This is a genomic window from Pseudomonas sp. BYT-1 (genome assembly GCF_023611805.1).
Classification (GTDB): domain Bacteria; phylum Pseudomonadota; class Gammaproteobacteria; order Pseudomonadales; family Pseudomonadaceae; genus Aquipseudomonas; species Aquipseudomonas guariconensis.
Genome location: NZ_CP072559.1, coordinates 3,483,930 through 3,937,675, shown reverse-complemented (window position 1 = coordinate 3,937,675; position 453,746 = coordinate 3,483,930). Strand labels below are relative to the sequence as shown.

Genomic DNA, 453,746 nt, shown 5'->3' with positions numbered 1-453,746 from the left:
AGGACGCAGGTCCCATGGCCCATCCGGTTCGCCCGGACAGCTTCATCGAGATTTCCAACTTCTACACCCTGACCGTGTATGAAAAGGGTGCCGAAGTGGTGCGCATGGTCCGTACCCTGCTGGGCAGCGAAGGCTTCCGCAAGGGCAGCGACCTGTACTTCGAACGTCATGACGGCCAGGCCGTGACCTGCGATGACTTCATCAAGGCTATGGAAGACGCCAACGGCGTGGACCTGACCCAGTTCAAGCGTTGGTATAGCCAGGCCGGCACGCCGCGCCTGGAGGTCAGCGAAGCCTATGACGCTGCCGCGCAGACCTACAGCCTGACTTTCCGCCAGAGCTGCCCGCAGACCCCGGACAAAGCCCAGAAGCAACCGTTCGTGATCCCTGTGGAACTGGGCCTTTTGGACGCCCAGGGCAACGACCTGCCACTGCGCCTGGCCGGCGAAGCTGTACCGCAGGGCACCAGCCGCGTGTTGTCGGTGACCGAAGCCGAGCAGACCTTCACCTTCGAAGGCATCGCCGCCAAGCCACTGCCGTCGTTGCTGCGTGGTTTCAGCGCGCCGGTCAAGCTGAGCTTCCCCTACGATCGCGACCAGTTGATGTTCCTCATGCAGCACGACAGCGATGGCTTCAACCGCTGGGAAGCGGGTCAGCAGCTGTCGGTGCAGGTGTTGCAGGAGCTGATCGGCCAATATCAGCGCGGCGAGGCCCTCAAGCTCGATCAGCGGCTGATCACTGCCCTGGGCACGGTACTGGGCAATGCGTCGCTCGATGCAGCGATGGTCGCCGAGATGCTGTCGCTGCCCGGTGAGGCGTACCTGACCGAGATCAGCCAGGTGGCCGACGTCGATGCCATCCATGCAGCCCGTGAATTCGCTCGCAAGCAGATCGCCGAGCAGCTGTTCGACGCCCTGTGGGCGCGCTACCAGGCCAACCGCGAAGTCTCCAGCAAGACCCCTTATGTCGCCGAAGCCGAGCACTTCGCGCGCCGCAGCCTGCAGAACATCGCCCTGTCGTACCTGATGCTCACCGGCAAGCCGCAGGTGTTGCAGGCGACATTGGAGCAGTTCGAGCACTGCGACAACATGACCGAGCGTCTCACCGCCCTGGCGGTGCTGGTCAACTCGCCGTTCGAGGCCGAGCGCGCCAAGGCCCTGGACGCCTTCGCCGAGCACTTCAAGGACAACCCGCTGGTCATGGACCAGTGGTTCAGCGTGCAGGCCGCCAGCCCCCTGCCGGGTGGCCTGGCGCGGGTCAAGGCGCTGATGCAGCACCCGGCCTTCACCCTGAAGAACCCCAACAAGGTGCGTGCGCTGATCGGTGCCTTCGCCGGGCAGAACCTGGTGAACTTCCACGCCGCCGACGGTTCGGGCTACCGCTTCCTGGCGGACCTGGTGATCGAGCTCAACGCCCTCAACCCGCAGATCGCTTCGCGCCAGTTGGCGCCGCTGACCCGCTGGCGCAAGTACGACGATGCGCGCCAGGCTCTGATGCGTGGCGAGCTGGAGCGCATCCTGGCTTGTGGTGCGCTGTCCAGCGATGTGTATGAAGTGGTGAGCAAGAGTCTGGCCTGAACCGGACTGACAGGGGCTGCTGGGCAGCCCCATTGCAGGCTTCGTCAGCCCCTATCAACCTAGGTGGGAGCTGGCGAAGCCTTCGATGGGGCGCAGCAGCCCCTTTCTTTTGCTTAACAAAACATAACGTCCCGCTCGTTGTTTTCCCGCCGATATCCCCGATAGGATGGCCCCAAAGCCATTGCAGTGCTCTGGAACAGGGTTTTCGCAGCACCTGCCAATAGGCTCACCCACTACAAGAACACAAAAGGGGAGCGGTCATGAGAGACCGGATTAGGGCGCGTGCCCGGCGTGGTGCCTGGCCACTGGCGGCCAGCATGTGGCTGGCGCTGGCCATCTCGACAGCAGCAGGTGGTGCCCAGGCCGCCGCTGCCGAGGAGTACTCGGTGGAGTCGGCCAGGGCCAGCCAGAGCCTGCTGATCGATGCCGCCAATCTCGGTAAACGGCTAGTGGTGGTCGGCGACCGTGGCCATATCCTGTTCTCCGACGACCAGGGCAAGACCTGGACCCAGGCCCGGGTGCCCACCCGGCAGTTGCTCACGGCAGTGTTCTTCCTCGACGACAAGCGCGGCTGGGCGGTCGGCCATGACGCCCAGGTGCTGACCACCAACGATGGCGGCGCCACCTGGAGCAAACAGTTCGAAGACCTCGCGCGCGAAGCACCATTGCTCGACGTGACCTTCCTCGATGCCCAGCATGGATTTGCCGTGGGTGCCTATGGCGCCCTGATCGAGACCACCGATGGCGGCCAGCACTGGCAGGACATCGCCGAGCGGCTGGACAACCCCGATCAGTTGCACCTCAACGCTATTGCCAGCATCAAGGATGCGGGCCTGTTTATCGTCGGCGAACAGGGCAGCATGTTCCGTTCCAGCGACAACGGCCAGAGCTGGTCGCGCGTCGAAGGCCCCTACGAGGGGTCGCTGTTCGGCGTGATCGCCACTGCTCACCCCCGCACGCTGCTGGCCTACGGCCTGCGCGGCAACCTGTTCCGTTCTACTGATTTCGGCGATACCTGGCAGCCGATCGCGCTCAAGGCTGCCCGTGGCTCGCTGGAGTTCGGCCTGGCGAGCGCCACCTTGCTCAAGGATGGCAGCCTGGTTCTGGTGGGCAATGGCGGCACGGTACTGCGCAGCCGCGATGACGGCCAGAGCTTCACGGTCTACAACCGCGCCGACCGTCTCGCCCTGTCGGGCGCCGCGGAGCTTGCCAATGGCGGTCTGCTGTTGGTGGGCCAAGGGGGCGTGCACCTGGCCACCGCTGAAGGCGCAGAGGAGGGGCAGCAATGACCAGCCGGGAGAGTTTCGATATGCACCAGCACCATCATCAAGACAAGGCGACCTTGCTCGAACGGCTGATCTTCAACAATCGGCCGGCCGTCATCGCCCTGTGCCTGCTGGTGAGCATCTTCCTGTTCTGGCAGGCCACGCAGATCCGCCCGTCTACCAGTTTCGAGAAGATGATCCCGCTGCAGCACCCGTTCATCGAACAGATGCTCGAGCACCGCAATGACTTGGCCAATCTCGGCAACACCGTGCGCATCTCGGTGGAAGCGGTCAATGGCGATATCTTCGACAAGGACTACATGGAGACCTTGCGCCAGATCCATGACGAGGTCTTCTATATTCCGGGCGTCGACCGGGCTGGGCTCAAGTCGCTGTGGAGTCCGAGCGTGCGCTGGACCGAGGTGACCGAAGACGGCTTCGCCGGCGGCGAGGTGATCCCCAACACTTACAATGGCTCGGCCGAAAGCCTCGACGAGCTGCGCGACAACGTGCTCAAGTCCGGCCAGGTCGGGCGTCTGGTGGCCAACAACTTCAAGTCCAGCATCGTCGACGTGCCGTTGATGGAGAGTTACCCGGACCCTCAAGACCAGAGCAAGCAGGTCAAGCTCGACTACCAGCAGTTTTCCCATCAGCTGGAAGAGAAGATTCGCGACAAGTTCCAGGCCCAGAATCCCAACGTGAAGATCCACATCGTCGGTTTCGCCAAGAAAGTCGGTGATCTGATCGACGGTCTGGTGATGGTGGTGATGTTCTTCGGCGTGGCCCTGGCCATCACCTGGGCACTGTTGTACTGGTTCACCTGGTGCATCCGCAGCACCATCGCCGTGCTCATCACCACCTTGGTGGCCGTGGTCTGGCAGTTGGGGCTGATGCATGCGGTCGGCTTCGGGCTGGATCCGTACTCGATGCTGGTGCCGTTCTTGATCTTCGCCATCGGCATCTCCCACGGGGTGCAGAAAATCAACGGCATCGCCTTGCAGTCGAGCGGAGCCGACAACGCCCTGACCGCTGCCCGGCGCACGTTCCGGCAGCTGTTCCTGCCGGGCATGATCGCCATCCTGGCCGATGCCGTGGGCTTCATCACGTTGCTGGTGATCGACATCGGCGTGATCCGTGAGCTTGCCATCGGTGCGTCGATCGGCGTGGCGGTGATCGTCTTCACCAACCTGATTCTGTTACCGGTAGCGATTTCCTACGTAGGCATCAGCCAAAAGGCCATTGCCCGCAGCAAGAAGGACGCCACCCGCGAACACCCGTTCTGGCGCCTGCTGGCCAACTTCGCCAGCCCCAAGGTGGCGCCTGTGTCTATCGCCCTGGCCCTGGCGGCCTTTGCCGGCGGCCTGTGGTACAGCCAGAACCTCAAGATCGGCGACCTTGACCAGGGCGCGCCGGAGCTGCGTCCTGACTCGCGCTACAACCAGGACAACAACTTCATCATCAGCAATTACTCCACCAGCTCCGACGTGTTGGTGATCATGGTCAAGACCCCGGCCGAGAGCTGCTCGATCCATTCGACCATGGCTCCGATCGACGAGCTGATGTGGACCATGGAGAACACCCCCGGCGTGCAGTCGGCGATCTCCTTGGTGACCGTGTCCAAGCAAGTGATCAAAGGCATGAACGAGGGCAGCCTGAAATGGGAGACCCTGTCGCGCAACCCGGACGTGCTCAATAACTCCATCGCCCGCGCCGATGGCCTGTACAACGCCGATTGCTCCTTGGCGCCTGTGCTGGTGTTCCTCAACGATCACAAGGCCGAGACGCTGGAGCGGGTGACCGCGGCAGCCCAGGCCTTTGCCGACAGCCATAACAAAGAGGGCCTGCAGTTCCTCCTGGCGGCCGGTAACGCGGGCATCGAGGCGGCCACCAACGAAGTGATCAAGTCGGCCGAGCTGACCATCCTGGTGCTGGTGTACCTGTGCGTGGCAGTGATGTGCCTGATCACCTTCCGCTCGTTCGCTGCAACGCTGTGTATTGTCCTGCCACTGGTGCTCACCTCGGTGCTGGGCAACGCCCTGATGGCCTTCATGGGCATCGGCGTCAAGGTTGCCACCTTGCCGGTGGTGGCCCTGGGCGTGGGGATCGGCGTGGACTACGGCATCTACATCTACAGCCGTCTGGAGAGCTTCCTGCGGGCAGGGCTGCCGCTGCAGGAGGCCTACTACGAAACCTTGCGCTCCACCGGCAAGGCGGTGCTGTTCACCGGCCTGTGCCTGGCCATCGGGGTGTGCACCTGGATCTTCTCGGCGATCAAGTTCCAGGCGGACATGGGCCTGATGCTGACCTTCATGTTGCTGTGGAACATGTTCGGCGCGCTGTGGCTGCTGCCGGCGCTGGCGCGCTTCCTGATTCGTCCGCAGAAGCTGGCGGGCAAGGCGGGTGGGTCGATCTTCGCACATTGATCCGGAGGGGGGCCGCTTTGCGGCCCTCCGCAGGCGTGACTCGCGGCCACAGCTCTCGCGTCGCCGAGGCTATAATGCCGGTCCATTTCTCTGCGGACCTTTCCATGACCACCCTTGCCACTGCCCTCGAATCCTGTGACATGCTGCTGATCGATGGGCTGCATGCCTTCGATTTCACCTTCGACGCCGATGGCCTGTCGGTCGAATGCATGGACGGCCGTCAACTGCGCCGTTGGCGCTTCACGCCAGAGCAAGTCGCCGCCGCAGTCGCCGAGGGCGATCAATGGCTGCTCGACGATGCCGACGGTGAGCATCGGCTAGTCTGTATGGATGCCTTGCGCGCCTCGGAAGATGACGACGATGAAGATCTGGAAGAGCCTGCTGACCGCTAGTCTCATGGGCCTGACGTTCAACGCACACGCAGGCGTGCTGTTAGTCGGTAGCTATACCGATGGCGCCAGTCAGGGGCTCTATCGCTATAGCTTCGATACCCGCAGCGGCCAGATCGACCCCACGCCGCTGCAGGTGGTCAAGAGCGTGAGCCCCTCGTGGCTGGTGCTCTCGGCTGACCAGCGCTTGCTGTTCGTGGTCAACGAAACGCCCCAAGGCCACGTGAGCAGTTTTTCGCTGGGCACCCAGGGCCAGATCAAGCCGCTCAACCAGGTGGCCAGCCGTGGCGACGAGCCGACCCATGCCAGCCTCAGTCATGACCAGCGCTACCTGTTCATTGCCAACTACGCTGTCGCACCTGTGCCGGGGGGGAGCCTGGTGGTGATCCCGGTGACACGGGACGGCACGCTCAAGGAGGCGGTCCAGCAGCTGCGCCATGCCCCGAGCAAGGTCAATCCCGAACGTCAGTCCGGTGCCCATGTGCACTCGGTGGTGCTTTCGCCCGACGGTCGCCACCTGTACGCCAGTGACCTGGGCGCCGACAAGGTATTCATCTACCGCTACGACGGTGCCAGCCCCCAGCATCCCTTGAGCCCGGCGATCCCCGCTTCGGTGGCCTTGCCTGCCGGCAGCGGCCCGCGTCATCTGTTGTTCGACGCCAAGGGCCGGTACGCCTACCTGACCTTGGAAATGAGCGGCGAGGTGGTGACGTTCGAGGCCCAGGACGGCAACCTGATCGAACGCCAGCGCCTGCCCCTGACCGAGCAGCAGGATGCTGCGGCCAAGGCGTCCGGAGGGCTGCACTTGTCGGCCGACGGCCGATTCCTCTATGTCAGCAACCGCGGCACTGCCAACGAGATCGTGGTGTATGCGGTGGGCAAGGATGACGGCCAGTTGAGCCTGTTGCAGCGCCGCTCGGTGGAGGGAGACCACCCCCGGGAGTTCGCCCTCGATCCGAGTGGCAACTTCTTGCTGGTGGCCAACCAGAAGAGCAACCAGATCGTGGTCATGCGCCGCGACCCACGCAGCGGCAAGCTCGGCGAGACCATCCAGACCCTGTCCCAGGACGCGCCGTCGGACCTCAAGTTTCTCGAGTGACTATCAATCGGCTTGATAATCGCTACTGGCGCAATGAATTTCTGCGGGCCTCCCTGGCGGCGTAAGTTTGACCCAAGGCCAACAACGGCCATCGTCAAACCATCGAAGTCGAGGACAGCCCGCATGAACTTCAATCTCTTCCCGGTCATTGCCGCTTCCGCCATTTCCGCCTCTGTCGTCCTGCCTGCCCATGCTCAGGTCGAAGTGCGCGGTAAATCGTCTGTCACCCAGAGCTATACCGAAAAGTACCTGCAGCAAAGCGCGCATTTCCATGCAGCCCTGGGCGGAAAACACGCACATTGATTCGTAGAAGGGGTGGTAGTAGCACAACGCCATATGTTTAAATTTGACGCTGTATTTTTGACTCCGGAGGTGGAGCATGATGTGGCGTATCGCGGCGGTGGTGCTGTTGCTGTTCTCTTCGCCGATCCTGGCTATCTGAAAGATACAAACGCCGGTCTCGGGTCGCTGCGCCGGCCTCTTCGCGGGTGAACCCGCTCCCACAGGTCCTTCGGTGCTCTCAAGCACACCGCTGTGCCTGTGGGGACGGGCTTATCGAGGCGTCGAGCCGCCGCGAATGGGCACCCTGCAGACACAGGGCCTCAGCGGGCCATGATGGCCTTGAACAGGTCTGATTCCAGCCAGCCCTGCAACCAAGTGCGCACACGTGGGTACGGTGCCCTGGCAAACCAGGCCGGTTCCACCCCCGCAAACTGACGCATCAAGGGGAGCAGGGCGGCATCGGCCAGGCTCGGGTGCTCTGCCAGCAGGTACGGACGGCCTTCGAGCAATCCTTCCAGCTCCGCCAGCCAGGGTTCGGCCTGCTGGCGGTAGTGCTCGCGCGAATGTTCAGGGTAACGTTCGGCGTACTTGTACAGATTCACCTGGGCCTTGAAGGTGTGGTCGTTGCGCGCAATCAGCTCCAACGCCTGGGCCGCCGCCGCGGGGGCGGCCTGCAGGCGCCAATCCTGTGGATCGTTCTGCTCCAGGGCCCAGCGCATGATGTCCAGGCTTTCTTCAAGCACGTGGTCACCGGTGTCGAGCACCGGCACCGTGCCCTTGGGCGACAATGCCAGGAGTTCGGCGGGCTTGTTCTTCATCGCCACTTCGCAAATCTCCACCGGGCAGCCGGCATAACGCAGGGCCAGGCATGCGCGCATGGCCCAGGGGCAGCGGCGGAACGAATAGAGCCTCACCCACACACCTCCACATCGCTCAGGCCATTGCCCTGGCGGCGGACCTGGATTTGCACCGGGATGCGCTCGTGCATCTCCTGCACATGGGAGATCACCGCCACCTTGCGCCCCTGTGCCTGCAGGCCGTCGAGGGCATCCATCGCCAGTTGCAGAGACTCCGGGTCCAGGCTACCGAAGCCCTCATCGATGAACAGCGATTCGATGCGCAGGGTACTGGAGGCCATGGACGCCAAGCCCAGGGCGAGGGCCAGGGACACCAGGAAGGTTTCGCCGCCGGAAAGCGAATGCACCGAGCGCAGCTCGTCGCCCATCTCGGTGTCCAGTACCAGCAGGCCCAGGGCACTGCCGCCGCGCTTGAGGCGATAGCGCTTGGCCAGTTGGCGCAATTGGCTGTTGGCGTGATGCAGCAACAAGTCCAGGTTGTAGCCTTGGGCAATCTTGCGGAAGACGTCGCCCGAGGCCGAGCCGATCAGGGCGTTAAGACGTGCCCAGCGCTGCCACTGGTGATAGGCCTGCTCGATCTCGCTGGCCAACGCCTGGTGCGCTTGCTGGCGACGCTGATCGTCGGCCTGACGGGCGCGCAGTTCGGCGCACTGCTGCTCCTGGCTGGCCAGCGCTTGCTCGAGGGTGGTCAGCGCTTCTTCCAGAGACTCGGGGTCCACTTCGCCGGTGGCTTGGGCGACGTGCTGCTGCAGGCGCTGTTCACGCTCCTGCAACAGCACGCGGCCTTGCTCGATGGCTTTTTCCGCCGTTTGCAGACGCTGGCGCAGTTCGCCGAGCTGGGCATCGTCGATGGCCAGCAGGCGGTCGAGGCCGGTGTCGTCCAGTTCGGGATGTTCGCTGCGCCATTGGGCGATCTGGCCTTGCAACTGCTGGCACTCCTGCTCCAGCGCCTGCTGGCGCTGGCGGCTGGACTTGAGCTCGCCGGCCAGTTGCACACCTTGGGTGCGCAGCGCCTGCAAGCGCTCGGCGGTCTCGGTCTCGGCGAGGCGGGCATGTTCCAGTTGCGCGTCCATGTGCTGTTGCCAGGCCTCGGCACTGGGCTGTTCGCCGAGCAGTTCAGCCAGGGTGGCCAAGGCTTGCAGGCGCTGTTCATCCAGGGTGGCGAGCTTGTGTTGGAGTTGCTGCTGGGTGTTCAGGCGCAATTGCTGCTGGTCGCGCAGCTTGTCCAGCTGAACCTGGCGTGCCTGTTGTTCTTGTTGCTCGTCCTTGCGCTGGTCGAGCTGCTGGCGGCGCTGGGCGATCTGCTGGTCGAGGCCGAGGAAGGCGTTGGCCGGATCGTCGCGCAGGGCCTGGAGGATGTCCGCGGGCAGGACGTTGGTCAGATCGTTGATACCTTGCTCAAGCTGTTGCTCATCGGTCGCCAGGGCCTGGTGTTGTTGCTCGAGATGACGCTGGGCCTGCTGCTGGGCTTCGCTGGCAGCCTGCAACTGCTGGTTCAGGCGGGCAGCGTCTTTTTGCAGGGCGAGCAGGGTGCCCTGGCGCTTCTCGTCGCGGGTGATCTCTTCATCCAGGCGGCGCAGCTGGCCGTCGAGCCAGGCACTGCGGCCTTTGTCGTCCTGCGGTGCGAGGGCGGGCCACAGGGCATGGGCCTGGAGCTGCTCGAGGAGCGGTTGCAGTTGCTCGCCCAACTGTACCTGTTGTTGCTGGTAGTCCTTGAGCTGGGCGTTGACCACGCCCAGTTGGGTACGCAGTTCCATCAACTGGTTGTTGAGGGCCTCGACCTGGGTGCGGGCGGCGTCTTCTTCGGCCTGGTCATGGCGGCCCAGGCTCTGTAACAGGGCTTCGGGCTGGTGGAAGGGATGCTCGGCGCTGCCGCAAACAGGGCAGGGCTCGCCGTCGCGCAGTTGCGCGCGCAGCTCCTCGACACTGCTGGTTCGTGCCAGGCGCTGGCGTTCGAGTAACTGGCGGGTCAGGGCGAGGGCCTGTTCGGCGGCTTCCAGCTCGGCCTTGGCGGCGGTGCCTTGGCCGATGAGCTGTTGGCGCTGTTGCATGGCCTGCTGCTGGCGCTCGCGCAGGCTGGCCAGGGTATGACGCAGTTCCTGTTCGCGGCCGTGCAAGCGTGACAAGTCTTCGACCACGCGTTGCTGCTTGCGGTTGTCCTGAAGCATTGCGCCCAGCAGGTCGATCTGCTCGGCCAGCGCCTGGGGTTCGGCACCGGCTTCGCGGAACAACAGCTCGAAGCTGTCGCGTTGGGACTGCAATTGGGCATTGGCCTGGCTGACTTGGGCCTGCAGGCCCGGCAGCTCTTCACGGCCCTTGGCCAGGCGGCCGCCTACCAGCATCACTTGCTTCAACTGCGGCAGATAAGCCTGCCAGGCATCGGTCAGCCCGGCCAGTTGTTCACTGTGCGCGAGCGCCGCATCGATCTGCGCCAAGGTGTGCAGACTGCGTTGCTGGTTTTCCTCCAACTGCTGCAATTGCTGCTGGCTGTCAGCGACCTCCTGGGCTGCCTGCTCGGCAGCGGCGCGTTGGGCGGCCAGTTCTTCGCTCAGGCGCGCCAGGCTGTCCTGGGCGGCGAAGGCCTGGCGCAGGCGTGGGGCGTTTTCGCTGTGCTGGGCTTGGCGCTGGGCAAGCGCTTGGCGCGCGCCTTCAAGCGCCTGCTCGAGTTCGCCCACGCGGGCTTGCAGTTCGTCTTGCTGGCGGGCTTGGTCGGCGAGCTCCGCAGCCAGTGGGGTCAACTGTGCGGTCAGCACTTGCTGGCGATGGAACTGATGGCGCTGCGGCGCGAGGCGTTCCAGGCGCTGCAGGTCCAGGCGCTGCTCGGCCAGTTGCTGCCACTGTTGCTCGGCCGCGTGCAGCGCCTGTTGGGCCTCGGTGTACTGGGCCTGTAGCTGGCGCTGCTCCTGAAGCCAGGTGCGTTGTTGCTGCAGTTGCCGCTGGCGCGCCTGGTCGGCCTTGAACTGTTGCTGGGCCTGCTCCAGTTGCTGGTCGAGTGCGGCGCGGGCTTCGGTGTCCATGGGCAGCAGGTGCTCGGCCTGTTTCTTCAGGTCGTTGTGCCGTTCGCCGGTTTCCTTGGCCTTGGTGAAGGCGCGTTGGCCCAGGCGGGTGTAGATGGCGGTGTTGGTGAGCTTTTCGAGCAGCTCGCTGCGTTCTTTGTCGTCGGCCTTGAGGAAGGCGCCGAATTCGCTCTGGGCCAACATCACCGCGCGGGTGAACTGCTCGAAGTTCAGGCCCAGGCGTGCTTCGACCAAATGCTTGTATTCGTTCTTGCCGCTGCCAAGCAGTTGCTCGCTGTCCAGGTCGTACAGGCTCTGGCGGCTGTGTTGCAGCTTGCCATTGGCTTTCTCGCGGGCGCGGTTGGCTTCCCAGCGGGCGCGGTAGCGGCGCCCGTCGATGCCGACGAAGTCCACCTCGGCATAGCCGCTGCCGGTACCTCTGCGCAGCAGGTTGCGTGGGTCGGAGGTCGGGATCTCGCCATCGGCGTCGGGCACCTTGGCCTCCCGGCCGATGTCGTCCAGGCGGGGGACTGCGCCGAACAGCGCCAGGCACAGGGCATCGAGCAGGGTGCTCTTGCCAGCGCCGGTGGGGCCGGTGATGGCGAACAGGCCGGCGCTGGCCAGGGGCTCGGCGGTGAAGTCGATGTCGATCGGGCCTGCCAAGGAGGCGAGGTTTTTCAGGCGAATGGCAAGGATCTTCATGGCTGAGCCTCCTCCAACTGGACGTCTTGCAGCAGTTGGGCGAAATCAGCCAGAGCCTGCTCATCGACCGGGTTGCCATAGGCCTGTTCCCAGGCGCGACTGAACAGGTCTTGCGGGGTCAATTGCGACAGCTCGACGAAGGGTTGCTCGTCCTCGTCCTGCCTGTCGCGCCCAGCGTATTCGGCGCTGATGCGCACCAGACGCACGGCCTTGCCTTGCAGGGCACTCTCGATCTGCTGGCGCAGGTCTGGCTGCGGCTCGTCCAGGTGCACCCGCACTTCCAGCCAGCTCTGGCGGTTGGGATCGTCCAGAAGATCGATCACCGGCAGGTCGGCCAGCTGTTGCAGCAACTCGCCCAAAGGTGCCGGACCGATACGTTGCAGGGCCACGGCCCGTGGTATCGGGCGAGGCTCGACGCTGACCAGCTCGGCGCCGTCGAGCTCGATTTCCAGTACCTGGTGCGGATAGTTGATTTCAGCGAACGACAACGGAATCGGTGAGCCGCTGTAGCGGATGCGCTCCTCACGGTTGACCCGTTGCGGTTTGTGCAGGTGGCCCAGGGCGACATAGCTGATGGCTTTGTCGAACAGACGCGCCGGCAGGGCCTCGGCGTTGCCGATGATCAGGCTGCGCTCGGAGTCTTCCGAGACTGCGCCGCCGGCCATGTGCGCATGGCTGATGGCGACCAGGGCCTGGTCTTTCTTGCGCTTGGCCTGGGCAGCGGCGATCAGTTGCTGGTGCACCTGGGTGATGCCTTGCAGGTAGTCGTCGCCCAGCTGTGGGCCGGTGACTTCCGCCGGGCGCAGGAATGGCAGGGCCAAACACCAGGCGCAGACCTTGCCGCGGGCGTTGGTCAGCGGAATCAGCAGGCGCTCGGCGTCCAGCTGGCCTTCATCGAGCCAATGCACACGGCCCAGCGCGTGAGTACGCAGGCGCCGCATCAAGGCAGCCGGCAGTTCGATCCGCGAGCCGGAATCGTGGTTACCGGCGATCATCACGATGTCGAGCTTGGGCTGTTGCTCATGGGCCTGGACGATGAAGTCGTAGAGCCGCTCCTGGGCTTTGACCGGTGGGTTGACCGTGTCGAAGATGTCGCCGGCGATCAACAAGGCGTCGGGTTGGCGCAGGCGCAGCTGGCCGAGCAGCCAGTCGAGGAAGCAGGCATGTTCGAAGTCGCGTTCCTGGCCGTGCAGGCTTTGGCCCAGGTGCCAGTCGGAGGTGTGAAACAGACGCATTGAAATTTCCGCAAGCATGCAGGCGTGGAGTCGAGGACCACGCGCTGAAGGTTATTTGGGGTAAAGCGGCGGCAGGCTGCCTGTTTCGCCCGAAGGCGTCAGGACCTGCTCGGCCGGTGGGATGGTGCCGATGGCGCGCCACAGCTCGTCGCCTTGCCAATACTGGCCGCTTTCGCTGTACAAGGCGCCATTGAGCCCATCCAAGGCATCGGACAAGGGTACGAAACGGGCGGCCATCTCGGCCAGGGTTTCCGGCTGCTGGCGTGCCCAGGCGTCAAGCGCCTGACGAGTGGCCTGGGGGTCGTTGGCCTGGCAGGCGCGCTTGAGGTCGTCCAGCAGGCTGCGCGGGCTCGGACCGCTTTGGGTGGCCCGCAGCACCGCCGGCTGCGAGCGGGCGCGCCACCACAGGGCGAAGCCCAGCAGGGTGGTCAGCGCCAGCACCAGGGTCGCGAGCTGCCAGGGCCACACGCGAGCATTGCTGGCACTGCTGTCGCCGACCGGCGTGTCGGCGCTCAGGGCCGGGTTGTCTTCCACTTGCAGGGTGCGCGCCGGCAGGCTGCTGTGCTCCAGATGGTCTTCGCGGGTATTCCACCAAGTAATTTCCAGTGCAGGCAGGGCCAGGGCGCCGCTGTGGGTCGGGACCAGTGCCTCGCGCTCCTCGCGATTGGCGGTCATGCCCCGTTCGCTGATTTCATTGCGCAGTACAGGTTGGTCCGGATAACGGCGCAAACCGTGGATCTCGGTGGCTGGCAAAGGCGGTAGCTGGGTGCTGGACAGCCCCTCGGCGTGCAAGGTGATGCTGCGGGTCAGGGAGTCGCCGATCTGCGTCTGCTGGTTGCTTGGGTCCGGGCTCCAGTGTTCTTCCAGGGTCAGGCTTCGCGTCGGCAGCCAGGGTTGATCGGCAGGCCAGGCGCCGGGGATCGGCCGCACCTTCAGCTGCAGTGGCAACGAGCTGACCTGGACCTGGCGACCCACACGTGGGGTGCCGGCCGGCTGCTCGCCATTGTCGGCGGCGGTGGCGGTGAAAGTCAGTGCCGGGAGCTCCAAGGTGCCGCTTTGTTGCGGGTAGATCGCATAACGGGTCTCGATCACGCCGTGGCGTACGCCGTTGATTTCCTTTTCATAGGTGCGCGATTCGCCCAATGGCTCGACCTTGGCGTTGTCCAGTTGCAAAGGGCTCAGGCTGCTGTCGTCGTACAGCGACACCGAGTGATAGATGCGCAGGGTCAACACGGCCTGGGCCTGGACGTACACCTCTGGGCTGTCCAGGCTGGCCTCGACGAAGACTTTGGAGGCGCTTTCGGGACGGCTGGCATCGGCTTGCAGTACTTGCAGCTCGATGGCTTGGCTCTGCGACTGGCCCAGTTGCAGCTCGGGGATACGCAAGCTGCCACTGCGCTTGGGCAGCAGGGTGATGATCCAGCGGGTGCTCGCGCGGGTCTCGCCGTCAAGGGTGTGCAGGCTGTTGAGCTGGCGGGTGCCACGCACTTCGAAGTCGCCTTCCAGGGCGCGCAGGTCGGGCTTGCCGAATTGTGTGACGTCCTGGCTTTCCAGGGTCAGCTCCAAGGTTTCGCCGGCCTGCAGGCGAGTGCGGTCGACGCTGGCCTGCAGGGTCGGTTGGGCCTGGGCCTGGAGAAGCCACAGCAGGCTGAATAGTAAGACGCCGAGGCGACTCATCGTGAGGTGTCCTGATGCAATTGCTGTTCATACCAGAATTTGCGCCGCAGCAGCTGGGCCGGGTTGTCGGGGATTTCCCGCAACCATTGCTCCAGGGCCTGGCGCTGTTCGGCATCCAGGCTGGTGGAGACCGGCCGCTGCGGCGGCTGGGTGGTGCTGTCGTCATCGCCAGGTTGCGAGCTGCCTGGCCCTTGCGCATTGCTTGCGTTCTCGCCCTGGGCCTGGGAGGAGGCCTGCTCATCGCTGCCAGGTGTGCTTTGGGCTGGGCTGGACGCTGAACTGCTGTTGCCCTCGGTCTCGTTGCCGGGGGTACCTTCGGACTCGCTGCCGGCCGGTTGTTCCTCGGCCTTGGCCTGGCGTTGCTGCAACAATTGCTGGACCAACGCCTGGTTGTCCAGGGCCGGCTGCAGGTCGGGTTGACGTTCCAGGGCCTGCTCGTAGGCATCCAGCGCGGCTTCCAGCTCCCCGGCGCGGGCCAAGGCATTGCCTCGATTGTAGTGGGCTGCGGCGCTGCTGCCTTGGGCGAAGGCCTTGGCTGCTGCTTCATAGTCGCCCGCCTGGTACAGCGCCATACCGCGCCACTGCGGGTCTTCGAAGTGCCGGGCAGCGTCGGCAGGGTGTTGTTGCTCGAGCAGGCGCTGGCCTTGCTGGTCCGGGCGCAGCCACAGGTCGTTGAATTCGAAGGCCTGGCTCGGTTGCGGCAAGGCCAGCAGTAGCGGCAGGCAGAACAGCCAACCGCGCCGACCGGCGCAGGCGGCCAGCACGAGCAAGGGCAGCAGCAGCCAGTAGCCTTGGTCCGCCCAGCTGTCCAGTTGCACGGTCTGGCCGTTGCTGCGCAGGGCGTGAGGGTTATCGAACAGCCCCAGGCCACGCAGGTCCAGGTCGTCGATGCGGGCGTGGCGGTAACGTCCACCGGTGCCGTTGATGAAGGCTTTGAGACTGGCGCTGTCCAGGCGGGGCAGGAGAATGCCGCCCTGATCGTCCTTGAGGTATTCGCCGTTGGCCTGACGCACCGGTGCGCCCTCGCTGCTGCCGATCCCGAGCATCAGCAGGCTGGGGCCCTGACGGCCCAGGGCCTTGAGTATGCCGCTGCGTTCGGCGTCGCTCAGCGCCGAGCCGATCAGCAACAGACGCCCCTGGCCCAGGCCGCTCTGGGCGAGTAGGGCAAGGCCTTTCTGCACGGCCAGGTCGGCCCGTTGGCCGGGCTGCGGCATGATCGACGGATCGACCGCCTCCAGGAGGTTGCGGGTGGTGCCCAGGTCGTCGGACAGCGGCACCAGGGTATGCGCGCTGCCGGCATACACCACCAGGGCGGTCTGGCTGTCGCGACGGTGCTCGAGCAGGTCGAAGATCTTGCGGCGGGCCTGCTCCAGGCGGTTGGGCGTGCTGTCTTCGGCGAGCATCTGTGGAGTCAGCTCGAGCAGAATCACCAGCGGGTCGGCGGGGCGCTGGCGGGTTTCTTCCAGGCGTTGCCAGCTTGGGCCAAGCAAGGCCAGGACCACCAACAGCCAGGCCAGGCCCAGGGCGATCCACGGCAACTTGCTGGTCTGGCCGTTGCCGCCGCCGAGCAGCACACCATGGAATTGCACGGGAAGGATCAGCTGCCAGCGCCCGGCGCGTTTGCGCCGGTGCCAGAGCTTGAACAGCAGCCAGCCGAGCAGAGGGATCACCAGCAGCCAGAGAGGGCGCAGCCATTGCGGCCAGAGTTCGATCATCGCCGCCTCCTCAGACGCAGGCGCTTGAGGCGCTGGCGCCATTCCGGGTGCGGCTGTAGAAAGCGCGGTCGGCGCAGCAGGCGTTGGAAGAGGTTGTCCGGCCATTGCACGGCGACCACCAGCAGCACGCTCAAGAGCAATGCCAAGGCCAGCGGCCAGGCGTAGAGGGCTTTGGCAGTGCGTGCCTGGGTCGGTTGCTGGGCCACCGGTTCGAGCTGGTCGAGGGTATCGCCGATCGCGACCAGCTCGGCGCCGTCATGGGCGCGGAAGTAGGCCCCCTGGGTCAGTTCGGCGATCTCTTTGAGCGAGGCTTCGTCCAGGTCCAGGCTCGGGTTAAGGCCCAGCAACCCTGGCGTACCGCTGGCTTCGGGGTTGGCACCAATGCCGATGGTGTAGATGCGCACGCCTTCCTGGGCGGCCAGGCGGGCGGCGGTGAGCGGGTGGATCTGCCCACCGTTGTTGGCTCCGTCGGTGATCAGCACCAGCACCCGGCTCTGCGCCGGACGCTGGCGCAGGCGTTTGACCGCCAGGCCAATGGCGTCGCCGATGGCGGTGTTCTTACCGGCGATGCCGATCTGCGCCTCGTCGAGAAAGGTGCGCACGGTGCGTCGGTCAAAGGTCAGCGGCGCCTGCAAGTAGGCTTCGCTGCCGAACAGGATCAACCCGACCCGGTCGCCCTCGCGGTCTTGGAGAAAATCGCCGAGCAGCGCCTTGACCAGGTCCAGGCGGCTGATTTCGTCGTCCTTCCACTGCATGTCGGGAAAGTCCATCGAGCCGGACACATCCACCGCCACCAGCAGGTCGCGACCGCTGGCCGCCACCGGCACCGGATCGCCGAGCCATTGGGGACGGGCAGCGGCCAGCAGCAGGAGCAGCCAGATCGTCACGAAGGGCGCCTGCTGGCGCCAGGTCGGCAGATTCAGGCGGGCACGGCGCCCGGCCAAGCCTTCGAGTTCATCGAGAAAGCCCACCTTGAGCACCGGCTCGCCGCTGTCGGCAGCCGGCAGCACCAGGCGCGCGAGCCACGGCAACGGTAACAGCAAGAAGACCCACGGCCAGGCCAGCTCAAACATGCTTGCGGATCCAGATTTCGACCGCCTGGGCGAGCCCGGCGATGGCCTTGTCGTCGAGCTTGCACTCGGGTTTGTAGGCGCCTTCGACCAGCACCATCCAGCGGGTCAGGCCTGCGGCCGGGCAGCGGTTGTCTAGAAACGCCAGCCACTGACGGCCGTTGAGCGTGTGGCTGTTGGCGCCGGGGTAGTGGTTGCGGCACAGGCGTTTGAGCAGCGCGTTGATGTGCTGCAGCCAGGCGCCGGCAGGTGCGCCGTCGTAGGGGCGGGGCAGGCGAGCCAGTTCGGCCAGTGCTTCCAGGCGGATGGGGTCCAGCGGCTGCTCGGCGCGCACCACTCGGGGTTTGGCCGGACGCCAGTGGCGCAGTCGCCACAGCCCCCAGCCGAGCAGGGGCAGCAGGGCGAGCAGGCCCCACCAGCCCGGCGCGGGCGGCCACAGGCTCACGGCCGGCGGCGCGATCAAGGGTTGCAACTGGTCCAGCGGGTTCATTGACCGCTCCCCGGGCGCTGGGCGTTGAGGTACTCACGCAGTTGCTCGATCATCTCGCTCTGGGTGCTCAAGGGCATCAACAGTACCCGCAGCTTCTGCGCCAGCAGCTCCCAGCGCTCGATGCGCGCCTCGGCCTGCTGGCGGTAGGCCTGGCGCAGGTTGGCATCGAGGGTGTCGAGCTCCAATTGGGCACTGCGTTGGGCAAAACGCAGCAAGCCGGCGGCCGGCAGCGCGTGGTCGAGCGGGTCGGAGACGGGCATCAGCAACAGATCGCAGTGGCGCGAGAGCATGCTCAGGTGCTGCTCGACACCAGGGGTCAAGGCGCGTTCGTCACAGATGATGATGGCCAGGCTGCCTGGGCGCAGCACCTCGCGGGCGCGGCGCAAGGCAAGGCCCAAGCTGTCGGGCTGGGGCACGGCCTCGGTGTGCAGCGACTGGTTCACTTTGGCCAGTCGGTTGAGCAACTGCAGCAGGCTTTGTTTGCTGCGCCGGGGTTTGATCTCGTGGTGTTCGTTGTCGCCGAACACCAGTCCGCCGATGCGGTCGTTGTGGCCCAGCGCGGCCCAGCCGAACAGGGCCGCAGCCTGGGCCGCCAGGACTGACTTGAACATCAGTCCGGAGCCGAAGAACAGGCGTTGGCTCTGCTCGACCAGGATGAAGATCGGCCGTTCGCGCTCCTCGTGGAACAGCTTGGTATGCGGCTCCTGGGTGCGCGCGGTGACGCGCCAGTCGATGTTGCGCACGTCGTCGCCGGCTTGGTAGACCCGCACCTGGTCGAAGTCCACGCCGCGTCCGCGCAGCTTGGAGTGGTGCAGGCCCACCAGCGGGCTGCGCTGGCCGGGCCGGGAAAACAGCTGGATTTCGCGCACGCGGTGACGCATGTCGATCAACTCGGCAAGGCCGATGCGGATGCCGGGTTCGGTCAGGTGCGCGGTGGGCATGGGGTCAGGCGACAGCGACAACGTCGAGGATGCGCTGGACCACCCGGTCCTGGTCGATCCCCGCCGCTTCCGCCTCGAAGGACAAGATGATGCGGTGGCGCAGCACGTCGAACAGCACTGCCTGGATGTCCTCGGGGCTGACGAAATCACGCCCGGCCAGCCAGGCGTGGGCGCGGGCGCAGCGGTCCAGGGCGATCGAGCCGCGCGGGCTGGCGCCATAGGCGATCCAGTCGGCCAACTCGGCGTCGAACTTGGCCGGTGTGCGGGTGGCCATCACCAACTGCACCAGGTATTCCTCCACGGCGTCGGCCATGTACAGGCCGAGGATTTCCTTGCGCGCGGCGAAGATCGCCTGCTGGCTGACCCGCCGCTCCGGCTTGACCTCGCCGCCGAGCGCCTCGCCGCGGGCCTGCTGGAGGATGCGTCGTTCCACGGCGGCATCCGGGAAGCCGATCTTCACGTGCATCAGGAAGCGGTCGAGCTGGGCCTCGGGCAGGGGATAGGTACCTTCCTGCTCGATCGGGTTCTGGGTGGCCATGACCAAGAACAGCGGCGACAGCTCGTAGGTGCTGCGCCCGACGCTGACCTGGCGCTCGGCCATGGCTTCGAGCAACGCTGACTGCACCTTGGCCGGAGCGCGGTTGATTTCGTCCGCCAGCACCAGGTTATGGAAGATCGGCCCCTGCTGGAACACGAAGCTGCCGGTTTCCGGGCGATAGATTTCGGTGCCGGTGATGTCGGCCGGGAGCAGGTCGGGGGTGAACTGGATGCGGTGGAACTGCGCTTCGATACCTTCGGCCAGTTCCTTGATGGCCTTGGTCTTGGCCAGGCCCGGTGCGCCTTCGACCAGCATGTGGCCGTCGGCCAGCAGCACGATCAGCAGGCGTTCGACCAGCTTCTCCTGGCCAAGGATCTGGGAGGAAAGAAAGGTGCGCAGCGCGATCAGCGCCTCACGGTGTTCCATCGTCGACGGTTCCTGGAAATGGGCCTGGCGTGCTGGCACAGCGGCGTCCGGGCAGGGGGTGATACTTTAATCCATCCAGGCCCATGCCGACCAATGGCGGCGTGGATTTTTCTTGCAGGGCTGGTCCGGTGAAGCCGGGGCAGTTCAACGGGGTGGCTCGGCCCGATCGTGGGTTGGCTGCGATCGGGCCGCCAGTGCGCGTCAGTTCTTCGCGCTGGAATGCTTGCGCCCTTGGTCGAACAGGGCAAAGACCACCACCAATACGCCAGAGATCGCCAAAATCAGTGCCACACCGTCAGTGGAATGGGTGGCCGATCCGGCCACCAGGGCCAGTCCGCCCAGTGGCGCCAGGCCGCCGGCCACGGCCGTGCCGATCTCGCGGCCGGTACCAAAGCCCGAAGAGCGCGTCTGGGCTGGGAACTGTCGACTGAGGAACGAGCCCTGAGGGGCGAACATCATGGGCGCGAGGATGCCGGTACCGATCGCGATGGCGATGTAGATCAGGGTCGGCTCGCCCGTGCTCAGCAATTGCAGGAAGGGGTAGGCGAACACTGCCGACAGCACACCGCCAAGCATCAGTACGGTCTTGCTGCTCCATTTGTCGCACAGCCAGCCGAACAACGGCACGGTGAAGATCGCCACCAGGCTGGCAATGGTCACCGATAGCGAAGTGACATGGGCCTCGACGCCCTTGAATTGGGTCAGGTAGGCCAGGGAAAAGGTCTTGAAGATGTAGCTCAGTGCGTTGTAGCCGATGGCTACGAAGAACACCACTGCCAGGCCCTTGAGGTCATGTTTGAACAGCAGCTTGAGCGGCGAGACCTGGGGTTTATCCTTGGCCTGGTCGAGCTTCTTGAAATCCGGGGTCTCAGGGATGCTCTTGCGCACCCACAGGCCGATGCCGACCAGTGCGATGCTGGCGATGAACGGGATGCGCCAGCCGCCGGCGAGCAGGAATTCATTGCCGTTCATGGTCAGCAGATACACGGTCAGCGACGACAGCAGCAGGCCCAGGTTCAGGCCCAGTGCCGGCCAGGCACCCTGGCTGCCGCGCTTGCCTTCGCTGGCGTGCTCGTAGGAGGTGACCGCCGCGCCGGACAATTCGGCGCCCGCGCCCAGACCTTGGATGATGCGGATCACCACCAGGATGATCGGGGCCCAGATGCCGATGCTGGCGTAACTGGGGATCAGGCCGATCAGGGCCGTGCAAACGCCCATCATGCAGAAGGTGATCACCAGCACCTGTTTGCGCCCGAAGCGGTCGCCCAGGTAGCCGAACAGTACGCCGCCGAAGGGGCGGGCGATGAAGCCGATGGCGAAGGTGGAGAACGCCAGCAGCGAGGCCACGGCCGGGTTGCTGGCATCGAAGAAGATCTTCGAGAAGACGATCGCTGCCATGGTGGCGTACAGGTAGAAGTCATACCACTCCAGCATCGAGCCGAAGATGGTCGCTGCTGCCACCTTGCGCAGGCGTTTGCGCTGCTGGTCCGGGGTTTCGGTCGCGGCCAGGGCCGCCTCGTGTACCGACATCTGAGGTTTCCTTATTGTCTTTGTAGTGGGCTATGCAGGGGTTTCAGCGGGCCTTGAGGATCTTCGCGGCGATCATCTGGCCAATAGGGATGGCGGAGGTGGCTGCAGGCGAGGGTGCGTTGCAGACATGCACCATGCGTGGGGTCTCGGCGAACAGGAAGTCGTGCACCAGGGTGCCGTCGCGCATGACCGCCTGGGCGCGGATGCCGGCCTCATACGGCAGCAGGTCTTCTACCTCCAGCTGCGGGCAGTACTTGCGGCACTGCTCCAGGTAGCCTCGCTTGAACAGCGAGTTCTTCATTTCAGTGGTGCCCGAGCCCAGGTTATTCCAGATCGTTTTCCAGAAGCCCGGGAAGCGCGCGTACTCGGCCACATCGCGCCAGTTCACCGAGAACTTGCGGTAGTTCTCCCGGCCCAGGCCCAGCACCGCATTGGGGCCGACGGTGACGCTGCCGTCGATCATGCGTGTCAGGTGCACGCCAAGGAACGGCAGGTCCGGGTCAGGGATCGGGTAGATCAGGTGGTTGACGATCTGGTTCTTGCTCGCCGGCAGGCGGTAATACTCACCGCGGAAGGGGATGATCTGGTGGTCGATCTTCACTCCGGCCAGGCGCGCCAGGCGGTCGGACTGCAAGCCGGCGCAGGCGACCAGCTGGCGGGCGCGCCAGCTTTGGCTGTCGCTGCTCACCTCGACGTAGTCGCCCTGTTCCTGGATCGCCCGCACGGTGGTGGCCAGACGAACGTGACCGCCGGCCTTCTGGATGACCCGGGCCATGGCGTCGCACACCTGCTTGTAGTCGACGATGCCGGTGGCATCGAGAAACAGCGCGCCCTTGCCGACGATGTTCGGCTCGCGGCGCTTGAGTTCGGCGGCGTCCAGGCGCTCGACCTTCAGCCCGTTCTGCTGCGAGCGCTCGTACAGCGCGTGCATGCGCTGCATTTCCAGATCGTTCGAGGCCACCAGCAGTTTGCCGCAGACCTCGAAAGCGATGCCGTGCTCGGTGCAGAAGTCCTTGGTGGCTTGGGCGCCGCGTTTGCACAGGTCGGCCTTGAGAGTGCCTGGTGCGTAGTAGATGCCTGCATGGATCACGCCGCTGTTGTGGCCGGTCTGGTGAAGACCGAGGCTGGTTTCCTTCTCGAGGATCAGCAACGAGGCGCCGGGGCGCTGTTCGAGCAGGGCCATGGCGGTGGCGAGGCCGACGATGCCGCCGCCGATGATGCAGTAGTCGTAAGTCATGCAGGGGATACCTTGGTGTTCTTGTCGGTGAATCTGCTTATCAGGTTGTCAGACTAAGTAGGGCGTACGAAAGGTCGCCAGGCCGTATGCGAAGGCTCCGAAATCAGTCGAGGTCGGGAAGGTCGATCTTCAGGCGTCTGGCCGATGCCCGTAGGTGGGCTTCAGCGCAGGCGGCAGCCGCCTGGCGGTCACCGTCGGCAATGGCTTGGTACAGCGCCTGGTGTTCACGGTTGGCATCGGCTGCACCGCCTTGGGGAAGAGCCGCGGAGTTCTCCCAGGCGTTGCGGCGCGCGGTGGCTAGCTGGCCACCCAGAAAATCATGGAAGGCCACGAAATAATCGTTCTTGCTGGCTTCGGCAATGGCCCGGTGGAAGGCCACGTCGGCGGCAGAGGCTGTGGCCAGGTCGCTGCGCCCGTCGAGCATCGTCTGCAGAGCCTGGGCCATGCGGGCGAGGTCCGCGTCGTCGCGGCGGCGGGCCGCAACGGCGGCAGCTTGGGTTTCGATCCACAGACGCATCTCGAACATCTGCACGAGGTCTGGCTTGCGCCCGTTGCTCCCGGGGAAGCGGAAAACCGTGCCGCAGGGCGTTTGCGAGATATAGGAGCCGAGCCCGCGCCGGGCGATGAGCACGCCGTCCGCCTTCAGTTGCGCCACTGCCTCGCGCACCACCGAACGGCTGACATTGAGCTGTTCGGCCAGTTGCTGTTCGGTGGGCAGGCGCGATTCGGCGGCCAGGCGGCCGGAATCGATTTCTGCGCGGATGGCGCTGACGACCCGTTCGACCAAGGTGTCCGGGCGCTGAAGCTCTAGCATGGGTATGCCGCCTATTGATCAGGTTGTCAGACAATGCCTGGGGCGAGGATCGCCTGTCAACGATTTCAAGGGGTTATGAGAGCGGGCCCTTGAGAAAGCAAGCCTGCCGCTACCGCGTTCAGAGCTCGCTGACGTAGGTCCCGGTGCCGTCGAGAATGTTGCGCAAAGTCAGCTCGACCTCCTCGAGGTCCGTGCCCGGTGAGGTCAGTAGGATCTCCAGCTGCTCCGAGCCCTTGAGCGCATCTCGGTCGCCGGCGGCCACCTCGATCAGCAGGCGGTCGGCGCTCAGCGTGACCTTCAGCCCGTCTAGCGTCGAGGGCTCGTCGTCCAGGGTCAGGTCCACGGTGTCTTCGTCGGGGTAACGGGTGAGCAGGAACATCTGCCCCTTGTCGCTGTGGCAGCACAAGGTCGCCATGTTGTCTTCCTCTTCGTCGCAGGGTGTGGCGAAGAGCAGGGCGGTTTTCAGTTGCATGGGCAGGCTCAGGTCAAAGAAATGAGCGGGAATTCTGACAGCCTTGGGCATGGACATAAACGTAAAGTTACCGCCCCTTGACCGAAATTGTCGCAGCGCTGCAAGCCGTGGTGACCGCTCAGTCGTTAAGCTGCCCAGTCGATGGACACCCGTAAAGCCACAGCCCTGAGGGGCAGTCGTCTTTGCAGGTGCCCATCCATGGAACGGATGGACGTGCAGATCGCGTCCAAACGCCTGGTTTTCACCGCCCTGTCGTCACGGTTTGACTATCGTTGACCGTGAACGGCGGACGCACGCGACGCTTCACCTAATAACAAAGCCCAAGCGGAGTACCACAGATGGCGTTCTTCACCGCAGCCAGCAAAGCCGACTTCCAGCATCAACTGCAAGCGGCCCTGGCGCAGCACATCAGCGAGCAGGCACTGCCACAAGTGGCGCTGTTCGCCGAACAGTTCTTCGGCATCATCTCTCTGGACGAACTCACCCAGCGCAGGCTTTCGGACCTGGCCGGTTGCACCCTCTCTGCCTGGCGCATCATCGAGCGCTTCGACCCCCAACTCCCGCAGGTGCGGGTCTATAACCCCGATTACGAACGCCACGGCTGGCAATCGACCCACACCGTGGTCGAGGTGCTGCACCATGACCTGCCGTTCCTGGTCGACTCGGTGCGTACCGAACTCAACCGTCGCGGCTACAGTATCCACACCCTGCAGACCACCGTGCTCAGCGTGCGCCGCGGCGCCAAGGGCGAGCTGCTGGAGTTGCTGCCCAAGGGCACCCAGGGCGAGGGCGTGCGCCATGAATCGCTGATGTACCTGGAGATCGACCGCTGCTCCAGCGCTGCCGAGCTGACCACCCTGACGAAGGAAATCGAGCAGGTGCTGGCCGAGGTGCGGGTGGCTGTCGCCGACTTCGAGCCGATGAAGGCCAAGGTCCGCGACCTGGTGGAGTTGGTAGAGCAGACCGCATTCGGTCCGGCACAACATGACAAGGCCGAGGTGAAGAGCTTCCTGTCGTGGCTGCTGGACAACCATTTCACTTTCCTCGGTTACGAAGAGTTCGTGGTCGAGTCCGACGCCGATGGCGGCCACCTGGTCTATGACGAAGGTTCGTTCCTCGGCCTGACCCGCCTGCTGCGCGCAGGGCTGGGCGCCGATGACCTGCGCATCGAGGACTACGCCGTCGCCTACCTGCGCGCGCCTGACCTGCTGTCGTTCGCCAAGGCCTCGCAGCCGAGCCGTGTGCACCGCCCGGCGTATCCGGACTACGTGTCGATCCGTCAGATCGACGCCGACGGCAAGGTCGTCAAGGAGTGCCGCTTCATGGGTCTGTACACCTCGTCGGTGTACGGCGAGAGCGTGCGTACCATTCCGTACATCCGTGGCAAGGTCGCTGAAGTCGAGCGCCGCTCGCACTTCGACGCCAAGGCCCACCTGGGCAAGGAGCTGGCCCAGGTGCTCGAGGTGCTGCCTCGTGACGATCTGTTCCAGACGCCAGTGGACGAGCTGTTCACCACGGTCATGTCGATCGTGCAGATCCAGGAGCGCAACAAGATCCGCGTGTTCCTGCGCAAGGACCCGTACGGCCGCTTCTGCTACTGCCTGGCCTATGTGCCGCGTGAAATCTACTCCACCGAGGTGCGCCAGAAGATTCAGCAGGTGCTGATGGAGCGCCTGAAGGCCAGCGATTGCGAGTTCTGGACGTTCTTCTCCGAGTCGGTGCTGGCGCGTGTTCAGCTCATCCTGCGCGTCGATCCGAAGAACCGCATCGACCTGGACCCCCAGCAGCTGGAAAACGAAGTCATCCAGGCCTGCCGTTCCTGGCAGGACGACTACTCCGCCCTGGTGGTGGAGAATTTCGGCGAGGCCCAGGGCACCAACATCCTGGCCGACTTCCCCAAAGGCTTCCCGGCCGGCTACCGCGAGCGCTTCGCTGCCCACTCGGCGGTCGTCGACATGCAGCATGTATTGGCGCTGTCCGAGAGCAAGCCGCTGGCGATGAGCTTCTACCAGCCACTGACCCGTCTGGGCGACCGCCTGCTGCACTGCAAGCTCTACCACGCCGACACCCCGCTGGCGCTGTCGGATGTGCTGCCGATCCTGGAAAACCTGGGCCTGCGCGTGCTCGGCGAGTTCCCGTACCGCCTGCGCCATGCCAGTGGTCGCGAATACTGGATCCACGACTTCGCCTTCACCTACAGCGAAGGCCTGGACCTGGACATCCAACAGCTCAACGACATCCTGCAGGATGCCTTCATCCACATCGTCAAGGGCGACGCCGAGAACGACGCCTTCAACCGCCTGGTACTGACCGCCGGCCTGCCATGGCGTGACGTGGCGCTGCTGCGCGCCTACGCACGCTACCTCAAGCAGATCCGCCTGGGCTTCGACCTGGGTTATATCGCCAGTACCCTGAACAACCACACCGACATCGCCCGCGAGCTGACCCGGTTGTTCAAGACCCGCTTCTACCTGGCACGCAAGCTCACCGTCGAGGACCTGGACGACAAGCAGCAGCGCTTGGAGCAGGCCATTCTCACTGCGCTGGACGAGGTCCAGGTACTCAACGAAGACCGCATCCTGCGTCGCTACCTGGACCTGATCAAGGCCACCCTGCGCACCAACTTCTACCAGCCGGACGCCAACGGGCAGAACAAGTCGTACTTCAGCTTCAAGTTCAACCCCAAGCTGATCCCCGAGCTGCCCAAGCCGGTGCCGAAGTTCGAGATCTTCGTCTACTCGCCGCGGGTCGAGGGTGTGCACCTGCGCTTTGGCAACGTTGCCCGCGGTGGCCTGCGCTGGTCGGACCGTGAAGAAGACTTCCGTACCGAAGTGCTCGGCCTGGTCAAGGCCCAGCAGGTGAAGAACTCGGTGATCGTGCCGGTGGGAGCCAAGGGTGGTTTCCTGCCGCGCCGTCTGCCGTTGGGCGGTAGCCGCGACGAGATCCAGGCCGAGGGCATTGCCTGCTACCGGATCTTCATCTCGGGCTTGCTCGACATTACCGACAACCTCAAGGACGGCGGCGTGGTACCTCCGGCCAACGTGGTGCGTCACGATGACGACGACCCCTACCTGGTAGTGGCCGCGGACAAAGGCACCGCGACCTTCTCCGACATCGCCAACGGCATCGCCAACGACTACGGCTTCTGGCTGGGCGACGCCTTCGCCTCCGGTGGTTCGGCTGGCTACGACCATAAAGGCATGGGCATCACCGCTCGCGGCGCCTGGGTCGGCGTGCAGCGCCACTTCCGCGAACGCGGCATCAATGTGCAGGAAGACCCGATCACCGTGGTAGGTATCGGCGACATGGCCGGCGACGTGTTCGGCAACGGCCTGCTGATGTCGGACAAGCTCAAGCTGGTGGCGGCATTCAACCACCTGCACATCTTCATCGACCCGAATCCTGACCCAGCCACCAGCTTCGTCGAGCGCAAGCGCCTGTTCGAGCTGCCGCGTTCGGCCTGGAGCGACTACGACACCAGCATCATGTCCGAAGGCGGCGGGATCTTCCCGCGTAGCGCCAAGAGCATCGCCATCAGCCCGCAGATGAAGGAACGCTTCGCCATCGAAGCCGACCGCCTGACGCCGACCGAACTGCTGCACGCACTGCTGCAGGCCCCTGTGGATCTGCTGTGGAACGGTGGTATCGGCACCTACGTCAAGGCCAGCAGCGAAAGCCATGCCGATGTCGGCGACAAGGCCAACGACGCATTGCGGGTCAACGGCAATGAACTGCGCTGCAAGGTGGTGGGCGAGGGCGGCAACCTGGGCATGACCCAGCTTGGCCGGGTCGAGTTCGGCCTCAACGGCGGCGCGACCAACACCGACTTCATCGACAACGCCGGTGGCGTGGACTGCTCCGACCACGAGGTCAACATCAAGATCCTGCTCAACGAAGTGGTGCAGGGTGGCGACATGACCGAGAAGCAGCGTAACCAACTGCTCGGTAGCATGACCGACGAAGTCGCCTCGCTGGTGCTGGGCAACAACTACAAACAGACCCAGGCCCTGTCCCTGGCGGCCCGCCGTGCCTTGGAGCGGATCGCCGAGTACAAGCGCCTGATGGCTGATCTGGAGTCGCGTGGCAAACTGGACCGGGCTATCGAGTTCTTGCCGTCCGAGGAGCAACTGGCCGAGCGTTTGGCCGCAGGCCAGGGCCTGACCCGCGCCGAGCTGTCGGTGCTGATTTCCTACAGCAAGATTGACCTCAAGGAGCAACTGCTCAAGTCGTTGGTGCCCGATGACGACTACCTGACCCGCGACATGGAGAACGCGTTCCCGCCGTCGCTGGTCAGCAAGTTCGCTGACGCCATGCGCCGTCATCGCCTCAAGCGCGAAATCGTCAGCAACCAGATCGCCAACGACCTGGTCAACAACATGGGCATCACGTTCGTCCAGCGTCTGAAGGAATCCACCGGCATGAGCCCGGCCAACGTCGCCGGTGCCTATGTGATCGTTCGGGACATTTTCCACCTGCCGCACTGGTTCCGTCAGATCGAGGCGCTGGACTACCAAGTCCCGGCCGAGATCCAGCTGACCCTGATGGATGAGCTGATGCGCCTGGGGCGTCGCGCGACCCGTTGGTTCCTGCGCAGCCGCCGCAACGAGCAGGATGCCGGTCGCGATGTCGCGCACTTCGGGCCGAAGATCGCCCAATTGGGCCTGAAGCTCGATGAGCTGCTCGAAGGCCCGACCCGCGATCGCTGGCAGCAACGCTACCAGGGCTTCGTCGAAGCCGGGGTGCCGGAGTTGCTGGCGCGCATGGTCGCAGGCACCACCCACCTGTACACCCTGTTGCCGATCATCGAGGCCTCGGATGTCACCGGTCACGATCCGGCCCAGGTGGCCAAGGCGTTCTTCGCCGTGGGCAGCTCGCTGGACCTGACCTGGTATCTGCAGGAGATCAGCAACCTGCCGGTGGAGAACAACTGGCAGGCCCTGGCCCGCGAGGCGTTCCGCGACGACATCGACCTGCAACAGCGAGCGATCACCATCTCTGTGTTGCAGATGGCCGATGCACCGGAAGACATGGACGCCCGTGTCGCACTGTGGTGTGAACAGCACCGGGTGATGACGGAGCGCTGGCGCGCCATGCTCGATGACCTGCGCAACGCCACGGGCACCGACTACGCGATGTATGCGGTGGCCAACCGTGAGCTGGTCGACTTGGCCATGAGCGGGCAGGCGGCGGTGATACCGTCCTGAGCGTAAGCTGAAAACAAAAAGCCCCGGCAGCGATGCCGGGGCTTTTTTCATTGGGGCTGTCGAGATTCGTGACGGCGGCGGGCACGTCTGCGGGAACGGATAGGCCCGCGAAACAAACGGCGCGGATGTTACTTGAAACGCCGCTCTACACCCTTCTCGACCAGAATCTTCGCCGAGATTTCCTCCACCGAGAAATGCGTGGAGTTGATGTGCGGGATGTTCTCCCGGCGGAACAGGCTCTCCACCTCGCGCACCTCGAACTCGCACTGGGCGAAGCTCGAATAGCGGCTATTGGGCTTGCGCTCGTGGCGGATGGCGGTGAGGCGGTCGGGGTCGATGGTCAGGCCAAACAACTTGTGATGGTACTTTTTCAGTACCGCCGGCAATTGCAGGCGTTCCATGTCGTCTTCGGTCAGTGGGTAGTTGGCCGCACGGATGCCGAATTGCATGGCCATGTACAAACACGTCGGCGTCTTGCCACATCGCGACACGCCCACGAGGATCAGGTCGGCTTTGTCGTAATAATGGGTGCGCGCGCCATCGTCGTTATCCAAGGCGAAGTTGACTGCCTCGATGCGCTCCATGTAGTTGGAGTTGCCGCCAATCGAGTGGGACTTGCCCACGGAATACGACGAATGGGCGGTCAATTCCTGCTCGAGCGGGGATAAAAACGTCGAAAAGATGTCGATCATGAAGCCGTTCGACGTTGCCAGGATTTCCCGAATGTCCTGGTTGACGATGGTGTCGAAAATGATCGGCCGCATGCCGTCCCGTTCGGCGGCAGCATTGATTTGCTGCACCATGCTCCGGGCTTTGTCCGGGGTGTCGATGTAGGGGCGAGTGAATTTATTGAAAGGAATGCTTTCGAATTGTGCCAGCAGGCTTTGGCCCAGTGTTTCTGCAGTGATACCGGTACCGTCGGAGATGAAGAACGCGGATCGTTTCATTTGCACCCTGGGCCTTAAGCTGCCGAAGTTTTCTGGAGTATGATAGGTTCGGTTTGCCGAACGTGACTGTTTGGCATTCTCACTTATTTTCCAGGTCCAGGCCACAAGCGTCCGGCCAAGTCAGTGTGACAGGCGGCCGCCCTTGAGCTTTTCCAATACAGTTAGTGGAGAGATCACCTTGGTAGAGTACGTAGTTTCCCTCGATAAGCTCGGCGTCCATGATGTAGAGCATGTGGGGGGCAAGAACGCATCCCTGGGCGAGATGATCAGTAACCTCGCAGGTGCCGGCGTATCGGTGCCGGGCGGCTTTGCCACTACGGCTCAGGCGTACCGCGATTTTCTCGAGCAGAGTGGCCTGAACGACCGTATCCACGCAGCCCTGGACGCGTTGGACGTCGATGATGTCAACGCCCTGGCCAAGACCGGCGCGCAGATCCGCCAATGGGTAATGGAAGCCGAGTTCCCGGCGCGTCTGGATGCCGAAATCCGCACCGCCTTCGCCGAAATGTCCCAAGGCAACGACAACATGGCCGTGGCCGTGCGCTCCTCGGCCACCGCTGAAGACCTGCCGGACGCCTCCTTCGCCGGACAGCAGGAAACCTTCTTGAACATCCGTGGCGTGGACAACGTGATCCGCGCCGCCAAGGAGGTGTTCGCCTCCCTGTTCAACGACCGCGCCATCGCCTATCGCGTGCACCAGGGCTTCGACCACAAACTGGTCGCCCTGTCCGCCGGCGTGCAGCGCATGGTCCGTTCGGAAACCGGCACCGCCGGTGTGATGTTCACCCTCGACACCGAGTCAGGCTTCCGTGACGTGGTGTTCATCACCGGCGCCTACGGCCTGGGCGAAACCGTCGTACAGGGGGCGGTCAACCCTGACGAGTTCTACGTCCACAAGCAAACCTTGCAGGCCGGCCGCCCGGCCATCCTGCGCCGCAACCTGGGCAGCAAGGCCATCAAGATGATCTACGGCGACGAGGCCAAGGCCGGTCGTTCGGTCAAGACCGTCGATGTCGACCGTGCCGACCGCGCGCGCTTCTGCCTGACCGACGCCGAGGTCAGCGAGCTGGCCAAGCAGGCCATGATCATCGAGCAGCACTACCAGCGCCCGATGGACATCGAGTGGGCCAAGGACGGTGACGACGGCAAGCTGTACATCGTCCAGGCACGTCCCGAGACCGTGAAGAGCCGTTCCAGCGCCAATGTCATGGAGCGCTACCTGCTCAAGGAGAAGGGCACTGTCCTGGTGGAAGGTCGCGCCATCGGCCAGCGCATCGGCGCCGGCAAGGTTCGCGTGATCCACGACGTCTCCGAGATGGACAAGGTCCAGCCGGGCGACGTGCTGGTCTCGGACATGACCGACCCGGACTGGGAACCTGTCATGAAGCGCGCCAGCGCCATCGTCACCAACCGCGGCGGGCGCACCTGCCACGCGGCGATCATTGCCCGTGAACTGGGCATTCCGGCGGTCGTCGGTTGTGGCAATGCCACTCAAGTGCTCAAGGACGGCCAGGGCGTGACCGTCTCCTGCGCCGAAGGCGACACCGGCTTCATCTTCGAAGGTGAGCTGGGCTTCGACGTCAAGCAGAACTCGGTCGACGCCATGCCTGAGCTGCCGTTCAAGATCATGATGAACGTCGGCAACCCGGACCGAGCCTTCGACTTCGCCCAACTGCCGAACGCAGGCGTGGGCCTGGCGCGCCTGGAGTTCATCATCAACCGCATGATCGGCGTGCACCCCAAGGCGCTGCTCAACTACGCAGGCCTGCCGGCCGACCTCAAGGAAAGCGTCGACAAGCGCGTGGCCGGTTACTCCGACCCGGTCGGCTTCTATGTCGAGAAGCTGGTCGAGGGTATCAGCACCCTGGCCGCGGCGTTCTATCCGAAGAAGGTCATCGTGCGCCTTTCGGACTTCAAGTCCAACGAATACGCCAACCTGATCGGCGGCAAGCTGTACGAACCGGAAGAAGAGAACCCAATGCTGGGCTTCCGTGGCGCCTCGCGTTACATCAGCGAGTCGTTCCGTGACTGCTTCGAGCTCGAGTGCCGCGCCCTCAAGCGTGTGCGCGACGAAATGGGCCTGACCAACGTCGAGATCATGGTGCCATTCGTGCGCACCCTGGGCGAGGCGAGCCAGGTGGTCGATCTGCTGGCCGAAAACGGCCTGGGCCGTGGCGTCAATGGTCTGCGTGTGATCATGATGTGCGAACTGCCGTCCAACGCCTTGCTGGCCGATGAGTTCCTCGAGTACTTCGACGGCTTCTCCATCGGTTCCAACGACCTGACCCAGCTGACCCTGGGCCTGGACCGTGACTCCGGCATCATTGCCCACCTGTTCGACGAGCGTAACCCGGCAGTGAAGAAGCTGCTGGCCAACGCCATCGCCGCGTGCAACAAGGCCGGCAAGTACATCGGTATCTGTGGCCAGGGCCCTTCGGATCACCCAGACCTGGCCAAGTGGCTGATGGAGCAGGGCATCGAGAGCGTATCGCTGAACCCAGACTCGGTGCTCGAGACCTGGTTCTTCCTGGCCGAGGATCAGGGCGCGGCATGATGCAATGAACGCGGAAGCGCTTCACGGCGCTCCTGCCTGGTTTCTTCCAGGGCGAGTTCCAGCGATGGATCCCGCCCTTTTTTGTGCAATCGACCTATGCAAAGCAGCAGTACCCTGTTTCCCGTGGCCTTGCTCAGCGCCGAGCGCCGGGGTGATCTGAGCGAGGATGTGTACCGGATCAAGGCCGGCAACAGCCCCGACCCCAGCGTCGAGTTGGCCGTTACACGCCTGGGGCTGGCCGACCAGGCCGTAGCCCAAGGCGTGCCGGTGATTCTCCTGCACGGCAGCTTCTCCAATCGCCGCTTCTGGTATTCGCCCAAGGGCGTCGGCCTAGGCGCCTTTCTGGCGCGCGCCGGGTTCGATGTGTGGATTCCGGAAATGCGCGGCCATGGACTTTCTCCCCGCAACCGCCACTGGCGTCACAACCGGGTGGCCGACTATGCCCGCTTCGACTTGCCGGTGATCGGCGCATTCATCCAGGAGCAGGCCGGCCAGGCGCCGCACTGGATCGGCCACTCCCTGGGTGGCACCATCCTCGCCGCAGCCCTGGGCGGCGCATATTTGGAAGCCGAGCAGGTGGCCAGCGCGGCGTTCTTCGGTACCCAGGTCAGTCGGGTCTATTGGCCGTTGAAGGTTCCGCCTGTGGCCTGGAGCGCGCGTTTGCTGCTCAAGCGCCTAGGTCAGCTGTCCGGGTCGCGGCTCAAACGTGGGCCGGAGGACGAGCCGATCGGTCTGGCCTTGGAGACCCTGGGCTGGCACGGCCTGTTCGGGCGTTTCGGCGACAAGCAGGACGACTGGTGGGCGGGGCTGGCGACCGTGAACGTGCCGGTGCTGGCAGTGGCCGGTGCGGCAGATTACCAGGACCCGGTCTGGGCCTGCCGCAAGTTGTTCGAGCAGTTGGGTGGCCAGCGCAAGCAGTTTTTACGGCTTGGCGCTGAAGAAGGCTTCGACGCATTCGGGCATGTGGACATGTTGGTTAGCAAGGCGGCCCAGGTGCAGGTATGGCCACTGGTGGAGCGCTGGCTGAGGGCCCCTGAATCACCGTTGCCGGGGGCTACGGTGGCCGCCGAATCCGCCGAAGAGCAGTAGCGGCTGACTGAGTAGTCTCGGATGACTGCAAGGCCCTCCCCGGTGTAGCCTTGCTCAAACCCGCTTTCGTTGTGACTGACAGGAGTTTGCCATGCAGCATTACGTAACGCCCGACTTGTGCGACGCCTACCCGGACCTGGTCCAGGTCCTGGAGCCCATGTTCAGCAACTTCGGTGGCCGCGATTCCTTTGGTGGCCAGATCGTCACGATCAAATGCTTCGAGGACAACTCGCTGGTCAAGGAGCAGGTCGAGCTCGATGGCAAGGGTAAGGTCCTGGTGGTGGACGGCGGTGGTTCGCTGCGCCGCGCGCTTCTGGGTGACATGCTGGCCGAAAAGGCGGCCAAGAACGGCTGGGAAGGCCTGGTGATCTATGGCTGTGTGCGTGACGTGGACGTGCTGGTGCAGACCGACGTCGGTGTCCAGGCCCTGGCCAGTCACCCGATGAAGACCGACAAGCGCGGTATTGGCGATCTCAACGTGGCCGTGACCTTCGCTGGGGTGACCTTCCGTCCGGGCGAATATGTGTATGCCGACAACAATGGCGTGATCGTCTCGCCAAGCCCGTTGAAAATGCCGGAGTGATGCGCCGCGCGCGCTGATGGAGCAGGAATGTTCGAGGAAGACAACGCGCAGTGGGGGCTGGTCCATGCCCTGGTGCTCGATGGTAAAGGCGGTGCGCGCTCAATTGCCCGGACAGCGCTGGATGCGCTCCAGTTGCAACCAGAGGAAAGCCTTTGGTTGCACTGGGATCGCAGCCATCCCCAGACGCGTACCTGGTTGCTCCAGGAGAGCGGCCTGAGCACCTTCGCCTGCGACTTGCTGCTGGAAGAGAACACGCGTCCGCGTCTGTTGCCCTTGGCCAACGAGCAGATGCTTTTGTTTTTGCGGGGCGTGAATCTCAATCCCGGCGCCGAGCCCGAAGACATGGTCTCGGTGCGGATCTTCGCCGAGGCCCGGCTAGTGATTTCGTTGCGCCTGCGACCACTGCGCGCCAGTGATGAAGTGCTTCAGCAATTGGACGAGGGCAGGGGGCCGAAGTCGGCCTCCGAGCTGTTGCTGCTGATGGGGGAGCTGCTTACCGAGAAGGTCCAGGCGTTGGTTAGCGACCTGTCGGAAGTGGTCGATCTCGAAGAAGAGAAGGTGGAAACCGATGAACGGTATTCGCCGGTGCAAGGCAGCCTGCAACAGATCCGCCGTCGTGCTGCTGGGCTACGGCGTTTTCTCGCCCCACAGCGGGAACTCTATGCGCAACTTTCGCGCAACAAGTGGAGCTGGTTCGGCGAAGGGGATGCCGACTACTGGAACGAGCTGAACAACAGCCTGATCCGCTATCTCGAAGAGCTCGAGCTGACCCGCGAGCGGGCCGCTCTGGTGCTGGAAAGCGAGGATCGACGGCGCAGTGAGCGGATGAACCGGACCATGTACCGCTTCGGCATCATCACCTGCATTTTCCTGCCGATGAGCTTCGTCACCGGCCTGCTGGGCATCAATGTCGGGGGCATTCCGGGCGCCGAGAGCCCGTATGGCTTCCTGTTCGCCTGCGCCGTGGTGCTGGGGTTGGCGGCGGGGCAATGGTGGCTGTTCCGACGGTTACGCTGGGTATAATGGGCTGTCCGGCCGGGGGATGCATGAGGCATTTTGAAACATCCGTCCCATATTCATGTGTGACCCGTAGTCCCGAGCCCTCGTCTTTGACAGACATTGCGCGAGGTGCCTATGCACGATCCGTTTGAAGAATCCTTGCGCGACCTGCTCAAGGCATCGCCGTCCGGCCAGGACCGAGACGATGCCGCATGCCTGGGTCGCGTCCTCAAGACCGCCAACCGCCAGGTCGGCGCGGGCGATCTGTTCAGCTTGCTGGGGCGCTGGAGCCAGGCGCTGATGATCGCTGTGAACAATGGCTCGGCGCATGTCGCGCCGGTGCGTCGCAACCCTGCCGCTGGCAGAAAAGCAGATAAGGCCGATTGAATATGGAACTCGATCTCTGGACCCAGAGCCTGGTCACCGCCATGACCGCCCTTTGGACCAAGGTGGCGAACTTCATCCCGAACCTGTTCGGCGCCCTGGTCGTGGTGTTGCTCGGCTTCGTGGTAGCCAAGCTGCTCGATACGTTGTTGTCCAAACTGCTGGCCAAGTTCGGCCTGGACCGCCTGATGAGCGGTACCGGTCTGACCAAGATGCTCAGCCGGGTGGGCATCCAGGTCCCGATTTCTACCTTGATCGGCAAGATCGTCTATTGGTTCGTGTTGCTGATTTTCCTGGTTTCGGCCGCCGAGTCCTTGGGCCTTGAGCGTGTCTCGGCCACCTTGGACATGCTCGCCCTCTACCTGCCCAAGGTATTTGGCGCAGCTCTAGTGCTGCTGGCTGGCGTGCTGTTGGCGCAGTTGGCCAATGGCTTGGTACGTGGCGCTGCCGAAGGCGTCGGTCTGGAGTATGCCGCAGGCGTCGGGCGTATCGCCCAAGGCCTGGTGATTATCATCAGCATCTCGGTTGCGATCAGCCAGTTGGAGGTCAAGACCGATCTGCTCAACCATGTCATCGTCATCGGCCTGATTACCGTTGGTCTGGCCGTTGCGTTGGCGATGGGGCTGGGCAGCCGGGAAATTGCCGGGCAAATACTGGCAGGCATCTACGTGCGCGAACTCTATCAAGTGGGCCAGCAGGTGCGGATTGGAGAGGTTGAAGGGCATATCGAGGAGATCGGTACGGTCAAGACGACCCTGCTGACCGATGATGGCGAATTGGTGTCGCTTTCGAATCGAGAATTGCTCGAACAGCGAGTCAATAGCCGCTAACCGCACAAAAGCTGTTAATGTATGCCGCCGCGAAAACGGCCCAAGGGGGCCGCGCGGCGACATTGACCTGACTGTCGGCCAGATCCGTTTTGAATAAAGTTCACTCGCCGCCCATGCGCTATGACCCCCGTGAGCTCACCGATGAGGAGTTGGTGGCGCGTTCGCATGAGGAGCTGTATCACGTAACGCGCGCCTATGAAGAACTCATGCGGCGCTATCAGCGGACCCTTTTCAACGTCTGCGCGCGTTATCTGGGGAACGACCGGGATGCCGACGATGTCTGCCAGGAAGTGATGCTCAAGGTGCTCTACGGTCTGAAGAACTTCGAGGGTAAGTCCAAGTTCAAGACCTGGCTCTACAGCATCACCTACAACGAATGCATTACCCAGTACCGCAAGGAGCGTCGCAAGCGACGGTTGATGGATGCCTTGAGTCTGGACCCTGTTGAAGAGGCGTCCGAAGAGAAGGCACCCAAGGCCGAAGAGAAGGGCGGACTGGACAGATGGCTGGTGCATGTGAACCCGATCGACCGGGAAATCCTAGTGCTTCGATTTGTCGCAGAGCTGGAATTTCAGGAGATCGCCGACATCATGCACATGGGCCTGAGCGCCACGAAAATGCGCTACAAGCGTGCGCTCGACAAGCTTAGAGAGAAATTTACGGGGCTGGCTGAAACTTAGCACCGCGTAAATATCTCTAACCAACCGGCAAGTTCTGCTAGACTTGCCGTCGAGTTGTCCCCCGGATGTTGGTGGGACTGCTTAACTATCACCAGATGGGGATTTAACGGATGAAATTGAAAAACACCTTGGGCTTGGCCATTGGTTCGCTTGTAGCCGCCACTTCGTTTGGCGCTCTGGCACAAGGTCAAGGCGCCGTCGAGACCGAACTCTTCTACAAGAAAGAGTTCTTCGACAGCCAGCGCGACTTCAAGAACGACGGCAACCTGTTCGGTGGCTCGATCGGTTACTTCCTGACCGACGACGTCGAACTGCGTCTGGGCTATGACGAAGTTCACAACGCTCGTGGCGAAGACGGTAAGAACATCAAGGGCTCCAACACTGCCCTGGACGCCGTTTACCACTTCAACAACCCGTACGACGCCATCCGTCCGTACGTTTCGGCTGGTTTCTCGCACCAGAGCCTGGGCCAGACCGGCCGTGGTGGTCGTAACCACTCCACCTTCGCCAACGTTGGCGCTGGCGCCAAGTGGTACATCACTGACATGTTCTACGCCCGTGCTGGCGTTGAAGCTCAGTACAACATCGACCAGGGCGACACCGAGTGGGCTCCTAGCGTCGGTATCGGCATGAACTTCGGCGGTAGCCCGAAGCAAGCTGAAGCTGCTCCGGCTCCTGTTGCTGAAGTCTGCTCCGACAGCGACAACGACGGCGTTTGCGACAACGTCGACAAGTGCCCTGACACCCCGGCCAACGTTACCGTTGACGCCGACGGCTGCCCGGCTGTTGCCGAAGTCGTACGTGTTGAGCTGGACGTCAAGTTCGACTTCGACAAGTCGGTCGTCAAGCCAAACAGCTACGGTGACATCAAGAACCTGGCTGACTTCATGAAGCAGTACCCACAGACCACCACCACCGTTGAAGGTCACACCGACTCCGTTGGTCCAGACGCTTACAACCAGAAGCTGTCCGAGCGTCGCGCCAATGCTGTCAAGCAGGTCCTGACCCAGCAGTACGGTGTTGAATCCAGCCGTATCGACTCGGTTGGCTACGGTGAGACCCGTCCGGTTGCTGATAACGCCACCGAAGAAGGCCGCGCCATCAACCGTCGCGTTGAAGCTCAGGTCGAAGCCCAGGCCAAGTAATTTGGTTTGATGCTTCATGAAAAACCCGGCCTCCGCCGGGTTTTTCTTTTTTCGGGGGACGCCCGGTGAGGGTCCCAGGAGAATTGCTGCACGCCTGTTTTCCAGGGATTCTCGTCCGCTTAGGGCACGCGATGTGGAACTGACAAGCAACCCATGAGCCTAGAGCCCTGTCGTCCGAGCCGCGCGGTGGCTATAATCGCCCCCTCACTCACCGCGAGTCTTGCCCGCCCATGTATACCCTGGCCCGCCAGCTGTTGTTCAAGCTTTCCCCGGAAACCTCCCACGACCTCTCCCTAGACCTGATCGGCGCCGGTGGCCGCCTCGGTCTCAATGGCCTGCTGTGCAAGCAGCCGGCGGCGCTGCCGGTGACAGTCATGGGCTTGAACTTTGCCAATCCGGTGGGCCTTGCCGCAGGTCTGGACAAGAACGGCGCCGCCATCGACGGCTTCGCCCAGCTCGGTTTCGGCTTTGTCGAAATCGGTACCGTGACGCCACGCCCGCAGCCTGGCAACCCCAAGCCGAGACTGTTCCGGCTGCCAGAGGCCACTGCGATCATCAATCGCATGGGCTTCAACAACCTGGGTGTCGATCATTTGCTGACGCGGGTACGTGCGTCGCGCTTCGACGGCGTGCTGGGCATCAATATTGGCAAGAACTTCGATACCCCGGTCGAGCGCGCGGTGGATGACTATCTGATCTGCCTGGAAAAGGTCTACACAGCCGCCAGCTACATCACCGTCAACGTCAGTTCGCCCAATACCCCAGGTCTGCGTACCCTGCAGTTCGGCGACTCGCTCAAGCAACTGCTCCAGGCGCTGGCCGTGCGCCGCGAACAACTGGCCAGTGAGCATGGCAAGCGTGTGCCGCTGGCGATCAAGATCGCCCCGGACATGACTGATGAAGAAACCGCCATGGTGGCCTCTGCGTTGCTCGAGACAGGCATGGACGCAGTGATCGCGACCAATACCACCCTGAGCCGCGAAGGTGTCCAGGGCCTGCCGTACGGTGAAGAGGCGGGCGGGCTGTCCGGCGCGCCAGTGCTCGAAAAAAGCACCCACACCGTGAAAGTTCTGGCAGGCGAGCTGGCCGGTAAGTTGCCGATCATCGCCGCAGGCGGTATCACCGAGGGGCGTCATGCAGCCGAGAAGATCGCTGCCGGCGCGAGCCTGGTACAGATTTACTCGGGCTTCATTTATAAAGGACCGGCGCTGATCCGTGAGGCAGTGGACGCGATTGCTGCCATGCCTCGGCCGTAAAAAGGCAGGCATAAAAAAGGGCCCCTTGAAGGGGCCCCTGGGCCTCAGCCCGCCGCCCGGATAGGGCGCGCATGGTGACTCGAATTCAGTGTCCTCGTCTCAGCCAACGGCGTGATTTTCGTTGAGTCTCTGGATGCCTGCGGTGCCGGTCATACCATCCCAGTTATCGCCCCGGCCCTCCCGCCAGCCATTGATCCAGGCTTGACGAACGGATGGCAGATTGAAGGGGCAAAGTTCGCGGGATTTGCCGGTAACCCCGTATTGGTAGCCACGTGAATATGCTCTTTCCAACGGATCACGCTTAAGTCTTCTCATAGGGTGTTGCCCTCACTTGTTGACTGTAATGTCCCGTCGGCCTCTCCGAGGCCGGGCAGAATCGTTCTGCCGGTGTGCGCTCGCTGCCGGCGTGGCGAGCAGAAAGTGTTGCCTCGTTGCGAGACAACCTGAGACCAGTTCTAACCAAAGCGGGTCACAGTGTGAATGATCGATTTGTCATAAGGACGTAACGTTTCATAGGGTCAAAGGATAAGTAAATAATTGCGACTCAACGTGATTTGTCCTTAAGCCCGCTATGATCAGGGTTTAATGCCCTTTGCAGTCATCTGGCCAGCGTCGTGGTCGGGTGTGCAGTAATAATTTGAAATGCGACGAAGGGTCACATGCGTGGCCGCGTTGCTGGAAATTTTCATACTGCCTGACGATCTAATCCACTTTCGCAGGGTGCGAAGGGGCTTGTCGTTCAGGTGGCCCGGCTTTCCCGGACTGCGGGCAAGGCCACCCGGACGCCTGCTGGAAGGGCGTGCGGGCAAACATCGGCGGGACGATGCGTCGGCCCGTCACTCAATCAGCCCAAGGCTCTGGATTGCTCATGTCGGACCGTTTCGAACTTTATCTCACTTGCCCCAAAGGTCTTGAAGGCCTGCTCGCCGAGGAGGCCCGTAGCCTGGGCCTGGACGATGTGCGGGAGCACACCTCTGCCATCCGTGGCTCGGCCGACATGGAAACCGCTTACCGCCTGTGCCTGTGGTCGCGTCTGGCCAACCGCGTGTTGTTGGTGCTCAAGCGCTTCGGCATGAAAAACGCCGATGAGCTCTACGACGGCGTGCATGGGGTCGAGTGGCAAGATCACTTGGCTGCTGACGGCACCTTGGCCGTGGAATTCAGTGGTCATGGCTCCGGAATCGACAACACCCATTTCGGTGCCCTTAAGGTCAAGGACGCGATCGTCGACAAGCTACGCAACCGCGAAGGACAGCGCCCGTCCGTGGACAAGATTGATCCTGACGTGCGTGTGCATCTGCGCCTGGATCGTGGCGAGGCGATCCTCTCCCTGGACTTGTCCGGACACAGCCTGCATCAACGCGGTTACCGTCTGCAGCAAGGTGCTGCGCCCTTGAAGGAGAACCTGGCGGCGGCGGTGCTGATCCGAGCCGGCTGGCCACGCATCGCCGCCGAAGGCGGCGCGTTGGCCGACCCGATGTGCGGTGTGGGCACGTTCCTGGTAGAAGCCGCGATGATCGCCGCGGATATCGCGCCCAACCTCAAGCGTGAGCGGTGGGGCTTCACGGCCTGGCTTGGCCATGTGCCGGCGTTGTGGCGCAAAGTTCACGAGCAAGCCCAGGCCCGCGCCCAGGCGGGTCTGGCCAAGCCTGCGCTGTGGATCCGCGGCTATGAGGCCGATCCGCGGCTGATTCAGCCGGGGCGTAACAACGTCGAGCGCGCAGGTCTGGGCGACTGGGTGAAGATCTATCAGGGCGAAGTCGGCAGTTTCGAACCGCGTCCGGACCAGAACCAGAAAGGCCTGGTCATCAGCAACCCACCCTACGGTGAGCGTCTGGGTGACGAAGCCAGCCTGCTGTACCTCTACCAAAACCTTGGGGAGCGTTTGCGTCAAGCCTGCCTGGGCTGGGAGGCGGCAGTGTTCACTGGCGCCCCCGAGCTGGGCAAGCGCATGGGTATTCGCAGCCACAAGCAGTACGCCTTCTGGAACGGCGCCTTGCCGTGCAAGCTGCTGCTATTCAAGGTTCAGCCCGACCAGTTCGTTACCGGCGAGCGTCGCCCGGCCGAGCCGGATGCAGGCGCTGCGCAGCGTCCGGCAGCCGTGGCCAGTGAACCGGCGCGCCTGTCCGAAGGCGCGCAAATGTTCGCCAATCGCCTGCAGAAGAACCTCAAGCAGTTGGGCAAGTGGGCCCGTCGCGAGCAGGTCGATTGCTACCGCTTGTATGACGCCGACATGCCCGAATATGCCCTGGCGGTGGACCTTTACCAAGACTGGGTGCACGTGCAGGAGTATGCCGCGCCACGCTCTGTCGATCCGGACAAGGCTCAAGCGCGTCTGCTCGATGCCTTGGCCGCCATCCCGCAGGCCCTGGGTATCGACCCACAGCGTGTGGTGCTCAAGCGCCGGGAGCGCCAGAGTGGGACGCGTCAGTACGAGCGCCAAGGTGCCGAAGGCCGCTTCCAAGAGGTGAACGAAGGGGGTGTAAAGCTGCTGGTGAACCTCACGGACTATCTGGACACCGGCTTGTTCCTCGACCATCGTCCGATTCGTCTGCGCATCCAGCGCGAGGCGTCGGGCAAGCGCTTCCTCAATCTGTTCTGCTATACCGCGACGGCCACGGTGCACGCCGCCAAGGGCGGGGCCCGCAGCACCACCAGTGTCGATTTGTCCAAGACCTATCTGGACTGGGCGCGTCGCAACCTGGCGCTCAACGGTTTTTCGGACCGCCATCGCCTGGAGCAGGGCGACGTGATGGCCTGGCTGGAAGGCAACCGGGACAGCTACGACCTGATCTTCATCGACCCGCCGACCTTCTCCAATTCCAAGCGCATGGAAGGGGTGTTCGATGTGCAGCGCGATCATGTGCAGTTGCTGGACTTGGCCATGGCACGCCTGGCGCCAGGCGGGGTGCTGTACTTCTCCAACAACTTCCGCAAATTCCAGCTCGATCCGAGTCTGGTCGAGCGATATGCCGTCGAGGAGATCAGTCATCAGACCCTGGATCCTGATTTCGCGCGCAACAATCGAATCCACCGGGCGTGGCGCATTCAGGCGCGATAAGCGGCGTGTATGAGGTTGCGTGGCTAGTGGCCAATAGCTATAACTGACGCGAAGGGCCCGACAATTCGCAGGACGCTGACGTGATGAGATTGCTTTATGTCGAAGTGTGGCGTTCGTGCGAAGGTGCTCGGCATGTTCCGCGAAGCGCTGCCCGCCTGGGGGGTGGCGTTGGTGGTCCTGGTCGCTGGCGGTCTGTTGACGGCGGCCTTGGCCATTGCCACGCAGAGCTTCTACACGCAGCAACTGCGTCAGCGCTTCGAGCTGTTGGCTAACGAGCGGTACAGTCGCATCGCCGAACGTTTCGACGACCAGGAGCAGCGCTTGGATGGCCTGCGACGGTTTTTCAGTTATTCCAACGAAATCACCCCGCAGGAGTTTGACGGTTACGCGCGGCCACTGTTGTACCGGACCCAGGCGTATTCCTGGGCGCCCCGGGTCGATGCTGGACAACGCGCCGATTTCGAGCGACGTGCCAGTGCCTGGCTTGGGCAGGCGTATCAGATTCGTGATCAGGACGCACAGGGTATCTGGCATCCTGCGCCCACGCGTGACTATTACTATCCGGTGCTCTATACCCAGGCGGCGTCCCTGCAAGGGCAGCCTTACGGCCTGGACTTGCGTGGACAGCCCCTTCGCGAGGCCACCCTTGTTCGGGCTAAGTCACCCGGCAGCATGGCGGTCTCTGCGCCGCTGGACATGATCAATGTCGAGCCTACCTATGCCCGTGGGGTGCTGGTCGTGGCGCCGGTGTTCGCTGATGGTGATCCCGGTGGGTTGCCTTCTGGCTATGTCATGGCGTTGCTGAGCATGCAGCGCTTGGTCGCCGAAGGGCTGCCGCCTGCCGCGGATGACAACCTGGTGGTGCGCATTATCGATACCTCCGGAGCCAAAGGGCCGCAGGTGCTGTTCGACTCACGCAACACCGTCGCCCAGGTGCCATTGGCCAGCACCCACCTTTTGCATCTGGCCGATCACCATTATCAGCTCGATATCCGTCCCAGCCGGGCTTTTCTCCAAGCCAACCGCTCCTCCGCGGTGGTGGTGGTCAGTTTGCTGGGTGGTTTGCTCAGCGTCTTGCTCAGTGCCTTGCTCTACAGCCTGTTCAGCCAGCGTCAGCGTGCCCTGGCACTGGTCGATCAGCGCACTGGCGAATTGCGGGTCAGCGAGCAGTCCTTGCGCGATACCCACAATCAGCTGCGCAGCGTATTGGACGCCGCGACACAGGTCGCCATCATCGCCACCAGCCTCAAGGGCCTGGTCAGTACCTTCAATGCCGGTGCCGAGCGCATGCTGGGCTATTCGGCAAGCGAAGCCATTGGTCAGTTGCGGCTGGAGGATCTGGTCCCCCCTGAGGAACTCAGCCAGCGCGCCCACGCCCTGAGCGTGCGCTATGGACGCGAGATCGGCGGTGGCCAGGCGATGTTTGCCGAGACCGTGCAGGAAAAAGGGACCGAGGCAGGGGAGTGGACCTTGGTGCGCAAGGATGGCAGCCGCCTGCTGGCCAACATGCTGGTCACTGCGGTACTGGACGAGCAGGGGTTGTGGGTTGGCTACCTGGCCATCTGCATCGACGTCACCGAACGGCGGCGCGTCCATGAAGCGCTGGCGGCCCGTGATCGGTTGTTGGAGAAGCTCAGCGCCGAAGTGCCCGGTGGGATCTACCAGTACCGCCTGGATGCCGACGGACACTCTTGTTTCCCCTATGCCAGCCAAGGCCTGCACGATATCTATGAAGTCGATCTGAAGACGCTGCGTGAGGATGCATCGGCGGTGTTCGAACGCATCCACCCCGATGACCTGGAGCGCGTCCGTCGCTCGGTCCGTTATTCGGCCTTGCACCTGACACCCTGGCGTGAGGAGTACCGCGTGATACTGCCTCAGGCGGGCCTGCGCTGGGTGCGCGGGGAAGCTACCCCCGAAATCGGTGAAGGAGGATGCACCTTATGGCATGGCTACCAGACGGACATCTCCGACCTCAAGCGGGTGGAGGAAGAGCTTCGGGCGCTTTCGGTCACCGATGCCTTGACCGGCATCCATAACCGGCGACATTTCCAGGAACGATTGCAGAACGAGCTGGAGCGTGCACAGCGTGACGGATTGGAGCTGGCGGTGATCATGCTGGATATCGATCATTTCAAGCGGATCAATGACCAGTACGGCCATGCGGTGGGCGATCATGTGTTGCGCAGCCTTTGCCAGCGGATCGGCAGTCGCCTGCGGCGTACCGATGTGTTTTGCCGTTTGGGGGGCGAGGAGTTCATGGTGCTTTGCCCGGGTAGCAATGCCGAGCAGGCACGATCATTGGCATTGGAGCTGTGGCAGGGGGTTCGCAGTGTTCCGGTCGATGGAGTGGGCCGGGTGACGGCGAGCTTTGGAGTGGCGGGTTGGCGACCGGGGGAGGGAGCTGATGCGTTGCTGTTGCGGGCTGACGCAGGGGTGTATGCGGCCAAGCAGGCGGGGCGGGATCGGGTTGAGGCGGAGTTGCGCTGAGGGTGGGATTGCCTGTAGGCGCGGCGGTTCGGTGCTCTGATTTACCCGCGAATTGGCCGGAACAAACAACACATTAATTAGCTTGTTTGCCTTTGGTGCGCTGTAGTTCAGTCGCCGCCGATCGTGACCTCAGGAGGCCGGAGGTGGGAGCCAGCGGTTTTGCCTACTTTGCTTGCGAGCAAAGTAGGTCGCCGTAAAGGCGAAAAGCGCCGGTGGCGCCCCACCCAGAATGGATATCACACTATCTGAAAGCCCAAGCCGATCAAGGCACGCCAGCCGCCGCAGTACTTCCCACCTTCGGCTGCCGGTAAAGATCCAGCAACACCTGATCCAACACCTGCGATGCCCCCCAGGGCTTGGGATCATTCAGAATCGCCGCCACCGCCCAGGTGTTTCCATTGCTATCCCGGCTGAACCCGGCAATCGCCCGAACGGTGTTCAGGGTGCCGGTCTTGATGTGCCCTTCACCGGTCATGGCCGTGCGCTTGAGCCGCTTGCGCATGGTGCCATCCATGCCTACCAGCGGCATGGAACTGATGAATTCGGCGGAGTAGGGGCTCTTCCAAGCTGCCTGCAGCAGCGCCGCCATCTCGCGAGTGCTGACCCGCTCTGCACGGGACAGGCCGGAGCCGTTTTCCATGATCAGGTGCGGCGCGGTGATGCCTTTTTTCGCCAGCCACTGACGTACCACACGCTGGGCTGCGCGGGCGTCGTCGCCGTCGGCATCCGTGCGGAACTGCGCACCCAGGCTCAGGAACAGCTGCTGGGCCATGGTGTTGTTGCTGTACTTGTTGATGTCGCGGATCACCTCGACCAAGTCCGGCGAGAATGCCCGTGCCAGCAGGCGTGCACCTTTGGGCACGTTCTCGATGCGATCGCGGCCCTGAATGCTACCGCCCAGTTCGTTCCAGATCGCTCGCACCGCACCGGCGGCATAGGTCGGATGATCGAGCAGCGACAGATAGGTCTGTGAGTTGCAGCCTTCGCCAAGCTGGCCACTGACGACTACGCTGACGCCGTCGGCCTGGGTGACCGGGTTGTAACGTACATCACCTGCACATTTTCTGGAGGCGACGGCCTTGACCTGGTTGTCGATGCGCACGTTCGCAAGCGGCGGCTCCATGGCCACAGTGACTTTTCCGCCATCGTTGCGGGCCACGAAGCGCAGGGCCTTCAGGTTGACCAGCAGCGAGTCGGGGCGGACCAGGAACGGCTTGTTCACATCACCGCCGTCGTCATTGAACTGCGGCAGGTTGGGCTGAACGAAATGGCTGCGATCCAGCACCAGGTCGCCCGTCACCGTGCGCACGCCGTTGGCGCGCAGGTCACGCATCAGCAGCCAGAGCTTTTCCATGTTCAGTTTCGGATCGCCACCGCCTTTGAGGTACAGGTTGCCGTTGAGTACGCCGTTGCTCAGGGTGCCATCGGTGTAGAACTCGGTTTTCCACTGGAAGGTGGGGCCCAGCAGTTCCAGCGCCGCATAGGTGGTCACCAGCTTCATGGTCGAGGCCGGGTTGACCGAGACATCGGCGTTGAACACGGTGGGCGTGCCGGGACCGTTGAGCGGCAGCATCACCAGGGACAGGGCTGAGTCCTGCAGTTTGTTGGCTTTGAGCGCCTGTTGCACTTTCGGCGGGAGGGTAGTGTTGACGGGCGCGGCCTGGCCAGGCATGGCGAAGGGCAGGAACAGGCTGGCGAGAATCAGGGGACGGAGCGTTTTGATCATGTGCAATTTGAACCCTGCGGACGAGGGAAAGTGACATTGGGGCTGTACAAGATGATGGCCCCAGGACGAAATATAGTGCGCATTATGCCCCAAGCGCATCCTCCATGGGCCATGTTCGACGGAAAAGCGCCGCAGCCGCCCGGAAACTGGTAAAGTGCCGCGCGTTAATACTCAAGAGGATAGTTTCATGGCCACCAACCGTTCCCGTCGTCTGCGCAAGAAACTGTGCGTGGACGAATTCCAGGAGCTGGGTTTCGAACTGAACCTGGAATTCAAGGAAGACCTGTCCGACGAAGCCATCGATGCCTTCCTCGATGCCTTCCTCGCTGAAGCCATGGATGCCAACGGCCTGGATTACGTCGGTGGTGATGACTTCGGCCTGGTTTGCCTGGCCAAGCGTGGCTCGGTCAGCGAAGAGCAGCGCGCCATTGTCGAAGCGTGGCTCAAGGGCCGCAGCGAACTGACCAAAATCGAACTCAGCCCGCTGCTGGACGCTTGGTATCCGGACAAGCCAATCAACACCCAGGCTTCCTGATCCGCCCCGAGCAGCGTTTTTACGCGCTGCTCATCCAGCCCTGGCCGGGTGTTGCAAATGCCTGGCCAGCGCTTTCTCCGTTCGGCGCATATGCCGTGCCAATACCTGCCGTCGCAGTTTTAGCTGTGCCAATGGCAAGGTTTCCTGCTCCAGTGCTTCACACGCCTCCATCAGATCCCTGGCTTCCAGCATCCTGGCCGTGCTGAGGATCTTGTGTGCCTGAGCGGCAATGGCCCGTGCATCTTTCGGGTCGATGGCCATCAGCGTGGCCAGGTCTTGTATCAAACTTTCCAGTAAGGCGTTGAGGAGTCGAGTACGGCTGTCCGGGTCGTCACCAACGATGGCGGACAGGCCCTCAAGGGCGAGTCGTTTGCTTGCCCTGCGCCTTGGCAACGCATGCCAACTCGGTTCGATGCCTGCCAGGCGCTGATTCAGCGTGTGCAGGCCTATCGGCTTGAGCAGACAGTCGTCCATGCCAACGTCCAGGCAACGCTGACGGACTTCCGGCTGGGCGTTGGCGGTGTAGCCAAGGATCAGGCAGCGTGGCCAGTCGCGTTGGCGCTCTATCGCGCGGATGGCTTCAGCGACTTGGTAGCCGTTCATTTGCGGCATGTTGCAGTCGAGGATCACCACATCGAAACCGCCCGCGCGCCATTTTTCCAGCCCTTCACGGCCATCGCTGGCGACGGACCGGCTCAGCCCCAGGAAACTCAACTGCTGTTCCATCAACAACAGGTTGGCCGGGTGGTCATCGATGACCAGTACGTTCAGCCCGCTGTTCGGTGTCTCCACGTCCTGCACCAGTGGGGTGGTCACCGGTGGCGCTTCGACGCGTTGCAGGGGCATTACCAGGGTCACATGAGTGCCGACGCCAGGCAGGCTCTTGATGCTCAGCGTCCCTCCCATCATCTCGCTCAGGCTATGACTGATCGCCAATCCCAAGCCGGCCATGATGCTGTCGCGGGTGATCGCGACCTGCCGGTTCTGCAGGTGCTCCAGGGACGCCGCCTGGTCACTGCCTGCGCGGGTGACCAGTACATAGGTGCTTTCCAGGTACGGCCGGCTGATATGCAGGGCACCATCGTGCTTTTCGTCGCTGGAAATGGCGGCGATGACATCGGCCCGGCCGTCCTTGAGTCGGGCCAGCATGTCCCGGATGCCGCTGGCCCGCTCGATCTCGAAGCGCAGACCCGTGCGCAGCCGGATCAGGTCCAGCAGATCGGCGGCGATACCGCGAAAGTTGCCGTTGCTGTCGAAGTAGGAAACCGGAGCGGCGGTCTCGTTGATCGCCACGCGCATCACCGGATGTTCCCGCAGCCATTGCTCTTCGCCGGCCGAGAGCTGAAGCTTGCGATCAGTCAGCAGATAATCGCTTCCCGCCCCCCAACGCTTGAAGATGCTGGCGGCCATGATGGGTGTCTGGCTCTCCAGGGTCGCATCGATCACCTCCTTGAGAATGGTGTCCTGGCGGCGCAGGGCGAAACTAAAGCCAATGGCCTCGTGCTTGCCGAAGCTCGCCATGCGCAAAGGCGGGAGATGGCCGCGATTGAGTTGGTAATGGGTCGAAATGGTATCGCCAATGAACACGTCGGCCTGGCCGAAAGCGACAGCATTCAGCGCCAATGTGGAGGAGCGAAATGCCAGCAGTTCGGCCTTCGGATAGGCACTGAGTACTTCTTTGGGCGAGAGATAGTGATAGAGCATGCTCAGGCGCAGCCCTTTGAGTTCGTCATCCAGTACGCGGCGCTCATGTTCTCGCGTCACCAGCACTGGCTGGTCGATCGCATAAGGACGAGAGAGCGCAAGACCTGCGACGGCTTCATAACCATTGGCGCTGCCAAGCAAGTCGATCCGGCCATGCTTGAGCGCTTCGATCGCTGACTGGCGGCTGTCGAAGCCCAGCACGCGGACCTTCAATCCCAACGCAATGCCGATCAGGCCAGCGTATTCAGCGGTGAGCCCTTGGTAGTCGCGCCCGCCTGTGGTGATATCGAAAGGTGGGTAGTCCGGGAAGGATGTACCGATCACCAACTCTTGTTTTTCAGCGAGCCATTGGCGCTGGGTCGGTGTCAGCATTGGCAGAACCGGCTTTAGCGACGAGCGCGTCAGGAGGTTGAGTGCTTTGGGCCTGTTTTGGTGGGCGTGCGCTGGATGGCAAGCCAGCGCAAGGGCAACGATAAACAGGCAGGTTAGGTACCGCCCCATGTCGCACCTCAAACCAGCGCGTTGCGTTTGGCGACATCAATCAGGTCGACCAGCGTCTGGACCTGAAGTTTTTGCATCAAGCGCTTTTTGTAGGTGCTGACGGTTTTGTTACTCAGAAACATGCCCTTCGCAATTTCCTTATTGCTCTTTCCTTGGGCGAAAAGTTGCAAAACCATAAGTTCTCTGTCGTTAACGTGTCGGAAAAGTCGTATCTCGTGGTCTGGAATAATCTGGCTGGTGTTAACCGCTTGGCTGGGGAAATAGTTGTAACCGGAGAGCACGGCTTTTATTGCACTAAGCAGTTCGCTCAGGTCCTCTTGTTTGCCGACATATCCGGCGGCTCCCGATTGCATGCAACGCACCGCGAAAAGGGCGGGGCATTGTGCTGTCAGTACCAGCACTTTCAAGGGTAAGGCCATGCTCTGGAAGCGGGACAGGATTTCGAGGCCATCGAGCTTGGGAATGGCAATGTCGAGGATCACCAAGTCGGGACGTGTCTCTCGGACCATCTGCATGGCATGGACGCCATTGTCCGACTCACCGACGACCTTGTAATTCTGGTTTTCCAGCAACATGCGAACCGCCATGCGGATAACGGGATGATCATCGACAATATATACAGAGTGCATATTCAACTTCCATGCGGCGGGTGTCGGAAATAATGCGCACCTTAGCTCAGTTGGAAGTCGTCGGACATGCGAGGAGCTGCCACGACTCGCATATGGGAAAATGCCTACAGTAAAAAGCTACGCGCGCTACGAATTGAGCGTGTTGACGTCACCAAAGGCACCTGGTTTAGTAACTTTTTATTTTTAGATATTGATAAGTGTTTAATTCTGTTGAGGGCTAATAAGAAATTTCCTTCAATTACTAGCCCTCAAGACTATTGGGTACCCAGCCCTCAGGGAGGGCTGGAGCGTCCGGTCATTTCACTGGCCATCTCGCTGGCATAGCTGTCGGTCATGCCGGCGATGAAATCGATCATGCGCAGGAAGGCTGTATGCAGCGAGTCGTGCGGGTCTGGAGCGTGATTACCGATCAAATCCAGTACACGTCGGCTCTTGAAGGAAGGTGTACGCCCGCCGTGCTGCTCCAATGCCGCCCCACAAAATGCATTGAGGAGAATCTCGAGGGTAGTGTAGGCACCGATCTCGTGCAGGGTCTTGCGTTTGTCCTGGAAGATTTTCTTGCGGGCCATGTCCTTGGCCTGGAGCACGCAACGCTTGGCTGGACCGTGCATGTGTTCGACCAGATCGCCAGGCAGGTGCCCGGCAAGCAAGGCGGTCTGTTGTTCAACGAAGGCCTGGGCTGCCGCGTTGGTCAAGTGCTCGATTGCCTTGCCACGCAGAATCGCCAGTTTGCGCCGCCGTGAGTCCGTGGGCCCCAGTTGACGGTAGGTTTCGGGCAAATCGTCACCTACTAGGTCGAGCAGCAGGGCCTCGACTTCGGCGTACTGCAGCAACTCCATCTCCAGCCCGTCTTCGAGGTCGATCAGGGCGTAGCAGATGTCATCTGCCGCCTCCATCAGGTATACCAGCGGATGGCGCGCCCAACGCTGCTGTTCGAGCTGCGGCAGGCCGAGCTTGCGGGCGATCTGCTCGAGCAGCGGCAATTCGCTCTGATAGCTACCGAATTTGTGTTTCTTATAGCCCAGGGCGTCGGCGTGGCGGGCGCTCCATGGATATTTGAGGTAGGTACCCAAAGTGGCGTAGGTCAGGCGGGTGCCGCCATCGAACTGGTGGTATTCGAGTTGGGTCAGTACACGAAACCCCTGGGCGTTGCCTTCGAAGTTGAGAAAATCTGCGCGCTCGTCATCGCTCATGTCGTCCAGCCAGCCACGTCCGGCGGCCTGCTGGAACCAGTGGCGAATGGCATCCTCGCCGGAATGGCCAAAAGGCGGATTGCCGATGTCATGGGCCAGGCACGCCGACTGCACGATCATGCCAAGGTCGCTGGGCTCGCACCAGGCCGGTAAGCGCTCGCGCAGGGTTTCGCCAACGCGCATGCCCAGCGAGCGACCGACGCAGCTGACCTCCAGTGAATGAGTCAGGCGGGTGTGGATGTGATCGTTGCTCGAAACGGGGTGGACCTGGGTTTTGCGCCCCAGGCGGCGGAAGGCACCGGAGAAGATGATGCGGTCATGGTCTTTGTGGAAGGGGCTGCGCCCCAGTTCCTCGGGGCTGTACAGGGCTTTGCCCAGGCGTTCGCGGGTCAGCAGGGTGTGCCAGTCCAAGGCTCGATCTCCCGTCAGGTGGACGCCATAGCTTCCCGTGTCGGGCGCGCCCGTGCAAGCAGCGGGCGCGATCGATCAGGGGCGTCGACTGTTGCGCAGGAACAATCGCACCAGCGGTGCCAGGCTAGTCCCCAGGCGCACGAGCCTGCCGAGGTTGCCGCTGCGCACGCCTTTGCCGGTGAGAAATCCCAGGGCGACCACAGCGCCCAGGCCCCAGAGCGGCGCATGCTTGATCCCCAGCCCATCTTGCAATGAATCGCCCATGCCACGCAGGCGGCGGACCGGCTCGAGCAGTTGCGCCGATTCGTGGTGGATCTGTTGGCGATGCATTTCAAGGCGCAGGCGCAGTAACGCCTTGCGCAGTTCACGGGGATTACGGGTGTTGGGCAGTTCGGGCAGGCTCATGGCAATAGGCGCTCCCTGTCCTTGGCGAGTTCTTCGAGGGTGGCACTGAAGGGGGACGACTCATCGAATACCGCCGCTTTCAGGCGCAGCCCACAGTACAGGGCGGCGATGCCGTAGAACACGCACAAGCCGATGATGCCAGCCAGGCGATAGCTGTCCCACAGCAACACCAGCACCAAGCCCGACAGGGCCGTCAACAGCAGGAGGGCGAAGACCAGGGCGAGGCCTGCGAACAGCAGCAGGCTCAGGGTGCGGGATTTTTGTTCCTGCAACTCGATGCCGAACAGCTCGATGTGGCTGTGCAGCAGGCCGAGCAACGCCGCGCCGAGGCGCTTGCCGGATGCGCTGGTGCCGGGGGCGTCGTTTTCCATGCTCACCCCTTAGCGTCGACTGGCCAGCAGGCCGATCAACAGGCCAACGCCGGCGGCAATGCCGATGGCCTGCCAAGGGTTTTCCTGGACGTATTGCTCGGCGCTGCCCAAGGCTGCCTGGCCACGTTCGCGGACCGAGTCCTGTGTCAGTTGCAGGGTTTCGCGGGCCTGGGCCAGACGGTCATGAAGCTGTTCACGCAGTTCGTCGGCCTGGTCGCCTGCCAGGTTGGCGGTGTCGGCGAGCAGCTTTTCGGTGTCGCGCACCAACGCCTGGAAGTCAGCCATCAGTATCTCTTGAGCAGTCTTTGCCGGTTTGCTGGCCATGGAGGCTCTCCCTGTAAAAGTGTGTGGCTATTTCGAGTGATGGGGTTGGCGGAAGGTTCAGTATGGCCGCTGGTACGGCCCTTGCTACCTCACGGAGCGTGGCCGCGCCGAATGCGTGCGCGGGCCATGCGATACCGATAAACCTTAACCCAATCCACGACAAACCCAAGAAAAAACCACGCAGGTCGCGCCCGGCTCACCGAAATAGGGCAAAGGCCTGGCACCGAATCGGTGCAGGGATGCGGGCTCTTGAACTGTCCTGGTGCCTTTTCAGCAGGTCTGCCTATTCATGGAAAACATGCACAGCGCGATGGACTCCCTCGTTCACGGCTCCAATACCTTGTTCCTCCTCATGGGCGCCATCTTGGTGCTCGCCATGCATGCGGGATTTGCCTTTCTGGAGGTCGGGACCGTACGTCACAAGAATCAGGTCAACGCTTTATCGAAGATCCTCAGCGACTTCGCGGTCTCGGCCTTGGTGTACTTCTTCGTGGGTTATTGGGTGGCCTATGGCGTGAGCTTCTTTCAGCCCGCCGCAACGCTGGCCGACGACCACGGTTATGCATTGGTCAAATGCTTCTTCTTGCTGACGTTTGCGGCGGCGATCCCGGCGATCATCTCCGGCGGCATTGCCGAGCGCGCTCGCTTCGTGCCGCAGCTGTGCGCCACGGCCTTGATCGTGGCGGTGGTCTATCCGCTCTTCGAAGGCGTGGTATGGAACGGCAACTTCGGGCTGCAGGCTTGGTTGCAAGCGCGCTTCGGAGCACCGTTCCATGACTTTGCCGGCTCGGTGGTGGTGCATGCCATGGGCGGCTGGCTGGCGCTGGCGGCGGTGCTGTTGCTCGGTGCACGCCGTGGGCGCTATCGCGAAGGGCGCCTGGTGGCCTTCGCACCGTCGAGCATTCCATTCCTGGCATTGGGGTCATGGATCCTGATCATCGGTTGGTTCGGCTTCAACGTCATGAGCGCCCAGACCCTGCAAGGGGTCAGTGGGTTGGTGGCGATCAACTCGCTGCTGGCCATGGTCGGCGGCACCTTGTCGGCCTTGCTGGCCGGGCGTAACGACCCGGGCTTTCTGCACAACGGCCCGCTGGCCGGATTGGTGGCTGTGTGTGCCGGTTCGGACGTCATGCACCCTGTCGGAGCGCTAGCCACGGGTTTGATCGCTGGCGTGCTGTTCGTCTGGTGCTTCACCGCGGCGCAGAACCGCTGGAAGATCGACGATGTCCTCGGGGTCTGGCCGCTGCATGGCCTGTGCGGCCTCTGGGGCGGTATCGCCTGCGGCATTTTCGGGCAGATGGCCCTCGGCGGGTTGGGGGGCGTCAGTCTGGGCAGTCAGTTGGTGGGCAGCCTGGCGGGCGTCATCGTGGCGTTGGCTGGTGGTTTTGCGGTCTATGGCCTGATCAAGCGGGTACACGGGCTGCGTCTTAGCCATGAGCAGGAATTCCAAGGCGCAGACTTGTCGCTGCACCGCATCGGGGCGACCAATCAAGATTGACGCGCGTCAGATGCGCGGGAGCAAGCATGGTCCTAGAATGGATATCCCGTTCCCGCAGACTCGAGGCGTGTCCATGCTGCCTGAATGCCAACTGTTCGGCACCTTGGGGTGCCACCTGTGCGAAGTCGCCGAGGCCATGCTGATGCCGTTCATCGAGCATGGCTTGTTGGTGGAGCTGGTCGATATCGCTGAAAGCGAGGCGCTGTTCGAGCGCTATGGGCTGCGCATTCCGGTACTTCGCCGGTGCGATACCGGCGCCGAGCTGGGCTGGCCGTTCGATGCCGAGCAAGTCGTGGCGTTTCTGGGGTGAGCCGTTGACGCAGGCTTGGGCGAATCCGTATGCTGTATATAAATACAGTATACGGATTCGCCCATGTTCAACGTCGAGCAACTGAAGTACAGCGTCAATCGCATGCCGCCCGAGCAGGTATGCGAGGCCGTGCTGGAACTGCGCCTCGAAGGCTTGGTGACCGACGACCGGACTCCGTTCGGCAAAGTCCATTTCAACACCTGTTTCGCTGAGATCGAGGCGTTGTTCCAGCGCGCGGGCTATCACCGTGCGCTGGATGTGGTGGGTTACCAGGGGCTGATCTATGCCCTTTACGATCCCGCCCGCTGGGAGCCAGTGCAAGTACTGCGCTGGCTCAAGGAGCGCACTGAACTGCAGGCCAAGGCTGGTTGAGCCTGTAGCCATGGGGGATAATGCCCGCCTTTGAATTCCCGAGCCCTGTCATGACCGCACCTTTCGACCCTGCCCATCAGCAAGCCAGTACTGTCTGCCTGCCTCCGGGCTCCTGGCAAACCGTGCTCGATTGCCTGTGCGAGCACTTCAAGGGGATCGATCGTGAACAGTGGTTGGACCGCTTCGCCCGGGGGCGGGTGCTGGATGCACAAGGGCAGCCCATTGCGGCGGACTTTCCCTACTGTCGGGGCATGCGCTTGCACTACTTTCGCGAAGTGCTCAATGAAAAGCCGATTCCCGTACAGGAGTCGATCCTGCATGTCGATGAGCATCTGGTGGTCGCGGACAAACCGCATTTTCTGCCAGTCACGCCGACCGGCGAATACGTCGAACAGACCTTGCTGCGCCGCCTGATCCGCCGTCTGGATAACCCGCATCTGGTGCCGTTGCACCGCATCGACCGGCATACCGCGGGCCTGGTGCTGTTTTCCGCCAATCCGCAGACCCGCAGCGCCTATCAACGGCTGTTTCCCGAGCGGCGTATCGACAAACGCTACCAGGCCATAGCGGCGGCACTGCCTGAGCGCGAATTCCCTTTGGTGCACCGTAGCCGCCTGGTGCATGGCGAACCCTTCTTCCGCATGCATGAGGTGGACGGTGTGGAGAACAGCGAAACCCTTGCCGAAGTGCTGGAGAAGAACGGCAAGCTGTGGCGCTACGGGCTCTCACCGGTGACAGGCAAGACGCACCAATTGCGGGTGCATATGGCGGCGTTGGGCGCCGGTATCTGCAATGACCCGTTCTATCCGCAGCTTTCGAAGGATGAGGACGACTACCAACGCCCCTTGAAGCTGCTGGCGCACAGTTTGCGTTTCCAGGATCCCCTGACTGGGGAGATGCGTTACTTCGAGAGCCGACTCTCGCTGGATTGGTGAAATCTGTCGGGGTGAGGGCAAGCCCGCGCCTACAGGTTGGTAATGCACCTGTAGAGGCGGGCATGCGCCGACGTGCGTCAGCGGTTGAAGCGTTCCACCAGTGAGTACTGACTACCGGCGGTGCTGGTCAGCTCTTCACTGAGCAAGGCAGAGCGCTGGGCCTGTTCGGCAGTCTGGTCGGCCAGATCGGCAATGGTGCTGATGTTGCGGCTGATCTCGTCGGCCACAGCGGTTTGCTCCTCGGTGGCCGCGGCGATCTGGGTGGCCATGTCGGTGATGTTGGCCACTGCTTCGCTGATACCTATCAGGGCCTGGTCAGCCTCCATCACCCGCTCCACGCCTTCCTGGGCCTGACGATGGCCATTCTCCATGGTCTGCACCGCATTGCTGGCGGTCTGCTGCAACTTGGCGATCAGGTTGTGGATTTGCCCGGTGGACTCTGCGGTGCGCTGAGCCAGCTGGCGGACTTCATCGGCCACGACCGCGAAGCCACGACCCATCTCACCTGCACGGGCAGCCTCGATGGCGGCGTTGAGGGCCAGCAGATTGGTCTGATCGGCGATGCCTTTGATCACATCGACTACGCCGCCGATCTCGTCGCTGTCCTTAGCCAGTTGGGTGACGGTCTGCCCGGTTTCGCCGACGGCTTGGGAAAGGCGAGAAATGGCCTCGCGGGTTTCTCCGGCGATCTGCCGACCCTGGCTGGTCAGTCGATTGGCCTCTTGGGTCGCATCGGCGGTGCGCTGCACATGGTTGGCCACCTCCTGGGTGGTGGCAGCCATCTGGTTGACTGCGGCGGCGACCTGCTCGGTCTCGACTCGCTGACGCTCCAGGCCGGTGGAGCTCTGATGGGCCAGAGTGTCGGACTCGCGTGCCTGGTCGCTGAGTTGCTCGGCGCTGTCCTGCAGGCGAGTCAGGCAGGTCTTCATGCGGGCGTCCTGGCTGAGCATGGCCATTTCCAGGCGCGCCTGTACACCCCGGCTGTCGGTGTACATCTGTGCAATCAATGGATCGGAAGTGGTCTGTTCGGCCAGGCGCAGCAGGCGCTTGAGGCCGCGCTGTTGCCAGCTCAGGCCGAGCAGGCCCAGCGGCACCGACAGGCCGGCAGCCAGGGCGAACCCCCAGGAGTGGCCGAGCCAGTTGCCGATCAAGAAGCCGATCTGGCTGACCAGGATGAATGGCAGCCAATCCTGTAGGACAGGCAGCCACTTGTCGCGGCGTGGAATCGCGGGCTTGCCTTGGTTGATGCGTTGATACAACGCCTCGGCGCGGCGGATCTGCTCGGCCGTGGGCTTGACCCGCACCGACTCGTAACCGACTACCTGGTTATTGTCGAAGATGGGCGTGACGTAGGCGTTGACCCAGTAGTGATCGCCAGACTTGCAGCGGTTCTTGACGATCCCCATCCACGGCAGGCCCTGCTTGAGGGTTTGCCACATGTGGGCGAACACCGCCGATGGCACATCGGGGTGGCGGACCAAGTTGTGAGGCGCTCCCGTCAGTTCCTCGCGGGAGAAGCCGCTGATATCGATGAACGCATCGTTGACGTAGGTGATCACCCCCTTGGCGTTGGTGGTGGAGATCAACCGCTGTTCAGCAGGAAACGTCCGCTCTCTCTGGGTAATCGGTTGGTTGTTACGCATGAGGTTCAATCCGCAAGGCTTTGAATCCGTATCGGCCAGCCGCCGGTTTTATTGAATGTTTATTTAATTTACTTGATCTGGCGCAATGAATGGCACCCAGGCTTGATTAAAGAAATTCGGTTTTTTCCAATCAATTGGCGTCTATATTGCCGATTTTTTACGGTTTTGTGACGCGCTGGTCCGATCATGACCGATTGTTTAGCCAATTGCCAGCATCGGATAGCTAAAGCCTGCAAAGTGGACAAAGTTCAGACCGAAATGGCAAAGCACCGCCGCCATCAACCCGCCCCGGCGGTAAGCCAGGCCGTAACCGATGCCGGCGAGACTGGCCAGGCAGAACCACTGCCATCCCGCTCCCAGGTGGGCCAGGCCAAACAGTAATGCGGCGGCGAACAGCGCCAGAGACTCATGGCCCAATAGCCGTTGCAAGCCACCTTGGATGTAGCCACGGAACAGCAACTCCTCAGTGAGGCTGACCAGGAGCAGGTTGTTCAGTAGCCAGAGCCAAGCCTGATCCGGCCATTTCGGTGCCCAGGTCACTACACCAAGCGCCCAAGCGCCGCCGAGGCACACGAGCACGGTAGGCGGCAGGATGAATGCCAGACTGGTGCTCCAAGCGGCCCCGCGCCAGGCCAGCACCCATGGGCACGTCAACAACAGCCAGAAGCCGATCAACGGCTTGTCGAGATTCAGGTACATGGAAAAGGGCAGGGCGCCGTCGCTGAAGGTCGCTTGGTCGATCACCTTGGCGCTCTGGAAGCCAGGTAGCCAGTGCACTGCCAAGGCGATGGCCAGGACGATGAACAGCACGTGCCCCGCCACTTGTTGCCAGCGCACCGCACGGTGCGCCAGCAGGGCGGCGCAGATCAGGGCGCCAAAGGTGGGCAGACTGGACAGGCCCAGGCTGCCATGGATCAAGGCCAGGCCGTAACCGAAACAGAGCGGGATCAGTGCGGGCCAGGAAAGCGGATACATGGGAATTCCTTGTCATGACGTCGTCGAAATCCTTTCGACTGCCCAGGTGGCGCTCAGGACACCACCTGGGTTCGCGTCGGTGATGGGGCTCAGGCGCCCCGATGTCCGATCAGGCTGCGATCAGCTGGCGCAGCACATAGTGCAGGATGCCGCCTGACTTGAAGTACTCCACTTCGTTCAGGGTGTCGATCCGGCACAGTACTTCGGTTTGCTGCTGCTGCCCGTCCTCGCGGGTGATACGCAGCGCCAGAGTCATGCCGGGGCGCAGCTGCGCGTCGGTGAGGCCCTGTACGTCGATGCGCTCCTTGCCGGTCAACCCAAGGGTCTTGCGGTTTTCGCCGGCCCTGAACTGCAACGGCAACACGCCCATCCCCACCAGGTTGGAGCGGTGAATACGTTCGAAACTCTCTGCCAGCACAGCCTTGACACCCAGCAGGTTGGTGCCCTTGGCGGCCCAGTCGCGGCTGGAGCCTGTGCCGTACTCCTGGCCGGCGATCACCACCAGCGGGGTGCCTTCGTCCTGGTAGCGCATGGCCGCGTCGTAGATCGACAGCTTCTCGCCGCTGGGTACATGCAAGGTGTTGCCGCCCTCTTCGCCGGCGAGCATTTCGTTGCGGATGCGGATGTTGGCGAAAGTACCCCGCATCATGACCTCATGGTTGCCGCGTCGTGAGCCGTAGGAGTTGAAGTCCCTTGGCTCCACGCCCTTGCTGCGTAAATAGCGACCGGCGGGGCTTTCGGCCTTGATGTTGCCTGCCGGGGAGATGTGGTCGGTGGTCACCGAGTCGCCGAGCAGCGCCAGGATGCGAGCGCCCTGGATATCGCGGACCTGTGGCAGCGGGCCGCCGATCGTGTCGAAGAACGGTGGATGCTGGATGTAGGTGGAGTTGTCCTGCCAAACATACGTGGCCGCCTGAGGCACTTCGATGGCTTGCCATTGGGCATCGCCGGCGAAGACTTCGGCGTATTCCTTGTGGAACATGGCGGTGTCGACCTTGGCCACGGCCTCGGCGATTTCCTGCTGGCTGGGCCAGATATCGCGAAGGAATACCGGTTGGCCATCCTTGCCGATGCCCAGTGGGTCACGGGTCAGGTCGGTGCGCACGCTGCCGGCCAGGGCGTAGGCCACCACCAGGGGCGGAGAGGCCAGCCAGTTGGTCTTGACCAGCGGATGCACACGGCCTTCAAAGTTGCGGTTGCCCGAGAGCACCGAGGCCACCGTGAGGTCGGCGCTGCCGATGGCCTGCTCGATGGCGTCATCCAATGGGCCGGAGTTGCCGATGCAGGTGGTGCATCCGTAGCCGACCAGGGCAAAGCCGAGTTGGTCGAGGTAAGGCGTAAGGCCGGCTGCCTTGAAGTAGTCGGTGACCACTTTGGAACCCGGAGCCAGGGAGCTTTTCACCCAAGGCTTGCGGGTGAGGCCTTTCTCGACGGCTTTCTTGGCTACCAGGCCGGCCGCCATCATCACGCTGGGGTTGGAGGTGTTGGTGCAGGATGTGATGGCGGCGATCACCACTGCGCCGTCACGCAAGGTGTGGGTCTGACCGTCATGGGTATAGTCGATTTCCCCGGCCTGGTCGGCATTGCCCACGGCCACACCGCCGCCTCCTTCGCTTTCCAGGCGTCCGACCTCCTTGGCCAACGGTTTGGGCTGCAGTTCGATGAAGCCCTCGAAGGCCTGGCTGACCTGCGACAAGGCCACCCGGTCCTGTGGGCGCTTGGGTCCGGCCAGGCTGGCTTCGACATCGTGCATGTCCAGCGACAGGGTATCGCTGAAAGCCGGTTCATGACCGGGCACACGCCACAGGCCCTGGGCCTTGCAATAGGCTTCGACCAACTGCACTGCCTCTTCCGGACGCCCCGAAAGACGCAGGTAATCGAGCGTCACCTGGTCCACCGGGAAGAACCCGCAGGTGGCGCCGTACTCCGGAGCCATGTTGGCGATGGTGGCGCGGTCGGCCAAGGGCAGGTCGGCCAGGCCATCGCCGTAGAACTCGACGAATTTGCCCACCACCCCCTTCTTGCGCAGCATCTGGGTGACGGTCAGCACCAGGTCGGTGGCGGTGATGCCCTCGCGCAGCTTGCCGGTCAGCTTGAATCCGATCACCTCGGGAATCAGCATCGACACCGGTTGGCCAAGCATCGCCGCTTCGGCCTCGATGCCGCCCACACCCCAGCCGAGCACGCCCAGGCCGTTGATCATGGTGGTGTGGGAGTCGGTGCCGACCAGAGTGTCGGGGAAGGCATAGGTACGGCCGTCGGCTTCACGGGTCCAGACGGTGCGGCCCAGGTACTCCAGGTTGACTTGGTGGCAAATGCCGGTGCCCGGCGGCACCACGCGGAAATTGTCGAAGGCGCTCTGGCCCCAGCGCAGGAAGGCGTAGCGCTCACCGTTGCGCTGCATCTCGATGTCGACGTTCTGGGCAAAGGCGGCGGGACTGGCGTAACGGTCGACCATCACCGAGTGATCGATCACCAGATCCACCGGGGACAACGGGTTGATCCGCTGCGGATCGCCACCGGCCTTGGCCATGGCGGCGCGCATGGCAGCCAGATCGACCACCGCGGGCACGCCGGTGAAGTCCTGCATCAGGACCCGTGCGGGGCGGTACTGGATTTCCCGATCCGAGTGACGCTCGCCCAGCCAGCCGGCCAGGGCGCGTAGGTCATCGCCGGTGACGGTCTTGCCGTCTTCCCAGCGCAGCAGGTTCTCCAGCAGTACCTTGAGCGACATGGGCAGACGCTGCAGGTCGCCGAGCTGCCGGGCAGCCTCGGCGAGGCTGAAATAATGATAGGTGTGGTCGGCCACCTTGAGGGTCTTCAGGGTCTTCAGGCTATCGAGCGAGTGCATTGCCAACTCCTTCTGCGCCGGTGTCCGGTCATTCCCGCTTCGAGTGTGCGGACTTGCCACACAAGCCAGTGGATGCCGGTATCACCGCTCTGTAACGGCCCGTACGCAACGGACCTGGCTGAATGGTCAGGGTAGACTGGTTTGCCGGTCCTGACCCACTTCTGGACAGGTGGGGCATGTCGCAGGTTCCGATCTTCCTTTATCATCGCCGCCCTGCCGGCGCCTGCTTTGCGCCGGATCAAGGCTGGCGATCCAGGCCAGCGACGTGGAGTGAAAGATGAATACCCTGTTCATGCATTGCCGGCCCGGTTTCGAGGGCGAGGTCTGCGCCGAAATCAGCGAACACGCCGCCCTCTTGGGCATTGCCGGCTACGCCCGGGGCAAGCCGCAGAGTGCCTGCGCCGAGTTCGTCTGTGCAGAGCCCGATGGCGGCGAGCGCTTGATGCGTGAACTGCGTTTCGAGCGACTGATCTTCCCCCGCCAGTGGGCACGGGGCGCGTTCGTCGAACTGCCGGAGAGCGACCGGATCAGCGTCTTGCTCGAACACTTGGCCGATTACCCGGTGTTCGGCAGCCTGTGGCTGGAGGTGCTCGACAGCAACGAGGGCAAGGAGCTCTCGACCTTCTGCCGTAAATTCGAAGTGCCGTTGCGCAAGGCCCTGCACAAGGCCGGGCGCCTGGTCGAGAATGCCGCAGGGCCGCGCCTGCTGTTGACCTTCATCAGTGGGCGCCGGGTGTTCGTTGGCCTGGCCGAGTCGAACAATTCGGCCCTGTGGCCCATGGGTATCCCGCGGTTGAAGTTTCCTCGCGAAGCGCCCAGCCGCTCGACCCTCAAGCTGGAGGAGGCCTGGCACCAGTTCATCCCACGCGAGCAGTGGGACCTGCGGCTGAACGACGACATGACCGGCGTGGACCTGGGTGCCTCGCCGGGCGGCTGGACCTATCAGCTGGTCAAGCGGGGCATGTTGGTGACGGCCATCGACAACGGCCCAATGGCAGAAAGCCTGATGGAAACCGGTCTGGTCCAGCACCTGATGGCCGATGGGTTCACCTGGCAGCCCAAACACACCGTGGATTGGATGGTCTGCGACATCGTCGAGAAGCCTGCGCGCACTGCCTCGCTGATCGAGACCTGGCTGGGGGAGGGGCTGTGCCGCGAGGCGGTGGTCAATCTCAAGCTGCCGATGAAGCAGCGCTATGGCGAAGTACGCCGCCTGCTCGACCGGATCGAGGCAGGCTTCAAGGCGCGCAAGGTCAAGGTATCGATCGCCTGCAAGCAGCTCTACCACGACCGCGAAGAAGTCACTTGTCATCTGCGCCGGCTGGACCTCAAGTCGCGTTGATCGACCACAGGCCTGGCCAGCGCCCACCGTCGTGGAGCTGGCTCGGCCCTCTTGGACCTCGTCGTCCGATGCGCGACAATGCCCCATCATTTGTGGAGCCCCCCATGACCGAATTCACCCCTGACGCCATCCTCGATGCCACCGGCCTGAATTGCCCGGAGCCGGTGATGATGCTGCACCAGCACGTGCGTGACCTGGCGGCCGGTGGCCTGCTCAAGGTCATTGCCACCGATCCCTCCACCCGCCGCGACATCCCCAAGTTCTGCAACTTCCTGGGCCATGAGCTGCTGGAGCAGCAGGAGCAGGCCGGCACCTACCTGTACTGGATCCGCAAGAAGGCCGACTGAGCCTGGATCGCGCACCGCAATAGGGCCTACACTGCGCTCCCCTCACAGGAGAGCGCCATGCTGATAGTTGCCGACGAGAATATCCCGCTGCTCGATGCTTTCTTTGCCGGGTTCGGCGAGATTCGCCGCTACCCAGGCCGCAGCATCGACGCCGCCTGCGTCAAGGACGCCGATGTGCTGCTGGTGCGTTCAGTGACCCAGGTCGACCGGCGACTGCTCGAAGGCAGCCAGGTGCGTTTCGTCGGTACCTGCACCATCGGCACCGATCACCTGGACTTGGACTACTTTGCCCAAGCAGGCATTCACTGGAGCAGTGCACCAGGTTGTAACGCCCGTGGCGTTGTGGATTACGTGCTGGGCAGCTTGCTGACCTTGGCCGAGCTCGACGGTGCCAAGCTCATCGAGCGGGTTTATGGCGTCGTCGGCGCAGGGCAGGTCGGTGAGCGCCTGGTGCGGGTGCTGCATGGCCTGGGCTGGAAAGTGCTGGTCTGCGATCCACCTCGCCAGGCGCGGGAAGGTGGGGACTTCGTCAGCCTCGACACTCTGCTGCAAACCTGCGATGCAATCAGCCTGCACACTCCACTGCAGCGCGATGGCGAGTACCCCACCTGGCACTTGCTGGGCGCCGATCAGTTGGCGCGCCTGCGCCCTGGTACCTGGCTGATCAATGCCAGCCGTGGCCCGGTGGTGGACAATCAGGCCCTGCGCGAGCTGCTGCTCGATCGCGAGGACGTGCACGCGGTGCTCGATGTGTGGGAGGGCGAGCCGCAGGTGAGCCTCGACCTGGCCGACCTGTGCACCCTGGCCACGCCGCACATCGCCGGCTACAGCCTGGACGGCAAGCAACGGGGTACGGCGCAGATCTATCAGGCGTTCTGCCGCTGGCGGGGGGAGCCGGAGCAGGTGCAATTGTCTGAACTACTGCCTGCCCCGGCGCTGGCGCAGATCGATCTGGACGCCAGTTGTGACCCGGCCTGGGCATTGGCGACGCTGTGCCGTGCGGTCTATGACCCGCGTCGGGACGACGCCGATTTTCGTCGAAGCCTGAGCGAAGACCCCGCTCAACAGCGCGCCGCATTCGACCTGTTGCGCAAGCACTACCCACAGCGGCGGGAGATCGAAGGGCTGGCGGTACACCTGCGTGGCGAGGCGCCGCAATTGGCGCAGATGGTCTGCGCGCTGGGTGGTGTGCTGGTCTGATTCGGCAGGTTGAAACTGCGGCGTTTCCATTGCCAGAGGGAGGCTTTCGAAGGGGGCTTTTCCTTCAAGCGGGTTTCGAGCAGACACCAACGGGCGTGCAAATAAAAACCCGGCGCATGCGCCGGGTTGTAAGGAATGCTTGGCTCAGGCCTTTTTAACGCGTTCGACCCGGCTTTGCTCCAGGTCCTTGCAGGCCTTCTGGATCATCTGCTCGGTGATCGGGATTTCCCGCCCCTGTGCATCGATGATCGAACCACAGACCTGAGGTTGTGGTGGGTTGGGGGCCTTGGGTGTTTCACTGCCATGTTGCAGGCTCATTTCCTGTCTCCTCATCAGGTTCAAGCTCAGGATAAACCGTTGCCGTGACTGCCTTGTGACATATCCCTTGCGTCGCGGCAGGGGTAGTCCACCAGAAAGTTCATGAAAGCTCCAGCTTCGTTTTAGAACGAAAGCGCATAGGGACTGATCTATGCTCCCTTGCACGGCGTCTCGCTTGTTAACGATGGCTGCAGACGCTGTACAGTTCCGCATTGTCCGATGAGTGGTAGGCTGCAGGCTCTTCGCAGTGGATGGCCCCTTTCATGCCTGAACCGGTTTCCGTGCGTCAACGTCGGGCTCTGCGCCTGGCCTGGCAGTTCATCCGTCCTTACCGCAAGCAAGTCGTGTTGGCATTGCTGGCTTTGATCGTGACGGCTGCCATCACCTTGTCTATGGGGCAGGGCATTCGCCTGTTGGTGGACCAAGGCTTCATGACCGGTTCACCGCATCAGCTCAACCAGACCATCGGCCTGTTCCTCGTGTTGGTGCTAGCCCTGGCAGTGGGCACGTTCAGCCGCTTCTACCTAGTTTCCTGGATCGGTGAGCGCTGCGTGGCGGATATCCGCAGGGCGGTGTTCGATCACCTGCTCGGCCTGCATCCGGGCTTTTTCGAGGACAATCGCAGCTCGGAGATCCAGTCGCGGTTGACGGCAGACACCACTTTGCTGCAATCGGTCATCGGCTCGTCGTTGTCGATGTTCCTGCGCAACGCCTTGATGGTCGCCGGCGGTGTGGTACTGCTGTTTGTCACCAACCCCAAGCTCACCAGTATCGTGGTGCTGGCCTTGCCGCTGGTGCTGGCGCCGATCCTGCTGTTTGGCCGGCGGGTACGCAGCTTGTCGCGCCAGAGCCAGGATCGGGTCGCCGATGTCGGCAGCTATGTCGCCGAGACCTTGGGCCAGATCAAGACCGTACAGGCCTATAACCACCAGCCGCTCGATCGCGAACGCTTCGCCGAGACCGTGGAGGCGGCCTTTACCGTGGCCCGGCGGCGTATCGCCCAGCGTGCTTGGTTGATCACGTTGGTGATCGTGTTGGTGCTGGGCGCGGTGGGGGTGATGCTCTGGGTCGGCGGCATGGACGTGATAGCAGGGCGCATCTCCGGTGGCGAGCTGGCCGCGTTTGTGTTCTACAGCCTGATCGTCGGCAGCGCCTTCGGTACCCTCAGCGAAGTCATCGGCGAGCTGCAGCGCGCAGCGGGTGCGGCTGAACGTATTGCCGAACTGCTGGCAGCACGCAGTGCGATCCTGACGCCGGCCCAGCCCAGCGAGCAGGTGGCGGGACGGGCGAGCGGGCACATCGAACTGCGTGAGGTGCACTTTGCCTACCCGTCGCGCCCGGGCGTGGCGGCCATTGACGGCCTGAGCCTGATCATCGAGCCGGGGCAGACCGTGGCTTTGGTCGGACCGTCCGGCGCCGGGAAGTCGACCCTGTTCGACTTGCTGCTGCGTTTCTACGAGCCCCAGCAAGGGCAAATCCTGCTCGATGGGCAGGCGATCACTGCGCTGGACCCCACTTGCTTGCGCCGGCAGTTCGCTCTGGTGGCGCAGACCCCGGCGTTGTTTCGCGGCACGGTGGAGGCCAACATCCGCTATGGCCGACCCCAGGCCAGCCTGGCCGAAGTCGAGGCAGCGGCGCGCAGTGCCTATGCCCATGAGTTCATTGAGCAACTGCCTCAGGGCTACCAGACACCACTGGGTGAGGCAGGGATCGGCTTGTCCGGTGGACAGCGCCAGCGCCTGGCAATCGCTCGGGCCTTGCTGGTAGATGCGCCGATCCTGCTGCTCGATGAAGCCACCAGTGCCTTGGATGCGCAGAGCGAATACCTGGTCCAGCAGGCCTTGCCGCAGCTCATGGCCGGGCGCACCACGTTGGTCATCGCCCATCGCCTGGCCACCGTGCAGCATGCTGATCGCATCGCGGTGATCGACAAGGGGCGAGTGGTGGCGGTGGGCAGTCATCGTCAGCTCATCGAGCAAAGCCCACTTTATGCGCGCCTGGCTGCGCTTCAGTTTGCAGCGGTATAGCGCGCAATGCGCTTGTAACATTTCTGTAGCAATTGCCTGAGACTATCTAGCTCAACTGTTGCGTAAGTGCTCGACCTGGCTGCTATCGATCGATGGCAGCTTTTTTTTGGCCTGCGAACGAAGACAAGGACGTCTTGTGCGGCAGCCTTCGGCCTGTCGTTTCCCCAAGCCTTGCTTGCGAGATCTCCCGATGTTGCATAAATCCCTCAGAGTGCAAATTCTCACCCTGCTTGGCGGCAGCCTGGTGGCGATGCTGCTGATCGCCTTGGTGTGCTTCCAGTTCCTGTCCGCCAACGTGCGCGGCTATGCCGCGCTGGTCGATGGCCCGTTGCGTGATTCGCAGTTGATCGACGAGGCCAACCTGCAGTTCAAGATCCAAGTGCAGGAATGGAAGAACGTGTTGCTGCGTGGTCGTCAGAGCGCCGAGCTGGACAAGTACTGGCAGCAGTTCCAGGCCCGCGAACAGCAGGTACAACAGTTGCTTGAGCAGTTGATCGGCGCCAGCGACGGTGAACTCAAGGCGCGATTACAGCACTTGCGCGACAGCCACCGGCAATTGGGCAAGGCCTATGCCCAGGGGCGTGAGGCGTTTCTGGCCGCAGGTGGTGATCCGGTTGTGGGTGACCAGGCGGTGAAGGGCGTGGACCGCGCCGCCAGCGAGCAAATGAGCGAGTTGGTCGAGCATTTGCGAGCCGACGCCCACGAGCGTTCGACAGAACTCAGCGCCGCTGCCCAGCGTACGGTGTGGCTGGGCATGTTGGTGATGCTCGCATCGGCGGTGCTGGTGGGCCTGTTCAGCCTGTGGCTGGTCAACCGCAGCCTGGTCGAGCCGATCCGTGATTTGATCGAATATGTGGCGCAATTGAGCCAAGGCCGCTTCGGCGCTCGGGTTGACAGCCGTCGACAGGACGAACTGGGCCGCCTGGCCCGTGCCGCCAATACTTTGCGGGACTTCCTGGCCGAGACCGTTGGCCGGCTCAAGGACAACGCCGATGAGCTGGAAACCGCCAGCGGTCAGTTGCGCACCCTCGCCGGGGGAATGGCCCGGGGCACGGATGATCAGTTCCAGCGCACCGACCAAGTGGCCACGGCGATGCACGAGATGTCCGCCACCGCGCAGGAGGTGGCGCGCCACGCAGCCGAGGCTGCGCGGGCGGCAGACGATGCCGACCACAGCGCCCAGGCCGGGGAGCAAGTGATGCAGGCAACCATCGACATCATTGGCGTGGTCAACCGTGAAATTGCTGGCACCGCCCAAGTGATCCGCGAACTGGAAAGCGACAGCACACGTATCGGTAAGGTTCTGGAAGTGATTCGTGGTATCGCCGAGCAGACCAACCTGCTGGCGCTAAATGCCGCCATCGAGGCGGCCCGCGCTGGTGAAGCCGGACGTGGTTTCGCAGTGGTGGCCGACGAGGTCCGCAGCCTGGCCCAGCGCACGGCTGCGTCGATCGCTGAGATCAATCAGATCATCGACGCCGTGCAGTCCGGCGCGGTACACGCGGTCAAGGCTATCGAAAGTGGCCAGCGACGCAGCGAGGAAGGCGCCGAGCAGGTCGAGCAGGCAGGGCAGATGCTGCAGCGCATCACCACGGCGGTGGAGGCGATCCGCGACATGAACCGGCAGATCGCAACGGCAGCTGAGGAACAGACCAGCGTTGCCGAAGATATTTCCCGCAACTTGGTGGAGATCACCCGCATCGCCACGGCCAACCAGCAGGCCGTGCAGCATACCGAGCAGGCAGGCCAACGCCTGCATGGTCTTTCCGGGCAGCTGGCTGAAGTCACCTCCCGGCTCAATGCCTGACCAGGTTCTGGGCCGCTTGGCGGCCCAATCGCCACACAATGCCGTTCACACCGGTTTCGAACCTCTCCCACAATCTTGAGGGGGAAACCCGCCATTTCTCTTCTGGCGACCTGTCCCATGTGGCGGATTGTCGCCAGCGAAACCGCTAAAGATGGCCTGCGACCAAACGTCCTGGCTATTAGTCGTTGGTCTTGGCGTAACTGGCACAACTTCTGCTTAAGGGCGAGCGGGGCCAAGGCCCACGGCAATCCTGTCCCGATCCTTCGAAACCCCAGGCGTTGACCTTCAGCGGTCCTGCTGGCCAGTTGCCGCAGGATGTAGCGTCGCTGACGCGAAGGTCACGTGAGTCAGAACAACAACCGGGCGTGCACAGCAAGGGCAGCGAAAGGCCAGTCACTTCACTTCAATTGGATTGAATCATGAAAAAAATCCTGCTGACGCTCCTGTGCCTGAGCGTCATCGGTTGCTCCAAGCCCGGTGAACCGGAAAAAACGGTCGACGTCCTGCTGATTGGCGGTGGCATCATGAGTGCGAGTCTGGGGACCTACCTCACTGAGCTTGAGCCGGACTGGAAGGTCGATGTGTACGAGCGCATGGACCAAGTCGCCGAAGAAAGCTCCAACGCCTGGAACAACGCCGGTACCGGCCATTCGGCCTTTTGCGAGCTGAACTACACCAGCGAAGGCAAGGACGGCAAGATCGACATCAGCAAGGCGGTCAACGTCAACGAGCAGTTCGAGGTGTCCAAGCAGTTCTGGGCCTATCAGGTCGAGCAGGGCGTGCTGAGCAACCCGAAATCGTTCATCAACAACGTACCGCACATGAGCTTCGTCTGGGGGGATGAGAACATCGCTTTCCTGCACAAGCGCGTCGAAGCACTGCAGCACAGCTCGCTGTTCCGTGGCATGGAGATTTCCGAGGACCACGAGCAGATTCGCAAGTGGGTGCCGATCGTGATGGAAGGCCGCTCGCCCGAGCAGCGGGTCGCGGCCACCCGTATGGCCATTGGCACTGACGTGAACTTTGGCGAGATCACCCGCCAGCTGTTCGCATCCATGACTCGCAACCCGAACGTGCAATTGCACCTGCGCCACGAAGTGCGTGACATCGTGCGCAACGATGACGGTACCTGGAATGTGGTGGTGGCAGACCTGGCCGATGGCGGCAAGCAAACCCGCGTCAATGCCAAATTCGTGTTCATCGGTGCCGGTGGTGGCGCGCTGAAACTGCTGCAGAAGTCCGGTATTCCGGAGGCCGAAGGCTATGCAGGCTTCCCGGTAGGCGGACAATTCCTGATGACCGACAATCCGGACATCGTTGCTCGTCACAAGGCCAAGCTGTATGGCAAGGCTTCGGTCGGCGCGCCGCCGATGTCGGTGCCGCACCTGGACACTCGGGTGATCGATGGCAAGGAGGTGCTGCTGTTCGGCCCGTTCGCGACCTTCTCCACCAAGTACCTGAAGAACGGCTCGCTGCTGGACATGTTCGCGTCGCTGACCAGCCACAACATCATGCCGATGATGCACGCCGGTATCGACAACATCGACCTGAGCACATACCTGATGGGGCAACTGATGCTCAGCTTCGATGACCGCATGAACGCCCTGCGCGAATATTTCCCCAACGCCAAGAACGAAGACTGGAAGTTGCTCCAGGCTGGTCAGCGCGTGCAAGTGATCAAGAAAGATCCTGAGCACGGCGGCATCCTGCAGTTCGGTACCGAAGTGGTCGCCTCCGAGGATGGCACTATCGCAGCGCTGTTGGGCGCCTCGCCAGGTGCTTCCACTGCCGCGCCGATCATGCTGACCGTCCTGGAAAAGACCTTCAAGGATCGCATCAAGAGCCCGCAGTGGCAGGCCAAGCTTCAGCAGATCGTGCCGACTTACGGCCAGAAGCTGAACAACAACCTGGAGCTGACCAACAAGACGCGCGAATGGACCAGCTCGCGTCTGCAATTGCTGTACGTACCTGTGCAGCCCGAGCAAGCGCTGGCCGAGGCGCAGTAACGATGGATTGAAGAACGCCCTGCGGGGCGTTTTTCTGTCATGGCGGGACCAACCTCTTCGCGGGTGACCCGCCTCCACAAATGCAGCGTTGTGCAGGAATGCAGTGTCGGCCGGTGGGGGCAAGGTATATTCGAAAAGGCTGCACCGTTATTTTTTCGGGCACAACAAAAAGCCCGCGCAAGGCGGGCTTTTTGAAAATTAGGATTTGGTCGGAGAGACAGGATTCGAACCTGCGGCCTTCTCGTCCCGAACGAGACGCGCTACCTGGCTGCGCTACACTCCGATGAACAAAATCCTACTGCATCGTATTTTTCAACGCAAGCCCTTGTTGCGAAAAGGGGGTTTTGCAAAAAGGGCCTGTCAGATCACAGCTCTTTGACCGTGCGGATCTGGTCTTTGTTGATGCGTGTACGCTTGCCATCGAGCTGTTCAAATTCGTAGAAACCGGAGTCCTCATCATAAGAGGGGGTATCCACTGCCTGGATCTCGCGGCCGTCGTTCAGCGTGATGACGGTTGGCGATGCGCAACCGGCCAAGGCACCCAGGCCGAGGGCGAGCAGGAAGGCGGGAAGGGTCCGTTGAATCATTGCTTTTCTCCAGTACGATCGTGCTTGATAAGTAGTAGGACGCTCGGTGTCCATGCAAGTTCCTTCTCAGTGCAGCATAGCGGCATTACGCCGGCATTGACGGAGAACAATGCCGGCGTCGCGGCGTGCTGGGCTGTGATATAACAACCGCCATCTTTTCCTCCTGCGACGCACTCTCATGAAAGCCAAGGCAGACATCCCCTTCGTTGCGCTGAATATCGCGGTGCTTACCGTCAGCGATACCCGTACTTTCGAGACCGACACGTCTGGCCAGCTGTTCGTCGACCGCCTGAGTGCGGCCGGGCATCGACTGGCAGAGCGTGTGCTGCTCAAGGACGACCTCTACAAGATTCGCGCGCAAGTCGCCACCTGGATCGCCGATGAGCAGGTGCAAGTAGTGCTGATCACCGGCGGTACCGGCTTTACCGGCCGGGACAGCACGCCGGAGGCCGTGGCGTGCCTGCTGGACAAGCAGGTCGAAGGTTTCGGCGAGCTGTTCCGACAGATCTCCGTGGCGGACATCGGCACCTCTACCGTCCAGTCCCGCGCTTTGGCTGGCTTGGCCAATGGCACCCTGGTGTGCTGCCTGCCGGGCTCGACCAACGCAGTGCGCACCGGATGGGACGGCATTCTTGCCGAGCAGCTCGATGCGCGTCACAGGCCGTGCAACTTCGTGCCTCACCTGAAGCAGGCAGCGGCCTGTGACAGCCGTGGTTGAGGTCAAGCAGGCCCGGCCCCTGATGCCGGTTGAAGAAGCCCTGGAGCGCTTACTGGCGCTGGCCGAGGCCGCGCCGATCAAGGACAGCGAAGCAGTGGCCCTCGCGGACGCCGAAGGCCGGGTATTGGCCCGCGACGTGGTGGCCGGCCTGGACCTGCCGCCTTGGCCGAACAGTGCCATGGACGGCTATGCGTTGCGCCTGGCCGACTGGCAAGGCGAACCTCTGCCGGTGAGCCAGCGCATTTTTGCCGGCCATGCCCCGGCACCGCTGCAGCCGGGCACCTGTGCGCGGATCTTTACCGGGGCGCCACTGCCTGAGGGCGCCGATTGTGTGCAGATGCAGGAAAACGCCGAGGTCCTGGAAGACGGGCGGGTGCGCTTGCTCGAGCCGCTCAAGATCGGCCAGAACGTGCGCCCGCAAGGGCAGGAGACCCGCATTGGCGAGCACGTGATCGCTGCCGGCACGCGTCTGGGGCCGATCGCGTTGGGCCTGGCGGCCACCCTGGGCCATGCTCGGCTTGAGGTGGTACGCAAGGTCCGTGTGGGTGTGCTGTCCACCGGCGACGAGCTGGTGGAGCCGGGCCTGCCGCTAGGGCCAGGGCAGATCTACAACAGCAACCGGCGTCTGCTGGTCAGTTGGTTGCAGCGCCTGGGCTGCGAAGTGCTGGACGTGGGGATTCTCGCCGATGACCTGCAGGGTACTCGTGACTGCTTGGCCGGACTGGGCGAGGTCGACTTGATTCTGTCCACCGGTGGTGTCTCGGTGGGCGAGGCGGACTACCTTGGCATGGCCCTTCGCGAGGCCGGCGAGCTTGCGTTGTGGAAGCTGGCGATCAAACCGGGCAAGCCCCTGACATTCGGGCACTTCCGTGGTGTGCCGGTGATCGGCCTGCCGGGTAACCCGGCTTCGACCCTGGTGACCTTCGCCTTGCTGGCCCGCCCGTATCTGTTGCGCCGCCAAGGCGTCGAGAAGGTCACGCCGCTGCGCTTCACCGTTCCAGCGGGGTTCGAATGGACCAAGCCCGGCAGCCGCCGCGAATACCTGCGCGCGCGAATCGAAGAGGGCACGGTGCGAATCTACAAGAACCAGAGCTCCGGTGTGCTGCGCAGTGCAGCTTGGGCCGAGGGGCTGGTGGAAGTGCGAGAAGGCACCACGGTGCGCGAGGGCGACAACGTGGTGTTCATTCCCTTCAGCGAGCTACTTGGCTGACCGACCAAGCCACACGTTGCCCAGGGGCGAGGCATCTGCCGGCCCCAACTGGCTCAAGCGCATGTGCACGTTCATCAGCTGCTGCGCCGCGACGCTCCAGTCGTGGCGCTGGCGTGCGAACTGCCGGCCAGCCTCGCTCAACTGGCACATGCGCCAGGGCTGGTTGAGCAGTTGAGTGATCAGCAGCGCCAGTTGGCCACTGTCATCGCTGCCCAGGTAATGCTCGCCATTGTTGGCTGCCAGGCCTGACACACCTTTGCTGGTGGTAATGACCGGCAGCCCGGCGGCCATGGCTTCAAGGATTTTCACCTTGGAGCCACCTGCGTAGCGCAGCGGTGCAAAGAACAGCGCCGAGCGCCGCTGCAGTTCGCGCAGGTCCGGGCGATAGCCGATCCACTCGATGCGCGGGTCGTTCCAGTGCAGTTTCCAGCTCGCTGGCAGGGCATGCCCGGCGATGGCCAGGCGCACGGCCGGGTTGCTCATCCAGACCTGAGGCAGGATTTCTTCGAGTGCCCATTCGATGGCTTCGAGGTTGGCGCCGTATTCGAAATTGCCAACGAACAGTAGGCGCTGGCTGTGGTAGGCAGGGTGCACGTCCTGGTAGAAGTCACAATCCACGCCATTGACCACCACGTTCACCGGCCGGCCGCTGATGTGGCTGATCAGCTCGGCATCGTGGGCGCTGACGGCAACCACTTCGCTGGGTTGACGTAGAACGCGTTGCTCCCAACGCCGATAGCGCCAGCGGTCGAAGGCATTGAGGGGACGCAACCACAGTGGCAACCGGTCATGACAGGCCGCGCCCATCACCGATTCCAGATTATGCTCACTGAGCACAAAGGGCAGGCGGCGGGTCTGCAGGGCCTTTTCGAAGGGCTGGAAGCTGTAGCTATGTTCGATCTGGATGATGTCCCAGGGCTCGTCCAGCAATTGCTCGAAGCGATGGCGCAGACAAGGCGCTAAACCGTTGATGATGGCACGCATCGGGTAATCGATGATGGGGGAGGCCAGCAGGTTGAGCGGGCTGTGCAGCGGGCGCCTGGGCAGGACGATCAGACGTTCGACCACCGCCTCCAGTGCTTGCCGGGCGGCGTCACCAAGCGGGACTTTGGACTGCACCAGCAAGGTGATCCGGTGGCCTTGGCGCGTCAGTTCGCGCATGAGGTGATATTGCCGGGTCTTGCTGCCGCTGGTGGTGGGCCAGGGCAGGTAGGGCAGTGTCCAGAGTATACGCATGGCCCCGCTACCTCATCGTCGGCTGGTGTGGTCGGTTCGGTGTATTGCAGTAGCTTAGTCAATAAAATGGCCTGGTGGCCGTGCAGGTGGTCAGATAGCCAAGTATCTGGCGGAAGCTGCATGCAGCAATGAAGCGCTGCCGATGGTCGAGATTGAAAACCGCAGGTTTCAAGGAGTGGCGTGATGGGCGAACGCAAGGCGATGTTGATCCTGCATGGCAAGCAAGCCATGAACGAGGAGGTGCGCAGCGCCGTGGGCGGGCTGCGCGAGCGCGGTTGGACGCTGGACGTGCGCCTGACCTGGGAAGCCGGGGATGCCCAGCGGTGGGTCGCACAGGCATTGGCCGCAGGTTTTCGGCAGGTGGTGGCCGGTGGTGGAGACGGCACCTTGAGAGACGTGGCCGAGGCCATGGCGCAGGCTCGCTCGGATGCCAGCCTTGCACTGCTGCCCTTGGGCACGGCCAATGACTTCGCCAAGGCCGCAGGTATACCGCTGGAGCCTGCGGCGGCTCTGGACTTGCTCGAGCAGCCGGCACGGCCGGTGGATCTGGGCAAGGTGGGTGATCAGATGTTTCTCAACATGGCCACCGGTGGGTTTGGCAGCCAAGTTACGGCCAATACATCCGAAGATTTGAAGAAAGTACTAGGCGCCGCGGCCTACCTGTTCACTGGTCTGTCTCGTTTCAGCGAGCTGCAGGCGGCATCGGTGGAGCTTCAGGGGCCGGATTTTCATTGGCAGGGCGAGTTGCTGGCGCTGGGTATCGGCAATGGTCGTCAGGCGGGCGGTGGGCATGTGCTGTGCCCCGATGCTTGGGTGGACGATGGCTTGCTGGATATCGGTATCTTGCCTGCCCCCCAGGAAATGATCGGTGCTTTGCGCGATCTGCTTGCCGGAGAGGGGTTGTTCGTGAGGGCTCGGCTGCCTTGGGTCGAGATCAAGAGCTCACAGGGGGTGGACATCAACCTCGATGGCGAGCCGTTGCAGGCCGACAGTCTGCGCTTCGAGGCGTGTCCGGCCGCGTTGCGCCTGCATTTGCCGGCGGACTCGCCCTTGCTCAGTCGTCCAGGCTGATGATCTTCTCGCGAACGGCGAACAGCACCAGGCCGGCCACGTCATAGATCTGCAAGCGTTTCATGATCTGCGAGCGGTGGGTTTCGACTGTCTTGATCGATAGGCCCAGGCCGTTGGCGATTTCCCGGGTCGACTTGCCGCGCACGATCAGACGCAGGATCTCCAGTTGGCGAGCGGTCAGGTTGTGGCGCTCGCCCGCCGTTTGCTTACCGTCCTGGGCGTGAAGCAAGGCTTGGTTGATCACGGTATGGGCAATCGCCGGGCTCAGGTAGCGCTCGCCGTTGTGCAGGGCGGCCAGGGCTTGTTCCAGTTCGTTGGCCGTGGTGTCCTTGAGCAGGTAGCCATGGGCGCCGCTTTCCAAGGCGCGCATGATCAGATCCGGATCGGTGTGCATGGAGAGGATCAGTACTTTGCACACGAAACCGTTTGCGCGCAGTTGGCTGAGAGCGTCCAGGCCGCTGGTCGAGCGCATGGAGATGTCCAGCAGGACAATGTCTGGCGTCACGCGCTGCACCATCTCCAGTAACTGGCTGCCATCATCGGCTTCGCCTACTACCGAATAGCCAGGAATATCGGTCACCAGCGCGCGGACGCCCGCGCGGATCAGCGAGTGGTCGTCCACCAGCAGCAATCTACAGGTCATGGGAGGCGGGAGTCCTGGCGCGCTCTTCGGTGCGCGGTGGCCATGGGAACAGCGCGTCGATCCGGGTGCCCTGACCCGGTTGGCTGGAGATGCTCAGCGTGCCTTGCAGGGCCGCCGCGCGTTCCAGCATCCCAGCCAGGCCTCGTTGGCCGGCTTCGGCCGGGTTGGCGGCGGGCTCGAAGCCCTGGCCGTCATCCTGGATCGACAGGCTCAGGCCCGCAGGCGTGCGGCGCAGGCTGATCGTGAGATTGCACGCATGGGCGTGACGCAGCATGTTGGTCACCGCTTCCTGGGTGATCCGGAATGCGGCCATGGAAACCGCTTCGTCGATACCGCCGAGGCGCTGATGGCACTCCAGGCTCCAGTGAACATCGCTGCTCTCCAGGGTGCGCACCAGATGGGCCCGCAGGCTCGCCTCCAGTCCCAGACTGGCCAGTTGACGCGGGTTGAGAATCGCCGAGACGTCCCTGACATTGCTCAATGTGCTTTCGAGGGTCTTGCGCAGGGTCTGGCAGTGCTCTTGAAGCTCTGCCGGAATGCGCCGCTGTAGCCAGTCGAGCTGAAGCTTCGCGGCCGTGAGCGATTGGCCTATATCGTCATGCAACTCTCGGCTTAGGCGCTGGCGTTCGCCTTCCTGGACCTTGAGCATACGGTCGGCCAGTTCCGCTGGGCGCAGGCTGATCGATCTTGCCCACTGGCGCCAGTGCCAGAGGATCCCGATCAAGGCAATCGATTGCAGCAGTAGCAGGCTGGCGGGCAGGGGGAGGGCGCGTACGGCAAACGTTAGGTTGGCGAGCAGTGATCCCACGCACAGCAACGCGGTCGCCCAGCGCAGCAAGGTGGCGCGGGAGCGGCAATGCTGAGGGAGTTTCAAGCGTGGAAGCATAGATAGAAAAGCCACTGAATTGTTGCTGTTGGAGGCCTTGCATGGGACTGGTCAGAGGCTTTGGCGTCCTGCTTTCAAGCACTTGCCGACGACGGTTCACTCAATTGAACAATACCTGCGGCGCGTGTATTCAACTGCGTGCATGGTATCACTTCAAGTTGATTTGGTCGCGGTGGCCGGTGGCTTGAAACCTCAGGTTTTTCGGGGCCATGCAGGGGCATAGCCCAACTCGACAGATATCAAAACGCCATTATTCATTGAAATGGTTTTTCTTCAAGCGCAACTAATACGTACATGCCTGCTAGAGCGTTTTCCGAACTAAGAAAAACTTTGCGCTTTGTATTTTTTATTGTTTGTTCGTCACAAACGCTCAGTGCCGGTGACCGGGCACCACGACGGACGAGGCAAGATGGGTTTGGGACAGGTGAGGGTGGGTGCACAGGTCGCCGCGCGACTGGCAGGGCCCGCACAGTTCCGGACGAGGTTGCCCCAGGGCGTTCGCCAGTTCTTCGAGCAACAAGGACTGCTCGGCGGTATCCAGGTTCAAGCGGCCTGTCGTCGCATCGACCAGCTCCAGCTGCCAAGCCAGTAGATTCATGCAGGCATGCAGCGTGCTCAACGCCTGCTCGCCCAGATGATGTTGCTGCTGGCAGACGGGGGCCAGCAGTTGCTGGAGCGCGGCGGTGTAGCGGGCGACTTCAAGCAGCCCAAGCGCGTCAGCACGACGGGCTAGGGTGTCGAGCGTCTCGTTCAGGCATTGGCATGCATCGGGATCGTTATCGATCAGCTCCAGATGCTGAAGGCATTCCTGGGTTTTGGTCAGCCATACCTGTGCATCCAGCAGGAAATCCTGCAGGGCGCCGTTGTTCAGTGGTGCGCTGTCCATCATGAAACGCCTGCGCACGGGGCAGGAGGATCTGCGCTTGGCAACACCGAGACCGTCGCTAGCAAAGCCTGACTCCATTCATGCATTGAGAATGGCGTCACATTAATGGCTATTGGATACGGGGAACATCAGGTCGCACCCGATTGCTACTAGGGGATTCCCTGATGGCGGTCGGATAAATGATGAGTCGGCAACGGATATGTCCGCGCAGGCAGTAAAGCATGATGTTAAAGTGATATCAAATGTCGGCAATACAATTTCCCTGAGGGGTCAAGCTGCGCGCAGTTGCGCCGATACAAGACAGATGAATTCACATTCCTGACTCAAGCCTGGGGGTTTTCCAATGGCTGGTATTCTCGATACGGTCGATCAACGTACACAACTGGTAGGTGAGAACCGCCTGGAAATCCTGATGTTCCGACTGGCGGGGCGCCAGTTGTTCGCCATCAACGTGTTCAAGGTTCAGGAAGTGCTGCAACTGCCGAAGCTGACCTTGATGCCGCAGCGCCACGCCTTCGTGTGTGGTGTGGTCAATCTGCGTGGCCAGACACTGCCGGTGATCGACCTCTCTCAGGCGATCGGTATGCGGCCCCTGCAGCCCGGCCCGGACAGCACCATCATCGTCACCGAATACAACCGCTCGGTGCAGGCCTTTCTGGTGGGCGGCGTCGACCGCATCGTCAACATGAACTGGGAAGCCATCATGCCGCCGCCGTCCAGCGCCGGTCGCCAGCACTACCTGACAGCGATCACCAAGGTCGATGAGCAGTTGGTGGAGGTGATCGATGTGGAAAAGGTCCTGGCCGAGATCGTGCCCTACAACACACGCGTCTCGCGGGACAAGCTCGATGACCCGGTCCTGGCGCGCGCCCGCGGTCGTGAAGTGTTGTTGGTGGATGACTCCAGCGTGGCCTTGGTTCAACTGCGCGAGACTCTGTCTCAGCTCGGCATGAAGCTGCACGTGGCAAGCGATGGCCTGAAGGCGTTGCGCATGCTCAAAGGCTGGGCGGATGCCGGAGAAGATGTCTGCGAGAAACTGCTGATGGTGTTCACCGACGCGGAAATGCCCGAGATGGACGGTTACCGCCTGACCACCGAGATCCGTGGCGACGCGCGCCTGCGTGGGCTTCACGTGGTGCTGCATACGTCGCTGTCGGGCAGTTTCAACGAATCAATGGTGAAGAAGGTTGGCTGTGACAACTTCCTTTCCAAATTCCAGCCTGACCGCCTGGTGGATGTAGTGCGACAGCGCCTGATGCTGGATCACGCCACAGCCTAGTGGCCTGCCGTGGCCGGGTATAAGCTTGGCATTTTCGGCTGGCACGAGGCGGGCAAGGATGTTTTTGAGTGCGTTGTATCGATACCCGGTGAAATCGGGGCAGGCCCAGAGCCTGGTGGACTCGCCGGTTGACCTTCTGGGGTTGCGGGGTGACCGGCGCTGGATGGTGGTGGAGCAGGACAATGGACGCTTCCTCACCCAACGCGCCTGGCCAGGCCTGGGACAAATCAATGCCAGCTACGACGAGCATGGGCAACTCTTGCTCCAGGCCCCAGGGCAGGCGCCTTTGGCCGTTCCCGTACCTGGAGTCGATGACGACCTGCGTGGTGTTACCATTTGGCGTGACACACTGCGAGTACCGGACGCCGGTGATGCCGCCGCAGCCTGGTTGAGCGAACTGCTCGGCAAGTCGGTTCGCCTGGTGTATTGCCCAGAGCAGCGGGCGCGTTATCTACCTAATGGCTATGGCCTGAACAGCGACCGGGCGGCGTTCCCGGACGGGTTTCCGTTGCTGCTGATCGGGCAAGGGTCGCTTGACGAGCTGAACCGGCGGATCGGACGCCCCATGGAGATGTTGCGGTTTCGCCCGAACCTGGTGGTGGAAGGGGCTGCGCCTTTTGCCGAGGACGGCTGGAAGCGGATTCGCATCGGCGAGTTGACCTTTCGGCTGCTCAAACCTAGCGTGCGATGCATCTTGACCACGCTTGACCCTGCCACGGGGGAGCGCAGCGCGGATCGTGAGCCTTTGACGACACTGAAGACGTTCCGGGAGAAAGAAGGGGACGTGTTGTTTGGGCAGAACGTGGCGGCCGATGGACCTGGGGCGTTGCGGGTCGGGATGGCGGTCGAGGTGATCGAATAATACGTTGTGGCTGGCTTGTTTGTTCGTTGGTGATGGTTTGAGGGGCGTGGGTGTATCCGTTTGATTTATTGACGGTTAGTCACCTTTGCGCCCTCACGGCGGGTCACTTTGGTCTTGGCCAACGTAACCAAAGCCGCTGTGTCCCCGCGTACGCCCCGCAAGACACCGCAGCGAGGGGACTCCGGAGCGTAGCGCAGGGGCCGGATGTGGGAGCCAACGGTTCTTGCCTACTTTTGCCCAAGAGCAAAAGTAGGTCGCCGTAAAGGCGAAAAGCGTCGGTGGCGCCCCACCCAGAATGGATATTCACACTATCTGAAAGCCCAAGCCCTCACATATCGTCGAAATACCGTTCGTGCCAATCCACCAACGGCTGCGGTGAGTTCAGCTTCTGCCCGTAGATCACCGAATAAGACAACACGTTCTGCACATACTGGCGTGTTTCGTCGAATGGGATCGACTCCACCCACACATCGAAGCTCAGATGCTTGGCCCCTTTGAGCCACTGCCGCACCCGCCCGGGACCTGCGTTGTACGCCGCCGAGGCCAAGACCCGATTGCCATTGAACTGCCCATGCACCTGGCTCAGGTAAGCCGCACCAAGCTGGATGTTCTTGTCCGGATTGAGTACCTGCGAAGGCGAGGCCAGCGGAATGTTGAATTTGCGCGCTGTCTCCTTGGCCGTGGCCGGCATCAGCTGCATCAGACCACTGGCTCCCACACTGGAGCGGGCGTCTTCCATGAAGGCGCTTTCCTGGCGGGTGATGGCGAATACCCAGCTCGAATGCAATCCGCGCACCTTGGCTTCGCGCACCAGCGTGTCGCGGTGAGCCATGGGGAAGCGGATGTCCAGATCATCCCAGTACTGAGCCTGACTGATCGTACGGATCGCTGGGAAGTACCAGCGCAGGTCGTAGGCCAGGCGGGCCTGGGCGACCATCTCGTCGCGGTTGAAGTGGCGGCTGACGTGGTACCACTCACGACGACCCTCGACGATCTGGCCGCGAGCATGGAACTCCAAGGCGCGACGCACTCCGGGGGTGTTGCGTACCTTGTTGATCACCTGCTGGCTCAGCATCAACGGCTTGTTGTTGAGCTGGTAGGGCGTCTGTGCCCGATCGGCGGCGAGGAATCCATAGAAATCACGCTCGCGGGCCACTGTCTTGTACAACAGTGGGATTTGGGGGTTGTTCGGCTGCGCCAGCTCCAGGCTACGGGCCTGCCAATAACGCCACCGGTTGCTGCTGGCCAAGTCCTGAGGCAAACGCTTGGTCAACTCGTAGGCGTCTTCCCAGCGACCCAGGCGCAACAGCAGGCGCAGGCGCCACTCACTGACGGTATTGTCACGCAGCTCGGGGTCGTATCGGGTCATCAGGTCCAGGGCGCGCGGGTCGTAACGGCGTGCCAGGGTCAGGCCGATTTCGCGGGCGATGGCGACCTTCTCGTCGCGCGAGAAGTGCATGCGCTGGGCGTAGTCGTCGAGCAGTGACATGGCCCGCTCTGGGTCCTGACGCGCCAGGCGACGCAGGCCCAGGCTGACCACATCGGACATGGCTTCGTTGACGGGCGTAAAACGCGACGGCTGGTTGAGCAGCTCCGGCTTTTGCGCCACATCGATCAGCAGTCGGCCCTGGGGGGCGAGGGTGGTCAGGGTCTTGACCAGGTTATTGGCCAGGCTGTAGTTGCGCGCCTGGGCCGCGAGCTTGGCCCGTTGCCAGCGTTTGGCCTCGGTCAGCTGGCCTTCGGCCGCCCACAGGCCGAACAGGGTGTCGCAGGCGGCAGGTTGCGACTTGCCGACGTTCCACAGTTTTTCGGCGCTGGCAAAACCTTCGGCGCGCAGGCCGTGGGTGAGCTGGTACTGGCCGTTCAGGCAATCCAGTTCTGTGAAGTTGAGCTTGGGGTCGTAGTATTTGACGAAGGTGTTCCATTCGCCGCGTTCGGCCAGCCAGCGTAGCCAGCGCAGTTTCATCCAGTTGGCCTGGGGCAGGTCGCCATGCCGGGCGAGGAAGCCTTCGATTTCTTCGTTACTGGCGCTCTTGAGGCGGGCGGTGAGCTCGTCATAGGCCAGGTAAGGTGTCAGCGGATAATCACGAAGCGCATTGGCGTAGCGCAGGTAAGGCCCCTTGTCGCCCTTGGCCAGGGCGCGCTTGGCCTCATCGTAATATTGACGCTGCTGAGTGATATCGATGGCCTGTGCCGCGCTCGCGGTGGTGGCGGTGAGCAGCAGGCAGGAAACGAGTTGGAACAGGCGGCTGCGCATGAGACGTCCGGGCAAGTGAACCAAGGAAAAGTGACGGCGAAGCCAGCACTGTTGGGATCTATTGCCTTAGCTTAGCCGTTTGCCGGCAGCGGGTGAAAGCACTGTGCTTGTATCCAATCATTATCTTCGACCGGATGTCGCAACGTCTGCGGGGTGCGGTCTGGCTAATGCCCGCAAGGGGCAAGTCAGGTAGAATGCGCGCCCGGTTTTTGGAGAAGATTATGACCCTGCTCAAATTCAGCGATGTGTCCCTTGCGTTCGGCGCCATGCCGCTGCTGGACAAGGTGTCCTGGCAGATCGCGCGTGGCGAGCGGGTGTGCATCATCGGCCGCAACGGCACTGGCAAGTCGAGCATGCTGCGCCTGGTCAAGGGCGAGCAGAAGCCTGACGACGGCGAAATTTGGCGTGCTCCGGGCCTGAAGATCGGCGAATTGCCGCAGGAATTGCCGGTTGCTGACGAGCGCACAGTGTTCGATGTGGTGGCCGAAGGCCTGGACGGCGTCGGCGCGCTGCTGGCTGAGTATCACCACTTGAGCCAGAACATTCAGGGCGATGCCGACCTCGAGAAACTGATGCACGTCCAGCATGAACTCGAAGCGCGCGATGGATGGCGGCTGCAGCAAGTGGTGGAAAGCACCCTGAGCCGTCTGCAGCTGCCCGCTGACAAGACCCTCGCCGAGCTGTCCGGTGGTTGGCGTCGGCGTGTGCTGCTAGCCCAGGCGCTGGTGTCCGAACCGGACCTGCTGCTGCTCGACGAGCCGACCAACCATCTGGACATCGGTGCCATCGCCTGGCTCGAGGAGGCCCTCAGCGGGTTCAACGGGGCTGTGCTGTTCATCACTCACGACCGTTCCTTCCTGCAAAACCTGGCTACCCGCATCCTGGAACTGGATCGCGGCGGTCTGATCGACTGGAACGGCGATTACGCCAGCTTCCTGGTACACAAGGAGGCCATGCTGGCCGCCGAGGAAACTGCCAATGCGCTGTTCGACAAGCGTTTGGCTCAGGAAGAGGTTTGGATTCGCCAGGGCATCAAGGCCCGGCGTACCCGTAACGAGGGTCGTGTGCGCGCCCTGAAGGCATTGCGTGTCGAGCGCGGCGAACGTCGCGAGCGCCAGGGTAAGGCGAACATCCAGATCGAGGTTGCGGACAAGTCCGGCAAGCAGGTCATGACGCTCGAAAATGTGAGCTTCGCGCACGCCGATGGCCCGATGCTGGTCAAGAACTTCTCCATGGTCCTGCAGCGCGAGGACCGTATTGGCCTGCTGGGCGCCAACGGTACTGGCAAGACGACCTTGCTCAAGCTGATGCTGGGCGACTTGGAGCCCACTTCGGGCAAAGTCGAGCGCGGCACCAAGCTTGAGGTCGCCTACTTTGACCAGTTGCGCCATCAACTGGACCTGGAGAAGACGGTAATCGACAACCTCGCGCAAGGGCGGGACTTCATCGAGATCGACGGCCAGAGCCGGCACGTGCTCAGCTACCTGGGCGATTTCCTGTTCAGTCCACAACGTGCCCGTACGCCGGTCAAGGCGTTGTCCGGGGGCGAGCGGGCGCGGCTGTTGCTGGCCAAACTGTTCAGCAAGCCGGCCAACCTGCTGGTGCTGGACGAGCCGACCAACGACTTGGATGTGGAGACCCTCGAGCTGCTCGAGGAAGTGCTCTCCAACTTCAAGGGCACCGTGCTGATGGTCAGCCATGACCGGGCATTTCTCGACAACGTGGTGACCAGTACCCTGGTGTTTGAAGGCGAAGGCCGGGTGCGTGAGTATGTCGGTGGCTATGAGGACTGGATCCGTCAAGGTGGCTCGCCGAAGTTGCTCGGCGTTGCCGAGAGCAAGGGCGGCAAGGCCGAGCTGGGCAGCGCCGTAGTGGAAAAGCCTGCGGAGCAGGCGGCACCGGCTGCAAACCTTGCAGCTGCTGCGTCGGATCCGGCCAAGAAAAAGCTGAGCTACAAGCTGCAGCGTGAGCTGGAGGCGCTGCCAGGGCTGATCGATGAATTGGAGCAGCGCATGGCTACGGTGCAGGAAGAGGTCAATGCCCCGGGCTTCTATCAACGACCGATCGGTGAGACCTCGGCGGTGCTGGCCAAACTTGAGCAGATGCAAAGTGAGCTGGATACGCTGGTCGAGCGCTGGGCTGAACTGGAAGGGTAAGGCTGTCTCAGGCCATCAGGGCGCCTGGCGCCCTGCCGCAGGCTTCGCCAGCCCAGGACCAAGCTGGTGAAACCTGCGAGTGGCTGTTGGATGCCCCTGGGGGCGTTTAGCCTTCTTTTTTCTGCAGGCGTACGGCCAGGACGTCACAAGGCGCGCCATGCAGCACATCGTTTGCGGTGGAGCCAAGCAGCAAGGCAAGACCGTGGCGGCCATGGCTGCCAACTACGATAAGGTCGCAGTTCTGGTCCTTGGCCAGTTGATGGATTTCCTGACGTGGCTGACCGTAGGTCAGGTGCGAGTCGCCACGGTTGATGGTCGGATACTTGTTGAACAGGCGATCCATGCGCTCCTTGGCCTGATCGAACTGTTGCTGCTGCAATTGCGACAAGTCCATCGGCACGTCGCCACCGAAGGCCATGGCCATGGGTTCGACGATGTGCACCAGCGAGACCTTGGCTCCAGTAGGTTCGGCGAGCTTCATGGCGCGCTTGATCACCGGGTCGCATTCTTCGGTCAGGTCGACAGCAACCAGAAGATGTTCGTAGGACATGGTGGTACTCCTGACATTTGCGATAGTAGAAGTATGGTCGCTTTCGGGCCGAGTGCCGAGAAACCTGGCTAACCAGCTCATTTGCAACGCTTTATGGAATCTACAGATATGACGGTATGGCTGGTGGTGTCAATCCTTGCGCTGATTCTGAGCCCTATGGCCTGGTTGCGCCCTTCGCGAAAACAGAGCGAGCAGATGAATCTACGTCTGGAAGGCCGGCGTATGGGGTTGGCCATGCAGCTGGCGCCTCAGCAGTGGCCTCATTGGCTGGAAAAAGAGCCTCCCAGCCCCTGTCCGCAATACCATCGAGCCCGGCGCAAGGGGAGCGACGATACCTGGTGTTATTGGCAGGTCACGCCGGGGGTTTGGTGGAACCAGTGGCGCGAGCCCTGCGCAGACCCGCGCCTGAATGAAGCCTTTGCGCGCCTGCCGGCAACGGTCTACAAAGTCGAAGCCGACAGTCGCATGCTGGCCCTGTACTGGAGCGAGCGGGGCGACAAGACTGTTTTGCAGGATATTGCCCGCGTGCTCGAAACCCTCGCTTGATCTCTACCCTCCCTGGGCCGCTTTTCGCGGCCCCAATAGCGTAACGCCTCTGCCTTGTGCCCCATTTTCCTCATTTACCAGTGCATTTCTGGGTGTATGGGGTGTCTATCTTCCCGATGAATGTGCCGCAATCACCGTCATCATGTTTGGTACCTGTGCGGTGCAAAATGACCGGAAAGTCGCGTTTTAAGGGTGCTTTCGAGCATTTGACAACGCCGATCTTTTCGGTGAATGTGTGCATACCCAAATCAAACGGGCGTATGAATTGAGCGTTTGTATGTCAGATCGCTCTTACAGAATCCCGACTATCGCGCTGACGGGTGTGCCTGGAAAGAAGGCTTGATCGGCCTTCGCACCAGCGATCGGCGTGTACAGTTCAGCTTCCATATCGTGGAGATCAGTTGATGATTTACGAAGGTAAAGCCATCACGGTTAAGGCTCTTGAAAGCGGCATCGTCGAACTGAAGTTCGACCTCAAGGGTGAGTCCGTCAACAAGTTCAACCGCCTGACCCTGGAAGAGCTACGCCAGGCCGTGGACGCCATCAAGGCCGACGCCGCCATCAAGGGCGTGATCGTCAGCAGCGGCAAGGACGTGTTCATCGTCGGCGCCGACATCACCGAGTTCGTCGACAACTTCAAGCTGCCCGAGGCCGAGCTGGTCGCCGGCAACCTGGAAGCCAATCGCATCTTCAACGACTTTGAAGACCTCGCCGTGCCGACCGTCGCTGCCATCAACGGCATCGCCTTGGGTGGCGGCCTGGAAATGTGCCTGGCGGCCGATTACCGCGTCATGTCCTCGAGCGCGAAGATCGGTCTGCCCGAAGTCAAGCTGGGCATCTACCCAGGCTTCGGTGGCACCGTGCGCCTGCCGCGCCTGATCGGTTCGGACAACGCGATCGAGTGGATCGCCTCCGGCAAGGAAAACCGTGCCGAGGACGCGCTCAAGGTCGGCGCCGTGGACGCCGTGGTTGCCCCTGAACTGCTGCAGTCCGCTGCTCTGGACCTGATCAAGCGTGCCATCAGCGGTGAGCTGGATTACAAGGCCAAGCGCCAGCCAAAGCTTGAAAAGCTCAAGCTCAATGCCATCGAACAGATGATGGCCTTCGAGACCGCCAAGGGCTTCGTCGCAGGTCAAGCCGGCCCGAACTACCCAGCGCCGGTCGAAGCCATCAAGACTATTCAGAAAGCCGCCAATTTCGGTCGTGACAAAGCGTTGGAGGTCGAGGCCGCAGGTTTCGCCAAGCTGGCCCGCACTTCGGTCGCCGAAAGCCTGATCGGCCTGTTCCTGAACGATCAGGAGCTCAAGCGCAAGGCCAAGGCCCATGACGAGATCGCCCGTGACGTGAAGCAGGCTGCCGTGCTCGGCGCCGGCATCATGGGTGGCGGTATCGCCTACCAGTCCGCCGTCAAGGGCACGCCGATCCTGATGAAGGACATCCGTGAGGAGGCCATCCAGCTGGGCCTGAACGAGGCCTCCAAGCTGCTCGGCAAGCGTGTCGAGAAGGGGCGCTTGACCCCGGCGAAGATGGCTGAGGCGCTCAATGCCATTCGTCCGACCCTGTCTTACGGTGATTTCGGCAACGTCGATATCGTCGTCGAAGCGGTGGTAGAGAACCCGAAAGTCAAGCAAGCGGTGTTGGCGGAAGTGGAAGGGCAGGTCAAAGAGGACGCGATTCTCGCCTCCAACACCTCCACCATTTCCATCAACCTGTTGGCCAAAGCCCTCAAGCGTCCCGAGAACTTCGTGGGCATGCACTTCTTCAACCCGGTGCACATGATGCCGCTGGTGGAAGTCATCCGTGGCGAGAAGTCCAGTGAAGTCGCGGTCGCTACCACCGTCGCCTACGCCAAGAAGATGGGCAAGAACCCGATCGTGGTCAATGACTGCCCGGGCTTCTTGGTCAACCGTGTGCTGTTCCCGTATTTCGGCGGTTTCGCCAAGCTGGTCAGCGCCGGTGTCGACTTCGTGCGCATCGACAAGGTGATGGAAAAGTTCGGCTGGCCGATGGGCCCGGCCTACCTGATGGACGTCGTCGGTATCGACACCGGCCACCATGGTCGCGACGTCATGGCCGAAGGCTTCCCGGACCGCATGAAAGACGATCGCCGCTCCGCCGTCGATGCCCTGTACGAGGCCAATCGCCTGGGCCAGAAGAACGGCAAGGGCTTCTACGCCTACGAAACCGACAAGCGCGGCAAACCGAAGAAAGTCGCCGATGCCTCGGTGCTGGATGTGCTCAAGCCGATCGTCTTCGAGCAGCGTGAAGTGACCGACGAGGACATCATCAACTGGATGATGATCCCTCTGTGCCTGGAAACCGTCCGCTGCCTGGAAGATGGCATCGTCGAGACCGCCGCCGAAGCCGACATGGGCCTGGTGTACGGCATTGGCTTCCCTCCCTTCCGTGGTGGTGCGCTGCGCTACATCGATTCGATCGGGGTCGCTGAGTTCGTCGCCCTGGCCGACCAGTATGCCGATCTGGGGCCGCTGTACCACCCGACCGCGAAGCTGCGCGAAATGGCCAAGAACGGTCAGCGCTTCTTCAACTGAGCGCCCAACGAGTTAGAGCGAGAGTATTGATATGAGCCTGAATCCAAGAGACGTGGTGATTGTCGACTTCGGTCGCACGCCGATGGGTCGTTCCAAAGGTGGCATGCACCGTAACACCCGTGCCGAGGATATGTCCGCGCACCTGATCAGCAAGCTGCTGGAGCGCAATGACAAGGTCGATCCGAAAGAAGTCGAGGACGTGATCTGGGGCTGCGTCAACCAGACCCTGGAGCAGGGCTGGAACATCGCCCGCATGGCGTCGCTGATGACCCAGATCCCGCACACTTCTGCGGCCCAGACCGTGAGCCGCCTGTGCGGCTCGTCGATGAGCGCGCTGCACACCGCCGCCCAGGCGATCATGACTGGCAACGGTGATGTGTTTGTCGTCGGTGGTGTCGAGCACATGGGTCACGTCAGCATGATGCATGGCGTGGATCCCAACCCGCACCTGTCCCTGCATGCCGCCAAGGCGTCGGGCATGATGGGCCTGACGGCGGAGATGCTCGGCAAGATGCATGGCATCACCCGCGAGCAGCAGGACCTGTTCGGCCTGCGTTCGCACCAGCTGGCCCACCAGGCGACGGTCGAAGGCAACTTCAAGGACGAGATCATCCCGATGCAGGGCTATGACGAGAACGGTTTCCTGAAGGTCTTCGACTACGACGAGACCATTCGCCCGGAAACCACCCTTGAAGGCCTGGCGTCGCTCAAGCCGGCGTTCAACCCGAAAGGGGGTACCGTCACCGCTGGTACTTCGTCGCAAATCACTGACGGCGCTTCGTGCATGATCGTCATGTCCGGCCAGCGTGCCATGGACCTGGGGATCGAGCCTCTGGCGGTCATTCGCGCCATGGCGGTGGCCGGCGTCGACCCGGCAATCATGGGCTACGGTCCGGTGCCGTCGACCCAGAAAGCCCTCAAGCGTGCCGGCCTGACCATGGCCGACATCGACTTCATCGAGCTCAACGAAGCGTTCGCCGCGCAGGCCCTGCCGGTACTCAAGGACCTGAAAGTGCTCGACAAGATGGATGAGAAGGTTAACCTGCACGGCGGCGCGATTGCGTTGGGTCACCCGTTCGGTTGCTCGGGAGCGCGGATTTCCGGCACCCTGCTCAACGTCATGAAGCAAAAAGGCGGTACCCTCGGCGTCGCCACCATGTGTGTCGGCCTGGGTCAAGGCATCACCACTGTCTTCGAACGCGTCTGATCGCGTCGATGACAGCAACCGGGGCCTTGTGCCCCGGTTTTTGTTTTTTACAGGATTTGTTTCAAGAGGTGGGCGACATGCAGATACAACCCGGTGTGTACCGGCATTACAAAGGGCCTGAGTACCGTGTGTTCGGCGTTGCGCGGCACTCCGAGACCGAAGAATGGGTCGTGTTCTACCAGGCGTTGTATGGCGAATTCGGGCTTTGGGTAAGGCCGTTGTCGATGTTCCTGGAGTCTGTCGAGGTTGACGGCGAGCAGGTGCCACGCTTTGCTTTGGTCAAGGCCGAAGAGGGACGGTTCGAGCAGCCTGGTGTAGCGCAAGGCTGAACCTGAGCGCTTGACCTCACCCTGTTGCCACTATATATAGCGGTGCCGCGTCTGGCACCTGACGCGTTTTTCATCTTCAGATTCAGGAATACTCCGATCCATGGGCAAATCGCTGGTCATTGTGGAATCCCCGGCCAAGGCCAAGACCATCAACAAGTACCTGGGCAGCCAGTACGTGGTGAAGTCGAGTATCGGCCATATCCGAGACCTCCCCACCAGCGGTTCGGCCAGCGCCACCAAGGAGCCGGCGGCCAAGCGCGGTAAGACCGCGTCCGAGGCCCCCGCGCTGTCGCCGAAGGAGAAGGCGCGCCGCCAGCTGGTCGCCCGCATGGGGGTCGACCCGGAAGCCGGCTGGAAAGCCAAGTACGAAATCTTGCCCGGCAAGGAAAAGGTCATCGACGAACTGCGTCGCCTGGCCAAGGATGCCGACACCATTTATCTCGCAACCGACTTGGACCGCGAAGGGGAAGCCATCGCCTGGCACCTGCGCGAGGCTATCGGTGGTGATGACAGCCGCTACAAGCGCGTGGTGTTCAACGAGATCACCAAGAAGGCCATTCAGGAAGCCTTCTCCCAGCCAGGCGAGCTGGACATCGATCGGGTCAACGCCCAGCAGGCCCGGCGCTTCCTCGATCGCGTGGTCGGTTACATGGTCTCGCCGTTGCTGTGGGCCAAGATCGCCCGTGGCTTGTCCGCCGGTCGGGTGCAGTCGGTGGCCGTGAAGCTGGTAGTGGAACGTGAGCGGGAAATTCGGGCCTTCAATCCTGAAGAATACTGGGAAGTGCATGCTGACCTGGGGACCGCCAAGAACGCCAAGGTGCGCTTCGAAGTGGCACGTGAGAAGGGCGAAGCCTTCAAGCCGTTGAACGAAGCCCAGGCCATGGCGGCGCTTGAGAAACTCAAGGCTTCCAGCTACAGCGTTGCCAAACGCGAAGACCGCCCGACTAGCAGCAAGCCGTCGGCGCCGTTCATTACCTCGACGCTGCAACAGGCCGCGAGCAACCGCCTGGGCTTTGGTGTGAAGAAAACCATGATGATGGCTCAGCGTCTCTACGAGGCGGGCTACATCACCTACATGCGTACCGACTCGACCAACCTGTCGGTCGATGCGCTGGATATGGCGCGCAGCTACATTGAGCGCGAGTTCGGCAAGCAGTACCTGCCGGAAAAGCCAGTGGTGTATGGCAGCAAGGAGGGTGCCCAGGAAGCGCACGAAGCGATTCGCCCCTCTGATGTCAACACTCATCCGACCAAGCTCAGTGGCATGGAGCGTGACGCCGAGCGCCTGTACGAATTGATCTGGCGCCAGTTCCTGGCGTGCCAGATGCCTCCTGCGCAATACCTGTCCACCAGCGTCACGGTCAATGCCGGTGACTTTGAATTGCGTGCCAAGGGCCGCATCCTTAAGTTCGACGGTTATACCCGTGTACTGCCTCAGCAGAGCAAGCCGGGCGAAGATGAAGTGTTGCCGGAAATGGCCCAGGGCGAGTCGCTCAAGCTCATCCAGCTCGACCCGAGCCAGCACTTCACCAAGCCGCCGGCGCGCTACACCGAAGCCAGCCTGGTCAAGGAAATGGAAAAGCGTGGGATCGGTCGACCATCGACTTACGCGGCGATCATTTCTACCATCCAGGACCGCGGCTATGTGACTTTGCACAATCGCCGCTTCTACTCCGAGAAGATGGGCGACATCGTCACTGAGCGTCTGTCGGAAAGCTTCTCCAATCTCATGGACTACGGTTTCACCGCCGGCATGGAAGAGAACCTCGATGACGTCGCCCAGGGCGAACGCGACTGGAAGAACGTTCTGGACGAGTTCTATGGCGATTTCAGCAAGAAGCTGCTGGCTGCCGAATCCGCCGAGAACGGTATGCGTGCCAACCAGCCGACCCTGACCAACATTCCCTGCAAGGAATGTGGTCGACCCATGATGATCCGTACCGCCTCCACTGGCGTGTTCCTGGGATGCTCGGGTTACAGTCTGCCACCCAAGGAGCGCTGCAAGGCCACCGTGAACCTCGTACCGGGCGATGAAATCGCTGCCGACGATGAAGGTGAGTCCGAGTCCTTGGTCCTGCGTGGCAAGCACCGTTGCCCGATCTGTTCCACGGCGATGGATGCCTACCTGCTGGATGAAAAGCACAAGCTGCACATCTGTGGCAACAACCCGGACTGTGCCGGTTACGAGATCGAGCAGGGCAGCTATCGCATCAAAGGCTATGAAGGGCCTAGCCTGGAATGTGACAAGTGCGGTAGCGAGATGCAGCTCAAGACTGGCCGTTTCGGCAAGTTCTTCGGTTGCACCAATCCTGCGTGCAAGAACACCCGCAAGCTGCTCAAGAGCGGTGAGGCAGCGCCACCGAAGATGGACAAGGTGGACATGCCCGAGCTCAAGTGCGAGAAGGTCGATGACACTTATGTGCTGCGCGACGGCGCCTCGGGGCTGTTCCTGGCTGCCAGCCAGTTCCCGAAGAACCGCGAAACACGCGCGCCACTGGTGCTGGAGATCATCCCGCACAAGCACGAGATCGATCCGAAGTATCACTTCTTGTGCGATGCCCCGCAGAAAGATCCCGACGGGCGTCCGGCGGTGATTCGCTATAGCCGCAAGACAAAAGAGCAGTACGTGCAGTCCGAGGTCGACGGAAAGCCGACCGGCTGGAAGGCATTCTTTGACGGCAACAGCTGGAAAATCGAAGACAAGCGCTGATCCAAAGTGCTGAAAGGGGGCCGCGAATCGGCCCCTTTCTTTTTGACATTGAGCTTGCGGCGGGGCAGGGCAATCCCTGACACTGGGATATCGCCTTGCAGCCTCAGGGAGGCCACTGAAGATGGCCCAGGAACTCTACACCCGCACCAATCAGAAACTCTTCTTCGCCGGGCTTGCCCTGGAGTCCATGGCCAAGGCTGAAGGTAGCCAGGCGATGAATGCCCAAGGCCTGATACAGGCCGAGCGCGAGTCCGCGCTGTTCCACTTGTATGGCGCTTTACTAGGGCTGTGCCATGAAATTGCAGGTTTCTACCGCTTGCCTCAGGCTGGGGCGTCGCGGGTCGAGCTATTGCTCAACGACGAGGCGCTGAACAGCATCGCCATTCCTGAGGTGGCCGAGTTGCTTGAGCTGGTGCGTCAGCCAGAAACCTGGCTTGCCCAGATGCTGAGTGCTTATGCCGATTTGTTCCGACCGCCGGTCGCCAAAAAAGCCCCTAAATCCGATGTCACCCAGCCGCTGATCCAGGCCGTCAATTTGGACGAGCCCGAGCAACCAGCGCTTTCCCGGCAAGAGCTGGAAAGTTGGCGGGCCAACCTCAAGGACGTGGTTCGGCGCTTTCGTGACGCGTTGAGTGAGTGCTGATAGCGCTGGCGGCTGGTACAATAATCGCCTTTCGTGAAAAGCAGGCCCTATATGTCAACGTCCTTTCTAGAAATTGTCGAGTTGCCTGATGGCCGGATCGAACTGCGCCGCGCCGAGGACGAGGGTTCCCTGGTGACCCTGGATTTCTCCGAGGACGCCAAGGCCTTCCTGCAGGGCCAGCATGTTGAAGTGGCCAAGGCCATGTTGAGCGTGGGTGTGCAGATGGCAGGTCGCCTGGTAGAGGGCGATTTCGAGCGTGACGAAGGACCGCGCGTTTTGCACTGAGCACCGCGCTCCGATTCAGGGATTGGATTGAGACAGGCAAAGCCTGAACATCAGCCGAGGCGGATGTTCAGGCTTTGTGCGTTTCCGGTGTTGGCGGCGCGGATCAATTGCTGGCGTGCATTGGCATTGACGTTGCCAAGCCAACTGACGACGGTGTGACTGTGGCCCAGGCGTAGCGCTTCACATGCCAGTTGCAAGGCGCTCTGGTTTGCGCCTGGTTGCAACAGCAGAATACGTTCGCGGTTCAGGCCGGCATCACGCAACCAGGCCTGGGTCAGGCTGGCAGGGGGCGCGATGAGCGTCAGCCAACGGGTTTCGTCCTCTTCGCTCAGCTCGCGCAGGATCGGGGCCAGCAGGCCCTGGCAATGACCTGGAGCGCCGCGCAAAGACAGTTCGCTGAACAACTCCGGCTGGGTGCCCTTGCGCGGCTTCTCACCGGCAGAGTCTCTAGGCTTGAGACCTGGCAGCGCCGGCTGGGCCAGGAAGGCTTCGAACAGCGGCAACTGGGCTTGCTGGGGTGTTTGGATGAACTGCTGCATGACGCCTCCTGGATCAGCGGCGAATGACGCCGACACTCAAGCCCTCGATCACCAGCTCCTGTTCTTTCAGGTCGACTTCGATGGGGGCGAATTCGGGATTCTCGGCGATCAACCAGACCTTGCTGCCTTCGCGCTTGAAACGCTTGACGGTCACTTCGTCACCGATGCGGGCGACCACGACCTGGCCGTTGCGGGCCTCCCGGCAGGTGTGGACCGCCAACAGATCGCCGTCGAAGATGCCGATGTCCTTCATGCTCATGCCGTGGACACGCAGCAGATAGTCGGCGCGAGGATGGAAGAAGGCTGGGTTGATGTTGCAGGATTCTTCGATGTGTTGCTCGGCGAGGATCGGTGCGCCGGCAGCGACCCGGCCGATGATAGGCAGGCTGTTCTCTTCTGCCTTGGTCTCAAGCCCTGGGATGCGAATGCCGCGGGAGGCGCCCGGGGTCATTTCGATCGCTCCTTTGCGGGCGAGCGCCTTGAGGTGCTCTTCGGCGGCATTGGGCGATTTGAACCCAAGCTCCTGAGCGATTTCCGCGCGGGTCGGCGGAAAGCCGTTGTCTTCCAGGCAGCGTTTGATGAAGGCCAGGATTTCAGCTTGGCGTGGCGTCAGTTTAAGCATGGCAAGCGCTCTGTCTTTTTATACAGTGACTGGGATTATATACAGTGGCTGGCCAGCTGCAAGCACTGTGGGCCGGGAAAACACGTCACTGTGTCGTGCATATAGGGCGAAGCCTGCGCCAACCGTGGCTTGCAGCGAATGTTTCAATGCTGTGGTTAAATGGCGACTGGCGGGTCACGTGTCTTGACAGATGAAAGCTTGAAACGTATGTTTCAAACAACTGTTTGTCAGGCGGAGTAGTCATGGCCCAATCGGAAACCGTTGAACGCATTCTCGATGCTGCAGAGCAGCTGTTTGCGGAGAGGGGGTTCGCGGAAACCTCGTTGCGGCTGATCACCAGCAAGGCCGGGGTCAACCTGGCGGCGGTCAACTACCATTTCGGCTCCAAGAAAGCCCTGATCCAGGCGGTATTCTCGCGTTTTCTCGGCCCGTTCTGCTCCAGTCTCGAACGTGAGCTGGATCGTCGTCAGGCGCGCCCCGAGCCCAAACCGAGCCTGGAGGAGTTGCTCGAGATGCTGGTCGAGCAAGCGCTGGCCGTGCAGCCTCGCAGCAACAACGATCTGTCGATCTTCATGCGCCTGCTTGGCCTTGCCTTCAGCCAGAGCCAAGGTCACCTACGTCGATACCTCGAAGACATGTACGGCAAGGTGTTCCGCCGCTACATGCTGCTGGTCAACGAAGCCGCGCCACGTATCCCGCCGCTGGAGCTGTTCTGGCGCGTGCACTTCATGCTTGGGGCTGCCGCTTTCAGCATGTCGGGCATCAAGGCGCTGCGTGCCATCGCCGAAACCGACTTCGGCATCAATACCTCGATCGAGCAAGTGATGCGCCTGATGGTGCCGTTTCTCGCCGCTGGCATGCGTGCCGACAGTGGGGTCACCGATCCGGCCATGGCCACCGCACAATTGCGTCCACGCAGCAAAAGCAACGTCGCGCCAGCGCCTGCCAAGGCCTGACACTGTGCGCTAAGAGGCGCTTGGGCTAAGCTAGCGCCCATGCCTGACCTCGACTACCTACATATCTCTCTTGCCGACCAGCGCCTCTACGGATTCACCCGTGGGGCGCTGCGTGTGCGCCTGGAGGTATCCACGGCGCGAAACGGTGCCGGGGAGCTCAATGGCTCCGGCTGTACGCCGCGAGGCCTTCACCAGGTCCGCGCCAAGATCGGTGCCGGCCTGCCGCAGGGCGCTGTACTGCGCAGCCGGCGCTGGACGGGCGAGGTCTGGTCCCTGAAGCTGCATGAGCAGTTTCCCGGGCGCGACTGGATCCTGAGCCGCATTCTCTGGCTCAGTGGTTGTGAACCTGGGGTCAATCGGCTTGGCAAGGTCGACACCTTTCGCCGCTACATCTACCTGCACGGTACGCCGGACACTGAACCTATGGGCATCCCGTTGTCCCATGGTTGCATACGTCTCAGGAACAGCGACTTGATCGCGTTGTTCGATCGGGTACCGGACCATTGCGCGGTGCGGATCGATGAGTCTGCCTGCCCGCACTGGGGCGTGCTGCCCCTCCCATGAAGGAATCCAATATGACTGCCCGCCTGCAAGGCTCCCTGATGGTGGATATCGCCGGTAAATGGCTGACCGCCGAAGACCGTCATCTCCTGCGCCAGCCCGAAGTGGCCGGCCTGATCATTTTTGCCCGCAACATCGATAGCCCTCGCCAGGTGCGTGAGCTGTGCGCCTCCATCCGCGCGGTGCGCCCCGACCTCATCCTGGCTGTCGACCAGGAGGGTGGACGGGTCCAACGCCTACGCCAGGGGTTCGTACGTCTGCCGGCCATGCGTGCGATCGCCGACAATGCCAACGCCGAATACCTGGCCGAGCAGTGTGGTTGGCTGATGGCGACCGAAGTGCAGGCTGTAGGCCTTGACCTGAGCTTCGCCCCGGTGCTTGACCTGGATCATCAGCGCAGCGCTGTAGTCGGCAGCCGTGCCTTCGAGGGCGACCCGGCGCGCGCCACCCAACTGGCGGGGGCGTTCATCCGCGGTATGAATGCCGCTGGCATGGCTGCTTGTGGCAAGCACTTCCCGGGGCATGGCTGGGCGGAAGCCGACTCTCACGTGGCCATACCTACGGATGAGCGCAGCCTTGAGCAGTTACGCCAGGCGGACCTGCTGCCTTTCATTCAGCTAAGAGGCCAATTGGCGGCTGTGATGCCTGCGCATGTGATCTACCCGCAAATCGATAACCAGCCGGCCGGGTTCTCGCGTCGCTGGCTGCAGGACATCCTGCGCGGTGAGATGGGGTTCGAGGGGGTGATTTTCAGTGACGACTTGTCCATGGCCGGTGCCCATGTGGTGGGTGATGCTGCCAGCCGGATCGAGGCGGCCCTGAGTGCTGGTTGCGACATGGGGTTGGTGTGCAATGACCGGGCAGCGGCGGAGCTGGCATTGAGCGCGGCCCAGCGGCTGAAGGTCGAGCCATCGCCGCGGATCGCGAGGATGCGCGGACGTGGCTTCGCCCGCACCGATTGCCGCCAGCAGCCGCGTTGGCTGGAGGCGCTGGGTGCTTTGAAGGAAGCGCAGTTGGTCGATTGATTTGGGGTGCCTTGATTCGGCGCGATCTGGTGGAGCGACGAAAGCGTCCTCCACAGATCAGCGACTGCGCTTGCCAGGCAGTGGCGCAAACAGTGCCTCGATCTCCTCATCGCCCAAGCGCCATTGGCCAGCCGATCCGCCATCGAGCAGGCCGGCTGCCAGGGCTGCCTTCTCCTGTTGAAGCTGCTGGATCTTTTCTTCTACCGTGCCTCGGGTTATCAGCTTGAACACAAACACCGGCTTGTCCTGGCCTATGCGATAGGCGCGGTCGGTGGCCTGGCTCTCGCTGGCTGGATTCCACCACGGGTCGTAGTGGATCACCGTGTCGGCAGCCGTCAGGTTCAGGCCCGTGCCGCCGGCCTTGAGGCTGATCAGGAATACCTCGCTTTCGCCGGTCTGAAACTGCTGCACAGGGGTGCGTCGGTCACGGGTGTCACCGGTCAGTAGGCTATAGCGGACATTGCGCTTGGCAAGTTCGGTCTCGATCAACGCCAGCATCGAGGTGAATTGCGAAAACAGCAGCACCCGGCGCCCCTCGCTTAGCAACTCCTCAAGCATGTCCATCAAACTGCCGAGCTTGCCCTTGTCGGCCTGGTTGCCCTTGGCCTCCACGCCCTTGACCAGGCGAAGGTCACAGCACACCTGGCGCAGCTTGAGCAAGGCATCGAGGATGACGATCTGACTGCGCGCCGCCCCATTGCGGGCTATCTCGTCACGGACTTTCTTGTCCATGGCCACGCGCACGGCTTCGTAGGTGTCGCGCTGGGCATCGCTGAGCTCGACCCAGTGGATCATCTCGGTTTTGGCCGGCAGCTCGGTGGCCACCTGTTCCTTGGTCCGGCGCAGCAGGAATGGTCGGATGCGACTGGCCAGATGCGCCATGCGTTCGGTATCGCCGTGGCGTTCGATCGGTGTGCGGTAGTCCTGGTTGAAGCGCTTCAGATCGCCCAGCCAGCCAGGCATCAGGAAGTGGAACAGCGACCATAGCTCGCCCAGGTTGTTCTCCATCGGGGTGCCGGTCAGGCACAGGCGCTGGCCTGCCTTCAGATCGCAGACCGCTTGGGCTGCCTTGCTGGTACTGCTCTTGATGTTCTGCGCCTCGTCGAGAATCAGCAGGCTCCAGTGCACTGAACGCAGGTGCTCCAGATCCCGCGGGAGCAGGGCGTAGGTGGTCAGGATCACATCGTAGTCGTGCAGCGCGGTGAAGTGCTTGCTGCGGCCCGGGCCATGCAATGCCAGGACGCGAAGTGCGGGAGCGAAGCGTTGGGCTTCATCGAGCCAGTTGGGCACAAGGCTCGTGGGCATCACCACCAGGGCCGGTTGCTCCAGGCGTGCGCTTTGTTTCTCAAGCAGCAGGTGGGCAAGGGTCTGCAGGGTCTTGCCCAGGCCCATGTCATCGCCCAGGATGCCGCCGGTGCCCATTTCGCGCAGGGCCTGCAGCCAGTTCAGGCCTTGCTGCTGGTAGGGGCGCAGCTCGGCCTTGAGCTCCTTGGGCGGCTCGATCTGCAAATCACGCGCATCGCGCAGTCGTCGGCCCAGCTCACGCACATGCTCGCCGCCTTCCCAGTGCAGGGGCAGGTGCTCGATATCGTTCAGTCGCGCCGCATCGGCACGCTCCAGGCGCAGGGATGGGCCGACAGCATCTTCATGCAGGTAGAGCTCGCCGAGGGTGCCCATCACCGCTTTGATCCGGCCATAGGGCAGGGCGACACGCAGGGCAGGGCTGTCCTGGCGGCCGCGGTTGAGGTCGATGAGCAGGTGTTCATCGTCGCTACGTCGGGCCAGTTCGCCGGCGCGCAGCAGTTCAGGACTGCTGCGCAACAGCTGCAGCACGATCGGCAGCAGGCTGTGGCGTTGCCCATCGACCACGATACCCAGCTCGAGATCGAACCATTCATGGCCCGGCGCTTCTTGGACGGTGGCGTACCAGTCGTCCACCTCCTGTAGATCGAAGGCGAAATCCCGAGGAATGTCGATCTCCCAGCCGGCCTGACGCAGTTTGGGCAGCCCTTCGCGGGCAAAGCGCAGCCAAGCCTCATCGTCGGGTAGCTGGAGCATCTCGCCTGCGCTGTCCGGCAGAGCTTTGCTCTGTCGGGTGGCAGGCTTGAAGCCCAGTTCGCGCAGGGTTTGGCGAAAGGCTTGCTCGGTCTTGGGCTGGCGACGGATGCGCTGGCTGGTTTCGCCTACCAGGCGGCTCAGGGGCTTTTCATCGGTGCCGCTGGCAAGCAGGCCGTCATAACTGAACGCCAGCGCAGCGCGATGCTGCATCTGACGCTGCATACGCCCGGTCTTGGGCATGTAGGCACTGAATTCCAGGCTGCCCAGGGTCAGGTGCGGACGTGGCTGGATGTCATCGTGCTCTTCGCTACGCACGGCGGTAGGGGTGGGGACTTGGCGGTTCAAGGCATTCAGGCGGTGACTCAAAGGGACAACCAGGTGTTCGGGTACGATGGGCGCGCGCGCCAGCTGGCTGGCGATGAATGGGTCCAGGTTATGTTGCAGCCTGCCGGTTTGGCGGGTCTGCGGATTGACGTAATACAGCGGGTCGAGCGGCAGGACCTGCAGCGGTGTGTCGCTGTCGTGATGCCAGACGCCCCGGTACGCGCCGTCCTCCAGTCGGACCCAGCGAAACTCGGCGGCCTGGTCCGGGCCAGGAGTCAGCGGCTCCTGCTGCTGGTCGAACAGCAGGTGACCGCTTGCCAATGCGTACTCGAGGAGTTCGGAACCCTTTTTCCCCTCCAGGCGGGTTACCGGCGAGACGACGTTGCTGTTCTGGGCGCTGATCAGGCGCAGCAGCCGCGCATCGGCTTCGGTTACATAGCGTGGCGTGTAGTAGATCATTTCCGGCAGCGAGGTGATCCTGCTCAGCTTCAGTGTGCCGTCGTTCTGGCGTGTGCCTTTCACCGCCTCCAGCCGACATTGCGCCTGGTTCAGGCTTATCTGGTAGTAGATGGCCGGCCCTTTGCGTGAAGGGCTTGGATTGGCCGGCGCAGACTCGGGCGTTTCCAGTGCCTTGACCCACTGGCTCAGCTCCGGGGGAAGGGACAGCCCGTCGCTGGCGTCATGGTCATCGAGGGACGCGTGCAAATGGAAAAGTGTCGCAGCGCAATGTTTGCAGTTGACGCCCACAGGACAGCTGCAGCGGCCCAGTACCCGCAGCCTGCCAGCGTTCGGCTCGAGAAGGATCTTCTGAGTGTAGCGCTGGCCTGCCGAGCCCAGGCAGGCAGCCTCTATCGTTCTGTCATGGATCGAAAGCGTTTTTGTCCGGCCCTGCGCCGCGTAGTTCTGTCCACGGGCGAGCGCTCCGTCGTCGAAGTCCGCCTTCCAGCTTTCATCGCGCTGAAGCAGGCGCCGCACATCGCTCTCGCTCACCTCACTGCTCCATCATCTCCGGATCCATCACCGGCATCTTGCGCATGCCAGCGGGTGTCACCTTCAGCAGTACGGCAAGGTGCCCGCCGTCGAGGAAGGTCAGCTGGTTACCTTTCATGTTGCTGTTGCTCTGCTTGAACTGCTCGCTGCGCACCACGGCACCATTGCCATCGAGCTGGTTCACCCAGAAGCTGGCCTGCACGGCGATGAAGCGGCCATCGGCGATGCTCAGGTTGCCCTCGATGGGGAAATGACCGAACTGCTCCTGGCCTGCACTCAGGGCGATACGGCTCGGTTCGCTGCCCACTTCCTGCTGCCAGGCCTTGTGCATCAGCACGGTGTAGTCGGCGGTGGCTTGCAAGCGGGTGACTTCGTCCTCCAGCGCCAGTGGGCGCTCGGCGCCCTTGTCCAGGCGGGGGGCGCCGGCGCTCCAATCTTCGGGGGCGAACGGGCTGGTTACCGCAGGTACGGCGTTCTGCCGCACCAGGATCATTTCCACCTGATAAAGGCCTTCGGCGAAGGCGGCCGGCGCGAACAGCGTCAGCATCAAGGTCAGGCAACGAATGGCACGCATGGATCTTCCTTAGGCAGGCTGTGGGGTCAGGCGCTCGAACAGCGCCTCCAGGGTGTTGAAACGTTCATCGGGGCGCTCCATCGGCACGAGGAAGCGGAACTGCGTGGCGCCCTCGAATTTGTAGCGCTTGGGCTGGCCCTGGATCAGCTTGATCAGGGTCAGCGGGTCGACCGGGGTTTCGGCCTCGAACTCGAGCTTGCCGCCATTGGGGCCGGCATCGACTTTCTTGATGCCGAGTTTTTCCGCCTGCAGCTTGAGCAGGGTCAGGCGCATCAGGTTCTTGGTCGGTTCAGGCAGCAGGCCGAAGCGGTCGATCATCTCCACTTGCAGGTCCTTGAGGCCCTCTTCGTCGGCGGCCGAGGCGATGCGTTTGTAGAGAATCAGACGGGCATGCACGTCCGGCAGATAGTCCTCGGGAATCAGCGCCGGTAGACGCAGGTTGATCTCCGGGCCGCCACCAAGCGGTTGCTCGAGGTTCGGCTGGGTGCCCTTGCGGATGGCCTTGACGGCGCGCTCGAGCATTTCCATGTAGAGGGTGAAGCCCACGGCCTGAATCTGCCCGCTCTGGCCTTCGCCGAGCAGCTCGCCGGCACCGCGAATCTCCAGGTCGTTGGTGGCCAGCACGAAACCTGCACCCAGGTCCTGGGTGTTGGCGATGGCCTCGAGGCGTTTTTCGGCATCGGCGCTGATCTGCTGGCGCGGCGGCGTCAGCAGGTAGGCGTAGGCCTGGTGGTGGCTGCGTCCGACCCGGCCGCGCAACTGGTGTAGCTGGGCCAGACCGAACTTGTCTGCGCGTTCGATGACGATGGTGTTGGCGCTCGGCACGTCGATACCCGTCTCGATGATGGTCGAGGCAACCAGCACGTTGAAGCGCTTGTGATAGAAGTCGCTCATCACCTGCTCGAGTTCGCGCTCGCGCATCTGGCCGTGGCCGATGCCGATACGTGCCTCGGGTACCAGTTCGGCCAGCTCGGCGGCGCATTTTTCGATGCTCTTGACGTCGTTGTGCAGGTAGTACACCTGGCCGCCACGCAGCAATTCACGCAGCAGCGCCTCTTTGACCGTGCTCTTGTTCTGCTCCATGACGAAGGTGCGCACCGACAGGCGTCGCGCCGGCGGGGTAGCGATGATCGAGAGGTCCCGCATGCCCGACACGGCCATGTTGAGGGTGCGTGGAATAGGCGTGGCGGTCAGGGTAAGGATGTCCACCTCGCTGCGCAGGGCCTTGAGCTGTTCCTTCTGACGCACACCGAAACGATGCTCCTCATCGATGATCACCAGGCCCAGGTCCTTGAAGCGCACGTCGTCCTGCAGCAGCTTGTGGGTGCCGATGAGGATGTCGATCTTGCCTTCGGCCAGCTCTGCGGCGGCGGCGCTGACTTCCTTGGCCGACTTGAAGCGGCTCATCACCTCGACGGTCACCGGCCAGTCGGCGAAACGGTCGCGGAAACTGTTGTAGTGCTGCTGGGCGAGCAGGGTGGTAGGCACCAGTACTGCCACCTGGCGGCCACTGTGCACGGCAATGAACGCTGCGCGCATGGCCACTTCGGTCTTGCCGAAGCCGACGTCGCCGCACACCAGGCGGTCCATCGGCTTGCCGGCGAGCATGTCGGCGCGCACTGCCTCGATGGCCGATTGCTGGTCCGGGGTTTCCTCGAACGGGAAGCCGGCACTGAAGGTGGCGTAGTCTGCGGCCGGATCGGCGAATGCATGCCCCTTGCGGGCGGCGCGCCGGGCATAGATGTCGAGCAGTTCGGCCGCCACGTCACGGACTTGCTCGGCGGCTTTGCGCTTGGCCTTTTGCCAGGCTTCGGAGCCAAGGCGGTGCAGTGGGGCCAGGGCATCGTCGCTGCCGGTGTAGCGGGCGATCAGGTGCAGGTTGGCCACCGGTACGTAGAGCTTGGCGCCCTCTGCATATTCCAAGGTCAGGAACTCGGCGGCCTGGCCTTCGATTTCCAGGGTGGCCAGGCCCAGGTAACGTCCCACGCCGTGGTCGATATGCACCACGGGTGCACCTTCGCGCAGTTCGGTGAGGTTCTTGATGACGGCATCGTTGGCCGCCTCACCACGTTTTTCACGACGCCGGCGCTGCATCACGCGCTGGCCGAACAATGGGCTCTCGGCGATCAGGGCCAGGCCTGGGTCATCCAGCAGCAGGCCGTCGTCGAGCGGGGCGATGGTGATCGCCAGGCGGTCCGTGCCGGTGACGAAGTCGGCCCAGCCTTCGACGGTTTGAGGGCGCAGCTTCAAGCGCTCGAGCAGTTCCAGCAGCACTTCGCGGCGGCCGGCCGATTCGGCGGTGAACAGCACGCGTCCGGGGAACTGTTCGAGGAAATTCGACAGCTCCGCCAGTGGCTGGTTGGCCTTGGCTTCGATCGCCAGATTCGGCAAGGCTCGCGCCGGGAACCGTAGGCGACCCGCGCCGGTTTCGATCTCGTCGCTGCTGACCACGACCCGGGGCCACTGCTTGAGCTGGGCGAAGCAGTCCTCGACCGGCAGGAACAGCTCGGCCGGTGGCAGCAGGGGGCGGGACAGGTCGCCGCGGCGCTCTTCGTAGCGTCCGCGCACATCGTTCCAGAAATGCTCGGCTGCCTGTTCGACACCCGGCAGGGAGAACACCTGGGTGTCGGTCGGCAAGTAGTCGAAGAGGGTCGAGGTTTCTTCGAAGAACAGCGGCAGGTAGTACTCGATACCGGCGGGAATGATGCCGCTGGTCAAGTCCTGGAAAATCGCGCTGCGCCGGAAATCCACGTCGAAACGCTCACGAAAGCGCGCCTTGAAGCGGGTGACCTCGTCCTTCTGCATCGGGAACTCGCGGGCCGGCAGCAGGCGGACCGAGTCGACCTTGTCGATCGAGCGCTGGGTCTCGGGATCGAAGGTGCGCAGGGTCTCGATCTCATCGTCGAACAGGTCGATCCGGTAGGGCAGCTTGCTGCCCATGGGGAACAGGTCGATCAGGGCGCCGCGCACGGCGAACTCGCCATGCTCGTAGACCGTGTCGACGCAGCGGTAGCCGCTGGCTTCCAGGCGCGTGCGCATTTGTTCGACGTCGATCGTCTGGCCCACATCCAGCACCAGGCTGCTGCCCAGCAGGAAGCGGGTCGGGGCCAGGCGGTGCAGGGCGGTGGTGATCGGCACCACGAGGATGCCGTGATCGAGCTCAGGCAGCCGATAGAGACTGGCGATGCGCTGGGAAATGATGTCCTGGTGGGGCGAGAACAGGTCGTAGGGCAGGGTTTCCCAATCGGGGAACGGCAGCACCGGCAGGTCGGGCGCGAAGAAGCGCAGCTCCTGTTCCAGGCGGTCGGCAGCCTGGCTGTCGGCGGTCAACAGCAGGGTGAAGCGACCGGCGCTGCTGGCGGCTTCGGCGATGGCCAAGCTCAGGGCGGCCCCGGGCAGGTTTCCCCAGGTTTGTTTGCCGGCCGTGGCCGATAATTGCGGTAGGCGCAGAACTGACACGGGAGATTGGACTCCAAGCGTTGCGGCAAAGAGGACAATTGTACCGGTGCTGGTGCGCGCTGTCAGGCTCGGAAGGGCTTGGCGACGGGCACGAGCGGCGGCGACAGGCGCTCATTGCCCGATACGTCGAGGGGCGTCATAATGTAGCCCCTTTTTTCTCCCCCTACATGTGGAAGGTTCCCGTGACTCAGAAGCCCGACCAGTGTCTTGGTGAGTGGATCGATCGTGAAGCCCTGGCTGAAGCGATGATCCCGCTTATCGGTCAGCTCTACCGCAACAATAACGTGGTGAGCTCGATCTATGGCCGCAGCCTGATCAATCGTTCGGTTATCTCGATCCTCAAAGCCCACCGCTTTGCCCGTCACCGTCAGACCGACGAAACCGAGCTGTCCGTCCACGAGACATTCCCCCTGCTCAAGGCCATGAGCGAGCTGAAACTGGGCGCCGCTTCGGTCGACCTGGGCAAGCTGGCAAACAAGTTCAAGCTCGAAGGCAACGGCCGCAGCGTCGAGCAGTTCGTGCGTGAAGAACTGGCCGATGTCGTCGGTCAGCAGAACCTGTCCGCCCGCAAGGGCACCGACGTCGTCCTGTACGGCTTCGGTCGCATCGGCCGCCTGCTGGCGCGTATCCTGATCGAGAAGACCGGTGGCGGCGACGGCCTGCGCCTGCGTGCAATCGTCGTGCGCAAGGGCGCCGAGAACGACCTGACCAAGCGTGCCAGCCTGCTGCGCCGCGACTCGGTACATGGTCCGTTCGACGGCACCATCGTCATCGACGAAGAGCACAACACCATCACCGCCAACGGCAACCTGATCCAGGTGATCTACTCCAACGATCCGGCCTCGATCGACTACACCCAATACGGCATCGACAACGCCCTGCTGGTGGACAACACCGGTAAATGGCGTGACGCCGAAGGCCTGGGTCAGCATCTCAAGTGCCCTGGCATCGATCGCGTGATCCTCACCGCTCCGGGCAAAGGCGCGCTGAAGAACATCGTTCACGGCATCAACCATGGCGATATCAGCGCCGATGACAAGATCATCTCCGCTGCGTCCTGCACCACCAACGCCATCGTGCCGGTGCTCAAGGCTGTCAATGACCAGTACGGCATCATCAACGGCCACGTCGAAACCGTTCACTCGTTCACCAACGACCAGAACCTGATCGACAACTTCCACAAGGGCAGCCGCCGCGGCCGCGCCGCACCGTTGAACATGGTCATCACCGAGACCGGCGCAGCCACCGCTGCAGCCAAGGCACTGCCTGTGCTCAAGGGCAAGCTGACCGGCAACGCCATTCGCGTGCCGACGCCGAACGTCTCGATGGCCATTCTCAACCTGAACCTGGAAAAGGCCACCAACCGCGACGAGATCAACGAGTACCTGCGCCAGACCGCCATGCACTCGGAACTGCACAAGCAGATCGATTACGTCAGCTCCCAGGAAGTGGTCTCCACCGACTTCGTGGGCTCGCGCCACGCCGGTGTGGTTGACGCCGAAGCGACCATCTGCAACGACAACCGTGTTGTCCTGTACGTCTGGTACGACAACGAGTTCGGTTATAGCTGCCAGGTGGTGCGTGTGATGGAAGAGATGGCTGGTGTGAACCCGCCAGCGTTTCCACGCTGATCCGCTTGTAATGCGTTGAAGAAACGGGAACCTTCGGGTTCCCGTTTTTTTTATGCCGTGTGCGGGCATTCATGGGTAAGCCTGCGAAGAGGTCAGTACGGCCAGTCGAGAAACTTGAAATTGCGTAAAGGTCTTCTGCTCACCCTGATGTTCCTGGTTGGCTGCGACCAGGCTCCGAGCCTGGAGCGCTTTGGCGGCCCGACCATGGGCAGCAGCTACAGCATCCAGTATGTTCGCGAGCCGGGCGGACCATCGCGCCTCGAGGTGCAGGAGGCAGTGGAAGCCATCCTGCGTGATGTCGACGAACACTATTCAACCTACCGTGGCGATTCTGCGGTCAGCCGCTTCAACCAGTTGCAGGCAGGCCAATGCCAAGCGCTGGGAAAGGACATGCTGGCGTTGGTCGGGTTTGGTCAGCAGTTGGCCGAACAAAGCCAGGGCGCTTTCGACCTGACCGTCGAGCCATTGCTCGATCTCTGGGGCTTCGGCCCTCAGGCGCGCCAAGAGCAGGTGCCTGACCCGTTGCAGTTGGCCCAGGCCCGTCAGCGCGTCGGCTATCACCACTTGCGCATCGATGGCGACATCCTGTGCAAGGACGCTGCAGTGGAACTGGATTTCAACAGTATCGCCGCAGGCCACGCCGTGGACCTGATCGCCGAGCGCCTAGGGGCGATGGGCGTCGCAAGCTTTCTTGTCGAAGCCACGGGCGAACTCAAGGCTGTGGGTCGCAAGCCCGATGGCAGTCCGTGGCGGGTGGCTCTGGAACTGCCGCGCGAAGACCGTCAGGTCGCGCGCCAAGTCATCGCCGTGGATGGTCTGGCTGTATCGACCTCGGGTGACTATCGGCACTATTTCAAGGACAATGGCCGGCGCTATTCGCACACCTTCGATGCCCGCTTGGGGCGTCCGGTCGAACATGACCTGGCTGCTGTCACCGTGCTCGATGCCTCGGCGCTCCAAGCCGATGGCTACTCGACCCTGTTGTTGATCCTGGGGCCGGAACAAGGCTGGGACTTCGCTGTCGCCCATGGTATTGCCGCGGTGCTGGTGACCCGGGCCGAGGGTGGCTTCGTCTCTCGTGTTACGCCTGCGTTCGAGCGGGCACTGAAAGGCGAGTGAAAGGGCAAACACGGATGATCGTCGCCAGGGAATCGGTGAATGACATGTAGTGCAGGCAAAATTGGCCTACGACGCGACCAAGGGTTAATGTGCGCGGCGTTCACGCTTGATTAGACTGCACCCGAATTTTCTCATGGCGCCCCGGCGACATGATCGTGCCCCGCGGCCATCCGGTCGGCGGGCCAGTTCTGAAGGAGTACGCATGGCTGTCTATAACTACGACGTAGTGGTGCTGGGTTCCGGCCCGGCCGGAGAAGGTGCGGCAATGAATGCCGCCAAAGCAGGACGCAAGGTGGCCATGGTCGACAGCCGTCGCCAGGTCGGCGGCAACTGCACTCACTTGGGCACCATCCCGTCCAAGGCCCTGCGTCACTCGGTGCGCCAGATCATGCAGTTCAACACCAACCCGATGTTCCGCGCCATCGGTGAGCCGCGCTGGTTCTCCTTCCCCGATGTGCTCAAGAGCGCCGAGAAGGTGATCTCCAAGCAAGTGGCCTCGCGCACCGGCTACTACGCGCGCAACCGCGTCGACGTGTTCGTCGGCACCGGCAGCTTCGCCGATGAGCAGACCGTCGAAGTGGTGTGCTCCAACGGTGTGGTCGAGAAACTGGTCGCCAAGCACATCATCATCGCCACCGGCTCGCGTCCATACCGTCCGGCCGATATCGACTTCCACCACCCGCGCGTCTACGACAGCGACACCATCCTCAGCCTGAGCCATACCCCGCGCAAGCTGATCGTCTATGGCGCTGGCGTGATCGGTTGTGAATACGCCTCCATTTTCAGTGGCCTGGGCGTGCTGGTCGAGCTGGTGGACAACCGCGGCCAACTGCTGAGCTTCCTGGATTCGGAAATCTCCCAGGCGCTGAGCTACCACTTCAGCAACAACAACATCACTGTACGCCACAACGAGGAGTACGAGCGGGTCGAAGGCTTGGACAACGGTGTGATCCTGCACTTGAAGTCGGGCAAGAAGATCAAGGCCGATGCCTTGCTGTGGTGCAACGGCCGTACCGGCAACACTGACAAGCTGGGCCTGGAGAACATCGGAATCAAGGTCAACAGCCGCGGCCAGATCGAGGTCGACGAGGCCTACCGTACCAGCGTGCCGAACGTCTATGGCGCCGGTGACGTGATCGGCTGGCCGAGCCTGGCCAGCGCTGCCCACGACCAGGGGCGTTCCGCCGCTGGCAGCATCGTCGACAATGGCAGCTGGCGTTTCGTCGATGACGTGCCGACCGGCATCTACACCATTCCGGAGATCAGCTCGATCGGCAAGAACGAGCAGGAGCTGACCCAGGCCAAGGTGCCGTATGAAGTGGGCAAGGCCTTCTTCAAGAGCATGGCCCGTGCCCAGATCGCCGGTGAGCCTCAGGGCATGCTGAAGATCCTGTTCCACCGCGAGACCTTGGAAATCCTGGGTGTACACTGCTTCGGCTACCAGGCCTCGGAGATCGTCCACATCGGCCAGGCGATCATGAACCAGCCCGGTGAGCAGAACAATCTGAAGTACTTCGTCAACACCACCTTCAACTACCCGACCATGGCCGAAGCCTATCGGGTAGCGGCCTACGACGGCCTGAACCGGCTTTTTTGAGCGGCTCCGGCCGGTGGCCTGAGCCGGTCGGGGAGTCCGGATTCAGCCCTTCCCAAGGGTGGTCATGGCCAAACCGGGAAAGTCTGTAATCAGGCTGTCTACGCCAAAGTCGGCGAGCCGGCGCATCAGCGCCGGTTCGTTGACCGTCCACACCGATACGTGCAACCCCTGACGCTGTGCCTTGATCAGGCGCTCGGGCGTGCACAGTGTCCAGTTCAAGGCCAGCATCTGGCAGCCATAGTTCTGGGCCACCTTCAGCGGGTCGAGCCAGGCGTACTCGGCGACCAGTCCGCGAGACACATCCGGCACCAGTTCCAGCGCGGCGCCAAGCACCTCCCGGGAGCTCGAGGTAATGGTGATCTTGTCCAGCAGGCCGTACTGCTGCGCCAGCTCGCGAATCGCCAGCACGGTACTGGCGGCGCGGGTACGCGAGGCGCTCTTGACCTCCAGTTGCCAATGCGCGAAAGCGCACTTCTCGAACAGCTCTTCCAGGCGTGGGATGGGGCAGGGCTGCACCCAGCCCGGGCCGCCCTTACGTGCATCGTAGGTGACCAGCTCGGCGGCGGTGTGCTCGACCACCTTGCCGCGCCGACCGGTGGTGCGCTTGAGTGTCGGGTCGTGGATCACCATCAGCTCGTTGTCGGCCGACAGGTGCAGGTCCAGTTCGCAGCGATCGACGCCATGTGACAAGCACTGGCGGAAGCTGTTCAGGGTATTCTCGGGCGCTTCGCCCTTGGCGCCGCGATGGCCATAGATCAGGGTCACGTTCGTTCCTTCAGGTCAAAATGGAAAAGGCTCAAGAGGCGGGGTCGTTCTGTTCCAGCGCCTGGCGTCGTTGTTGTTGCTGGCGCTGCAGGATGTACCGGGCCAGCAGTTGGCGCTGGGCGTCGGTCATGTCGATGAATTCGGTGCCGACCTCGTGATTGCCTTCCGGGCGTGGGTCGCAGTGGGTGACCCGCGCGCGCAGCAGTAGGCCGAGGGCACGGGGCATGAGGATCATCTTCACTGCCAGTCGCGTACCGGGGGCGATGGGCGTTGCATGGGCGAACTCGATGCCGCCTTCGGAGAGAATCACCCGCCGGGGCTTGCCGATTTCACCCAGCAGGGTCTGGGCGAGCACCGCGCTGAGCAGGTCGATGCGTTTGTTCTGTACCCGCAGGAAGGCCGCGAGGGTTCGGTCCTTCTCGCTCAACTGGCGCATCAGGTGCTGGGACTCGAAGTCGGCCAGGTGCAGTTCGCTGAGCAGATTGAACAGCGGTGAAGCATCCTGCAACAGGTCTGTCTCCTGGCCTTGGGCCGTGTCCAAGGCGTTGATTTCAAGTGCGATACTGTCTTCGATGCGGTAGTATTCGCGGCGATCTTCTTCGTCTAGTGTCGTCATGGCGAACCCATGGTTACGGCGGTGGTCCGAGTGTAAAGCCGCTGCAGGCGCCCTGCCACAAGGACGTTCCCTTTCATCCGAACAAGCCCCGACATGTTCAGACCTCTTTTCGTATTCATTGGCACCCGCTACACCCGTGCCAAGCGTCGCAACCACTTCGTCTCGTTCATTTCGCTGACTTCGATGATCGGCCTCGCCCTTGGCGTGGTGGTGATGATCGTGGTGCTGTCGGTCATGAACGGCTTCGACCACGAGATGCGTACCCGCGTGCTGGGCATGATCCCCCATGCCACGCTCGAAACCGGCCAACCGCTGGACAACTGGTCGGGTCTTGCCCAACAAGTAAAGCAGAATCCACAGGTGCTGGCGGTCGCGCCCTTCACCCAAATGCAGGGGTTGCTGACTCATGACGGCAAGGTGCAGAAGGTGCTGCTCAACGGCATCGACCCTGCGCTGGAGCGGCAGGTATCCATCATCGAGAATTTCGTCCTGGAGGGCAGCCTCGACAAGCTGGCGCCGGGCGAATGGGGCATCATGATCGGTGACAAAGCCGCGGCCAAGCTGGGCGTGGGTATCGGCGACAAGCTGACCTTCGTCGCCCCGGAGGTCAGCGTGACCCCGGCGGGCATGTTCCCGCGCATGAAGCGCTTCACCGTGGTCGGCACCTTCCACGTTGGCGCCGGCGAAATCGACGGTTACCTGGGCCTGACCAACATCAGCGACCTCTCCCGCCTGCACCGCTGGAAGGCCGACCAGGTCCAGGGCCTGCGCCTGAAGTTCGACGACCTGTTCCAGGCCCCGCGTGTGGCCTGGGATATCGCCCAACGCCTGGGCGAGCAGGAGTTCTACACCCGCGACTGGACTCGCAGCCACGGCAACCTGTACCAGGCCATCCGTATGGAGAAGGCCATGATCGGCCTGTTGCTGCTGCTGATCGTGGCGGTGGCGGCATTCAACATCATTTCCACACTGGTGATGGTGGTCAACGACAAGCGTGGCGACATCGCCATCCTGCGTACCCTCGGCGCCACGCCGGGGCAGATCATGGCCATCTTCATGGTCCAGGGGACGGTGATCGGCGTGGTCGGCACGTTGATCGGTGCCGTCGTCGGCATCGTCGCCGCACTCAATGTCAGTGCGGTGATCGCCGGCATCGAGAAGCTGATCGGGCACAAATTCCTGAACGCGGATGTGTACTTCATCGATTACCTGCCGTCGCAGATCATGGCCGAGGACGTCTGGATGGTCTGCGGTGCGGCGTTGGTCCTGAGTTTCTTCGCCACCCTGTATCCGGCCTGGCGTGCGGCCCGCACCCAGCCAGCAGAGGCGCTACGTTATGAGTGAGTCGCGCATGAATAAAGCCGTACTGAGCTGCCGCAACCTGGGCAAGTCCTACGAGGAAGGGCCGGAGTCGGTGAAGGTGCTGTCCGGGTTGAACCTGGAGCTGCATGCAGGTGAGCGGGTGGCCATCGTCGGCAGCTCCGGCTCCGGCAAGAGTACCTTGCTGAATCTGCTTGGCGGCCTCGACACTCCCACCCAGGGCAGTGTCTGGCTCGCGGGCGAGGAGCTGTCTGCCCTTGGCGAGCGCGCCCGTGGCCTGCTACGCAACCGTGCGCTGGGCTTCGTCTACCAGTTCCACCACCTGCTGCCGGAGTTCACCGCCCTGGAGAACGCCTGCATGCCGCTGCTGATCGGACGCACGCCGATCCCCGAAGCGCGTGAGCGCGCCGAGGCCCTGCTCAAGCGGGTGGGCCTGGGTCATCGTCTGAACCACAAGCCGGCCGAACTTTCCGGTGGCGAGCGCCAGCGCGTGGCAATCGCCCGTGCCCTGGTCAACCGCCCGGGCCTGGTGATGCTCGACGAGCCCACCGGCAACCTCGATCACCACACCGCCCTTGGTATCCAGGAATTGATGCAGGAGCTGTCCAGCGCTTCGCAGACCGCGTTCCTGGTGGTCACCCACGACTTGAACCTGGCGCGTCAGATGGACCGCGTGCTGCACCTGGAAGACGGCCGTCTGGTGCCGATCTGAGTCGATTGCACGGCGCGGCACGGGCTGCGCCGTAACCTTTTTTCATTGGGTGTTCTCGTACATGTTCAGACCCTTGCCCTTGTTCATCGGTGCTCGCTACACCCGTGCCAAGCGCCGCAACCAATTCATCTCGTTCATCTCCATGACCTCGATGATCGGCCTGTCCTTGGGCGTGCTGGCGATGATCGTGGTGCTGTCGGTGATGAACGGTTTCCAGCGTGAGATGAGCTCGCGCATCCTGGGGCTGGTGCCACACGCCAGCATCCTGGGGGTGCAGCCGCTGAATGACTGGCGCAAGGTGGCCGATGCGGCGCTGAAGAATCCTGCCGTGGTCGCAGCTGCGCCCATCACGGAAATGGAAGGCATGTTGTCCTATAAGGGGGCGATGCAGCCGATCCAGGTCAGTGGCATCGACCCGGCCGAGGAGGGCAAGGTCTCCATCGTCGGTCAGCATATCGTTCAGGGGCGCCTGCAGGACCTGGTCCCCGGCGAGTATGGCGTGGTCATCGGTGAGCTCACCGCGCGGCGTTTTCGTCTCAATACCGGCGACAAGCTGACGCTTATCGTCCCTGAAATCAGCAAGGCCCCTGGCGGTATCACGCCGCGCATGCAGCGCCTGACCGTGGTCGGCATCTTCAAGGTGGGCGCCGAGCTCGACGGTTCCCAGGCTTACATCCATGTTGCCGATGCCGGCGACATGCAGCGCTGGGCGTCGGGTAGCGTGCAAGGGGTGCGCCTGAAACTGCAGGACCTGTACGCCGCACCCCAGGTATCCAAGGCAATTGCCGCAGGCCTGGGCGATGCCTATCGCGCCGATGACTGGTCCCACACACAAGGCAGCCTGTTCAGTGCTATGAAGATGGAAAAGACCATGATCGGCCTGTTGCTGATGATGATCATCGCGGTGGCCGCATTCAACATCATCGCCACCTTGGTGATGGTGGTGAACGACAAGGGTTCGGACATTGCCATCCTGCGCACCATCGGTGCGACGCCTGCGCAAATCATGGGGACCTTCATGGTCCAAGGCTCGCTGATCGGTATCGTCGGTACCTTGGTCGGTGGTGTGCTAGGCGTGATCGCGGCCCTCAATGTCAGCCAGATCGTGGGCTGGCTGGAGCGGATCAGCGGGCAGCACATCTTCACGTCCGACGTGTACTTCATCAGCAGCCTGCCCTCTGACCTGCAATGGGGAGATGTGGCGATCATCTGCACCGCGGGGCTGGTCATGAGCTTCCTGGCCACCCTTTATCCCGCGTATCGGGCTTCCCAGGTGGAGCCGGCGATGGCGCTGCGTTACGAGTGATCTGAAGGGGCCATGGCGGCCCCTTCACAACGTTTCGGGCAGCTCGATCACGAACCGCGTCCAACCCTGCGCGCACTCGGCGCGGATGCTTCCGCCATGGGCCTGGATGATCGAACGGGTAATCGCCAGACCCAATCCCGCATGTTCGCTGCTGCCTTCCCGTCGGGCGGGGTCTGCCCGATAGAAACGGTCGAAAAGCCTGGGCAGAACAGCCGGTTCAATTGCAGGACCGGTGTTGGCGACGACGATGTGAGCCCCGGGCTGCAGCGACACGCGGATCTCCCCACCTTGCGACGTGAAACGCAGGGCATTGTCCAGCAGATTGGACAATGCCCTGCGTAGCATATGTCGGTCGCCCTCCAGCCGCGCCTCGCCTTCGCGCACCAGGCGCACCTCGGCGTCCTCGGCCAGCGGCGCGTAGTATTCCAGCAAGGCATCCAGCTCCACCGCCAGGTCCAACGCCTCGCGGTTGGGCATCAGCAGGCCGTGATCGGCCTTGGCCAGGTAGAGCATGTCATTGACCAGCTGGGCCATCCATTGCAGTTCCTCCAAATTGCCGTGCAACGCCTCGCGATACTCGTCGAGGCTGCGTGGACGGGTAAGGGTGACCTGGGTGTGGGTCAGCAGGTTGGACAGCGGTGTGCGCAGCTCATGGGCGATGTCGGCGGAAAACGCCGACAGGCGCTGAAAGGCATCATCCAGGCGTTGCAACATGGCATTGACGGTGGTGGCCAGCTCGGCCAGCTCCTCCGGCATTTGGGCCACGGGCAATCGGGTGGTCAGGGAACGGGCATTGACCCTGGCAGCCACTTCGCCCATTTGGCGCAAGGGCCGCAGCCCGCGCCGAGCAGCCCAGGCGCCGAGCAGGGCCGTGGCCAAAGCCGAGAGGCCGACGGTCAGCCAGATCAGACGCTGCATGCCTTGCAGGAAGTGTTGGTGGTGGGTGATGTCCAGCAAGAGGGTCAATTGGGCCGAGTCTGGGCTGCCTTCGTCCAGTTGGATGCACAGGCTGCGGTAGTCAACGCCATCGGCATGCAGGGTGGTAAGCCCGGTGTGGCTGGGGGTATCTGGCAAGTCGTTGCGGCTGTCGAACCACAGCGCGCCATCCGCACCGCGGATGCGCAAGGCCAGATCGGCCTGGTGGCTCAGTTCGTTGCGAAGGGCGGGCAAGCGCGACGCCAGGTCGGCAGGGCGGGTGACGCCTTCGAGCAAGGTGCGCATCAAGGACAGCCGGCCATTGAGCAGTTGCTGGTCCAGTTCGATGAAGTGCCGTTCGCTGGCGCGGCTGAACAGCAGGCCGGCGGTCAGCGAGACGGCCGCCGTGCAGACGGCGAACAGCAGGGCCAGACGCCCGCCTAGGGACACGCGCGGCATCAGTCGTGGCGCTCCTCGAGTACGTAGCCCATGCCGCGCACGGTATGGATCAGCTTGTTGTCATGGTGATCGTCGATCTTCAGGCGCAGGCGGCGGATCGCCACCTCGATGACATTGGTGTCGCTGTCGAAATTCATGTCCCAGACTTGCGAGGCGATCAGCGATTTGGGCAGTACCTCGCCCTGGCGGCGCAACAGCAGTTCGAGCAGGGCGAACTCCTTGGCGGTCAGGTCGATACGTTGGCCGGCGCGTTCGGCGCGGCGGCGGATCAGGTCCAGGCGCAGGTCGGCCAGACCCAGTTGCGTATCCTGGCTGGAATTGGCGCCCCGGCGAAGCAGCGTGCGCACCCTGGCCAGCAGCTCGGAGAAGGCGAAGGGTTTGACCAGATAGTCGTCCGCGCCCAGCTCCAGACCATGGACCCGGTCTTCCACGGCATCGCGGGCGGTGAGGAACAGTACTGGAGTTTCCAGGCCAGCCTGGCGTACTGCCTGGAGGATCTGCCAGCCGTTGCGCCCCGGGAGCATGACATCGAGAATCAGCAGGTCATGATCGCCAGTCAAGGCCAGGTGCTGGCCGGTGTCGCCATCACAGGCGAGTTCGGTGGCAAAGCCGGCTTCGCTGAGCCCTTGGCGCAGGTATTGGCCGGTCTTGACCTGGTCTTCGACGATCAGCAGTTTCATGTCCTGTCCATAATTCGAAAAGTACGCACCTGCCTCGGTGGGGCGGGGAAGCCCGCGTTCGCAGGAGGTGACGGCTGAAATGATACGTGACTCCGGCAAGCGGCAACCAAGCTGACAAAGTTGTAATCCGACTGTCAGCTAAGCGCCAGCGGAGCCTTATAGAGTGAGTCTCATCCTGCTGCATCTGTTTGGAGACTTCATGAAGCACCTGTTCATCGCCGCCGCCCTGGCCCTGGTCAGCCTGCCCATATTGGCAAGCGAAGCAAAAACCTTCGCGTTCGGCGAACCAGCCCCGGCATCCAAGGCCACTCGCACCGTGGAAGTCATACTCAAGGACATCGCCTTCGAGCCGGCAGGCCTGGAGGTCAAGGCAGGCGAAACTGTGCGCTTCATCCTGACCAACCAGGGCAAACTGCCCCACGAGTTCAACCTGGGCGACGCGGCCATGCATGCCGCGCATCAGCAACAGATGCTGGCCATGGCCGGCATGAGCATGAACCATGAAGGCATGGACCACGGCGCGATGGGCGGGCATGGTCATGATGGCGGCAACACAGTGTTGGTGCAGCCTGGCCAGCATGCCGAACTGACCTGGACCTTCCGCAAGTCTGCGCCTATCGAGTTCGCCTGCAACGTGCCGGGCCATTACCAGGCCGGCATGGTCGGGAAACTGACCATCGAGTGACTTCGACCCCAAGGCGGGATGCAAAACCGGTAGAATGAGGGCCATCACGAGTCTTCAGGTCAGGTCCATGCATCCCGCCGCCGAACATTCCCCGCTGGGCAAGTCCAGCGAGTACATCGCCACCTACACCCCTTCGTTGCTGTTCCCCATTCCGCGCGCGGCCAAATGGGCCGAGTTGGGCGTGACCGCCCAAACCCTGCCGTGGCAGGGCGTGGACTACTGGAACTGTTTCGAGCTGTCCTGGTTGCTGCCTTCGGGCAAGCCGGTGGTGGCCATCGGTGAGTTCGCCATTCCGGCCGATTCGCCCAACATCATCGAATCCAAGTCGTTCAAGCTTTACCTCAACTCCTTGAACCAGACTGTCTTCGCCTCCACCCGCGAACTGCAGGCTTGCCTGGAGAAAGACCTGTCCGCCGCCGCGGGCAAGTCTGTCACTGTTCGGGTTCGTACCTTGGCGGATGTCGAGGCCCAGGGCGTGGTAGCGCTGCCAGGCCATTGCATCGATGATCTGGATGTAAGCATCAGCAACTACGAGCAGCCCCGACCTGAACTGCTGCAATGCGACCCGCAGCGCGTGGTCGAGGAGGCAGTGCACAGCCATTTGCTCAAGTCCAACTGCCCGGTCACCGGGCAACCGGACTGGGGAAGTGTCGTGGTGGCGTACAAAGGCCTGGCGCTGGATCATGCGAGTCTGTTGAGCTACCTGGTGAGCTTCCGCCAGCATTCGGACTTCCATGAGCAGTGCGTCGAACGCATTTATCTGGATCTCTTGCGCCTGCTCAAACCGGAGCACCTGACCGTGTATGCGCGCTATGTGCGTCGTGGTGGCCTGGACATCAACCCTTACCGCAGCACCGGGGCGATCAGCCCAGACAATCAGCGGCTCGTTCGTCAGTAAGTTTGGCGTCGTCCGCGGCGGGCTCTGTTCGCGACACAAGGCCGCTCCTACAGCACGATGTCCGTAGGAGCGGCCTTGTGTCGTGAGAGGGCTGCGCAGCAGCCCCGGATGAGCAGGGTCAGATACCCATGCTGTGGAGATAGTTGGCAATATTGCGCAGTGTGGCGGTCAGGTCGGGGTGGTCGACCTCGAAGCGTTCAATGGCGAGGTTCACACCGTCAACCAGGTTGTTGTCGGGGGTGGCTTCCTCAAGCTTGAGTTGCGCCTCTATCTGCCTCGCTTCCTCGTGCAGACTGGCCAGTTCTTCGTCCGACAGCGGTACATTCCGATCCAGTTGCTCGCGCAGGCTATTGAGTCGCTCTTGCAGTTCGCGGGCGGGCATTGGGTGTTCTCCCTCTATGGCTTGGCAAGGCATGGACCTTCGCGGTGGTGCAAAGGTTCTGGCCTGTTTCCAAGCGTAATCCACCTGCAGGCGCTTTGCATGATCGGTGTCAACGACCCTGTATCAGGGCTTTTCGCCCTTGCGCCGGCGCAGGGCGATGTCCGCCAGGCATGTATCCAGTGCTTCCAGATGGTCGATCACCGAGTGTACGCCGAGTCCGAACAGCTCCAGGGTGGCCTTGCCGCGGGCCAGTTCGCGCGCCTGCTCGGTCATGGCTTGCCACTGGCTGGAGCCGACCTCGCATGATGGGCTGCTGTTGGCCAGGCCTACCGTCCATAGCCCCGCGTTGAGGGCCGATTGCAGCAGGCGCGGCTCCCCGCTGACCAGCACACAGCCGTCCAGGCGGGTGCTGCGCAGGGTCATCAACGCCTGCCAACAGGCGTTCGGCGCGGGCCAGGGGCAATCATTGAGCGCTTGCCCGGGCAGCCAGTCCGGCAACACGTTGGCCAAGCGTTTGCCCTGGCTGGCGCCCAGTTCATCGAGCCACATGCACGGTACCTGGCGTTCACGCAGGACCGACAGGATGTCCAAGGCCCCAGGGGCGGGGTGGGGAGTGCCGTTGACCGCCTGGACCAGGCAGCCACGCAGTCCGAAGAGTACGGCGGTGAAGGCAGATGCAGCTTCCATGGCAGCGTCCCTCAAATACTCCGCAGGCTAGCGGGCGCTTGTTACCGGTGGATGACATCGCAACGGTTGTTCACATAATCTTGATTAAAAATGTGTAAAGCTGCTTATCAGCCGATGAGCCTTTATACTGGCGTCTTAATTTCGCAGCGCACTCATGTGCCTGCTGCCGTCAAATCCGATGGAGAAACATCTATGCGTAGGATCGGTGCCGGAGTGATCGAGCGATTCACCCAGGCCTGTGTCTGCGCCAGCCTGCTGCTGGCGCCCGTGGCAGCCACCCAGGCGGCCACCGAGGAAGATCCCTGGGAATCGGTCAACCGACCGATCTTCAAGTTCAACGATACCCTCGACACCTATGCCCTCAAGCCATTGGCCAAGGGTTATCAGGCCGTCACCCCGCAGTTCCTCGAAGATGGTATCCACAATATCTTCCGCAATCTGGGCGATGTCACCAACCTGGTCAATGATGTGCTGCAGCTCAAGCCCCATGCCGCGGGCGTCGACACAGCGCGCCTGATCGTCAACACCACGTTCGGCCTGGGCGGCTTCTTCGACGTCGGTACCAAGATGGGGCTGCAGCGCAACGACGAAGACTTCGGCCAGACCCTTGGCTATTGGGGCTTGGGCAGCGGTCCTTATGTGGTCATTCCATTCCTCGGTCCAAGCACCGTGCGCGATGGCTTGGCCAAATACCCGGACACCTACACCGAACCCTACCGCTATATCGACCACGTGCCGACCCGCAACTCGATCTTCGCCCTGGACGTGATCGACACCCGGGCCAACCTGTTGTCGGCAGAAAAACTGATCACTGGCGACAAGTACGTGTTCATCCGCAACGCTTACCTGCAGAACCGTGAGTTCAAGGTCAAGGATGGGGAAGTCGAAGACGACTTCTGATTCGTGCGGGTATGTAAAAAGGCGACCTTCGGGTCGCCTTTTTTCGTCTTTGCTTCAATGCAGGGCCAGGATGCGCAAACCGAACTTCTGCTCGCCGCCGGGTTGATCGGCGATCCACACTACCTCGGTGCTGGCTTCCAGGCCCTTGAGGGCAGGGTGGTCGGATTCGATCCGTGCCTGCACTTTGTCACCGACCTCGAAATGTTGCTCGGCCTGTACCTGCATGCCGCCACTGGAGAGGTCGAGGCAGACGGCCGAGATCACCTGGCCCGCATGCAGGAGGGTGACGCCGGCATCGATACGCATGCGAATGAAGTCGCGTTTCTCGCTGTGGTTGGTGGGGGTCTGAGGCATGCTGCATCCTTCCCATTGGGTTGCACGGATCGGCTTTCTTATAACTCTCGGTGATTTGCCCTGTAAAGTGCGGGGAACTCGACCGTCGCATGGCTTGAAACGCTTGGCGGATGGGAGTACCGTCTGCGCCTTACAAGGCACCTCTGCCAGTTGCCGGGCCAGTTTTCTTGTCCTACAACTCAAGTAGAGAGTCACCACATAGTATCCCTGTAGCCCCCGTCTGCCTTGCTGACGTCGCTACGCCAACCAATCCGGCGCCGTTCGCCCACATGCAGAAAACCAGTGCAACGCTGCTGATCATCGATGACGACGACGTGGTCCGTGCCAGCCTCGCCGCCTATCTGGAAGACAGTGGCTTCAGCGTCCTCCAGGCCGGCAATGGCCAGCAGGGGCTCCAGGTCTTCGAAGAACACCAGCCCGACCTCGTGATCTGCGATCTGCGCATGCCGCAGATGGGTGGCCTCGAACTGATCCGTCGGATCAGCGAGCGGGCGCCGCAGTTGCCGGTGATCGTGGTCTCCGGAGCCGGTGTCATGAACGATGCGGTCGAGGCCTTGCGCCTGGGAGCCGCCGACTACCTGATAAAGCCTCTGGAAGACCTGGCCGTGCTCGAACACTCGGTTCGCCGCGCACTTGACCGTTCGCGCCTGGTGCTGGAAAACCAGCGCTACCGCGACAAGCTCGAGGCCGCCAACCGTGAGCTGGAAGCCAGCCTGCACCTGCTCCAGGAGGACCAGAACGCCGGTCGCCAGGTGCAGATGAACATGCTGCCGGAAAGCCCGTGGACAGCGGGCGATTTGTCGTTCGAGCACCAGATCATTCCGTCGCTGTACCTGTCGGGTGATTTTGCGGATTACTTCCGGGTCGATGAGCGACGTATCGCCTTCTACCTGGCCGATGTCTCCGGTCACGGCGCGTCCTCGGCGTTCGTCACCGTGCTGCTGAAGTTCATGACCACCCGCTTGCTGTTCGAATTCAAGCGCAGCGGCAAGATGCGCGAATTCAAGCCTTCCGAGGTGCTCAGCCACATCAACCGTGGGCTGATCAACTGCAAGCTGGGCAAGCACGTGACCATGGTGGGTGGGGTGATCGACGAGGAAACCGGGTTGATGACCTACAGTGTTGGCGGCCATCTGCCGCTGCCGGTGCTTTACACCCCGGGACAGGCTCGTTACCTGGAAGGCCGTGGCCTGCCGGTGGGGTTGTTCGAAGAGGCCAGTTACCAGGACCAGGTGCTGGAGCTGCCGTCGCGCTTCAGTCTGACCCTGATGTCCGATGGCATTCTGGACCTTTTGCCAGGGGATACACTCAAAGATAAGGAAGCGACCTTGCCGGAAATCGTCAAGGACGCGGGGGGCAGCCTGGACGGGCTGCGCCAACGATTTGGATTGGCTACGCTTGGGGAGATGCCGGATGATATCGCCCTATTGGTGTTGAGCAGGAACCTTGAATGAGTACCGGTAGAATCCAGTTCGCCGAGCAGAGCGGGACCTTTGTTCTGAAGTTCGTCGGTGAAGTGCGCCTGACCCTGTGTTCGGCGCTGGATGCAACGATCGAAAAGATCTTCACCGCGCTGAACTTCTCGGCCATCGTCATCGATCTGACCGAAACCGAGAGCATCGACAGCACCACGCTTGGCCTGCTGGCCAAACTGTCGATCCTGTCCCGGCAGAAGGTCGGCCTGTTGCCGACCGTGGTCACCACCAACCCGGACATCTCTCGGTTGCTGCAGTCCATGGGCTTCGATCAAGTGTTCAACATCGTCGATCGTCCGGTGCCGTGCCCGGAGTGCCTGACCGACCTGCCATCCCAGGACCAGAACGAAGATGTCGTGCGTTCCAAGGTGCTGGAGGCGCACAAGATCCTCATGGGGCTGAACGATTCCAACCGTGAGGCCTTCCACGATCTGGTCAGCGCTTTGGAGCGCACCTGATTCTTATCCTGTGTCGATCCCTTGGCGGGTGAACCCGTTCCCCTATCCTTCACAAGCTTTGCGGCTCGCGGTATTCCAGTGGGAGCGGGTTTACCCGTGAAGCGCCCAGCGCAGGCCGCCGCTGTCATTTGCGCTGCGTAAATTCCGTAGCTTCGTTCCCCGCGGCGCTCAGCTGGAACACCCGCGTCGGTCGCCCCTGCTCATCGAACCACACCTGCCCCAACCCTGCGCCATTCCACAGTCGCTCACCCGCCTGGCTGCGGCTGGGCGTGCGCGGCACCACTTCCATCTGTCGGCGCTTGGTGAACCAGTTGAGTGGCGAACGCGGGGCATAGAGCCAGCGGTTAAGGCGGTCCAATACGTCCAGTAGGCGCTTGGGAAACTGGTTCTTGATGCCGCTGCTGGTGATCTGCCACAAGTGCGGGCTGCGCTGACGGTGGCGGATCAACACCTCATAGACGAACGAATAGTGCACGTCGCCCGACAGGACTACATAGTGCCCTGGGGTACGCGAATGGCTGAAGATGTTGAGAATCACCTGTGCCGCGCCCCGATGGGCCATCCAGTTTTCCGCATCCACCAACAACGGGTAGCCCAGCCAGCTGAACACGCGCTGGACCGTTTCGATCAGCTTGACCCCGAAGATCGGTGCCGGCGACACGATGATCGCCGAAGGATGATCCAGCAGTGCCTGCTGCAGTTCGCACAAGGCTTCCCAGTCGAGCAGGCCTGAAGGCTTTTTCAGGCTGCTCTCGCTGCGCCAGCGACGGGTGCGGGTGTCCAGCACCAGCAGTGGTGGCTCGGTAGCCAGGCTGAATTGCCAGCCCTGAAAGCGCAGCAACTGGTCGATCAGCGTGTCCTGGGCCTGGGCGTCCAGGCGTTGTTGCAGGCTGCGTTCGCCCAGGGCCTTGCACGGCTCGATCAGCGCCCGGCAGCTGTCCGGATCGTTGCCCCAGCCCTGGCATAGCAGGTAACCGAGCAGCGCATTGCCGATGATCCGACGCGAGAAGGGATGCCCATAGGCGGTCTCTTCCCATTGCGCCGACAGGTTCCAGTCGTCGGTGATGTCGTGGTCATCGAAGATCATCAGGCAGGGCAGGTGTGCCATCACCCGTGCGACCCGATCGAGGTGGGCGGCGAACGCTTCGATCTGTGGCAATTCCTGCCGGTAGCGCGCCTGGCGCTTGTCGGTCAGGCCCTCGGGCATGTCCAGGCGTACCAGCGCCCAGGGCACGGGGGACCAAACCAGCAGGTACATGGCCATGACCTCGGCGAAGGTCACCAGATGATTGTCGGCGTTGCTGCTGGAGAAGATCGGTTTGCGCTTGCCGCCGAAGAAGCGCTCGCGCAGGGTTTCGTTGCCCTGCTGGGCGGGTAGCAGGTCCGCGCGGTGGTAATAGCTGGCAGGGTGACGATACAGCGCAGCGCTGTCGGCGACCAAAGCACCTTCCAGGGTCTCGCCGAACAGGCCCAGGCGTTCGATCAGCGTGTGGATGGCGCGCAGCATGGGCCCGGCGACATCATCGGCATAGACCTGGTCACCGCTCATCAGCAGCAGCGCCGGGCGCTCCTCGGGTAGCTGGCACTGCTGCAGGAGCCGGTCCGCGCACAGCAAGCCGTCCGCAGCCGGGTAGTGAGGTTTGCGGCAGGAACCATGGAGCAACTGCTCGAGGCGCTCGCGCAGCACGAAGCTTGGGCGTTGGCTGCCGGGGTAGAGCAGGTGAGGAGCCCAGTCGGCGATCCCCTGGCCATCCTCGAGCAACAGGTCATAGGGGATGGCGGCGTTGCACGGCAGCGGCTGGTCGAAGTGGATATCCAGCAGGTGAACGAAGGCCTGCGTGCCGATGGGGATCACCTCGCAGGTTAGGTTTGCCGTGAGAGATGGCGCATCGAGAACGAACGTGGGGCGAAGCGGCTGCGTTGCGACCAGCCAGATTGCCAGGCGTTGAGGCTCCAGCCGGCGCAGGACGGGGCCTGCAAGGACAAGGGGAAGTGCGGTGTTAGGTGGCATCGATTGGTTTTCAGTCGTGTGTGCCCAGGCGCTTGCGGGCAAGGCAGTTTGAAGGTGCCGCAAATGAAAACGGGCGGAAAATGCTCGGCATCTCCCGCCCGTAGGGCAACCAAAATGTGTATCAGGCTTTTTCAGCCATCAACGCTTCCAGCTTCTCCTGATCACGGGCGAACTGACGGATGCCTTCGGCCAGTTTCTCGGTGCCCATGGCGTCTTCGTTCATCGCCCAGCGGAACTGGCTTTCGCTCAGATGCTGTTTGGCCTCGCCGGCGTTGCCTGGCTTGAGGATTCGCGGTAGTTGGCCTTGGTCATCGCTCAGTTGCTGCAGCAATTCGGGGCTGATGGTCAGGCGGTCGCAGCCGGCCAGTTGCTCGATCTGGCCGATGTTGCGGAAGCTTGCGCCCATCACCACCGTGTCGTAGCCGTTGGCCTTGTAGTAGTTGTAGATCCGCGTCACCGACTGCACGCCTGGGTCTTCGGCGCCGACATACTCCTTGCCGGTGCTTTTCTTGTACCAGTCGTAGATGCGGCCCACGAACGGCGAAATCAGGAACACCCCGGCATCGGCGCAGGCCTGGGCCTGGGCGAAGGAGAACAACAGGGTCAGGTTGGTCTGGATGCCTTCTTTTTCCAGCTTCTCGGCGGCGCGGATACCCTCCCAGGTGGAGGCCAGCTTGATCAGCACGCGATCACGCGGCACGCCAGCCTGCTCGTACAGGCCGATCAGTTGGCGTGCCTTGGCCAGCAGCGCGGGTTCGTCGAACGACAGGCGGGCGTCGACCTCGGTGGAGATACGCCCAGGAATGACCTTGAGGATGCCCGCGCCCACGGCCACGGCAAACTTGTCGCAGGCCAGGTCCACATTGCCCTTGGCATCGCTCTTGACTTGCTTGAGCAGGTCCGCGTAACCCGGGATCGCCGCGGCCTTGAGCAGCAGCGATGGGTTGGTGGTGGCGTCGACTGGCTTGAGGCGGGTGATGGCGTCCAGGTCCCCGGTGTCGGCGACCACGGTGGTGAACTGCTTGAGTTGTTCCAGCTTGGAGGTCATGGGCGTGCTCTGTCCTGTGCAATGACTCGACATTACCCGAGCCCCGACGGCCACTCAAGGGCCGGCGGGGCAGGTCGGGCGAGAGAATGAAGGTTCGAGTCGAAAGCGCGCCGGGGGTTCCCTCAGCGGCCTTGCAGCAGCTCGGCGGCCTTTTCGAAGATCGCCAGGGGCTCCGGGGCTTTGTGGATGTCCGCCGACAGCAGTTGGCGGAAGCGTCGGGCGCCAGGGAAACCCTGGCCCAGGCCGAGGATATGGCGGGTGATGTGATGCATGGCGCCGCCGCTTTGCAGATGCGCGACGATGTACGGGCGCAGCTTCTCCAGCGCCTCGCTGCGGCTGACCATCGGGGCGGTGCTGCCGAACAGCTGCTGGTCCACTTCGGCCAGCAGGTAGGGGTTGTGGTAGGCCTCGCGGCCCAGCATCACGCCGTCGAAGGTCTGCAGGTGCGCATGGCATTCTTCCAACGTCTTGATACCGCCATTGAGCACCAGCTCCAGATCCGGAAAATCGGCCTTCAGTCGCGCAGCAACGTCATAGCGCAGCGGCGGAATTTCGCGGTTCTCCTTGGGCGACAGGCCTTCGAGGATGGCGATACGCGCATGCACGGTGAAGCTGCGGCAACCCGCGTCACGCACCTGACCCACGAAATCGCACAGTTCGGCGTAGCTGTCACGGCCATTGATGCCGATGCGGTGCTTGACCGTGACCGGAATAGCCACCGCATCGCGCATGGCCTTGACGCAATCGGCCACCAACGCCGGATGCCCCATCAGGCAGGCGCCGATCATGTTGTTCTGCACCCGGTCGCTCGGGCAGCCGACGTTGAGGTTGACCTCATCGTAGCCGGCATCCTCGGCCAGCCGCGCGCACGCCGCCAGCTCCGCCGGCACACTGCCGCCCAGCTGCAAGGCCAGCGGATGCTCTGTGTCGTCATGGCGCAGGAAGCGATGGGCATCGTTGTGCAGCAGCGCACCGGTGGTGACCATTTCGGTGTAGAGCAGGGCGTGCTTGGAGAGCAGGCGCAGGAAGAACCGGCAATGGCGATCGGTCCAATCCATCATCGGTGCAACGCTAAATCGCCGAGAGGGCTCAGGGCGTGTGGTTTGTGGTGTTAAGGCTGTTTCTAAGGGCATTCTGGTCTACGCATTTTTGTACCATCTTCCGGGGTTTTGAAGGCGTTTTGGGTGTGACAGTAGTGGGATGTACCACTGCCAAACGCGCTTGTACCACCGAAAATAGGGCAACGATCAGAGCAAGGAAAAAGGCCGATGGTACGGTGAGCGATACCGTCCAGATCCGCCTCGAGAAAAAACGGTCCTAGTCTACCAAGAAGCCCAGACGTTCGCCCGCAAGCAGGCAGCGCAGGCTTGGGTGAAGCGACGGAAGACCGGGTTGGTGGAGTGGTTGTCTCTGAGGTGTCTCTGCAGGTGCCGGTGGACGCGAGCAGTGGTAGGCCATCGACCAATCAGGGCTTGCCCACCCGTTGTTCATTCGGATGCAAACGACGGTCTTTCCGCGAACCAGGCCACCGCCAACTCCTTGAATGCCTCAGCCGAAGGCGTCAGCGGATAGCGCTGATCATGCGCCAGCACGATGCTATGCGTTGGCAGTTTTTCCTCGGTCGGCCGACATACCAGCGCTTGACCGTCATAACTGCGGTCACCAAACGGCCGGGTGTAGATCAGCGCAACGCCAAACCCATTTGCGACGAGGCTACGCTGCAACTCGAACGTGCGCACCCGGTGCACGACCGCGGGTGACAGATCGTAAAAGCTGAACAGGTCTAGCACATGCTGCCAACTTTGGGCCTGATCGGTGACGACCAAGGTGTATTCGGAGAGCGCCTTGAGACTGACACGCGACTGTTTGGCCAGTGGGTGATCGGCCGAGAGCAGTACCTGAGCGGTCAACTGACACAGTTGAGTGCATTGAGTGTTCGGCGGTAAACCCAGGTCGTAGGTGATCGCCAACTCTATCGCCCCCTCAGCCAGCCGCTTGCCAACATAATCGAAGCTGCCATCGCGCATATCGACAGTGACCCTTGGGCAGGACTCCTGCATCCGTCGCACGATTTGTGGCAGGCAGTAGGGCGCCAGGTCTTCAAAGCATCCCACCACCAATTCCCCGACGCACTCGCCTGCATTGGTATTGATCTCGGCAAAGGTCTGAGCTTCTGCCAGAACGCGACGGGCCTGGACCATGACGGTACGACCAAAAGGGGTCAGCGATATGCCAAGGCCACGTTGGCGTATGAAGATGGATTGACCCAGGACCTCCTCCAGTTCGGTGATGGCCGCCGAGATGGAGGGTTGTGAAACATGAAGTTCCATGGCGGCAGTGGTCAGGTTTCCGTGCTTGGCCGCTGCGAGCGCATAGCGAAGTTGCCGCAGTGTGAACTTCATAGGTTTTACCTTTGTGATGCATCAGTACTTATTATTTTATCCTTTTTTTAGGTTATGAAATATTTCGCCCACGCAGTGCTCACCAAGGCAAGGGTCCTCAGCCAGTCTGGCGTCCCTCTTTGGGCCGGATGCCCTCGACTACTGCAATCAATGTTCTTGTTTGGGAGCGTCACAATGACAATTACAAAGGCTCTGCTGACTACGACACTTTCTTTCGGGCTGCTGGCGTCCGCTGGCGTCAGCCAGGCGGCCGGCTGGTGCGAGTCTGGCAAGCCGGTGAAATTCGCCGGTTTGAACTGGGAAAGCGGGATGCTGCTCACCGACGTGATGCAGTTCGTGCTGAAAAATGGTTATGGCTGTGATACCGACAGCCTGCCGGGTAATTCCATTTCCATGGAAAACGCCTTGAGCAGCAACGATATCCAGGTGTTTGCTGAAGAGTGGGTAGGGCGCAGCGAGGTCTGGAACAAGGCTGCGGCGGCCGGCAAGGTCGTCGGCATCGGCTCGCCGGTGGTTGGTGCGGTCGAAGGCTGGTATGTGCCGCGTTATGTGATCGAAGGCGATGCCGGGCGCAATCTCGAAGCCAAGGCGCCAAACCTCAAGAGCATCGCCGATCTGAAGCAATACGCTCAAGTCTTCAAGGACCCGGAAGAGCCGGACAAAGGGCGCTTCTACAATTGCCCGGCTGGTTGGACCTGTGAGCTGGACAACAGCGAAATGCTCAAGCGCTATGGTCTGGAAAACGCCTATACCAACTTCCGCCCGGGCACCGGCCCGGCACTGGATGCCGCCGTTCTGTCGAGCTACAAGCGCGGCGAGCCGATCCTGTTCTATTACTGGTCGCCGACCCCGCTGATGGGCCAGGCCGACCTGGTCAAGCTGGACGAGCAACCCGGTGTGGATAAATCCGTGACCATCAAGGTTGGGGTGTCGAAGGCCTTCCACGAGCAGGCGCCGGAACTGGTGGCGGTGCTCGAAAAGATCAATCTGCCGATCGACCTGCTGAACCAGAACCTGGCGCGCATGAGTAAGGACCGTATCGAGTCGCCCGAGCTGGCCAGGTTGTTCCTCAAGGAACACCCCGAAATCTGGCACAGCTGGGTCAGCGAAGACGCTGCCAAAAAGGTAGGCGCAGCACTCTGAGCCTGTGGGGTCGTCCGGCTCCTGCCGGACAGGCCACGCGACGGTCCGCTTCATGCACTTGCTCGAGACAATTCCATGTTTCCGAAAAACTTCACGTTTTCCATTGCCGACTGGGTCAATGGCTGGGTCGATGCGCTGGTAAGCAACTACGGTGACGTGTTCCGGCACATTTCCGACACTCTGTTGTGGGCCATCGTCAACCTCGAAGGCCTGCTACGCGCAACTCCTTGGTGGCTGGTCCTGGCCATCGTCGCGGGCATCGCCTGGCACTCCACCCGTAAAGTCGTGACCACGGTGGTGATCGTCGGCTTGCTGTTCCTGGTCGGTGCGGTGGGCCTGTGGGACAAGCTGATGCAGACCTTGGCGCTGATGCTGGTGGCCACGCTGATCTCGGTCCTGGTCGGTATTCCGCTGGGTGTCCTTTCGGCGCGTAACGATCGGCTGCGGGCGGTGCTGATGCCATTGCTCGACATCATGCAGACCATGCCCAGCTTCGTGTACCTGATTCCGGTCCTGATGCTGTTCGGCCTGGGCAAGGTGCCGGCGATCTTTGCCACCGTCATCTATGCCGCTCCGCCGCTCATTCGCCTGACCGATCTAGGCATTCGCCAGGTGGACGGCGAGGTCATGGAGGCGATCAATGCCTTTGGTGCCAATCGCCTGCAGCAACTGTTCGGCGTGCAGTTGCCACTGGCATTGCCGAGCATCATGGCCGGGATCAACCAGACCACCATGATGGCCCTGTCGATGGTGGTCATCGCCTCGATGATCGGTGCTCGTGGCTTGGGTGAAGATGTGCTGGTCGGCATCCAGACCCTGAACGTGGGCCGCGGCCTCGAAGCGGGCCTGGCCATCGTGATTCTGGCGGTCGTGATCGACCGTATTACCCAGGCCTATGGCCGGCCACGGCATGGGGTGGGCAAATGAGCGACAAGCCGATGATGAACAAGATCGAAGTCAAGCATGTCTTCAAGGTTTTCGGTGCTCGCGCCGAAGATGCCCTGCAAATGATCCGCCAGAAAAAAGCCAAGGATCAGGTGCTGGCCCAAACCGGCTGCGTGGTCGGGGTCAACGATCTCTCGCTGTCCATCGGCAGCGGCGAGATCTTCGTGATCATGGGGCTGTCGGGTTCGGGCAAGTCGACCCTGGTGCGTCATTTCAACCGCCTGATCGAGCCGACCAGCGGCGAGATCCTGGTCGATGGCGAGAACATCCTGCAATACGACATGCAAGCCCTGCGCGAATTCCGCCGGCACAAGATCAGCATGGTGTTCCAGAGCTTCGGCTTGTTGCCGCACCGCACCGTGCTGGACAACGTCGCGTATGGCCTGAAAGTCCGTGGTGAGAGCAAGGCCATGTGCGCTGAGCGAGCGCTGCACTGGATCAACACCGTGGGCCTCAAGGGCTACGAAAAATCGTACCCGCATCAGTTGTCGGGTGGCATGCGTCAACGCGTCGGCCTGGCCCGAGCCTTGGCCGCCGATACCGACATCATCCTCATGGACGAAGCCTTCAGTGCGCTCGATCCGCTGATTCGCGCCGAAATGCAGGACCAGTTGCTTGAGCTGCAGAAAACCCTGCACAAGACCATCGTCTTCATCACGCACGATCTGGATGAAGCGGTGCGTATCGGCAACCGCATTGCCATTCTCAAGGACGGTCGCCTGATCCAGGTCGGCACACCGAAGGAAATTCTCTACCAGCCTGCGGACGAATACGTCGATCGTTTCGTGCAACGCCGCGTAGCTTCGCTTTAAGGAACCGCGTGTATGTCGATTGCCGAAAGAATCATCATCGCCGAAGCGCCTATGCGCTGGCAGGATGTGGTAGCCGTGGCGCGGCATGGGGCGAAGCTTGAGCTGGCCCCATCGGCCTGGGCGCGGATCGAGAACGCCCAGGCGATCGTCCAGCGCATCGTTGCCAGCGGTGAGCGCGCCTATGGCGTCAATACCGGGCTTGGCGCCCTGTGCAATGTGTCGTTGCAGGACGAACAACTCAGCCAGCTGTCGCGCAACACCTTGCTCAGCCATGCCTGCGGCGTGGGTACGGCGCTGTCGGACGAACAGACCCGGGCGATCATGTGCGCGGCGATCATCAATTTCTGCCAGGGCCGTTCCGGCTTGCAGCGCAAGGTGGTCGAGGCGCTGCTGACGCTGCTCAACGAGCACATCACCCCGCAGGTGCCGAAACAGGGTTCGGTGGGCTACCTGACCCACATGGCCCATATCAGTATCAGCTTGTTGGGCGTCGGCCAGGTCAGCTACCGTGGCCAGATCGTGCCGGCGCAGCAAGCCTTGGCCGAGGTCGGCCTGTCACCGCTGAAACTGGGAGCCAAGGATGGTCTGTGCTTGGTCAACGGCACCCCGTGCATGACCGGCCTGGCCTGCCTGTCCCTGGACGACGCCACGCGCTTGAGCCAATGGGCCGATGTCATCGGCGCCATGAGCTTCGAGGCCCTGCGTGGCCAGTTCGATGCCTTCGACCCTGAAATCATCGCGATGAAACCGCACCCGGGCATGCAGCGTGTGGGCAGCAACTTGCGCCGCCTGCTGGACGGCAGCGAGATCATTGCCAGCAGCCGTGGCATTCGCACCCAGGATGCCTTGAGCATTCGCTCGATTCCGCAGGTGCATGGCGCCGCGCGCGATCAGTTGGCACACGCGGCGCGGCAGATCGAGACCGAACTCAACTCCTCTACCGACAACCCGATGTTGCTGGGTACACCCGAGTCGTACCGGGTGGTTTCCCAGGCCAACCCGCACGGCCAGTCCGTGGCCATGGCGGCCGACTTGCTGGCCATCGCGGTGGCCGAGATCGGGGCCATTGCCGAGCGTCGTCTCGATCGCCTGATCAACCCGTTGGTAAGCGGTTTGCCGGCTTTTCTGGTCAGCCAACCGGGTGTGAATTCGGGCATGATGATTGTTCAGTACGTGGCCGCTTCACTCTGTGCGGAAAACCGTCAGCTGGCACAACCGGCAGTCATCGACAACTACGTCACCTCCGGGCTGCAGGAGGACCACTTGAGCATGGGCACCAATGCCGGGTTGAAGCTGCACCGGGCTCTGGAGAACTGTACGCAGATCCTCGCCATCGAATACCTGTTGGCGGCCCAAGCGTTCGAGTTCCTCAAGCAGCAACGCTTTGGCGCCGGTACCCACATTGCCTGGCGGTTGTTGCGCGAACGGGTCCCGGCCTATGCCCAGGACCGTTGGCTGGCCCCGGATATCGCCAGCAGTGCATCGATCCTGAAGGATCCGGTCCTGCTTGGCGCTGCGTTCCCCGACCTGTTGTGACAGATGTAAGCGCCTGACGCTCCCATGGCTTCGAATCGTGCAGGTCACATGCCGATGCAATGTCGGCAAAGTGCCAGCTGAGAGAGCGTTGGGCGTGACAATCGTTCTTCTGCTTGGCGGCGTTGTGCTTTGGCTTTGGAAAACCAAGGCGCCGCAAGACGCCAGGCAGATTCGATCGCAGAGGTACCATCCCCGCGTCGGTTTCAGAATGAGCCCTGTCGCTTGGGCGCAACCTTCCAGCGCCAGGGGTGCCATGCTTGCAGGATGCCTACGGACCCACTGCGCGCAGACGCAGGGCCTAGGTACGGAGGGCGCCCGGTGACCATGTGACCGTGACATGGACGGTGCGCCGCAGCAGAAGACGCCGGACGCTTGCCCTGCAGCGGTCCGTGATGCCGAGGTCCGCTGTATGCCTGAAGAGACGCTTCACCTGCCATTGATCCAGCGCGTGCTGGAGCGCTACAAGGACACCGCCGGTGCCTTGCTGCCGGTCCTCCATGCCATCCAGGAAGACGTAGGCTACGTGCCTGACGTCGCCGTCCCTGAAATCGCCCATGCCCTGAACCTCAGCCTGGCTGAGGTGCGCGGGGTGATCAGCTTCTATCACGATTTCCGTACTTCGCCCCCGGCGCGCCATACCTTGCGCCTGTGCCGGGCCGAGTCCTGCCAGAGCCGGGGCGCCGAGGCGCTGGCCGCGCAATTGCGTGAGCAGTTGGCGCTGGACGATCACGGCACCACCGCCGATGGCGCCATCAGTCTGCAGCCGGTGTATTGCCTGGGTGCGTGCGCCTGTTCGCCAGCCCTGGAACTGGACGGGCAACTGCACGCGCGCCTGACCCCTGAGCGCCTGAGCGCCTTGGTCAACGGCTGCCGGGAGGAAGAAGCATGCTGAAGCTATTCGTTCCGTGCGATTCGGTCGCCCGCGCGGTAGGCGCCGACCAGGTCGCCGACGCACTGGCCCGCGAGGCCGAGCGCCGACAGCTGCCGGTGGACATTCAACGCACCAGCTCTCGCGGCCTCTATTGGCTGGAGCCGCTGGTCGAAGTGGAACAAGCCGGCGAGCGCCTGGGCTTTGGCCCGGTTGCCGCCGAAGATGTGCCGAGCCTGCTGGATGCCTTGGTGAGCGAGCCGGCGGGCCATTCGTTGGCCCTTGGGCCGGTGGCCGAGATCCCGTATCTGAAAACCCAGCAGCGCCTGCTGTTCGCCCGTGCCGGTATCACCCGGCCCTTGTCGCTCGAGGACTACCGCGCCCACGGGGGCTTCGAAGGCCTGACCCGGGCCGTGGCGCTCGATGGCGCGGACGTGGTCGCGGCGGTGCTCGACTCTGGCCTGCGTGGCCGGGGTGGTGCGGCATTCCCGGCAGGTATCAAGTGGCGCACCGTACGTGACGCGCAGGCTGCGCAGAAGTACGTGGTCTGCAATGCCGACGAAGGTGACTCCGGCACGTTCGCCGACCGCATGCTGATGGAAGGCGACCCCTTCCTGCTGATCGAGGGCATGGCCATTGCCGGCCTGGCCGTCGGCGCTACCAAGGGCTACATCTATGTGCGTTCGGAGTATCCGGATGCGATCCGTGCACTGAATGCCGCTTTCGACATCGCCCGCGCGGCAGGCTACCTGGGCGATGACGTCGCCGGCAGCGGCCTGGCCTTCGACCTGGAAGTGCGGGTCGGCGCCGGCGCCTATATCTGCGGCGAGGAAACCGCGCTGCTCGAGTCCATCGAGGGCAAGCGGGGGATCGTGCGGGCCAAGCCACCGTTGCCAGCCCTCGAAGGCCTGTTCGGCCTGCCAACCTTGGTGCACAACGTGCTCACCCTGGCCTCGGTGCCGGTGATCCTGGCTAAGGGTTCGGCGTTCTATCGCGACTTTGGCATGGGCCGCTCGCTGGGCACCATGCCGTTCCAACTGGCTGGCAACATTCGCCACGGTGGGCTGGTGGAGCGTGCCTTCGGTCTTACCCTGCGTGAGTTGGTGGAAGGCTACGGTGGCGGCACGGCCAGTGGCCGGCCGCTCAAGGCCGCACAGGTGGGCGGGCCGTTGGGCGCCTGGGTGCCGCCCAGTGGCTTCGACACGCCGCTGGACTACGAGGCCTTCGCTGCCATGGGCGCGATGCTGGGTCATGGCGGTGTGGTGGTAGCTGACGACACGCTGAACATGGCCAGCATGGCCCGCTTTGCCTTGCAGTTCTGCGCCGAGGAATCCTGCGGCAAATGCACCCCTTGCCGGATCGGCTCGACCCGCGGCATGGAAGTGGTGGATCGGCTGATCGCCAGCACCGACATGGCCGAGCGTGAAGACCAGGCGCTATTGCTGCGCGACCTGTGCGACACCCTGCAGTACGGCTCGCTCTGCGCCATGGGCGGGATGACCTCGTATCCGGTGGCCAGTGCCCTCAAGTATTTCCCTGCTGACTTCGGTCTGACCACCACGGAGGCCGCCCAGTGATCAATTTCTTCGACCCCACCAACGACCTCGACTTGGGAACCCCCGCGCGCGAAAGCGACGTGCAGGTCAGCCTGGTCATCGATGGCCGTGAGATCAGCGTGCCTGCCGGCACCTCGGTGATGCGCGCCGCGGCCTTGCTTGGCACCACCATTCCCAAACTGTGCGCCACCGACAGCCTGGAAGCCTTCGGCTCCTGCCGCATGTGCATGGTCGAAATCGAGGGCATGCGCGGCTACCCGGCTTCGTGCACGACGCCGGTGAGCGAAGGCATGGTGGTGCGGACCCAGACCTCGCGCCTGGCCGATCTGCGGCGCAATGTCATGGAGCTGTACATCTCCGACCACCCGCTGGACTGCCTGACCTGTTCGGCCAACGGCAACTGCGAATTGCAGACGGTCGCGGGCCAGGTCGGCCTGCGCGAGGTGCGCTACGGCTACGACGGTGCCAACCACCTGAAGGAGAAGAAGGACGTCTCCAACCCGTACTTCGACTACGAGCCGAGCAAGTGCATCGTCTGCAGCCGCTGCGTGCGCGCCTGCGAAGATATCCAGGGCACCTTCGCCCTGACCATCACCGGTCGTGGTTTCGAGTCCCGCGTGGCGGCGGCCGGTGGTGACGACTTCCTGAGCTCCGAGTGCGTATCCTGCGGCGCCTGTGTGCAGGCCTGCCCGACCGCGACCCTGAGCGAGAAGAGCCTGATCCAGCTGGGCCAGCCCGAGCGCGCGGTGATCACCACCTGCGCCTACTGCGGCGTGGGCTGTTCGTTCCGCGCCGAGATGAAGGGCGACCAACTGGTGCGCATGGTCCCGGACAAGAACGGCGGCGCCAACCACGGCCACGCCTGCGTCAAGGGCCGCTTCGCCTGGGGCTATGCGACCCACCCGGATCGCGTCACCAAGCCGATGATCCGCAAGCACATCAACGACCCGTGGCAAGAGGTCAGCTGGGATGAGGCGGTCAACTATGCCGCCAGCGAGTTCCGGCGTATCCAGCTCAAGCATGGACGTGACTCCATCGGCGGCATCACCTCCAGCCGTTGCACCAACGAAGAAGCGTACCTGGTGCAGAAGCTGGTACGCGCCGCTTTCGGCAACAACAACGTCGATACCTGCGCGCGGGTGTGCCATTCGCCGACCGGCTATGGCCTCAAGCAGACCCTGGGCGAATCCGCCGGTACCCAGAGCTTCGACTCGGTGATGCAGGCCGATGTGATCCTGGTGATCGGCGCCAACCCCACCGACGCCCACCCGGTGTTCGGCTCTCAGCTCAAGCGCCGGCTGCGCCAGGGCGCGCGGCTGATCGTCATCGACCCACGGCGCATCGACCTGGTGGATTCGCCCCACGCCCGCGCCGAGTTGCACCTGCAACTGCGTCCGGGTACCAACGTGGCCATGCTCAATGCCCTGGCCCATGTGATCGTCACTGAAGGCTTGGTGGACCAGCCGTTCGTCGATGCTCGCTGCGAGGCGCAAGACTTCGCCCGCTGGCGTGATTTCGTCAGCCTGCCGGAAAACGCCCCGGAGACGCTTGGCCTGGTGTGCGGCGTGCCTGCCGAGCAGATCCGCGAAGCCGCCCGCTTGTACGCCACCGGCGGCAACGCGGCGATCTACTACGGCCTGGGGGTCACCGAGCACAGCCAGGGCAGTACCGCGGTGATGGGCATCGCCAACCTGGCCATGGCCACCGGCAACGTCGGCCGTGAAGGCGTGGGCGTGAACCCGCTGCGGGGACAGAACAACGTGCAGGGCTCCTGCGACATGGGCTCGTTCCCTCACGAGCTGCCGGGCTACCGGCACATCTCCAACGAAACCGTGCGCGCCGAGTTCGAACAGGCCTGGGGCGTGACCCTGCAGCCTGATCCGGGCCTGCGCATTCCCAACATGTTCGAGGCGGCCCTCGATGGCAGCTTCAAGGCGCTCTACTGCCAGGGCGAAGACATCGCCCAGAGCGACCCCAACACCCAGCACGTCACCGCGGCCTTGATGGCCATGGAGTGCGTGGTGGTGCAGGACATCTTCCTCAACGAGACGGCCAAGTTCGCCCACGTGTTCCTGCCGGGCAGCTCCTTCCTGGAGAAGGACGGCACCTTCACCAACGCCGAGCGCCGCATCTCGCGGGTGCGCAAGGTCATGGACCCGCTGGCCGGCAAGGCCGACTGGGAAGCCACCGTCGCCCTGGCCAACGCCCTGGGCTATCGGATGGACTACCGTCATCCGTCCGAGATCATGGACGAAATCGCGCGCCTGACGCCGACTTTCCACCGGGTCAGCTATGCCGAGATCGACCGCCATGGCAGCTTGCAATGGCCGTGCAACGACGCAGCGCCCGACGGCACCCCGACCATGCACATCGACCAGTTCGTGCGTGGCAAGGGGCGCTTCATGCTCACCGGCTACGTGCCTACCGACGAGAAGGTCAACAGCCGCTTCCCGCTGCTGCTGACCACTGGCCGTATCCTCAGCCAATACAACGTCGGCGCCCAGACCCGACGTACCGGCAACGTCGCCTGGCACGCCGAAGACCGCCTGGAGATCCACCCCAACGACGCCGAGGCTCGTGGTATCAGCGATGGCGATTGGGTGGGCGTGGGCAGCCGGGCAGGGCAGACCGTACTGCGCGCCAAGGTCAGTTCCCGCGTAGCACCGGGGGTGGTGTACACCACCTTCCACTTCCCCGAATCCGGCGCCAACGTGATCACCACCGACAACTCCGACTGGGCCACCAATTGCCCTGAGTACAAAGTGACGGCGGTAGAGGTGGTCAAGGTGTTCCAGCCCTCGGAATGGCAGAAGCGTTACCAGGCGTTCAGTGACGAGCAACAGCGCCTGCTCAAGGAGCGTCGCCAGGCCGAGAAATCCGAGAAAGCCGAGGTGCGTCGATGAGCGGTCATGACAGCCTGGTCAAGATGGCCAACCAGATTGCCCAGTACTTTGCCAGCGAGCCTGACCGGGCGCTGGCAGTGCAGGGCGTGAGGCAGCATTTGCAAAGCTTCTGGACGCCGGCGATGCGTCGGCAGTTGGGGGAGCGACTGCAGGCTGATGGCGGGGAGGGGGTGGATCCGTTGGTGAAGGAGGCGCTGCAGCAGGCGGCGTGAGGCCGTAGACCAGCAGGGCTGCTTTGCAGTCCGATCGCGGGGCAAGCCGGTGCGCAGGTTAGGCGCTTCGACGTGTCCCGCGATTGGCGCCTGGCAAACATGAAAAGTCCGTCATGGATGCCAGATAAATCGTCGGGGAATGCTACGCTCGCAAAAACCTCGCAAATGGATACCCCGCTATGGACATGAACTGGCACCAGGCCCTGCAAGAAAGCCTGAGCTGGCTCGCAATCGCCTCCATCATCACCCTCATCGGTTTCACCGCCGCTGGCGCTTTGGCGGTGCGTTTTACGCGTTGGGGGCGTCAATTCTGGTCCCTCGCCGGGCCTTACTTCAGTTTCAGACGCAGTTGGCGCCCGCTGTTGGTGTTTGCCCTGTTGCTGGTGCTGACGCTGTTCTCGGTGCGCCTGAACGTGCTGTTCTCGTTCTGGTACAACGGCTTCTACAGCGCCTTGCAGGCCCTGGACCAGACAGCCTTCTGGTACCTGCTGGGCGTGTTCGCGGTGCTGGCCACCATCCATGTGCTGCGCTCGCTGTTCACCTATTACGTCACCCAGGCGTTCAACATTGATTGGCGTGTCTGGCTCACCGAGCGCCTGACCGCAGACTGGATGAAGGGCGATGCCTATTACCGCGGGCGGTTTCTCGCCGAGCCGGTGGACAACCCTGACCAGCGTATCGAACTGGACGTCAACGCGTTCGTCACAGGTTCGGTGTCCTTGGCCTTGGGCGCCGTCAGTGCGCTGGTCTCGCTGGTGGCGTTCACCGCGATCCTGTGGGGGCTGTCGGCGCCCTTGACGCTGGGTGGGGTGGAAATCCCCCGGGCGATGGTATTTGCGGTGTACCTGTATGTGATCGTCGCCACGTGGATCGCATTTCGCCTCGGGCGGCCGCTGATCCGCCTGAATTTCTTGAATGAAAAACTCACCGCGAACTTCCGTTATGCCCTGATGCGCCTGCGTGAAAACGCCGAGAACATCGCTTTTTACCAGGGTGCTCAGGTCGAGCGTGGGACCTTGCTGGGACGCTTTGGCGCACTGATCGTCAACGTCTGGGCGCTGGTCTATCGGAGCCTGAAGTTCAACGGCTTCAACCTGGGCATCAGCCAGGTCGCCGTGGTGTTTCCGTTCATTCTCCAGGCGCCGCGGTTCTTCAGTGGGGCGATCAAGCTTGGGGATGTGATGCAGACCTCCCAGGCGTTCGGCCAGGTTCAGGATTCGCTGTCGTTCTTCCGTGAGTCCTACGACACGTTTGCCCAATATCGCGCCACTCTTGACCGTCTCACCGGGTTTCTCGACGCCAACCAACAGGCCAGCACGCTTCCTCGGGTCACCACCCAGGAACAGGCGCAGGGGCTGGAGATCGCCGGCTTGCAGGTATTGCGCCCGGACGGCCATACGCTGATCGCCGACCTGGACCTGCGTCTGCGTGCCGGCCAGGCGCTGTTGATCAAAGGGCCTTCGGGCAGCGGCAAAACCACCTTGCTGCGCGCCCTGGCTGGCCTGTGGCCTTATGCCGAGGGTGAGGTCAGACGGCCGCTGGGCAACCAGGCGTTGTTCCTGTCGCAGCGCCCATACGTGCCGTTGGGTGACTTGCGGACCGCTATTGCTTATCCCGCGCTTGCGACAGCCGCAGACGATGCGCGCATGCAACAGGCCCTGCGTCAAGTCAACCTGGCCCACCTGGCCGAGCGCCTGGAGGTCAGCAACGATTGGTCGAACATTCTCTCGGTGGGCGAGCAGCAGCGCCTGGCCTTCGCACGGTTGTTGTTCAACCGGCCACAGGTGGTGTTCCTCGACGAGTCCACCTCAGCGATGGATGAAGGGCTGGAGCATGCGTTGTATTCATTGCTGCGCTCCGAAATGCCTGACACCTTGCTGGTCAGTGTCGGACACCGCAGCACGCTGGCGACGTTCCACACTCACCGCCTGGAAATGGATGGGCAGGGTGCTTGGTCGTTGCTTGAACAGCAGCCGACCCAAGACGTGCTGGCTTAGCGGGGCTCAGCCCGCGCTCGCGCCACGCAGCAGCGCCACCCCGGCGAGGGTGGCGCTGGCGAACGCGGCGCCGACCAGAAACGTCGCCTGGTAGCCGACTCCATCCCACAGCAGGCCGGCCATCACGCTGGCAATCAGCAGGGCCACACCCGACAGCAGATTGAACAGGCCAAATGCTGTGCCGCGTAGGTTCGCCGGTGCGCTGTCGGCGATCAAGGCACTGAAGATGCCTTGGGTGAAGCCCAGATGCAGCCCCCACACCACCACTCCCAATGCCAGCCCGGCCCAGCCCGGCAACAAGGCCAGCGCCAGGTCGGCGGCAATCAGCAAGCCCAGCCCCATCATCAGCACGCCCCGGCGGCCGACGCGGTCCGACAGCGCACCCGCGGGGTAGGCCGACAGCGAATAGGCCAAGGCCATCAGCACCAGCACCGCCGGTGCCCAGAGTGGCGCCAGGCCCATGTCCTGGGCGCGCAGGAGCAAGAAGGCCTCGCTGAAACGCGCCAGGGTGAACACCATGACCAGACCGATCAGCCGCCAGTACGCCGGGCCCAGTCGCGCCAGTTCGTCCAGTGCCAATGGCGAGCGCACCGCCCGCCCAGGGGTAGGGGCGTCGGGCTCGTGGACGCAGGCGATCAGCACGAAGACGGCGAGGAACGCTGGAATCACCGCCACCCAGAACACTGTCTGGAAGTGGCTGGCGGTCAGCCACATCAGCGCGATCGCCAGCAGCGGCCCGACAAAGGCGCCCACGGTGTCCAGCGCCTGGCGCAGGCCGAAAGCCGCGCCGCGCAGCCCAGTCGGCGTGATATCGGCGATCAGTGCGTCACGCGGTGCTCCGCGGATTCCCTTGCCGATACGGTCGACAAAACGCGCTGCGGTCAGCCATTCCAGCCCTGAGGCCAATGGAAAGACCGGTTTGGTCAAGGCTGCCAGGCCATAGCCGAGCACAGTGAGCAGCTTGCGTTTGCCCAGCCAGTCGCTGAGCGCGCCGGAAAACACCTTGGTGATCGACGCCGTCGCCTCGGCCACGCCCTCGATTAACCCCACCGCCACCACCGATGTGCCCAGCACCGACACCATGTACAGCGGCAGCAAGGCGTGGATCATCTCCGACGAGATGTCCATGAACATCGAGACGAAGCCCAATGCCCAGACGCTGCGGGGGATGGAGGGGAGTGCCCGGCTGGGCGGTGATGAATCGAAGTTGTCAGCGCCACGCATCGCAGACCTCGGAATCCGTGCCGCGTCCGAATGGACGCGACCGTATTCACTGTAGGACATGGGGACTGGCGATTGAGATAACGTGAGTGGCCAAGGCGCAGGTGTGCTGCCACGTGAGCCGGCGGCATCGCAGGACTTTCGGGCTCAGAGGCTTAGCCGCAAGGCCAATGCCGAGAGGGTGACAAGCAGCACCGGCAGGGTCAGCAGGATGCCGACCTTGAAGTAGTAGCCCCAGGTGATACGCACGCCTTTGCGCGCCAGCACATGTAGCCACAGCAGGGTTGCCAGACTGCCGATCGGGGTGATCTTCGGGCCCAGGTCGCAGCCGATGACGTTGGCGTAGATCATCGCCTCGCGCACTACGCCTTGAGCGTCGCTGGCATGGATCGACAGGGCGCCGATCAGTACGCTGGGCATGTTGTTCATCACCGAAGACAGCAGCGCCGCGACCAACCCGGTGCCCAGAGTGGCAGCCCACAGGCCTTGGGCGGCCAGGCGATCGAGCAGGGCGGTGAGCGAGTCGGTCAGCCCGGCGTTACGCAGGCCGTAGACCACCAGGTACATCCCCAGGGAAAACACCACGATCTGCCAGGGCGCTTCGCGCAGCACGCGGTGGGTGGCGATCACATGACCGCGGGCGGCCACGATGAACAGCACGGCGGCGCAGGCTGCCGCCACGGCACTGATGGGGATACCCAGCGGCTCCAGGACGAACAGGCCTGCCAGCAGTGCGACCAATACCCACACGCCGACGCGGAAGGTGGCGCGGTCGCGGATGGCCATGGCCGGGGACTTGAGGTCGTCGAGCGCATAGTGCGCCGGGATGTCTCGCCGAAAGTACAGAAACAGCACCAGCAAGGTGGCGAGCACCGCAGCCAAGTTGACCGGAAGCATCACCGAGGCATAGGTCGAGAAGCCCAGGCCGAAATAGTCGGCCGAGACGATGTTCACCAGGTTCGACACCACCAGTGGCAGGCTCGCCGTATCGGCAATGAAACCTGCGGCCATCACGAAGGCCAGGGTGGCCGCGCCGGAGAAGCGCAAGGCCATCAGCATGGACATGACGATCGGGGTGAGGATCAAGGCGGCCCCATCGTTGGCGAACAGCGCCGATACCGCCGCTCCCAGCAGCACGATGAACATGAACAGGCGTCGCCCGTCGCCGCGCGCCCAGCGCGCCACGTGCAAGGCAGCCCATTCGAAGAAGCCCGCTTCGTCCAGCAACAGGCTGACGATGATGATGGCAATGAAGGTGGCAGTGGCGTTCCAGATGATCGCCCAGACCGTGGGGATATCCTGCAGCGATACAGCACCCACCAGCAAGGCGAGCAACGCGCCGAGGCTGGCGCTCCAGCCAACACCCAAGCCTTTGGGTTGCCAGATGACCAGAATCAAGGTGAACAGAAAGACAGCGGCGGCAGCTAGCATCGTGCGCGCTCCTTGGCAGCAGGTGACGCACTGGCGGTTTCGTCTGCCAGGCGCTGGGGGAAATAGGACGGCGTGAGCATCAACAACGATTGCTTCAAAATATGCGGAAAAACAAATATATGGAATTTCATATATTCGGGCAACGGCCTTGCCGCCGCGACGCCTCTTAGGAGAGTGGATTACCCCGTCGTAGAGCCATCGGCTGAGGCGTTTGAAAGTTCCTCGGCAATCTGTAAATTTCGTAAATAAGATTTAAACCCATTTGAGAATCATTATATTCAGCCTCCCTGTGGACCCGGCAATTTGCCTGCAAGGTCGGTGGGCGAGGGCTCGTCGGCTGGCGGGCCGGGTCGTGCCTTTGCCCATGAACCGCAGGAGATGCCCCATGCAACCCAGAACTTCACCCAACAGCCTGGCCCTGGCCTTCGTCGCGCTGGCCTCGCCAGCCATGGTGGCGACCGCGGCCCAGGCCGAGGAGAGGCCGGCCGGTGAAGTACTGGAAGTGCCGATCGACAGCAATGCGCTGGTGATCCAGGACACCCTGGTCACCGCCGAGCGCGAGGCTCGTCAGGCGCTGGGTTCGTCGATCATCACTGAGGAGGACATCAAGCGTCATCCGCCGGCCAATGACCTGTCCGAGCTCATCCGCCGCGAGCCTGGGGTCAACCTGACCGGCAACAGCGCCAGCGGCGCGCGTGGCAACAACCGCCAGATCGACCTGCGCGGCATGGGCCCGGAAAACACCCTCATCCTCATCGACGGCAAGCCCTCCAGCGCCCGCAACTCGGTGCGTTACGGCTGGAACGGCGACCGTGACACCCGTGGCGAGACCAACTGGGTGCCGGCAGAGGCCGTCGAGCGCATCGAAATTCTTCGTGGCCCGGCCGCAGCACGTTATGGCTCCGGTGCCATGGGCGGTGTGGTGAACATCATCACCAAGCGCCCCACCGAAGCATTCAAGGGCAACGTCAGCCTGTTTACCCAGTTGCCTGAGGACAGTGCAGAAGGCGCTAGCCGACGGGCCAACTTCAACCTCAGCGGCGGCCTGACCGAGAACCTGGGTTTTCGCCTCTATGGCGGCCTGGCCAAGACCGATGCCGACGACCTGGACATCAACGCCGATCACGCCAACAGTGCCTTGGTGGCCGGCCGGGAAGGGGTGCGCAACAAAGACATCAACGGCCTGTTGAGCTGGAGGCTCAACGACGAGCACCGCCTTGAAGTCAGCGCCGGCTACAGCCGCCAGGGCAACCTCTTTGCCGGCGATACCATGAACAGTAACGGGGGTGGCAACCTGGAGCTTATGTCCGAGCTGTATGGCCATGAAACCAACGTCATGCAGCGCGGCACCTATGACCTGACCCACCTGGGCGACTTCACCTGGGGGGCCAGCAAGACCGTGCTGGCCTACGAGTACGTGCGCAACTGGCGCCTGAACGAAGGCCTGGCCGGCAGCGTCGAGGGGGCGCCCAACGATGCCGGCTCGGCGATGTCGCGCCTGCGCAACACACGCTTGAGCAGCGAAGTGAACCTGCCGTTCGCCCTGGGCAGCACCGAGCATGTGCTGACCCTCGGTGGCGAGTACCTCTATGAGTCGCTCAACGACCAAGGCTCGTTCCGTCCGCAGAGCTTCGACCCCAGCGGCGGCGGCGACGACACGATCATTGGCTTCGACCGCAGCGACACCAAGATGACCGCCCGCAGCTATGCGTTGTTCGTCGAAGACAACATCATCGTCGGCGATACCACCATCACCCCGGGCCTGCGCTTCGACCATCACGAGCGCTTCGGTGACAACTTCAGCCCGAGCCTGAACCTGTCGCACAAGCTCACCGATGCGCTGAGTGTCAAAGGCGGTATCGCCCGGGCGTACAAGACCCCGAACCTGTACCAGTCCAACCCGAACTACTTGCTCTACAGCCGCGGCAACGGTTGCAGCACGCAGCAGAGCAACTCCGGTGGCTGCTACCTGCAGGGCAACGACGACCTCAAGCCCGAGATCAGCGTCAACAAGGAAATCGGCCTGCTGTACGACCGTGGCACCTGGCGCACCAGCGCGACCTACTTCCGTAACGACTACCAGAACAAGATTATCGGTGGCACCGACGTGGTCTACGCCATCAATGGCGGGCGCCGCGTGACCCAGTGGGAGAACGCGGGCAAGGCGCGGGTGGAAGGGATCGAGGGCAACTTCTTCATGGCACTGACGCCGAGCCTGGACTGGAACACCAACCTGACCTGGATGCTCGACAACGACAACCGTGACACCGGCGAGCCGCTGTCGGTGATTCCCGAGTACACCGTCAACAGCACCCTAGACTGGCGCGCGACCGACAAGCTGTCGTTCCAGGTGGCGGGTACCTACTTTGGCAAGCAGAAGTCACCGACTTACAACTACCGCACTCAACAGGACTACGACAAAACTGCCCAGCAGGACGTGGACGCCTACGGCCTGGTGGATGTGAGCGCAGGCTACAAGTTCAACGCCAACTACGACGTGCGCGTGGGCGTGAACAACGTCTTCGACAAGCAGATCCTGCGCGGCGGCAACGCCAGCAGCTCGGGGGCCAACACCTACAACCAGCCAGGGCGTGCGGTGTTCGCGGCGCTGAACATCTCGTTCTGATACGCAAGAGGGCCGCTGTGCGGCCCCTCGCGGCGCGTCAGTCCCATTTCGACCTGAGCGGCGTTAGGAGCTATCGATGAACACCTACCCCACCTGGCTGGCCATTCTCTCGCGCAGCGCCGCTGCACTGCTTGGCGGCTACGCCTTCACCTATGCCGCCACGGCCTGCCTGGCGCGGTTGCTACCGCTGGCGCCGGGCGACGCGGTAATCGTCGCCACGCTGGCGTCGTTCATGTTCTACACCGCTGCGATCCTGTGGGCCTTCGCCAGCCGCGACGCCCTGCATGCCTGGGCGCCGCTGGGGCTGTCCGCGCCTCTGGCGCTGGTGGGCTTCTGGCCCCAGGCGATGGAGTGGCTGGCATGAAGAACAGCTTCACCCAATCCATGTCCTGGCTGCACACCTGGGCCGGGCTGGTCTTCGGCTGGTTGCTGTTCGCCATTTTCCTCACCGGCACCTTGGCGGTGTTCGACAAGGAGCTCAACCACTGGATGCAGCCGGAGATCGCTGCCAGTGGGGTGCCCCAGACCGATGCCGCCGAGCGGGCCATTGCCTACCTGCAGGCCCATGAGCCGAAGGCCGACAACTGGGGGATCAGCCTGCCGACCGAGCGCTCGCCGGGCCTGCGTGTGTCCACCGGCGACCGGCGCCATGGTGTCGGCGTGCAACTGGACCCGCAGACAGGCGAGCCGATCAACGTGCGTGACAGCGTCGGCGGCAACTTCTTCTTCCGCTTTCACTTCACGCTGGATTTGCCGCGCAACTGGGGCATCTTCGTGGTCGGTGCGCTGGCCCTGGTGATGCTGGCGGCGTTGGTCACTGGCATCGTCATCCACAAGAAGCTCTTCAAGGAGTTCTTCACCTTCCGCCCGAACAAGGGACAACGGTCCTGGCTGGATTTCCACAACGCCAGTGCGGTGCTGTTGCTGCCGTTCCACCTGATGATCACCTACACCGGGTTGGTGATCTTCATGCTGATCTACATCCCGGCCGGGATCGATGCCTTGTTCGAAGGCGACCCTCGTGCCTACTTCCAGGCCCAGGGCAGCGGCCGCCAAGAGGCGCCGCAGCGCGCGGCCAGGCAGCCGGCAGAGCTGGTCGAGATCGCCCCGTTGCTGGCCCAGGCCCAGGCGCGTTTGGGGCCGATCGGGGGGCTGAACATCCGCCATCCGAACACCACCGGTGCTCGGATCGAGATCCGTCCCGAGCTTGGCAACCGCATTGCCCTGACCAAGGGCCAGGCCATGGTTTTCGACGGGGTGAGCGGCCAACTGCTCAGCGATGTCCCTGAGCTGCGTCCGGCGCCTTTGACCCAGCGGGTAATGATCGGCCTGCACTTCGCCCAGTTCGGCGGCTACCCCATGCGCTGGTTGTACTTCGTTTGTGGCCTGGTCAGTTGCGCGATGATTGCCAGCGGCCTGGTGCTGTTTTGCATCAAGCGTGGGCGCAAATACACCAATGCGACGGCCGAGGCCTCAGCGCGCCGGTGGTATCGGCTGGCCGAGGTGTGCAATGTCGGGTTCATCAGCGGCTTGTTGCTAGCCTGCGCCGGTTTGTTGTGGGCCAGTCGCCTGTTGCCGGTCGAACTGCCCCAGCGCGAAGCCTGGGAGGTGCGGGTGTTCTTTGCCGGCTGGTTGCTGGCCCTGCTGCATGCTGGCTTGCGCCCGGCCAAGCGCGCCTGGGTCGAGCAGTTGAGCGCGGCGGCGCTGTTGTGCATGGGGCTCGGTGTGCTGGGGGCAACTGCCGGCACGGCGGATCATCTGCGGCTGGGCGTGGAGGTGACCGGCATGGTGCTGGGCGTAGGGCTGGCCCTGGCGGCCTTGCGCGTTGCGCGGGCCACGCCGGCACCGGTCAAGGCGAAGGCAGGACGGACCATTGAGGCCGAGGGATGATGAGCATGATTCTCGGCGCGATGCTGTTCGCCTACGCGGGCATGACAGGCCTGTGCCAGGGGCTGGAGCGACATTACAAGCAGGTATGGGGGCGCACATGTCCCCGCGTGCTGCGCCTGGGCTTGCGAGGGGGCGGTTGGGCAGGGTTGTTAGCCAGCCTGTTGTTGTGCGCACAGACATGGGGATGGGCCATGGGGCCGGTGGCTTGGTTCGGGATGATCTCCCTGGCGGCGGTGTTGCTGGTGATGCTGCTGCCTTACTGGCCACGCATGTCGGTCTGTCTGGTGGGGCTGCTGCCGCTGTGGGGGCTGGGGCAGGCATTTGTCTGATAGGCTAGCTGGCCCACCTCATGTCGAGAGCCCTTGGTGAAAGCCGCGCGCCTGACCCTCATCTGCCATGCCCTGACCTCAGCCCAGAAGGTCGGGTGTTTCCCCAGCCCTGACGAGCACATTTTGCCGGTAGCTCAATGGCCCTCGCTTCCAGCCTGCACCGGCTTTCTGAGTGCGCCGGAGCGCCGGGCACAAGAAACCTGTGCAGGCCTGGGGGCGCGCCCGATGGTCGAGCCCGCCCTGGCGGACTGCGACATGGGGGCATGGCAAGGCGTGGCGCTCAAGGCATTGCAGGCCGAGCAGCCGCAGGCGCTGGCTCAATGGCTGCAAGACCCCCATTGCGCGCCCCCTGGCGGTGAGTCCGTCGCGCATCTGTGCCAGCGCGTCGCGAGCTGGCTGGAGGCGTTCGATACGCCGGGAGAGTGGCTGGCGGTGACGCATCCGCTGGTGATGCGGGCAGCGATGGTGCATGTGCTTGGCGGTCCGCTGGCGGCCTTTGCGCTTATCGACGTGCCAGCGCTTTCACGCATGCACTTGAGCCGGGCGGGGAAGTGGCGGTTGCGTTTGGGTTGAACGCTTGCCGGTGCCTACGAATATCGCCGGTGTCTGAGGATCCTGCGAAACGGGCGCGACGCGCGCCCATCCTTTCAAAACGCGAGCTTGTAGCCGATCAGCAGCAGCATCCCCGCCAGGCACGGGCGTAGCAAACGGTCGGAAATACGCCCGGTGAGATGGCTGCCCAGGTAGATGCCTGGCAGCGAGCCGAGCAGCAGGTAGCCCAGCAGCGACCAGTCCATATTGCCCATGCCCGCATGGCCAAGGCCGGCCACCAGCGTGAGCGGTACGGCATGGGCGATCTCGGTGCCCACCAGGCGGCGAGTGACCAGGAAGGGATACAGCAGGAACAGCGCCACGGTACCCAGGGCGCCTGCGCCGATGGACGTCAGGGTGACCATCACGCCCAGCACCACGCCCGTGAGCACGGTAAGGGTATTGAGGCTGCGGTCGCTGAGGTGGTAGTGATCGCCTGCGTGGCGGCTGGCGAAGGCCTGCAGGCGTGATTTGAACAGGATGGCCAGGGCGGTGAGGATCAACACCACGGCCAGGCCTTGCTTGATCACCGCGTTGAGCGCGGAGGTGTCGGCATGCAAGGTGTGGAGGAACCACAGCGTCAACGCCGCCGCGGGCACGCTGCCCAGGCTCAGCAGGCCGGTGATCTTCCAGTCGACGTTCTTGTTGCGCGCATGGACCCAGACGCCACTGGCCTTGGTGATCGCCGCATACAACAGGTCAGTGCCGACGGCAGTGGCAGGGCTAATGCCGAACCAGAGCAGGATGGGGGTCATCAGCGAGCCACCGCCGACGCCGGTCATGCCGACGATGAAACCTACAACCAGCCCCGCGATGGTGAAACCGAAAGAACCTACATCCATACGCTACTCGACGCCCAAGCTTGCCCGTGATCGGATGGCTGCCAGCATAAAGGTTTTTTTATAACCGAATAGACTTGTTCGTTATTAGGTTATAACCGGGCGTCTTTTGCTTCGTCCGGACGGATGAACCGGGGGGCCGTTCATCGGTCGGTCATGACCACCATCACCTGTGCATCCCCACCGTCTTCGCTTTCAGACAGATAGATATGCCCGACCTGGCTGTCGAAATAGGCGGTTTCCTGCGGGCCTATGCTCACCGCTTCACCCGTTTCGAACAGAATGCGCACTCGACCGCTGAGCACCAGGACGAACTCCTGGCCCGGATGGCGGATGAAATCATCGAACTGGCCACGTTCGCGCGCAATGATGCGGGCGTAGGCGGGCGTCATGCGGCGCTCAGGGAAGGCGCCAGCGATGGGATGGTAGTCATAGGTGCCGGTGGAGTAACCGGGGGCCGCGGGCAGCGAGTCGACCACCACGGTCGCCGGCACCGGCGTCTCCACCGGGCCGCTGGCACGAAACAACTGGGCGATATCCAGCTTCAAGGCGCGGGCGGCGGCAGCCAGTTTTTCGTAGCTCACCGAAACCTGCGCCAGTTCCATCTTCGACAAGGTGGAGACCGGTACGCCACTGAGCGCCGACAGTTGTTTGAGTGTCATGTGCTGCGCCTTGCGTACCTGGCGCAGGCGCGCGCCGACCTCGGCGCGATCGAGCAGGGGGAGGGCGCCAGCGCGCTGGGCGGCGGACGTGCGGTCTTCGGGCATCGGGACTCTCGTGTGCGGCTTTGGTCGGCATCTTACCTTGGACGCTTGCGCGAACCGAAATTCTCATATATTAGAATTCTCATAAATGATAATTCGCGCGACAGGAGCGCCCATGGCACAGATCTACGACACCTTGATCATCGGCGCGGGCATTGCCGGTGCCTCCCTGGGCTACCGCCTGGCCGGTCAGGGCCGGGTACTGCTGCTCGAACGGGAAATGCAGCCGGGCTATCACGCCACCGGCCGTTCGGCCGCCATGTTCATGGAGGCCTACGGAACGCCGCAGATCCAGGCCCTGACCCGCGCCAGCCGTGCGTTCTACGAGCATCCGCCGGAAGGCTTCTGCGAGCATCCGCTGCTCGAGCCACGCGGCTGCTTGTATGTCGCCAGCACCGAGCAACGCGAACTGCTCGAGACCACCTACGCACAGAACCTGGCCAACGGGACCGACGTCAGCCTGCTCGACCGTGAGGGCGCCTTGGCCCTGGTGCCGAGCTTGTGCGAGGGCATCCTCGCCGGTGCAGTGCATGAACCCGGTGCCATGGACCTGGACGTGCATGCCTTGCACCAGGGCTTTTTGCGCGGCTATCGCGCTGCCGGGGGCGAGCTGCGTTGCAATGGCGAACTGGCCCGGGCCTATCGCCTCGACGACCTCTGGGAGGTGGAGCTGGTCGATGGCGGTCATCTGCAGGCCCGGCAGTTGGTCAACGCCGCAGGCGCCTGGGCCGATCAAGTGGCCGAGCTGTGTGGCGTGGCCAAGGTTGGTCTGCAGCCGTGCCGGCGCAGTGCCTTTACCTTCCCGGGCCCGGATGGGCAGGACTTCAGTCGTTGGCCAGCGGTGATCGGGGTCGATGAAAGTTTTTACTTCAAGCCTGATGCCGGACAGTTGCTCGGTTCGCCTGCCAACGCCGATCCGGTCGAGCCGCAGGATGCCGCGCCCGAGGAGCTGGACGTGGCCCTGGGCATCTACAACATCGAAGCCATGACCACGTTGCACATCCGACGTCCGAGCCACAGCTGGGCGGGGCTGCGTTCGTTCGTCGCCGATGGCGACCTGGTGATCGGTTTCGACCCACGCACGCCCGCGTTCTTCTGGCTGGCGGCGCAAGGCGGCTATGGCATCCAGTCAGCCGCTGGTGCGTCGCGCCTGGCGGCTGACCTGCTGCTGGGCATGCCCCTGTGCCCAAGCCTGGTGGCGCAGGGCGTTTCACCGGAGCGTTTGTCTCCGGCTCGTTTTCCACAACCGTGATAGGAGATTCCCATGAGCAATGACATCCAGCGTTTTCCCAGCAGCCTGCCGTTCCCGTTCTCACGCGCGGTGAAGGCCGGCGGCTTTTTGTTCCTGTCCGGGCAGGTGCCGATGAGCGCCAGCGGTGAAGTGGTCCGCGGTGACATCCAGACGCAGACCCGCGCGGTCTGCGAGCGCATCGGCGAAAGCCTGGCCGCCTGTGGCGCACGCTTCGATCAGGTGGTGAAGGCAACGGTATGGCTGTCGGACATGGCTCACTTCGCGGGCTTCAACGAGGTCTACAAAGAAGTCTTCGGCGACGCCTTGCCGGTACGCTCGACCGTGGCCTCGGCCTTGGCGCTGGGGGTGGATGTGGAGATCGAAGTGCAGGCGTTCATCGGCCAGGACTGAGGCGAGCCGGGGCACGACACCCCTTTGTACGACAACAACAATAAAGCCAGAGGTTCACATGCAAGAGCAGCTGAAGATCGCCGGTGCCTTCATCGGCGTGATCGTGGGGGCGGGCTTCGCGTCCGGACGGGAACTGTTGCTGTTCTTCGTCGATTTTGGCATCTGGGGCTTGGTCGGGGCGTTGGTCAGCGCCGCGTTGTTCACCTTCCTGGGCATGGCCCTGGCGGGGCTGGGCAATCGCCAGCAGGCAACGTCCCACAAGGACGTGATACAGGCCATTTGCGGGCGTCACCTGGGGTTGTTCGTCGATTGGCTGATCACCTTTTTCATGTTTGCCGTCACCGTGGTCATGTTGGCTGGTGGTGGCGCCTTGCTCGAGCAGCAGTTCGGCGTGCCGGCCCTGGCGGGCAGTGTGCTGGTGACGGTGCTGGTGGTGGCCATCGTGTGCCTGGATGTGCAGAAGGTGATCGTCGCCATTGGCGCCATCACCCCGCTGTTGATTCTGGTGGCCTCGGCGATTGCCTTGTACGCCGTGCTCTCGCGCGAGCAGAGCTTCGCTGAACTCGACCACTTGGCCAGTCAGCAAGAGGCCGGCACCCGGCACTGGTTGCTGGGGGCATTCCTCTATGTGTCCTACAACATCGTGGCCGGTGCGCCAATCCTGGCCATTCTCGGTGGGTCGGCCAAGGGTGAGAAGACGGCCATCTGGGGCGGTCTTATCGGGGGCGCGGCGCTCGGGGGGCTGATGTTGGTGATGAGTGCAGGGCTGCTGTCGCGCCTGGATAGCGTGGCCGAACTGCCCATGCCGATGTTGTCGATCGCCAATGAAGTTTCGCCGCTGCTGGGGATGGTGATGTGCCTGATCATCTTCGGAATGATCGTCAACACGGCCGTGGGGACGTTGTTTTCCTTCCTGTCGCGACTGTTGCCAGCCGGGACGACGACGTTTCGCTGGGGGGCGGTATTGACCGGGGTGGCTGCGTTCGTGTGCAGCCTGATTGGGTTCATCAGCTTGGTGGGCGAGGTGTATCCCTTCTTCGGTTACCTGGGCTTCGTGCTGATGGCCGCGGTGCTATTGGGCTGGGTGCGTCGGGGCAAGGTGCGCAAGGTGGCGCTGGCCTGACGAGGGGCTGCTGCGCAGCCAAAACCCATTCCCACAGGTTTTGCGCAGAATCGGTAGGAGCAGGCGAGGCCGCGCCGGCTCCCACGGGTACTGCGCCGAGCCTGAGAACGGCGCGATACCTGTGGGAGCGGGTCTACCCGCGAAGGACCCGCCTCAGATCCTGAAGCTGCCCACCAGTTGCTTCAACCGCCCCGCCTGCTGGCTCAGGGCATCGCAATGGCGCAGGGTTTCGTTGAGGTTCTCTACCCCTTGCTGGTTGAGGCTGTTGATCTGGGTGATGTCCAGGTTCAGGCTCTCGACCACTGCGCTCTGCTCCTCGGTGGCGGTGGCCACCGACTGGTTCATGCCGTCGATCTCGCCGATGCGCTGGGTCACGCTGGCCAGGCGTTCACCCGCCTGGTTGGCCACCTGCACGGTCTGTTCGCTGGACACCTGGCTTTCGTTCATGGTGTACACCGCCTCGCGCGAGCCCACCTGCAGGCTGGTGATCATGCGGTGGATTTCTTCGGCCGACTCCTGGGTGCGGTGGGCCAGGTTGCGCACTTCATCGGCCACCACGGCGAAACCGCGCCCGGCCTCGCCAGCACGGGCGGCCTCGATGGCGGCGTTGAGTGCCAGCAGGTTGGTCTGCTGGGAAATGCCCTTGATCACGTCGAGGATCTTGCCGATCTCGTCGGTGCTGGCGTTGAGCGTCTCGATCTGCTCGCACGACTCGCTGATCTTCTGCGAAAGCGCGGTCATGGCGTTGATCGCATCGTCCACCACCTGACGCCCGTCGTTGGCCTGCTCGCTGGCGCCGCTGGCGTGTTGCGAGGCGTCGGCGGCATTGCGGGCGATTTCCTGGGTGGCTGCGCCCAACTGGTTGATCGCCGCGGCGACGCTGTTGGTGCGCATGCTCTGCTCCTCGGAGCCGATGATCGAAGCATTGGAGGCGTGAACCACCTTCTCCGACAGGTCATGCACCAGGCGGGTGGCCGAGGACACCTCGCTGATCGAGGCGTGGATGCGCTCGACGAAGCGGTTGAACGACGTGGCCAGCTCGCCGAACTCGTCCTTGTGCTGCACCGCCAGGCGGCGGGTCAGGTCGCCTTCGCCTTCGGCGATGTCCTGCATGGCGCGGCCCATGGTGGTCAGCGGGCGCATCAGCACCGGGATGAGCAGGCCCAGCAGGCCGGCGATGGCAGCCACGGCGATGAGCATGGCGATGATCGCCGAGGTACGGAACTGGCTCAGTGCGGCGTAGGCTTTGTCTTTGTCGATGGACAGACCGATGTACCACTGCGCCGAAGGCAGGCCTTCGACCGGAGCGAAGGAGATGATTCGATCCTGGCCGTTGAGGGTGACGTCCTGCATGCCTGGCTCGACCTTCAAGGCGGCATCGGGGTAGATGTCCTTGAGGTTCTTCATCAACTGGTCCTTGTCGGGGCTGACGATGACCTGGCCGTTGCGATCGGCGAGGAAGGCGTGGCCGATGCCGCCGAAGTCCACGGCGTTGATGATGTCCACCAGGGTGTTGAGGCTCAGGTCACCGCCGACCACACCCAGCAGCTCGCCGGTGCTCTTGGCCTTGACCGGCATCGCGATGGTGACCACCAGACCACCGACGGACGCCTGGTAGGGCGGGGTCAGCATGGTCTGGTTGGCGGCCACCGCGGCGCTATACCAAGGCCGTTGGCGCGGGTCGTAGCCATCAGGCATCTTGGCGTCCGGACGCTGGGTGAACACGCCATTGTTCTGACCGAAGTAGGTGAACTGGAAGTTATTGGTGTAGGAAGGCTGGTCGACCAGGCCGGGCAGTGTTTCGCCGGCGCCCTGCTGGGCGATGTCCTGGGCGAGGTTCTCAAGTACCAGGATGCGTCCGGACATCCAGTTCTGCACGCTGCTGGCAGTCTGCGCGCCGGCCTGGCGAACAGACGACTCGATGTTCTGGCGGATGATGTTGCGTTGCAGGTAGTCGTTGTAGAGGGTGAACAGGGCAAATGCCAGGACGACCACGGCGCAGGCGCTGAGCAGGATCTTGTGGCGGAATTTCAGGTTCATGTTTCGAGACCTTGGACCAATGAAGGGAGGACGCCGCACGCTTTTGGCGCGATGGGCGGTACCTGTCACCTCGGTATCGGCCGGTTCCTACAAAAATTGATGAACCATACGTCGTAGAGCCGACGAATCGCGCAGAACATGGCCGCACTCAGCGTGTCGCCAAAAGCTCCACCAGAATGCGCGCCGCCTGGCCTAGGGGCTGTTGCTTGAGCCAGAACACCCGCACTGGCAGTTCCAGGGCGTTCTGGGTGTTGCGAAAATCCAGGCGCACCAACCGGCCGGCTGCGAACAGCGGGGCGGCGCGGGCCAATGGAAAGTCCCCCCAGCCAAGGCCGGCTTCGACGATCTGCATGGCCAGGTCGAGGCTGTTACAGCGCCAATGGGTTGCACTGATCAGCGAGCGCGGGTCGGACAACGGCAGATCGCGGCTGCACACCAGTATCTGGCGCACATCGAACAGGTCCTCCAGATTGTGGATGCGCCCACTGCGCAACGCCGGATGGTGCGGGGCCAAGGAGGCGACCAAAGGCTCCACCGCAACGTGCTGGAAGCTGCGGCGAGGGTCGACCTGCAATCCGGCGAAGGCCATGCACAGGCTGACCCGGCCGCTATCGAGCAGGTGCAACGCTTCTTCTTGGGGAGCGGCAAGCAGTTCGATGTCCAGCAGGGGATAGCGCTCGCTCAAGGTGGCGATGGCGGTGAGCAATCGGCGCTGGTCGATGTTCGGCACCACGGCGATGGCCAGGCGGCTTTCCAGCCCTTGGGACAATTCCAGCGCATGGGCTTGCAACAACCCCAACTGCTCGGCGATCAACCGCGCATGGGGCTCCAGGGCACGGGCCTGCGCGGTGGGACGTGCTTCGCGGGCACCCCGCTCGAACAAGGGGTAGCCCAGGTCCGCCTCAAGATTGCCGATGGCCATGCTCACCGCCGATGGGACGCGCTGCAAAGCTCGGGCGGCGGCCGAGAAGGAGCCGCGATCGAGCACGGCGAGAAACAGCTGGATATTGTCGCTGGAAAAATTCATGGCAGCCTCCTGTCAGTAAATCTGAAAGCTGCCGACTTTTACTGTCAAGTCGATTGATTCATCCTTTGGCCACTTCGTGATTCACCAGGGGTAGAAAACCGTGCAAGGATTCAAACGAAAACTGGTCTATGTGACCTTCTATGAACTGATCGGCCTGTGCATGTCGACCCTGGGGCTGGCCTACCTTTCCGGTACCCAGGCCAGCCACACCGGGCCGTTGGCGGTGATGATCACCACCATCGCGATGATCTGGAACCTGATTTTCAATACCCTGTTCGAGTGGTGGGAAAGCCGCCAGGCCAAACGCGGCCGCAGTGTGGCAAGGCGCATCGCCCATGCCGTCGGTTTCCAGTTGACGCTGATCGTGTACCTGATCCCGCTCATCGCTTGGTGGCTGGACATGACTTTGCTCGAGGCCTTCTTGGTGGACCTGGCCTTCATTATCCTCATCCCGTGCTACACCTTTGCCTACAACTGGGCCTTCGATCGGGTATTCGGGTTACCGACCTCGGCGATGGCGACTGCTTGAGCGAGCGATTGCGTCAGGGCGGCAATCGAATCAGCAGGGGCTCCTGCTCTTGCACCGGCGCTTGCTGCAGTTGTTGTTCTTGCGGCTTCGGGGCGCTGGCCAGCAGGCTGTCCTCGACTTGGCCGGACAGGTAGTACACGCCCGACATCGCACCACTCTGGCGATTCTCCATCAAATCGTGCCATTCCTCGTTCAGCGCCACATTCAATATCACCCGCAGTTGTTCGACCATCTGCGGGTGCTCCTGGTCGTGGGTGACCATGCCGTAGCCGGCCGCCGCCAGGGAAATCAAGGTCCCGGCTGCCTTGCCCACGGCCGCGGCGACGGCACTGGCGATACCTCGTGGCGCCAGGGTGGCGCCGAGTTTCTCGCTGGCCCGGTTGGCCACCGAAGACAACCCGGCCTCGGTTTGCCCAGGCGCTTTGGCCGCTTGTTGGTGCAAGTGCTGGCGCAGCGCCTGCCAGGCAGGTTGCTGAGCCAAGGATTGGGCCCTGAGCAGTTGATAGAGGGTGGCATCGCGGGCAGCCGGTGGTCCCAGGGCGATGATCTTGATGCGGTTGAGCCGCTGGCTGACCTGGTCGGGCGGCGCGTTGTAGCGCTGGATGATGGTCGGCAGTTGCTGGCCGAACAGCTGCAGGTACAACTCGCTGGCGCGGTCGCGGATCCCCTCGGGGTTGATCTGTTCGGCGACCGGTTCTATCACCCGCTTGTGGTATTGCTCCTGCAGGTACATCGCCAGGCGCCGTTCGGGCGGCTCGGCACCCTTGCCGCTGTTCATCTTGTACCAGGCGACTTTGAGCGTCAGCCATTGCTGCGTCCAGTAGCCGGTGAACCAAGGGATGAAATCGCTTTCGGTGCGTCGTTGCACTTGGTCTTTCCAGACCCGCATCGAACGCCTTGCATAGTCATTTGCCGAGCCGGTAGCGGCCACCGAGGCTTCGATCAGTTCCTGGTCGATCCGTTGCCACAGGGCCGGCGTCATGGTCACAGGCGGTGGCGGGGCAGGGGGGCGCTTGACCGCGCACCCGGCGAAGGTCAGCAGTAGGCACGACAGCAGGAGCAGGGTACGCGTGTTCACGCGGCTGGCCTTCCTGGGGCAAAGGCGGGTTTGTTACCGAAGTATAGGCAGGGGCAACCAGGGGCCGCTGTGCAGTCCATCGTGCAGCCCTGCAATGATGGGAGCGGGTCTACCCGCGAGGCGGCCTCTACCGCATCCGCGGGTGAGCCCGCTCCCACAGCGATCGCCACTCGCGCTGTACGAGCGGCCGGGAGAAGAAGGGCTGGTGTCAGGTTGGGGCGCCCAGGTCAAGCTTGGCTTCCAGATGGTCCAGGTGTTCATTCATCAGGGCCAGGGCGGCATCGATATCGCCGTTTTCCACGGCATCGATGATCGCGGCGTGCTCCTGCCAGGCGCAGTGCTCGCAGCAGGGCGACTCATAGCGGGCGATGATCAGCGAGGTCATGGGCACCAGGCCGTTGAGAAAGCGCGCCAGCGGTGCGTTGGCGGCCATTTGCGCAAGCTTGAGGTGGAATTCGCCGCCCAGGCGGATCGCCGTGCAGCGCTCGCCGCGTTCATGGTGCAGGCGCTCGCGCTCGACCAGTTGACGTAATTGGCGGATCTGCGTGGGCCGGGCGCGTTGGGTGGCCAGGCTGATCAGCGTGGTTTCGGCCAGACGCCGGGCGCTGAGGACCTGGCGCGCCTGCTGGGGATCGGGGGTGGCCAGGTGGGCGGTATGGCTGGGGCGCTGCACCACCACCTGCTGGTCGGACAGGCGCCCGAGCACCCGGCGGATCACCGTGCGGCTAACGCCGAAGGCATTGCCCAGTGCCTGCTCGGGGAGGGCGCTGCCGGGCGGCAGGCGCTGCTCGAGGATGGCATCGAACAGACGTGGATAGATCTGCTCGGCCGAAAGACGGGTTTCTCCGTTGGCGAGCAGGGCTGGCAGGCGAGGGGCGGCGTGGGCGCAGGCAGTCATGGTCGCTCCTTGGGTCATTGACCCGGGTGTTCGTCGGGAATGTTCAGCTCGATGCCCATGCGCTGGCCTTCTTCGAGGATATGCCGGCGCATCTGGGCACTGGCCTGGGCGCTGTTCTTGTCACGGATGGCGCGTACCACCGCTTCATTTTCAGTCAGTCGTGCGGCCAGGTGCTCCGGAGAGTTGCGCAGCATTTCTGTGCTCTGCTTGAGCGCATTGCCGGTCTGCTGCACCACGCTCTGGAAGATCGGGTTGGTAGTCAGGCCGAACAACGCCTCGTGGAAGGCGATGTAGGCGTTGACACCGGCTTCGCTGTCGCCGGCTTCCAATGCCTCGCGCATATCCATCAGGGTCAGGCGCAGTTGGCCGATGTCCTGGCTGTTGGCTGACTGGGCGACCAGACCGACGATGAACGGCTCGAGGGTGTAGCGCAGCTCCAGCACATCGGCCAGGCTTGCGGCTGCCACGGTATCGCTGGCCGGCTCTTGCCCGGCGGCCTCGGCATCGAGTACCAGCACGCCTTTGCCTGGCATCGAGCGCACCAGGCCAAGGGTTTCCAGCACAGTCACGGCTTCGCGCAGGCTGGGACGGCTGATGCCCAGCTGTTCGGCCAGCTCGCGCTGGCCGGGTAACATTTCGCCAGTGCGCCACTGACCGCTGGCCAGGGCCTGGCGGAGTTTCTCCACCACTGAGTTGACGACGGTTGATGAGCTGATCACGGTTCGCTCCCTAGTTGCATCATGTCTCCTGGCGGCCGGCTCAGTGCCGGCCGCTGCGGTTTTCAAAATTCCTGCTGGTGTGCATGAGGGGGTTGCTTGCGCGGGGTCGGGGCGAAGCCCGGCTTACCGGCCAGCACGTTGTTGGCACGCTCCAGGTCGATGTCTCGCTCCCAGCGGGCGATGGCCACGGTAGCGACGCAGTTGCCGATCAGGTTGGTCAATGCCCGGCCAATGCCCATGAACCAGTCCACCGCCAGCACCAGCACCAAGCCCACCACAGGAATGGCCGGTACCGCGGTGAGGGTGGCTGCGAGGATCACCAAGGCTGAGCCTGGGATGCCATGTGCGCCTTTTGACGTCACCAGCGATACCAGCAGAATGGTCAGCAGGTCGGTCATGGCCAGCGGCGTGCCCGTGGCGTTGGCGATGAACACGATTGCCAGGGTCAGGTAGATGGAAAAACCATCGAGGTTGAAGGAATACCCGGTAGGGATCACCAGACCCACAGTGGAGCTGCCGATACCCAAGTGTTCGAGCTTGCGCATGATCTGCGGCAGCACGGCGTCGGAGGAGGCGGTGCCCAGCACGATGGTCAGCTCTTCACGCAGGTATTTGATGAACGGCAGCAGCTTCAGGCCCGACAGGCGCATTACGGTGCCGAGGATGATCAGCACGAAGCCCGCACAGGTGAGGTAGAACAGCGCGACCAAGCCGCCCAAGTGCTGCAGCGACTCCAGACCGTACTTGCTGGTGGTGAAGGCGATGGCGCCGAACACGCCCAGCGGTGCCAGGCGCACGATCATGCCCATGATGCGGAACACCACATGGCTGAGTTCGTTGATCAGCCGCGATATGCCGGAGGCGGATTCGCCCACCAGATTCAGTGCGCTGCCGAACAGTACCGAGAACAGCAAGACTTGAAGGATGTTGTTGTCCGCGAAGGCGCCGATCACCGAGGTCGGGATCAAATCCATGAAGAAGGCCGTGGCGCCGTGGATGTGCTGGCTGCGTTCGGCCAGGCTGGCGGCGTCGGCGCTGGACAACTGTTCAAGATGGATGTTGGCGCCGCTGCCGATACCGCTGGTGAAGGCGAACACCAACCCGATCACCAAGGCGATGGTGGTGAGCACTTCGAAGTAGATCACTGACTTCAAGCCAATGCGCCCGACCTTCTTGAGATCGCCCGCGCCGGAGATGCCGCTGACCACCACGCAGAAGACGATCAGACCGATGAGCATCTTGATCAGTTTGATGAAGCCGTCACCCAAGGGTTTTAGCTGCAGGGACACTTCGGGGAAGCTGAGGCCACAAGCGATGCCAAGGGCGAGGCCTAGCACGACTTGGAGGAAGATCGAACGCGAGCACCATTTGAGCATGGGAGGGATCTCTGATCGGTGTCCTTGCTTCGGTGCCGGCGACGGCGAAAGAGCGCAGGACTTAATTATTGTGGTCTTACCGGTATGGTCAGTGCGGGATCATAAAACCGCGAAAAAAGCCCTTTTGCAAGGTTTTTTGGCCTTACCGGTCTGACCAGTTGGCGCTTTTCGGCGCCCATAGCTCTAACTCGGGGGTTTGAAGGGCTGCGGTGGAGTGCGCCGGCACTCCACCGTGTCGTCAGGCCAAATACGTCTTGGCCAGGGTCTCGGTAAGTTGGCGAATCAATGCTGTGTCGGCATCCCTGCGCGTTTGCAGCAGCAGTTGGGCTGCGCGGTTATAAAGGGCGCCTTCGTCGCGATAGTGGCTGGAAACCAAGTCGATACGTTGCACCGCGCCGTTTTGCCGCCAGGCAATGTCCGGGCGTTCACGCTCCAGTGCATCGATGAAGCTCGGAGGTACCTGGGGACCTGTGTAGGTGCTGACTTCGCCTGGTTCGCTGAGCGTGTCGAAATAGGCGCTGGCACCATCCCATTCGTTGGCCAGATGTTCGAATGCCTGTTGGCGCAAGCGCTTGATCCAGTCTCGCCAGAACGGTTGCTCGTCGGCCCATTGGACCAGTCGAGGAATATCCGCTTGGGTCGTGATCATCTGAGCGAGTTGGTCCAGCGTGGCCGGGCTCAGCTGTGCAAGGTAGTCGAAACTGATCTCGCCGGGTTGTGGAGGGAGTTCCAGGCGCTCGCGCAATCGCATCCTGGCATGCAGTGCCATTTCCAGTTCGTCGAGTAGAAAGGTGGGTTCGCGCAATTGCGTGTCACTGATATCGTCTACAGCGTGCAGGGGCGTCTCGTCGGCGGAGCGTCCCGCAATGAGCGCCTTGCGCCTGGCAACCCGTGCGTCATAGAGATCACTGATGCGCTCGTCCAGCAGCTGTTGGCGCAGCAGTGAGCGGCAAATGGAAATGGCCACCTTGTCGCTGGCATCCCCTGGGGCGGCGTTGAGCGACTGCTGCCATACCAGGACCTGCGTCTCGACTTGCTGGAACAGCAGACTGGCCTGGTCGACGCAGCCGTGAGCGGCTTCGTTGATCAGGTCGATGATGCGTTCATGGACTTGGGCCTGGCCCCAGAGATTGTCGCCTTCGCGTGCAGATAGCCGCTCGACGATGACGTGCATGCGTCGACGCATGGCGTTCGGGCTGGCTTGATAGTCCCGGGTGTCTTCGACACGTCGAAAGAGCTCATACAGCGGTCGCCACTCAGGCTCCTGCAATGTGGCCGCGACATGATCGCCGACGGCTTGCGGCACTGCGGCAAGCCAATCCAAATGATCGACCCGCGCAGCGGTTGGCAGACCGGCATCGTTGAGTCGTTGCAGGGCCTGCTCACTGAAGGGATTGTTCTGGAAGGCATGGTACATCTCGGCTTCACCTGCCCTGACCGCAGTAGCGAATGCGCTATCGCGAAGATCAGGTGCGTCGTGCAACTGATTGTTGCTCAGGTCCACGGCGCGCAGGGTCAGCGGTCGCTGCCCGAGCAACGCTTCGATGCCGGCTGGCCATTCAGCAATGCCGGTCTGCTCCAGGTCCAACCGTTCCAGATGCGTCCAGCCGGTGATGTCTGGCGCAAGATCCAAGGGATTTTCCTGCAGGAACAAGATGCGCAACCGGCTCAACTGCGCCAAGGCTGCACGGCTTGCGTTATCCAGGGTGATGTCGTTGTGGCCAAGGCTCAGTTCGACCAGTGCGGGCCAGCGTTGCAGTGCCTGGAAGTGCTCGGCGCCGAGGAACAGCTCGTTCATTTCGGCCTGCAGCCCCATCAGGTTGGGCAGTTGCGCAAGCTGCTCCAGCGCGGCTACCGGTAGGTCTCCAATAGCGCTGCTCAAGTTCAGGGCGCGAAGCTTGGTCAGTCGGCCCAGGATGGACAGATTGGCGTCAATGGACAGGTCGAGGTTGTTCTCCGAAAGGTCCAGCAACTGGACGTCCGTCAGCCCGCCCAATTGCTCTGGCAGCGTGTACAAACCGTTTTCGCTGAGCTCCAGTTCGCGAACCTGGGGAAAGGCGGCAAGGAATGCGCCCAGGCTATCGGTACCGCCCCGCCACAAGCCGGTTACGTTCAGCTGGCGAACCTGTGGCAGTTGTACCGGCAGGGATGGCAAGGCGCCCAGGTACTCTGCATCGATGCTCAGGATGACCTCGTCGAGGCTCCCATTGGCGTCGTTGTTTTCTCGTCGCCACGCCCGGCGGATGCGTTCGGCCGTGGCTTGGCGCGCAGTCCTGCGTTCCTGGGCTTCATCGGCGGCGATGCCGTCGGTGTCATGAACCCAGCCTTGCAAGGTGCTATCCAGTTGTCGGTATTGGTCACGCAGATTCTGCATCAGACGGTTGAAGGCGATGGGGTCGTGACCGGTCTGTTCACGCAGCCGGGCGCGTAGTGTTTCCCGATCATTGTCCAGGTTGGAAGGGAACAATTGATCGAACTGCTCATCAGCGGTCAACCAGCCCCGGCCACGACCACTCAAGGCATAGCCAAGGCGAGGGCTGCCCGGCAGTCGTGTGGGCAGGCGGTACCAGGGGCGGACAGGCTGCATGCCAAGGTCACGGGCGGCCTGCTCCCGGTCTGCGGTCGCCAGATCGAAAAGTCGGTCGCGCAAAGTCTCCGACTCATGGATCTGCAGGCCCAGATTGTCGCGTTCGCTGTCGGGGAGGGCCTGGAGGATCGCTCGGAACAGGTTGTCTCGGTTGGCCAGGCTCTGGCCGTCCTTGTCGAACGGCTCATAGCCATCGGCGCGGCGTACGAGGATCTTGAGTGGAGCTTGTGCTGCACCTGCCGTCTCCAGCAGTGAACCACCCAGACGACCTTCGCGCAGCTCGAGATGTACTTGGCCAGACCATCCGCAAAGCCGTTGCAGCGCACCGAACACCAATGCATCGCGATCTTCGAGGCTGTCGCTGGCCTGATGAAAGGCCACCAGCGCGCGGTTGATGCGTGACGCCCGCAGGTAAAGGCGAGCGGTTTCGGACACATTGAGCGGTATCCGGCCAGTGCGCTGCATCTGGCTCAAGTGACGGGGCCGGGCTTGGGCCAGAATTTCCCGACGCAGTGTTGGGCTCAGTGAAGGAAAGTCCTGGGCGAGGAGCGCATCCTCCTGGGTAAAGACAGCTGGTCTCGGCTCGATAGCGGCGCCGAAGGCTTCCAGACTCTCCAGCAGCAACGCAGGCAGCGGGCGGTGCTCGACCAAGGTCTGGCGTAAGTCGGCCGTTTCATAGCCACTGCAGCGTAGGGCCTTTCGGAGTGTCGAGGTGTCCAGGCTGTCGATGGCCGGGCCGAGTCGGCGCAACAGGGTGTCGTCGTCCCAAGCCAAAGGTCGCTCGTGGTCCAGCAGCCAGGTCCCTTCGCCATTGCCCAGCAGTGAAGGTTGATGGCGATGTCCCTTGGCTGCGCACAGTCGCCAACCGCCCTCTGGAGTGGCCTCGACCGGGTAGTGCCGGCCGTCCAGCGTGATCCAATGACGGCCTTGGAAGAGGTAGGGGTCAAGGTTGGGCGGCAATTGTGGAGGGGAAGTACGTGCAAACGGCTCCAGATTGCCATGCCAAAGACGTTGCTGATCGCCATGGCCGATGCGGGACCAAGCGTGCAGGGTGCCTTGGGGCTCGATGAACTGCCCGGCAGCGCCAAGCGCCGCTACCTGAAGAAGGTTCTCCACGACCGAGAACAGATGACCGATGGCCGCATCGGCATCTGACTCGTTTGCCGCATGTACGCCTTCGAGAAACTCATCGACCAGTTGCGCGCCGCCAATCACTAGCATGACCTCGGCGAGCCCGGGAACAAAAAAACCGGCCATGTTCAGTACCGACAAACCGACCCCTAGCCAACCTTCGATGCGGGCCAGTTGGGCTGCGGCGTCTCGCTGGGCGACCGGCACGGCGATGTCGGCGGCGTTGCGTAGCATGAGCTCGACCCGGGTCCGTGCGCGGGCGCTGAAACATTCGTCAGGCCATTGCTTGAACGCAAGCGGCAAGCGGGCGTTCTTGTCTAATGTCGGCTGCCATAGGTCGCGCGGAGCGGGGAACAGGCGCTTGAGCCAGTTGAAAGAGTGACCCTCTTCAAGTACCGGCGTGACCGTTTGCAGATCTTTGTAGGGATATCGCGGAAACAAGGTCTGGCGTAGTTGGATCGCCAATCCAGGTTGCTCGGCATGGGCGACATAACGCATGAAGAAGCGCCGCTCGTTGTCTTTGCGCAGCAGTCGAGTCAGCGCCTTGCCTGCTGCTCGCAGCGAGCCATATTGACGCAGTGGCTGGCGTGGGTGACCAGGCAAATACAACAGACACGGTTCTACATCCGCGATGGGCTGCTGGCGGATCAGTAAGGGGCCATACAAAGGCGTCCCGCACAGCTCCAGGTACCCGCACTCCAGTGGCCAGGGTTTGCCATCGCTGTGAAGCAGGAACGATTCGCCGGCCAGCGCGGCATCTGCCAGCATCCGGCCTCGGCTATCGAGATGCTTTTGCAGCTCGGCCATTGTCGTATCGGCTTCGAAGGCTGTGCGATCCTGCTGAAGTACCAGGCTGCGAAACACTGGGGTATCGACATGTTCGGCCAGATGATTGCGGTAGCGTTGTCCCAGGTCCAGGTTCCGAGCGCCTTTCACGAACAATGTGCTGTCCACGGCCATCGGGCCGGGGGCGTTCTTGGAAAGATACAGCGTCACTGATGTGTCGCTGTCGAAGTTCTGCAGGGCCGCTTCGAGCCACGACATGTCGCGCTTTTCGGCGTTGTTCCAGAGCCACCCTTGGTCAGGCGCGGGCAGCTCTCGGTCGGGGTACCAGTGGGACATGGCATCGTCGAGCAACGGACGGCAGAAGTCGTCGATGGGCTGCACCTGTTTCAGTGCCCGATCCAGCGCGCGGGTGGCCTGATGGCTCTGGCGTATGTGTTGTTCAAGTCGTTGGCGTTGGGCTGGGGTAGCTGATTTCAGCCAGCCTGGCAGGCGGGCGTCTATGAAGCTGAAGTGCGATAGGCTCATGGCGGTACCTCTGATATCAGAAGCGGCGAGCCTAGGGCGATGCGAGGAAGCGCAAGGGTTAGATAAGTACCGCGGACCGGTCGTGCCCGGAAAGAAAAACGGCACCTCGAGAGGTGCCGTTGGTGCAGAGGGCGAACTACTTGTGCAGTTCTTCTGCCGCGTAAAGCGTGTTTTCCAGCAGGCAGGCACGGGTCATCGGGCCTACGCCGCCCGGTACAGGCGTGATCCAGCCGGCGCGGGGCAGGGCGGTCTCGAAGACCACGTCGCCCACCAGCTTGCCATCTTCCTGGCGGTTGATGCCGACGTCGATGACGATCGCACCTTCTTTGATCCATTCGCCCTTGACCAGGCCCGGTTTGCCGGCGGCGACTACCACCAGGTCAGCACGGCCTACGTGGCCAGGCAGGTCTTGGGTGAAGCGGTGGCAGACGGTGACGGTGCAGCCGGCCAGCAGCAACTCCATGGCCATCGGGCGACCGACGATGTTGGAGGCGCCGACGATTACAGCGTTCATGCCGTACAGGTCCTGACCGGTGCTTTGCAGCAGGGTCATGATGCCTTTTGGTGTGCAGGGGCGCAGAAGCGGAATGCGCTGGGCCAGGCGGCCGATGTTGTAGGGGTGGAAACCGTCGACGTCTTTATCTGGGCGGATGCGTTCGAGCAGCAGCGAGGCATCCAGATGCTCCGGAAGTGGCAATTGCAGGAGAATGCCGTCGACGGCCGGATCGTCATTGAGGCGGTCGATCAGGTCGGTCAGGGCTTGCTGCGAAGTCTCGCTGGGCAGGTCGAAAGCCTGGGAAATGAAGCCGACCTCTTCGCAGTCCTTGCGCTTGTGCGAAACATAGACTTGGGAAGCAGGGTCGGTACCGACCAGGATCACCGCCAGGCCTGGGGTACGCAGGCCCTGCTGGCGACGCTCCACGACACGTTGAGCGATCTGCTGGCGCAGGTTGGCGGCGATCGCCTTGCCATCGATTAGGTGTGCAGTCATAGACGCGTGATTAACCATCGAGAAGGGAACATAAAAGAGGGCGCATTCTCGCACGACACGGCCCGAGGGCAAAGGCGGGTGGTCGGCCAAATCCCCTAACCCCTTAAATAAACTAAATTTTTTTGAAAAAAGTGTTGACGACCTTCCGGCTCGTCTATAACATTCGTCGCACTTGTCGGGCAGAGCCTAGCACTGGTTAGCAAGGTCAGGCAGAATGAGCGGATTTGCTAGCTTGTTCGGTACGGCTGAAAGTTGATTTGCAATCGTAACAGAAAGCAGATTGAATATGCGCCCGTAGCTCAGCTGGATAGAGCATCCGCCTTCTAAGCGGATGGTCGCAGGTTCGAGTCCTGCCGGGTGCGCCATTAGGCAGCTTTGGCACAGCAAGTGATGTTTTGACGCAATACCGCAATATGGTGGGCGTAGCTCAGTTGGTAGAGCGCTGGATTGTGATTCCAGTTGTCGTGGGTTCGATTCCCATCGTCCACCCCATATTCTCGAAGGCGCCTTGATTGTATAATCTGGCGCCTTTGCTTTAAGTGCTCCACGCGGACGTGGTGAAATTGGTAGACACACTGGATTTAGGTTCCAGCGGCGCAAGCTGTAAGAGTTCGAGTCTCTTCGTCCGCACCATCCTTGGTTTTGCCGCCTTTCGTTGAGTCGCGCTAAACCCATAAAGAAGCCGCCTGGAGCGGCTTTTTTATTGTCTGCAGTTTCTTCAAGCATCAGTGCCCGGCGTGTGGTACTGGTGCTGCTCGGGCAAAAATTGTTAGATTTCAGCCGGTTGAAATAGGGCAAGCGGGCCCGATATAGGAGCTGTCGCATGATTGCAAAAGAAGCTCGCCAGGCATTGGCACTGCAGCGTTTCGCTGAGGCCAATCCGCAATTGCTCGAGGAGATCCGCGAGCTTGGTGCGCATGAACAGGCCCAGCAGATCCAGTGGGCGTTCGAGGATGCTGCGCAAGAGCAGGGTGTCGAGCCTTGGGAGCTGGCATTGCAATTGATCGCTCAAAGCCCCGAGGAGCTGCAAGTCATGCGCTTGGAGGTGCACCGTGAGGTGGCCGAGGCGCTAGGGATGAGCTGGGAAGAGTATTGCCAGTTCAACGAGATCGACTCCGACTGAGCTCTGCCTTTATATAGCTGCATTGTTTGACAAGTTTTTACAGCGCAAGCGACGTGCAACCGCCGTTGCGTGCAAGCGATACGCGGGGGCTTCGGCGGCGCGCCGTGCGGGGCCTTCAATGAAATTGACCGGTGTGGTTCTCCGTCATCTGGGGTGGGGTGACTTCTGATGCGCGAGTCACTAGAATGCTTGCCCTTGATTCTGGAGTCGGGCTATCGCCGGCTAACGTCTGTGCAACGAGGAATATCCATGCAAGTTTCTGTTGAAAACACTTCCGCTCTCGAGCGCCGCATGACCATCGCCGTTCCGGCCGAGCGCGTCGAGAACGAAGTCAACAAGCGTCTGCAGCAGACTGCCAAGCGCGCCAAGGTCGCCGGCTTCCGCCCAGGCAAGGTGCCGATGAGCGTCATTCGTCAGCGTTTCGAGGCCGATGCCCGTCAGGAAGCGTTCGGTGACCTGGTCCAGGCTTCCTTCTACGAAGCCATCGTCGAGCAGAAGCTGAACCCGGCTGGTGCTCCTGCTGTCGAGCCCAAGTCCTTCGAAAAAGGCAAGGACCTGGAATTCGTCGCCATCTTCGAAGTCTTCCCAGAGTTCACCGTTAGCGGCCTGGAGTCGATCAAGGTCGAGCGCCTGAGCGCCGAAGTCGCTGACGCGGACCTGGACAACATGCTGGAAGTGCTGCGCAAGCAGAACGTACGTTTCGAGGCCGTTGAACGTGCCGCCCAGAACGACGATCAGGTCAATATCGATTTCGTTGGCAAGATCGACGGCGAAGCTTTCGCGGGTGGTTCGGCCAAGGGCACCCAGCTGGTGCTGGGCTCCGGCCGCATGATCCCAGGCTTCGAAGACGGTCTGGTTGGCGCAAAAGCGGGCGAAGAACGCGTTGTCAACGTGACCTTCCCTGAGGACTACCAGAACCTGGACCTGGCCGGCAAGGCTGCCGAGTTCACCATCACCGTCAACAGCGTTTCGGCACCTCAGCTGCCTGAGCTGAACGAAGCCTTCTTCGCCCAGTTCGGCATCAAGGAATCGACCCTGGAAGGCTTCCGCGCCGAAGTTCGCAAGAACATGGAGCGTGAGCTGCGTCAGGCAATCAAGGCCAAGGTCAAGAACCAGGTCATGGACGGTCTGCTGGCTGCCAACCCGATCGAAGTGCCGAAGGCTCTGCTGGAGAACGAAGTCAACCGTCTGCGCGTGCAGGCTGTTCAGCAGTTCGGCGGCAACATCAAGCCAGAGCAACTGCCGGCCGAGCTGTTCGAAGAGCAAGCCAAGCGCCGTGTGGTCTTGGGTCTGATCGTTGCTGAGGTGGTCAAGCAGTTCGAGCTGAAGCCGGACGACGCCAAGGTCCGCGAAATGATCGAGGAAATGGCCTCGGCCTACCAAGAGCCGGAGCAGGTCATCTCCTGGTACTACAAGAACGACCAGCAACTGAACGAAGTCCGTTCGGTTGTGCTGGAAGAACAAGTTGTAGATACTGTCCTGCAGAAAGCGACTGTGACCGACAAGTCGGTCTCGTACGAAGAAGCTGTCAAGCCAGCACAGGCTCCTGCCGCCGCTGAGTGATAGGTCTTCTCTCGTAGGAAACCCCCACAAGCCAGCCTTCGAGCTGGCTTGTGCGTATTCAAGCCATGACTATTTGGGAGTGAGTGCAGGACATGTCCCGCAATTCTTATATTCAACAGAGCTCCGACATCCAGGCCGCGGGCGGTCTGGTCCCGATGGTTATCGAGCAGTCCGCCCGTGGCGAGCGCGCCTACGACATCTACTCGCGCCTATTGAAGGAGCGTGTGATTTTCCTGGTTGGTCCCGTAGAGGACTACATGGCCAACCTGGTGGTGGCACAACTGCTGTTCCTTGAAGCGGAAAACCCGGACAAGGATATCCATCTGTACATCAACTCGCCGGGTGGTTCGGTCACCGCCGGCATGTCGATCTACGACACCATGCAGTTCATCAAGCCGGACGTCTCGACCATCTGCATCGGTCAGGCCTGCAGCATGGGCGCATTCCTGCTGGCGGCCGGCGCTGCAGGCAAGCGTCACTGCCTGCCGAACTCGCGCGTGATGATTCACCAGCCATTGGGTGGCTTCCAGGGCCAGGCGACCGATATCGAGATCCATGCCCAGGAAATCCTCAACATCAAGGCGCGTCTGAACGAGCTGCTGGCCCATCACACTGGCCAGGATCTCGAGACCATCAAGCGCGACACCGAACGCGACAACTTCATGAGTGCCGCGCGCGCGGCCGAGTACGGCCTGATCGACTCGGTCTACGACAAGCGGCAACTGGCGTCCTGAACCAAGGTGCCAGAGCGGGTGGGCGCCGTTGGCGCCTACCTGCGGACTTGAAAAAGCCCGCAATTGCCTTCATCTTGTGTTTCATGCCTACCGGATTGGATCGATCGAATGACTGACACCCGTAACGGCGAGGACAGCGGCAAATTGCTCTATTGCTCCTTCTGCGGCAAAAGCCAGCACGAAGTGCGCAAATTGATTGCCGGGCCCTCGGTATTTATCTGCGACGAGTGCGTCGACCTGTGCAACGACATCATCCGTGAGGAGGTGCAGGAAGCCCAGGCCGAAAGCAACGCGCACAAATTGCCATCGCCGAAAGAAATCAGCGGTATCCTGGACCAGTACGTCATTGGTCAGGAGCGCGCGAAAAAGGTGCTGTCCGTAGCGGTGTACAACCACTACAAGCGCCTGAACCAGCGTGACAAGAAGGGCGACGAAGTCGAACTCGGCAAGAGCAACATCCTGCTCATCGGGCCGACTGGCTCGGGCAAGACCCTGCTCGCCGAAACCCTTGCACGCCTGTTGAACGTACCGTTCACCATCGCCGACGCCACCACCTTGACCGAAGCCGGTTACGTGGGTGAGGACGTCGAGAACATCATTCAGAAACTGCTGCAAAAGTGCGACTACGACGTGGAAAAGGCCCAGATGGGCATTGTCTATATCGATGAGATCGACAAGATCTCGCGCAAGTCGGACAACCCGTCGATCACTCGCGACGTGTCGGGCGAGGGCGTGCAGCAGGCGCTGTTGAAGCTGATCGAAGGGACTGTGGCTTCCGTGCCGCCTCAGGGTGGTCGCAAGCATCCGCAACAGGAATTCCTGCAGGTTGATACCCGCAATATCCTGTTCATCTGCGGCGGTGCGTTCTCGGGCCTGGAAAAGGTCATTCAGAACCGCTCCACCAAAGGTGGCATCGGTTTTGGCGCTGAAGTGCGCAGCAAGCAGGAAGGCAAGAAGGTCGGCGAGTCCTTGCGTGAGGTCGAACCGGATGATCTGGTCAAGTTTGGCCTGATTCCGGAGTTCGTCGGCCGTCTGCCGGTGCTGGCAACCCTCGACGAGCTGGATGAGGCTGCACTGATGCAGATCCTCACCGAGCCGAAGAACGCCTTGACCAAGCAGTATGCCAAGCTGTTCGAGATGGAAGATGTGGACCTCGAGTTCCGTAGCGACGCGCTCAAGGCGGTTGCTCGCAAGGCGCTCGAGCGCAAGACCGGCGCCCGGGGCCTGCGTTCGATCCTCGAAGGCGTGCTGCTTGACACCATGTACGAGATTCCTTCGCAGAAGGATGTCAGCAAGGTGGTGATCGACGAGAGCGTCATCGATGGCACCTCACAGCCTTTGCTGATCTACGAGAACAGCGAGCCGCAAGCCAAGGCCGCACCTGACGCCTGAGTCGGGTAAGCCAAGTCGAGCAAGAAAGGGGCCTATGGGCCCCTTTCTGCTTTTCCGATCTCAACGCTTGTAATTTTATGGACCTGCCCCCACATTAGGTCCAAGCATCATTTCCACCGGTTTCCGGCCATAAGGCCGCTGTAGAGGCGAAATCATGAAGACCACCCTCGACTTGCCTCTTTTGCCATTGCGCGATGTCGTTGTTTATCCGCACATGGTCATCCCGCTGTTCGTGGGACGCGAGAAGTCCATCGAAGCCCTTGAGGCGGCGATGACGGGCGAGAAGCAGATCCTCCTGCTGGCCCAGAAGAATCCTGCCGACGATGACCCGGGCGAAGATGCCCTGTATCGCGTCGGTACCATTGCCACTGTCCTGCAATTGCTGAAGCTACCCGACGGTACCGTCAAGGTGTTGGTCGAGGGCGAGCAGCGCGGCGCCGTCGAGCGTTTCACGGAAGTGGAAGGGCATGTCCGTGCCGAAGTCACCCTGATCGATGAAGTCGAGGCCGCCGAGCGCGAGTCGGAAGTCTTCGTGCGCACGTTGCTGTCGCAGTTCGAGCAGTACGTCCAGTTGGGCAAGAAGGTCCCGGCTGAAGTCCTGTCCTCGCTCAACAGTATCGAAGAGCCCGGCCGCCTGGTCGACACCATGGCCGCCCATATGGCCCTGAAGATCGAGCAGAAGCAGGAAATCCTCGAAATTGTCGATCTACCGACCCGGGTCGAACATGTCCTGGCATTGCTCGATGCAGAGATCGACCTGCTGCAGGTCGAGAAGCGTATCCGTGGCCGGGTCAAGAAGCAGATGGAGCGCAGCCAGCGCGAGTACTACCTGAATGAGCAGATGAAGGCCATTCAGAAGGAGCTCGGCGATGGCGACGAGGGCCACAACGAAGCCGAGGAGCTGAAGAAGCGTATCGAAGCTGCTGGCCTGCCCAAGGACGCCTTGGCCAAAGCCCAGGCCGAGCTGAACAAGCTCAAGCAGATGTCGCCGATGTCCGCAGAGGCCACTGTGGTTCGCTCCTACCTGGACTGGCTCGTGCAGGTGCCTTGGAAAGCCCAGAGCAAAGTACGTCTGGACCTGGCCAAGGCCGAGGAAATCCTCGATGCCGATCACTATGGCCTGGAAGAGGTCAAGGAACGCATCCTTGAATATCTCGCTGTGCAGAAGCGCGTGAAGAAGATTCGCGGCCCTGTGCTTTGCCTGGTAGGTCCACCTGGCGTTGGTAAAACCTCCCTGGCCGAATCGATCGCGGCTGCTACCAACCGCAAGTTCGTGCGCATGGCCTTGGGCGGTGTGCGTGACGAAGCCGAGATCCGAGGCCATCGTCGCACCTACATCGGTTCCATGCCGGGTCGTTTGATTCAGAAAATGACCAAGGTGGGTGTACGCAACCCGCTGTTCCTGCTCGACGAGATCGACAAGATGGGCAGCGACATGCGCGGCGATCCCGCCTCGGCATTGCTGGAAGTGCTCGACCCTGAGCAGAACCACAACTTCAACGACCACTACCTGGAGGTCGACTACGACCTCTCGGACGTGATGTTCCTGTGCACCTCGAACTCGATGAACATTCCGCCGGCGCTACTCGACCGGATGGAGGTCATCCGCCTGCCGGGCTACACCGAGGACGAGAAGATCAACATCGCGGTCAAGTACCTGACGCCCAAGCAAGTGAAGGCCAATGGCCTGAAGAAGGGTGAACTGGAGATCGATGTCACGGCGATCCGCGACATCATTCGTTACTACACCCGCGAAGCCGGCGTGCGCGGTCTGGAGCGCCAGATCGCCAAGGTCTGCCGCAAGGTGGTCAAGGAGCACACCGGCGAGAAGCAGCTCAAGGTCAAGGTGACCGGCGAGCAGCTCGAACATCTGCTGGGCGTGCGCAAGTTCCGCTACGGCCTGGCAGAGCAGCAGGATCAGATCGGTCAGGTCACCGGCCTTGCCTGGACCCAGGTGGGCGGCGAACTGCTTACCATCGAAGCCGTGGTCATCCCCGGCAAGGGCCAGTTGATCAAGACCGGCTCTTTGGGCGACGTCATGGTCGAATCGATCACCGCCGCGCAGACCGTGGTACGCAGCCGTGCCCGCAGTCTGGGCATCGCCGCCGATTTCCACGAGAAGCACGATGTGCACATCCACATGCCCGAGGGCGCTACCCCTAAGGACGGCCCAAGTGCGGGTATCGGCATGTGCACGGCGCTGGTCTCGGCACTTACCCAGATTCCGGTGCGCGCCGATGTGGCCATGACCGGTGAAATCACCCTGCGTGGCCAGGTTCTGGCCATCGGTGGCTTGAAGGAAAAACTCCTCGCGGCACACCGCGGTGGGATCAAGACGGTGATCATTCCAGAGGAAAACGTTCGTGATCTGAAGGAGATTCCGGAAAATATCAAACAGGATCTTCAGATCAAACCGGTCAAATGGATTGACGAAGTCCTCCAAATTGCGCTGCAATACGCCCCGGAGCCCTTGCCAGATGTGGCTCCGGAGATTGTCGCGAAAGATGAAAAGCGCGACGGCGATGCTAAGGAAAGAATTAGCACGCACTAGTACGTATTTCGCTGGGGGGCTTTCCTTGACAGTTTTTTCGGGGCCTTGCTATAAAACGGCACGCCAGTGTCAATAGGCCGCCCAGTGCTCGTTTCATAAGCTTTTCATTACATACTTAGAAACAAACTCAATAGAGATATAAGGGGACTTAGAGTGAACAAGTCGGAACTGATTGACGCTATCGCCGCATCCGCTGACATTCCGAAAGCTGTAGCTGGCCGTGCGCTGGACGCAGTCATCGAATCCGTCACCGGCGCCCTGAAGCAAGGTGACGATGTTGTACTGGTTGGCTTCGGTACCTTCTCGGTCAAGGAGCGCGCTGAGCGCACCGGCCGTAACCCGCAAACCGGCAAGGCGATCAAGATCGCTGCTGCCAAGGTTCCAGGCTTCAAGGCTGGCAAAGGCCTGAAAGACGCCGTCAACTAAGTCGTCTCTTTCAGCCGGACCTGGTCACACCAGGCCCGACCGCGTGACGGCGGGGCCGCAAACGTTCCCGTTGGCACGCTCGCTTTGAAAAGGCGCATCCCACAGGATGCGCCTTTCTTCTATCAGGACTCTACCCACGCTCCACGGTTGTCGACGCAGTGGTACAACCGTTTCTGGGGGACGCATGCTGCAGAATATCAGGGACAATTCACAAGGTTGGATTGCCAAGACCATCATCGGCCTTATCGTCGTGCTGATGGCGCTGACCGGCTTCGAGGCCATTTTCCAGGCCACCAGCCATAGCCAGGACGCCGCCAAGGTGAACGGCCAGACCATCAGTCAGAACGAGCTGAGCCAGGCCGTCGACATGCAGCGCCGCCAGCTGATGCAACAGCTGGGCAAGGATTTCGACCCAGCACTGCTGGATGAAAAGATGCTGCGCGAAGCTGCGCTCAAAGGGCTGATCGAGCGCAAGCTGCTGTTGCAGGGTGCCGAGGACGCCAAGTTCGCCTTCTCCGAGGCCGCGCTGGATCAGCTGATCCTGCAGACACCGGAGTTCCAGGTCGACGGCAAGTTCAGCGCCGAACGTTTCGATGCGGTCATTCGCCAGATGGGCTATGGGCGCATGCAATTCCGCGAGATGCTCGCCGAGGAAATGCTCATCGGGCAATTGCGCACGGGCCTTGCCGGCAGCAGCTTCGTCACCGACAAACAAGTCGAAGCCTTCGCTCGCCTGGAGAAGCAGACCCGCGATTTCGCTTCGCTGACCTTCAAGGCCGACCCGGCCGCCGTCAAGGTGAGCGACGACGAGGTCAAGGCGCACTACGACCAGCACGCCAAGGAATTCATGACACCCGACCAGGTGGTCATCGATTACATCGAGCTGAAGAAGTCGGCCTTCTTCGACCAGGTACAGGTCAACGAGGACGAACTCAAGGCCCTGTACGAGAAGGAAATCGCCAACCTGGCCGAACAGCGCCATGCCGCGCATATCCTCATCGAGGTCGACGACAAGGTTTCCGATGCACAGGCCAAGGCCCGTATCGAAGAGATCCAGCAGCGTCTGGCCAAGGGAGAGGACTTTGCCACACTGGCCAAGGAATTCTCCAAGGACCCAGGTTCGGCCAGCAATGGCGGTGATCTCGGCTTCGCAGGCCCAGGCGTCTACGACCCAGCCTTCGAGGATGCCCTGTACAAGCTGAACAAGGACCAAGTATCGGCACCGGTGCGCACCGAGTACGGTTACCACCTGATCAAGCTGCTAGGTGTGCAGGCACCGGAAGTGCCGACCTTTGCAAGCCTAAAAGACAAGCTGACCCGCGAACTCAAGACCCAACAGGTCGAACAGCGCTTCGTGGAAGTGACCAAGCAGCTGGAAGACGCCGCGTTCGAGGCCTCTGACCTGGCTCAGCCGGCCCAGGACCTGGGCCTGAAGGTTCAGACTTCGGCCGCATTCGGTCGGGAAGGCGGTGAGGGCATCACGGCCAACCGTTCGGTCGTCCAGGCCGCTTTCAGCGAAGAAGTGCTGGAAGAGGGCGCCAACAGCAATGCCATCGAGCTGGATCCGGAGACCGTGGTCGTGCTGCGTGTCAAGGAGCATCGCAAGCCGGAGCAACTGCCGCTGGAGGCTGTGGCCAAGAACATCCGCGAGCACCTGGCCAAGGAGAAGGCGACTGCCGAGCTCAAGGCCAAGGCTGACAAGCTGATCGCTGGCCTGCGCGATGGCGCCATCCCGCTGACCTCCGAACAGGAAGGCCAGAAGTGGAAGACCCAAGAGGCCGTTACGCGTGGCCAGGACGGTATCGATCCGGCCGAACTGCAAGCGGTATTCCGCCTGGCCAAGCCTGCCTCCAAGGATAAGCCGGTCTACGGCAGCGTGGTCCTCGGCGATGGCAGCCTGGTGGTGTTGCAGCTCAAGGGGGTCAACGAAGGCGCTGCAGCCACTGACGAGGAGAAAGCGCAGATCCGCCGTTACCTCGCTTCGCGTGCAGGCCAGCAGGACTTCGCGGCCTACCGTAAGCAACTAGAAGCCGCGGCTGACGTCACTCGTTACTGAGTGCTATCGCCGCAACAAGACAGGCCGCTCATGCGGCCTTTCTTGTTTTTTGGGAGGGGCTAACGCCGCTCACCTTCGTAGATGTCCATCGTGTCCCGGGCAATTTCCCGTCCCAGGGCGATCAGTTCCGGCGCCTTGTAGAACTCGAAGAAGCGGCACACCCGCTTGGGCACGTTGATCAGCACGTCTGGCGGATAGCCGGCGATCTTGTACTGAGCGAGGGAGGTCTGCATGACTTCGAAGCTCTGGTTGATCAAGTCGAGCAAGGACGCAGGCCCTACGTTATCGACGATGAAGGAACCGGTGGCGGACCTGGGCGCGCCGCCACGTTCGGGGGCCGCTGCCGGCTGCTGGCCTTCCGGGTCGGCAGACTCGCCAAGCCAGGGGTCGCTGGCGTTCAGTCCCTCGGCGACGATTTCCTGTTCGATGCGCATCAATTGTTCGGCCGGTTTGCGGCGAAAGGGCAGACGTGAGCCCAACGAGCTGATGACGGCGTCGAAGCGCATCTTGAACGCTGCAGGCCGCTCGATCACCGGCAATTGGTATTGTTTCTGGTTGGTGGCATTGAGGTTGACGGCGATGATCAGGTCGCAATGGCTGGACACCACCGGCACGATCGGCAGCGGATTGAGAATGCCGCCATCGACTAGCATGCGGTTACCCTGCATCACCGGTGTGAACAGGCTGGGGATCGCCGCCGAGGCCCGCATGGCCTGGTGCAGGCAGCCTTCCTGGAACCAGATCTCCTGCTGGTTGGTGAGGTCCGCTGCCACCGCCGTATAGGGAATGGACAGTTGTTCGATGTTCACCTCGCCGACGATCTTGCGGATCTGGCCAAACACTTTGTCGCCGCGGATCGCGCCTAAGCGAAAGCTCACATCCACCAGGCGCAGCACGTCGAGGTAGTCCAGGCTCTCGATCCAGCTGCGGTATTCATCCAGTTTTCCGGCAGCATAGATCCCACCGATCACCGCACCCATCGAACAGCCGGCGATGCAGGCGATTTCGTAGCCGCGTCGCTCTATCTCCTCGATCACGCCGATATGCGCATACCCGCGTGCGCCCCCCGATCCCAGTACCAATGCCACGCGTTTGCTCATGACTGTCCCCCTACTGCTGTGCAACCATGGTCCAACAATGCACCCATTGTTGCCTGTGCTTCAATGTAGACCGTGCTGGGCTACGCTGAGCAGGGCACTTTTCGCTTGCCTGAGCGTCGAACGGCCACTCTTTTTGTTCAAACTTGAGGTTACTGACTGATGAAAGCCTGGATCTGCCTTCCCCTGATCGCCCTTGCCCTCACCGGTTGCGCGGGCAAGACGGCGTACCGTGACAGCTGTGCGACTCAGCTCGATGCTGCATGGAAGGAGCTGGACCTGGCCAAGGCCGAAGGGTTTGCCGGCACCGTCAGCTATTCCAAGGCCCTGTCGCTGTTGACCGGCGCCAAAACGCAGCAGCAGTTCGAGGCCTTCGAAGGCTGTAGCCGCAAGGCCGAGAAGGCGCGTTTTTACATCCGTGAGTCCCGCGCGGGTCGTTGATCCAGGAGGGCTGTATGGCCGCCATGCTCGATCATGTCATCGCCCAGGTGCTGGCCTTGCAGGTCCGTCTGCTGGCATGCCGGGAGCGGCTGGCGGCCGATGTCGACAGCGAAGCCTTGCACGACCTGCGTACAAGCCTGCGGCGCCTGCGGAGCCTGCTGCGGCCTTTGCGGGGGCTGCCCGGTGTCGAGCAGTTGGAGGACGCCGCGCGCTCGCTGGGGGCGCTCACGACCCCCTTGCGAGACCGTGAGGTGCTAGCGGCCCACCTGATCGGCCAAGGGCACCAGCAGGCTGGGGCGCGTCGTCTGGAGGGCAGGGCGGGCATCTTCGCCAGTGTGGCCGTGAGCCGTCAGCTCGCCCGGGTGCTGGCGATCATCGACACCTTTCCGTTATTCCTGCGGGCCTGCGCGCGCGAAGGCTTGGCCAGTGGCCTGGACAAGCGCATCGACAAGCGCCTGAACAAACAATGGCGCAAGCTCGAGAAAGCGCTTGACGACCCCAGCCACGACCGTCATCGCCTGCGTTTATTGATCAAGCGGGTGCGCTATGGCGACGAGGCGTACCCACAGCTGGCGCACGCCGGAAACAAACTGCAACGCCTGCTCAAGCGCACCCAGGCCGACCTGGGCGATTGGCACGACCGTGTGCAATGGCTTTTGCTGGCGCGTGATCACGCCGATCTGGCGCCCTTCAAGAAAGCCTGGGAATGCGAACTGCATGAGGCCGAGCAGAAGGCCGATGCCACCCTTGAGGCCTTGCGGGCAGCCGTGGCGCGTCGATAGCCATAGGGAATGGCCATTATGCGGGCTGTCAGCCAGACACTCGCTGGCTAATATCGGGGCACGTCCTGACGCGGGCACGTCCCGTGGCAGCCAATCAAGCCCCGGTGCAGGAGCCGAACATGAATTTCACGCAATTGCTCAGCGCCGTGCGCGAGTGTCCCGAATCTGTCAGTGTGCCGGCCAGTTGGGGCCAGGGGCGCGCGGTATTTGGCGGGCTGATGGTCGCGCTGATGCATGAGGCGATGCGTGCCAAGCTTGGTGAGGGACGTCCGGTGCGGTCGTTGGCTGTCACCTTTGTTGGGCCAGCGACGCCGCAGGTGCCGATCAGTTTCGAGGTCGAGGTGTTGCGTGAGGGCAAAGCTGTCAGCACGCTGCTGGGACGCGCGGTGCAGGAGGGGCAGGTGGTGACCTTGGTACAGGGCAGCTTCGGAGATGGCCGTCCTTCGGCAATCGAGGTCAAGGCTCAGCCTGCCGTGGACATGAAGCCGCTAGAGCAGTCTGCCGCCGAATTGCCCTATATCAAAGGCGTGACGCCTGAGTTCATGCGTCATGTGGCTTTGCGTTGGGCCATTGGCGGCCTGCCGTTCAGCGGTAACGATGATCGACGGATGGGCGGTTGGGTACGCCTGCGCGATATGGCCGACGGGCCGGCGAGCGAAGCGCATCTGCTGGCAATGGTCGATGCCTGGCCGCCCAGTCTGCTACCGCATCTTAAACAACCTGCCGCAGGCAGCACCCTGACCTGGACGATCGAGTTCATTCAGCCAGCGCCCAAGCTGTCGACCTTGGACTGGTGTCGTTACTGTGTCGAGACCGAGCACGCCCGCGATGGCTATGGGCACGCTTCGGCCGCCCTGTGGACAGCCGAGAACGAGCTGATTGCCTTGAGCCGACAGACCGTGACGGTGTTCGCCTAGATCTGGGCAGCTAGCGGCGATGCTTGTGGCGCTCGCGCCAGGCACGCCACCAGGCACCGCTCAGCAGAAAGCGCGGAAAGGTGATGAATTGCTCGGTCAGTACACGCTGAACGGCGTCCTTGCGGCTGGCGAAGGGTTCGGGTTGCTCGGTTTCCAGACGATGGCCGTGGCGCTGCAGTCCAAGGCCAGCGGCCAGGGCGATCAAGCCGATGGCCAGTTGGCCGAGGTCCAGGCCAAATACCCCGCCGAGCATCAACAGGGCGCCCAGGATGAACAATGGGACGGCGATCAGATGCAGCACCAGGTTGGTCGGATGCCGGTGATTGTGATGGTAACCACGCCATTGCCAGGCGTGCAGATTGGGCAGGCGTTTGCTCATGGGCATTTCCTCTCGGTCATGCCCAAAGCTTAGTGTGGCCCTACGGCGAGGGCCAATCGAGGCGGGTTATCGGCCTTATAGCTTGAGCTGGCCGATGGCTTTGTTCAGCTCGGCCGCCAGGGTCGCCAGCTCGTTGCTGGTGGTGGCAGAACCGACGGTCTGCTGGACCGTTTCCTCGGTGACGTCACGAATGCTCACCACCGCCCGGTTCATCTCTTCGGCCACCTGGCTTTGTTGTTCGGCGGCGACGGCGATCTGCGTGTTGCTCTCGCGCATTTGCGCGACGGCACTGGTGATGTCCAGCAACGCCTCGCCTGCCTCTTGGGCCTGTTTGACACAATCGTCGGCCTTGTAGGAGCTCTCCTGCATGAAATCCACGGCATCACGGGTACCTGCCTGCAGGGCGGACACCATGCCGGTGATTTCATCGGTGGAGGTCTGCACGCGCTTGGCCAGGTTGCGCACTTCGTCCGCCACCACGGCAAACCCACGTCCCAGGTCGCCTGCCCGGGCCGCCTCGATCGCAGCATTGAGGGCCAGTAGATTGGTTTGCTCGGCGATGCTATGGATGACGCCGACTACGCCGTTGATGCGCTGGCTGTCCTCGGCGAGCTGGCGAATCATTTCGGCGGTTTGCTGAACACCGCTGGACAGGCCGGCGATGGAGTCCTGCACACGTGTGACCACCGCCTGGCCGCTGCCGGCCAGGGTATCGGCGGTTTGCGACAGGTCACGGGTGGCGCCGGCATGCTGGGCAATGTGATGGACCGTGGCGGACATCTCGTTGATGGCGGTGGCAGCCTGGTCGGTCTCGCTTTGCTGGCCGATCATGCCGTGGCGCACCTCGTCCATGCTCGCTGCCAGGCGTGCTGCGCCGCTGTCCAATTGCGCTGCGGTACGAGCTACCGTGCTGACCACCCGGTGGTAGGTGGCTTGCATTGCATTGAAGGCGCCTGCCATCTGGCCGACTTCATCGCCACAGGACAGCGGGACACGGGCCGACAAGTCGCCAGTCTTCTCCACATGCAGCATCACGTCTTTGAGCGTATTGAGCTGGCTGAGCAAGAAACGGATCAGCAACTGCGAAGCGCAGAGCATCGCCAACATCAGAATCAGCACGCAGACCGCGTATTGGGTGAAGCGCTCGAAGAACACCTGGCGCAGGCTGGGGGATTCGGCCAGCACAGCGATGCGCTGCTCTGCCCGGTGGATCACTTGGGCGCCCTGCAAGGGATTGTTGCCCAGGATCCAGGCATTGGGCAGGGCGACCCAGCCTTGTGCATCGACCAAGGCCTCACGCGGCTGGTTGGCGATGACCGGCGTCTGCCCGGACTGCCACATCACGGCCTGGGAGGGTTGGGGCAGTGGTTGCCCTTCAGGCCAGGCCGCGATCAGCTCGGCCTGGGCAATGGCCTGGTTGCGCGCGCCTTCTGCACGGGCTTGCTGCTCCAGGTAAACCGCGTAGAGCACCAGGAGCAGGGTCGTGACGAAGGCCACCGCATTGACGGCCCAGAACTTGTACTTCAGGGAAATATTGCTAAGCCAGGCACCCATGGATAGGTCTTCTCTGAGTTGAGCGGAAACATTATTGGCAAGGTGCCATCATTGTGTCCGCTCGTCCCAGCGCCTGCCTTGATATGCGTCAACAAACCCCAGCCCGGTTTCAGGGCAGCTGGAAGAATGCTTTGGCGGTGGCAGTGGTGTGCGCGGCTGTCTGTTCCAGGGATTCTCCCCTGTGCAGCGCAACCTCTCGCAGGACTTCGGGCAGGAAAGCAGGCTCGTTGAGGCCCTTCTTTGGCTTCGGACGAAGGCTGCGCGGCAGCAGATAGGGTGCGTCGCTTTCGAGCATCAGGCGGCCTTCGGGAATATTGCCTACCAGCGGGTGAAGATGGGTGCCGCGGCGCTCGTCGCAAATCCAGCCCGTGATACCGATGTGCAAGTCCAGATCCAGGTAGGCGAACAAGGCTTGGCGCTCGCCGGTGAAGCAGTGCACCACGGCCGCTGGTAGGTGGTCACGATAGACTTTGAGGATCGCCAGCAGCCGTGCGCTGGCCTCTCGCTCATGGAGGAACACGGGCAAGCCCAGCTCGGCGGCCAACGCCAACTGAGCCTCCAGCGCTTTCTCTTGTTGCGGGCGGGGGGAGAAGTCGCGGTTGAAATCGAGCCCGCACTCGCCCACGGCCCGCACCCGCGGCTGGGCCAGCAGTTCACGCAGCAAGCGCTCGCTGGCGTTGTCCCAATGGCTGGCATCGTGGGGGTGGATACCGGCTGTGGTGAACAAGCGCAGGCTTTCCGGATCGAGCTGCGAAGCGAGCGTCAGGGCCTGTTCGCTGACCTGGAGGCTAGTCCCGGTGAGCACCATCTGGACCACGCCCGCCTGTACGGCCCGCTCGACGACAGCGGCCTGCTGGTCATGGAAACTGCTGTTGGTCAGGTTGACGCCAATGTCGATCAGTTGCATCTTTCTACCTCGTGCCGCGGGCCGGCCAGCATAGCAAAAAACGGGTAATTCGTAAGAAATCCCAGAACTTCAAGTGGTTGTCGTGGTCTTTTAGCGTCATTTGTCATGGACGGACCTCGCTGTATGACACCCGCTCCCAGCCCCCGGACAGTTTCTCGCATGCTGCGATCACTGCTGATACCGCTGCTTGTCGGCTTGACCCTGGCCCCAGCGGCCAATGCGCGGCTGCCGGGGCCCCAGCAGCATGTTCCGGCCAGCCAGGTTCGCGACCTGGCACAGATCCGCAGCAGCAAAGTCCTCAGGGTTTTGGTCAACCAGAGTCGCAACAGCTCGGGTGAAGTCAAAGGCGAGCCGGTGGGTGTGGAACACCACCGCTTGCGAGGTCTCGAGCACTACCTAAATGCTCGGGCCCGGGACGGTCAGCAAATCCGCCTCAAGCTCATCCCCCGCGCCAAGGAACAATTGCTTGCCGCCCTGCAGCGTGGCGAGGGCGATTTGGCGGCCCCTGGCGAGCTGCTCGATCCTGCGCTGGTGCGTGGGGTCAGTGGCAGCGTAGCGGTCCGGGACCAGGTGCAATTGATGCTGGTCGGACGCAAAGGGGAGCGCGGCTTCACCCGGGTGGATCAGTTGTCCGGACGAACTGTCGCGTTGACCAGTGCCAGCGCCGCCGGCGCGGTGATCACCCAGATCAACCAGCAACTGGCGTTGCGCAAGCGTGCACCGATCAAGGTGGAGTGGGTCGATGCCAGTCTGGCGGTGGAAGATGTGCTGGAAATGGTCCAGGCAGGCATTTATCACCTGACCGTGGTGGAGCGCCCGATTGCCCAGCGCTGGGCTCGGGTGATGCCGCGCTTGCGGCTGGATTCGCGCGTGAGCCTGGGCCAGCCTCAGGCGATGCGCTGGTATGTGCGACGTGACGCCAGCATGTTGCTCGCCACGGTGGATCGCTTCCTGGAAGGCTACCGAGCACCGGCGAACCAGGACGCAGCCTTCGAGCGTATCTACCGGCGTCAATACCGTGTGCATGACCCGCTGGCGAGAAAGGACCGCAAGCGTCTGGAGTCGTTGCGCACGGTGCTGCAGAAGCATGGCGCTGCGCAGCAGATCGACTGGCTGAACCTGGCGGCGCTGGCGTTCAAGGAATCCACCTTCAACCCGGCGGCTCGCGGAGGTGGTGGTGCGCATGGGCTGATGCAGATCACGCCGGCAGCGGCTCGCCGCGTGGGGGTGAGTGACATCGCCTCGGTCGACGGCAATGTGCAGGCGGGCGCCCGGTATCTGGCATTGATCCGCCGCAAGTTTTTCGCCAGCCCCCAGCTCAACGAGCGTGAGCGCATGGCGTTTGTCCTCGCCGCCTACAACCTTGGACCGGAACGGGTCCAGGCCATGCGCGCCGAGGCGCGGCGCCGCGGGCTAAATGGCAATCAGTGGTTCTTCCAGACCGAGCGCATCGCCATGGAGCAGGTAGGCATGGGGCCGGTCAACTTCGTCAATAGCGTCAATAAGTACTTCTTGGCTTTCAATCGGCAGCGGGAATCGCTGGAGCGCGTCGCGAACCGCTAACAAATCGAATATATAGATGTAAACAGGCCATTTATTGCGCTTTTTGTATCTATTTGGGTGATTAGAATGGCGCCATCTGCACACATCATCCCTTGATTCAGGAAGCATCGAAATGAACAACACACTCAACGCCCTGTTCGTTACCCGCGCCGGCACTGGTCTGAGCGTCATCCGTATCCTGGTAGGCATCATCTTCTTGGCCCACGGTGCCCAGAAGCTGTTCGGCCTGTTTGGCGGCTACGGTCTGGAAGGCACCGGCCAATGGATGGAAAGCATCGGCCTGGCCCCAGGCTACCTGATGGCTCTGTTGTCGGGCAGCGCCGAGTTCTTCGGTGGCCTGGCCCTTGTGATTGGCTTGCTGGCACGGCCTGCGGCACTGGCGCTGTCCGTGACCTTGGTGGTAGCGATCCTCTCGGTGCACATCAACAATGGCCTGTTCATGGCGAACAATGGCTACGAGTTCGCCCTGGCGCTACTGGCGGGTACGGTCGCGGTGTTGATCGAAGGCGCAGGCCGCTTCTCCCTGGACCGGCTGATCGCTCGCCACTGATCTGCGGCTAACATCGAACCCGCTTTCCAGGTGTACGGGTAAGCGGGTTTTTTCATGTGAAGGGGCAGACCTGCGAAAGTCTTAGCGTTTAGCTGCTATCGGTATCTTGTAACTTATCGCGTCACGCTCTAGCATACCGACTGCGCCGATTTAAACAGCTACTTGCGGGGCGCGGGATAACTCTTTTGGGTCATCCGAAATACCGCTAAAGCGCTGGTTCGGTGACGCCTCCCACCGCTGCCCAGCGGGATTTGCGAGGCGCAGAGATATCTCCATGAGTTGTCCACGTACCAGTGTCTGCTTGAGTCCATTGCCTGCCAGCCAGGCTTCCCGTACACCGCGCATCCTGCTCGGTGGCCAGCATCAACCCACACTTTTACGCAACCTTGACGGCTTGTCGCGGCGCAAGGGGCAAGCGCGTGCATTTCTCGTACAGTTTGCCGAAACCTGTGACGGCTTTGCCCAGTTTGGCAATGACCGTTTCGACCTTGCGGTGATCCAGGCGCCCTTGGCCGCCGACGCCGCCGAAGTCATCGGCCAGCTGACACGTATCGCGCGCCAGGGGCTAATCACCCGCCGCTGAGCTGCGTGTCGTCCACGGGATTTTTCGCTAAGCTCGGAGCCCTCCGCTGGTGTGCGTCAGCGGAGGATGCACTGAGGAGAATGCCGCTTGAGCACCAACATCATCACCACTGAAGGTCATGAGGCTCTGAAGAAAGAGCTCGATCACCTGTGGCGAGTCTATCGTCCCGAGATTACCCAGAAGGTCACCTGGGCCGCCTCCCTGGGCGACCGCAGCGAGAACGCGGACTACCAGTACAACAAGAAGCTTTTGCGAGAGATCGACCGCCGGGTCCGGTACCTGCGCAAGCGGCTTGAAGACGTCAAGGTGGTGGCCTATTCGCCGCAGCAAGAGGGCAAGGTGTTCTTTGGTGCCTGGGTGGAAATCGAAAATGACGAAGGCGAGGTGCTCAAGTTTCGGATTGTGGGGTATGACGAGATCTATGGGCGCAACGACTATATTTCCATCGACTCACCCATGGCGCGGGCGCTGCTCAAGAAGGAAGAGGGTGATGAGGTGGTGGTGAAGACACCTACGGGGGAGGCGATCTGGTACGTCAATCGTATTTGTTATGGGATTGATGGGTAGTCGGGTTGTGCTGTTTTCAAGAGGCTTCGCGCGAACGCATCTCATACAGACCTTCGATTGAGGGACATTTCCCAGAGGGCCGCTGTGCGGCCCATCGCAGGTTTCGCCAGCGCCACAGTTCCTGCGCGGCCTTCGCCAGAATCAGATAGCCACACCCTCTGAAAGCCCAAGCCTACCCCTCCCGCAATACCACCAATGGACTTGCATTCAAGGCCCGCCGCGTCCCGACGACTCCAGCTCCGCCTACCACGACAGCTCCCACCACCGGCACCACCAGCAACCAGGGATGTGGCCCCCACGCCAGATCAAACGCATATCGGTAGAGCACCCAAGTAATCAGCTCGCACCCTAGCGCAGCCAACAACCCACTCACCGCTCCAAGCAAGCCGAACTCGATCCGCCTTGCCTTGACCAGTAACGGCCTGGCGGCCCCTAGCGCGCGCAACAACGCCCCCTGGCGAATACGTTCGTCCAATGTCGCCTGGAGCCCGGCGAATAGCACCGCCAGCCCCGCCGCCAGGACGAACAACAGTACGTATTCGACCGCCCATGTCACCTGCGCCAGGATGCTGCGCAACTGCGCCAGCAGCGCATCGACCTGGAGAATGGTCACCGCCGGAAACGCCCGTGACAGAGCAACGACTTCCTGGTCGTGCCCTGGCGCCAGGTAGAAACTGGTCAGGTAGGTCGCCGGCAGCCCTTGCAAGGTTCCAGGCTGGAAGATCATGTAGAAGTTGGGCTGGAAGCTGTCCCAGTGCACGGCACGCAAGCTGGTCACCCGCGCCTGGCGTTGCTGGCCGCCGATATCGAAGTCAAGCAGATCTCCGAGCTTGAGTTTCAGGCTGTCGGCAAGCTGGGCTTCCACCGAAACCCCAGGCAACTCGTCTGCAGCAGGTGATGCTTGCCACCAGTGGCCGGCGCTCAGGGTGTTGCCCGGAGGCAGTTCGGCGGCCCAGGTGAGGCTGAGGTCACGCTGCACGGCGCGCTCGGCGGTGGACTCCTTGCTGACCAACTGGCGCACCGGCTGACCGTTGATGTGCGTCAGACGTCCCGGTATCACCGGATACAGGGGAGCTGAGCTGGCGTTGATCGCCTGCAGTCGCTGGGCGAAAGGGTCGCGCTCGTCAGGCAGGATATTGAGGGCGAAGTGGTTGGGGGCGTCATTGGGCAGCTGAGCTTGCCAGGTATCGAGCAATTCACCTCGCAGCAGCGCGACCAAGGCCATGGCCAGCAGGATCAGGCCGAAGGCTAGCGTCTGGCCGGCGGCAGCCAGTGGATGGCGCAGCAGTTGACCCAGGCCCAGACGCCAGGCCAAGGGAGCACTGGCCAGCACTCGTCGCAGGCTGCGCAGGCCTAGCAGTAGCAGGCCACCAAGCAGCAAGGCGGCGAAGACGCCCCCGGCGAGCAAGGCCGAAGTGAGTAAAAGGTCCAGGCTCAAACGCCACATGATCAGCCCCAGGGCAAACAGGGCTGCGCCGTATACCAGCCAGCTGCTCGGCGGCACGGGCAACAAGTCGCGGCGCAATACACGCAAGGGTGGGACGCGGCCAAGGGCGGCCAGCGGCGGCAGGGCGAACCCGGCCAAGGCCACCAGGCCAGTGCCTATGCCGGCCAGGGCTGGGGTCATGCCGCCAGCCGGCACCTCGCTCGGCATCAGCCCTTGCAACAAACGGAACAGCCCCAGCTGCGCCAGCCAGCCGAGCAAGGCGCCGGTGGTCGCGGCAATCAGGCCGAGCGCGGCCAATTGCAGGCAGTACATGCCCAGTGCCTGATGTCGGGAAAGCCCCAGGCAACGCAACAAGGCACTGGCATCCAGGCGGCGGGCCGCATAGCGACTGGCAGACAGCGCGACGGCAACCCCGGCCAGCAATACCGCCACCAGGCTGGCCATGTTCAGGTAGCGCTCAGCCTTGCCCAGCGCACCACCGACTTGCTGGTTACCATCGCGTGTGTCGAGCAGGCGCTGGTTGGCGGCCAAGGTCTTTTTCACCCCCCCACGGTACTGCGCCAGCGCCTCGGGAGTACCGCGCCACAGGTCGCGGTAGCTGACCCGGCTTCCCGGCTGGATCACGCCGGTGGACTGCAGGTCCGCTATGTTCATCAGCACGCGTGGTGTGAGGCTATAGAAGTTGTTGGCGCGATCGGGTTCGTAGGTCAGCACACGGCTCATACGCAAGGTCTTCATGCCGACGTCGATGCTGTCGCCAATCGATAGCCCCAGCGCCGCCAGTAGACGTGCCTCGACCCAGGCTTCGCCAGGTGCGGGGCCGCCGCCAGGGGTTTCCTCGGCATAGGGCGTGGCGGCACTGCGCAGCTGGCCGCGAAGAGGGTAGGCGGCGTCGGCGGCCTTGATGCTCGATAGCTGGATGCCGCTGTCGCCGCCGACCACGCTGGTGAACTCCACCACATGAGCGTGCTGCAGGCCGGCCGCCTTGCCTGCGCTGATTTGCTTGTCTCGGGCCGGCGAGCCGCCTTGCAGCACCAAGTCAGCACCGAGGAATTCGCTGGCGCGTAATTGCATGGCACCGTTTAGACGCGCGCCGAAGTAGCCGATGGCAGTGCTGGCTGCCACCGCCACCAGCAGGGCGAAAAACAGCACCCGAACTTCCCCGGCGCGGGCATCGCGCAGTAACTGCCGCAGGGCCAGGCGACAGAAGAGGGAGAAGGGCAGGCGGCTCATCAGGACTCCACCAGGCGGCCGGCATCCAGGCGGATCAGGCGTCGGCAGCGTTGGGCCAGGCGCTCGTCATGGGTGACCAGAACCAGTGTGGTCCCACGCTCCTTGTTCAATTCGAACAACAAGTCGCTGATGCGTTCGCCGGTATGGCTGTCCAGATTTCCGGTCGGCTCGTCGGCGAACAGCACCGCAGGCTGGGCTGCAAAGGCGCGGGCGATCGCCACCCGTTGTTGTTCGCCACCGGAGAGTTGGCGTGGGGTGTGGCTCAGGCGTTTGCCCAGGCCGACCCGCTCCAGCAGGGTCCGGGCTTGCTCGCGTGCATCGCGGCGGCCATCGAGCTCCAGCGCAAGCATGACGTTTTCCAGAGCGTTGAGGCTGTCGAGCAACTGGAACGACTGAAACACGAAGCCCACATGCTCGGCGCGCACCCGGGCACGCTGATCTTCATCGAGAGGGCCCAGGTCATGGCCGGCGAGTATGACCTTGCCCGCACTGGGGCGGTCGAGGCCGGCGAGCAGACCGAGCAGGGTCGATTTACCCGAGCCCGAGGCGCCTACGATGGCCAGGCTGTCGCCTTGCGCAAGGGACAATGACAGGGCGTGGAGGATGGTCAGGTCACCTTCCGCGCTGGGGACCACTTTGCTAAGGTTCTGCGCAACGAGAATGCTGGGGCCCATGGAGAATCCGATGCGAGTGTGGTGGTTGAGTGCCGGTCTGGCCCTGTATTGCCTGGCCCAAAGCGCGGCGGCAGGTACACTGCTGGTCGTTGGGGATAGTATCAGCGCCGGTTTTGGCCTGGATAGCCGCCAAGGATGGGTTTCCCTGCTGCAGCAGCGCCTTAAGGAGGAGGGTTATACCGACCAGGTGGTCAATGCCTCGATCAGTGGAGACACCAGTGCCGGGGGCCAGGCGCGGCTGCCGGCGCTGCTTGCGGCGCACAAGCCGAGCCTGGTGGTACTGGAGCTTGGCGGCAACGACGGACTGCGAGGGCTGCCGCCCCAGCAATTGCAACAAAATCTTGCTTCGATGGTCGATCAGGCGCGTGAGGCGGGCGCCAAGGTGGTTCTGCTGGGTATGCGGCTGCCGCCCAACTATGGTGTGCGTTATACCAGCGCCTTCGCTCAGGTCTATGAGCGCTTGTCGGCTCAGAAACAAGTCCCCTTGGTGCCTTTTTTTCTTGAAGGGGTCGGCGGTGTGCCGCAGATGATGCAGGCCGATGGTATCCACCCGACCGTAGGGGCCCAGCCGCGCTTGCTGGAAAATGCCTGGCCGGCGATAAAACCCTTGTTGTGACGCTTTTATCGGGGCCGGCTTTCGGCTAATGTTGCGCCCCCCGCTTCGAGAGCCCCCAATGCCGCGCCCTGCCTGGTCTTTGTACGCCTATCAACTGATCGAGCCCGATGAACAGCTCGACCTGTTCGCTTGCCAGGAGGTTCGCGTTCACCTGGTGGCGCGTCAGCTCGAGCTTGGCGTGCCCGTCGATCGCACGCTGTGCGGTGGGCTGTTGCCAGCGCAACCGCGCTGGTCCGCAGTGGAGCGGTCGGTCTACCGCGATGGTCGCCTTTGTGCGTTGTGCCGAGCGATTCTCGATGCCCAGCGCCGTGGCATGCGTCCGGTGTGGCCGGAACTCTGAGCACCTTTCATCATCTGAAATGCCAGCATGAACCCGATGCCTCCCGCTTGTCCTGGGGTAGGTGTACAATCGATCCTCTTGACCCATCTTTCGAAGGATTTACCGGATGTTGCCGCGCCTTCCCGCCGTCACCCGTAGCTTGTCCCTGGCCGCCCTGTTGGTGGCCGGTCCAACCGTTGCGCTGGAATTGCCGTTGCCACCTGCCGGTGAAGATATCGTCGGCCAGGTCCAGGTGATCAAGGCCAAGTACGAAGACACCTTTGCCGACATCGGCACCGCCAATGACCTGGGCTACCTCGAAATGATCGCGGCCAACCCGGGCGTGGATCCATGGCTGCCGGGCGCTGGCACCGAGATCATCCTACCGACCCGCTACATTCTGCCGCCAGGTCCGCGTGAAGGCATCGTCATCAACCTGGCCGAATACCGCATGTACTACTACCCGAAAGGGCAGAACGTGGTGCACACCTTCCCGCTGGGTATCGGTCGCGAAGGGTGGGGCTCGCCCATCGCCAACACCAAGATCACGGCCAAAACCCCTAATCCGACCTGGACGCCACCCGCCTCGATCCGTGCCGAACACGCCGCCGACGGTGACATCCTGCCTGCCGTGGTGCCGGCCGGCCCGGACAACCCACTGGGGCCGTTCAAGTTCACCTTGGGTGTACCGGGTTACCTGATCCACGGTTCGAACAAGAAGTTCGGTATCGGCATGCGTACCAGCCATGGCTGCTTCCGTATGCTCAACAACAACGTGCTGGAACTTTCCAAGATGGTCCCGGTGGGTACGCCAGTACGTATCATCAACGAACCCTACAAGTTTGGCATCAGTGGCGGAAAGGTCTATCTCGAGGCTCATACACCGCTCGATGATCATGGCAATCCATCGGTGGTGGATAAACATACTGCGGTCATCAATGCTCTGCTCAAGCGCGAAGACCTGGCCAACAACTTGCGCATGAACTGGGACATGGTGCGCGACGTGGTGGCTGCCGAAGATGGCATGCCAGTGGAAATCGCGGTGCCGGTCAATGGTGGGGCAGCGCCGATGGTTTCGAGCATTCCCCCGGAGCTGCAGTAAGGGGAATGTCTCTTTCGGGAGGTGCTCCCGTTAACTCGAATCGAGGCCTGCCTTAGTGCAGGCCTTTTTCGTTTTTGCCGTTTGCTTTTCAGGCGGGAATAAAAAAAGCCGACCCACTAGTGGGTCGGCTCCATAACAATCCGTGAGGATTATTACTTGCGGCTGGCTTTGTCCAGCATGCGCAGAGCGCGCTCGTTGGCTTCGTCAGCGGTCTGCTGAGCCTTCTGAGCGGCAGCCAGAGCGTCATCAGCCTTACGGTAGGCTTCATCAGCACGAGCTTGAGCGCGAGCTGCTGCGTCTTCAGTCGCAGTCAGACGAGCTTCGGTTTCTTTGGATACGCTGCTGCAACCGGTAGCCAGAACTGCGGCCAGAGCCAGAGCAGAGAATTTCAGAACGTTGTTCATCGTGTTCCCCTTCAAGGACTTTCTATTAAAGAGCCATCTCTCGGAAAAGAGAAACTGGCCGGCGTACATAGTACCCATTACTTGTAGTAAGTAAACTGACTAAGCGCAAGAACTGCAAAAAAAATGTTGCCGCCCCCAAAAGGTGACAACCTTTGTATGGCATTTGTGAAAATTTTGCGCAGCGGCTGCAAGCATTTGTAGAGCGGGAACTTTTTGGTGAACTAATGGTGACTTTAACTGTCGGTCAGCGTCATAGGCCTAGAACGCTGTGTACGCGGCCGCGAAGCGACCCGGCAGGGGTTATCTCGTACTTTTTCCCCGTGCCACCTTGAGCAATCCCGCTTCCGGCGCCTACTATTTGTAGGGTGCCCGCGCAGCAGAACGATTCGGATCGCCTTATGGTCCAAGGGGCAGGGGTGGCGTAGAGGTTCCTCCGCCGGAAACACCATCGGTTAAGGTAAGGGTCTGCCGACAGACCTGCGAGGAGTAGTGATGAGCGAAGCGTTGACCATCCACCATGACCAGGCCGGTCATCAGTTCGAGACCAATGTGGACGGTCACCGTGCCTATCTGACGTACATGGACTTGGGCAAGCAGACGCTGGATATCTACCGTACCTTCGTGCCCAATGCCCTACGGGGGCGAGGCATCGCTGCAGCGTTGACCGAGAAGGCGCTGGAATACGCCGAGGAGATGGGCTACACGGTGATCCCCTCCTGCTCCTACGTCGAACGCTACATGGAGCGTCAGCAACGTCAGTCGAGCAAGGCCTGAACGGTACAATCGAACACCGAACATGAAAACGCCGGGCATTGCCCGGCGTTTTCGTTTGCTCCCGATTGTCAGCCGCGCTGACGCTGAGGCAGGACATCCTTGAGCTTGGCGCGCATGCTGCGCAGGGCCTTCTCGGTGGCGCTCCAGTCGATGCAGGCATCGGTAATGGAAACACCGTATTGCAGCTCGTTCAGGTCCTTCGGAATTGCCTGGCAACCCCAGTTCAGGTGGCTTTCGACCATCAAGCCGATGATCGACTGGTTGCCTTCGAGGATCTGGTTGGCGACGTTCTCCATTACCAGCGGCTGCAGGGCCGGATCCTTGTTGGAATTGGCATGGCTGCAATCGACCATGATGTTGGCCTTGATCTTGGCCTTGGCCAGATCTTGTTCGCACAGGGCAACGCTGACCGAATCATAGTTGGGCTTGCCGTTGCCACCGCGCAGCACCACGTGGCCATAGGCGTTGCCCTTGGTGGTGACGATGGACACGCCACCTTCCTGGTTGATGCCCAGGAAGCGGTGAGGCTTGGAGACCGACTGCAGGGCATTGATAGCCACGGTCAGGCCGCCGTCGGTGCCATTCTTGAAGCCGACTGCCGAGGACAGGCCGGAGGCCATTTCCCGGTGGGTCTGGGATTCGGTGGTGCGGGCGCCGATGGCCGACCAGCTGATCAGGTCCTGCAGGTACTGCGGGGAGATCGGGTCGAGTGCCTCGGTGGCGGTGGGCAGGCCCATTTCGGCCAGGTCCAGCAGCAACTTGCGACCGATGTGCAGACCGTCCTGGATCTTGAAGGAGTCATCCAGGTAAGGGTCATTGATCAGGCCTTTCCAGCCGACGGTGGTACGCGGCTTCTCGAAGTACACGCGCATCACCAGGTAAAGGGTGTCGGAAACTTCTTCGGCCAGCACCTTCAGGCGTTCGGCATACTCGTGGGCGGCTTTGATGTCGTGGATGGAGCAGGGGCCCACCACGACGAAGAGTCGATGGTCCTTGCCGTCGAGGATGTTGCGCACCACTTCTCGGCCGGCAGTCACGGTCTGCAGGGCCTTGGCGCTGAGGGGGAGTTCCTTCTTGAGCTGATCGGGGGTGATCAAAGTCTCGTTGGAGGCAACGTTAAGGTCGTCGATCGGTAAATCAGCCATCGTGTTACTCGTCAGGTCACGGGTGCCGGCCGCCAGCAATCCCCGTGCGGCCCAGCAGCAAGATTGTTCGCAACGGGGAGCCGAACCTTAGCGCGTTACAAGGTGGCTCGACAATGGGCTGCTCCCCGCCGGTACTGGGTTTTTACGACCAAGGCGTGATTTATTTGCAAGGTGGTACGGCCAGCTCAGGGGCGAGCGGATGCTTCTGCGTTCGAAAACCGAAGGGTTTAGGTGTAAAACCAAGTACCAGATTTCGGACAAGGAGCGCGTGTGGACACTTGCAACCCACGTATCGGCATTATCGGCAGCGGCGCCATCGGCGGTTTCTACGGGCTCATGCTTGCGCGGGCCGGTTTCGATGTGCATTTTCTGTTGCGCAGTGAATACCGCATCGTGCATGAGCATGGCATGGCCGTGGACAGCGCGGTTCACGGCCAATTGCACATGAAAGTGCAGGCCTACGCCTCGGCCGCCGACATGCCGCCCTGCGACTGGTTGCTGGTAGGCGCCAAGGCCACCAGCAACCGGGAGCTTGCACCGCTCATCCTCCAGGCCGCAGCCCCAGGTGCCAGGGTCGTGTTGTTGCAAAATGGCCTGGGCGTGGAGGAGCAGTTACGGCCGTCACTGCGCGCCGATATGCACCTGCTTGGCGGACTGTGCTTCATTTGCGTCAACCGCCAGGCACCTGGAGTGGTGTGCCATCAGGCGCTGGGCACGGTCAATCTGGGATACCACAGTGGTCCGGCCGAGGATCGAGGTGCCGCTATCGTTGCCCAAGGGGTGGCGCTGTTCCGGGCGGCGGGCATCGACTCCCAGGCCATGGATGACCTTGCTCAGGCCCGTTGGCAGAAGCTTGTATGGAATATGCCTTACAACGGCCTTTCGGTACTGCTTCAGGCCAGCACCACGGCACTGATGACGGACCCCGACAGTCGTGATCTGGTACGCGCGCTGATGGCTGAAGTGGTGCAGGGAGCCCAGGCTTGCGGCCATGACTTGCCGAATGGTTACGCCGAGCAACTGTTTCGCCTGACCGAAAAGATGCCTGATTACTGGCCAAGCATGTACCACGATCATGCCCAGCGGCGACCGCTCGAGTTGCAGGCGATCTATGCCGAACCGCTGGCACGTGCGCAAGCGGCTGGGTGTCATTTGCCGCAACTGCAGATGCTGTATCAGACCCTGGCCTTCATCGACCGTCGCAATCGCAGCGGCTGACCCCTCCAGGTCGGGCGCCGGCAGCGCGCCGGACGGCCAAGCGGTCGTACGCGGCGCTGCTAAGCTGAACCTTGCTCTGTCGTAACGGCAGTCGAGGAGGTCGAATGATTCATTCCATGCTGTATGCCACCGACCTCGGTGTATACGCGCCTTTTGTCATGCAGCACGCCTTGGCCCTGGCCCGGACATTCAACGCAGAGCTGTACGTGATCCATGCGGTGGAACCCATGGGCCAGTTCGCCGAGTCCCTGCTGCAGAGTTACCTCGACGAGCAGACCCTGGACGAGCTGCACAGCGAGGGTGTGAATACGGTCATGGCCAACATCGAGCAGCGGGTGTTGGAAAACTTTCGTGACGAACTAGGTGAAGAAGCGGACCTGGCCTTGATCCGGGCGGTGAGGGTGCGTCAGGGGGATCCGGCCCAGGTGATCATCGAGCAGGCTAAGCGCTTGAGCGTCGATCTGCTGATTTTCGGCAGTCACAGCCAGGGTGCAGGGGTGGATGTGCCGATCGGCCGCACTGCGGCGCGGTTGCTGCAACTGTCCCCGGTTCCGATCTACATGGTGCCGTTGGCGCAGCATTTGGGGCGTAGGAAAGGCTGAAACAGGGGGTAGGTCAAAACGAAGGCACGTAACAAAATAGTTCTAGTTTTATTTCGGGAACCACTAATATAGTTATATCTCATCGCTGCCTGCTGCCGGTGACCTACCGCTGATCCGAGGGAAACCTATGAAGCTTCAACAACTGCGCTATATCTGGGAAGTAGCGCACCATGACCTCAACGTCTCCGCGACAGCGCAGAGCCTCTATACCTCCCAGCCCGGGATCAGCAAACAGATCCGTCTGCTCGAAGACGAGCTCGGCGTCGAGGTCTTCGCCCGCAGCGGCAAGCATCTGACACGCGTCACTCCCGCCGGTGAGCGCATCATCAATACCGCCGGTGAAATCCTGCGAAAGGTCGAGAGCATCAAGCAGATCGCCCAGGAATTTTCCAACGAGAAAAAGGGCACCCTGTCCATCGCCACCACCCATACCCAGGCACGCTACGCGCTCCCGCCGGTGATCAGCAGTTTCATCAAGCAGTACCCTGAAGTCGCCCTGCACATGCATCAGGGTTCGCCCATGCAGATCGCCGAGATGGCTGCCGACGGCACCGTCGATTTCGCCATCGCCACCGAGGCGTTGGAGCTGTTCGGCGATTTGATCATGATGCCTTGCTACAAGTGGAACCGCTGCGTGGTGGTGCCTCAGGGGCATCCGCTGACCAAGCTGCCGAAGCTGACCCTCGAAGCGGTCGCCGAGTACCCGATCGTGACCTACGTGTTCGGTTTCACCGGACGTTCCAAGCTGGACGAGGCGTTCAATCACCGTGGCTTGACGCCGAAAGTGGTATTTACCGCCGCCGACGCCGACGTCATCAAGACATACGTACGCCTGGGGCTGGGCGTGGGCATCGTGGCCAAGATGGCTGTGGACACCAAGCTCGACAGCGACCTTGTGGCCCTGGACGCCAGCGAACTGTTCGAGGCCAGCATTACCAAGATCGGCTTCCGCCGTGGCACCTTCCTGCGTGGTTTCATGTGCGACTTCATCGAGAAATTCGCGCCGCACCTGACCCGCGAAGTGATGGCCAAGGCCATCCAGTGCCATAACAAGCAGGAGCTCGAAGAGCTGTTCGAAGGGGTCGAGCTGCCGGTGCATTGAGCTACAAGCCCCGAGCTACAAGCCACAAGAAAAAAACGGTCCTCATGAGGGCCGCTTTTTTCTTGTGGCTTGTAGCTTGGAGCTTGTAGGGTCAGGCCTTGGTGATCAGGTTGCCGGCGTGCAGGCCGCATTCCTTCTGGGTCGACTCTTCCCACCACCAGCGACCTTCACGTTCGTGCTGGTTGGGCAGCACAGGGCGTGTGCACGGCTCGCAGCCGATGCTGATGAAGCCGCGCTCATGCAGGCTGTTGTAGGGCAGCTCGAGCATGCGGATATAGCCCCAGACTTCCTCGCTGGTCATCTGCGCCAGGGGGTTGAACTTGTAAAGGGTGCGCTCGGGTGTGGAAAACGCTGTGTCGATTTCCAGTGCTGCCACCTGGCTGCGAGTGCCGGGACTTTGATCGCGGCGCTGGCCGGTTGCCCACGCGCTCACGGTGGCCAGCTTGCGGCGCAGCGGCTCGATCTTACGGATGCCGCAGCATTCGCCATGGCCGTCCTTGTAGAAGCTGAACAGGCCTTTTTCCTTCACGAAAGGGTCGAGCAGGGCGCGGTCGGGGCTGAGGATCTCGATCGGCAGGTTGTACTGCTCGCGGACCTGGTCGATGAAGCGGTAGGTCTCCGGGTGCAGGCGACCAGTGTCGAGACTGAACACCTTGACCTGCTTGTTCAGCTTCCAGGCCATGTCGACCAGCACCACATCCTCGGCGCCGCTGAAGGAAATCCACAGGTCATCGCCGAAGTGCTCGAAGGCAAGCTTGAGGATCTCCTGGGGGGACTTGCTGGCATAGGTCGCGGCCAGGGCGGCGACGTCGAAGGGTTGGCTCATCAGGCGGTTTCCATCGTGTGTGTGGCGCTGTGCGCTCGTAGTGAGCCGATGGTAACAAAAAATGGCAGGTAGACGTTTGCCTTGAGGCGCCTCTTCGCGGTTCGGCCCGTGAAGAGGCGCCAACGGTCACAAGCTTTGCAGGGTTTCCATCAATACCCGCACCTTGGCGATGGACTCTTCGTACTCGGCCTGCCATTCGGAGTCGGCCACCACTGCGCCACCGCCCCAGCAGCAGACCTGACCTTTCTTGACCAACAGGCTGCGAATGGCGATGGAACTGTCCATCTCGCCCCGTACGTCCACGTACAGCAGCGAGCCGCAGTACAGCGCGCGGCGCGTCGGCTCGAGCTCGTCGATGATCTGCATGGCGCGGATTTTCGGGGCGCCGGTGATCGAGCCACCGGGGAAGCTGTCGCCGATCAGGTCCAGGGCATCCTTGCCGGCGGCCAGGCGCCCGGTGATGCTACTGACCAGGTGGTGGACGTTGGGGTAGCTTTCCAGGCTGAACAGCTCAGGCACCTTGACCGAGCCGATCTGGCAGGTGCGCCCCAGGTCGTTGCGCAGCAGGTCGACGATCATCAGGTTTTCCGAGCGATCCTTGGGGCTGTTCTGCAGCTCGGCGGCGTTGCGTGCGTCCTGCTGCGGATCGGCGGAGCGAGGGCGGGTGCCTTTGATCGGCCGGGTTTCAACCTGGCCCTGGCTTACCTGGATGAAGCGCTCCGGCGAGAAGCTCAGCAAGGCGCTGCCGTCGGCCAGCTGCTGATAGCCGGAGAACGGCGTCGGGCAGGCCTTGCGCAGCGCCTGATACGCCCGCCACGGGTCGCCTTGGCAGGGGGCGCGGAAACGCTGAGTCAGGTTGATCTGGTAGCAGTCGCCTGCCTGAATGTACGCCTGTACCTGATCGAACGCGTCTCGGTATTGCGTAGGATGCAGGTCACCGCGCATCGGCGCGAGCAAAGTGAAATCGCTTGCCTCATCGGCCTCAGGCGTTTCGAACAGCTCGATCAGGCGGGCGCGTTCGCCGGCCTCGAGGCTAGGGTGGAACACCAAGTGTGTCGTGCAGCGCAAATGATCACTGACCATGGCCCAGGCATACAGGCCCAGCTGCGCGTCCGGCAGGCCAAGGTCATCCTTAGCCTGGCTGGGTAAGTGCTCCAGGCGTCGACCGAAATCGTAGCTCAGGTAGCCGATCAGGCCGCCGGCGAACGGCAGTTCGATGCCGTCGGGCAACGTCGCGTGACCCAGATGAGCAAGAGCATCGCGAAGGCGTTGCAGATAGGCTCGGCCATCTTCTCCCGCCTCGGCTTGCAAGTGCTGCAACGGCCAGGCGCTGAGCAGGTCGAAGCGACCACGCTCGGCGCCGGGGCGGGCACTGTCGAGCAGGATCGCGCCCGGCGCCTGACGCAGGCGGGCGAAATGGACAGCGGGGTCGATCTGATAGGGCAGGGGGTGGAGCGTACAGGTTGGCATCAGAGTGGACGGCGATGACAAAGCGAGGAGGGGGATTGTATTCGCCTGTGGGAGAAGCGCAAAGCTGTCGGGCGGAGAAGATGGCAGATGGCGAGGCTAGGCTCGTTCGCGACTGAGCCGGCTCCCACAGTAAAAGCGCTTGCACTGTGGGGGCCGGCGAAGCCTACGATGGGCTGCAAGGCAGCCCTGGGTTTATTGCGGGTGAACGTGCCCGAAGAGGCCTTGGGACACGCGTACGCGTTGCTCGGCGGTTTCCTTCACGCCGTCTTTGGCCAGCGCTTCCAGGTGCGCCTCGATGGCGTGGGTGCGCTGGGTCAGGCCGCAGTCGTTGGCGATCTGGATATTCAGACCCGGGCGGGCGTTGAGCTCGAGAATCAGCGGGCCTTTGTCCTGGTCCAGGACCATGTCGACCCCGATGTAGCCCAGGCCGCACAGTTCGTAGCAGCTGGCTGCCAGCTTCATGAAGCCATCCCAGTTCGGCAACTGCACACCATCCACCGCGTTGGTGGTGTCCGGGTGCTTGCTGATGATCTTGTTCAGCCAAGTGCCACGCAGGGTCAGGCCGGTGGCCAGGTCCACGCCCACGCCGATCGCACCCTGGTGCAGGTTGGCCTTGCCGCCGGACTGGCGGGTGGGCAGGCGCAGCATGGCCATCACCGGGTAGCCCATCAGTACGATGATGCGAATGTCCGGCACCCCTTCATAGCTGATGCTCTTGAAGATCTGGTCCGGGGTGACTCGATACTCGATCAGCGCGCGGTCGCGGTGCCCTCCGAGCGAATAGAGCCCGGTGAGGATGCTGGAGATCTGATGCTCGATCTCCTCGTGGCTGATGATCTTGCCCGACACCGTGCGGTAACGGTCCTCGAAGCGGTCGGCGATCACCATGATGCCGTCACCACCAGCCCCCTGGGCCGGTTTGATGACGAAATCGTTGCGGTTGCCGATGATCTGGTCGAGTTTCTCGATCTGCTTTTCGGTCTCGATGATGCCGTACATCTCCGGCACATGGATGCCGGCCTTGATCGCACGCTCCTTGGTGATGATCTTGTCGTCGACGATCGGGTACAGGTGGCGCTTGTTGTACTTCAGGACGTAGTCCGCGTTGCGCCGGTTGATACCCATGATGCCCCGGGCCTCCAGGGCTTTCCAGGTCTTGATCAGTCCGAACATCAGGCGTCAGCCTTCACGAAAGCCTTGAAGCGAACGAGCTCGGTCAGGCGGTAGCCGCGGTAGCGACCCATCGCCAGCATGAAGCCCACCAGGATCAGCAGTACGGCCGGGAAGGTGAAGACGAAGTACACCAGCTCCGGCACCATCATCAGCAGATGCGCCAGCGAAGCAGCGAACAGGGTGCCGATGGCCACCTTCATGGCATGGCCGCCGCCACGCTCTTCCCAGGTGATCGACAGGCGTTCGATGGTCATGGTCAGGATCACCATTGGGAACAGGGCCACCGAGAGGCCGCGTTCCAGACCCAGCTTGTGACTGAACAGGCTGATGGCGGCGATCAGGACCACGACGAAGGTCAGCACCACCGACAGGCGCGGGAGCATCTGCAGCTTCAGGTGTTCAAGGTACGAGCGCAGCGACAGACCCAGGGCGGTGATCACCGTGAACAGCATGATGCCAAAGCCCAGCTGGGTTTCGCGGAAGGCCAGGGCGATCAGGACCGGGGTGAAGGTGCCGAGGGTCTGGATGCCGATCAGGTTGCGCAGCACCAGGATCACCAGCACGCCGATCGGGATCATCACCATGATCATGAAGGTCTGCTGGGTCTGCAGGGGCAGGCCGTACAAGGAGTATTCCAGGAAGTCGGCGTCGGTGTTCTCGTCGGTCAGCTTGGCCAGGCGGATGGCGTTCATCTCGCTGTTGTTCATGCTGAAGGTGACGTTGGCTTTCTTGCCGCCATCGACGGTGATCAGGTTGTCATCACCGGTCCACCACAGCAGGCGATCGCTGGGCAGACCCTGTTCGCCGGTATCGGGATTGAAGTACAGCCAGTCGTTGCCGTTGAAGCTGCGCAGCCACAGTTCGGGTGTTTGCGGGGTGTCGGCAACCAGGCGGATGGTGTGGACTTTCTCCATCGGCACGTGGGCGATGGACAGCAGCAGGTCGATGACCTGGGCTTTCTTCATCGACGAGGTATCGCCGGCCAGCAGCAGCTTGACGTTGTCGTCGTTGAGGTTGTTGACCCGCTTGATGGTCTCGCTGACGAAGGTCTCGACATCGGCCGAATGCTGGCGGATCGGTGCCATCAGCGCTTCAGCGGCGATCTTCTCAGGGCCTTCGACCGCCAGGCTGTCGCGGAAGGTCGGGCCTTTGACCGTGGTCTTCTCGTTGCTGTAGCGCTTGGTCAGCACCAGGCGGTAGTAAAGGGTCTGGTTGCCGCTGGCTCGGCGGGCCGACCAGGTTACCTTGCGGTTGCCGTCGGCGCGGTTGACGCTCACCCCATAGTTGTTGGAGATGAAGCTCTCGTTGAGGCTGACATAGTCACGGTTCAGGGGGGGCACGAACATCTGCACCTTGACCGGGTCCTTCGAGTTGGCGACGAACTCGACCTTGGCGTCGATGTTCCACAAATCGTCGGTTTCATCCTCGGTCACCGGGATGCCAAGGATGAAGATCTGATAGGCCGTGACCAGCACGCCCAGGAGCACCAGGACGGTGATCAGGACTTTCAGGTGAAGGGTAAGAGAGCGCATCGGAATTACTCTGCGGTGGGAGCTTTGGTGGCGCAGGCAGGTTTGCCGGCCGCGTATTTAAGGCTTGGGTCGACCAGCGCGTCAAAGTGCTTGAGCGCCTCGGAACCAATGAGCAACGGGAACTGGAAGGCACTGCGGTCGGTGAGGTTGACCTCGATGGTGCGCCTGGCCTGACCCATGCAAATATCCAGTTCGATGACCGGGCGGGCGGTGTAGGCCTTGCCTTCGTCGGGGTTGTAGTCGCCTGCCCGGCGCTTGATCTTGCTGACGCGGGCCAAGGGACGCTCGATCGGATGCGAATGGGCAGCATCGATGGCCAGGTAGAAACGTACCCAGCTTTCGCCGTTGCGCTTGAAGCGCTTGATGTCTCGGGCACTCAGGGACGCGGTCTTGGCGCCAGTGTCGAGTTTGGCCGCCACCTCCAGATCAAGATCGGAAAGGCGCGCATATTCATTCAGGCCGTACACGGTCTTTTCTCCCGCCTGGCCAAGGGCCGGCAGCAGGGCGAGGCAGAACAGCAATGAAGCGGGTGTAAGTCTCATAAATCCTGGCGCGGTGCTGTGCGGGTTCGGGGCAAGGCGACTGGCAAGTACTGCGCAAGCTTCCTCGTTCATCTGTCAACACGCTGAAAAGGTTGGCAGACACACTATCCATACTCCCTTGGGAGGCGCGGCATTCTATCACGCCGACAGTTGGACGCCAGCGCGCCGCGATCTGACAGCAGGTGTATCGGGTAAGTTCGTTCTTAGACGATTGTCGACAATATTGATTTTGTCTTTGACTCCATTGCTCCGTTTAGCTAGCTTTGGCGCTATTGAAACGCAAGGTGTCGACAATATGTTGGATGCAAGCCAAGCGCTCCTGTCTGCGTCGGATGAGTCGGAAACGCTCTCGGAGAACGTCTTCCGGCGTATCCAGGCGGCCATCGTCAAAGGCGAGATCGCCCCGGGCAGCAAGATCTCCGAACCGGAACTGGCTCGCACCTATGGGATAAGCCGTGGCCCGTTGCGCGAGGCCATTCACCGTCTGGAAGGCCAGCGCTTGCTGGTTCGGGTTCCGCATGTCGGCGCCCGGGTGGTGTCGCTCAATCACGCCGAACTCATCGAGCTGTACGAAATCCGTGAATCGCTTGAAGGCATGGCTTGTCGTTTGGCTGCCGAGCGTATGAGCCTAGCCGAGATCGATGAGTTGCGCCGGGTACTGGACACCCACGAGCGCGACGCGGCGTTCCAGGCCGGCGTCGGCTACTACCAGCAGGAAGGCGATTTCGACTTCCACTACCGGATCATCCAGGGCAGCGGCAACCAGACCCTGGTCAAGATGCTCTGCGGCGAGCTGTACCAGCTGGTGCGCATGTACCGCATCCAGTTTTCCGCCACGCCCAATCGTCCATGCCAGGCGTTCGCCGAACACCATCGCATTCTCGATGCCATTGCCGACCGTGACGGCGAGCTGGCCGAACTCCTGATGCGTCGCCACATCGGCGCATCCAAGCGCAACATCGAGCGTCACTACCAAGGCGCCGACAACAATAGCCCACGAGGTGAGTCATGACTTTGAAGAGCACGCCCGGCCAGCGTTTCCGTGACGCGGTTGCCGCCGAACATCCGTTGCAGGTGGTCGGGACCATCAATGCCAATCATGCCCTGCTGGCCAAGCGTGCCGGCTTCAAGGCCATCTACCTCTCCGGCGGCGGTGTCGCGGCGGGCTCCCTGGGCCTGCCTGACCTGGGCATCAGCGGCCTGGATGATGTGCTGACCGACGTGCGCCGGATCACCGATGTGTGCGACCTGCCGTTGCTGGTGGATGTCGACACCGGTTTCGGTGCATCGGCTTTCAACGTGGCCCGTACCGTGCGCTCGATGATCAAGTTCGGCGCGGCGGCCATTCATATCGAGGACCAGGTCGGTGCCAAGCGCTGCGGCCACCGCCCGAACAAGGAAATCGTCACCCAGCAGGAAATGGTCGACCGCATCAAGGCCGCGGTGGATGCCCGCACCGATGACAGCTTCGTGATCATGGCTCGTACCGACGCTCTGGCCGTCGAAGGCCTGAACGCCGCCCTGGACCGCGCCGCCGCCTGCATCGAGGCCGGTGCCGACATGGTCTTCCCCGAGGCGATCACCGAGCTTTCGATGTACAAGACCTTCGCTGACCGCGTGAAGGCGCCGATCCTGGCCAACATCACCGAATTTGGCGCCACGCCGCTGTACACCACCGAAGAGCTGGCCTCGGTCGATGTCTCGCTGGTGCTGTACCCGCTGTCGGCCTTCCGGGCCATGAACAAGGCAGCCGAGAACGTCTATACCGCACTGCGCCGCGACGGTACCCAGAAGAACGTTGTCGACACCATGCAAACGCGCATGGAGCTCTACGATGCCATCGGCTATCACGCCTTCGAGCAAAGCCTCGATGCGCTGTTCGCCCAGAAGAAAGGCTGAAGGTTCGAGGCTGTGCAGGAGTGAGCGGCCGGTTCGCAGGTAAGACCGCTCCCACAGGGTTTTCGCAGATGCTCGATGATGCGCCGGACCTGCAGGAGTGGGTTTCACCCCACGAATGAGGCCGGCACAGGCAACCGAATTAGCCAGCAAGATTTCGATAACAAATTCAAGAAAGGAGAACACACCATGGCCGAAGCAAAAGTACTCAGTGGCGCAGGCCTGCGTGGCCAGGTGGCCGGCCAGACCGCGCTGTCGACCGTTGGCCAGGCCGGTGCCGGCCTGACCTACCGTGGCTACGATGTCCGCGATCTGGCGGCCGGTGCCGAATTCGAAGAAGTCGCCTACCTGCTGCTGTACGGCGAGCTGCCGACCAAGGCAGAGCTGGCTGATTACAAACGCAAGCTCAAAGGCCTGCGCGAGCTGCCCCAGGCCCTCAAGGAAGTGCTCGAACGCATCCCCCGCGACGCCCACCCGATGGACGTGATGCGCACCGGCTGCTCGGTACTGGGCACCTTGGAGCCTGAACTGACCTTCGAGGCCCAGCGCGAGAAGACCGACCGCCTGCTGGCCGTCTTCCCGGCGATCATGTGCTACTGGTACCGCTTCACCCACCATGGCGTACGCATCGATTGCACCAGCGACGAAGACACCCTGGGCGGCCACTTCCTGCACCTGCTGCATGGCAAGAAGCCGAGCGAGCTGCACGTCAAGGTGATGAATGTCTCGCTCATTCTCTACGCCGAGCACGAGTTCAACGCCTCGACCTTCACCGCCCGTGTCTGCGCCTCGACCCTGTCGGACCTGTATTCGTGCATCACTGCAGCCATCGGTTCGCTGCGCGGCCCGCTGCACGGCGGCGCGAACGAAGCGGCCATGGAGCTGATCGAGCGCTTCCAGAGCCCGCAGGAGGCCGTTGCCGAGCTGCTGCGCATGCTTGAGCGCAAGGACAAGATCATGGGCTTTGGCCATGCGATCTACAAAGAGTCCGATCCGCGCAACGAGGTCATCAAGGGCTGGTCGAAGCAGTTGGCCGATGAAGTGGGTGATACCGTGCTGTACCCGGTCTCCGAAGCGATCGACAAGACCATGTGGGAGCAGAAGCGCCTGTTCCCCAACGCCGACTTCTACCATGCCTCGGCGTACCACTTCATGGGCATCCCGACCAAGCTGTTCACTCCGATCTTCGTCTGCTCGCGCCTGACCGGCTGGGCTGCGCACGTCTTCGAACAGCGCGCCAACAACCGCATCATCCGTCCGAGTGCCGAGTACGTTGGCGTCGAGCAACGCAAGTTCGTGCCCATCGAGCAGCGTTGAAACAGAGCGCTCCGCGTTCCCTGCAGGAGAGGAGCAAGCCCGCTCCTGCAGGGGTGGTGCCCGCTTAGGTAAACCGTGACCGAGCCTGATAACGATATGAACACCGCATTTCGCAAGAACCTACCAGGCACCGACCTGGACTACTTCGACGCCCGCGCGGCCGTCGAGGCGATCAAGCCCGGCGCCTACGATGGCCTGCCGTACACTTCCCGCGTGCTCGCCGAGAACCTGGTGCGCCGTTGCGATCCGGCTACCCTCAACGCTTCCCTGGAGCAGTTGATCGAGCGCAAGCGCGATCTGGACTTCCCATGGTTCCCGGCGCGCGTGGTCTGCCACGACATTCTCGGACAGACCGCCCTGGTCGACCTGGCGGGCCTGCGTGATGCCATCGCCGAAAAAGGCGGTGACCCGGCCCAGGTCAACCCGGTGGTGCCGGTGCAATTGATCGTCGATCACTCCCTTGCGGTGGAATGCGGTGGTTTCGACCCGCAGGCGTTCGAAAAGAACCGCGCCATCGAAGATCGCCGCAACGAAGACCGTTTCCACTTCATCAACTGGACCAAGAAGGCGTTCAAGAACGTCGATGTGATCCAGCCGGGCAACGGCATCATGCACCAGATCAACCTGGAGAAGATGTCCCCGGTCATCCACAACGATCATGGCGTGGCCTACCCGGACACCTGTGTCGGCACCGACAGCCATACTCCGCACGTCGATGCGCTGGGCGTGATCGCCATCGGCGTCGGTGGCCTGGAAGCCGAGAACGTCATGCTCGGCCGCGCCTCCTGGATGCGCCTGCCGGAAATCGTCGGCGTCGAACTGACCGGCAAGCTGCAACCGAACATCACCGCCACCGACCTGGTCCTGGCGCTGACCGAATTCCTGCGCAAGCAGAAGGTGGTCGGTGCCTACCTGGAGTTCCATGGTGAAGGTGCCCGCGCCCTGACCCTGGGGGATCGCGCCACCATTTCCAACATGGCGCCGGAGTACGGCGCGACGGCGGCGATGTTCGCCATCGACCAACAGACCATCGATTACCTCAAGCTGACCGGCCGTGAAGAGCAACAGGTCAGGCTGGTGGAAACCTATGCCAAGACCGCCGGCCTGTGGGCCGACAGCCTGGCCAAGGCCGAATACGAGCGTGTCCTGAGCTTTGATCTCTCGAGCGTGGTGCGCAACATGGCTGGCCCGTCCAACCCCCACGCCCGCGTCGCGACCAGCGACCTGGCCGCCAAGGGGATCGCCGGTGCCTGGGAGCAAGTCCCCGGGCAGATGCCAGACGGTGCGGTGATCATCGCTGCCATCACCAGCTGCACCAACACCAGCAACCCGCGCAATGTGATCGCTGCAGGCCTGCTGGCGCGCAATGCCAACAAGCTGGGCCTGACCCGCAAGCCGTGGGTCAAGTCCTCCTTGGCGCCAGGCTCCAAGGCCGTGCAGCTGTACCTGGAAGAAGCCGGGCTGGAGAAGGAGCTGGAGCAACTGGGCTTTGGCATCGTCGCCTTCGCCTGCACTACCTGCAACGGCATGTCCGGTGCGCTGGACCCAAAGATCCAGCAGGAAATCATCGACCGAGACCTGTATGCCACCGCCGTGCTGTCCGGCAACCGCAACTTCGATGGGCGCATCCACCCGTATGCCAAGCAGGCGTTCCTGGCTTCGCCGCCCCTGGTCGTGGCCTACGCCATCGCCGGCACCATCCGCTTCGACATCGAGAAGGATGTGCTGGGTGTGGTCGATGGCAAGGAAATCCGTCTGAAGGATATCTGGCCGAGCGATGCGGAAATCGACGCCGTGGTCCAGGCAGCGGTCAAGCCGGAGCAGTTCCGCAAGGTGTACATCCCGATGTTCGCCATCGAGCAGGACACCGGGCCGAAGGTTGCGCCGCTGTACGACTGGCGTCCAATGAGCACCTACATCCGTCGCCCGCCGTACTGGGAAGGTGCCCTGGCTGGCGAGCGTACGCTGCGTGGCATGCGCCCGCTGGCGCTGCTGCCGGACAACATCACCACCGACCACCTGTCGCCGTCCAACGCCATCATGCTCGACAGCGCTGCGGGTGAGTACCTGGCGAAAATGGGCCTGCCGGAAGAGGACTTCAACTCCTACGCCACCCACCGCGGTGATCACCTGACCGCCCAGCGCGCCACCTTCGCCAACCCCAAGCTGTTCAACGAGATGGTGCGCAAGGAAGACGGCAGCGTGAAACAGGGTTCGCTGGCGCGCATCGAGCCGGAAGGCAAGGTGACCCGCATGTGGGAAGCCATCGAGACCTACATGGAGCGCAAGCAGCCGTTGATCATCGTTGCCGGCGCCGACTACGGCCAGGGCTCATCCCGTGACTGGGCGGCCAAGGGCGTGCGGCTGGCCGGGGTCGAGGCGATCGTCGCCGAAGGCTTCGAGCGCATCCACCGCACCAACCTGGTGGGTATGGGCGTGTTGCCGCTGGAGTTCCTGCCGGGCACCAACCGCAAGACCCTGGACCTGGATGGCAGCGAGACCTATGACGTGCTTGGCGCACGTACCCCGCGTGCGACCCTGACCCTGGTGGTGACCCGTCGTAACGGCGAGCGCCTCGAGGTGCCGGTGACCTGCCGTCTGGATACCGCCGAGGAAGTGTCGATCTACGAGGCGGGTGGTGTGCTGCAGCGCTTTGCCCAGGACTTCCTGGAAGCGACCGCTTAAACAGGAGCAGCACGGTCCTTGTGGGAGCGGGTTTGCCCGCGAAGCGTTCGATCAGGCAACACTGTTGCCCGTGCTCACGCTTTGGCGAGTAAACGTGCTCTCACAGGGGCGTGCAAACAGGAATTCGAACATGGCACATGTACCGCAAGTCAAGATTCCCGCAACGTACATCCGTGGCGGCACCAGCAAAGGCGTGTTCTTCCGTCTTCAAGACCTGCCCGAGCGCGCCCAGCAACCGGGCCCGGCGCGCGACGCGCTGCTGCTGCGGGTGATCGGTAGCCCCGACCCCTACGGCAAGCAGATCGACGGCATGGGCGGCGCCACTTCCAGCACCAGCAAGACGGTCATCCTCGCGCGCAGCACTCGCCCTGAGCATGACGTCGACTACCTGTTCGGCCAGGTCTCCATCGACAAGGCGTTCGTCGACTGGAGCGGCAATTGCGGCAACCTGTCGGCCGCTGTCGGTTCCTTCGCCATCAGCGCAGGCCTGGTGGATACGGCGCGCATTCCGCGCAACGGCATCGCCACCGTGCGCATCTGGCAGGCCAACATCGGCAAGAGCATCATCGCCCATGTGCCGATCACTGACGGCGAGGTGCAGGAGACTGGTGATTTCGAGCTCGACGGCGTGACCTTCCCGGCCGCCGAGGTGCAGCTGGAGTTCCTCGATCCGGCTGCCGACGAGGAGGGCGGCGGTGGTTCGATGTTCCCCACCGGCAATCTGGTCGATGATCTGGAGGTACCGGGTGTCGGGACCTTAAAGGCGACCTTGATCAATGCCGGTATCCCGACCATCTTCGTCAATGCTGCCGATATCGGTTACACCGGCACCGAGCTGCAGGATGCCATCAACGGCGATTCTGCCGCGCTGATGCGCTTCGAGACACTCCGCGCCTATGGCGCAGTGCGCATGGGGCTGATCGAGCATGTCGACCAGGCGGTGGGGCGCCAGCACACGCCGAAGGTCGCCTTCGTCGCGCCGCCGGTGTCGTACACCGCGTCCAGCGGCAAGCCTGTCGAGGCGGGCGATGTCGACCTGCTGGTGCGCGCGCTGTCGATGGGCAAGCTGCACCACGCCATGATGGGGACTGCAGCGGTGGCGATTGGCACTGCCGCGGCGATTCCGGGCACGCTGGTCAATCTCGCCGCTGGCGGCGGCGAGCGCAGCGCTGTGCGGTTCGGTCATCCCTCTGGCACCTTGCGGGTTGGGGCCGAGGCGCGCAAGGTGGACGGTGAATGGACCGTGACCAAAGCGATCATGAGCCGCAGTGCTCGCGTGTTGATGGAAGGCTGGGTGCGCGTGCCTGGCGATAGCTTCTAGCACGTCGTTGGCGCTCGGCTTGCGTTGAGAAGGGGCTGCGCTGCGGCCCCTATTCAAGGGAGCAGACAATGAGCGCCAACGTAGACCTCAACGACCGCCCGGACTACGACCGGGTCCTGCAGACCATCGCCGACTACGTACTCGACTACCAGGTCGAGTCGGTCGAAGCCCTGGATACCGCCCGCAACTGTCTGATGGACACCCTGGGCTGTGGCTTGCTGGCGCTGCGCTTTCCTGAATGCACCAAGCACCTCGGCCCGCTGGTGGAGGGCACCGTGGTCCCTCATGGCGCAAGGGTGCCCGGTACGGCCTACCGGCTGGACCCGGTCAAGGCTGCCTGGGACATCGGCTGTACCGTGCGTTGGCTGGATTACAACGACACCTGGCTGGCCGCCGAATGGGCCCATCCCTCCGATAACCTGGGCGGCATCCTTGCGGTTGCCGACCACCTTTCGCAAAAACGCGTGGCCAACGGTGAATCGCCGCTGACCATGCGAACGGTGCTCGAAGCCATGGTCATGGCACACGAGATCCAGGGGGGGCTGGCCTTGGAAAACGCCTTCAATCGCGTCGGCCTCGATCACGTGGTACTGGTCAAGGTTGCCTCCACGGCAGTGTGCGCCAAACTGATGGGCGCCAATCGGGCGCAATTGCTCTCGGCCTTGTCCCATGCCTTCGTCGATGGCCAGGCGCTGCGGACGTACCGTCATGCGCCCAATGCCGGCTCGCGCAAGTCGTGGGCGGCGGGCGATGCGTCCAGTCGGGGAGTGCGCCTGGCCGATATCGCCATGCGTGGCGAGATGGGCGTACCGGGCGTACTCACGGCGTCGCAGTGGGGCTTTTACGATGTCTCGTTCAGCCATACCAACAAGGACTTGGCGCTCAAGCCCGTCGACCAGCGCACGTTGCGTCTCCCTCAAGCGTTCGGCACTTATGTCATGGAGAACGTGCTGTTCAAGATCAGCTTCCCGGCCGAATTCCACGCGCAGACGGCCTGTGAGGCTGCCGTGACGCTGCACCCGCAGGTGCGCAATCGCCTGCACGAAGTCGATCGCATCGTCATCACCACCAACGAGTCGGCGATCCGCATCATCTCCAAGGTCGGCCCCTTGGCCAATGCGGCCGATCGTGACCACTGCCTGCAATACATGACTGCAGTACCGCTGATCTTCGGCAACCTGGTAGCTGAGCACTACGAGGACGCATTCCATGCTGCCCACCCCAGCATCGATCGCTTGCGCGAGAAGATGGAAGTGGTCGAGGAGCCGCGCTTCAGCCGGGAATACCTGGAGGCGGACAAGCGCTCCATTGCCAATGGGCTGCAGGTGTTTTTCAAGGACGGGACCCATACCGCCCAGGTGGTGGTGGAGTACCCGATCGGCCATCGGCGGCGGCGCGGGGAGGGCATACCGCTGTTGGAGGCCAAGTTCAGGGAGAACCTGGCGACGCGGTTCGTGCATCAGCGTTGTGATGAGATCTTTGCCTTGTGCAAGGATCAGGCGAGGCTGGAAGGCACAGCGGTGCAGCGGTTTGTCGATCTCTTTGTGATGTGAGCGCGCCTTGCCAGCCTCTCGCGGGTAAACCCGCACGTTGTTCCATCTGCTTGTGCCTGCCAGGCGTCCAGGGCAGTCAATGCAAGGCCCACAAAAAAGCCCCGGCATCTCTGCCGGGGCTTCTTATTACAGCTTGTAGCTTACAGCTTGCCGCTCATTATGCCTGGACCACTGGGATCTTGGCGTTGGCCGCCGCTTCGCGGAACTCGGCGATTTGGTCGAAGCTCAGGTAGCGGTAGACGTCGGCAGCCATGCTGTCGATGTCCTTGGCGTACTGCAGGTACTCTTCGACGGTCGGCAGCTTGCCGAGGATCGAGGCAACTGCGGCCAGCTCGGCCGAAGCCAGGTAGACGTTGGTGGCGTCGCCCAGACGGTTCGGGAAGTTACGGGTCGAGGTGGAGACCACGGTCGAACCGGTCTGTACACGTGCCTGGTTACCCATGCACAGCGAGCAGCCTGGCATTTCCATGCGCGCACCGGCTTTGCCGTAGATGCCGTAGTAGCCTTCCTCGGTCAGCTGGTGGGCGTCCATCTTGGTTGGCGGGGCCAGCCACAGACGGGTTGGAATGCCACCCTTGACCTTGTCCAGCAGCTTGCCTGCAGCGCGGAAGTGACCGATGTTGGTCATGCACGAACCGATGAACACTTCGTCGATCTTGTCGCCGGCGACGGTCGACAGCAGACGGGCGTCGTCCGGGTCGTTCGGCGCGCAGAGCACAGGCTCCTTGACGTCGGCCAGGTCGATCTCGATGACCGCAGCGTACTCGGCGTCGGCATCGGCGGACAGCAGCTGAGGCTTGGCCAGCCAGGCTTCCATCGCCTGGGCGCGGCGCTCCAGGGTACGGGCATCACCGTAGCCTTCGCTGATCATCCAGCGCAGCAGGGTGATGTTGGACTTCAGGTACTCGGCGATCGACTCTTCCGGCAGCTTGATGGTGCAACCGGCGGCGGAACGCTCGGCCGAGGCGTCGGACAGCTCGAAGGCTTGTTCGACGGTCAGCTCATTGAGGCCTTCGATCTCCAGGATGCGACCGGAGAAGATGTTCTTCTTGCCCTTCTTCTCGACAGTCAGCAGGCCCTGCTGGATGGCGTAGTAAGGGATGGCGTGGACCAGGTCACGCAGGGTGATGCCAGGCTGCAGCTTGCCCTTGAAGCGAACCAGTACCGACTCTGGCATGTCCAGCGGCATGACGCCGGTGGCAGCGGCGAAGGCGACCAGGCCGGAACCGGCCGGGAAGGAAATGCCGATCGGGAAGCGGGTGTGCGAGTCGCCACCGGTGCCGACGGTGTCAGGCAGCAGCATGCGGTTCAGCCAGCTGTGGATGATGCCGTCGCCTGGACGCAGGGACACGCCGCCACGGGTACGGATGAAATCCGGCAGGGTGTGGTGGGTGTTGACGTCGATCGGCTTCGGATAGGCCGCGGTGTGGCAGAACGACTGCATGACCAGATCGGCGGAGAAGCCCAGGCAGGCGAGGTCTTTGAGCTCGTCGCGGGTCATCGGGCCGGTGGTGTCCTGGGAACCGACGGTGGTCATCTTCGGCTCGCAGTAGGCACCTGGACGCACGCCCTGGCCTTCTGGCAGACCGCAAGCGCGGCCGACCATCTTCTGCGCCAGAGTGAAGCCCTTGCCGGTGTCGGCAGGCTGCTCTGGCTTCTTGAACAGATCCGAAGCGCCCAGGCCCAGTTCGGCACGGGCTTTCTCGGTCAGGCCACGGCCGACGATCAGCGGGATACGGCCGCCAGCGCGGACTTCATCCAGCAGGACTTCGGTTTTCAGCTCGAAGGTGGTGACCAGCTCGTCGCTGCCATGGCGGCGTACTTCACCTTTGAATGGATAGACGTCGATAACGTCGCCCATGGCCAGGTTGGTGCAGTCGAATTCGATCGGCAGGGCGCCGGCGTCTTCCATGGTGTTGTAGAAGATCGGGGCGATCTTGGTGCCGAAGCAGAAGCCGCCGGCGCGCTTGTTCGGCACGTACGGGATGTCGTCGCCGAAGAACCACAGCACCGAGTTGGTGGCCGATTTACGCGAGGAACCGGTACCGACCACGTCACCGACATAGGCGACCGGGAAGCCCTTGGCCTTGACCGCTTCGATCTGGGCCAGTGGGCCGACCGAGCCAGGCTGCTGCGGCTCGATGCCGTCACGGGCCATCTTCAGCATGGCCAGGGCGTGCAGTGGGATGTCAGGGCGCGACCAGGCGTCCGGGGCAGGGGACAGGTCGTCGGTGTTGGTTTCGCCAGGCACCTTGAACACGGTCAGGGTGTACTTGTCGGCGATGGCCGGGCGGGCGGTGAACCATTCGCCGGCAGCCCAGGATTCCAGGACGGCTTTAGCGTGAGCGTTGCCGGCCTTGGCTTTTTCAGCCACATCGTGGAAGGCATCGAACATCAGCAGGGTGTGCTTGAGCTGTTCGGCCGCGACGGCGCCCAGTTCGGCGTCATCCAGCAGCGCGACCAGCGTCTCGATGTTGTAGCCGCCCTGCATGGTGCCCAGCAGCTCGGTGGCATGCTTGCGGTCGATCAGCGGGGATTTGGCTTCGCCCTTGGCGATGGCGGAGAGGAAAGCGGCCTTGACGTAGGCGGCTTCGTCGACTCCTGGGGGAACGCGGTGGGTGATCAGGTCTACGAGGAAGGCTTCTTCGCCGGCCGGCGGGTTTTTCAGCAGCTCGACCAGGCCTGCAGTTTGTTCGGCGTTAAGCGGCTGGGGCACGATGCCCAGGGCGGCACGCTCTTCGATGTGTTTGCGGTAGGCTTCAAGCACAGTTATTACCCTCATCAGTGGTCCCTAAAGGGGAGTCCGGGACGCTCATCCAGCATTCTTTGCACCCATGCGCAATGACGGCTTTGTGGGCCGCCCAGCCAGGGTCGCAGAGAATCCTTACAGAAGCTGCTTTCAAAGTTTTACGCCTGTAGAACGGTGAGCTGATGAGGGCTGGCGCGGGCCATGCACGGTGGCATGCCCCGGCCAACGCCGTTCTACCGGATGAACTGTGCTCGTGACGCTTTGAAAACAGCTTCCAACGGACATTGGTGCCTTGAAAAGGCGGTGTGATTCTACGGGAAAAAAAGGGCGAACGTAAGGCGGCGCATACGACTTTAACGAGTGACCCTGCTTAGACAAAGGGCTAACATTGACGGGTGTTCCACCGCCAGGCTGTTGTCTGTACATGTCCAACCACTCCATCAAAACCCCTTGCGTAGGGCTCTGTTCCACGGTCTATGGCGACCTGGTATGCCGGGGTTGCAAGCGCTTTCATCATGAAGTGATCCACTGGAACAGCTACGACGAGGACGAAAAACGTGCCGTCTGGCAGCGCCTGGAGCAATTGCTGGTGCAGGTGATGATGGCCAAGCTGGAAGTGTTCGACAAACAACGCCTGCGCCAGCAACTGGAGCAACGTTCGATTCGTTTTCTGGCGCACCAGTCCGAGTATTGCTGGGCCTATCAGTTGATCGCCCGCGGCGCGCGCATGATCCGGGACCTGGAAGCCTACGGCATGGCCTTGCTGCCAGAGTTTCGCGACTGGGAGCTGCCGCAGTTGCGCGATGCCATTGACCGGGAGTTTTTCCTGCTTTCCGAAGCGCACTACCAACGCTACATCGCGCCGTCCTTTCTCAAGCAGGCGCTGGGTTAGCCCGCCGACCGCGAGCAGGGGCGCCGCGCAGGCGCCCGTCCAGCGAACTCAGTCGCCGCTGTATTCGCAGCCGCTGGTGCAGGTTTCATGGATGCGGACCTTCGACAGCTCCGGCAGCAGGGGCTTGACCTGGTCCCAGATCCACTTGGCGATCACTTCGCTGGTGGGGTTCTCCAGGCCCGGAATGTCGTTCAGGTAGTTGTGATCCAACTGTTCGTAGATCGGCTTGAAGATCGCCTTGATCTCGGCGAAGTCGCGAATCCAGCCGGTGTGAGGGTCGAGCGGCCCGGTCAGGTGCAGGCCGACCTTGAACGAATGGCCGTGCAGGCGACCGCACTTATGCCCGGCGGGAACGTTGGGCAGGCGGTGGGCCGATTCGAAAGTAAATTCTTTGAAGATTTCCACGCTTTAGAGACTCTTGAAAACAATGCTGGCATGCAGTTTATCAGCATGCCCGTTACAAGGCTTGCAGCTGTTCATGCAGCCGCCCGGTGGTGATCAGCTCCAGCAGTTCGTCGCCCAGGCGCCGGCTCTCGGCAATGGCCTTGTACCAGTAACGCTTTCGCGCAGGTGCATCGTCCATGAAGCGTTTGAAGTCGTTGCGGTCTGGCAGCTTGCCGTAGGGCAGAGCGGCCAGGTACTGGGGCGATGGCGTCATCAGCAGCACGTTCTGCAGACGCGTGGCATCGCCGCGGCGCCAAGGCAAGGCTTTATCGAACCAGCCGGGCACCACTTTGTCGGTGAAGTGCGGGTAGAGCACAAGGTCGTCGCCCTGGTAGGGCAGGTCCAGGTGATAGTCGAGCAGGCCGCCGTCGCGGTAGGTGCCGGCGCCTGCGCCGGGAATGTCACGTACGCCTTCCATCACCATGGGGATCGAACCTGAGGCGAGCAGGGCTTGGCGCAAGTTGGCCAGGTCCAGTGGCAGGCAGCGCGACGGGAAATCGGTCAGGGCGTCCAGCGGCGGCGCGGCACGCCCGTCGTGCAGGATGACCCGCTCGAAGTGCCGCGCCAGGCGCGAGCGGCCCAGCAGGTTGTTGGCGATCACCGAGGACAACCCCATGCCCAGGCGAGCGCGATGGTCGTCGGCGAGCAGGCCGTGGCTTTTGACCACCATGATGTTCAGGCGGTAATGCGGGTTGGCGAGTATCTGCCCATCGCGGCCTTGCAGCAGTTCATCGAGCATGCGCGTGCAGCTTTGGCTGACTTCGGTCGGCGTCACGCCTTTGGCAAAATTTTGCTCGGTGTACAACTCACCCAGGCGGCGCAGGCCATCGACGGGGTCGCTCAGGCAAGCACTGGCGAAGCGCCAGGCACCGATCGAGGCACCGATCAGTGCGCGTTGGCGCGGGGCCGAGGGCAGCCACTCACCAAACAGCGCCAGGTCCAGCCCTTGGATGCCCAGTGGCTTGGGGCCACCAGCGGCGCCTGGCAATACGCCCACATCGGCTGCCCGCAGGCCGCGCTCGCGGATCTGGCGCAAGGCGCGTTGGCCTGCCTTGAAGGTCAGGGCGGGGTACTTGATGTGGATGGCGCTCATGACAGATCTCGCAGGCAACAAGCGGGTGATTATAAAGGGGATTGTCTGTATCGGCCTTTTCGCAGGCAAGCACGCGCCCACAGGTGTGGTCTGCGGGAGCGGGTTTACCCGCGAAATGGGAGACAAAGCTGCGCTATCATGCGGCCAGCTGTTTTCAGGTTGGATTAAGGACCGCGGGGTAATCTTAACCCCGTAGACAACTTGCTGATCTCGATGGAGAGAGAACCCATGAAAACTTTGACTGCCCTGTTCACTGCCGCCGCCCTCGCTTTCGGTGCCAATGCTGCCTTCGCCAAGGACGTTCAGCCCGATGAAGTGGTGAAGTTGGTCAATGCCAAGACCATCAAGTCCCTGGACGAGCTCAAGGCTGCCGCCGTAGCCAAGCACCCGGGTGCCACCGTGACCGACTCCGAGCTTGAGAACGAGTACGGCCGCTACATCTACAAAGTCGAGCTGCGCGACACCCAGAACGTCGAATGGGACGTGGACCTGGACGCCAAGACCGGTGAAGTCCTCAAGGACGAACGAGACAACTGATGAGTGATCTACCGCGAACGGCGCGCTACCTGGCCCTGGCCCTGATGGCCGCCTGTTCGCTGGCCGGTGCTAGAGATCTGGACCAGGATGAAGCCCTCGAACTGCGTCAGAAGGGCATCATCCTGCCATTGGAACACCTGCTCGAATCCGCCCTGGGACGTTATCCCGGGGCGCGTTTGCTGGAGGCGGAGCTCGAAGAGAAACATGACCGATACGCCTACGAGGTCGAGTTGCTGACCCCGGCCGGCGTGGTCCGGGAGATCAAGCTCGATGCCCGCACCGGTGAGCTGCTCAAAGACGAGGAAGACGACTGAATGCGCCTGCTGCTTGTCGAGGACAATGTCCCCCTGGCCGACGAATTGATCGCCGGCTTGCAGCGCCAGGGGTATGCCGTGGACTGGCTGGCCGATGGCCGTGACGCGGTGTACCAGGGCCAGAGCGAACCTTACGATCTGATCATCCTTGACCTGGGGCTGCCCGGCCTGCCGGGGCTCGAGGTACTGAGCCAGTGGCGCACCGCCAACCTGGCCACGCCGGTGCTGATCCTCACCGCGCGCGGCTCCTGGGCTGAACGTATCGAAGGGCTCAAGGCCGGCGCCGATGACTATCTGACCAAACCTTTCCACCCCGAGGAGCTGCAACTGCGTATCCAGTCGTTGTTGCGTCGTGCCCGGGGGCTGGCCAATCAGCCGACGCTGGAGGCCGCTGGCCTGCACCTGGATGAAGGCCGTCAATGTGTGATCCGCGAAGGTGTCGACATTCAACTGACTGCTGCGGAGTTTCGCTTGTTGCGCTACTTCATGCTGCACCCGCAACAGGTGTTGTCCAAGAGTCACTTGGCCGAGCACCTGTATGACGGCGAGACCGAGCGCGACTCCAACGTGCTGGAAGTGCATGTCAACCACCTGCGTCGCAAGCTGGGTCGCAGCGTGATCGAGACCCGCCGCGGCCAGGGTTACGTGTATGCCGGGAGCGCGGCGTGAGGTCGATCCAGGCACGCTTGAGCCTGGGTCTGGTGGCCGTGCTGGTGGTGGTCGGCCTGGTCCTGGCCCAGCTGAGTCTGTGGCTGTTCGAGGTCGGCTTGCAGCGTTACCTGGAGGCCGGCCTGCGCAAGGAGAGCGAAAACCTGCTGGTGGCCCTGGTGCGCGGGCCGTCAGGGCTGCAGCTGGACGAGCGACGCATATCGGCGGCCTATCAGCGCCCTTTTTCGGGCTATTACTTTCGCATCGACTTCGACCAAGGCACGTGGCGCTCACGCTCGCTATGGGACTTGGACATGCCCAAGCCTGCGGCTGCGGGGCTCGAGGATGGCCTTGAGCTAGGGCCGGAGGGCCAGCAATTGTTGACCCTGCGTGCAGACTACCGACGCCTGGGCCAGGACATCTCGATCAGCGTGGCCCAGGATTACTCCCCGGTGCGCGAGGGCTTCAGGCGCATGCAACAGATCGGTCTTGGCATGGGGCTGGTGGCGTTGGTGTTGGTGCTGGTGCTGCAGCGCCTGACCGTGACCCGCTCGCTACGCCCGCTGGAGCGGGCACGTCAGCAGATCGCTCAGTTGCAGCAAGGCCAGCGCTCCCAGCTCGATGCCCAGGTGCCCAGTGAGCTGCAACCTTTGGTGGACCAGATCAACCACCTGCTGGCGCACACCGAGGACAGCCTGCGCCGCTCGCGTAACGCCTTGGGTAATCTCGGCCATGCCCTGAAGACGCCGCTGGCGGTCCTGCTGAGCCTGGCGGCCAGTGAACGCCTGAAGGGCTTGCCGGACGTACGTGAGCAACTGCGCGAGCAACTCGAGCAGATCCAGCAACGCCTGGCCCGTGAACTCAACCGTGCGCGTCTGGCCGGCGACGCGCTGCCCGGTGCGCAGTTTGACTGTGACACCGAGCTGCCGGGCTTGCTCGGCACCCTGGGCATGATCCATGGCGAAGGGCTGCTGCTTGAACGCGACGTGCCACCGGGACTGTTGTTGCCATGGGACCGCGAGGATCTACTGGAACTGCTCGGCAACCTGCTGGACAACGCCTGCAAATGGGCCGACAGCGAGGTGCGCCTGGGTATCGCGCCGACGGTCGAGGGTTATCAGCTGTGGGTCGACGATGACGGCCCTGGCATTCCCGAAGCCGCGCGTCTGCAGGTTCTGGAGCGGGGCTCGCGCTTGGATGAGCAGGTCGATGGGCATGGCCTGGGCCTGGGCATCGTGCGCGATATCGTCGAGGCTTGGGGCGGGACGTTGGCGCTGCTGGAAAGCCCGTTGGGCGGTTTGCGGGTGAGTATCGCGCTGCCGCGCAAGGGGCGTTGAAGGCGCCACGGGCAGCACCTCGATTGGTTCACTGTGGGGTCTGCCACGGCCCATCGCAGGCTTCGCCAGCGCCCATGAGGACCACCGTCAGCCCTGTATTGGCCGGTAAATCCACTTCCACGAGGCCACCGTAACGCCTGGCACTGCAAAAAAATTGCAGTACAGCGGCACTTTTTTGAATTGGCCCGCTTGCTATCACACCCGGCACAATCGCCGCCATGAAACTTCGTGTTTCCATCTCCAGGGACGGAGCCATTAAGCTATTGCATTGGCAATACAAGCCCAGGCCCGTTCGGCTGGGCTTTCTTTTCAAATCAAGAAGAACACGATCGACTGCCCTGATGTCTGCCTCGCGTCCCGAAAACCGTCTGCAGCGCTTATTGCCTGCGCCCCTGAACATCCCTCCCAAAGAATGGTTGCGTGCTGGCCTTGGCGCGCTGCTTGGCCTGCTGCTTGCCGGAACCCTCGTCAGCCTGGCCTATGGTCCCTCGGTCGCCCTGCACCTGCTCGGCCCCCTGGCCGCCTCGGCAGTGCTGGTGTTCGCGGTGCATTCCGGGCCGTTGGCCCAGCCGTGGCCGGTGCTGGGCAGCTATGCCGTGGCCTGTATCGTGGGCTTGGTGATGCGTCATTACCTGGGCACTGAACTGTGGGTCGCAGCCAGCGCCCTGGGCCTGTCGATCGTGATGATGTGCCTGTTACGCTGCCTGCACCCTCCAGGTGGCGGGGTGGCGGTAGGTGCCGTGCTGGCGGACCCGGGGCTGACGGCCCTGGGCAACCATCTGCTCGAGCCGATCGTGCTCGATGCTTTGATCCTGATTGTCGTGGCGGTGCTCTACAACCGTCTCACCGGCGTGCGCTACCCCAAGGGCCCGTTGCCGCGCAAAGACCTGCACCACACCCACGATCCGCTGCCCAGCGAGCGGGTCGGGGTGAACAGCGAAGACCTGGATGTCGCCTTGGAAGAATTGGGCGAGTTCGTCGATGTTACGCGCGATGAGCTCGAGCGCATCATCCTGGCCACCGAGCAGCATGCCCTGCAACGCAGCCTGGGCGGTATCACCGCGGCCTCGGTGATGTCCCGTGACGTGCAGTTCGCGTCGCCGGCCACCACCTTGGAGCAGGCCTGGAAGATGCTTGCCAACCACCAGCTCAAGACCCTGCCTGTACTGGAAGGAGGGCGTTTGGTGGGCATTGTCAGCCTCAGCGACCTGGTCGGCCCGGCCATGGCCCGAGCACGTTTCAGTTGGCGTGGGCTGTTCCGTCGCCCGGTGGTGCGTATGGAGCAGGTGATGAGCCGCCGGGTCATCAGTGTCAGCAGCCAGCATCCGCTCGATCGCCTGTTGCCGTTGCTCAGCGAGCAGGGCCTGCATTGCCTGCCGGTGCTCGAGGATGACAAGTTGGTCGGCGTGATCACCCAGACCGATCTTATCGCCGGGCTCAAGCGGCACCTGCTCAACGCCGCCGCGCAACGTTCAGATAATCGGGTCCCAGCGCTGTGACCAATCGCTATCACCGGTGGCCACCAGCCGGCGCAGCACATTGAAGGCTTGCTGCAAGGCCTCGCTGTCGCGCTTGCGGGCGTAGACAAGAAAGGTCGGGTAGGTGAATTCCGGCGCCTGTGGAACCCGCTCGACCACGCCTTTTTCCAGATAGGCTTGCACCACCCGCGTCCGGAAATAGCCGCTACCCCCTTGCTCGAGGATGAACTGTAACGCCAAGGGGCCCAGGTTGAAGCTCAGCGCCGGGCGTGCGCAGTCGGGCAGGGCGGCATCATGCTGGCGACGGAAGGCCTCGCCCCAGTCGATGTAGATATAGGGCTCGGGTTGACCGACCCGGCGCACGCGGATCAGCTTTTCCTCCATCAATTGCTCCACCTGCAGCCCCGGGCCGTAGGTCGGCTGGTACACCAGCGCGGCATCGAGCAGGCCCATTTCCACCTTGCGCAGCAACGACTCGCCATCGCTCACCTCGCTGCGGATGGCGTGGCTGGGCAATTCCCGGTGCAGGGCGCTGACCCAGGCGAGCATCATCGGGTTGGCCAGGCTCACCTCGCCCCCCACGTGCAGCACTTGCTGGCATCCTTGGGGCAGCGGCAGGTCGCGGCGGGCGGCCTCCCAGGTCTGCACCATCTGGTTTGCGTAGATGATGAACGCCTCGCCGTCGCTGGTGAGGGTTGCGCCGTTGCGGCTGCGGATGAACAACTGGCAGCCCAGTTGCTGCTCGAGGCGTTGTACCCGCGCGCTGATGGCCGTCTGCGATACGAACAGGCGTTCGGCGGCGGCGACGAGGCTGCCGCAGCGCACGATTTCCAGGAAGGTACGGGCCTGGTCGATATCCATTGAAACGGCTCTTTGGCTCACGAGAAGCCCTATTCTAGGCCTCGTGCTGTAGCGGGGCGACAACCCCGTGCAATCTTGCATATCGGTTGCGACTTAAGTCCGATGGCGGGCGCGGGGTACCGGTCCATACTCGGGGTTCGCCCTTCAATAACAACAAGTACCGGGTTGCAAATCGCCATGACCTACCAGCACAGCTACGCCCACTCCATCGCCGACCCCGCTGCCTTCTGGGCCGAACAGGCCGAACACCTGGCCTGGCATCGCAAGCCTTCGCTGACCCTGCAGGAGAACCCCGACGGCACCCACCGTTGGTTCGCCGATGGCCGCCTGAACAGCTGCCACCTGGCCCTGGACCATCAGATCGAGCAGGGCCGCGGCGACCAGCTGGCGTTGATCTACGACTCGCCGGTGACCGGCGTGCAACAGACCTTCACCTACCACCAGTTGCGAGATGAAGTGGCCCGCCTGGCCGGCCTGCTCCGGCAGCTGGGCGTGGGCAAGGGCGATGGGGTGATCATCTACATGCCCATGGTGCCCCAGGCCGCCATGGCCATGCTGGCCTGCGCGCGAATCGGTGCCGTGCACTCGGTGGTGTTCGGCGGCTTTGCCGCCAACGAACTGGCCCTGCGCATCGATGACGCCCGACCCACGCTGCTGCTCACCGCCTCCTGCGGCCTGGAGTTCGACCGGGTGATCGAATACAAGCCGCTAGTCGATCGCGCCTTGCAACTGGCCAGGCACCAGCCGCGTCATGTCCTGGTGCTGCAACGCCCGCAGGCCCACGCCACCCTGCAGCCGGGACGCGATCTGGACTGGCAGCAGGCGCAGGCCGGTGTCGACCCGGTGCCCTCGGTGGAGCTGGAGGCGGGTGATCCGCTCTACATCATGTACACCTCCGGCACCACCGGAAAACCCAAGGGCATCGTGCGCGAGAACGGCGGTAACGCAGTCGCCCTGTGCTATGCCATGCGGCACATCTACGGTATGCAGGCTGGGGACGTGTGGTGGGGCATTTCGGACGTGGGTTGGGTGGTCGGGCATTCGCTGATCGTCTATGGGCCGTTGATGAATGGCTGCACCACAGTGTTCTACGAAGGCAAGCCCATTCGCACCCCGGACGCCTCGGCCTATTGGCGCGTGGTTGAGCAGTACCAGGTCAATGGCCTGTTCTGCGCCCCCACCGCCATGCGGGCGATCCGCAAGGAAGACCCGGACGGAGCGCTGATCCGTCGTCATGATTTGAGCTCGCTGCGCCAGTTGTTCCTGGCCGGGGAGAAACTGGATTCGAGCACCCATCAATGGCTGGAGCGGGTCAGCGGCAAACCGGTGCATGACCATTGGTGGCAGACCGAGACGGGCTGGCCGGTCACCGCGCCCTGCGTCGGCCTGGAGGGCAGCGCGGCGCGGCCAGGCTCGAGCAATCGTGCGGTGCCGGGGTACAACGTGCAGGTGCTCGATGACGAGGGCCGACTGTTGGGGCCGAACGAGCAGGGCGCGATCGTCATTGCCTTGCCCTTGCCGCCCGGTTGCAGCCAGACCCTTTGGGGTGATCACGAGCGTTACCTGCAGGCTTACCTGCACCCCCACCCGGGTTACTACCACACCGGTGACGGCGGTTACCTGGACGATGACGGCTTTGTCTACATCATGGGGCGCACTGACGATGTCATAAACGTCTCGGGCCATCGCCTGTCCACGGGTGAAATGGAAGACCTGGTCGCCCGCCATCCGGCGGTGGCCGAATGCGCAGTGATCGGCGTTCATGACGAGATCAAGGGCCAGGTACCGCTGGCGCTGGTAGTGCTCAAGGACGGCGATGGGATCGGCGAGCAGCAGTTGCAGGCAGAGCTGGTGGCCAGCGTGCGCGAGCACATTGGCGCCTTGGCGTGTTTCAACCGCGTGCGTCTGGTCAAGCGCCTGCCCAAGACCCGTTCGGGCAAGATCCTGCGCGCGGTGCTGCGCAAGATCGCCGATGGCCAGGACTACGTGCCGCCTTCGACGCTGGACGATCCGGCGGTGCTCGTTGAAATCGAAGGGGTATTGGCGGATCTGCCCAGGGCGAGTTGACTGGGCAGTGCGAAGCGTGCGCTCAGTCAGGCCCGACCTGATGCAGTTGCCCCAGGCGGCTGCGGGTACGCATCAGGTCGGCGAGTGAGCCGCCCAGGCTCTCTGCCAGCGGCCGCTTGCCGATCACTGTCACGGTCTTGTCCTGGTCGTACAGCACGTCCACCAGATTGACGAAGCGTTGCTGCGCGGCCAGCGAGCATTCGGACAGGTCGTCCAGCCCGTCGATGATCCACGCGTCGAATCGCTCGGCCAACGCCAGATAGTCGATTACCGCTGTGGCCTGTTCGCACAGGTCGGCAAAGGCGAACATCACCGCTCGTCCCTGGCTGGCCAGGGCGCGCAGGTTGCGTTTGTTCACCTCCAGCAGGACTGGCTGCGCGACCGGAAGCGCCAGGCTCTGGCGCTGGTTGGCATCGCCAGGCCACAGGTAATGCCCTTGGGTGAAGCGCTGATGCGCGCGGTTCGCCGGCAGGCTGCGAAAGTCCGTGTCACCGCCGACTTCCAGCACCTGCATGCGGCTGTGGATCAGGCGGATCACCGGCAGGAAGCGCTCGTGATACAGCGGGTTGGGCAGCAGCCCCTCGGGGGCGTAATTGGAGGTCACCAGCAGGCACACGCCGCGGTCGAACAGAGCGTTGAACAGGCGGGTGAGCAGCATGGCATCGCCGATGTCATGGACATGGAATTCATCGAAACACAGCACTTGGCAGTGATCGAGCAGTTCGTCCAGCGTTGCGCCCAAGGCATCATTCAGCGCTCGGTTGCGGTGCATGCCCTGGTGCAGGCGGGCGAAGAAATCGTGAAAGTGCAGGCGGCGCTTTGCCTCGACCGGCACGGCCTGGAAGAACCCGTCGAGCAGCCAACTCTTGCCACGCCCCACCGAGCCATGCAGGTAGAGACTGCGCGCCTGGCCTTGTTACAGCAGGGCCAGTTGTTCGGCCATGGCCTGGATGACGCGACGTTGCCCGTCGCTCAGCTGGTAGCCGCGGCTGTCGGCCTTGTCCTGAAAGAACGCCAGGAGTCTGTTGTCAGTGGGCGACTCGTTGCGCAAGCGCTGCTTGAAATGACGTAGCGGCATCGGAAGCCAGGCGGACACGTGCGGGTTCCTCGTTGCGAAGGCGGGCAGGGCAGCTTGCAGGAGGCTGGCGCTGTGAGCAATCGAGAATATGCCTAGGGATGATCGTGAAATGCGATGGGTCTAGGCGCTGAAGGCGTTGGAAACTGCGATAAATAAACAAAGCTTATTTGTGAAATACGATAAATCGATTTTTCTTATCCAGTGCAAATTGCTTCCATGCGCTCATGCATCACTCCTTCACAAAATCAAAACCGCCGGAGAAGATCATGACCAAAGCCGAAGCCCTCCCGCTCGCCCCGCCAGCCCTGGGTGAGCCCTACCTGCTGACGCCAGGCCCGCTTACCACCTCCAAGGCCACCAAAGAGGCCATGCTGCGCGACTGGGGCTCATGGGACGGTGATTTCAATCGGGTCACGGCCGAGGTTCGTCAGCAACTGTTGAGCATGGCCGGCGTGGAGGATGACAGCTTCGCCTGCGTCCCGCTGCAAGGCAGCGGCAGTTATTCGGTCGAGGCGGCCCTGGCCACGGCCATCCCCAAGGACGGCAAGGCCCTGGTCCTGATGAATGGTGCCTACGGCCAGCGCGCCAGCAAGACCCTCGAATACCTCGAGCGCGCCTACATCACCCTGGACAAGGGCGACTACCTGCCGCCCCAGCCGGATGAAGTCGATGCGCTGCTCAAGGCCAACCCGGACGTCACCAACGTCTTCATCGTCCACTGCGAGACCAGCTCCGGCATCCTCAACCCGCTGCGCGCCATCGCCGACGTGGTCAAGGCCCATGGCAAGAGCCTGATCGTCGATGCCATGAGTTCCTTCGGCGCCGTGCCCCTGACCGTTCAGGACATCGCCTTCGATGTGCTGGTCTCGTCTGCCAACAAATGCATCGAAGGCATCCCGGGTTTTGGCTTCGTGATTATCCGTCGCAGTGTGCTGGAGGCCGCCAAGGGCCGCGCCAACTCCCTGAGTCTGGACTTGTTCGAGCAGTGGGCCTACATGGAGCGCACCGGACAATGGCGCTTCACTCCGCCGACCCACAGCGTGGTGGCCTTCCACAAGGCCTTGGAGCAGCACCGTGCCGAAGGTGGCGTGGCGGGCCGGCAAGCGCGCTACACGCGCAATCGCGATGTGCTGGTGGCCGGCATGCGCGAGCTAGGCTTCAAGACCTTGCTTGAAGACTGCTGGCTGTCGCCGATCATCACCACGTTCTTCAGCCCTGAGCATCCGAATTTCGACTTCAAGCGTTTCTACGACGAACTCAAGGCCCGCCAGTTCATCATCTACCCCGGCAAGCTGACCGTGGCCGAAAGCTTCCGCATCGGCTGCATCGGCCAGATCGACGAACACATCGTTCACCAACTGCTGCGTGCCATCGCCGACGCTCTTCTGGCGATGGGCGTGGACATGCAACGTCCAGCTGCCTGAGTCGGCCCTGTCGAGGCGGCACGCTTAGCTGCCTCGACGCTTTCCCATACCGTTGACCTGGATTCCTTGCGCGGATCTTGGGTGCCTGTTAGCGATTTCCGGAGCCACCACGATGCACTACGAACAGCCTTCCTCGTTGCAAGCCGCGATTCTCGACTGGGCCGGTACCGTCGTCGATTTCGGCTCGTTCGCGCCCACCCAGATCTTCGTCGAAGCCTTCGCCGAATTCGGTGTGAGCGTTTCCCTGGACGAAGCCCGTGGCCCGATGGGCATGGGCAAGTGGGATCACATCCGTACCCTGTGCGATGTGCCCGAGATTGCTGAGCGCTACCGCAAGGTGTTCGGTCGTACACCGACCGACGACGACGTCACAGCCATCTACGAGCGCTTCATGCCCCTGCAGATCGAGAAGATCGCCATGCATTCGGCGCTGATCCCGGGTGCCCTTGAGGCCATCGCAGCGGTGCGTGACAAGGGGCTCAAGATCGGCTCCTGTTCCGGCTACCCGAAAGTGGTGATGGACAAGGTTGTGGAACTGGCCAAGCACAACGGTTATGTCGCCGATCATGTGGTGGCCACTGACGAAACACCCAATGGCCGACCATGGCCCGCCCAGGCTCTGGCCAACGTGATTGCCTTGGGCATCGATGACGTCGCCGCCTGCGTCAAGGTCGACGACACCTGGCCGGGCATCCTCGAAGGCCGTCGCGCCGGCATGTGGACCGTAGCCCTTACCTGCTCGGGCAATGCCCTGGGCCTGTCCTACCAGGCCTACAAGTCGTTGCCGGCGGCCAAACTGGCCGAGGAGCGCGCGCGCATCGTCAAGATGTTCGAGCCGTCCCGTCCACACTACCTGATCGACACCATCGCCGATTTGCCAGGGGTGATCGACGACATCAACCAGCGTCTGGCCCGGGGTGAAACACCGCAAGCCTATTGAGCGGCGCACAACGACACCACACTCACAACCCCTACGAGCTAGAGCCAGGAGACACACCATGCGTTACGCACATCCGGGTACCGAAGGCGCGAAAATTTCCTTCAAGAGCCGCTACGGCAACTACATCGGCGGTGAGTTCGTTCCTCCGGTCAAGGGTGAATACTTCACCAACACCTCTCCGGTGAACGGCCAGCCGATCGCCGAATTCCCACGCTCTACTGCCGAAGACATCGACAAAGCCCTGGATGCCGCCCACGCCGCCGCCGACGCCTGGGGCCGCACCTCGGTGCAAGAGCGCTCCAATGTGCTGCTCAAGATCGCCGACCGCATCGAGCAGAACCTGGAGATCCTGGCCATCACCGAAACCTGGGACAACGGCAAGCCGATCCGCGAAACCCTCAACGCCGACATCCCGCTGGCGGTCGATCACTTCCGCTACTTCGCCGGCTGCATCCGCGCCCAGGAAGGCGGCGCCGCCGAAATCAACGAAAACACCGTGGCCTATCACATCCACGAGCCGCTGGGCGTGGTCGGGCAGATCATCCCATGGAACTTCCCGCTGCTGATGGCCGCCTGGAAGCTCGCGCCGGCGCTGGCCGCCGGTAACTGCGTGGTGCTCAAGCCCGCCGAGCAGACCCCGCTGGGCATTGCCGTGCTGATGGAACTGATCGGCGACCTGCTGCCCAAGGGCGTGCTCAACGTGGTGCAAGGCTTCGGCCGCGAGGCCGGTGAAGCCCTGGCCACCAGCAAGCGCATCGCCAAGATCGCCTTCACCGGCTCCACCCCGGTCGGCTCGCACATCATGAAATGCGCCGCCGAGAACATCATCCCGTCCACCGTGGAGCTGGGCGGCAAGTCGCCGAACGTCTATTTCGAGGACATCATGCAGGCCGAGCCTGCCTTCATCGACAAGGCCGCCGAAGGCATGGTGCTGGCGTTCTTCAACCAGGGCGAGGTGTGCACCTGCCCATCGCGCGCCCTGGTGCAGGAGTCGATCTACCCGCAGTTCATGGAAGTGGTGATGAAAAAGGTCCTGCAGATCAAGCGCGGCGACCCGCTGGACACCGACACCATGGTCGGCGCCCAGGCCTCCCAGCAGCAGTTCGAGAAGATCCTCTCGTACCTGGACATCGCCCAGAAGGAAGGCGCCGAGCTGCTGACCGGCGGCAAGGTGGAGAAACTCGAAGGCAGCCTGGCCACCGGCTATTACATCCAGCCGACCCTGCTCAAGGGCAACAACCAGATGCGCGTGTTCCAGGAAGAGATCTTCGGCCCGGTGGTCAGCGTCACCACCTTCAAGGACGAAGCCGAAGCCCTGGCGATCGCCAACGACACCGAGTTCGGCCTCGGCGCCGGCGTATGGACCCGCGACATCAACCGCGCCTACCGCATGGGCCGCGGCATCAAGGCCGGTCGCGTATGGACCAACTGCTACCACCTGTACCCGGCTCACGCTGCGTTCGGGGGCTACAAGAAGTCCGGTGTCGGCCGTGAAACCCACAAGATGATGCTCGACCACTACCAGCAGACCAAGAACCTGCTGGTGAGCTACGACATCAATCCGCTGGGCTTCTTCTAAATCGCGTTGCCTTTTTCGCGGGTGAACCTGCTTCTGCAGTGCTTGTGCTGTGGGGCTGGGTTTACCCGCGAAAAAGTTATCACCGCCTTAACGATTTCTCGTGGAGTCTTGATGAAAATCCGGTACAAGGTCAGCCTCGCCGCTGCCTGTGTGTTGTTGATCACCACCAGCCTGTTGTCCTTGGCCCAGGTCAGCCAGGTGCGCACGGTGCTGCGCACGCAAGCGGGAGAAAGCATCCTCGAATCAAGCACGGCCGTTGCAAGGCAGATCGAGAACTGGCTCAACGGCAAGCTGCACCTGATGGATTTGACGGTCCAATCCATCGCCAGCCCCGTCAGCCAGCAAACCGTCCAGCGCATCACCGATTCACCTTTGTTGAAGCAGGAGTTCGCACTGGTGTTCGGTGCCCTGCAGGTCGATGGCAAACCCATTGGCGACCTGGATACCTGGAAACCCAAGCCAGGTTATGACGGTCGCACGCGTCCTTGGTATGCGACCGGGGAGGGGAGCAGCCAGGCAGTGCTGACCGAGCCCTATCAGGATTCCTCAACGGGGAAAGTGTTGATCTCGGCTGTCAGCAGAATCACAGACGATGGGCGGTTTGCCGGTGTGCTGGGCGGCGATATCCATCTCGACACCGTCACCGAGGCCATCAATACCCTGGACTTCAGCGGCGCGGGCTATGCCTTCTTGCTGAACCAGAACGGCAACATCATTTCCCACCCCGATGCCCAGCTCAACGGCAAGCCCTACAGCGCGTTGTTCGGCGGCGCACAGCCGCCTTTGGAAAGCCAGCTTCAGTCGATCGAGGTGGATGGCAAGTCCTTGCTGGTGTCGTTCATTCCGTTGTCCAACCTCCAAGGCATGCACTGGTACATCGGCGTGGTACTGGATGAAGGCATCGTCATGGCCGCCAGTCATCAACTGACCTGGCGAGCGGCAGTCGGCACCGGATTGGGTGTGCTTCTGAGCCTGCTGGTGCTGGGCCTGTTAGTGCGGCGCTTGTTGTTACCCTTGGATCGGCTCAAGGCCTCGCTCGCCGACATGAACCGTGGTAACGGCGACCTGACGCGTCAACTACCGGTGTCCGGCAACGATGAAGTGGCGCTGGTGTCGGTGGAGTTCAATCAATTCCTGGGCAACCTCAAGACGTTGATCGGCGATGTGCAGCAGACCTCGCAACAGGTGCGCGAGAGCACCTCGGCTACTTCCCACGAGGCAAACCAGGCGGCCAGCCGCGTGCAATTGCAGTTGCAGGAGCTCGATCAACTCGCCGCCGCCATGAACGAAATGGCCTCCACCGCCGAGGACGTGGCGCGCAATGCCCAGGCCGCTGCCCAAGCCGCGGTGGCCGCACACGATCAGACTGAGAGCGGCGTGGCGCTGGTGTTGCGCTCGACCGGGGCCATCAACGGCCTGGCCGAGGAAATGAACACCACCGGGCAGGCCATCAACGAGTTGTCCACCCTAAGCCACAGCATCGAGTCGATCCTCTCGGTCATCACCAGCATTGCCGACCAGACCAACCTGCTCGCACTCAACGCCGCGATCGAGGCCGCGCGTGCCGGGGAGTCCGGGCGCGGATTCGCCGTGGTGGCCGATGAGGTGCGTTCGCTGGCTTCGCGCACCCAGCAATCGACCCAGGAGATCCGCCTGATGATCGACCAGTTGCAAGCGGGTGTGCGCCAGGCCCAGATGCGCATGCAGCAAAGTCGTGATGCCGCCAGCAAGACTGCCGAGGATGCCAATGCGGCCAATGAGACCCTCGGCCGCATTCGCGAGGCGATCTACCGCATCAACGACATGAACCTGCAGATCGCCGCCGCTGCCGAGCAGCAGAGCGCCACCAGCGAAGAGATCAACCGCAACACCACCAACATTCGCGACATCGGCCTGGAAGTGTCCGGCGGTGCGCGGCAGCAAGTCAGCCAGTGCTCGGTGATGGTCGACCATGTAAGTCAACAGGACCGCCTGCTCAGCCGCTTCCGGATATGAGCGGCCTGACAACTCTCTGCATCGTGTAAGGAGCACGGTGCGACCGTCTTCAACTGGCAGGGACTGCGAAGCAGCCCCACAGGGCTCACGCCTTACGCTCGAGTTGTCGCTCTATCATGTATTTGACCGCCAGGCGCCTTTCCTTGAGGCGCCGCAGGTCGTCGTCATCGGCAATGCCTGCCGAGATCGATTCGGCCGCCAAAACCTGATTGTCGATATCCACATATTCATCCAGCAGCCGGTCCAGCTCTTTGTCCTGTTGGCGCCGCTGCTGGACGATTTCGCGGGGATAGTGCAGGTCCTGGTACAGGTCGTGGGAAACTGGCATGGGGCCCTCCTTGTAATGCGCAGGTTTTCTTACCTGATTGGAAGGGGCGAACACGCGGTTGTTAAAGCGAGGCGCAAAAAATACGACGGATGGCCAGGGCAGGAATCAGCGGGGAAGACTAACTTGCTGTTTTAAGGCAATTTTTTTCATTCCGGGGGTTCCCAGGTGAATCGAGTGTTGGTATAGTGCCGGCCATTCCAGCACAGCGGCTCAACGTCGTTGTCAGCGAACCGTCAGAACGACAGTGCTCATGCACTCGTCGCATCCGATACAGGGGCGTCGCCAAGCGGTAAGGCAGCAGGTTTTGATCCTGCCATGCGTTGGTTCGAATCCAGCCGCCCCTGCCATTTCTTCACATCTCTTCTCGATATTCCTCTTTGCCTTGGCGCACTGTCTTCTAGTGTCTTTCGCTCGTATAGCGATTGAGGCTCGTGGCGCTTATCCGGCTGCCATCGCGGAACAAGCACAAGGCTGCTCCCTGTAGGAGCGGGCTCGTCCCGCGATAGGGCCAGAATGCTTCAGCGCAATTCCTTGACCATCTTCTCCAAGGTTTCCAACACGGCGCCAGCCAGCGCTTTGGATCGCTCGCCCGACCAGCCGGTAATGGCGTTGGGCGCATCGTCGTGATCCTTGAACGGCATCTCCAGCGTCAGTGAAAGGCAATCATAGGCTTGGCCGACGGCGTTGCAGGCCAGTGTCATGTTGGCCTGACCGGGCTCGTCGCGGGTATAGCCGTGCACGGCCTGGAAGTCCCGTGTGATGCTGCACAGTGTGGAGCGGAACTGCTCCTCTAGCTTCGCCAGGCGGGGCGTGTAGCCCGGGTTGCCTTCGCAGGCGGCGGTGAAGACATGTGGGATTTCCTCGTCGCCATGCACATCGATGAACGCATCCACCCCGTGCTGTTTCATCTGGCTCTGGGCGAAGAAGACCTCGGGGCTGAGCTCGACGCTGGCGTCCTGCCAGGCGCGGTTGAGGTCCTTGCCCTTGAAATTGGTGCGCAGATGTCCGAGGAAGGCGCCATCAGGGTTCATGTTCGGGATCAGGTACAGGTCGGCGGCCGCGAGCAGTGACTGGACGGTGCTGTCGTTGGCTTGCAGACGGTCTATGACGCCCTCCATGAACCATTCCGCCATGTGCTCGCCAGGGTGCTGCTGAGCGATCAGCCACAGCTTGCGCTTGCCTGGTGCGCCGTCGCCTGCGCGCAACAGCGGGATATCGCGGCCTTGTACGCTACGACCGCAGGCCAGCAGCTCGACGGCCGGCAGTTGCTTGGCTCGTTCGATCAGTTGGTTGTGGCGGGCGCGGGGGTAGGGTTCGAAATAGGCGAACCAGGCCTGCGGAGCCTTGGCTTGAAGTTCGAACACCAGGGCTTGGCCGTCGAACTGGCTGGGGATGCGAAACCAGTGCTGTTGATCATAGGATGCCACGGCCTGATAGCCGTGCCAGGCCTTGTTGTAGGAGGACTGGCTGGCGTTATCGAGGCTGAAGCGGTGGGTCTGGCCCGGGGTCAGGCCGCTGGCCTTGAAGTGGAACCACTGGAAATGGCCACTGTTGGTATCGGGGCGGATGGCCAAGCGCACGCGGCTAGGGTCGCGGGTGTCCAGTACCTGGATATTGCCGGAATCGAAATCGCAGTCGATCTGCAGGGGGGACAGCGTCACGGTCATTGCCAGACTCCTGTGGCTTTGTTGTGGCGTTACTGTACACCGCTTGGCCAGAAGGCTGGGCGACTAAATCCTGTAGGAAAGAACTGCTTGCCCAATGGCCTGGGATTCAGGTCAAGAAGCCGAGCAAGGCCAAGGCTGCCACACCCAACCCGACCACGATCGTACAACCGCCCAGCGACAGTGCTGCCCGGCCATGGCGGTACCAGCCGTCATGGCCCAATTGGCGCGCAGGGGCGAGCAGGCTGCGCCATCGCAGTTCGGTCTCGTGAAAAGCCTGCAGGTGTTCCGGGGCGGCGTCGAGCCAGCGGCGAAAGTCGATGCGTTCGCAGGCGGTGGCCTCGGGGTTCTGCAAGTGGATGTACCATTGCCCCGCAGTGCGAGCGAGGGCGTCGCCTGGAGTGCAGGTGGTTTGCAAGGCCTGATTCAGGTGGCGCTCGATGGCCAATAGCGGGAGGTCGAGACGCTGGGCGATGTTCGCAAGGTCCAGCTGGTCGAGGCGGTTGAGCAGAAAGACCTGTTGCACGCGCCGTGGCAAGCGCTGCAGGCCATGGAGCAGGGCGTCGCCGGTTGGCGTCTGCAAGGCGGTGTCATGTTCCAGAGGCAGCAATAGACGGTTCATGGACAGCTCCATGCTCAAAATGGAGTAGGGGGCATCTTCCGTGATGCGCGAATAGATTAATCTTAACGATATTGATTCTCAAGTGCTGATTCCGTAAAACGCTGCAACACCCGTTCACGATTTGACATACCTTTGCTATCCTCGCGGCCATCAAGCGGTACCGATCTTCATTATCCTGAAGAGCCAAAAAAAATGACCCGGCAAAAAGCCGGGTCAAAAACCGTGATTAGCCTGATGAGGAGATAATCTGAGAGTCCGACCTAAGGGCTTCCAGGTTATCCAGCAGGCCTTGCGACCAGCTGAGTGCAATAATAATCGTTATCATTTGCCAGTCAAATGAATTTTCCCCTTCCTGGTAAAAAAATATTACCGGGCGGCTCCCTGATAGCCGGAATACGGGTTCTTCACCGCTCGTCGGCCATCACGTCTTGCTCATCTCTCGGTCTTTCCTGACGCTTGCTCGTGCTCCAGCAACGCCCTGGCCATGTTCATCATGTGCATCAATGCGAACATCACCTCCCGGGTCATGCCCTGGGGCTGGTGAGTGGCTGTTTCGTGCGCGGTGGCCGCCGCGCAGCGCAACAGCGCCAGGGCATGATCGCGGGCCTGTGCGGCGCTTACGCCTTCATGTAGCGTCCAGATCTTGTTGTCCAGATTGGGGCGGGGCGGCGTGGGATTAAGGTAGTAGTCCAGGGCGCGGCGGGCTGCTTCGCTGTCGAGATCTGTTTCGTCGTTTTTCGATGGTTTCATCCTGATACCTGTTGATATTCACTTGGGAGTGGTGAATACGCAGCATAGGTCAGTGTGTATTATTTATCTCATTGAAGATAATTCAGGATGTGTATTGATGCGGCAGATGCAGTCCGTATTGTTCTCCGCCATGGAAAACTGGAACGAATTTCTTGCGCGCTACAAGCGTGAACACAAGCTCAACCAGCTCAAACTCGCTGAACGTCTGGGCATGACCCAGGGCGGCGTAGGCCATTGGTTGCGCGGTACCCGAAAACCCACGCTGGCGACCATCAACGAAAAATTGGAAAAACTCGGGCTGGTGTATCTGCAAGCCCAAGTCATGGTGGTGGAGCGCAACCTGTTGCGTGAAGCACCTGGGGTCTACGCGCCAGGGCGGCCAATATCGGGCGAAGCGTTGCGCTATGCCAGTTTTCGGCTTCCGGTACTGGCCTGGAGCGATCTACAGGGCAAATTGCCCGAAACCGCCGAAGTGCACGAGCAGAGTGACTACATGCCAGCCGGTAATGCATTCTGGCTGCCGGTTGAAAACGATTCGATGAATGCCGCAAGCGGTATGAGTGTGCCCCAGGGAATGCTCATCCTCGTGGATACGGGGCTTGAGGTGGCGCCTGGAAAGCTGGTGATCGCTCGTCAGCCGGGCAAGGCCGCGGTGTTGAGGCAATTGATCGAAGAAGGCGGAGAGCGGATGCTCAGGCCGCTCAATACCCGGTATCCCACAGTGCTGTGCGAAGAGGGCTGCGAGTTTCTCGGCGTCGTGGTTCGCGTGCACGGCAAGTTCTGATCGGCAGGGGCCGCTGCGCAATTCATCGCGCAGCGGCCCCTTTGTGTTTACTCAGCCAATTCCACCAGCACCGCCCCTTCGCTGACCATGTCACCCTCCTGACAAAACAGCGCCTTGACCGTGCCGTCATGCGGTGCGCGGATGCTGTGTTCCATCTTCATCGCTTCGAGCACCATCAGCGCGGTGCCAGTCTCCACGGCCTGGCCCGGCTCCACCAGCACACGTACGATACTGCCGTTCATGGGGGCGCTCAGGCCGCCTTGATGGCTATGGCTGGCTTCGGCCTCGGCGATCGGGTCGAAGGCGTTGACCCTATGCATTTCGCCACTCCATTGCAGATACAGCGCGTCACCTCGGCGTATGGCCAGGTAGCGGCGACGCAGGCCGTCCTGCTCATGGCACAGTTGCTCGCCCTGAAGTTGCCAGGCGGACGGAGCGCTGGATTCCAGCGCCACGGCCTGGTCCTGTCCGCCACTGCTCAGATGCAGGCTGCTACGCGCCGGCAGGCCCAGGCGCAGGCCGTCATGCCGGGCCCAGGGCGAGCCGGGATCGTCCTGACGCTGGTGCGTGGGACTGCCCTGCAACCAGGCCTCGGCGGCGGCTTGCCAGAACGCCGCAGGCAAGGCAGCGGGGGCCGGCAACAGCTCGGCCTGGTGGCGTGGAATGAAGCCCGTGTCCAGTTCGGCCGCGGCGAAGGACGGGTGCGCCAGGATGCGGCGAAGGAAGGCAATATTGGTCTTCAATCCGCCAATGGCGAACTCGTCGAGCATGGCCAGCAGGCGCAGACGGGCCTGTTCGCGGTCTTCGCCCCAGGCGATCAGCTTGCCCAGCATGGGGTCGTAGAACGGCGAGACGGCATCCCCCTCGCTCACGCCGCTGTCCACTCGGCGGCCTTCGCCTGGGGCCGATTCGCGGTACAGCGCAAGGGTGCCGGTGGCCGGCAGGAACTCGTTGGCGGGGTCTTCGGCATACAGCCGCACCTCGATGGCATGACCGATCAGTGGCACCTGAGCCTGGGTGATCGGCAGAGGTTCGCCACAGGCCACGCGGATCTGCCAGGCCACCAAGTCCAGGCCGGTGATGGCTTCGGTGACCGGGTGCTCGACTTGCAGGCGGGTGTTCATCTCCATGAAGAAGAACTCGCCACGGGCATCGAGCAGGAATTCCACGGTACCGGCACCGACATAGCCGATGGCCTGAGCGGCGCGCACCGCCGCCTCGCCCATGGCCCGACGCAGCTCAGGCGACAGGCCTGGGGCGGGGGCTTCTTCGACCACTTTCTGATGACGGCGCTGGATCGAGCAGTCGCGCTCGTTGAGGTACAGGCAATTGCCGTGCTGGTCGGCGAACACCTGGATTTCCACATGACGCGGCTTGAGCACGTACTTTTCCACCAGCATGCGTGCATCGCCGAACGACGATTGCGCCTCGCGCTGCGCCGAGGCCAGGGCGTCGGCCAGTTGGCTTTCTTCCTCGACCACTTTCATGCCTTTGCCGCCACCGCCGGCACTGGCCTTGAGCAGTACCGGATAGCCGATGCGCTCGGCGGCGGCGCGGAAGGTTTCCAGATCTTGTGCATCGCCGTGGTAACCCGGCACGAGCGGGACGCCGGCGCTTTCCATCAGCGCCTTGGCCGCCGACTTGCTGCCCATGGCATCGATAGCGCTGGCCGGTGGGCCGAGGAAGATCAGGCCGGCCTGTTCGACGGCGCGGGCGAAGCCTGCGTTCTCCGAGAGGAAGCCATAGCCCGGGTGGATGGCCTGGGCGCCGCTGGCCTTGGCGGCGGCGATGAGTTTGTCGATCACCAGGTAGCTTTCGGCAGCCTTGGTGCCGCCCAGGTCGATGCGGATATCTGCCTCGCGACTGTGGCGGGCATCGCGGTCGGTGGCGCTGTGCACGGCGACCGTGGTCAGGCCCATGGCTTTGGCGGTGCGCATGATCCGGCAGGCGATCTCGCCGCGGTTGGCGACCAGCAGGGTGGTCAGGGTGGGACGGCTCATGGGCGCGGTTCCTTCTCGTTGGCTTGCCAGGCGGGGCGGCGTTTTTCCAGGAAGGCGCGCAGGCCCTCCTGGCCTTCCGGGCTGACGCGGATGCGGGCGATGGTGTTTTCGCAGTAGCGGCGCAGGGCCGGGCTCAGCTCGCCGTCGTCGACTTCGCGCAGCAGATCCTTGGTGGCGCGCAGGGCCTGGGGGCTGTTGAGCAGCAGGTTGTCGACCCAGGCCTCGACCTGAGCGTCCAGCTCGTTGGCCGGGTAGACCTCGGCCAGCAAACCCAGCTCACGGGCGCGCACGCCGCTGAAGCGCTCGGCGGTCAGGGCATAGCGGCGGGCGGCGCGCTCGCCGATGGCCTTGACCACGAACGGGCTGATCACCGCTGGCGCGAGGCCGATGCGCACTTCCGAGAGGCACAGTTGTGCGTCCTCGGCGCCGATGGCCATGTCGCAGCAACTGATCAGGCCCAGGGCACCACCGAAAGCTGCGCCTTGCACCACCGCCAGGGTTGGAGCCTTGAGCCGGTGCAGGGCGTACATCAACTCGCCCAGCTCACGGGCGTCGTCCAGATTGGTGTTGAAGTCCAGCTGTGCCGATTGTTGCATCCAGGCCAGATCGGCACCTGCGCTGAAATGCCGGCCGCGGCCGCGCAGCAGCACAAAGCGCAGGCTGGCGTCCTCGGCGAGCTGGTCCAGGGCGACGATCAGTTCGCGGATCATCTGCGCGTTGAAGGCATTGTTCTTGTCTTCGCGGCTCAGCCACAAGGTGGCGAAGCCGCGAGGGTCCTTGATGACTTCCAGGGTGCTGAAATCGTTCATGGTCACATCCGGAAAATGCCGAAGCGGCTCTGTTCGATCGGGGCGTTCAGCGCGGCGGACAACGCCAGGCCGAGCACATCGCGGGTCTGCGCCGGGTCGATGACGCCGTCGTCCCATAGCCGTGCGCTGGAGTAGTAGGGGTGGCCCTGGCGTTCGTACTGGTCGAGGATCGGCTGTTTGAGCTTGGCCTCTTCCTCGGCGCTGAAAGCCGTACCGGCGCGTTCGCTCTGTTCGCGCTTGACCTGGGCCAGTACGCCAGCAGCTTGCTCGGCCCCCATCACGCCGATGCGTGCGTTGGGCCACATCCACAAGAAGCGCGGGTCGTAGGCGCGACCGCACATGCCGTAGTTGCCGGCACCGAAGCTGCCGCCAATGATCACGGTGAACTTCGGCACTTGGGCACAGGCCACCGCGGTCACCAGCTTGGCGCCATGCTTGGCGATGCCGCCTTCTTCATACTTCTTGCCGACCATGAAGCCTGTGATGTTCTGCAGGAACAGCAGCGGGATGCCGCGTTGGCAGGCCAGCTCGATGAAGTGCGCACCTTTTTGCGCGGCCTCGGCAAAGAGGATGCCGTTGTTGGCCAGGATCGCCATCGGGTAGCCATGCAGGTGGGCGAAGCCGCACACAAGTGTGGTACCGAACAAGGCCTTGAACTCATCGAACACCGAACCATCGACCAGACGTGCGATAACTTCGCGCACGTCGAATGGTTGCTTGGCATCGGAGGGGACCACCCCGTACAGCTCCTGGGCGTCGTACAGCGGGGCGATCGGTGCCTGGCGCTGCACGTGGCCGAGCTTGCGCCAGTTGAGATTGGCCACGCTGCGCCGGGCCAAGGCCAGGGCATGTTCATCGTTGTCGGCGTAGTGGTCGGCCACGCCGCTGGTGCGGCAATGCACGTCGGCGCCTCCCAGGTCTTCGGCGCTGACCACCTCACCGGTGGCAGCCTTCACCAAAGGGGGGCCTGCGAGGAAGATCGTCGCCTGCTGGCGCACCATGATCGCTTCGTCGGCCATGGCCGGTACATAGGCGCCGCCTGCGGTGCACGAGCCCATGACCACGGCGATCTGCGGGATACCTTGCGCGCTCATGTTGGCCTGGTTGAAGAAAATCCGCCCGAAGTGCTCGCGGTCCGGGAAGACCTCGTCCTGGCGGGGCAGGTTGGCGCCGCCGGAGTCCACCAGGTAGATGCAGGGCAGGCGGTTCTGCAATGCGATGGTCTGGGCGCGCAGGTGTTTTTTCACCGTCAGCGGGTAATAGGAGCCGCCTTTGACCGTGGCGTCGTTGGCTACGATCATGCACTCGACCCCTTCGATACGACCGATGCCGGCGATCACGCCCGCGGCGGGTACGTCTTCGCCGTAGACCTCATGGGCGGCCAACTGGCCGATCTCGAGGAAGGGCGAGCCTGGGTCGAGCAGGCGATCGATGCGCTCGCGTGGCAACAGTTTGCCTCGCGAAGTATGCCGCTCCTGGGCCTTGGGGCCGCCGCCTTGGTTGACCTGGGCGAGCAGGGTGCGCAGAGCCTGGACCTGGGCCGCCATGGCGCTCCAGTTCTGCGCGAACTCTGGTGATTTAACGTTCAACTGTGACTTCAGGATCATCATGACTCCTCGCGCAGAATCAAGCCTCAAGCTTCAAGCTGCAAGAATGTTCAGTGTTGTGACTGCAAGCGCGCATCGCTGTTTGTCTTGCTGCTTGAAGCTGCTTCAGCGGGTTTCGTTGAACAGTTCGCGACCGATGAGCATCCGGCGGATCTCGCTGGTGCCAGCACCGATTTCGTACAGCTTGGCGTCGCGCAGCAGTCGACCTGCCGGGAATTCATTGATATAGCCATTGCCACCGAGGATCTGGATCGCCTCCAGGGCCATCTGAGTCGCGCGTTCGGCGGTATAGAGGATCACCCCGGCGGCATCCTTGCGGGTGGTCTCGCCGCGGTCGCAGGCCTGGGCCACGGCATACAGGTAGGCGCGGCTGGCGTTGAGCTGGGTGTACATGTCGGCGATCTTGCCCTGGATCAGCTGGAACTCGCCGATGCTTTGGCCGAACTGCTTGCGGTCATGGATATAGGGCACCACCAGGTCCATGCAGGCTTGCATGATGCCGGTCGGGCCGCCGGAGAGGACTACGCGCTCGTAGTCCAGGCCGCTCATCAGCACACGCACGCCGCCGTTGAGCTGGCCGAGGATGTTTTCCTCCGGGACTTCCACACCATCGAAGAACAGCTCGCAGGTATTGGAGCCGCGCATGCCGAGCTTGTCGAACTTGTTGCTGCGCGAGAAGCCTTTCCAGTCGCGCTCGACGATGAACGCGGTGATGCCATGGGGGCCCTTGTCCAGGTCGGTCTTGGCGTAGATCACATAGGTGTTGGCGTCAGGGCCGTTGGTGATCCAGGTCTTGCTGCCATTGAGTACGTAGTGATCGCCGCGCTTCTCGGCGCGCAGCTTCATCGATACCACATCGGAGCCGGCGTTGGGCTCGCTCATGGCCAGGGCGCCGATGTGCTCGCCGCTGATCAGCTTAGGCAGGTACTTGAGCTTTTGCTCATGGGTGCCGTTGCGGTTGATCTGGTTGACGCACAGGTTGGAGTGGGCGCCATAGGACAGGGCCACCGAGGCCGAGCCGCGGCTGATTTCTTCCATCGACACCACGTGGGCCAGATAACCCAGGCCGGCGCCGCCGTATTCCTCTGGCACGGTGATGCCCAGCAGGCCCATGTCGCCGAACTTGCGCCACATGTCGGCGGGGAACAGGTTGTCCTGGTCGATCTGAGCCGCGCGGGGGGCCAGTTCGGCGGCAACGAAGGTGCGCACCTGGTCGCGGAGCATGTCGATGGTTTCGCCCAGGGCGAAGTTCAGGGTGGGGTAATGCATGCGGAGGGCACCTTCTTGTTATTGACGTTGGGTTACACCGTAGCTCAAGGGCTATCCACCGCTCCCACGGGATGGGTGTCACGCCGACAAGCCGGTTGTCATTTTTCACCTTTACGTTAACGTAAACCTGCCGACTGAGGGTGTCAATCAGCTCGTGACCTTTACGTTAACGTAAATCTGCGCCAGAGTAGCGTCGCTTGCTTCAGTCATGCCCAGAACAAACACAAGAAGGGACATCCATGAGTCAACCAAGCTACACCCGCGGTCGCCAGGACCGCCCGTTGTTGACCCTGACCATCGGCCAGGCCTTCGATGCGACTGTGGCTCGCTATCCCGACGGCGAAGCCCTGGTCGTTCGCCACCAAGGACAGCGCTACAGCTGGCGGCAGCTGGCCGAGACTGTCGATGAGCACGCCCGGGCACTGATGGCGTTGGGTGTGCAGGTCGGCGACCGGGTCGGGATCTGGGCGCCCAACTGTGCCCAGTGGTGCATCCTGCAACTGGCCAGCGCCAAAGTCGGCGCGATCCTGGTCAACATCAACCCGGCCTACCGGGTCGGTGAACTGGAATACGTACTGCGCCAGTCAGGCTGCAGCTGGCTGGTGTGCGCCGACGCCTTCAAGACCTCTGACTACCACGCCATGCTGCTGGACCTGGCCCCAGAACTGCGCACCGACGCGCCCGGCCAACTGGCCAGCGAGCGGCTGCCGGCGCTGCGCGGGGTGATTAGCCTGGCCGTCAACCCGCCGTCCGGTTTCCTGCCTTGGACTCGGCTGATCGAGCGGGCAGGGCAAACCGACCTTGCGGCCTTCGACGCCCGCCAGCGCAGCCTGCAATTCGACCAGCCGGTAAACATCCAGTACACCTCCGGCACCACCGGCGCGCCCAAAGGCGCCACGCTCAGCCACTACAACATCCTCAACAACGGCTACATGGTTGGTGAAAGCCTGGGCCTGACGGCACAGGACCGCATGGTCATCCCGGTGCCGTTGTACCACTGCTTCGGCATGGTCATGGCCAATCTGGGCTGCGTTACCCATGGCAGCACCATGATCTATCCCAACGATGCCTTCGACCCGGGCCTGACCCTGCACGCCGTGGCCGAGGAGCGCGCCAGCATTCTCTACGGCGTGCCGACCATGTTCATCGCCATGCTTGACCACCCCGGTCGCGCCGAGCTGGACCTCTCCAGCCTGCGCAGCGGCATCATGGCCGGGGCCACCTGCCCGATCGAGGTAATGCGCCGGGTGATCGGGCAGATGCACATGGCCCAAGTGCAGATCGCCTACGGCATGACCGAGACCAGCCCGGTGTCGTTGCAGACCGGTCCTGACGACGAGCTGGAGCTGCGCGTGACCACGGTCGGGCGTACCCAGCCACAACTGGAAAGCAAGCTGGTGGATGAGCACGGCAACATCGTCCCGCGTGGCGAAATCGGCGAGCTGTGCACTCGCGGCTACAGCGTGATGCTCGGCTACTGGAACAACCCGCAAGCCACCCAGGATGCCATCGACCCGGCTGGCTGGATGCATTCGGGTGATCTGGCGGTAATGGATGAGCAGGGCTATGTGCGCATCGTCGGGCGCAACAAAGACATGATTATCCGCGGAGGCGAGAACATCTACCCGCGCGAGCTGGAGGAGTTCTTCTATACCCACCCGGCGGTCGCCGATGCCCAGGTGATCGGCATTCCCTGCAGCCGCTATGGCGAGGAGGTAGTGGCCTGGATCAAGCTGCACCCCGGGCACAGCGCCACGGCCGAGGAGCTACAGGGTTGGTGCAAGGCGCGTATCGCGCATTTCAAGGTGCCGCGTCATTATCGCTTCGTCGAGGAATTCCCGATGACGGTGACCGGGAAGGTGCAGAAGTTCCGCATGCGCGAGATCAGCATCGCCGAGATCAATCTCTGAACAGTCCTCGGTATCACCTGGTTGCGGGGGAGTCATGGTCTTGCTGCGGTGACCTTCGCGTGTAAACCCGCTCCCACAAAAAACGCGCTTGCGAAGACACAAGCGGGCTTACCTGCGAAAGGGGCGGCAGTTTCGCTGCCGCTCCCACTGTCCATCCCGTGCTTGTCACGGTCCTTGTCTATCCTTTGCCTTTCACCGGTGGCTCCTCGCTCGGCGGATCCCCCACGGTCGGCGGCACGGTCGGCTTGATCGGCAGCTCGTCCGGCTCCTCCTCTGGCACGCCCGGCGGCAGGGTAGGGTCGTCGATGTTCGGGTCGGGCGTCTCCGGTGGAATGGGAATGTTCATGGCCAGGCCTCCCTTGGGATTCAAGCGTCTTTGCAGGCTTTGACTTGGCCCTGCACCGTTCGCTCATTTTTTTTGAACCCCAGGCAGCGCCCACGGCTCTGAACCCTTACCGCCACCGCAAAAGGGAGCAAGGTTCGATGTCAGGAAATGAGCCGTTCGACAGCGTGCCCATGGCCAATGATCACCCGGACCAGGCCATCAGCCTGTCCCAGGCGTTGCTGGCGCCGCGGATCGTGGTCGAAGATACGCAACCGGTGCTCGATGCTGGCACCTTCGCCACCAAGGCGGTACGTGGCCAGCGCGTGGCGGTGAGCAGCAAAGTCTACAGCGACGGCCATGACCGCTTGGCGGTGGTCCTGCACTGGCGCCAGGCCCATAGCCGCCGCTGGCATACCGTGCCCATGCACTCGCCTGGCAACGACCTGTGGCTGGCCGAGTTCACGCCGCTCGAACTGGGCCTTCACCTGTTCAGCATCGAGGCCTGGATCGACCCCTTCGCCACCTACTGCCACGACCTCGAGAAGAAGTACCACGCCGGTGTCGACGTCACGCTCGAGCTGGAGGAGGGCAGGCTGCTGCTGGGCAAGGGCGCCGAGCGCAGCAACGGCCAACTGCGTGGGCAACTCGAGCAGCTCCAGCAACGCCTGCCGACGCTCGCCACCGATGATCAGGTGGCACTGTTGCTCGAGCCGGGCACCGCGGCGCTCATGGTCGATGCCGAGCACCGCAGTTACCTCACCCGCAGCGCAGAGTTCCCGGTGGATGTGGACCGCGAGCAGGCGCTGTTCGCCAGTTGGTACGAACTCTTTCCGCGTTCGATCACCGACAGCGCCGAGCGTCACGGCACCTTCAACGACGTGCACCAGCGCCTGCCGATGATCCGCGACATGGGCTTCGACGTGCTGTACTTTCCGCCGATCCACCCCATCGGCACCAAGCACCGCAAAGGCCGCAACAATGCCCTGCAGGCCGAGCCGGGAGATCCGGGCAGTCCCTATGCCATCGGTAGCCCCGAAGGTGGCCACGATGCCATCCATCCGCAGTTGGGCACCCGCGAGGATTTTCGCCGCCTGGTCGCCGCCGCCGCAGAACATGGGCTGGAAATCGCTTTGGATTTCGCCATCCAGTGCTCCCAGGATCACCCCTGGCTGACCGAGCATCCCGGCTGGTTCAGCTGGCGCCCGGACGGCACCATCCGCTACGCCGAGAACCCACCGAAAAAGTACCAGGACATCGTCAACGTCGACTTCTATGCCGCCGAGGCCGTGCCCTCCCTGTGGTTGGCCCTGCGTGACGTGGTGATCGGCTGGGTCGAGGAGGGCGTGCGCACCTTCCGTGTCGACAACCCGCACACCAAGCCGTTGCCGTTCTGGCAATGGCTGATCGCCAATGTTCGCAGCCGCTACCCCGATGTGATCTTTCTCGCCGAGGCCTTCACCCGCCCGGCGATGATGGCCCGCCTGGGCAAGGTCGGCTATGCCCAGAGCTACACCTATTTCACCTGGCGCAACACCAAGCAGGAGCTGCGCGAATACTTCCTCGAACTCAACCAGCCGCCCTGGTGCCACTGCTACCGGCCGAACTTCTTCGTCAACACGCCGGACATCAACCCCTATTTCCTGCAGACCTCCGGACGCGCGGGGTTCTTGATTCGCGCTGCCCTGGCGACCATGGGGTCCGGGCTGTGGGGCATGTATTCGGGTTTCGAGTTGTGCGAGGGCACGCCGCTGCCGGGCAAAGAGGAATACCTGGATTCGGAGAAGTACGAAATCCGCCCGCGGGACTTCACCCAACCCGGCAACATCATCGCCGAGATCGCCCAGCTCAACCGTATCCGCCGGCAGAACCGCGCCCTGCAGACCCACCTGGGCGTCGCATTCTTCAACTGCTGGAACGACAACATCCTGTATTTCGCCAAACGCACGCCGGAACGGGACAACTACATCCTGGTGGCGATTAGCCTCGATCCGCACAACGCTCAAGAGGCGCACTTCGAACTGCCGCTGTGGGAGCTGGGCCTGGACGACAACGCCGACACCCTCGGCGAAGACCTGATGAATGGCCACCGTTGGACCTGGCACGGCAAGACCCAGTGGATGCGCATCGAACCCTGGCACCTGCCGTTCGGCATCTGGCGAATCGAAAAAGCCCGTTAGAACGGCGTCCCCTGTGGGAGCGGGTTTACCCGCGAATGCGTCAGTGGGGTAAACCCCTCCCACAGGTCTTAGCGCTACCGGACAACACCGTTGCACGCTGAAATCGAATTGAAAGGAGTCGCCCATGGCCAAGCGTTCCCGCCCACAAGCCTTCATCGACGACCCGCTGTGGTACAAGGACGCAGTGATCTATCAGCTGCACATCAAGTCCTTCTTCGACTCGAACAATGACGGCATCGGTGATTTCGCCGGGCTGATCGGCAAGCTCGACTACATCGCCGAGCTGGGCGTCAACACACTGTGGCTGCTGCCGTTCTACCCCTCGCCACGGCGCGATGACGGCTACGACATCGCCGAGTACAAGGCCGTGCACAGCGACTACGGCACTCTGGCCGATGCCCGGCGCTTCATCGCCGAGGCTCACAAACGCGGCCTGCGGGTGATCACCGAGCTGGTCATCAACCACACCAGCGACCAGCACCCTTGGTTCCAGCGCGCCCGCCACGCCAAACCTGGGAGCAAGGCGCGGGACTTCTACGTGTGGTCGGACACCGACCAGAAATACGACGGTACGCGGATCATCTTCCTGGACACCGAAAAGTCCAACTGGACGTGGGATCCGGTCGCCGGCCAGTACTTCTGGCACCGTTTCTATTCGCACCAGCCGGACCTGAACTTCGACAACCCGCAAGTGATGAAGGCCGTGATCGGCGTCATGCGCTTTTGGCTCGATCTTGGCGTCGACGGCCTGCGCCTGGATGCGATCCCCTACCTGATCGAGCGCGACGGCACCAACAACGAGAACCTCCCCGAAACCCACGCGGTACTCAAGGCGATCCGTGCCGAGATCGACGCCAACTACCCCGACCGCATGCTCCTGGCCGAGGCCAACCAATGGCCCGAGGACACCCGCCCCTATTTCGGCGAGGGCGATGGCGACGAATGCCACATGGCGTTCCACTTCCCGCTGATGCCGCGCATGTACATGGCCCTGGCCATGGAAGACCGCTTCCCGATCACCGACATCCTGCGCCAGACCCCGGAAATCCCCGCCAACTGCCAATGGGCGATCTTCCTGCGCAACCACGATGAACTCACCCTGGAAATGGTCACCGACCGCGAACGTGACTACCTGTGGAACTACTATGCCGAGGACCGCCGCGCCCGCATCAACCTTGGCATCCGCCGTCGCCTGGCGCCGCTGCTGCAGCGTGACCGTCGGCGTATCGAACTGCTCACCAGTCTGTTGCTGTCGATGCCTGGCACTCCGACCCTGTACTACGGCGATGAATTGGGCATGGGCGACAACATCTACCTGGGCGACCGCGATGGCGTGCGCACGCCCATGCAGTGGTCGCCGGACCGCAACGGCGGGTTCTCCCGCGCCGACCCGCAGCGCCTGGTGCTACCGCCGATCATGGACCCGCTCTATGGCTACCAGACCGTCAACGTCGAGGCCCAGTCCCACGATCCGCATTCGCTGCTCAACTGGAACCGCCGCCTGCTCGCCGTGCGCAAGCAGCAAAAAGCCTTTGGCCGTGGCACCCTGAAAATGCTCACCCCCAGCAATCGACGCATCCTCGCCTATTTGCGCGAGTACACCGATGGTGAGGGCAACACCGAGATCGTTCTGTGCGTGGCCAACGTTTCGCGTGCGGCCCAGGCTGCCGAGCTGGAGCTGTCGGCCTACGCCGACAAAGTACCGGTGGAGATGCTCGGCGGTAGTGCCTTCCCGCCCATCGGCCAGTTGCCGTTCCTGCTCACCCTGCCGCCCTATGGTTTCTACTGGTTCCTGCTGGCTTCGCGTGATCGCATGCCCAGCTGGCACATCGAGCCGAGCGAAGGTTTGCCGGAGCTGACCACCCTCGTGCTGCGCAAGCGCATGGAGGAACTGCTCGACGCACCCTCGAGCGAGACCCTGGAAACCACCATCTTGCCCCAGTACCTGCCCAAGCGGCGCTGGTTCGCCGGCAAGCAGGGGCCGATCGATCAGGTGCGCCTGAACTATGGCGTACGTCTGGCCACCGCCACCACGCCGGTGCTGCTCAGTGAGCTGCAGGTGCACAGCGAGGGTGTGGTGCAGCATTACCAGCTGCCGTTCGGCCTGCTGCCCGAAGAGCAGATCAACAGCGCCTTGCCCCAGCAGCTGGCGCTTTCGCGGGTGCGCCGTGGCCGCCAGGTGGGGCTGATCACCGACGCCTTCGTGCTCGAACCGTTCATTCGCGCCGTGCTCAGCAACTGCCAGGCCCGCACGCGTCTGCCGTGTGGTACGGGCGAACTGCGTTTCGACTGCACCGAACAACTGGCCAGCCTTGCGCTCAATGAAGAAAGCGAAGTGCGTTACCTGAGCGCCGAGCAGTCCAACAGCTCGGTGGTGGTGGGCGGCAGCCTGGTGCTCAAGCTGATCCGCCGGGTCAATCCAGGCATTCATCCGGAGCTCGAGATGAGCGCGTATTTGACGGCCGCCGGCTTTGCCAACATTTCGCCGTTGCTCGGCTGGGTCAGCCGGGTCGATGATCAAGGCACGCCGCATCTGCTGATGATTGCCCAAGGCTATCTGAACAACCAGGGCGACGCCTGGGATTGGACCCAGAACACCCTGGAGCGCGCCGTGCGCGACGAGATGGAGCCGGCCAGCGTCGAGCCCGAGGCGCACACCGACGCCTTGGTGGAACTCACAGGCTTTGCCGCGTTGCTGGGCCAGCGACTGGGCGAGATGCACCTGTTGCTGGCCGCACCCAGTGATGACGAGGCTTTCGCGCCGCGCCCCAGCGCCACCGAGGACAGCACCCGCTGGAGCACGCAAGTCAGCGCGCAACTGGACCACGCCCTGGACCTGTTGGCCCGGCACCGCGACAGCCTGGACCCTGACAGCCAGGCCCTGGTCGACGACCTGGCGCAACAACGCGAGGGCTTGGCCCAGCACATCGACACCCTGGCCCGCCAGGCCCAAGGCGGTCTGCTGATGCGCGTGCACGGCGACCTGCATCTGGGCCAGGTCTTGGTGGTGCAGGGCGATGCGTACCTGATCGATTTCGAAGGCGAGCCTGCCCGGCCGCTGGAGGAGCGACGGGCCAAGCACAGCCCGTACAAGGATGTCAGCGGCGTGTTGCGCTCCTTCGACTATGCTGCAGCGATGATCTTGCGCAGCGCCTCGGCGGTAGACCTCTCCGACGCTGCACGCCAGGCTCGGCAGCGAGTTGCCCGGCAGTACCTGCATCAGTCGCGTCATGCCTTCGTCGAAGCCTATGGCCTGGCCACCGCCGCCATGCCCCACGCCTGGGAGCAGGCCGAGGGCGAGCGCGCCGCACTGGAGCTGTTCTGCCTGGAAAAAGCCGCCTACGAAATCATCTACGAAGCCGAGAACCGGCCAGGCTGGTTGGCTGTGCCCTTGCATGGACTGCATGGGCTGATCAGTACGTGGGGGGAGGGCTAGGCCTCATGACAGGCGATAGGCCTCCTCTGTGGGAGCGGGTTATTTACTTCAAACAACAACGGATAGGGGCAGTGAGATGAATGCAACCACGCGTGATAACGGCGGCCTTCGGCAACGGGATCTGGACGCCCTGGCCCGCGCCGAGCACGCCAATCCCTTTGCGGTGCTGGGGCCCCACGCCGATGGTGCAGGAGGGCTGTTCGTCCGGGCCTTCCTGCCCACTGCGCTGAACGTCCAGGTGCTGGCGCGCCATGATGGGCGTGTGCTGGCCGAAATGGTGCAGGGCAGCCTGCCGGGGCTGTTCACCGCGCACCTGGACGAAGCCCATCCGTACCTGCTGCGCATCGGTTGGGCCGGAGGTGAGCAGATCACCGAGGACCCCTACAGTTTCGGCCCGCAACTGGGCGAAATGGACTTGTACCTATTCGCCGAAGGCAACCACCGCGATCTCTCCGGGCGTTTCGGCGCCCAGCCGATGTGTGCCGATGGCATCGATGGGGTGTGCTTCTCGGTGTGGGCACCCAATGCCCGGCGCGTGTCGGTGGTGGGCGATTTCAACAACTGGGACGGACGCCGCCATCCCATGCGCCTGCGCCACGACGCCGGCGTGTGGGAGCTGTTTGTGCCACGCCTGGGTATCGGTGAGGCCTACAAGTTCGAGGTGCTCGGCCAGGACGGTGTGCTGCCGCTCAAGGCCGACCCGCTGGCCCGCGCCACCGAGTTGCCGCCGAGCACCGCGTCCAAGGTGTCAGGCCCCCTGCAGCACGCCTGGCAGGATCACGACTGGATGCAACAGCGCGCCGCGCGTCACGCCTACGACGCGCCGCTGTCGATCTACGAGCTGCATGCCGGCTCCTGGCGCTGCGAGCTGGACGACGCCGGCGAGGTGTCGCGCTTTTACAACTGGCGTGAACTGGCCGAGCGCCTGGTGCCCTATGTGCAGGATTTAGGGTTCACCCACATCGAGCTGCTGCCGATCATGGAGCACCCGTTCGGGGGCTCCTGGGGCTACCAGCCACTGTCGCTGTTCGCACCCACCTCGCGCTACGGCAGCGCCGAGGACTTCGCGGCGTTCATCGATGCCTGCCACCAAGGTGGCATCGGCGTGCTGCTGGACTGGGTTCCGGCGCATTTCCCCACCGATGAACATGGCCTGGCGCGCTTCGACGGCACCGCACTCTACGAATACGACAACCCCCTGGAGGGCTACCACCAGGACTGGAACACCTTGATCTACAACTTGGGGCGCAACGAGGTGCGCGGTTTCATGATGGCCTCGGCGTTGCACTGGCTCAAACACTTCCACATCGATGGCCTGCGGGTCGATGCCGTGGCCTCGATGCTGTATCGCGACTACTCGCGCAAGGCCGGCGAGTGGGTGCCTAATCGCCACGGCGGCCGTGAGAACCTCGAAGCCATCGATTTCATCCGCCACCTCAACGGCGTCGCCGCCGTCGAGGCACCGGGCGCCTTGATCATCGCCGAAGAGTCCACCGCCTGGCCCGGGGTCAGCCAGCCGGTGCAGCAGGGCGGGTTGGGCTTTGCCTACAAGTGGAACATGGGCTGGATGCACGACACGCTGCACTACATCCAGAACGACCCGGTGCACCGCGCGTATCACCACAACGAGATGAGCTTCGGGCTGATCTACGCGTACTCGGAGCATTTCATCTTGCCGATCTCCCACGATGAAGTGGTCCATGGCAAGCATTCGCTGATCGACAAGATGCCCGGCGATCGCTGGCAGAAGTTCGCCAACCTGCGCGCCTACCTCACCTTCATGTGGACCCACCCCGGCAAGAAGCTGCTGTTCATGGGCTGCGAGTTCGGCCAGTGGCGCGAGTGGAACCACGACCACCAGCTGGATTGGTACCTGCTGCAGTACCCCGAGCACCAAGGCGTGCAGCGCCTGGTGAGCGACCTCAACCGCCTGTACCGCGAGCTGCCCTCGCTGCACGAACAGGATTGCCAGCCCCAGGGCTTCCAGTGGCTGATCGGCGATGACGCGCACAACAGCGTGTATGCCTGGCTGCGCTGGAGCAGCGCCGGGGAGCCGTTGCTGGTAGTGGCCAACTTCACCCCGGTGCCACGTGAGGGGTACCGCATCGGTGTGCCGTTCGGCGAGCGCTGGCAGGAGTTGCTCAACAGCGATGCCGAGCTGTATGCCGGGTCGAATGTGGGCAATCTGGGAGCGGTGGCCAGTGAGCAGGTGGCCAGCCATGGGCAGCCGCTATCGCTGGCCTTGAACCTTCCGCCGTTGGGGGTTCTGGTGATGAAACCGGCCTGAGCTGTACCGGGGGCCGCAAAGCGGCCCCTTAAGTCTTGAGGTGTTCCATCGATTGAGGACATGGGGCTGCAAGGCAGCCCCGAAGTCTCACCAGCGCATTCTCACGCCCAGGCTGCCAATCAGGCCATTGAGGTCATTGCCGTCCACATCGCTGCTGTAGTCGGCACTGACGAACAGCGCTACTTTCGGCGTGACCCGCGCCACCAATCCCAAGCCAAGGTCCACGGTGGTCGAGTACCGGGAGCTGGAGATCTTGTCGACCTGGTCCAGCTTTACGGTGTCCGAATCGGTGAAGTCGTACCACACGTTGGTCCGCACGTAGGGTTCGATGGGCATCCCACGTACGGTGTAGCGCCCCGACAATTTGGCACCGACCCGGCCGCTCCAGCTCGGCTGGCTGTCGAATGCCTGCAGGGTTTCTTCCTGTGCCCGGTTGCCGGGGAAGAACTGCTGGTTGATCAACTGCGCCTGGGGCTCGATGACCCAGCCACCGCCCAGGCCGATGGGGTATCCACCTTCAACCGAAAAGGTCATCGCATGGCCGCTGTCGTCCAATCGCTGGCCGCTCTCCCCACGGCCATTGACGTCGATGCGGGTGCCCATGGCCACGGCATCGACGTGCCAGCCTTGCTCATGGGTCATGCTCCAGTACACCCCCAGGCTTTCGCCGCTGAGGTTAACGGCATTCTTCTGCTTGTCGCCGAGCAACCGGCGCATGCCGTTGAAGCTGCTTTGCAGGTTGTTGTGGCCCACGAAAATCCCCGCCCGATGCACATTGCCGTTGGTTTCACGCACGAACAGGTCCGGGCCGATCGTCAATTGTTGGCTGGGCGCCTCCAGTTGCGCGGGCACTTGGGCGCCGGGTCTTGTGGCATCCGGGAAGAACTGCGACCACTGGCTGGCGACCAGGTCCGGGGCCGCTTGGCCGTGGCGTTCGCTCATGCGCTCGGAAAATGCACTCAGGGTGCCCAGGCTCAGGCCGCTGGCGGTCACCGGATCGAGGGAGAGCTGCGGCACGGCCGGCGGCTGCAACAGGCCAGCGAAGGAGGCCTGTTCCTGCAGTTCGAACGCGAAGGTTTCCACCGGGGTTGCCAGGAGCAGCGACGTGGAAACCGCACAGAAAATCGCGTCGAAGCGCCAGGGGTTCGAGGTTCTTTTCATGGCGGATCTCCTCTGTTGTGTTGTTGTGTGTTGGTACAGCCCAAGGATCTGGCCTGATGTCACGAGCTGTACGACACAAAAACAGAGGGCGACCCAAACCAGCACGCCTGGGCTCGCAGGTACGCACAAAGGTGCACGCTAGAGGCCCGGCGCGAATTTTTTACGACACGTTGTAGAGTTCAGCTAAGGAGACGTCGCCGCCTGCGTCAAGAAAGCGTGAAAGACTTGTCGGTATGTCGATGAGGGGCGTAAGCGAATGATTTAGCTGGAAATTCAGCTATCGATATCGAGGTTGGTTCTTTGCCGTGGTTGGACTATGCCGAATCATTGCTAAAGACGCACCTCCACTGCCAAGGGCAGGTGATCGGACAGATGCGTCCAAGGCTTGTGCCCGAGGATTCGCGGGGCATGACTCTCGGCGTTGCGCAGGTAAATGCGGTCCAGGCGCAGCAGCGGCAGGCGGGCCGGATAGGTGCGTGCCAGCAGGCCGTGGTGGCGCTCGAATGCTTCGTGCAGATCACGCTGAGCCCCCAGGGTGCGATTGCCGCGCAGCTGCCAGTCGTTGAAGTCGCCCGCGATGATCACCGGGGCGTCGGCCGGTAGGCTGTCGAGCAAACGGCGCAACAGGTGCAGTTGCTTTTGCCGATGGCTTTCCAGCAACGACAAGTGCACACAAATGGCATGCACCTGGCGTTGGCCGGGCACGTCGAGGATGCAATGCAACAGGCCCCTGCGCTCGGGGCCCGTGATCGATACGTCGAGGTTGCGGTGTTCGAGAATCGGGTACTTCGACAGCAAGGCATTGCCGTGGTGGCCATCGGGATAGACCGCGTTGCGACCGTAGGCGAAGTCGCTCCACATGCTGTCGGCAAGAAACTCGTATTGGGACGTCTGTGGCCAGCCCGGGTAGCGCGCGGCGTGGCGGTCATGGCTGCCGAGCACTTCCTGGAGAAACACGATGTCGGCCTGGGTACTGCGCACAGCCTCGCGCAGCTCTGGCAGGATGAAGCGCCGGTTGAAGGCGGTGAAGCCCTTGTGGGTATTGACCGTCAGCACCCGCAGCCGATGAACGGCTGGGGCTTGGCTGACGCTGGCGAAACCTGGACTACCGGCTTCGGGGCTCACGATGGCTCCTCAAGGACTGCGGGGTTGAATGCCCCATCGCAGGCATGCCGACGTCAGGGCCACTCGCACAAACAGACACTGATTCGGACAGATCTTGCTCGCCTGGGTTCACTCTCCAAGAGGCATCAGGTGTACATACTTATGCAACTCTTTTCGCAAGCCAGTGAGACAGGCCTATCACTCTTCTTCGCGCTGTAGCGCCATCAGCAGCAATGAGCGCCCTTTGACCTCGAACAGCGTGTCGAAGGCCAGGTGCTGAGGCTTACGCATCTGTGGCCGGTCGGTGTCGACCAGGCAGCTCCAGTAGTCGCCCTCGGGCACCGAGGGCAGCTGGAAGGGCACCGTGTCATGGTAGGCGTTGACGATCAGCAGCAAGGTCGCCTCGCCGCCGGGCCGGGCAATGCCACTGACCTGGGCGCGGCCGTCCATGAGCATGCCCAGGCAGCGGCCATGGGGATCTTCCCACTGCTCCACGCTCATTTCATTGCCATCGGGCGCCAGCCAGGTGACGTCCTTGACCCCGATCGCCTCGTTGTAGTCGCCCACCAGGAACCGCGAACGGCGCAGCACCGGGTAGGCCAGGCGCAGGCGGGTCAGGCGTTTGACGAAGGCCAGCAGTTCGGTGCCTTCCTGGTCCAGATCCCAATTGATCCAGCCGATCTCGCTGTCCTGGCAGTAGGCATTGTTGTTGCCGTGCTGGGTGCGGCTGAACTCGTCGCCGGCGACGATCATCGGCGTGCCCTGGGCCAGCAGCAGGGTGGCGAAGAAGTTGCGCATCTGGCGCATGCGCAAGGCGTTGATCTGTGGGTCGTCCGTAGGCCCTTCGACACCGCAGTTCCAGGACAGGTTGTTGTCGGTGCCGTCCTGGTTGTTCTCGTCGTTGTCCTCGTTGTGCTTGTCGTTGTACGACACCAGATCGCGCAGCGTGAAGCCATCGTGGGCGGTGACGAAGTTGACCGAGGCATAGGGCCGCCGGCCACGGTTGTTGAACAAGTCGCCCGAGGCGGTCATGCGTGAGGCGAAGTCCGCCAGCTGGCCTTCATCGCCTTTCCAGAAGGCGCGCACGGTGTCGCGAAAGCGATCGTTCCATTCTGCCCAGCCGGGGGCGAAGTTGCCGACCTGGTAGCCACCCGGGCCGCAGTCCCAGGGCTCGGCGATCAGCTTGACCTGGCTCAGCAGCGGGTCTTGGCGGCAGGCCACCAGGAAACTGTGACGCTCGCTGTAGCCATCGTGATAGCGCCCCAGGATGGTCGCCAGGTCGAAGCGAAAACCATCGACATGCATCTCGCCGGCCCAGTAGCGCAGTGAGTCGGTGACCAGTTGCAACACGCAGGGATGGCTCAGGTCGAGGGTATTGCCGGTGCCGGAGTCGTTGATGTAGTAGCGCTTGTCGTCGGGCATCAGCCGGTAGTAGGAGGCGTTGTCGATGCCGCGCATGGATAGCGTCGGCCCCAGCTCGTTGCCCTCGGCGGTGTGGTTGTAGACCACGTCCAGGATCAGCTCCAGGCCAGCATCGTGCAGGTGCGCGACCATCTCCTTGAACTCGGCGACCTTGCCGCTGGCCAGGTACTTGGGGTGAGGCGCGAAGAAGGCGATGCTGTTGTAGCCCCAGTAGTTGTTCAGGCCCTTCTGCAGCAGGTGCTGGTCGTTGACGAAGGCGTGGATCGGCAGCAGCTCGATGGAGGACACGCCCAGGTCCTTGATGTGCTTGAGCAGCTCATCGTTGGCCAGGCCCGCGAAGGTGCCGCGCAGTTCTTCCGGTACCGCCGGATGGCGCATGCTGATGCCACGGGTATGGGCTTCGTAGAGGATGGTGCGCTCCCAAGGGATCTGCACCCGCTGGTCGCGGCCCCAGGTGAAGGCCGGGTCGATGACCTTGCACTTGGGTACGAAGGGCGCACTGTCGCGCTCGTCGAAGGACAAGTCGCCATCGGGATGGCCGATGGTGTACCCGAACAGTGCCTCGGACCATTTCAGATTCCCCACCAGTTGCTTGGCGTAGGGGTCGATCAGCAGCTTGTTGGGGTTGAAGCGGTGACCATTCTCCGGTTCGTACGGGCCATGGACCCGGTAACCGTAGACCAGCCCGGGATGCGCGTCGGGCAGATAGCCGTGGTAGATCTCATCGGTGTATTCGGGGAGCTCGATGCGTTCGATCTCCTGTTCGCCGGTGGAGTCGAACAGGCACAGCTCGACCTTGGTTGCATTGGCCGAGAACAGGGCGAAGTTGACGCCCAGACCGTCCCAGGTGGCACCAAGAGGGAAGGGCAAGCCTTCGCGGATGCGTGAGGGAGCGACGGAGCGGGTTTTCTTCGGGGTGCGGGGGCTCATGACAGTCCTCGTTGGCCTGGTGGACGGATGTACCGATGCATCTATGCCAGCCCTTTCGCGGGCAAACCCGCGAAAGGGTTCGGTACAGGCTCAGCCTGCAGTGGGTTTCTTCACAGCCTTTGGCTTTTTCGCCGCAGCCGGTTTGACCCCCGGCAAGGCAGCCACTTTCGGCTCGGCCGGCGCTTTGGGTTCAGCCGCTGCCTTGGGCTTGGCCGCCGCCTTCTTGCGCGGGGTCGCCTTGGGCGCCAGCGCCTCGGCCTCGGCCAGTTTGCGCGCCATCTCCCAGTGGCGTTCTTCCTGACCTACGGGTTTACCCTCCGACTCCCAGATCTGGTAGGCGAATTCGCGAATACGTTTTTCATCGGCACTCATCATGACGCTCCTGGTGTTCAAGATTGTTGTATCAGCAGGTTGACCGGAAACTCCGCCAGCACAGTATTCAAATACAGCTCCTTTGAAGGGCTGACAGCCGCACTGGAAAAAAGTCCCAAGCAAGTGGCAGACGACAAGGCAAACGGCAAGATCAGCCGGGTATCGTCCCAGTTCTGCGCTGGGATCAAGGGCACAGGGGCGTCGCCGAGCAGGGGGGCGCACAGGCGCGGCACTACCACGATGGCCCGGGCATCCTCGCCCAGGCGTGCGAACGCCAGCACCTTGTCGGCGTGCCGGCCATGCACGGTCAAAGGCAGGTAGGCGCCGCGTTGGAACAGCTGCGGATGGGCCTGGCGGGCATCCAGAACCCGGGCGATCAGCGCCTGCTTGATACGCCCATCGCGCCAATGCGCCAGCAGCTCGGCCAGCGGCACGCTGTCGTCCAGGCTCGCGCGGCGCACGGCGTAGTCCACCGGGCGACGGTTGTCCGGGTCGACCAGGCTCAGGTCCCAATACTCGTTGCCTTGGTAGAGATCCGGTACGCCGGGGCTGGTCATGCGCAGCAGGCACTGAGCCAGGCCGTTGAGTGCGCCGGCAGAGGCGATGTGCTGCGCGGCGTCGTGAAGCGAGCGGCGCAACTGTTGGTTTTGCGGCCCCAGCAACAGCTCGTCAACGTAGGTCGCGCAGGCTTGCTCGTAGGCGTCGTTCGGTGCGCTCCAGCTGCTGCGCAGCTTGGCCTCGCGCAGGGCCTTCTGCTGCCACTGGCGGACCCGCTCGGCATAACGGCCCAAGGCTCCGAGGTCCTGCAGGTCCAGCTCCAGCGGCCAGCTGCCGAGCAGCGTCTGGTACAGCAGCAGTTCGTCCGCCGGGCTCGGTGCCGGGCCGTCGTTCAATGACTGGCGCAGTGGTGTGGCGAGCTCGCGCCAGTGCTCCACCCGGCTGGCCAGCCAGGGGCCGTGTTCGCTCAGCACCGCCAGGCGCGCGCGGCAGTCCTCGCCGCGCTTGTGGTCGTGGGTGGCGGTGGCCAGCAGGTTGTCGGGAAAGTCCCGCAGGCGCTGCTGGGCCTCGTTGTGGAACCAGGTGGCATCGGCGCTGAACCGTTCGGCTTCGAAGCCCACATCGTTGCGCGACAGCAGGCGTCCTGAGCGATAGAACGCAGTGTCTTCCACGGCTTTGGCCGCGCTCGGTGCCGTCAATTGCTGAAAGCGCACGCAGGCATGGCGCAGGTGCTTGCGGGGCAGGCCACGGGGCAGTTGGCGCCAGGGTTGGCCGCCCAGCCAGTGCTGCAGATGATCGAGCAGTGGCCAGTCGGCTTCAGCCAGGCTCTGCCGGGCGCCGGCCAGGGCGTGTTGGAAGAACGCTTCGTCTTCGGCCGGACGGCCGCAGGCATTGATGTAGGTGCGGTACACCGGGTAATGCTCGACCAGCGCCTGCAGCGCCCGCCGGATCGCGCCGAGGGTCAGGTCGCGGGTCATCAGGTCGCCACGGGCCACCTGCAACAGGGCCTGGGCCACGGACTCACAATCGCCGGCCAAGCTGGCATTGAGCACCAAGTGGCGAGCCTGGCGCACTTCCTCGGGAAAGTCCGGGCGTTCGCTGATACTGCTCCACAGCTCGGTCAAAGGGGCTTCGCCGGCCGGGTCGTGCTGCAACAGCGAGACTTGGTTCATGAACTCGTAGCCGGTGGTGCCGTCGGTGCGCCAGTCCAGGTGCAGGTGCTCGCCTGCCCCGAGGATTTTCTCCACATAGATCGGAAAATGCGCTACGGCGGCCTGCACAGGGCGGCGGGCGAGCAGGCGCTCGACCCGTCGGCGCAGCTTGCGGCAGTACTGGCGAGGATCGGCCAGGCCGTCGATATGGTCGATGCGCAGGCCGTCCACCAGGCCTCGTTCGATCAGCTCGAACAGCTTGGCGTGGGTTGCCTCGAACACCACCGCACGCTCCACGCGTAGCCCGCCCAATTCGTTGATGTCGAAAAAACGCCGCCAGTTGATGTCATCGGCCGCAGTGCGCCAGCTGGCCAGGCGATAGGTCTGGTGTTCGAGCAGCAGGTGCAGGCGTTTCAGACCCGCTTCGGTGCGGCTGTCGAACGCGGCCAGGGCGCCGTCGAGGCTCGCGCCTTCGCCAACCAGGCGCGCCAGCTCGGCCTGCAGGGGCAGGGCGTCGGTCAACGGATCGGCGGCCTCGCGCAAGGCACTGAAGTGTTGAGCCAATGCTTGCAAAGCGGGGTGTTCGCTCTGGCCGAGGATTTGCCCGTAGTCCAGCGGGCAGATGGGGAAACGGTGCTCGTAATGGGCGACTTGCAGCACGCCTTGGTCGCTGTCGAACGTCAGCGGGATCTCGCCGTTGTGCAACGCCACGCCGTAGTCAGTGCCCAGGAACGGCAGCAACAGTTGCCCGGCCAGCAGCGGGTCGCTGGAGTGCCACTGAATGTCGAAGAATTCTGCGTAGGGGCTGCGCCGGCCCCAGGCCAGCAGGCTCTGCCACCAGGGGTTGTCGGCGCCGCCCACGGCCATGTGGTTGGACACCGTGTCCAGGATCAGCCCCATGCCATGCTGGCGCAGCGCGGCGACCAGGCGTTCGAGCGCCGCTTCCCCCCCCAGCTCCGGATTGACCTGGGTCGGGTCGACCACGTCGTAGCCGTGGCGCGAGCCCGCCCGGGCCTTGAGAATGGGCGAAGCGTACAGGTGGCTGATCCCTAGGCGGGCGAAGTAGGGCACCAGGGGCACCGCATCGTCCAGGGTGAAGTCACTGTGCAATTGCAGGCGCACCGTGGCGGTCAAGGGTTTCATCGGTCACGCTCCCAGGCTTGTTCGCGGGCTTGGGCCAGCAGCTCCAGGCGGCGGGCGGCGTCTTCGTCGTCAAGCAGCTCGCGCACCGGGCGGGCGAAGCGGCGACGCCAATTGGGGTGGCCATCGGTGGTGCCGGGCAGGTTGGGCTGTTCGTCGCAGCCCAGCAAGTCTTCCAGGGGGACCAGCACCAGGGGGGCACGGGTATGTCCGACGTAGCGGATCGCCGCGTCGATCAACGCATCGTCGTCAGCCAGGGCGCCATAGTTCTGCTCCAAGGTGCGGCGCAGGCCATCACGCTCCCGTTGGCGGGTGTGGCGCCAATGCAGCTCGGCGGCCGCGTCCACCAGTTGCAGGCGATGGCTCCAGTCGATGTCGCGCGCTTGCAGCCAGCCGGCCAAGGGGGCGAGATCGTGGGTGCCGGTAGTGGCCAGGGCGTTGTCCGGCCAGTCGAGAATCGGTTTGAAATGCCCCGGCGGTTGTTGCTCGAACGGCAGCACGCGCATGCCCAGCACGGCCTTGGCCGCCAGGGTTTCGCGCAGGCCTTCGGGCACCGTGCCCAGGTCTTCACCCAAAATCACCGCCCGGTGGCGCACCGACTCCAGGGCCAGCAGGCGCAGCAGGTCGTCCAGCGGGTAGTTCAGGTAGGCGCCCTCGCTGGGCCGCGCCCCCCGCGGGATCAGCCACAGCCTGCGCAGGCCCATGACGTGGTCGATACGCAAGCCGCCGGCGTGGGCAAGGTTGGCGCGCAGCATTTCGATGAAGGCGCGGTAGCCGTTGCGCTTGAGGCCTTCCGGAGAGAAGGCGCAGATACCCCAATCCTGGCCCTGGCGGTTGAGGATATCGGGAGGGGCGCCGACCTTGAGATCGGCCAGCAGTTCGTCCTGGCGGCTCCAGGCCTGGCTGCCGGCGCCGTCGGCGCCCACGGCGAGATCCGCGATCAGGCCCACGGCCATGCCGTTGCCGCGCGCGGCCTCCTGGGCGCGTTGCAGGCCGCGTTCGGTGAGCCACTGGCAGAAGGCATGGAACTCGACCTGGGCCGGGCAGGCGCTGGCAAAGGCTTCCACCTCCGGGTGATAAGGGTCGTGCCAGGCCGATGGCCAGTTGCGCCAGTCAGCACCCAGGCCTCGGGCTACCGCTTCGGCCTGCAGCACCTGGAACCAACAGTGGTGCAACAGGGCCTGGCCACCGGCCTCACGGTAGCTGTCGAAGTCCTTTTGCAGGGGGTGAGCGCCCCGGCTGAAGTCCTTGTACAGCGCCTGCAGCAGCTGTTGCCTGGCTTCGGCGGCGCGGGGCCAGTCCACCAGCGGCAGTTGCTCGAGCTCATCGAGCAGCGGCTGCAACTGGCACGCCTCGATCGCCATGCGCACTTCCCGCTCGCCCAGCAGTGCGGCGGGGCTGGCGTACAGCGTGTTGAGCAGCAGGCGGCTGGAGGGGGAGTAGGGGCTGTAGTGGCGCTGGCCGATCGCCGACAAGGCGTGGATCGGACTGATCGCCAAGGCGTCGGCGCCTCGTTCCGCGGCGGCTCGGGCCAGTTGCTCCAGGGCCAGGCAGTCGCCGTAGCCGCCGTCACCGGGGCGGCGCAGACTGTACAGTTGGACCGCAAGGCCCCAGCACCGAGGCGGTGATTGCTCGGTTGCCTCGTCCAAGGCATGGCAGCGCGCAGGCGCGACCGCCAGGGTGAACGGGCGGTCGTCGATGTTCAGTTGGTGATAGCCCACGGGCAGCTCCCCCGGCAGCTGCGCCTGGCCATCGAGGGCCAGGGTCAACGGGTCACCGTTCTCGAGGGTGCACTGCACCGGGCTGCCAGGGGCGAAATAGCGCGCAAGGTCCAGCGGCAGGCCCACATCGGCGGTGAGCAACGGCGGCAGATGGTCGGCATCCTCGGCCTCATCGAGCGCCTGGAGGCTGGCGGCGATAGCGGTTTCGTCTTCGGCCGGGTGGCCAAGGCCTGCCAGCACCTGGCGCAGGACGTCATCGCTGACCCGTTGGGGGCGGTCGTTGGCATCGACCCAATCGCGGGCCAAGCCCACCCGCGCGGCCAGTCGGTGCAAAGGCAATTCGCTCATGGAGCCTCCTGGTCGGGTGGCAGCAGGCTGACCACGCAACTGTGCGCGGGCAGGGTAGTGTCGAGATGCGCGGTGTCGCTGCTGTCGAACAACCAGCGCTCGACTGGAGGCAGTGCTACCGATTGCGGCTCGCTGGCCAGGTTGAGGTCGATCCGCAATTGGCTACCGTCGCCCAGGCGCCAGCGTGCGGTCAGGGCCCGTTCGCCCAGTACCGTGGCGCCCAGGGCGCGACTGCCAGGCAGGCGTGGGGTGAGATGCAGGCGGCGCAGGGTCAGCAGGCGCTGGTACAGCCCGTGCCAGCCGGCCACCACCTCCTGCGCTGCGAGCTGCGAGGCGTCGAAGGTGGCCTGGGCGTTGGGGTCGGGGATGCGTTCGCGCTGCGCAGGGTCGGCGAACGCAGCGAAGTGGGCGAACTCGGCACGGCGACCTTCGCGCACCGCGTCGGCCAGCTCATCGTGATGATCGGTGAAAAACAGAAATGGCCGGCGGCTGCCTTCTTCATCGCCCATGAACAGCAGTGGAATCATTGGCGCCAGCAGCAGCAAGCCGGTGGCCGCGCGCAAGGCCGGGGGCGGGCAGAGGCGGGTCAGGCGTTCACCCATTGCCCGATTACCGATCTGGTCGTGGTTTTGCAGAAACAGCACGAACGCACTGGGCGCTAAGTGCCCGCTGGGCTCGCCCCGTGGCGTGCCATGGCGGTTGGCCTGGCCCTGGAAGACAAACCCCTCGCTCAGGCTGCGGGCCAGTTTTTCGATCGGACGATCCTTGTAGTCGGCGTAGTAGCCTTCCGTTTCGCCGGTCAACAGGACATGCAAGGCGTTGTGGCCGTCGTCGTTCCACTGAGCGTCGAAGCCCTGCTCCAGCAGCGAGGCCTGGTTGTGTTCGTTCTCCAGCACCAGCCATACCTGACGACCTGGGGCCACGGCGGCACGTACGCGCTGGGCCAGTTCGATGAGAAAGTCCGGCTGGTCAATGGCATGCACCGCGTCCAGGCGCAGGCCGTCGAAGCGATAATCGCATAGCCACATCAGGGCATTCTGGATGAAGAACTCGCGCACCTGGGGCCGGCGAAAATCGATGGCAGCTCCCCAGGGCGTCTGCCGGTCTTCGCGAAAGAACGTGCTGGCGTATTGGTGCAGGTAGTTGCCGTCGGGACCGAAGTGGTTGTAGACCACATCGAGCAGCACCATCAGGCCATGGCCATGGGCCTCGTCGATCAAGCGGCACAGTTCGGTCGGACTGCCATAGGTGTGCTGCGGGGCGAACGGCAACACGCCGTCGTAGCCCCAATTGCGCGTCCCCGGAAACGCCCCCAGCGGCATTAGCTCGATGGCCGTGATGCCTATCTCGGCCAGGCGCGGCAGTTCGCGCATGACTCCGGCATAGCCGCCCAGCAAGCCGACATGCAGCTCCTGGATCACCGCCTCGTGCCAAGGTCGGCCTTGCCAGGGGTGACGCCAGGGATAGCTGGCGGTGTCCACCACTTGGCTGGGTCCCTGCACGCCCTCGGGCTGGTAGCGCGACGCGGGGTCGGGCACCTGCAGGGTGTCATCGATTCGGTAGCGATAACGGTCGCCCGCCTGGCAAGGCGCCAGGCCGGTGAACCAGCCATCTGCTTCAGGCAGCAGTTCGACCGCAGGTTGTTGCTCCAGCTGCAAGCTCACGCTGCGCGCATCGGGCGCCCAGAGGGCGAAGCGCGCCGACGTGGCGTCCAGCAAGTGTGCGCCATGCCTTTGCATCTTCGGTGCCCTCGTTCAGTAGTGGCCAGCGTGGGCCTGACAGACCAGCTCCTCGTACAGCTTGGCGTAGGGTTCCACGGCCTGGCACCAGTTGAAGGGCTGGGTCATGGCCAGGCAGCGCATGGCATTGAGCAGGTCTTTCTTGCCGTGCACGTAGAACGCCCGGCTCAGGGCCTCGCGGTAGCTCTCGACAGTGGACGCGTCGAACAGGAAACCGGTGACTCCGTCCTCGATGGTGTCGGCCAGCCCACCGGTGTTGCGCGCCACCGGCAGCGAGCCGAAGCGCTGCGCGTACATCTGGCTCAGGCCGCAGGGCTCATAGCGCGACGGCATCAGGAGGAAGTCGCTGCCTGCGAACATGCGTCGTGCATCGGTTTCGTTGAAGCCGATGCGCACGCCGATGCGCCCCGGGTAGCGCAGGGCCAGCTCGCGCATGGCCTGTTCTTCCTCAGGTTCGCCTCGACCGATAATGGCGATCTGGCCACCTTGTTTGACGATGTAGTCGGCCACGCCCAGCGTCAGGTCCAGGCCTTTTTGGTACACCAGGCGCGAGACCACGGCGAACAATGGCCCCTGCGATGCCTCGAGTTGGAACAGCGTGCGCACTTCTTGTGCGTTGCGCGCCTTGCCGTCCCAGTCGTTGAGGCTGAAATTGTGCTGCAGGTGCTTGTCGGTGGCCGAATCCCAGCTCTCGTCGATGCCATTGGGAATGCCGCCGAGCAGGCCCTGCTGCGCCTTGCTGGCCAGGAAGCCATCCAGCCCGCAGCCGAATTCGGGCGTGGTGATCTCCCGGGCATAGGTGGCGCTCACGGTGGTGATATGGCTGGAATAAGCCAGGCCCGCCTTGAGGAACGACAGCTTGCCGTAGAACTCCATGCCTTCCTGCTGCAGGGCATGGTCAGGGATGGCCAGCTCCGGGCAGCAGGCACGGCTGAACACGCCCTGGTAGGCCAGGTTGTGGATGGTGAACAGGGTCGGGGTGTTCAGGCCGCGCCAGTGCATGTACGCCGGGGCCAGGCCTGCCGGCCAGTCGTGGGCGTGCACCAGGTCGGGGCGCCAGTGGATCATGCCTTCGCCGGCGGCGATTTCCGCAGCGGCCAGGCCCAGTCGGGCGAAGCGGATGTGGTTGTCCGGCCAGTCGCGGCCATTGTTGGCGCCATAGGGCGTGCCGTCGCGCTCGTACAGTTCGGGGCAGAGCAGGACATAGATGACCAAGCCGTCGGCCAGATCCATGCGGCCGATCTTGCAGGGTGGCAGCGCCGCGTGCCCACCCAGTTCGCCGACGATATGGATGGGGTTGTCGCTGTCGACCACCTGGCGGTAGCCAGGAATCAACACACGGACATCGTGCAGATGGGACAGGGCCCGGGGCAGGGCCGAGGACACGTCGCCCAAACCCCCGGTCTTGACCAGGTCGGCGATTTCCGATGTGACGAACAGGATTTTGCGTTTGTGCGGGTTGTGACGGCGCTGGGCGCCGGGTGCCTTGGCTGTCGTGGCGAATCCTGGCGGCAGCGGTTCGCGGTTGTCCGGGGTGAATGTATCTACGTGAGGTTCGACAGCGGCACTGATCATACTTCTCTCCGTCCCTTGTATCGGGTGGCTGGCACCCTTTGGCGTTATGTCGTGTTGGTTCTCTCTAGTTCAAATCTTCGTAGTGCGGTCCATGCCCCAGAGTGGTGCGCACAAGCACCGTGCAATCGGCGTTCCAGCCGAAGGCAGTTGAGCTGTTTGGGGTGTGGGTGGGCCGAAGCGGGGAGGTCCCCTGTGCATTGGCCTACTTAGTTCCTGACCTGCCGCTTTGTTGGAAAGTTTCTTTTTTTTTCCGTCCGGTTACCCAGACGGTTTGGCGGGCAGAATCCCGAGTGTAGGAGAGGTTGCGTTACATTTGTGACCCGCTGGTCATTTAAATGATGACCGTGGGTCCGCGCAAACGTTGGCGGGTTGTCACAGGATGTTAATGCCGAAGGTAGAGGGGCCGCCTGAAAGGCAGCCCAGGACGCGAAAGGGTGCCTAGGCACTCCAGCGATCAATCGGTGGGCAATAGTGAGGAATGGTGCTGGCTGATCAACCAGCGTTCGCCGTCCCAGCGATAGGTGAAGGTGTAACGTGCCGCCACTTGTTGGCCGCTGGCGGCAAGATCAAAGGTATACAAACCGGCCAGGGTCGCCTCGTTGCAGCTTTGGCGTAGGTGATAGGTGTCGAGTTTGCCGCTGGGGCGCTTGGCCAAAAAGTGTTCGAAGTAGTCAATGCGCGCCTCACGGGTCTGGCGAGGAATCCTGGAAACGGTCGGCAGCAGCAGGGCGTCGTCCTGATAAAGGCTGGCGACCTGGTGTGGATCGCCGCTTTTGAGGCTGTCGTTCCATTGCGTGAACAGCCCCAGCACTTCCCTTTCGCTGGCGGTCTTGCACAGAGCTGCCGTGGCAGGGGCCGACAGGCCGACAAGCCCGATGAAAGTCAGGATCAACCTGTATTTGGATGAGGTCATGCGCGATCTCCGCTCAAAGCAGGCAACACAAGCCTGCGACGCGGCCACTGTAGGAAGGGCGGCGACAGCGAACTATCGGAATCCGGTACGGAGGATGAAGGGAGAATCTTGTCGAGTGGGAGCCATCAGCTCCCACCAGTAGCGATGAAAGATCAGATGCGAATGGCTTTGTCGTCTTCGCAGCGGGCCTGCTCGAGCAACTGATTCAACTGGGCGACCTGCTGGCGCAATTGGTCGCGTTCGTCCTTCAGGCGGCGCAGCTCGTCACGGCGCACGGTGACATAGAGGGTCTGGGTGGGAGTGGAAGGCATCAGGGTACCCATTGGAACACCTCGCGGTTCTGGCTGGTGACAATTTCAAGCGTAGACGCTTGGCGCGGCGCGCATTCTGAATTCTTTTCCTGGCCTTGGGAACTTTTTTGTTTATCGTTGTCGCCCCGTTCGTCGGTGAACCCTCGAACGGAGCACTGGACTAATCTGAAAACCTGAACCGCGTTGTCATCCATTTCATAAGGGGAGCATCGACACATGCAACTGGGAATTGTCGGGCTGGGCCGCATGGGCGGCAACATCGCGAGGCGTCTGATGCTCGCAGGGCATCGGACCGTGGTCCACGACCGCAACCGCGACGCGGTGATGACGCTGGAGAGCGAGGGCGCCCAAGGGGCACACGACCTGGGAGCGCTGGTGCAGAAGCTCAAGGCACCTCGCGCGGTGTGGGTAATGCTGCCTGCCGGTGAGCCCACCGAGCAGACCATCGCCCAGCTGGCCGAGCTACTGGAGCCGGGCGACGCGATCATCGATGGTGGCAACACCTTCTATAAGGACGACATGCGCCGGGCCGCCGAGCTGGCCAAGCTGGGCCTGCATTATCTGGACGTCGGCACCTCCGGTGGCGTGTGGGGCCTGGAGCGCGGCTACTGCATGATGATCGGTGGTGAGAAGGACGTATTCGAGCGCCTCGAGCCGCTGTTCAAGGCCCTGGCCCCTGGCGTAGGCGACATCCCCCGCACCCGGGGCCGCGAGGGTGAACATGGCCGCGCCGAGCATGGCTATATCCATGCAGGGCCTGCCGGAGCCGGGCACTACGTGAAGATGGTGCACAACGGTATCGAGTACGGCTTGATGCAGGCCTACGCCGAAGGCTTCGACCTGCTGCGCAGCAAAGGCGGCAACGAACTGCCCGAAGACCAGCGCTTCGACCTGGACGTGGCCGAGATCGCCGAGGTCTGGCGACGCGGCAGCGTGGTGACCTCCTGGCTGCTGGACCTGACCGCCGACGCCTTGGTGGCTGACCCGCAATTGGCTCAGTTCAGTGGCTCGGTGTCCGACAGCGGCGAAGGCCGTTGGACCATCGATGCCGCCGTCGAGCAGGCCGTGCCGGTGCCGGTGCTGTCCAGTGCGCTGTTTGCCCGTTTCCGTTCGCGCCAGCAGCAGGGCACCTATGGGGACAAGATCCTCTCGGCCATGCGCCTGGGCTTCGGCGGCCACGTCGAGAAAGGCAAATGACGGCACAGCGCATCCCGGCCGCGCCGCCCTGCACGTTGTTCCTGTTCGGCGCCAACGGCGATCTGGTCAAGCGCCTGCTGATGCCGGCGCTGTACAACCTCAGCCGCGATGGCCTGCTGGACCGCAACCTGCGCATCGTTGGTGTCGACCACAATCCAGCCACGGCCGAGGCGTTCGCAGAGCGCCTGCATGCCTTCATGGTCGAGCGCGACAAAGGCGGGGAGGGCTCCAACAAGTGTCTGGATGACAAAGTGTGGGCGCGCCTGGCCAAACGTCTGGACTACCAGATCGGCGATTTCCTGAACCCGGCCACCTATGAGGCCATCGGCAAGCGCATCGACAAGACCGCCCATGGCAATGCCATCTTTTACCTCGCCACCTCGCCGCGCTTCTTCCCGGAAGTGGCGCAGCGTCTGGGAGATGCCGGGCTGCTCGATGAGTCCGGCGGCGGTTTTCGCCGGGTGGTGGTGGAAAAACCCTTCGGCACCGACCTGGCCAGCGCCGAGGCGCTCAACGCCTGCCTGTTGGGGGTGATGAGCGAGCGGCAGATCTACCGGATCGACCATTACCTGGGCAAGGAAACGGTGCAGAACATCCTGGTCAGCCGGTTCTCCAACGGGCTGTTCGAGTCGTTCTGGAACAACCATTACATCGACCACGTGCAAATCACTGCGGCCGAGACCGTCGGTGTCGAAACCCGTGGCGCCTTCTATGACAACACCGGCGCCCTGCGCGACATGGTCCCCAATCACCTGTTCCAGTTGCTGGCCATGGTCGCCATGGAACCGCCGGCGGCCTTCGCTGCCGATGCGGTGCGCAGCGAGAAAGCCAAGGTGATCGGGGCCATCCGCCCCTGGTCGCAGAAGATGGCCCTCAAGCACTCCGTGCGTGGCCAGTACGTGGCCGGCAAGCAGGGCCGCAAGCGCCTGGCCGGGTATCGTCAGGAGCCGAACGTCGACCCTCAAAGCCGCACCGAGACCTATGTTGCCCTCAAGGTGATGATCGACAACTGGCGCTGGGCCGGGGTGCCGTTCTACCTGCGCACCGGCAAGCGCATGAGCGTGCGCGACACCGAGATCGCCATCTGCTTCAAGCCGGCGCCGTATGCGCAGTTCCGCGAGTCGGAACTGGAACGGCCCAAGCCCAACTACCTGAAGATCCAGATCCAGCCCAACGAAGGCATGTGGTTCGACCTGCAGGCCAAGCGTCCCGGGCCTGAGTTGGTGATGGAAAACGTCGAGCTTGGTTTTGCCTACAAGGACTTCTTCAAGATGACCCCGGCGACCGGTTACGAGACCTTGATCTACGACTGTCTCACCGGCGACCAGACCCTGTTCCAGCGCGCCGACAACATCGAGAACGGTTGGCGCGCCGTGCAGCCGTTCCTGGATGCCTGGGCCAGCGGTGGGGAGGTCCATGAATACCCCGCCGGTGAAGATGGCCCCGCGGCGGGCGACGAGCTGCTCACGCGTGACAAGCGGGAGTGGCACACCTTGGGATAAAGGGCTGCGATGGGGCGCAAAGCGCCCCCAAACCGACCGTCTTGCAAAGGAGCGCCCATGCCAGCCCCGATCGAAGACTACGCGTTAGTGGGCAACTGCCGCAGCGCCGCCTTGGTCAGCCGCGACGGCTCCCTGGATTGGCTGTGCGTCCCGCGTTTCGACGCCCCGGCGGTGTTCGCCGCGCTGTTGGGCAATGAAGAGAACGGCCGCTGGCGACTGGCGCCCAGCGACCTGGTCGAAACCGTCACCCGCCGCTACCTCGATGACACCTTGGTGCTCGAAACCACCTACACCACTGCCAGCGGCCGCGCCCGGGTCATCGATTGCATGCCCTTGGGCGAACACAACGCCGTGGTCCGCATCGTCGAAGGCTTGGCCGGCGAAAGCGCCTTCGAGATGGATCTGGTACTGCGTTTTGACTATGGGCGCAGCGTCCCTTGGGTAGAGAAGCTCGACCCGCACACCCTCAGTGCGGTCGCCGGCCCTGACCGGATGATCCTGCGCAGCACGGAGCCTGTGCACTCGCGCGACTATCACAGCGTCAGCCGCTTTCGCGTTCTGGCCGGTGAGCGCCAGGTGTTCAGCCTGCGTCACCAGCTCTCGCATCTGCCGCCACAACCGGACTTCGACGTCGACCAGGCCTTGGAAACAACCATCGCCCAGTGGCAGGCCTTCGCCGCCCGCTGTCCGGATGTCGGCCCTTGGACGCCCTTGGTCCGCCGTTCCTTGCTCACCCTCAAGGCCCTGACCTACGCCCCCACCGGTGGCATTGTCGCCGCCGCGACCACTTCCCTGCCCGAGCGTGTGGGTGGCGAACGCAACTGGGATTACCGCTACTGCTGGCTGCGCGATGCCACCATGACCCTGTTGGCGCTGATGAACCTCGGCTACTTCGATGAGGCCCAGGCCTGGCGGGAATGGCTGCTGCGTTCGGTCGCCGGCAATCCCGAGCAGATGCAGATCATGTACGGCCTGGCCGGTGAGCGCGACCTGCAAGAGTTCACCCTGCCGTGGCTGAGCGGTTACGAGCACTCCCGCCCCGTGCGTATCGGCAACGCTGCCTCGGGGCAGTTGCAGCTGGACATTTATGGCGAGCTCGCCGATGCCATGACCCAGGCCATCCGCGGTGGCCTGCCCCGGCATCCGCGCAGCTCGGCCATTGCCCGCGCGATCCTGCCGTACCTGGAGCGCATCTGGCGTGAGCCGGACGAAGGCATCTGGGAAGTGCGCGGCGGGCGGCAGCACTTCGTGCATTCCAAGGTCATGGCCTGGGTCGCCTTCGACCGCGCCGCAAGCCTGGCCGACACCACCGAGGAAGACCGCGAACGAGGCCGGCACTACCGCCAAGTGGCCGATCAGATCCACCGCGAAATCTGCGAACAGGGGCTCGACCCTACGCGCCAGTACTTCGTCCAGGCCTATGGCTCCCGGGAAGTGGACGCAAGCCTGTTGCAGATCGCCCTGACGGGCTTCCTGCCTGCAGACGATCCACGCTTTCTGCGCACCCTGGCGCAGATCGAGCAGCGTCTGCTGCGCAACGGCTTGCTGCTTCGCTACGACAGCGACCGCTGTAGCGACGGCCTGACGCCGGGGGAAGGGACGTTCCTGGTGTGTTCGTTCTGGCTGGCGGACGTGTACGTGTTGCTCGGGCGGCAGCAAGAAGCCCAGGCCTTGTATGAGCGACTGGTCGGGCTATGCAACGACGTGGGCCTGCTGGCCGAGCAGTACGACCCGGTGGGTAAGCGGATGCTGGGCAATTTCCCGCAGGCGTTCAGCCATATCGGGATCATCAATACGGCGTTGAATCTGCACCGGGCGCAGTGTCCGGTGCGGGATCGGGCGGAGTTTTCCGACGCCAGTGTCACCCCTGTGGAAGCGGGCTCAACCGCGATGGGCGCGCGTAGCGCGCCCAAATAGCCGGTGGTGCCCCATGGGGTTACCAGTCGTGCGTATAACTGGCCGTCAACACCATGCCGGGTGCTGGCAGATGGCTGGTGTTGTTGTTATTGCGCAACAACTGGCTGTAGAGCGGGTAGTAGTCGCGATTGAACAGGTTCTGGATGCCCACGCTCACCTTGTCGTCAGGGGAGACCTGGTACTGGCTGATCAGATCCACGGTCGTGTAGGTGTCGACCTGGTGCCGGCCGAAGCTGTCCATGCCATCGAGGCGATAGTCCTTGGAGTCGAAGAAGGTGGCTTGCAGTCGGTTGCTCCAGTCGAAATTCGGCTTGTACTGCAGGTAAGCGGTCAGTTTCAGCGGAGGAACGCGGTAGCCGGTCATGTCTTGCCAGTCTTTGCCGTCTGGCTTTTCTCGTCCTTGCATCCAGGTCGCGCTGCCGCCGGCGCCCCAGATCTCATCGTCCGACAGCCAGTCGGCGCTGGCTTCGACGCCATAGATGCGCTCTTTGGTCCGGGTCAGGATCAAGCCGTTGTTGAAGCTTTGCACATCGCCCAGCTTGGACGTGGTGTAGAACAACGCCAGGGTGCCTAGCGTGTTGCTGCCCAGTTCCCCTCGCCAGCCAAGCTCATAGTTGTTGGTTTTCACAGGTTCCAGGTTCGAGGCGCTCAGATCGAAACCACGGCGTGCGTTTCGCAGTTGGATACCCACATCAGGCAGCTGGAAACCCTGGCTGAAGGAGGCATAGATGTCCTGGCCGAGCACTGGCGAATAGACGATGCCAAGGTTCGAAAGCACCGCATCGTAGTGGATCCGCCCCCCTTCGACTGCCACGGGCGAGGTGGCCCGGGATTCGGACAGTGGAACGAAGTCATCGAACTGGGCGGTGGAGTATTCGTATCGCAGTCCGCCGTCGATCGACCAGTGCTCGTCGAAACGATGCTGAAGTTGGGCGAACGCGCCTGCGCTTCGGGTCTTGAGCGGCGGCATGTAGGTGAGCTTGCCGATCTTGTCGAAGACAAGGCCACCACTGGCGTCATAAGCCGCGGGGTCGAATACATCCAGTGGCATGTCGCTGCGCTCCTGGTTGTAGTCGCCGCCCCAGACCAATTCGGTATTGCCACTTTGCCCGAGCGGGGTGCGCAAGGTCAGGCGGCTGCCGAACACTTCGCTGTTCTGCATCACCTGGTCCACGTTGCCGCCACGGGTGGCGACGGCGCGGGCGTCGAATGGCGTGAAGCGCGTGAAATAGTCCCGGTAGTACAGCTGGGCGGAAAGCCGGCTCGAGAGGATATCGAGATGCTCGTATTCCAGATTCACCAGGGTGTTGCGAATGCGGTTCTGCTCGTCCAGATCCAGTCCCTTGATCGCGTTGGCCGGTACCGAGCCTGCTGGCAGTTTGGCGACGCGTGGGTCGGTGGCGTAGTCGGTGTCCTGGCGCGCGTCGTAGTGGCTGACACCCAGCTGCACCCGTTGGTTTTCGTCGATGTGCAGGCCAAGCTTGCCGCCGATGTTATAGATGTTGGCGTCGAACAGGTCCCCCTGGCTGGGCTCAGGCGCAATGCGGTCGCCGTGGGCATCGTACGAAGCACCGATGTGGCGGGTGCCGAAGTCGAAGGCATAGTCCACCGCGCCTTGGGAGCCTGCGACATACTGCTGGAACTGCCCGCCCAGGCCATCGCTGCCCAGCCGGGTGAGGGGCGAGGTGGCGCTCAGGCTGGTCTGCGCGCGGTTCTCGCCACCGGCAGGGCGGGTAGTGATGGAGATGATGCCGCCTGTGGCGCCGCTGCCATAAATGGCGCTGCTGCCGCGGATGACTTCGACCTGTTCGATCAGTGCCGGGTCGATGTTGGCCAGGTTGCGCGAGGAGTCGCGGTTGGTGTTGAGCGGTACGCCATCGACCATGATCAACATGCTGCGCCCGCGCAAGGTCTGGCCGTATTCGGTGACGGTGCGGCTGGAGTCGGACATGCCAGGAATCGCCTTGGCCAGTACCGTGGCCAGGCTCTCGGAGCCTTGGCGTAGTGCCTGTAGCTGGTCGTGGTCGATCAGTGTCGATTGCCGAGTTGCCGAGACTAGGTCGCTGCGGGTACGCGAAGAGGTGATTTCCATCTGCGCCATTTCAACAGGTTCGCTGCGGGTGATCGGCGAGGGGGTGGCCTGGATTTGCTCGGAGGGGACGATGATGAAGGTATGCGCATCCTTGGCCTGTACCTGCAGCCCTGAGTGCTCGAGCAGTTTTTGCAGTGCTTGCTCTGGCGTGAATCGCCCCTTCAGCGCAGGCGCCTGTTGGCCTGCACCCAGGTCGCCTGCAAAGATGATCTGTACCGAGGATTGCTGTGCCAGGGTGTTGATGGCCTGGCCAAGCGGGGCGGCCGGCAGGTCGATGTTCACCAGTTCCTGGCCTTGAGCCGATATCGCGATGAACAGGCTGCTGGCGAGTAACGACAAGCGTAGAGAGCGACCGCGCAAGGAAGAATGCACTTCTCGAGTTCCTTTGTAGTTGGCTTTTTCAACTAGCCGTCTGGGGAATCGAAAAACCCTACCTTCGCTTGAGTATTTATTTTCCGGACGCCCGGCGTTCGACCTGGACGCTGCCGTCTTCCTGGCGCGACAGGGAAACAGGCAGGATGCTTGGGAGCAGATCCAGCAGCAGATCGACGTTGTGCGCCTGGAACACGCCAGTCACCTTGAGCGCCGCCAGGCTTGGGTCACCCAGCTCGATGGGCGCCGTTCGATAGTGGCGAAGCACGGCAACGGCCTCGTCCAGCGGTGTTTGCTCGAACACGATGCGATCATGTTTCCAGGCCATCGCCTTGGTCGCGTCAACCTTCGCTACCGTCGTGAGCTGTCCACCGATCGCATCGACCTGTTGCCCTGGCGCCAGGATGACCGGCGTTTGCACGGTTGCCGGTGTATCGACTTCCACACGGCCCCGCGCCAACGTCACCCGAACATTGTCGTCATCCAGTCGACGGATATTGAACAGTGTGCCAAGCACCTGGACCCTGGCCGAACCTGCCGACACCACGAAGGGGCGGTAAACGGCCGAAGACACCTCGAATAGGACCTGGCCGGCGCGAAGATCCACATCGCGACTGAACACACGCCAGCGGACATCGATAGCGCTGGCGCTGTCGAGCAGCAGTTCGCTGCCATCGGCAAGCGCAACAGCGCGCCGCTCGCCGACCGCAGTGGTGAATCGCTCTTGCTTGTAGGCAGGGTTCAACCAGCCCAGGGCACCGATGGCCAGCGCGGCCAACAGCATGAGCGCGGCGGCCTTGGCTGGTTTGCGCGCTGTCGGCTTGGCTGGCGGAACGGGAAACAGCCGCTTGAGGTCTTCACGATGCCGTCCAAGGGCCTCATCCAATCGCCCCTTGTCGGTGTCATGGGTCATGGATGCACCTCGTCACGTCCGAGCGTTGCCCTGCATGCGGCAAGCCCCAGGCGAAGATGCTTTTCCACTGTTTTGATGGAAATACCAAGGTGCTTTGCCACTTCCGCTTGAGGGATTTCGTGGATTTTATGCAGGACGAACACCGCCTGACAGCGCGCAGGCAGTGCGGCGATCGCATCGACGAGCAATTGAAACTCACGCTCGGCCTCGTATCGGTTCACGGGGGTGGCAGCGGTACAGGGGATCTCGGGCAGTTCGCTGGCGGCCTCCACCCAGGCGGCTCGACGGCGCTCGCCACGGTAGCGGCTGATGGCGGTGTCGTGGGAAATTTTGCGCAGCAGGGCGAGGGGGCTGCGGACTTCTTCCTTTTCGCCTCGCTCGAGCAACTGCACGCACACGTCATGCACCACGTCGCGCGCTGAGCTTTTGTCACCGAAGCGTCGGCGAATGTGCTCCACGAGCTCGTCGTAGTGCCGGACCAGTGTGGTCAGCAGCGTCGGTTTGGCGGGATCGAACGACACGATGCACCCAGGAAGAAAGCTTGCTTTCGAAGCGAGTGGGCGAGTGTAAATGAGAAATAATTGCGAATAAATACCATCTTTCACAATGGTAATCGTCGAACGAAGGCGGGGGTCGAGCTTGGTTGGAGCTTTGGCGCCACAAGGGACGCGTTGCGTCGTCCCCTGTGGGAGTGCCCAAGCGATCAATCGTGATGCTTGTGCTTCTTGTGCTTGTGTTTCTTGCCGGAGTTGTGGCTGTGATGGTGATCATCATCGGCCATGCTGTTGCCGATGGCACTGCCCGCCGCGCCGCCCAGGCCGGCACCGATGGCGCCGCCGGTGGAGCCGCCAACCTTGTTGCCCAGCACCTGGCCACCTGCGGCGCCCAGGCCACCGCCGATGGCGGCTTCGGTTTTCTTGCCGTGCTTGGCCGACACCGCACCGCCTGCCGCGCCGCCAACGCCGGCGCCGATCGCGGCACCCGTACTACCACCAATGGCCTGACCGACCACACTCCCCAGAGCTCCGCCGACACCACCGCCGACCGCGGTGTTGGTGGTTTCGCCGGCGATGGCATACGAGCTGGCCATCAAGGTGAACAGTGCGATTACAGGAAATGACTTGCGCATGTTTTACAGATCTCAGGATGAATCACGAGCGCGAAGTCTGCGGCCCGGCGTGGGCACGGTCAACGAAAAACCGATGGGCTCTGGACTCAGGTCAAGCATTCGACGAGTGCTATGGCCGTTGGTCGGGGCGTTTCATGCCAGGCGCCCGTCGCGCGCCATGTGATAACGCCGCAGGTCTTGCGCCAGGATCAGGTTGCCGCGGTAGTGTGCCAGGGCTTCCTGATGCACGTCTGCGATGGACGGGCTGCGCTGGGGGTTGGGCTGATAGCGGGCACTGAAGTGGGTGAGCACCAGATTCTTCACCCCCGCCTGTTCGGCGAACTGCGCCACCGCGGCGGCCGTGCTGTGGCCGAAGGTGGCCTGGGTGCGCTCGATCAGCGGTTGGGTGAAGGTCGCCTCGTGCACCAGCACATCCACGTCCTTTGCCACCTCGGCGAGCAGGCCTGGGGTGTCGTTGTCGCCACAGACGATGATGCGCCGGGGAGGGCGGGACGCGCGCAGGTAATCCTGGGGGTTGAGCCTGCGGCCGTCGTGTACGACCGGATTGCCATGGGCCAGCTCGCCCCACAAAGGACCCCGCGGGATCCCCTCGGCGTCCAGGCGCTGGATGTCCAGGCGTGGTTCGGGGTTGATTTCGGTGAACACAAAGCCGTGGCTGGGGACGCGGTGAGACAGCGCCACGGTGCTCACCTGGATATTGTCGTTGTGCCAGGTGCCGAGTGCTTCCACCGCCAATAAGCGCAGTTCGAAGGTCAGGAAGGTCTGGCTGACCGCAAGGCTCAGGCGTATCCAGTCGTGCAGCGCCGCCGGTGTGATCAGATCCAGGGGCTCGGTGCGCCCGGACATGCCTGCGCTGGCCAGCAGGCCTGGAAGGCCGAAGCAGTGGTCGCCGTGGACGTGGGTGATGAACACCCCTCGCAGGTCGCGGATCGACAGCGAGGTATGGAGCAATTGGTGCTGGGTGGCTTCTCCGCAGTCGACCAGGTACCAATGGCTTCCAGTCGCTTCGATGACGGCGGTGCCGGTCACGTTGCGCGCCTTGGTGGGCACACCGGCTGAAGTGCCCAGAAACTGCAGATCCATGGATGGGCTCCTTAGGGGGATAGCGGCATTTTCACGGGTGACCCTGCCGTGAGGCAAGCCGGTGGCCCGAGGATCGAAAAGATGCGTCCCACGCGCCGATCAGTAGGGTATTTCTGTAAGATTCAGTCTTCATTTTGCTTAGAGCTTTGGCTATGGACGTTCATTCGATTCTCGCCTTCACCGTGGTCGCCGCGATTGCCATTGCCAGCCCCGGGCCCGCCACCTTGATGGCTATCAATAACAGCCTGGCGCACGGACAGCGCAGCGCGGTGTGGTCCTCGATCGGCAATGCCAGTGGCCTGTTCTGCCTGTCCTCGGCCGCAATGCTTGGCCTGGGGGCGCTGCTGGCCAGTTCCGAATGGCTGTTCAACGCGGTGAAGATTCTCGGCGCGGGCTATCTGTTCTATCTGGGCGCCAGGCAGTTGCTCAAGAAAGGTCCGATGCTGGCGCAAGGCGTCGAAGCGAGTGCGCAGAAGGCCCGCCCCACACGCTGGAAACTCTACAAGTCGGCCTTCCTCACGGCGGTGACCAACCCCAAGGCGACGATGTTCTTCACGGCCTTGTTCCCACAGTTCATCGACCAACAAGCGGCACTGCTGCCGCAGTTCCTGATCCTCACTTCGATCTTCATGGCTTTGTCGCTGGTGTCGTTGAGCCTGTATGCCGCTCTCGCGTCGCGGGCCAAGGGAGTGCTGACCCGTCCTGCGTTGTCGCGGTGGGTCAGTCGGGTGGTGGGGTCGACGTTCATCGGTTTTGGCGCTGCCATCCTGACCATGCGCCGGCAGGCCGCGTGAGGCACCGAGCGGTGCTTTGCAGACGAAAAGGGGGGCGCTTGGCGCCCCATTTCGTTAACCCAACACTTTTCCGGCCACCTCATCCACGGCGGCCTTGGTGATGGCCACGATGCGCTCGGCATCCTGCTTGTCCAGCACCAGCGGTGGCGCAAAGCCGAGGATGTCGCCGTGGGGCATGGCTCGCGCGATCATGCCACGCTCCAGACAGGCCGCCGACACCTGCGGGCCGACCTTCAGGGCCGGGTCGAACGCAGTACGGGCATCACGGTCGGCCATGAACTCGACCGCGCACAGCATGCCATCGCCGCGCACTTCACCGACCAGCGGATGGCCTTCGAAGGTCTCGCGCATGCGCTGGTTGAGGTAGGCGCCGACCACGGCTGCATTGCCGGTCAGGTCTTCGCGCTCGAGGATGTCCAGGTTAGCCAGCGCCGCTGCCGCGCAGATCGGATGGCCGGAATAGGTCCAACCGTGACCCATGGGGCCGGCCTTGCGCGAGCCTTCTTCGATCACGTTCCACACTTTCTCGCCGACGATCACCGCCGACAGCGGTGCATAGGCGCTGGTCAGGCCTTTGGCGGTGGTGATCAGGTCCGGGCGGATGCCGTAGCGCTGGCTGCCCATTTTGGAGCCCAGGCGGCCGAAGGCGCAGACCACTTCGTCGGCGATCAGCAACACGTCGTAGCGGTCCAGCACGGCCTGGATCGCCGTCCAGTAGCCCTTGGGCGGGACGATGATGCCGCCGGTGCCCATCAACGGCTCGCCGATGAAGGCTGCCACGGTCTCCGGGCCTTCGGCGAGAATCAGTTTCTCCAGCTCATCGGCGCAGTACTGCACGAAGGCTTGCTCGTCCATGCCGGCCGGGGCCTTGCGGTACCAGTGCGGGCAGACGGTGTGCTTGACGCCTTCGACCGGCAGGTCGAAGTGCTGGTGGAAGCTGGGCAGGCCGGTGAGGCTGCCGGTCATGATGCCCGATCCGTGGTAGCCACGATCCCGGGAGATGATCTTCTTCTTGTTCGGGCGACCGAGGATGTTGTTGTAGTAGCGCACCAACTTGACTTGGGTCTCGTTGGCGTCGGAGCCGGAGAGGCCGTAATAGACCTTTTTCATGCCCGCCGGCGCCCAGTCGATGATCCGGCTGGAGAGCTCGATGATCGCCTCGGTCGAGTGGCCCACATACGTGTGGTAGTACGCCAGCTCCTTGGCTTGGCGGTGGATGGCGTCGGCCACCTCGGTGCGGCCGTAGCCGATGTTGACGCAGTACAGGCCGGCGAAGGCATCGATCAGTTCGCGCCCTTCGTGGTCGCGCAGGCGAATGCCTTCGGCGCCGGTGATGATCCGCCCCTTGAGTGCGCCGCTGGCATGGTCATGGGCGTGGGTCGAGGGGTGCATGAAGTGGGCGCGGTCTTGTTCGAACAGCTGGTTGTATTCTGGGTTCATGGCAAACACTCCTTAGAGTTGACCTTGATGGTGCAGGCAAAAGTATTTGGTTTCGACGAAAGGCTCGAAGCCTTCGCTGCCGCCTTCGCGGCCAAGGCCTGAGGCCTTCATGCCGCCGAAGGGGATGGGGTGGCCGGTGAATTTCACGCCGTTGACCGCGACCATGGCGTGGTCCAGCCGTCGGATCAGCGGGTGGACCACGTCCAGGCGGTTGGAGCAGATGTAGGCGGCCAGCCCGTACTCGGTGTCGTTGGCCATCTCGATGGCCTGCTCCAGGGTGTCGAAGGGCATGACCCCGGCAATCGGTGCGAAGTTCTCTTCCTGGTAGATGCGCATGCCAGGGGTCACGTCGGCCAGCACCGTTGGCTGGTAGAACCAGCCGCCCAAGGCGTGGGTTTCACCGCCCACCAGGCGGCGGGCGCCTTGGGCGATGGCGTCGTCGACCCGTGCCACCGTGGCGTCGAACGCGCCCTGGTGCATCAGGGGGCCGACGTCGGCCGGGGTTTCCTGGCCGTCCACCATCGCCGGCCCTACCCGTAGCGCCCGCACCGCCTCGGCGAAGCGCGCCAGGAAGGCCTCGTACAGTGGGCGCTGGACCATGATTCGGTTGGCCGCGCAGCAGTCCTGCCCGGAGGTCTGGAACTTCGCGGCCACGGCCACCTTCACTGCCAGGTCCAGGTCGGCATCGGCGCAGACGATGAATGGCGCGTTGCCACCGAGCTCCAGGGCGACCTTCTTCACGTCTTGCGCCGCCGCCTGCAACACCAGCTTGCCGACCCAGGTGGAGCCGGTGAAGCTGACCGAGCGCACCCGTGGATCACGTACCAGGGTCTCCATCGTCATCTGCGGTTCGCCGATCACCACGTTGAACACCCCGGGCGCAAAGCCCGCCGCCTCGGCCAGCGCGGCCAAGGCCAGCGCCGAGTAGGGCGTCTCGTGGGCGGGCTTGACCACCACGGTGCAGCCTGCCGCCAGGGCGGCGGCGGCTTTGCGGGTGATCATCGCGCTGGGGAAGTTCCACGGGGTAAGCAGCGCGCACACGCCCACCGGCTCCTTTACCGTGCCCAGGTCTGCGCCGGGGATATGGCTGGGGATGGTCTGGCCATACAGGCGTCGGGCCTCTTCGGCGAACCAGGGAATGAAACTTGCGGCATAGGCGATCTCGCCGCGGGCCTCGGCCAGCGGTTTGCCTTGCTCCTGGCTGAGGATGCGCGCCAGGGCCTCCTGGTGTTCGATGATCAGTTCACCCCAGCGGCGCAGCAGGGTCGCACGTTCCTCAAGGCGCAGCTTGCGCCAGGGGCCGAAGGCACGCTGGGCGGCGTCCACCGCGGCGACGATCTGCTCGTGATCGAGCAGCGGCACATGGCCGATGGTCTGGCGGTTGCCGGGGTCGAGCACGGCGATGCTGTTGCCGCTGGTGCTGTGCACCCATTGGCCGTCGACGTAGCACAGGGATTTGAATGGGTATTCGTTCGACATGATGTTTCCCCTACCTCTCGTTGTCGTCGCGTGCGTGCCGTCTATTCCAGTACGTCCGCGATCACCGCCAGGGTGTCGCCGCACTGCACCAGTCCGGGAAAATGCCGGGCGGCCAGCAGGCCGTCGCGACGGGCGCGGTACTCCACCGGCGCGCTGCCGGTGCGGCGGATGTCGTGGATGCGGGCGATCACTTCGCCCTGGCTGACCTGTTCGCCCAGGTCGCGGCACATCTCCAGCAGGCCGTCGTGCTCGCTGGCGATGAAGCAGTCGCCATCGGGCATGTCGAGCATGATCGATTCGTCGGGCGTGACCTCGCCTTTCAGGATGCCGGCATGCACCAGCAGGTTGTGCACGCCACGTTCGGCCAGGGCCACGCTGCGCGCCGTGGCGGTGCCACCACCCCCCAGTTCGGTGGTGACGAACACCTTGCCCTGGGCCTCGGCAGCGGTGTCGTACATGGCCTGGGCATCGAGCTCCAGCATGCGCATGGCATAGGGCGCTGCGAACGCCCGCATGCCCGCTTCGCAGCGTGCCTGCTGGGCCTTGTCGGGCAGTACGTGGCAGGCGGCGAAGGGCAGAAAGTCCAGGGTGCGGCCACCGGAGTGGATGTCCAGCACCACATCGGCCATCGGCAGCAAGGTGCGTCGGAAGTAATCGGCGATTTTCTGTGTGACTGTGCCATCGGGCTTGCCCGGAAAGCTGCGGTTGAGGTTTCCCTGGTCGATCGGCGAGGTGCGGGTGCCGGCATGGAACGCCGGGGTGTTCATGAACGGCACGATGATCACCCGTCCGCTGACCTGGTCGGCGCGCAGCCGCTGGGCCAGCTTGCTGAGCGCCACAGGTCCTTCGTATTCGTCGCCATGGTTGCCGCCGGTGAGCAGTGCGGTCGGGCCGTCGCCGTGCTTGACCACGGTGATCGGAATCATCACCGCGCCCCAGGCCGAGTCGTCACGCGAATGGGGCAGCTTGAGAAATCCGTGTTGCACGCCATCGCGGGTGAAGTCCACTGTGCTGCTGATCGGGTTGGCCACTTCGGTGTCTGTGAATGCGTTCATGGCATCAGTCCTTGACGAACAACTGGCGTGGCACGTCGCACAGGGTCTGGACCCCGGTCTCGGTGATCAGGATGCTTTCGGTGATCTCAAGCCCCCAGTCGTCCATCCACAGCCCTGGCATGAAATGGAAGGTCATGCCCGGTTGCAGCACGCTGGTGTCGCTGGGGCGCAGGCTCATGGTGCGCTCGCCCCAATCCGGCGGATAACTGAGGCCGATCGGGTAGCCGCACCGGCTGTCTTTGTGAATGCCGAACTTCTCCAGCACCTTGAAGAACGCCTTGGCGATGTCACCGGTAGTGTTGCCGGGGCGGGCGGCCTCAAGGCCGGCGGCGATGCCTTCGACCACGGCTTTCTCGCCTTCGAGAAAGTGCCGTGGCGGCTTGCCGAGGTACACCGTGCGCGACAGCGGGCAGTGGTAACGCTTGTAACAGCCAGCGATCTCGAAGAAGGTCCCGGCGCCTTTGACGAACGGGGAGTCGTCCCAGGTCAGGTGCGGGGCGCTGGCGTCGGCGCCGGTCGGTAGCAGGGGCACGATGGCCGGGTAATCCCCACCATGGCCGTCCACACCGAGAATGCCGCTGCTGTAGATCTCAGCCACCAGCTCATTCTTGCGCATGCCTGGTTCGATGCGTTCGAGGATGCGCGCATGCATCTTCTCGACGATGCGTGCGGCGATGCGCATGTACTCGATTTCCTGCGGGGACTTCACCGCCCGCTGCCAGTTGACCAGCCCGGCGGCATCGCTGAAGGTCGCCTGGGGCAAATGGCGGCACAGGGCCTGGTAGGCAGCGGCGCTGAAGTAGTAGTTGTCCATCTCCACGCCGATGTTGAGCGCGCCCCAGCCCTTGGCCAGGATCACTTCCTGGCACAGGTAGTCCATCGGGTGACGCTCGCGCGACTGCACGTAAATGTCCGGGTAGCCGACGATGTTGTCGTGGCCCATGAATACCGTGCGCTTGGCGCCGTTGGCGTCCTGGCCGCGGCCGAACCAGATCGGTTCGCCTTCCTGCGCCAGCAACACGCACTGATGGACGTAGAACGACCAGCCGTCATAGCCGGTTAGCCAGGCCATGTTCGACGGATCGGTGACCAGCAACAGGTCCAGGCCCTGCGCCTGCATGGCGGCGCGGGTCTTGGCCAGGCGCTGGGCGTATTCCTGCCGGCTGAATGGCAGGTTGACCACTGACTGAGACATTGCAATGCCCTCTGATGAGTGGGGTGGGTTCAGCTGTTGAATGCCAGGCCTTTGCCGGCAGCGCGGGCGCGCTCGAAGGCGAGGTTGGCGATGGCAGTGTCCTGGGCGCCGGTGCCGGTCAGGTCGCACAAGGTGATCTGAGCGGCGCTGAGGCGACCTGGCTGTTGGCCGGCGATGACCTGGCCGAGCTCGCAGAAGCGGCTTTCGTCTTTCACCACCCCAGCGCGCAGGGCGTGGTGCAGCTCGCCGAGCAACCGGGTCTGGCCAAGGCGGTCGGCGACATAGCGCTCGACCTGGGCCACCACCTGCGGTGCGATCTCGTTCTTGTGCTCGGCATCCGAGCCCATGGCGGTGATGTGCAGGCCGGGTTTCAGGTGCCTGGGATGGATCAACGGCTCGCGGCTTGGCGTGCAGGTGATGGCAATGTCCGCGCCGTGCATGGCCTGGTCGACACTGTCGCAGACTGCGACCTGCAAGTGGCCGTCGCGTCCCAGCTCATCGCCCAGCGCCGCGGCCTTTGCTGCATCGCGTGCCCACAGTTGCACCCGCTCGATCGGGCGTACCAGGCGCAGCGCCTGCAACTGCAGGCGAGCCTGTTCGCCGCTGCCGATCAGGGCCGCGCAGCGGCTGTCTTCGCGGGCCAGCCAGCGCGCCGCCACCGCGCCGGCGGCAGCGGTGCGCACGGCGGTGAGGTAGCCGTTGTCCAGCAACAGCGCATCGAGCAGGCCGGTGCGGGCTGAAAGCAGCATCATCATGCCGTTGAGGCTGGGCAGGCCAAGGCTGGGGTTGTCGAAGAACCCCGGGCTGACCTTGATCGCGAATCGCTCGATGCCCGGCAGGTAGGCGGTTTTCACGTCCACCTCGCCGTTGTGCTCCGGCACGTCCAGCCGAAGAACCGGCGGCATGGCCACCTTGGCCGTGGCCAGCAGGGCGAATGCCTGCTCGACAGTATCGATCGCAGCGTGGTCGAGGGTGATGCAGTCTCGCAGGTCGGCTTCGTTGAGCAAGGTGATGGCCGGCATCGGTGAACCTCCAGTGAGCGAAAAAAAGACCTCAGGCAGCGGCGCCGTTGATCACCCGCAGGTGTTGTGCGGTGTCGACATTGCGTCCGCTGACCACCACCACGATCGGCCCGCGAGCGGACACCCGGCCCTCGAGCAGGGCGGCGATACCCACTGCAGCGGCGCCCTCGAGCACCAATCGCTCCTGCTGATACGCGTGACGCAGGCCATTGGCGATGGCGGCTTCGTCGAGCAGATGGACTTGGTCGAGCAGGCGTTGGGTGAGGGCGAAGGTGTGGCGGTTGTCCAGGCCGATACCGCCGCCGAGGGAGTCGGCCAGGGTCGGCAGTTCTTGCACCTCGACCGGGTGGCCGGCCTGCAGACTGGCGTGCATGGCCGCGCCGCGGTGCATGCTGATGCCGTGGGTGGTGATGGCCGGGTTGATGCTTTTGACGGCCAAGGCGACGCCGGCGAACAGACCACCGCCGGAAAGCGGTACAAGCACCTGGGTGACCTCGGGCAGTTGTTCGAGGATTTCCAGGCCCAGGGTGCCTTGGCCTGCGATCACGTCCGGGTGGTCGAACGGCGGAACCAGCGTCGCGCCTTGTTCCTGGGCATGGCGCAGGGCGGCGTGCTGGGCGTCGTCCTGGGAATGGCCGACGATGCATACTTCGGCGCCTAGGTCACGGATGGCCTGGACCTTGTTGGCGGGCACCAGATCGGACAGGTAGACGGTCGCCGGCACGCCCCGTTGCGACGCGGCGTAAGCCAATGCCCGACCGTGGTTGCCAGTGGAGGCGGTCACCACCCCCAGTGCCCGCTGTTCATCGCTGAGGCAGGCGATGGCGTTGCTGGCGCCGCGCAGCTTGAAGCTACCGGTGAGCTGCTGGGACTCGAGCTTGAGGTAGACCGGCACGCCGACCTGGCGGGTCAGGGCAGGGGAGTGCTCCAGTGGCGTGCGGCGCACGAGCCCCTGGATGCGCTGATGGGCAAGGTAGATATCGTGAAGCGAAAGCACTGACATGACCGCATCCCAACCTGTGACCTTGTGTTGGGCGGAGTCTAAGAGCGGCAAATTGTCGTGATGAATGTACTAGGTCAATTTGCCGGACATTTTTTTCATGGCGGGGATTCGGGGCGGCTTTGCGGCCTGTCGCAGGCTTCCAGTCCTGCTTCAAAGCTCATGGATCTGCGGGTATTGGCCGAACAGTTCATGCATGTCGGCCAGGGCCTTGCGCATCTTGGTGTCCGAGCATTCAGCGCCAACACACAACCTGACCGCCCTTGGCCGTGGCGTACCGCGCACCAGGAACGGTTCCGGGGGCGTCACGGCGATATGCCGACGGCGCAGTGCCCTGACCAGGCTGTCGACTTCCCAGTGCGCGGGTATGCCCAGCCAGGCACCGAGCGCCTGCGCCGGGTTGCCCAACAGGTACTCGCCCAGGTGTTCGCGCACCATCGCCTGGCGGGCGCTGATCAGCTTGCGCTGCAGTTCGGCCAACTGCGCCGCGCGGCCGTCGTTGATCCAGCGGGTGGCGATCTCCGCCACCAGCGGGGTAGCCATCCAGCTGTTGACCCGCAGGATGCTCTCGGTGCGTAGCGCCAGGCGCTTGGGCATCGCCAGGTAGCCGACCCGCAGCCCGGTGAGCACCGACTTGGTCATGCTGGTGCAATAGAACGACAGCTCCGGCGCGTAGTGGCTGATCGGCGGCGCATGCCGCTCGCCCAGCAGGGGGCCGTAGACGTCGTCCTCGATGATGTGCACGCCAAAGCGCCGAGCGATGGCGGCGATCTCCCGGCGCCGGGCGTCGGGCATCAGGCTGGTGGTGGGGTTGTTGAGGTTGGGCGTGCACACCAGGGCCGTGACCCGCTCGTTGCTGCACAAGTCCTCGAAGTGCTCCGGGTCGATGCCGTCGCGGTCCATCTCCAGGCCCTTGAGAGTGAACCCCAGCACCTGCGAATTGCCGATCACGCCGTGGTCGGTCAGCCCCTCGCAGAGCACCACATCATCCGGCCCGGCCAGCGACGCCAAGGCCAGGAAGATGCCATGGGCCGCGCCGTTGGTGACCAGCACGTCGTCGCGCTCCACATTCATGCCCAGTCCGGCCAGCCAGCGCACCGCGGCCTCGCGATGGCTCTCGAACCCGGCGATCGGGCGGTAGGCATGGATCCAGGGTTGGTCCTCCTCCAGGCTGAGCTCGGCGCAGGTGTCGCGCCAGATGCGCTCGTGCGCCTGGGTATGCAGGATGCGGGTGATGGAAAAATCCACCAGGGTACGCTCGGGCAGGTCGATGATGTCGTCAGCCACCCGGTCGCTCATGCGTCGGCTGACGAAACTGCCACGGCCAATCTCGCAGCGCACCAGGCCTTGGCGCTCCAGTTCCTTGTAGGCATTGGTCACTGTCTGCACGCTGATTCCCAGGGCATCGGCCACCTGGCGCTGCGGTGGCAGGCGCTGGTCATGGACCAGCTCGCCGCGCTCGATCTCCCCGGCGATGGCCTGCACCAGCAGCTTGTACTTGGACTCGCCGATGCGCGCCGAGTCGAGGACGCTCTTCCAGTTCTTCATGTGTATCGCTTCGCTGACCGGGACTGCACACAGCATCGCCCGCGCAGGATCTTCGGGCAATTGTCCTAGTGCAATCCCATCGGCTGCGGGGCTTTTGTATGCTCCGGCCCAAGGTCGACACCCGTAAGTAACAAGACTACGTCGGCCCGCCGGAACGCTCGGGCTGTGCACCGATCGAACGACACACCCGGCCTTCGCTGTTTTGCTCCACTGCCTCCTAAACACAGAGCCGTCGCCGACGGTTTGATAACAAAACAGGAGATTCATTGATGAGCCAGCCTTCCCCCAACGCGGTTTCTTCCCTCAAGCGCCTGCTGGTGGCCTGTGCGGCCATCGGCCTGGCAGCCAGCGCCCAGGCGACGACCCTCGACACCATCAAGGAAAACAGCCGTATCCGCATCGGATATGCCAACGAAACCCCGTTCGCTTTCACCGAGACCGATGGTCGAGTCACGGGCGAATCGCCCGAGATCGCCAAAGTCATCTTCCAGAAGATGGGCATCAAGCAAGTCGATGGCGTGCTGACCGAATGGGGCTCGTTGATCCCTGGTCTGCGGGCGGGGCGCTTCGATGTGATCGCCGCCGGCATGTACATCACGCCGGCGCGCTGCAAACAGGTGATCTTCACCGACCCGCAGTACGCCTTGCCCGACACCTTGCTGGTGGCCGCCGGCAACCCCAAAGGCCTGCACAGCTATGCCGACATCGCCAAGAACCCCGACGTGAAGCTCGCGATAATGGCCGGTACCGTCAACCTCGCCTACGCCCGCGAATCCGGGGTCAAGGACGAGCAGATCCTTCAGGTACCCGACACCACGGCGCAGTTGCAAGCCGTGCGTGCCGGTCGCGCCGACGCCGCCGTGGGCACTCAGCTGACCATGAAGGGCTTGGCGAAAAAGGGCGGCGACAAGGTCCAGGCGATCACCGACTTCACCGACGATCCGTCCCATACCGGCTATGGCGCTCTGGCGTTTCGCCCAGAGGACAAGGACCTGCGTGATGCGGTCAATGCCGAGCTCAAGCGCTGGCTGGGCAGCGAGGAGCACCTGAAGACTGTCGCGCCGTTCGGCTTCGACCGCTCCAACGTGACCGACAAGACCGCCGCCGAGCTGTGTGCCCAGCAATGAATCGAGGTGGCATGGCGCTTGCCATGCCGTTCCCTGCGTAATCCGATTATTCAGGTCGAACCATGGGTGAATTGATACCGCTGTTACTGCAAGGCGCCTGGATCACTGTCCAGGTCACATTCTTCGGCTCGCTGCTGGCCATTGTCGCCGCGATACTCGCGGCCCTTGGCAGGCGCTCGTCCTGGCGACCCTTGAGCTGGTTCTGCGTGGCGTACATCGAGCTGTTTCGCGGCACGTCGCTGCTGGTGCAGCTGTTCTGGCTGTTCTTCGTCCTGCCGCTGCCGCCGTTCAACCTTGAGCTGAGCGCCTACACGGTGGCCATCGTCGGCCTGGGGCTGCACATCGGTGCCTATGGCGCCGAAGTGATGCGTGGGGCCATCGGCTCGGTGGCCAAGGGGCAATATGAAGCCTGCGTCGCCCTCAACATGCCGCCGGCCACCCGCTTTCGCCGGGTCATCCTGCCCCAGGCACTGCTGGCGGCGATCGCTCCGGGCACCAACCTGTTGATCGAGCTGCTCAAGAACACCTCGCTGGTGTCCTTGATCACCTTGTCAGACCTGAGCTTCCGCGCCCGCCAACTGGATCAGGCGACCTTCCAGACCCTGGAGATCTTCAGCCTGACCCTGCTGCTGTACTTCGTCTTGGCGCAAGTCATCAACTTCACCATGCGCGGCGTCGAACGGCGCCTGGGCCGTGGTCGCCTGCGGGGGAGCCTGTCATGAATATCTGGGACTGGAACTACGTCGCGCAGATCCTGCCACAGTTGCTGCAGGCCTCGATCAAGACCCTGGGCATCACGCTGGTGGGCTTTTTGATCGCGATCGTTCTGGGGCTGTTCCTGGCGATCGGTCGACGTAGCCGGCAAGTGGTCATCGCCTGGCCGGTGACCTTGCTGATCGAGTTCATCCGCAGCACGCCGCTGTTGATCCAGGTGTACTTTCTGTACTACGTGCTGCCCAACTATGGCGTGAACATGAGCGCGATGCAGGCGGGCATCCTCGGCATCGGCCTGCACTACGCCTGCTACCTCGCCGAGGTCTATCGCGGGGGCCTGGACGCCGTGCCGCGCAGCCAGTGGGAGGCGGTGGTGGCGCTGAACTTCGCGCCCTGGACGGCCTACCGCACGGTCATCCTGCCCCAGGCGGTGCGACCGATCCTACCGCCATTGGGCAACTACCTGATCGCGATGCTCAAGGACACCCCGGTGCTCTCTGCCATCACCGTGGTGGAAATCATGCAGCAGGCCAAGAACGTCGGCTCCGAAAGCTTCCGCTACCTGGAGCCGATCACCCTGGTCGGTCTGTTCTTCCTGGCCTTGAGCGTCGCTCTGGCCTATCTGGTTCGGCGCCTCGAAGTGCGCCTGGAGTTACGCTAATGATCGCGCCTGTCTCGAACCTCGCCACCCTCACCACCAGCCCCCTGCAGCGGGACCACGCCATGCCGGAACCGGCCATCGTCCAGCCGATCGTCGCCTTTCGCGACGTGACCAAACGCTACGGCAACTTCACCGTGCTCGATGGCCTGAACCTGGAAGTCGCGCCGGGCGAGAAGGTGGCGATCATCGGCCCCAGCGGCTCGGGCAAATCGACCTTGCTACGGGTACTGATGACCCTGGAGGGTATCGACCAGGGCATGATCGAAGTGGACGGCGAATCGCTGACCCACATGCCAGGACGCAACGGCACCCTGGTGAGCGCCAACGACCGCCATGTGCGCCGCGTGCGCTCGAAGATCGGCATGGTGTTCCAGAGCTTCAACCTGTTCCCGCACATGAGCGCCTTGCAGAACGTCATCGAAGCGCCAGTGCAGGTCCTTGGCATCAAGCCCGCCGAAGCCCGAGAGCGCGCCGCTGAACTGCTGGAAATGGTCGGGCTGGGCAACAAGTTCGACCATTACCCTTCGCAGCTTTCAGGTGGCCAGCAACAGCGGGTGGCCATCGCCCGGGCCTTGGCCATGCGGCCCAAGGTGATGCTGTTCGACGAGGTCACCTCGGCCTTGGACCCGGAGCTGTGCGGTGAAGTGCTCAATGTCATCCGCAGGCTCGGCAGCGAGCACAACTTGACCATGCTCATGGTCACCCACCAGATGGGCTTTGCCCGTGAGTTCGCGGATCGGGTGTGCTTCTTCTACAAGGGGCAGATCCACGAACAGGGCGCGCCCGCCCAGCTGTACGAGCATCCTCAGCAGGAGCGGACCCGGGCGTTTCTGAGTGCGGTCAGGGAAGCCAACTGAAGGCCATCCTGTGCCATTTTCCATGGCCCGTTCGCGGCGTCGAACCGCCGCGAAGCAGGCGGCGCGGTGGAGCAGGGCAATCGCTCCCACACGCACCGCGCTGGGTGGCCTCAGGTCTCTGTGGCCTGTGCCTCGGCGTGGGTGCGTTTGACGGCGGATTTCTTTTCCTGGACGACGATGTAGAACTCCTCGCCATGCTTGACCGCGCCATACAGTACGGCTTTCTCGATCAGCTCGTTGCCGCGCAGGTGACGCAGCATCATCGGATCGCGGCGCAGGTCGCGGTAAAGCGCCAGGCACAGCAGCACCATCACGATCACGAACGGCAACGCCACGACGATCGTGAGGTTTTGCAGCCCGGTCAGGGCCTCGCCTGGGTTGGCCGGGTCACCGATCGCCAGCATGATCGCCGCTACCGTGCCGGTCAGCGCGCCCCAGAAGATCACCGTGGCCCGGGACGGCTCCGTGGTGCCGTGCTCGGACAGCGTGCCCATCACCAGGGAGGCGGCATCGGCGCCGGAGACGAAGAAGATACCCACCAGGATCATGATCAATACCGAAGTCACCGACGCCCACGGGTAGCTTTCCAGCAGCTCGTAGAGCGCGTGGTTGCTGTTCACGGCGCCATTGACCAGGGTGAAGGTGCCTTCTTGCAGGGCATCGATACCGGCACCGCCGAAGATCGTGAACCAGATCAAGCTCACCAGGCTAGGCACCAGCAGCACACCGGTGACGAACTGGCGAATGGTGCGCCCGCGGCTGATGCGCGCGATGAACATGCCGACGAAGGGCGTCCAGGAAATCCACCAGGCCCAGTAGAACACGGTCCAGCCGGCCAGCCAGTTGTCCATCTGCTCGCCACCGCTGGCGCTGGTGCGCGCCATCATTTCCGGGAGCATCTTGATGTACACGCCGATCGAGGTCGGCAGCAGGTTGAGCATCAGCAGCGTCGGGCCGACCATGAAGGTGAACAGTGCCAGCACCAACGCCAGCACCATATTGGTGTTGGACAGCCACTGGATGCCCTTGCCGATACCGGACACCGCCGAGGCGACGAAGGCCACGGTCAGCAGGGTGATGATCGAGATGTAGAAGATTTTGCCGGGATGCTCGATCCAGCCGTTGTACTCCAGGCCGCCGGCGATCTGCAGGGCGCCCAGGCCCAGGGAGGCGGCGGAGCCGAACAAAGTGGCGAAGATCGCCATCATGTCGATCACGCGGCCGATGGGGCCGTTGGCATGGCGGCCGATCAGCGGTCGGAACGCCGTGGAAATCAGCTGCGAGCGCCCGCGCCGGAACGTGCCGTAGGCGATCACCAGGCCGACGATGGCGTACATGGCCCAGGGGTGCAGCGTCCAGTGGAACAGGGTAGTGGCCATGGCCACCTGCATCGCCTCGCTGGTTTGTCCGGCGGCAGTTCCTGGAGGCGGGGAGACGTAATGCGACAGTGGCTCAGCCACGCCGAAGAACATCAGACCGATGCCCATGCCGGCGCTGAACATCATCGCTACCCAGGACACGGTGCGAAACTCCGGCGCCTCGCCATCGCGCCCCAACGGGACTTTTCCATAGCGGCTTGCGGCCAGCCACAGCACGAAGACCACGAACAAGGTCGAGGTGAGAACGAAGAACCAACCGAAATGGACGATGACCCAGGACTGGGCGGTGGAGGCGCTTTTGGCCAGGCTCGCTTGGCTGACGAAGCCCCAGATGACGAATGCGACTGCGAGGATGCTGGTGATGCCGAAGACAATCCAGTCGATCTTGCCTTCGAGGTGACGATCCTTCTTGGCTTCTTCGGTCTGCGAAGGATCTGTCACGCCAAGGGCGAGTGTTTCAACGTTCTCTTCCTTTGCCATGTGTCGTAATGCCCCTTTTGTGGGTGCCTGGCCGCTGCAGGTTTGTTGTTGTTGTGCTTGCCGCTACGCGACGACGTGCGACCCGGTCAGGCCGAGCCGCCAAGCGGCGATTATCCTGCCGGCCAAAGGGGGCTTCCTATTCCCAGACCGTCCTGGCACGTCCTTGTTACGACGCCATGGCGGGCTGCCGATTTGGCCGTTGGGCCAGAAGATGAGCCGGAACACCTAGTGAAATCTTCGTAGGACTATCCTTTTCAGCGACGTCAAGATCACGACCAAAGGAGGTCAGGTATGCACCTGTTCACAGGCGGTTGCCTTTGCGGTCAGGTCCGCTTCGAGGCTTCGGGGCAGCCCTATAGAGTGGGGCTTTGTCATTGCCTCGATTGTCGAAAACACCATGGGGCACTGTTTCACGCGTCGGCGATTTTCCCCGAAGAGGCGGTGAAGGTCGAAGGCCGGACGGGTGACTATGCCGGACGGTTTTTCTGCCCGCGCTGCGGTTCGTCGGTGTTTTCGCGAAGCGGGGATGAGGTGGAGGTCCACCTCGGAGCGCTGGATGCGCCAGATCAGTTCACGCCAACTTACGAAAGTTGGACCGTTCGGCGTGAAGCGTGGTTGCCGGCGTTCCCGTTCGCCCGACATTACACGGGCGATCGGGAAGGGACGGGGCGTACCGAGGGCTGATTTCGACCCGACAGTCTCGCTTGCAAAGCCATCGCCTCTCGCCCGCGCTAGCCGCTCAGAGCCAGTAGGTCACCGCCCACCAGCCCAGCCCGCCCATGACCACGGTATAAGGCAATGCCATCCATACCATCCGCCCGTACGACAACCGCACCAGCGGTGCGATCGCCGAGGTCAGCAGGAACAGGAACGCCGCCTGCCCATTGGGCGTGGCCACGCTGGGCAGGTTGGTGCCGGTGTTGATCGCCACCGCCAGGGTCTCGAAGTGCTCACGGCTCATGGCGCCGTTGAGAAACGCCTGCTTCACCTCGGTGATGTAAATCGTGGCGACGAACACGTTGTCGCTGATCGCCGACAGCAAGCCATTGGCCAGGTACAGCATGCCCGGCTGCTGGTCGGCCGGCAGAGCCAGGACCCACGTGATCAATGGGCTGAACAACTGCTGCTGATGGATCACCGCGACCACCGCGAAGAACACCACCAGCAGTGCGGTGAACGGCATCGCATCCTGGAATGCACGGCCCAGGCGGTGCTCGTCGGTGATGCCGGTGAAGGCGGTGATCAGCACGATCACCAGCAGGCCGATCAGGCCGACCTCGGCAACGTGCAGGCCTAGGCAGACAATCAGGATCAATGCGGCGATCCCCTGTACCAGCAAAGCGACGCGCTGGGCCGAGGTCCGCGCGGCATCGTCTTCGGCCGCATAGCTGGCCAGCACCTGGCGCACGCGTTCGGGCATCAGCGTGCCGTAACCGAACAACCGCAGCTTCTCCAGCAACACGCACGTCACAAGGCCTGCCGCCAGCACCGGCATCGACACCGGCGCCACCTTGTAGAAGAAATCGGCGAAATGCCAGCCCATCTCATGGCCGATCAGCAGGTTCTGTGGCTCGCCTACCAAGGTGCACACCCCGCCCAGGGCCGTGCCCACCGCGCCATGCATCAACAGGCTGCGCAAAAAGGCGCGGAACTGGTCCAGGTCTTCACGGTGCAGTTGCGGCACCTGGTGGTCGCTGTCGAGTTCGGACTCCTCGCGCGGGTTGGCGCCGGAGGCGACGCGGTGATAGACCGCATAGAAACCCACTGCGGCGCTGATGATCACCGCCGTGACGGTCAAGGCATCGAGAAACGCCGACAGGAATGCCGACAGCACGCAGAACAGCAGCGCCAGGATGGCCTTCGAACGCACGCCTAGCAGGATCTTGGAGAACAGGAACAGCAGCAGTTCCTTCATGAAGTGAATGCCGGCGACCATGAACATCAGCAGCAAGATCACCGGAAAATTGTGCTGCAGCTCTTCATAGAGGGCCTGGGGCGTGGTCATCTCCAACAGCAGCGCCTCGATCAGCAGCAAGCCGCCGGGCATCAACGGGTAGCACTTGAGCGCCATGCCCAGGGTGAAGATGAACTCGATCACCAGCACCCAGCCGGTGACCACCGGACCGAGGGTTGCCAGCAGCACGGGGTTGAGCAGGAGGAACAGGCAGATGACGGCCTTGTACCAGAGCGGCGACTGGCCCAGGAAGTTATGGGCGAGAGCGCCGGTCAGGGAGCGGGACATGAATTTGTATCCTTTTGATTCAGCAGTCGCGCAAGGTGCCCGATGCGGGCGTCAGGTGCAAGGCGTTCAGTCCCGCTTTTGGCACAAGCACGGCCTTGAGGGTGCGTTATAGTCCGGCGCGTGAACCTTTTACCTACAGGAGTACCGCCCGTGACCGAGTACCGCGCATTCAAGGTTGAGTTGACCGACAACATTGCCCATGTGCAGATCAACCGTCCGGAAAAGCTCAATGCCATGAACGGCGACTTCTGGAAGGAAATCATCGACATCTTCCAATGGATCGACGACACCGACGCGGTGCGCGTGGTGGTACTGAGCGCCGCGGGCCAGCACTTCAGTGCAGGTATCGACCTGGCCTTGCTGGCTCAGCTGGCCGGGCAAATGGGCAAGGACGTGGGCCGCAATGCGCGCCTGCTTCGGCGCACCATCCTGGGCCTGCAGGCCTCGTTCAATGCCGTGGACAACTGCCGCAAACCGGTGCTGGCGGCGATCCAGGGCTACTGCCTGGGCGGTGCGATCGACCTGGTCTCGGCCTGTGACATGCGTTACTGCAGTGCCGATGCGCAGTTCTCGATCAAGGAAATCGACATGGGCATGGCCGCCGATGTCGGGACCTTGCAACGTTTGCCGCGTATCATCGGCGACGGTGTGATGCGCGAAATGGCCTACACCGGACGCCATGTCGGGGCGCACGAGGCCCAGCGCATCGGCCTGGTCAATCAGGTGTTCGATGATCAGGCCGCACTGCGTGAAGGAGTCTTTGCCTTGGCAGCGCAAATCGCGCAAAAATCTCCGATTGCGGTGAGCGGCACCAAAGAGATGCTCAATTACATGCGCGACCATCGCATTGACGATGGCTTGGAGTACATTGCCACCTGGAACGCCGCCATGTTGCAGTCCGAAGACCTGCGGGTCGCCATGGCGGCGCACATGAGCAAACAGAAACCGACCTTCGCCGACTGACCGGGGCGGGGGGACGCGCTTTTAAGGATCCCGAAATGTCAGCACGTTGGACTACCGCAGTACTCGATCCGCAGATCACCGGCGGCCTGGCCGTCGCCCGTGGCCCGGAAGGGTTCCTGATGGATGACAACGGCGCGCTGTTCCCCCGCGATTGGCTCAAGGAGCAAGACCTGGACGTGCTCTGCGAGCATGGCATCGGCCACCTGGACGGCCAGCCGGTGTTTCTGCTCGAGCTGCGTGGCAGTGCCGAAGTGTCCGGCTGCAGCTGGCGCGGCCTGCGCCAGTTCATGCTCGAAGGCGACATGCTGACCTACACCCTCTTGGGGTATGCCGCGCAGATCGGCACCTGGGCGCGCGAACATCGCTTCTGCGGCAGCTGCGGCCAGCCGATGACCCAGATCCGCTGGGAGCGGGCGATGTACTGTCAGCCGTGCGACCTGCGCAGCTACCCGCGCATCTCGCCGAGCATGATCGTGCTGATCACCCGGGGGGATGAAGTGCTGCTGGCGCGCTCGCCGCGTTTCGTCACGGGCGTCTATAGCACCCTGGCCGGCTTTGCCGAGCCAGGCGAATCGGCCGAGGACTGCCTGGTACGGGAGGTGCGCGAGGAAGTGGCGGTGGAGGTGAAGAACATCCAGTACGTGGGCAGCCAGTGCTGGCCCTTCCCGCACTCGATGATGCTGGGCTTCCATGCCGAGTACGCGGGCGGCGAGATCGTCATGCAACCGGACGAGATCGAGGACGCCCAGTGGTTCAATGTGCACGATCTGCCGCCGCTGCCTGCCGGGCGCTCCATCGCCCGTTACCTGATCGACCTCTACGTGGCACGTCGCCTGGGCCTACCCGACCCAGTGCTGCCACACTAGGCGTACAGTCAACGCCAGCACCACGGCGATGAACACCGGGCGGATGAACTTGCTGCCACCGCTGATCGCCGTGCGTGCGCCGAAGAAGGCGCCGACCATCACCGACAGGCCCATGCACAGGCCGACGATGTAATCCACCTGCCCGGAAATGATGAACACCGTCAGTGCCGCGATGTTGCTGACGAAGTTCATGCTGCGCGCCACGCCGCTGGCACGCACCAGGTCGATGGGGTAGAGCAGCAGGGTACTGACCGTCCAGAACGCCCCGGTGCCGGGGCCGGCCACGCCGTCATAGAAGCCCAGGCCAAAGCCCTGGGGGAACTGCCACTTCTTCTTGATCGGCGCGTCGGCATCCAACGGTGCCTTGGGCGTCCCGCCGAACAACAGGTAGACGCCACAGGCGAAGACGATCACCGGCAGCATCTTGTTCAGCCAATCGGCCGGCATGTAGTGGGCGGCCAGCGCCCCCAGCAGCGCGCCGACCAAGGTACCGACCAACGCCCGGCGCCACTGCGCGGGGTGGAACAGCTTGCGTCGGTAGTAGGTGAAGCTGGCGGTGGCCGAGCCGAAGGTGGAGCTGAGTTTGTTGGTGCCCAGCACCAGATGGGGCGGCATGCCGGCGGTGAGCAAGGCCGGGGTAGTGAGCAGCCCCCCGCCGCCAGCGATGGCGTCGATGAAACCGGCCACGAAGGCGACCAGGGCGAGGATGAGCAGGGTGAGCGGTTCTACGGTGAGTTCGAAAGGCATGGGGCTTTTACAGACAGGGCGGCGAGTGCGGCAAAAGGCCGCGCTAGAGGCGGTACAGGGTAGTCCTCAAGGACGGGGAATACCAGTCATGCCATGGAGTAGGTGAAGCCCCAGGGATCCGGGGGCGCTTTGCGGCTCCTTGCAGGCTACGCCAGGCCCCAGATCCCCTCCTGCCTGTTCCCGTCAGACGTAGTCGCGCAATCGGTACCACGCCTTCGCCGCCGCCTCCAGGGGCGCGGCCATCAGCTCGCCGCCTGGGAAGCGGCCATTGTCGATGCCTTGGTACAGCCCCAGCAGGTCTTCGTCGCCGAGGATCGCATCGCTCACCGCCCGGGCCGCGGCCAGGGTCGGCAGCACGCCATGCCCCGAGAAGCCCTGCAGCCAGTAGCGTTGGCCCAGACGGCCGATATCCGGGGTGCGCTGGATGCTGCAATCCAGATGACCGCCCCAGGCGTAGTCCAGGCTCACCCCAGTGAGCTGCGGGAACACACGCTCCAGGTAGGGGCGCGTGGCGCTGGCGACGTCCTTGGGGATGCCTCCGAGGTAGGTGCAACCGCCGCCAAACAGCAGGCGATGGTCTGGCGTGAGGCGGAAGTAGTCGGGGACGAACTGGTTGTCGATCACGCAACTGTTGCGCGGCAGCAGCGACTGGGCCATGGCCGGATCCAGCGGCGCGGTGGCCACCTGGTAGGAGCCGACCGGCAGCAGACGGCGCGACAGGTCGCGGTCGAGGCGGTCGATGTAGGCGTTGCAGGCCAACACCAGCACCTGGCTGCGGACTTCGCCCAGGCCTGTACGGGCGACGAAGCCGCTCGAGCTTTCGTGGTAGTCGAGCACCTGGCTTTGCTCGAAGATCTGTCCGCCCGCGGCTTCGATGGCGGCGGCCAGGCCCTGGGCCAGCTTGAGGGGGTTGAGGTGGGCACCGTTGGGATCGTACAGGGCAGCCTGGTAGCGGGGGCTGTCGATCCAGTCGGGCAGCTCGTCACGGCCGATCAGGCGCAGGCAGTCGTAGCCCCATTTCCGTTCGGCTTCGTGCTTGGCTTCTTCGAGTATTTTCACGCGGCGAGGCATCACTGCGGTCCACAGGCTGCCGACCCGGTAGTCCACGTCGAAGCCGTGGCGTTCCGGCAGCTCGCGCATCTCTTCGGCGGCCCAGCGCATGCTGTCCCAGAGGCGCCGGGCGCGTTCGACGCCCAAGGCCTTTTCCAGCGGCGGCATGTCACAGGACCAGCCCAGCAACGCCTGGCCACCGTTGCGCCCGGAAGCGGCCCAGGCCACCCTGCTGGCCTCCAGCACGACCACGCGCTTGCCGGCCAGGGCCAAGCGCAGTGCCGTGTGCAGGCCGCTGAAGCCGGCGCCGATAATCAACACGTCGGTGTCCAAGGCGCCTTGCAGGGCAGGGCGCAGCGGGATCGTGGTGGGGTAGGTCTGGGCGTAGTAGCTGGCAACGTGCTGCGCGGACTGCTTGAACATGCGGGCCTCGTGAAATTTGTTGTTATTAATTTCATGAAAAAGTAACAGAAAAAATTCACGATGCCAGCCCCTTCATGGGTAAAGGCTTAACGGGAGCCTGAAAATGCCCTATATGATTCGGCTCCGATTACCTCGACCCGCGGAAGACCTCCATGCGCCGTCTGCCTTCCCTGACTGCCCTGCGCACGTTCGAATGCGCCGCCCGCCATGGCCACTTTGGCCGTGCTGCCGCCGAGCTGTGCGTGACCGACAGCGCGGTCAGCCACCAGATTCGCCAACTGGAGGATCAGCTTGGCGTGGCCCTATTCGAACGGGCGGGGCGCCAGGTGCGTCCGACCACCGAGGCCGAGCGCCTGCTGCACCATTTACAACAGGCCTTCGAGCTGATCGGCAAGGCCTGTGACGAGCTGCGCGACCCTGCCTCCCAGGCCGTGCTGCGGGTCGCGGTCACGGCTGAGCTGGCGCAGAAATGGTTGGTCGCTCGGCTTGCCGACTTCAGCAGCCGTTATCCGCACATCACCTTGCACCTGCACGAACAGCCCATCAACGCGGGGGCTCCGGCTTTGGATATCGACATCGCCATCACCTACGGCACCAGTGCGCTGGATGCCAGCACCCACTTCGTACGCCCGTTGCCGCTGTTGCAGTTCTTCCCCGTGTGCAGCCCGGGCCTGTTCAACCAAGGCGGGCTCAAGCGCCCACGGGACTTGGTACGCCATTGTCTGCTGCACGATGATCAGGACGGACGCACCTGGACCACCTGGCTGGCCACGCACGCCGAGGACGCTTTGCCCACCCGCCAGCTGTACTTCCCCCATGCGGCGCTGGCCCTGGAGGCGGCGGTACTGGGGCAGGGCGTGGCGATGGGCGACAACCTGACCTGCCAGGCCGACCTGCAAAGTGGCCGCCTGGTGCGCCCGTTCAGCGCTAGCGTGACCGCTCAGGGCCAGTACGCGTTGGTGTGTGAGCGCCTGCGTCTGGAGCGGGGCGCGGTGGCCGAATTCATCGACTGGTTCACCGAACAGATCACCGAACCTTGAATTGAATTCAGCTATTGGCAAGTTTTCATCGTTGGAAGCCTGAGCCCGCGCGGCGTAGCGTGCAGTCATCACTCACCGATGACGAGGTTGACCCATGGCACGTTCGCTCACCACCACCCCCAAGGCCGATGGTTTCCGCCTGCCTGGCGAATTCGAGCGCAAGACGCGCTGCTGGCTCGGCTGGCCGGAGCGTCCGGATGTGTGGCGCAACGGCGGCAAGCCTGCGCAGAAGGTCTGGGTCGACATCGTCACCGCCATCGCCTCCAGCGAGCCGGTGACCGTGTGCGCCTCCGCCGCCCAATACGCCAATGCCAGGCGCCTGCTGCCAGCTCATGTGCGGGTGGTGGAGATGACCTGCAACGACACCTGGTTCCGCGACAGCGGCGCCTGCTTCGTGGTCAATGACGGTACCGGCGAAGTGCGCGGCGTGGATTTCGAGTTCAATGCCTACGGCGGTTTGGACGGCGGCCTCTACTATCCCTGGGACAAGGACGATCAGATCGCCCAGAAGATGCTCGAAATCGAGGGCCTGGACCGCTACCGCGCACCCCTGATCGCCGAGCTGGGTGGCATTCAGAGCGATGGCCAGGGCAGCCTACTGACCACCGAACAGTGCCTGCTCAACCGCAACCGTAACGCCCACCTGGGCAAGGAGGAAGTCACCCGCAGGCTCGAGGATTACCTGGGCGCCGAGCAGGTGATCTGGCTGCCGCGTGGCTGTAAGTTCGACGAGACCGATGGCCACGTCGACGACCTGGCCTGCTTCGTGCGCCCAGGCGAGGTGGTGTTGCAGTGGACCGATGATCGCAACGATCCGCAGTGGGAGATCTACCAGGAGGCCTATGACATCCTGCGCAGCACCCGTGACAGCCGTGGTCGCGAGCTGAAGGTACACAAGCTGCCGCAGCCCCAGGTGCTGGAATGGACCGCCGAGGAAGCGGCCGGGCTGGACCAGGTCGACGGCACCCACCTGCGCCAGGCCGGCACCCGGATCTGCGCCTCCTACATCAATTATTACGCCGGCAACTCGGCCATCGTCGTGCCGCTGTTCGGTGATCGCAATGACAGCGTGGCGCAGGCCACCTTGGCCGAGTTGTTCCCTGATCATCGCATCATCGGTATCGAGAACTCGCGGGAGATCCTGCTCGGTGGCGGCAACGTCGCCTGCATCACCATGCCGCAATACGCCGCTGGAGGTCGCTGATGAAACTCGCCCCGCTGGTCTTGGCGGTCGCCCTGGGTTGCGCAGCGTCGGCGGCCCAGGCAGCCGACGCACAACAGCCGACCGTCAATCTTTACATCTGGGGCGAATACCTCGCCCCGGACACCTTGGCCAACTTCCAGAAGCAGACCGGCATCCGCGTGGTGGCCGACCACTTCGACTCCCTGGAAACCGCCGAGACCAAGTTGCTCACCGGTGGCAGTGGCTACGACGTGGTGCTCAGCGCCGGCCAGCACCTGAGCCGGGCGATTGCCAGCGGTGCCCTGCAGCCGCTGGACAAGAGCAAGTTGCCGCACTTGGCGGGCATCGGCGAGGAGTTTCGCCAGCACATGGCGGTGTTCGACCCGGGCAATCGCTATGCCGGCACCTACGCCTGGGGCACCACGGGCGTGGGCTATCAAGAGCAGGCGGTGGCGGCGCGGCTCGAGGATGCGCCGCGCGACAGCTGGGCGATGCTGCTCGATCCGCAGGTGGTGGCGAAGTTCGCCGATTGCGGGGTGAGTTTCCTCAACGATCCTAACGAGGTGTTCGCCGCGACGATGCGCTACCTGGGGCTGGACATCAACCAGCAGCGCCTGGAAGACCTCAAGACCGCCGAGGCGCACCTGCGCAAGGTGCGTCCGTATATCCGCTATTTCGACAACGACCGCAATATCAACGACCTGGCCAACGGCGAGACCTGCGTGGCAATGTCGTGGAACGGCAACGTGGCCATCGCCCAAGCCCAGGCCGAGCAGGCGGGAAAACCGTTCACGCTGGATTACAGTATTCCCAAGGAAGGCACGTTGATCTGGCTGGATGCGCTCGTTGTGCCTAAGGATGCGCCGCATCCGGAGGCGGCGTGGAAATTGATGGACTACCTGATGCGGCCGGAGGTGATCGCGCCAATCACCGACACCATTCACTATGCCAACGCGATCACGGCGGCCGACGCTCTGGTGGACCCGAAGATCCGCAATGCGCCAGGGACCTATCCACCAGCCGACGTGAGGGCGCGGTTGTACAGCAAGAACGACAATGCCAAAGCCTTCAACCGGGAGCTGACCCGGGCGTTCAGCCGGCTCAAGAGCGGGACCTGACAGAGGGACGTTTGCCTATTCCGGCCCTTTCGCGGGTAAACCTGCGAAAGGGCCGGAATAGGCGACGCATCAACGCGAAGCCTTGCGTCGTGGTTGCCTCGGCTTGCTGCCCGTAGCTTTGGCGCTGTCGCCAGAAGCCTTGCCTTTCCCGCCACTGCGCCGCTTTTTCTTCCAAGGCGCCCCCTTGCTCCCCGCCGGCACCGGCGGCCCGCTGATGGTCAGGCGCATGCCGCTGCAGCGCTGCACCAGCTTGCCCATCCAGGCCGATTGTCGGGCGACGAACTCTTCCAGGCTCATCTCGCCGCTCTGCACCATGTCCAGCGCCTGCTCCCAGATGGCGGTGGTACCGGGGTCGGCGATGGCGCGGGGTACGGCGTCGATCAGGCTGAAGGCAGCCGGTGTGGCGGACAGGGCCTTGCCGTTCTTGACCAGGTAACCGCGGTCGAGCAGGCCCTGGATGATGCTGGCCCGGGTGGCCTCGGTGCCGATACCGGTGGTTTCCTTGAGCTTCTGCTTGAGCAGTGGGTCGTCCACCAGCTTGGCGACGTTCTTCATTGCCTTGATCAGATCGCCTTCGGTGAAGGGTTTGGGCGGTTGGGTCCACAGGTCCTTGAGTTGCAGGTCATGCACGGCGCAGGCCTGGCCTTGGTTCAAGGTCGGCAACACCTGAGGCGGTGGCGCTTCGCGGCCTTTGGCCGGGGTCAGCGCCTCGGGCAGGGCCCGACGCCAACCAGGCTCGACGATCTGCTTGCCTACCGCGCGCAGGGCGTGGCCGGCGCAGTCGAATTCGGCCTGGGTGCGATCGTACTCGTGGTTGGGCAGGAACTGCGCCAGGTAGCGGGCGCGGATCAAGGTGTAGACGGCCTTGTGCTTGGGTGGCAGGCGCGAAGGGTCGCTGGCGGCGGCGGTGGGGATGATGCCGTGGTGGGCGCTGACCTTGGCATCGTTCCAGGCCCGCGAGCGGCGCTGGGGCTCCAGGTGCGCTTGCAAAGGCGCAAGACTGCCGTCGGCGCGTTGCAGGGCGGCCAGGATCCCCGGCGCCTCGCCATGCTGGCTGAGCGGCAGGTAGCCGCAGTCGCTACGTGGGTAGGTGATCAGTTTGTGAGTTTCGTACAGGGCCTGGGCAATATCCAGGGTCTCCTGGGCGCCGAGGCCGAGCTTCTTGGAGCAGACCTCCTGCAGGGTGCCCAGGTCGAAGGGCAGGGGAGCCGCTTCGCGCACGCGTTCGGTGGCCACCTTGGTCACCTGGGCGCTGCCGGCGGCCTGCATGTCGACGGCGGCTTGCTGGGCCAGTGCCGGGTTCAGGCAGCGGCCCTGATCGTCACAGTTATCTTCGGGCGCTCGCCATTGAGCGGTGAAGACGCTGCCGCTGCTCTGGAGTTGCACATCGATAGCCCAGTAGGGCACCGGCACGAAGTCAGCGATGCTGCGGTCGCGGTCGACCACCAGGCGCAGGGTCGGTGTCTGTACCCGGCCCACCGGCAGCACGCCCTGGTAGCCGGATTGGCGGCCCAGCAGTGTGAACAGGCGGCTCATGTTCATACCGATCAGCCAGTCGGCGCGGGAGCGGCCGAGGGCCGAATGGTACAGGCTGAAAGTCTCCTGCCCTGGCAGCAGGCGGGCCAGGGCCTTGCGGATCGAGGCGTCGTCCAGGGCCGAGAGCCACAGGCGTTGGATCGGGCCGCGGTAGCGACAATGCTCCACCAGCTCGCGGGCGATCATCTCGCCTTCGCGGTCGGCGTCGGTGGCGATCACCAGTTCCCGGGCTTCACCGAGCAGGCGCTTGACGGCCTTGAACTGGCTGGCGGTCTTGGGCTTGACCAGCATCTTCCATTTTTCCGGAATGATCGGCAGGTCCGCGAGGTTCCAGCGCTTGTAGCGCTCGTCGTAGCTGTCGGGCGGGGCGGTTTCGAGCAGGTGGCCGATGCACCAGGTCACGCAGACGTCGGAGCCTTGCCAGCAACCGTCGGCCTTGCGGGTGGCGCCGAGGACTTTGGCGATGTCCTTGGCCTGGGAGGGTTTTTCGCAGAGGAACAGGCGCATGGCCGGGAACGCTTCATCGCAAATGAGGGCGCTAGAATGCGCAAGCCAGGGCGCGGAAGCAAGCTTTGTCTGGATGGATATACAGCTTTTTGTCAGGGCGCGTTTCAGCGTCCTCCTTGACTGTTCGCGGGTAAACCCGCTTCCACAGGTGCTTCGCTGAGCCCTGTGGGAGCGGGGGTTACCCGCGAATAGGTCCGTCGAATCAGACCGACTTGCGGGTCAGGCCGGTTCGCGGGAGTCGCGCACCATGTCCACATGCGGGATGCCGGCCTCGAGGAATTCCTCGCTGACCACGCGGAATCCCAGGCGCTCGTAGAATGGCGTGGCGTGTACCTGGGCGCTGAGCATCTGCTGCTTGAGGTCACGGTTCTGCGCCTCGACGATCACTGCGCGCACCAGGGTGTCGCCGACCTTCAGCCCGCGCCAGTCCTTGAGCACCGAGATCCGCCCGATGGTGCCATCGGGCAGCAGGCGTGCGGTGCCGATCGGGTAGTCGCCTTCCAGCGCCAGGAAGTGCAGGGCGTCCTGGTCTTCGGCGTCGAACTCCAGCTCTGGTGGAATGTGCTGCTCGGCGACGAACACCGCCTCGCGGATGCGGCGGATATCGGCGTTGTCTTTATGCCAGTCGGCGAGGCGAACGCTGATCTTATTCATTGGCAAATCCCAGGCTTCCTTGTTTGACCAGCTGGCACAGCAATGTCAGACCTTCTTCGTCTTCGAGCCACTGAGAAAGGTTTTCGATGTGCAGCGCGTCGGCGGCGCAGATCAGTTTGAGCAGCTCACGCAGATGGCCCGAGAGCAGGCGGCTCTGGCCGCTGGCGAACAGCAGCAGGTTGTCGTCGACTTCCGACCAGGCCATGCGCGCGCTCGGGTTGCGGATCAGGATGGCGCCTTGCTCCAGGCTGTCGATCAGGTCTTCTTCGCTCAGCTCTTCGCCGGTCACCAGCTCCGGATAGCGCGGCTCGGTCATGAACTGGCCGAACCAGGTTAGCAGCAGGCGCTCGTCACCCATGTGCTCGGCCAGCAGGGCCTTGAGGCGGTCCAGGGCATCGTGCTGGATCTGGTGAGGATCTGCGGCAGGCTGGGCGTCGGCATCGCTGTAACGCTCCTCGTCCGGCAGGAACTGGCTGAGGAAATCGGTGAAGTGGGTCAGCACTTCAGCGGCGCTCGGGGCGCGGAAGCCCACCGAATAGGTCAGGCAGTCGTCTTCGGCCACGCCGTAGTGGGCCAGGCGCGGCGGCAGGTAGAGCATGTCGCCAGGCTCCAGGGTCCATTCGCTGCTCTGTTCGAATTCGGCGAGGATGCGCAGGTCGGTGTGTTCCAGCAACGGGCTGTCGCTGTCGCACATCTGGCCGACTTTCCAGTTTCGCTTGCCGTGGCCCTGGAGCAGGAACACGTCGTAATTGTCGAAGTGCGGGCCGACGCTGCCGCCTGGCGCGGCGAAGCTGACCATCACGTCATCGATACGCCAGCTTGGCAGGAAGCGGAAATGCTCCAGCAGCTCGGCGACTTCCGGGACGAACTGATCCACTGCCTGGACCAACAGGGTCCAATCGCGCTCTGGCAGGGTGGCGAAAGTGTCTTCGGCGAAGGGGCCGCGGCGCAGCTCCCACGGGCGCTCGCCGTGCTCGAGCACCAGGCGAGACTCGACTTCCTCTTCCAAGGCAAGGCCGGCCAGTTCGTCAGGGTCGATCGGGCTTTCGAAGTCCGGGAAGGCCTGGCGCACCAGCAGGGGCTTCTTCTGCCAGTAGTCGCGAAGGAATTCACGGGCCGTCAGGCCGCCCAGCAGCTGCAGTGGAGTATCAGGATTCATGTTCAACCTATTGAAAAAACGTAATTTTCATCCGGGAATAAAAACGCCCGGCCAGGCCGGGCGTTGATCACGGGGCGCAGGTCAGATGCGTTTGGCCTGGGCCGCCGCGTTGCCGATGTAGGTAGCTGGGGTCAGCTGCTTGAGCTCGGCCTTGGCTTCAGCTGGCATGTCCAGACCATCGATGAAGGCCTGCAGCGCTTCGGGGCTGATGCCCTTGCCGCGCGTGAGCTCCTTGAGCTTCTCGTAGGGGTTCTCGATGTTGTAGCGGCGCATGACGGTCTGGATCGGCTCGGCCAGGACTTCCCAGCAGGCGTCCAAGTCTTCGGCGATGCGAGCGACGTTCACTTCCAGCTTGCCGATGCCCTTGAGGCTGGCCTCGTAGGCGATGACGCTATGGGCGAAGCCCACGCCCAGGTTGCGCAGCACGGTGGAGTCGGTCAGGTCACGCTGCCAGCGGGAGATCGGCAGTTTGCTGGCCAGGTGCTGGAACAGGGCGTTGGCGATACCCAGGTTGCCTTCGGAGTTCTCGAAGTCGATCGGGTTGACCTTGTGTGGCATGGTCGAGGAGCCGATCTCGCCGGCGACGGTCTTCTGCTTGAAGTAGCCCAGGGAAATGTAGCCCCAGACGTCGCGGTCGAAGTCGATGAGGATGGTGTTGAAGCGGGCGATGGCGTCGAACAGCTCGGCAATGTAGTCGTGCGGCTCGATCTGGGTGGTGTAGGGGTTGAACTGCAGGCCCAGTTCGTCTTCGATGAAGGCGCGGGCGTTGGCTTCCCAGTCGATCTGCGAATAGGCCGACAGGTGGGCGTTGTAGTTGCCCACGGCGCCGTTGATCTTGCCCAGCAGCGGCACGGCGGCGACCTGGGCGATCTGGCGCTCCAGGCGGTAGACCACGTTGGCCAGCTCTTTGCCCAGAGTGGTCGGCGAAGCCGGCTGACCGTGGGTGCGCGAGAGCATCGGCACGTCGGCGTGGGCGTGGGCCAGGGCGCGGATGGCCTGGGCGATCTGGCGCATCAGCGGCAGCAGCACTTCGTCACGGCCGGCGCGCAGCATCAGGGCGTGGGACAGGTTGTTGATGTCCTCGCTGGTGCAGGCGAAATGGATGAATTCGCTGACCTTGGCCAGTTCCGGCAGGGTCGCGGCCTGCTCCTTGAGCAGGTATTCGATGGCCTTGACGTCGTGGTTGGTGGTGCGCTCGATTTCCTTGACGCGCTCGGCGTGCTCGAGTTTGAAATCGGTGGCCAGGGTGTCCAGCAGGGCATTGGCTTCGGCGGAGAACGCCGGCACTTCGCCGATCTGCGGGTGGGCGGCCAGACGCTGGAGCCAGCGCACCTCGACCAGGGCGCGGAAACGGATCAGGCCGTACTCGCTGAAGATGGGGCGCAAGGCCTGGGTTTTGCCGGCGTAGCGGCCGTCTACAGGGGAAACCGCAGTGAGCGAGGAGAGCTGCATGGGGTGTTCTCGGACAGTCAGGCTTTTGGAAGGGCGCATATCATACATGAAAAAGGTAGGCGGCGAGCTTCTAGCTGCAAGCAGCACGTAAAAGCCGACGTGCTGCGTCTGCTGGATGCATGCAGCTTACCCTCGCATCATGTCGTACAGTTCGTTGAGCAATTTGCGACGGCTGAACACCAGCTGCCAGCGGTGTCCACCCAGCTGACGCCACAGACGCGCAGCGCGGATGCCGGAGAGCAGCAGGGCGCGGATCTTCGAGGCATTGCCGGCCTGCTGAAGGAAGCGCATGTCGCCATGCACTTGGATGCGCTGGCGCAAGGTGCTCAGGGTGTCCTGGTACAAGGCTCCGCTGGATGCGATGACATTATCGTGAACCAGGCCGAAATGATCGGCCTGGGCCTGGATCTGGGGCAGGCGCTTGCCGATGGTCTCGAGCATGTCGTCCCGTTTGGCCAGCTGGCGCTCCAGGCCGAGCATCGACAGGGCATAGCGCAGCGGCTCGCGCTGAAGGCTGCTGGGGTCGCGCTCCAGGGCGCCGACCAGGGCGCGGTAGCCGTCGCGCAGGTTCAGGTCATCGCCGCCGAACACCTCCAGGGTGTCCTTGGGGTCACGCACCAACAGGCTACCCAGCATGCAGCCGATATTGGCCTCGCTGGCCTGGCCGGTCCGGGCGATGCGGTCGACCAGCACTGCGGCCTGGAACACGCCGCCCAAGGCGACCAACTGCTCCTGGAGAGTATTCATTGGCGAGGGCTCCAAGGCTCGGCGGTCTCGATCACACCGCCGCCCAGGCATACCTCGCCGTCATAGAACACCACCGACTGCCCCGGAGTGACAGCGCGTTGCGGCTCGTCGAAGACCGCGCGATAGCCATGCTCGGTGCGCTCCAGGGTGCATTGCTGGTCGCTCTGGCGGTAGCGCACCTTGGCGGTCAGCCTGCGCGGGCTGCTCAGGTCGATCGGGTTGACCCAGAAGATCTCCGAGGCGAGCAGGGCGCGGGAGAACAGCCAAGGGTGTTCGTTGCCTTGACCGACCACCAGTACGTTGCGGGTCAGGTCTTTGTGCAGCACGTACCACGGCTCGTCGCCGGCGTCCTTCAGGCCGCCGATGCCCAGGCCCTGGCGCTGGCCGATGGTGTGGTACATCAGGCCGTGGTGACGCCCGATGACTTCTCCGTCGGTGGTCTCGATGTCGCCCGGCTGGGCGGGCAGGTACTGCTTGAGGAAATCGCTGAAGCGGCGCTCACCGATGAAGCAGATACCGGTGGAGTCTTTCTTCTTGGCCGTGGCCAGGCCGTGCTTCTCGGCAATGGCACGTACTTCGGGCTTTTCCAGCTCGCCGACCGGGAACAGGGTGCGGGCGATCTCCTTGCCGCCGACAGCATGCAGGAAATAGCTCTGGTCTTTGTTCGGGTCCAGCCCCTTGAGCAGTTCGGTGAGCTCGCCGGTGTCGCGGCGGCGCACATAGTGGCCGGTAGCGATCAGGTCGGCGCCCAGGGACAGGGCATAGTCGAGGAAGGCTTTGAACTTGATCTCGCGGTTGCACAGGATGTCCGGGTTCGGTGTACGTCCGGCCTTGTACTCCTCCAGGAAATGCTCGAATACGTTGTCCCAGTATTCGGCCGCGAAATTGGCGGTATGCAGCTTGATACCGATGCGATCGCACACGGCCTGGGCGTCGGCCAGGTCCTCGCGGGCGGTGCAGTATTCGGTGCCGTCGTCCTCTTCCCAGTTCTTCATGAACAGACCTTCCACCTGGTAGCCCTGCTCCATGAGCAAAAGGGCGGAGACGGAAGAGTCCACGCCGCCGGACATGCCGACGATAACGCGGGTCTTGGCGGGGTCTTTGAGTGCTGGGCTGGTCATGGCTACCGGTGTGTATCAGGGGGAAAAATTCCGATTCTATCAGGCCAAGGGCCGGACGTCAGTCGCGCAGCAAGGCGAGGCTATGCAGTGGACCGGCCAGGTAATCGTCGATGCAGCGCGGTACCAGCTCGCTGCGCCAGCGTGCGGGGTCGGCCAGCAGTTGCTCGCGGGTCAGCCAGACGGCACGGACAATATCGCTGTCCAGGGGGCGGGCGGCGTGGTGATGCACGGGGCGCGCGGCGAAACAGATGCGCTGGTAGGTAACGCCATTGCTGGGGGCGGTATAGAGGTAGATGCCAACCACGCCAGTGAGTTCGACTTCCCAGGCGGTTTCCTCCAGGGTCTCGCGCAGGGCGGCCTGGGTCAGGGTCTCGTTGGGCTCAAGATGCCCGGCAGGTTGGTTGAAGACGTGTTGGCCGGCCTTGAACTCTTCGACGAAGAGGAACTTGCCCTCGTGTTCGACGATGGTGGCGACGGTGATGTGGGGTTGCCAGGACACGGTCGGTGCTCTCCCTAAGTGACAAGCTCCAAACTGCAAGCCACAAGTCAAGATGCTATGCAGACTGCGCTTGCTTGTGGTTTGCAGCTTGAAACCTGCGGCTGAAAAAGCACAAACCCCGGTGCGTGGCCGGGGTTTGTGGTGTTACATCAGAACCTTACAGAGCGGCAATGGCGCTGTTGAGGGTCTGGCTTGGGCGCATGACCTTGGCAGTCAGCTCGGCATCCGGCGCGTAGTAACCACCGATGTCGGCCGGCTTGCCCTGGACGGCAGCCAGTTCGGCGACGATGGTCGCTTCGTTCTCGGCCAGGGTCTTGGCCAGCGGTGCGAAGCGCGCCTGCAGGGCGGCGTCGTCGGTCTGGGCAGCCAGAGCCTCGGCCCAGTACAGGGTCAGGTAGAAGTGGCTGCCGCGGTTGTCGATACCGCCGACTTTGCGCGATGGCGACTTGTTGGTGTCGAGGAACTTGCCGGTGGCCTGGTCCAGGGTATTGGCCAGGACTTTGGCGCGTGGGTTGTCGTAGGTGTTGCCCAGGTGCTCCAGGGAAGCGGCCAGGGCCAGGAACTCACCCAGCGAATCCCAGCGCAGGAAGTTCTCTTCGACCAGCTGCTGCACGTGCTTCGGAGCCGAACCGCCGGCGCCGGTTTCGAACAGGCCACCGCCATTCATCAGCGGGACGATCGACAGCATCTTGGCGCTGGTGCCCAGCTCCATGATCGGGAACAGGTCGGTCAGGTAGTCGCGCAGGACGTTGCCGGTCACCGAGATGGTGTCCTTGCCTTCGCGGATGCGGGCCAGGGAGAACTTGATGGCATCGACCGGCGCCAGGATGCGGATGTCCAGGCCGCTGGTGTCGTGGTCCTTCAGGTACTTCTGGACCTTCTCGATCATCACGCCGTCGTGGGCGCGGGCAGGGTCCAGCCAGAACACCGCCGGGGTGTTGCTCAGGCGGGCGCGGTTGACGGCCAGCTTGACCCAGTCCTGGATCGGCGCGTCCTTGGTCTGGCACATACGGAAGATGTCACCGGCTTCGACGCTCTGTTCCAGCAGCACCTTGCCCTTGCCATCGACCACGCGCACGACGCCGTCGGCCTTGATCTGGAAGGTCTTGTCGTGGGAGCCGTACTCTTCGGCCTTCTGAGCCATCAGGCCGACGTTCGGCACGCTGCCCATGGTGGTCGGGTCGAAGGCGCCGTTGGCCTTGCAGTCCTCGATCACGGCCTGGTAGATGCCGGCGTAGCAACGGTCCGGGATGACGGCCTTGGCGTCCTGCAGTTCACCGGCGGTGTTCCACATCTTGCCCGAGTCGCGGATCATCGCAGGCATCGAGGCGTCGACGATGACATCGCTCGGCACGTGCAGGTTGGTGATGCCCTTGTCGGAGTTGACCATGGCCAGGGCCGGGCGGACGGCGTACAGGGCCTGGATGTCGGCTTCGATCTCGGCCTGCTTGTCAGCTGGCAGGTCCTTGATGCGGGCGTACAGGTCGCCGATGCCGTTGTTGGCGTTGAAGCCGACTTCGGCGAGGGCTGCGGCGTGCTTGGCCAGCACGTCGTTGTAGAACTCTTCGACGATGACGCCGAACATGATCGGGTCGGAGACCTTCATCATGGTGGCTTTCAGGTGGACCGACAGCAGCACGCCGGAGGCCTTGGCATCGGCGATCTGCTCGGCGATGAAGGCTTTGAGGGCCTTGCGGCTCATGACGGCGCAGTCGATGACTTCAGCGGCTTTGACGGCGGTCTTTTCTTTCAGGACAGTGGTAACGCCGTCTTTGCCGACCAGCTCGATGCGCAGGCTGTCATCGCCTTCGATCAGTGCGGCTTTTTCGCTGCCGTAGAAGTCGCCTTGGGTCATGTGGGCGACGTGCGACTTGGAGTCGGCAGTCCAGGCGCCCATCTTGTGCGGATGCTTGCGGGCATAGTTCTTGACCGACAGCGGAGCGCGGCGGTCGGAGTTGCCTTCGCGCAGAACCGGGTTCACGGCGCTGCCTTTGATGCGGTCGTAGCGGGCGCGGGATTCTTTTTCTTGCTCCGTGCTCGGCTCGTCAGCGTAGTCGGGGATGTTGAAGCCCTTGCCTTGCAGTTCCTTGATCGCGGCCTTGAGCTGCGGTACCGAGGCGCTGATGTTCGGCAGCTTGATGATGTTGGCTTCCGGGGTGGTGGCCAGCTGGCCCAGCTCCGCCAGGTGATCGCCTACGCGCTTCTCGGCGCCCAGTTGCTCCGGGAACGCCGCGAGGATACGGCCAGCCAGGGAGATGTCACGGGTTTCGACGGCGATGTCAGCCGAAGCGGTGAAGGCTTCGATGATCGGCAGCAGGGAATAGGTGGCGAGGGCGGGAGCTTCGTCGGTGAAGGTATAGATGATCTTGGAACGGGTGGGCATGCGGGTTAACTCTCTGTTTTGCTGAGCGTGCTCGAAGTCTCGAGATGCGCAGGGTAGGCGCTACGCCCTGGCAGCGCCATGGGCAATTGGTCGAGAGGCTTGCGAGCGGTGATGGTGGATGCATCAGTCGAGCGTCAAACGGCTGGGCGGCGGTAACAGCCCAGGCTTTTTGGCCATTCTTGGCCGAGGGCGAGCCGCGTTTTTCCAAGGGGTCGCCCCAATGACCCTACGGTCAGGGCTGGAGTATACCAAACCCTTCGGGCTAAGTGATATCGGACCGCCTATAAGACGAAAGGCGTAAGGGCAATGTGGCGCGATGCCGCAGCCCTCGGCGTCTGCGCGCGGCCAAACTGTGAGTGGGCTTGTCAGTGGTCGCTGCCGGTCAGCTTGCAACTTGCAGCGTGAAGCTTGCAGCTCAGGAAAGCTGGTTTAGGCTCATTGGATCGCAGGATGTCCAATCACACCTGGAAAAGCGGAGTAGTGCAGCATGGGATACCAGAAAATCAAGGTTCCAGCAGACGGCGCGAAGATCACCGTCAATGCAGACCATTCGCTCAATGTTCCCGACAATCCCATCATCCCGTACATCGAGGGCGACGGTATCGGTGTCGATGTTTCGCCGGTGATGATCAAGGTAGTGGATGCTGCCGTGCAGAAGGCCTACGGCGGCAAGCGCAAGATCGCCTGGATGGAGGTGTATGCCGGCGAGAAGGCCACGCAGGTCTACGACCAGGACACCTGGCTGCCCCAGGAAACCCTCGATGCCGTGCGCGATTACGTGGTGTCGATCAAAGGGCCACTGACCACGCCGGTCGGTGGGGGTATCCGTTCCCTGAACGTGGCCTTGCGCCAGCAGTTGGATCTGTACGTGTGTCTGCGTCCGGTGCTGTGGTTCCAGGGCGTGCCGAGCCCGGTGAAAAAGCCTGGTGATGTCGACATGGTGATCTTCCGCGAGAACTCCGAGGACATCTATGCCGGCATCGAATGGAAGGCCGGCTCTGCCGAGGCCAACAAGGTGATCAAGTTCCTCAAGGAGGAAATGGGCGTCACCAAGATCCGCTTCGACGAGAACTGCGGCATCGGCGTCAAGCCGGTCTCCGAGCAGGGCACCAAGCGCCTGGTGCGCAAGGCGCTGCAGTATGCCGTGGACAACGACCGCAAGTCGGTGACCCTAGTGCACAAGGGCAACATCATGAAGTTCACCGAAGGGGCCTTCAAGGATTGGGGGTACGAGGTGGCGCGGGACGAGTTCAAGGCCGAGCTGCTCGATGGCGGCCCGTGGATGAGCTTCAAGAATCCCAAGACCGGGCGCCAGATCGTGGTCAAAGATGCGATTGCCGACGCCATGCTCCAGCAGATTCTGCTGCGACCGGCCGAGTACGATGTGATCGCCACCCTGAATCTCAATGGCGACTACCTTTCCGACGCCCTGGCGGCCGAGGTCGGGGGCATCGGTATCGCCCCGGGCGCCAACCTGTCCGACACCGTCGCGATGTTCGAGGCGACCCATGGTACGGCGCCCAAGTATGCCGGGCAGGACAAGGTCAATCCGGGCTCGGTGATTCTGTCGGCAGAAATGATGCTGCGCCACATGGGCTGGACCGAGGCAGCCGACCTGATCATCAAGGGCACCAACGGCGCCATCGCGGCCAAGACCGTGACCTACGACTTCGAGCGCCTGATGGACGGCGCCAAGTTGGTCAGCAGCTCCGGCTTTGGTGATGAGATGATCAAGCACATGTGAAGGCAATGAAAACCGGCCAGCCCTTGCGGGGCTGGCCGGTTGCCGATGTGCCTGCAGAAGGTCAGGGGTGGATCAGGCCTGGACGATGCTCTCGACCGGCTGGACTTCGACTTTCGATGCCGTGGCGCCGGCGCCGCAGATGTTGACGGCGTGCAGCCCCTTGGGTCCCTGGACGATGTCGAAGGTCACGGACTGGCCAGCCTTGAGTGTCTTGTAGCCGTCCATCTGGATATGCGAATAGTGGGCGAACAGGTCTTCGCTCTTGCCCTCCTCGTTGACGAATCCATAGCCCTTGGCATTGTTGAACCACTTGACTTTACCGCTCGCCATCCTCATGTCCCTCTGCAAAGGACTCCATCACTGGAGTATCATCCACGTCATCCGCATACGAACCATGCGAAAAAATCTGGTTGACTGCGCGGATCTTTATCGACCACGGTGGGTTCTTATTGGTTGTAACACCGTTTTGCCGATAGTCAAGGTCAGACGGCCCCCGCGCCGGCAGCGGCCTACGCGGTCAAACCATCACCTTAACTTGTCGTTATGATGAAATTCTTTCCATGCAACCACTCAGCCAGATTCGACTAACATTCAATCAGGATCGCCCGCAATCTAACGAGGACGACGGCTCCGGTCTGGCGGTACAGGAAGCCAAGCCGATCCTGCAGGCGCCACCGATGTACAAGGTGGTTTTGTTCAACGATGACTACACGCCAATGGATTTCGTCGTCGAAGTGCTCGAGACGTTCTTCAATCTGAACCGCGAGCTGGCGACCAAGATCATGCTGACCGTCCATACCGAAGGGCGGGCAGTGTGCGGATTGTTTACCCGTGACATCGCCGAGACAAAGGCCATGCAGGTCAACCAATACGCCAGGGAAAGCCAGCATCCGCTACTCTGTGAAATCGAGAAGGACGGTTAATCGCCGACCACTTGGGTATGAGGTGAAGCTATGTTAAACCGCGAGCTCGAAGTCACCCTCAATCTGGCCTTCAAGGAGGCTCGTTCGAAGCGTCATGAGTTCATGACCGTCGAGCACCTGCTGCTAGCACTCCTTGACAATGAGGCCGCCGCGACCGTTCTGCGCGCCTGTGGCGCCAATCTCGACAAGCTCAAGCACGACCTGCAAGAGTTCATCGATTCCACCACGCCGCTGATCCCTGTCCATGACGAGGACCGCGAGACTCAGCCGACCCTGGGCTTCCAGCGCGTGCTGCAGCGTGCCGTGTTCCATGTGCAGAGCTCCGGCAAGCGCGAAGTCACCGGCGCCAACGTGCTGGTGGCGATCTTCAGCGAGCAGGAAAGCCAGGCCGTGTTTCTGCTCAAGCAGCAGAGCGTGGCACGTATCGACGTGGTCAACTACATCGCCCATGGCATCTCCAAGGTGCCGGGCCACGGCTCGCACAGCGAAAACGATCAGGACATGCAGGACGAGGAGGGCGGCGAATCCGCTTCCTCGAGCAATCCGCTGGATGCTTATGCCAGCAACCTGAACGAATTGGCCCGTCTGGGCCGCATCGATCCGCTGGTGGGGCGTGAGCAGGAAGTCGAGCGCGTCGCGCAGATTCTTGCTCGTCGGCGCAAGAACAACCCGCTGCTGGTCGGCGAGGCTGGCGTGGGCAAGACGGCCATTGCCGAAGGTCTGGCCAAGCGCATCGTGGACGGTCAGGTGCCGGATCTGCTGGCCCAGAGCGTGGTGTATTCCCTGGACCTTGGCGCATTGCTGGCCGGTACCAAGTACCGCGGCGATTTCGAGAAGCGCTTCAAGGCGTTGCTCGGTGAGCTGCGCAAGCGTCCGCAGGCCATTCTGTTCATCGACGAGATCCACACCATCATCGGTGCAGGTGCTGCATCCGGTGGCGTGATGGATGCCTCCAACCTGCTCAAGCCGCTGCTGTCGTCGGGCGACATCCGCTGCATCGGCTCGACCACCTTCCAGGAATTCCGTGGCATTTTCGAGAAGGACCGCGCCTTGGCGCGGCGCTTCCAGAAGGTCGACGTCACCGAGCCGTCGGTCGAAGATACCGTGGGCATCCTGCGGGGCCTGAAGGGCCGCTTCGAGAGTCATCACAACATCGAATACAGCGACGAAGCCTTGCGCGCCGCCGCCGAACTCGCTGCGCGCTATATCAATGACCGGCACATGCCGGACAAGGCTATCGACGTGATCGACGAGGCGGGTGCCTATCAGCGCCTGCAGCCAGAGGGCAGTCGCGTCAAGCGCATCGATGTGCCTCAGGTCGAGGACATCGTCGCCAAGATCGCGCGGATCCCGCCCAAGCATGTCACCAGCTCCGACAAGGAGCTGCTGCGCAACCTCGAGCGCGATCTCAAGCTCACCGTGTTTGGTCAGGATGCCGCCATCGATTCGCTGGCCACTGCCATCAAGCTGTCCCGTGCCGGGCTCAAGTCGCCGGACAAGCCGGTCGGCTCGTTCCTGTTCGCAGGCCCCACGGGTGTGGGCAAGACCGAGGCGGCCCGTCAGTTGGCCAAGGCGCTTGGGGTGGAGCTGGTGCGCTTCGACATGTCCGAGTACATGGAGCGGCATACCGTATCGCGCCTGATCGGTGCGCCTCCTGGCTATGTCGGGTTCGACCAGGGTGGTCTGCTGACCGAAGCGATCACCAAGCAGCCGCATTGTGTGCTGTTGCTCGATGAGATCGAGAAGGCCCACCCGGAAGTCTTCAACCTGCTGCTGCAGGTGATGGATCACGGAACCCTGACCGATAACAATGGGCGCAAGGCGGACTTCCGCAACGTGATCCTGATCATGACCACCAACGCCGGTGCTGAAACTGCCGCGCGGGCCTCGATCGGCTTTACTCAGCAGGACCACACGTCTGACGCTATGGAGGTGATCCGCAAGAGCTTCACGCCGGAGTTCCGCAACCGTCTGGACACCATTATCCAGTTCGGCCGCCTGAGCCACGAAACCATCAAGAGCATCGTCGATAAGTTCCTCATCGAGCTGCAGGCGCAGCTGGAAGACAAGCGCGTGCTGCTGGAAGTCAGTGATGACGCCCGCGGTTGGCTGGCGGCTTCTGGTTATGACGTGCAGATGGGGGCGCGGCCGATGGCGCGGCTCATCCAGGACAAGATCAAGCGGCCGCTGGCCGAAGAGATCCTGTTCGGCGAGCTCTCCGAGCATGGCGGCGTGGTGCATGTCGACCTGCGTGATGGCGAGCTGGTGTTCGACTTCGAGACCACGGCTGAGGTTGCATGAGGTCTGGGCTGCTTGCAGCCCCTTTCGCGACATTAAGGCTTCTCCTGTGGGAGTGGCCTTCTGTCGCCAAAACAGCAGAAAGCGACCCTCTGCATTCGAGCGAGCACAAAAAAGCCCGGCACATTGGCCGGGCTTTTTATTGGCTGAGACTCAGCGGGCGCGATAGGTGATGCGGCCCTTGCTCAAGTCATATGGCGTCAGTTCGACGCGGACCTTGTCGCCAGTGAGAATGCGGATGTAGTTCTTGCGCATCTTTCCGGAGATGTGCGCGGTTACGACGTGCCCGTTTTCCAACTCCACGCGGAACATGGTGTTGGGCAGGGTGTCGACGACAGTACCTTCCATTTCGAAGCTGTCTTCTTTCGACATGCAGTAAAGCCCTCGGTATCCAGTGAATGGCCCGATACGCAACTGCACCGGGCAAAAAAGTGGCGTGGATTATGCCCGAAAACTGTGTTTCAAGCCAATGCTTTCAATTGAGGGTAACCCAGCGCTGGTTGATCAGCAGTTCAATGGGCCGGTACTGGGTCTTGTAGTTCATTTTCTTGCAGTTCTTGATCCAGTAGCCGAGGTAGACCGCATCGAGGTTTTGCCGCAGGGCTTCGGTGATCTGCCAGAGGATGGCATAGCGCCCAAGGCTGCGGCGCTCCTGCTCGGGCTCATAGAAGGTGTAGACCGCAGACAGGCCGTTGGGCAGCAGATCGCTCACGGCCACCGCCATGAGTTTGCCTTCCAGGCGGAACTCATAGAACCAGCAGAACGGCAGGTCGCGCACCAGGAAAGTGGAGAACTGGTCACGGCTGGGGGGGTACATGTCGCCATCGGCATGGCGTTGCTCGATGTAGCGGCGGTACAGGTCGAAATATTCTTCGCGAAACGCCGGGCGCGCGGCGGTGACGGTCAGATCGGCGTTGCGTTTTAGGATGCGCCGTTGCTGGCGGTTGGGGATGAAGCGCGCAGCCGGAATGCGCGCGGGCACGCAGGCGTTGCAGTTCTGGCAATGAGGGCGGTACAGGTGATCGCCGCTGCGGCGAAAGCCCATTTCCGACAGGTCGGCATACACATGCACGTCCATCGGTTGGCTGGGGTCCAGGAACAGCGTAGTGGCCTGCTCCTCTGGCAAATAGCTGCAGGAGTGGGGTTGAGTGGCATAGAACTTCAACCGCGCCAGCTCTGTCATGATCAACCCCTCGGTAAGACTTTGACTTAAGTGTAAGCCAGCTGGCAGAACTCGCCTAGCGAGCCCAGGTCGCCGTGTTTGGGGTATCGAGATAGCGTGCCAGGTGCTCTGCAAAGCAGGCCCGGCTGATGGCGCGGGCGCCGAGGCTGTGCAGATGGTTGGTCGGCATCTGGCAGTCGATCAGCACGAATCCGGCGGCTTTGAGGTGCTCGACCAGGGCTACGAAGCCGACCTTGGACGCATTGTCGGCGCGGCTGAACATCGACTCGCCGAAAAACAGTCGGCCCATGGCCAGGCCATATAGCCCGCCCACCAGTTGACCGTCGCGGCGTACCTCGACCGAGTGGGCGATGCCACGTCGGTGCAGTTCGCAGTAGGCCGCCTGCATGTTGTCGGTGATCCAGGTGCCGTCGGCATAATCGCGTGGCGCGGCGCAGGCGGCGATGACGGCGGGGAAGTCGGTGTCGAAGCTGACCTGGTAATGGCCTTGGCGGATGAACTTGGCCAATGAGCGCGATACGTGCAGCTCGTCCGGGAAAAGCACGGTGCGAGGGTCCGGTGACCACCACAGGATCGGTTGGCCATCCTGGTACCACGGGAAGCAGCCATGGCGATAAGCCTGCACCAAGCGCTCCGGCGTCAGGTCGCCGCCTGCGGCCAGCAGGCCGTTGGGGTCGTGCAGGGCTTTTTCCAGGGGCGGGAAGTTCAGCGAGTCGCGGGTCAGCCAGGTGAGCATGGTCTTTCGGCGGTGGGGGAGGGGAGGGCGACCAGCATGGCGCGCTGGTGGTGTGAGGTCAATGTGTGGCCTTGTGGTGTCAGCCGTTGGCGCGTCTGGGCGCAGGCTGGCACTTTGCGAGGTAATTTCCTGACCATTCAGGCGTCCATTGGCACCATCCGGCACATTTGCTGTCATACCTGTGCAAAAACACAGCATAAGCCTTTGTCACGAAAGAAAATGCGTGCTCAAATTGCACCCATAGGAAATCCGCGCCGCTCCAGCCTCACCTGGCGTGCCGCCATGGCGGCTGGCGGGCAGTAATGTTAAAAGTAGTGGTTCATTGACCGGACACCGGGTCGATCACTACTGGACGCGCAGCAAGCGCAGGAATAGACGCGTTTTGAAGAAATCCACCGCAACCCCGCCCCCTTTGCCCGTGCCCCTGTGGCGACAGCAGCTGCATTACCGCCTCAAGGAAGGTGCGCTGATCGCTGTCGGCGCCCTGTGCCTGTACCTGTGGATGGCACTGCTGACCTACGACACGTCGGACCCAGGCTTCAGTCACACCAGCAATGCCGAACAGGTGCAGAACGCCGCTGGCCGCGCCGGTGCCTACTTTGCCGATATCCTGTTCATGGTGCTGGGCTACTTCGCCTATATCTTCCCGTTGCTGCTGGCGATCAAGACCTGGCAGATCTTCCGCGAGCGTCACCAGCCCTGGCAGTGGAGCGGCTGGCTGTTTTCCTGGCGGTTGATCGGGTTGGTATTCCTGGTGCTGTCGGGCGCGGCGCTGGCGCATATCCATTTCCATCCACCGGCGAGCATGCCGTTCTCTGCCGGTGGTGCCTTGGGCGAAAGCCTGGGCGATCTGGCGCGCAACCTGTTGAACGTGCAGGGCAGCACCTTGATGTTCATCGCCCTGTTCCTGTTCGGCCTGACGGTCTTCACCGACCTGTCCTGGTTCAAGGTGATGGACATCACCGGCAAGATCACGCTCGATCTGTTCGAACTGGTGCAGAGCGCGGCCAACCGTTGGTGGGAAGCGCGCAACGAGCGCAAGCGCCTGGTGGCGCAACTGCGCGAGGTGGATGAGCCGATCCTCGATGTGGCGCCGATGGCCGCCGAGAAGCGCGAGCCGATCAAGCCTCAGCCGCGCGAACGCATCAGCGAACGTGACGAAGCGCCCGCCCGGCCTGTGCTACCACGCGAACCTGTGGTGCCACGCGAGCAACCGGTCGCGCCGGTGATCATGCCGCCAACCCCGGTCAAGGCGCCTGAACCGAGCAAGCGGGTGATGAAGGAGAAGCAGGCACCGCTGTTCGTCGATAGCGCCGTGGAAGGTACCTTGCCGTCAATCTCCATTCTCGACCCGGCCGAGCAGAAGAAGATCGAGTACTCGCCAGAATCCCTGGCCGGTGTCGGCCAATTGCTGGAAATCAAGCTCAAGGAGTTCGGCGTCGAAGTTGCGGTGGACTCGATCCATCCGGGTCCGGTGATCACGCGTTACGAGATCCAGCCGGCCGCCGGCGTGAAGGTCAGCCGCATCGCCAACCTGGCCAAGGACCTGGCGCGTTCGCTGGCAGTGACCAGCGTGCGCGTGGTTGAAGTCATCCCGGGCAAGACCACCGTGGGTATCGAGATTCCCAATGAAAACCGGCAGATGGTGCGCTTCTCCGAAGTGCTGTCCACGCCGCAGTACGACGAGCAAAAGTCGCCGGTCACCCTGGCCCTGGGCCATGACATCGGCGGCAAGCCGGTGATCACTGACCTTGCCAAGATGCCGCACTTGCTGGTGGCCGGTACCACCGGTTCCGGTAAGTCGGTGGGTGTCAACGCCATGATCCTGTCGATCCTGTTCAAATCCAGTCCTGAAGATGCGCGGTTGATCATGATCGACCCGAAGATGCTCGAGCTGTCGATCTACGAGGGTATTCCGCATCTGCTCTGCCCGGTGGTCACTGACATGAAGGACGCCGCCAATGCACTGCGCTGGAGCGTGGCCGAGATGGAGCGGCGCTACAAGCTGATGGCCGCCATGGGCGTGAGGAACCTGGCGGGCTTCAACCGCAAGATCAAGGATGCCCAGGAGGCCGGCGAGGTCATCCACGACCCGCTGTACCGCCGCGAGAGCATGGACGACGAGCCGCCTGCGCTGAAGACGCTGCCGACCATCGTGGTGATCGTCGACGAGTTCGCCGACATGATGATGATCGTCGGCAAGAAGGTCGAAGAGCTGATCGCCCGTATCGCCCAGAAGGCCCGGGCCGCCGGTATTCACCTGATTCTTGCCACCCAGCGTCCGTCGGTGGATGTGATCACCGGCCTGATCAAGGCCAACATTCCGACCCGCATGGCGTTCCAGGTGTCCAGCAAGATCGACTCTCGGACCATCATCGACCAGGGTGGCGCCGAGCAGTTGCTCGGTCACGGTGACATGCTCTACATGCCGCCGGGCACCAGCCTGCCGATCCGTGTGCATGGTGCGTTCGTCTCCGACGACGAGGTGCACCGGGTCGTCGAAGCCTGGAAGCTGCGCGGCGCGCCGGACTACAACGACGACATCCTCAACGGCGTCGAGGAAGCCGGTAGCGGCTTCGAGGGCGGCGGTGGTGGCGGCGGCGATGGCGACGATCCGGAAGCCGATGCGTTGTACGACGAAGCCGTGCAGTTCGTACTGGAAAGTCGTCGGGCGTCCATTTCCGCGGTGCAGCGCAAGTTGAAGATCGGCTATAACCGCGCCGCGCGGATGATCGAGGCGATGGAGATGGCCGGTGTGGTCACCCCCATGAACAGCAACGGCTCGCGGGAAGTGATTGCCCCGGGCGGCCCACGCGATTGATGATCACCTTGCCGGACGTCGAAGGCGGCGCCCGGCCCATTCACTGTTCAACGAGGATTCCCATGCGCGCGATTCGCATGCTGTTGGTTTCTGCCCTGGCCCTGGGCGCTGTGTCGGCCCAGGCCGATGAGAAGGACGTTGCACTCCTGACCCAGTTGCTGGAGAAGTCGCAGACCATCTCGGCTCGTTTCTCACAACTTACCCTCGATGCCAGCGGCACGAGCTTGCAGGAAACCAGTGGCGAGATGTCCGTCAAGCGCCCAGGCCTGTTCTACTGGCACACTGATGCGCCTCAGGAGCAGGTGGTGGTGTCCGACGGGCAGAAGGTCACCCTGTGGGACCCGGACCTGGAGCAGGCCACCATCAAGAAGCTCGACGTGCGACTGAACCAGACCCCGGCGCTGTTGCTGTCCGGTGATGTGTCCAAGATCAGCCAGAGCTTCGATATCACCTCCAAGGAACAGGGCGAAGTCATGGACTTCACCTTGAAGCCCAAGACCAAGGACACCTTGTTCGACTCCCTGCGTGTGTCGTTCCGCCGCGGTCTGATCAACGACATGCAACTGGTCGACAGCGTGGGTCAGCGCACCAATATCCTGTTCAACGGGGTCAAGGCCAACGAGGCGATCCCGGCGAGCAAGTTCCAGTTCAAGATCCCGGAAGGCGCCGACGTCATCCAGGAGTAATGAGAGCGCATCATGGACCTGTTTCGAAGCGAACCTGTCGCCCAGCCCCTGGCCGCCCGGCTGCGTCCGTCCAACCTGGACGAGTACGTCGGCCAGGAGCACCTGCTGGCGCGTGGCAAGCCGCTGCGTGAGGCGCTGGAACAGGGCGCGCTGCACTCGATGATCTTCTGGGGGCCGCCTGGAGTGGGCAAGACCACCCTGGCGCGGTTGTTGGCGCAGTTCTGCGACGCTCACTTCGAGACGGTGTCGGCGGTGCTGGCCGGGGTCAAGGAGATCCGCCAGGCGGTAGAGGTGGCCAAGCAGCAGGCGGGCCAGTATGGTCGCCGGACCATCCTGTTCGTCGATGAGGTGCACCGCTTCAACAAGTCCCAGCAGGATGCCTTTCTGCCTTATGTGGAAGACGGCACGCTGATCTTCATCGGTGCCACCACCGAGAACCCCTCGTTCGAATTGAACAACGCCTTGCTGTCTCGGGCTCGGGTGTATGTGCTCAAGAGCCTGGACGAAGCGGCCTTGCGCAAGTTGGTCAACCGCGCCCTGACCGAGGAACGCGGCCTTGGTGCACGCCAGCTGAGTGTCGGTGACGACGCTTTCAAAATGCTGATGGCGGCAGCTGACGGCGATGGCCGGCGGATGCTCAACTTGCTGGAGAACGCTTCGGATCTCGCTGAGGACGGCGGCGAGATCGGCGTCGATCTGTTGCAGAGCTTGCTCGGCGACAGCCGGCGTCGCTTCGACAAGGGGGGCGAGGCCTTCTACGACCAGATCTCGGCGTTGCACAAGTCTGTGCGGGGCTCCAATCCCGATGCGGCGTTGTACTGGTATGCGCGTATGCTCGATGGCGGCTGCGATCCGCTGTACATCGCTCGTCGAGTGGTGCGCATGGCCAGCGAGGACATCGGCAACGCCGATCCTCGCGCCTTGAGCCTGTGCCTGGCTGCCTGGGATGTGCAGGAGCGTCTGGGCAGCCCCGAGGGGGAACTGGCGGTGGCTCAGGCCATTACCTACATCGCCTGCGCGCCGAAGAGCAATGCCGTGTACATGGGCTTCAAGGCTGCCATGCGCGAAGCCGCCGAGCACGGTTCCCTGGAGGTGCCGTTGCACTTGCGCAACGCTCCGACCAAGCTGATGAAGCAGCTGGGGTATGGCGAGGAATACCGCTACGCCCACGACGAGCCTGATGCGTACGCCGCAGGTGAAGACTACTTCCCCGAACAGCTCGAGCCACGCCAGTACTACCAGCCGGTACCCCGGGGCCTGGAGCTCAAGATAGGGGAGAAACTGCGCCACCTGGCCGAGTTGGACCGCACCAGCCCCCGGCAACGGAGAAAGCCATGATCGGCCTCATCGCCGCGGTCAGCGCGGGCGGTATCGCCGGAACCCTGTTGCGCTTTGCCACGAGCAATTGGGTGGCGGCACACTGGCCACGCCACTTCTATCTCGGTACGCTGGCGGTCAACCTGATCGGCTGCCTGCTGATCGGCCTGCTCTATGGCTTGTTCCTGCACAAGCCGCTGGCGCCGGTCGAGCTGCGCGCCGGGCTGATCGTCGGCTTTCTGGGTGGCCTGACGACTTTTTCTTCTTTCTCGCTCGATACCGTGCGCCTGATGGAAAGTGGGCAAGTTCCGCTGGCCTTGGGCTATACCGGTATTAGCGTAATCGGCGGGCTGCTTGCCACTTGGGCCGGCCTGTCGCTGACCAAATTCTGAACCAACACTCACATAACGAGAGAACGATATGCTCGATTCCAAACTGTTACGCGGCCAACTTCAGGAAGTGGCGGATCGCCTGGCCTCCCGTGGCTTCAGCCTGGATGTCGCGCGCATCGAATCCCTGGAAGAGCGCCGTAAGGCCGTGCAGACCCGCACCGAGCAACTGCAGGCCGAGCGTAACGCCCGTTCCAAGTCGATCGGCCAGGCCAAGGCCAAGGGTGAAGACATCGCGCCGCTGATGGCGGATGTCGAGCGCATGGCTGGCGAGCTGGCCGAGGGCAAGGCAGAGCTGGATGCCATCCAGGCCGAACTTGACGCTATCGTGCTGACCATCCCCAACCTGCCGGACGCCAGCGTTCCAGTCGGCCCGGACGAGGAGGCCAACGTCGAGGTGCGCCGTTGGGGCACCCCGCGTGACTTCGATTTCGAGGTCAAGGACCACGTGGCACTGGGCGAGATCAGCGGCGGCCTGGACTTCGAGACCGCGGCCAAGCTCTCCGGCGCACGCTTTGCCCTGCTGCGTGGCTCGATCGCCCGCATGCACCGCGCCCTGGCCCAGTTCATGATCAATCTGCACACCAGCGAGCACGGCTACGAGGAGGCCTATACCCCGTATCTGGTGCAAGCGCCGGCCCTGCAGGGCACCGGCCAGTTGCCGAAGTTCGAGGAAGACCTGTTCAAGATCGCCCGTGAAGGCGAGGCGGACTTCTACCTGATTCCGACCGCCGAAGTGTCGCTGACCAACATCGTCGCCGGCGAGATCATCGATGCCAAGCAACTGCCGATCAAGTTCGTCGCCCACACTCCGTGCTTCCGCAGCGAAGCCGGTGCTTCGGGTCGCGATACCCGCGGCATGATCCGCCAGCACCAGTTCGACAAGGTCGAGATGGTGCAGATCGTCGAGCCGTCCAAGTCGATGGAAGCGCTCGAAGGCCTGACCGCCAACGCCGAGCGCGTGCTGCAGGCCTTGGAGCTGCCGTACCGTGTCCTGGCCCTGTGCACCGGCGACATGGGCTTTAGCGCCGTGAAGACCTACGATCTGGAAGTCTGGGTGCCGAGCCAGGGCAAGTACCGCGAGATCAGCTCCTGCTCGAACTGCGGCGACTTCCAGGCCCGCCGCATGCAGGCCCGCTGGCGCAATCCGGAGACCGGCAAGCCTGAGCTGGTGCATACCCTCAACGGCTCAGGCCTGGCGGTCGGCCGCACCCTGGTGGCGGTGCTGGAGAACTATCAGCAGGCCGATGGCTCGATTCGCGTGCCGGAAGTGCTCAAGCCCTACATGGGTGGTGTCGAGGTCATCCGCTAAATGGATTACCTGCCGCTGTTCCACAAGCTGCAGGGTGGTCGGGTACTGGTCGTCGGTGGCGGTGAGATCGCCCTGCGCAAGGCGCGTCTGCTGGCCGACGCCGGCGCCGCGCTGCGGGTAGTGGCACCGGAGGTCGACGGCCAGCTGGCCGCGCTGGCCCGCGAGGGTGGCGGTGAGGTCTTGGTGCGCGGTTACCAGCCAGGCGACCTTGACGGTTGCCGGTTGGTGATCGCCGCCACCGACGACTCCGTGCTCAATGCCCAGGTCTCTGCCGATGCCCAGGCGCGTAGCCTGCCGGTCAACGTAGTGGATGCGCCGGCCCTGTGCACGGTGATTTTCCCCGCGATCGTCGATCGTTCGCCTTTGGTAGTGGCCGTGTCCAGTGGCGGCGACGCGCCAGTGCTGGCGCGGCTGATCCGCGCGCGCCTGGAGGCCTGGATTCCAGCCGCCTATGGCGAGTTGGCCGGTTTGGCCGCGCGTTTTCGCGACAAGGTCAAGGCGTTGTATCCGGACGTCAACCAGCGTCGCGGTTTCTGGGAGGATGTCTTCCAGGGGCCGATCGCCGAACGCCAGTTGGCCGGGCAGGGCAGCGAGGCCGAGCGCCTGTTGCAGGCGAAGGTCGATGGTGCGCCGGTGCAGCAAGGGGGCGAGGTGTATCTGGTCGGTGCCGGCCCGGGTGACCCGGACCTGCTGACCTTCCGTGCCTTGCGCCTGATGCAGCAGGCCGATGTGGTGCTGTATGACCGATTGGTGGCGCCGGCGATCATCGAGATGTGCCGACGTGATGCCGAGCGGATCTACGTTGGCAAGCGCCGCGCCGATCATGCAGTGCCGCAGGAGCAGATCAATCGCCTGCTGGTGGACCTGGCGCGCCAGGGCAAGCGAGTGTTGCGCCTGAAGGGCGGCGACCCGTTCATCTTCGGCCGTGGCGGTGAGGAGATTGAAGAGCTGGCCGAGGAGGGTATCCCGTTTCAGGTGGTACCGGGCATCACCGCGGCCAGTGGTTGCTCAGCTTATGGCGGAATTCCGCTGACCCATCGGGATTATGCCCAGTCGGTGCGCTTCGTCACCGGGCATCTGAAGGATGGCACCAGCAACTTGCCTTGGGATGATCTGGTGGCGCCTGCCCAGACCCTGGTGTTCTACATGGGCCTGGTCGGCCTGCCGACCATCTGCGCCGAACTGATTCGCCATGGCCGCGCGGCCAGTACTCCGGCGGCGTTGGTGCAACAGGGGACCACACGTAACCAGCGGGTGTTCACTGGGACCCTGGCGGATCTGCCGGCGCTGGTGGCGCGTCATGAAGTGCATGCGCCGACCCTGGTGATTGTCGGGGAGGTGGTGCGGCTACGCGAGAAGCTGGCGTGGTTCGAAGGATCACAACAAGGGTGACATGATTGGGGCCGCTAAGCGGCCCCAGCTGTTTCAAGCCTGCCAGATGCCTTTGCCCGCCAGCCGCTCGCGGTCATGCGGCTGGTTGAAATCCTGCAGCGGTCCTTTGGGCACGATGCCATTCGGGTTGATGGTCTTGTGGCTCATGTAATAGTGCTTCTGGATGTGCTCCATGTTCACGGTCCCGGCCACGCCCGGCCACTGGTACAGCTCGCGCAGCCAGTTGGACAGGTTCGGGTAGTCGGCCAGGCGACGCAGGTTGCACTTGAAGTGGCCGTGGTACACGGCGTCGAAGCGCACCAGGGTAGTGAACAGACGTACGTCGGCCTCGGTGAGATATTCCCCCGCCAGGTAGCGTTGACGGCCCAACAGGGTCTCGAGGTGATCCAGTTCAGCGAACACCTGATCGAACGCCGCCTCGTAGGCCTCTTGGGTGGTGGCGAAGCCTGCACGGTACACGCCGTTGTTCACCGCCGGGTAGATGCGTTCGTTGAGTGCATCGATGGTCGGGCGAAGCGGCTCGGGGTAGAGGTCCAGCCGGTTGCCTGTCAGCTCATCGAAGGCGCTGTTGAAAATGCGGATGATCTCTGCCGACTCGTTGTTGACGATGCGCTTTTGCTGTTTGTCCCACAGCACCGGTACCGTCACGCGGCCGGTGTAGTGTGGGTCATCCTGGGTATAGCGCTGGTGAAGGTACTGCAGGTCGTCCAGGTGGTCGCCGGTGGAGCCGTGCTGACGATCGAAGGTCCAGCCATGCTCGCCCATCAGCCAACTCACTACAGAGACATCGATCAGCGGTTCCAGGCCCTTGAGGGCACGGAAGATCAAGGTGCGGTGAGCCCAGGGACAGGCCAGGGAGACGTACAAGTGGTAGCGCCCGGCTTCGGCGGCAGGTAGTTGATTACGGCGTTGGGCGTTCTCGCGCTGGAATGCGCCGTCCTTGCTGTTCTGGTACCACTGGTCATGCCAGCGGCCGTCGATTAAAAGGCCCATGGTGAGCTCCTCGGAACATAGTCGTTTGTCGTTGGAGCTCAGTCTAGGCAACTCTGTTCGAATAAATAGCGCAAAGACTGCGGCGATCGGATCGATTTATTCGATGTTTTTACGTTGCGTCCAGTAGTTGCGTGCGGTTTCGAAGGCCTGCTCACGGCTTTGCCCAAGCCCACGCAAGGCCATCGCCATGGTCGCCAGCACTGCCAGTTCGCCATAGCTGTCCTCGGCTTCGCCGCGCCATACCTTCAACAGGTGCTCAGGTTGCAGGGTGGCTGGCTTGACGTGGCGCTGGGCACTCAGCGCCGGCCATTCTTCGTCCCAGGCTGCGCCGGCGGTGGTGCCATAGAGATGGCTGATCACATCGGGGTTGACCTCGATCTCCCCGCCGTCGCCCTTGATCACCACGGCATGGTCGCCCAGTAGACGGCTCGCCTCGCGATGCACAGCCTGGTAACCGGGATGGAAGATGCTTTGCAGGCCGCAGCGTGCGCCCAGCGGATTGAGCACCCGGGCCAGCGAGTGAATCGGCGAGCGCAGCCCCAAGGTGTTGCGCAGATCGATCATGCGCTGCAGTTGCGGGGCCCAGTCCTGCAGCGGTGCGAAGGCCAGGCAGTGCTCTTCCAGGGCCTGGACTACAGCGGGCCAGTCGCGGCACAGGGGGATGTCCAGCAAGTCCAGCAATTGCTCGGTATACAGGCGCCCGGCGGTGTGCGCACCGCCGCCATGCAGGATAATGCGCACACCGTTACCCGCCAGGTATTTGACCGCAAGCAGGTACCAAGGCAGATGGCGCTTCTTGCCGGCGTACGTTGGCCAGTCCAGGTCCACGTTGATGGCAGGGGGCTGCAGGTGAGCGCGTAAGGCCTCGGTAAAGCCGGCGAGCTCCTCGGCGCTTTCCTCCTTGTGCCGCAGCAGCATGAGGAAGGCGCCCAGTTGGGTGTCTTCGACCTTGCCCTCAAGCAGCAGAGTCATGGCCGTGCGGGCCTCCTCACGGGTCAGGCCACGGGCGCCGCGCTTGCCTTTGCCGAGGATACGCACGAATTCAGCGAAGGGATGTTCGGCCGGGGTTTGCAAAGTGAGTGGACGAGCGATGGTCATATGCAGTTGGTTGGCTTGGGCAGGCCCGCCAGCTTGGCAGCGAGTTTGGCGGGAGTGCCGTTGAACAGACGATTGAGGTGCGGACTGTTGCCTTTTTCCGGGCCTAGCTTGAGGGCGGTGTACTTGATCAGCGGGCGGGTGGCCGGTGACAGCTGGAACTCGTCGTAGAACTGGCGCAGCACTTCCAGTACCTCCCAGTGCTCAGGCGTCAGCGCAATATTCTCGCGTGCGGCCAGCGCTTGGGCGACCTCAGGGGACCACGCTTGCAAGTCGGCCAGAAAGCCGTCCTTGTCCAAGGCGATCTGCTGATCGCCGACAGTGAGGTTGCTCATAGCCAGCTGTTGACCTTGTGGTAATGCAGTGACAGTTCGACGAAGGCCGGATAGTCCACAGGCTCGGCTAATGCGCTGTCGATGGCGCGGGCCTGCAGATCCTCGGCGAGGGCGTAAAGGCGGTTACCTAAGGCGGCGGCTTCGAGCTTGCGCCATGGCTCACTGCCGGCGCGCAGGGCATAGACAGCGTCGCCGCACAGCAGCAGAGCATCATCCGTGCCCAGCAGGCGTAGGCAGCTGTCCAGACGATTGTCGCCGAAGGGCGAATGGCTGATTACATGCAAGGTCGTCATCAGAGTGTCACCACCTGGTCGAAACGGGCAATCAGGGCGGTCAGGCCTGCATCATCCAGCACCTCGACCGCCAGCTCCAGCGCGTCACCCGCCAGGCCGCGCTCGGCCAGGCTGTGGCCGCAGGCGAACAGTTCCTCGACACCGAACATCGGCAGCGCCTGGAGATTGGCAGCGAGATTTTTCTGTTGCAGTGCGCCAGGCTGCTGGCCGGGAGCGAGTTGGAATACGCCATCATCGAGAAAGAGCATGCCCAGGGGCAAATCGAAGGCGCCGCCGGCCAGGGCGATATCCAGGGCCTCACGGGCGCTGGGGCCGTTCCAGGGCGCCTGGCGGCTGATGATCAACAGGGATTTGGCCATCTCAATCACCTCCGAAGCAGACCAGGCGGTCGGCCACTTGTGCCGCCTCATGCAACTGGCCGAGGCCCGACAGCTCCCAAGGGGCCGGCAGGTTCACGGCCGGGCGCTGGTAGCGGTTGGCTTCGCTCTCATCCAGCACGCCTCGACGCAGGGCTGCGGCGATGCAGACCACGGCATCCAGCCGATGGCTATCGATGAAGTCGCGCCATTGGGCGGCAACGTCCAGTTCATCTTGGGGGGCAACGATATTGGCCGAGGCGCTGTGTACCCCGTCCTGGTAGAAGAACAGCCGGGCAATCTCGTGCCCAGCGGCCAGCGCTGCCTCGGCGAAACGCAGGGCGCGACGCGAGGAGGGCGCATGGGCCGGGGAAAAAACCGCGATGGCGAATTTCATGGAAAGCTCGTGCAAAGGGATGGGGCCATGATAAAGCAAAAAGCCCGCACCTGTCGGCGCGGGCTTTTTGGGCCAACGCAAGCATGCGTCAGGCTTGGCCCTTGCTCTCTGGCAGGAACCAATTCAGCACCAGGGCGCAGATGCCGCCGGTGGCCACGCCCGATTCCAGCACGTTACGCAACGCCGCTGGCATGTGCGCGAGGAACTCCGGCACTTGTGCCACGCCCAGGCCTAGGGCCAGGGATACCGAGATGATGAGCAGTGCCCGACGGTCCAGGCGGGTGCTGGCCAGGATGTTGATACCCGACGCTGCTACCGCGCCGAACATCACCATGGCTGCGCCACCGAGCACTGGTTCAGGCACTGCCTGGATCACACCGGCAACGCTGGGGAACAGGCCCAGCAGCACCAGCATAAGGGCAATCCACACACCGATATGGCGACTGGCGATGCCGGTCAGCTGAATGACGCCGTTGTTCTGCGCAAAGATAGAGCTGGGGAACGTATTGAACACGCCGGCTAACAGCGAGTTGGCACCGTTGACCAGCACGCCACCCTTGATGCGCTGCATCCACAGCGGGCCTTCGACCGGCTGGCGCGAGACTTTGCTGGTGGCCGTGACGTCACCGATGGCTTCCAGCGAAGTCACCAGATAGATCACCAGCATCGGAATGAACAGGGCCCACGAGAAGCTCAGGCCAAAGTGCAGCGGTATCGGCACTTGGAACAGCGCGGCTTCATGCATGCCGGTGAAGTCCAGGCGGCCGAGGTAGCCGGCCAGGGCATAGCCCACGGCGAGGGCGATGACGATGGCGCAGCTGCGCATCCACACCACGGGAATGCGGTTGAGGATCACGATGATCGCCAGCACAACGCCCGACAGCAGCAGGTTCTCGCCGTTGGCGAAAGTGCCGTTACCCATGGCGGTGAAGCCGCCTCCCATGCTGATCAGGCCCACCTTGATCAGCGTAAGACCGATCATCAGCACCACGATGCCGGTCACCAGAGGGGTGATCAGGCGTTTGACGAACGGGAGGATGCGTGACACGCCCATCTCCACGAAAGAGCCGGCGATCACCACACCGAAAATTGCAGCCATCACGCTCTCTACCGGGGTGCCCTGCTTGACCATCAGCGCACCGCCTGCGATCAGCGGTCCGACGAAGTTGAAGCTGGTGCCCTGCACGATCAACAGCCCAGCGCCGAACGGCCCGAAGCGCTTGCACTGGACGAAGGTCGCGATACCGGAAATCACCAGCGACATGGAGACGATCAGGTTGGTATCACGCGGGGAAACCCCCAAAGCCTGGCAGATCAGCAGGCCAGGAGTGACGATCGGGACGATGATCGCCAGCAGGTGCTGAAGTGCAGCCAGCAGGCCGATCAACGGCCTTGGCTTGTCCTCTAGACCGAGGACCAGTTCATTGGCAGGCGCCGTCGCGCCCGGCCCGTGTTCGATGGAACTCATGGGAAGCTGCCCAGGATGAAAAAAGGAGCGCATTCTACGGGGCAAGACTGGATTGGGGTAGGGGGAAATGCGTGAAGGCGGCCGTACCTGAGGCCTGACAGGTTATAGCAGGATAACGCGTTGTCCATGTATTCGCAGGGCACTAGGCTGGCTGGCCCCGCGGTGGGGTGTGCAGGAACTCGAAAGTCACCCATAAAAAAGCCCGCCGAAGCGGGCTCTTTCTAGTAGCAGGGCTATCAGTCGTCACGGCCCATGATGCCGAACAGCTGCAACAGGCTGACGAACAAGTTGTAGATCGATACATACAGGCTGATGGTCGCCATGATGTAGTTGCGCTCACCACCGTGGATGATCGCACTCGTCTGGAACAGGATGCAGACCGACGAGAACAGCACGAAGCCCGCGCTGATCGCCAGTTGCAGGCCGCTGATCTGGAAGAAGAAGCTGGCCACGACAGCGCCCAGCAGCACGAAGAAGCCAGCGGTGATGAAGCCGCTGAGGAAGCTCATGTCCTTACGGGTGACCAGCACGTAGGCCGACAGACCACCGAATACGAGGGCGGTCATCGCGAAGGCCGAGCTCACCACTTCGGCGCCGCCGCTCATGCCCAGATAACGGTTGAGGATCGGGCCGAGGATGAAACCCATGAAGCCGGTGAGTGCGAAGGTGGAGACCAGACCCCAGACCGAATCACGCAGCTTGGCGGTGAGGAAGAACAGACCGTAGAAACCGATCAGTACCACGAACACGTTCGGGTAACCGACTCGCATCTGTTGGGCCACGAATGCCATGACGCCGCTGAAGGCGAGGGTGAGCGCCAGCAGACTGTATGTGTTGCGCAGGACGCGGCTGACTTCCTGCTGCTCGGCCTGCTGGCCGTGGTGGACGGCATAATCCTGTTCGCGCATGGCGACACTCCTGTGGTGTGAATCTGTGGTTTCGAAACGAATGGTTGCAATGAGGATACCAGAGCAGCTGCAAGCCGCGACACAGAGAGTTTGACAGCTTGTTTCATTACGGTATGATTGCGGCCGCAAAATTGATCCTGGAAGCGTGGCCGAGTGGTTTAAGGCAACGGTCTTGAAAACCGTCGATGGGCAACTATCCTAGAGTTCGAATCTCTACGCTTCCGCCACATTCAAAGCCCTGATTATTCAGGGCTTTTTGCATTCCTAGGGTAGGCAAATCATTGCTGAGCCCATGCCGCAGTCATCCCCTGAAGGCCCCGGACCAGGGTCGGCACCTCGAATCCTTGACCGACCCAGCATGACGCTCGGCCACGATGGCCTAGCGCTCGTGTGCAGTCGTGAAGATCAGACTGTTTTCGAAATTTTCCGCAACGATGAGTCCTTGGTTCGAGGTCATGCTGTTCGAGCGTGATGCGCCGCTTGAGTTGGTGGATTGTGCCCGCTAATTGCTTGGGTAGATCGTGCCGTATATTCAAGAACGAGTGCCATTCGTTGTATAGAACGAGGTGATTTCGTTTCTATAGCGAATTGAAATAGATGAGCTTTTTTACGCGCCAAACACCAACGGAGGGTGTAGGCTCGAAAATCGAACCGCAGTAATTATTTCAAAAAAGGGGCAGTGTGGGTCCGAACCTATCCATTTCAGTGGGGTGGCCGGAGATTTCACATGAACAGTTCCATAACGCCTAGAACGCTGGCGCATGGCGCGCTGCTGTCGGTCCTTGCGGGTTTCTTCGTTGTTGGCTGTACACACGATCCTGATATCCGCATGGGGCACGACAATTCCTCGGGCTACACGGGGAAAAACCCATCGGCTTACTTAAGTTGTGTGAAGAGTGAGCTCCCGGCAAGCGCGAAGACGTATACGCAAGAGCATCAGGACGTGCTCGCGCTATATGTCGACAGTACCGACCCGAACCAGGCAACTGGCCTTGTCGAAGTCAAGGGTTCAGGGCAGGAGCATCAATATCTGGCATACCAGCGAGATGCCTGGTACGACCAAGGCCGTTTGCTCGATGCGGCGCTGATGTGTTCTAGAGCCAGTCTCTGAATATCCTCCCCCTCATCAAGCCCAGCCTGAGCTGGGCTTTTTGTATCGCCGTTGCGCAGCGTCAGGGCAACGGCTTTCTCTGAACGAAGAACTTGATGACTGCGGCACGTATGCCTTCGACGCCGAGCAGTCCGATCACGCCGCCAAAGAAGGGTGCGGTTTCGCTTGGCACGCCGATCAGCGAAAGGCCGTGACTTGCAGCGAGTGCGAGGGCGCCGCACAAGGGGGCTTCGATCAGCATTCGTCGCAGCGAGCCGCCCCCATAAATTACGCGTAACGCTGCGATGATTAAGGCCAATAGGCCTGCGTACAGCCCTGGCCAGTTATCTTGAAGCCAGCGTTCGAGCCAGGCCCAGGCCTCAGGTCGATCAATCATGATTGCACACTTCCTCATGGCCATTCGGTTGTGGCTGGTCTGGGCAATCAAGACCGGCAATGTTTTTCGTGAAGCTACAGGCAGGGCGGGGCATGGAGGTGTCCTTTTAACGGCGCGATATCGCCTTGATGTCGGCATGGTCTGCAGCGGCTCGAAAATCGACAATCCGCAGATGTTCTAGGACTGGCGCTTCATGGCGCGCTTCATGTCTTTCCGTTTGTGTACATCGACGGCACACTCTGCGTTCGTTTGCCCTCAGATGAGCCAACCATGATCGATATTCACAATGTGACCGCCTTCCAGCAGCAGACCCGCGTGCTCGATGGGTTTTCCCTGCACATCGGCGAAGGCGAGAAAGTCGCCATTCTGGGCCCCAACGGTGCCGGCAAGAGCACGTTGCTCAAGCTGATCACCCGAGAGCTCTACCCGGTGGAGCGCGAAGGCAGCCACTTGCGCCTGTTCGGGAGCGAGACGGTCAATCTGTGGGCGCTGCGAAGCCGCATCGGCTTCATCTCTCAAGACCTGCAGGATGATTACACACCCTATACCCAGGCCCTGGATGTGGTGGTTTCCGGTTTCTTTGGTGCCATTGGCGCCCATGGCCATCTGCAGCCGAGCGATGAGCAGCGCGAGCGGGCGCGTCAGTTGCTATCAGTCGTCGAGATGGCCGAATACGAGCAGACCATGTTCCAGCGGCTGTCCACCGGCCAGCGACGCAGGCTTCTGTTGGCACGGGCGTTGGTCCATCAGCCGCGAGCGCTGATTCTCGACGAGCCGGCCAATGGCTTGGACATGGGCGCCAGCCTGGGCATGCTCAACCTGTTGCGGCGCTTCTGCGGTGAAGACCATGCGATGATCATTACCACTCACCATATCGACGAAATCATTCCCGAGATCGAGCGTGTGGTGTTGCTCGAGAAGGGACGCATCATCGCCGATGGTCCCAAGGCCGAAGTGCTGACCAGCGAACGCTTGTCCGCCCTCTACCAGACGCAGCTGCGCATCACCGAACAGGATGGCTGGTACCGCTGCTGGCATGCGTGAGCTCCACTGGCCTGTCTTACCCGCGCCCTTTGTAGCCACCTCTGGCATTTTCCCGAAGGGCGGGGCTTCCCCTGACCGATCTCTGCACCCAATAACCGGATAACCGGTCATTGACTCTCCAGTGTGGAAAACTAATCTCATGACGTGGGAAAAATTCCCACAAAATAAAAGCGCTGACTGGCATAGAAGGGAACGTGCACGAGTTACTGCACCTTCATCACCAAGGAGCGGCCGCTGGTTGGCTGGTTGCCCGCAAGGCAGCTGGAGTTCATTGGTTGTTGCGTTCGATTTGAGTACGGAAATGCAACTCTGAAGCGGAGATTCGTCATGCTGCTCAAAAAATGCTTGTTGGCGCTGGCCATCGGTGGCGTCCTTTCGGCATCGCTGGCATTGGTGCCTGACTCGATTAGTGATTTCTCCAGCGCATACGCCAAGGATGGCGGCGGAGGTGGCGGTCATGGTGGCGGCGGTGGTGGCCACGGCGGTGGTGGTGGTGGTGGTGGTGGTGGTGGTGGTGGTGGCGGTGGCCATGGCGGAGGTGGTGGCGGTCATGGCGGCGGTGGCCATGGCGGAGGTGGTGGCGGTCATGGCGGCGGTGGCCACGGTGGCGGCGGAGGCGGTCATGGTGGCGGCAGCGGTGGGGGCCATGGTGGTAGTGGTGGTGGCCACGGTGGCTCAGGTCACGGGGGCGATGGAGGCCATAGCGGTAACAGTGGCCATGGCAATTCGGGGCGTGGCAGCGATGACGGTGGTACCCATGGTGTCGGCCACGGTGCCGATGATGGTGCCAACCACGACGCTGGCGGGCCTCATGGTGTCGGCCATGGCGCAGATGATGGTCCTAACCACGACGTGGGCGACGATCACGGTGTAGGCCGCGGCGCCGATGATGGCCCCGATCATGATGTTGGTGATGATCGTGGTGGTGCCTGACCGCTGAACCTCGGAAGCCGAAACCCGGAGCGATCCGGGTTTCGCATCGACGAGGCGGGTCCTGAACGGTTGTGATGTGCAGGGCAAGGTGCTCGAATGTACCGCCCATGAGCACCGTGCGCTCCCCCTTGGTTAAGGAAGCTTTGCAATGCATCTGCCCACTCTACCGCCCTCCCTGTTACCGGCATTGCGCTCTGTGATGCGGCCATTGGTGCGGTTGATGCTGAGAAAGGGAGTGACCTTCAGTAGCTTCGTCAACCTGCTCAAGGAGGTCTTCGTAGAGGTTGCTGAGCGCGAGTTCCGTCTCGATGGAAAACCGCCCAGCGACAGTCGGATCAGTCTGCTGACAGGGGTTCACCGCAAGGACGTCCGGCGCTTGCGGTCCCAGGTCCTGGAGGACGAGGCCAGCCTGCCGGAAGCAGTATCTTTTGGCGCGCATCTGGTGAGTATCTGGCTGAACCACGAGCCATTCTGTGAACAACCCGGCGAACCTCGGGCATTGCCGCGTTTGGCCAGTGTGGGCGGCGAACGGTCATTCGATGCCTTGGTCGCGTCGCTGAGCACGGATATCCGCGCCCGTGTCGTGCTGGATGAGTGGCTCCGCCTAGGGGTCGTGAGCGTCGATGAAGACGATCAGGTCCATTTGCAGACCCGAGCATTCATCCCTCAGCGCGGCTTAGAGGAAAAGATCGCCTATTTTCGGCACAACTTGCATGACCATGCCTGCGCCGCTGTACATAACCTGACCGATGCAGGCGAGCCGTTCTTCGAGCGCAGCGTGCACTACGACAGCTTGTCCCAGGCGGGTGTCCAGCAGCTCAGAGACGCCGTGCGTACCGATGGCATGCAGCTCCTGCTCACGCTCAACCAGCTGGCCGCCGAGCTCGAGGAGCGCGAACAGCCGCCGGCTGAGGTCCGTCAGCGCATCACCGTCGGCCTTTATTTCTACGCCGAACCCAGCCCGCCCGAGGCCGCGTCCGCGACCAAGGCCAGTAAGCCATGAACATGACGTCGCACCTGCTGAGCTCGCTCGCAGCGCTGTGCTGCGCGCTTACCCTGTCGGCGCCGCTGAGTGCCGCGCCTGCCTGCCTCGAGCCGGGTGGCAGCGGCGGTACAGGCATGATGGCGCCGGGCGGCGTCGGTGGGACAGGCGCGCCTGACAATGGAGGCGTCGGTGGGACCGGTGCGCGTCCGGGCGGTGGCGGCATCGGGGGTACCGGTGCGTCGCAGGACGAAGGTGGTGTGGGCGGCACGGGCATCGTCGGCACCATCACAGGATTCGGTTCGATCTGCGTCAATGGCGTGGAGGTTCATTTCGACAACAAAGTGGCACTCAGCGAGAACGGCCAGCCTGCCAGCAGTCAACGATTGGCGATCGGCCAGGTGGTGGCCGTCGAGGCCCAGCCGTCCCGTCGGGGTCTGGAAGCGCGCAGCATCGCCATACTCAATGCCTATGAAGGGCCGGTGACTGGGCTTGCATCCGGCGATACGCCGATGCGCGTCATGGGCCAACCGGTGCGGGTGGCGGCAGGTGCCCGGGTAGCGCCGGGCCTGCGCATTGGCGAGCCGGTGCGTGTCAGCGGCATGCGCAATGCGCAGGGCGAGGTGGTGGCCAGCCGCGTAGATCGAGCGCCGGGTCTGGTCCAGGTCAGTGCCATCGGTGATATCGGCAAACCGGGCGACTTGCATGGCCTGGCCTTGAATAAGGTGTTGCCACCCACGGGTGAGGTACTGGTGCGCGGCGCCTGGAACGGTCAACAACTGAATGTGGCGCAAACCCTCCGGGATCCAAGCTTCCCCTTCGCTGGACGAGTGCGTAACGCCTTGGTCGAAGGGCTGGTACGTGGACAGCAGGGTAATCGCATCGAAGTCGGTGGTTTCACAGCCAATGTCGACCGCGCCACCGAGGGACGGGTCGAGACGCTTGCCATCGGTCAACGCGTCCGCGTCAGCGGTGTGTTCGACACTGGGCGCATCATTCACGCGCAGCGAGTGGAGGTGGTGCATGAACATCACGGCGACAGTCACTGGCATGGCGTGCAGCCCCGTCAGTCTCAGGGGGGCGAGTCCGATGGGCCTCGGGAAGTCGAATCGGGAACGTCTACAGCCGTCGAATCCGCAAAGCAAGCTGGCCGTGGCTCCAGCCATGAACAGGGGCACACCCGCGAGCGCATCGAGAGTGGCGCAGCCCGAGAAAAGGTGGAGCGCACAGACGTATCTGAGTCGGGGGGCGTAGAGCGTCGAGAACGCATCGAAACGCGCGAATCCGGTGATCGGGTGGAAACGCGCGAGCGCATTGAGGTCTTCGAAAATGGCGTGCGTGTTGAGCGGATCGAACGGATTGAGAAGATCGAGCGTTCGGACCGGCCAGACAAGCCTGACCGCATCGAGAAGATCGAGCGCATCGAGAAAGTCGAGCGTCCTGAGAGGGTAGAGCGGCCGGACAAAGTCGAACGCCCTGAGAAGGTCGAGCGTCCGGAAAAAGTCGAGCGGCCCGAGAAGGTCGAGCGCCCTGAGCGCCCTGAAAAAGTGGAACGGCCTGAGAAGCTCGAGCGCTCTGAACATTCTGGTTCTCATTAGGCTCGGTTTGCCTGCGCCCGGCTATGCTTCAAAGCATCCAGACCAGGCTGTACCGCACCTGATGTAATGTCCTGATCGCAACGAGGTAGGCATGATTTCGATGCGTGGGTTGTTTCCCTGCCTGATGGCCCTGGCCTGGCCAGCCCTGGCCGATGAAGTGACCTTGTCTACGGGGATGGATTACTCGCGGGGGGACTACGGCACGGCGGCCACCAGCGAGACCTGGTATGTCCCGGTCATTGGCAAGTACGAAACCGGTCCGATGATCTACAAGATGACCATTCCCTATCTACGCATCACCAATCCTGCGGTAGGGCCGGGTGGTGAACCGCTGGCGGGTGACGACTGTGGCCGCGTCGAGAGCGGGCTCGGCGATACGGTGGCCAGTGCCGATTATGCACTGCTCGATGGCCGCGACGGCGGTAATCTGCTTGTGGATCTGGTTGGAAAGATAAAGCTGCCTACCGCCGATGAAGACCATTGCCTGGGCACCGGCAAGACCGATTATTCAGCCCAGGTGGATCTGGTTCGGGCATTCGGTGCGGTGAATGGCTTCGCCACATTGGGTTGGAAGAAGTTCGGCGATCCGGCCGGCTCGGATTTCCATGATCCGGTTTTCACTTCCATCGGCCTGCTCAGCCGAATCGCAACAGCCACATCGATAGGGGCGGTGTACGACTGGCGACAGAAAGTGTCATCAGACGGCGATGAGATCCAGGAGCTCACCCTGTTTCTGACCCAAAAACTCAGCGAGGGTTGGAAGGTCCAGCTGTATGCGCTGAAAGGCTTTTCCGACGCGAGCCCTGATTCAGGCGGCGGGCTGCTGCTCAACCATTCGTTTTGACCCCGCACCGGTGCGATTGCCTCAGAGCTGCCTGCCGCCTGGCCCGCGAAACCAGGCGGTTTTGGCATCAGGTGTTACTGCAGGGTAGGGGTGTCCGGTATCTCGCGCAGTGTCGCCTCTATGCCGGCGATGGTTCTGGCGAGCTTGTCGGCTTCCTGGTCGCGGCCTTGGGATTTGAGCAGGTCACGCTGTTGGCGCAGGTTGAGAAGCGTCTTCTGCAGGGCCAGGGCGGAGGTTCGATAGGGGTCCATGTCGCTCTCGTGCATTCCATGCTGGGTTAGGAGGCCGCGACCGTATCAGCTCGTTCAAACAGGTGAAACTGATGTTTCATACAGCAGCGGCCAAGCTCGTAGTCTGGAAGCTACTAGCACATAGGAACCCTCCTACAGGAAAGGTGGTAGGAGTGTTTCAGGTGATGTACCGCCTACGGCCTAGCACTCAATGTTCATGGGGGTTGCACGGGCTCCAGTCCGCTCAGTGTCGCGCTCAGGCGCGCATGGCCAGTGTCGATCCACTGAAAAGTTATGTTGCAAATGGGGCTCGAAATCACGCGTCGCGCATGGCCTGTTGCTCCAGAGATCGCGTGGCCACGGCTGCCGTCGATCCCGGTTCTGAGCGCTGGACGCAGAGCAGGTGAAAGCCTGCCGCGCTGGGTAGCTGCTTCATTGGGCAGAACTTACGGGTGAATGCTGGCATTCCTCATTCGGTGTGCGCACAGACTTGCGCTAGCATGTCGTTCCGTTTTTGTATTTCGGATATTGCCCCCATGAGTACCCCGCATTTGCGCCAGGCCACGTCCAAGGATGTGGATCGTTGCTATCAGATCGAGATCAGCGCCTACGAAGGTGACGAGGCCGCCACCCGCGAGAAGATCGCCACGCGCATCGCTCAGTACCCGGAAGGGTTCCTGGTGCTGGAACTCGAGGGGGTGGTGATCGGGTTCATCAACAGTGGTTGTGCCTTTGACGTGGTGATGTCCGACGAGTCCTTCAAGGAATTGGTCGGCCATGACGCCCAGGCGCCGAATGTAGTGATCATGTCGGTAGTGGTCGATCCTGCCTTTCAGGGGCGAGGGTTCGCTGGCCTGCTCATGAGCCATTTCGTCGATCAGATGCGTCAGCGCGGCAAGGCCACCATCCACTTGATGTGCAAGGACCGCCACGTGGGGCTGTACGAAAAAATGGGCTACCGCTATGTGCAGCCTTCGGCCTCCGACCATGGCGGGATGGCTTGGCACGAGATGGTCATGGCTTTGTGACGTTTGCTCTGCGACTGGGTCTGCGGCCCCATCTGATATGCTTTTTTTCCACGAACCTGAATCTGTAACCGTATCAGCCTGGATCAGACAATACCCATCAAGCCCAGCCTTCCGAACCGGCGTGCGCTGGGCAAGCTGCGCTGCTCTGCAACAGCACCGGCCAGCCTCGCCGTTTCGCCATTATCTATAGAGGTTCCGATGGGCAAGCTCGCACTTTTCCTGGGTGGATTCCTGTTGCTGACAATCCTGGTCGGCCTGTTAGGCACCATTCCGCCAAGCTGATACGTTCGTGCCGGCCCGCCGCCTCAATAGGCGGGCTTGTTCTCTTGGGCATGGCCCGCTTCCAGACGCTGCAGGGCGATGCCCTGCGGCGTTGTCGTGCGTACGATAAGTCATTCTCGGCGTTGAGAAATCTGTCCACAAAAAACGTGGGTAGGTCTGTGGATAAATCGCTGCAACCCAAGCCGGCGGCGGGCTCTGTTAAATTGAACAGAATTTGAGCAGCGCTGTCGGTAAGGGACTATGCGCATGCGTACGCTCACTGACCTAGTGCTGAGGATAGGCGCGGCGCACCCATTGCAATAGCTCGCGCACCCGCACGGGCAGTTCCCCTGCGGGATACAGCGCATGCATCTGCGGATCCTGGCCGCTGCTCGAGGTCAGGCGGTAGTCGGTGCAGACGCGAACCAGGCGCCCGGCATGCACCATTGGCTCGGCCACCCAATCAGCCAGGCGGGCGATTCCCGCACCGGCTAACGCGCTTTGCAGGATCGCCCCCCCAGCACTCAGACGCAGCCGCGGATGTGGGCGCAGGCTGCTGATCTGCCCATCGCGATAGAAGTGCCAGGCCTTGAGCACGCGCGGCGCGGTATGCAGGATCAGGGCGTGCCCATGCAATGCCTCAGGATGCTCGGGCATGCCGTGGCGGGCCAGGTAATCGGGGCTGGCGTACAGGTAGCGCCGATAGGACCAAAGGGGATAACCGATCAGCTCGCTGGACTGCGGAAAGGCGCCCCGGATGACGAAGTCGAACTTGCCCTGCAGCGGATCGAGGGCCTGGTCGCTGAACTGCACGTCCAGGGTGACCTGCGGATATTGCTGGGAGAATGAAGCGAGCACCGCGGGCAATAGCTGTTGGCCGAGCAGCTCGGGCGCGGCGAAGCGAATCCAGCCTTGGGATGAGCCGCTCAGCGCCGCCAGCTCGTCGACGGCATCCCGTTGCACATCCAGCAAGCGCTCGGCATGGGGTAGCAGGCGTTCACCGGCCTCGGTGAGGGTCACGGTACTGGCGCTACGATTGAGCAGCTTGGCCCCGGCATTGTCTTCCAGCGCCTGCACGGCGCGGGTGACGGCGCTTGGCGAGCGCCCCAGGGCACGGGCGGCGGCAACGAAGCTGCGCTTGTGGGCGACGGTGACGAAGGCCTGGATTTCTCGCAACATGTCCAATGCCATGGACGCTCCTGATTGCAGTTTTCGCAACGTCGCATTTCAACATAAGCGCCACCATTTGGTTAGCCTTGGGGCTCTGCTTTTCGTTCCGGAACCTGCCCCATGATGGATATCGCGCTGCTTTCGTTGTTCGCCTTCGCTGCCGGGCTGATCGATGCCGCTGTTGGCGGTGGCGGGTTGATCCAGATTCCGGCGCTGTTCAACGTACTGCCGAACGCGCAACCGGCCGCGCTGCTGGGCAGCAACAAACTGGCCTCGGTCTGTGGCACCTCGTTCGCGGCTCGTTCGTTCCTGCGCAAGGTGCATCTGGACTGGGGCCTGATCGTGCCAGCCGCTGCCAGTGCCTTCGTCATGTCGTTCGCCGGCGCCGCCACGGTTTCGCTGGTGCCACCCAGCGTGATGCGCCCGGCGGTGCTGGTGCTGATCGTGCTGATGGCCATCTACACCTTCTGCAAGAAGGACTTCGGCACCCTGCACAAACCCGCCCGGATCGGTCGCAAGGAGCAGTGCCTGGCGGTGCTGATCGGTGGCGCGATCGGCTTCTACGATGGTCTGTTCGGGCCGGGCACCGGAAGCTTTCTGATCTTCCTGTTCATTCGCTTCTTCGCCTTGGATTTTCTCCATGCCTCGGCGTCAGCCAAGCTTGTGAACATCGCCACCAACCTGGCCGCACTGGTGTTTTTCATCCCATCTGGAAATGTACTTTGGGCCATCGCATTGCCGATGGCGGCCTTCAACATTCTGGGGGCGCTGACGGGCACTTGGCTTGCGGTGCGCAAGGGGGCGGGGTTCGTTCGCGGACTGTTCCTGGTGCTGTTGTGCGTGCTGATTGCCAAGTTGTCCTGGGACTTGCTGGCGGTTTGAGTCAGACGACCTGGCGCTGCGCCTCGGCCTGTACGATGCGATTGCGGCCCGCGGCCTTGGCACGGTAGAGCGCCTGGTCAGCCTGTGCCAGCAAGCTGTCGAGGTTGGGCGCCAACTGCTGGGCGCGGCAACCCGCCAGGCCGATGCTGACGGTGATCTGCAGGCGGCGGTCGAGCACCACCACGCGCAAGTCCTGCACGGCGCGACGCAGACGCTCGGCAGTGAATGTGGCCTGCTCCGGCGCAAGCCCTGCAACGATGATCACGAACTCTTCGCCCCCGAGGCGGGCGAACAGCTCGCCTTCGTGCAATTGGTCCTGAATGGTATGGGAGAACTGACGCAGCACCTGGTCGCCTACGGCATGGCCGTATTGGTCGTTGATGTTCTTGAAGTGATCGATATCCAGCATCATCAAGGTCAGGGGCATCGCTTGGGCATGCTGCTGACGGCTCTCGAGCAGGGCGTTGGCACGACGGGTGAAGGCGCTGCGGGTCAGGGCGCCGGTGAGATGGTCGATGGTGGCTTGGTGCGCCAGGCGTGCCAGCAGACTGCGGTTGGCATTGCTGACGCAGGCCACCACCAGCGGACCGAGCACGAGCATGGCGATGCCCAGGCGCGCCGACATCAGTGTGTTCACCCCAGGCATGCTCTGCGGGAGACTGAAATGCATGAGGCTCAGCGCCACGGCGACGATCAGCGTAGTGCCGGTGGTGAAGGTCAGCAGCGACACCATGAATGACGAGTATGTCCAGGCGCACCACAACAAGGCGGCGATGGGGAAGGCGATGGCGCCTGGCCCGCCGAAAGCGATGCTCAGTGCCAGGGAGCCTAGCAGGATCAGCAGCGGCATCAGACGAATCGCCTGGCCACCGCCTCGAGCCAAGGAGCGTAGGTTCGGTGCGGTGAGTAGCATCGGCAACACCAGCACATTGGTCGAGAACTGTTCGCTGAACCAGGCCAGCCAAGTGGCCTTGAGCGATTCCTGGAACCAAGGAGCGGCCACTACACACGCCATGCTCGCCGCGACGACGGCTCCGGCGGCGCTGGCGCCGAATACACGCAGCACGCCTTCCGGCGTGCGCATGCGGCGATGCACCCGCGGCAAATGCGACAACACCCGCCAGAGGGTGATGATCACCCCCAGATTGCATAGGTTGAACCACAACGCAGGCTTCCAGGCGCTGCCGGTGGCGAGGTCGGCGGTGACCATGGCCAGCCAGACCAGGCCGAACCCTGCGAAGGTGGCCTGCCGTGGATAGCGCAGCAGCACGCCGGCAAGCACCGCATTGACGGGCCAGAACAGCGACAGGGATTCGATCGGTCGGGCCAGGATACCGCCCAGCGTCAGGGCGAGGGACAAGCCGAACAAGGCAAGAAGCGGAAGCAGGCGCGACGGGGCTGGGAACACCATGGGCTCGACCGGCTAGCGGAGACGGAATCCAGGAAAACGCCTGTAAGCACCTGGGGTAATGAGGCGTCAGTGTGTTTCCTGAATGGAGGGATGTCAATTAGCTGGTGTCTGGGCGGCTTTCTATGTGGCAGCGGCCATTTTCGTCGACTTATTGACGCCGGCTACAGTCCAAAAAACCACGGCACCATGAAAACAGCCACCAGCATCACCACCATCGTGAACGGCACCCCAACCTTGACGAAGTCGCCGAAGCGGTATTGGCCTGGCCCCAAGACCAGTGTGTTGACCGGCGAGGACACTGGCGTCATGAACGCCGCCGAGGCCGCCAGGGCGACGGTCATGGCGAACGGGTAGGGCGACATGCCTAGCTGCTGTGCAGTGCTGATAGCAACCGGTGCCATCAGCACCGCCGTGGCGGTATTGGAAATGAACAAACCGATCAGCGCGGTGACGGCGAACAGGCAGCCGAGGATAGCGTAAGGCCCCGCATCACCGAGCAGGCTGACCAGGCCGCTCACCGCCAGGTCGATGCCACCCGTTTTCTGCAGGGCCAGGGCGAAGGGCAGCATGCCCACGATCAGCACCAGGCTTTGCCAATGGATGGCGCGATAAGCGCCGTCCATGTCGATGCAGCGTCCGGCACCCATCAGCACGCAACCGATCAGCGCGGCAACGACGTTGGGCACCATGCCGCTGACCAACAAGCCGACCATCACCATCAGGCTGATCAGTGCAAAGGGGGCTCGGGTCCGGGCCGGAGCCACTTGATCGATTTCCGCAGGCAGGCTCAAGACCAGAAAGTCCTTGGGCTGGCTTTGCAGCTGGCGTATGGCCTTCCAAGGACCGACCACCAGCAGGGTGTCGCCCAGGCGCAGTTTCTCTTCCACCAGTTGCTCATCAATGGCGGTCTGCTCACGGCGCAGGCCGACGACATTCAGCCCAAAGCGGCTACGGAAGGCCAGCTCCAGGATGCTCTTGCCGAGCAATTGCGACCCGGGCGGCAGGGAAACTTCGGCCATGCCCAGGTCCTGGGACTGGTCGATGAAATAGGCAGCCTTGAAGTGCAAGGGCTCAAGTTGCATGGTCTGGCACAGGCTGCGCAAGTCATCGCGATTGGCGAACAGGTCGAGTAGCAGCACGTCACCTTGGTGCAGCACCGTGCTCGAATCGGCGACCATCACCCGGGTGGTGAACTTGTGCTGGCGCTCGATGCCGATCACGTTGGCGCCGTGGCGGGTGCGCAGCTCCAGCTCGCCCAAGGTGTGCCCGATCAGCGGAGAGTGAGCGCGGATGCGCAGACGGCGCTCGCGGCCGTTGAGTTTGTAGTCGAGCACCAGGTCAAGGAGGGTGCGGCGGGTTTCCACCCGGCCATCCTTGCGCACCTCGCCATTGAGCCAGCGGCGGGCGAACAGCATGTAGCCGATGCCGAGCACCAGCACCACCAAGCCGAACGGGGTGAAACTGAAGAAACTGAAACCCGCGCTGCCATGACGCACCAGTTCGCTGTGCACGACCACGTTGGGCGGTGTGGCCACCAGGCTGAGCATGCCACTGATCAGGCCGGCGAAGCTCAGCGGCATCATCAGCCGACTGGGCGACAGGCTAAGGCGCGCAGCGATGCTCAGCACCACGGGGATGAAGATCGCCACCACTCCCGTCGAACTCATGACCGAGCCCAGGCCGGCCACTGCAATCATCAGCAATACCAGCAGGCGTGCCTCGCTGTTGCCGGCCCGTTCGCTCATCCATTCACCGATGCGGTAGGCGATGCCTGTGCGTACCAGGCCTTCGCCGATCACGAACAGCGCTGCGATCAGCACCACGTTGGGGTCGCTGAAGCCTGCCAGCGCCTGCTCGATGGTGAGGATTCCCGAAAGCGGCAGGGCCAGGATCACTAGCAGGGCGACCACATCCATGCGCGGGCGGTTGATGACGAAAAGTGTGACGACGATGGCCAGCAGGCAGAGGACCCAGAGCAGCTCATGGTTCATGGGGAGGGGGTGTTCCTTCACTCAAGGGGCACGGTAGAGAGTAGCGCCGAGTGTGGCACCGTGCAGTGAAGGTGGTGTTGATATGTTGCAATGTTTGTTGACAAGAAGGGGCTGCAAGCAGCCCCTCAGGTGTAGCGGCAATCAGTGGCGGTGACGACGGTGATGCCTGTGGCCGCCGTCGTTGTCACCCATGTGATTGCCCAACGCGCCACCTGCTGCGCCACCCAGGCCCGCGCCAATGGTCGAACCGGTGGAACCGCCGACCGCGCGGCCCAGGATCGAGCCGCCCGCCGAACCCAGGCCACCGCCAATAGCGGCTTCGGTACGATTGCCCTTGCGTGCGCCAACCGCACTGCCGGCAGCGCCGCCCAGGCCTGCGCCGATGGCGGCACCGGTACCGCCGCCGATCTGTTGGCCAACAATGTTACCAAGGGCGCCACCCAGGCCGCCGCCGATGGCAGCGGTGCCGTCGCCGGCAAATGCGCCCTGGCAGAGCAGCAGGCCGAGGGCAAGGGAAGGCAGAGTCAGACGCATGATGTGAACCTCAAACGAATCATCAGGGTAAGGTGCCGCGGCACGGGCGGCGGGTCAGGGGAAAAAAGGCGTTGCAGTATCAGTCGTCGTCATCGTCGTCGCGGTCGCGATAACGGTGGTAGCGATCACGGCGGTCGCGGTCTCGATAGCGATAGCCGTCATCATCACGGTCACGGTAGTAGCGATGGTCCCGGTCACGATCCCGCCAGCCATCATCATCGTCGTGGTAGTGGTGGTAGCAGCCACTGAGGGTGAGCACGGTGGCAATCAACGCAAAACTCGCAATGCGCTTCATCACGATATAGGTCCTTGATCCGCAAAGATTTACGGGGTACCTCCTGAGACCGGAAGCGCTCGATTTGGTTTCTTGGGCGCGCAAAAATCTGCCGCTCCAGCGATGAGTGGCATGTCGGACGTATTTTGATCCGGCCGCGCTTGGCGGCCGGCCTGTCCGCGCCTTGCTAGTTCGAGGCGGGCTCGATGGCGAGAATCACCCCATTGGTGGTCTGCACCAGTACGTAGTGGTCAGCCAGGCGTACCCAGTGACTTTCCTTTTCCGGAGGCTGCAGGCCCTTGGCCTGCCAATCGTGGATAACCAAGTCGTCGCGCTTGTACTGATCCGGGGCTTTATCGCCCACTTTAAGTTCGCGTTGGCTGTGCGGGGCGGTGACGCTCTGTTCGTTCGTGTCCGCTGCTGAGGCGGCCAGGGGGAGGGCGACAGTGAAAGCTAGGACATAGAGCAATGGCTTCATGGGGGCTCCTTGAAAACAGGACATGCCCTATCTGCGACCCTCGCCTGCGCGGGATAATTCATTTGCCGTCACTGCAATGCTAGAGTCGCGTTCTTTTTTGTCTCGAGGATGGAAAAATGCGAGCACTCGTGCCGATGGTCGCCGCTCTGGTGTTGGTCGGTTGCGCCTCAGCCACCATGGAAGCTGCACGTGGCAACGCGCCGACCGCGCAACTCGACTCGCACAAGGCGCCGGAGATCGTCGCCCAATGCATTCAGTTCAGCTGGCAGGAAGAAGCGGCGTTCGGGGTCGATGCCAGCGGTTATCTGGAGCCACGCAAGCAAGGTGGTTTCACGGTCTATACCCGCGAAGCCGAGTCGTTCGCCGATATCTATCCGCAATCTGGCGGCACTCGTGTGGATTACTACGCGCAGAACAACGACACCATGGCCCTGCGCCGCCGCGCCGCGGCAGCGACCTGCCTATGATTCAACGGGGCATGTAGCGAAGCTGCCAGCACCTAGGGATTTTCAGCGAAGCCAGGCCCAGCAAGGCTGCCAGCAGGGCGCTGGCGAGCAGGGCTAAGCGGTCGAATTGCTGTTCGAGCAGGACGCCCGCGATGGCGCCCAGGAGCATGCCACACCAGGGGATCAACTGCACCCGCCAACCCAGCTTGCGCTGGCCGAGCAGGGTGCGGCCCAGCCCACGCCCGAAGCGCGACAGGGCACCGGTGACATAGGTCAGGCCGATGGGCAGGCCGTTCACTTCCTCCACCACCGCATTGATCATGCCCATGGCCATGACTGCCGCCAGCAAGGCGGGCAGTTGAAGTAGCTCGGGCATCAGGCCGGCCAGGGCCAGCAAAGTGGCGATCAGGCTCAGCAAAGGCCAGGGACGACGGCCTGTCATTGCTGCAACGACCACGCCCAAGGCGTTGCCCAGAACGAACGCACCGATCACCAGCACCAGGCGCAGCACAGGGCCCAGCTCGGCGCTGCCCAGCGACACCGCCAGGCGTGTGGTGTTGCCACTCATGAACGAAACGAAATCGCCTGTGGCCATGAATCCGATCGCATCGGTCATGCCGGCCAGCACGGACAAGCCGGCGACGAAATAAAGGCCCACCGTGCCGCGGCGCTGCACGTGTCGATGGCAGTGACCATTAGCCGATTGGCTTCCTGGTAGCATCGTCGTTTCTCCGGTTCAGTTCAGGCGGGCTTGCAACCCGGCGATATGGGCTTGCAGGCGTTCGTGCTCGTCGCGTTCGGCTGTGATGTCTTCGAACACACTGATCAGATGCTCTGGTCGGCCGTCGGCGTGTCGCTGCAGCGAAGTGCGTGCGCGCACCCAGAGGTAGTGGCCTTCCTTGTGGCGCACGCGCTTTTCCACTTCGTAGCGGTTGATTTCGCCTGCCAGCATACGTTCGAGGAGCACCAGGTTGTCTGGCAGATCGTCGGGGTGCGTGAGCTGCTGGAAGGTCATGCCATACAGCTCCTGCTCGCTGTAGCCGAGCATTTCGCAGAAGGAGCTGTTGACCCGCTGCCAGCTGCCATCAGGGCCGATGTAGGCCAAGGCGCCCCAGGCCAGCTCGAAAATGGTGCGAAAGCGCTCCTCGCTCTGGCGCAGTTCCGCCTCGGCGACTTTGCGCTCGGTGTCGTCCATGCTGATGCCGACCATCTTCACCGAGCGCCCGGCGCTGTCCTGCAGCACGGTGGCGCGCGACGCGATCCAGCGTTGGCTGCCATCCGGGCGGGTAATGCGAAAATCGCACTCGCATGGAGTGCCGGTAGCCACCGCGCGGGTGTACATGGCATGCATCTGCTGGGCGTCTTCGGGCGCCACATGGGCCCAGAAGTCCTCGTTGCGCCGCACGGGCCAGCCATACACGGCCTCGACGTTGGGTGAATAGGTCACCTCATCGCTGACCAGGTTCCACTCCCAGGTGACAATTCGCGCGCCTTCCTGGGCCAGCTTCATACGCGTCTCGCTTTCCATGATTTCGGCGGTGTAGCGTCGGCGTAGATCGGTCATCGGCAGTTCCACCACCTCGGCGTGCTGCACGCTTTGCAGCGCTTCTTCGCCATAGCGCAGCCAGATCCAATTGACGTTGAGGAAGTCCGCCAGCTTACGCAGGTTGTCGTAGTCGATCTCGCCGCCCCGGGTCCACTTGTGCACGGCTGTGCGAGAGATGCCCAACGCAGTGCCTACAGCCTGTAGCGTCAGTTTGTGGTGTTCGAGCAGTTCCTTGAGGCGAAAGGCGAAGCTGTTTTCCGTCATGTTCAGGGTCCTGGCAGAAGCGCGAGCTGCGAGTATACCTGAGCTGTCAACTTGAAGTTGACGAGGTGCAAGCGTGCGTTCGAGCTGAAGGGCGCCTGCCGCTGAGGTACAGGGCAGGCGCTCAAGCTCTGGTCAGGAAAGAAAACCGCCGTCCACGTTGAGTGCAGTGCCGGTGGTGTAACTGGAGGCGTCGCTGGCCAGGTACAGCACCGCGCCGGCCATTTCGCCGGGATCGGCCACGCGCTTGAGGGGGATTTGCTGCAAGGCGGCATTGCGGATGGCGTCGTTCTTGACCAATGCCGAGGCGAACTTGGTATCGGTCAAGCCTGGCAGCAATGCGTTGCAACGAATGCCGAACTGCGCACACTCCTTGGCGAACACCTTGGTCATGTTGATGACTGCGGCCTTGGTCACCGAATAGATGCCTTGGAACAATCCGGGCGATACGCCATTGATCGAGGCGACGTTGATGATGCTGCCGCCGCCGTGTTCACGCATCAGCTTGCCGGCCTCCACCGACATGAAGAAGTATCCGCGAATATTCACATCCACGGTTTTCTGGAAGGCGCCGAGGTCGGTGTCCAGCACATTGCAAAACTGCGGATTGGTGGCCGCATTGTTGACCAGGATGTCCAGGCGTCCGAACTGTTCACGGATACTGGCGAACACCTGCTGGATCTGCTCCATTTCACCGATGTGGCAAGCCATGGCAGTGGCCTTGCCGCCAGCGGCGGTGATGGCGTCGGCGACCGCTTGGCAGCCCTCGAGCCTGCGGCTCGAGACGATCACATGGGCGCCTTGCTGGGCTAGCAGATGGGCGATGGCCTCACCGATGCCGCGGCTGGCGCCGGAGACGAAGGCGATTTTGCCGTCGAGGTCGAACAGCGTGGTCTTGGACATGCCGGATTTTCCTTGTTATCAGAGTGAGGACTTATCGATCACTTGCAGGGCCATGTGTTCCAGCAGCCGGTTCATGTGGATGAACTGGGCAAAGCGTTTGTCCTGGGTCTGGCCATGGTGGAAGCGGTAGTAGATCTGCTGGACGATTCCGGCCAGACGGAACAGGCCGTAGCAATAGTAGTAATCGAAATTGTCCAGGTGGATACCGGCGCGTTCTGCGTAGTAATCGACGAACTGGCGACGGGTCAGCATCCCAGGGGCATTGCTCGGCTGACGTCGCATCAGTTGCACCGGTGGTGGGTCGTTGGCCTCGATCCAGTAGGCCAGGCTGTTGCCCAAGTCCATCAACGGATCGCCCAGGGTGGTCATCTCCCAGTCCAGTACACCAATGATGCGCATGGGGTTCTCGGCATCGAGGATGACGTTGTCGAAGCGGTAGTCGTTATGCACGATGCCTGGATGTGGATGATCGGCGGGCATCTTGTCGTGCAGCCAGGCGATCACCTGTTTCCATAGCGGGGCATCCGGGGTCAGGGCTTTTTCGTAGCGGCTGGTCCAGCCTTCGATCTGACGCTGTACATACCCTTCTGGCTTGCCCAGGTCGGCCAGGCCGCATGCGGTGTAGTCGACCTGGTGCAATTCCACCAGGCGATCGATGAAACTTTTGCACAGCGCCTCTGTGCGGCTGGCATCCAGGCCCAGCGAAGGCGGAATGTCCGAACGCAGGATGACGCCCTTGACCCGCTCCATGACGTAGAACTCAGCGCCTATCAGCGACTCGTCTGTGCAGTGCACATAAGCTTTGGGGCAGTACGGGAAGCCATCGTTGAGCTGATTGAGGATGCGGAACTCCCGCCCCATGTCATGGGCGGACTTGGCCTTGTGGCCGAACGGCGGACGACGCAGGACAAACTCTCGATCCGGGTAGGCGAGCAAATAGGTGAGATTCGACGCGCCGCCAGGGAACTGGCTGATCGAGGGCTTACCCTGCAAGCCTGCGATATGAGCTTTCAGATAGGGATCGATGACGGCCGCGTCGAGCTCTTCGCCGGGGCGTACCTGGGTGGATTGATCGGTGAGCGTCATGCGTTTTCCTTATTTTCCAGCGCAATAACTATTGGCTAATCTAATTTCGCTACGTCACTGGCACAAGCGTACCAAGGGGCTTATAGGCAAGGGTGTTGCCGCTCAATCACTCATCTTGATGGGCCTTGCATGGCCGCCGGCAAAAAAAAACCGAAGCCAGTTGGCCTCGGTTTTTCATCGGCAATCGCTCAAGCCACTCAGGCGGGGAACAGCTCGCTGAGTTTCATCGACAGCATCATGTCGCCTTCGACGCGCAGCTTGCCGCTCATGAAGGCCTGCATGCCATCGGTGTCACCGCTGACGATGCCTTTGAGGGTTTCACTGTCCATGACCAGGGTGCAGTTGGCGTCCGGGTTTTCGCCTTCCTGCAGGTTGCAGGTACCGTCCTTGACGATGAGTGCATAGTGCTTGTCTTCGTCGGTGATGTTGAAACCGAACACCAGGTCCAGGCCGGCGGCAGCGGATGGGTTGAACTTCTCTTGCATCTTCTTGACGGCATCAGCTACGGAGGTCATGGCGCATTCCTTATAGAGTGATATTCACGTCCCCGGCGGGGACAACAGGCCGGGCTCATCGATAGGTGACAAGCTCCGGCGTCCTCAACAGCTGCACGTGGGCTTGGCTGTTGAAGGAAGCCAGTGTCACGTCGTTGCCCCGAAATTTCAGGTGGCTGAGCGACGTGTTGATGATCTGCCAGTTGAGCGCGAAGGCTTGGCCGGGCGTGATCCGAGTAACCAGGTGGAGCAAAGCGGCGATGGTTCCGCCGGACGTAAAGATGGCAATGTTGTCGCCTCGGCTTGCGCTTTGGAGCACTCGAGCAAGGCCGCCCTGGACTCGGGCAGTGAACGCCTGCCACGTCTCCAGGCCATCGCTTTGGTGTTCGCCATCGTGCCAGCGTTGCACCATCAGCGCGAACAGGCGCTGGAACTCGCTGCGATGGGTCGTGCCGTTGCGCAGGATATGCAGCGCGTCGGGCTCTTGCGGCAGCAGGTCGGGAAGCAATGCACGGATAACGCCATCGGCATCGAACTCGTTGAACGCCGCGTCGGTCTCAATGGCCGGCGTCGAGCAGCCTTGGGCCTGCATGGCCTCAAGCGTAAGGCGCGCAGTGTCTTGCTGGCGGCGCAGGTCGCCGGCCAGGCACCGATCCAGACGCAGACCGAGCTGGGCAAGATGCTCTCCCAACGCGTGGCTCTGGCGTGCGCCGACGGGTGAGAGGACGTCGTAGTCATCGGCACCGAAGGAGGCTTGGCCATGTCGGATCAGGTAGATATTGCCCACGGAGAGGTCCGGTCCAAGGGAGTTGCTGCGAGGTTAGGATGCGACAGACAGGCTGTCAACGAAAAAACATACAAGCGTTTGAAAAGGTTGTTTGAACTATGTTGCCAGCGTTTTCCCCAGCTGGCAGCGCCTGTGACGCAACGGTATGCTTGATGCAGTTCGCGCCTTCAGGCGCTGGTCTATCAAGGAGTCAATGTGGAGTTTCTTGCCGAATACGCAAGCTTTCTCGCCAAAACCGCCACCCTGGTGATCGCCATCCTGGTGGTCTTGTCGGCCATTGCCGGCTTGCGGGGCAAGGGGCGGCGTAAATCGGGCGGGCATTTGCAGGTCACCCGTCTCAATGAGTTCTACAAGGAGTTGCGCGAACGCCTCGAAGCAGGCGTGTTCGACAAGGCCCAGCTCAAGGCGCTACGCAAGCAACAAGCCAAGACGGAAAAACAGCAAAAGAAGAGTAAGGCCGAAGAGAAAAGCCGTGTGTATGTCCTCGATTTCGATGGGGACATCAAAGCATCCGCCACCGAAAGCCTGCGCAACGAAATCACCGCGCTGCTGAGCCTTGCCACCCCCCGTGACGAGGTCGTGTTGCGTCTTGAGAGTGGTGGTGGTCTGGTGCACAGCTATGGTCTGGCTGCGTCGCAGCTGGCGCGCATCCGTCAGGCCGGCATTCCGCTCACCGTGTGCATCGACAAGGTTGCCGCCAGCGGCGGCTACATGATGGCCTGCATCGGCGAAAAGATCGTCAGCGCCCCCTTTGCCGTGCTCGGTTCGATCGGCGTGGTGGCTCAGCTGCCCAACGTCAATCGCCTGTTGAAGAAGCACGATATCGATTATGAGGTGCTCACCGCCGGCGAGTACAAGCGCACGTTGACGGTGTTCGGCGAGAACACTGAAAAGGGCAGGGAGAAGTTCCAGGAAGACTTGGATATAACGCATCAGCTGTTCAAGGATTTCGTCTCCCGCTACCGCCCTCAGTTGCACATCGATGAGGTCGCCACAGGCGAAGTCTGGCTGGGTGTCGCCGCGCTGAACCGAAAACTGGTCGATGAGCTGCGCACCAGTGATGAATACCTGAGCGAGCGCGCCCGTGAAGCGAATCTGTTCCACTTGCGCTTTGCCGAGCGCAAGAGCTTGCAGGAGCGAATCGGCGTGGCGGCCAGCGGTACCGTAGAGAACACATTGGTCGGTCTCTGGAGTAAACTGAGCCGCCTGCGCTAACACCTTGAGCCCCTTGAATATTTTTTCTAATCAGGGGGGTTGCAAGGATCAACGAATGTAGACATAATGGCGTCCATCGAAACGCAGCAAGCTTTAAAAAGCGCTGAAGTTTCAAGGAGATAGCGACGCGAAAGCAGCTAATTCCGAACTTTGAGGCCGAGTAGCAAAGTGGTTATGCTCCGGATTGCAAATCCGTCTACGCCGGTTCGATTCCGACCTCGGCCTCCACCATTCAAAAGCCCCGCAGATTAACGTCTGCGGGGTTTTTATTTGCGCGCAAAAAATACCGAAGCCCTAGAAAAATCACATCAGTCCCAAACCTCCTCATTTGAAGGTTTGGCAATGGCCCGACGCTTCAACGTATCGACGGGTGTGCTGGCCAGCCAGGTACTCCGGGCGCATGGAAGCCTTGTTCCAGATTTCGTCTGCCGCATAGAAGTCGCGAGCCTTTTTCTGATTGCGACGCACTAACAGCGCGGCTTGTAGGTCGCAAAAGTCCATGGCGCTCCCCTTAGTTGATGCACGAGGGCGGGAACTAGGATGTCTTTATGTGCCCGAAGTCTGACGCTTAAGCCGTAGAACCCCGAGCAACTGCTCAGCCCTTGGCGTGATGTTTGCTGTTGGTGTTTCGTCCCAGGCAGTGATCACAAGTAGTTCATAATGAATGTGACCTCGCTGTTGGCGGAGCCGGCGCTCATCCCTTTATCATATTGACCAGCATCAGCATTCGGTAGTGTACGGATATATTTTGCATTCAAAGGTAAGGAAAAGCTTCCGCCGTCGCTTGAATATTCGTTAAACACATAGGTTGTGTCTAGTTGTATGGGGGTGTAGTGATCGTCTAGTAATTGAAGGGCAATGCCTTTGGCGGTAGAGCTGTTATTTAGCTTTATAATGCCGAGTTCGCTATTCACCGCCGGGGAATCTGCAGTGGCGGATAAGCTGTAGTTGACTTTCTGGATCCCGCTTGGGCAATTATTGAGTTTTATATAAAATTTTTTGGGCGGGGTGGAGTTTCCGTTGCTCGAGAAAGTGCTTAGATTGTGTTCGCCCATATCTACAGCAATGTTCGGTGTCTCGCATGATTGGAGTATGATGGATGAGCTTTTATCAGTAATCATTGCCAGGGGCCTTACAGTTGCTGACTCGACCTGAATAAAACCCAGGGTTCCGGCCGGTATGGTTGCGCCTGGTGATATACTGCCTGTTTTAATGATGCGTAGGGCATTTGTTGTGGTGTTGAATCCATATCCGCCCGGATTCCTAGTGCTTCCGCCGCCGAATCCTATATAGGGTGAGCCTTGGTATATCCATTGCCAGGACAGTCCTGTATTACCAATCGGGAAATAGGATGTCGTTGCGGAATCGCTTCCTACATTGTTTTTTATTCCTGTTGTGAATGTAGTGGAACATGTGTATGAGGCGTTTCCATAGAAGGTTTGCGGTGGGGACTCATAGATAATGGTGTTGTTTGCTGCGTCCCTGGGGATGGATAGGCTTGAAGGAATACTTATCGATATTTGTTTTTGCGAGTGCCCTTCAAAAAAGTTGCAGGCTGCAAATGAAGACGGTGGTGCAATTATTAGTAAGGCCCAAGTGGCCAAGAGTCTGAGGGACTTCATTATTTGCCAAACCTCTCAGGGTGTTTTCAATTAAATGCTAGGTGCTCGGTTTTTAAGCGAAGGTAAAGCGTTCTTCAGCGCTGGGCTGATGAACTAGGTTGTATGGCGTACTCTAGGCGGCGTAGCAGGTTACAAAGCTTGCTTGGTTATTAAGCGTTGTATATTGGCTCGATGAATGAATCGTCTAAGTTATGCTGTGTCCGCCCTCAGCTTAATCAGACAATTCTGATAAAGCCGCTACTGTGTGTCGCCCGTGGCTTGCTCATCTATCTACGGTGCCGTTACCTGCGTGCTGCATGCCGCGTTGTAATGTGCTCGGGGCGTCGAATGGAAGGCGCTCCCGAGAGTTGGATGCGGCCCTGGCCGCGTTCGGCGCTACCGAATCGGAGAGATTGAGATGTTGGATCCGGAGCAGGCGAAGCTCTACCCAGGTGCGGGTTAGTCTGATTCTCCACTACGGAAATGATGTGTGGAGGTTATTTGATTAGTGATGAAGGGGAGGATGTGGCCACTGAGGCTGGTCGGTATCGCCTTCAGATGATCTAGGCCTGTCAGCTGATCGTAAGGCAACAAAAAGCCCGCTCCATGGCGGGCTCTCTGTGACGGGTGCTGATCCTTCAACTGCGTAGGATTGTAGGGCCAGTGGGTGACGGAATGCTAGAAAAAAGGCCCGCCGGAGCGGGCTGAATGTCCCAACATGAACAAAGTTGACTTTACAGTCAGCTTTGTGAAGAAATCGTGAAAGCGCGCGTTCAAACCATCCCCTTGGAAATCCGCTAGTCGTGCTGTGCTACCTTCGTGGATTGGTGTCCTTTCGATGTTGATTGCTAGAATCCCTTAGTCACTAGGGATCTATCGTAAATGTATCGACTTCCTGTCCTCGTTTGTTCCGCCGTGCTCGTTACGCTGGCTGGGTGCGCATCGCCAGGTCAGCCAACTGGCACCAAGCTAACCCGCAAAACCCCCGAGGTATACGCAGCATGCGTTCTGCCAAAATGGCAGGCCATGGCGCCGCTCACCACTCAAAAATCCATCTCCAATGGTTACCGCATCACAGCGCCCAGCGCAGTGACTTCCGATGATGTGCTTGAGATCGTCAAGTACCATGAGGGAAGCCGCGCAACGTTCTACAAAGGCAGTTTCCTGTCGACCGATAAGCTGCGCACAGCGGCACGAGAGTGTCTGGATTGATGCCCTAAGTCACAGCATTGTGCACCAATGCAAAACCCCGGCACTGCGCCGGGGTTTCGGTAGACGGGGCCAAGTCCCTTTGGCTCGATTGATAATGATCACGTTGCGTGACAAGGGTGTGACAGACTCCCCAGTGGTTACCAATGCCTTGGTGGCTACTAACGCGCACCACCCTCGCCACCCATGTGGCGATGTCACGGCATCGGGTTCAAAGTTTGGATACGTCAGTTGTGGGCGCGTCGGCTGGTGTCTCGTCGGTGCTGACCACCTTTGTGGGCAGGGTGGAGAAGGTCACCGCATATTTGCCGAGGTCTTTTTCCTGACGCTGGAAATTGATCGACACTTTTTCGCCTTGCCACGAAAGCACTTCGGCCAAATAGGAGGCCCCGGAAGTCATCTTGATCCAATGGCTATCCTGCTTTGTGGGTTGGCCGAATTGCTCGGTCAGCAGGTCCGTTACCAGATTCAAGCTATTGGCATTGCCACTGAAGACCAGTTCCTGCACCCGGCCACCTGCCAACGTGGCGACCAGCTCGTAGCCTGGGGAAATGGGCAGGTATGGCAAGCCTCGGACCTCGAAGCGGTTCGGGTCGGCGGTAGCGACCCGGCAGGGTTTGTCTGGCCTGGCAACATCGGCGGGGCAGGGAGCAACTTGATTGAGGAAGTCGCCCTGAAGATCGATACCCAGAAACGAGGTCGGCTCCAGTTCCCATGCAGGGCTGTTCTGCTGTGCGTTCGTCCACAGAGGAAGCATGGCGAGCAGGCCCGCCGAAACAGTTAAAAGAGGTAGAGGCTTCATGGAGTCCATTCTTCGAAGAAGATTCAACAAGGGGTGTAGATTACCCACATGCACAGCACATTCAATGCTGTCAATAGGCCTGCTTCGCAGGTGCCCTGCGGAAAAGGAGCAAAACGTTTCTGAAAAGTTCCATACGAAGCGAAAGGGTGTGACGCAGGTCGCGTTTTAGGCGTGGTCGCGCGATGGATCAGAAAAAGAAAAACCCGCCAGGAAGGCGGGTTGAAAGAACGTACGAAGCGGTTTCAGTGTGCCCAGTCGATTGTCAGAAATTCGTGAAGCGCCTGTTCACAGACTGTCGATGACTCTCAAAAATGGGTCAGTTCAAGGCGACTGATCACGCAAACCGAGCCGTCTTCAGCGGGCGTTGAGTCGGTAAAGTCAATCTGGTTGTACACGCCGCCATGGAAGTTAAAGTTCCTTGCGTTCCATGTGCTCGCCAACTGAAGTGCTGGAGAGCGGCCTGTACGGCCATTGCAGGTTGCGCTGAGGATGACTACGCCGCTGGATGAAACTTCGATGATGATCTCGAACGGTGCTCCCAGCGGCACCTCGGTCAGAAAGGTGGTCGTGGGTGCGGTTGCCTGGTTGAATTCGGAGCGAAAGCCGTAAGTGAGCTTGCCTTTGTTCCAGAACACTTTGATGGGTGGGCTGTCATCGTCCTTTACGTGCAGTTGTGAAATCACCACTTTTTGTAACGAGTTGACCTTCTGCAGCGTGAACGTTTGGTGGTTACGGTGGGTAGCGGCGCTGCCCAAGCCCCAATAGACAGGTTCCTTCCATTCGCAACGGGTACGGTGTGTGCTTTTGCTGGCCGCGCCCTTGGTAGGGGCGTTCAGGCGAATGGAACCATCGGGCAATCGCGCGACAAACTCACTCAACGTAGCCAGGGCAACGGCACCGGTGACTTCCAGGGCCACGGGGTTGGTTTCTGATTTAGGGGCAGGCGTGGTGATGATCAGGTTGTCGATGTTCACAGTCATGCGGGTTCTCCTTGATGAAACACAGGTCCACATAGTTGCGAGCATCGAAGCAGGGCATATGGTTCCCACAAAGATTGCGCCGGGAGACCGAATGGGCAAAAAAAGCCCGCCAAGGTGGCGGGCAAGAACGTTTGAAGGGAGAGATTGGAGACTAGCGGTTGAGCGGTTAAGCCAGCGTTAAGCTGTCAACAATTGACCGCGACTGTTGATCGGCCTATACAGGCCTGTTTTGACCTTGGGAGCCCAGCCATGCACGACGAAGACGACCTGCACGAACCCGAGCACGATCATCTGCTCGACCACGAGTTTCTGGAGGAGGATGTCGATCCGGAAGCCGACGCTCATGGAGTACTGGACGAAGCCGAGGAAGATGAAGAGCTTCGGGATGACTTCGATGACGAGGAGCATCCCGCCTGGCACGACGACATCGACGATTGAGTCGTCGTGCCAGTGTTGTGGCCGTCAGCGACGGTCCAGGGAGAAGCGTCCTGCGCCGCTCACCGCCAGTAGTAACAGCCCGCCGACGATGCTCATGTTTTTAAGGAACTGGGTCATGTTGGCGCTGCGCTCCGGGTCGACCATGTTCCAGTATGGATGCCCGATCAATGCAGTGCCCAGAACGAACAACGCGAACAGGAAGGCCAGCGGGCGCGTATAGAAGCCCAGGATCAGCAGGATGCCAACGGCGAACTCCATGATCACTGCAATGGCCGCCGCGAGCATGGGCGCAGGGGCTCCGAGGGAGCTCATGTAATTGACCGTTCCTTCAAAACCGGTCAGTTTGCTCCAACCGGACAGGATGAAAAGGATCATCAGCAATACACGGGCGAGCAGGATGATGATGTCGCGTTGACCATCGAAGAGGGAGTAGCGCATGGTGGCATTCCAGTGAGCGGGGACATGTTCCACTGTAGCAGTCGGTACACGTTCTGCTGGGCATGAAAAAGGCGCCGCAAGGGCGCCTTTTCAGAAGGAGATGGTGCGAGTGGCGGGACTCGAACCCGCAAGGCTCACGCCGACAGATTTTAAGTCTGCTGTGTATACCAATTCCACCACACTCGCACGCTTGAAAGGGTCGTCACGACCGGCGCGCTTCAAGGCAGAAGGGCCTGACAATCAAGCGCGCTTTATAACCCACCGTTATAGACAAGTCAACCGCACCTGCCGTTTCAGGGGGTTAATGCGTGGGCGATCTGACGCAGCGTGCAGGCAGAGGATTTCAGGCCCTGGGTATGGCCATCCATTGCCTGGGCATCGTGTCCGTGCACACGATGGCGAAGGTACCGGGCGTGTCCGGAAAGCCCGCGGCAGACAACTTCCAATTCGTTGGCGGTGCGTTGGAGATCATCTTGCAGGCGCTGCATGCGCAAATTGACGAGCATCTTCGTTCCTGGCTTTGCAAAGGCCGGAGCACTATAGGCCAAGGGCTATCTTGCTGTCATTGAGCCTTGCAAGTCCGTGCTCAGGCCCAACGCGTTGCAACTCTTTGCTGGCCGAACGGGAACCATGACGCGTCCAGGCTTGTCTGTGGCTTACATGGGTGCCGGTCTTTTGACTACGCTCAGTGGATGGCCCTGGTAGTGCCTGCGGAGTCTGCATGGTTTCCAATGAGCGTTCCGATCAGCCGCAAATGCCGCCCAACCGTTATGAGCAGCTGGTTCAATCGGTGGTGGACTATGCCATCTATATGCTCGACCTGTCGGGCACGGTGGTGTCCTGGAACCCAGGCGCCGAACGTATCAAGGGCTACCGTGCCGAGGAAGTGATCGGCCAGCATTTTTCGCTGTTCTTCACCGACCAGGACCGGGCCGAAGGCCGTCCGGAGCATTTGTTGCACCAGGCTTTGGAACAGGGTGTGGCTCAGGATGAAGGCTGGCGCGTGCGCAAGGACGGCACGCAATTCTGGGCCCTGGCAGCACTGGATGTGGTAAGGGACGAAACGGGGCAGGTCATCGGACTGGCCAAAGTTACCCGGGACATCACCGACCGACGTGAGTCGGCCCTGCAATTGGATGCCATCCGCGCCCAGCTATTCCAAGCCCAGAAACTCGAGGCCCTGGGGCAACTCACCGGTGGCCTGGCCCATGATTTCAACAACCTGTTGACCATCATTCTCGGGGCCGCCCGGCTCGCCATGAGTAGCGATGATTTGCAGCGTATCCGCCGGCTGCTTGAACACGTTGTCGATGCCGGGGAACGGGGCACGCAATTGACCCGGCAACTGCTGACGTTCGCCCGTCATCGCCAATTGACCGCGGCGCGTATCGCCCCCGCTGAACTGATCGAGGCCACGCGTGGTCTTCTGCAGCATGGACTGACCCAAGGCATCGTGCTTGAGGAATACCTGCAGCCGGACCTGCCATCGATTGAAGCGGACGCGGGGCAACTGCAGATGGTCTTGCTCAACCTGTTGCTCAATGCCCGTGATGCCATTGACGGCGAGGGACGCATTCGTCTTGCCGTCACCTGTGTCGAGCTGTCCGGCGAGGTGGAGGGGCTGCGGGGACGTTTTGTGCGGTTCGATGTGCAGGACACAGGCCAAGGCATCGATCCGAAGGTGCTGCCACGAATCTTCGAGCCTTTTTTCACCACCAAGCCCTTCGGCCGGGGCACTGGTCTGGGACTGAGCCAGGTCTATGGCTTTGCCAGGCAGTGCAACGGTGCTATCTGCGTGGACAGCCGGTTAGGCGAGGGTACCTGCATGAGTCTGTACCTGCCCGCATGCCCGGACGTCACCGACCCTGGGTCTCAATGAGTAACCACCATGGCAGAATCACTCAAGCGATTGGCGACAGGCATCGATGGACTGGACGTGCTCCTCAAAGGCGGCCTGATCGCCGGGGCCTCCTATATCGTCCAGGGACCGCCGGGTGCGGGCAAGACCATTCTGGCCAACCAGCTGGCATGCAATCATGTGCGCAGCGGCGGTCGCGTGTTGGTGGCGACCTTGCTCAGCGAGTCCCACGAGAGGTTGTTTCAATACTTGTCGACGCTGGACTTCTTCGATCCTGCGCTGGTCGGCGACCCAATCCAGTTCGTCAGTGCCTTCGATACCTTGGAGCAGGAAGGGCTCGATGCGGTGGTCAGGTTGTTACGCCAGGAGATCGCTCGTCAGCAGGCCAGCCTGCTCATCGTCGATGGGCTGCTCAACGCTCGGGTCCGTGCGGAAACCAGCCTCGATACCAAGAAGTTCGTCTCCGAACTGCAGGGGCACGCCGCCTTTGCCGGATGTACCGTGCTGTTGTTGACCAGCGCCCGACTGCAAGAGGGCAGTCCAGAGCACACCATGGTCGATGGGGTGATCGAGTTGGGCGAACAACTGCTAGGCAGCCGGGCGGTGCGCCAGGTCCAGTTGCGCAAGACGCGTGGCAGTGGCGCACTTTCCGGGCTGCATGAGTGCCTGATCGACCAGGCCGGTCTGCAGGTGTTTCCTCGCCTGGAAGCGCTATACAGCCACCCCAGCCAGACGGGAAGCGATACGCTGACGCGGGTCGGTACCGGTATCGCCACGTTGGACGAAATGCTCGGCGGTGGTGTGGCCAAGGGCTCGGTCAGCCTGGTCATGGGGCCTTCGGGGATCGGCAAGACATCGTTAGGCCTGGCGTTCCTCGGGCCCTGCACTCCCCAGGCCCCGGGCCTGCACTTTGGCTTCTACGAAACACCGGCCCGGCTGCGCCTGAAGGCCGCTGCGCTGGGGCATGACCTCGCCAAGCGTGAACGCGAAGGCAGCCTGGCGTTCTGTTGGCAAACCACCACCGAAGGGCTATTGGACCAGCTTGGCGGATACTTGCTCGAGCGTGTCGAGACACTGGGCGCCCAGCGGGTGGTGATCGACAGCCTGGGCGCGTTCAGTCGCCTGGCGTTCGACCCTGCCCGGCTCAATGCCTTCTTCCGTGCCCTGACCGGCGAGTTGCGTGCCCGTGACGTCAGCGTGCTGCTGACCTGGGAGATGCGCGATATCTTCGGCTCGGAGATCACTGCACCAGCGCCAGATCTTTCGAGCCTCGTCGACAACCTGCTCTTGATGCGTTTCGTCGAACTGGATTCGCAGCTGCGGCGCATGGTCTCGGTGCTCAAGGTGCGCGATAGCCATCATGACCCGGCGCTGCACGAGCTGTGCATCGGTCCTCAGGGAATTGTTTTGCGCAAGGCCTTCGAAGGTGCATGCGGCGTGTTGAGCGGCACGCCCGTGCCCCAGGGGAGCGACTGATGGAATAGGACGATGAACACGATCCTGATCGTCGACGATGAATACCTGATAGCCGATATCCTCGGATTCGCGTTGGAGGATGAAGGCTTTCTGGTGGAGAAGGCGAGCAATGGCCGCAAGGCTTTGGAGGCGCTCAAGGAAAAACGGGTAGAGTTGGTGATCACCGACTACATGATGCCGCTGCTCAACGGCGAGGAACTGGTCAAGGCGATCCGCGATGAACTGCAGCTACCTGACCTGCCAGTGATTCTCATGAGCGGCGCACAGGCCAACCAGGGACGCATTTGCCCCGAGTTGTTCGTTGCGGTTTTCGACAAACCCTTCGACATGGACAGGATGATCGCCAAGGTGCGGGAACTGCTAGACACCTGAGGCGTGGCCGCCCGCGTGAGCGGGCTGAACGGTCAAGCGCGTCCGTGCGACTTGAAGCAAGGTTGTTCAGTGCTGGTCGTCGTTCTTCTCCGGAGCAGGGTTGCCGGCCTGGATACGCTTGAAGATCTCTTCACGATGAACCTGTACATCCTTTGGCGCATCGATGCCGATCCTCACTTGCATCCCTTTGACTCCCAGAATGGTTACTTTGATGTCATCGTCGATGACGATGCTTTCGCCAACCTTGCGGGTGAGTATCAGCATGTAGTTCTCCTTGGTAATGATGAAATCCGCGCGGCCATTTACCGCGGCGGCGGGAGCGTGTCCCTCTTCCTTCTCATTAAAGACGCTTTCCGCGAAGAGTAATTCCCGCGCAGATAAATTCTGTTATCTGTCTTTAGTCGCAGGTGCCGAAACGACCAAGGCGGCCGATCAGCGAAGGTGCTCGCTGGCAAGGATAGGGGGCTTACGCCCAGATGGGAAATTTCTCTGTTTGATAGCGCAAATAGAAGCGAGTAATCACCGATTAATCCCCTAGTAATTGCAGGAAGCGAAGTAAGGCGGCTTCCTCCGCCTCCAGGCCTTGGCGCGCCCTGGCTTTGGGCAAGGTGGCCAGTCGGCCGAGCTGATAATGCTCCAGCACCGCCGGGTGGATATAGCAGCGTCGACACACCGCAGGTGTATTGCCCAGGCGCGTGGCCACCTGCCGGACGATAGCGGCAACCTGGCGGCGGGCCTCGCTTTCCGGTTGCCAGGCCAGGGGGCGCAACAGGTCCAGGGCAAGTGCGCTGCCAGCCCAAGTGCGGTAGTCCTTGGCGGTGAAGTCAGCACCCGTTAGCTGCTGCAGGAACTGATTGACCTCGCTCGAACCCACGGCATGTCGCTGGCCCTGTTCGTCCAAGTACTGGAACAAGGTCTGTCCCGGAAGCTCCAGGCAGCGCTTGATCAGCCGCGCCAGGCGTCGGTCGCGCAGGCTGACATCGTGTTCGACGCCCCGTTTGCCGCGAAACTGAAAGCGCACGGTACTGCCTTGGACCTGTACATGCCGGTTGCGCAAGGTGGTCAGGCCGTAGGAATTGTTTTCCCGCAGGTACTGGCGGTTGCCGATTCGGATCAGCGTGGTGTCGAGCAGGCTGACCACCAGGGCCATGACTTTTTCTCGGTCCAGGCCGGGTCGCGCCAGATGGCTATCCAGTTGCCGGCGCAGCCTGGGCAACGCTTGGGCAAAGGCCAGCATGCGATCGTACTTGTGCTGGTCGCGCAGTTCACGCCATTGGGCGTGGTAGCGATACTGCTTGCGTCCTCGGGCGTCGCGCCCGGTGGCTTGCAAATGGCCCTGGGGATCGGGGCAGATCCAGACGGCGGTATAGGCTGGCGGGATCGCCAGGGCGGCGATGCGGGCCAGCGTCTGGGCGTCGCGTATGCGTTTGCCATCGGTGTCGAAGTAGTGAAAGCGGTCGCGCCAGCGACGCCGAGTCAGCCCCGGTTGGCTGTCATCGACATAGTGCAGGGCTTGGGGCAGTGGGCAATCGAGCATGGGGCAATGTCCATCGACCAGTCACAGGACAATGGACAACGGCTGTCCGGTCAATGCTCAGCCCAGCAGCGCCACCGACTTGATCTGAGCCCACAGTGTCTGCCCGGGGTGCAACTCAAGCTGGTCTGCCGAATAGCGAGTGATACGCGCCAGCAGGGCATTGCCCGCCGCGTCCAGGCTCACCAGTACATGGGCCGGATTGTCGGCAGCGCGGCATTGAACGACCTGGACAGGCAGGCGGTTGAGAATGCTTGAGGTGCTGTCGGCGGCCAGCGCCAGGCTGACATCGCGTGCCTGTACCTTGAGCCTCAAGGTGCTGCCGATCACCAAGGCGGGATGGGCGATGCGCAGTGTGGGCGCGCAGTCGCCCATCAGGCGCAGATCGAACAGCCCATAGTGCGGGTCATGACCGGCGACCATTCCGTCGAGCACTACACCGGCATCCTCGCCTTGAGCCAAGGGCAGGTCGAGCCTTGCCAGGGTTTCGCTGATCGGGCCGCTGGCCAGTGCCTGGCCCTGTTCCAGTAGCACAAGATGGTCGGCCAGGCGCGCCACTTCATCCTGGGCATGACTGACGTACACCACGGGGATCTCCAGTTCATCGTGCAAACGCTCCAGGTACGGCAGGATCTCGCGTTTGCGCGCAGCGTCCAGGGCGGCCAGCGGCTCGTCCATCAGCAGCAGGCGTGGGCTGCTGAGTAGGGCGCGGGCGATGCCGACCCGTTGAGCCTCGCCTCCTGAGAGGGTCGCGGGACGGCGCTCGAGCAGAGCAGCGATGCCCAGCAGCTCGCAGGCATGAGCCAGGCTGACCTTGCGGTCGGCGCTGGGGACGCGTCGCCAGCCGAACTCCAGATTGCCGCGCACCGATAGATGAGGGAATAAGCTGGCCTCCTGGAACACGTAACCCACCGCTCGTTTGTGCGGTGCCAGGAAATAGCCTTTGGCGCTGTCTTCCCAGACTTCGCCGTTGACTTCGATGTAGGCGTGCTGGGCGCGCTCGAGGCCCGCCAAACAGCGCAGGCAGGATGTCTTGCCCGAGCCTGAATGGCCGAACAGGGCACTGACGCCGCGTCCAGGCAGATTCAGGTCGACGTTCAGGTTGAACTCGCCGCGCGCCAGGTCCAGGCGCGCCAGGATCGACGAAGGCATCTCAGCTCCAGCCTGCTCTTGCACGGCGACCTGCATAGAGCATCAGTAGCACCAGGAAGGAAAACACCAGCATGACGCCTGCCAGCCAATGCGCCTGCGGATAGGCCATGGCCTCGACATGATCGAAGATCTGCACCGAGACCACGCGGGTCTTGTCGGGGATGTTGCCGCCGATCATCAAGACCACGCCGAACTCACCGACAGTGTGGGCGAAACCAAGGACACTGGCGGTGACAAAACCGGGCCGGGCGAGCGGCAATACCACATGGACGAAGGTGTCCCAGGGGCTGGCGCGCAAGGTCGCGGCAACTTCCAGCGGACGCTGGCCGATGGCGGCGAAGGCATTTTGCAGCGGCTGGACCACGAAGGGCATGGAATACACCACTGAGCCGATCACCAACCCGCTGAAGCTGAATACCACGCTGCCCAGCCCCAATGCCTGGGTAGCCTGGCCTAGCCAGCCGTGCGGGCCGAGGGCGATCAGTAGATAGAAGCCGATCACCGTGGGCGGCAGTACCAGCGGCAGGGCCACCACCGCACCGATAGGACCACGCAGCCATGAGCGTGTCCGCGCCAGCCACCAGGCGATGGGCGTGCCCAGCACCAACAGGATCAAGGTGGTCAGGCTGGCCAGTTTGATGGTCAGCCAGATCGCACCCAGGTCGCTGGCGTCCAGTGGCATCAGAGGTCATACCCGTAGGACTTGATCACCGCAGCCGCTTTCGGGCCCTTGAGGTAATCGAACAGGGCCTTGGCGGCCGGGTTGTCCTTGCCCTTTTCGAGAATCACCGCGTCCTGGCGGATCGGCTCGTGCAACGGCGCCGGCACGATCCAGGCCGAGCCGCTCTGCAACTTGCCATCCTTGTAGATCTGCGACAGGGCGACGAAGCCGAGCTCGGCATTGCCTGTGGAGACGAACTGGAAGGCCTGGGTGATGTTCTGGCCCTCGACCAGCTTGGCCTGGGTGGTTTCGGTCAAATTGAGCTTGTCCAGCACTTGGGTGGCGGCCAGGCCATAGGGGGCGGTCTTGGGGTTAGCGATGGCCAGGTGCTGAAAGGTGTTCTGCTTGAGGATCTCGCCTTTGTCATCCACATATCCAGGTTTGGCCGACCACAGAGCCAGGGTGCCGATGGCATAGGTGAAGCGCGAGCCGGGGACAATGGCCTTTTCCTGCTCGAGCTTGGCCGGCGTGCTGTCGTCGGCGGCGAGGAAGACGTCAAAGGGGGCGCCATTCTTGATCTGTGCATAGAACTGGCCGGTGGCGCCGGAGGCGACCACCAGCTTGTGGCCGGTGTCTTTCTCGAAATCCTTGGCGATGGCCTGGAGGGGCGCGGTGAAGTTGGCTGCGACGGCCACTTGGACTTCATCAGCCCAGGCGCTATTGAGCGTAATCAGGCCGGCCAGGACGCCAGCGGCCAAGGTGGACAGGCGGATGAGCATGCAGAGGGGCTCCTTGGGGGTATCGTTATGGTGCTGACTATATAGCGATAGGCCGCCGGACAGGAAGAGGCACGATGCAGGAGCGGGCTTTGCCTCGCGATGGCGTCAATCAGGGGGCAGTTCAGCGCCCGAGCTGCTCCAGCGCTTTGTTGGCGATCTCTAAGGTCAGCTCGCTGGCCGAGCGGTGCCGACCCAGGCGCAGTGCCTGGCCGGCCCACAGGTTGCTGAAATCGCTGTTGCCCTGTGGGTCACGGATCGCCCTGAGCGGCATCAAGGCGCCGCCGGCGAGTGGGAAGCGCGGCGCCAGCGGGCTCATCGGCCCCAGCTCGCGCATGATACGGTTGTTGATGCCTCGCGCTGGACGTCCGGTGAACAGGTTGGTCAGGGCTGTATCGCTGGCCGGCGCGTTGTCCAGCGCATGGCGATGGGCTGCTGATACCTTGGCTTCGGGGCAGAACAGGTAAGCGGTGCCGATTTGCACCGCCGAAGCGCCCAGTGCCAAGGCGGCGACCAGTCCGCGATGATCACCGATGCCGCCTGCCGCGATCACCGGGATGCGCACGGCATCCACCACTTGGGGCACCAACGCGAAGGTACCGATCTGGCTGGTGATGTCGTCGCTCAGGAACATGCCTCGATGCCCGCCGGCCTCGTAGCCCATGGCGATGATCGCATCGCAGCCATTGGCCTCCAGCCAGAGGGCTTCTTCCACCGTGGTGGCGCTAGACAATACCTTGGCACCGCTGGCCTTCACTCGTTGCAGCAGTTCGACCTGGGGCAGGCCGAAATGAAAGCTCACCACCTCAGGACGCAATTGCTCCACCCACTGGCAACTCTGCTCGTCGAATGGCGCCCGGTTGGATACCGGCGTCGGCGCCTCGAAATCCGCCCCGACCTCGTCGTAATAGGGCTTGAGCGCTTGTTTCCAGCGCGCGTCGCGCACCGGGTCAGGCATTGGCGGCTGATGGCAGAAGAAATTGAGATTCAGTGGCCCCTGGCAACTGGCACGAAAGGCTTGTACTTCGCCGTGGAGCTGCTCGGCGGTGAGCATGGCACAGGGCAGGGCGCCCAGCCCGCCGGCATTGCCGACGGCAATGGCCATGGCCGAGCCGCTGGCACCGGCCATGGGCGCTTGGAGTATGGGCAACTGGATGCCCAGTAGGTCGAGGATACGACGGTCGGGCCAGGTGCTCATGCGCTGCTCCTTGATGACGGTGGGGCGGGTTTACAGGGCCTTGCTGACTTGAATGTCGCTGATCTTCTCGGCATCGTCGCCGTGGATCTTGCGCAGCGCTTCGAGCGCCTGCTCATGGGAGGCGTCAGGCATCAGGGCAAAGTCCCAACGGCGCTCGCCGTCGAGCTTGTACTTGATCACGTATTTGATGGTTTGAGTCATGACGGGCCTTAGACGAGTTTGGACGACGAGCGGCGGATGATCTTGATCTTGTGGGTGAAGGTCGGCTTGCGTGTCACCGAGATCGGGCGCGGGCTCACGGTGTCGATGGTGATATTCCAGAAGCCGGTGCTGGGTACGGTGATCTTGGCTGGGAACTTGATGAAGTGGCCACCGTGGTAGGTGTGCCGGCCGCCGTTCTTGAAGCTGCGGAAGTTGGCGTCATTCATCAGGCGGATGTTGCAGCGCTGGGAGCACTCGATGACGACCACGTCGTCCTCGTTCAGGTGCTCGCGCTGGTGTACGAATTTCATGAGGTGCTCCGCAAGGTTTGGTTCTGCAAACATGAACGATACCACGATGTCAGGGTAGACTTGCGCGCGAGATGGTCGGGCCCAAGATAAATCTGCCAAAGCAGGGAGCAAATCAGCCCGACAGTGGTCGAAGCGTTTCTCGATGAAGGAAGGGGTAATGCGAATGAAGTGGTTGGTGCCCGCGATGCTGTTGGCATTGGGCGGCTGTGTCAGTGTTTCGGAGCTGGAGCAATCGCGCGAAACCTTGGATGTCATCTCCGGCAAGACGCCGCGCCAATACGCCGATTGCGTCAAGAGCAAGCTGGCAGATAGCCGTGACCCACTGGTCGAAGAGGCGCGTGGCGAGGGCCTGCGCTTGATCGTTCCACAAAAAGTGCCGACAAGCGTCGGTCCTGCTGCCCTGGTGGACATCGACAAACGTGGCAGTGGCAGCAGCATCAAACTTCACGAGCGGCTGAACAATTTCCCGCTGCGCCTGGGCGATGTGCGCACCGCTGCGACCCAGTGCATCTCCGGAACTTGATCCAGCTCAGCAAATGAGCAGTTAGCAGGCGCAATGCCATTTTCTTGCCCGGTGATCGTTGTCGGTATCCGGGGATAGGCCTACTCTTCATGGGCTTATATCGTTTAAGCCTAAGCTTATAACAAGGAAATGGAGCGTCCCGTGAACACACCGTTGAGTCGCGTCGTGATCGGCAGTTTGCTGATCCTGGCCTGGCCTTCGGCGCATGCCGTCGATGGCCAGAAGATCTTCACCCAAGGTGGGCACAACCCCGCCGCCATGGCATGCCTGGGCTGCCACGGACCGGATGGCAAAGGCATCGCCGCCGCAGGCTTTCCGCGCCTGGCCGGCCTGCCAGCGAGTTATCTGAGCAAACAACTGGCCGATTTTCGCAGTGGTAGTCGCAAGCAAGCGGTCATGGAGCCGCTCGCCAAGGCGTTGGACGAAGACGAAATCACCGCCGTCAGCACCTACCTGGCCAGCTTGCCGGCCGACCCGGCCCCCGACTTTCGCCGCCAGCAGATCGCCAATGATCCAGTGTCCCGCCTGGCCCTCTATGGCGATTGGAGCCGGCAGATACCCGGTTGCGTGCAATGCCATGGGCCTGGTGGCGTTGGTGTCGGCGAGCACTTCCCGCCGCTGGCCGGACAACCGGCAGGCTACTTGACCGCACAGCTCAACGCCTGGCGCGACGGTAGTCGCAGCAACGACCCCAACCAACTGATGGTCGGCGTGGCCAAGGCCATGACCGAGGAGGAGGTCAAGGCCATCGCCGCGTTCTTCGCCCAGCCCGTCCGTCAGGAGGCCAAGCCATGAAACCGATGATCCCGAGCCTGTTGCTGTTGGCCTTGGGCAGCGCCCAGGCTGCACCTATCGCGATGGAAGATCAGTCCCAGCTCAAGGTTCCAGGCAGCCACGCGCCTGCGATGTTCACCCCGCCGTCCGAAACTGATCTGCCGGACAACGCCTTTGGCAAGATGGTCCGTGAAGGCCACGCGCTATTCGTCGACACGCGCCGGCTGATGCCTGAAGCGGTCGGCAACGGCATGAACTGCAGTAACTGCCACCTGGACCAAGGGCGCCTGGCGTATTCCGCGCCGCTGTGGGGTGCGTATCCGATGTATCCGGCGTATCGCAAGAAGAACGACAAGGTCAACACTTTTGCCGAGCGTATCCAAGGCTGTTTCCAGTTCAGCATGAACGGCACGCCGCCGGCGGCCGACAGCCCACAGATGACAGCCCTCAGCGTCTACGCCTACTGGCTGTCGACCCAGGCGCCTACGGGTGTGGAAACACCGGGGCGCGGTTATCCCGAAGTAGCGCCACCGGCTGGCGGCTATGACTTCAAGCGTGGCGAGCAGGTCTACGGCGAGCAATGTGCAATCTGCCACGGTGACCAGGGCCAAGGGCAGAAAGTGGCAGGCGAGTATGTGATGCCACCGTTGTGGGGGCGCGATTCCTACAACTGGGGGGCCGGCATGCACCGGATCAATACGGCCGCTTCGTTCATCAAGCACAACATGCCCCTAGGCCGCCCCGGCAGCCTGAGCGATCAGCAGGCCTGGGACGTGGCAGCCTGGATCAACCGCCATGAGCGGCCACAGGATCCGCGGCTGGTGGAAGGTTCCATCGAGAAGACCCGGCTGAAGTTCCATGCCAACGATGGCGTGAACCTATATGGGCAAAAAGTCGATGGCGTGTTGATCGGGCAGGGCAGCGGAGGCTGACGGCGGCTCTTGTCACACGCGTGACCCTGTGCTGTCACTGCCCTGCAACGATGCCTGGTGTGCAATGGCCGCACTCTTCGACAAGGGGTGCGGCCATGGAACTCTGTGTGATCGGGGCGGGGTATGTGGGGCTGGTCACGGCAGCCTGTTTCGCCGAAATGGGCAACCATGTGGTGTGTCTGGAGCGTGACCAGGTGCGCCTGGCGCAACTGCGTCAGGGCCAATGCCCGATCTACGAACCCGGCCTGCAAGCGCTGCTACAGGCCGGGCTGGAGAATGGGTCGTTGAGTTTCAGCGACCATTGGAGCCACGCTCTGGCGCGCGCCGAGGTAGTGTTCATCGCGGTCGGTACGCCCAGTCTGGAGGACGGCTCTGCTGACCTTGGACACGTGTTGGCAGTTGCCGACAGCCTCGCACGCCATCTTTCTCGCACGTGTCTGGTGGTAAACAAGTCGACCGTCCCGGTGGGCACGGCCGAGCGGGTCGCTCGACACATCACCAATGGCTTGCGCGAGCGCGGTGCGCGGTTCGCCGTGCAGGTGGCGAGCAATCCTGAATTTCTCAAGGAAGGCAGCGCCGTCGAAGACTTCATGCGACCGGACCGTGTCATCATCGGCAGCGACAGCGAACAGGCCAGCCAGTGCCTGCAGCGCCTCTACAGGCCGTTCGTGCGCAACCGCGAGCGCGTGTTGCTGATGTCGCCGCGTGCGGCCGAGTTCAGCAAATATGCGGCCAATGCCTTCCTTGCCACGCGTATCTCTTTCATCAACGAACTGGCCGGGCTTTGCACGCACCTGGACGTGGACATCGAGCAGGTACGTCGCGGCATCGGCAGCGATACGCGTATCGGCAGTCACTTCATCTATGCCGGCTGCGGCTATGGCGGCTCGTGCTTCCCCAAGGACGTGCGTGCACTGATCCATAGCGCCGAGCAGGCCGGATACCAGCCTGCCATCCTGCAGGCAGTGCAGGCGCGCAACGAGGTGCAGAAGACCGTGTTGTTCGAGGCGCTGCATCAGCACTTCGGTGGCTTTGTACGGGGGCGCACCGTAGCGATCTGGGGGTTGGCCTTCAAGCCCGGTACCGATGATGTGCGCGAGGCGCCCAGCCTGGTGCTGCTCGAGGCGCTGTTGGCGGCAGGCGCGCATGTCCAGGCCTGCGACCCGGCAGCGACGGCGGGGGTCGCCGAGCGCTACCGGCACGCGACGGCCAGCGGCCAGCTGCGCCTTACGCAGGATCCCTACGTCTGTGTCGAAGGCGCGGACGCGTTGGTGCTGGTGACTGAATGGAAGCTGTTCCGCCAGCCGGATTTCCGCCGTGTGCGGGGGTTGATGCGCATGCCAGTGCTGTTCGATGGCCGCAATATTTACGATCCATCGGAACTATCTACACTGGGTTATCTCTATCATGGCATCGGTCGGCCAGGGGCGGGGCATTGTAAGGTGACCGCCGCCTGATTAGACTGCGCCGAACTCCACAGGCCCAGCCTTTGTTTAAGGATGTATATGATCAAAAAATGCTTGTTCCCGGCAGCCGGCTACGGCACCCGCTTCCTGCCTGCTACCAAAGCCATGCCCAAGGAAATGCTGCCGGTGGTCAACAAGCCACTGATCCAGTATGGCGTCGAAGAGGCGTTGGATGCAGGTCTGAGCGAGATCTCCATCGTCACCGGTCGCGGCAAGCGCGCCCTGGAAGACCACTTCGACATCAGCTACGAGCTGGAAAACCAGATCAAAGGCACCGACAAGGAAAAATACCTGGTCGGCATCCGTCGTTTGCTGGATGAGTGCTCCTTCTCCTACACCCGTCAGACCGAGATGAAAGGCCTGGGTCACGCCATTCTCACGGGTCGTCCACTGATCGGCGACGAGCCGTTCGCCGTGGTGCTGGCAGACGACCTGTGCGTCAACCCGGAAGGCGACGGCATCCTTACCCAGATGGTCAAGCTGTACAACCAGTTCCGTTGCTCGATCGTCGCCATCCAGGAAGTCGATCCGCAGGAAACCAACAAGTACGGCGTGATCGCTGGCGACATGATCCGCGATGACATCTATCGGGTGACCAACATGGTCGAGAAGCCCAAGCCGGAAGACGCCCTGTCGAACCTGGCGATCATCGGCCGCTATATCCTGACTCCGGATATCTTCGACATCATCCAGAACACCGAACCCGGCAAAGGCGGCGAGATCCAGATCACCGACGCGCTGATGAAGCAGGCCCAGGATGGCTGCGTACTGGCCTACAAGTTCAAGGGCAAGCGTTTCGACTGCGGTGGCGCCGAAGGCTACATCGAGGCGACCAATTTCTGCTTCGAGAATTACTACAAGACCGGCAAGGCGTACTGATTCGCCACTGTTGGTACGAAAGCCACCCTCGGGGTGGCTTTTTTGTTCCCGGCGGGTAACGGCGTTATGCTGGTCGCCAGCCAAGGAGACTGAATACATGGCCTACGATTTTGATCTGTTCGTGATTGGCGCCGGTTCCGGCGGTGTACGCGCGGCGCGTTTCGCCGCAGGCTTCGGTGCCAAGGTGGCGGTGGCCGAAAGCCGTTACCTGGGCGGCACCTGTGTCAACGTCGGTTGCGTGCCAAAAAAACTGCTGGTGTATGGCGCCCATGTGGCCGACGAGCTGGAGCAGGCCGCCGGTTTTGGCTGGACGCTGGAGGAAGGGCATTTCGACTGGGGCACCTTGATCGCCAACAAGAACCGTGAGATCGAGCGCCTCAACGGCATCTACCGCAACCTGCTGGTCAACAGCGGCGTGACCCTGCTGCAAGGGCATGCCCGTATCACCGGTGCCCACGAAGTCGAAGTCGAAGGCCAGCGCTACAGCGCCGGACACATTCTCATCGCCACTGGCGGCTGGCCACAGGTGCCGGATATTCCGGGCAAGGAGCTGGCGATCACCTCCAACGAGGCGTTCTACCTCAAAGAACTGCCGCGTCGTGTACTGGTGGTCGGTGGCGGCTACATCGCCGTCGAGTTCGCTGGCATCTTCCAGGGCCTGGGCGCCGATACCACGCTGTTGTACCGCGGTGACCTGTTCCTGCGCGGCTTCGATGGCTCGGTGCGTACCCACCTCAAGGAAGAACTGCAAAAGCGCGGTCTGGATCTTCAATTCAACGCCGATATCCAACGTATCGACCAGCAGGCCGATGGCAGCCTCAAGGCAACCCTCAAAGATGGCCGCGAGCTGGTCGCCGATTGTGTGTTCTATGCAACCGGGCGGCGTCCGATGCTGGACAATCTGGGGTTGGAAAACACTGGTGTCGAGCTCGATGACCGCGGCTTTATCCGGGTGGACGATCAGTACCAGACCACCGAACCCTCGATCATCGCCATCGGTGATGTGATCGGTCGCGTCCAGCTCACACCGGTGGCCTTGGCCGAAGGCATGGCAGTGGCTCGTCGTCTGTTCAAGCCCGAGCAGTACCGCCCGGTGGACTATCAGAACATCCCCACTGCCGTGTTCAGCCAGCCGCCGATCGGCACCGTGGGCCTGACCGAGGAGCAGGCGCTGGAAGCCGGGCACAAGGTTCAGATCTTCGAAAGCCGCTTCCGCGCCATGAAACTGACCCTGACGGACATCCAGGAAAAGACCTTGATGAAGCTGGTCGTCGACGCTGAGACCGACAAGGTCTTGGGCTGCCACATGGTCGGGCCGGATGCCGGGGAAATCATCCAGGGCCTGGGTGTGGCCCTGAAGGCTGGCGCGACCAAGCAGCAGTTCGACGAAACCATTGGCGTGCACCCGACCGCTGCCGAAGAGTTCGTGACCATGCGCACCGCGACACGTTGATCCCGCCTTGTCAGCTCCTTCATGGCCTCGCTGCAACGGGGCCATGATTCTTACTTGCCTGCCGTGAATTTCACCTGCCTGGCTGGTAAGTCATCCGACATATTGTTCTTGAGACCTTCCTGATACTGCACCCACGTCCGGCAACCGGACAGCAGCCTGACACTTGCATGGCTGTCAATCAGCAATCAGAAGGTGATCATGAAAACACTCTATAAAGCCTTGTGCGCAGCCTGCGGCAGCGCGCTTCTCTACGCTGGTATCGCGCAGGCGGATCACGGCGAAATCAGCATCAGTGGTCAAGTGCTTGCGCCGACCTGCATCGTCAATGGCGGTAATGGCAACTTGCCGGTCAGTCTGCCTGACGTCAATGCGACCTTGCTGTCTCGGCCTGGACAGGTGGCCGGGCAAACGTCCTTCCAGCTGCGCTTGACCAACTGCGCCCCAACCGTAAGCCGGGTCTCGACCTACTTCGAGCCTGGCCCAACCATCAGCCCCGAGGGACGGCTCATCGTGGATGCCGGCGGTAGCCGCAATGTCCAGATTGAACTGCTCAATAGCAGCTTCGCACCAATGGACTTGTCGGCCGCCAAACGCAGCCAGCGCTCCCAGACCGTGCAGATCGTCGGTGGTAACGCCACGCTCGACTATCACGCGCGTTACTACGCGACCGGGGCCGCTACGCCAGGACTGGTCTCCACCCGTGTCCAGTATTCGCTCGATTACCTCTGAGCTTCCTCGGACAGGCCTGAGCGCCTGTCCTCGCCATTTACAGAACAAGGCATTCGATGTTCTTTCAACTCAACGCCCTCAGGCGCTGGGCGCTGCTGGCTGTATGGCTGTCTTGCGCCGAAGCAGGCGCCAGCGTGGTCATCTCCAGTACGCGTGTCGTTTATCCGGCCGACCAGGCCGAGATTACCCTCAAGCTCAGCAACGAAGGGCTCAATCCATCGTTGGTCCAGGCCTGGGTCGATGACGGCTCTGCCCAGGTGGATGCGCAGGCGCTACACGCGCCATTCAGCCTCGTGCCCTCATTGTTTCGCCTGGATCCAGGCAAGGGGCAGAGCCTTAGACTGTTCCATACGGGCGAAACGATGCCCCAGGACCGTGAAAGCCTGTACTGGCTCAATGTGCTCGACGTCCCCCCCAAAGGCACAGGCAACACGCTTCAGGTTTCCCTGCGGACCCGTATCAAGCTGTTCTATCGCCCCATGAGGTTGTCAGGCAATGTCGCAGAGGCGCATCAGATGCTGCGCTGGCGTGTTTTGCGCGATGGGGCTGGCGGGGTGCTGCAGGTCGACAACCCCAGTCCGTACTTCGTCAATCTCGCCAAATTGGAGGTGCATCAAGGTAACCAGGTGCTCGACATCGAGCCCGGCCATATAGCGCCTTTTTCGAACACTCGATTCGCCGCGCCAGGCTTGAAGACTGGCGGTATCGTCCAGGTGCGCTACGCATTCATCGACGACTACGGCGCGGTGCATGAACGGCCAGAAGCCGTACATGCGAGCGGGGCGGGCTGAGGCTTGTCATGAGCCGCAGGACATTCGTCGACTGTGTGCCAGGGTGTCTGCTCGCCTGTCTTGGGGGGGAGCCGGTCCTGGCGATCGAGTTTGACGCAGGGCTGCTCAAGCAAGGCTCGTCATCGGACGTGCGCCGTTTCGAGAGGGAAGCGGTCGTCCCGGAGGGGCGCTTCACCCTGGACATTGTGCTCAACCAGCAGTGGAAAGGCCGGTTGCCTGTCTTGCTAAAGAAGCAAACGCTGACTAACCAGGCAGCGCCTTGCTACAGCAAGGGCTTGTTGCAGCGTCTGGGCCTGGATCTGCAATCCTTGGCCAGCGAGACCCAGAGCGTCCTCAAGGAAGATGACGCGTGTCTGCCCTTGTCCCAGCTACAAGTGCCTTCTAGTGAGACGCTGGATTTTGGCGCATTGCGGTTGGATCTGGTGATAGCGCAACAAGCCCTGGACCGCCAATCCAATGGTCACTTTCCCGCAGACCAGTGGGACAGCGGGGTAAATGTGGGCTTTATCGACTACCGGCTCAACCTCCATCAGCAGCGATCCAGACAGCAGGGCAGTGGTACTCGTCAAGGGTACCTGGGCCTGCGCATGGGGTTGAACACAGGGGACTGGTACTGGCGTCACGAGGGGCGCTGGCAAGGGCGTGATGCCGGGGCCTCGCACTATCAGGCGGGTGGATTGTCGGTCAGGCGGGACATTCCTACGTGGTCATCGCAAATGACACTCGGTGATAGCTACAGCCGTGGCGACGTTTTCGATACCGGCGCGTTGCGTGGCGTGTTGTTGAACAATGACGAGCGCATGCTCCCGCAGACCCAGCGCGGTTTTTCCCCCGTGATCAGCGGTGTGGCAAACAGCACGGCGTTACTGAGCATCCGCCAGCGCGGTGTGCTGGTGCACGAATCGACAGTAGCCCCCGGCCCCTTCGAAATCGACGACCTCTATGCCAGCGGCTTGCACGATGACCTTGAGGTCACTCTGCGCGAGTCCGATGGCGAGGTGCGAACCTTCTTCGTGCCGAGCCAGGCCGCACCGCTTGCCTTGCGCCCAGGAAGCAAACGGTTCGAATTCGCAGCGGGTGTCTGGCGCGATGAGCTGGGGAAGATGGGGCCTGGCCATTTGCACGGGAGTTGGCAACAAGGGCTGAACAACCATCTGAGTGTGCATGGAGGTGCGTGGTTGGCCAGCGATTATCTGGCCAGTGCCATGGGGGTGGCGATAAACAGTGGCGTCGGTGCTGTCGGCCTGACGCGCTACCACAGCCGCGTTTCGCTGGATCGGGAACGACAAGGGCACGCCTGGCGGATGAGCTGGCGACACAGGCTCACTGCATGGGAGACCGACCTTGGCGCGACATTGACGCAATACGCAGGCTATTACCGTTTCGACGATTTTGCCCAGGCGAGCCAAGGCCATGTGTTGGCCCCTGCGCGGCGGCGGGTCGGACTTACCGTCAACCGGCCGTTGGGCTCGCAAGGTGGTCGTCTGACGCTGATGGCGGGTTGGGGGCAGGGCGCAGAACGCCAAAGCAGTTACAGCCTGGGCTACAACAACCATCTGGGGAAACTCAACTATGGGATGCGGTTCGACCGTGAGCGGCGACCTTCTGGCCAGGCGCTCGACACATTCACGCTCACGGCCAGCCTGCCGCTTGGGGAGCGGCGTCGTGCTTCGTTGAGCAGTGGGATGACATGGGGGGCTCAGGGGCAGGGCCGTTCGAATGTGCGCTTGCGTGCAACGGCTGGGGAGCGTGGGCAATGGGGGTATGGGCTGGCTGCAGTGCGTCAGGAAGGGACGCGGGGCGGGGCAGGGCTGGATGCCCATCTGCTGCACCGTGGTTCGTTTGGCGAGCTGAACGCCTCGTTCGCCAATCGGCACACTCATCACCAAGCCTCAATGGGCGCCCAAGGGGCTCTGGTTGCCCATCCGGGGGGCTTGTCCATGGCCCCGCCGCTTGGGGAAAGCTTTGCGATTGTCCATGCACCGGGTGCGAGCGCGGCGCGGCTTCGCCAGCATCCTCAGATACGCCTGGATGAGCGTGGGTTCGCGGTGGTACCAGCATTGCTGCCGTATGGCCTGAACACGGTGGAGCTCGACCCCAAAGGCATGTCCAAGGATGTCGAGCTGCAACTCACTGGCCAGTCGGTAGTGCCGCGGTCAGGCGCGGCAAGTTGGTTGCACTATCCAACCCGTAGTGGTCATCCACTGATGCTGCACGCGCTCAAGGTGAGCGGACAGGCATTGCCCTTCGGTGCATTGGTACTGGATGAAGCGGGTAGGGAGCGAGGGATGGTCGGCCAGGGCAGCCGCCTGCATGTGCGTGGCGATGCGCAGCGAGGCCGGCTCAAGGTCATTTGGGGGGAGGCGGGTGATCAACAGTGCTGGCTGGACTATAGCGCCGGTCCCAGCGGGAGGCTCGAGGCATCGGCGTGTGTACAGGCCGACGCGTCTTAGGAATCAAAGTATCTATTGGGATTGGCGACTTATAGCCAAAACCAATCACAAGCATGAGGTTTGCCAATGAGCCTTTATCGGAGCCTGCGGTTAGGATTCTCTCCGTCAACTGATTTCAACCCATGAAGGAGCGTCTCCATGCCTATCATCAACAGCCAGGTCAAACCGTTCAACGCGACTGCCTACCACAAGGGCGAATTCGTCCAGGTCAGCGAAGCCGACCTCAAAGGCAAGTGGTCCGTCGTGTTCTTCTACCCAGCTGACTTCACCTTCGTTTGCCCGACCGAGCTGGGTGACCTTGCTGATAACTACGCCGAGTTCCAGAAGCTGGGCGTGGAAATCTACGGCGTGTCCACCGACACCCACTTCACTCACAAAGCCTGGCACGACACCTCGGAAACCATCGGCAAGATCCAGTACCCGCTGATCGGTGACCCGACCCACGTCATCGCCCGTAACTTCGACGTGCTGATCGAAGAAGCCGGTCTGGCGGATCGCGGTACTTTCGTGATCAACCCGGAAGGTCAGATCAAGATCGTCGAAATCAACGACGGCGGTGTAGGCCGCGATGCCAGCGAGCTGCTGCGCAAGGTCAAGGCTGCCCAGTACGTCGCCGCCCACCCAGGTGAAGTTTGCCCGGCCAAGTGGAAAGAAGGCGAAGCCACCCTGGCGCCATCGCTGGACCTGGTCGGCAAGATCTAAGCCGATGTGTAAGTCGCGGGCGGTAGCCAGTCGCCAAAGCTGAAGTAGCCACCGCCCCGTAAAAACGCCCGGGCGACCTCGCCTGGGCGTTTTTGTATCCAAGTTTTGAAAAAAGGAATCGCCCGTATGTTGGACGCCACGCTTAAATCGCAACTGAAAACCTACCTGGAGCGGGTCACCCAGCCGATCGAGATCGTTGCTTCCCTCGACGACGGCGCGAAATCCCGCGAATTGCATGACCTGCTGGTGGAAATCGCCAGCCTGTCGAACCTCATTACCCTGCGCGAGGACGGCTCCGACGCCCGGCGTCCCTCGTTCTCGCTCAATCGTCCGGGGGCTGACATCAGCCTGCGTTTCGCCGGCATCCCCATGGGCCACGAATTCACTTCTCTGGTACTCGCGCTGTTGCAGGTAGGCGGTCACCCGTCCAAGGCCAGCGCCGAAGTGATCGAGCAGATCCAGGCCCTGGAAGGTGAGTTCACCTTTGAAACCTATTTCTCGCTGTCGTGCCAGAACTGCCCGGATGTGGTCCAGGCCCTGAACTTGATGGCTGTGCTCAACCCCAATGTGCGCCATGTGGCTATCGACGGTGCGCTGTTCCAGGAAGAGGTCGAGTCGCGCAAGATCATGGCGGTGCCGAGCATCTACCTCAACGGCGAAGTCTTCGGCCAGGGCCGCATGGGCCTGGAGGAAATCCTCGGCAAGATCGACACCAATGCCGGAGCCCGTGAGGCCGAGAAGATCAACGCCAAGGATGCCTTCGATGTGCTGGTGGTCGGCGGTGGTCCCGCTGGCGCTTCGGCAGCCATCTACGCCGCGCGCAAAGGCATTCGTACAGGCGTTGCTGCCGAGCGTTTCGGTGGCCAGGTACTCGACACCCTGGCGATCGAGAACTTCATTTCGGTCCAGGAAACCGAAGGACCGAAACTGGCCAGGGCGCTGGAAGAACACGTCAAGCAGTACGATGTGGACATCATGAACCTGCAACGCGGCGAAGCGTTGATCCCAGGCGTCAATGGCGCGCTGCACGAAGTTCGCCTGGCCGGCGGCGCTTCGCTCAAGGCCAAGACCGTGATTCTCGCCACCGGCGCCCGCTGGCGCGAAATGAACGTCCCTGGCGAGCAGGAATACCGCGCCCGTGGCGTAGCCTACTGCCCGCACTGTGATGGCCCGCTGTTCAAGGGCAAGCGTGTGGCTGTGATCGGCGGAGGCAATTCCGGCGTGGAAGCGGCCATTGACCTGGCCGGTATCGTCGCACAAGTGACGTTGATCGAGTTCGACAGCCAATTGCGTGCCGATGCCGTGTTGCAACGCAAGCTGCACAGCCTGCCGAACGTTAAGGTCATCACCAGCGCCCTGACCACCGAAGTGCTGGGCAATGGCGAGAAGGTCACGGGCTTGCGCTACAAGGATCGCAACAGCGATGAGCTGCACGACCTGGCGCTCGAAGGTATCTTCGTGCAAATTGGCCTGCTGCCGAACACCGACTGGCTCAAGGGCACGGTCGAGCTGTCGCCACGTGGCGAGATCATCGTCGACGCCAAGGGGCAGACCAATATCCCCGGCGTGTTCGCTGCAGGTGATGTGACCACGGTGCCGTACAAGCAGATCGTCATCGCCGTGGGTGAAGGGGCCAAGGCTTCGTTGGCAGCCTTCGACCACCTGATCCGCACCTCGGCGCCGGCATAAGCCTGCACCACCCTCTTCGCGGGTAAACCCGCCCCCACAGGTATAGCGCTGGTCTCTGGTTCTGCGCCGTACTTCTGGGGACGGGTTTACCCGTGAATGCTTTTGCGCGTTGTCAAAGCCAAACCTGAAGGTGTCTATGATTTATTGCAGACACCCTCGGGAATCACACTCATGACCCTGATCAGCCGCGAACCCTGGTGGCTAGAGCCACCCAAGCCCGGACAGAAGGAGCAGGACCTGCACTGGGGCTATCTGGAGATCTATGCCGACGGGCGCACGGTCTTTGTCGACCAGCGTCCCACCGACCAAGAGCTGGCCGAGCGTAAGAGTTGCCGCAACTTTCCTGACGCCGATCAGCCCTAAGGTCAGCCCTCCAGTGCGGCAAGGCGCGCCTCCAGCGCTGCGACCCGGGCTTCCAGAGCCTCGATCCGCTCATCCGACACACTGGTGCCGCTGTTGCTGCGCTCGGCGCCTTGCTGGCGTGCGGCGAGGATCTCCTCGATCTGCGCCGGGTCGCCAAGGGCGTGGGTGTAGCGGTCTTCGCGTTGGCCGGGCTGGCGTGGCAGGTGCAGCGCCAGGCCGCGTGAGACCAGACGCTCGAGCTGGTGCTGGATCTGCTCGACGTCTTCAAAGTCATGGAGGCGATTACTGCGGGTCAGCAGTTCGTTGAGGGTCTGCGGTCCGCGCAGGAACATCAGCCCCATCAGCACCAATTGAGCCGGCACCAACTCCAGTGCCTTGTCCACCCGGTGCTCCCAACGATCGGCGCGGCTGCCCATCTGCAGACGGGTCATTTCTTGCCCTTCGAGGGCACGCAGGGCCTGGCCGACCTGGCCGGCGGAGAGGTTCATCACCGGTTCACGGCTGGTCTTCTGGTTACAGGCCAGCACCAGGGCGTTAAGGGTCAGCGGGTAGGTTTCCGGGCTGGTGGCTTGTTTTTCGATCAGAGAACCGAGCACACGGATCTCGATGCTGTTGAAACGGCCTTCGCCTGCGGTTTCGTGTTCTGACATGGCCCTGTCTCATTGCGAGGAAAAGGCCACTAGCCTAGGTAATGCGGCAGGCTTAATCAATCAGACAATACTGCGGGGAAAACCCGCTCCGGTTGCCGGAGCGGGCTGTACCTCAGGCGTTGCGGCGCTCCTGCCCCAGGCAAGCCGCTGCAGTGAACAGCACGTCGGTCGAGGAGTTGAGCGCGGTCTCGGCCGAGTCCTGCAATACGCCGATGATGAAGCCGACCGCCACCACTTGCATGGCGATCTCGCTGGGGATCCCGAACAGACTGCAGGCCAGCGGAATCAGCAGCAGCGAGCCACCGGCCACGCCCGAAGCGCCACAGGCACACACGGCCGCCACGACACTGAGCAGCACGGCGGTCGGCAGGTCCACCGTAATGCCCAGGGTGTGTACGGCGGCCAGGGTCAGCACGGTGATGGTGATTGCTGCGCCCGCCATGTTGATGGTCGCGCCCAGCGGGATCGATACCGAATAGGTGTCCTCATGCAGTCCGAGCTTTTCCGACAGCGCCAAGTTGACCGGAATGTTGGCCGCCGAGCTGCGGGTGAAGAACGCCGTGATGCCGCTTTCGCGCAGGCACATGAATACCAGTGGGTACGGGTTGCGACGGATCTTCCAGAACACGATCAGCGGGTTGACCACCAATGCCACGAACAGCATGCAACCGATCAGTACCATCAGTAGGTGCAAGTAACCAAGCAGAGCGTCCAGGCCGGACTGGGCCAGCGTCGAGGCGACCAGGCCGAAGATCCCCAGGGGGGCGAAACGGATGACCACGCGTACGATCAGGGTCACGCCGTTGGACAGGTCCTCGACCACGGTGCGGGTGGTCTGCCCAGCATGGCGGATGGCGACGCCCAGGCCGATGGCCCACGTCAGAATGCCGATGAAGTTGGCGTTGAGCAGCGCATTGACCGGGTTGTCGACGGCGCTCAACAGCAGGCCTTGCAGCACTTCGCTGATGCCGCCGGGAGCGGTGAGCGAGGCATCGCCGGTGCTGAGCACCAAGTTGGACGGGAACGCCATGCTGGCGACCACGGCCACGACCGCGGCGGCGAAGGTGCCCAGCAGGTACAGCCAGAGGATCGGTCTGATGTGGGTTTCCTGGCCGTGACGGTGATTGGCGATCGACGCCATGACCAGGATGAACACCAGTACCGGTGCCACGGCTTTCAGCGCGCTGACGAACACTTTGCCTAGAAAGGCCAGGTCACGGGCCACGGCCGGGGCGAGCAGAGCGAGGGCGATGCCGGCCACCAGGCCGATGCAGATCTGCGTCACCAGACCGGTGCGGTTGATGAGACGAAGGACAGGGGTCATGTGCAGCGGAATCTCGTTTTTGTAAAACCGGCAACTCTAACACAGAGCTTTGCCGGCCTGGTCTGAGCTCGGACGTTCGGGTCGCTTCGCATATAGCCACGAGCTACATTTCCTGCTGACTAATCCGTATTTCCCGCGGCGTGGATCACCAATGAAACAGATCCCGGCGCGCCCCCTCGGTAATCGCCACGATCCCTGGATGGGTGACCTTGCGTTCCACCGAAATGGCATAGAACGACTCGTTTACCGCCTCGGTCTGCCCGATCAGCTCGACGCCATACTGACGGCACACTTCTTCGGCGATCACGCTGGGCGCCACGAAAATCCCGCTACCGGACTGCCCGAAGGCCTGCATCAAGGCGCTGTCATCGAATTCGCCGATGATCCGTGGATGCAGCTGCTGTTCGGCCAACCAGCGCAGCAACCGGCTGCGGACCACGGTTTCCTGGCCCGGGATCAACAGCGGTGCGTCGTCCAGGCAGGCCGGGAAGGGCAGGGCATGCTGGCGCGCCAGCGCCGGGGTGGCGAAGAAACTCAGGCCGCACTCGCCCAGTTTCTGGCTGTAGCCCTTGATGTCCAGGTGGCTGGGCATCGGGCTGTCGGAGATCACTACATCAAGGCGCTGGATGGCAAGGTCGGCCAGCAGGCGTTCAAGTTTGTCTTCGCGGCAGTTGATGCGTAGGACGTTGTCCAACTCCATGGTCGGGGCCAGCAGTCGATAGACGATGGATTTGGGAACGACGTCGGCGACACCGACGCGAAACAGGATCTGTTCTTGAGGCCCTGCGCGCAGCAGGGCTTCCAGTTCACCGCCGATCTGGAACATCTGTTCGGCATAGCCCAGTGCCTGGCGGCCAGTCTCGGTCAGCTCCAACTGCCTGCCGACACGCTGGAACAGCTCCAGGCCGTAGGCTTGTTCGAACAGGCTGATCTGCCCGCTGATGGTCTGGGGCGTCAGGTTCAGTTGCTCGCTTGCGCGGGCGATGCTGCCGGTCTTGGCCACCACCCAGAAGTAGTGCAGCTGGCGATAATTGAGCATCCGACACTTTCCCGATTCGTAAAAACCGAAGTATAACCGCTAAAAATACGAATTTTCCTGATGTATGGCGTTCTCTAGAATGCCCACCCATAAGGCGCTGCATGCAGCGCCGGAAATTGGAAAAGCGAGGATTCCCATGTTGCAACTCAAATCCATCGGTACGCCCTTGGTGCTGGCCTTGGCCCTGTTCAGCCTGGCTGGCTGCGACCAGGCCGAGAAGTCCGCCCAGCAGATGCTCGATCAGGCCGCCGAGTCGGCCAAGCAGGCGATCGACAAGACCAACGAAGCTGCCCAACAGGCCCTGAGCGAGGCCATCGGCTCGGAGGGCGCCAAGCCCAAGGCCGCTGAAGAAAAAAGCGACACCCAAGACATCTGACCCGGACCCGATGCAGGACTAAATCATGGAATATTTGCTGGAACTCGCTGCAAGCCCCGCTGCCTGGGTCGCCCTGGCCACGCTGGTGGCCATGGAAATCGTGCTGGGCATCGACAACCTGATCTTCATTTCCATCCTGACCAACAAACTGCCTGAGGCCTACCGCTCCAAGGCGCGGCGTATCGGTATCAGCATGGCGCTGATCATGCGCTTGGCGTTGCTCTCGACCGTGGCCTGGATCGTCCAGTTGACCGAACCTGTGATCGATGTGTTCGGCCACAGCTTCTCTTGGAAGGACATGATCCTCATCGCCGGTGGCCTGTTCCTGCTATGGAAAGCCACCAAAGAGATCCACGAGAACGTCGATCCGCATGGCGCCAAGGAAGAAGCCAAGGCTGGATCCACCGTAACCCTGGGCTTTGCCGCTGCGATCGGCCAGATCCTGATGCTCGACATCGTCTTCTCGATCGATAGCATCATTACCGCTGTAGGCATGACCGAGCACTTGCCGATCATGATCATCGCCGTGATCAGCGCCGTGGTCGTGATGCTGGTAGCTGCCGACCCGCTCGCCAAGTTCATCAACGACAACCCGACCGTGGTGATGCTGGCACTGGGCTTCCTGATCATGATCGGCATGACCCTGATCGCCGAGGGCTTCGGTGCCCATGTGCCAAAAGGCTACGTGTACGCCGCAATGGCGTTCTCGACTGCGATCGAAGTGCTCAACATCATGGCGCGCCGAGCTCGGCTCAAGCGCGAAGCTGCCAAGGGCTGATCGCTCGAAGCACAAAGGAGGGGGCGCAGTGCGCCCCCTTCGCTTTTTCTGGATTCGGGGGCTGACGGGTAGGGGAGCGGTCTATCGTGTGTGGGCCGCGTCGGCAGGCTGGGTTGAATGTCAGTGCGCCCCTGCGTGCCGCCGCGCACGACGCGCCGGCTGTGGTTTGGGCAACGTTTGCGGTGGCAGGTGATGGTGGGAATGCCTGCGCACGATGCGCAACACCCCCCACAGCATGGCGGCGGCGACGCTCACCCACATCCCCACCAGCATCAGTATCGCCATTGTCAGGCTCATGTGTGCCTCCTTCTCTCAGGCGCGCACGCGGCTCGCCTTCCAGACACTGCTTTAGTCTAGCCCGCCGGGCGGTGCGTTCCATTGACCGAAGGTCTATTCCCTTGGGCCGTTTCGTTCCAAGCCGGTGACGGGCTATACCCAAACACGCACCCAGCCTATGATCGGAGCCCAGGGCCGGGCGCTGCCTGCCTGGCGACGGAACAAGCGAGTGCCCATGTTGCAAGAAACTTTCACTTCATCGCGCCGGCTGCTGGCCGCGTGCCTGGTCGTGGCCAGCCTGGCCGGTTGCGCCAGTGGTCCATCGCCTGTGGCGAAGGGCCAGGCACAGCGGGTCGAGATCAGCAGCGTGCCGTTCTATCGCGGCAAGGCCAATCACAGCGGGGCCATGGCACTGGCGGCACTGCTGTCGCAACAGGGCGTGGTCATCACGCCGGGTTTGCTTGAAAAACCCCTTAACCTGCCACAGGGCGCCGACGCGCTGGGCGCCGGCATTCCCAAGGTAGCGCGTGAATACGGCATGGTCGTCTACCCACTGGACAAGCGCCTTGAGGCCTTGCTGACCCAAGTGGCGGCAGGCAACCCGGTGCTAGTGCGTTACGAAGAAGGCTCGGCCTTTTGGAGTGAGCCACGCTATGCGGTGCTGATTGGCTATGACAGCTACAAAGGGCGGGTGCTGTTGCGTTCGGGGATGCAGCGTCGCCTGTTGATGGCGTTCGATGATTTCGAGGCTGCGTGGGCGAAGACGGGAAGTTGGGCTGTGCTGGTGCAGCCACCGAAACAGCTGCCGGCTCAGGTGGACCGTCAGCGTTGGCTGCAGGCCGCCGACGAGCTGGCCCGGGCAGGCCAGGAAATCGCGGCGAAGCAGGCGGTCCGCAGCCTGGGCCAGTAATGCAATCGCGGGCCAAACCCGCTCCTGCAGCCAGGAGCGGACTTGGCCCGCGATTGGGTCGACCATACCTGGGGCGACGCTTTCGTCGCCCCCGGCTCGTCTTAGATGCCCAGACGGTCGCGCAGGCTGTAGTACCAGGCGCCCAGGGCGCTGAACGGTACGCGCAGCAGCTGACCACCCGGGAACGGGTAGTGCGGCAGACCGGCAAAGGCGTCGAAGCGCTCGGCCTGGCCACGCAGGGCTTCGGCCAGTACCTTGCCCGCCAGGTGGGTGTAGGTCACGCCGTGACCGGAGCAGCCCTGGGAGTAGTAGATGTTGTCGCCGATACGACCCACCTGTGGCAGGCGCGACAGGGTCAGCAGGAAGTTGCCGGTCCAGGCGAAGTCGATCTTCACGTCCTTGAGCTGCGGGAAGGCCTTGAGCATCTTCGGACGGATGATTGCCTCGATGTTGGCCGGGTCGCGAGCGCCGTAGACCACGCCACCACCGAAGATCAGACGCTTGTCGCTGGTCAGGCGGTAGTAGTCGAGCAGGTAGTTGCAGTCCTCGACGCAGTAGTCCTGCGGCAGCAGGGTGCGGGCCAGTTCCTCGCCCAGCGGCTCGGTGGTGATCACCTGGGTGCCGCATGGCATGGACTTGGCCGCCAGCTCCGGTACCAGGTTACCCAGGTAGGCGTTACCGGCAACGATGATGAACTTGGCGCGCACCTTGCCTTGCGGGGTGTGCACGACCGGGTTGGCACCGCGCTCGATGCGCACGGCCGGGGTCTGTTCATAAATCACGCCACCCAGCGACTCGACCGCGGCAGCTTCGCCCAAGGCCAGGTTAAGCGGGTGAATGTGGCCACCGCTCATGTCCAGCATGCCGCCGACATAGTTGTCGCAGGCGACCACTTCGCGGATGCGCTTCTGGTCCATCAGCTCCAGCTGGGTGTGGCCGAAACGTTCCCACAGACGCTTTTGCGACTCCAGGTGGCCCATCTGCTTGGCGCTCAGTGCAGCGAACACGCCGCCGTCCTTCAGGTCGCACTGGATGTTGTACTTGGCCACGCGCTCACGGATGATGCGTCCGCCTTCGAAGGCCATCTGACCCAGCAGTTGCGCCTGCTTGGGGCCGACGGTGCGCTCGATCACGTCGATGTCACGGCTGTAGCTGTTGACGATCTGGCCGCCGTTGCGGCCCGATGCGCCGAAGCCTACTTTGGCCGCCTCGACGATGCTCACTTTGAAGCCGTTTTCCAGCAGGAACAGGGCGCTGGACAGGCCGGTGTAACCGGCGCCGATGATGCAGATGTCAGTCTCCACCTCACCCTGCAGCGCCGGACGTGGCGGCACCGGGTTGGCCGAGGCGGCGTAGTAGGACTGGGGGTAGGGGGTATTGGCCATGCTCGGGGAACCTCGTGTTTTATATTTTTAACGAATGTACCGATGCTATCAATAATAATAAACACCCGCTAGTCGTCCGTTGAAAATCCTTTACTCCCCCCGTCGCTTCGGGTCAGGTAAATATTTTTAAGATTCAGTGAGTTAGCGTGAAAAAAACAGTTGACAGCGATTTTGGAGCGCGTAGAATGCGCCCTCATCGACAGGCACATAGCTCAGTTGGTTAGAGCACCACCTTGACATGGTGGGGGTCGTTGGTTCGAGTCCAATTGTGCCTACCAAACAAAAGCCCCGGGTTTCCGGGCACCGAAAAGGGCGATCCGAAAGGATCGCCCTTTTTGCGTTTGCACTACTCCGTGCGGCTTTGTTGAGCGTGCCGACCACTTGCAGATTCGGCCGGCATGTTACTCATCGAGTGGCAGAGCACGAGGCTTGCTCACACGGCACTCGATGAAGCACGGGCTGTCTGCGGGGGGTGAAAGCAGCGATAGCCATCAGCTGCTGGGTGTCTTCATCACGCATCGCGGCATTTAGCCGAGCGTGTTCGCCCGTCAGAAGAGTGGGGCACTGTCTTTTCCTGGGTGATAAGTGGGGGCGAACGGCACCAGTTTACCCTTTACTTCAAGGCGCTTGCTATGAACGACAGGATCGGCCAAGCCGGCTGTCCGGTGCCGCGAATTGATTTCGATCGGTTGGGCAAACCCGGTGCTCTATGTAAGACAACACAGCAAGGGGCATCCCATGAAAAAGAGAGGCGAGACGTACCGACAATGGTGCGATCCGATCCTGCATCATCAAACCCATGAGCAGACCCTCGACGATGGCACCTGCCTCGAGGTGCAGACGCGCTTGTCGCGCACCGGGGCGACACAGCTGTTCATCGGTGTCTACGACGCGGACGGCAATGTGGTGTGTGAACAGATATACGACCAGCGCCCCGGCGAGACCATGACTCGGGCCTTGATGTGGGGGGTGGGCCATGCCAGGCAGTTGGCCGTCCAAGGCGAGGAGGCGCAAGTGGGGCGGTCCGGCCTTGCAGCGAGGTCTAATACAGGAAGGTAGGAATGATTCATCTGGGGTGTGCGGGTTGGAGCTTGCCACGCGAGTACGCCGATGAGTTCGTGCAGTCTGGCAGCCACCTGCAGCGATACGCCGCGCGATTGAACGCAGTGGAAATCAACAGCTCGTTCTATCGCCCCCACCGGCCTGGCACATACGCACGCTGGGCATCGTCCGTGCCGGAAGACTTTCGCTTCGCGGTGAAACTTCCCAAGATCATCACTCATGACCAGCGCCTGCAAGGATGCACTGAGGTCCTCGATGAGTTCCTGGGGCAATGCGGGCAATTAGGCAGCCGCTTGGGTTGCTTGTTGGTGCAATTGCCGCCCTCGCTGAGGTACGACGTTGGCAGTGCCGGACGTTTCTTCGAAGCCTTGCGTGAGCGGTACAGCGGATCGATAGCGCTCGAGCCCAGGCACGTTAGCTGGCAGTTGGCACAGCCGCTGTTGATCGACCTGCAGATCGCGCAAGTAGCCGCCAGTCCCTCACGCTTTGAGACCGATGCCCGCCCTGGTGGTTGGCCAGGGCTGGTCTATTGGCGCCTTCATGGTGAGCCGCGGATCTACCACAGCGAATATCCCACGGCCTACCTGCAAAGCTTGGCCGAACAGTTGCAGCGTAGCCGTGCAGCCGGGATACCTACCTGGTGCATATTCGACAACACCGCGTCGGGTGCGGCATTGAGCAATGCGCTGACGCTTCAGGGCTTTCTGTGCTGAGGCATCAAGGTGCATGGCCGGGCTTCGGGCCACCCCGTACCTGTCGATGGAAATCCACCCGCGAAGCATGCGACTCGGTCGCTGGCACCGGTGTTGCCGAAGTTCGCGGGTGGAGTCGCTCCCACAGGGCGCAACGGAACATGCACCAGCCTAGCCGCGTATGAAGGCCAGCAGGTCAGCGTTGATCGTCTCGGCGTGGGTGGTCGGCATCCCATGAGGGTAGCCGGCATAGAGCTTCAGCGTACTGTTCTGCAGCAGCTTGGCCGAGAGCACGCCGGCGTTCTCATAGGGCACGATCTGGTCATCGTCACCGTGCATCACCAGAACGGGAAGGGTGATGCGCTTGAGGTCTTCGGTGAAATCGGTTTGCGAGAACGCAACGATGCCATCGTAGTGAGCTTTGGCGCCGCCCATCATGCCCTGGCGCCACCAGTTGAGGATGATGCCTTGCGAAGGCTTCGCGCCCGGGCGGTTGTAGCCGTAGAACGGGCCTGCGGGGACGTCGTGGTAGAACTGCGCGCGGTTGGCGGCAAGTTGGGCCTGCAGGTCGTCGAAGACCGATTTGGGCAGGCCGCCTGGGTTGGCGTCGGTCTTGACCATCAACGGCGGCACCGCGCTGATGATGACCGCCTTGGACACGCGATCCTGCCCATGGCGGGCAATATAGTGCACGACCTCGCCGCCACCTGTGGAGTGGCCGATATGAACGGCGCCATGGGTACCAAGGTGATCGACCACCGCAGCCACATCATCGGCATAGTGGTCCATGTCATGGCCATCCCATACCTGGCTCGAGCGACCATGGCCGCGGCGGTCGTGCGCCACCACACGAAACCCTTGGGCCAGGAAGAACAGCATCTGGGCATCCCAGTCATCGGCACTGAGCGGCCAGCCATGGTGGAAATGGATGACCTGCGCATCGCGGGGGCCCCAGTCCTTGTAGAAGATCTCAACGCCGTCTTTGGTTGTGACGTATCCCATGCTTGCATCTCCTGTGTAGGTGAAGTTCGGCACTGCCCATCAACTGTAGGATTAAAATTGAGATTGGGCTCGACTCGCTCGCGGAGGATGCGATGACAATTGATTGGATGGCCTTCACACCCTGGTCGGCCTTGGCCGGCGGCGCACTGATTGGGCTGGGGGCCGGCCTGTTCGTGGTCGCCAACGGTCGCATTGCAGGAATCAGCGGTTTGCTCAGCTCGGTGCTTGAGCGTCGGGCTGAGGGGCGTGGCGAGAAATTCGCGTTTCTCCTGGGCCTGCTGGCGGCGCCGTTGTTATGGATGCTGTTCTCGACGCTGCCACCCGCGCACTTCGCTTCGGCCCCGTGGGTACTGGCAACGGCCGGCCTGCTGGTCGGCTTGGGCACGCGCTATGGCAGTGGCTGCACCAGTGGCCATGGTGTTTGCGGTATTTCTCGACTGTCACCCCGTTCACTGGTGGCCACGCTGTGCTTCATGGCAACGGGCTTTCTCACGGTCTTTGTCGTTCGACATCTTCTACAAGGAAGCTGACATGTCCCGTATCAGTGGCTTTATCGCAGGGGTTCTGTTCGGCATGGGGTTGTTGCTGGCGGGTATGGCCAATCCTGCCAAGGTGCTTGGGTTTCTCGACCTTGCCGGGAAGTGGGATCCCTCCCTGGGATTGGTGATGGTGGGCGCTATCGGTGTGGCGCTGCTTCCCATGGCCTGGGCACGCCGGCATGGCGTGGCGGTGCTGGGCGGCAAGATGCAACTGCCAGACCGGCGCGATGTGGACCGCCGGCTGGTCGGGGGCAGTCTGCTGTTTGGCGTCGGATGGGGGCTGGCGGGTGTCTGCCCTGGGCCGGCGCTGGTCCTGCTACCGGCCGGGTATTGGCAGGCTTGGTTGTTCGTTGTCGCGATGCTCGCCGGTATGGCGCTGTTCCAATGGATCGAAACGCATCGTCGTCATTGATGGGCGGATTAAACCTGTACCTTGCCGCAGGCCTATCCATATCGTGTCGAGCGTCAACGGCCAGAGCCATGTTCAGGTAGTCCAAGACGTAATGGCGAACGTCCTAGGTGATGGCAGGACGCTGGGCATCGCTGCAGCCCTGTTCCAGGGCCATCAGTGCTGGCATGTCCAGAATCTCGACGAGGCGGCCGTGCAAGTCGGCGATACCCAGGGCACGCAAGCGGGCGACCGACCGGCAGATCGTTTCCAGGCGCAGTCCCAGGTAGGAGGCCATGTCTTCCCGCGACATGCGTAGCATGAAGCCATGAGCGGAATAGCCCCGGCTGACGAAGCGCTTGGACAAGCCCAGCAGGAAACTGGCAAGCCGCTCCTCGGCACTGAGGTTGCACAGCATCAGCACACGTTCGTGCTCGCGTACGATTTCCCGGCTCATCAAGCGATTCAGGCTTTGCTGCAGGACGGGAAAGTTTCGAGCCAGCGATTGCAACCGCCGGTAGGGAATAGGGCAGACTTCGCTGTCTTCAAGGGCGATGGCGTCACACACATGAAATTCAGTGGCAATGGCGTCGAGCCCTAGCACATCGCCTGGCATCCAGAAATTGATCACCACACCCAAGCCTTCGGCATTGTTCAGGCTTGTCTTGAAACTGCCGCAGCGCACGGCATACAGGGTATCCAACGGTGCATTGGCATTGAACAGCGCAGCGCCTTTCTTGATGCGTATGCGTGGGCCCACCAGGCTACCCAGGCAACTGCTGTCGCTTACCGGCAGGCCGGTCGGCAGGCACAGCCCGCTGACCCGGCATTGCTGGCACGGGGACGCTAGCGGCTTGAGGTGGATGGGGGTCGCCTTGGCTGCGGGGATGGGCTGCTCGAGCATCCGGACCCTGATCTGACTGGTCATTTCAGGCCTCCTTCACGCATCGCCCGAGCGATGGCATTGCCTTGGCGGACAGCTGCGCATGCCTGCCCGCCATCTGGTTCCAGATTGGGCTGTCGGCGAGCATGTCCAGCGAATGGGGGGCGTTGAGCCGGGCGGTGAGTCGTTCGACGAACTGTTCGGCCTCATCCGGCGTTCTGAAGCCAACGTGCCATTGGTCCATGTGGACACACCAGCGGTGCTGATCGGCGTTTACCTCGATATAGACGTTCATCGGAACCTCCAGAGCGCGCGTGAGCAAGGACTTGCGTATCGATTCGTAGTGCGATGGCGTCCTGCCGACGGCCCTGAAGACCAGGGGGGCATTGCACGATTGCTGTGGCTGTGGGGTTAGCGTGCGCCGTAAATGCTTTGGAGCTTTGATCCGTGTCAAGTTCTTGGTTCGCCGTGGCAGCCGTTTGTCTGAGCCGTTCGAGTTGATAAACATCAAGTCGGGCAGGCGCCGGTGGCAGATGATCGAGGCACGCTTCCCCAACCGCAGAGGTGTGTCATGGACAATCAACGACTCTTGCTCATCGTGTCGCCCTTGATGCGTCGCACGCCGGTCTATGACCGAGCCGCCGCGCTGGCCAAGGCCAAGGGCATGCCCCTGCACATCGTGGCCTTCGACTATCTCGAAGGGCTTGCCACCGCGGGGATGGTCAACGACCAGGCCCTTGCCGTCATGCGCGATGGGTATGTGCGCCAACACCGTGAGTGGTTGGAAACCCAGGCACTGTCGATGCGGCGCAATGGCGTGACGGTCACCACCGAGGTGGTGTGGGTCCAGAATCCGCTGGACGAGATCCTGGTGCATCTGCGCGAGCAGAAATTCGCCATGCTCATCAAGGCGCTCGAGCACGAGCCGTGGTGGGTACGCGCGATGTTCACCTCGCTGGACATCCAGCTGCTGCGCGAAACCAGCATCCCCCTGCATCTGGTGAACAAGGCCAGTCATGCGTTGCCACGCAAGATACTGGCGGCGGTGGACCTGTCCCGGCCCGAAGATCAGGTCGAGGGGCTCAACGACCAGATCATCAGTGAAGCGCTCAAGCTGGCGTTGCAATGCAATGCCCAGATCGACCTGCTGTACGTCTATGACCTGGGCTCGATGTATGTTGACGCCGGCGGTGGTCGCGAGCACTCGTTCCTCTTCGACTCGAGCCAGCTCAAGACCCTTCACGAAGCCCAGAGCGAGGCGTTCCAGGCGCTGGCCGAGCGCAATGGTATCGCCGCCGAGCACCGTCACATGCGCGTCGGCGATCCGGCCAAGGGCCTGGCGTTGTACATGCAGAACAACGACACCGACGTGCTGGTGATGGGCAGCTATCACCATCATGGTATTGGCTGGTTCATTGGCAGTACGGCAGAGCGGGTGCTGCACCGGCTCGACAGCAGCGTGCTGGTGATCTCGCCGGAACGCTCCCGAGGCTGACATCCAAGGCCCGCAAGGGCCTTGTTTCAGGTCCTGAGATCCAGCTCGTGGAGGATCTCGCTGACATCGCCCCCCAGGTAACGTGAGGTGAAGCCCAGCGCCTTGGTCAGTCGGTGGATGGCATAGTTGTTTGCAAGGTCCCTGGACACCATGCAGTGATAGCCATTGCGCCGGGCCGCGTCGATCAGGTGCTTGAGCAGCAACCTGCCCAGGCCCTTGCGTTGCCATGGTTCGCTGACTGCGACTGCGCATTCGCAATTGTGGCTGCCGGGAATCCCTGCATAGCGGCTCACGCCGACCTGTCTGAGTTGGCCGTCCTCATGCGCAAGTGCCACGTATGCCATGCACCGGTGGTAGTCCACCGGCATCAGCCGTGCATCCAGGTTGGGCAAGCCGCTGCTGAGCCCGGCGATGAAGCGAAAGCGCCGTGACTCATAGGTGATCGTGCTGAGAAAGCGCTTGTCCCGTTCATGATCTTCATCGCGCAGTGGGCGGATCAGTACGACAGCGTCATCCGCAAGATGCTCCACCCAATGTTCCTCCACGTCCAGCTGCTTGACGGGTTGCTTGTTCATGTCGCCTCCGATGATCCGGTCGATACCCTGCGAACCGTTGTACCGCGGTGGGCCGGTCCGGTTCTGACAATCGTCAAGTTCATGCGGGACAAGCGGTTTTCTGATCTGCATCAAGCGGCGAGGGGGCTGTTTACCGAAGATCAATTGCATCCCTACTCCTGCCGTGCAAGCCCGGAGGTCCGCCATGGGTCAGTATCGACAACTGCTGGTGCTGCTTACCGACATCGATCCGCATTCCTCAGCCCTGCGCAGGGCGCTTGCCTTGGCCCATGTCAGCGGTGCCAGCGTGCATGTACTGGGGCTGTTCGAACCCACTGAAGAGCACCTGCTGCGGGAGGAGCGACTGAACGAGGTGGATATCAAGCGCCAGTTCATCCACTACCGCGAGCGCCTCGCGCAGCTGGTCGACCGGCACCGGGCCAGCGGTGTCGCGTTGACGGTCGACAGCCTTCATGCCGAAGACATTCGCAGCCAGGCCATCGATTACCTGTGCGAAATGCAACCTGACATGGTCATCAAGGACAGCGAAGCGTTGCCGGCCCTGGCGCGGCTGTTCGGCACGCCGCTGGACTGCGCGCTGACGCGTGGGTTCAAGGGAATGGTGCTATTCGTGCCAACGGCGGCGGTGTCGCTGCCCAAACGCATCATGGTTGCCGTGGACACCGCCTTCAGCGATACCCCTGAGGCCCAGGCGCTGTTCAATCACGGGCTGGTCCAGGCCGCGCAAGCGCTGGCCCTGCAGTGCGATGCGCAGCTGCACCTGCTGTCGGCGTACAACCTGGCGGGGGTGTTTGCCTCGGACATGAATGTGACCCAGGCGTGGATCGACGAAATGCGCAGCGCCCTCCAAGAGCCTTTCGACACCCTGGCCGATGCCGAAGGCGTCCCCCAGGATCGTCGGCTTTTCAAGGAAGGTGGGCCTGTGCAGGTCATTCGCGAGCAGGTGGCCGTGCTGGATACGGACGTGGTGGTCATGGGCGTCGTGCAGCCCAAGGGATTGGACAAGCTGCTGGGCGATACCACTGAACGCATCGTCAGCCGACCGCCTTGCAGTGTGCTGGCGGTTCATCCCCATGTGATCCAGACCTGGGAGCCGCAGCCATGCAACTGACCTTCCTAGGCGGTACCGGCACCGTGACCGGCAGCAAATTCCTGTTGACCCGCGACAGCACCCGCGTGCTGATCGACTGCGGGCTGTTCCAGGGCTACAAGCAGTTGCGCCTGCGCAACTGGGAGCCTTTGCCCGCCCCCCTGCGTGCGCTCGATGCCGTGGTGCTGACCCACGCTCACCTCGATCACAGTGGGTACCTCCCGGTGTTGGCACGCGAAGGGTATTGCGGGCCGATCTATGCGACGCCGGCTACCTGCGCCTTGGCCGAAATCCTGCTGCTCGACAGCGCCCGGTTGCAAGAAGAGCAGGCCGAGCACGCCAACCGGCATGGCTATTCCAAGCACTCACCGGCGCGCCCGCTCTATACCGAGCAGGATGCCAAGCGCGTACTGGCGCTGTTTCGCCCGGTAGAGTTGCACCACAGTACCGTGGTTGCCGAGGGCATGGAGCTTCTGTTGCGTACGGCCGGGCATATCTTGGGCGCTGCGTCCGTGCAGATCACCGCCGACGGCCAGCGATTGCTGTTTTCCGGCGACCTGGGGCGCCCGCAGGACCCGATCATGCACGCGCCCGAACTGGTCAGGACGGCAGATGTACTGCTGGTGGAGTCCACCTACGGGGATCGCAAGCATCCTGACGAATCCACCGAGCAGTACCTGGCCCAGGTCATCAACCAGACGCTCCTGCGCCATGGCATCACCTTGGTGCCATCCTTCGCCGTGGGCCGAGCCCAGCTACTGATGTACTACCTGTACAAGCTCAAACGCGACGGGCTGATACCGGACATTCCGGTCTATCTCAACAGCCCGATGGCGACCGATGCCACCGTCCTGTACCAGCAGTTCAGGGGCGAGCACCGCCTGTCACCGGCGGAGTGCGCTGCGATGTGCAGGGGCACACACATCATCCGCACCGTCGATGAGTCTCGGCGCCTGGACCAGCTGCGCGAGCCGGCGGTGATCATTGCCGCCAGCGGCATGGCGACCGGCGGGCGGGTACTGCATCACCTCAAGGCGCTGGCGCCCAATCCCCGCAACAGCATCCTGTTTTCGGGATTCCAGGCCGGTGGTACACGCGGCGCCGATATCGTCGCCGGCGCGCACAGCGTGCGCGTGCATGGCGAAGATGTGCCCATCAGGGCGCAGGTGTATGCAATGGAGAATCTTTCGGCGCATGCCGATGCTGACGAAATCATGGAGTGGTTGCGCGGGTTCGCCCGGCCGCCTCGCCAGACCTATGTCATCCATGGCGAGCCGCACGCGGCCGACACCTTGCGCCGGCGTATCAGCCTCGAACTCGGATGGCAGGTCTGCGTACCCGAACATCAGGAAACCGTTGCCATAGACCCTGTGCGCTAGCCAGGCGCGGGAGGCTGTCATGGATACACAAGCAAGGGCAAAACTCAAGGCATGGATGCAGCGGCCCAAGGGTAGTCTGGGTTGGGTCATGGCCATCGTCACCTGGGTGGTGGCCGCCTCTGCCTACCAGGCGTTGGGCCCGTCCTGGCGCCTGCCGATGCGTGATCCCGCGGTCTTGTTGACGTTACTGGTCTTGAGTATCGCGGTGGGATGGGCCGTGCAGCGCGGCGTGAGGCGCACAGTGGGCAAAGCCATTTTCGAAGGGCAGACCACCGGCTGGCAGGCCAGGCTCGCCTTCATCCGGGCGGTAGCCCGGGAGTCGAATGTGCTGCTGGGCGTGCTGGTGCTCTTGGCTGTGCTCGGCGCCAGCACGCTCTGGCTGGCAGGCCGCTCCGTGGAGCGTATCGTGGATAGATGCCAGGCCAACTTGCAGGCCCAGGTGCAGGCGCCCGAGGACGAGCCCCTCGCCACTCTGGTGGGCAGGCCGGTGTGCTCATGCCTGGCGCAGACCTTTCTGGACCGCAATGGCGTGATCCGACTGGCGTTGTTCGAGACACCGTTGCAGCAAGCGAGCACCCTCAAAGCCTTGACGCCGGCGGATGAGCGGCGTTGTCTGGCGCAGTTCGACTTGCTGCCCGAAGAGGCCGCCGAGGCGATGCCCTAGAGGCGCGATAGGCGATCGAATCAACAGGCGTCCGTCGCGACGCAGGAGGCTCCCATGACTCAGGATCTTGCACGGCAGACTACCTTTGCGAACCGCACCGAAGCCGGTCGAGCCCTGGTGGAGCCGCTGCGTGAATACACCAACAGGCCTGATGCGATCGTGCTCGCATTGCCCCGTGGTGGTGTGCCAGTGGCGTATGAAGTTGCCACGGCCCTCGGGCTTCGCCTGGACCTGCTGGTGGTGCGCAAGCTCGGCCTGCCTTCGCATCCGGAGTACGCCATGGGCGCCATTGCCAGCGGGGGCATCCGCATTCTCAATGACGATGCGCTCCGAGCGTATCCCATCGACCGCACCCGTTTCCAAACTGTGCTGGACCAGGAAACCCAGGAACTGCTGCGACGGGAAAAGAAATACCGGGGCAATCGCCCACCGCTGCAGCTCAAGGACCAAGTGGTAATCCTTATCGACGACGGCCTGGCCACAGGCGCCTCGATGATGGCCGCCGTTCAAGCGGTGCGGGCACAGGCGCCTTCGCGCATCGTGGTTGCGGTGCCGGTCTCGCCCCCGGATACGCTCGACGCCCTGTGCACAAAGGTGGATCAGGTCATTTGCCCGCTGGTGCCGGAGCGGATGGTCTCAGTCGGCTATTGGTACCTGGATTTTCCCCAGACCACCGACGAAGAAGTCCTGGCGCTCATGCACAAGGCAAGCTTGCGTGAGTCAACGTGAGACTGCCGGTCGTAGAGTTTCTCCTGCAAGCTGTTCGAAGGTGCGTTCATCAACGTCATCCCCAGATGGATAGCTGAGGGCGGCCCTGAAGGGCCGCCGCGACACCGTTTCAGACCAGCGAGAGGCGATGGATGACTTGGCTGGCGTCATCCGGATCCCGGGTCGTGGTGAACCCCGCCGCTTTAGCAAGATCACGCATCGCTACGTTAGAGGCGGCATCGATCGAATACATCGCTCGCAGGCCTCTGCTGCGGGCATGGTCGATCAGATGTTTGAGCAGCAGACGGCCCAGACCGTGATGCTGCCAGCTGTCGAGGACCGTTACCGCGCATTCGCACTCGTCGTCCTTCTCGCAGGCGGCATAGCGGGAAATGCCCACTTCCTGCAGTTCGCCATCGACGTGGGCAAGCGCGACATAGGCGGCGTGCCGGTCCTGGTCGACATCCATCAGTTGGTTGAGCATTGCCTCGCCAGGCTCTTTGAGCTGGCACAGGAAGCGGAAATGACGCGATTCTGGGGATAGCCGTTCGATAAAGGCCTTTTCGCGCTGGCGGTCCTTGGGTTGCAAGGGCCTGATCAGCACATGGTTGCCATTGTCGAGTGCTTCGATCCAGTGCTCGCCGGAGGGCACGGGGAACGAGGGTGCGGTGTGCTTAGGGGTCATATCGGCGGTAGCCATGGCAATTTCCTCGTTTGCAAAAAAGGACGATGGAGATTCAGTTTCAACGTTCAGGCGTTGATCGACTTGATCGTTATCAAGTGCCCGGTTGCCGGTCATCGCAGCCGCTCGCGTCGAGGTCTATCCTCGGCTCAGGTAACCGTTGGGGTCACCGGAAACGATTGCCTGGCGCATGAGCATGACGAGGGCTCGCGGGCTTGTCTTGATCTTGCTCAGGTTCAGGCAGGGAGGCAGATGACCCTTGGTCGGCCATGGCGCATGGCTCAGACGAAGCAGCTAGTTTTTATATATGCCCTGCATGAGAAAGCGGAGGCATCGTCATGTCAGGCTCTGAAGATTTGGGGGCAAGGCCCCAGGTGAAGTGCCTTGCGTGCTCGTTGAGCCGGCTTTGCCTGCCCGCCAGCCTCAGTGCTGACGAAGTGGACAAGCTCGAGCACATCGTGCGCCGGAATCGCCCGCTAAAGAAGGGCGAGTACCTGTTCAAGGCCGATGAGCCCATGGATCACGTGTTTGCCCTGCGCTCAGGGGCCATCAAGAATTTCCTGCTCGACGCCGAAGGCAACGAGCGGGTCAGCGGATTCATCCTGCCGGGGGAAATGCTGGGCCTGGATGCCATCGGTGCCAGTCATTACCGAAGCTACGCCCTGGCGCTGGACATATCGCTGGTCTGCTCGATCAAGCTCGATCAACTGGTTGACCTGTCGGGGCAGATTCCAGGCTTGCGCTACCAGCTGTTGCACATGCTCAGCCTGGGGATCCAGGGCAAGGATGAACACCTGCGCTGCTGCCATGGGCGTGCCGACCAGCGCCTTGCGATATTCCTGCTGGGCATGTCGGCTCGGTATCACCAGCGAGGCCTACGTACCGACCTGTTCAGACTGCCCATGTCCCGAGGCGACATTGCCAATTACCTGGATCTGACGCTTGAAACCGTCAGCCGGCTGTTCAGCCGATTCACCCAGGCAGGGTTCATTGAATGCGTCGGTCGGGAAGTCCGGCTTGTCGACCAGCAAAGCCTGGTCAATCTCACCCGGGTGGAGGAGGCCGGTTGAGCATCGCGAGCACCCGGTCATAGCGTTGCACCGGGCCTTCCAGCGCAGATCGCCAGCGCTCTGCTTGGGGCGCCACTTGATCCGTACGTAGCCAGATACGCTGTGCAGGTACGCCGTGTTGCCAGCACAGGCGGGCGGCTTGGCGGGCGATGTGCGCCGGCGCGCAGCAGTAGACGGTGTCGGGCTTGAAATGCGTCAGTTGATCTGCAAGTTGCGCCCATCCGCTGCAGCTGTTGCGGGGCAGGGGAGACAGCGTCGAGAGCCTGTGGAGACAATCATCGGGTAGCTGATCGTGGGGGAAGCCTTCGTGTGACAGTTGCACCTGCACCCAGGGCAGCCAGCAGAGGATTTCATCCAGGCAGCCAAGAAGCGCCAGGATCCCTTCTCCTCGGGTGATCGCCAGCAGCCGCGTACTGTGCAACGGAATCGGCCAAGCGCTGCCCAGCGGCCCTGAGTAATCGAGAACATCACCTGCCTGCCCCAATGCTTGGGTGCGATGCGTGGTCACGGTGAAGCGCCTGGCCATGCCTGGCAGGCTGACGTAGCTGCATGACAGGTCAACGCCTCGGCTGCCCAGCAGGCAGTACTGGCCCGGCATCGCTTCCGTGAGCTGCGAGCCGCACAGCTCCAGGCGCAAGCATTGCTGGATGCCTGGGCCCGGTAACACTTCCAGTAACCGGACACCTCCGCTGTCTTCCCGCCTCATACGCGCCTCGAACGTGCAAGCGTTACGTGCTTGCTTCAGGCTAGGCCTCTGCCACAGGCGCACTTTGATCAGGGTCAAACCGGCATCCTCGGGCTTCCTTCAGCCGATGACGCATCGCTACTTGGCCTTCCAGTACTTCTGCATCTCCAGGAACAGGAACGATGCCGTCCAGGTGATCAACACCAGGCCTGTCAGCGCTTGCAGACCTGTGAGGTACTTGAGATTGCCCGTGGGGGCGATGTCGCCGAAGCCGATGGTGGTGTAGGTGGTGAAGGAGAAGTACACGCAGTCCATGAACGTGCCGTCGAAATTGCCACTGAACGAGCCCCAGCCTTCGGCATTGGCCATCAGGTAGTAGGCCAGGGCGAAGCACCACACCTCCAATGCGTGGGCTAGCAGCGCCCCGAACACACCGACCACGATCCGGAAGCGGCTCCATAGCTTCAGCCGTGGCAGCCAGTCGTTCAGGCGCAGAAGGCATTCGTAGTGAATGATCACCACAAGAATCACGACCAGTGTGTTGATCAGCGTGACGGTGAACATGGCAGGCACCCTGGCCGAAATCGGGTGATTATTTTGCAGTGCCGATCAATGGGTATGCCACAGGCTCCTTGAGCTGCGGCTGCAGGGCGGGAAACTCCTCGGGCGTGATGGTTTCTTTGGCCAGCAGCAAGCGCGCGCCTGCGTCCAGATCGGCACGGCGTTGCTCAAGCAATGCCTGGGCTCGCTTGTAGGCCTGCTCGAGCAGCTCACGAATGCCAAGGTCGATTTCCCGCGCCGTTTGCTCGGAGTAATCCTTGTGCTCCTGACGCAACAGGGCGTCTCCAAGGTAACTGGCCTGCTGGCGCTCCAGCACTGCCTGGCCCAATTCAGGGCTCATGCCGAACCGGGTGATCAGCTGTCGGGCAATATCGGTGGCGCGGCCCAGGTCATCGGCGGCCCCGGTGGACACCTGGCCGAATGCCAGGCTTTCGGCCGCACGGCCTGCCATCAGCACCACGATACGGTCTCTGAGCATCTGCCCGCTGATCAGGAAGCGGTCGTCCGTCGGCCTTTGCAGGGTATAGCCCAGCGAGCCCGCGGCCCGTGGGATGATCGACACCTTGTGGACCGGGTCCATCGCCGGCAGGCTGCTGGCGGCCAGGGCATGGCCCATTTCGTGATACGCCACGACCTGGCGCTCGTCTTCACGCAGCACGGTGCTCTTGCGCTCTACCCCAGCGACCAGGCGCTCGACCGCCGCGGTGAAGTCCTCCAGTTCGACCCACTGACTGGCGCGCCGGGTGGCGACGATGGCCGCCTCGTTGACCAGGTTGGCCAGGTCGGCGCCGGTCAGGCCAGGCGTGATATCGGCGATGCGTTCGCAATCCAGGTCGTTCTTGTAGACGATCTTGTGCAGGTGCACTTTCAGGATCGCCAGGCGGCCCTTGCGATCGGGCCGGTCTATCAGGATCTGCCGGTCGAATCGTCCAGCGCGCAGCAACGCCGGGTCCAACACCTCGGGGCGATTGGTGGCTGCCAGCAGCACGACGCCTTCGCGCGGATCGAAGCCGTCCAGTTCGGCCAGCAGTTGGTTCAGCGTCTGCTCCTTCTCGTCATTGCCACCCAGGTTGCCGATACCGCGCATCTTGCCCAGGGCGTCCAGCTCATCGATGAAAATGATGCACGGTGCCGCGTGTCGAGCCTGGTCGAACAGGTCGCGCACTCGGGCGGCGCCCACGCCCACGAACATTTCCACGAACTCCGATCCGGAGATCGAGAAGAAGGGGACTCCCGCCTCTCCGGCGATTGCCTTGGCCACCAAGGTCTTGCCGGTTCCGGGGGGACCGACCAGCAAGGTGCCTTTGGGGACGTGGGCCCCCAGGCGTGCGTACCAGGCCTGGTTTTTCAGGAACGAGACGATTTCGATCAGTTCATCCTTGACGTCATCGATCCCGGCAACATCGGCGAAGGTGACCTTGATGTCCCGCTGGGCATAGACCCGCGCACGGGACTTGCCGACACTCATCAAGCCCCCCAGCCCCTGCTTTTCCCCAAACCCACGGAAGATGAAGAACCAGGCGCCGAGCATGACCATCAACGGCAGTAACCAGCCCGCCAAGTCCGCGACCGTGTTGTCTTCTGCCAGACCGGTGAAGGCGACCCCGGACTGGCTGAGCTGCGCCGACAGCGCCGGATCGACGCGGACGGTGGAAAACCGTTCGCGCCCATCGATGGGTTCCTGCAGCCTGCCCTGGATACGATTGCGCTTGATTTGCAGATCACTGACTTTTTGCTGTTCGAGCAGTTGCAGGAACTGGCTGTAAGGGAGGGTTGCGACAGCCGAGCGGTCGAACAGACTGAACAGCAGGGCGGTGAGCAGCGCGATCGCGATCGCCAGGTAATACAGTTTCGATGGCTGATCTTTATTCATGGCCGCAGTTCCTCGAGACGATCACTGGACGGGCCTCGTGCCACGCATTCTATGAAGCGCTTCAGGCGATCAGCAGACAATCGTCGACCTTCCTCACGCCGGGCACCGCCCCCTGAAAGCGTGACGACGCCATTGCCTTTAGTCCTTGTTTTTACCCGTCGATGGCCTGGCGCGATTGACAAAGGTCAAGATCGACGTGCTGCCCACGCCGCAGGAGCTTGATAAATGTCAGGCCGCTGCCCGATGCGCTACGGATACTCAAGTCATCTTAGGCACCTGCGAGGGCATGGACATGCGACGCTATCTGCTTATCGGGTTGTCGATCGTGCTGGTATCCGTTTCAGGCTGCAGTCCTTGGCGCGCCGAGGAAATCGATGCGCGCCTGGAGTCGGCGGAGAACAACGCCGCCACCGCAAGGCTGCGCGCTGACGAGGTCTGCTACCGGATCGATCTGGTCGAGCAGACTGCCAACCAGGCGCTGCGCATCGCGACCCAGACCCAGCAAGAGGTCCAACGGTTGCAGCGGCAGGCCAAACAGAAGTAACCGCCATGTCACGTCGTTGGCTGGACCCGGGCCTGTTGCTCGTGAGTGCAGTGGCCTTGCTGTTTGGCGGGGTCGCCTATGCCGCGCAGCAGCCTGCCTGGGCGGCGCTGATCTGGGCGGGAGGCAGCAGTGTGATGGCCCTGGTGCTGGCCGTGGAGATCGCCAGGCGCCTGGCCAGGCGCGAAGCTGGCATCGATCTCATCGCCCTGGTGTCGATCCTGGCGGCGCTGTGGCTGGAGCAGATGCTGGTCGGTGCGGTGGTCGCGCTGATGCTGGCGACCGGGCGTGCATTGGAGGCGCTCAGCCTGCAACACGCCGAGCGCGAACTGCGGGCCTTGATCGAGCGGGCTCCCCAGCGTGCCTGGATTCAAGAAAACGACGGGCTGCGTGAAGTACCCGTGGACGAAGTTCAGCCCGGTCAAATCGTATGGGTGCGCCTGGGCGAGGTGGTGCCGGTCGATGGTCGTCTGCTGAGCGATCAGGTGATACTGGATGAGGCTGCGCTCACGGGCGAGTCCTTGCCGGTCACACGCTATTGCGGTGAGCTTCTGGCCAGTGGCGTGACCAACACCGGCGCGCCAGTGCTGTTACTGGCCACGCGCACGGCAGCGCAGAGCACCTATGCTGGCATCGTACGTCTGGCCGAAACGGCGCGTCGATCTCGCGCGCCTTTCGTTCGCTTGGCCGATCGTTACGCCTTGGGCTTCATTGCGCTGACGTTGCTGGTCGCGGGGGCCGCCTGGTGGCTCAGTGGCGATGTGTATCGCGTGCTCGCAGTGTTGGTGGTCGCCACCCCCTGTCCGCTCATATTGGCCGTGCCCATCGCCATCATCTCCGGTATTTCCAGGGCCGCGCGACGCAACATCCTCGTGCGGGATGGCCAGGTTCTGGAAGCGCTTGCCGGGATCCGGCAGGTCTTTCTGGACAAGACCGGTACCTTGACCGGTGGTCATGCCCAGATGCAATCGATCGAGCTCCAGGGTGAAGGGCTGCCGCTGCAGCTTCTGCAGTGGGCCGCCTCGCTGGCACAGGCCTCTTCGCACCCGATCGCCCAGGCCATTGTCCAGGCCGCTCGCGTGCGCGGTTTGTCGCTGACACCTCCTCAGGATGTGCAGGAGACTCCCGGGCAGGGGCTTGCCGGCACCGTACAGGGGCATGCCGTGCGCTTGGGAGCGGTGGGCTATGTGCAAGGCGAAGCGCAAAGCGATGCCTGGGCGCAGGCGCGCTTGCAGCAGCTGGATTACCTGGCCAGCAGTGGCAGTTTTGTCGCGATCGACGGTCAACTCAAAGGGATGATCAGGCTGGCCGACAACCTGCGCCTGGAAGCACCCCAGAGCCTGCGCTTGCTCCGTAACCGAGGTATCGAAAAGATCGTCATGCTGACGGGGGATCGTCTGGAAACGGCACAGGCAATCGCACTGACTGCGGGCATCGACGAACTGCATTCTGGCCTGACGCCCGAGGACAAGGTGCGTCTGGTGCAGGAAGGCTGCCGCCGCGAGCCAACGCTGATGGTCGGCGATGGCATCAATGATGCTCCAGCCCTGGCCGCTGCCGATGTCGGCGTGGCCATGGGGGCGTCTGGCGTCACCGCTTCGGCACAGGCGGCGGGTGTGGTGCTGCTGGTGGACCGATTCGACCGGCTGGTCGAAGCACTGGATATTGCCCGGCATGCCGTGCACATCGCGCGGCAAGGCGTGTGGGCCGGGATGAGCCTGTCGTTGCTGGCCATGCTCATCGCCGCGGCAGGCTATCTGCCGGCCTTGCTCGGCGCCATCCTGCAGGAAGGGATCGATCTGCTGATCATCGGCAATGCCCTGCGCGCATTGGGACCCTGGCCCGGTAGGCGGCGCGCCGGCATCGACGTCGCCGCGATCGATCGGCTCCAGGATGAGCACCGGCAACTGGAGGGGGTGCTAACGGACCTGAGCCAGATGGCTCGCGACTTTTCCAGTCGTCCTTTCGACAAGGCACAGGCCGACTTGAGCAACTTGGTCGCTGCTCTGCACAACCTGCTGGAGCGTCACGAACGCGATGACGAACGCCGGCTCTACCCGCTGCTTAGCCGCTTCATGCCAGGTGATGATCCACTGTCGACCATGAGCCATACCCATCGCGAAATCTTTCGCCTGATTCATCTGCTGTCGCGTATGAGCGAAGATTTCAGCCAGGCAACGCGAGCTCCAAGTGCTGAAGAGATACAGCAACAGCTTGTTCGTCTGGACACCCTGGCCAAGCTTCACTTCGACCAGGAGGACGCGCTGTATCGCTCCTTGGATCGACGCTGAGCTTGGGTGTGAGCGGTTGCTGTATCAGGTGTCCTGCAATTGCTCGGCACGCAGCAGTGTCTGACCGGTGCTGATCAGGTCGTCGAAAACGATGACGGTTCTGCCGGCCACGTCACCTATCAGATGCTCGCCCCTCAGCCCTGCCTTGGCCAGCATCAAGCCTAAACGGTGCGCCACCGCATTCAACCGTGAATGGCCAGAATGCTGGACTGGACCTTGTACAGGGCCTGCTCGGTGGTGCTGCCGACAACCTTGGTGCGCCCTTCATGGTAGAGCGTTCCCATCACCACCACGTCGAAACCCTGTTGATTGGCGAACTCGCTGACGACTTTGCTGGCGGGTCCGCGCACCAGATGCAGGTGATCCTGCCGAATGCTTTGGTCGGCACCCAGCTTTGCCAGACGCTCGCGTGCGCGGCCGGTCATTTCCTCGACCAGCGCCTCGGTCCAGGCCACAGGGGCGGCTGCATAGGCAACGAAGCTGGGGCTGGGTTCGTATGCCTGAAGCAGGTGCAGTTGCGCTTTACAGCGCTGCGCAAGGGTGTGTGCCGCTTGCAAGATGCGATCGTTGAGTTTCTGGATCGTTGGGCCGTTCTCGGCCAGTTCCACAGCGGCAATGACACGTGTTGGCAGCGTGGGCTCGGCATGGGCCACCAGGTGTAGAGGGATCGGGCAACGACGCAGCAACTGCCAATCTAGTGGCGTGAGCAGGGCGCGGCTCAGGGCGGTTTCGTGCTTGATGTCCTTGATCACCATTTCCACACGATGCAGTTGGGCCAGGTGAATCAAGTCCTTCAGCGGATCGTCTTCGTCCACGGTTTCGGCGTAGGCGGTGATGCCGAGCGCCCCCAGCGCCGCGACCTGTTCAGCCAGCCAGGCCTTGCGATGCTCGGCGTCCTGCTTGCGGGCATTGCTGCGCAGTACCTGGTCCAGCGTCGCCAAGCGGCTTGGCAGTTGGCTCAACACCACAAGGTGCAGAGTAGCCCCCGTGCCACTGGCCAGCGCTTGCGCGCGGGCCATGGCGGGCGAGGGGTGCAGGTCTGGATGGCAGATCAACAGGAGTCGCGAATAGGTAGTCATGATGGCCTCCTCGGCGATGGCAGCCTTGAGCAAGGCGCATCGGTACAGGCCAAGGGTGACGTATCGGGCCTTTCAAGCCTTGACTTTTATCAAGCTTGCGCCAGCACCTGCTCTGATAATGACGGGGCTGCGAGTGTCGACCCTCGTCTCGGGAGGTGGCCTATGAGCCCGTACCGCCGGATTCTCTTGATCATGACCCAGCCCGAGTCATGTCCGGCCGCCTTGCTTCGGGCGCTGGCGTTGGCGGATGCTTCGGGCGCGGCGTTGCATGTACTGGCTGTCTATGAGCCCACGGAGCTGCGATTGCACCACGAACTGCAGCAACCCCCGGCAGCGACAGCATCGTTCGTGCATTTCAATGCCGAGCTCAATGCGTTGCTCGACGAGCAGTGCGCCCACCGGCCCCGTCCATCGTTCGAGGCCGTGCAGACCCTCAACCCGCGTGATTTCCTCCCCGCCTATATTGCGAAGTTCGCACCTGACCTGGTGATCAAGGATTGCCCCGCCAGCTCGATGTTTGGGCAGATCGCGCAGGCCTCGCTCGACTATGCGTTGTTGCATGCCTGCCAAGGGCTGTTCCAGTTCGTGCCGGTCAATGCGCCGGCCATGCCGGCCCAGGTGTTGATTGCAGTGGATGTGGCCAGTCCCGAGCCTGCTCAGCACGTGCTCAACCACCGGTTGATAGAGGCCGGTCAGCAACTGGCGCTCCAGTGCAATGGGCACGCGCACCTGTTGTCGGCCTACGACCTGCCCATGGCCATGCTGGCCAATGCAGAGCTCGCCGAGCCATGGGCACAGGAGGTGCGAGCGTCACTGCGGGTACCGTTCGATACCTTGGCCGATGCGCACGGTATTGCCTATTCGCATCGGTACTTCGTCGAGGGGGCGCCACTTCGCATCATCAAGGCGCATATCAGCTCGCTGATGATCGATGTGGTCGTGGTGGGCGTGGTGCAGCCCAAGCGTTGGGCCAAACTGATTGGGGACACCACCGAAAGACTCATCGGCAGTGCCCCCTGCAGCATTCTGGCGGTCAAGCCGACACCTGCGGTCTGACACGGTGCTATGTGCACGGCCATGGCGCACCAGCTCAATACAAAAGTCGACTTCATAGGGAGGAACGTGGCACTCGATGATGTCCTGTGCGGTCACCCTGGTGGCCGGTCGCACGGCCGCCCGGGGGGCTAATGCGCACCGACAACCCCCTTGGCATGCCTTGGCAACGCGACCGAAATCAAGGCCGCCAGCAGCACGAAGGCGCAGGAGATCCACAGGCACGCCTGTAGGCCATACGCCTGGAACACCCACCCCGAGAGCAGTGTGCCGATCAGCCGCCCCAGGGCGTTGGACATGTAGTAGAAGCCCACATCCAGCGATACGCCGTCTTCCTTGGCATAGCTGACGATCAGATAGCTGTGCAGCGACGAATTCACCGCAAACAGCACGCCGAACAGCATCAGCCCGCCGAGCAGCACGACCTGGGCTGGCGCCCCGGCAGTCAGGCCCAAGGCGATCAGCGCGGGCACGCCAGCGAGGGCGGTGGCCCAGGCCAAGGCCGCCCGGCCGTCGGGGACATGACCGCGCGCCTTGCCGGTAAGACGAGGGGCAAGCGATTGGACGATGCCATAGCCGATGATCCAGCTGGCCAGGAAGCCGCCGACCTGCCAGAAATCCCAGCCAAAGGCGGTGCTCAGGTACACCGGCAGTGCCACGACGAACCACACATCGCGGGCGCCGAAGAGAAACAGTCGTGCGCCCGAGAGTAGGTTGATCGCCCGGCTCTTGGACAGCAGGTCGCGGAATTTCGGTTTGGCCTTGGCCTTGCCCAGATCCTTTTGCAGCAGGATCAGGCTGGCGAGCCAGATCAAGGCCAGGACTGTCGCCATGGCCAGCACCGCCTGGGTGAAGCCGAGCAGGGCAAGCAGTGCGCCGCCAAGGAAGAACCCCACGCCCTTGAGCGCGTTTTTCGAGCCCGTGAGTAGGGCAACCCATTGGTAGAGAGTGCCTTGCTGGCTGCCCGGAACCAGCAGCTTGATAGTGCTTTTGGCACTCATCTTGTTGAGGTCCTTGGCGATGCCGGACAGCGCCTGGGCGGCCATCACCCAAGGCACCGTCAGCCAGGCGGCCGGCACCGTGAGCATCAGCAAGGCCAGCACCTGCAGGCCCAGGCCGATGTTCATGGTGCGGTTGAGCCCCAGACGGGCGCCCAGGTAGCCGCCCACCAGGTTGGTGATCACCCCGAACACTTCGTAGAACAGGAACAGCGCCGCAATCTGCAGCGGCGTGTAGCCCAGTGCATGGAAGTGCAGCACCACCAGCATGCGCAAGGCGCCGTCGGTGAGGGTGAAAGCCCAGTAATTGCCGGTCACCAGCAGGTACTGACGGACTTGCGAAGACAGGGCAGACAACGCCTTCATGATCGCTGCTTACTCCGCCGTGCCGACCAGCCGGGCCAGCTCCGCTGCGCGGTTGGCATAGCCCCATTCATTGTCGTACCAGGCGTAGACCTTCACCTGGGTACCGTTGACCACCAGTGTCGACAAGGCATCGATGATCGAGGAGCGTGGGTCGGTGCGGTAGTCGATGGACACTAGGGGGCGTTCTTCATAACCCAGGATGTCCTTGAGCGGGCCTTCGGCGGCTGCCTTGAGCAGCGCATTGACTTCTTCGGCCGTGGTCGCACGCTCCACTTCGAACACGCAGTCGGTCAGCGAGGCGTTGGCCAGCGGGACGCGCACGGCATGGCCGCTCAGCTTGCCGCGCAGTTCGGGGAAAATCTCGGCGATCGCAGTGGCCGAGCCAGTGGTGGTGGGAATCAGGCTCATGCCCGAGGCGCGGGCACGACGCAGGTCCTTGTGCGGCGTGTCGAGAATGCTCTGGGTGTTGGTCAAGTCGTGGATGGTGGTGATCGAGCCGTGGCGGATGCCCAGGTGCTGGTGAATCACCTTGACCACCGGCGCCAGGCAGTTGGTGGTGCAGGAGGCGGCGGTGACGATGCGGTGCTGCGCCGGATCGAACAAGTGCTGGTTGACGCCCATCACCACGTTCAACGCGCCGCTTTCCTTCACCGGGGCACAGACCACCACGCGTTTGACGCCTTGGTCGAGGTAGGCCTGGAGCACTGCCACCGATTTCATCTTGCCGCTGGCCTCGATCACCAGATCGCAGCCCGACCAATCGGTGTCGGAGATCGTCTTGTTGGCGGTGACTTTGATGCGCTTGCCCTCGATCACCACCGAGTCGCCTTCGGCATTGGCTTGACGGTGCCAGCGTCCGTGGACCGAGTCGAAGTTGATCAGGTGGGCGTGGGTTTCAGCGTCGCCGGCCGGGTCATTGATCTGCACGAACTCGAATTCTGGCCACTCCCAGGACGCACGCAGCGCCAGACGACCAATACGTCCAAAACCATTGATGCCTACTTTGATTGTCATGTTCTTGTGCTCGTAGTGCGGTAAACCCACCTCCGACGGAAGTGAGGAAGGTCATGAGGGGGTCAGATAGAACGTTGATTGACGCGCTTGGACAGTTCCTCGGCCGACTCCTTGCGCTCGGAGTAGCGGTCGACCAGGTAATCGGCGCGGTCGCGCAACAGCAGGGTGAATTTCACCAGTTCCTCCATGACATCGACGACGCGGTCGTAGTACGCAGACGGCTTCATGCGCCCGGCTTCGTCGAACTCCAGGTAGGCCTTGGGCACTGACGACTGGTTAGGGATGGTGAACATGCGCATCCAGCGGCCGAGCACACGCAACTGGTTCACCACGTTGAACGACTGCGATCCACCGCAGACCTGCATCAGTGCAAGGGTCTTGCCCTGGGTCGGACGTACCGCGCCCATGCTCAAAGGAATCCAGTCGATCTGCGACTTGAACACGCCGGTCATTGCGCCGTGGCGCTCAGGCGAGCACCAGACCATGCCTTCGGACCAGAGCACCAGTTCGCGCAGTTCCTTGACCTTGGGATGATCGTCCGGGGCGTCATCGGCCAGCGGCAGGCCCGAGGGGTTGAAGATGCGCGTCTGGGCACCGAAGTGTTCCAGCAGGCGGGCCGCTTCTTCGGTCAACAGCCGGCTGAAGGAGCGCTCGCGGGTCGATCCGTAGAGCAGCAGGATCCGTGGTTTGTGCGTGGAGGTCTGCACGCGCGCCAGTTTGTCCACGGTCGGCAGGTCAACGAGTGCGTTGTCCAGGTTGGGAATAGGGTGTTCGTTCATGATTTCACTCTTGGCAGAGGGACGGCGTTCTTTGCTCGCACGCCAATGGTGGCAATCAGCAGCAGGAGGCGAGGCGCTGGGGCCGCTCGCCCATGACATCCAGGCGTCGGGTGCTGGTGCTGAGCCATTCGCGGTTGGCCTCCAGCGTGGTTGCCAGCACTTCGCGTACCCAGGCGGGCAATGCGGGATGTAACCGGTAATACACCCATTGGCCTTGGCGGCGGTCTTCCAGCAGGCCACAGGTGCGAAGTTGCGCCAGGTGGCGGGAGACCTTGGGTTGGCTTTCATTCAGGGCGCAGATCAGTTCGCACACGCAGAGTTCTTCCTCGCGGGCAATCAGCAGCATCATGCGCACACGGTTCTCGTCGGCGAGGCACTTGAAAACCTGGGTGGGCGACAAAGGGTCAATCATGGCGGTTCTCATGGGCTGACGAGCACGAGTTTCGAGGGATATATGATTTTGTGAATATACGCTTTATCGAATATATCTCAAGCCCCCGCTGATCAGAGGCAGAGCTCAGCGGGGCGGTCAGGCGCCAAGGGCCTGGCCACCTCGTCCGGCATTGGCCGGCGACCGCTCAGCGCATGTGCAGGATGATCGGGCTGCTGCTGGCCGGGTCGGTGTGTTCGCGCAGCTTGGCGACCGCCTGGGCCTGCACTGCACCGCCCCGATTACCCCAGGCGCTGCGCATGAAAGTCAGGACATCGGCAATCTGCCGGTCCGACAACTGCTCGCGAAACGCCGGCATGCGGTAAGCGTCCGGTTGGCCTTGGGCGACGACCCGTTGCGAGCCGTTGAGGGTGATGTTGATGGCCGAGGCGTCTTCCTTGGCCAGCGCCGAGGTGGCCCCGGCCAGGGGCGGCATCCATTCGGGCTGGCCCTTGCCATCGAGGCCGTGGCAGGAGGCGCAGTGGGTCAGGTAGGTCTGGGCGCCTGGGGTGTCCAAGTGCGTGGCAGGCAAGGCCTGGTATTGCCAGGGCGCACCGTCGCGCTCACGGTCGCCCGGCAATGACTTGAGATAGCGCGCGATCGCCGTCAGGTCCTCGTCGTTCATGAACTGGCTGGAGTTGTTGAAGGCTTCGGTCATCGAGCCGAATACCACGGCATGCTGGTTTCGCCCGGTCTTGAGGAACTGCACGATGTCCGCCTCGCTCCAGCGCCCAAGGCCGGTGTTGTGGTCGCCGCGCAGGCTCGGGGCATACCAGCCATCGAGCAGGGCACCGGCCAGGAACGGCGCACCTCGCTCATCCAGGGCCTTCTCGTTGAAGGCCAGGCCCCGAGGGGTATGGCAACTGCCGCAATGACCGGGGCCCTGGACGATATAGGCGCCGCGGTTCCACAGTGCATCCTGTGCGGGTTTGACCGCATAGGGTGTGGTGGGCGAGAACAGGCCGTTCCACAGGGCGATGGGCCAGCGCAGGTTGAGCGGCCAGGGAATGTCGCTCTGGATGTTGGCCTGGTTGACGGGCGGTACGCCGTGCATGAAGAAGGCATACAGCGCCCTGACGTCATCGTCGCTGAGCTTGGCGTAAGAGGGGTAGGGCATGGCCGGGTACAGCCGTCGGCCTCCTGGCGCGACGCCCTGGCGCACGGCGCGGTCGAAGTCAGCCAGGCTGTAGGTGCCAATGCCGGTCTGCCGGTCGGGGGTGATGTTGGTGGCATGGATCGAGCCCAGCGGCGTGGCCATTTCCAGACCGCCAGCGAATGGCTTGCCCGCCGGCAGGCTGTGGCAGGCGACACAGTCGCTCAGGCGAGCGACGTACTCGCCACGACTGACCAGCGCAGCGTCCGGTGGCGCCTCGCCGGCCAGGGGCGAGGCTGGCTCACGGGTGACATACCAGGCCAACAGGCCTGCCGCAGCCAGGCACGGCAGGGCCAGCCAACGGGCGGCGGTTGCGAGTCGACGGTTGTGCATGGGTGGCCCCTGGGCGTCAGCTGAAGGTATAGCGACTGAGCGGCATGCTGCGAATGCGCTGACCGGTCAGCCGTGCCACCGCGTTGGCCACGGCAGGCGCCACCGCTGGTAGCGGGGGCTCGCCGATCCCGCCCATCTTCGCGCCGCTCTCGATGATGCGCACATGCACCCTCGCCATGCGCGAAGGCGGCAGCACCGGATACAGGTCGTAATTGCGCGCCCGCGGCATGCCGTTTTGCCATACCGCTTCCTCCAGCAGCACCTGGGACAGCCCCAGGGCCACCGCGCCGTTGACCTGGGCTTCGATGATCGCCGGGTTGACGATGCTGCCCGGGTCGATCGCCTGCCAAATGTCGTGCACCTTGACCTGGCCGTTCTCGATCGACACCTCGGCGATCACCGCCGCCTCGGAGCCGAATGGCGAGGCCATGGCCACGCCACGGGCGCGCGTGCTGCCATCCTCGGCCGTGAACGGACCGCGCTTCCAACCGCCGGACAACTCGCCGACCGCCTGCAGTAATGTGGTCAAGCGCGCGTTGCCCTGCAGCAGGTGCAGACGCAACGCGTAGGGGTCCTGGCCGCCCTTGTCGGCCAGTTCGTCGAGAAAGGCTTCGTAGAAGAAGTCGTTGAGCGAATTACCCACCGAACGCCAGTAGCCGAGCATGGCCGGCCCTTTGACGTAGATCTGGGCGATGCGCGTGTTGGCGATGGCGTAGGCCTTGCCCGACAGCCCCTCGAGCGCTGTAGGGTCCAGTTGCTCGCCCTGTTTGCCGGCGATGGCTTCGGTAGGACCCTCGGTGGCGCTCACTGCTTCAAGCGCCACCGGCAGCCCTCTGTCATCGAGCCCGGCGCGGAACTTGACCACGGCGACGGGGCGTAGCACATCGCGCAGGAATTCTTCCTCGCGGCTCCAGATCACCTTGACTGGGCGGCCGACCGCCTTGGCCAGCGCGATGGCTTGCGGGTAGGGGTTGGCCGAGTCATAGAGAAAATGCCGACCGAAAAAGCCGCCGAGCAGAGGCGAGTGCAGGGTGATCCGCGCAGGGTCGAGCCCGGTGCGTTTGGCGATGTCGTCGCGGAACATGTCTGGCGCCTGGTTGGGCAGCCACACCTCCAGCGAACCGTCCGGGTTGAAGCGCGCGGTCGCCGAGGGCGGCTCCAGCTGGGCATGGTTGAGGTACTGATTGTGGTAGGTGGCCTCGACGGTGGTCTTGGCGCTGGCCAGGGCCGCAGCTACATCACCATGTTTTTCGTCATCGCGGCCTGGACCTGGTTGGGCTGCCAGGTGCTCGCGCCAGGCATCGCTGGAAAAATCCTTGGGCATGGGCCGTACCGTCGCGTCGGGCCCCGGCTCCTGCCAGTCGACCTGAAGCGCCTCGGCTGCACGCTTGGCGTACCACCAACGCTCGGCGACCACTGCGACCGCACCGGGCAGTAGGTGCACGGAATGTACGCCTTTCATGGCCTTGACCTGGGCTTCGTTGCGGATGCCGCCAGGGGTCATGCCCAGACGTGGCGCATGCTGCACGGCGGCCTGGAGCATGCCGTCGAGGTGGATGTCGATGCTGTACTGGGCCTTGCCGGTGGACTTGTCGTAGGCATCGACGCGCTTGACCGGCTTGCCGATCCAGCGGAACTGGCTGGGGTCGCGCAGCGGGACACTGGCCGGGTCCGGCACGGGCAGGTCCATGGCGCGTCCGGCCAGCTCGCCATAGGTGATGCTGCGCCCAGAGGCGCCATGGACGACCTTGCCAGGCTCGGTGGAGAGTTCGCCCACCGGCACGTCGAAGTGCTCGGCGCCGGCCTGCAGCAGCATGGCGCGGGCCATGGCGCCGAGACGGCGCATGGTCGGGTAGCTCATGCGCACCGACATGCTGCCGCCGGTGATGCGCATGCCGTTTTCCATCACCACGTAGGCTTCGCCAGGTGGGGCGCTGTCGACCACGAACGTGGCCGGGTCGGCATCCAGTTCCTCGCCGACGATCTGCGCCATGGCGGTGTAGGTGCCTTGGCCGCCTTCCATGAACGGGCTGAGCAGGCGCACGGTGTTGTCCGGGCGAATCTCCAGGAAGGCCGGTACCTGGGTGCCGCGTTCAGTGCCGGTGGCTGTGGCCGCCTGCACCCTGGGTGAACCCAGGGGCAGGCCGAAGCCCAGCACCAGTGCACCGACGGCGGTACCGGCGAGAAAACGCCGGCGCGACAGGTTGACGGTTGCACCGAGCGTCAGGCTCAGCAGGTCTTCGGGGAGCTCCAGGGGCGTTTTCATCAGGCTTTACCCCCTTGGGCCAGGTCGTGCATGGCGGCGTGGATGGCGTTGTAGGTGCCGCAGCGGCACAGGTTGACCATCGCCGCGTTGATCTGCTCGTCGCTGGGCGTGGGCGTGTGCTTGAGCAGCGCGGTGGCCGCCATCACCTGGCCGGACTGGCAATAGCCGCACTGGGCCACCTGGTGCTCGACCCACGCCGCCACCACGCGCTTGCCGACCTCATCGGCCTCGATCGCCTCGATGGTGGTCACCTCCCGCCCGACCACACCGGCCACCGGCGTGACGCAGGCGCGCACCACGTTGCCGTCGACCAGCACCGAACAGGCGCCGCACTGGGCCAGGCCGCAGCCGTATTTGGTGCCGGTCAGCCCCAGGTCGTCGCGAATCACCCACAGCAGCGGCGTGTCGGCTTCGGCATCGACCTGGTAGGTCTTTTGGTTGATTTTCAGCTCCATGGCTCACCTGTAATCAGTCGGTTGATGTGTCGATTCTCGTCGGCAGGAGGGCAGGGCACCCAATCAGGAAACGCTAGCACAGGCGCAGCTCGAGGGCGGCAGCATTAGACCGATGCTGGACGATCATTAGCCTGATTGCAGGGTAGCCCACCGGTTGTCTGATTCAGTTCTCATTCCTGCCCATGGAGGTTGCATGCCAGGGCGGTTTCGATAGGGTGGCGCTCTGGACAGGAGTCGCAGGAGGCCGACATGCGTATCAGGGGTAATGTGTTTTGGAACTGGGCTGATGCGACCCTTCATCATCGAACGCATCAGGAGGCGCTCGACGATGGCACCTGTATCGATGTGCAGGTAAGGCTGTCGCGCACCGGGGCCACGCAGTTGTTCATCGGTGTGTATGCACGTGGCGGCAAGGCCTTGCACGAAGAAGCGTTCGATGCTCGCCCAGGCGAGACCATGACCCGGTCGCTGGCCTGGGGGGTGGGCCGCGCCAGGTGGATAGCCGGCGAGCGCGTCGCGGTCCCCGCCTGCGCCAAGTGACCGACACCCCGCGGCGCGGCCGGTGCGCTGCCATTTATCGGCCACCACGAACCGACGTAGCGGGCGATGACTCCACACAGGGCAAGTCTTTGTATTCCATCGACTGATGAGGCCCGACAATGAATGCCATCGAACTGCTGATCCAGGATCATGAAACCGTCAAGAAACTGCTCGAGGAACTGTCCAGCACCACCGAGCGCGCCGTGAAAAAGCGCAGTGAGTTGCTCGCCCGCATCGAACAGGAGCTGCAGATCCATACCGCGCTCGAAGAGCAGATCCTCTACCCGGCCATCAAGCAGGCCGGAGGCAAGGAAGAGGAGAAAATGTACTACGAGGCCAAGGAGGAACACCGCACCGTCGACTCGCTGGTCTTGCCCGACTTGCTGCAGACCGACACTGGCACCGTGGAATTCGCAGGCAGGGTCAAGGTGATGAAGGAGCTGCTGGAGCACCATATCGAGGAGGAGGAAGGCGAGCTCTTTCCGACTGCCAAGAAGCTGCTGGGCAAGCAGGCGCTCGAGGAGATGGGCGTCGCCATGCAGGCCCACAAGAAAATGCTAAAGGCCGACCAGAGCGCCGCCTGACGCCCATACGCGACCGGGTAGCCGGTCGCGTTTCATTTTCTCGACAGGAGCGCCGTCCATGGCCAGTCATCTGTTTCTGATCAGCTACATCCTCGATAACCAACCAGGCACCTGCGAAATGCGCAGCGACGAACAGGACATCAGCGTGGAATGCGCGCGCAGCTATCTGCAGGGGCTGCATCGCGGCGAGTCATCGTCGTTCACCGATGTACAGGTGCAGCGCATCGAGCATGAACATGAGCCGGGCACATCCCCGGCCCACTACCAACAACCCTGAGCGGTGTGGCCGGATGGTAGTCCGCACCGGCGACCGCCCTGAGGAACGCCCGGTCGGCCAGCCGGCGCAGGTCGCGCCATTCGGTCCACTCCACCAACCCGAGTCGGTCCATTTCATCCGCTTGGCGCAACAGCGTCTCGTGGTAGGTGCTGGGGCAGTCCTGGCGTTGCGTGTGATCGTCGAACAGGGCGAACCAGCAATCGATCGCCAGGCGCTTGCGTCGCTCCCGCTCCAAAGGCTCGTTGAATGCATTCATGGCCGTTTTCCTGCGCGCTTTGGCAATCGAGCCCGAGAGCGGGGCCAAGGTTCATTGCGAGCGTTCCGGCGGTCGTTTGGGGCGACTGTACCAAGCGTGTGAATCTCGAATGAATTTTCTTTCCCTGCCCCTGCTCCATAGGCTTGGAACCACTGAGGAGGCTTGTGATGGCAGGGCAGCAATTGTTTGTGATCGAGTACGAACTCCATGGCGAGTACCGCACGTTCATCATCCGCCTGGGGCGCATGGACAATGCCGAGGCCTGGCATTGGGCCTGTTGCGATGCGGGCGTGGGCATCATCCCACGGTTCGGCCAGCACACGATCAAGAAGGTCAGCCGACCCATGGCCGAGCGCTACGGCCTGGCCAACGTGCGTTGGCGTCCAGCGGGGCAGGGGCCCGAATTCGTCGCCCCGCCCATCGATGTGAAGAAGTTCAACGGCTCATGAGCCCGGGGCACGTCATCATGGAAATCGATCCGCTACTCCACGCACTGCTGCTGGCCCGCGGACCCGGCGGGCAGGAGGATGAAGTCCGGCACATCTGCCAGCGTGAACTGGCTCGTCACTGCGACGAAACCCGCATCGATCGCGCCGGCAACGTGCTCGGCGTGCTGCGCGCAACCCAGCCTTGCGAGCCTGAACAGAGCATCCGATTGATGGCGCACATGGATGAGATCGCCATGATCGTGAAGCGCGTGAAGACCGACGGCACGCTCGAAGTACTGGCACTGGGAGGCGCGCAACCGATCAGTTTTGGCGTGTGCCCGGTGGAGCTGCTCGGCGACCAGCAGTGCCTGCCGGGCGTGCTCTCCTATGGCTCGATGCACAACAGCGGCCGCTCCACCAATGGTCGCGAAGTCCTGTCTGGTGACGTGCATTGGCAGGACGTGCACGTGGTCACACGCCAGGATACCGCTGCACTGGAACGCGCCGGGATCAGGCCTGGCACGCGGGTCGTGCTCAGCCGGCACTGGCGTCAACCCTACGCGGTCAACGACTGCATCGCGGCGCATTTTCTCGATGATCGCGCGCCGGTTGCAGCGCTGCTGGGCTGTGCCCGTGATCTTAAGGCACGCCGCGCCGGGCTGCGCCAGGATGTCTGGTTCGTCTTCACCACCCTGGAGGAAGAGTCCAACGCCGGAGCCATGTACGCCGCGGCGCGCCTGCCGGGCGATACTACCGTGGCAGTCGAAGTGGGCCCGGTGCTGGACGAGTACGGTACCCGGTTGAGCGCCGACCCGATCATCAATACCGGGGATCAAAAAGGTCTCTACAGCCGTAGTGTCGTCCATGGGCTGACGGCGGCGGCGCAGCGCGCCGGGTACAGGCCGCAAGCCGCCTTGCTGGTGGATTTCGCCAGTGACGCGAGTGCGGTCATGAGCGCGGGTGTCGCGGCGCAGGCAGGCTGCCTGGCCATTCCCACGGAGAACACCCATGGCTTCGAGATGATCCATGGCGATGGCATCACGGCCTGTGCAGCGACGTTGGTGGAATACGCGCTGGCGCCGCAAACCCCATCAGCCCCCCACAATCCACGTTGAACCCTCTCCCAGGAGCGACCGGTGCCGCGCATCATCACCCCCGCAACCCCAGAGCACGAAATCAGCGAGCGCAATGCCAAGCTGTTCGGTTCTCCCAAGGAGCGTCTGGATTTCTACCGCCGGGAAATCCAGTACGAGACGAGCATCCTGGCCAACCGCACCGATGCCTTTCTTGCGGCCCAGTCGTTTCTGGTCATCGCGTTCGTGTCCTCCATGGGCAATCTCAATCCGGACTGGGGGGCGGCGTTCACCTTGATCGTGCCGCCGTTTCTCGCCTTGTTGGGGGCGTTGAGTTCGTTGAGTGCCTGGCCGGGCATCCGCGCGGCCTACAAGATCATCGACCATTGGCAGTTCAAGCAGAGCCACCTGCTGCGCAGCGAGCCCTTGATGGGGTTGGCTTATGACGAGTCACCCCTGTTTTGCGAGACGGAAATCTCGCGACCTGGGTATCGCAAGTCATTGCTGTTTTCGTTGCGCACTCCTTGGGTATTCCTGGTGTTCTGGCTGGCCCTAGGGGGTTATGCGGTGGCAATCCAGGTGTTGTGATGTGCCCGGGCCTGGCAGTCGAAGCGAGGCCGCGTGGCGCCTTTAGCGTAGCCGCATGCCCACCTGTCGGTTCGACAGAGTCGAGGCGGGGAACTGGCTTTCACAAGCAGTACCCATCATCCCAAAGAGGCAACGCAACATGACATCCATTACCGACAATCTGCTCGACTGGCTGCGAGATGCCCATGCCATGGAACAGCAAGCCGAGAGCATGCTCAAAGGGCAGGCTGAACGCCTCGAGCATTACCCCACCCTCAAGGCACGGATCGTCCAGCACATCGAAGAAACCCAAGGGCAGCAGCGCGTGCTGGTCGAGTGCATCGAGCGCCTGGGCGGAAGCACTTCGGTGTTCAAGGACATGGCAGCCAAACTCATGGCCTTCGGGCAGGCAGTGGGCGGCATGGCCATGAGCGACGAGGTGGTCAAAGGGGCCATGGCCGGCTATGTCTTCGAAAACATGGAGATCGCCTCGTACACCGTGTTGATCGAGGCGGCGGAGGCGGCCGGCGACAGCGCCACCGCACAGGCCTGTAGGTCGATTCTCAAGGAAGAAGTGGCCATGGCCGAATGGCTGAAGGACCACCTGCCGGAAGTGACCCGTGCCTTCCTGGCCCGATCCGCCGATCCGGATGCCGAAGCCAAACGCTGAAGCCAATCACCCGCACCGGCGTTTTGCCCGGTGCGGGTCCCATCCTACTCCTGACCGTTGTTGACCTTGCCAAGCTCCGCCCCGGTCAGAGGCTGGGCCTGGGGGTTGGACATCGTCCTGGTTTTCATCGCGTCCAATGCGGTTTGCGACTGCGCGTCGAGCTGCACCGAGGCCTCGCCATCGCCGCCATCCACAGCCGGTTGAGGCTGTTCCACATAGACCCAGTCTTGTCCTTCATTCCAGGCCCCGCGCATTTCGCCACCTTTGGAAAGGTTGAAGTACGTGTTGTTGAACTCAGGATCTCCTGGCAGCTTGCCTTGGGGGAAGTTGGGCTGAATGGCATGCAGGGCTTTTTCGAAAGACAGTTGGTGAGCGATTTCCCGACTCATGAGAAAGCCCAGGGCATCCTTGATGCCGGGATCGTCCGTGACATTGATCAGCCGCTCGTAGACGATCTTTGCACGGGCTTCGGCGGCGATGTTGGAGCGAAGATCTGCAGTGGGTTCGCCAATGGTATCGATGTAGGCCGCCGACCAGGGCACACCGCCGGAATTGACCAAGGGTGCGCCGGCGCCATAGAGCAGGCTGGTGATATGCGAGTCGTTACCGGCACCGGTCAGCGAGCGGTAGAGCTCGCCTTCGGCCTCGATGCCCTCGGCCAGTTGGCCTTTGGCGCCCTTGTTGAGCATCACCACGATCGAGCCGATGATTTCCAGGTGGCTCAGTTCCTCCGTGGCGATATCGAATAGCAGGTCCTTGCGCCCTGGGTCATCCTCGCTCACGGCCTGGGTGAAATAGCGCATGGCGGCGGCCAGTTCCCCTTGGGGGCCGCCGAACTGTTCGAGCAGCAGATTCGCCAGCCCAGGATTGGGCTGCGCCACCCGCACGGTGTACTGCAGGCGTTTGTTGTGCATGAACATTGGAATGTGCCTCATCAACAGCGCCGGGGCGGCAGAACCGCCCCGGCAATCGGTGGGAAGTTAGCGGTCGTCGTCGCTTTTACGGCCGCCCCCATGGCTGTGCTGGCCGCCTACGCGACCGGCTTCGGAGGCCTTTTCACGGTCGTTGGCGAAATTGCCGCCGGACGCCTGGCCGCCTTTCTTGCCGGCCTCAGAGGCACGTTCAGGGTCGTTCTTGAAATTGCCCCCGGACATTTGGCCGCCTTTGTGACCGGCTTCGGCGGCGCGCTCAGGATCGTTCTTGAAGTTACCCCCGGACATCTGGCCGCCTTTGTGGCCGGCCTCGGAGGCGCGTTCAGGATCGTTCTTGAAATTGCCACCGGACGCCTGGCCACCTTTATGCCCAGCTTCAGAAGCTTTCTCCCGGTCGTTGGCGAAGTTACCTGGGTTGGTGTTGGCGCTGCCGCCTTGGTTGCTTTGTTTGTCTTGGTTGTCAGCCATGATCTTTCACCTCATGTCATCTACACAGGAAGGTCTGTGTCTAGTAGTGACAAGGGCGAGGCATTGCGCCTCGCAAAAGGAATTGGAATTTGCTGACGGGTTGCTTTAAGGATTGACGGACCGGCGTTTGAGGTGCCAAAGCCAATAACCCTGGCTTGTCTCGCACTGCTTTCGGGTGCGCAGGTTGTTGCTTTACGGATGACCTTCGCGCAAGTATTCGCAAGGCGCTGGCACTGTGGTGAGATCGATTGGTATGTGTCCCTTCGCTTGAACGGGGCGTCAGGTGTGCAGGTCTTCAGGGAAGAAGCGTCAGTCGGCGCTGCCGATACCCGAACCTTTGCCCAGAACACCCGGTATGCCTGCAAAGAAAAACCGCACAGCCAAAGCCCGCGCCACGATCGTCTGTCTACGCAACGGAAAGGTCCTGCTCGTACGCAAGAAAGGCGCGAGGTGGAACCTGCCAGGCGGCGTCATCGAACCGGGCGAGACGCCGGAAGAGGCCGCCATTAGAGAGTTGCGCGAGGAAGCCTCTTTGCACTGCCAGGGCTTGCATGCGTTGTGTACATTGCCGGTTGGCAATGTGCTTCATCACATCTTCACCATCAACCTCGGCGAGCGGACACGGCCGGTGCCCAGCAACGAAATCGTGGCCTGCAAATGGGTGCTGCGCAGCGTGCTGGGCCGTATGCAATTGAGCAGCACCGCCGCTGCCTTGTTGGCCAAGGAGCTGCCGGTGTTGTCGGCACCGGTGTGACAGCGCCGGCCCATTCATCCGCGCTCAACGAAGCTGTCTGAACTTTACGCCGCCGTGCGCCTTCCTCTGTTCACACCTGTGGTTTTTTCGAATCGCAAGAGGAGGCGGATATGAGTGATCCTGTCACGTATTTCTGGATCGCCCTGATGGCGATCATTCTGCTGGTCGATCTCTGGGCCATCGTCAGCGTGTTCCGCAGCGACAAGTCCGACGGCACCAAAGTGCTGTGGTCGTTGCTGCTGGTGCTGTTCCCAGTGATCGGGCTGGCCATCTGGGGCGTTGCCGGGCCGCGCGGCATCAAGCGTGGCACCGGACCGACTTCGCCTGAGCACAGCAAAGGATAGGAGGGGACGATGACCCAAGCTACCCACGAACCTGCTAAGCGCCCGCCAAAGGGTGAGGCCGAACGCGACAACGACGCCCATCGTCCTGATGGCTCGACCGGTACTGCGCACGACTCGACGGCGCAAAAGGCCGCGCGGGACAAAGGCAAACGCCACTGAGCCTGCCCAAGTTGGGCATGGTTAAAGGTCTACCCACGCTTGGCGCGAGGCTTTCGGGGCGTCATGCTCGCAGCCTGCATCGACGCTACACTTGCATCGTCGAGATAGGCGGGTACGACCGAACCGAGGGCGCCCATGCGCAAGCTTTATCGACCGATGCTCTTGTCACTGATGTGTTTCCTGCTTGCCCCGGCGGCTGCCGGGGCAGCGCCGCCGTGCAAGCACTTGGTGGCAACAGGCAATCCCGAGTACCCGCCTTACCTGTGGCGCGACCCGCAGAACCCGCAACGCCTGATCGGCGCCAATGCCGATCTGCTCCAGCGCCTTGGCAGCGAACTGGGGCTTGAGATCGACGTGGTCTATGGCGGGCCGTGGTCGCGTGCGCAGGAGCAGGTCAAGAGCGGGCGGATCGACTTGATTGCCGGCGCCTTTCGTACCGTATCGCGCGAAGTCACCATGGATTTCATTCCCCCGCCGTTCCTGAACACGCCCAGCGTGGTCTGGGTGCGTCACGACGACCCGTTTTCCTACACAGGGTGGGCCGACCTGCAAGGGCGCATCGGTGGCACCCTGGTCAACAACAGCTACGGCCAGCAATTTGACGACTACGCCAACGCTCACCTGAAACTCGAAGCGGTCCCCAGCGCGGACCAAGCGTTTCGCAAGCTGTTGTTCAAACGCAACGACTACGTCATCTACGAGCTTTACCCAGGACTGGCGCTGGCCCGCACTCTGGGCATCTCCCAGCAAGTGCAGGCGCTGGCGCCGCCTGTTTCCAGCGAAGGGCTGTACCTGACCCTCTCCCATCACTCGGCCTGCAACCAGCCCGAGCTACGGGCGCAACTGGCACAAAAACTCACCGACCTGCTCGACCGTGCCGTGCCCAGGCAACTGCTGGAGCAAAACCTCAAGCGCTGGCAGGACCAGCAGGCTCGGCCGGGTACGACGGGCAAGCCTTGATGGCGGCCTCACTTGAACCAGTTCAGCGCTCGGGGTTCGCAGTTGAGCAGCACATGCTTGAGTTCGCTGAATTCCTCTAGCCCTGCCGCCGACAGCTCGCGGCCAATGCCGCTGGCCTTGAAGCCGCCCCAGGGCGCCTGGGGAAAGGCCACGTTGTAGTCGTTCACCCAAAGCGTCCCCACCCGTAGCCGCCGCGCCAGACGATGGGCCCGGCCTAGGTCTGCGGTCCACACGCCCGCCGCCAAGCCATAGGGCGTATCGTTGGCAAGCTGAATGGCATGGTTCTCGTCGGTGAAGCGCTCGACGGTGATCACCGGCCCGAAGATTTCCTCACGGGCGATGCCCATGTCGGCCTGGACCTCGGTGAGTAGGGTAGGGCGCAGCCAGAACCCCTTGCTCAAGTGCGCGTCCCTGGGGATATGGCCACCTGCGCTCAGGCGGGCGCCTTCGCCTTGCGCCGTCTGGACCAGTGCCAGCACACGGTCCCGATGCGCCGCCGAGATCAGCGGGCCCATGCGCGTACGGCTGTCGAAGCCATCGCCCAGGACGATGGCTTCGATGCGTTCGGCCAGGCGCTCGACGAAGCGGTCATGGATGCTCGCCTCCAGCAGCAGGCGCGACCCGGCCGAGCACACTTGCCCGGCATTGAAGAACACTGCGTTGAGCGCTTGGTCCAGCGCCACGTCCAGGTCGGCGTCGGCGAACACGATGTTCGGGTTCTTGCCGCCAAGTTCCAGGGCCAGGCGCTTGAAGTTGCCACTGGCGGCCTGCATGACCTTGGCGCCGGCATTGGCGCCACCGGTGAACGACAGCATGTCCACCCGCGCGCTGAGCGCCAGGCGATGGCCCACGGCGCCATCGCCGCAAACCAAGTTGAACACGCCGGGCGGCAGCGCGAGGGCGGCCAGCAGCGATGTCAGGTGCAAGGCGCTCAGCGGCGTCAGTTCGCTCGGTTTGAGAATCACCGTGTTCCCTGCGGCCAGGGCGGGCGCGAGTTTCCAGGCGGTCTGCAGCAGCGGGTAGTTCCACGGCACGATCAGTGCGCAGACGCCCACCGGCTCATGGCGCGTGACGCTGATGACATGGGCGGGCGCCTGGGGATGGGCGATGTCGGTGCGCGCTTCGAGCAGCCCCGCGTAGTAGCGGAAGGTGGCTACCACGCAGGCCAGGTCGGCCTCGCTTTCGCCGAGGGTCTTGCCAGTGTTGAGGGTTTCCAGGCGCGCCAGATGGGCGGCATCGGTTTCGATGGCCGCCGCGATGCGCAGCAGCACGGCGCTGCGCTCGTTCGGCGGCAGCTGGGGCCAGGGGCCGTGGTCGAAGGCGTGGCGGGCAGCGTCGATCGCGGCGTCGATATCGTCGGCGCTTGCCTCTGGCGCCAGGGCGAGCAGGGTTTCGTCGGCGGGGTTGATGATTTCCCGATAGCGCTTGTTGTGCGGTTCACGCCACTGTCCTGCAATGAAGAGCTGATGATGCGCCATGCTGCGTTTCCTCGTGTGCATTGGAAATGACCGCACCATAGCCAGGCCCCTGGGCGCGATCTTGACCGAATGCGACAGCCATTACCGCCCGTGCATTCGCGACAAGCCAGGTCGCATCGCGTCAAGTCCTCGGTTGTGTGCTCCCTAGACTCGGGGATGTGAATGCGTACCCGGGGGGTGCGCTCGAAGCCCGAGGAACTGCCATGCACAACCCATCCATCGCCGTGTTAGACGCCCATGCCCAGCCCCGCGTCGAGCTCGCTTGCGCGTTTCGCTGGACTGCCCGCCTGGGCATGCACGAGGCCATCGCCAACCATTTCAGCCTGGCCGTGTCCGAGGACGGAAGGCGCTTTCTGATCAACCCCTATGGGCGGCATTTTTCCAGGATGCGCGCCAGCGACCTGTTGCTGCTCGATGCCGATGATCCTTCGGCCCTGCAGCGCCCCGGGGCGCCGGACATCACCGCCTGGGCTTTGCACGGTGCCTTGCATCGCCAGCACCCGCACGCGCGCTGCATCCTGCATGTGCATTCCAAGTACGCCACGGCCTTGGCCTGCCTGGCCGATTCACGCCTGCCGCCGATCGAGCAGAACGCCATGCGCTTCTTCGAGCGCGTGGCCATCGACGAGGGTTTCGATGGCATGGGCCTGGGGGATGAAGCGGAGCGAGTGAGTCGTCAGCTGGGCGACAAGCCGATCCTGCTGATGGGCAACCACGGCGTACTGGTGGCGGCGCCCAGCGTGGCCCAGGCCTTCGACGATCTCTACTACTTCGAGCGCGCCTGCGAGCTCTACCTCACCGCCCTGGCCACCGGCCGCCCGCTGCGCATCGCCAGCGACGCCGTGGCGCGCAAGACGGCCCGGCAGTGGTTGGACTACCCGGACTTCGCCACCCGCCATTTTGCCGCGCTGCAGGAAATCCTCGATGAACAGGAGCCGGACTACCGCGCCTGAACGTCCCAACCCTTTGCCACGCCCACCCTCAACCGTTCTGGAGTCGCTCGCATGCCGAAGAAAACAGCCGTATCCGTGCTCGCCGCATCGCTGTTCGCCGCAGCCTTTGCCACCGCCCAGGCGGGGGACCCCGTCGCCTGTCAGACCGTGCATTTCGCCGAGGTCGGCTGGGCCGACATCGCTGCCACTACAGGCCTTGCCACCACCGTGCTGCAGGGCCTGGGCTACAAGACCAAGACGCAGATGCTGTCGATCCCGATGGCTTACCAAGCCATGGAGATGAAGACGATCGATGTCTATCTCGGCGCATGGATGCCCTCGATGGCGGCGATCTCTACGCCGTTTCTGGAAAAAGGCAGCGTCGAGCGGGTGCGCACCAACCTGACCGGCGCCAAGTACACCCTGGCGGTGCCGGACTATGCCTACGAGGCTGGGCTCAAGGATTTCAAGGACATCGCCCGGCTCAAGGACCAGTTGCAGGGGCGCATCTATGGCATCGAGGCGGGCAACGACGGCAACCAGATCATCCAAGGCCTGATCGACAAGGATCGCTACGGCCTCAAGGATTTTCGCCTGGTCGAGTCGAGCGAGGCCGGCATGCTGGTGGAGGTGCGCCGGGCCGTGCGCTCGAAAAAACCGATCGTGTTCCTGGGCTGGGAGCCGCACCCGATGAACACCCAGTTGTCGATGCGCTACCTCAGTGGCGGCGATGACGACTTCGGGCCCAACTATGGCGCTGCGGTGGTCGATACCCACACCCGCAAAGGCTTTGGCCAGGAGTGCCCGAACGTTGGGGCGCTGTTATCGCGGATGGAGTTCCAGCTGGGGATGGAGAGTCAGATCATGGGCGCGATCCTCAACGACAAGCAAAAGCCTGCGCTGGCATCGCATGAATGGCTCAAGCGCAATCCGCAGGTGCTGGACAGCTGGTTGGCGGGGGTGACGACCTTCGATGGCCAGCCGGGCGTGTCAGCGGTGCGCCGTTACCTGGGGCTCTAGCGCAAGGCCGCCGGGGCCGCGTTGCGGCCCCAAAGGTTCGCATTGCGCTTAGATCGCCAACGGCTGCCGGTCATGCCCTAACGGTTGACGCATGACCGGCGCGTTCAAACTCTGCGAACGGTCATTGCTCGGCGCACAGCCAAACTTGGCGCGGTAGGCGCGGGAGAAGTGCTCCAACGAGCCGAACCCAGCGCTGGCGGCTACCTGGGCGACGCTCATGCGGGTCTGCTGCAACAGGTTGTGCGCACGCGCCAGGCGCAGGCTGAGGTAGTACTTCAATGGCGTCAGGCCGGTGTGCTGCATGAACTGGCGCTCCAATTGCCGACGCGACAGCGCCACCCGCTCGGCGATGGCCTCGCAACTCAGCGGCTCTTCCAGGTGCTGCTCCATCAGCTCGATGGCCCGCCCCATCTTGCCCGCTTGGGCGTGCAGGCTGCGGCGATAACCCTCAGCCTGCTGGACCTGCGGCTCACGCACCTGCTCGATGAGCATGTGCATGGCCACCTCGCGCGCCAGATTGCCGCCGGCCAGGTGATCCAGCCAGTTGAGGACCATATCTAGCACGGCAGTGGCGCCCGCGCAGGTCAGACGCTTGCGCCCAAGCGAGTAGAGCTGCGCGCACGCCTGGACCTTGGGGTAGCTTTCCTGGAAGCCTTGCAGGTTGTCCCAGTGCACCGCCGCCGGATGGCCATCGAGCACGCCGGCGGCGGCGAGTAGCTCGGTGCCGGTCTCGATGCCGACCATGATTGCGCCGAATGCGGCCTGGCGCTTGATCCAGGCCTTCAGCGCCGGGTTGCGTGCATGGCGGTGCACGTCGAAGCTGGCAATCACCGCGCAGGCGTCGAACTCGGTGTGCTCGCCGATGCCTGCCTGGGCGCTGGCCAGCAGGCCGTTGCTGGCGGGCACGGGCTGGCCGTCCACCGAGAGCAGGGTCCACTGGAACAGGCTGCGTTGGGCCAGCCAGTTGGCGATCGAGAATGGCTCGATCAGCGAGGCCAGGCCGAAATTGGAAAACGACGGCAACAATAGGATGCCGATGCGCAGGGGAGGGCTGGCGGGGCCCTGCCATTGAAGGCCAAGGGTTTCGGATCGGTTCATGGTTGCACCAGGCTCGACAATGGGCGTCGGCTGCATGGGCCGGCGCCTCGTTCATAGAAAAGGCCCGCTGCGCCTATCCAAGCGCAGCGGGTCGGCTTTGGCAAGCGCGCTTCAGCGCTGGCATTGGCGCCAGTGCGGGTGAATCCACACCGGGGCATCGTTGGCCGGCAACGGGTCATGGCCGCGGATCAAGTCACTGGCCTTCTCGGCGATCATCACCGTGGGCGCGTTGGTGTTGCCACTGACGATCTGCGGCATGATCGAGGCGTCGACCACCCGTAAACCACGCAGGCCATGCACGCGCAACTGCGGGTCGACCACCGCCTCCGGATCGCCGGCCGGGCCCATCTTGCACGTGCCGCTGGCGTGGTAGCCGGTCTCGGTGACGCGCCGCGCCCAGGCGTCGAGCTGCGCATCGCTCACTTGGTCGGCACCGGGTACCAGCTCATCGCCCGCATAGGCACGCATCGCCGGTTGCGCGAGGATCTCGCGCACCAGTCGGGCACCGGCGCGCATGTCGGCCCGGTCGCGTTCGCTGGTGAGGTAGTTGAACAGGATGCGTGGCGCCTGGTGCGGGTCGGCGCTGGTCAGGCTGACACTGCCCAGGCTGGTGGGACGCATCAGGTCGATGTGCACCTGGAACGCGTGCTCCGGCACCAGATCGACGCTGCCCGGTTGCACCGCCAGGGGCATGAAGGTCAGTTGCAGGTCGGGAAACTCAACGCCCGCCCGCGAACGGATGAAGGCGCCGGCCTCGAAATGATTGCTCGCCGCCAGGCCATCGTGGCTGGCGAACCAGCGCGCGCCGATCAGCCATTTGCCTGGCGCCCGCGTCCAGGGATAGATCGACACCGGCTGCTTGCAGCGGTACTGCACCACGGTGTCGGGATGATCGTTGAGCCGCTGGCCAACCCCTGGCAGATCCCGCACCACGGGAATGCCCAGGCGCTGCAGGTCCTCGGTAGGGCCGACGCCGGAGAGCATCAGCAGTTGGGGCGAGTTGATGGCGCCTGCGCTGAGCAGCACTTCGCGGCGCACGCGCACCTGGTGCACGGCACCGTCCATTTCCAATTCCACCCCGTAGGCCTGGTCGCCGTCGAACAGAATCCGGCGGCTCAGCGCCGAGGTGGCGACCGTGACGTTGCCGCCTTGGAGCGCTTCGGCCAAGTAGCCGCGAGCAGTGCTCCAACGTTTGCCGTCGCGGGTGGTGCGGTCGACCGGGCCGAAGCCTTCCTGGCGGTAGCCATTGAGGTCGCCGCTCGCGCCGTAGCCGGCTTGCTGTCCGGCTTCGATGAAGGCCTGGCACAGCGGTGACGACGTATCGCCTGGGGTGACGTGGAGCAGCCCGGCCCCGCCCCGGTAGCGGTCGGCGCCGTCCCGGTGGTTTTGCGCACGGATGAAGTACGGCAGCACCTCGCGGTAGCTCCAGCCCTCGCAGCCGTGCTCGGCCCAGCCGTCATAGTCGCGGGCATGGCCGCGGATGTAGACCATGCCGTTGATCGACGAGGAACCGCCCAAGGTGCGCCCGCGTGGCGTGCCGATACGCCGGCCGTCCAGGCCCGGCTCCGGTTCGCTGCTGTAGCGCCAGTTGAAACGCGTGCCGCCCACCACGATGCCCACGGCCGAGGGCATGTCGATGGTCCAGCTGGCGTCCGGCGGGCCGGACTCCAGCACCAGGATGCGCAGCGCCGGGTTCTCGCCCAGGCGCTTGGCCAGCACGCAGCCGGCCGAGCCTGCGCCGATGATCACGTAGTCGTATTCATGCCCGAGCATAAGGCTCTCCCTCAACGGTCAGCGGCCTTCGCCGATTCCGTCGAACACCAGCTTGTGGAAGTGATGCACCAGGTGCTCGCTTTCGTTACTGCGTTCGGCATCGATCATGTAGCGGCCTTGGTCGTAGCCCAGCGAGTGCAGGCCTTTCTGCACACTGATGTTGAGTTCGATGTCTTCCGGGCCCAGGTCTTCGTTCATCCATTTCATGCAGGCATGGGAAACCGCCGGCACCTGTTCGTGCGGGCTGTAGTAGCCAAAGCGCAGCAGCGAGCGTTCGGCGTCCAGCGGAATCATGATGAAAGTGCCGAGGAACTCGGAGAACGGGAAGGTATAAAAGGTGTTGTTCGGCCATAGGCCAATGTTGAAGAAGCGCTCGTCGGGGTTGCGCGGCCCGCTGAGTTTCACGCCGTAGGCTTCCTCGGCCTGCAGGTTGGCTGGGGCGATGTAGGTCCACCAGTTGTCACGCTTGGTCAGGCGGTAGCCTTTGAAGTCGATCAGCTTGGCCAGGTCGATATGGCAAGGGCCGGACAGCTTGAAATGATACCCCTCGATGGAGTTGTCCATGATCACCTTCCAGTTGGCCGGCACGATCACGTCCTGCTCCTCGATCAGGCGCATCTTGCCCAGCTCGGGAAACACCGCTCGCATCTCTTCATCGGCGCCGGGGAACAGTTCGGCCAGCGAGGGGGCTTGGGCGTCGAAGTTGAAGTAGACGAAGCCACCGAGCTCTTCGACGCGGACCTTGGGAATATTGAACTGCTGCTTGTCGAAGGCGATCAGCCGTTCGCTACGTGGTGCGCTGCGCAGGCTGCCGTCCATTTCGTAGCACCAGGAGTGATAGGCGCAGCGCAGCACCCGGGTGTCGCTGCCCCGGCGCACGTCCAGCAAGCGATTGCCGCGGTGCTGGCAGACGTTGTGAAAGGCATTGATCTTGCCATCGTTGCCACAGGCCACCACCACGCTCTGGTCAAAGATGTCGCAAACCACGAATTGCCCGGGCTCTGCGAACTCGTTGCGATGGCCGGCCAGGTGCCAGGCGCTCATGAAGATGCGGTCGCGTTCGGCGGCGAAAATCTGCTCATCGAAGAAGTAACGCGAGGGCAGGGTGAACGCCTGTTCCGGGCGCTGATCGGCCCAATCTGCAATGCAAGTGCTGTGCTTGAACTGTTCGACGGATTGCATGGCTGGTCTCCTCCAGACACTGCCCCTTGGGTTCGGTCAGGGGCTTGCTCGGAAGTTAATCTAGGGGAGGGGCAACAGGCGCTCTTGATGGAAAGCGACAACATTCGCCTGTGTTGGCGGGAGTGCTACGACGATAGGAGCGTGCCCTTGGGGCGCGGTCTTCGCCCCTGGCCTGGCACCGATGGCAAAGTTTTTGATTTTTTTGAAAAAAGCGCTTTACAGCTGGGGGGCGCCCCCTTAATATGCGCGCCACACGACAGGCACATAGCTCAGTTGGTTAGAGCACCACCTTGACATGGTGGGGGTCGTTGGTTCGAGTCCAATTGTGCCTACCAAACAAAAGCCCCGGGTTTCCGGGCACGAAAAGGGCGATCCGAAAGGGTCGCCCTTTTTTCGTTTGCAGATTTTTTGTAGATCCCGCCTGAAGGCAGCCTGTTCGGAGTTGCCGTCATCCGCTCGCGTACGCTGAGCGTCTGCTTGTTCCCCACATTTGCTTCTTTACGCAGCGCAGAGAGCCGAAACCTTTCCCGCCCGGCAACACGCGGCAGGTCGCACATGGGCAAAAACATGGCGTAAGCAGATCACGTGCCATTTAAACCGAGCACGTACATTGACCCTCTAGAAAGTAAGAGTAACTAGCTGTTTAACGCCCCGCCATCAGGCTAATACATCGTATACAGTGATGGCCAAATCGTGCCATCGCCAGCGAACGCTTCTTTCAAGTTGACCTCTGCACTGTTTTGGGGCTCAGGCTAAGTGAGCTTGCTATGCGATATTATTGAACGGTGGTTCAAAAAAACAAACACGGCGTCTTTGCGACCGCAGGATTAACGTTGCAATTTTCAAATAACTAAAAAAACAAATTTTAATATATCGATTATTTCGAGAATTATTAAAAGTAGCCCTTGATGGGTGCTCGCCTGCATGTCGAAGAGGTATCTGTATGTCGTCGCAAAAGGACGGAAAGCCTGCTCAAAACGGCTTTCCTCCCCAGTCCATCGGCTTTCTTTTGCTGGACAGTTTCACGCTGATCTCCCTGGCGTCCGCCGTCGAACCGCTGCGCATGGCCAACCAGCTTTCTGGACGCGAGCTCTACCGTTGGCACACCCTGACCGTCGATGGTGGCCAAGTCTGGGCCAGCGATGGCTTGCAGATTGTCCCCGACGCCGCCATGCACAACGCGCCGCCGATGGATACCGTGATTGTCTGCGGTGGCGTCGGCATTCAACGCACCGTCACCCGTGAACATATCACTTGGCTACAGGCCCAGGCGCGCAAGTCGCGGCGCTTGGGCGGGGTATGCACCGGCAGTTGGGCGCTTGCCTGCGCCGGGTTGCTCGACGGTTTCGATTGCAGCGTGCATTGGGAGTGCCTGGGCGCGATGCAGGAAGCCTTTCCGCGGGTCAACATGAGTACCCGCTTGTTCAGCCTGGATCGCAACCGCTTCACCAGTTCGGGAGGCACAGCCCCCTTGGACATGATGCTGCACCTGATCAGTCGCGAGCACGGTCGAGAACTCTCGGCGGCCATTTCAGAAATGTTCGTGTATGAGCGTATTCGTAATGAGCAGGACCATCAGCGTGTGCCGCTCAAGCATATGCTCGGCACCAATCAGCCGAAGTTGCAGGAAATCGTCGCGCTGATGGAGGCCAATCTGGAGGAGTTGATTGATCTGGATGAGCTGGCCAAATATGTGAATATTTCACGGCGCCAACTTGAACGATTGTTTCAGAAAAACCTGAACTGTACCCCCTCTCGTTATTATCTGCGGTTGCGTCTTGTCCGGGCGCGTCAATTACTCAAGCAAACGCACATGTCGATCATCGAGGTGGCTTCCGTGGTGGGCTTTGTCTCCACGCCGCACTTTTCCAAGTGCTACCGGGAATACTTCGGAGCGCCACCGAAAAACGAAAGAGCTACCTCCAATACTTCGCAAAAGCTGCTGCTGGATGACGACGAGACAAAGGGGCCAGACGACACCACTAAAAGTTCGCTCGACCAAGCACAAAGCGAGTCGACTTTCGCGAGCGTGAAGTTAAAACTTTAACCCTGCGCAAAACGGGTAGGGGCACAGCGACCCCTCCCGCCAGTGACCCTTCAGTTTCCGTGGGTGTGCTCTTTTCCATCTCGGTGGACATGCGTCGTTGGCGAAGGTGTGGCGGGCTGGGCAACGTCCGTTTCGGCCCCGCCATGCCCATCGTGGTGACCTGAGCTGTGTGCTGAGTCGGAGGGTGGATGATGCGCCTTCGATTGCTCCGTACCCTGACCATGGTGGCCTCCAGCGCTGTGCATCGCACTCTCACCACCGCTGTGCTGGTGGCCGCCACTGCTCGCCACCATCGCCTGATACTGCTGAGCGTCCATCTGGGGCAGTCGATCGAGGAAGGCGACGATCCCCCAGATGTACTGATCCCCCATGCTCTTGCCCCATGCCGGCATGCCTGTGGCCTTGATGCCATGCTTGATGGTCCAGAACGCCACGGCGGGATTATCACCGGTCCCGATCTTGGCCAGGTTCGGAGGCGGGGGGTAGAGCGCTTGGCTGAGTTCGGTCTGGTCAACCCCAGGGGCGAGGTGGCACCCGACGCACATGGCGTTGTAGTTGCCCGCTCCCGTGCGGATCAGTGCTTCATCCTTGAGGTTCGGCACCTCGATATCCCTGGCGCGCACTTCGATGGAGCGCTCCCGGGCCATGACCAGGAAGGCATGCACGGCGGGGAAGTGGGGATCATCGGCGCCCACGTTGACCAGGCCCGAGTAGGCGGCGCCCAACACGGCGGCACTCGCTACCGCGCCTGCGACCACGAGCGTTGTCATTGTTCTTTTCATTCAAGGTCTCAGAACCACATCCGAATCCCGGCAACGAAGCGCGCCTCTTCCACATCCCCGTCTTCGTCGCGAATCAGGTCAGCGGTCTTGCCGTAGGAGCGGCTCCAGGTAACGCCGATGTACGGCGCGAATTGACGAACGATTTCATAACGAAGACGCAGGCCGACTTCGGTGTTGGCAAGGCCCGAACCGACGCCGCGCGCAGGATCGTTCTTGCCATAGAAGTTGGCCTCGGCGATGGGCTGCAGGATCAGCCGATTGGTCAACAGAATGTCGTACTCGCCCTCAAGACGCGCGGCTGTCTGACCATTCTCGCCAATGAACGCAGTGGCTTCGGCTTCGAAGTCGTAAAGCGCCATGCCCTGCACACCAAACGCTGCCCAGGTCTGCGGTGATTCGGGCTTGAAGTCCTGGCGAACCCCGGCCACCACGTCCCACCAAGGGCCGAGGGCGCGGCCATAGAGCAATTGCAACTCGGCATCCTCGGTCACCCCGTTGGTCCGTTCGCCTTCGGAGCGGATCCACAATCGATTGATATCGCCCCCCACCCATCCCGAGGCATCCCAGGCCAGCGCACTGCCTTCGTCCGCGTCCTGATATTCCAGCTGATCGAGCAAGAAGAAGCTGTTGATCGCGCTGTCATGCATCTTGTGACCGTCCAGCGGGGGAAACGCGGCCTTGCGATCGGCGTCCGTGAGGATCGGAATGGGCGTTCGACTGGTCGTTCGGGGGGCATCGTCGGTGCCAGGGTTCATCATTGAATGATCCATGGCACCGTGGTCCATCCCCTCCATGCTGCCATGACCCATCTTGCCGTGGTCCATGCCCTGCATGGCGCCGTGGTCCATCGACGAGTGCTCCATTTTTTCAGCCGCGAAGCTCGGCGTCCCGCCCAGTGTGCCGAGGGAAATGGCCAATGCCATGAGCGAGGGTCGCACCCGCCTATTGGTCATCTTTCCCTGCCTTGGCTTTGTCGCCGCCCTGGGATTCCATCATCTTGCGGTGATCCATGCCCTTCATCGCGTCATGGTCCATGCCTTTCATCTTGCCGTGATCCATGCCCTTCATCTTGCCGTGATCCATGCCCTTCATCGCGTCATGGTCCATGCCTTTCATCTTGCTGTGATCCATGCCTTTCATCGAGCCGTGGTCCATCCCCTTCATGGCATCGGGCTGGCCGGCAGCCTGGGTAGATTTCTGAACGTGTTGCTCATGATCATCGCTGGACCACGAGGGCGGCGTGTAGACCGCCAGCAGGCCTGCCAATGCGGCAGAGAAGACATAGGCGTTTCGTTTCATGGTTTTGCTCATTTCAGATCTCCAGTTCATTCGTCCACACGAACTTCTCGGAACATGCCCATTTCCATGTGGAACAGCAGGTGGCAGTGATAGGCCCAACGACCCAAGGCATCCGCCGTCACGCGGTAGCTTCGTTTGGAGCCTGGGGGGATATCGATCGTATGTTTTCGGACCATGAAGTTGCCGTGTTCATCCTCCAGATCGCTCCACATGCCATGCAGGTGGATGGGGTGAGTCATCATGGTGTCGTTGACCAGCGTGATGCGAAGACGCTCGCCATACTTCAGGCGCAGCGGCTCGGCATCGGAGAACTTGATGCCGTCGAAGGACCAGGCGAACTTTTCCATATGACCGGTCAGGTGCAGTTCCACGGTCCGCCCCGGCTCACGGCCGTCCGGGTCAGCGAAGGTGCTTCGCAGGTCCGCGTAGGTCAGCACACGGCGGCCGTTTTTGCGCAGGCCAATTCCAGGATCATTGAGCTTGGGCGTCGGGGTCATGGTCTGCATGTCGACCAGAGGGTTGTTGGTTTCCGACGCAGGATGGGTCTGCATGGCACCGTCCATGCCAGCCATGCTGCCGTGATCCATCCCGGCCATCTGGCTGTGGTCCATACCCGCCATGCTGCCGTGGTCCATTCCAGCCATTTGGCCGTGGTCCATGCCAGTCATGCTGCCGTGATCCATACCCATGTCGCTCATCGAGATGAGCGGGCGTGGATCGACCGCGGGGACGGGCGCCTGCAGGCCTTCGCTTACTGCCAAGGTGCCCCTGGAATACCCGGTACGGTCCATGGACTGAGCGAAAATGGTGTACGCCTGCGCGTCCTCGGGCTCGACGATGACATCGTAGGTTTCCGCCACGGCGATTCGGAATTCATCGACCGAGACGGGATCGACGTGCTGACCATCCGCTGCGACGACAGTCATCTTCAAGCCGGGGATCCGCACATCGAAATAAGTCATGGCCGAGCCGTTGATGAAGCGCAGCCGAATTTTCTCGCCGGGTTTGAAAAGGCCGGTCCAGTTTCCATCAGGGGCCTGGCCATTCATCAGATAGGTGTAGGTATAGCCACTGACGTCGGCGAGGTCGGTGGGGCTCATCTTCATCTGGGCCCACATCTTGCGATCGGCCATGGCCGCCGACCAGCCCATTTCGCTGACATCGTCGACGAAGTCGCCAACGGTGCGCTTGTGGAAGTTGTAGTAGTCGGACTGTTTCTTGAGCTTGGACAGAACCCGGGCAGGATCCTCATCGGTCCAGTCGCTGAGCATGACCACGTAATCGCGATCATAGGTGAATGGCTCGGGCTCCTTGGCATCGATGACCAGCGCGCCATACACCCCGACCTGTTCCTGAAGGCCAGAGTGACTGTGGTACCAGTAGGTACCGTTCTGCTGGACCTTGAACCTGTACTCGTACATCCCGTCGGGGGCGATGCCGTGAAAGCTCAGCCCAGGCACCCCGTCCATGTTCGCCGGAAGGATAATGCCGTGCCAATGGATGGAGGTGTCCTGCTTCAAGCGGTTGCGCACACGCAGCGTGACAGTGTCGCCCTCGCGCCAGCGGAGAATGGGGCCTGGCAGCGAGCCGTTGATGGCCATGGCCGTACGCGCGGCGCCGGTGAAGTTGACCGGCAGGTCTGCGATATACAGATCGAACTCGGTGCCCGTCAGCACGCTGGGTTGGCCGGGGCTGGTCACGGCCCAGACCGGTGTGCGCCACATGCCCAATCCACCCAGTAGTCCGGTCGCGGCCAGGCCTTTGACGAAGGATCGTCTTGTGGTTTTGCTTTGCATGCCGTTGCGTCCAGTCAGTCATATAGTGGCTGATGTACGGGCTATCGGGTCAGCGTCCTTGGTCCCGAGAGCACTCGCACTTTCTAGGCTTACGATAGGCAGGCAGCGCTGTCAGAAAACTGAGTGCAACATTACAGATCTGTCAGGTGTTGGCGGGCAGCATCAGGATCTTGCTCAAGGTCGAGCTGAGTGCCCTGGTTTTGCGCTTAGAGCATCAATGCCAACAATGCAGCAGTCAGCGCTGGCGGCATCACCAGCAAGCCCAGGCGCAGGAAGCGCCAGGCACTGACATGCTCGCCTTCGCGACGGATTGCCACCAGCCATAGCAAGGTCGCCAGGGAGCCTGTGATCGACAGGTTAGGGCCCAGGTCTACACCAATCAGCAGTGCGGCCGTCGTCTGTCCGGGTAACTCGACCAGATGCCCCATGGCCCCGGCGATCAGCCCGGTGGGCAGGTTGTTCATCAGGTTGCTGGCAAGGGCGACACCCACGCCTGCGGCCCAGCTGGCCTGGGTGGGCGAGACCTGGGCCCGTGCCGCCAGGGCCTGAGCCAGCCGGTCGATGACGCCGGTCTGGGCCACGGCTTCGACGAGCACGAACAAACCTGCCACCAGCGGCAGCACGCCCCAGGCCACGTGCCTGAGCACCGGCATCGGGCTACGTCGCTGACGCAGGTGGATCAGCCCGGTGGTGGCCAGACCTGCGCAAAAGGTGGGCAGGCCCAAGGGCATGTCCAGTGCCGACGCCGTCAGCAACAGGGTACCGGTCAGCACAATCCCCACGGCGCTCAGCCTGGCCCCTTGGGACAAGGGCTGCGGGTCGATTTCCAAGGCCAAGGGTTGGCGAATCTGCCGACGCTGGGTGATCCGCAGGACCGCGTAGGTCAGGCCGATGGCCGCCAGCGACGGCAAAGTGAACTGCCTGAGCCATTCCAGCAGCGGCGGCATCTGGCTGCCGAATACGACCAGGTTGGCGGGGTTGGAAATCGGTAACACGAAGCTGGCGGCGTTGGCGATGAACGCGCAGATGAACAGGTACGGCAGCGGTTCGGCCTTGGCCGCCCGGCAGGCGGCGTAGACCGCCGGGGTCAGCACCACGGCAGTCGCATCGTTGGAGAGGAACACGGTAACCAGCGTGCCTACCAGGAACACCAAGTCGAACAACCGCTGCCCGGAGCCACGGGCGTGGCCCACCGCGTACCGGGCGAGCCAGTCGAACAAACCTTCCTGTCGTGCCAGTTCGGCCAATACCATCATGCCGATGAGAAACAGATAGACATCACCGCCTTCGGCGATAGCGGCCATGGCACGGTGCAATGGAATCAGCCCCAGGCCTGTCAGCAGCAGCGCGCCTCCCATGGCCCAGACGTATTCAGGGATGCGCCAGGGGCGCAGGATGACGCCACAGGTGGCCAGGGCGGCCACGGTCCAGATGAGGAGTGAGGGGTTGGAGAGTGTCATGCTCGATTCAGGATCCAGCGGGTAAGGAAATGCCGGTCGTCGTGGCGACATGCAGGCGATTGCGGCCCGCCTGCTTGGCGGTATAGAGCGCCTGGTCGGCGCGTTCGAGCAGCGATTGGCTGCTGTTGAGGGAGGCACCGGCCGCGCAGGCGATGCCGATACTGGCGGTCACCTGGCCAAAAGGGCTGCCTTGGTGGGCGATGGACGCCATGGCCAGGCACTCCAGCATCAGCCGCGCCACGACGACGGCACCGTCGCAGTCGGTGTCGGGCAGGACCACTGTCATTTCTTCGCCTCCGTAACGTGCCAGCAGGTCGCACGGGCGACGGATGCAGCCGGTGAGCAGGCCGGCGATTCGCTGCAGGCAGGCATCGCCGGCCGGATGGCCGTAGGTGTCGTTGTAGCGTTTGAAGTGGTCGATATCGATCATCAGCAGGGACAATGGCGTCCCACTTCGACGGGCTCTTCGAATCTCCTCGTCCAGCACCTCGTCGAAGCGGCGTCGGTTGGCGAGTCCGGTCAGAGCATCGAGCATCGCCTGGCGTTCGAGCTGTTGATTGCTGTCGAGCAACTGTTGTTGGGTCTCTCTGAGCTCACGCTCTGCGGCGATCCGTCGGCCCATGGCGCGAATCAGCAGCCAGCCGATGGCGCCGGTGAGGGCGAGCAGACCGCAGACCACCAACGCCGACAGTTGCGCCTCGAAGCGCCAGGCCGCGAGCGCCTCGCGTTTGCCCAGGGCGACGGTTGTCACCAGGGGGAGGGTGTCGCTCTTGCGAAATGCATACAGGCGCTCCACGCCGTCCAGGCTGGAGGTGAACGAGGCCGTGCCCACTGACTGATCGACGAGGTACTTGGCATAGATGGGCGATTTGGAGAAGTTGCGCCCCATGTCCTGTTCACGAAACGGGTAACGCACCAGTATCGCCCCGTCGGTGTACGACAGCCCGATGGCGCCGTCCTGGCCCACATCCAGCTGTCCGAACAGGTGCAGGAAGTTCTCCACGCCCAGCGTCACGGCAACGACGCCGGCGAAATCGCCATGGGCGTCGTTGAAGCGGCGGCTGATGGTGATGACCCATTCCTGGTTGGTGCGGCTGCGGATAGGAAGGCCGATGAACGGCTCGCGGGAAGGATCGTCGCGGTGATGGATGAAGTAGGCGCGGTCGCTGCTGTTGGCACCGACGGGCATGGGGCTGTTGGAGGACATGAGCCCGCGGCCATCCTTGTCATAGATGGTGATGCCGCTCAACTGCGGCATCAACGGGTGCTGACGGCTCACCAGCTGGCTCAGGCGTTCGATCTGCGAAGGCCCGCTGCCTTCGGTTTCCAGCCGCTCGATGAGGCCGAGCAACAGCAGCGAGCTCTGTCGCACGATGCCCTCAGAATAGGTGGACAGTGCCTGGGTGAGGTTCAAGGCGTGGGTATTGATGTCTTCCAGTGCCCGCTCGCGAGAGGCCATGACCTTCCACAGTGTCAACGATGCGAGCGAACAACCGATGATCGACAGCAGCAGAACGACGAGGTGGATGTCACGCTTCACATAGATACCTGATGGGAATTCCGATTTCTCTTGCGGGTCGCGAATGCGTGGGGGATTCGCAACGGGCACTCCCGGCCCTGTGCCACACATCAAGCAGACTGACACTGCCACGGGTGGCTAACCTAGCGGTCAAGAAGTAACCAGGTGGTCCAATTGGCGAAATATAACACTGCTTATGTCGGAGTGTCTGACAGATATTATGAAGAATACGTCAGATGACTGCCTGCTGAATCATTGCTTCCAGCAGGCAGCCCGGCGGGGATCAAAGCATGAAAACGGCGATCAATAGACTGGCCAGGGCGAGCAGCTCGAGTCGGTGGCCCTGGGTCAGCCTTGCCAGCCAGTGGAAGGTCGCACCACCTTGCGAAGGCAACAGCCTATGTTCAGACGGCTTGGGCCTGAAGTGCCGGCACGGACGTTTTCTTGAATTCATCGCCGACGATTTCCTGGACCTTGGACACGATGTAGGCCCCGATCGGAATGGCTGAGGTGGCCGCCGGGGAAGGCGCATTGCAGACGTTGACGCTACGGGCGGTGTTGACGAACAGGAAGTCATCGATGAGCTTCCCGTCATTGGACACCGCCTGGGCGCGCACGCCGGCCGGGTAGGGCTTGAGGTGTTTCTTCTCGAGGCTCGGGCAGTACTTTTGCACGGTCTTGAGGTAGGCCCCCTTGAACAGCGAGTTCTTCATCTCGATCAGCCCTGGGCGAAGATTGTCCTTGAGCACTTTGCGGATACCACGGTGCCCCAGCATGTTGCCCAGGTCGCTCAGGGAGACATCGGATTTGCGATAGCCCTCGCGCTTCATGGCCAGCACTGCATTCGGCCCGACGGTGACGGTGCCATCGATCATCCGGGTCAGGTGTACACCCAGGAACGGCATGGACGGGTCCGGGATCGGGTAGATCAGGTGATTGACGATCCGGTTGTGCTCCGGTGGCAGCAGGTAGTACTCGCCACGGAACGGGCAGATGGTAAAACCTGGCTCGACACCGAGCATGCGTACGACTCGGTCAGCCATCAGGCCCGAGCACGACACCAGGTAGCGGGTCGTGTAAGTGCCCCGGTCGGTCTGGACGACGATCGAGTCTGCCTGTTCGACCAGCCCGGTGACTTCGGTATCGAACTGCAGGGTGCCGCCTTTTTTCTCGAACTGCTTGGCCATCTGAGCGGTCACCGCAGCGTAGTTCACGATGGCGCTGGAGGGCACGAAGATCCCGCCCAGGCCGACGATGTTGGGCTCGCGTTCGCGAAGTTCGCCGGCCGACAGCCAGTGACGCTCCAGGCCATTGGCCGCAGTGCGCTCCCACAGGGCGCGCATACGCTGCATCTCCAGCTCGTTGGTGGCGACGAGCAGTTTTCCGCAGTTGTCGTAGGGGATGGCGTGCTCATCGCAGAAGCGTTTGGTGGCCTTGTTGCCTTCAAGGCAGAACTTTGCTTTCAGGCTGCCGGGCGTGTAGTAGACACCCGCATGGATCACACCACTGTTGTGGCCGGTCTGGTGCTGGGCTGGGCTGCTCTCTTTCTCGAGCAGCAGCAGGCGCGCCTCGGGGTACTGGTCAGCCAGCTGCATCGCTGTCGACATGCCGACGATACCGCCGCCGATGATCACGAAATCGTACATGAGTCTGTTCCTTGCAGATGGCCCCGGCCCACAGGTGCCGAGGCCATGCTGAGCATCAGTTGGAGGTCTGGCCCCGGTGGTGTTCCATTTTCGGGAAGCTGAAGTAGCCGCGCTGACGCATCAACTCGCGGCGCAGGCCCGGGTGAGCGACGAAGCGGTCACGGCCGTGCAGCCAGAACAGGTTGTTGATCAGCAGGAACGAGCCGACCGGAACCGGAATCGACACCTTGTGCGCACTGCCTTCGAGTGACTCGCCCAACTGGAACAGCCAGGTGCCTTCCTCGTAGTTCTCTGGCTGCACGAACTGGTCGATGTAGCGCATGGTCGGGCGACCCACCGAGTCGGTATCGAACACGGCATGGAATACATCCTCCCGGGTGTTCTTGCTCGGTGGCGCGGTCCAGCGCATCACCCGACGGGCGAGCGGGTGCTTGTAGAAACGGTCCAGGTCAGCCCAGTCGTCCAGGTGCAGCAACAGGGAATTGCCGCCTTCCATGTTCTGCTCGTCGATTTTCATCATCAGTACATAGTCGGTGATCTGGTTCACGAAGGTGCCGTCGTTGTGCAGCTCCATCACCCGGTGTGGCTGGCGCAGGTAGCTGTCGGAGTTATCGACGTTCTCGACCACGAAGCGCGCGTAGAACTGGCCGCTCATGGCATCGAAATTCGATCGGCCCAGCAGATGGGCCACAGCGGTAGAGAGTTTCACCATGTCTTCAGCCTGGGAGACGTTGTCCAGGCCCTCAGGGGTGACCAGCAGGCCGCCAGTGCTGCGATCGAGCAGGGTGTTGACGATGACCGGGCGCAAAGTGCCCTGGCACAGGTCATCGAGGATCTTGCCGAACTGGAAACGCAGGAACGATTTGTACTCCAAGGCCTGGACCGGCCATTGGGCGACCGCGGCGACGAAGGCGTCGACGGTCTCCTTGGCAAAGCGCAGTTCCAACAGGCGCTCGGACTGGGAGGTCGACTGCAAGGTGAAACCGTGCAGCAGGGCAGGTTGCTCGAGGACAGGCATATCGATGTGGGTGAGGGCGTTCATGGCGACTCCTTGTTAACCGGGCGGTTGAGAGGACGGGTCAGGTCGTGGGGCAAAAATATCGCCGAAAATAAAAAATGTCTACATTTTTAAATATCGTCGTAATTATTTTGTTTTGTACACGATCTGCGTGTCTGAACGGAGTCCGGTATGATAGGTGCGCCTAGCAAGAGAGCCCTCTGGATGGACCACACAGACCTCGCTGAAACCGCATCAGATGCTGCCTATTCGCGCTTGAAATCCGACATTCTCCGTGGCGTCTTCCGCCCCGGTGAAAAACTCTTGATGAGCGCCTTGAAAGACCGTTACGCCGTCGGTGTGGGGCCGATGCGCGAGGTGTTGGCGCGGCTTGTGGCGGAGCGGTTGGTCAGCGCGATCAACCAGAAGGGCTACCGGGTGGCACCGATGTCGTTGGACGAGATGCTCGATGTCTACACCGCCCGGGCTCACCTGGAGGCCTTGATCGTGGGGTTGGCGGTAGAGAAGGGCGATGAAGCCTGGGAGGCGTCCATCGTGGCGTGTTCGCACACGCTGTCGAAGGTGGTCGAGTTGCACAGTCCGCAGGAAATGGTCGATATCTGGGATGCCCGGCACAAAGCTTTCCACAATGCCATTGCCAGTGGTTGCGGCTCCAAGAGCCTCCTGCAGGCGCGTGCCTTCCTGCAGGATCAGGCCGAACGCTACCGGCAGATCTGGCTCAAGCGCACGGTGTTGTCCGAAGCGGCGTTGCGGCTCAAGCGCGAAGAGCACGCCGAGCTGGTCAGTACCATCCTGGGGCGCGATGCCGCCAAGGCCAGCAAGATGATGCTGGAGCATTTGATGACGCCGGTGCCGATCATCACGCAGATCATCGAACGCGAATCCGACATCTTGTAGCCAAACAGCAGGCGAGTGCTTCGCACTCGATCACAGGCTGCGCCAGCGTCCACGAACCCTGGCGCAGCGTCCCCAGTGTAAAACCGCCTCACTGGATAGGAGCTGGCCTCAGTCTCCCCGGCGAAAGCTTGGTCCTCTCTTGTAGGCGCTGGCGAAGCCTACGATGGCCGCGCGCCTGACGTCCCCGACCTCATCTGAATTCCTGGCTATGGGTGGCAGCCGGTTGCTGCGCCTGGCTTGACGCGTGAAATTTTTCATGTATTTTTTCATGAAAAATAAATCCAATAATTTCACGGCTGCCTCTGAGCGATGAAGATGGACGAAGAAGTTGAAGCCTTGGCGATCCTCATTCATGACCTGCGCAAGTTCAAGAATCTGACGCTGGGCGAGCTGGCTGAACGCATCGACCGTTCGGTTGGTTTTCTTTCCCAAGTTGAACGGGGTGTTTCGCGCCCGACCGTGGCCGACCTCACCGCCATCAGCGAAACACTCGGCGTCTCGACCGCGTATTTCTACAACCTGAGCAAGCCCCGCGCCGTCAGCTGGGTGACCCGCCCTCATGAGCGGCGCACGTTGTACTTCGGTTCGGGTATCACCGATGTGCTGGCCTCACCGACGATCTCGGGCGCCTTCTCGATGCTCGACAGCCGCCTCGAGCCTGGTGCGAGCAGTGGCCCCGAACACCTGAGCGATCGCTCGGAGCAGGGCTGCTTTGTGCTCGAAGGCGAACTGACGGTCTGGCTGGACGACGGCGATGCCGTGACCCTGCACGCCAACGACAGCTTCCAGCTGCAACCTCATGCGCGTTTGCGTTACGCCAACCTCACGGACAGGCTCACCCGCGTGCTCTGGGTCTTCAACTGAATTCGTTTCACCTCACAAGGACAAGAAGATGAGTGTCATCTTTCCGGATCTGCTGACTGAAGTGCGCGCTTTTCGCGCCCAACACCCAGACGTGCGTTACGTCGACCTGATTGCGCTGGATATTCCCGGGCATTTCTATGGCAAGCGCTACCCCATGGACATGCTGGAGAAAGTGGCTGCAGGCGCGCCTTTGAAGTTGCCGCAGAACTGTGTGTTGCTGGGGACCCAGGGTGGCCTCTACAAAATTGGCGACTATTGCTTTGCCGATGGTGACCCGGATGCACCGCGGCGCCTGGTGCCTGGCACCCTGAAACCGGTGCGCTGGGAAAAGGAGGCGATCGCCCAGATGATGATCACCTCCGATGGCACCGCCAAGCCCATCGAGTTCGAGCCCCGCGAAGTGCTGGCCCGGGTGCTACGACGTCTGGCCAGTCGTGGCATTCGTCCGGTGGTTGCCTTTGAGCTTGAGTTCTACCTGTTCGACCGCACGCTCAAGGACGGCCTGCCGCAGTACCCACGCGATGTCGCTACCGGCGACCAGGACGACCAGCCGAACATGCACATCGAACGGCTGTCGCGGTTCTCGTCCGTGCTGCATGAGATGGTGGATGTCGCCAACGAGCAGGGTGTGCCGGCGAACGTCATCACTGCGGAACTGGGCCCTGGCCAGTTCGAGATCAACTTCTCCCACAGTGACGACGCGCTGAGCGCGGCGGACTGGTCAGCCTTGTTCTGCCGCAGTACGCGCGGTGTCGCCATGAAACATGGCTATCGCGCCAGCTTCATGAGCAAACCTTACCTGGACGCACCGGGCAGCGGCATGCATGTGCATGTCAGTCTCTACGATGAGGCCGGCAACAACCTGTTGGCCGGTTACGGACAACGCAACCTGCGCCATGCCGTCGCCGGTTGCCTGGAGCTGCTGCCCCACTGCATGCCGATCTTCGCCCCTAATCACAACGCCTACCGCCGCTACGGCGCCATGGTCAACGCCGCGAGTGTGGCCAGCTGGGGCTTCGAGGACCGGGATGCGTGCATTCGCATTCCCGAGTCCGATCCACGCAACCTGCGCATCGAACACCGCCTGGCCGGCGCCGATGCCAACCCGTACCTGGTGCTGGCGGCCATTCTCACCGGCATGGAGCATGGCCTTGATCGCGGTGTGGAACCCATCGCACCGCTCAATGACGATCGCACGAGCGGTATCGATTTCCCCAAGGATGCCCTGAGCGCGGTGGCTGCGATGCGCAACCATCCGGTGGTCAACGAGGGGCTGGGCAGTGAGTTCGTGATGGTCTATTGCGAAAACAAACGCCAGGAACAACTGGATTTCATGAACGCCATCAACGCGCGTGAATATCGCTGGTTCTTGTGAGCATCCGTTTCACCCAACTGCGCCCCACTTTCTTAATCAGTTTGAATAACTCGCAATATTGATTTGCCGGAGGATGATATGCCACGCGTGCCCGTTATCGGCATCACTGCATGCACTCGCATGATTGAACAGCATGCGACCCAGACGATCAGTGAGAAGTATGCGCGCGCCGCGGCCAAGGCGGCGTGTGGCTTGCCCATCGTGATTCCCAGTCTCGGTGAACTGATGGATACCGCCGACATCGTCGACACAGTGGATGGGCTGATCTTCACCGGCTCGCCGTCCAACATCGAACCATTCCACTACAACGGCCCGGCCAGTGAGCCGGGCACCCATCACGATCCGTTGCGCGATGCCACGACGTTGCCGCTGATGCGTGCGGCCATCGCCGCTGGTGTGCCGGTGCTCGGCATCTGCCGGGGTTTCCAGGAAATGAATGTGGCGCTCGGGGGCACCCTGCACCAGAAGGTCCATGAGACCGGTCTGTTCATGGATCACCGCGAAGGCAAGGACGAGCCTGTGGACCAGCAGTATGGCCCGCGCCACGCAATGCATATCCAGCCAGGCGGCCTGATGGACCGTATGGGCTTGCCCGCGGTCATCGACGTCAACTCCATCCATGGCCAGGGCATCGATGTGCTGGCGCCGGGGCTGAGGGTGGAGGCGTTGGCACCGGATGGGCTTGTGGAAGCGATCTCGGTTGAAGGCAGCAAGAGCTTTGCCCTGGCCGTTCAGTGGCATCCGGAGTTCCGGGTACTTGAAAACCCGCATTACCTGACGATCTTCCAGACCTTTGGCAAAGCCTGCCGGCAACGCTCGGTATTGCGTCAGTTGATGTTGAAAACCGCCTGAGCCGTGAACGCTATTGAAACGTTGAATGTTTTTACGCAGCCCGGCTGCGCCTCGTTAAGGAGAGTAATAAATGAGTGAAAAGAATTCCCAGACGCTTGCCTGGCAAGCCATGAGCCGAGACCATCATCTGGCGCCGTTCAGCGACGTCAAGCAACTGGCCGAGAAAGGCCCGCGCATCATCACCTCGGCCAAGGGCGTTTATCTTTGGGACAGCGAAGGCCACAAGATCCTCGACGGCATGGCGGGCCTGTGGTGCGTGGCCGTCGGCTACGGTCGTGACGAACTGGCCGACGTGGCTGCCCGGCAGATGAAAGAACTGCCGTACTACAACCTGTTCTTCCAGACCGCGCACCCGCCGGCGCTGGAGCTGGCCAAGGCAATCGCCGATGTGGCCCCGCAGGGCATGAACCATGTGTTCTTCACCGGCTCCGGCTCCGAAGGCAACGACACCGTGCTGCGCATGGTTCGCCATTACTGGGCGATCAAGGGCAAGAAGGACAAGAAGGTCATCATCGGCCGCATCAACGGTTACCACGGCTCCACCGTGGCGGGTGCCGGCCTGGGCGGCATGAGCGGCATGCACCAGCAGGGCGGTTCGCTGCCGGATATCGTGCATATCCCCCAGCCGTACTGGTTCGGTGAAGGCGGCGACATGTCCGAGGCCGAGTTCGGCGTGTGGGCGGCTGAACAACTGGAGAAGAAGATCCTGGAAGTAGGCGAGGACAATGTCGCCGCCTTCATCGCCGAGCCGATCCAGGGCGCAGGCGGCGTGATCATTGCGCCGCAGACCTACTGGCCGAAGATCAAGCAGATCCTGGCCAAGTACGACATCCTGTTCGTGGCTGACGAAGTGATCTGTGGCTTTGGCCGTACCGGTCAGTGGTTCGGCACCGACTACTACGACCTCAAGCCCGACCTGATGACTATCGCCAAGGGCCTGACCTCCGGCTACATCCCCATGGGCGGTGTGATCGTGCGGGACGACGTGGCCAAAGTGATCAGCGAAGGCGGCGACTTCAACCATGGCTTTACCTATTCCGGCCACCCGGTGGCAGCGGCGGTGGGCCTGGAAAACCTGCGTATCCTGCGCGACGAGAAGATCATCGAGCAGGTGCGTGACGTCACTGCACCGTACTTGCAAAAACGTCTGCGTGAACTGGCCGATCACCCGCTGGTGGGTGAAGTGCGTGGCCTGGGCATGCTAGGCGCGATCGAGCTGGTCAAGGACAAGGCCACACGGGCTCGCTACGAAGGCAAGGGCATCGGCATGATCTGCCGCCAGCACTGCTTCGACAATGGCTTGATCATGCGCGCCGTGGGCGACACCATGATCATCGCACCACCTCTGGTGATCAGCACCGAAGAGATCGACGAGCTGGTGGAAAAGGCCCGCAAGTGCCTGGACCTGACTTACCAGGCTGTCCAGTAAGCCTGCGGCACCTCGGCAGGCTCCCTGCCGAGGTGCTCTTCAGGCATCGTGCCCGCCCAGTCCGTCCCCTTCGATCCTTGATCTTGCCTTGCACGGCCCACTCCAATACCCTCCGTCGACACCATCGCTCCCACCGCCAAGACCACACGATGAAAGTGCACGAAGAAATTGAAGGGCTCGCCATACTCATTCGCGATCTGCGCAAGTTCAAGGGCTTGACTCTGGGCGAACTCGCGCAGCGCATCGGTCGTTCGGTGGGCTTTCTATCCCAGGTCGAGCGGGGCGTGTCACGCCCAACCGTGGCGGACCTGACGGCGATCAGCGAGACGCTGGGGGTCTCGACGGCCTACTTCTATAGCCTGGAAAAACCCCGCGCGCTCGACTGGGTCACGCGACCGGATGAGCGCCGTACGCTACATCTGGGAGGGGGGATTACCGATGTGCTCGTGTCGCCCACCATCGCCGGTGGTTTCTCGATGCTCGACAGCCACCTCGAACCTGGGGCCTCGAGCGGGGAAGAGTATCTGGACGACAGTTCGGAGCAGGGCTGTTTCGTGCTCGAAGGCGAACTGACTGTCTGGCTGGATGACGGCGATCCGGTGACGCTCCACCCCAATGACAGTTTCCAGCTCCAACCTCACGCGCGTTTCCGTTATGCCAACCTGACGGACAAGCCGACCCGCGTGCTCTGGGTGTTCAACTGAGGGCTCGTCCAGCGCCTAGAGCTTCCCTCCTATCGGATATTCCACCGCCAGGCGTATCTGGTCGGCATCGAGTTCTGCCTGTGCGGCATTGCCCCGGTGTACGTTGTGCCGCAGCGAAAACACCATGCCCTTGGCATTGCCGCTCTGCACCACATACCGCACCTGTAGGTCCCGCTCCCAATGCTTGCCGCCTTTGCCGTAGCCGAGGTAGGCGTAACCGCCGTCCGGGTCGGCATGGGTGCCGTCGATATCGAACCCGCGCACATACAACGCCGTCAGGTCCAAGCCGGGCACGCCGTAGGGGCCCAGGTCCAGGTCATACCGCGCCTGCCAGGATTTTTCGTTCGGTGCGTTGAAGTCGGACAACTGCACCGCATTGCCGAGGTAGATCGCACCCCGGGTCACGTAGTCGAACGGGGTGCTCCCATCGACCTGTTGCCAGCCGAGGCTGAACGTATGCGGGCCGTCGCTGTAGCGGGACACCAGGCTCCAGGTGGTGTTGTCGATACGGCCTGACAAGGCGTCTGCGGTATCGGTGGTGCGGTACAGGTTCAGGTCCAGGCCCAGGCTGCGTCGATCATCCAGAGCATGGCTCAAGGTGCTGCCGAAGTAGTGCTGGTTCCAGGTGTCTTCGTAGCGCGAGGTATAGAGGCTGGCGCTGACCCGGGCATTGGGAGCCCACACCATGCCGGCCAGGTCGAACGTGTTGCCTTGACGGGCATTGGTGTAGTTCACCACGAAGCCTTGGTCGTGGCTCGACGCATTGCGGTCGGTGTTTTCGTTGAAGTGACCCGCGACCAGCCTGAGCGTCGGGATCTCTTTGCTGTCGAGAAACCACCCGGTGGCGGTCTCAGGCAGCAGGCGGCTGTCGGATGAACTGAACACGGGCGTCTTGATCCGTTGTTCGCCATACGACAACACAGTGTTGGAGAAACGCAGTTTCACCGCCGCACCGCCACGGCCGTATTGCGTTTTCGGATGGCCGTCGTTGTCCAGCGCGAGCAAGCGCGCCTTGCCGGCGCGGCCGCCACCGCTGTCGAGTTGCACGCCGAGGTAGGCGTGCGCGTCCAGGCCGACACCGACTCGCCCTTGGGTGAAACCGGACTGAAGACTACCCATCAGGCCGTAGGCCCATTCTCCGGCCTGGTCGCTGCGTTCGCGGCGCGGCTTGAAGGCGTTGCGGGCACTGCTGTTGCGTGAGCCATGGCGATAGTCGCGCTGGTCGAGCACGCTGCGGTTGAGCACGATCCAGGTGCTGCCGTCGAGGAACCCTTCGGCGTGCGATTGCGCGGCGTCGGCCATTGCCGCAGACGAGGCGCCTGCCAGCGGCAGCAGCAGGGCGATGCGATTGAACAGGGGCATCGCTGTGACTTCTACAAATACTTGAGCCAGGCAATGTCACGTCGCCGCGCCTTGAGGCGGGCGAAGCTGCGCACCGGCAGGTACAGCGCAATGGCCAACAGCAGGGCGACCAGCCAAACCGCGCCGATGCCGTCGAAGCCGAAGTAGTCACCCTGGTTCAGCCCAAACAGCGCGACGCAAGCGAGGTACAGCAGCTTCAACACATACAGGTGCAGCAGGTAGAAGAACATCGGCGCGGCGCCGAACACCGCCAACGTACAGATCCAACGGGCGCTGCCCGCGCGTTCGAAGCCACGCAGCACCAGCAGGCCGATGCCCAGGGTCAATGCCAGGAACAGCAGCGATGGTGGGTACTTGGTGATGTTGAAGACACTCATCAGCGTCTGCGTGGCGGTGGGGTAGCCACTCCAGGGCGCCTCGCCGTAGCCATTGATCATACGCAGCACGGCGAAGCCGAGCAGGGCAGCGGCACCTGTGAGCAGCAGTCGCTGCTGGCGCTCACGGGCATCGCTGCCACGGCCGAACCATGGGCCCAAGCCATAGCCCAGGGCGATCACGCCGATCCACGGCAGCACAGGATATGAAGTGCGCAGACGCAAGTCCTCGGAGACCACCAGCCAACCACGGTCATGCAGGATCGCCCACGGCACGTGCAGGGCCGACTCTGGCCCGAAGTGCAGGCCATCGAGCAGGTTGTGCCCGGCGACGATCACCAGGCCCAGCGCCACCAGCGCAGGCCGCGGCAGCCATACCAGCAGCGACAGGGCGATCATGCTCAGGCCGATGGCCCAGATCACTTGCAGGTAGATCACGCTCGGCGGCAGTTGGAAGGTCCAGGCGAAATTGACCAGGGTGAACTCGAGCGCCACCAGGAACAGCCCTCGCTTGAACAAAAACACCGCCGCAGCGCCTTGGCCCTGGTGCTTTTCGCCGTAGAGCCAGGCCGAAAGCCCCGTGAGCAGCACGAACACCGGTGCGCACAGATGGGCCAGGGTGCGGCTGGCGAACAGGCCGGGTTCGGTCGTGTCGATGTTCATCGGATCGCCGACCTGGTGATGCAGGAAGAACGTCTCGCGCACGTGGTCGAGCAGCATGAACAGGATCACCAGGCCACGCAGGGCATCGATGCTCTGCAGGCGCTGGGTGGTTTGGGTAAGGGCGGGAGTGGCACTGGTCATGGGCGAGGAGATAATCAGTATGAATGAAACGTTATCTTATAACGTAAATTCATGCCGTGGCTATCGCCTGGTTGATCGGGACTCCAAGCAAGCCCGCGCGAGGCGGGCGTGCTTGGGGGCGTTTGAGTTCACCGCCCTTGCGGCATCTCTCCCTTCGCCAGGCGTGCATTGATGTCGGCGATGACCTCAGGCAGCTCGGCGATGGTGTCGATCAGATAATGTGGACGCGAGCCTTCGAACAATCGACCGATGCGCAGGCGCTCCTGCGCCAGCCGGTCCGCCGGCAAGGCCTTGTACTGGGCGTAGGTCAAGCCCAAGGCATTGCCCGAGCAGGTGAGGGCGACAGTCCACATGCCGGCGCGCCGGCCCTCGAGAATGCCCGGCCAGGTGTCGTCGACCTTGACGCACGCCGCGACGTCCTCGATGCCCAGCGCAATCACGTTGGCCAATGCCTGGGCCGGGTGAGGGCGGCCATTGGGGACTTCATCGGTGGCCACTACATGGTCGGCTTCATAGCCGTTGGTCTTGGCCAGGGCAACGACCTTTTCCATCACCACCGCCGGATAACCGGAGCACGAGCCGATCTTCAGGCCTTGCGCACGCAGTTGCATGATGGCTTCCAAGGCGCCTGGAATCAGCGCCGAATGCTCGGCGATCTTCTCGATCTGCAACGGCATGAAGCGGTTGTAGATCGCCGTCACGTCCTGGTCGGTGGGGTAGCGGCCAAAGGCCGCGTGATAGCGCTCGGCGATCTGCGGCAGGTCGCACAGGGTGCGGATGTGGTCCCACTTGCCCATGCCCATCGGGCCGCGTGCTTCTTCCAGGCTGACCTCGACGCCGAATTCGGCGAACGCCTCGACGAAGATCTGGGTCGGCGCGAAGGAGCCGAAATCGACGACGGTGCCGGCCCAGTCGAGCACGACAGCCTGCAGTTTGCTGGGGGTGTGATAGTTCATGGTGTTCTCCGGTGAGTGAAATTCAGGGCGTACGAAGCCAGCCCGCACGCGGCGGGCGGCAGGCAAGGCGAAGCATCAGTGCGGGGCGTTGGGAGCGGTGCTGGCGTCGAACAGCTCGCAGATGATCGGCCGGTTGCGACGAATGCCCAGACAGCACAGGTAGTAGCTGATGTGGAACGGGTCTTCGGCGAAGGCGATCGAGCGCGTGCCGGGGCGATCGGCATACTCCACCGCAGAGACGAAGCCAATCCCGATGCCATGGACCACTGCATGCACGATCGCCTCGCGGCTGTTGAGTTGCATCGCGCAGTCGAGTGTCACGCCGTGCGCCTGGCAACCTTCCTCCACCAGCTGGCGTGTGCGCGATGCCGGCTCGCGCAACACCACACGCTGATCGGCGATCTCCTGGACGCTGATCCGCTCGCGCTGGGCCCACGGATGGTCGTCGCGCACCACCGCGAGGATCGGGCAGGTGCGATACAGCTGGGTGCTCAGGCGATGGTCGAATTCCGACAGAGCGAGAATCGCCACGTCGATATCGAAGTTGTACAGCCGCTCCAGCGTGCCAGCTTCGCTGGTGAACGAGGTTTCCAGCTCGATGTCCGGATACTGCTGCATCAACGAATAGGTCAGGCTCATGGCGATCGGCGGCGAGACGGCGCCGATGCGCAACATACCCTGCTTGCGCTGGGCAAAGCTCTGCAGCAACTGCAGGGCTTCGTCCTCCTGGCCGAACAACCCTTGCGTGATCTCGTACAACTGCTGTCCGGCAGGGCTGAGCTCGATGAAGCGACCGCGACGATGAAACAGCTCCACCGAGAAGCGTTTTTCCAGGCCGCTGACCTGCTCGCTGATGGTCGGCTGGCCGATGTTGAGCAGCGTGGCGGCCTGGGTGAAGCTCCCGCTCCGGGCAACGGCATGAAACGAACGCAACCACTTGTGGTACTGGTACATGGAGCCTCTCGGTCAGGGGCGCGCGGGCAATGACGGGCATCTTCACACCCTCAGCGCCGGACGAACAGGGCGACCAGGGCACTGCAGGCGCAGGCCGTGGTGACGACGATGAAGATCAACGACGTGTTGCCGGTCGTGTCCAGCATACGTCCAATCAAGGGTTCGGCCAGGCCTGCAAACAGATAAGACGAGAAATTCATGATGCCGGTGGCGGTGCCGGCCCGGCGTGCGCCGACAAGGTCCGGGCACAGCGCCCAGAAACTCGACGCCGGCCCGTAGACGAAGAACCCGCACAGGAACAGCGCCAACAACCCCATCGCGCTGTGCGCCGGCAGGCTCCACATCCACAGGCTGGTCAGGGCGCCCAGTACCATGTAGAGCATGATCGCCAGGTAGCGCTTGCTGCCGAACAGCCGGTCCGAGACCCAGCCGTTGCTCAATGCCCCGACAGCCATGCCTACCGGCAGAGCGACGGTGATCCACTTCGGATCGATGAAGCTGTCACCTTTCTGCCAGTTGGCGCCCAAGAAGTGCACGGGCACCCAGACGATCAGCCCGTAGCGCGCAGCGTTCTGGAAGCCCAGCGAAACAGCGGCCACCAGCAGGCGCGGGTTCTTCAGCACGGCCAGGTAGCGTTGCCGGGAGGTTTCCTGGTCGGCGTGGTCGGCTTCGTTCGCACGGTCCGCCGCATTGGCCACACCTGTGTCTGACAAGGGCTCGAAGCCCATGTCCTGTGGCCGCTCGCGCGCCACCAGGTAGAACACGATGCCACCGGCGAGCATCAGCAGCACCGGCAGGCGGAAGATCCACCGCCACTCCAGGTGCAGCACATCGATGACCACCACCGAGGTCACATACGACAGCACCGAGGCGCAGCCTGCGGCGAACACGTAGAAGCCATAGACCTTGCCGCGTTCTCCTGCGCCCCACCAGTTCGACAGCAGGCGGCTTCCCGGTGCCCAGCCCAAGGCCTGGAAGTAGCCATTGACGCCCCAGGGCAGGACCAGGCTGAACAAGCCTCCGGCAAAACTGGTGACCCAGTTTGCACCGCAAGACAGCACGGCCCCCAGGCTCATGATGCGGCGCCCGCCGAACTTGTCGGCGAGGTTGCCATTGATCGCCTGACCGATGGCGTACATCCACAGCATGGCGCTGGAGGCCCAGCCGAGGGTTTCCTTGCTCAGGCCGAACTCGGCCTGGATGCCGGGGATGGCGAATCCAAAGGTCTGGCGACCGGTGTAGAAGAACAGGTAGCAGAACATCGCCGCCAGCAGCATGCGCCATTGGGCGACGCGAAAAGGCGAGGTTCCGGTCAATGGGCCAGACAGGGTTTGTGTACGGTTCATGACGGTTTTCCTTCTTGTTCGTAGGCGCCGCCGTGAGGCACGGCGGGGCGGCACGCTTGTTCGGTGCAACAGGAAAGGGCGGCGGCGCTGGCCACCGGGGTCTGGACGCGTATCAGGCGGCGTGCGAGCCGATGAAGTTACGGCCGCGTGCGCCCTGCATGGCGAAGTCGATCATCGCTTCGGCCTCGGCATCCGTCACGCCGTAGTCCTCGAACTCGGTCTTGACCCCCAGCCGGTGAAGAAACCCACGCAGCTGATGCTGCGCATCGGCCAGGTCATTGCCGAACACCTTCTTCAGGGCTTGGTCACGTCCGGCGTCGCGCCCCCAGGCAAGGCCCAGCACCAAGGGCAGGGTGAAGGAGCAGGCGATGCCGTGAGGCAGACCGTGGCGCAGGGTCATTTCGTAGGAGATGGAATGGGCCAGGGCAGTCTTGGTGTTGGAGAAGGCCATGCCGGCCTTGAGCGCAGCCAACGCCATGCGCGCACGAAGTTCGCGGTTGCCCAGATCCTGCTCAAGACGCGGCAGGCATTCGAGGATGTCTTCGATGGCCGAAATGGCGAAAGTGTCGGAAATCGGATTGGCGTTGTGGTTCCAGATCGATTCCAGTGCGTGGGACAGCGCATCCAGTCCGGTGGAAACCGTCACCGCCGCAGGCACGCTGAGCATCAGGTCAGGGTCGATCAGCGCCACCTTGGGCCAGGTGCACGCCAGGTGCAGGGAATATTTCTTCTGCTGCGCGGCATCCCACAAAGTCGCCCAAGGGGTCACTTCGCTTCCAGTGCCGGCGGTGGTGGGCGCGGCGACCAGGGTCTTGCAGCGCGCAGGGGTGAACGGTTTGCCACTGGCCAGCAGTTCCAGCAATTCGTCGAAGCGCCCAGAGGCGGTCCCCACGATCAACGCCTTGGCTGTGTCGATCGCGCTACCGCCACCCAAGGCAAGCACGGTGTCGCACTCGGCGTTGACCTGCCAGAAGCGCTCATGGACCGTGCGCAGCCAGGCGACATCGGGGTTGGGCTGGACGTCGTCGATCACGCACACCAGCCGCTCGCCGAGCAGGCCGCGCACGCGTTCGACCAAGCCCAGTTGCGCGGCTTCGGGGAAGGTCACCAGTGCGACTTTGCCCGGGCAGAGCGCGGGCAGGCGTTCCAGGCTGCCACTGCCGAACACGGTGGCGACAGGGTTGTGGAAGAGAGCGGGCATGGACAGTTCCTTGTTTTTGTTGTTGAACGGTGCGCCCATGCTCGGCGGCTTGCGGTTTTCGTTCCAATCGATTGATCGCAGGTAGCTATCGGGTGGGCCGATAATGGGTACGCTCCATCGTGCGCCACCCGACCCAACGCGGCCTTACTGCATCACCGCCACCTTCTCCTCCATCATGCGGACCAATACCACGTTCTCCACGGGTTCACTGAGCAAGAACCCTTGCACTTCATGGCACTGGTCATCGCTGAGCAAGGCCAGTTGCTCGGCGGTCTCGACGCCTTCAGCGGTCACTGTCATGCCCATGGCGTTGCCGAGGTTGATGATGGCCTGGACCACACTGCGGTCGCTGCCGCTCTTGCCCAGGGACTGAACGAAGCGCTTGTCGATCTTGATGCTGTCGAACGGGTAGGTGCGCAGGTAGCCCAGCGAGGAGTAGCCGGTGCCGAAGTCGTCCATGTTCAGCCGCACCCCCAGCTCCTTGAGCGCATGCATGGTGTGCAGAGCGCCTTCGACGTCATTGAGCATGACGTTCTCGGTGATCTCCAGCTCCAGGCGGTGGGCAGGCAGGCCAGTGGCCCGCAGGGCATCGCCGACGTCCTGGACCACATCGGAGCGGCTGAACTGGGCCGGTGACATGTTCACCGAGACCATCACCGCCTGCGGCCATTCCCTGGCCTTGGTGCACGCCTCGTGCAGCACCCAATTGCCCAGCAGCACGATCAGGTCCGATTCCTCGGCCAGGGCAATGAAACGATCCGGTCGCAACAGGCCGAGCCGGGGGTGTTGCCAGCGCACCAGCGCCTCGACCGAGGCGACCGATATCCCGTCGACCTTGAAGCGCGGCTGGAAATGCAGCACCAGTTCCCCGCGTGGTATGCCCTCGCGCAGTTCGCTTTCCAGCACACGTTTGTCCAGCAGCGCCGCATTCATCTGCGCCGAGAAATAGCGCCAAGTGTTCTTGCCTGCCTGTTTGGCGCTGTACAAGGCCACATCAGCGTAGCGGATCAGGTCGCTAGGGGTGCCGGGGTATTCGGCTGACAGCACCACGCCTAGGCTGACGCCGACATGAACCACATGGCCTTCGACCTGCATGGGGCGCTTGAGCGCTTCGATCACCCGCAGGCAGAAGCGGTCCATGTCCTCTCGATCTCCGGGGTGCGTCAGCACGACGATGAACTCATCGCCCCCCAGCCGGGCCACCAGGTCACTGTCC

The 453,746-nt window shown here is 62.6% G+C and carries 406 protein-coding genes, 10 tRNA genes and 7 pseudogenes (2 of these 423 cut by a window edge); 215 read left to right on the top strand and 208 right to left on the bottom strand.

The annotated features are described in order from the left end of the window. The 6 genes from pepN to J5X93_RS18230 all read left to right on the top strand — a co-directional run. Positions 1 to 1,577, top strand: partial view of an aminopeptidase N gene (pepN, locus tag J5X93_RS18255; RefSeq protein WP_250033784.1) — the 3' portion only. Its footprint begins 1,081 nt before the window's first position; only the last 1,577 of its 2,658 coding nucleotides appear in the window; the start codon falls outside the window, past its left edge; it ends in the stop codon at positions 1,575 to 1,577. Positions 1,578 to 1,837: 260 nt separating this feature from the next. Continuing rightward, positions 1,838 to 2,866, top strand: coding sequence for a WD40/YVTN/BNR-like repeat-containing protein (locus J5X93_RS18250; RefSeq protein ID WP_043206780.1), 1,029 nt, complete (start codon positions 1,838 to 1,840; stop codon positions 2,864 to 2,866). Beyond that, complete coding sequence (locus tag J5X93_RS18245) at positions 2,863 to 5,265, top strand: efflux RND transporter permease subunit (RefSeq protein WP_090343835.1); 2,403 nt, start codon at positions 2,863 to 2,865, stop codon at positions 5,263 to 5,265. Before J5X93_RS18250 ends, J5X93_RS18245 begins: the two co-directional genes overlap by 4 nt. A 104-nt stretch (positions 5,266 to 5,369) precedes the next feature. Then, complete coding sequence (locus tag J5X93_RS18240) at positions 5,370 to 5,657, top strand: DUF5629 family protein (protein WP_043206779.1); 288 nt, start codon at positions 5,370 to 5,372, stop codon at positions 5,655 to 5,657. After that, the gene (locus J5X93_RS18235) at positions 5,626 to 6,753 is read left to right on the top strand and encodes a lactonase family protein (protein WP_434968408.1); all 1,128 of its coding nucleotides are present in this window, start codon (positions 5,626 to 5,628) and stop codon (positions 6,751 to 6,753) included. Before J5X93_RS18240 ends, J5X93_RS18235 begins: the two co-directional genes overlap by 32 nt. Before the next feature lie 123 nt (positions 6,754 to 6,876). Continuing rightward, complete coding sequence (locus J5X93_RS18230; RefSeq protein WP_043206774.1) at positions 6,877 to 7,056, top strand: hypothetical protein; 180 nt, start codon at positions 6,877 to 6,879, stop codon at positions 7,054 to 7,056. Positions 7,057 to 7,355: 299 nt separating this feature from the next. Here the strand turns inward: J5X93_RS18230 and J5X93_RS18225 are convergent, their stop codons facing one another. The 13 genes from J5X93_RS18225 to J5X93_RS18165 form a co-directional block, all read right to left on the bottom strand. Further along, a complete protein-coding gene (locus J5X93_RS18225; RefSeq protein ID WP_250033781.1) occupies positions 7,356 to 7,949 on the bottom strand; it encodes a glutathione S-transferase in 594 nt (197 codons plus the stop codon). Then, entirely contained in the window at positions 7,946 to 11,590 is a 3,645-nt protein-coding gene (locus J5X93_RS18220) for an AAA family ATPase (RefSeq protein ID WP_250033779.1), read from the bottom strand. The genes J5X93_RS18225 and J5X93_RS18220 overlap by 4 nt, the downstream gene beginning before the upstream one ends. Further along, positions 11,587 to 12,825 carry an exonuclease SbcCD subunit D C-terminal domain-containing protein gene (locus tag J5X93_RS18215; protein ID WP_102081940.1) on the bottom strand — a complete coding sequence of 413 codons (1,239 nt, stop codon included), beginning with the start codon at positions 12,823 to 12,825 and terminating at the stop codon, positions 11,587 to 11,589. The genes J5X93_RS18220 and J5X93_RS18215 overlap by 4 nt, the downstream gene beginning before the upstream one ends. 51 nt (positions 12,826 to 12,876) lie before the next feature. After that, positions 12,877 to 14,502: a BatD family protein gene (locus J5X93_RS18210; protein ID WP_250033776.1), complete on the bottom strand. Its 1,626-nt coding sequence runs from the start codon at positions 14,500 to 14,502 to the stop codon at positions 12,877 to 12,879. Then, a complete protein-coding gene (locus J5X93_RS18205) occupies positions 14,499 to 16,217 on the bottom strand; it encodes a tetratricopeptide repeat protein (RefSeq protein ID WP_043206766.1) in 1,719 nt (572 codons plus the stop codon). The genes J5X93_RS18210 and J5X93_RS18205 overlap by 4 nt, the downstream gene beginning before the upstream one ends. Further along, entirely contained in the window at positions 16,214 to 17,290 is a 1,077-nt protein-coding gene (locus tag J5X93_RS18200) for a vWA domain-containing protein (RefSeq protein ID WP_043206765.1), read from the bottom strand. Before J5X93_RS18200 ends, J5X93_RS18205 begins: the two co-directional genes overlap by 4 nt. Beyond that, positions 17,283 to 17,777: a DUF4381 domain-containing protein gene (locus J5X93_RS18195; RefSeq protein WP_070573355.1), complete on the bottom strand. Its 495-nt coding sequence runs from the start codon at positions 17,775 to 17,777 to the stop codon at positions 17,283 to 17,285. The genes J5X93_RS18200 and J5X93_RS18195 overlap by 8 nt, the downstream gene beginning before the upstream one ends. Further along, a complete protein-coding gene (locus J5X93_RS18190) occupies positions 17,774 to 18,718 on the bottom strand; it encodes a DUF58 domain-containing protein (RefSeq protein WP_043206852.1) in 945 nt (314 codons plus the stop codon). Before J5X93_RS18190 ends, J5X93_RS18195 begins: the two co-directional genes overlap by 4 nt. 4 nt (positions 18,719 to 18,722) lie before the next feature. Beyond that, positions 18,723 to 19,682 (bottom strand): AAA family ATPase, encoded by a 960-nt coding sequence (locus J5X93_RS18185; RefSeq protein ID WP_043206762.1) that lies wholly within the window; start codon positions 19,680 to 19,682, stop codon positions 18,723 to 18,725. 201 nt (positions 19,683 to 19,883) lie between these two features. Further along, the gene (locus J5X93_RS18180; protein WP_043206760.1) at positions 19,884 to 21,212 is read right to left on the bottom strand and encodes an MFS transporter; all 1,329 of its coding nucleotides are present in this window, start codon (positions 21,210 to 21,212) and stop codon (positions 19,884 to 19,886) included. Between the two features lie 43 nt (positions 21,213 to 21,255). Beyond that, positions 21,256 to 22,449 (bottom strand): L-2-hydroxyglutarate dehydrogenase, encoded by a 1,194-nt coding sequence (gene lhgD / locus J5X93_RS18175; protein ID WP_182815951.1) that lies wholly within the window; start codon positions 22,447 to 22,449, stop codon positions 21,256 to 21,258. 103 nt (positions 22,450 to 22,552) lie between these two features. Further along, complete coding sequence (locus J5X93_RS18170; RefSeq protein WP_043206755.1) at positions 22,553 to 23,263, bottom strand: FadR/GntR family transcriptional regulator; 711 nt, start codon at positions 23,261 to 23,263, stop codon at positions 22,553 to 22,555. Positions 23,264 to 23,381: 118 nt separating this feature from the next. Next, on the bottom strand, positions 23,382 to 23,735 hold the full coding sequence (locus J5X93_RS18165; protein WP_043206753.1) for a hypothetical protein: 354 nt from the start codon (positions 23,733 to 23,735) through the stop codon (positions 23,382 to 23,384). A gap of 338 nt (positions 23,736 to 24,073) precedes the next feature. Here J5X93_RS18165 and J5X93_RS18160 point away from each other — a divergent pair, with 338 nt between their 5' ends. Further along, a complete protein-coding gene (locus J5X93_RS18160; RefSeq protein ID WP_250033773.1) occupies positions 24,074 to 28,939 on the top strand; it encodes an NAD-glutamate dehydrogenase in 4,866 nt (1,621 codons plus the stop codon). 128 nt (positions 28,940 to 29,067) lie between these two features. Here J5X93_RS18160 and ppsR read toward each other — a convergent pair whose 3' ends face one another. Continuing rightward, positions 29,068 to 29,886 (bottom strand): posphoenolpyruvate synthetase regulatory kinase/phosphorylase PpsR, encoded by an 819-nt coding sequence (ppsR, locus tag J5X93_RS18155; protein WP_043206750.1) that lies wholly within the window; start codon positions 29,884 to 29,886, stop codon positions 29,068 to 29,070. 178 nt (positions 29,887 to 30,064) lie between these two features. On the opposite strand from ppsR, the gene ppsA reads away from it, so the two are divergent. The 9 genes from ppsA (at position 30,065) to J5X93_RS18110 (ending at position 39,406) form a co-directional block, all read left to right on the top strand. After that, on the top strand, positions 30,065 to 32,440 hold the full coding sequence (gene ppsA, locus J5X93_RS18150) for a phosphoenolpyruvate synthase (protein ID WP_070573363.1): 2,376 nt from the start codon (positions 30,065 to 30,067) through the stop codon (positions 32,438 to 32,440). A 96-nt stretch (positions 32,441 to 32,536) separates the two neighbouring features. Continuing rightward, on the top strand, positions 32,537 to 33,529 hold the full coding sequence (locus J5X93_RS18145; RefSeq protein WP_090343850.1) for an alpha/beta fold hydrolase: 993 nt from the start codon (positions 32,537 to 32,539) through the stop codon (positions 33,527 to 33,529). 91 nt (positions 33,530 to 33,620) lie between these two features. After that, complete coding sequence (gene rraA, locus J5X93_RS18140) at positions 33,621 to 34,112, top strand: ribonuclease E activity regulator RraA (RefSeq protein ID WP_043206744.1); 492 nt, start codon at positions 33,621 to 33,623, stop codon at positions 34,110 to 34,112. A gap of 27 nt (positions 34,113 to 34,139) precedes the next feature. Then, on the top strand, positions 34,140 to 35,135 hold the full coding sequence (cmaX, locus tag J5X93_RS18135; protein WP_250033770.1) for a divalent cation transporter CmaX: 996 nt from the start codon (positions 34,140 to 34,142) through the stop codon (positions 35,133 to 35,135). A gap of 111 nt (positions 35,136 to 35,246) precedes the next feature. Continuing rightward, positions 35,247 to 35,498 carry a hypothetical protein gene (locus J5X93_RS18130; protein WP_043206741.1) on the top strand — a complete coding sequence of 84 codons (252 nt, stop codon included), beginning with the start codon at positions 35,247 to 35,249 and terminating at the stop codon, positions 35,496 to 35,498. 2 nt (positions 35,499 to 35,500) lie between these two features. Beyond that, positions 35,501 to 36,325 carry a mechanosensitive ion channel family protein gene (locus J5X93_RS18125; RefSeq protein ID WP_043206740.1) on the top strand — a complete coding sequence of 275 codons (825 nt, stop codon included), beginning with the start codon at positions 35,501 to 35,503 and terminating at the stop codon, positions 36,323 to 36,325. Between the two features lie 113 nt (positions 36,326 to 36,438). Beyond that, positions 36,439 to 37,005: an RNA polymerase sigma factor SigX gene (gene sigX, locus J5X93_RS18120; protein ID WP_043206738.1), complete on the top strand. Its 567-nt coding sequence runs from the start codon at positions 36,439 to 36,441 to the stop codon at positions 37,003 to 37,005. 110 nt (positions 37,006 to 37,115) lie between these two features. Continuing rightward, entirely contained in the window at positions 37,116 to 38,150 is a 1,035-nt protein-coding gene (locus J5X93_RS18115) for an OmpA family protein (protein WP_043206737.1), read from the top strand. A 230-nt stretch (positions 38,151 to 38,380) separates the two neighbouring features. Then, positions 38,381 to 39,406, top strand: a complete 1,026-nt coding sequence (locus J5X93_RS18110) for a quinone-dependent dihydroorotate dehydrogenase (RefSeq protein ID WP_043206735.1) — start codon at positions 38,381 to 38,383, stop codon at positions 39,404 to 39,406. 99 nt (positions 39,407 to 39,505) lie between these two features. Here the strand turns inward: J5X93_RS18110 and rmf are convergent, their stop codons facing one another. Continuing rightward, positions 39,506 to 39,721, bottom strand: coding sequence for a ribosome modulation factor (rmf, locus tag J5X93_RS18105; protein ID WP_080642046.1), 216 nt, complete (start codon positions 39,719 to 39,721; stop codon positions 39,506 to 39,508). Between the two features lie 553 nt (positions 39,722 to 40,274). Here rmf and rlmKL point away from each other — a divergent pair. Then, entirely contained in the window at positions 40,275 to 42,467 is a 2,193-nt protein-coding gene (gene rlmKL / locus J5X93_RS18100) for a bifunctional 23S rRNA (guanine(2069)-N(7))-methyltransferase RlmK/23S rRNA (guanine(2445)-N(2))-methyltransferase RlmL (protein WP_090343852.1), read from the top strand. A gap of 96 nt (positions 42,468 to 42,563) precedes the next feature. After that, entirely contained in the window at positions 42,564 to 44,957 is a 2,394-nt protein-coding gene (locus J5X93_RS18095; protein WP_182815942.1) for a sensor domain-containing diguanylate cyclase, read from the top strand. Between the two features lie 262 nt (positions 44,958 to 45,219). On the opposite strand, the gene dacB is transcribed toward J5X93_RS18095, so the two are convergent. Then, positions 45,220 to 46,683, bottom strand: a complete 1,464-nt coding sequence (gene dacB, locus J5X93_RS18090) for a D-alanyl-D-alanine carboxypeptidase/D-alanyl-D-alanine endopeptidase (protein WP_043206731.1) — start codon at positions 46,681 to 46,683, stop codon at positions 45,220 to 45,222. A gap of 187 nt (positions 46,684 to 46,870) precedes the next feature. On the opposite strand from dacB, the gene J5X93_RS18085 reads away from it, so the two are divergent. Further along, on the top strand, positions 46,871 to 47,218 hold the full coding sequence (locus J5X93_RS18085) for a YggL family protein (protein ID WP_043206729.1): 348 nt from the start codon (positions 46,871 to 46,873) through the stop codon (positions 47,216 to 47,218). 30 nt (positions 47,219 to 47,248) lie between these two features. Here the strand turns inward: J5X93_RS18085 and J5X93_RS18080 are convergent, their stop codons facing one another. From J5X93_RS18080 to J5X93_RS18055, 6 genes are all read right to left on the bottom strand, one after another. Then, positions 47,249 to 49,423 carry a transporter substrate-binding domain-containing protein gene (locus J5X93_RS18080; RefSeq protein WP_250033767.1) on the bottom strand — a complete coding sequence of 725 codons (2,175 nt, stop codon included), beginning with the start codon at positions 49,421 to 49,423 and terminating at the stop codon, positions 47,249 to 47,251. 8 nt (positions 49,424 to 49,431) lie between these two features. Beyond that, entirely contained in the window at positions 49,432 to 50,052 is a 621-nt protein-coding gene (locus J5X93_RS18075) for a response regulator transcription factor (protein WP_043206726.1), read from the bottom strand. Between the two features lie 272 nt (positions 50,053 to 50,324). Then, the gene (locus tag J5X93_RS18070) at positions 50,325 to 51,656 is read right to left on the bottom strand and encodes a deoxyguanosinetriphosphate triphosphohydrolase (RefSeq protein WP_090343858.1); all 1,332 of its coding nucleotides are present in this window, start codon (positions 51,654 to 51,656) and stop codon (positions 50,325 to 50,327) included. Between the two features lie 75 nt (positions 51,657 to 51,731). Beyond that, positions 51,732 to 52,061, bottom strand: coding sequence for a hypothetical protein (locus J5X93_RS18065; RefSeq protein ID WP_043206724.1), 330 nt, complete (start codon positions 52,059 to 52,061; stop codon positions 51,732 to 51,734). Then, the gene (locus J5X93_RS18060) at positions 52,058 to 52,432 is read right to left on the bottom strand and encodes a phage holin family protein (protein WP_043206723.1); all 375 of its coding nucleotides are present in this window, start codon (positions 52,430 to 52,432) and stop codon (positions 52,058 to 52,060) included. The genes J5X93_RS18065 and J5X93_RS18060 overlap by 4 nt, the downstream gene beginning before the upstream one ends. Before the next feature lie 9 nt (positions 52,433 to 52,441). Then, positions 52,442 to 52,756: an ElaB/YgaM/YqjD family protein gene (locus J5X93_RS18055; protein WP_043206722.1), complete on the bottom strand. Its 315-nt coding sequence runs from the start codon at positions 52,754 to 52,756 to the stop codon at positions 52,442 to 52,444. A 289-nt stretch (positions 52,757 to 53,045) separates the two neighbouring features. Here J5X93_RS18055 and J5X93_RS18050 point away from each other — a divergent pair, with 289 nt between their 5' ends. The 4 genes from J5X93_RS18050 (at position 53,046) to J5X93_RS18035 (ending at position 55,871) form a co-directional block, all read left to right on the top strand. After that, positions 53,046 to 54,254 (top strand): ammonium transporter, encoded by a 1,209-nt coding sequence (locus tag J5X93_RS18050; RefSeq protein ID WP_250033765.1) that lies wholly within the window; start codon positions 53,046 to 53,048, stop codon positions 54,252 to 54,254. A 73-nt stretch (positions 54,255 to 54,327) separates the two neighbouring features. After that, positions 54,328 to 54,564 carry a glutaredoxin family protein gene (locus J5X93_RS18045; RefSeq protein WP_043206719.1) on the top strand — a complete coding sequence of 79 codons (237 nt, stop codon included), beginning with the start codon at positions 54,328 to 54,330 and terminating at the stop codon, positions 54,562 to 54,564. Between the two features lie 63 nt (positions 54,565 to 54,627). After that, positions 54,628 to 54,936 carry a transcriptional regulator gene (locus J5X93_RS18040; RefSeq protein ID WP_070573380.1) on the top strand — a complete coding sequence of 103 codons (309 nt, stop codon included), beginning with the start codon at positions 54,628 to 54,630 and terminating at the stop codon, positions 54,934 to 54,936. A 50-nt stretch (positions 54,937 to 54,986) separates the two neighbouring features. After that, positions 54,987 to 55,871 carry a pseudouridine synthase gene (locus tag J5X93_RS18035; protein WP_250033761.1) on the top strand — a complete coding sequence of 295 codons (885 nt, stop codon included), beginning with the start codon at positions 54,987 to 54,989 and terminating at the stop codon, positions 55,869 to 55,871. A gap of 77 nt (positions 55,872 to 55,948) precedes the next feature. Here the strand turns inward: J5X93_RS18035 and J5X93_RS18030 are convergent, their stop codons facing one another. The 3 genes from J5X93_RS18030 to acnA all read right to left on the bottom strand — a co-directional run bounded on the left by J5X93_RS18030 (position 55,949) and on the right by acnA (position 61,340). After that, positions 55,949 to 57,514: a methyl-accepting chemotaxis protein gene (locus J5X93_RS18030; RefSeq protein WP_043206714.1), complete on the bottom strand. Its 1,566-nt coding sequence runs from the start codon at positions 57,512 to 57,514 to the stop codon at positions 55,949 to 55,951. A gap of 198 nt (positions 57,515 to 57,712) precedes the next feature. Further along, positions 57,713 to 58,489 carry a CPBP family intramembrane glutamic endopeptidase gene (locus J5X93_RS18025; RefSeq protein WP_182942631.1) on the bottom strand — a complete coding sequence of 259 codons (777 nt, stop codon included), beginning with the start codon at positions 58,487 to 58,489 and terminating at the stop codon, positions 57,713 to 57,715. A 109-nt stretch (positions 58,490 to 58,598) separates the two neighbouring features. Further along, the gene (acnA, locus tag J5X93_RS18020) at positions 58,599 to 61,340 is read right to left on the bottom strand and encodes an aconitate hydratase AcnA (protein ID WP_250033758.1); all 2,742 of its coding nucleotides are present in this window, start codon (positions 61,338 to 61,340) and stop codon (positions 58,599 to 58,601) included. A 277-nt stretch (positions 61,341 to 61,617) separates the two neighbouring features. Between acnA and rlmM the strand changes: the two genes are divergently transcribed. The 3 genes from rlmM (at position 61,618) to pdxB (ending at position 64,229) form a co-directional block, all read left to right on the top strand. Continuing rightward, positions 61,618 to 62,682, top strand: coding sequence for a 23S rRNA (cytidine(2498)-2'-O)-methyltransferase RlmM (gene rlmM, locus J5X93_RS18015; protein WP_043206711.1), 1,065 nt, complete (start codon positions 61,618 to 61,620; stop codon positions 62,680 to 62,682). 104 nt (positions 62,683 to 62,786) lie between these two features. Further along, a complete protein-coding gene (tusA, locus tag J5X93_RS18010; RefSeq protein WP_043206710.1) occupies positions 62,787 to 63,029 on the top strand; it encodes a sulfurtransferase TusA in 243 nt (80 codons plus the stop codon). 57 nt (positions 63,030 to 63,086) lie between these two features. Continuing rightward, the gene (pdxB, locus tag J5X93_RS18005) at positions 63,087 to 64,229 is read left to right on the top strand and encodes a 4-phosphoerythronate dehydrogenase PdxB (protein ID WP_182942635.1); all 1,143 of its coding nucleotides are present in this window, start codon (positions 63,087 to 63,089) and stop codon (positions 64,227 to 64,229) included. Between the two features lie 144 nt (positions 64,230 to 64,373). On the opposite strand, the gene J5X93_RS18000 is transcribed toward pdxB, so the two are convergent. Beyond that, positions 64,374 to 64,547 (bottom strand): PA1571 family protein, encoded by a 174-nt coding sequence (locus J5X93_RS18000; protein ID WP_167358070.1) that lies wholly within the window; start codon positions 64,545 to 64,547, stop codon positions 64,374 to 64,376. A gap of 263 nt (positions 64,548 to 64,810) precedes the next feature. Between J5X93_RS18000 and J5X93_RS17995 the strand changes: the two genes are divergently transcribed. From J5X93_RS17995 to mqo, 4 genes and pseudogenes are all read left to right on the top strand, one after another. Then, positions 64,811 to 66,574 (top strand): ABC transporter transmembrane domain-containing protein, encoded by a 1,764-nt coding sequence (locus J5X93_RS17995; protein ID WP_090344035.1) that lies wholly within the window; start codon positions 64,811 to 64,813, stop codon positions 66,572 to 66,574. Positions 66,575 to 66,764: 190 nt separating this feature from the next. Continuing rightward, a pseudogene (locus tag J5X93_RS28620) lies at positions 66,765 to 67,496 on the top strand (HAMP domain-containing protein); the annotation flags it as partial. A 117-nt stretch (positions 67,497 to 67,613) separates the two neighbouring features. Further along, a complete protein-coding gene (locus J5X93_RS28615; RefSeq protein WP_372240734.1) occupies positions 67,614 to 68,381 on the top strand; it encodes a methyl-accepting chemotaxis protein in 768 nt (255 codons plus the stop codon). A gap of 419 nt (positions 68,382 to 68,800) precedes the next feature. After that, entirely contained in the window at positions 68,801 to 70,387 is a 1,587-nt protein-coding gene (mqo, locus tag J5X93_RS17985; RefSeq protein WP_043206707.1) for a malate dehydrogenase (quinone), read from the top strand. A 206-nt stretch (positions 70,388 to 70,593) separates the two neighbouring features. Here mqo and J5X93_RS17980 read toward each other — a convergent pair. Both J5X93_RS17980 and J5X93_RS17975 read right to left on the bottom strand, forming a co-directional pair. Next, positions 70,594 to 70,670, bottom strand: a tRNA-Pro gene (locus J5X93_RS17980). 82 nt (positions 70,671 to 70,752) lie between these two features. Next, the gene (locus J5X93_RS17975) at positions 70,753 to 70,974 is read right to left on the bottom strand and encodes a YgdI/YgdR family lipoprotein (RefSeq protein WP_043206706.1); all 222 of its coding nucleotides are present in this window, start codon (positions 70,972 to 70,974) and stop codon (positions 70,753 to 70,755) included. Positions 70,975 to 71,152: 178 nt separating this feature from the next. Between J5X93_RS17975 and moaB the strand changes: the two genes are divergently transcribed. Both moaB and J5X93_RS17965 read left to right on the top strand, forming a co-directional pair. After that, positions 71,153 to 71,692 carry a molybdenum cofactor biosynthesis protein B gene (moaB, locus tag J5X93_RS17970; protein ID WP_043206705.1) on the top strand — a complete coding sequence of 180 codons (540 nt, stop codon included), beginning with the start codon at positions 71,153 to 71,155 and terminating at the stop codon, positions 71,690 to 71,692. Positions 71,693 to 71,714: 22 nt separating this feature from the next. Then, a complete protein-coding gene (locus J5X93_RS17965; protein WP_182943290.1) occupies positions 71,715 to 72,902 on the top strand; it encodes a molybdopterin molybdotransferase MoeA in 1,188 nt (395 codons plus the stop codon). Here J5X93_RS17965 and J5X93_RS17960 read toward each other — a convergent pair. Beyond that, complete coding sequence (locus J5X93_RS17960; protein WP_043206704.1) at positions 72,891 to 74,138, bottom strand: glycosyltransferase family 4 protein; 1,248 nt, start codon at positions 74,136 to 74,138, stop codon at positions 72,891 to 72,893. The genes J5X93_RS17965 and J5X93_RS17960 overlap by 12 nt on opposite strands. Positions 74,139 to 74,321: 183 nt before the next feature. Here J5X93_RS17960 and yegS point away from each other — a divergent pair, with 183 nt between their 5' ends. Further along, the gene (gene yegS / locus J5X93_RS17955; protein WP_043206703.1) at positions 74,322 to 75,209 is read left to right on the top strand and encodes a lipid kinase YegS; all 888 of its coding nucleotides are present in this window, start codon (positions 74,322 to 74,324) and stop codon (positions 75,207 to 75,209) included. On the opposite strand, the gene J5X93_RS17950 is transcribed toward yegS, so the two are convergent. The 3 genes from J5X93_RS17950 to J5X93_RS17940 form a co-directional block, all read right to left on the bottom strand. Beyond that, entirely contained in the window at positions 75,193 to 75,852 is a 660-nt protein-coding gene (locus J5X93_RS17950) for a response regulator (protein WP_043206702.1), read from the bottom strand. The genes yegS and J5X93_RS17950 overlap by 17 nt on opposite strands. Beyond that, on the bottom strand, positions 75,842 to 76,738 hold the full coding sequence (locus J5X93_RS17945) for a sensor histidine kinase (protein WP_043206701.1): 897 nt from the start codon (positions 76,736 to 76,738) through the stop codon (positions 75,842 to 75,844). Before J5X93_RS17945 ends, J5X93_RS17950 begins: the two co-directional genes overlap by 11 nt. A 370-nt stretch (positions 76,739 to 77,108) precedes the next feature. After that, entirely contained in the window at positions 77,109 to 77,624 is a 516-nt protein-coding gene (locus J5X93_RS17940) for a hypothetical protein (RefSeq protein WP_043206700.1), read from the bottom strand. 343 nt (positions 77,625 to 77,967) lie between these two features. On the opposite strand from J5X93_RS17940, the gene J5X93_RS17935 reads away from it, so the two are divergent. After that, positions 77,968 to 78,903, top strand: coding sequence for a chemotaxis protein (locus J5X93_RS17935; protein WP_043206699.1), 936 nt, complete (start codon positions 77,968 to 77,970; stop codon positions 78,901 to 78,903). Positions 78,904 to 78,961: 58 nt separating this feature from the next. Further along, a complete protein-coding gene (locus J5X93_RS17930) occupies positions 78,962 to 79,765 on the top strand; it encodes an MOSC domain-containing protein (protein WP_102081928.1) in 804 nt (267 codons plus the stop codon). A gap of 328 nt (positions 79,766 to 80,093) precedes the next feature. Here the strand turns inward: J5X93_RS17930 and J5X93_RS17925 are convergent, their stop codons facing one another. Then, positions 80,094 to 82,022: a transglycosylase SLT domain-containing protein gene (locus tag J5X93_RS17925; protein ID WP_090343871.1), complete on the bottom strand. Its 1,929-nt coding sequence runs from the start codon at positions 82,020 to 82,022 to the stop codon at positions 80,094 to 80,096. Between the two features lie 221 nt (positions 82,023 to 82,243). Here J5X93_RS17925 and J5X93_RS17920 point away from each other — a divergent pair, with 221 nt between their 5' ends. Beyond that, entirely contained in the window at positions 82,244 to 84,178 is a 1,935-nt protein-coding gene (locus J5X93_RS17920; protein ID WP_043206696.1) for an ATP-binding cassette domain-containing protein, read from the top strand. A 106-nt stretch (positions 84,179 to 84,284) separates the two neighbouring features. Here J5X93_RS17920 and J5X93_RS17915 read toward each other — a convergent pair whose 3' ends face one another. Then, positions 84,285 to 84,728: a universal stress protein gene (locus tag J5X93_RS17915; RefSeq protein ID WP_043206695.1), complete on the bottom strand. Its 444-nt coding sequence runs from the start codon at positions 84,726 to 84,728 to the stop codon at positions 84,285 to 84,287. A gap of 108 nt (positions 84,729 to 84,836) precedes the next feature. Between J5X93_RS17915 and J5X93_RS17910 the strand changes: the two genes are divergently transcribed. The 7 genes from J5X93_RS17910 to J5X93_RS17880 all read left to right on the top strand — a co-directional run bounded on the left by J5X93_RS17910 (position 84,837) and on the right by J5X93_RS17880 (position 93,000). Further along, entirely contained in the window at positions 84,837 to 85,274 is a 438-nt protein-coding gene (locus J5X93_RS17910) for a hypothetical protein (RefSeq protein WP_043206694.1), read from the top strand. A 404-nt stretch (positions 85,275 to 85,678) separates the two neighbouring features. Next, positions 85,679 to 87,826: a fatty acid oxidation complex subunit alpha FadB gene (gene fadB, locus J5X93_RS17905; protein ID WP_043206693.1), complete on the top strand. Its 2,148-nt coding sequence runs from the start codon at positions 85,679 to 85,681 to the stop codon at positions 87,824 to 87,826. Between the two features lie 31 nt (positions 87,827 to 87,857). Beyond that, positions 87,858 to 89,033 (top strand): acetyl-CoA C-acyltransferase FadA, encoded by a 1,176-nt coding sequence (gene fadA / locus J5X93_RS17900; RefSeq protein ID WP_182942639.1) that lies wholly within the window; start codon positions 87,858 to 87,860, stop codon positions 89,031 to 89,033. A 77-nt stretch (positions 89,034 to 89,110) separates the two neighbouring features. Beyond that, a complete protein-coding gene (locus tag J5X93_RS17895) occupies positions 89,111 to 89,362 on the top strand; it encodes a DUF1653 domain-containing protein (protein WP_043206690.1) in 252 nt (83 codons plus the stop codon). 100 nt (positions 89,363 to 89,462) lie between these two features. Next, on the top strand, positions 89,463 to 92,072 hold the full coding sequence (topA, locus tag J5X93_RS17890; RefSeq protein WP_182942641.1) for a type I DNA topoisomerase: 2,610 nt from the start codon (positions 89,463 to 89,465) through the stop codon (positions 92,070 to 92,072). A 121-nt stretch (positions 92,073 to 92,193) separates the two neighbouring features. Then, positions 92,194 to 92,715 carry a DUF6586 family protein gene (locus tag J5X93_RS17885; protein WP_102081926.1) on the top strand — a complete coding sequence of 174 codons (522 nt, stop codon included), beginning with the start codon at positions 92,194 to 92,196 and terminating at the stop codon, positions 92,713 to 92,715. Positions 92,716 to 92,766: 51 nt separating this feature from the next. Next, positions 92,767 to 93,000, top strand: a complete 234-nt coding sequence (locus tag J5X93_RS17880; RefSeq protein ID WP_043215749.1) for a hypothetical protein — start codon at positions 92,767 to 92,769, stop codon at positions 92,998 to 93,000. 50 nt (positions 93,001 to 93,050) lie between these two features. Here J5X93_RS17880 and sulA read toward each other — a convergent pair whose 3' ends face one another. Next, positions 93,051 to 93,539 carry an SOS-induced cell division inhibitor SulA gene (sulA, locus tag J5X93_RS17875; protein ID WP_182942643.1) on the bottom strand — a complete coding sequence of 163 codons (489 nt, stop codon included), beginning with the start codon at positions 93,537 to 93,539 and terminating at the stop codon, positions 93,051 to 93,053. A gap of 13 nt (positions 93,540 to 93,552) precedes the next feature. Beyond that, positions 93,553 to 94,161 (bottom strand): transcriptional repressor LexA, encoded by a 609-nt coding sequence (lexA, locus tag J5X93_RS17870; protein WP_043215752.1) that lies wholly within the window; start codon positions 94,159 to 94,161, stop codon positions 93,553 to 93,555. 242 nt (positions 94,162 to 94,403) lie between these two features. Between lexA and J5X93_RS17865 the strand changes: the two genes are divergently transcribed. Genes J5X93_RS17865 through nagZ form a run of 3 tightly spaced genes read left to right on the top strand, consistent with a single transcriptional unit; the run spans position 94,404 to position 96,703 of the window. After that, positions 94,404 to 95,117 carry a TetR/AcrR family transcriptional regulator gene (locus J5X93_RS17865; RefSeq protein ID WP_182942645.1) on the top strand — a complete coding sequence of 238 codons (714 nt, stop codon included), beginning with the start codon at positions 94,404 to 94,406 and terminating at the stop codon, positions 95,115 to 95,117. A 39-nt stretch (positions 95,118 to 95,156) separates the two neighbouring features. After that, positions 95,157 to 95,681, top strand: coding sequence for a L,D-transpeptidase (locus J5X93_RS17860; protein ID WP_090343877.1), 525 nt, complete (start codon positions 95,157 to 95,159; stop codon positions 95,679 to 95,681). Between the two features lie 23 nt (positions 95,682 to 95,704). Further along, entirely contained in the window at positions 95,705 to 96,703 is a 999-nt protein-coding gene (gene nagZ / locus J5X93_RS17855) for a beta-N-acetylhexosaminidase (protein ID WP_182943292.1), read from the top strand. A gap of 57 nt (positions 96,704 to 96,760) precedes the next feature. Here the strand turns inward: nagZ and J5X93_RS17850 are convergent, their stop codons facing one another. The 3 genes from J5X93_RS17850 to mfd are packed head-to-tail and all read right to left on the bottom strand — an operon-like array spanning position 96,761 to position 104,108. Then, positions 96,761 to 100,075 carry a DEAD/DEAH box helicase gene (locus J5X93_RS17850; RefSeq protein ID WP_080642168.1) on the bottom strand — a complete coding sequence of 1,105 codons (3,315 nt, stop codon included), beginning with the start codon at positions 100,073 to 100,075 and terminating at the stop codon, positions 96,761 to 96,763. A gap of 1 nt (position 100,076) precedes the next feature. Then, on the bottom strand, positions 100,077 to 100,649 hold the full coding sequence (locus J5X93_RS17845) for a CsiV family protein (RefSeq protein WP_182942647.1): 573 nt from the start codon (positions 100,647 to 100,649) through the stop codon (positions 100,077 to 100,079). A gap of 9 nt (positions 100,650 to 100,658) precedes the next feature. Further along, positions 100,659 to 104,108, bottom strand: coding sequence for a transcription-repair coupling factor (gene mfd / locus J5X93_RS17840; RefSeq protein WP_250033755.1), 3,450 nt, complete (start codon positions 104,106 to 104,108; stop codon positions 100,659 to 100,661). Between the two features lie 167 nt (positions 104,109 to 104,275). On the opposite strand from mfd, the gene J5X93_RS17835 reads away from it, so the two are divergent. From J5X93_RS17835 to sthA, 3 genes are all read left to right on the top strand, one after another. Then, on the top strand, positions 104,276 to 105,739 hold the full coding sequence (locus tag J5X93_RS17835) for a glyceraldehyde-3-phosphate dehydrogenase (protein ID WP_070571029.1): 1,464 nt from the start codon (positions 104,276 to 104,278) through the stop codon (positions 105,737 to 105,739). A gap of 120 nt (positions 105,740 to 105,859) precedes the next feature. After that, positions 105,860 to 106,858, top strand: coding sequence for an FAD:protein FMN transferase (locus tag J5X93_RS17830; RefSeq protein WP_182942654.1), 999 nt, complete (start codon positions 105,860 to 105,862; stop codon positions 106,856 to 106,858). 202 nt (positions 106,859 to 107,060) lie between these two features. Beyond that, a complete protein-coding gene (gene sthA, locus J5X93_RS17825; RefSeq protein ID WP_043212867.1) occupies positions 107,061 to 108,455 on the top strand; it encodes a Si-specific NAD(P)(+) transhydrogenase in 1,395 nt (464 codons plus the stop codon). A gap of 42 nt (positions 108,456 to 108,497) precedes the next feature. Here sthA and J5X93_RS17820 read toward each other — a convergent pair whose 3' ends face one another. Together J5X93_RS17820 and J5X93_RS17815 are read right to left on the bottom strand one after the other, a co-directional pair. Continuing rightward, positions 108,498 to 109,220, bottom strand: a complete 723-nt coding sequence (locus J5X93_RS17820; protein WP_043212869.1) for a glycerophosphodiester phosphodiesterase — start codon at positions 109,218 to 109,220, stop codon at positions 108,498 to 108,500. 31 nt (positions 109,221 to 109,251) lie between these two features. Next, complete coding sequence (locus J5X93_RS17815) at positions 109,252 to 109,836, bottom strand: PilZ domain-containing protein (RefSeq protein WP_043212871.1); 585 nt, start codon at positions 109,834 to 109,836, stop codon at positions 109,252 to 109,254. A gap of 93 nt (positions 109,837 to 109,929) precedes the next feature. Here J5X93_RS17815 and J5X93_RS17810 point away from each other — a divergent pair, with 93 nt between their 5' ends. The 3 genes from J5X93_RS17810 to J5X93_RS17800 all read left to right on the top strand — a co-directional run bounded on the left by J5X93_RS17810 (position 109,930) and on the right by J5X93_RS17800 (position 113,174). Beyond that, positions 109,930 to 111,180, top strand: coding sequence for a lipoprotein-releasing ABC transporter permease subunit (locus J5X93_RS17810; RefSeq protein WP_043212874.1), 1,251 nt, complete (start codon positions 109,930 to 109,932; stop codon positions 111,178 to 111,180). Then, the gene (gene lolD, locus J5X93_RS17805; RefSeq protein ID WP_043212877.1) at positions 111,173 to 111,868 is read left to right on the top strand and encodes a lipoprotein-releasing ABC transporter ATP-binding protein LolD; all 696 of its coding nucleotides are present in this window, start codon (positions 111,173 to 111,175) and stop codon (positions 111,866 to 111,868) included. Before J5X93_RS17810 ends, lolD begins: the two co-directional genes overlap by 8 nt. A 61-nt stretch (positions 111,869 to 111,929) precedes the next feature. Further along, a complete protein-coding gene (locus tag J5X93_RS17800) occupies positions 111,930 to 113,174 on the top strand; it encodes a lipoprotein-releasing ABC transporter permease subunit (protein WP_043212881.1) in 1,245 nt (414 codons plus the stop codon). A 24-nt stretch (positions 113,175 to 113,198) separates the two neighbouring features. Here the strand turns inward: J5X93_RS17800 and J5X93_RS17795 are convergent, their stop codons facing one another. Continuing rightward, positions 113,199 to 114,551 (bottom strand): heavy metal sensor histidine kinase, encoded by a 1,353-nt coding sequence (locus J5X93_RS17795; RefSeq protein ID WP_043212884.1) that lies wholly within the window; start codon positions 114,549 to 114,551, stop codon positions 113,199 to 113,201. Next, the gene (locus J5X93_RS17790; protein WP_043212887.1) at positions 114,548 to 115,228 is read right to left on the bottom strand and encodes a heavy metal response regulator transcription factor; all 681 of its coding nucleotides are present in this window, start codon (positions 115,226 to 115,228) and stop codon (positions 114,548 to 114,550) included. The genes J5X93_RS17795 and J5X93_RS17790 overlap by 4 nt, the downstream gene beginning before the upstream one ends. 199 nt (positions 115,229 to 115,427) lie before the next feature. Between J5X93_RS17790 and J5X93_RS17785 the strand changes: the two genes are divergently transcribed. Both J5X93_RS17785 and queF read left to right on the top strand, forming a co-directional pair. Next, a complete protein-coding gene (locus tag J5X93_RS17785) occupies positions 115,428 to 115,913 on the top strand; it encodes a cupredoxin domain-containing protein (protein ID WP_182942656.1) in 486 nt (161 codons plus the stop codon). Positions 115,914 to 115,980: 67 nt separating this feature from the next. Further along, positions 115,981 to 116,811 (top strand): NADPH-dependent 7-cyano-7-deazaguanine reductase QueF, encoded by an 831-nt coding sequence (gene queF, locus J5X93_RS17780; RefSeq protein WP_090343892.1) that lies wholly within the window; start codon positions 115,981 to 115,983, stop codon positions 116,809 to 116,811. 118 nt (positions 116,812 to 116,929) lie between these two features. Here the strand turns inward: queF and J5X93_RS17775 are convergent, their stop codons facing one another. After that, positions 116,930 to 117,193 carry a DUF4404 family protein gene (locus J5X93_RS17775; protein ID WP_043212894.1) on the bottom strand — a complete coding sequence of 88 codons (264 nt, stop codon included), beginning with the start codon at positions 117,191 to 117,193 and terminating at the stop codon, positions 116,930 to 116,932. Between the two features lie 123 nt (positions 117,194 to 117,316). Then, positions 117,317 to 117,880, bottom strand: coding sequence for an HAD superfamily inactivated hydrolase PcrP (gene pcrP / locus J5X93_RS17770; RefSeq protein ID WP_043212897.1), 564 nt, complete (start codon positions 117,878 to 117,880; stop codon positions 117,317 to 117,319). Between the two features lie 192 nt (positions 117,881 to 118,072). On the opposite strand from pcrP, the gene J5X93_RS17765 reads away from it, so the two are divergent. Continuing rightward, a complete protein-coding gene (locus J5X93_RS17765) occupies positions 118,073 to 118,780 on the top strand; it encodes an MlaA family lipoprotein (protein ID WP_043212899.1) in 708 nt (235 codons plus the stop codon). A gap of 54 nt (positions 118,781 to 118,834) precedes the next feature. Here J5X93_RS17765 and J5X93_RS17760 read toward each other — a convergent pair whose 3' ends face one another. Continuing rightward, positions 118,835 to 119,134 carry a PilZ domain-containing protein gene (locus J5X93_RS17760; protein WP_043212901.1) on the bottom strand — a complete coding sequence of 100 codons (300 nt, stop codon included), beginning with the start codon at positions 119,132 to 119,134 and terminating at the stop codon, positions 118,835 to 118,837. Between the two features lie 269 nt (positions 119,135 to 119,403). Between J5X93_RS17760 and rssB the strand changes: the two genes are divergently transcribed. Together rssB and rssC are read left to right on the top strand one after the other, a co-directional pair. Further along, positions 119,404 to 120,588 (top strand): two-component system response regulator RssB, encoded by a 1,185-nt coding sequence (gene rssB / locus J5X93_RS17755; protein ID WP_043212903.1) that lies wholly within the window; start codon positions 119,404 to 119,406, stop codon positions 120,586 to 120,588. Beyond that, positions 120,585 to 121,067: an anti-sigma factor antagonist RssC gene (rssC, locus tag J5X93_RS17750; protein ID WP_008099230.1), complete on the top strand. Its 483-nt coding sequence runs from the start codon at positions 120,585 to 120,587 to the stop codon at positions 121,065 to 121,067. Before rssB ends, rssC begins: the two co-directional genes overlap by 4 nt. Before the next feature lie 124 nt (positions 121,068 to 121,191). On the opposite strand, the gene J5X93_RS17745 is transcribed toward rssC, so the two are convergent. The 3 genes from J5X93_RS17745 to dusA all read right to left on the bottom strand — a co-directional run bounded on the left by J5X93_RS17745 (position 121,192) and on the right by dusA (position 125,259). Then, positions 121,192 to 123,078, bottom strand: a complete 1,887-nt coding sequence (locus J5X93_RS17745; protein WP_182942658.1) for an alkaline phosphatase D family protein — start codon at positions 123,076 to 123,078, stop codon at positions 121,192 to 121,194. A gap of 121 nt (positions 123,079 to 123,199) precedes the next feature. Then, the gene (gene tal / locus J5X93_RS17740; protein ID WP_043212907.1) at positions 123,200 to 124,126 is read right to left on the bottom strand and encodes a transaldolase; all 927 of its coding nucleotides are present in this window, start codon (positions 124,124 to 124,126) and stop codon (positions 123,200 to 123,202) included. A 122-nt stretch (positions 124,127 to 124,248) separates the two neighbouring features. Further along, the gene (dusA, locus tag J5X93_RS17735; protein ID WP_182942661.1) at positions 124,249 to 125,259 is read right to left on the bottom strand and encodes a tRNA dihydrouridine(20/20a) synthase DusA; all 1,011 of its coding nucleotides are present in this window, start codon (positions 125,257 to 125,259) and stop codon (positions 124,249 to 124,251) included. Positions 125,260 to 125,326: 67 nt separating this feature from the next. Here dusA and J5X93_RS17730 point away from each other — a divergent pair. Then, a pseudogene (locus J5X93_RS17730) lies at positions 125,327 to 125,521 on the top strand (site-specific integrase); the annotation flags it as partial. A gap of 92 nt (positions 125,522 to 125,613) precedes the next feature. On the opposite strand, the gene J5X93_RS17725 reads toward J5X93_RS17730, so the two are convergent. Continuing rightward, positions 125,614 to 126,528, bottom strand: a complete 915-nt coding sequence (locus J5X93_RS17725) for a LysR family transcriptional regulator (protein ID WP_043212912.1) — start codon at positions 126,526 to 126,528, stop codon at positions 125,614 to 125,616. 174 nt (positions 126,529 to 126,702) lie between these two features. On the opposite strand from J5X93_RS17725, the gene J5X93_RS17720 reads away from it, so the two are divergent. From J5X93_RS17720 to J5X93_RS17680, 9 genes are all read left to right on the top strand, one after another. Then, positions 126,703 to 127,671, top strand: coding sequence for an ABC transporter substrate-binding protein (locus tag J5X93_RS17720; protein ID WP_043212914.1), 969 nt, complete (start codon positions 126,703 to 126,705; stop codon positions 127,669 to 127,671). A 75-nt stretch (positions 127,672 to 127,746) separates the two neighbouring features. Further along, positions 127,747 to 128,598, top strand: a complete 852-nt coding sequence (locus J5X93_RS17715; protein ID WP_070571041.1) for an ABC transporter permease — start codon at positions 127,747 to 127,749, stop codon at positions 128,596 to 128,598. Between the two features lie 11 nt (positions 128,599 to 128,609). After that, positions 128,610 to 129,428 carry a quaternary amine ABC transporter ATP-binding protein gene (locus tag J5X93_RS17710; RefSeq protein ID WP_371906654.1) on the top strand — a complete coding sequence of 273 codons (819 nt, stop codon included), beginning with the start codon at positions 128,610 to 128,612 and terminating at the stop codon, positions 129,426 to 129,428. Positions 129,429 to 129,440: 12 nt separating this feature from the next. Beyond that, positions 129,441 to 130,964 carry a histidine ammonia-lyase gene (gene hutH / locus J5X93_RS17705; RefSeq protein WP_043212919.1) on the top strand — a complete coding sequence of 508 codons (1,524 nt, stop codon included), beginning with the start codon at positions 129,441 to 129,443 and terminating at the stop codon, positions 130,962 to 130,964. A gap of 409 nt (positions 130,965 to 131,373) precedes the next feature. Further along, positions 131,374 to 131,856, top strand: a complete 483-nt coding sequence (locus J5X93_RS17700) for a formate dehydrogenase subunit gamma (protein ID WP_250033753.1) — start codon at positions 131,374 to 131,376, stop codon at positions 131,854 to 131,856. Beyond that, a complete protein-coding gene (locus tag J5X93_RS17695) occupies positions 131,850 to 133,409 on the top strand; it encodes a formate dehydrogenase beta subunit (protein WP_043212921.1) in 1,560 nt (519 codons plus the stop codon). The genes J5X93_RS17700 and J5X93_RS17695 overlap by 7 nt, the downstream gene beginning before the upstream one ends. Further along, on the top strand, positions 133,406 to 136,291 hold the full coding sequence (fdhF, locus tag J5X93_RS17690; protein WP_182942663.1) for a formate dehydrogenase subunit alpha: 2,886 nt from the start codon (positions 133,406 to 133,408) through the stop codon (positions 136,289 to 136,291). The genes J5X93_RS17695 and fdhF overlap by 4 nt, the downstream gene beginning before the upstream one ends. Beyond that, positions 136,288 to 136,503: a formate dehydrogenase subunit delta gene (locus tag J5X93_RS17685; protein ID WP_070571044.1), complete on the top strand. Its 216-nt coding sequence runs from the start codon at positions 136,288 to 136,290 to the stop codon at positions 136,501 to 136,503. The genes fdhF and J5X93_RS17685 overlap by 4 nt, the downstream gene beginning before the upstream one ends. Positions 136,504 to 136,682: 179 nt before the next feature. Beyond that, positions 136,683 to 138,500 carry an ABC transporter ATP-binding protein/permease gene (locus J5X93_RS17680; protein WP_182942665.1) on the top strand — a complete coding sequence of 606 codons (1,818 nt, stop codon included), beginning with the start codon at positions 136,683 to 136,685 and terminating at the stop codon, positions 138,498 to 138,500. A 6-nt stretch (positions 138,501 to 138,506) separates the two neighbouring features. Here J5X93_RS17680 and J5X93_RS17675 read toward each other — a convergent pair whose 3' ends face one another. Further along, a complete protein-coding gene (locus tag J5X93_RS17675; protein ID WP_090344000.1) occupies positions 138,507 to 139,724 on the bottom strand; it encodes an MFS transporter in 1,218 nt (405 codons plus the stop codon). Between the two features lie 144 nt (positions 139,725 to 139,868). Then, the gene (locus J5X93_RS17670) at positions 139,869 to 141,152 is read right to left on the bottom strand and encodes an arsenic transporter (RefSeq protein WP_182942667.1); all 1,284 of its coding nucleotides are present in this window, start codon (positions 141,150 to 141,152) and stop codon (positions 139,869 to 139,871) included. Positions 141,153 to 141,537: 385 nt separating this feature from the next. On the opposite strand from J5X93_RS17670, the gene J5X93_RS17665 reads away from it, so the two are divergent. The 5 genes from J5X93_RS17665 to J5X93_RS17645 all read left to right on the top strand — a co-directional run bounded on the left by J5X93_RS17665 (position 141,538) and on the right by J5X93_RS17645 (position 146,570). Continuing rightward, entirely contained in the window at positions 141,538 to 143,778 is a 2,241-nt protein-coding gene (locus tag J5X93_RS17665; protein WP_250033752.1) for a TonB-dependent siderophore receptor, read from the top strand. Positions 143,779 to 143,854: 76 nt separating this feature from the next. Then, positions 143,855 to 144,142, top strand: a complete 288-nt coding sequence (locus tag J5X93_RS17660) for an iron transporter (protein ID WP_102082756.1) — start codon at positions 143,855 to 143,857, stop codon at positions 144,140 to 144,142. Beyond that, positions 144,139 to 145,668, top strand: coding sequence for a PepSY-associated TM helix domain-containing protein (locus J5X93_RS17655; RefSeq protein WP_182942669.1), 1,530 nt, complete (start codon positions 144,139 to 144,141; stop codon positions 145,666 to 145,668). The genes J5X93_RS17660 and J5X93_RS17655 overlap by 4 nt, the downstream gene beginning before the upstream one ends. Then, positions 145,665 to 145,997: a DUF3325 domain-containing protein gene (locus J5X93_RS17650; RefSeq protein WP_090344007.1), complete on the top strand. Its 333-nt coding sequence runs from the start codon at positions 145,665 to 145,667 to the stop codon at positions 145,995 to 145,997. The genes J5X93_RS17655 and J5X93_RS17650 overlap by 4 nt, the downstream gene beginning before the upstream one ends. 36 nt (positions 145,998 to 146,033) lie before the next feature. Beyond that, entirely contained in the window at positions 146,034 to 146,570 is a 537-nt protein-coding gene (locus J5X93_RS17645) for a histidine phosphatase family protein (RefSeq protein ID WP_090344009.1), read from the top strand. Positions 146,571 to 146,644: 74 nt separating this feature from the next. Here J5X93_RS17645 and J5X93_RS17640 read toward each other — a convergent pair whose 3' ends face one another. Together J5X93_RS17640 and J5X93_RS17635 are read right to left on the bottom strand one after the other, a co-directional pair. Next, complete coding sequence (locus tag J5X93_RS17640; RefSeq protein WP_043215886.1) at positions 146,645 to 147,430, bottom strand: sulfite exporter TauE/SafE family protein; 786 nt, start codon at positions 147,428 to 147,430, stop codon at positions 146,645 to 146,647. A 140-nt stretch (positions 147,431 to 147,570) separates the two neighbouring features. Beyond that, positions 147,571 to 148,194, bottom strand: a complete 624-nt coding sequence (locus J5X93_RS17635; RefSeq protein ID WP_052352528.1) for a helix-turn-helix domain-containing protein — start codon at positions 148,192 to 148,194, stop codon at positions 147,571 to 147,573. Positions 148,195 to 148,306: 112 nt separating this feature from the next. Between J5X93_RS17635 and J5X93_RS17630 the strand changes: the two genes are divergently transcribed. From J5X93_RS17630 to J5X93_RS17620, 3 genes are read left to right on the top strand one after another with little or no spacing between them, the layout of a single operon-like run. Further along, a complete protein-coding gene (locus J5X93_RS17630) occupies positions 148,307 to 149,443 on the top strand; it encodes an NAD(P)/FAD-dependent oxidoreductase (protein ID WP_182942671.1) in 1,137 nt (378 codons plus the stop codon). 12 nt (positions 149,444 to 149,455) lie between these two features. Beyond that, positions 149,456 to 149,833: a RidA family protein gene (locus tag J5X93_RS17625; RefSeq protein ID WP_043215883.1), complete on the top strand. Its 378-nt coding sequence runs from the start codon at positions 149,456 to 149,458 to the stop codon at positions 149,831 to 149,833. A gap of 58 nt (positions 149,834 to 149,891) precedes the next feature. Beyond that, positions 149,892 to 150,956 carry a YkvI family membrane protein gene (locus tag J5X93_RS17620; protein WP_182942673.1) on the top strand — a complete coding sequence of 355 codons (1,065 nt, stop codon included), beginning with the start codon at positions 149,892 to 149,894 and terminating at the stop codon, positions 150,954 to 150,956. Between the two features lie 153 nt (positions 150,957 to 151,109). Here the strand turns inward: J5X93_RS17620 and J5X93_RS28610 are convergent, their stop codons facing one another. From J5X93_RS28610 to J5X93_RS17610, 3 genes and pseudogenes are all read right to left on the bottom strand, one after another. Further along, entirely contained in the window at positions 151,110 to 151,850 is a 741-nt protein-coding gene (locus tag J5X93_RS28610) for a methyl-accepting chemotaxis protein (protein WP_390483917.1), read from the bottom strand. A gap of 114 nt (positions 151,851 to 151,964) precedes the next feature. Continuing rightward, a pseudogene (locus J5X93_RS28605) lies at positions 151,965 to 152,996 on the bottom strand (HAMP domain-containing protein); the annotation flags it as partial. A gap of 148 nt (positions 152,997 to 153,144) precedes the next feature. Beyond that, on the bottom strand, positions 153,145 to 154,023 hold the full coding sequence (locus tag J5X93_RS17610; protein WP_102082779.1) for a LysR family transcriptional regulator: 879 nt from the start codon (positions 154,021 to 154,023) through the stop codon (positions 153,145 to 153,147). Between the two features lie 100 nt (positions 154,024 to 154,123). On the opposite strand from J5X93_RS17610, the gene J5X93_RS17605 reads away from it, so the two are divergent. Beyond that, a complete protein-coding gene (locus J5X93_RS17605) occupies positions 154,124 to 154,552 on the top strand; it encodes a PACE efflux transporter (RefSeq protein ID WP_043213463.1) in 429 nt (142 codons plus the stop codon). A 13-nt stretch (positions 154,553 to 154,565) separates the two neighbouring features. Here J5X93_RS17605 and J5X93_RS17600 read toward each other — a convergent pair whose 3' ends face one another. From J5X93_RS17600 to folD, 6 genes are all read right to left on the bottom strand, one after another. Further along, positions 154,566 to 155,630, bottom strand: coding sequence for a hypothetical protein (locus J5X93_RS17600; protein ID WP_102082778.1), 1,065 nt, complete (start codon positions 155,628 to 155,630; stop codon positions 154,566 to 154,568). Between the two features lie 208 nt (positions 155,631 to 155,838). After that, positions 155,839 to 156,528 (bottom strand): GntR family transcriptional regulator, encoded by a 690-nt coding sequence (locus tag J5X93_RS17595; protein WP_090346903.1) that lies wholly within the window; start codon positions 156,526 to 156,528, stop codon positions 155,839 to 155,841. A 14-nt stretch (positions 156,529 to 156,542) separates the two neighbouring features. Next, positions 156,543 to 157,247 (bottom strand): FadR/GntR family transcriptional regulator, encoded by a 705-nt coding sequence (locus tag J5X93_RS17590; RefSeq protein ID WP_070573979.1) that lies wholly within the window; start codon positions 157,245 to 157,247, stop codon positions 156,543 to 156,545. Between the two features lie 62 nt (positions 157,248 to 157,309). Continuing rightward, complete coding sequence (locus tag J5X93_RS17585; protein WP_043213472.1) at positions 157,310 to 158,623, bottom strand: C4-dicarboxylate transporter DctA; 1,314 nt, start codon at positions 158,621 to 158,623, stop codon at positions 157,310 to 157,312. Positions 158,624 to 158,861: 238 nt separating this feature from the next. Next, complete coding sequence (locus tag J5X93_RS17580) at positions 158,862 to 163,652, bottom strand: NEL-type E3 ubiquitin ligase domain-containing protein (protein WP_250033750.1); 4,791 nt, start codon at positions 163,650 to 163,652, stop codon at positions 158,862 to 158,864. Positions 163,653 to 163,788: 136 nt separating this feature from the next. After that, complete coding sequence (gene folD, locus J5X93_RS17575) at positions 163,789 to 164,643, bottom strand: bifunctional methylenetetrahydrofolate dehydrogenase/methenyltetrahydrofolate cyclohydrolase FolD (RefSeq protein ID WP_043213476.1); 855 nt, start codon at positions 164,641 to 164,643, stop codon at positions 163,789 to 163,791. A gap of 288 nt (positions 164,644 to 164,931) precedes the next feature. Between folD and J5X93_RS17570 the strand changes: the two genes are divergently transcribed. From J5X93_RS17570 to J5X93_RS17525, 10 genes are all read left to right on the top strand, one after another. Next, positions 164,932 to 165,008: transfer RNA gene (locus J5X93_RS17570), tRNA-Arg, on the top strand. 51 nt (positions 165,009 to 165,059) lie between these two features. Beyond that, positions 165,060 to 165,135, top strand: a tRNA-His gene (locus J5X93_RS17565). Positions 165,136 to 165,191: 56 nt separating this feature from the next. After that, positions 165,192 to 165,276: transfer RNA gene (locus J5X93_RS17560), tRNA-Leu, on the top strand. A 190-nt stretch (positions 165,277 to 165,466) separates the two neighbouring features. Then, on the top strand, positions 165,467 to 165,766 hold the full coding sequence (locus J5X93_RS17555) for a DUF6388 family protein (protein ID WP_043213478.1): 300 nt from the start codon (positions 165,467 to 165,469) through the stop codon (positions 165,764 to 165,766). A gap of 249 nt (positions 165,767 to 166,015) precedes the next feature. Beyond that, positions 166,016 to 167,329, top strand: a complete 1,314-nt coding sequence (gene tig, locus J5X93_RS17550; RefSeq protein ID WP_070573986.1) for a trigger factor — start codon at positions 166,016 to 166,018, stop codon at positions 167,327 to 167,329. Between the two features lie 92 nt (positions 167,330 to 167,421). Beyond that, on the top strand, positions 167,422 to 168,063 hold the full coding sequence (gene clpP, locus J5X93_RS17545; protein WP_043213484.1) for an ATP-dependent Clp endopeptidase proteolytic subunit ClpP: 642 nt from the start codon (positions 167,422 to 167,424) through the stop codon (positions 168,061 to 168,063). 108 nt (positions 168,064 to 168,171) lie between these two features. Then, on the top strand, positions 168,172 to 169,455 hold the full coding sequence (clpX, locus tag J5X93_RS17540; protein WP_043213487.1) for an ATP-dependent Clp protease ATP-binding subunit ClpX: 1,284 nt from the start codon (positions 168,172 to 168,174) through the stop codon (positions 169,453 to 169,455). Between the two features lie 154 nt (positions 169,456 to 169,609). Continuing rightward, entirely contained in the window at positions 169,610 to 172,006 is a 2,397-nt protein-coding gene (gene lon / locus J5X93_RS17535; RefSeq protein WP_043213489.1) for an endopeptidase La, read from the top strand. A 153-nt stretch (positions 172,007 to 172,159) separates the two neighbouring features. Further along, entirely contained in the window at positions 172,160 to 172,432 is a 273-nt protein-coding gene (gene hupB, locus J5X93_RS17530) for a nucleoid-associated protein HU-beta (RefSeq protein WP_011533117.1), read from the top strand. Between the two features lie 184 nt (positions 172,433 to 172,616). Beyond that, positions 172,617 to 174,488, top strand: coding sequence for a SurA N-terminal domain-containing protein (locus J5X93_RS17525; RefSeq protein WP_043213490.1), 1,872 nt, complete (start codon positions 172,617 to 172,619; stop codon positions 174,486 to 174,488). A 59-nt stretch (positions 174,489 to 174,547) separates the two neighbouring features. Here J5X93_RS17525 and J5X93_RS17520 read toward each other — a convergent pair whose 3' ends face one another. Beyond that, positions 174,548 to 175,588 (bottom strand): patatin-like phospholipase family protein, encoded by a 1,041-nt coding sequence (locus tag J5X93_RS17520; protein WP_043213492.1) that lies wholly within the window; start codon positions 175,586 to 175,588, stop codon positions 174,548 to 174,550. Between the two features lie 159 nt (positions 175,589 to 175,747). Between J5X93_RS17520 and J5X93_RS17515 the strand changes: the two genes are divergently transcribed. From J5X93_RS17515 to J5X93_RS17505, 3 genes are all read left to right on the top strand, one after another. Beyond that, positions 175,748 to 176,026: a hypothetical protein gene (locus J5X93_RS17515; RefSeq protein WP_043213493.1), complete on the top strand. Its 279-nt coding sequence runs from the start codon at positions 175,748 to 175,750 to the stop codon at positions 176,024 to 176,026. A 14-nt stretch (positions 176,027 to 176,040) separates the two neighbouring features. Further along, positions 176,041 to 176,808 carry a CHAD domain-containing protein gene (locus J5X93_RS17510; protein ID WP_182942677.1) on the top strand — a complete coding sequence of 256 codons (768 nt, stop codon included), beginning with the start codon at positions 176,041 to 176,043 and terminating at the stop codon, positions 176,806 to 176,808. 119 nt (positions 176,809 to 176,927) lie between these two features. Continuing rightward, positions 176,928 to 177,725 carry an acyl-CoA thioesterase gene (locus tag J5X93_RS17505; protein ID WP_043213497.1) on the top strand — a complete coding sequence of 266 codons (798 nt, stop codon included), beginning with the start codon at positions 176,928 to 176,930 and terminating at the stop codon, positions 177,723 to 177,725. A gap of 10 nt (positions 177,726 to 177,735) precedes the next feature. Here the strand turns inward: J5X93_RS17505 and J5X93_RS17500 are convergent, their stop codons facing one another. From J5X93_RS17500 to J5X93_RS17490, 3 genes are all read right to left on the bottom strand, one after another. Next, the gene (locus tag J5X93_RS17500; RefSeq protein WP_102082610.1) at positions 177,736 to 178,104 is read right to left on the bottom strand and encodes an Mpo1-like protein; all 369 of its coding nucleotides are present in this window, start codon (positions 178,102 to 178,104) and stop codon (positions 177,736 to 177,738) included. 75 nt (positions 178,105 to 178,179) lie between these two features. Then, positions 178,180 to 179,658, bottom strand: coding sequence for a methyl-accepting chemotaxis protein (locus J5X93_RS17495; RefSeq protein ID WP_182942679.1), 1,479 nt, complete (start codon positions 179,656 to 179,658; stop codon positions 178,180 to 178,182). A 109-nt stretch (positions 179,659 to 179,767) separates the two neighbouring features. Continuing rightward, positions 179,768 to 180,565, bottom strand: coding sequence for a TatD family hydrolase (locus J5X93_RS17490; RefSeq protein ID WP_090346865.1), 798 nt, complete (start codon positions 180,563 to 180,565; stop codon positions 179,768 to 179,770). A gap of 159 nt (positions 180,566 to 180,724) precedes the next feature. On the opposite strand from J5X93_RS17490, the gene J5X93_RS17485 reads away from it, so the two are divergent. From J5X93_RS17485 to greB, 4 genes are all read left to right on the top strand, one after another. Beyond that, positions 180,725 to 182,128 (top strand): MltF family protein, encoded by a 1,404-nt coding sequence (locus tag J5X93_RS17485; RefSeq protein ID WP_043213505.1) that lies wholly within the window; start codon positions 180,725 to 180,727, stop codon positions 182,126 to 182,128. 112 nt (positions 182,129 to 182,240) lie between these two features. Then, complete coding sequence (locus J5X93_RS17480; protein WP_043213508.1) at positions 182,241 to 182,678, top strand: DoxX family protein; 438 nt, start codon at positions 182,241 to 182,243, stop codon at positions 182,676 to 182,678. A 274-nt stretch (positions 182,679 to 182,952) separates the two neighbouring features. Then, complete coding sequence (locus J5X93_RS17475; RefSeq protein ID WP_043213510.1) at positions 182,953 to 183,261, top strand: hypothetical protein; 309 nt, start codon at positions 182,953 to 182,955, stop codon at positions 183,259 to 183,261. 87 nt (positions 183,262 to 183,348) lie between these two features. Beyond that, positions 183,349 to 183,828 (top strand): transcription elongation factor GreB, encoded by a 480-nt coding sequence (gene greB, locus J5X93_RS17470; RefSeq protein ID WP_043213512.1) that lies wholly within the window; start codon positions 183,349 to 183,351, stop codon positions 183,826 to 183,828. A gap of 172 nt (positions 183,829 to 184,000) precedes the next feature. Here the strand turns inward: greB and J5X93_RS17465 are convergent, their stop codons facing one another. Together J5X93_RS17465 and J5X93_RS17460 are read right to left on the bottom strand one after the other, a co-directional pair. Further along, a complete protein-coding gene (locus tag J5X93_RS17465; RefSeq protein ID WP_182942681.1) occupies positions 184,001 to 186,508 on the bottom strand; it encodes an ABC transporter permease in 2,508 nt (835 codons plus the stop codon). After that, positions 186,508 to 187,182 (bottom strand): ABC transporter ATP-binding protein, encoded by a 675-nt coding sequence (locus J5X93_RS17460; RefSeq protein ID WP_043213513.1) that lies wholly within the window; start codon positions 187,180 to 187,182, stop codon positions 186,508 to 186,510. Before J5X93_RS17460 ends, J5X93_RS17465 begins: the two co-directional genes overlap by 1 nt. Before the next feature lie 10 nt (positions 187,183 to 187,192). Here J5X93_RS17460 and J5X93_RS17455 point away from each other — a divergent pair, with 10 nt between their 5' ends. The 3 genes from J5X93_RS17455 (at position 187,193) to J5X93_RS17445 (ending at position 189,219) form a co-directional block, all read left to right on the top strand. Beyond that, a complete protein-coding gene (locus J5X93_RS17455) occupies positions 187,193 to 187,798 on the top strand; it encodes an arylesterase (RefSeq protein WP_090346861.1) in 606 nt (201 codons plus the stop codon). Between the two features lie 58 nt (positions 187,799 to 187,856). Further along, positions 187,857 to 188,138 (top strand): hypothetical protein, encoded by a 282-nt coding sequence (locus J5X93_RS17450; RefSeq protein ID WP_043215816.1) that lies wholly within the window; start codon positions 187,857 to 187,859, stop codon positions 188,136 to 188,138. 106 nt (positions 188,139 to 188,244) lie between these two features. Beyond that, positions 188,245 to 189,219 carry a L,D-transpeptidase family protein gene (locus J5X93_RS17445; RefSeq protein WP_182942683.1) on the top strand — a complete coding sequence of 325 codons (975 nt, stop codon included), beginning with the start codon at positions 188,245 to 188,247 and terminating at the stop codon, positions 189,217 to 189,219. Between the two features lie 152 nt (positions 189,220 to 189,371). Here the strand turns inward: J5X93_RS17445 and oprI are convergent, their stop codons facing one another. Further along, a complete protein-coding gene (gene oprI, locus J5X93_RS17440; protein ID WP_003259780.1) occupies positions 189,372 to 189,623 on the bottom strand; it encodes an outer membrane lipoprotei OprI in 252 nt (83 codons plus the stop codon). 492 nt (positions 189,624 to 190,115) lie between these two features. Here oprI and J5X93_RS17435 point away from each other — a divergent pair, with 492 nt between their 5' ends. Continuing rightward, positions 190,116 to 190,397: a GNAT family N-acetyltransferase gene (locus tag J5X93_RS17435; protein WP_043215814.1), complete on the top strand. Its 282-nt coding sequence runs from the start codon at positions 190,116 to 190,118 to the stop codon at positions 190,395 to 190,397. 68 nt (positions 190,398 to 190,465) lie between these two features. Here the strand turns inward: J5X93_RS17435 and J5X93_RS17430 are convergent, their stop codons facing one another. Beyond that, positions 190,466 to 191,542 carry a 3-deoxy-7-phosphoheptulonate synthase gene (locus J5X93_RS17430; protein WP_043215813.1) on the bottom strand — a complete coding sequence of 359 codons (1,077 nt, stop codon included), beginning with the start codon at positions 191,540 to 191,542 and terminating at the stop codon, positions 190,466 to 190,468. 270 nt (positions 191,543 to 191,812) lie between these two features. Between J5X93_RS17430 and J5X93_RS17425 the strand changes: the two genes are divergently transcribed. From J5X93_RS17425 to cysB, 3 genes are all read left to right on the top strand, one after another. Further along, a complete protein-coding gene (locus tag J5X93_RS17425; protein ID WP_182942685.1) occupies positions 191,813 to 192,760 on the top strand; it encodes a putative 2-dehydropantoate 2-reductase in 948 nt (315 codons plus the stop codon). Between the two features lie 104 nt (positions 192,761 to 192,864). Further along, the gene (locus J5X93_RS17420; RefSeq protein ID WP_043215810.1) at positions 192,865 to 193,362 is read left to right on the top strand and encodes a universal stress protein; all 498 of its coding nucleotides are present in this window, start codon (positions 192,865 to 192,867) and stop codon (positions 193,360 to 193,362) included. 127 nt (positions 193,363 to 193,489) lie between these two features. After that, entirely contained in the window at positions 193,490 to 194,464 is a 975-nt protein-coding gene (cysB, locus tag J5X93_RS17415; protein WP_027593928.1) for an HTH-type transcriptional regulator CysB, read from the top strand. Positions 194,465 to 194,555: 91 nt separating this feature from the next. Here the strand turns inward: cysB and J5X93_RS17410 are convergent, their stop codons facing one another. From J5X93_RS17410 to rloA, 5 genes are all read right to left on the bottom strand, one after another. Next, a complete protein-coding gene (locus J5X93_RS17410) occupies positions 194,556 to 195,290 on the bottom strand; it encodes a phosphoadenylyl-sulfate reductase (protein WP_043214017.1) in 735 nt (244 codons plus the stop codon). A 126-nt stretch (positions 195,291 to 195,416) separates the two neighbouring features. Continuing rightward, the gene (gene pabB, locus J5X93_RS17405; protein WP_090346859.1) at positions 195,417 to 196,760 is read right to left on the bottom strand and encodes an aminodeoxychorismate synthase component I; all 1,344 of its coding nucleotides are present in this window, start codon (positions 196,758 to 196,760) and stop codon (positions 195,417 to 195,419) included. 192 nt (positions 196,761 to 196,952) lie between these two features. Further along, entirely contained in the window at positions 196,953 to 197,933 is a 981-nt protein-coding gene (locus J5X93_RS17400) for an alpha-L-glutamate ligase-like protein (RefSeq protein WP_043214012.1), read from the bottom strand. Continuing rightward, positions 197,933 to 199,465, bottom strand: coding sequence for an osmotic stress tolerance membrane protein RloB (gene rloB, locus J5X93_RS17395; protein ID WP_043214010.1), 1,533 nt, complete (start codon positions 199,463 to 199,465; stop codon positions 197,933 to 197,935). Before rloB ends, J5X93_RS17400 begins: the two co-directional genes overlap by 1 nt. 5 nt (positions 199,466 to 199,470) lie before the next feature. Then, the gene (rloA, locus tag J5X93_RS17390) at positions 199,471 to 200,007 is read right to left on the bottom strand and encodes a retropepsin-like aspartic peptidase RloA (protein ID WP_043214007.1); all 537 of its coding nucleotides are present in this window, start codon (positions 200,005 to 200,007) and stop codon (positions 199,471 to 199,473) included. A 295-nt stretch (positions 200,008 to 200,302) separates the two neighbouring features. Between rloA and J5X93_RS17385 the strand changes: the two genes are divergently transcribed. The 6 genes from J5X93_RS17385 to prpD all read left to right on the top strand — a co-directional run bounded on the left by J5X93_RS17385 (position 200,303) and on the right by prpD (position 208,779). Further along, the gene (locus J5X93_RS17385) at positions 200,303 to 201,019 is read left to right on the top strand and encodes a GntR family transcriptional regulator (RefSeq protein WP_250033748.1); all 717 of its coding nucleotides are present in this window, start codon (positions 200,303 to 200,305) and stop codon (positions 201,017 to 201,019) included. Next, entirely contained in the window at positions 201,016 to 201,906 is an 891-nt protein-coding gene (prpB, locus tag J5X93_RS17380) for a methylisocitrate lyase (protein WP_182942687.1), read from the top strand. Before J5X93_RS17385 ends, prpB begins: the two co-directional genes overlap by 4 nt. A gap of 186 nt (positions 201,907 to 202,092) precedes the next feature. Further along, on the top strand, positions 202,093 to 203,220 hold the full coding sequence (prpC, locus tag J5X93_RS17375) for a bifunctional 2-methylcitrate synthase/citrate synthase (RefSeq protein WP_043214001.1): 1,128 nt from the start codon (positions 202,093 to 202,095) through the stop codon (positions 203,218 to 203,220). A 96-nt stretch (positions 203,221 to 203,316) separates the two neighbouring features. Beyond that, the gene (acnD, locus tag J5X93_RS17370) at positions 203,317 to 205,905 is read left to right on the top strand and encodes a Fe/S-dependent 2-methylisocitrate dehydratase AcnD (RefSeq protein WP_043213999.1); all 2,589 of its coding nucleotides are present in this window, start codon (positions 203,317 to 203,319) and stop codon (positions 205,903 to 205,905) included. A gap of 130 nt (positions 205,906 to 206,035) precedes the next feature. Then, positions 206,036 to 207,226 carry a 2-methylaconitate cis-trans isomerase PrpF gene (prpF, locus tag J5X93_RS17365; RefSeq protein WP_182942689.1) on the top strand — a complete coding sequence of 397 codons (1,191 nt, stop codon included), beginning with the start codon at positions 206,036 to 206,038 and terminating at the stop codon, positions 207,224 to 207,226. 68 nt (positions 207,227 to 207,294) lie between these two features. After that, positions 207,295 to 208,779: a 2-methylcitrate dehydratase gene (gene prpD / locus J5X93_RS17360; protein WP_182942691.1), complete on the top strand. Its 1,485-nt coding sequence runs from the start codon at positions 207,295 to 207,297 to the stop codon at positions 208,777 to 208,779. A 157-nt stretch (positions 208,780 to 208,936) separates the two neighbouring features. On the opposite strand, the gene acnB is transcribed toward prpD, so the two are convergent. Then, positions 208,937 to 211,546, bottom strand: coding sequence for a bifunctional aconitate hydratase 2/2-methylisocitrate dehydratase (gene acnB / locus J5X93_RS17355; RefSeq protein WP_043213992.1), 2,610 nt, complete (start codon positions 211,544 to 211,546; stop codon positions 208,937 to 208,939). Positions 211,547 to 211,952: 406 nt separating this feature from the next. On the opposite strand from acnB, the gene J5X93_RS17350 reads away from it, so the two are divergent. Beyond that, the gene (locus J5X93_RS17350) at positions 211,953 to 212,420 is read left to right on the top strand and encodes a DUF1289 domain-containing protein (RefSeq protein ID WP_070574025.1); all 468 of its coding nucleotides are present in this window, start codon (positions 211,953 to 211,955) and stop codon (positions 212,418 to 212,420) included. Positions 212,421 to 212,468: 48 nt separating this feature from the next. On the opposite strand, the gene queD is transcribed toward J5X93_RS17350, so the two are convergent. Then, positions 212,469 to 212,825: a 6-carboxytetrahydropterin synthase QueD gene (gene queD, locus J5X93_RS17345; RefSeq protein ID WP_043213989.1), complete on the bottom strand. Its 357-nt coding sequence runs from the start codon at positions 212,823 to 212,825 to the stop codon at positions 212,469 to 212,471. Between the two features lie 52 nt (positions 212,826 to 212,877). Next, positions 212,878 to 213,957: a hypothetical protein gene (locus J5X93_RS17340; protein WP_043213988.1), complete on the bottom strand. Its 1,080-nt coding sequence runs from the start codon at positions 213,955 to 213,957 to the stop codon at positions 212,878 to 212,880. Between the two features lie 228 nt (positions 213,958 to 214,185). Between J5X93_RS17340 and J5X93_RS17335 the strand changes: the two genes are divergently transcribed. The 5 genes from J5X93_RS17335 to J5X93_RS17315 all read left to right on the top strand — a co-directional run bounded on the left by J5X93_RS17335 (position 214,186) and on the right by J5X93_RS17315 (position 218,292). After that, the gene (locus J5X93_RS17335; protein WP_043213984.1) at positions 214,186 to 214,494 is read left to right on the top strand and encodes a PepSY domain-containing protein; all 309 of its coding nucleotides are present in this window, start codon (positions 214,186 to 214,188) and stop codon (positions 214,492 to 214,494) included. After that, entirely contained in the window at positions 214,494 to 214,808 is a 315-nt protein-coding gene (locus tag J5X93_RS17330; protein ID WP_090346855.1) for a PepSY domain-containing protein, read from the top strand. Before J5X93_RS17335 ends, J5X93_RS17330 begins: the two co-directional genes overlap by 1 nt. Then, positions 214,809 to 215,477 (top strand): response regulator transcription factor, encoded by a 669-nt coding sequence (locus J5X93_RS17325; protein WP_070574033.1) that lies wholly within the window; start codon positions 214,809 to 214,811, stop codon positions 215,475 to 215,477. Then, a complete protein-coding gene (locus J5X93_RS17320; protein WP_043213977.1) occupies positions 215,474 to 216,793 on the top strand; it encodes a sensor histidine kinase in 1,320 nt (439 codons plus the stop codon). Before J5X93_RS17325 ends, J5X93_RS17320 begins: the two co-directional genes overlap by 4 nt. Positions 216,794 to 217,134: 341 nt before the next feature. Next, positions 217,135 to 218,292, top strand: coding sequence for an HPP family protein (locus J5X93_RS17315; protein ID WP_182815588.1), 1,158 nt, complete (start codon positions 217,135 to 217,137; stop codon positions 218,290 to 218,292). Here the strand turns inward: J5X93_RS17315 and J5X93_RS17310 are convergent. Further along, positions 218,266 to 219,132 carry a LysR family transcriptional regulator gene (locus J5X93_RS17310; protein ID WP_090346853.1) on the bottom strand — a complete coding sequence of 289 codons (867 nt, stop codon included), beginning with the start codon at positions 219,130 to 219,132 and terminating at the stop codon, positions 218,266 to 218,268. The genes J5X93_RS17315 and J5X93_RS17310 overlap by 27 nt on opposite strands. Positions 219,133 to 219,309: 177 nt before the next feature. Between J5X93_RS17310 and J5X93_RS17305 the strand changes: the two genes are divergently transcribed. Next, on the top strand, positions 219,310 to 221,199 hold the full coding sequence (locus J5X93_RS17305) for a propionyl-CoA synthetase (protein ID WP_090346905.1): 1,890 nt from the start codon (positions 219,310 to 219,312) through the stop codon (positions 221,197 to 221,199). Positions 221,200 to 221,221: 22 nt separating this feature from the next. On the opposite strand, the pseudogene zapE reads toward J5X93_RS17305, so the two are convergent. Next, positions 221,222 to 222,295 (bottom strand): annotated as a pseudogene (gene zapE, locus J5X93_RS17300) (cell division protein ZapE). 248 nt (positions 222,296 to 222,543) lie between these two features. On the opposite strand from zapE, the gene J5X93_RS17295 reads away from it, so the two are divergent. The 5 genes and pseudogenes from J5X93_RS17295 to J5X93_RS28595 all read left to right on the top strand — a co-directional run. Beyond that, complete coding sequence (locus J5X93_RS17295) at positions 222,544 to 223,701, top strand: 2-aminoethylphosphonate--pyruvate transaminase (protein WP_102082618.1); 1,158 nt, start codon at positions 222,544 to 222,546, stop codon at positions 223,699 to 223,701. Between the two features lie 112 nt (positions 223,702 to 223,813). Then, on the top strand, positions 223,814 to 224,641 hold the full coding sequence (gene phnX / locus J5X93_RS17290; protein ID WP_090346850.1) for a phosphonoacetaldehyde hydrolase: 828 nt from the start codon (positions 223,814 to 223,816) through the stop codon (positions 224,639 to 224,641). Between the two features lie 58 nt (positions 224,642 to 224,699). Continuing rightward, positions 224,700 to 226,220, top strand: a complete 1,521-nt coding sequence (exaC, locus tag J5X93_RS17285) for an acetaldehyde dehydrogenase ExaC (protein WP_102082827.1) — start codon at positions 224,700 to 224,702, stop codon at positions 226,218 to 226,220. Between the two features lie 111 nt (positions 226,221 to 226,331). Then, positions 226,332 to 227,357: pseudogene (locus tag J5X93_RS28600) on the top strand (HAMP domain-containing protein); the annotation flags it as partial. Positions 227,358 to 227,696: 339 nt separating this feature from the next. Then, positions 227,697 to 228,215: pseudogene (locus J5X93_RS28595) on the top strand (methyl-accepting chemotaxis protein); the annotation flags it as partial. 85 nt (positions 228,216 to 228,300) lie between these two features. On the opposite strand, the gene J5X93_RS17275 reads toward J5X93_RS28595, so the two are convergent. After that, the gene (locus J5X93_RS17275; RefSeq protein WP_043212077.1) at positions 228,301 to 228,543 is read right to left on the bottom strand and encodes a DUF465 domain-containing protein; all 243 of its coding nucleotides are present in this window, start codon (positions 228,541 to 228,543) and stop codon (positions 228,301 to 228,303) included. A 272-nt stretch (positions 228,544 to 228,815) separates the two neighbouring features. On the opposite strand from J5X93_RS17275, the gene J5X93_RS17270 reads away from it, so the two are divergent. Beyond that, positions 228,816 to 228,890, top strand: a tRNA-Gln gene (locus tag J5X93_RS17270). A gap of 171 nt (positions 228,891 to 229,061) precedes the next feature. Here J5X93_RS17270 and J5X93_RS17265 read toward each other — a convergent pair. The 3 genes from J5X93_RS17265 to J5X93_RS17255 all read right to left on the bottom strand — a co-directional run bounded on the left by J5X93_RS17265 (position 229,062) and on the right by J5X93_RS17255 (position 231,579). Then, the gene (locus J5X93_RS17265) at positions 229,062 to 230,210 is read right to left on the bottom strand and encodes a M14 family metallopeptidase (protein ID WP_102082447.1); all 1,149 of its coding nucleotides are present in this window, start codon (positions 230,208 to 230,210) and stop codon (positions 229,062 to 229,064) included. A 106-nt stretch (positions 230,211 to 230,316) separates the two neighbouring features. Then, positions 230,317 to 230,829: a DUF4880 domain-containing protein gene (locus J5X93_RS17260; RefSeq protein WP_182942693.1), complete on the bottom strand. Its 513-nt coding sequence runs from the start codon at positions 230,827 to 230,829 to the stop codon at positions 230,317 to 230,319. A 432-nt stretch (positions 230,830 to 231,261) separates the two neighbouring features. Continuing rightward, positions 231,262 to 231,579, bottom strand: a complete 318-nt coding sequence (locus tag J5X93_RS17255; RefSeq protein WP_043212074.1) for a hypothetical protein — start codon at positions 231,577 to 231,579, stop codon at positions 231,262 to 231,264. 130 nt (positions 231,580 to 231,709) lie between these two features. Between J5X93_RS17255 and J5X93_RS17250 the strand changes: the two genes are divergently transcribed. After that, on the top strand, positions 231,710 to 232,363 hold the full coding sequence (locus tag J5X93_RS17250) for a LexA family protein (protein ID WP_182943294.1): 654 nt from the start codon (positions 231,710 to 231,712) through the stop codon (positions 232,361 to 232,363). A gap of 47 nt (positions 232,364 to 232,410) precedes the next feature. On the opposite strand, the gene J5X93_RS17245 is transcribed toward J5X93_RS17250, so the two are convergent. From J5X93_RS17245 to J5X93_RS17230, 4 genes are all read right to left on the bottom strand, one after another. After that, positions 232,411 to 234,363, bottom strand: coding sequence for an acetyl/propionyl/methylcrotonyl-CoA carboxylase subunit alpha (locus J5X93_RS17245; RefSeq protein WP_182942695.1), 1,953 nt, complete (start codon positions 234,361 to 234,363; stop codon positions 232,411 to 232,413). Next, positions 234,360 to 235,172, bottom strand: a complete 813-nt coding sequence (locus tag J5X93_RS17240) for a gamma-carboxygeranoyl-CoA hydratase (protein WP_043212070.1) — start codon at positions 235,170 to 235,172, stop codon at positions 234,360 to 234,362. The genes J5X93_RS17245 and J5X93_RS17240 overlap by 4 nt, the downstream gene beginning before the upstream one ends. Before the next feature lie 2 nt (positions 235,173 to 235,174). Then, positions 235,175 to 236,782: a carboxyl transferase domain-containing protein gene (locus J5X93_RS17235; RefSeq protein ID WP_102082444.1), complete on the bottom strand. Its 1,608-nt coding sequence runs from the start codon at positions 236,780 to 236,782 to the stop codon at positions 235,175 to 235,177. 102 nt (positions 236,783 to 236,884) lie between these two features. Then, complete coding sequence (locus J5X93_RS17230) at positions 236,885 to 238,048, bottom strand: isovaleryl-CoA dehydrogenase (RefSeq protein WP_102082443.1); 1,164 nt, start codon at positions 238,046 to 238,048, stop codon at positions 236,885 to 236,887. A 239-nt stretch (positions 238,049 to 238,287) separates the two neighbouring features. Here J5X93_RS17230 and J5X93_RS17225 point away from each other — a divergent pair, with 239 nt between their 5' ends. After that, complete coding sequence (locus J5X93_RS17225; RefSeq protein WP_182942697.1) at positions 238,288 to 239,958, top strand: AMP-binding protein; 1,671 nt, start codon at positions 238,288 to 238,290, stop codon at positions 239,956 to 239,958. 178 nt (positions 239,959 to 240,136) lie between these two features. On the opposite strand, the gene J5X93_RS17220 is transcribed toward J5X93_RS17225, so the two are convergent. Beyond that, positions 240,137 to 240,304 carry a hypothetical protein gene (locus J5X93_RS17220; RefSeq protein WP_167358084.1) on the bottom strand — a complete coding sequence of 56 codons (168 nt, stop codon included), beginning with the start codon at positions 240,302 to 240,304 and terminating at the stop codon, positions 240,137 to 240,139. 137 nt (positions 240,305 to 240,441) lie between these two features. Between J5X93_RS17220 and J5X93_RS17215 the strand changes: the two genes are divergently transcribed. The 3 genes from J5X93_RS17215 to glgB all read left to right on the top strand — a co-directional run bounded on the left by J5X93_RS17215 (position 240,442) and on the right by glgB (position 248,183). Continuing rightward, positions 240,442 to 242,460: an alpha-1,4-glucan--maltose-1-phosphate maltosyltransferase gene (locus J5X93_RS17215; protein WP_182942699.1), complete on the top strand. Its 2,019-nt coding sequence runs from the start codon at positions 240,442 to 240,444 to the stop codon at positions 242,458 to 242,460. 124 nt (positions 242,461 to 242,584) lie between these two features. After that, on the top strand, positions 242,585 to 245,896 hold the full coding sequence (gene treS, locus J5X93_RS17210) for a maltose alpha-D-glucosyltransferase (protein WP_090344426.1): 3,312 nt from the start codon (positions 242,585 to 242,587) through the stop codon (positions 245,894 to 245,896). Between the two features lie 76 nt (positions 245,897 to 245,972). Further along, positions 245,973 to 248,183 carry a 1,4-alpha-glucan branching protein GlgB gene (glgB, locus tag J5X93_RS17205; RefSeq protein WP_043212061.1) on the top strand — a complete coding sequence of 737 codons (2,211 nt, stop codon included), beginning with the start codon at positions 245,973 to 245,975 and terminating at the stop codon, positions 248,181 to 248,183. Between the two features lie 87 nt (positions 248,184 to 248,270). Here the strand turns inward: glgB and J5X93_RS17200 are convergent, their stop codons facing one another. The 10 genes from J5X93_RS17200 to J5X93_RS17155 form a co-directional block, all read right to left on the bottom strand. Next, positions 248,271 to 249,344 carry an autotransporter domain-containing protein gene (locus J5X93_RS17200; RefSeq protein ID WP_043212060.1) on the bottom strand — a complete coding sequence of 358 codons (1,074 nt, stop codon included), beginning with the start codon at positions 249,342 to 249,344 and terminating at the stop codon, positions 248,271 to 248,273. A 330-nt stretch (positions 249,345 to 249,674) separates the two neighbouring features. Then, complete coding sequence (locus J5X93_RS17195) at positions 249,675 to 250,469, bottom strand: endonuclease/exonuclease/phosphatase family protein (protein WP_043212059.1); 795 nt, start codon at positions 250,467 to 250,469, stop codon at positions 249,675 to 249,677. A gap of 177 nt (positions 250,470 to 250,646) precedes the next feature. After that, the gene (glgX, locus tag J5X93_RS17190) at positions 250,647 to 252,800 is read right to left on the bottom strand and encodes a glycogen debranching protein GlgX (RefSeq protein ID WP_043212058.1); all 2,154 of its coding nucleotides are present in this window, start codon (positions 252,798 to 252,800) and stop codon (positions 250,647 to 250,649) included. Positions 252,801 to 252,890: 90 nt separating this feature from the next. Then, a complete protein-coding gene (locus tag J5X93_RS17185) occupies positions 252,891 to 253,175 on the bottom strand; it encodes a DUF2934 domain-containing protein (protein ID WP_043212056.1) in 285 nt (94 codons plus the stop codon). Between the two features lie 14 nt (positions 253,176 to 253,189). Next, positions 253,190 to 255,964 carry a malto-oligosyltrehalose synthase gene (locus tag J5X93_RS17180; RefSeq protein ID WP_182815559.1) on the bottom strand — a complete coding sequence of 925 codons (2,775 nt, stop codon included), beginning with the start codon at positions 255,962 to 255,964 and terminating at the stop codon, positions 253,190 to 253,192. Next, entirely contained in the window at positions 255,961 to 258,030 is a 2,070-nt protein-coding gene (gene malQ, locus J5X93_RS17175; protein WP_182942707.1) for a 4-alpha-glucanotransferase, read from the bottom strand. The genes J5X93_RS17180 and malQ overlap by 4 nt, the downstream gene beginning before the upstream one ends. Beyond that, positions 258,027 to 259,769 (bottom strand): malto-oligosyltrehalose trehalohydrolase, encoded by a 1,743-nt coding sequence (gene treZ / locus J5X93_RS17170; RefSeq protein WP_090344439.1) that lies wholly within the window; start codon positions 259,767 to 259,769, stop codon positions 258,027 to 258,029. Before treZ ends, malQ begins: the two co-directional genes overlap by 4 nt. A gap of 15 nt (positions 259,770 to 259,784) precedes the next feature. Continuing rightward, entirely contained in the window at positions 259,785 to 261,344 is a 1,560-nt protein-coding gene (gene glgA / locus J5X93_RS17165) for a glycogen synthase GlgA (RefSeq protein ID WP_043212048.1), read from the bottom strand. 454 nt (positions 261,345 to 261,798) lie between these two features. Continuing rightward, positions 261,799 to 262,257, bottom strand: coding sequence for an SgcJ/EcaC family oxidoreductase (locus J5X93_RS17160; RefSeq protein ID WP_043212046.1), 459 nt, complete (start codon positions 262,255 to 262,257; stop codon positions 261,799 to 261,801). 152 nt (positions 262,258 to 262,409) lie between these two features. Further along, positions 262,410 to 262,580 (bottom strand): DUF6026 family protein, encoded by a 171-nt coding sequence (locus J5X93_RS17155; protein WP_167358085.1) that lies wholly within the window; start codon positions 262,578 to 262,580, stop codon positions 262,410 to 262,412. A 204-nt stretch (positions 262,581 to 262,784) separates the two neighbouring features. Here J5X93_RS17155 and gnd point away from each other — a divergent pair, with 204 nt between their 5' ends. The 3 genes from gnd to J5X93_RS17140 are packed head-to-tail and all read left to right on the top strand — an operon-like array spanning position 262,785 to position 267,184. Continuing rightward, positions 262,785 to 263,765, top strand: a complete 981-nt coding sequence (gene gnd, locus J5X93_RS17150) for a phosphogluconate dehydrogenase (NAD(+)-dependent, decarboxylating) (protein ID WP_043212045.1) — start codon at positions 262,785 to 262,787, stop codon at positions 263,763 to 263,765. Continuing rightward, the gene (zwf, locus tag J5X93_RS17145) at positions 263,762 to 265,267 is read left to right on the top strand and encodes a glucose-6-phosphate dehydrogenase (RefSeq protein ID WP_043212043.1); all 1,506 of its coding nucleotides are present in this window, start codon (positions 263,762 to 263,764) and stop codon (positions 265,265 to 265,267) included. The genes gnd and zwf overlap by 4 nt, the downstream gene beginning before the upstream one ends. A gap of 57 nt (positions 265,268 to 265,324) precedes the next feature. Continuing rightward, complete coding sequence (locus tag J5X93_RS17140) at positions 265,325 to 267,184, top strand: glycoside hydrolase family 15 protein (RefSeq protein WP_080642109.1); 1,860 nt, start codon at positions 265,325 to 265,327, stop codon at positions 267,182 to 267,184. 19 nt (positions 267,185 to 267,203) lie between these two features. Here J5X93_RS17140 and J5X93_RS17135 read toward each other — a convergent pair whose 3' ends face one another. The 5 genes from J5X93_RS17135 to J5X93_RS17115 all read right to left on the bottom strand — a co-directional run bounded on the left by J5X93_RS17135 (position 267,204) and on the right by J5X93_RS17115 (position 272,773). Continuing rightward, the gene (locus tag J5X93_RS17135; protein ID WP_182942709.1) at positions 267,204 to 269,648 is read right to left on the bottom strand and encodes a TonB-dependent receptor; all 2,445 of its coding nucleotides are present in this window, start codon (positions 269,646 to 269,648) and stop codon (positions 267,204 to 267,206) included. A gap of 76 nt (positions 269,649 to 269,724) precedes the next feature. Continuing rightward, complete coding sequence (locus J5X93_RS17130) at positions 269,725 to 270,561, bottom strand: FecR family protein (RefSeq protein WP_182942711.1); 837 nt, start codon at positions 270,559 to 270,561, stop codon at positions 269,725 to 269,727. Next, positions 270,558 to 271,082, bottom strand: a complete 525-nt coding sequence (locus tag J5X93_RS17125; protein ID WP_043212039.1) for an RNA polymerase sigma factor — start codon at positions 271,080 to 271,082, stop codon at positions 270,558 to 270,560. The genes J5X93_RS17130 and J5X93_RS17125 overlap by 4 nt, the downstream gene beginning before the upstream one ends. Before the next feature lie 182 nt (positions 271,083 to 271,264). After that, positions 271,265 to 271,690: a YMGG-like glycine zipper-containing protein gene (locus J5X93_RS17120; RefSeq protein ID WP_070572586.1), complete on the bottom strand. Its 426-nt coding sequence runs from the start codon at positions 271,688 to 271,690 to the stop codon at positions 271,265 to 271,267. A gap of 132 nt (positions 271,691 to 271,822) precedes the next feature. Next, the gene (locus tag J5X93_RS17115; RefSeq protein WP_182942713.1) at positions 271,823 to 272,773 is read right to left on the bottom strand and encodes a ribonuclease Z; all 951 of its coding nucleotides are present in this window, start codon (positions 272,771 to 272,773) and stop codon (positions 271,823 to 271,825) included. Between the two features lie 152 nt (positions 272,774 to 272,925). On the opposite strand from J5X93_RS17115, the gene J5X93_RS17110 reads away from it, so the two are divergent. Further along, entirely contained in the window at positions 272,926 to 273,567 is a 642-nt protein-coding gene (locus J5X93_RS17110; protein WP_043212034.1) for a LysE family translocator, read from the top strand. 54 nt (positions 273,568 to 273,621) lie between these two features. Here J5X93_RS17110 and J5X93_RS17105 read toward each other — a convergent pair whose 3' ends face one another. From J5X93_RS17105 to ehuR, 7 genes are all read right to left on the bottom strand, one after another. Next, a complete protein-coding gene (locus J5X93_RS17105) occupies positions 273,622 to 275,007 on the bottom strand; it encodes an aspartate aminotransferase family protein (RefSeq protein WP_043212033.1) in 1,386 nt (461 codons plus the stop codon). A gap of 12 nt (positions 275,008 to 275,019) precedes the next feature. Next, complete coding sequence (locus J5X93_RS17100) at positions 275,020 to 276,486, bottom strand: NAD-dependent succinate-semialdehyde dehydrogenase (protein ID WP_182942717.1); 1,467 nt, start codon at positions 276,484 to 276,486, stop codon at positions 275,020 to 275,022. Positions 276,487 to 276,527: 41 nt separating this feature from the next. Then, positions 276,528 to 277,541, bottom strand: coding sequence for a N(2)-acetyl-L-2,4-diaminobutanoate deacetylase DoeB (gene doeB, locus J5X93_RS17095; RefSeq protein ID WP_102082435.1), 1,014 nt, complete (start codon positions 277,539 to 277,541; stop codon positions 276,528 to 276,530). A 4-nt stretch (positions 277,542 to 277,545) separates the two neighbouring features. Beyond that, positions 277,546 to 278,736, bottom strand: a complete 1,191-nt coding sequence (doeA, locus tag J5X93_RS17090; protein ID WP_090344462.1) for an ectoine hydrolase DoeA — start codon at positions 278,734 to 278,736, stop codon at positions 277,546 to 277,548. Positions 278,737 to 278,765: 29 nt separating this feature from the next. Further along, a complete protein-coding gene (gene eutC / locus J5X93_RS17085) occupies positions 278,766 to 279,758 on the bottom strand; it encodes an ectoine utilization protein EutC (RefSeq protein WP_182815547.1) in 993 nt (330 codons plus the stop codon). A 31-nt stretch (positions 279,759 to 279,789) separates the two neighbouring features. Further along, complete coding sequence (eutB, locus tag J5X93_RS17080) at positions 279,790 to 280,761, bottom strand: hydroxyectoine utilization dehydratase EutB (RefSeq protein WP_090344467.1); 972 nt, start codon at positions 280,759 to 280,761, stop codon at positions 279,790 to 279,792. A gap of 150 nt (positions 280,762 to 280,911) precedes the next feature. After that, the gene (gene ehuR, locus J5X93_RS17075) at positions 280,912 to 282,306 is read right to left on the bottom strand and encodes a MocR-like ectoine utilization transcription factor EhuR (RefSeq protein WP_182942719.1); all 1,395 of its coding nucleotides are present in this window, start codon (positions 282,304 to 282,306) and stop codon (positions 280,912 to 280,914) included. 269 nt (positions 282,307 to 282,575) lie between these two features. Between ehuR and ehuB the strand changes: the two genes are divergently transcribed. The 4 genes from ehuB to ehuA all read left to right on the top strand — a co-directional run bounded on the left by ehuB (position 282,576) and on the right by ehuA (position 285,665). After that, positions 282,576 to 283,433 carry an ectoine/hydroxyectoine ABC transporter substrate-binding protein EhuB gene (gene ehuB / locus J5X93_RS17070; protein WP_043212186.1) on the top strand — a complete coding sequence of 286 codons (858 nt, stop codon included), beginning with the start codon at positions 282,576 to 282,578 and terminating at the stop codon, positions 283,431 to 283,433. A gap of 62 nt (positions 283,434 to 283,495) precedes the next feature. Further along, positions 283,496 to 284,155 (top strand): ectoine/hydroxyectoine ABC transporter permease subunit EhuC, encoded by a 660-nt coding sequence (gene ehuC, locus J5X93_RS17065; RefSeq protein ID WP_043212187.1) that lies wholly within the window; start codon positions 283,496 to 283,498, stop codon positions 284,153 to 284,155. Beyond that, the gene (gene ehuD, locus J5X93_RS17060) at positions 284,152 to 284,808 is read left to right on the top strand and encodes an ectoine/hydroxyectoine ABC transporter permease subunit EhuD (RefSeq protein WP_102082432.1); all 657 of its coding nucleotides are present in this window, start codon (positions 284,152 to 284,154) and stop codon (positions 284,806 to 284,808) included. The genes ehuC and ehuD overlap by 4 nt, the downstream gene beginning before the upstream one ends. Then, positions 284,808 to 285,665: an ectoine/hydroxyectoine ABC transporter ATP-binding protein EhuA gene (gene ehuA / locus J5X93_RS17055; RefSeq protein ID WP_414628461.1), complete on the top strand. Its 858-nt coding sequence runs from the start codon at positions 284,808 to 284,810 to the stop codon at positions 285,663 to 285,665. Before ehuD ends, ehuA begins: the two co-directional genes overlap by 1 nt. Positions 285,666 to 285,775: 110 nt before the next feature. Here ehuA and J5X93_RS17050 read toward each other — a convergent pair whose 3' ends face one another. Beyond that, complete coding sequence (locus tag J5X93_RS17050) at positions 285,776 to 287,524, bottom strand: BCCT family transporter (protein WP_043212194.1); 1,749 nt, start codon at positions 287,522 to 287,524, stop codon at positions 285,776 to 285,778. Between the two features lie 291 nt (positions 287,525 to 287,815). On the opposite strand from J5X93_RS17050, the gene J5X93_RS17045 reads away from it, so the two are divergent. After that, positions 287,816 to 288,208 carry a GFA family protein gene (locus J5X93_RS17045; RefSeq protein ID WP_070572581.1) on the top strand — a complete coding sequence of 131 codons (393 nt, stop codon included), beginning with the start codon at positions 287,816 to 287,818 and terminating at the stop codon, positions 288,206 to 288,208. Between the two features lie 55 nt (positions 288,209 to 288,263). Here J5X93_RS17045 and nhaB read toward each other — a convergent pair whose 3' ends face one another. Further along, positions 288,264 to 289,766: a sodium/proton antiporter NhaB gene (gene nhaB / locus J5X93_RS17040; protein WP_182815541.1), complete on the bottom strand. Its 1,503-nt coding sequence runs from the start codon at positions 289,764 to 289,766 to the stop codon at positions 288,264 to 288,266. Positions 289,767 to 289,916: 150 nt separating this feature from the next. On the opposite strand from nhaB, the gene J5X93_RS17035 reads away from it, so the two are divergent. Continuing rightward, positions 289,917 to 290,729 (top strand): crotonase/enoyl-CoA hydratase family protein, encoded by an 813-nt coding sequence (locus tag J5X93_RS17035; RefSeq protein WP_043212200.1) that lies wholly within the window; start codon positions 289,917 to 289,919, stop codon positions 290,727 to 290,729. A gap of 35 nt (positions 290,730 to 290,764) precedes the next feature. Beyond that, on the top strand, positions 290,765 to 291,595 hold the full coding sequence (gene nudC, locus J5X93_RS17030) for an NAD(+) diphosphatase (RefSeq protein ID WP_070572574.1): 831 nt from the start codon (positions 290,765 to 290,767) through the stop codon (positions 291,593 to 291,595). Here nudC and J5X93_RS17025 read toward each other — a convergent pair. Continuing rightward, a complete protein-coding gene (locus J5X93_RS17025) occupies positions 291,569 to 292,342 on the bottom strand; it encodes a TSUP family transporter (protein WP_043212203.1) in 774 nt (257 codons plus the stop codon). The two genes, nudC and J5X93_RS17025, sit on opposite strands and share 27 nt — an antisense overlap. A 183-nt stretch (positions 292,343 to 292,525) precedes the next feature. Next, positions 292,526 to 293,815 carry an NAD(P)/FAD-dependent oxidoreductase gene (locus J5X93_RS17020; RefSeq protein WP_043212205.1) on the bottom strand — a complete coding sequence of 430 codons (1,290 nt, stop codon included), beginning with the start codon at positions 293,813 to 293,815 and terminating at the stop codon, positions 292,526 to 292,528. A gap of 152 nt (positions 293,816 to 293,967) precedes the next feature. Between J5X93_RS17020 and J5X93_RS17015 the strand changes: the two genes are divergently transcribed. The 3 genes from J5X93_RS17015 (at position 293,968) to J5X93_RS17005 (ending at position 297,156) form a co-directional block, all read left to right on the top strand. Beyond that, entirely contained in the window at positions 293,968 to 294,855 is an 888-nt protein-coding gene (locus J5X93_RS17015; RefSeq protein WP_043212206.1) for a LysR substrate-binding domain-containing protein, read from the top strand. Between the two features lie 94 nt (positions 294,856 to 294,949). Further along, positions 294,950 to 296,059 (top strand): agmatine deiminase, encoded by a 1,110-nt coding sequence (aguA, locus tag J5X93_RS17010; RefSeq protein WP_043212208.1) that lies wholly within the window; start codon positions 294,950 to 294,952, stop codon positions 296,057 to 296,059. Next, complete coding sequence (locus tag J5X93_RS17005; protein WP_090344487.1) at positions 296,059 to 297,156, top strand: extracellular solute-binding protein; 1,098 nt, start codon at positions 296,059 to 296,061, stop codon at positions 297,154 to 297,156. Before aguA ends, J5X93_RS17005 begins: the two co-directional genes overlap by 1 nt. 69 nt (positions 297,157 to 297,225) lie before the next feature. Here the strand turns inward: J5X93_RS17005 and J5X93_RS17000 are convergent, their stop codons facing one another. The 8 genes from J5X93_RS17000 to J5X93_RS16965 all read right to left on the bottom strand — a co-directional run bounded on the left by J5X93_RS17000 (position 297,226) and on the right by J5X93_RS16965 (position 307,214). Further along, positions 297,226 to 299,199, bottom strand: a complete 1,974-nt coding sequence (locus tag J5X93_RS17000; protein WP_182942721.1) for a DNA topoisomerase III — start codon at positions 299,197 to 299,199, stop codon at positions 297,226 to 297,228. A gap of 219 nt (positions 299,200 to 299,418) precedes the next feature. After that, positions 299,419 to 299,853, bottom strand: coding sequence for a GNAT family N-acetyltransferase (locus J5X93_RS16995; protein WP_043212214.1), 435 nt, complete (start codon positions 299,851 to 299,853; stop codon positions 299,419 to 299,421). After that, entirely contained in the window at positions 299,846 to 301,012 is a 1,167-nt protein-coding gene (locus J5X93_RS16990) for a ribosomal protein uL16 3-hydroxylase (protein ID WP_043212218.1), read from the bottom strand. Before J5X93_RS16990 ends, J5X93_RS16995 begins: the two co-directional genes overlap by 8 nt. 81 nt (positions 301,013 to 301,093) lie before the next feature. Then, on the bottom strand, positions 301,094 to 302,464 hold the full coding sequence (gene purB, locus J5X93_RS16985) for an adenylosuccinate lyase (RefSeq protein ID WP_043212220.1): 1,371 nt from the start codon (positions 302,462 to 302,464) through the stop codon (positions 301,094 to 301,096). Between the two features lie 126 nt (positions 302,465 to 302,590). Beyond that, entirely contained in the window at positions 302,591 to 303,211 is a 621-nt protein-coding gene (gene hflD / locus J5X93_RS16980) for a high frequency lysogenization protein HflD (protein ID WP_043212222.1), read from the bottom strand. Further along, the gene (gene mnmA, locus J5X93_RS16975) at positions 303,208 to 304,332 is read right to left on the bottom strand and encodes a tRNA 2-thiouridine(34) synthase MnmA (protein ID WP_043212224.1); all 1,125 of its coding nucleotides are present in this window, start codon (positions 304,330 to 304,332) and stop codon (positions 303,208 to 303,210) included. Before mnmA ends, hflD begins: the two co-directional genes overlap by 4 nt. A gap of 58 nt (positions 304,333 to 304,390) precedes the next feature. Beyond that, a complete protein-coding gene (locus tag J5X93_RS16970; RefSeq protein ID WP_090344495.1) occupies positions 304,391 to 304,831 on the bottom strand; it encodes an NUDIX hydrolase in 441 nt (146 codons plus the stop codon). 157 nt (positions 304,832 to 304,988) lie between these two features. Further along, positions 304,989 to 307,214, bottom strand: a complete 2,226-nt coding sequence (locus J5X93_RS16965) for an NADP-dependent isocitrate dehydrogenase (protein ID WP_043212228.1) — start codon at positions 307,212 to 307,214, stop codon at positions 304,989 to 304,991. A 487-nt stretch (positions 307,215 to 307,701) separates the two neighbouring features. On the opposite strand from J5X93_RS16965, the gene icd reads away from it, so the two are divergent. Continuing rightward, entirely contained in the window at positions 307,702 to 308,958 is a 1,257-nt protein-coding gene (gene icd, locus J5X93_RS16960) for an NADP-dependent isocitrate dehydrogenase (protein WP_043212230.1), read from the top strand. Positions 308,959 to 309,030: 72 nt separating this feature from the next. Here the strand turns inward: icd and cspD are convergent, their stop codons facing one another. After that, complete coding sequence (gene cspD, locus J5X93_RS16955) at positions 309,031 to 309,288, bottom strand: cold shock domain-containing protein CspD (RefSeq protein ID WP_043212231.1); 258 nt, start codon at positions 309,286 to 309,288, stop codon at positions 309,031 to 309,033. Positions 309,289 to 309,518: 230 nt separating this feature from the next. On the opposite strand from cspD, the gene clpS reads away from it, so the two are divergent. Both clpS and clpA read left to right on the top strand, forming a co-directional pair. Then, positions 309,519 to 309,881 carry an ATP-dependent Clp protease adapter ClpS gene (gene clpS / locus J5X93_RS16950; RefSeq protein ID WP_043212233.1) on the top strand — a complete coding sequence of 121 codons (363 nt, stop codon included), beginning with the start codon at positions 309,519 to 309,521 and terminating at the stop codon, positions 309,879 to 309,881. Positions 309,882 to 309,911: 30 nt separating this feature from the next. Continuing rightward, on the top strand, positions 309,912 to 312,182 hold the full coding sequence (gene clpA, locus J5X93_RS16945) for an ATP-dependent Clp protease ATP-binding subunit ClpA (protein ID WP_043212236.1): 2,271 nt from the start codon (positions 309,912 to 309,914) through the stop codon (positions 312,180 to 312,182). A gap of 150 nt (positions 312,183 to 312,332) precedes the next feature. Here clpA and infA read toward each other — a convergent pair whose 3' ends face one another. The 3 genes from infA to aat all read right to left on the bottom strand — a co-directional run bounded on the left by infA (position 312,333) and on the right by aat (position 314,098). Further along, positions 312,333 to 312,551, bottom strand: coding sequence for a translation initiation factor IF-1 (gene infA, locus J5X93_RS16940; protein WP_002553999.1), 219 nt, complete (start codon positions 312,549 to 312,551; stop codon positions 312,333 to 312,335). Positions 312,552 to 312,654: 103 nt separating this feature from the next. Then, the gene (locus tag J5X93_RS16935) at positions 312,655 to 313,362 is read right to left on the bottom strand and encodes an arginyltransferase (protein WP_043212238.1); all 708 of its coding nucleotides are present in this window, start codon (positions 313,360 to 313,362) and stop codon (positions 312,655 to 312,657) included. Between the two features lie 55 nt (positions 313,363 to 313,417). After that, positions 313,418 to 314,098, bottom strand: coding sequence for a leucyl/phenylalanyl-tRNA--protein transferase (gene aat / locus J5X93_RS16930; RefSeq protein WP_043212240.1), 681 nt, complete (start codon positions 314,096 to 314,098; stop codon positions 313,418 to 313,420). 322 nt (positions 314,099 to 314,420) lie between these two features. On the opposite strand from aat, the gene J5X93_RS16925 reads away from it, so the two are divergent. The 6 genes from J5X93_RS16925 (at position 314,421) to cysG (ending at position 322,015) form a co-directional block, all read left to right on the top strand. Then, the gene (locus J5X93_RS16925; protein ID WP_377735719.1) at positions 314,421 to 316,919 is read left to right on the top strand and encodes a DNA translocase FtsK; all 2,499 of its coding nucleotides are present in this window, start codon (positions 314,421 to 314,423) and stop codon (positions 316,917 to 316,919) included. A gap of 62 nt (positions 316,920 to 316,981) precedes the next feature. Next, a complete protein-coding gene (gene lolA / locus J5X93_RS16920; protein ID WP_182942723.1) occupies positions 316,982 to 317,605 on the top strand; it encodes an outer membrane lipoprotein periplasmic chaperone LolA in 624 nt (207 codons plus the stop codon). A gap of 12 nt (positions 317,606 to 317,617) precedes the next feature. Then, positions 317,618 to 318,943, top strand: coding sequence for a replication-associated recombination protein A (locus J5X93_RS16915; RefSeq protein ID WP_043212243.1), 1,326 nt, complete (start codon positions 317,618 to 317,620; stop codon positions 318,941 to 318,943). Continuing rightward, positions 318,940 to 319,314, top strand: a complete 375-nt coding sequence (gene crcB / locus J5X93_RS16910; RefSeq protein WP_043212246.1) for a fluoride efflux transporter CrcB — start codon at positions 318,940 to 318,942, stop codon at positions 319,312 to 319,314. The genes J5X93_RS16915 and crcB overlap by 4 nt, the downstream gene beginning before the upstream one ends. A 28-nt stretch (positions 319,315 to 319,342) precedes the next feature. Further along, on the top strand, positions 319,343 to 320,623 hold the full coding sequence (gene serS, locus J5X93_RS16905; protein ID WP_182942725.1) for a serine--tRNA ligase: 1,281 nt from the start codon (positions 319,343 to 319,345) through the stop codon (positions 320,621 to 320,623). Then, positions 320,624 to 322,015, top strand: a complete 1,392-nt coding sequence (gene cysG, locus J5X93_RS16900; RefSeq protein WP_043212251.1) for a siroheme synthase CysG — start codon at positions 320,624 to 320,626, stop codon at positions 322,013 to 322,015. It begins immediately after the preceding gene. Positions 322,016 to 322,048: 33 nt separating this feature from the next. On the opposite strand, the gene J5X93_RS16895 is transcribed toward cysG, so the two are convergent. From J5X93_RS16895 to J5X93_RS16860, 8 genes are all read right to left on the bottom strand, one after another. Continuing rightward, positions 322,049 to 323,008, bottom strand: a complete 960-nt coding sequence (locus J5X93_RS16895; protein WP_090344510.1) for a glutathione S-transferase family protein — start codon at positions 323,006 to 323,008, stop codon at positions 322,049 to 322,051. A gap of 96 nt (positions 323,009 to 323,104) precedes the next feature. Then, entirely contained in the window at positions 323,105 to 324,106 is a 1,002-nt protein-coding gene (locus J5X93_RS16890; protein WP_182942727.1) for a glycosyl transferase family protein, read from the bottom strand. Continuing rightward, positions 324,103 to 324,438 carry a TusE/DsrC/DsvC family sulfur relay protein gene (locus tag J5X93_RS16885; protein WP_043212258.1) on the bottom strand — a complete coding sequence of 112 codons (336 nt, stop codon included), beginning with the start codon at positions 324,436 to 324,438 and terminating at the stop codon, positions 324,103 to 324,105. Before J5X93_RS16885 ends, J5X93_RS16890 begins: the two co-directional genes overlap by 4 nt. Further along, entirely contained in the window at positions 324,435 to 324,731 is a 297-nt protein-coding gene (gene tusB, locus J5X93_RS16880) for a sulfurtransferase complex subunit TusB (RefSeq protein ID WP_043212260.1), read from the bottom strand. Before tusB ends, J5X93_RS16885 begins: the two co-directional genes overlap by 4 nt. Further along, positions 324,731 to 325,090 carry a sulfurtransferase complex subunit TusC gene (tusC, locus tag J5X93_RS16875; protein ID WP_043212262.1) on the bottom strand — a complete coding sequence of 120 codons (360 nt, stop codon included), beginning with the start codon at positions 325,088 to 325,090 and terminating at the stop codon, positions 324,731 to 324,733. The genes tusB and tusC overlap by 1 nt, the downstream gene beginning before the upstream one ends. A gap of 1 nt (position 325,091) precedes the next feature. After that, complete coding sequence (gene tusD, locus J5X93_RS16870; protein ID WP_043212264.1) at positions 325,092 to 325,484, bottom strand: sulfurtransferase complex subunit TusD; 393 nt, start codon at positions 325,482 to 325,484, stop codon at positions 325,092 to 325,094. An 88-nt stretch (positions 325,485 to 325,572) separates the two neighbouring features. Further along, positions 325,573 to 326,952 carry a nucleobase:cation symporter-2 family protein gene (locus J5X93_RS16865; protein WP_182942729.1) on the bottom strand — a complete coding sequence of 460 codons (1,380 nt, stop codon included), beginning with the start codon at positions 326,950 to 326,952 and terminating at the stop codon, positions 325,573 to 325,575. A 236-nt stretch (positions 326,953 to 327,188) separates the two neighbouring features. After that, positions 327,189 to 327,860, bottom strand: coding sequence for a Bax inhibitor-1/YccA family protein (locus tag J5X93_RS16860; RefSeq protein ID WP_043212266.1), 672 nt, complete (start codon positions 327,858 to 327,860; stop codon positions 327,189 to 327,191). A gap of 139 nt (positions 327,861 to 327,999) precedes the next feature. Here J5X93_RS16860 and J5X93_RS16855 point away from each other — a divergent pair. Together J5X93_RS16855 and J5X93_RS16850 are read left to right on the top strand one after the other, a co-directional pair. Then, positions 328,000 to 328,087, top strand: a tRNA-Ser gene (locus J5X93_RS16855). Between the two features lie 500 nt (positions 328,088 to 328,587). Then, positions 328,588 to 328,971, top strand: a complete 384-nt coding sequence (locus J5X93_RS16850; RefSeq protein WP_043212267.1) for a hypothetical protein — start codon at positions 328,588 to 328,590, stop codon at positions 328,969 to 328,971. Between the two features lie 61 nt (positions 328,972 to 329,032). Here J5X93_RS16850 and J5X93_RS16845 read toward each other — a convergent pair whose 3' ends face one another. Next, positions 329,033 to 329,347, bottom strand: a complete 315-nt coding sequence (locus tag J5X93_RS16845; protein WP_102082249.1) for a phage holin, lambda family — start codon at positions 329,345 to 329,347, stop codon at positions 329,033 to 329,035. Here J5X93_RS16845 and J5X93_RS16840 point away from each other — a divergent pair. The 6 genes from J5X93_RS16840 (at position 329,346) to J5X93_RS16815 (ending at position 334,748) form a co-directional block, all read left to right on the top strand. Continuing rightward, the gene (locus J5X93_RS16840; RefSeq protein WP_080642114.1) at positions 329,346 to 329,528 is read left to right on the top strand and encodes a hypothetical protein; all 183 of its coding nucleotides are present in this window, start codon (positions 329,346 to 329,348) and stop codon (positions 329,526 to 329,528) included. The genes J5X93_RS16845 and J5X93_RS16840 overlap by 2 nt on opposite strands. A gap of 89 nt (positions 329,529 to 329,617) precedes the next feature. Further along, positions 329,618 to 330,391: an ABC transporter ATP-binding protein gene (locus J5X93_RS16835; RefSeq protein ID WP_090344520.1), complete on the top strand. Its 774-nt coding sequence runs from the start codon at positions 329,618 to 329,620 to the stop codon at positions 330,389 to 330,391. Between the two features lie 457 nt (positions 330,392 to 330,848). Further along, positions 330,849 to 331,265, top strand: a complete 417-nt coding sequence (locus J5X93_RS16830; protein ID WP_502942707.1) for a hypothetical protein — start codon at positions 330,849 to 330,851, stop codon at positions 331,263 to 331,265. Positions 331,266 to 331,472: 207 nt separating this feature from the next. Beyond that, positions 331,473 to 332,327, top strand: a complete 855-nt coding sequence (locus J5X93_RS16825; protein WP_182942731.1) for a DUF6502 family protein — start codon at positions 331,473 to 331,475, stop codon at positions 332,325 to 332,327. Continuing rightward, complete coding sequence (locus J5X93_RS16820) at positions 332,324 to 333,904, top strand: DUF5666 domain-containing protein (RefSeq protein WP_331370907.1); 1,581 nt, start codon at positions 332,324 to 332,326, stop codon at positions 333,902 to 333,904. The genes J5X93_RS16825 and J5X93_RS16820 overlap by 4 nt, the downstream gene beginning before the upstream one ends. A gap of 91 nt (positions 333,905 to 333,995) precedes the next feature. Then, positions 333,996 to 334,748, top strand: a complete 753-nt coding sequence (locus J5X93_RS16815) for a hypothetical protein (RefSeq protein WP_182942733.1) — start codon at positions 333,996 to 333,998, stop codon at positions 334,746 to 334,748. A 74-nt stretch (positions 334,749 to 334,822) separates the two neighbouring features. Here the strand turns inward: J5X93_RS16815 and J5X93_RS16810 are convergent, their stop codons facing one another. After that, positions 334,823 to 334,999, bottom strand: a complete 177-nt coding sequence (locus tag J5X93_RS16810) for a hypothetical protein (RefSeq protein WP_167358086.1) — start codon at positions 334,997 to 334,999, stop codon at positions 334,823 to 334,825. A gap of 515 nt (positions 335,000 to 335,514) precedes the next feature. On the opposite strand from J5X93_RS16810, the gene J5X93_RS16805 reads away from it, so the two are divergent. Then, positions 335,515 to 336,006, top strand: a complete 492-nt coding sequence (locus J5X93_RS16805) for a GNAT family N-acetyltransferase (RefSeq protein WP_043211682.1) — start codon at positions 335,515 to 335,517, stop codon at positions 336,004 to 336,006. Positions 336,007 to 336,552: 546 nt separating this feature from the next. Here J5X93_RS16805 and J5X93_RS16800 read toward each other — a convergent pair. Beyond that, on the bottom strand, positions 336,553 to 337,458 hold the full coding sequence (locus J5X93_RS16800) for a LysR family transcriptional regulator (protein WP_090344534.1): 906 nt from the start codon (positions 337,456 to 337,458) through the stop codon (positions 336,553 to 336,555). A 99-nt stretch (positions 337,459 to 337,557) separates the two neighbouring features. On the opposite strand from J5X93_RS16800, the gene J5X93_RS16795 reads away from it, so the two are divergent. Continuing rightward, the gene (locus J5X93_RS16795; RefSeq protein WP_090344535.1) at positions 337,558 to 338,319 is read left to right on the top strand and encodes a sulfite exporter TauE/SafE family protein; all 762 of its coding nucleotides are present in this window, start codon (positions 337,558 to 337,560) and stop codon (positions 338,317 to 338,319) included. 1 nt (position 338,320) lies between these two features. Here J5X93_RS16795 and J5X93_RS16790 read toward each other — a convergent pair whose 3' ends face one another. The 5 genes from J5X93_RS16790 to J5X93_RS16770 form a co-directional block, all read right to left on the bottom strand. Further along, on the bottom strand, positions 338,321 to 339,730 hold the full coding sequence (locus tag J5X93_RS16790; RefSeq protein ID WP_182942735.1) for a GGDEF domain-containing protein: 1,410 nt from the start codon (positions 339,728 to 339,730) through the stop codon (positions 338,321 to 338,323). 161 nt (positions 339,731 to 339,891) lie between these two features. Beyond that, positions 339,892 to 341,721 carry an SLC13 family permease gene (locus J5X93_RS16785; RefSeq protein WP_182942737.1) on the bottom strand — a complete coding sequence of 610 codons (1,830 nt, stop codon included), beginning with the start codon at positions 341,719 to 341,721 and terminating at the stop codon, positions 339,892 to 339,894. Positions 341,722 to 341,862: 141 nt separating this feature from the next. Further along, a complete protein-coding gene (locus J5X93_RS16780) occupies positions 341,863 to 342,255 on the bottom strand; it encodes a glycine zipper domain-containing protein (protein WP_043211693.1) in 393 nt (130 codons plus the stop codon). 79 nt (positions 342,256 to 342,334) lie between these two features. Then, positions 342,335 to 342,553: a hypothetical protein gene (locus tag J5X93_RS16775; protein WP_232092072.1), complete on the bottom strand. Its 219-nt coding sequence runs from the start codon at positions 342,551 to 342,553 to the stop codon at positions 342,335 to 342,337. 163 nt (positions 342,554 to 342,716) lie between these two features. Then, positions 342,717 to 343,007: an RcnB family protein gene (locus J5X93_RS16770; protein ID WP_043211697.1), complete on the bottom strand. Its 291-nt coding sequence runs from the start codon at positions 343,005 to 343,007 to the stop codon at positions 342,717 to 342,719. Positions 343,008 to 343,123: 116 nt separating this feature from the next. Between J5X93_RS16770 and J5X93_RS16765 the strand changes: the two genes are divergently transcribed. After that, positions 343,124 to 343,474, top strand: a complete 351-nt coding sequence (locus J5X93_RS16765) for a hypothetical protein (RefSeq protein ID WP_090344543.1) — start codon at positions 343,124 to 343,126, stop codon at positions 343,472 to 343,474. Position 343,475: 1 nt separating this feature from the next. Here J5X93_RS16765 and J5X93_RS16760 read toward each other — a convergent pair whose 3' ends face one another. The 6 genes from J5X93_RS16760 to J5X93_RS16735 all read right to left on the bottom strand — a co-directional run bounded on the left by J5X93_RS16760 (position 343,476) and on the right by J5X93_RS16735 (position 348,530). Continuing rightward, positions 343,476 to 344,174 (bottom strand): YoaK family protein, encoded by a 699-nt coding sequence (locus tag J5X93_RS16760; protein WP_250033745.1) that lies wholly within the window; start codon positions 344,172 to 344,174, stop codon positions 343,476 to 343,478. A gap of 15 nt (positions 344,175 to 344,189) precedes the next feature. Then, positions 344,190 to 345,263, bottom strand: coding sequence for a helix-turn-helix domain-containing protein (locus J5X93_RS16755; RefSeq protein ID WP_043211706.1), 1,074 nt, complete (start codon positions 345,261 to 345,263; stop codon positions 344,190 to 344,192). A gap of 132 nt (positions 345,264 to 345,395) precedes the next feature. Beyond that, a complete protein-coding gene (locus tag J5X93_RS16750; protein WP_043211707.1) occupies positions 345,396 to 346,163 on the bottom strand; it encodes an SDR family oxidoreductase in 768 nt (255 codons plus the stop codon). A gap of 18 nt (positions 346,164 to 346,181) precedes the next feature. Continuing rightward, positions 346,182 to 347,249, bottom strand: a complete 1,068-nt coding sequence (locus tag J5X93_RS16745; protein WP_182942740.1) for a phosphotransferase family protein — start codon at positions 347,247 to 347,249, stop codon at positions 346,182 to 346,184. A 197-nt stretch (positions 347,250 to 347,446) separates the two neighbouring features. Then, positions 347,447 to 347,764, bottom strand: a complete 318-nt coding sequence (locus J5X93_RS16740) for an SCP2 sterol-binding domain-containing protein (protein WP_043211712.1) — start codon at positions 347,762 to 347,764, stop codon at positions 347,447 to 347,449. A 55-nt stretch (positions 347,765 to 347,819) separates the two neighbouring features. Beyond that, positions 347,820 to 348,530, bottom strand: coding sequence for a histidine phosphatase family protein (locus tag J5X93_RS16735; protein WP_070572818.1), 711 nt, complete (start codon positions 348,528 to 348,530; stop codon positions 347,820 to 347,822). A 195-nt stretch (positions 348,531 to 348,725) separates the two neighbouring features. Between J5X93_RS16735 and sohB the strand changes: the two genes are divergently transcribed. Next, complete coding sequence (gene sohB, locus J5X93_RS16730) at positions 348,726 to 349,745, top strand: protease SohB (protein ID WP_090344554.1); 1,020 nt, start codon at positions 348,726 to 348,728, stop codon at positions 349,743 to 349,745. A gap of 154 nt (positions 349,746 to 349,899) precedes the next feature. Next, positions 349,900 to 349,973, top strand: a tRNA-Cys gene (locus J5X93_RS16725). 96 nt (positions 349,974 to 350,069) lie between these two features. Here the strand turns inward: J5X93_RS16725 and J5X93_RS16720 are convergent. Together J5X93_RS16720 and J5X93_RS16715 are read right to left on the bottom strand one after the other, a co-directional pair. Further along, on the bottom strand, positions 350,070 to 350,246 hold the full coding sequence (locus J5X93_RS16720) for a hypothetical protein (RefSeq protein WP_182815486.1): 177 nt from the start codon (positions 350,244 to 350,246) through the stop codon (positions 350,070 to 350,072). Positions 350,247 to 350,389: 143 nt separating this feature from the next. After that, a complete protein-coding gene (locus tag J5X93_RS16715) occupies positions 350,390 to 351,367 on the bottom strand; it encodes a fimbrial protein (protein ID WP_182942847.1) in 978 nt (325 codons plus the stop codon). Positions 351,368 to 352,228: 861 nt separating this feature from the next. Between J5X93_RS16715 and J5X93_RS16710 the strand changes: the two genes are divergently transcribed. Further along, positions 352,229 to 352,558, top strand: a complete 330-nt coding sequence (locus J5X93_RS16710) for a hypothetical protein (protein ID WP_090344558.1) — start codon at positions 352,229 to 352,231, stop codon at positions 352,556 to 352,558. A gap of 208 nt (positions 352,559 to 352,766) precedes the next feature. Here J5X93_RS16710 and J5X93_RS16705 read toward each other — a convergent pair whose 3' ends face one another. Together J5X93_RS16705 and J5X93_RS16700 are read right to left on the bottom strand one after the other, a co-directional pair. Then, positions 352,767 to 353,357, bottom strand: coding sequence for a hypothetical protein (locus J5X93_RS16705; RefSeq protein ID WP_139205749.1), 591 nt, complete (start codon positions 353,355 to 353,357; stop codon positions 352,767 to 352,769). 305 nt (positions 353,358 to 353,662) lie between these two features. Then, positions 353,663 to 354,337 (bottom strand): polysaccharide lyase family 7 protein, encoded by a 675-nt coding sequence (locus tag J5X93_RS16700; RefSeq protein WP_090344561.1) that lies wholly within the window; start codon positions 354,335 to 354,337, stop codon positions 353,663 to 353,665. Positions 354,338 to 354,586: 249 nt separating this feature from the next. On the opposite strand from J5X93_RS16700, the gene J5X93_RS16695 reads away from it, so the two are divergent. Further along, positions 354,587 to 354,775, top strand: coding sequence for a hypothetical protein (locus J5X93_RS16695; protein WP_043211724.1), 189 nt, complete (start codon positions 354,587 to 354,589; stop codon positions 354,773 to 354,775). 24 nt (positions 354,776 to 354,799) lie between these two features. On the opposite strand, the gene J5X93_RS16690 is transcribed toward J5X93_RS16695, so the two are convergent. The 3 genes from J5X93_RS16690 to J5X93_RS16680 all read right to left on the bottom strand — a co-directional run bounded on the left by J5X93_RS16690 (position 354,800) and on the right by J5X93_RS16680 (position 355,719). Beyond that, positions 354,800 to 355,213 carry a DoxX family protein gene (locus tag J5X93_RS16690; RefSeq protein WP_043211726.1) on the bottom strand — a complete coding sequence of 138 codons (414 nt, stop codon included), beginning with the start codon at positions 355,211 to 355,213 and terminating at the stop codon, positions 354,800 to 354,802. Between the two features lie 101 nt (positions 355,214 to 355,314). Next, positions 355,315 to 355,399: transfer RNA gene (locus J5X93_RS16685), tRNA-Leu, on the bottom strand. 107 nt (positions 355,400 to 355,506) lie between these two features. Further along, positions 355,507 to 355,719 (bottom strand): hypothetical protein, encoded by a 213-nt coding sequence (locus tag J5X93_RS16680; protein WP_090344564.1) that lies wholly within the window; start codon positions 355,717 to 355,719, stop codon positions 355,507 to 355,509. A gap of 215 nt (positions 355,720 to 355,934) precedes the next feature. Between J5X93_RS16680 and J5X93_RS16675 the strand changes: the two genes are divergently transcribed. From J5X93_RS16675 to J5X93_RS16665, 3 genes are read left to right on the top strand one after another with little or no spacing between them, the layout of a single operon-like run. Then, positions 355,935 to 357,092: a two-component system sensor histidine kinase NtrB gene (locus J5X93_RS16675; RefSeq protein ID WP_043211728.1), complete on the top strand. Its 1,158-nt coding sequence runs from the start codon at positions 355,935 to 355,937 to the stop codon at positions 357,090 to 357,092. A 9-nt stretch (positions 357,093 to 357,101) separates the two neighbouring features. Then, complete coding sequence (locus tag J5X93_RS16670) at positions 357,102 to 358,547, top strand: ATPase domain-containing protein (RefSeq protein WP_090344566.1); 1,446 nt, start codon at positions 357,102 to 357,104, stop codon at positions 358,545 to 358,547. 12 nt (positions 358,548 to 358,559) lie between these two features. Continuing rightward, on the top strand, positions 358,560 to 358,919 hold the full coding sequence (locus tag J5X93_RS16665; protein ID WP_043211733.1) for a response regulator: 360 nt from the start codon (positions 358,560 to 358,562) through the stop codon (positions 358,917 to 358,919). 66 nt (positions 358,920 to 358,985) lie between these two features. Here J5X93_RS16665 and csrA read toward each other — a convergent pair whose 3' ends face one another. The 8 genes from csrA to J5X93_RS16625 all read right to left on the bottom strand — a co-directional run bounded on the left by csrA (position 358,986) and on the right by J5X93_RS16625 (position 364,752). Beyond that, a complete protein-coding gene (gene csrA / locus J5X93_RS16660) occupies positions 358,986 to 359,183 on the bottom strand; it encodes a carbon storage regulator CsrA (RefSeq protein ID WP_043211735.1) in 198 nt (65 codons plus the stop codon). A 262-nt stretch (positions 359,184 to 359,445) separates the two neighbouring features. Next, positions 359,446 to 360,456, bottom strand: coding sequence for a DNA topoisomerase IB (locus tag J5X93_RS16655; protein WP_043211737.1), 1,011 nt, complete (start codon positions 360,454 to 360,456; stop codon positions 359,446 to 359,448). Between the two features lie 57 nt (positions 360,457 to 360,513). Further along, positions 360,514 to 361,605, bottom strand: a complete 1,092-nt coding sequence (modC, locus tag J5X93_RS16650; RefSeq protein ID WP_182815480.1) for a molybdenum ABC transporter ATP-binding protein — start codon at positions 361,603 to 361,605, stop codon at positions 360,514 to 360,516. Position 361,606: 1 nt separating this feature from the next. Then, the gene (gene modB, locus J5X93_RS16645) at positions 361,607 to 362,287 is read right to left on the bottom strand and encodes a molybdate ABC transporter permease subunit (protein ID WP_043211743.1); all 681 of its coding nucleotides are present in this window, start codon (positions 362,285 to 362,287) and stop codon (positions 361,607 to 361,609) included. Continuing rightward, positions 362,287 to 363,045 (bottom strand): molybdate ABC transporter substrate-binding protein, encoded by a 759-nt coding sequence (gene modA, locus J5X93_RS16640; RefSeq protein ID WP_043211745.1) that lies wholly within the window; start codon positions 363,043 to 363,045, stop codon positions 362,287 to 362,289. The genes modB and modA overlap by 1 nt, the downstream gene beginning before the upstream one ends. A 121-nt stretch (positions 363,046 to 363,166) precedes the next feature. After that, positions 363,167 to 364,240, bottom strand: a complete 1,074-nt coding sequence (locus J5X93_RS16635) for an NAD(P)H-dependent flavin oxidoreductase (protein WP_043211749.1) — start codon at positions 364,238 to 364,240, stop codon at positions 363,167 to 363,169. Positions 364,241 to 364,270: 30 nt separating this feature from the next. Then, on the bottom strand, positions 364,271 to 364,441 hold the full coding sequence (locus J5X93_RS16630; RefSeq protein ID WP_090344575.1) for a hypothetical protein: 171 nt from the start codon (positions 364,439 to 364,441) through the stop codon (positions 364,271 to 364,273). An 8-nt stretch (positions 364,442 to 364,449) separates the two neighbouring features. Next, the gene (locus tag J5X93_RS16625) at positions 364,450 to 364,752 is read right to left on the bottom strand and encodes a DUF1883 domain-containing protein (protein WP_043211751.1); all 303 of its coding nucleotides are present in this window, start codon (positions 364,750 to 364,752) and stop codon (positions 364,450 to 364,452) included. Between the two features lie 163 nt (positions 364,753 to 364,915). Between J5X93_RS16625 and J5X93_RS16620 the strand changes: the two genes are divergently transcribed. The 12 genes from J5X93_RS16620 (at position 364,916) to J5X93_RS16565 (ending at position 377,506) form a co-directional block, all read left to right on the top strand. Next, the gene (locus tag J5X93_RS16620; RefSeq protein WP_090344578.1) at positions 364,916 to 365,275 is read left to right on the top strand and encodes a hypothetical protein; all 360 of its coding nucleotides are present in this window, start codon (positions 364,916 to 364,918) and stop codon (positions 365,273 to 365,275) included. Between the two features lie 141 nt (positions 365,276 to 365,416). After that, positions 365,417 to 366,070: a c-type cytochrome gene (locus J5X93_RS16615; RefSeq protein WP_232092076.1), complete on the top strand. Its 654-nt coding sequence runs from the start codon at positions 365,417 to 365,419 to the stop codon at positions 366,068 to 366,070. Beyond that, the gene (locus tag J5X93_RS16610) at positions 366,067 to 366,981 is read left to right on the top strand and encodes a c-type cytochrome (RefSeq protein WP_043211756.1); all 915 of its coding nucleotides are present in this window, start codon (positions 366,067 to 366,069) and stop codon (positions 366,979 to 366,981) included. Before J5X93_RS16615 ends, J5X93_RS16610 begins: the two co-directional genes overlap by 4 nt. Before the next feature lie 95 nt (positions 366,982 to 367,076). Continuing rightward, the gene (locus J5X93_RS16605; protein ID WP_182942849.1) at positions 367,077 to 368,438 is read left to right on the top strand and encodes a UDP-glucose dehydrogenase family protein; all 1,362 of its coding nucleotides are present in this window, start codon (positions 367,077 to 367,079) and stop codon (positions 368,436 to 368,438) included. 48 nt (positions 368,439 to 368,486) lie between these two features. Next, on the top strand, positions 368,487 to 369,326 hold the full coding sequence (gene galU, locus J5X93_RS16600) for a UTP--glucose-1-phosphate uridylyltransferase GalU (RefSeq protein WP_250033743.1): 840 nt from the start codon (positions 368,487 to 368,489) through the stop codon (positions 369,324 to 369,326). A 97-nt stretch (positions 369,327 to 369,423) separates the two neighbouring features. Further along, positions 369,424 to 370,779 carry a glutathione-disulfide reductase gene (gene gorA, locus J5X93_RS16595; protein ID WP_182815478.1) on the top strand — a complete coding sequence of 452 codons (1,356 nt, stop codon included), beginning with the start codon at positions 369,424 to 369,426 and terminating at the stop codon, positions 370,777 to 370,779. Positions 370,780 to 370,977: 198 nt separating this feature from the next. Beyond that, on the top strand, positions 370,978 to 371,508 hold the full coding sequence (locus J5X93_RS16590) for a fimbrial protein (RefSeq protein ID WP_102082264.1): 531 nt from the start codon (positions 370,978 to 370,980) through the stop codon (positions 371,506 to 371,508). 56 nt (positions 371,509 to 371,564) lie between these two features. Next, on the top strand, positions 371,565 to 372,299 hold the full coding sequence (locus tag J5X93_RS16585; protein WP_043211765.1) for a fimbrial biogenesis chaperone: 735 nt from the start codon (positions 371,565 to 371,567) through the stop codon (positions 372,297 to 372,299). 8 nt (positions 372,300 to 372,307) lie between these two features. After that, positions 372,308 to 374,752, top strand: a complete 2,445-nt coding sequence (locus J5X93_RS16580) for a fimbria/pilus outer membrane usher protein (RefSeq protein ID WP_182942851.1) — start codon at positions 372,308 to 372,310, stop codon at positions 374,750 to 374,752. Positions 374,753 to 374,890: 138 nt separating this feature from the next. Then, positions 374,891 to 375,454 (top strand): alkyl hydroperoxide reductase subunit C, encoded by a 564-nt coding sequence (gene ahpC, locus J5X93_RS16575; protein WP_043211767.1) that lies wholly within the window; start codon positions 374,891 to 374,893, stop codon positions 375,452 to 375,454. A gap of 126 nt (positions 375,455 to 375,580) precedes the next feature. Continuing rightward, positions 375,581 to 377,143: an alkyl hydroperoxide reductase subunit F gene (gene ahpF / locus J5X93_RS16570; RefSeq protein ID WP_043211770.1), complete on the top strand. Its 1,563-nt coding sequence runs from the start codon at positions 375,581 to 375,583 to the stop codon at positions 377,141 to 377,143. A gap of 171 nt (positions 377,144 to 377,314) precedes the next feature. Further along, complete coding sequence (locus J5X93_RS16565) at positions 377,315 to 377,506, top strand: hypothetical protein (protein WP_043211771.1); 192 nt, start codon at positions 377,315 to 377,317, stop codon at positions 377,504 to 377,506. Positions 377,507 to 377,508: 2 nt separating this feature from the next. Here J5X93_RS16565 and J5X93_RS16560 read toward each other — a convergent pair whose 3' ends face one another. The 3 genes from J5X93_RS16560 to nhaR form a co-directional block, all read right to left on the bottom strand. After that, entirely contained in the window at positions 377,509 to 378,156 is a 648-nt protein-coding gene (locus J5X93_RS16560; protein WP_043211773.1) for a YceH family protein, read from the bottom strand. 112 nt (positions 378,157 to 378,268) lie between these two features. Beyond that, positions 378,269 to 379,480, bottom strand: a complete 1,212-nt coding sequence (sstT, locus tag J5X93_RS16555) for a serine/threonine transporter SstT (RefSeq protein WP_043211776.1) — start codon at positions 379,478 to 379,480, stop codon at positions 378,269 to 378,271. A 145-nt stretch (positions 379,481 to 379,625) separates the two neighbouring features. Further along, positions 379,626 to 380,519, bottom strand: a complete 894-nt coding sequence (gene nhaR, locus J5X93_RS16550) for a transcriptional activator NhaR (protein ID WP_102082266.1) — start codon at positions 380,517 to 380,519, stop codon at positions 379,626 to 379,628. Positions 380,520 to 380,655: 136 nt separating this feature from the next. Between nhaR and J5X93_RS16545 the strand changes: the two genes are divergently transcribed. Together J5X93_RS16545 and J5X93_RS16540 are read left to right on the top strand one after the other, a co-directional pair. Continuing rightward, entirely contained in the window at positions 380,656 to 380,895 is a 240-nt protein-coding gene (locus J5X93_RS16545) for a hypothetical protein (RefSeq protein ID WP_043211781.1), read from the top strand. Positions 380,896 to 380,920: 25 nt separating this feature from the next. After that, complete coding sequence (locus J5X93_RS16540; RefSeq protein WP_182942853.1) at positions 380,921 to 381,673, top strand: TerC family protein; 753 nt, start codon at positions 380,921 to 380,923, stop codon at positions 381,671 to 381,673. A gap of 120 nt (positions 381,674 to 381,793) precedes the next feature. On the opposite strand, the gene J5X93_RS16535 is transcribed toward J5X93_RS16540, so the two are convergent. After that, positions 381,794 to 381,970 (bottom strand): hypothetical protein, encoded by a 177-nt coding sequence (locus J5X93_RS16535; protein ID WP_167358087.1) that lies wholly within the window; start codon positions 381,968 to 381,970, stop codon positions 381,794 to 381,796. 157 nt (positions 381,971 to 382,127) lie between these two features. Between J5X93_RS16535 and J5X93_RS16530 the strand changes: the two genes are divergently transcribed. Continuing rightward, a complete protein-coding gene (locus tag J5X93_RS16530) occupies positions 382,128 to 382,859 on the top strand; it encodes a peptidase C39 family protein (RefSeq protein ID WP_102082267.1) in 732 nt (243 codons plus the stop codon). 101 nt (positions 382,860 to 382,960) lie between these two features. Here the strand turns inward: J5X93_RS16530 and J5X93_RS16525 are convergent, their stop codons facing one another. Then, positions 382,961 to 384,244, bottom strand: coding sequence for an NAD(P)/FAD-dependent oxidoreductase (locus J5X93_RS16525; protein WP_043211788.1), 1,284 nt, complete (start codon positions 384,242 to 384,244; stop codon positions 382,961 to 382,963). 201 nt (positions 384,245 to 384,445) lie between these two features. Here J5X93_RS16525 and J5X93_RS16520 point away from each other — a divergent pair. The 3 genes from J5X93_RS16520 (at position 384,446) to J5X93_RS16510 (ending at position 386,019) form a co-directional block, all read left to right on the top strand. Continuing rightward, positions 384,446 to 384,522, top strand: a tRNA-Val gene (locus J5X93_RS16520). A gap of 460 nt (positions 384,523 to 384,982) precedes the next feature. Then, positions 384,983 to 385,303 carry a hypothetical protein gene (locus J5X93_RS16515; protein WP_182942855.1) on the top strand — a complete coding sequence of 107 codons (321 nt, stop codon included), beginning with the start codon at positions 384,983 to 384,985 and terminating at the stop codon, positions 385,301 to 385,303. A 2-nt stretch (positions 385,304 to 385,305) separates the two neighbouring features. After that, positions 385,306 to 386,019, top strand: coding sequence for a DUF72 domain-containing protein (locus J5X93_RS16510; protein WP_043209065.1), 714 nt, complete (start codon positions 385,306 to 385,308; stop codon positions 386,017 to 386,019). Between the two features lie 150 nt (positions 386,020 to 386,169). On the opposite strand, the gene J5X93_RS16505 is transcribed toward J5X93_RS16510, so the two are convergent. Then, on the bottom strand, positions 386,170 to 387,000 hold the full coding sequence (locus J5X93_RS16505; RefSeq protein ID WP_090344597.1) for an alpha/beta fold hydrolase: 831 nt from the start codon (positions 386,998 to 387,000) through the stop codon (positions 386,170 to 386,172). A gap of 92 nt (positions 387,001 to 387,092) precedes the next feature. Between J5X93_RS16505 and J5X93_RS16500 the strand changes: the two genes are divergently transcribed. Continuing rightward, the gene (locus J5X93_RS16500; RefSeq protein WP_182942857.1) at positions 387,093 to 387,530 is read left to right on the top strand and encodes a YeeE/YedE family protein; all 438 of its coding nucleotides are present in this window, start codon (positions 387,093 to 387,095) and stop codon (positions 387,528 to 387,530) included. 1 nt (position 387,531) lies between these two features. Further along, complete coding sequence (locus tag J5X93_RS16495; protein WP_182942859.1) at positions 387,532 to 387,951, top strand: DUF6691 family protein; 420 nt, start codon at positions 387,532 to 387,534, stop codon at positions 387,949 to 387,951. Positions 387,952 to 388,054: 103 nt separating this feature from the next. On the opposite strand, the gene J5X93_RS16490 is transcribed toward J5X93_RS16495, so the two are convergent. Both J5X93_RS16490 and J5X93_RS16485 read right to left on the bottom strand, forming a co-directional pair. After that, the gene (locus J5X93_RS16490) at positions 388,055 to 388,855 is read right to left on the bottom strand and encodes a helix-turn-helix domain-containing protein (RefSeq protein WP_182942861.1); all 801 of its coding nucleotides are present in this window, start codon (positions 388,853 to 388,855) and stop codon (positions 388,055 to 388,057) included. Position 388,856: 1 nt separating this feature from the next. Continuing rightward, on the bottom strand, positions 388,857 to 389,105 hold the full coding sequence (locus tag J5X93_RS16485; RefSeq protein ID WP_070571247.1) for a hypothetical protein: 249 nt from the start codon (positions 389,103 to 389,105) through the stop codon (positions 388,857 to 388,859). Positions 389,106 to 389,381: 276 nt separating this feature from the next. Here J5X93_RS16485 and J5X93_RS16480 point away from each other — a divergent pair, with 276 nt between their 5' ends. After that, the gene (locus J5X93_RS16480; protein ID WP_090344605.1) at positions 389,382 to 390,305 is read left to right on the top strand and encodes a universal stress protein; all 924 of its coding nucleotides are present in this window, start codon (positions 389,382 to 389,384) and stop codon (positions 390,303 to 390,305) included. A gap of 26 nt (positions 390,306 to 390,331) precedes the next feature. Here J5X93_RS16480 and J5X93_RS16475 read toward each other — a convergent pair whose 3' ends face one another. After that, entirely contained in the window at positions 390,332 to 390,880 is a 549-nt protein-coding gene (locus tag J5X93_RS16475; RefSeq protein ID WP_182943308.1) for a GNAT family N-acetyltransferase, read from the bottom strand. A gap of 184 nt (positions 390,881 to 391,064) precedes the next feature. Here J5X93_RS16475 and J5X93_RS16470 point away from each other — a divergent pair, with 184 nt between their 5' ends. Genes J5X93_RS16470 through J5X93_RS16455 form a run of 4 tightly spaced genes read left to right on the top strand, consistent with a single transcriptional unit; the run spans position 391,065 to position 394,742 of the window. Beyond that, positions 391,065 to 391,991, top strand: coding sequence for a universal stress protein (locus J5X93_RS16470; RefSeq protein WP_182815466.1), 927 nt, complete (start codon positions 391,065 to 391,067; stop codon positions 391,989 to 391,991). Further along, a complete protein-coding gene (locus tag J5X93_RS16465) occupies positions 391,982 to 393,349 on the top strand; it encodes an MBL fold metallo-hydrolase RNA specificity domain-containing protein (protein WP_182942863.1) in 1,368 nt (455 codons plus the stop codon). The genes J5X93_RS16470 and J5X93_RS16465 overlap by 10 nt, the downstream gene beginning before the upstream one ends. A gap of 19 nt (positions 393,350 to 393,368) precedes the next feature. After that, positions 393,369 to 394,013 (top strand): hypothetical protein, encoded by a 645-nt coding sequence (locus J5X93_RS16460; protein WP_232092077.1) that lies wholly within the window; start codon positions 393,369 to 393,371, stop codon positions 394,011 to 394,013. 54 nt (positions 394,014 to 394,067) lie between these two features. Next, the gene (locus J5X93_RS16455) at positions 394,068 to 394,742 is read left to right on the top strand and encodes a phosphoribosyltransferase (protein WP_043209044.1); all 675 of its coding nucleotides are present in this window, start codon (positions 394,068 to 394,070) and stop codon (positions 394,740 to 394,742) included. Positions 394,743 to 394,851: 109 nt separating this feature from the next. Here J5X93_RS16455 and J5X93_RS16450 read toward each other — a convergent pair whose 3' ends face one another. Further along, on the bottom strand, positions 394,852 to 395,421 hold the full coding sequence (locus J5X93_RS16450) for a GNAT family N-acetyltransferase (protein WP_182943310.1): 570 nt from the start codon (positions 395,419 to 395,421) through the stop codon (positions 394,852 to 394,854). A gap of 320 nt (positions 395,422 to 395,741) precedes the next feature. Between J5X93_RS16450 and fnr the strand changes: the two genes are divergently transcribed. Beyond that, positions 395,742 to 396,473 (top strand): fumarate/nitrate reduction transcriptional regulator Fnr, encoded by a 732-nt coding sequence (fnr, locus tag J5X93_RS16445; RefSeq protein ID WP_070571237.1) that lies wholly within the window; start codon positions 395,742 to 395,744, stop codon positions 396,471 to 396,473. Here fnr and J5X93_RS16440 read toward each other — a convergent pair. From J5X93_RS16440 to ftsH, 3 genes are read right to left on the bottom strand one after another with little or no spacing between them, the layout of a single operon-like run. Next, positions 396,448 to 397,257: a ferredoxin reductase domain-containing protein gene (locus J5X93_RS16440; RefSeq protein ID WP_232092078.1), complete on the bottom strand. Its 810-nt coding sequence runs from the start codon at positions 397,255 to 397,257 to the stop codon at positions 396,448 to 396,450. The genes fnr and J5X93_RS16440 overlap by 26 nt on opposite strands. 39 nt (positions 397,258 to 397,296) lie before the next feature. After that, complete coding sequence (locus J5X93_RS16435) at positions 397,297 to 397,722, bottom strand: potassium channel family protein (RefSeq protein ID WP_043209039.1); 426 nt, start codon at positions 397,720 to 397,722, stop codon at positions 397,297 to 397,299. A gap of 28 nt (positions 397,723 to 397,750) precedes the next feature. Further along, entirely contained in the window at positions 397,751 to 399,592 is a 1,842-nt protein-coding gene (ftsH, locus tag J5X93_RS16430; protein WP_182942865.1) for an ATP-dependent zinc metalloprotease FtsH, read from the bottom strand. A 292-nt stretch (positions 399,593 to 399,884) separates the two neighbouring features. Between ftsH and J5X93_RS16425 the strand changes: the two genes are divergently transcribed. Both J5X93_RS16425 and J5X93_RS16420 read left to right on the top strand, forming a co-directional pair. Then, entirely contained in the window at positions 399,885 to 400,136 is a 252-nt protein-coding gene (locus J5X93_RS16425; protein WP_043209082.1) for an Lpp/OprI family alanine-zipper lipoprotein, read from the top strand. A 5-nt stretch (positions 400,137 to 400,141) separates the two neighbouring features. Further along, the gene (locus J5X93_RS16420; RefSeq protein WP_102081465.1) at positions 400,142 to 402,424 is read left to right on the top strand and encodes a heavy metal translocating P-type ATPase; all 2,283 of its coding nucleotides are present in this window, start codon (positions 400,142 to 400,144) and stop codon (positions 402,422 to 402,424) included. A 39-nt stretch (positions 402,425 to 402,463) separates the two neighbouring features. Here the strand turns inward: J5X93_RS16420 and J5X93_RS16415 are convergent. Both J5X93_RS16415 and J5X93_RS16410 read right to left on the bottom strand, forming a co-directional pair. Continuing rightward, positions 402,464 to 402,571 (bottom strand): annotated as a pseudogene (locus J5X93_RS16415) (ribose-phosphate diphosphokinase); the annotation flags it as partial. Positions 402,572 to 402,606: 35 nt separating this feature from the next. Beyond that, complete coding sequence (locus J5X93_RS16410) at positions 402,607 to 403,503, bottom strand: universal stress protein (protein WP_070571233.1); 897 nt, start codon at positions 403,501 to 403,503, stop codon at positions 402,607 to 402,609. A 162-nt stretch (positions 403,504 to 403,665) separates the two neighbouring features. Between J5X93_RS16410 and J5X93_RS16405 the strand changes: the two genes are divergently transcribed. Next, positions 403,666 to 404,559: a universal stress protein gene (locus tag J5X93_RS16405; RefSeq protein ID WP_102081466.1), complete on the top strand. Its 894-nt coding sequence runs from the start codon at positions 403,666 to 403,668 to the stop codon at positions 404,557 to 404,559. 128 nt (positions 404,560 to 404,687) lie between these two features. Here the strand turns inward: J5X93_RS16405 and arsJ are convergent, their stop codons facing one another. The 7 genes from arsJ to J5X93_RS16370 all read right to left on the bottom strand — a co-directional run bounded on the left by arsJ (position 404,688) and on the right by J5X93_RS16370 (position 412,350). Next, positions 404,688 to 405,920, bottom strand: coding sequence for an organoarsenical effux MFS transporter ArsJ (gene arsJ, locus J5X93_RS16400; RefSeq protein WP_102081467.1), 1,233 nt, complete (start codon positions 405,918 to 405,920; stop codon positions 404,688 to 404,690). Between the two features lie 9 nt (positions 405,921 to 405,929). Continuing rightward, positions 405,930 to 406,934 carry an ArsJ-associated glyceraldehyde-3-phosphate dehydrogenase gene (locus tag J5X93_RS16395; RefSeq protein WP_182815457.1) on the bottom strand — a complete coding sequence of 335 codons (1,005 nt, stop codon included), beginning with the start codon at positions 406,932 to 406,934 and terminating at the stop codon, positions 405,930 to 405,932. Between the two features lie 62 nt (positions 406,935 to 406,996). Beyond that, a complete protein-coding gene (gene arsH, locus J5X93_RS16390) occupies positions 406,997 to 407,713 on the bottom strand; it encodes an arsenical resistance protein ArsH (protein ID WP_043209028.1) in 717 nt (238 codons plus the stop codon). Positions 407,714 to 407,768: 55 nt separating this feature from the next. After that, the gene (locus J5X93_RS16385) at positions 407,769 to 408,125 is read right to left on the bottom strand and encodes a metalloregulator ArsR/SmtB family transcription factor (protein ID WP_182942867.1); all 357 of its coding nucleotides are present in this window, start codon (positions 408,123 to 408,125) and stop codon (positions 407,769 to 407,771) included. A 166-nt stretch (positions 408,126 to 408,291) separates the two neighbouring features. Next, positions 408,292 to 409,629 carry a c-type cytochrome gene (locus J5X93_RS16380; RefSeq protein WP_182942869.1) on the bottom strand — a complete coding sequence of 446 codons (1,338 nt, stop codon included), beginning with the start codon at positions 409,627 to 409,629 and terminating at the stop codon, positions 408,292 to 408,294. A gap of 16 nt (positions 409,630 to 409,645) precedes the next feature. Beyond that, entirely contained in the window at positions 409,646 to 411,895 is a 2,250-nt protein-coding gene (locus tag J5X93_RS16375) for a xanthine dehydrogenase family protein molybdopterin-binding subunit (protein ID WP_182942871.1), read from the bottom strand. Beyond that, complete coding sequence (locus tag J5X93_RS16370; protein WP_090344626.1) at positions 411,895 to 412,350, bottom strand: (2Fe-2S)-binding protein; 456 nt, start codon at positions 412,348 to 412,350, stop codon at positions 411,895 to 411,897. Before J5X93_RS16370 ends, J5X93_RS16375 begins: the two co-directional genes overlap by 1 nt. Before the next feature lie 249 nt (positions 412,351 to 412,599). Here J5X93_RS16370 and J5X93_RS16365 point away from each other — a divergent pair, with 249 nt between their 5' ends. The 7 genes from J5X93_RS16365 to J5X93_RS16330 all read left to right on the top strand — a co-directional run bounded on the left by J5X93_RS16365 (position 412,600) and on the right by J5X93_RS16330 (position 416,745). Further along, positions 412,600 to 412,890: a hypothetical protein gene (locus J5X93_RS16365; protein ID WP_182942873.1), complete on the top strand. Its 291-nt coding sequence runs from the start codon at positions 412,600 to 412,602 to the stop codon at positions 412,888 to 412,890. 119 nt (positions 412,891 to 413,009) lie between these two features. Continuing rightward, entirely contained in the window at positions 413,010 to 413,474 is a 465-nt protein-coding gene (locus J5X93_RS16360) for a PA2171 family ribosome-binding persister protein (protein ID WP_043209016.1), read from the top strand. Positions 413,475 to 413,532: 58 nt separating this feature from the next. After that, the gene (locus tag J5X93_RS16355) at positions 413,533 to 413,751 is read left to right on the top strand and encodes a hypothetical protein (protein WP_043209014.1); all 219 of its coding nucleotides are present in this window, start codon (positions 413,533 to 413,535) and stop codon (positions 413,749 to 413,751) included. A gap of 423 nt (positions 413,752 to 414,174) precedes the next feature. Further along, a complete protein-coding gene (locus J5X93_RS16345) occupies positions 414,175 to 414,456 on the top strand; it encodes a DUF6555 family protein (protein ID WP_043209012.1) in 282 nt (93 codons plus the stop codon). A 17-nt stretch (positions 414,457 to 414,473) separates the two neighbouring features. After that, positions 414,474 to 415,550 carry a M28 family peptidase gene (locus tag J5X93_RS16340; RefSeq protein WP_043209011.1) on the top strand — a complete coding sequence of 359 codons (1,077 nt, stop codon included), beginning with the start codon at positions 414,474 to 414,476 and terminating at the stop codon, positions 415,548 to 415,550. A 21-nt stretch (positions 415,551 to 415,571) separates the two neighbouring features. After that, entirely contained in the window at positions 415,572 to 416,096 is a 525-nt protein-coding gene (locus J5X93_RS16335; protein ID WP_090344633.1) for a hypothetical protein, read from the top strand. Positions 416,097 to 416,235: 139 nt separating this feature from the next. Beyond that, a complete protein-coding gene (locus J5X93_RS16330; protein WP_043209008.1) occupies positions 416,236 to 416,745 on the top strand; it encodes a ferritin-like domain-containing protein in 510 nt (169 codons plus the stop codon). 44 nt (positions 416,746 to 416,789) lie between these two features. On the opposite strand, the gene J5X93_RS16325 is transcribed toward J5X93_RS16330, so the two are convergent. Beyond that, positions 416,790 to 417,665, bottom strand: coding sequence for a manganese catalase family protein (locus tag J5X93_RS16325; protein ID WP_043209006.1), 876 nt, complete (start codon positions 417,663 to 417,665; stop codon positions 416,790 to 416,792). A gap of 60 nt (positions 417,666 to 417,725) precedes the next feature. Then, a complete protein-coding gene (locus tag J5X93_RS16320) occupies positions 417,726 to 418,145 on the bottom strand; it encodes a con-10 family general stress protein (protein ID WP_043209003.1) in 420 nt (139 codons plus the stop codon). A 355-nt stretch (positions 418,146 to 418,500) separates the two neighbouring features. Between J5X93_RS16320 and J5X93_RS16315 the strand changes: the two genes are divergently transcribed. From J5X93_RS16315 to J5X93_RS16300, 4 genes are all read left to right on the top strand, one after another. Next, positions 418,501 to 418,899 carry an NUDIX domain-containing protein gene (locus J5X93_RS16315; RefSeq protein WP_043209002.1) on the top strand — a complete coding sequence of 133 codons (399 nt, stop codon included), beginning with the start codon at positions 418,501 to 418,503 and terminating at the stop codon, positions 418,897 to 418,899. Positions 418,900 to 419,009: 110 nt separating this feature from the next. After that, positions 419,010 to 419,243 (top strand): PLD nuclease N-terminal domain-containing protein, encoded by a 234-nt coding sequence (locus J5X93_RS16310; RefSeq protein WP_182942875.1) that lies wholly within the window; start codon positions 419,010 to 419,012, stop codon positions 419,241 to 419,243. Positions 419,244 to 419,252: 9 nt separating this feature from the next. Continuing rightward, entirely contained in the window at positions 419,253 to 419,402 is a 150-nt protein-coding gene (locus J5X93_RS16305; protein WP_168166359.1) for a hypothetical protein, read from the top strand. A gap of 135 nt (positions 419,403 to 419,537) precedes the next feature. Beyond that, on the top strand, positions 419,538 to 420,362 hold the full coding sequence (locus tag J5X93_RS16300; RefSeq protein WP_182942877.1) for a substrate-binding periplasmic protein: 825 nt from the start codon (positions 419,538 to 419,540) through the stop codon (positions 420,360 to 420,362). A gap of 8 nt (positions 420,363 to 420,370) precedes the next feature. On the opposite strand, the gene J5X93_RS16295 is transcribed toward J5X93_RS16300, so the two are convergent. Next, positions 420,371 to 421,840, bottom strand: a complete 1,470-nt coding sequence (locus J5X93_RS16295; protein WP_182942880.1) for an aldehyde dehydrogenase family protein — start codon at positions 421,838 to 421,840, stop codon at positions 420,371 to 420,373. 203 nt (positions 421,841 to 422,043) lie between these two features. Here J5X93_RS16295 and J5X93_RS16290 point away from each other — a divergent pair, with 203 nt between their 5' ends. Both J5X93_RS16290 and J5X93_RS16285 read left to right on the top strand, forming a co-directional pair. After that, the gene (locus J5X93_RS16290; protein ID WP_043208997.1) at positions 422,044 to 422,793 is read left to right on the top strand and encodes a class II aldolase and adducin N-terminal domain-containing protein; all 750 of its coding nucleotides are present in this window, start codon (positions 422,044 to 422,046) and stop codon (positions 422,791 to 422,793) included. Between the two features lie 51 nt (positions 422,794 to 422,844). After that, a complete protein-coding gene (locus tag J5X93_RS16285; protein WP_182942882.1) occupies positions 422,845 to 423,792 on the top strand; it encodes a choline ABC transporter substrate-binding protein in 948 nt (315 codons plus the stop codon). Between the two features lie 48 nt (positions 423,793 to 423,840). Here J5X93_RS16285 and J5X93_RS16280 read toward each other — a convergent pair whose 3' ends face one another. The 3 genes from J5X93_RS16280 to J5X93_RS16270 all read right to left on the bottom strand — a co-directional run bounded on the left by J5X93_RS16280 (position 423,841) and on the right by J5X93_RS16270 (position 427,845). Continuing rightward, positions 423,841 to 424,890 carry a GlxA family transcriptional regulator gene (locus tag J5X93_RS16280; RefSeq protein WP_052352424.1) on the bottom strand — a complete coding sequence of 350 codons (1,050 nt, stop codon included), beginning with the start codon at positions 424,888 to 424,890 and terminating at the stop codon, positions 423,841 to 423,843. Between the two features lie 111 nt (positions 424,891 to 425,001). Further along, on the bottom strand, positions 425,002 to 426,663 hold the full coding sequence (locus J5X93_RS16275) for a choline dehydrogenase (protein ID WP_182942884.1): 1,662 nt from the start codon (positions 426,661 to 426,663) through the stop codon (positions 425,002 to 425,004). Positions 426,664 to 426,681: 18 nt separating this feature from the next. After that, the gene (locus J5X93_RS16270) at positions 426,682 to 427,845 is read right to left on the bottom strand and encodes an aromatic ring-hydroxylating oxygenase subunit alpha (RefSeq protein ID WP_090344645.1); all 1,164 of its coding nucleotides are present in this window, start codon (positions 427,843 to 427,845) and stop codon (positions 426,682 to 426,684) included. Between the two features lie 258 nt (positions 427,846 to 428,103). Between J5X93_RS16270 and J5X93_RS16265 the strand changes: the two genes are divergently transcribed. Beyond that, positions 428,104 to 428,180 (top strand) — tRNA-Val (locus tag J5X93_RS16265). A 608-nt stretch (positions 428,181 to 428,788) separates the two neighbouring features. Continuing rightward, the gene (gene gbdR / locus J5X93_RS16260) at positions 428,789 to 429,892 is read left to right on the top strand and encodes a choline metabolism transcriptional regulator GbdR (RefSeq protein ID WP_043208990.1); all 1,104 of its coding nucleotides are present in this window, start codon (positions 428,789 to 428,791) and stop codon (positions 429,890 to 429,892) included. 50 nt (positions 429,893 to 429,942) lie between these two features. Here gbdR and J5X93_RS16255 read toward each other — a convergent pair whose 3' ends face one another. The 8 genes from J5X93_RS16255 to glaH all read right to left on the bottom strand — a co-directional run bounded on the left by J5X93_RS16255 (position 429,943) and on the right by glaH (position 439,436). Then, positions 429,943 to 430,674: a c-type cytochrome gene (locus tag J5X93_RS16255; protein WP_182942886.1), complete on the bottom strand. Its 732-nt coding sequence runs from the start codon at positions 430,672 to 430,674 to the stop codon at positions 429,943 to 429,945. A gap of 8 nt (positions 430,675 to 430,682) precedes the next feature. Further along, entirely contained in the window at positions 430,683 to 431,627 is a 945-nt protein-coding gene (locus tag J5X93_RS16250; RefSeq protein WP_102081489.1) for a copper resistance protein B, read from the bottom strand. Beyond that, positions 431,617 to 432,003 (bottom strand): hypothetical protein, encoded by a 387-nt coding sequence (locus J5X93_RS16245; protein WP_182942888.1) that lies wholly within the window; start codon positions 432,001 to 432,003, stop codon positions 431,617 to 431,619. The genes J5X93_RS16250 and J5X93_RS16245 overlap by 11 nt, the downstream gene beginning before the upstream one ends. Further along, positions 432,000 to 433,769, bottom strand: a complete 1,770-nt coding sequence (locus tag J5X93_RS16240) for a copper resistance system multicopper oxidase (RefSeq protein WP_182942890.1) — start codon at positions 433,767 to 433,769, stop codon at positions 432,000 to 432,002. Before J5X93_RS16240 ends, J5X93_RS16245 begins: the two co-directional genes overlap by 4 nt. Positions 433,770 to 433,975: 206 nt before the next feature. Beyond that, positions 433,976 to 435,229 (bottom strand): arsenic transporter, encoded by a 1,254-nt coding sequence (locus tag J5X93_RS16235; RefSeq protein WP_043208982.1) that lies wholly within the window; start codon positions 435,227 to 435,229, stop codon positions 433,976 to 433,978. A gap of 7 nt (positions 435,230 to 435,236) precedes the next feature. Then, positions 435,237 to 436,769, bottom strand: coding sequence for a sensor domain-containing diguanylate cyclase (locus J5X93_RS16230; protein WP_102081491.1), 1,533 nt, complete (start codon positions 436,767 to 436,769; stop codon positions 435,237 to 435,239). A gap of 383 nt (positions 436,770 to 437,152) precedes the next feature. Further along, positions 437,153 to 438,394: an L-2-hydroxyglutarate dehydrogenase gene (lhgD, locus tag J5X93_RS16225; protein ID WP_090344668.1), complete on the bottom strand. Its 1,242-nt coding sequence runs from the start codon at positions 438,392 to 438,394 to the stop codon at positions 437,153 to 437,155. 55 nt (positions 438,395 to 438,449) lie between these two features. Further along, entirely contained in the window at positions 438,450 to 439,436 is a 987-nt protein-coding gene (gene glaH / locus J5X93_RS16220) for a glutarate dioxygenase GlaH (protein ID WP_043208977.1), read from the bottom strand. A 180-nt stretch (positions 439,437 to 439,616) separates the two neighbouring features. Between glaH and csiR the strand changes: the two genes are divergently transcribed. From csiR to J5X93_RS16190, 6 genes are all read left to right on the top strand, one after another. Continuing rightward, complete coding sequence (gene csiR, locus J5X93_RS16215; protein WP_043208975.1) at positions 439,617 to 440,309, top strand: DNA-binding transcriptional regulator CsiR; 693 nt, start codon at positions 439,617 to 439,619, stop codon at positions 440,307 to 440,309. A 309-nt stretch (positions 440,310 to 440,618) separates the two neighbouring features. After that, complete coding sequence (locus tag J5X93_RS16210; RefSeq protein WP_043208973.1) at positions 440,619 to 441,173, top strand: helix-turn-helix domain-containing protein; 555 nt, start codon at positions 440,619 to 440,621, stop codon at positions 441,171 to 441,173. A gap of 28 nt (positions 441,174 to 441,201) precedes the next feature. Beyond that, positions 441,202 to 442,548, top strand: a complete 1,347-nt coding sequence (locus J5X93_RS16205; RefSeq protein ID WP_102081492.1) for a glutamine synthetase family protein — start codon at positions 441,202 to 441,204, stop codon at positions 442,546 to 442,548. Between the two features lie 78 nt (positions 442,549 to 442,626). Further along, entirely contained in the window at positions 442,627 to 443,400 is a 774-nt protein-coding gene (locus J5X93_RS16200) for a gamma-glutamyl-gamma-aminobutyrate hydrolase family protein (protein WP_043208971.1), read from the top strand. A gap of 70 nt (positions 443,401 to 443,470) precedes the next feature. Continuing rightward, a complete protein-coding gene (locus J5X93_RS16195; protein WP_043208969.1) occupies positions 443,471 to 444,829 on the top strand; it encodes an aspartate aminotransferase family protein in 1,359 nt (452 codons plus the stop codon). A gap of 149 nt (positions 444,830 to 444,978) precedes the next feature. Next, entirely contained in the window at positions 444,979 to 445,533 is a 555-nt protein-coding gene (locus J5X93_RS16190) for a helix-turn-helix domain-containing protein (RefSeq protein WP_043208966.1), read from the top strand. 15 nt (positions 445,534 to 445,548) lie between these two features. Here the strand turns inward: J5X93_RS16190 and J5X93_RS16185 are convergent, their stop codons facing one another. The 7 genes from J5X93_RS16185 to J5X93_RS16155 form a co-directional block, all read right to left on the bottom strand. Beyond that, positions 445,549 to 446,895, bottom strand: a complete 1,347-nt coding sequence (locus tag J5X93_RS16185; RefSeq protein ID WP_182942892.1) for an OprD family porin — start codon at positions 446,893 to 446,895, stop codon at positions 445,549 to 445,551. 11 nt (positions 446,896 to 446,906) lie between these two features. Then, positions 446,907 to 448,073 (bottom strand): acetyltransferase domain-containing protein, encoded by a 1,167-nt coding sequence (locus J5X93_RS16180; protein ID WP_182942894.1) that lies wholly within the window; start codon positions 448,071 to 448,073, stop codon positions 446,907 to 446,909. A 128-nt stretch (positions 448,074 to 448,201) separates the two neighbouring features. Then, the gene (phnX, locus tag J5X93_RS16175; RefSeq protein WP_102081495.1) at positions 448,202 to 449,029 is read right to left on the bottom strand and encodes a phosphonoacetaldehyde hydrolase; all 828 of its coding nucleotides are present in this window, start codon (positions 449,027 to 449,029) and stop codon (positions 448,202 to 448,204) included. A 75-nt stretch (positions 449,030 to 449,104) separates the two neighbouring features. Continuing rightward, complete coding sequence (locus J5X93_RS16170) at positions 449,105 to 449,983, bottom strand: LysR substrate-binding domain-containing protein (protein WP_070571198.1); 879 nt, start codon at positions 449,981 to 449,983, stop codon at positions 449,105 to 449,107. 50 nt (positions 449,984 to 450,033) lie between these two features. Then, positions 450,034 to 451,329 carry an MFS transporter gene (locus J5X93_RS16165; protein WP_043208955.1) on the bottom strand — a complete coding sequence of 432 codons (1,296 nt, stop codon included), beginning with the start codon at positions 451,327 to 451,329 and terminating at the stop codon, positions 450,034 to 450,036. Positions 451,330 to 451,441: 112 nt separating this feature from the next. Beyond that, entirely contained in the window at positions 451,442 to 452,530 is a 1,089-nt protein-coding gene (gene psrA, locus J5X93_RS16160) for an iron-containing alcohol dehydrogenase PsrA (protein ID WP_090344861.1), read from the bottom strand. Positions 452,531 to 452,674: 144 nt separating this feature from the next. Then, positions 452,675 to 453,746 carry the 3' portion of a bifunctional diguanylate cyclase/phosphodiesterase gene (locus J5X93_RS16155; protein ID WP_090344685.1) on the bottom strand. The gene runs 1,481 nt beyond the window's last position, so only the last 1,072 of its 2,553 coding nucleotides appear in the window; its start codon lies off the right edge, out of view — the gene reads right to left on this strand; the stop codon is at positions 452,675 to 452,677.

Coding starts and splice junctions, on each gene's coding strand:
- J5X93_RS18250 (WP_043206780.1), top strand. CDS start 1,838: ATGAGAGACCGGATTAGGGCGCGTGCCCGGCGTGGTGCCTGGCCACTG.
- J5X93_RS18245 (WP_090343835.1), top strand. CDS start 2,863: ATGACCAGCCGGGAGAGTTTCGATATGCACCAGCACCATCATCAAGAC.
- J5X93_RS18240 (WP_043206779.1), top strand. CDS start 5,370: ATGACCACCCTTGCCACTGCCCTCGAATCCTGTGACATGCTGCTGATC.
- J5X93_RS18235 (WP_434968408.1), top strand. CDS start 5,626: ATGAAGATCTGGAAGAGCCTGCTGACCGCTAGTCTCATGGGCCTGACG.
- J5X93_RS18230 (WP_043206774.1), top strand. CDS start 6,877: ATGAACTTCAATCTCTTCCCGGTCATTGCCGCTTCCGCCATTTCCGCC.
- J5X93_RS18220 (WP_250033779.1), bottom strand. CDS start 11,590: ATGAAGATCCTTGCCATTCGCCTGAAAAACCTCGCCTCCTTGGCAGGC.
- J5X93_RS18215 (WP_102081940.1), bottom strand. CDS start 12,825: ATGCGTCTGTTTCACACCTCCGACTGGCACCTGGGCCAAAGCCTGCAC.
- J5X93_RS18210 (WP_250033776.1), bottom strand. CDS start 14,502: ATGAGTCGCCTCGGCGTCTTACTATTCAGCCTGCTGTGGCTTCTCCAG.
- J5X93_RS18205 (WP_043206766.1), bottom strand. CDS start 16,217: ATGATCGAACTCTGGCCGCAATGGCTGCGCCCTCTCTGGCTGCTGGTG.
- J5X93_RS18200 (WP_043206765.1), bottom strand. CDS start 17,290: ATGTTTGAGCTGGCCTGGCCGTGGGTCTTCTTGCTGTTACCGTTGCCG.
- J5X93_RS18195 (WP_070573355.1), bottom strand. CDS start 17,777: ATGAACCCGCTGGACCAGTTGCAACCCTTGATCGCGCCGCCGGCCGTG.
- J5X93_RS18190 (WP_043206852.1), bottom strand. CDS start 18,718: ATGCCCACCGCGCACCTGACCGAACCCGGCATCCGCATCGGCCTTGCC.
- J5X93_RS18185 (WP_043206762.1), bottom strand. CDS start 19,682: ATGGAACACCGTGAGGCGCTGATCGCGCTGCGCACCTTTCTTTCCTCC.
- J5X93_RS18180 (WP_043206760.1), bottom strand. CDS start 21,212: ATGTCGGTACACGAGGCGGCCCTGGCCGCGACCGAAACCCCGGACCAG.
- lhgD (WP_182815951.1), bottom strand. CDS start 22,449: ATGACTTACGACTACTGCATCATCGGCGGCGGCATCGTCGGCCTCGCC.
- J5X93_RS18170 (WP_043206755.1), bottom strand. CDS start 23,263: ATGCTAGAGCTTCAGCGCCCGGACACCTTGGTCGAACGGGTCGTCAGC.
- J5X93_RS18165 (WP_043206753.1), bottom strand. CDS start 23,735: ATGCAACTGAAAACCGCCCTGCTCTTCGCCACACCCTGCGACGAAGAG.
- J5X93_RS18160 (WP_250033773.1), top strand. CDS start 24,074: ATGGCGTTCTTCACCGCAGCCAGCAAAGCCGACTTCCAGCATCAACTG.
- ppsR (WP_043206750.1), bottom strand. CDS start 29,886: ATGAAACGATCCGCGTTCTTCATCTCCGACGGTACCGGTATCACTGCA.
- J5X93_RS18145 (WP_090343850.1), top strand. CDS start 32,537: ATGCAAAGCAGCAGTACCCTGTTTCCCGTGGCCTTGCTCAGCGCCGAG.
- rraA (WP_043206744.1), top strand. CDS start 33,621: ATGCAGCATTACGTAACGCCCGACTTGTGCGACGCCTACCCGGACCTG.
- cmaX (WP_250033770.1), top strand. CDS start 34,140: ATGTTCGAGGAAGACAACGCGCAGTGGGGGCTGGTCCATGCCCTGGTG.
- J5X93_RS18130 (WP_043206741.1), top strand. CDS start 35,247: ATGCACGATCCGTTTGAAGAATCCTTGCGCGACCTGCTCAAGGCATCG.
- J5X93_RS18125 (WP_043206740.1), top strand. CDS start 35,501: ATGGAACTCGATCTCTGGACCCAGAGCCTGGTCACCGCCATGACCGCC.
- sigX (WP_043206738.1), top strand. CDS start 36,439: ATGCGCTATGACCCCCGTGAGCTCACCGATGAGGAGTTGGTGGCGCGT.
- J5X93_RS18115 (WP_043206737.1), top strand. CDS start 37,116: ATGAAATTGAAAAACACCTTGGGCTTGGCCATTGGTTCGCTTGTAGCC.
- J5X93_RS18110 (WP_043206735.1), top strand. CDS start 38,381: ATGTATACCCTGGCCCGCCAGCTGTTGTTCAAGCTTTCCCCGGAAACC.
- rmf (WP_080642046.1), bottom strand. CDS start 39,721: ATGAGAAGACTTAAGCGTGATCCGTTGGAAAGAGCATATTCACGTGGC.
- rlmKL (WP_090343852.1), top strand. CDS start 40,275: ATGTCGGACCGTTTCGAACTTTATCTCACTTGCCCCAAAGGTCTTGAA.
- J5X93_RS18095 (WP_182815942.1), top strand. CDS start 42,564: ATGTCGAAGTGTGGCGTTCGTGCGAAGGTGCTCGGCATGTTCCGCGAA.
- dacB (WP_043206731.1), bottom strand. CDS start 46,683: ATGATCAAAACGCTCCGTCCCCTGATTCTCGCCAGCCTGTTCCTGCCC.
- J5X93_RS18085 (WP_043206729.1), top strand. CDS start 46,871: ATGGCCACCAACCGTTCCCGTCGTCTGCGCAAGAAACTGTGCGTGGAC.
- J5X93_RS18080 (WP_250033767.1), bottom strand. CDS start 49,423: ATGGGGCGGTACCTAACCTGCCTGTTTATCGTTGCCCTTGCGCTGGCT.
- J5X93_RS18075 (WP_043206726.1), bottom strand. CDS start 50,052: ATGCACTCTGTATATATTGTCGATGATCATCCCGTTATCCGCATGGCG.
- J5X93_RS18065 (WP_043206724.1), bottom strand. CDS start 52,061: ATGAGCCTGCCCGAACTGCCCAACACCCGTAATCCCCGTGAACTGCGC.
- J5X93_RS18060 (WP_043206723.1), bottom strand. CDS start 52,432: ATGGAAAACGACGCCCCCGGCACCAGCGCATCCGGCAAGCGCCTCGGC.
- J5X93_RS18055 (WP_043206722.1), bottom strand. CDS start 52,756: ATGGCCAGCAAACCGGCAAAGACTGCTCAAGAGATACTGATGGCTGAC.
- J5X93_RS18050 (WP_250033765.1), top strand. CDS start 53,046: ATGGAAAACATGCACAGCGCGATGGACTCCCTCGTTCACGGCTCCAAT.
- J5X93_RS18045 (WP_043206719.1), top strand. CDS start 54,328: ATGCTGCCTGAATGCCAACTGTTCGGCACCTTGGGGTGCCACCTGTGC.
- J5X93_RS18040 (WP_070573380.1), top strand. CDS start 54,628: ATGTTCAACGTCGAGCAACTGAAGTACAGCGTCAATCGCATGCCGCCC.
- J5X93_RS18035 (WP_250033761.1), top strand. CDS start 54,987: ATGACCGCACCTTTCGACCCTGCCCATCAGCAAGCCAGTACTGTCTGC.
- J5X93_RS18030 (WP_043206714.1), bottom strand. CDS start 57,514: ATGCGTAACAACCAACCGATTACCCAGAGAGAGCGGACGTTTCCTGCT.
- J5X93_RS18025 (WP_182942631.1), bottom strand. CDS start 58,489: ATGTATCCGCTTTCCTGGCCCGCACTGATCCCGCTCTGTTTCGGTTAC.
- acnA (WP_250033758.1), bottom strand. CDS start 61,340: ATGCACTCGCTCGATAGCCTGAAGACCCTGAAGACCCTCAAGGTGGCC.
- rlmM (WP_043206711.1), top strand. CDS start 61,618: ATGAATACCCTGTTCATGCATTGCCGGCCCGGTTTCGAGGGCGAGGTC.
- tusA (WP_043206710.1), top strand. CDS start 62,787: ATGACCGAATTCACCCCTGACGCCATCCTCGATGCCACCGGCCTGAAT.
- pdxB (WP_182942635.1), top strand. CDS start 63,087: ATGCTGATAGTTGCCGACGAGAATATCCCGCTGCTCGATGCTTTCTTT.
- J5X93_RS18000 (WP_167358070.1), bottom strand. CDS start 64,547: ATGAGCCTGCAACATGGCAGTGAAACACCCAAGGCCCCCAACCCACCA.
- J5X93_RS17995 (WP_090344035.1), top strand. CDS start 64,811: ATGCCTGAACCGGTTTCCGTGCGTCAACGTCGGGCTCTGCGCCTGGCC.
- J5X93_RS28615 (WP_372240734.1), top strand. CDS start 67,614: ATGGCCCGGGGCACGGATGATCAGTTCCAGCGCACCGACCAAGTGGCC.
- mqo (WP_043206707.1), top strand. CDS start 68,801: ATGAAAAAAATCCTGCTGACGCTCCTGTGCCTGAGCGTCATCGGTTGC.
- J5X93_RS17975 (WP_043206706.1), bottom strand. CDS start 70,974: ATGATTCAACGGACCCTTCCCGCCTTCCTGCTCGCCCTCGGCCTGGGT.
- moaB (WP_043206705.1), top strand. CDS start 71,153: ATGAAAGCCAAGGCAGACATCCCCTTCGTTGCGCTGAATATCGCGGTG.
- J5X93_RS17965 (WP_182943290.1), top strand. CDS start 71,715: ATGCCGGTTGAAGAAGCCCTGGAGCGCTTACTGGCGCTGGCCGAGGCC.
- J5X93_RS17960 (WP_043206704.1), bottom strand. CDS start 74,138: ATGCGTATACTCTGGACACTGCCCTACCTGCCCTGGCCCACCACCAGC.
- yegS (WP_043206703.1), top strand. CDS start 74,322: ATGGGCGAACGCAAGGCGATGTTGATCCTGCATGGCAAGCAAGCCATG.
- J5X93_RS17950 (WP_043206702.1), bottom strand. CDS start 75,852: ATGACCTGTAGATTGCTGCTGGTGGACGACCACTCGCTGATCCGCGCG.
- J5X93_RS17945 (WP_043206701.1), bottom strand. CDS start 76,738: ATGCTTCCACGCTTGAAACTCCCTCAGCATTGCCGCTCCCGCGCCACC.
- J5X93_RS17940 (WP_043206700.1), bottom strand. CDS start 77,624: ATGGACAGCGCACCACTGAACAACGGCGCCCTGCAGGATTTCCTGCTG.
- J5X93_RS17935 (WP_043206699.1), top strand. CDS start 77,968: ATGGCTGGTATTCTCGATACGGTCGATCAACGTACACAACTGGTAGGT.
- J5X93_RS17930 (WP_102081928.1), top strand. CDS start 78,962: ATGTTTTTGAGTGCGTTGTATCGATACCCGGTGAAATCGGGGCAGGCC.
- J5X93_RS17925 (WP_090343871.1), bottom strand. CDS start 82,022: ATGCGCAGCCGCCTGTTCCAACTCGTTTCCTGCCTGCTGCTCACCGCC.
- J5X93_RS17920 (WP_043206696.1), top strand. CDS start 82,244: ATGACCCTGCTCAAATTCAGCGATGTGTCCCTTGCGTTCGGCGCCATG.
- J5X93_RS17915 (WP_043206695.1), bottom strand. CDS start 84,728: ATGTCCTACGAACATCTTCTGGTTGCTGTCGACCTGACCGAAGAATGC.
- J5X93_RS17910 (WP_043206694.1), top strand. CDS start 84,837: ATGACGGTATGGCTGGTGGTGTCAATCCTTGCGCTGATTCTGAGCCCT.
- fadB (WP_043206693.1), top strand. CDS start 85,679: ATGATTTACGAAGGTAAAGCCATCACGGTTAAGGCTCTTGAAAGCGGC.
- fadA (WP_182942639.1), top strand. CDS start 87,858: ATGAGCCTGAATCCAAGAGACGTGGTGATTGTCGACTTCGGTCGCACG.
- J5X93_RS17895 (WP_043206690.1), top strand. CDS start 89,111: ATGCAGATACAACCCGGTGTGTACCGGCATTACAAAGGGCCTGAGTAC.
- topA (WP_182942641.1), top strand. CDS start 89,463: ATGGGCAAATCGCTGGTCATTGTGGAATCCCCGGCCAAGGCCAAGACC.
- J5X93_RS17885 (WP_102081926.1), top strand. CDS start 92,194: ATGGCCCAGGAACTCTACACCCGCACCAATCAGAAACTCTTCTTCGCC.
- J5X93_RS17880 (WP_043215749.1), top strand. CDS start 92,767: ATGTCAACGTCCTTTCTAGAAATTGTCGAGTTGCCTGATGGCCGGATC.
- sulA (WP_182942643.1), bottom strand. CDS start 93,539: ATGCAGCAGTTCATCCAAACACCCCAGCAAGCCCAGTTGCCGCTGTTC.
- lexA (WP_043215752.1), bottom strand. CDS start 94,161: ATGCTTAAACTGACGCCACGCCAAGCTGAAATCCTGGCCTTCATCAAA.
- J5X93_RS17865 (WP_182942645.1), top strand. CDS start 94,404: ATGGCCCAATCGGAAACCGTTGAACGCATTCTCGATGCTGCAGAGCAG.
- J5X93_RS17860 (WP_090343877.1), top strand. CDS start 95,157: ATGCCTGACCTCGACTACCTACATATCTCTCTTGCCGACCAGCGCCTC.
- J5X93_RS17845 (WP_182942647.1), bottom strand. CDS start 100,649: ATGCGTGCCATTCGTTGCCTGACCTTGATGCTGACGCTGTTCGCGCCG.
- J5X93_RS17835 (WP_070571029.1), top strand. CDS start 104,276: ATGTGGAAGGTTCCCGTGACTCAGAAGCCCGACCAGTGTCTTGGTGAG.
- sthA (WP_043212867.1), top strand. CDS start 107,061: ATGGCTGTCTATAACTACGACGTAGTGGTGCTGGGTTCCGGCCCGGCC.
- J5X93_RS17815 (WP_043212871.1), bottom strand. CDS start 109,836: ATGACGACACTAGACGAAGAAGATCGCCGCGAATACTACCGCATCGAA.
- J5X93_RS17810 (WP_043212874.1), top strand. CDS start 109,930: ATGTTCAGACCTCTTTTCGTATTCATTGGCACCCGCTACACCCGTGCC.
- lolD (WP_043212877.1), top strand. CDS start 111,173: ATGAGTGAGTCGCGCATGAATAAAGCCGTACTGAGCTGCCGCAACCTG.
- J5X93_RS17800 (WP_043212881.1), top strand. CDS start 111,930: ATGTTCAGACCCTTGCCCTTGTTCATCGGTGCTCGCTACACCCGTGCC.
- J5X93_RS17790 (WP_043212887.1), bottom strand. CDS start 115,228: ATGAAACTGCTGATCGTCGAAGACCAGGTCAAGACCGGCCAATACCTG.
- J5X93_RS17785 (WP_182942656.1), top strand. CDS start 115,428: ATGAAGCACCTGTTCATCGCCGCCGCCCTGGCCCTGGTCAGCCTGCCC.
- queF (WP_090343892.1), top strand. CDS start 115,981: ATGCATCCCGCCGCCGAACATTCCCCGCTGGGCAAGTCCAGCGAGTAC.
- J5X93_RS17775 (WP_043212894.1), bottom strand. CDS start 117,193: ATGCCCGCCCGCGAACTGCAAGAGCGACTCAATAGCCTGCGCGAGCAA.
- pcrP (WP_043212897.1), bottom strand. CDS start 117,880: ATGGAAGCTGCATCTGCCTTCACCGCCGTACTCTTCGGACTGCGTGGC.
- J5X93_RS17765 (WP_043212899.1), top strand. CDS start 118,073: ATGCGTAGGATCGGTGCCGGAGTGATCGAGCGATTCACCCAGGCCTGT.
- J5X93_RS17760 (WP_043212901.1), bottom strand. CDS start 119,134: ATGCCTCAGACCCCCACCAACCACAGCGAGAAACGCGACTTCATTCGC.
- rssB (WP_043212903.1), top strand. CDS start 119,404: ATGCAGAAAACCAGTGCAACGCTGCTGATCATCGATGACGACGACGTG.
- rssC (WP_008099230.1), top strand. CDS start 120,585: ATGAGTACCGGTAGAATCCAGTTCGCCGAGCAGAGCGGGACCTTTGTT.
- J5X93_RS17745 (WP_182942658.1), bottom strand. CDS start 123,078: ATGCCACCTAACACCGCACTTCCCCTTGTCCTTGCAGGCCCCGTCCTG.
- tal (WP_043212907.1), bottom strand. CDS start 124,126: ATGACCTCCAAGCTGGAACAACTCAAGCAGTTCACCACCGTGGTCGCC.
- dusA (WP_182942661.1), bottom strand. CDS start 125,259: ATGCCCTTAGAAACAGCCTTAACACCACAAACCACACGCCCTGAGCCC.
- J5X93_RS17725 (WP_043212912.1), bottom strand. CDS start 126,528: ATGAAGTTCACACTGCGGCAACTTCGCTATGCGCTCGCAGCGGCCAAG.
- J5X93_RS17720 (WP_043212914.1), top strand. CDS start 126,703: ATGACAATTACAAAGGCTCTGCTGACTACGACACTTTCTTTCGGGCTG.
- J5X93_RS17715 (WP_070571041.1), top strand. CDS start 127,747: ATGTTTCCGAAAAACTTCACGTTTTCCATTGCCGACTGGGTCAATGGC.
- J5X93_RS17710 (WP_371906654.1), top strand. CDS start 128,610: ATGATGAACAAGATCGAAGTCAAGCATGTCTTCAAGGTTTTCGGTGCT.
- hutH (WP_043212919.1), top strand. CDS start 129,441: ATGTCGATTGCCGAAAGAATCATCATCGCCGAAGCGCCTATGCGCTGG.
- J5X93_RS17700 (WP_250033753.1), top strand. CDS start 131,374: ATGCCTGAAGAGACGCTTCACCTGCCATTGATCCAGCGCGTGCTGGAG.
- J5X93_RS17695 (WP_043212921.1), top strand. CDS start 131,850: ATGCTGAAGCTATTCGTTCCGTGCGATTCGGTCGCCCGCGCGGTAGGC.
- J5X93_RS17685 (WP_070571044.1), top strand. CDS start 136,288: ATGAGCGGTCATGACAGCCTGGTCAAGATGGCCAACCAGATTGCCCAG.
- J5X93_RS17680 (WP_182942665.1), top strand. CDS start 136,683: ATGGACATGAACTGGCACCAGGCCCTGCAAGAAAGCCTGAGCTGGCTC.
- J5X93_RS17675 (WP_090344000.1), bottom strand. CDS start 139,724: ATGCGTGGCGCTGACAACTTCGATTCATCACCGCCCAGCCGGGCACTC.
- J5X93_RS17670 (WP_182942667.1), bottom strand. CDS start 141,152: ATGCTAGCTGCCGCCGCTGTCTTTCTGTTCACCTTGATTCTGGTCATC.
- J5X93_RS17665 (WP_250033752.1), top strand. CDS start 141,538: ATGCAACCCAGAACTTCACCCAACAGCCTGGCCCTGGCCTTCGTCGCG.
- J5X93_RS17660 (WP_102082756.1), top strand. CDS start 143,855: ATGAACACCTACCCCACCTGGCTGGCCATTCTCTCGCGCAGCGCCGCT.
- J5X93_RS17655 (WP_182942669.1), top strand. CDS start 144,139: ATGAAGAACAGCTTCACCCAATCCATGTCCTGGCTGCACACCTGGGCC.
- J5X93_RS17650 (WP_090344007.1), top strand. CDS start 145,665: ATGATGAGCATGATTCTCGGCGCGATGCTGTTCGCCTACGCGGGCATG.
- J5X93_RS17640 (WP_043215886.1), bottom strand. CDS start 147,430: ATGGATGTAGGTTCTTTCGGTTTCACCATCGCGGGGCTGGTTGTAGGT.
- J5X93_RS17635 (WP_052352528.1), bottom strand. CDS start 148,194: ATGCCCGAAGACCGCACGTCCGCCGCCCAGCGCGCTGGCGCCCTCCCC.
- J5X93_RS17630 (WP_182942671.1), top strand. CDS start 148,307: ATGGCACAGATCTACGACACCTTGATCATCGGCGCGGGCATTGCCGGT.
- J5X93_RS17625 (WP_043215883.1), top strand. CDS start 149,456: ATGAGCAATGACATCCAGCGTTTTCCCAGCAGCCTGCCGTTCCCGTTC.
- J5X93_RS17620 (WP_182942673.1), top strand. CDS start 149,892: ATGCAAGAGCAGCTGAAGATCGCCGGTGCCTTCATCGGCGTGATCGTG.
- J5X93_RS28610 (WP_390483917.1), bottom strand. CDS start 151,850: ATGCGCACCAACAGCGTCGCCGCGGCGATCAACCAGTTGGGCGCAGCC.
- J5X93_RS17610 (WP_102082779.1), bottom strand. CDS start 154,023: ATGAATTTTTCCAGCGACAATATCCAGCTGTTTCTCGCCGTGCTCGAT.
- J5X93_RS17595 (WP_090346903.1), bottom strand. CDS start 156,528: ATGACTGCCTGCGCCCACGCCGCCCCTCGCCTGCCAGCCCTGCTCGCC.
- J5X93_RS17585 (WP_043213472.1), bottom strand. CDS start 158,623: ATGCTCAAATGGTGCTCGCGTTCGATCTTCCTCCAAGTCGTGCTAGGC.
- J5X93_RS17580 (WP_250033750.1), bottom strand. CDS start 163,652: ATGAGCCTATCGCACTTCAGCTTCATAGACGCCCGCCTGCCAGGCTGG.
- folD (WP_043213476.1), bottom strand. CDS start 164,643: ATGACTGCACACCTAATCGATGGCAAGGCGATCGCCGCCAACCTGCGC.
- J5X93_RS17555 (WP_043213478.1), top strand. CDS start 165,467: ATGATTGCAAAAGAAGCTCGCCAGGCATTGGCACTGCAGCGTTTCGCT.
- tig (WP_070573986.1), top strand. CDS start 166,016: ATGCAAGTTTCTGTTGAAAACACTTCCGCTCTCGAGCGCCGCATGACC.
- clpP (WP_043213484.1), top strand. CDS start 167,422: ATGTCCCGCAATTCTTATATTCAACAGAGCTCCGACATCCAGGCCGCG.
- clpX (WP_043213487.1), top strand. CDS start 168,172: ATGACTGACACCCGTAACGGCGAGGACAGCGGCAAATTGCTCTATTGC.
- lon (WP_043213489.1), top strand. CDS start 169,610: ATGAAGACCACCCTCGACTTGCCTCTTTTGCCATTGCGCGATGTCGTT.
- J5X93_RS17525 (WP_043213490.1), top strand. CDS start 172,617: ATGCTGCAGAATATCAGGGACAATTCACAAGGTTGGATTGCCAAGACC.
- J5X93_RS17520 (WP_043213492.1), bottom strand. CDS start 175,588: ATGAGCAAACGCGTGGCATTGGTACTGGGATCGGGGGGCGCACGCGGG.
- J5X93_RS17515 (WP_043213493.1), top strand. CDS start 175,748: ATGAAAGCCTGGATCTGCCTTCCCCTGATCGCCCTTGCCCTCACCGGT.
- J5X93_RS17510 (WP_182942677.1), top strand. CDS start 176,041: ATGGCCGCCATGCTCGATCATGTCATCGCCCAGGTGCTGGCCTTGCAG.
- J5X93_RS17505 (WP_043213497.1), top strand. CDS start 176,928: ATGAATTTCACGCAATTGCTCAGCGCCGTGCGCGAGTGTCCCGAATCT.
- J5X93_RS17500 (WP_102082610.1), bottom strand. CDS start 178,104: ATGAGCAAACGCCTGCCCAATCTGCACGCCTGGCAATGGCGTGGTTAC.
- J5X93_RS17495 (WP_182942679.1), bottom strand. CDS start 179,658: ATGGGTGCCTGGCTTAGCAATATTTCCCTGAAGTACAAGTTCTGGGCC.
- J5X93_RS17490 (WP_090346865.1), bottom strand. CDS start 180,565: ATGCAACTGATCGACATTGGCGTCAACCTGACCAACAGCAGTTTCCAT.
- J5X93_RS17485 (WP_043213505.1), top strand. CDS start 180,725: ATGCTGCGATCACTGCTGATACCGCTGCTTGTCGGCTTGACCCTGGCC.
- J5X93_RS17480 (WP_043213508.1), top strand. CDS start 182,241: ATGAACAACACACTCAACGCCCTGTTCGTTACCCGCGCCGGCACTGGT.
- J5X93_RS17475 (WP_043213510.1), top strand. CDS start 182,953: ATGAGTTGTCCACGTACCAGTGTCTGCTTGAGTCCATTGCCTGCCAGC.
- J5X93_RS17465 (WP_182942681.1), bottom strand. CDS start 186,508: ATGAGCCGCCTGCCCTTCTCCCTCTTCTGTCGCCTGGCCCTGCGGCAG.
- J5X93_RS17460 (WP_043213513.1), bottom strand. CDS start 187,182: ATGGGCCCCAGCATTCTCGTTGCGCAGAACCTTAGCAAAGTGGTCCCC.
- J5X93_RS17455 (WP_090346861.1), top strand. CDS start 187,193: ATGCGAGTGTGGTGGTTGAGTGCCGGTCTGGCCCTGTATTGCCTGGCC.
- J5X93_RS17450 (WP_043215816.1), top strand. CDS start 187,857: ATGCCGCGCCCTGCCTGGTCTTTGTACGCCTATCAACTGATCGAGCCC.
- J5X93_RS17445 (WP_182942683.1), top strand. CDS start 188,245: ATGTTGCCGCGCCTTCCCGCCGTCACCCGTAGCTTGTCCCTGGCCGCC.
- oprI (WP_003259780.1), bottom strand. CDS start 189,623: ATGAACAACGTTCTGAAATTCTCTGCTCTGGCTCTGGCCGCAGTTCTG.
- J5X93_RS17435 (WP_043215814.1), top strand. CDS start 190,116: ATGAGCGAAGCGTTGACCATCCACCATGACCAGGCCGGTCATCAGTTC.
- J5X93_RS17430 (WP_043215813.1), bottom strand. CDS start 191,542: ATGGCTGATTTACCGATCGACGACCTTAACGTTGCCTCCAACGAGACT.
- J5X93_RS17420 (WP_043215810.1), top strand. CDS start 192,865: ATGATTCATTCCATGCTGTATGCCACCGACCTCGGTGTATACGCGCCT.
- cysB (WP_027593928.1), top strand. CDS start 193,490: ATGAAGCTTCAACAACTGCGCTATATCTGGGAAGTAGCGCACCATGAC.
- J5X93_RS17410 (WP_043214017.1), bottom strand. CDS start 195,290: ATGAGCCAACCCTTCGACGTCGCCGCCCTGGCCGCGACCTATGCCAGC.
- pabB (WP_090346859.1), bottom strand. CDS start 196,760: ATGCCAACCTGTACGCTCCACCCCCTGCCCTATCAGATCGACCCCGCT.
- J5X93_RS17400 (WP_043214012.1), bottom strand. CDS start 197,933: ATGTTCGGACTGATCAAGACCTGGAAAGCCCTGGAGGCCCGGGGCATC.
- rloB (WP_043214010.1), bottom strand. CDS start 199,465: ATGCGCTCTCTTACCCTTCACCTGAAAGTCCTGATCACCGTCCTGGTG.
- rloA (WP_043214007.1), bottom strand. CDS start 200,007: ATGAGACTTACACCCGCTTCATTGCTGTTCTGCCTCGCCCTGCTGCCG.
- J5X93_RS17385 (WP_250033748.1), top strand. CDS start 200,303: ATGTTGGATGCAAGCCAAGCGCTCCTGTCTGCGTCGGATGAGTCGGAA.
- prpB (WP_182942687.1), top strand. CDS start 201,016: ATGACTTTGAAGAGCACGCCCGGCCAGCGTTTCCGTGACGCGGTTGCC.
- prpC (WP_043214001.1), top strand. CDS start 202,093: ATGGCCGAAGCAAAAGTACTCAGTGGCGCAGGCCTGCGTGGCCAGGTG.
- acnD (WP_043213999.1), top strand. CDS start 203,317: ATGAACACCGCATTTCGCAAGAACCTACCAGGCACCGACCTGGACTAC.
- prpF (WP_182942689.1), top strand. CDS start 206,036: ATGGCACATGTACCGCAAGTCAAGATTCCCGCAACGTACATCCGTGGC.
- prpD (WP_182942691.1), top strand. CDS start 207,295: ATGAGCGCCAACGTAGACCTCAACGACCGCCCGGACTACGACCGGGTC.
- J5X93_RS17350 (WP_070574025.1), top strand. CDS start 211,953: ATGTCCAACCACTCCATCAAAACCCCTTGCGTAGGGCTCTGTTCCACG.
- J5X93_RS17340 (WP_043213988.1), bottom strand. CDS start 213,957: ATGAGCGCCATCCACATCAAGTACCCCGCCCTGACCTTCAAGGCAGGC.
- J5X93_RS17335 (WP_043213984.1), top strand. CDS start 214,186: ATGAAAACTTTGACTGCCCTGTTCACTGCCGCCGCCCTCGCTTTCGGT.
- J5X93_RS17330 (WP_090346855.1), top strand. CDS start 214,494: ATGAGTGATCTACCGCGAACGGCGCGCTACCTGGCCCTGGCCCTGATG.
- J5X93_RS17325 (WP_070574033.1), top strand. CDS start 214,809: ATGCGCCTGCTGCTTGTCGAGGACAATGTCCCCCTGGCCGACGAATTG.
- J5X93_RS17315 (WP_182815588.1), top strand. CDS start 217,135: ATGTCTGCCTCGCGTCCCGAAAACCGTCTGCAGCGCTTATTGCCTGCG.
- J5X93_RS17310 (WP_090346853.1), bottom strand. CDS start 219,132: ATGGATATCGACCAGGCCCGTACCTTCCTGGAAATCGTGCGCTGCGGC.
- J5X93_RS17305 (WP_090346905.1), top strand. CDS start 219,310: ATGACCTACCAGCACAGCTACGCCCACTCCATCGCCGACCCCGCTGCC.
- J5X93_RS17295 (WP_102082618.1), top strand. CDS start 222,544: ATGACCAAAGCCGAAGCCCTCCCGCTCGCCCCGCCAGCCCTGGGTGAG.
- phnX (WP_090346850.1), top strand. CDS start 223,814: ATGCACTACGAACAGCCTTCCTCGTTGCAAGCCGCGATTCTCGACTGG.
- exaC (WP_102082827.1), top strand. CDS start 224,700: ATGCGTTACGCACATCCGGGTACCGAAGGCGCGAAAATTTCCTTCAAG.
- J5X93_RS17275 (WP_043212077.1), bottom strand. CDS start 228,543: ATGCCAGTTTCCCACGACCTGTACCAGGACCTGCACTATCCCCGCGAA.
- J5X93_RS17265 (WP_102082447.1), bottom strand. CDS start 230,210: ATGACCGTGACGCTGTCCCCCCTGCAGATCGACTGCGATTTCGATTCC.
- J5X93_RS17260 (WP_182942693.1), bottom strand. CDS start 230,829: ATGAACCGTCTATTGCTGCCTCTGGAACATGACACCGCCTTGCAGACG.
- J5X93_RS17255 (WP_043212074.1), bottom strand. CDS start 231,579: ATGAAACCATCGAAAAACGACGAAACAGATCTCGACAGCGAAGCAGCC.
- J5X93_RS17250 (WP_182943294.1), top strand. CDS start 231,710: ATGGAAAACTGGAACGAATTTCTTGCGCGCTACAAGCGTGAACACAAG.
- J5X93_RS17245 (WP_182942695.1), bottom strand. CDS start 234,363: ATGAGCCGTCCCACCCTGACCACCCTGCTGGTCGCCAACCGCGGCGAG.
- J5X93_RS17240 (WP_043212070.1), bottom strand. CDS start 235,172: ATGAACGATTTCAGCACCCTGGAAGTCATCAAGGACCCTCGCGGCTTC.
- J5X93_RS17235 (WP_102082444.1), bottom strand. CDS start 236,782: ATGATGATCCTGAAGTCACAGTTGAACGTTAAATCACCAGAGTTCGCG.
- J5X93_RS17230 (WP_102082443.1), bottom strand. CDS start 238,048: ATGCATTACCCCACCCTGAACTTCGCCCTGGGCGAAACCATCGACATG.
- J5X93_RS17225 (WP_182942697.1), top strand. CDS start 238,288: ATGAGTCAACCAAGCTACACCCGCGGTCGCCAGGACCGCCCGTTGTTG.
- J5X93_RS17220 (WP_167358084.1), bottom strand. CDS start 240,304: ATGAACATTCCCATTCCACCGGAGACGCCCGACCCGAACATCGACGAC.
- J5X93_RS17215 (WP_182942699.1), top strand. CDS start 240,442: ATGTCAGGAAATGAGCCGTTCGACAGCGTGCCCATGGCCAATGATCAC.
- treS (WP_090344426.1), top strand. CDS start 242,585: ATGGCCAAGCGTTCCCGCCCACAAGCCTTCATCGACGACCCGCTGTGG.
- glgB (WP_043212061.1), top strand. CDS start 245,973: ATGAATGCAACCACGCGTGATAACGGCGGCCTTCGGCAACGGGATCTG.
- J5X93_RS17200 (WP_043212060.1), bottom strand. CDS start 249,344: ATGAAAAGAACCTCGAACCCCTGGCGCTTCGACGCGATTTTCTGTGCG.
- glgX (WP_043212058.1), bottom strand. CDS start 252,800: ATGAGCCCCCGCACCCCGAAGAAAACCCGCTCCGTCGCTCCCTCACGC.
- J5X93_RS17185 (WP_043212056.1), bottom strand. CDS start 253,175: ATGATGAGTGCCGATGAAAAACGTATTCGCGAATTCGCCTACCAGATC.
- J5X93_RS17180 (WP_182815559.1), bottom strand. CDS start 255,964: ATGAAACCCTTGACCGCCACGGTGCGCCTGCAATTGCACAGTGACTTC.
- malQ (WP_182942707.1), bottom strand. CDS start 258,030: ATGAGCGAATTGCCTTTGCACCGACTGGCCGCGCGGGTGGGCTTGGCC.
- treZ (WP_090344439.1), bottom strand. CDS start 259,769: ATGCAAAGGCATGGCGCACACTTGCTGGACGCCACGTCGGCGCGCTTC.
- glgA (WP_043212048.1), bottom strand. CDS start 261,344: ATGATCAGTGCCGCTGTCGAACCTCACGTAGATACATTCACCCCGGAC.
- J5X93_RS17160 (WP_043212046.1), bottom strand. CDS start 262,257: ATGACCTCATCCAAATACAGGTTGATCCTGACTTTCATCGGGCTTGTC.
- J5X93_RS17155 (WP_167358085.1), bottom strand. CDS start 262,580: ATGGGTACCCTGATGCCTTCCACTCCCACCCAGACCCTCTATGTCACC.
- gnd (WP_043212045.1), top strand. CDS start 262,785: ATGCAACTGGGAATTGTCGGGCTGGGCCGCATGGGCGGCAACATCGCG.
- zwf (WP_043212043.1), top strand. CDS start 263,762: ATGACGGCACAGCGCATCCCGGCCGCGCCGCCCTGCACGTTGTTCCTG.
- J5X93_RS17140 (WP_080642109.1), top strand. CDS start 265,325: ATGCCAGCCCCGATCGAAGACTACGCGTTAGTGGGCAACTGCCGCAGC.
- J5X93_RS17130 (WP_182942711.1), bottom strand. CDS start 270,561: ATGACCCATGACACCGACAAGGGGCGATTGGATGAGGCCCTTGGACGG.
- J5X93_RS17120 (WP_070572586.1), bottom strand. CDS start 271,690: ATGCGCAAGTCATTTCCTGTAATCGCACTGTTCACCTTGATGGCCAGC.
- J5X93_RS17115 (WP_182942713.1), bottom strand. CDS start 272,773: ATGGATCTGCAGTTTCTGGGCACTTCAGCCGGTGTGCCCACCAAGGCG.
- J5X93_RS17110 (WP_043212034.1), top strand. CDS start 272,926: ATGGACGTTCATTCGATTCTCGCCTTCACCGTGGTCGCCGCGATTGCC.
- J5X93_RS17105 (WP_043212033.1), bottom strand. CDS start 275,007: ATGAACCCAGAATACAACCAGCTGTTCGAACAAGACCGCGCCCACTTC.
- J5X93_RS17100 (WP_182942717.1), bottom strand. CDS start 276,486: ATGTCGAACGAATACCCATTCAAATCCCTGTGCTACGTCGACGGCCAA.
- doeB (WP_102082435.1), bottom strand. CDS start 277,541: ATGAACGCATTCACAGACACCGAAGTGGCCAACCCGATCAGCAGCACA.
- doeA (WP_090344462.1), bottom strand. CDS start 278,736: ATGTCTCAGTCAGTGGTCAACCTGCCATTCAGCCGGCAGGAATACGCC.
- eutC (WP_182815547.1), bottom strand. CDS start 279,758: ATGCCGGCCATCACCTTGCTCAACGAAGCCGACCTGCGAGACTGCATC.
- eutB (WP_090344467.1), bottom strand. CDS start 280,761: ATGTCAGTGCTTTCGCTTCACGATATCTACCTTGCCCATCAGCGCATC.
- ehuR (WP_182942719.1), bottom strand. CDS start 282,306: ATGAAGAACTGGAAGAGCGTCCTCGACTCGGCGCGCATCGGCGAGTCC.
- ehuB (WP_043212186.1), top strand. CDS start 282,576: ATGAGCCAGCCTTCCCCCAACGCGGTTTCTTCCCTCAAGCGCCTGCTG.
- ehuC (WP_043212187.1), top strand. CDS start 283,496: ATGGGTGAATTGATACCGCTGTTACTGCAAGGCGCCTGGATCACTGTC.
- ehuD (WP_102082432.1), top strand. CDS start 284,152: ATGAATATCTGGGACTGGAACTACGTCGCGCAGATCCTGCCACAGTTG.
- ehuA (WP_414628461.1), top strand. CDS start 284,808: ATGATCGCGCCTGTCTCGAACCTCGCCACCCTCACCACCAGCCCCCTG.
- J5X93_RS17050 (WP_043212194.1), bottom strand. CDS start 287,524: ATGGCAAAGGAAGAGAACGTTGAAACACTCGCCCTTGGCGTGACAGAT.
- J5X93_RS17045 (WP_070572581.1), top strand. CDS start 287,816: ATGCACCTGTTCACAGGCGGTTGCCTTTGCGGTCAGGTCCGCTTCGAG.
- nhaB (WP_182815541.1), bottom strand. CDS start 289,766: ATGTCCCGCTCCCTGACCGGCGCTCTCGCCCATAACTTCCTGGGCCAG.
- nudC (WP_070572574.1), top strand. CDS start 290,765: ATGTCAGCACGTTGGACTACCGCAGTACTCGATCCGCAGATCACCGGC.
- J5X93_RS17025 (WP_043212203.1), bottom strand. CDS start 292,342: ATGCCTTTCGAACTCACCGTAGAACCGCTCACCCTGCTCATCCTCGCC.
- J5X93_RS17020 (WP_043212205.1), bottom strand. CDS start 293,815: ATGTTCAAGCAGTCCGCGCAGCACGTTGCCAGCTACTACGCCCAGACC.
- J5X93_RS17015 (WP_043212206.1), top strand. CDS start 293,968: ATGCGCCGTCTGCCTTCCCTGACTGCCCTGCGCACGTTCGAATGCGCC.
- aguA (WP_043212208.1), top strand. CDS start 294,950: ATGGCACGTTCGCTCACCACCACCCCCAAGGCCGATGGTTTCCGCCTG.
- J5X93_RS17005 (WP_090344487.1), top strand. CDS start 296,059: ATGAAACTCGCCCCGCTGGTCTTGGCGGTCGCCCTGGGTTGCGCAGCG.
- J5X93_RS17000 (WP_182942721.1), bottom strand. CDS start 299,199: ATGCGCCTGTTCCTCTGCGAAAAACCCTCCCAGGCCAAGGACATCGCC.
- J5X93_RS16995 (WP_043212214.1), bottom strand. CDS start 299,853: ATGAATAAGATCAGCGTTCGCCTCGCCGACTGGCATAAAGACAACGCC.
- J5X93_RS16990 (WP_043212218.1), bottom strand. CDS start 301,012: ATGAATCCTGATACTCCACTGCAGCTGCTGGGCGGCCTGACGGCCCGT.
- purB (WP_043212220.1), bottom strand. CDS start 302,464: ATGCAGCTCTCCTCGCTCACTGCGGTTTCCCCTGTAGACGGCCGCTAC.
- hflD (WP_043212222.1), bottom strand. CDS start 303,211: ATGAATACTCTCCAGGAGCAGTTGGTCGCCTTGGGCGGCGTGTTCCAG.
- mnmA (WP_043212224.1), bottom strand. CDS start 304,332: ATGACCAGCCCAGCACTCAAAGACCCCGCCAAGACCCGCGTTATCGTC.
- J5X93_RS16965 (WP_043212228.1), bottom strand. CDS start 307,214: ATGCCCACCCGTTCCAAGATCATCTATACCTTCACCGACGAAGCTCCC.
- icd (WP_043212230.1), top strand. CDS start 307,702: ATGGGATACCAGAAAATCAAGGTTCCAGCAGACGGCGCGAAGATCACC.
- cspD (WP_043212231.1), bottom strand. CDS start 309,288: ATGGCGAGCGGTAAAGTCAAGTGGTTCAACAATGCCAAGGGCTATGGA.
- clpS (WP_043212233.1), top strand. CDS start 309,519: ATGCAACCACTCAGCCAGATTCGACTAACATTCAATCAGGATCGCCCG.
- clpA (WP_043212236.1), top strand. CDS start 309,912: ATGTTAAACCGCGAGCTCGAAGTCACCCTCAATCTGGCCTTCAAGGAG.
- infA (WP_002553999.1), bottom strand. CDS start 312,551: ATGTCGAAAGAAGACAGCTTCGAAATGGAAGGTACTGTCGTCGACACC.
- J5X93_RS16935 (WP_043212238.1), bottom strand. CDS start 313,362: ATGACAGAGCTGGCGCGGTTGAAGTTCTATGCCACTCAACCCCACTCC.
- aat (WP_043212240.1), bottom strand. CDS start 314,098: ATGCTCACCTGGCTGACCCGCGACTCGCTGAACTTCCCGCCCCTGGAA.
- lolA (WP_182942723.1), top strand. CDS start 316,982: ATGCGCGCGATTCGCATGCTGTTGGTTTCTGCCCTGGCCCTGGGCGCT.
- J5X93_RS16915 (WP_043212243.1), top strand. CDS start 317,618: ATGGACCTGTTTCGAAGCGAACCTGTCGCCCAGCCCCTGGCCGCCCGG.
- crcB (WP_043212246.1), top strand. CDS start 318,940: ATGATCGGCCTCATCGCCGCGGTCAGCGCGGGCGGTATCGCCGGAACC.
- serS (WP_182942725.1), top strand. CDS start 319,343: ATGCTCGATTCCAAACTGTTACGCGGCCAACTTCAGGAAGTGGCGGAT.
- cysG (WP_043212251.1), top strand. CDS start 320,624: ATGGATTACCTGCCGCTGTTCCACAAGCTGCAGGGTGGTCGGGTACTG.
- J5X93_RS16895 (WP_090344510.1), bottom strand. CDS start 323,008: ATGGGCCTTTTAATCGACGGCCGCTGGCATGACCAGTGGTACCAGAAC.
- J5X93_RS16890 (WP_182942727.1), bottom strand. CDS start 324,106: ATGACCATCGCTCGTCCACTCACTTTGCAAACCCCGGCCGAACATCCC.
- J5X93_RS16885 (WP_043212258.1), bottom strand. CDS start 324,438: ATGAGCAACCTCACTGTCGGCGATCAGCAGATCGCCTTGGACAAGGAC.
- tusB (WP_043212260.1), bottom strand. CDS start 324,731: ATGACGACCTTGCATGTAATCAGCCATTCGCCCTTCGGCGACAATCGT.
- tusC (WP_043212262.1), bottom strand. CDS start 325,090: ATGGCCAAATCCCTGTTGATCATCAGCCGCCAGGCGCCCTGGAACGGC.
- tusD (WP_043212264.1), bottom strand. CDS start 325,484: ATGAAATTCGCCATCGCGGTTTTTTCCCCGGCCCATGCGCCCTCCTCG.
- J5X93_RS16865 (WP_182942729.1), bottom strand. CDS start 326,952: ATGAGTTCCATCGAACACGGGCCGGGCGCGACGGCGCCTGCCAATGAA.
- J5X93_RS16860 (WP_043212266.1), bottom strand. CDS start 327,860: ATGCGCGAACAGGATTATGCCGTCCACCACGGCCAGCAGGCCGAGCAG.
- J5X93_RS16850 (WP_043212267.1), top strand. CDS start 328,588: ATGAACAGTTCCATAACGCCTAGAACGCTGGCGCATGGCGCGCTGCTG.
- J5X93_RS16840 (WP_080642114.1), top strand. CDS start 329,346: ATGATTGCACACTTCCTCATGGCCATTCGGTTGTGGCTGGTCTGGGCA.
- J5X93_RS16845 (WP_102082249.1), bottom strand. CDS start 329,347: ATGATTGATCGACCTGAGGCCTGGGCCTGGCTCGAACGCTGGCTTCAA.
- J5X93_RS16835 (WP_090344520.1), top strand. CDS start 329,618: ATGATCGATATTCACAATGTGACCGCCTTCCAGCAGCAGACCCGCGTG.
- J5X93_RS16830 (WP_502942707.1), top strand. CDS start 330,849: ATGGTGGCGGCGGTGGTGGCCACGGCGGTGGTGGTGGTGGTGGTGGTG.
- J5X93_RS16825 (WP_182942731.1), top strand. CDS start 331,473: ATGCATCTGCCCACTCTACCGCCCTCCCTGTTACCGGCATTGCGCTCT.
- J5X93_RS16820 (WP_331370907.1), top strand. CDS start 332,324: ATGAACATGACGTCGCACCTGCTGAGCTCGCTCGCAGCGCTGTGCTGC.
- J5X93_RS16815 (WP_182942733.1), top strand. CDS start 333,996: ATGATTTCGATGCGTGGGTTGTTTCCCTGCCTGATGGCCCTGGCCTGG.
- J5X93_RS16810 (WP_167358086.1), bottom strand. CDS start 334,999: ATGGACCCCTATCGAACCTCCGCCCTGGCCCTGCAGAAGACGCTTCTC.
- J5X93_RS16805 (WP_043211682.1), top strand. CDS start 335,515: ATGAGTACCCCGCATTTGCGCCAGGCCACGTCCAAGGATGTGGATCGT.
- J5X93_RS16800 (WP_090344534.1), bottom strand. CDS start 337,458: ATGGCATTGGACATGTTGCGAGAAATCCAGGCCTTCGTCACCGTCGCC.
- J5X93_RS16795 (WP_090344535.1), top strand. CDS start 337,558: ATGATGGATATCGCGCTGCTTTCGTTGTTCGCCTTCGCTGCCGGGCTG.
- J5X93_RS16790 (WP_182942735.1), bottom strand. CDS start 339,730: ATGGTGTTCCCAGCCCCGTCGCGCCTGCTTCCGCTTCTTGCCTTGTTC.
- J5X93_RS16785 (WP_182942737.1), bottom strand. CDS start 341,721: ATGAACCATGAGCTGCTCTGGGTCCTCTGCCTGCTGGCCATCGTCGTC.
- J5X93_RS16780 (WP_043211693.1), bottom strand. CDS start 342,255: ATGCGTCTGACTCTGCCTTCCCTTGCCCTCGGCCTGCTGCTCTGCCAG.
- J5X93_RS16770 (WP_043211697.1), bottom strand. CDS start 343,007: ATGAAGCCATTGCTCTATGTCCTAGCTTTCACTGTCGCCCTCCCCCTG.
- J5X93_RS16765 (WP_090344543.1), top strand. CDS start 343,124: ATGCGAGCACTCGTGCCGATGGTCGCCGCTCTGGTGTTGGTCGGTTGC.
- J5X93_RS16760 (WP_250033745.1), bottom strand. CDS start 344,174: ATGCTACCAGGAAGCCAATCGGCTAATGGTCACTGCCATCGACACGTG.
- J5X93_RS16755 (WP_043211706.1), bottom strand. CDS start 345,263: ATGACGGAAAACAGCTTCGCCTTTCGCCTCAAGGAACTGCTCGAACAC.
- J5X93_RS16750 (WP_043211707.1), bottom strand. CDS start 346,163: ATGTCCAAGACCACGCTGTTCGACCTCGACGGCAAAATCGCCTTCGTC.
- J5X93_RS16745 (WP_182942740.1), bottom strand. CDS start 347,249: ATGACGCTCACCGATCAATCCACCCAGGTACGCCCCGGCGAAGAGCTC.
- J5X93_RS16740 (WP_043211712.1), bottom strand. CDS start 347,764: ATGACCTCCGTAGCTGATGCCGTCAAGAAGATGCAAGAGAAGTTCAAC.
- J5X93_RS16720 (WP_182815486.1), bottom strand. CDS start 350,246: ATGGACTTTTGCGACCTACAAGCCGCGCTGTTAGTGCGTCGCAATCAG.
- J5X93_RS16715 (WP_182942847.1), bottom strand. CDS start 351,367: ATGAAGTCCCTCAGACTCTTGGCCACTTGGGCCTTACTAATAATTGCA.
- J5X93_RS16710 (WP_090344558.1), top strand. CDS start 352,229: ATGTATCGACTTCCTGTCCTCGTTTGTTCCGCCGTGCTCGTTACGCTG.
- J5X93_RS16705 (WP_139205749.1), bottom strand. CDS start 353,357: ATGAAGCCTCTACCTCTTTTAACTGTTTCGGCGGGCCTGCTCGCCATG.
- J5X93_RS16700 (WP_090344561.1), bottom strand. CDS start 354,337: ATGACTGTGAACATCGACAACCTGATCATCACCACGCCTGCCCCTAAA.
- J5X93_RS16695 (WP_043211724.1), top strand. CDS start 354,587: ATGCACGACGAAGACGACCTGCACGAACCCGAGCACGATCATCTGCTC.
- J5X93_RS16690 (WP_043211726.1), bottom strand. CDS start 355,213: ATGCGCTACTCCCTCTTCGATGGTCAACGCGACATCATCATCCTGCTC.
- J5X93_RS16680 (WP_090344564.1), bottom strand. CDS start 355,719: ATGCTCGTCAATTTGCGCATGCAGCGCCTGCAAGATGATCTCCAACGC.
- J5X93_RS16675 (WP_043211728.1), top strand. CDS start 355,935: ATGGTTTCCAATGAGCGTTCCGATCAGCCGCAAATGCCGCCCAACCGT.
- J5X93_RS16670 (WP_090344566.1), top strand. CDS start 357,102: ATGGCAGAATCACTCAAGCGATTGGCGACAGGCATCGATGGACTGGAC.
- J5X93_RS16665 (WP_043211733.1), top strand. CDS start 358,560: ATGAACACGATCCTGATCGTCGACGATGAATACCTGATAGCCGATATC.
- csrA (WP_043211735.1), bottom strand. CDS start 359,183: ATGCTGATACTCACCCGCAAGGTTGGCGAAAGCATCGTCATCGACGAT.
- J5X93_RS16655 (WP_043211737.1), bottom strand. CDS start 360,456: ATGCTCGATTGCCCACTGCCCCAAGCCCTGCACTATGTCGATGACAGC.
- modC (WP_182815480.1), bottom strand. CDS start 361,605: ATGCCTTCGTCGATCCTGGCGCGCCTGGACCTGGCGCGCGGCGAGTTC.
- modB (WP_043211743.1), bottom strand. CDS start 362,287: ATGCCACTGGACGCCAGCGACCTGGGTGCGATCTGGCTGACCATCAAA.
- modA (WP_043211745.1), bottom strand. CDS start 363,045: ATGCTCATCCGCCTGTCCACCTTGGCCGCTGGCGTCCTGGCCGGCCTG.
- J5X93_RS16635 (WP_043211749.1), bottom strand. CDS start 364,240: ATGAGCACCTGGCCCGACCGTCGTATCCTCGACCTACTGGGCATCCAG.
- J5X93_RS16630 (WP_090344575.1), bottom strand. CDS start 364,441: ATGACTCAAACCATCAAATACGTGATCAAGTACAAGCTCGACGGCGAG.
- J5X93_RS16625 (WP_043211751.1), bottom strand. CDS start 364,752: ATGAAATTCGTACACCAGCGCGAGCACCTGAACGAGGACGACGTGGTC.
- J5X93_RS16620 (WP_090344578.1), top strand. CDS start 364,916: ATGAAGTGGTTGGTGCCCGCGATGCTGTTGGCATTGGGCGGCTGTGTC.
- J5X93_RS16610 (WP_043211756.1), top strand. CDS start 366,067: ATGAAACCGATGATCCCGAGCCTGTTGCTGTTGGCCTTGGGCAGCGCC.
- J5X93_RS16605 (WP_182942849.1), top strand. CDS start 367,077: ATGGAACTCTGTGTGATCGGGGCGGGGTATGTGGGGCTGGTCACGGCA.
- galU (WP_250033743.1), top strand. CDS start 368,487: ATGATCAAAAAATGCTTGTTCCCGGCAGCCGGCTACGGCACCCGCTTC.
- gorA (WP_182815478.1), top strand. CDS start 369,424: ATGGCCTACGATTTTGATCTGTTCGTGATTGGCGCCGGTTCCGGCGGT.
- J5X93_RS16590 (WP_102082264.1), top strand. CDS start 370,978: ATGAAAACACTCTATAAAGCCTTGTGCGCAGCCTGCGGCAGCGCGCTT.
- J5X93_RS16585 (WP_043211765.1), top strand. CDS start 371,565: ATGTTCTTTCAACTCAACGCCCTCAGGCGCTGGGCGCTGCTGGCTGTA.
- J5X93_RS16580 (WP_182942851.1), top strand. CDS start 372,308: ATGAGCCGCAGGACATTCGTCGACTGTGTGCCAGGGTGTCTGCTCGCC.
- ahpC (WP_043211767.1), top strand. CDS start 374,891: ATGCCTATCATCAACAGCCAGGTCAAACCGTTCAACGCGACTGCCTAC.
- ahpF (WP_043211770.1), top strand. CDS start 375,581: ATGTTGGACGCCACGCTTAAATCGCAACTGAAAACCTACCTGGAGCGG.
- J5X93_RS16565 (WP_043211771.1), top strand. CDS start 377,315: ATGACCCTGATCAGCCGCGAACCCTGGTGGCTAGAGCCACCCAAGCCC.
- J5X93_RS16560 (WP_043211773.1), bottom strand. CDS start 378,156: ATGTCAGAACACGAAACCGCAGGCGAAGGCCGTTTCAACAGCATCGAG.
- sstT (WP_043211776.1), bottom strand. CDS start 379,480: ATGACCCCTGTCCTTCGTCTCATCAACCGCACCGGTCTGGTGACGCAG.
- nhaR (WP_102082266.1), bottom strand. CDS start 380,519: ATGCTCAATTATCGCCAGCTGCACTACTTCTGGGTGGTGGCCAAGACC.
- J5X93_RS16545 (WP_043211781.1), top strand. CDS start 380,656: ATGTTGCAACTCAAATCCATCGGTACGCCCTTGGTGCTGGCCTTGGCC.
- J5X93_RS16540 (WP_182942853.1), top strand. CDS start 380,921: ATGGAATATTTGCTGGAACTCGCTGCAAGCCCCGCTGCCTGGGTCGCC.
- J5X93_RS16535 (WP_167358087.1), bottom strand. CDS start 381,970: ATGAGCCTGACAATGGCGATACTGATGCTGGTGGGGATGTGGGTGAGC.
- J5X93_RS16530 (WP_102082267.1), top strand. CDS start 382,128: ATGATCGGAGCCCAGGGCCGGGCGCTGCCTGCCTGGCGACGGAACAAG.
- J5X93_RS16525 (WP_043211788.1), bottom strand. CDS start 384,244: ATGGCCAATACCCCCTACCCCCAGTCCTACTACGCCGCCTCGGCCAAC.
- J5X93_RS16515 (WP_182942855.1), top strand. CDS start 384,983: ATGAAAAAGAGAGGCGAGACGTACCGACAATGGTGCGATCCGATCCTG.
- J5X93_RS16510 (WP_043209065.1), top strand. CDS start 385,306: ATGATTCATCTGGGGTGTGCGGGTTGGAGCTTGCCACGCGAGTACGCC.
- J5X93_RS16505 (WP_090344597.1), bottom strand. CDS start 387,000: ATGGGATACGTCACAACCAAAGACGGCGTTGAGATCTTCTACAAGGAC.
- J5X93_RS16500 (WP_182942857.1), top strand. CDS start 387,093: ATGACAATTGATTGGATGGCCTTCACACCCTGGTCGGCCTTGGCCGGC.
- J5X93_RS16495 (WP_182942859.1), top strand. CDS start 387,532: ATGTCCCGTATCAGTGGCTTTATCGCAGGGGTTCTGTTCGGCATGGGG.
- J5X93_RS16490 (WP_182942861.1), bottom strand. CDS start 388,855: ATGACCAGTCAGATCAGGGTCCGGATGCTCGAGCAGCCCATCCCCGCA.
- J5X93_RS16485 (WP_070571247.1), bottom strand. CDS start 389,105: ATGAACGTCTATATCGAGGTAAACGCCGATCAGCACCGCTGGTGTGTC.
- J5X93_RS16480 (WP_090344605.1), top strand. CDS start 389,382: ATGGACAATCAACGACTCTTGCTCATCGTGTCGCCCTTGATGCGTCGC.
- J5X93_RS16475 (WP_182943308.1), bottom strand. CDS start 390,880: ATGAACAAGCAACCCGTCAAGCAGCTGGACGTGGAGGAACATTGGGTG.
- J5X93_RS16470 (WP_182815466.1), top strand. CDS start 391,065: ATGGGTCAGTATCGACAACTGCTGGTGCTGCTTACCGACATCGATCCG.
- J5X93_RS16465 (WP_182942863.1), top strand. CDS start 391,982: ATGCAACTGACCTTCCTAGGCGGTACCGGCACCGTGACCGGCAGCAAA.
- J5X93_RS16460 (WP_232092077.1), top strand. CDS start 393,369: ATGGATACACAAGCAAGGGCAAAACTCAAGGCATGGATGCAGCGGCCC.
- J5X93_RS16455 (WP_043209044.1), top strand. CDS start 394,068: ATGACTCAGGATCTTGCACGGCAGACTACCTTTGCGAACCGCACCGAA.
- J5X93_RS16450 (WP_182943310.1), bottom strand. CDS start 395,421: ATGGCTACCGCCGATATGACCCCTAAGCACACCGCACCCTCGTTCCCC.
- fnr (WP_070571237.1), top strand. CDS start 395,742: ATGTCAGGCTCTGAAGATTTGGGGGCAAGGCCCCAGGTGAAGTGCCTT.
- J5X93_RS16435 (WP_043209039.1), bottom strand. CDS start 397,722: ATGTTCACCGTCACGCTGATCAACACACTGGTCGTGATTCTTGTGGTG.
- ftsH (WP_182942865.1), bottom strand. CDS start 399,592: ATGAATAAAGATCAGCCATCGAAACTGTATTACCTGGCGATCGCGATC.
- J5X93_RS16425 (WP_043209082.1), top strand. CDS start 399,885: ATGCGACGCTATCTGCTTATCGGGTTGTCGATCGTGCTGGTATCCGTT.
- J5X93_RS16420 (WP_102081465.1), top strand. CDS start 400,142: ATGTCACGTCGTTGGCTGGACCCGGGCCTGTTGCTCGTGAGTGCAGTG.
- J5X93_RS16410 (WP_070571233.1), bottom strand. CDS start 403,503: ATGACTACCTATTCGCGACTCCTGTTGATCTGCCATCCAGACCTGCAC.
- J5X93_RS16405 (WP_102081466.1), top strand. CDS start 403,666: ATGAGCCCGTACCGCCGGATTCTCTTGATCATGACCCAGCCCGAGTCA.
- arsJ (WP_102081467.1), bottom strand. CDS start 405,920: ATGAAGGCGTTGTCTGCCCTGTCTTCGCAAGTCCGTCAGTACCTGCTG.
- J5X93_RS16395 (WP_182815457.1), bottom strand. CDS start 406,934: ATGACAATCAAAGTAGGCATCAATGGTTTTGGACGTATTGGTCGTCTG.
- arsH (WP_043209028.1), bottom strand. CDS start 407,713: ATGAACGAACACCCTATTCCCAACCTGGACAACGCACTCGTTGACCTG.
- J5X93_RS16385 (WP_182942867.1), bottom strand. CDS start 408,125: ATGATTGACCCTTTGTCGCCCACCCAGGTTTTCAAGTGCCTCGCCGAC.
- J5X93_RS16380 (WP_182942869.1), bottom strand. CDS start 409,629: ATGCACAACCGTCGACTCGCAACCGCCGCCCGTTGGCTGGCCCTGCCG.
- J5X93_RS16375 (WP_182942871.1), bottom strand. CDS start 411,895: ATGAAAACGCCCCTGGAGCTCCCCGAAGACCTGCTGAGCCTGACGCTC.
- J5X93_RS16370 (WP_090344626.1), bottom strand. CDS start 412,350: ATGGAGCTGAAAATCAACCAAAAGACCTACCAGGTCGATGCCGAAGCC.
- J5X93_RS16365 (WP_182942873.1), top strand. CDS start 412,600: ATGCGTATCAGGGGTAATGTGTTTTGGAACTGGGCTGATGCGACCCTT.
- J5X93_RS16360 (WP_043209016.1), top strand. CDS start 413,010: ATGAATGCCATCGAACTGCTGATCCAGGATCATGAAACCGTCAAGAAA.
- J5X93_RS16355 (WP_043209014.1), top strand. CDS start 413,533: ATGGCCAGTCATCTGTTTCTGATCAGCTACATCCTCGATAACCAACCA.
- J5X93_RS16345 (WP_043209012.1), top strand. CDS start 414,175: ATGGCAGGGCAGCAATTGTTTGTGATCGAGTACGAACTCCATGGCGAG.
- J5X93_RS16340 (WP_043209011.1), top strand. CDS start 414,474: ATGGAAATCGATCCGCTACTCCACGCACTGCTGCTGGCCCGCGGACCC.
- J5X93_RS16330 (WP_043209008.1), top strand. CDS start 416,236: ATGACATCCATTACCGACAATCTGCTCGACTGGCTGCGAGATGCCCAT.
- J5X93_RS16325 (WP_043209006.1), bottom strand. CDS start 417,665: ATGTTCATGCACAACAAACGCCTGCAGTACACCGTGCGGGTGGCGCAG.
- J5X93_RS16320 (WP_043209003.1), bottom strand. CDS start 418,145: ATGGCTGACAACCAAGACAAACAAAGCAACCAAGGCGGCAGCGCCAAC.
- J5X93_RS16315 (WP_043209002.1), top strand. CDS start 418,501: ATGCCTGCAAAGAAAAACCGCACAGCCAAAGCCCGCGCCACGATCGTC.
- J5X93_RS16310 (WP_182942875.1), top strand. CDS start 419,010: ATGAGTGATCCTGTCACGTATTTCTGGATCGCCCTGATGGCGATCATT.
- J5X93_RS16305 (WP_168166359.1), top strand. CDS start 419,253: ATGACCCAAGCTACCCACGAACCTGCTAAGCGCCCGCCAAAGGGTGAG.
- J5X93_RS16300 (WP_182942877.1), top strand. CDS start 419,538: ATGCGCAAGCTTTATCGACCGATGCTCTTGTCACTGATGTGTTTCCTG.
- J5X93_RS16295 (WP_182942880.1), bottom strand. CDS start 421,840: ATGGCGCATCATCAGCTCTTCATTGCAGGACAGTGGCGTGAACCGCAC.
- J5X93_RS16290 (WP_043208997.1), top strand. CDS start 422,044: ATGCACAACCCATCCATCGCCGTGTTAGACGCCCATGCCCAGCCCCGC.
- J5X93_RS16285 (WP_182942882.1), top strand. CDS start 422,845: ATGCCGAAGAAAACAGCCGTATCCGTGCTCGCCGCATCGCTGTTCGCC.
- J5X93_RS16280 (WP_052352424.1), bottom strand. CDS start 424,890: ATGAACCGATCCGAAACCCTTGGCCTTCAATGGCAGGGCCCCGCCAGC.
- J5X93_RS16275 (WP_182942884.1), bottom strand. CDS start 426,663: ATGCTCGGGCATGAATACGACTACGTGATCATCGGCGCAGGCTCGGCC.
- J5X93_RS16270 (WP_090344645.1), bottom strand. CDS start 427,845: ATGCAATCCGTCGAACAGTTCAAGCACAGCACTTGCATTGCAGATTGG.
- gbdR (WP_043208990.1), top strand. CDS start 428,789: ATGTCGTCGCAAAAGGACGGAAAGCCTGCTCAAAACGGCTTTCCTCCC.
- J5X93_RS16255 (WP_182942886.1), bottom strand. CDS start 430,674: ATGAAAAGAACAATGACAACGCTCGTGGTCGCAGGCGCGGTAGCGAGT.
- J5X93_RS16250 (WP_102081489.1), bottom strand. CDS start 431,627: ATGACCAATAGGCGGGTGCGACCCTCGCTCATGGCATTGGCCATTTCC.
- J5X93_RS16245 (WP_182942888.1), bottom strand. CDS start 432,003: ATGAACTGGAGATCTGAAATGAGCAAAACCATGAAACGAAACGCCTAT.
- J5X93_RS16240 (WP_182942890.1), bottom strand. CDS start 433,769: ATGCAAAGCAAAACCACAAGACGATCCTTCGTCAAAGGCCTGGCCGCG.
- J5X93_RS16235 (WP_043208982.1), bottom strand. CDS start 435,229: ATGACACTCTCCAACCCCTCACTCCTCATCTGGACCGTGGCCGCCCTG.
- lhgD (WP_090344668.1), bottom strand. CDS start 438,394: ATGTACGATTTCGTGATCATCGGCGGCGGTATCGTCGGCATGTCGACA.
- glaH (WP_043208977.1), bottom strand. CDS start 439,436: ATGAACGCCCTCACCCACATCGATATGCCTGTCCTCGAGCAACCTGCC.
- csiR (WP_043208975.1), top strand. CDS start 439,617: ATGGACCACACAGACCTCGCTGAAACCGCATCAGATGCTGCCTATTCG.
- J5X93_RS16210 (WP_043208973.1), top strand. CDS start 440,619: ATGAAGATGGACGAAGAAGTTGAAGCCTTGGCGATCCTCATTCATGAC.
- J5X93_RS16205 (WP_102081492.1), top strand. CDS start 441,202: ATGAGTGTCATCTTTCCGGATCTGCTGACTGAAGTGCGCGCTTTTCGC.
- J5X93_RS16200 (WP_043208971.1), top strand. CDS start 442,627: ATGCCACGCGTGCCCGTTATCGGCATCACTGCATGCACTCGCATGATT.
- J5X93_RS16195 (WP_043208969.1), top strand. CDS start 443,471: ATGAGTGAAAAGAATTCCCAGACGCTTGCCTGGCAAGCCATGAGCCGA.
- J5X93_RS16190 (WP_043208966.1), top strand. CDS start 444,979: ATGAAAGTGCACGAAGAAATTGAAGGGCTCGCCATACTCATTCGCGAT.
- J5X93_RS16185 (WP_182942892.1), bottom strand. CDS start 446,895: ATGCCCCTGTTCAATCGCATCGCCCTGCTGCTGCCGCTGGCAGGCGCC.
- J5X93_RS16180 (WP_182942894.1), bottom strand. CDS start 448,073: ATGACCAGTGCCACTCCCGCCCTTACCCAAACCACCCAGCGCCTGCAG.
- phnX (WP_102081495.1), bottom strand. CDS start 449,029: ATGAACTATCACACCCCCAGCAAACTGCAGGCTGTCGTGCTCGACTGG.
- J5X93_RS16170 (WP_070571198.1), bottom strand. CDS start 449,983: ATGTACCAGTACCACAAGTGGTTGCGTTCGTTTCATGCCGTTGCCCGG.
- J5X93_RS16165 (WP_043208955.1), bottom strand. CDS start 451,329: ATGAACCGTACACAAACCCTGTCTGGCCCATTGACCGGAACCTCGCCT.
- psrA (WP_090344861.1), bottom strand. CDS start 452,530: ATGCCCGCTCTCTTCCACAACCCTGTCGCCACCGTGTTCGGCAGTGGC.